The sequence below is a fragment of the Enterococcus sp. 4E1_DIV0656 genome, from assembly GCF_002140695.1.
Classification (GTDB): domain Bacteria; phylum Bacillota; class Bacilli; order Lactobacillales; family Enterococcaceae; genus Enterococcus_D; species Enterococcus_D entomosocium.
Map to the genome: position 1 here is coordinate 971,789 of NZ_NGLF01000001.1, position 339,350 is coordinate 1,311,138.

The 339,350-nt window shown below is 44.4% G+C and carries 326 protein-coding genes, 1 rRNA gene, 1 pseudogene and 1 other annotated feature; of the genes and pseudogenes, 253 read left to right on the plus strand and 75 right to left on the minus strand.

The window, feature by feature from the left end:
• A 16S ribosomal RNA gene (locus A5882_RS04590) occupies positions 1-1,533 on the minus strand.
• Between the two features lie 715 nt (positions 1,534-2,248).
• On the opposite strand from A5882_RS04590, the gene A5882_RS04595 reads away from it, so the two are divergent.
• The 4 genes from A5882_RS04595 to A5882_RS04610 all read left to right on the plus strand — a co-directional run bounded on the left by A5882_RS04595 (position 2,249) and on the right by A5882_RS04610 (position 7,512).
• Positions 2,249-2,938 (plus strand): response regulator transcription factor, encoded by a 690-nt coding sequence (locus A5882_RS04595; RefSeq protein ID WP_008376963.1) that lies wholly within the window; start codon positions 2,249-2,251, stop codon positions 2,936-2,938.
• A complete protein-coding gene (locus A5882_RS04600) occupies positions 2,928-4,136 on the plus strand; it encodes a cell wall metabolism sensor histidine kinase WalK (RefSeq protein WP_005232945.1) in 1,209 nt (402 codons plus the stop codon). The genes A5882_RS04595 and A5882_RS04600 overlap by 11 nt, the downstream gene beginning before the upstream one ends.
• A gap of 290 nt (positions 4,137-4,426) precedes the next feature.
• Positions 4,427-5,704 carry a serine--tRNA ligase gene (serS, locus tag A5882_RS04605; protein WP_005232944.1) on the plus strand — a complete coding sequence of 426 codons (1,278 nt, stop codon included), beginning with the start codon at positions 4,427-4,429 and terminating at the stop codon, positions 5,702-5,704.
• A gap of 287 nt (positions 5,705-5,991) precedes the next feature.
• A complete protein-coding gene (locus tag A5882_RS04610; protein ID WP_086298915.1) occupies positions 5,992-7,512 on the plus strand; it encodes a polysaccharide deacetylase family protein in 1,521 nt (506 codons plus the stop codon).
• A 69-nt stretch (positions 7,513-7,581) separates the two neighbouring features.
• Here A5882_RS04610 and A5882_RS04615 read toward each other — a convergent pair whose 3' ends face one another.
• On the minus strand, positions 7,582-8,208 hold the full coding sequence (locus tag A5882_RS04615) for a TetR/AcrR family transcriptional regulator (protein ID WP_005232942.1): 627 nt from the start codon (positions 8,206-8,208) through the stop codon (positions 7,582-7,584).
• Positions 8,209-8,293: 85 nt separating this feature from the next.
• Between A5882_RS04615 and A5882_RS04620 the strand changes: the two genes are divergently transcribed.
• Positions 8,294-8,995: an ABC transporter ATP-binding protein gene (locus tag A5882_RS04620; protein WP_008376960.1), complete on the plus strand. Its 702-nt coding sequence runs from the start codon at positions 8,294-8,296 to the stop codon at positions 8,993-8,995.
• A gap of 9 nt (positions 8,996-9,004) precedes the next feature.
• Positions 9,005-11,710, plus strand: coding sequence for an FtsX-like permease family protein (locus tag A5882_RS04625; protein ID WP_086372480.1), 2,706 nt, complete (start codon positions 9,005-9,007; stop codon positions 11,708-11,710).
• 158 nt (positions 11,711-11,868) lie between these two features.
• Here the strand turns inward: A5882_RS04625 and guaB are convergent, their stop codons facing one another.
• From guaB to A5882_RS04680, 12 genes are all read right to left on the minus strand, one after another.
• Positions 11,869-13,353, minus strand: coding sequence for an IMP dehydrogenase (guaB, locus tag A5882_RS04630; RefSeq protein WP_005226250.1), 1,485 nt, complete (start codon positions 13,351-13,353; stop codon positions 11,869-11,871).
• 202 nt (positions 13,354-13,555) lie between these two features.
• Positions 13,556-14,248 carry a DUF1129 domain-containing protein gene (locus tag A5882_RS04635; protein ID WP_005226251.1) on the minus strand — a complete coding sequence of 231 codons (693 nt, stop codon included), beginning with the start codon at positions 14,246-14,248 and terminating at the stop codon, positions 13,556-13,558.
• Between the two features lie 71 nt (positions 14,249-14,319).
• On the minus strand, positions 14,320-15,420 hold the full coding sequence (gene ychF, locus A5882_RS04640) for a redox-regulated ATPase YchF (protein WP_005226252.1): 1,101 nt from the start codon (positions 15,418-15,420) through the stop codon (positions 14,320-14,322).
• Between the two features lie 8 nt (positions 15,421-15,428).
• A complete protein-coding gene (locus tag A5882_RS04645) occupies positions 15,429-15,617 on the minus strand; it encodes a DUF951 domain-containing protein (RefSeq protein ID WP_005226253.1) in 189 nt (62 codons plus the stop codon).
• A 10-nt stretch (positions 15,618-15,627) separates the two neighbouring features.
• Positions 15,628-16,518, minus strand: coding sequence for a ParB/RepB/Spo0J family partition protein (locus A5882_RS04650; protein WP_005226254.1), 891 nt, complete (start codon positions 16,516-16,518; stop codon positions 15,628-15,630).
• A complete protein-coding gene (locus tag A5882_RS04655) occupies positions 16,508-17,272 on the minus strand; it encodes a ParA family protein (protein WP_005226255.1) in 765 nt (254 codons plus the stop codon). The genes A5882_RS04650 and A5882_RS04655 overlap by 11 nt, the downstream gene beginning before the upstream one ends.
• Positions 17,273-17,283: 11 nt before the next feature.
• Positions 17,284-18,000, minus strand: coding sequence for a 16S rRNA (guanine(527)-N(7))-methyltransferase RsmG (rsmG, locus tag A5882_RS04660; RefSeq protein ID WP_016611681.1), 717 nt, complete (start codon positions 17,998-18,000; stop codon positions 17,284-17,286).
• A 142-nt stretch (positions 18,001-18,142) separates the two neighbouring features.
• Positions 18,143-18,286: a hypothetical protein gene (locus A5882_RS19725; RefSeq protein ID WP_005232938.1), complete on the minus strand. Its 144-nt coding sequence runs from the start codon at positions 18,284-18,286 to the stop codon at positions 18,143-18,145.
• A gap of 11 nt (positions 18,287-18,297) precedes the next feature.
• A complete protein-coding gene (locus tag A5882_RS04665) occupies positions 18,298-19,068 on the minus strand; it encodes an Asp23/Gls24 family envelope stress response protein (RefSeq protein ID WP_005232937.1) in 771 nt (256 codons plus the stop codon).
• A gap of 24 nt (positions 19,069-19,092) precedes the next feature.
• Positions 19,093-19,284 carry a DUF2273 domain-containing protein gene (locus A5882_RS04670; RefSeq protein ID WP_005226258.1) on the minus strand — a complete coding sequence of 64 codons (192 nt, stop codon included), beginning with the start codon at positions 19,282-19,284 and terminating at the stop codon, positions 19,093-19,095.
• A gap of 7 nt (positions 19,285-19,291) precedes the next feature.
• The gene (amaP, locus tag A5882_RS04675) at positions 19,292-19,861 is read right to left on the minus strand and encodes an alkaline shock response membrane anchor protein AmaP (protein ID WP_005232936.1); all 570 of its coding nucleotides are present in this window, start codon (positions 19,859-19,861) and stop codon (positions 19,292-19,294) included.
• A gap of 38 nt (positions 19,862-19,899) precedes the next feature.
• Positions 19,900-20,793 (minus strand): SDR family oxidoreductase, encoded by an 894-nt coding sequence (locus A5882_RS04680; RefSeq protein WP_008376956.1) that lies wholly within the window; start codon positions 20,791-20,793, stop codon positions 19,900-19,902.
• Positions 20,794-21,049: 256 nt separating this feature from the next.
• Here A5882_RS04680 and A5882_RS04685 point away from each other — a divergent pair, with 256 nt between their 5' ends.
• The 3 genes from A5882_RS04685 to A5882_RS04695 all read left to right on the plus strand — a co-directional run bounded on the left by A5882_RS04685 (position 21,050) and on the right by A5882_RS04695 (position 22,855).
• The gene (locus A5882_RS04685) at positions 21,050-21,502 is read left to right on the plus strand and encodes a DUF2188 domain-containing protein (RefSeq protein ID WP_016611678.1); all 453 of its coding nucleotides are present in this window, start codon (positions 21,050-21,052) and stop codon (positions 21,500-21,502) included.
• A 350-nt stretch (positions 21,503-21,852) separates the two neighbouring features.
• Entirely contained in the window at positions 21,853-22,320 is a 468-nt protein-coding gene (locus tag A5882_RS04690) for a DUF5626 family protein (protein WP_005232933.1), read from the plus strand.
• Between the two features lie 16 nt (positions 22,321-22,336).
• Entirely contained in the window at positions 22,337-22,855 is a 519-nt protein-coding gene (locus tag A5882_RS04695) for a helix-turn-helix domain-containing protein (RefSeq protein WP_005232932.1), read from the plus strand.
• A 105-nt stretch (positions 22,856-22,960) separates the two neighbouring features.
• Here the strand turns inward: A5882_RS04695 and mnmG are convergent, their stop codons facing one another.
• Both mnmG and mnmE read right to left on the minus strand, forming a co-directional pair.
• Positions 22,961-24,853 (minus strand): tRNA uridine-5-carboxymethylaminomethyl(34) synthesis enzyme MnmG, encoded by a 1,893-nt coding sequence (mnmG, locus tag A5882_RS04700; protein ID WP_008376950.1) that lies wholly within the window; start codon positions 24,851-24,853, stop codon positions 22,961-22,963.
• Between the two features lie 33 nt (positions 24,854-24,886).
• A complete protein-coding gene (gene mnmE, locus A5882_RS04705; protein ID WP_086372481.1) occupies positions 24,887-26,284 on the minus strand; it encodes a tRNA uridine-5-carboxymethylaminomethyl(34) synthesis GTPase MnmE in 1,398 nt (465 codons plus the stop codon).
• Positions 26,285-26,522: 238 nt separating this feature from the next.
• On the opposite strand from mnmE, the gene A5882_RS04710 reads away from it, so the two are divergent.
• On the plus strand, positions 26,523-26,852 hold the full coding sequence (locus A5882_RS04710; protein WP_005226284.1) for a heavy metal-binding domain-containing protein: 330 nt from the start codon (positions 26,523-26,525) through the stop codon (positions 26,850-26,852).
• 202 nt (positions 26,853-27,054) lie between these two features.
• Here A5882_RS04710 and jag read toward each other — a convergent pair whose 3' ends face one another.
• The 4 genes from jag to rpmH all read right to left on the minus strand — a co-directional run bounded on the left by jag (position 27,055) and on the right by rpmH (position 29,291).
• Entirely contained in the window at positions 27,055-27,813 is a 759-nt protein-coding gene (gene jag / locus A5882_RS04715; protein WP_086316718.1) for an RNA-binding cell elongation regulator Jag/EloR, read from the minus strand.
• A gap of 17 nt (positions 27,814-27,830) precedes the next feature.
• Complete coding sequence (locus A5882_RS04720) at positions 27,831-28,655, minus strand: YidC/Oxa1 family membrane protein insertase (protein WP_008376942.1); 825 nt, start codon at positions 28,653-28,655, stop codon at positions 27,831-27,833.
• Between the two features lie 18 nt (positions 28,656-28,673).
• Positions 28,674-29,009, minus strand: coding sequence for a ribonuclease P protein component (rnpA, locus tag A5882_RS04725; protein WP_008376940.1), 336 nt, complete (start codon positions 29,007-29,009; stop codon positions 28,674-28,676).
• A gap of 147 nt (positions 29,010-29,156) precedes the next feature.
• Positions 29,157-29,291, minus strand: coding sequence for a 50S ribosomal protein L34 (rpmH, locus tag A5882_RS04730; RefSeq protein WP_002356012.1), 135 nt, complete (start codon positions 29,289-29,291; stop codon positions 29,157-29,159).
• A gap of 511 nt (positions 29,292-29,802) precedes the next feature.
• Between rpmH and dnaA the strand changes: the two genes are divergently transcribed.
• The 14 genes from dnaA to A5882_RS04800 all read left to right on the plus strand — a co-directional run bounded on the left by dnaA (position 29,803) and on the right by A5882_RS04800 (position 46,077).
• A complete protein-coding gene (dnaA, locus tag A5882_RS04735) occupies positions 29,803-31,140 on the plus strand; it encodes a chromosomal replication initiator protein DnaA (protein WP_005232925.1) in 1,338 nt (445 codons plus the stop codon).
• A 159-nt stretch (positions 31,141-31,299) separates the two neighbouring features.
• Positions 31,300-32,430: a DNA polymerase III subunit beta gene (gene dnaN / locus A5882_RS04740; protein ID WP_005226354.1), complete on the plus strand. Its 1,131-nt coding sequence runs from the start codon at positions 31,300-31,302 to the stop codon at positions 32,428-32,430.
• A 222-nt stretch (positions 32,431-32,652) separates the two neighbouring features.
• Positions 32,653-32,892, plus strand: a complete 240-nt coding sequence (gene yaaA, locus A5882_RS04745) for a S4 domain-containing protein YaaA (RefSeq protein WP_008376781.1) — start codon at positions 32,653-32,655, stop codon at positions 32,890-32,892.
• The gene (gene recF / locus A5882_RS04750) at positions 32,879-33,991 is read left to right on the plus strand and encodes a DNA replication/repair protein RecF (RefSeq protein ID WP_005232923.1); all 1,113 of its coding nucleotides are present in this window, start codon (positions 32,879-32,881) and stop codon (positions 33,989-33,991) included. The genes yaaA and recF overlap by 14 nt, the downstream gene beginning before the upstream one ends.
• A 5-nt stretch (positions 33,992-33,996) precedes the next feature.
• The gene (gene gyrB, locus A5882_RS04755) at positions 33,997-35,946 is read left to right on the plus strand and encodes a DNA topoisomerase (ATP-hydrolyzing) subunit B (RefSeq protein WP_005232922.1); all 1,950 of its coding nucleotides are present in this window, start codon (positions 33,997-33,999) and stop codon (positions 35,944-35,946) included.
• Positions 35,947-35,969: 23 nt separating this feature from the next.
• Complete coding sequence (gyrA, locus tag A5882_RS04760; protein ID WP_086372482.1) at positions 35,970-38,495, plus strand: DNA gyrase subunit A; 2,526 nt, start codon at positions 35,970-35,972, stop codon at positions 38,493-38,495.
• A 263-nt stretch (positions 38,496-38,758) separates the two neighbouring features.
• Entirely contained in the window at positions 38,759-39,058 is a 300-nt protein-coding gene (rpsF, locus tag A5882_RS04765) for a 30S ribosomal protein S6 (protein WP_005226363.1), read from the plus strand.
• A gap of 43 nt (positions 39,059-39,101) precedes the next feature.
• Complete coding sequence (gene ssb / locus A5882_RS04770) at positions 39,102-39,626, plus strand: single-stranded DNA-binding protein (protein ID WP_005232920.1); 525 nt, start codon at positions 39,102-39,104, stop codon at positions 39,624-39,626.
• A 23-nt stretch (positions 39,627-39,649) separates the two neighbouring features.
• Complete coding sequence (gene rpsR / locus A5882_RS04775) at positions 39,650-39,886, plus strand: 30S ribosomal protein S18 (protein WP_005226367.1); 237 nt, start codon at positions 39,650-39,652, stop codon at positions 39,884-39,886.
• Between the two features lie 239 nt (positions 39,887-40,125).
• A complete protein-coding gene (locus tag A5882_RS04780) occupies positions 40,126-41,574 on the plus strand; it encodes a DHH family phosphoesterase (RefSeq protein ID WP_005232918.1) in 1,449 nt (482 codons plus the stop codon).
• Positions 41,575-41,589: 15 nt separating this feature from the next.
• A complete protein-coding gene (gene rplI, locus A5882_RS04785; RefSeq protein ID WP_005226371.1) occupies positions 41,590-42,042 on the plus strand; it encodes a 50S ribosomal protein L9 in 453 nt (150 codons plus the stop codon).
• Positions 42,043-42,150: 108 nt separating this feature from the next.
• A complete protein-coding gene (dnaB, locus tag A5882_RS04790) occupies positions 42,151-43,521 on the plus strand; it encodes a replicative DNA helicase (RefSeq protein WP_005226374.1) in 1,371 nt (456 codons plus the stop codon).
• Between the two features lie 247 nt (positions 43,522-43,768).
• Entirely contained in the window at positions 43,769-45,061 is a 1,293-nt protein-coding gene (locus A5882_RS04795) for an adenylosuccinate synthase (protein WP_005232916.1), read from the plus strand.
• A gap of 140 nt (positions 45,062-45,201) precedes the next feature.
• Entirely contained in the window at positions 45,202-46,077 is an 876-nt protein-coding gene (locus A5882_RS04800; RefSeq protein ID WP_086372483.1) for a DegV family protein, read from the plus strand.
• A 99-nt stretch (positions 46,078-46,176) separates the two neighbouring features.
• On the opposite strand, the gene A5882_RS04805 is transcribed toward A5882_RS04800, so the two are convergent.
• The gene (locus A5882_RS04805) at positions 46,177-47,799 is read right to left on the minus strand and encodes an ABC-F family ATP-binding cassette domain-containing protein (RefSeq protein WP_005226380.1); all 1,623 of its coding nucleotides are present in this window, start codon (positions 47,797-47,799) and stop codon (positions 46,177-46,179) included.
• Between the two features lie 208 nt (positions 47,800-48,007).
• Between A5882_RS04805 and A5882_RS04810 the strand changes: the two genes are divergently transcribed.
• A complete protein-coding gene (locus A5882_RS04810) occupies positions 48,008-48,826 on the plus strand; it encodes a ZIP family metal transporter (RefSeq protein ID WP_086372484.1) in 819 nt (272 codons plus the stop codon).
• A 57-nt stretch (positions 48,827-48,883) separates the two neighbouring features.
• On the opposite strand, the gene A5882_RS04815 is transcribed toward A5882_RS04810, so the two are convergent.
• Positions 48,884-49,087, minus strand: a complete 204-nt coding sequence (locus A5882_RS04815; protein ID WP_008376766.1) for a hypothetical protein — start codon at positions 49,085-49,087, stop codon at positions 48,884-48,886.
• Positions 49,088-49,238: 151 nt separating this feature from the next.
• Here A5882_RS04815 and A5882_RS04820 point away from each other — a divergent pair, with 151 nt between their 5' ends.
• Positions 49,239-49,640 carry a DUF4809 family protein gene (locus A5882_RS04820; RefSeq protein ID WP_086316721.1) on the plus strand — a complete coding sequence of 134 codons (402 nt, stop codon included), beginning with the start codon at positions 49,239-49,241 and terminating at the stop codon, positions 49,638-49,640.
• A 106-nt stretch (positions 49,641-49,746) separates the two neighbouring features.
• On the opposite strand, the gene A5882_RS04825 is transcribed toward A5882_RS04820, so the two are convergent.
• Complete coding sequence (locus tag A5882_RS04825) at positions 49,747-50,991, minus strand: glutamate-5-semialdehyde dehydrogenase (protein WP_061053519.1); 1,245 nt, start codon at positions 50,989-50,991, stop codon at positions 49,747-49,749.
• Complete coding sequence (gene proB / locus A5882_RS04830; protein ID WP_034872095.1) at positions 50,988-51,803, minus strand: glutamate 5-kinase; 816 nt, start codon at positions 51,801-51,803, stop codon at positions 50,988-50,990. Before proB ends, A5882_RS04825 begins: the two co-directional genes overlap by 4 nt.
• 188 nt (positions 51,804-51,991) lie before the next feature.
• Between proB and A5882_RS04835 the strand changes: the two genes are divergently transcribed.
• From A5882_RS04835 to A5882_RS04890, 12 genes are all read left to right on the plus strand, one after another.
• Positions 51,992-52,501 carry a dUTP diphosphatase gene (locus tag A5882_RS04835; RefSeq protein WP_005232909.1) on the plus strand — a complete coding sequence of 170 codons (510 nt, stop codon included), beginning with the start codon at positions 51,992-51,994 and terminating at the stop codon, positions 52,499-52,501.
• Between the two features lie 44 nt (positions 52,502-52,545).
• Positions 52,546-53,916, plus strand: a complete 1,371-nt coding sequence (gene radA, locus A5882_RS04840; RefSeq protein WP_005226394.1) for a DNA repair protein RadA — start codon at positions 52,546-52,548, stop codon at positions 53,914-53,916.
• A gap of 163 nt (positions 53,917-54,079) precedes the next feature.
• Positions 54,080-55,219: a PIN/TRAM domain-containing protein gene (locus A5882_RS04845; protein ID WP_005232908.1), complete on the plus strand. Its 1,140-nt coding sequence runs from the start codon at positions 54,080-54,082 to the stop codon at positions 55,217-55,219.
• Positions 55,220-55,388: 169 nt separating this feature from the next.
• Positions 55,389-56,846 carry a glutamate--tRNA ligase gene (gene gltX, locus A5882_RS04850; protein WP_086372485.1) on the plus strand — a complete coding sequence of 486 codons (1,458 nt, stop codon included), beginning with the start codon at positions 55,389-55,391 and terminating at the stop codon, positions 56,844-56,846.
• Positions 56,843-57,041, plus strand: a binding site (T-box leader). Its footprint overlaps the gene before it by 4 nt.
• Positions 57,042-57,106: 65 nt before the next feature.
• Positions 57,107-57,643, plus strand: a complete 537-nt coding sequence (gene epsC / locus A5882_RS04855; RefSeq protein ID WP_061054472.1) for a serine O-acetyltransferase EpsC — start codon at positions 57,107-57,109, stop codon at positions 57,641-57,643.
• The gene (cysS, locus tag A5882_RS04860) at positions 57,636-59,048 is read left to right on the plus strand and encodes a cysteine--tRNA ligase (RefSeq protein WP_016619443.1); all 1,413 of its coding nucleotides are present in this window, start codon (positions 57,636-57,638) and stop codon (positions 59,046-59,048) included. Before epsC ends, cysS begins: the two co-directional genes overlap by 8 nt.
• Positions 59,045-59,467 (plus strand): Mini-ribonuclease 3, encoded by a 423-nt coding sequence (locus tag A5882_RS04865; protein WP_005232904.1) that lies wholly within the window; start codon positions 59,045-59,047, stop codon positions 59,465-59,467. The genes cysS and A5882_RS04865 overlap by 4 nt, the downstream gene beginning before the upstream one ends.
• Positions 59,433-60,272 carry a 23S rRNA (guanosine(2251)-2'-O)-methyltransferase RlmB gene (gene rlmB / locus A5882_RS04870; protein ID WP_005232903.1) on the plus strand — a complete coding sequence of 280 codons (840 nt, stop codon included), beginning with the start codon at positions 59,433-59,435 and terminating at the stop codon, positions 60,270-60,272. Before A5882_RS04865 ends, rlmB begins: the two co-directional genes overlap by 35 nt.
• Positions 60,269-60,787 carry an NYN domain-containing protein gene (locus A5882_RS04875; RefSeq protein WP_005232902.1) on the plus strand — a complete coding sequence of 173 codons (519 nt, stop codon included), beginning with the start codon at positions 60,269-60,271 and terminating at the stop codon, positions 60,785-60,787. The genes rlmB and A5882_RS04875 overlap by 4 nt, the downstream gene beginning before the upstream one ends.
• A gap of 95 nt (positions 60,788-60,882) precedes the next feature.
• Complete coding sequence (locus A5882_RS04880; protein ID WP_005232901.1) at positions 60,883-61,446, plus strand: sigma-70 family RNA polymerase sigma factor; 564 nt, start codon at positions 60,883-60,885, stop codon at positions 61,444-61,446.
• A gap of 87 nt (positions 61,447-61,533) precedes the next feature.
• A complete protein-coding gene (locus A5882_RS04885) occupies positions 61,534-61,779 on the plus strand; it encodes a Veg family protein (protein ID WP_005226417.1) in 246 nt (81 codons plus the stop codon).
• A 61-nt stretch (positions 61,780-61,840) separates the two neighbouring features.
• Positions 61,841-62,293: a GNAT family N-acetyltransferase gene (locus A5882_RS04890; protein WP_086298923.1), complete on the plus strand. Its 453-nt coding sequence runs from the start codon at positions 61,841-61,843 to the stop codon at positions 62,291-62,293.
• A 96-nt stretch (positions 62,294-62,389) separates the two neighbouring features.
• Here the strand turns inward: A5882_RS04890 and mscL are convergent, their stop codons facing one another.
• Positions 62,390-62,836 carry a large conductance mechanosensitive channel protein MscL gene (gene mscL / locus A5882_RS04895; protein WP_005232898.1) on the minus strand — a complete coding sequence of 149 codons (447 nt, stop codon included), beginning with the start codon at positions 62,834-62,836 and terminating at the stop codon, positions 62,390-62,392.
• Between the two features lie 161 nt (positions 62,837-62,997).
• Between mscL and A5882_RS04900 the strand changes: the two genes are divergently transcribed.
• The 7 genes from A5882_RS04900 to rny all read left to right on the plus strand — a co-directional run bounded on the left by A5882_RS04900 (position 62,998) and on the right by rny (position 71,967).
• On the plus strand, positions 62,998-64,266 hold the full coding sequence (locus tag A5882_RS04900) for a pitrilysin family protein (RefSeq protein WP_005232897.1): 1,269 nt from the start codon (positions 62,998-63,000) through the stop codon (positions 64,264-64,266).
• Positions 64,259-65,557: a pitrilysin family protein gene (locus tag A5882_RS04905; protein ID WP_005232896.1), complete on the plus strand. Its 1,299-nt coding sequence runs from the start codon at positions 64,259-64,261 to the stop codon at positions 65,555-65,557. The genes A5882_RS04900 and A5882_RS04905 overlap by 8 nt, the downstream gene beginning before the upstream one ends.
• Before the next feature lie 464 nt (positions 65,558-66,021).
• Positions 66,022-66,924 carry a helix-turn-helix domain-containing protein gene (locus A5882_RS04910; RefSeq protein ID WP_005232895.1) on the plus strand — a complete coding sequence of 301 codons (903 nt, stop codon included), beginning with the start codon at positions 66,022-66,024 and terminating at the stop codon, positions 66,922-66,924.
• A gap of 132 nt (positions 66,925-67,056) precedes the next feature.
• A complete protein-coding gene (pgsA, locus tag A5882_RS04915; protein ID WP_042890631.1) occupies positions 67,057-67,638 on the plus strand; it encodes a CDP-diacylglycerol--glycerol-3-phosphate 3-phosphatidyltransferase in 582 nt (193 codons plus the stop codon).
• Positions 67,639-67,765: 127 nt separating this feature from the next.
• Entirely contained in the window at positions 67,766-69,004 is a 1,239-nt protein-coding gene (locus A5882_RS04920; protein ID WP_005232893.1) for a competence/damage-inducible protein A, read from the plus strand.
• 102 nt (positions 69,005-69,106) lie between these two features.
• Complete coding sequence (gene recA, locus A5882_RS04925; protein WP_008376737.1) at positions 69,107-70,150, plus strand: recombinase RecA; 1,044 nt, start codon at positions 69,107-69,109, stop codon at positions 70,148-70,150.
• Between the two features lie 242 nt (positions 70,151-70,392).
• Entirely contained in the window at positions 70,393-71,967 is a 1,575-nt protein-coding gene (gene rny / locus A5882_RS04930; protein WP_005232891.1) for a ribonuclease Y, read from the plus strand.
• 302 nt (positions 71,968-72,269) lie between these two features.
• Here the strand turns inward: rny and treR are convergent, their stop codons facing one another.
• The 3 genes from treR to A5882_RS04945 are packed head-to-tail and all read right to left on the minus strand — an operon-like array spanning position 72,270 to position 76,333.
• Entirely contained in the window at positions 72,270-72,986 is a 717-nt protein-coding gene (gene treR, locus A5882_RS04935; RefSeq protein ID WP_005226457.1) for a trehalose operon repressor, read from the minus strand.
• Between the two features lie 54 nt (positions 72,987-73,040).
• Positions 73,041-73,691 (minus strand): beta-phosphoglucomutase, encoded by a 651-nt coding sequence (gene pgmB, locus A5882_RS04940; protein WP_005232889.1) that lies wholly within the window; start codon positions 73,689-73,691, stop codon positions 73,041-73,043.
• A 14-nt stretch (positions 73,692-73,705) separates the two neighbouring features.
• Positions 73,706-76,333: a glycoside hydrolase family 65 protein gene (locus A5882_RS04945; protein ID WP_086372486.1), complete on the minus strand. Its 2,628-nt coding sequence runs from the start codon at positions 76,331-76,333 to the stop codon at positions 73,706-73,708.
• Between the two features lie 336 nt (positions 76,334-76,669).
• Here A5882_RS04945 and treP point away from each other — a divergent pair, with 336 nt between their 5' ends.
• A complete protein-coding gene (gene treP / locus A5882_RS04950; RefSeq protein WP_086372487.1) occupies positions 76,670-78,649 on the plus strand; it encodes a PTS system trehalose-specific EIIBC component in 1,980 nt (659 codons plus the stop codon).
• Positions 78,650-78,773: 124 nt separating this feature from the next.
• Here treP and A5882_RS04955 read toward each other — a convergent pair whose 3' ends face one another.
• Positions 78,774-80,147, minus strand: coding sequence for an MFS transporter (locus A5882_RS04955; RefSeq protein WP_086372488.1), 1,374 nt, complete (start codon positions 80,145-80,147; stop codon positions 78,774-78,776).
• Between the two features lie 259 nt (positions 80,148-80,406).
• Between A5882_RS04955 and A5882_RS04960 the strand changes: the two genes are divergently transcribed.
• Positions 80,407-80,892 carry a hypothetical protein gene (locus A5882_RS04960; protein WP_005226468.1) on the plus strand — a complete coding sequence of 162 codons (486 nt, stop codon included), beginning with the start codon at positions 80,407-80,409 and terminating at the stop codon, positions 80,890-80,892.
• A 292-nt stretch (positions 80,893-81,184) separates the two neighbouring features.
• Here A5882_RS04960 and A5882_RS19730 read toward each other — a convergent pair whose 3' ends face one another.
• The 3 genes from A5882_RS19730 to A5882_RS04970 are packed head-to-tail and all read right to left on the minus strand — an operon-like array spanning position 81,185 to position 82,249.
• Positions 81,185-81,349 (minus strand): hypothetical protein, encoded by a 165-nt coding sequence (locus tag A5882_RS19730; RefSeq protein WP_005232885.1) that lies wholly within the window; start codon positions 81,347-81,349, stop codon positions 81,185-81,187.
• On the minus strand, positions 81,346-81,936 hold the full coding sequence (locus tag A5882_RS04965) for a DUF1700 domain-containing protein (protein WP_005232884.1): 591 nt from the start codon (positions 81,934-81,936) through the stop codon (positions 81,346-81,348). Before A5882_RS04965 ends, A5882_RS19730 begins: the two co-directional genes overlap by 4 nt.
• On the minus strand, positions 81,923-82,249 hold the full coding sequence (locus A5882_RS04970) for a PadR family transcriptional regulator (protein WP_005232883.1): 327 nt from the start codon (positions 82,247-82,249) through the stop codon (positions 81,923-81,925). The genes A5882_RS04965 and A5882_RS04970 overlap by 14 nt, the downstream gene beginning before the upstream one ends.
• A 224-nt stretch (positions 82,250-82,473) precedes the next feature.
• Here A5882_RS04970 and A5882_RS04975 point away from each other — a divergent pair, with 224 nt between their 5' ends.
• A complete protein-coding gene (locus A5882_RS04975; RefSeq protein WP_035006404.1) occupies positions 82,474-83,175 on the plus strand; it encodes a TetR/AcrR family transcriptional regulator in 702 nt (233 codons plus the stop codon).
• Between the two features lie 74 nt (positions 83,176-83,249).
• On the opposite strand, the gene A5882_RS04980 is transcribed toward A5882_RS04975, so the two are convergent.
• Positions 83,250-84,953: a sensor histidine kinase gene (locus tag A5882_RS04980; RefSeq protein ID WP_101698727.1), complete on the minus strand. Its 1,704-nt coding sequence runs from the start codon at positions 84,951-84,953 to the stop codon at positions 83,250-83,252.
• The gene (locus A5882_RS04985; RefSeq protein ID WP_086372489.1) at positions 84,947-86,452 is read right to left on the minus strand and encodes a response regulator; all 1,506 of its coding nucleotides are present in this window, start codon (positions 86,450-86,452) and stop codon (positions 84,947-84,949) included. Before A5882_RS04985 ends, A5882_RS04980 begins: the two co-directional genes overlap by 7 nt.
• A 205-nt stretch (positions 86,453-86,657) precedes the next feature.
• On the opposite strand from A5882_RS04985, the gene A5882_RS04995 reads away from it, so the two are divergent.
• The 15 genes from A5882_RS04995 (at position 86,658) to A5882_RS05065 (ending at position 104,431) form a co-directional block, all read left to right on the plus strand.
• On the plus strand, positions 86,658-88,328 hold the full coding sequence (locus tag A5882_RS04995; RefSeq protein WP_008376717.1) for an extracellular solute-binding protein: 1,671 nt from the start codon (positions 86,658-86,660) through the stop codon (positions 88,326-88,328).
• A gap of 148 nt (positions 88,329-88,476) precedes the next feature.
• Entirely contained in the window at positions 88,477-89,409 is a 933-nt protein-coding gene (locus tag A5882_RS05000; protein WP_008376715.1) for a sugar ABC transporter permease, read from the plus strand.
• 16 nt (positions 89,410-89,425) lie between these two features.
• Positions 89,426-90,313 carry a carbohydrate ABC transporter permease gene (locus A5882_RS05005; protein ID WP_005232877.1) on the plus strand — a complete coding sequence of 296 codons (888 nt, stop codon included), beginning with the start codon at positions 89,426-89,428 and terminating at the stop codon, positions 90,311-90,313.
• A 6-nt stretch (positions 90,314-90,319) separates the two neighbouring features.
• Positions 90,320-90,958 carry a DUF624 domain-containing protein gene (locus A5882_RS05010; protein ID WP_016611649.1) on the plus strand — a complete coding sequence of 213 codons (639 nt, stop codon included), beginning with the start codon at positions 90,320-90,322 and terminating at the stop codon, positions 90,956-90,958.
• 40 nt (positions 90,959-90,998) lie between these two features.
• On the plus strand, positions 90,999-93,020 hold the full coding sequence (pulA, locus tag A5882_RS05015) for a type I pullulanase (RefSeq protein ID WP_086372490.1): 2,022 nt from the start codon (positions 90,999-91,001) through the stop codon (positions 93,018-93,020).
• Positions 93,021-93,137: 117 nt separating this feature from the next.
• Positions 93,138-94,145 (plus strand): LacI family DNA-binding transcriptional regulator, encoded by a 1,008-nt coding sequence (locus tag A5882_RS05020; protein ID WP_016611647.1) that lies wholly within the window; start codon positions 93,138-93,140, stop codon positions 94,143-94,145.
• 155 nt (positions 94,146-94,300) lie between these two features.
• The gene (locus tag A5882_RS05025) at positions 94,301-94,588 is read left to right on the plus strand and encodes a PTS cellbiose transporter subunit IIB (RefSeq protein WP_086372491.1); all 288 of its coding nucleotides are present in this window, start codon (positions 94,301-94,303) and stop codon (positions 94,586-94,588) included.
• Between the two features lie 31 nt (positions 94,589-94,619).
• Positions 94,620-96,038: an L-fucose/L-arabinose isomerase family protein gene (locus A5882_RS05030; RefSeq protein ID WP_086298926.1), complete on the plus strand. Its 1,419-nt coding sequence runs from the start codon at positions 94,620-94,622 to the stop codon at positions 96,036-96,038.
• Positions 96,029-96,865 carry a transketolase gene (locus A5882_RS05035; RefSeq protein WP_008376701.1) on the plus strand — a complete coding sequence of 279 codons (837 nt, stop codon included), beginning with the start codon at positions 96,029-96,031 and terminating at the stop codon, positions 96,863-96,865. Before A5882_RS05030 ends, A5882_RS05035 begins: the two co-directional genes overlap by 10 nt.
• Positions 96,852-97,793, plus strand: a complete 942-nt coding sequence (locus tag A5882_RS05040) for a transketolase family protein (protein WP_086372492.1) — start codon at positions 96,852-96,854, stop codon at positions 97,791-97,793. The genes A5882_RS05035 and A5882_RS05040 overlap by 14 nt, the downstream gene beginning before the upstream one ends.
• A gap of 1 nt (position 97,794) precedes the next feature.
• Positions 97,795-99,243 carry a glycerol kinase gene (locus tag A5882_RS05045; RefSeq protein WP_086372493.1) on the plus strand — a complete coding sequence of 483 codons (1,449 nt, stop codon included), beginning with the start codon at positions 97,795-97,797 and terminating at the stop codon, positions 99,241-99,243.
• 12 nt (positions 99,244-99,255) lie between these two features.
• On the plus strand, positions 99,256-100,113 hold the full coding sequence (locus tag A5882_RS05050) for an alpha/beta hydrolase (protein WP_061053532.1): 858 nt from the start codon (positions 99,256-99,258) through the stop codon (positions 100,111-100,113).
• Between the two features lie 45 nt (positions 100,114-100,158).
• Positions 100,159-101,439 carry a DUF4038 domain-containing protein gene (locus A5882_RS05055; RefSeq protein ID WP_086372494.1) on the plus strand — a complete coding sequence of 427 codons (1,281 nt, stop codon included), beginning with the start codon at positions 100,159-100,161 and terminating at the stop codon, positions 101,437-101,439.
• Positions 101,440-101,446: 7 nt separating this feature from the next.
• Entirely contained in the window at positions 101,447-102,766 is a 1,320-nt protein-coding gene (locus tag A5882_RS05060; RefSeq protein WP_016611642.1) for a PTS sugar transporter subunit IIC, read from the plus strand.
• A gap of 222 nt (positions 102,767-102,988) precedes the next feature.
• Positions 102,989-104,431 (plus strand): glycoside hydrolase family 1 protein, encoded by a 1,443-nt coding sequence (locus A5882_RS05065; protein WP_086372495.1) that lies wholly within the window; start codon positions 102,989-102,991, stop codon positions 104,429-104,431.
• A gap of 107 nt (positions 104,432-104,538) precedes the next feature.
• Here A5882_RS05065 and A5882_RS05070 read toward each other — a convergent pair whose 3' ends face one another.
• Positions 104,539-104,895, minus strand: a complete 357-nt coding sequence (locus A5882_RS05070) for an MmcQ/YjbR family DNA-binding protein (protein WP_086372496.1) — start codon at positions 104,893-104,895, stop codon at positions 104,539-104,541.
• Between the two features lie 255 nt (positions 104,896-105,150).
• On the opposite strand from A5882_RS05070, the gene A5882_RS05075 reads away from it, so the two are divergent.
• The 5 genes and pseudogenes from A5882_RS05075 to A5882_RS05095 all read left to right on the plus strand — a co-directional run bounded on the left by A5882_RS05075 (position 105,151) and on the right by A5882_RS05095 (position 109,577).
• Positions 105,151-105,480, plus strand: coding sequence for an AbrB family transcriptional regulator (locus A5882_RS05075; RefSeq protein ID WP_008376683.1), 330 nt, complete (start codon positions 105,151-105,153; stop codon positions 105,478-105,480).
• Positions 105,470-105,761: pseudogene (locus A5882_RS05080) on the plus strand (type II toxin-antitoxin system RelE/ParE family toxin). The gene A5882_RS05075 and the pseudogene A5882_RS05080 overlap by 11 nt, the downstream one beginning before the upstream one ends.
• Positions 105,762-105,910: 149 nt before the next feature.
• Positions 105,911-106,717, plus strand: coding sequence for a MurR/RpiR family transcriptional regulator (locus tag A5882_RS05085; RefSeq protein ID WP_008376679.1), 807 nt, complete (start codon positions 105,911-105,913; stop codon positions 106,715-106,717).
• A 110-nt stretch (positions 106,718-106,827) separates the two neighbouring features.
• Entirely contained in the window at positions 106,828-108,093 is a 1,266-nt protein-coding gene (locus A5882_RS05090; RefSeq protein ID WP_008376678.1) for a PTS sugar transporter subunit IIC, read from the plus strand.
• Between the two features lie 44 nt (positions 108,094-108,137).
• Positions 108,138-109,577 carry a glycoside hydrolase family 1 protein gene (locus A5882_RS05095; RefSeq protein ID WP_016611636.1) on the plus strand — a complete coding sequence of 480 codons (1,440 nt, stop codon included), beginning with the start codon at positions 108,138-108,140 and terminating at the stop codon, positions 109,575-109,577.
• A gap of 81 nt (positions 109,578-109,658) precedes the next feature.
• Here the strand turns inward: A5882_RS05095 and A5882_RS05100 are convergent, their stop codons facing one another.
• Positions 109,659-110,411, minus strand: coding sequence for an ABC transporter permease (locus A5882_RS05100; RefSeq protein ID WP_016611635.1), 753 nt, complete (start codon positions 110,409-110,411; stop codon positions 109,659-109,661).
• The gene (locus tag A5882_RS05105; RefSeq protein ID WP_086372497.1) at positions 110,408-111,349 is read right to left on the minus strand and encodes an ATP-binding cassette domain-containing protein; all 942 of its coding nucleotides are present in this window, start codon (positions 111,347-111,349) and stop codon (positions 110,408-110,410) included. The genes A5882_RS05100 and A5882_RS05105 overlap by 4 nt, the downstream gene beginning before the upstream one ends.
• 95 nt (positions 111,350-111,444) lie before the next feature.
• On the opposite strand from A5882_RS05105, the gene A5882_RS05110 reads away from it, so the two are divergent.
• From A5882_RS05110 to cydC, 5 genes are all read left to right on the plus strand, one after another.
• Positions 111,445-112,410: an Rgg/GadR/MutR family transcriptional regulator gene (locus A5882_RS05110; RefSeq protein WP_061053539.1), complete on the plus strand. Its 966-nt coding sequence runs from the start codon at positions 111,445-111,447 to the stop codon at positions 112,408-112,410.
• Between the two features lie 182 nt (positions 112,411-112,592).
• Positions 112,593-114,023, plus strand: coding sequence for a cytochrome ubiquinol oxidase subunit I (locus A5882_RS05115; RefSeq protein WP_005232838.1), 1,431 nt, complete (start codon positions 112,593-112,595; stop codon positions 114,021-114,023).
• Entirely contained in the window at positions 114,020-115,039 is a 1,020-nt protein-coding gene (gene cydB / locus A5882_RS05120; protein ID WP_005232836.1) for a cytochrome d ubiquinol oxidase subunit II, read from the plus strand. The genes A5882_RS05115 and cydB overlap by 4 nt, the downstream gene beginning before the upstream one ends.
• On the plus strand, positions 115,036-116,757 hold the full coding sequence (gene cydD / locus A5882_RS05125) for a thiol reductant ABC exporter subunit CydD (protein WP_086372498.1): 1,722 nt from the start codon (positions 115,036-115,038) through the stop codon (positions 116,755-116,757). Before cydB ends, cydD begins: the two co-directional genes overlap by 4 nt.
• Positions 116,750-118,510 (plus strand): thiol reductant ABC exporter subunit CydC, encoded by a 1,761-nt coding sequence (cydC, locus tag A5882_RS05130; protein WP_005232834.1) that lies wholly within the window; start codon positions 116,750-116,752, stop codon positions 118,508-118,510. Before cydD ends, cydC begins: the two co-directional genes overlap by 8 nt.
• A 54-nt stretch (positions 118,511-118,564) precedes the next feature.
• On the opposite strand, the gene A5882_RS05135 is transcribed toward cydC, so the two are convergent.
• Complete coding sequence (locus tag A5882_RS05135; RefSeq protein WP_086372499.1) at positions 118,565-119,545, minus strand: polyprenyl synthetase family protein; 981 nt, start codon at positions 119,543-119,545, stop codon at positions 118,565-118,567.
• Between the two features lie 93 nt (positions 119,546-119,638).
• On the opposite strand from A5882_RS05135, the gene A5882_RS05140 reads away from it, so the two are divergent.
• The 3 genes from A5882_RS05140 (at position 119,639) to A5882_RS05150 (ending at position 122,860) form a co-directional block, all read left to right on the plus strand.
• Complete coding sequence (locus tag A5882_RS05140; protein WP_086294333.1) at positions 119,639-120,541, plus strand: prenyltransferase; 903 nt, start codon at positions 119,639-119,641, stop codon at positions 120,539-120,541.
• 31 nt (positions 120,542-120,572) lie between these two features.
• On the plus strand, positions 120,573-121,781 hold the full coding sequence (locus A5882_RS05145) for an NAD(P)/FAD-dependent oxidoreductase (RefSeq protein ID WP_005232831.1): 1,209 nt from the start codon (positions 120,573-120,575) through the stop codon (positions 121,779-121,781).
• A gap of 137 nt (positions 121,782-121,918) precedes the next feature.
• Positions 121,919-122,860 (plus strand): FAD:protein FMN transferase, encoded by a 942-nt coding sequence (locus A5882_RS05150; protein ID WP_086372500.1) that lies wholly within the window; start codon positions 121,919-121,921, stop codon positions 122,858-122,860.
• 66 nt (positions 122,861-122,926) lie between these two features.
• Here the strand turns inward: A5882_RS05150 and A5882_RS05155 are convergent, their stop codons facing one another.
• A complete protein-coding gene (locus A5882_RS05155) occupies positions 122,927-123,841 on the minus strand; it encodes a LysR family transcriptional regulator (RefSeq protein WP_086372501.1) in 915 nt (304 codons plus the stop codon).
• 263 nt (positions 123,842-124,104) lie between these two features.
• Here A5882_RS05155 and A5882_RS05160 point away from each other — a divergent pair, with 263 nt between their 5' ends.
• The 7 genes from A5882_RS05160 (at position 124,105) to A5882_RS05195 (ending at position 133,088) form a co-directional block, all read left to right on the plus strand.
• Positions 124,105-124,710, plus strand: coding sequence for an NADPH-dependent FMN reductase (locus A5882_RS05160; RefSeq protein WP_008376652.1), 606 nt, complete (start codon positions 124,105-124,107; stop codon positions 124,708-124,710).
• 18 nt (positions 124,711-124,728) lie between these two features.
• Positions 124,729-127,155, plus strand: coding sequence for a flavocytochrome c (locus A5882_RS05165; RefSeq protein ID WP_086372502.1), 2,427 nt, complete (start codon positions 124,729-124,731; stop codon positions 127,153-127,155).
• Positions 127,156-127,245: 90 nt separating this feature from the next.
• Complete coding sequence (locus tag A5882_RS05170) at positions 127,246-128,475, plus strand: OFA family MFS transporter (protein WP_086372503.1); 1,230 nt, start codon at positions 127,246-127,248, stop codon at positions 128,473-128,475.
• A 221-nt stretch (positions 128,476-128,696) separates the two neighbouring features.
• Positions 128,697-130,799 carry an SH3 domain-containing protein gene (locus A5882_RS05175; RefSeq protein ID WP_086372504.1) on the plus strand — a complete coding sequence of 701 codons (2,103 nt, stop codon included), beginning with the start codon at positions 128,697-128,699 and terminating at the stop codon, positions 130,797-130,799.
• A 241-nt stretch (positions 130,800-131,040) separates the two neighbouring features.
• Complete coding sequence (locus tag A5882_RS05180) at positions 131,041-131,544, plus strand: general stress protein (protein WP_008376644.1); 504 nt, start codon at positions 131,041-131,043, stop codon at positions 131,542-131,544.
• 266 nt (positions 131,545-131,810) lie between these two features.
• The gene (locus tag A5882_RS05190) at positions 131,811-132,377 is read left to right on the plus strand and encodes a hypothetical protein (RefSeq protein ID WP_005232821.1); all 567 of its coding nucleotides are present in this window, start codon (positions 131,811-131,813) and stop codon (positions 132,375-132,377) included.
• A 297-nt stretch (positions 132,378-132,674) separates the two neighbouring features.
• Positions 132,675-133,088, plus strand: coding sequence for a phosphate-starvation-inducible PsiE family protein (locus A5882_RS05195; RefSeq protein ID WP_005232820.1), 414 nt, complete (start codon positions 132,675-132,677; stop codon positions 133,086-133,088).
• 33 nt (positions 133,089-133,121) lie between these two features.
• Here A5882_RS05195 and A5882_RS05200 read toward each other — a convergent pair whose 3' ends face one another.
• From A5882_RS05200 to A5882_RS05210, 3 genes are read right to left on the minus strand one after another with little or no spacing between them, the layout of a single operon-like run.
• Positions 133,122-134,993, minus strand: coding sequence for a fructose-1,6-bisphosphatase (locus A5882_RS05200; protein ID WP_086372505.1), 1,872 nt, complete (start codon positions 134,991-134,993; stop codon positions 133,122-133,124).
• Entirely contained in the window at positions 134,983-135,801 is an 819-nt protein-coding gene (locus A5882_RS05205) for a pyruvate, water dikinase regulatory protein (protein ID WP_005226564.1), read from the minus strand. Before A5882_RS05205 ends, A5882_RS05200 begins: the two co-directional genes overlap by 11 nt.
• 12 nt (positions 135,802-135,813) lie before the next feature.
• Positions 135,814-136,449 (minus strand): helix-turn-helix transcriptional regulator, encoded by a 636-nt coding sequence (locus A5882_RS05210; protein ID WP_005232817.1) that lies wholly within the window; start codon positions 136,447-136,449, stop codon positions 135,814-135,816.
• 190 nt (positions 136,450-136,639) lie between these two features.
• Here A5882_RS05210 and ppdK point away from each other — a divergent pair, with 190 nt between their 5' ends.
• Positions 136,640-139,273 carry a pyruvate, phosphate dikinase gene (ppdK, locus tag A5882_RS05215; RefSeq protein WP_086372506.1) on the plus strand — a complete coding sequence of 878 codons (2,634 nt, stop codon included), beginning with the start codon at positions 136,640-136,642 and terminating at the stop codon, positions 139,271-139,273.
• An 81-nt stretch (positions 139,274-139,354) separates the two neighbouring features.
• Here ppdK and A5882_RS05220 read toward each other — a convergent pair whose 3' ends face one another.
• Positions 139,355-139,747, minus strand: a complete 393-nt coding sequence (locus A5882_RS05220; RefSeq protein WP_005232815.1) for a YbaN family protein — start codon at positions 139,745-139,747, stop codon at positions 139,355-139,357.
• Positions 139,748-139,919: 172 nt separating this feature from the next.
• On the opposite strand from A5882_RS05220, the gene A5882_RS05225 reads away from it, so the two are divergent.
• Together A5882_RS05225 and A5882_RS05230 are read left to right on the plus strand one after the other, a co-directional pair.
• Positions 139,920-140,729: an aldo/keto reductase gene (locus tag A5882_RS05225; RefSeq protein ID WP_086372507.1), complete on the plus strand. Its 810-nt coding sequence runs from the start codon at positions 139,920-139,922 to the stop codon at positions 140,727-140,729.
• 283 nt (positions 140,730-141,012) lie between these two features.
• Complete coding sequence (locus A5882_RS05230; RefSeq protein WP_061053549.1) at positions 141,013-143,058, plus strand: methyl-accepting chemotaxis protein; 2,046 nt, start codon at positions 141,013-141,015, stop codon at positions 143,056-143,058.
• Positions 143,059-143,204: 146 nt separating this feature from the next.
• Here A5882_RS05230 and A5882_RS05235 read toward each other — a convergent pair whose 3' ends face one another.
• Complete coding sequence (locus A5882_RS05235) at positions 143,205-143,969, minus strand: flagellar motor protein MotB (protein WP_008376629.1); 765 nt, start codon at positions 143,967-143,969, stop codon at positions 143,205-143,207.
• Between the two features lie 13 nt (positions 143,970-143,982).
• A complete protein-coding gene (motA, locus tag A5882_RS05240; protein WP_005232810.1) occupies positions 143,983-144,747 on the minus strand; it encodes a flagellar motor stator protein MotA in 765 nt (254 codons plus the stop codon).
• Between the two features lie 618 nt (positions 144,748-145,365).
• On the opposite strand from motA, the gene flgB reads away from it, so the two are divergent.
• The 50 genes from flgB to A5882_RS05495 all read left to right on the plus strand — a co-directional run bounded on the left by flgB (position 145,366) and on the right by A5882_RS05495 (position 191,203).
• Complete coding sequence (gene flgB, locus A5882_RS05250; RefSeq protein WP_008376628.1) at positions 145,366-145,728, plus strand: flagellar basal body rod protein FlgB; 363 nt, start codon at positions 145,366-145,368, stop codon at positions 145,726-145,728.
• Between the two features lie 21 nt (positions 145,729-145,749).
• Complete coding sequence (gene flgC, locus A5882_RS05255) at positions 145,750-146,166, plus strand: flagellar basal body rod protein FlgC (RefSeq protein ID WP_005232807.1); 417 nt, start codon at positions 145,750-145,752, stop codon at positions 146,164-146,166.
• A 7-nt stretch (positions 146,167-146,173) separates the two neighbouring features.
• Positions 146,174-146,497 (plus strand): flagellar hook-basal body complex protein FliE, encoded by a 324-nt coding sequence (fliE, locus tag A5882_RS05260; protein ID WP_016611614.1) that lies wholly within the window; start codon positions 146,174-146,176, stop codon positions 146,495-146,497.
• 27 nt (positions 146,498-146,524) lie between these two features.
• The gene (fliF, locus tag A5882_RS05265) at positions 146,525-148,147 is read left to right on the plus strand and encodes a flagellar basal-body MS-ring/collar protein FliF (protein WP_050790974.1); all 1,623 of its coding nucleotides are present in this window, start codon (positions 146,525-146,527) and stop codon (positions 148,145-148,147) included.
• A gap of 10 nt (positions 148,148-148,157) precedes the next feature.
• Entirely contained in the window at positions 148,158-149,162 is a 1,005-nt protein-coding gene (fliG, locus tag A5882_RS05270; RefSeq protein ID WP_005226586.1) for a flagellar motor switch protein FliG, read from the plus strand.
• Positions 149,146-149,904 carry a hypothetical protein gene (locus A5882_RS05275; protein WP_086372509.1) on the plus strand — a complete coding sequence of 253 codons (759 nt, stop codon included), beginning with the start codon at positions 149,146-149,148 and terminating at the stop codon, positions 149,902-149,904. Before fliG ends, A5882_RS05275 begins: the two co-directional genes overlap by 17 nt.
• Positions 149,901-151,253, plus strand: a complete 1,353-nt coding sequence (fliI, locus tag A5882_RS05280) for a flagellar protein export ATPase FliI (protein WP_005232790.1) — start codon at positions 149,901-149,903, stop codon at positions 151,251-151,253. Before A5882_RS05275 ends, fliI begins: the two co-directional genes overlap by 4 nt.
• A gap of 22 nt (positions 151,254-151,275) precedes the next feature.
• Positions 151,276-151,695: a flagellar export protein FliJ gene (gene fliJ, locus A5882_RS05285; protein WP_005232789.1), complete on the plus strand. Its 420-nt coding sequence runs from the start codon at positions 151,276-151,278 to the stop codon at positions 151,693-151,695.
• 64 nt (positions 151,696-151,759) lie between these two features.
• Positions 151,760-153,097 (plus strand): flagellar hook-length control protein FliK, encoded by a 1,338-nt coding sequence (locus tag A5882_RS05290; protein ID WP_086372510.1) that lies wholly within the window; start codon positions 151,760-151,762, stop codon positions 153,095-153,097.
• A gap of 12 nt (positions 153,098-153,109) precedes the next feature.
• Positions 153,110-153,541: a flagellar hook capping FlgD N-terminal domain-containing protein gene (locus tag A5882_RS05295; protein WP_003129052.1), complete on the plus strand. Its 432-nt coding sequence runs from the start codon at positions 153,110-153,112 to the stop codon at positions 153,539-153,541.
• The gene (locus A5882_RS05300; protein WP_005232787.1) at positions 153,538-153,900 is read left to right on the plus strand and encodes a hypothetical protein; all 363 of its coding nucleotides are present in this window, start codon (positions 153,538-153,540) and stop codon (positions 153,898-153,900) included. The genes A5882_RS05295 and A5882_RS05300 overlap by 4 nt, the downstream gene beginning before the upstream one ends.
• Positions 153,901-153,978: 78 nt before the next feature.
• A complete protein-coding gene (locus tag A5882_RS05305) occupies positions 153,979-154,875 on the plus strand; it encodes a flagellar hook-basal body complex protein (protein ID WP_005232786.1) in 897 nt (298 codons plus the stop codon).
• A gap of 35 nt (positions 154,876-154,910) precedes the next feature.
• Positions 154,911-155,108 (plus strand): flagellar FlbD family protein, encoded by a 198-nt coding sequence (locus A5882_RS05310; RefSeq protein ID WP_005226609.1) that lies wholly within the window; start codon positions 154,911-154,913, stop codon positions 155,106-155,108.
• Between the two features lie 11 nt (positions 155,109-155,119).
• On the plus strand, positions 155,120-155,623 hold the full coding sequence (gene fliL / locus A5882_RS05315; protein ID WP_008376623.1) for a flagellar basal body-associated protein FliL: 504 nt from the start codon (positions 155,120-155,122) through the stop codon (positions 155,621-155,623).
• Positions 155,624-155,637: 14 nt separating this feature from the next.
• Positions 155,638-156,003, plus strand: coding sequence for a flagellar biosynthetic protein FliO (locus tag A5882_RS05320; protein ID WP_008376622.1), 366 nt, complete (start codon positions 155,638-155,640; stop codon positions 156,001-156,003).
• On the plus strand, positions 156,000-156,764 hold the full coding sequence (gene fliP, locus A5882_RS05325; protein ID WP_005232783.1) for a flagellar type III secretion system pore protein FliP: 765 nt from the start codon (positions 156,000-156,002) through the stop codon (positions 156,762-156,764). Before A5882_RS05320 ends, fliP begins: the two co-directional genes overlap by 4 nt.
• Before the next feature lie 25 nt (positions 156,765-156,789).
• Positions 156,790-157,053, plus strand: a complete 264-nt coding sequence (fliQ, locus tag A5882_RS05330) for a flagellar biosynthesis protein FliQ (protein ID WP_005232782.1) — start codon at positions 156,790-156,792, stop codon at positions 157,051-157,053.
• Positions 157,054-157,065: 12 nt separating this feature from the next.
• Positions 157,066-157,815 carry a flagellar biosynthetic protein FliR gene (gene fliR, locus A5882_RS05335; protein ID WP_016619533.1) on the plus strand — a complete coding sequence of 250 codons (750 nt, stop codon included), beginning with the start codon at positions 157,066-157,068 and terminating at the stop codon, positions 157,813-157,815.
• Positions 157,816-157,845: 30 nt separating this feature from the next.
• Positions 157,846-158,913, plus strand: a complete 1,068-nt coding sequence (locus A5882_RS05340; protein ID WP_086372511.1) for a flagellar biosynthesis protein FlhB — start codon at positions 157,846-157,848, stop codon at positions 158,911-158,913.
• Between the two features lie 19 nt (positions 158,914-158,932).
• Positions 158,933-161,008: a flagellar biosynthesis protein FlhA gene (gene flhA, locus A5882_RS05345; protein ID WP_086372512.1), complete on the plus strand. Its 2,076-nt coding sequence runs from the start codon at positions 158,933-158,935 to the stop codon at positions 161,006-161,008.
• Between the two features lie 30 nt (positions 161,009-161,038).
• The gene (locus tag A5882_RS05350; RefSeq protein WP_005226623.1) at positions 161,039-161,746 is read left to right on the plus strand and encodes a sigma-70 family RNA polymerase sigma factor; all 708 of its coding nucleotides are present in this window, start codon (positions 161,039-161,041) and stop codon (positions 161,744-161,746) included.
• Complete coding sequence (locus A5882_RS05355; RefSeq protein WP_086293575.1) at positions 161,743-162,444, plus strand: flagellar hook-basal body protein; 702 nt, start codon at positions 161,743-161,745, stop codon at positions 162,442-162,444. The genes A5882_RS05350 and A5882_RS05355 overlap by 4 nt, the downstream gene beginning before the upstream one ends.
• A gap of 10 nt (positions 162,445-162,454) precedes the next feature.
• Positions 162,455-163,237, plus strand: coding sequence for a flagellar hook-basal body protein (locus A5882_RS05360; RefSeq protein WP_008376613.1), 783 nt, complete (start codon positions 162,455-162,457; stop codon positions 163,235-163,237).
• Positions 163,238-163,249: 12 nt separating this feature from the next.
• Positions 163,250-163,960, plus strand: a complete 711-nt coding sequence (locus A5882_RS05365; RefSeq protein WP_005232774.1) for a cell division ATP-binding protein FtsE — start codon at positions 163,250-163,252, stop codon at positions 163,958-163,960.
• A gap of 154 nt (positions 163,961-164,114) precedes the next feature.
• Positions 164,115-165,410, plus strand: coding sequence for a methyl-accepting chemotaxis protein (locus A5882_RS05370; RefSeq protein WP_005226627.1), 1,296 nt, complete (start codon positions 164,115-164,117; stop codon positions 165,408-165,410).
• Between the two features lie 18 nt (positions 165,411-165,428).
• Positions 165,429-165,932, plus strand: coding sequence for a chemotaxis protein CheW (locus A5882_RS05375; protein ID WP_005232772.1), 504 nt, complete (start codon positions 165,429-165,431; stop codon positions 165,930-165,932).
• Positions 165,904-166,413 (plus strand): chemotaxis protein CheD, encoded by a 510-nt coding sequence (locus A5882_RS05380; RefSeq protein ID WP_005226629.1) that lies wholly within the window; start codon positions 165,904-165,906, stop codon positions 166,411-166,413. The genes A5882_RS05375 and A5882_RS05380 overlap by 29 nt, the downstream gene beginning before the upstream one ends.
• Before the next feature lie 15 nt (positions 166,414-166,428).
• Positions 166,429-167,439, plus strand: coding sequence for a chemotaxis-specific protein-glutamate methyltransferase CheB (gene cheB, locus A5882_RS05385; protein WP_086372513.1), 1,011 nt, complete (start codon positions 166,429-166,431; stop codon positions 167,437-167,439).
• Positions 167,440-167,444: 5 nt separating this feature from the next.
• The gene (locus tag A5882_RS05390; RefSeq protein WP_034878173.1) at positions 167,445-168,218 is read left to right on the plus strand and encodes a protein-glutamate O-methyltransferase CheR; all 774 of its coding nucleotides are present in this window, start codon (positions 167,445-167,447) and stop codon (positions 168,216-168,218) included.
• Positions 168,219-168,239: 21 nt separating this feature from the next.
• Complete coding sequence (locus A5882_RS05395; RefSeq protein ID WP_086372514.1) at positions 168,240-170,291, plus strand: chemotaxis protein CheA; 2,052 nt, start codon at positions 168,240-168,242, stop codon at positions 170,289-170,291.
• Positions 170,288-170,875, plus strand: a complete 588-nt coding sequence (locus A5882_RS05400; RefSeq protein ID WP_005226634.1) for a chemotaxis protein CheC — start codon at positions 170,288-170,290, stop codon at positions 170,873-170,875. The genes A5882_RS05395 and A5882_RS05400 overlap by 4 nt, the downstream gene beginning before the upstream one ends.
• A gap of 14 nt (positions 170,876-170,889) precedes the next feature.
• Positions 170,890-171,252 carry a response regulator gene (locus A5882_RS05405; protein ID WP_003129084.1) on the plus strand — a complete coding sequence of 121 codons (363 nt, stop codon included), beginning with the start codon at positions 170,890-170,892 and terminating at the stop codon, positions 171,250-171,252.
• Positions 171,253-171,271: 19 nt separating this feature from the next.
• Positions 171,272-171,661 carry a chemotaxis protein CheW gene (locus A5882_RS05410; protein ID WP_005232757.1) on the plus strand — a complete coding sequence of 130 codons (390 nt, stop codon included), beginning with the start codon at positions 171,272-171,274 and terminating at the stop codon, positions 171,659-171,661.
• 17 nt (positions 171,662-171,678) lie between these two features.
• A complete protein-coding gene (gene fliM, locus A5882_RS05415; RefSeq protein WP_005232756.1) occupies positions 171,679-172,689 on the plus strand; it encodes a flagellar motor switch protein FliM in 1,011 nt (336 codons plus the stop codon).
• Positions 172,686-173,744 (plus strand): flagellar motor switch phosphatase FliY, encoded by a 1,059-nt coding sequence (gene fliY, locus A5882_RS05420; protein ID WP_008376584.1) that lies wholly within the window; start codon positions 172,686-172,688, stop codon positions 173,742-173,744. Before fliM ends, fliY begins: the two co-directional genes overlap by 4 nt.
• A 95-nt stretch (positions 173,745-173,839) precedes the next feature.
• Positions 173,840-174,115, plus strand: a complete 276-nt coding sequence (gene flgM, locus A5882_RS05425; protein WP_005232754.1) for a flagellar biosynthesis anti-sigma factor FlgM — start codon at positions 173,840-173,842, stop codon at positions 174,113-174,115.
• Positions 174,116-174,472: a hypothetical protein gene (locus A5882_RS05430; protein ID WP_008376582.1), complete on the plus strand. Its 357-nt coding sequence runs from the start codon at positions 174,116-174,118 to the stop codon at positions 174,470-174,472. It begins immediately after the preceding gene.
• Positions 174,473-174,483: 11 nt separating this feature from the next.
• On the plus strand, positions 174,484-176,007 hold the full coding sequence (gene flgK, locus A5882_RS05435; RefSeq protein ID WP_086372515.1) for a flagellar hook-associated protein FlgK: 1,524 nt from the start codon (positions 174,484-174,486) through the stop codon (positions 176,005-176,007).
• 3 nt (positions 176,008-176,010) lie between these two features.
• Positions 176,011-176,931 (plus strand): flagellar hook-associated protein FlgL, encoded by a 921-nt coding sequence (gene flgL, locus A5882_RS05440; protein WP_008376577.1) that lies wholly within the window; start codon positions 176,011-176,013, stop codon positions 176,929-176,931.
• 137 nt (positions 176,932-177,068) lie between these two features.
• The gene (locus A5882_RS05445) at positions 177,069-178,151 is read left to right on the plus strand and encodes a flagellin (RefSeq protein WP_008376575.1); all 1,083 of its coding nucleotides are present in this window, start codon (positions 177,069-177,071) and stop codon (positions 178,149-178,151) included.
• Between the two features lie 102 nt (positions 178,152-178,253).
• On the plus strand, positions 178,254-178,667 hold the full coding sequence (locus tag A5882_RS05450; protein WP_016611599.1) for a flagellar protein FlaG: 414 nt from the start codon (positions 178,254-178,256) through the stop codon (positions 178,665-178,667).
• Between the two features lie 4 nt (positions 178,668-178,671).
• On the plus strand, positions 178,672-180,093 hold the full coding sequence (gene fliD / locus A5882_RS05455) for a flagellar filament capping protein FliD (protein ID WP_016611598.1): 1,422 nt from the start codon (positions 178,672-178,674) through the stop codon (positions 180,091-180,093).
• A 74-nt stretch (positions 180,094-180,167) separates the two neighbouring features.
• On the plus strand, positions 180,168-180,497 hold the full coding sequence (locus A5882_RS05460) for a hypothetical protein (protein WP_008376569.1): 330 nt from the start codon (positions 180,168-180,170) through the stop codon (positions 180,495-180,497).
• A 13-nt stretch (positions 180,498-180,510) separates the two neighbouring features.
• The gene (gene fliS, locus A5882_RS05465) at positions 180,511-180,879 is read left to right on the plus strand and encodes a flagellar export chaperone FliS (RefSeq protein WP_008376567.1); all 369 of its coding nucleotides are present in this window, start codon (positions 180,511-180,513) and stop codon (positions 180,877-180,879) included.
• A 165-nt stretch (positions 180,880-181,044) separates the two neighbouring features.
• Entirely contained in the window at positions 181,045-182,796 is a 1,752-nt protein-coding gene (locus A5882_RS05470) for a hypothetical protein (RefSeq protein ID WP_008376564.1), read from the plus strand.
• Positions 182,797-182,962: 166 nt separating this feature from the next.
• Positions 182,963-183,403, plus strand: a complete 441-nt coding sequence (locus A5882_RS05475; RefSeq protein WP_016611594.1) for a MarR family winged helix-turn-helix transcriptional regulator — start codon at positions 182,963-182,965, stop codon at positions 183,401-183,403.
• On the plus strand, positions 183,400-185,142 hold the full coding sequence (locus A5882_RS05480) for an ABC transporter ATP-binding protein (protein ID WP_086372516.1): 1,743 nt from the start codon (positions 183,400-183,402) through the stop codon (positions 185,140-185,142). The genes A5882_RS05475 and A5882_RS05480 overlap by 4 nt, the downstream gene beginning before the upstream one ends.
• Entirely contained in the window at positions 185,108-186,874 is a 1,767-nt protein-coding gene (locus tag A5882_RS05485) for an ABC transporter ATP-binding protein (protein ID WP_016611591.1), read from the plus strand. The genes A5882_RS05480 and A5882_RS05485 overlap by 35 nt, the downstream gene beginning before the upstream one ends.
• 167 nt (positions 186,875-187,041) lie before the next feature.
• Entirely contained in the window at positions 187,042-188,478 is a 1,437-nt protein-coding gene (locus A5882_RS05490) for a glycoside hydrolase family 1 protein (protein ID WP_008376556.1), read from the plus strand.
• Between the two features lie 262 nt (positions 188,479-188,740).
• On the plus strand, positions 188,741-191,203 hold the full coding sequence (locus A5882_RS05495; RefSeq protein WP_016619548.1) for a heavy metal translocating P-type ATPase: 2,463 nt from the start codon (positions 188,741-188,743) through the stop codon (positions 191,201-191,203).
• A gap of 73 nt (positions 191,204-191,276) precedes the next feature.
• Here the strand turns inward: A5882_RS05495 and A5882_RS05500 are convergent, their stop codons facing one another.
• On the minus strand, positions 191,277-191,993 hold the full coding sequence (locus A5882_RS05500) for a GntR family transcriptional regulator (RefSeq protein WP_005232731.1): 717 nt from the start codon (positions 191,991-191,993) through the stop codon (positions 191,277-191,279).
• Positions 191,994-192,101: 108 nt separating this feature from the next.
• Positions 192,102-193,373: a PTS cellobiose transporter subunit IIC gene (gene celB, locus A5882_RS05505; RefSeq protein ID WP_005226670.1), complete on the minus strand. Its 1,272-nt coding sequence runs from the start codon at positions 193,371-193,373 to the stop codon at positions 192,102-192,104.
• 153 nt (positions 193,374-193,526) lie between these two features.
• Here celB and A5882_RS05510 point away from each other — a divergent pair, with 153 nt between their 5' ends.
• From A5882_RS05510 to A5882_RS05525, 3 genes are all read left to right on the plus strand, one after another.
• On the plus strand, positions 193,527-194,921 hold the full coding sequence (locus A5882_RS05510; RefSeq protein ID WP_061053570.1) for a glycoside hydrolase family 1 protein: 1,395 nt from the start codon (positions 193,527-193,529) through the stop codon (positions 194,919-194,921).
• Between the two features lie 246 nt (positions 194,922-195,167).
• Positions 195,168-196,448: a PTS sugar transporter subunit IIC gene (locus tag A5882_RS05520; RefSeq protein ID WP_061053571.1), complete on the plus strand. Its 1,281-nt coding sequence runs from the start codon at positions 195,168-195,170 to the stop codon at positions 196,446-196,448.
• A gap of 186 nt (positions 196,449-196,634) precedes the next feature.
• On the plus strand, positions 196,635-197,375 hold the full coding sequence (locus A5882_RS05525; protein WP_008376546.1) for a GntR family transcriptional regulator: 741 nt from the start codon (positions 196,635-196,637) through the stop codon (positions 197,373-197,375).
• 74 nt (positions 197,376-197,449) lie between these two features.
• On the opposite strand, the gene uvrC is transcribed toward A5882_RS05525, so the two are convergent.
• Both uvrC and A5882_RS05535 read right to left on the minus strand, forming a co-directional pair.
• Entirely contained in the window at positions 197,450-199,240 is a 1,791-nt protein-coding gene (gene uvrC / locus A5882_RS05530) for an excinuclease ABC subunit UvrC (protein ID WP_005232721.1), read from the minus strand.
• Between the two features lie 230 nt (positions 199,241-199,470).
• On the minus strand, positions 199,471-200,322 hold the full coding sequence (locus tag A5882_RS05535; RefSeq protein ID WP_086372517.1) for a LysR family transcriptional regulator: 852 nt from the start codon (positions 200,320-200,322) through the stop codon (positions 199,471-199,473).
• Positions 200,323-200,387: 65 nt separating this feature from the next.
• Between A5882_RS05535 and A5882_RS05540 the strand changes: the two genes are divergently transcribed.
• Positions 200,388-201,410 (plus strand): YeiH family protein, encoded by a 1,023-nt coding sequence (locus A5882_RS05540; protein ID WP_016619553.1) that lies wholly within the window; start codon positions 200,388-200,390, stop codon positions 201,408-201,410.
• 166 nt (positions 201,411-201,576) lie between these two features.
• Here the strand turns inward: A5882_RS05540 and A5882_RS05545 are convergent, their stop codons facing one another.
• A complete protein-coding gene (locus A5882_RS05545; protein ID WP_005232717.1) occupies positions 201,577-202,344 on the minus strand; it encodes a DeoR/GlpR family DNA-binding transcription regulator in 768 nt (255 codons plus the stop codon).
• Between the two features lie 332 nt (positions 202,345-202,676).
• Between A5882_RS05545 and ulaG the strand changes: the two genes are divergently transcribed.
• From ulaG to araD, 7 genes are read left to right on the plus strand one after another with little or no spacing between them, the layout of a single operon-like run.
• Positions 202,677-203,741 carry an L-ascorbate 6-phosphate lactonase gene (gene ulaG, locus A5882_RS05550; protein ID WP_086372518.1) on the plus strand — a complete coding sequence of 355 codons (1,065 nt, stop codon included), beginning with the start codon at positions 202,677-202,679 and terminating at the stop codon, positions 203,739-203,741.
• A 47-nt stretch (positions 203,742-203,788) separates the two neighbouring features.
• Positions 203,789-204,262 carry a PTS sugar transporter subunit IIA gene (locus tag A5882_RS05555; protein ID WP_005232715.1) on the plus strand — a complete coding sequence of 158 codons (474 nt, stop codon included), beginning with the start codon at positions 203,789-203,791 and terminating at the stop codon, positions 204,260-204,262.
• Positions 204,263-205,729, plus strand: coding sequence for a PTS ascorbate transporter subunit IIC (locus A5882_RS05560; RefSeq protein ID WP_016611581.1), 1,467 nt, complete (start codon positions 204,263-204,265; stop codon positions 205,727-205,729).
• 23 nt (positions 205,730-205,752) lie between these two features.
• Positions 205,753-206,046: a PTS sugar transporter subunit IIB gene (locus tag A5882_RS05565; protein WP_008376531.1), complete on the plus strand. Its 294-nt coding sequence runs from the start codon at positions 205,753-205,755 to the stop codon at positions 206,044-206,046.
• A 60-nt stretch (positions 206,047-206,106) separates the two neighbouring features.
• Entirely contained in the window at positions 206,107-206,745 is a 639-nt protein-coding gene (locus A5882_RS05570) for a 3-keto-L-gulonate-6-phosphate decarboxylase UlaD (RefSeq protein ID WP_008376529.1), read from the plus strand.
• 6 nt (positions 206,746-206,751) lie between these two features.
• Positions 206,752-207,651: an L-ribulose-5-phosphate 3-epimerase gene (locus A5882_RS05575; RefSeq protein WP_016619554.1), complete on the plus strand. Its 900-nt coding sequence runs from the start codon at positions 206,752-206,754 to the stop codon at positions 207,649-207,651.
• On the plus strand, positions 207,623-208,309 hold the full coding sequence (gene araD, locus A5882_RS05580) for an L-ribulose-5-phosphate 4-epimerase AraD (protein WP_016611578.1): 687 nt from the start codon (positions 207,623-207,625) through the stop codon (positions 208,307-208,309). Before A5882_RS05575 ends, araD begins: the two co-directional genes overlap by 29 nt.
• 43 nt (positions 208,310-208,352) lie before the next feature.
• On the opposite strand, the gene A5882_RS05585 is transcribed toward araD, so the two are convergent.
• The 6 genes from A5882_RS05585 to A5882_RS05610 form a co-directional block, all read right to left on the minus strand.
• Positions 208,353-208,856, minus strand: a complete 504-nt coding sequence (locus tag A5882_RS05585; RefSeq protein WP_005232701.1) for a GNAT family N-acetyltransferase — start codon at positions 208,854-208,856, stop codon at positions 208,353-208,355.
• Between the two features lie 205 nt (positions 208,857-209,061).
• Entirely contained in the window at positions 209,062-210,501 is a 1,440-nt protein-coding gene (locus tag A5882_RS05590; RefSeq protein WP_034872089.1) for a 6-phospho-beta-glucosidase, read from the minus strand.
• A 32-nt stretch (positions 210,502-210,533) separates the two neighbouring features.
• On the minus strand, positions 210,534-211,844 hold the full coding sequence (locus A5882_RS05595; protein ID WP_008376519.1) for a PTS sugar transporter subunit IIC: 1,311 nt from the start codon (positions 211,842-211,844) through the stop codon (positions 210,534-210,536).
• A 159-nt stretch (positions 211,845-212,003) separates the two neighbouring features.
• Positions 212,004-212,762 carry a MurR/RpiR family transcriptional regulator gene (locus A5882_RS05600; RefSeq protein ID WP_005232695.1) on the minus strand — a complete coding sequence of 253 codons (759 nt, stop codon included), beginning with the start codon at positions 212,760-212,762 and terminating at the stop codon, positions 212,004-212,006.
• A 57-nt stretch (positions 212,763-212,819) separates the two neighbouring features.
• Positions 212,820-213,746: an ROK family protein gene (locus tag A5882_RS05605; protein ID WP_005232693.1), complete on the minus strand. Its 927-nt coding sequence runs from the start codon at positions 213,744-213,746 to the stop codon at positions 212,820-212,822.
• 75 nt (positions 213,747-213,821) lie between these two features.
• Complete coding sequence (locus A5882_RS05610) at positions 213,822-214,373, minus strand: GNAT family N-acetyltransferase (protein ID WP_005232691.1); 552 nt, start codon at positions 214,371-214,373, stop codon at positions 213,822-213,824.
• A gap of 321 nt (positions 214,374-214,694) precedes the next feature.
• Between A5882_RS05610 and A5882_RS05615 the strand changes: the two genes are divergently transcribed.
• The 4 genes from A5882_RS05615 (at position 214,695) to A5882_RS05630 (ending at position 217,986) form a co-directional block, all read left to right on the plus strand.
• A complete protein-coding gene (locus A5882_RS05615) occupies positions 214,695-215,063 on the plus strand; it encodes a YxeA family protein (protein WP_016611572.1) in 369 nt (122 codons plus the stop codon).
• 296 nt (positions 215,064-215,359) lie between these two features.
• Entirely contained in the window at positions 215,360-216,706 is a 1,347-nt protein-coding gene (locus A5882_RS05620; protein ID WP_008376509.1) for an amino acid permease, read from the plus strand.
• Between the two features lie 106 nt (positions 216,707-216,812).
• The gene (locus A5882_RS05625; RefSeq protein ID WP_008376507.1) at positions 216,813-217,241 is read left to right on the plus strand and encodes a DUF1761 domain-containing protein; all 429 of its coding nucleotides are present in this window, start codon (positions 216,813-216,815) and stop codon (positions 217,239-217,241) included.
• Positions 217,242-217,485: 244 nt separating this feature from the next.
• On the plus strand, positions 217,486-217,986 hold the full coding sequence (locus A5882_RS05630) for a hypothetical protein (RefSeq protein WP_086316758.1): 501 nt from the start codon (positions 217,486-217,488) through the stop codon (positions 217,984-217,986).
• A gap of 108 nt (positions 217,987-218,094) precedes the next feature.
• Here the strand turns inward: A5882_RS05630 and A5882_RS05635 are convergent, their stop codons facing one another.
• On the minus strand, positions 218,095-219,210 hold the full coding sequence (locus A5882_RS05635) for a serine protease (protein WP_086372519.1): 1,116 nt from the start codon (positions 219,208-219,210) through the stop codon (positions 218,095-218,097).
• Positions 219,211-219,634: 424 nt separating this feature from the next.
• On the opposite strand from A5882_RS05635, the gene A5882_RS05645 reads away from it, so the two are divergent.
• From A5882_RS05645 to A5882_RS05655, 3 genes are read left to right on the plus strand one after another with little or no spacing between them, the layout of a single operon-like run.
• Entirely contained in the window at positions 219,635-220,936 is a 1,302-nt protein-coding gene (locus A5882_RS05645; protein ID WP_016611566.1) for a hypothetical protein, read from the plus strand.
• 49 nt (positions 220,937-220,985) lie between these two features.
• On the plus strand, positions 220,986-222,371 hold the full coding sequence (locus A5882_RS05650) for a hypothetical protein (protein WP_016611565.1): 1,386 nt from the start codon (positions 220,986-220,988) through the stop codon (positions 222,369-222,371).
• A gap of 4 nt (positions 222,372-222,375) precedes the next feature.
• Positions 222,376-223,128, plus strand: coding sequence for a hypothetical protein (locus A5882_RS05655; protein ID WP_176374309.1), 753 nt, complete (start codon positions 222,376-222,378; stop codon positions 223,126-223,128).
• Between the two features lie 89 nt (positions 223,129-223,217).
• On the opposite strand, the gene A5882_RS05660 is transcribed toward A5882_RS05655, so the two are convergent.
• Positions 223,218-224,147, minus strand: a complete 930-nt coding sequence (locus A5882_RS05660) for a methyl-accepting chemotaxis protein (RefSeq protein WP_016611563.1) — start codon at positions 224,145-224,147, stop codon at positions 223,218-223,220.
• Between the two features lie 218 nt (positions 224,148-224,365).
• On the opposite strand from A5882_RS05660, the gene A5882_RS05665 reads away from it, so the two are divergent.
• The 5 genes from A5882_RS05665 (at position 224,366) to A5882_RS05685 (ending at position 229,979) form a co-directional block, all read left to right on the plus strand.
• Positions 224,366-225,325 (plus strand): alpha/beta hydrolase, encoded by a 960-nt coding sequence (locus A5882_RS05665; RefSeq protein ID WP_016611560.1) that lies wholly within the window; start codon positions 224,366-224,368, stop codon positions 225,323-225,325.
• A gap of 253 nt (positions 225,326-225,578) precedes the next feature.
• Entirely contained in the window at positions 225,579-227,231 is a 1,653-nt protein-coding gene (gene alsS / locus A5882_RS05670) for an acetolactate synthase AlsS (protein ID WP_005232673.1), read from the plus strand.
• 18 nt (positions 227,232-227,249) lie between these two features.
• Entirely contained in the window at positions 227,250-227,966 is a 717-nt protein-coding gene (budA, locus tag A5882_RS05675) for an acetolactate decarboxylase (RefSeq protein WP_005232672.1), read from the plus strand.
• A 302-nt stretch (positions 227,967-228,268) separates the two neighbouring features.
• Entirely contained in the window at positions 228,269-229,699 is a 1,431-nt protein-coding gene (locus A5882_RS05680; protein WP_016611558.1) for a catalase, read from the plus strand.
• A 16-nt stretch (positions 229,700-229,715) separates the two neighbouring features.
• The gene (locus A5882_RS05685; RefSeq protein ID WP_005232670.1) at positions 229,716-229,979 is read left to right on the plus strand and encodes a hypothetical protein; all 264 of its coding nucleotides are present in this window, start codon (positions 229,716-229,718) and stop codon (positions 229,977-229,979) included.
• Between the two features lie 183 nt (positions 229,980-230,162).
• Here A5882_RS05685 and A5882_RS05690 read toward each other — a convergent pair whose 3' ends face one another.
• Positions 230,163-231,656, minus strand: a complete 1,494-nt coding sequence (locus A5882_RS05690) for a helix-turn-helix domain-containing protein (protein ID WP_086372520.1) — start codon at positions 231,654-231,656, stop codon at positions 230,163-230,165.
• Between the two features lie 591 nt (positions 231,657-232,247).
• Here A5882_RS05690 and A5882_RS05695 point away from each other — a divergent pair.
• The 3 genes from A5882_RS05695 (at position 232,248) to A5882_RS05705 (ending at position 236,436) form a co-directional block, all read left to right on the plus strand.
• Positions 232,248-233,753, plus strand: a complete 1,506-nt coding sequence (locus A5882_RS05695) for a peptidoglycan DD-metalloendopeptidase family protein (RefSeq protein ID WP_086372521.1) — start codon at positions 232,248-232,250, stop codon at positions 233,751-233,753.
• A gap of 496 nt (positions 233,754-234,249) precedes the next feature.
• Positions 234,250-234,654 (plus strand): hypothetical protein, encoded by a 405-nt coding sequence (locus tag A5882_RS05700; protein WP_086372522.1) that lies wholly within the window; start codon positions 234,250-234,252, stop codon positions 234,652-234,654.
• Positions 234,655-234,894: 240 nt separating this feature from the next.
• A complete protein-coding gene (locus A5882_RS05705; protein WP_005232664.1) occupies positions 234,895-236,436 on the plus strand; it encodes a helix-turn-helix domain-containing protein in 1,542 nt (513 codons plus the stop codon).
• A 232-nt stretch (positions 236,437-236,668) separates the two neighbouring features.
• Here the strand turns inward: A5882_RS05705 and A5882_RS05710 are convergent, their stop codons facing one another.
• Positions 236,669-237,046 carry a hypothetical protein gene (locus A5882_RS05710; protein ID WP_005232663.1) on the minus strand — a complete coding sequence of 126 codons (378 nt, stop codon included), beginning with the start codon at positions 237,044-237,046 and terminating at the stop codon, positions 236,669-236,671.
• 552 nt (positions 237,047-237,598) lie between these two features.
• Between A5882_RS05710 and A5882_RS05715 the strand changes: the two genes are divergently transcribed.
• From A5882_RS05715 to A5882_RS05820, 21 genes are all read left to right on the plus strand, one after another.
• Positions 237,599-239,086 carry an NAD(P)/FAD-dependent oxidoreductase gene (locus A5882_RS05715; protein ID WP_086316769.1) on the plus strand — a complete coding sequence of 496 codons (1,488 nt, stop codon included), beginning with the start codon at positions 237,599-237,601 and terminating at the stop codon, positions 239,084-239,086.
• Positions 239,087-239,097: 11 nt separating this feature from the next.
• Complete coding sequence (locus A5882_RS05720) at positions 239,098-240,204, plus strand: glycosyltransferase (protein WP_086372523.1); 1,107 nt, start codon at positions 239,098-239,100, stop codon at positions 240,202-240,204.
• Between the two features lie 6 nt (positions 240,205-240,210).
• Entirely contained in the window at positions 240,211-240,729 is a 519-nt protein-coding gene (locus A5882_RS05725; protein WP_086372524.1) for a glycosyl-4,4'-diaponeurosporenoate acyltransferase, read from the plus strand.
• Between the two features lie 296 nt (positions 240,730-241,025).
• Positions 241,026-242,090 carry a bifunctional transcriptional activator/DNA repair enzyme AdaA gene (locus tag A5882_RS05735; protein WP_077453044.1) on the plus strand — a complete coding sequence of 355 codons (1,065 nt, stop codon included), beginning with the start codon at positions 241,026-241,028 and terminating at the stop codon, positions 242,088-242,090.
• A 299-nt stretch (positions 242,091-242,389) separates the two neighbouring features.
• Positions 242,390-242,818 carry a MarR family winged helix-turn-helix transcriptional regulator gene (locus tag A5882_RS05740; RefSeq protein ID WP_005232643.1) on the plus strand — a complete coding sequence of 143 codons (429 nt, stop codon included), beginning with the start codon at positions 242,390-242,392 and terminating at the stop codon, positions 242,816-242,818.
• 10 nt (positions 242,819-242,828) lie between these two features.
• On the plus strand, positions 242,829-243,791 hold the full coding sequence (locus tag A5882_RS05745) for a ring-cleaving dioxygenase (RefSeq protein WP_061053593.1): 963 nt from the start codon (positions 242,829-242,831) through the stop codon (positions 243,789-243,791).
• A 13-nt stretch (positions 243,792-243,804) separates the two neighbouring features.
• Entirely contained in the window at positions 243,805-244,698 is an 894-nt protein-coding gene (locus A5882_RS05750; protein ID WP_086372525.1) for a VOC family protein, read from the plus strand.
• A 17-nt stretch (positions 244,699-244,715) separates the two neighbouring features.
• Positions 244,716-245,324: a flavin reductase family protein gene (locus tag A5882_RS05755; protein ID WP_086332884.1), complete on the plus strand. Its 609-nt coding sequence runs from the start codon at positions 244,716-244,718 to the stop codon at positions 245,322-245,324.
• A gap of 13 nt (positions 245,325-245,337) precedes the next feature.
• A complete protein-coding gene (locus A5882_RS05760; protein ID WP_016611540.1) occupies positions 245,338-245,934 on the plus strand; it encodes an alpha/beta hydrolase in 597 nt (198 codons plus the stop codon).
• A gap of 646 nt (positions 245,935-246,580) precedes the next feature.
• Positions 246,581-247,012 (plus strand): PTS sugar transporter subunit IIA, encoded by a 432-nt coding sequence (locus A5882_RS05765; RefSeq protein ID WP_086332885.1) that lies wholly within the window; start codon positions 246,581-246,583, stop codon positions 247,010-247,012.
• A gap of 2 nt (positions 247,013-247,014) precedes the next feature.
• Positions 247,015-247,290 (plus strand): preprotein translocase subunit YajC, encoded by a 276-nt coding sequence (gene yajC / locus A5882_RS05770; protein WP_008376459.1) that lies wholly within the window; start codon positions 247,015-247,017, stop codon positions 247,288-247,290.
• Between the two features lie 19 nt (positions 247,291-247,309).
• Positions 247,310-247,792 (plus strand): PTS N-acetylgalactosamine transporter subunit IIB, encoded by a 483-nt coding sequence (gene agaV, locus A5882_RS05775; protein ID WP_005232625.1) that lies wholly within the window; start codon positions 247,310-247,312, stop codon positions 247,790-247,792.
• Between the two features lie 26 nt (positions 247,793-247,818).
• Positions 247,819-248,625, plus strand: coding sequence for a PTS sugar transporter subunit IIC (locus tag A5882_RS05780; RefSeq protein ID WP_005232623.1), 807 nt, complete (start codon positions 247,819-247,821; stop codon positions 248,623-248,625).
• Positions 248,615-249,643 carry a PTS system mannose/fructose/sorbose family transporter subunit IID gene (locus A5882_RS05785; RefSeq protein WP_008376454.1) on the plus strand — a complete coding sequence of 343 codons (1,029 nt, stop codon included), beginning with the start codon at positions 248,615-248,617 and terminating at the stop codon, positions 249,641-249,643. Before A5882_RS05780 ends, A5882_RS05785 begins: the two co-directional genes overlap by 11 nt.
• A gap of 214 nt (positions 249,644-249,857) precedes the next feature.
• The gene (locus A5882_RS05790; protein ID WP_016619581.1) at positions 249,858-250,592 is read left to right on the plus strand and encodes a GntR family transcriptional regulator; all 735 of its coding nucleotides are present in this window, start codon (positions 249,858-249,860) and stop codon (positions 250,590-250,592) included.
• 178 nt (positions 250,593-250,770) lie between these two features.
• Positions 250,771-251,940, plus strand: coding sequence for an SIS domain-containing protein (locus A5882_RS05795; protein WP_086372526.1), 1,170 nt, complete (start codon positions 250,771-250,773; stop codon positions 251,938-251,940).
• Positions 251,941-252,125: 185 nt separating this feature from the next.
• Entirely contained in the window at positions 252,126-253,121 is a 996-nt protein-coding gene (gene lacD, locus A5882_RS05800; RefSeq protein WP_254908462.1) for a tagatose-bisphosphate aldolase, read from the plus strand.
• 417 nt (positions 253,122-253,538) lie between these two features.
• The gene (locus A5882_RS05805) at positions 253,539-255,305 is read left to right on the plus strand and encodes a DUF2264 domain-containing protein (RefSeq protein WP_086372528.1); all 1,767 of its coding nucleotides are present in this window, start codon (positions 253,539-253,541) and stop codon (positions 255,303-255,305) included.
• Entirely contained in the window at positions 255,280-256,107 is an 828-nt protein-coding gene (locus A5882_RS05810; protein WP_086372529.1) for a hypothetical protein, read from the plus strand. The genes A5882_RS05805 and A5882_RS05810 overlap by 26 nt, the downstream gene beginning before the upstream one ends.
• Positions 256,108-256,256: 149 nt before the next feature.
• Positions 256,257-257,420, plus strand: a complete 1,164-nt coding sequence (locus tag A5882_RS05815) for a glycoside hydrolase family 88 protein (RefSeq protein WP_086372530.1) — start codon at positions 256,257-256,259, stop codon at positions 257,418-257,420.
• 13 nt (positions 257,421-257,433) lie between these two features.
• Positions 257,434-259,209 (plus strand): beta-galactosidase family protein, encoded by a 1,776-nt coding sequence (locus A5882_RS05820; protein ID WP_086372531.1) that lies wholly within the window; start codon positions 257,434-257,436, stop codon positions 259,207-259,209.
• 24 nt (positions 259,210-259,233) lie between these two features.
• Here A5882_RS05820 and A5882_RS05825 read toward each other — a convergent pair whose 3' ends face one another.
• Complete coding sequence (locus A5882_RS05825; RefSeq protein ID WP_034872082.1) at positions 259,234-259,941, minus strand: GntR family transcriptional regulator; 708 nt, start codon at positions 259,939-259,941, stop codon at positions 259,234-259,236.
• Positions 259,942-260,131: 190 nt separating this feature from the next.
• Between A5882_RS05825 and A5882_RS05830 the strand changes: the two genes are divergently transcribed.
• From A5882_RS05830 to A5882_RS05845, 4 genes are all read left to right on the plus strand, one after another.
• On the plus strand, positions 260,132-261,094 hold the full coding sequence (locus A5882_RS05830; protein ID WP_016611516.1) for a PTS mannose/fructose/sorbose transporter subunit IIAB: 963 nt from the start codon (positions 260,132-260,134) through the stop codon (positions 261,092-261,094).
• A gap of 140 nt (positions 261,095-261,234) precedes the next feature.
• Complete coding sequence (locus tag A5882_RS05835) at positions 261,235-262,023, plus strand: PTS sugar transporter subunit IIC (protein WP_005226797.1); 789 nt, start codon at positions 261,235-261,237, stop codon at positions 262,021-262,023.
• Positions 262,007-262,816: a PTS system mannose/fructose/sorbose family transporter subunit IID gene (locus A5882_RS05840; protein WP_005226799.1), complete on the plus strand. Its 810-nt coding sequence runs from the start codon at positions 262,007-262,009 to the stop codon at positions 262,814-262,816. Before A5882_RS05835 ends, A5882_RS05840 begins: the two co-directional genes overlap by 17 nt.
• Positions 262,817-263,020: 204 nt before the next feature.
• The gene (locus A5882_RS05845) at positions 263,021-266,038 is read left to right on the plus strand and encodes a polysaccharide lyase 8 family protein (RefSeq protein WP_086316778.1); all 3,018 of its coding nucleotides are present in this window, start codon (positions 263,021-263,023) and stop codon (positions 266,036-266,038) included.
• 325 nt (positions 266,039-266,363) lie between these two features.
• Here the strand turns inward: A5882_RS05845 and A5882_RS05850 are convergent, their stop codons facing one another.
• The 4 genes from A5882_RS05850 to coaA all read right to left on the minus strand — a co-directional run bounded on the left by A5882_RS05850 (position 266,364) and on the right by coaA (position 271,117).
• Positions 266,364-267,350: a matrixin family metalloprotease gene (locus tag A5882_RS05850; RefSeq protein ID WP_086372532.1), complete on the minus strand. Its 987-nt coding sequence runs from the start codon at positions 267,348-267,350 to the stop codon at positions 266,364-266,366.
• Positions 267,337-268,212 carry a glycosyltransferase gene (locus tag A5882_RS05855; protein WP_016611513.1) on the minus strand — a complete coding sequence of 292 codons (876 nt, stop codon included), beginning with the start codon at positions 268,210-268,212 and terminating at the stop codon, positions 267,337-267,339. The genes A5882_RS05850 and A5882_RS05855 overlap by 14 nt, the downstream gene beginning before the upstream one ends.
• Positions 268,213-268,547: 335 nt before the next feature.
• Positions 268,548-270,113, minus strand: a complete 1,566-nt coding sequence (guaA, locus tag A5882_RS05865; protein ID WP_061053624.1) for a glutamine-hydrolyzing GMP synthase — start codon at positions 270,111-270,113, stop codon at positions 268,548-268,550.
• An 80-nt stretch (positions 270,114-270,193) separates the two neighbouring features.
• Complete coding sequence (gene coaA, locus A5882_RS05870; RefSeq protein ID WP_005226828.1) at positions 270,194-271,117, minus strand: type I pantothenate kinase; 924 nt, start codon at positions 271,115-271,117, stop codon at positions 270,194-270,196.
• Between the two features lie 336 nt (positions 271,118-271,453).
• Between coaA and A5882_RS05880 the strand changes: the two genes are divergently transcribed.
• The 13 genes from A5882_RS05880 (at position 271,454) to A5882_RS05940 (ending at position 285,165) form a co-directional block, all read left to right on the plus strand.
• Complete coding sequence (locus A5882_RS05880) at positions 271,454-272,059, plus strand: class I SAM-dependent methyltransferase (protein ID WP_016611508.1); 606 nt, start codon at positions 271,454-271,456, stop codon at positions 272,057-272,059.
• A 202-nt stretch (positions 272,060-272,261) separates the two neighbouring features.
• Positions 272,262-273,281 (plus strand): LacI family DNA-binding transcriptional regulator, encoded by a 1,020-nt coding sequence (locus tag A5882_RS05885; protein ID WP_005226832.1) that lies wholly within the window; start codon positions 272,262-272,264, stop codon positions 273,279-273,281.
• Between the two features lie 123 nt (positions 273,282-273,404).
• Positions 273,405-274,706, plus strand: a complete 1,302-nt coding sequence (locus A5882_RS05890) for a pyrimidine-nucleoside phosphorylase (RefSeq protein ID WP_042890150.1) — start codon at positions 273,405-273,407, stop codon at positions 274,704-274,706.
• Positions 274,707-274,719: 13 nt separating this feature from the next.
• Entirely contained in the window at positions 274,720-275,382 is a 663-nt protein-coding gene (gene deoC / locus A5882_RS05895) for a deoxyribose-phosphate aldolase (RefSeq protein WP_008376411.1), read from the plus strand.
• A gap of 51 nt (positions 275,383-275,433) precedes the next feature.
• Positions 275,434-275,832 (plus strand): cytidine deaminase, encoded by a 399-nt coding sequence (locus A5882_RS05900; RefSeq protein ID WP_005226837.1) that lies wholly within the window; start codon positions 275,434-275,436, stop codon positions 275,830-275,832.
• A gap of 63 nt (positions 275,833-275,895) precedes the next feature.
• A complete protein-coding gene (locus tag A5882_RS05905) occupies positions 275,896-277,014 on the plus strand; it encodes a BMP family protein (RefSeq protein ID WP_008376407.1) in 1,119 nt (372 codons plus the stop codon).
• A gap of 179 nt (positions 277,015-277,193) precedes the next feature.
• Positions 277,194-278,762, plus strand: coding sequence for an ABC transporter ATP-binding protein (locus A5882_RS05910; RefSeq protein ID WP_005226842.1), 1,569 nt, complete (start codon positions 277,194-277,196; stop codon positions 278,760-278,762).
• Positions 278,755-279,906, plus strand: a complete 1,152-nt coding sequence (locus A5882_RS05915) for an ABC transporter permease (RefSeq protein ID WP_005226844.1) — start codon at positions 278,755-278,757, stop codon at positions 279,904-279,906. The genes A5882_RS05910 and A5882_RS05915 overlap by 8 nt, the downstream gene beginning before the upstream one ends.
• Complete coding sequence (locus A5882_RS05920) at positions 279,906-280,859, plus strand: ABC transporter permease (protein ID WP_005232556.1); 954 nt, start codon at positions 279,906-279,908, stop codon at positions 280,857-280,859. The genes A5882_RS05915 and A5882_RS05920 overlap by 1 nt, the downstream gene beginning before the upstream one ends.
• A gap of 194 nt (positions 280,860-281,053) precedes the next feature.
• On the plus strand, positions 281,054-282,220 hold the full coding sequence (deoB, locus tag A5882_RS05925) for a phosphopentomutase (protein ID WP_008376404.1): 1,167 nt from the start codon (positions 281,054-281,056) through the stop codon (positions 282,218-282,220).
• A 10-nt stretch (positions 282,221-282,230) separates the two neighbouring features.
• Positions 282,231-283,049 (plus strand): purine-nucleoside phosphorylase, encoded by an 819-nt coding sequence (locus tag A5882_RS05930; protein WP_008376402.1) that lies wholly within the window; start codon positions 282,231-282,233, stop codon positions 283,047-283,049.
• 25 nt (positions 283,050-283,074) lie between these two features.
• Positions 283,075-283,779: a purine-nucleoside phosphorylase gene (gene deoD / locus A5882_RS05935; RefSeq protein WP_005226852.1), complete on the plus strand. Its 705-nt coding sequence runs from the start codon at positions 283,075-283,077 to the stop codon at positions 283,777-283,779.
• 198 nt (positions 283,780-283,977) lie between these two features.
• On the plus strand, positions 283,978-285,165 hold the full coding sequence (locus tag A5882_RS05940; protein WP_086372533.1) for an iron-containing alcohol dehydrogenase: 1,188 nt from the start codon (positions 283,978-283,980) through the stop codon (positions 285,163-285,165).
• A gap of 52 nt (positions 285,166-285,217) precedes the next feature.
• Here the strand turns inward: A5882_RS05940 and A5882_RS05945 are convergent, their stop codons facing one another.
• The 4 genes from A5882_RS05945 to rpiA form a co-directional block, all read right to left on the minus strand.
• Positions 285,218-285,865, minus strand: a complete 648-nt coding sequence (locus A5882_RS05945) for an SGNH/GDSL hydrolase family protein (RefSeq protein WP_086372534.1) — start codon at positions 285,863-285,865, stop codon at positions 285,218-285,220.
• Positions 285,866-285,966: 101 nt separating this feature from the next.
• Positions 285,967-286,653, minus strand: coding sequence for a 2,3-diphosphoglycerate-dependent phosphoglycerate mutase (gpmA, locus tag A5882_RS05950; protein WP_005226871.1), 687 nt, complete (start codon positions 286,651-286,653; stop codon positions 285,967-285,969).
• A 194-nt stretch (positions 286,654-286,847) separates the two neighbouring features.
• Positions 286,848-287,429 (minus strand): recombinase family protein, encoded by a 582-nt coding sequence (locus A5882_RS05955; protein WP_005226873.1) that lies wholly within the window; start codon positions 287,427-287,429, stop codon positions 286,848-286,850.
• A gap of 151 nt (positions 287,430-287,580) precedes the next feature.
• Positions 287,581-288,255: a ribose-5-phosphate isomerase RpiA gene (rpiA, locus tag A5882_RS05960; RefSeq protein WP_005226875.1), complete on the minus strand. Its 675-nt coding sequence runs from the start codon at positions 288,253-288,255 to the stop codon at positions 287,581-287,583.
• A gap of 304 nt (positions 288,256-288,559) precedes the next feature.
• Between rpiA and rpsL the strand changes: the two genes are divergently transcribed.
• The 4 genes from rpsL to tuf all read left to right on the plus strand — a co-directional run bounded on the left by rpsL (position 288,560) and on the right by tuf (position 293,015).
• Entirely contained in the window at positions 288,560-288,973 is a 414-nt protein-coding gene (gene rpsL, locus A5882_RS05965; RefSeq protein ID WP_003127956.1) for a 30S ribosomal protein S12, read from the plus strand.
• A 70-nt stretch (positions 288,974-289,043) separates the two neighbouring features.
• Positions 289,044-289,514 (plus strand): 30S ribosomal protein S7, encoded by a 471-nt coding sequence (gene rpsG, locus A5882_RS05970; protein WP_003127957.1) that lies wholly within the window; start codon positions 289,044-289,046, stop codon positions 289,512-289,514.
• Between the two features lie 80 nt (positions 289,515-289,594).
• A complete protein-coding gene (gene fusA, locus A5882_RS05975) occupies positions 289,595-291,679 on the plus strand; it encodes an elongation factor G (RefSeq protein WP_005226900.1) in 2,085 nt (694 codons plus the stop codon).
• A 148-nt stretch (positions 291,680-291,827) separates the two neighbouring features.
• Positions 291,828-293,015 carry an elongation factor Tu gene (gene tuf / locus A5882_RS05980; RefSeq protein WP_005226902.1) on the plus strand — a complete coding sequence of 396 codons (1,188 nt, stop codon included), beginning with the start codon at positions 291,828-291,830 and terminating at the stop codon, positions 293,013-293,015.
• A 133-nt stretch (positions 293,016-293,148) separates the two neighbouring features.
• On the opposite strand, the gene A5882_RS05985 is transcribed toward tuf, so the two are convergent.
• On the minus strand, positions 293,149-293,874 hold the full coding sequence (locus tag A5882_RS05985) for a nitroreductase family protein (protein WP_086298989.1): 726 nt from the start codon (positions 293,872-293,874) through the stop codon (positions 293,149-293,151).
• Entirely contained in the window at positions 293,858-295,303 is a 1,446-nt protein-coding gene (locus tag A5882_RS05990) for a PLP-dependent aminotransferase family protein (protein WP_016611501.1), read from the minus strand. The genes A5882_RS05985 and A5882_RS05990 overlap by 17 nt, the downstream gene beginning before the upstream one ends.
• A gap of 107 nt (positions 295,304-295,410) precedes the next feature.
• Here A5882_RS05990 and thiD point away from each other — a divergent pair, with 107 nt between their 5' ends.
• The 34 genes from thiD to truA all read left to right on the plus strand — a co-directional run bounded on the left by thiD (position 295,411) and on the right by truA (position 314,248).
• Complete coding sequence (thiD, locus tag A5882_RS05995; protein ID WP_086372535.1) at positions 295,411-296,241, plus strand: bifunctional hydroxymethylpyrimidine kinase/phosphomethylpyrimidine kinase; 831 nt, start codon at positions 295,411-295,413, stop codon at positions 296,239-296,241.
• A 340-nt stretch (positions 296,242-296,581) separates the two neighbouring features.
• Positions 296,582-296,890, plus strand: coding sequence for a 30S ribosomal protein S10 (rpsJ, locus tag A5882_RS06000; RefSeq protein WP_003127966.1), 309 nt, complete (start codon positions 296,582-296,584; stop codon positions 296,888-296,890).
• A gap of 22 nt (positions 296,891-296,912) precedes the next feature.
• Entirely contained in the window at positions 296,913-297,542 is a 630-nt protein-coding gene (rplC, locus tag A5882_RS06005) for a 50S ribosomal protein L3 (protein WP_003127967.1), read from the plus strand.
• 29 nt (positions 297,543-297,571) lie between these two features.
• Positions 297,572-298,195, plus strand: a complete 624-nt coding sequence (gene rplD, locus A5882_RS06010) for a 50S ribosomal protein L4 (RefSeq protein ID WP_005226910.1) — start codon at positions 297,572-297,574, stop codon at positions 298,193-298,195.
• Positions 298,195-298,488 carry a 50S ribosomal protein L23 gene (locus A5882_RS06015; RefSeq protein ID WP_005226911.1) on the plus strand — a complete coding sequence of 98 codons (294 nt, stop codon included), beginning with the start codon at positions 298,195-298,197 and terminating at the stop codon, positions 298,486-298,488. The genes rplD and A5882_RS06015 overlap by 1 nt, the downstream gene beginning before the upstream one ends.
• A gap of 39 nt (positions 298,489-298,527) precedes the next feature.
• Positions 298,528-299,361 carry a 50S ribosomal protein L2 gene (rplB, locus tag A5882_RS06020; RefSeq protein ID WP_005226912.1) on the plus strand — a complete coding sequence of 278 codons (834 nt, stop codon included), beginning with the start codon at positions 298,528-298,530 and terminating at the stop codon, positions 299,359-299,361.
• 42 nt (positions 299,362-299,403) lie between these two features.
• Positions 299,404-299,682, plus strand: coding sequence for a 30S ribosomal protein S19 (gene rpsS, locus A5882_RS06025; RefSeq protein ID WP_005226914.1), 279 nt, complete (start codon positions 299,404-299,406; stop codon positions 299,680-299,682).
• Positions 299,683-299,705: 23 nt separating this feature from the next.
• Entirely contained in the window at positions 299,706-300,053 is a 348-nt protein-coding gene (gene rplV, locus A5882_RS06030) for a 50S ribosomal protein L22 (protein ID WP_003127973.1), read from the plus strand.
• 13 nt (positions 300,054-300,066) lie between these two features.
• The gene (gene rpsC, locus A5882_RS06035) at positions 300,067-300,723 is read left to right on the plus strand and encodes a 30S ribosomal protein S3 (RefSeq protein ID WP_005226916.1); all 657 of its coding nucleotides are present in this window, start codon (positions 300,067-300,069) and stop codon (positions 300,721-300,723) included.
• Positions 300,724-300,725: 2 nt separating this feature from the next.
• Positions 300,726-301,160 (plus strand): 50S ribosomal protein L16, encoded by a 435-nt coding sequence (gene rplP / locus A5882_RS06040; protein ID WP_005226918.1) that lies wholly within the window; start codon positions 300,726-300,728, stop codon positions 301,158-301,160.
• Positions 301,150-301,338 carry a 50S ribosomal protein L29 gene (gene rpmC, locus A5882_RS06045; RefSeq protein ID WP_005232529.1) on the plus strand — a complete coding sequence of 63 codons (189 nt, stop codon included), beginning with the start codon at positions 301,150-301,152 and terminating at the stop codon, positions 301,336-301,338. The genes rplP and rpmC overlap by 11 nt, the downstream gene beginning before the upstream one ends.
• 24 nt (positions 301,339-301,362) lie before the next feature.
• Positions 301,363-301,629 (plus strand): 30S ribosomal protein S17, encoded by a 267-nt coding sequence (gene rpsQ / locus A5882_RS06050; protein WP_005232528.1) that lies wholly within the window; start codon positions 301,363-301,365, stop codon positions 301,627-301,629.
• Positions 301,630-301,689: 60 nt separating this feature from the next.
• Positions 301,690-302,058: a 50S ribosomal protein L14 gene (gene rplN, locus A5882_RS06055; protein ID WP_003128006.1), complete on the plus strand. Its 369-nt coding sequence runs from the start codon at positions 301,690-301,692 to the stop codon at positions 302,056-302,058.
• Positions 302,059-302,093: 35 nt separating this feature from the next.
• The gene (rplX, locus tag A5882_RS06060; protein WP_005232526.1) at positions 302,094-302,405 is read left to right on the plus strand and encodes a 50S ribosomal protein L24; all 312 of its coding nucleotides are present in this window, start codon (positions 302,094-302,096) and stop codon (positions 302,403-302,405) included.
• A 27-nt stretch (positions 302,406-302,432) separates the two neighbouring features.
• Positions 302,433-302,972 carry a 50S ribosomal protein L5 gene (gene rplE / locus A5882_RS06065; RefSeq protein ID WP_005227088.1) on the plus strand — a complete coding sequence of 180 codons (540 nt, stop codon included), beginning with the start codon at positions 302,433-302,435 and terminating at the stop codon, positions 302,970-302,972.
• An 18-nt stretch (positions 302,973-302,990) separates the two neighbouring features.
• Positions 302,991-303,176, plus strand: a complete 186-nt coding sequence (locus A5882_RS06070; protein ID WP_003128010.1) for a type Z 30S ribosomal protein S14 — start codon at positions 302,991-302,993, stop codon at positions 303,174-303,176.
• Between the two features lie 32 nt (positions 303,177-303,208).
• Positions 303,209-303,607: a 30S ribosomal protein S8 gene (rpsH, locus tag A5882_RS06075; RefSeq protein ID WP_005227093.1), complete on the plus strand. Its 399-nt coding sequence runs from the start codon at positions 303,209-303,211 to the stop codon at positions 303,605-303,607.
• Positions 303,608-303,638: 31 nt separating this feature from the next.
• A complete protein-coding gene (rplF, locus tag A5882_RS06080) occupies positions 303,639-304,175 on the plus strand; it encodes a 50S ribosomal protein L6 (RefSeq protein ID WP_005227095.1) in 537 nt (178 codons plus the stop codon).
• A gap of 57 nt (positions 304,176-304,232) precedes the next feature.
• A complete protein-coding gene (gene rplR / locus A5882_RS06085) occupies positions 304,233-304,589 on the plus strand; it encodes a 50S ribosomal protein L18 (RefSeq protein ID WP_005227097.1) in 357 nt (118 codons plus the stop codon).
• Between the two features lie 20 nt (positions 304,590-304,609).
• Entirely contained in the window at positions 304,610-305,110 is a 501-nt protein-coding gene (rpsE, locus tag A5882_RS06090; RefSeq protein WP_003128014.1) for a 30S ribosomal protein S5, read from the plus strand.
• 13 nt (positions 305,111-305,123) lie between these two features.
• Entirely contained in the window at positions 305,124-305,303 is a 180-nt protein-coding gene (rpmD, locus tag A5882_RS06095) for a 50S ribosomal protein L30 (RefSeq protein WP_003128015.1), read from the plus strand.
• A gap of 40 nt (positions 305,304-305,343) precedes the next feature.
• Complete coding sequence (rplO, locus tag A5882_RS06100; RefSeq protein WP_003128016.1) at positions 305,344-305,784, plus strand: 50S ribosomal protein L15; 441 nt, start codon at positions 305,344-305,346, stop codon at positions 305,782-305,784.
• Positions 305,784-307,079 (plus strand): preprotein translocase subunit SecY, encoded by a 1,296-nt coding sequence (gene secY, locus A5882_RS06105; RefSeq protein ID WP_005227099.1) that lies wholly within the window; start codon positions 305,784-305,786, stop codon positions 307,077-307,079. The genes rplO and secY overlap by 1 nt, the downstream gene beginning before the upstream one ends.
• A 60-nt stretch (positions 307,080-307,139) precedes the next feature.
• Positions 307,140-307,784, plus strand: a complete 645-nt coding sequence (locus A5882_RS06110; protein WP_086298991.1) for an adenylate kinase — start codon at positions 307,140-307,142, stop codon at positions 307,782-307,784.
• A gap of 188 nt (positions 307,785-307,972) precedes the next feature.
• A complete protein-coding gene (infA, locus tag A5882_RS06115; RefSeq protein ID WP_002288695.1) occupies positions 307,973-308,191 on the plus strand; it encodes a translation initiation factor IF-1 in 219 nt (72 codons plus the stop codon).
• Positions 308,192-308,223: 32 nt separating this feature from the next.
• Positions 308,224-308,340 carry a 50S ribosomal protein L36 gene (gene rpmJ, locus A5882_RS06120; protein ID WP_002288710.1) on the plus strand — a complete coding sequence of 39 codons (117 nt, stop codon included), beginning with the start codon at positions 308,224-308,226 and terminating at the stop codon, positions 308,338-308,340.
• 17 nt (positions 308,341-308,357) lie between these two features.
• On the plus strand, positions 308,358-308,723 hold the full coding sequence (gene rpsM / locus A5882_RS06125; RefSeq protein WP_005227102.1) for a 30S ribosomal protein S13: 366 nt from the start codon (positions 308,358-308,360) through the stop codon (positions 308,721-308,723).
• A 27-nt stretch (positions 308,724-308,750) separates the two neighbouring features.
• Positions 308,751-309,140 carry a 30S ribosomal protein S11 gene (gene rpsK / locus A5882_RS06130; protein WP_005227104.1) on the plus strand — a complete coding sequence of 130 codons (390 nt, stop codon included), beginning with the start codon at positions 308,751-308,753 and terminating at the stop codon, positions 309,138-309,140.
• 79 nt (positions 309,141-309,219) lie between these two features.
• Positions 309,220-310,158 (plus strand): DNA-directed RNA polymerase subunit alpha, encoded by a 939-nt coding sequence (locus tag A5882_RS06135; protein ID WP_008376367.1) that lies wholly within the window; start codon positions 309,220-309,222, stop codon positions 310,156-310,158.
• Between the two features lie 70 nt (positions 310,159-310,228).
• The gene (gene rplQ / locus A5882_RS06140) at positions 310,229-310,609 is read left to right on the plus strand and encodes a 50S ribosomal protein L17 (protein WP_003128038.1); all 381 of its coding nucleotides are present in this window, start codon (positions 310,229-310,231) and stop codon (positions 310,607-310,609) included.
• Between the two features lie 271 nt (positions 310,610-310,880).
• Positions 310,881-311,717 carry an energy-coupling factor ABC transporter ATP-binding protein gene (locus A5882_RS06145; RefSeq protein WP_005227109.1) on the plus strand — a complete coding sequence of 279 codons (837 nt, stop codon included), beginning with the start codon at positions 310,881-310,883 and terminating at the stop codon, positions 311,715-311,717.
• Positions 311,693-312,559, plus strand: coding sequence for an energy-coupling factor ABC transporter ATP-binding protein (locus A5882_RS06150; RefSeq protein WP_008376364.1), 867 nt, complete (start codon positions 311,693-311,695; stop codon positions 312,557-312,559). The genes A5882_RS06145 and A5882_RS06150 overlap by 25 nt, the downstream gene beginning before the upstream one ends.
• Positions 312,549-313,346 (plus strand): energy-coupling factor transporter transmembrane protein EcfT, encoded by a 798-nt coding sequence (locus A5882_RS06155; protein ID WP_005227113.1) that lies wholly within the window; start codon positions 312,549-312,551, stop codon positions 313,344-313,346. Before A5882_RS06150 ends, A5882_RS06155 begins: the two co-directional genes overlap by 11 nt.
• Positions 313,347-313,501: 155 nt before the next feature.
• On the plus strand, positions 313,502-314,248 hold the full coding sequence (gene truA / locus A5882_RS06160; RefSeq protein WP_008376361.1) for a tRNA pseudouridine(38-40) synthase TruA: 747 nt from the start codon (positions 313,502-313,504) through the stop codon (positions 314,246-314,248).
• A gap of 57 nt (positions 314,249-314,305) precedes the next feature.
• On the opposite strand, the gene A5882_RS06165 is transcribed toward truA, so the two are convergent.
• Complete coding sequence (locus tag A5882_RS06165) at positions 314,306-315,619, minus strand: MFS transporter (protein ID WP_086298992.1); 1,314 nt, start codon at positions 315,617-315,619, stop codon at positions 314,306-314,308.
• A 302-nt stretch (positions 315,620-315,921) separates the two neighbouring features.
• Between A5882_RS06165 and A5882_RS06170 the strand changes: the two genes are divergently transcribed.
• Positions 315,922-316,908 (plus strand): Rgg/GadR/MutR family transcriptional regulator, encoded by a 987-nt coding sequence (locus A5882_RS06170; protein WP_086298993.1) that lies wholly within the window; start codon positions 315,922-315,924, stop codon positions 316,906-316,908.
• Between the two features lie 208 nt (positions 316,909-317,116).
• On the opposite strand, the gene A5882_RS06175 is transcribed toward A5882_RS06170, so the two are convergent.
• On the minus strand, positions 317,117-319,765 hold the full coding sequence (locus A5882_RS06175) for a YfhO family protein (RefSeq protein WP_086372536.1): 2,649 nt from the start codon (positions 319,763-319,765) through the stop codon (positions 317,117-317,119).
• A 163-nt stretch (positions 319,766-319,928) separates the two neighbouring features.
• Positions 319,929-320,117, minus strand: coding sequence for a 50S ribosomal protein L28 (gene rpmB / locus A5882_RS06185; RefSeq protein ID WP_005232504.1), 189 nt, complete (start codon positions 320,115-320,117; stop codon positions 319,929-319,931).
• 266 nt (positions 320,118-320,383) lie between these two features.
• On the opposite strand from rpmB, the gene A5882_RS06195 reads away from it, so the two are divergent.
• The 14 genes from A5882_RS06195 (at position 320,384) to ftsY (ending at position 338,627) form a co-directional block, all read left to right on the plus strand.
• Complete coding sequence (locus tag A5882_RS06195; RefSeq protein WP_005227125.1) at positions 320,384-320,746, plus strand: Asp23/Gls24 family envelope stress response protein; 363 nt, start codon at positions 320,384-320,386, stop codon at positions 320,744-320,746.
• 46 nt (positions 320,747-320,792) lie between these two features.
• Positions 320,793-322,475, plus strand: coding sequence for a DAK2 domain-containing protein (locus A5882_RS06200; protein WP_005232500.1), 1,683 nt, complete (start codon positions 320,793-320,795; stop codon positions 322,473-322,475).
• A 77-nt stretch (positions 322,476-322,552) separates the two neighbouring features.
• Complete coding sequence (gene recG / locus A5882_RS06205) at positions 322,553-324,619, plus strand: ATP-dependent DNA helicase RecG (protein ID WP_254904959.1); 2,067 nt, start codon at positions 322,553-322,555, stop codon at positions 324,617-324,619.
• 45 nt (positions 324,620-324,664) lie between these two features.
• Positions 324,665-325,684 (plus strand): phosphate acyltransferase PlsX, encoded by a 1,020-nt coding sequence (plsX, locus tag A5882_RS06210; protein ID WP_086372537.1) that lies wholly within the window; start codon positions 324,665-324,667, stop codon positions 325,682-325,684.
• A 110-nt stretch (positions 325,685-325,794) separates the two neighbouring features.
• The gene (acpP, locus tag A5882_RS06215) at positions 325,795-326,037 is read left to right on the plus strand and encodes an acyl carrier protein (RefSeq protein ID WP_005227129.1); all 243 of its coding nucleotides are present in this window, start codon (positions 325,795-325,797) and stop codon (positions 326,035-326,037) included.
• Positions 326,038-326,359: 322 nt separating this feature from the next.
• The gene (locus A5882_RS06220; protein WP_005232494.1) at positions 326,360-327,367 is read left to right on the plus strand and encodes an ABC transporter ATP-binding protein; all 1,008 of its coding nucleotides are present in this window, start codon (positions 326,360-326,362) and stop codon (positions 327,365-327,367) included.
• Positions 327,368-328,312 carry an ABC transporter ATP-binding protein gene (locus A5882_RS06225; RefSeq protein ID WP_005232492.1) on the plus strand — a complete coding sequence of 315 codons (945 nt, stop codon included), beginning with the start codon at positions 327,368-327,370 and terminating at the stop codon, positions 328,310-328,312.
• Positions 328,312-329,268 carry an oligopeptide ABC transporter permease gene (gene opp4B / locus A5882_RS06230; protein ID WP_005227132.1) on the plus strand — a complete coding sequence of 319 codons (957 nt, stop codon included), beginning with the start codon at positions 328,312-328,314 and terminating at the stop codon, positions 329,266-329,268. Before A5882_RS06225 ends, opp4B begins: the two co-directional genes overlap by 1 nt.
• Before the next feature lie 15 nt (positions 329,269-329,283).
• On the plus strand, positions 329,284-330,201 hold the full coding sequence (locus A5882_RS06235) for an ABC transporter permease (protein ID WP_005227133.1): 918 nt from the start codon (positions 329,284-329,286) through the stop codon (positions 330,199-330,201).
• A gap of 16 nt (positions 330,202-330,217) precedes the next feature.
• Positions 330,218-332,002 (plus strand): oligopeptide ABC transporter substrate-binding protein, encoded by a 1,785-nt coding sequence (locus A5882_RS06240; RefSeq protein WP_008376345.1) that lies wholly within the window; start codon positions 330,218-330,220, stop codon positions 332,000-332,002.
• Positions 332,003-332,215: 213 nt separating this feature from the next.
• Positions 332,216-332,908 carry a ribonuclease III gene (gene rnc / locus A5882_RS06250; RefSeq protein WP_005227136.1) on the plus strand — a complete coding sequence of 231 codons (693 nt, stop codon included), beginning with the start codon at positions 332,216-332,218 and terminating at the stop codon, positions 332,906-332,908.
• 15 nt (positions 332,909-332,923) lie between these two features.
• Complete coding sequence (gene smc, locus A5882_RS06255; RefSeq protein ID WP_086298996.1) at positions 332,924-336,502, plus strand: chromosome segregation protein SMC; 3,579 nt, start codon at positions 332,924-332,926, stop codon at positions 336,500-336,502.
• Between the two features lie 12 nt (positions 336,503-336,514).
• The gene (locus tag A5882_RS06260) at positions 336,515-337,333 is read left to right on the plus strand and encodes a Cof-type HAD-IIB family hydrolase (RefSeq protein WP_016619609.1); all 819 of its coding nucleotides are present in this window, start codon (positions 336,515-336,517) and stop codon (positions 337,331-337,333) included.
• Position 337,334: 1 nt separating this feature from the next.
• Positions 337,335-338,627, plus strand: a complete 1,293-nt coding sequence (gene ftsY, locus A5882_RS06265) for a signal recognition particle-docking protein FtsY (RefSeq protein ID WP_086372538.1) — start codon at positions 337,335-337,337, stop codon at positions 338,625-338,627.
• Positions 338,628-338,909: 282 nt separating this feature from the next.
• Here ftsY and A5882_RS06270 read toward each other — a convergent pair whose 3' ends face one another.
• Entirely contained in the window at positions 338,910-339,278 is a 369-nt protein-coding gene (locus A5882_RS06270; protein ID WP_005227140.1) for a BlaI/MecI/CopY family transcriptional regulator, read from the minus strand.
• Positions 339,279-339,350: the final 72 nt, after the last annotated feature.

Consider the following 339,350-nt stretch of genomic DNA (forward strand, 5'->3'; position numbering starts at 1 on the left):
GATACGGCTACCTTGTTACGACTTCACCCCAATCATCTATCCCACCTTAGGCGGCTGGCTCCAAAAAGGTTACCTCACCGACTTCGGGTGTTACAAACTCTCGTGGTGTGACGGGCGGTGTGTACAAGGCCCGGGAACGTATTCACCGCGGCGTGCTGATCCGCGATTACTAGCGATTCCGGCTTCATGTAGGCGAGTTGCAGCCTACAATCCGAACTGAGAGAAGCTTTAAGAGATTAGCTTAGCCTCGCGACTTCGCAACTCGTTGTACTTCCCATTGTAGCACGTGTGTAGCCCAGGTCATAAGGGGCATGATGATTTGACGTCATCCCCACCTTCCTCCGGTTTGTCACCGGCAGTCTCGCTAGAGTGCCCAACTAAATGATGGCAACTAACAATAAGGGTTGCGCTCGTTGCGGGACTTAACCCAACATCTCACGACACGAGCTGACGACAACCATGCACCACCTGTCACTTTGCCCCCGAAGGGGAAGCTCTATCTCTAGAGTGGTCAAAGGATGTCAAGACCTGGTAAGGTTCTTCGCGTTGCTTCGAATTAAACCACATGCTCCACCGCTTGTGCGGGCCCCCGTCAATTCCTTTGAGTTTCAACCTTGCGGTCGTACTCCCCAGGCGGAGTGCTTAATGCGTTTGCTGCAGCACTGAAGGGCGGAAACCCTCCAACACTTAGCACTCATCGTTTACGGCGTGGACTACCAGGGTATCTAATCCTGTTCGCTCCCCACGCTTTCGAGCCTCAGCGTCAGTTACAGACCAGAGAGCCGCCTTCGCCACTGGTGTTCCTCCATATATCTACGCATTTCACCGCTACACATGGAATTCCACTCTCCTCTTCTGCACTCAAGTCTCCCAGTTTCCAATGACCCTCCCCGGTTGAGCCGGGGGCTTTCACATCAGACTTAAGAAACCGCCTGCGCTCGCTTTACGCCCAATAAATCCGGACAACGCTTGCCACCTACGTATTACCGCGGCTGCTGGCACGTAGTTAGCCGTGGCTTTCTGGTTAGATACCGTCAAGGGATGAACGTTCTACTCTCATCCTTGTTCTTCTCTAACAACAGAGTTTTACGATCCGAAAACCTTCTTCACTCACGCGGCGTTGCTCGGTCAGACTTTCGTCCATTGCCGAAGATTCCCTACTGCTGCCTCCCGTAGGAGTCTGGGCCGTGTCTCAGTCCCAGTGTGGCCGATCACCCTCTCAGGTCGGCTATGCATCGTTGCCTTGGTGAGCCGTTACCTCACCAACTAGCTAATGCACCGCGGGTCCATCCATCAGTGACGCAAAAGCGCCTTTCAACTTTCTTCCATGCGGAAAATAGTGTTATACGGTATTAGCACCTGTTTCCAAGTGTTATCCCCTTCTGATGGGCAGGTTACCCACGTGTTACTCACCCGTTCGCCACTCTTTTTCTTTCGATGGAGCAAGCTCCGGTGAAAGAAAAAGCGTTCGACTTGCATGTATTAGGCACGCCGCCAGCGTTCGTCCTGAGCCAGGATCAAACTCTCATAATGATTTGTTTGAATGACCATACGGTCATTAAGCTCATAAAAATTAACTTTGCTAGCTATTGCTTGCATGTATTTGTTTCAATAAATTGAAACGTCCTACACATTGGTTCGTTTGCTTGCTTTGTTCAGTTTTCAAAGGTCTACAGTGCTGTGTTAGCAACTTTTATATCATATCAGAGCGACAATTGATTGTCAACTCTTTTTTAAAAGTTTTTTTTCGCTCGTTGTTTTTCAACTTCGCAGCGGCTGTCTCAGCGACTTCATTAGAATAACAAATGATTTGTTATTTGTCAACAACTTTTTTTAATTAATTTTGTTGATGTATCAACATCGATTAACTATTTTATTATTGCGACTTCGTTATAATATCATCTGTCGAGCTGTGCGTCAACCACTTTTTTAAATTCTTTTTACGAATTCGTTTAGTCATTTGGCACATGTAATAATATACCAAGACTTGCGCTATTCGTCAACCATAAAATGATTGATAGACCAACGTTTCTAGTTACTCCGTTTCCAAAGATGATTCGTGATTTTTAGTCCGTGATTTCCGCCTTTTTTAAGGACTTTTTCCGTTATTATTTGCCTATCGTTCGTCTTTTTCCTTTTTGTGTTTTCTTAATTCCTATCATTCTTATAAATTTAAGTATGATTTTATCTATTTTGTGGAATATTTGCTAAAATGGAGAAAAGAATATTGTTCCTAGGAGGACCCAGTATGAAAATACTTGTAGCAGATGATGACAAAGAGATCGTAGAACTATTAAGCATTTATTTACACAATGAAGGTTATGAATCGGTCAAAGCATATGATGGAAAAGAAGCACTGACTAAGATCCGCACCACTTCTGATATCGAACTATTGATCTTAGATATCATGATGCCAGAAATGGATGGCATGCAAGTCGTGAAAGAATTGAGAAAAGAATCCCAAATCCCTATTATTATGCTGACCGCTAAAACAACCGATATGGATAAGATTCGTGGATTGGTCGCCGGTGCGGATGATTATGTCACAAAACCTTTCAACCCATTAGAAGTTATGGCCCGGGTAAAATCGCTATTGAGAAGAACCAAGATGCAGGCTGCTTCAAATCAACCAGAGATTCTAGAAGTAAGCTCCCTTATTATCAATCGCGATTCCCATGAAGTAAAAACCGTCGATGGCAACGAAATTCAATTGACTGCATTAGAATTCGGTATCCTCTACTTGCTGGCATCGCATCCGAACCGTGTCTTTAGCGCCGACGAGATTTTTGAACGAGTTTGGAAACAAGAAAGTGTCGTTTCTGCCAAAACAGTTATGGTCCATGTCAGTCACTTACGAGATAAGATCGAAGAAGCCACGGATGGTGAAAAAGTCATCCAAACAGTATGGGGGGTCGGCTACAAAATAGATGCGAAGTAAACCAACTGAAAAAAAGCGCAACACACCAATCGAAAAAAAGAAACGGATCACGCTGACCTCAAAGGAAATCAGTGAGTTATTTGCCGAAGGAATTGTAACGATTGTTCTTTTACTTCTATTAAATATCGCTATTTTGGTCATCTTGACCTCAATCGTTGAAAATTCACCAGATTTAGTTGATGCCATCTACGCATCGAAGAATGCTTTCACATCTGCCTTTAATACAGATATCTTCCGCAGTGGGCGCAACTTCATTCTACCGATGTTCTTCCTATTAGATGTGATCGTCTTATATTGGCGTTTGATTCGTCGCTACCATCAAATGCAGCTACGTCACATCATCAGCGAGCTTCATTTTATTGCGGAAGGCAATTACGATCATCGCATCCCCTTCGAGTTACGGGGCGATTTAAGTCGGATCGTTTCTAATATCAATGGCTTAGTCGACAGTACGGTGGCGGCGATTGAAGATGAACGGCGGATCGAGCAATCCAAAGATGAGCTGATTACCAATGTCAGTCATGACATTCGAACACCGTTGACTTCGATCATCGGCTATTTAGGTCTAATTGAAGATCGACAATACCATTCAGAAGAAGAATTGCTGAAATATACCCATACGGCGTATGTCAAAGCCAAGCAAATGAAATCCCTTGTCGATGATTTGTTTGAATACACAAAAGTGCGCCAGCCTAGCGTCCCAATCAATGTGATGGAATTTGACATGGCCCAGCTAGTGGAACAATTGGCGGCGGACTTTGAATTAGAAGCTAGTCGGAAAGGCATCAAGATTGAAACATATACCCGTCCGGAACACATCGAGATGGATGGCGATACCGAAAAACTGGTGCGGGTCTTCAATAACTTGCTTTCGAATGCCTTGAAATACGGCAAAGGCGCCGATAAGATCCGCATGGAAGTCGAGAAAGTCGGGACCGAAGCGATCTTAACAGTCAAAAACAATGGGCAAATGATCCCTAAGCAAGCCCTTGATTCTCTATTCGACCGTTTCTACCGAGTGGAAGAATCCCGCTCTCAAGAAACAGGAGGAACTGGCTTAGGTCTAGCGATCGCTCAAAGCATCGTCGCCTTACATGGCGGCTATATCTATGCCAAGTCAACGCCGGAATGGACGTCCTTTATTATCCATCTCCCGTTGAAACGCAACAACTTATCCAACACACAAACCTATGGTTGACGACCCAACATTTTTTGGGTATGCTAGAGAAAATAATCAAGGCACAGAACCTAGTATATTTTTTTCATCTGTATAGAGAGCTGATGGTTGGTGAAAATCAGTGTTGGAAAAAATAGAATCCAGTTCTTTAACGTGTATTTTTCGAAAGAAAAATCGTTGGCTCACGATACGAGCAGCAAGGGCAGCGCAAGCTGAACTTGGGTGGCACCGCGAATGGTCATTTCGTCCCAAGCAATACGGGATTGGAATGGCCTTTTTTCTATGGAAAAATCAAAGGAGGATGTATCACTATGTTAGATGTAAAAATGATTCGCCAAAATTTTGCTGAAGTACAAAGCAAACTCGCAACACGAGGTGTCCAAAAAGAAGTGTTGGACCGCTTTTTAACACTTGATGAGCGTCGCCGAGAACTCTTAGTCCAAACGGAAGAGCGCAAGAAATTGCGTAATGAGGTTTCTGGTGAGATCGCCGCCTTGAAACGGGCGAAAGAAGATGCGGCAGATAAAATTGCCCAAATGAAAGAAGTCGGCAGCCAAATCAAGCAATTGGATGAAGAGATCGCTCAAATTGATGAAGACATCAAAGAGATCGCCACGACGTTGCCGAACTTGCCCAATGATTCTGTTCCGGTGGGCAAAGATGAAGACGACAATGTAGAAGTCCGCCGCTGGGCAGACCCAAAAACCTTTGCCTTTGAACCAAAACCCCATTGGGAGATCGCAGAAGACTTGGGGATCCTCGACTTTGAGCGGGGTGCCAAAGTTTCTGGTAGCCGTTTTGTTTACTACAAAGGCTTAGGTGCTCGTTTGGAACGTGCCTTATACAACTTCATGTTGGATCAGCATGTTTATGAGCATGGGTATACGGAGATGATCACCCCGTATATCGTCAATAGCCAAGCAATGTTCGGTACTGGGCAATTTCCGAAGTTCAAAGAAGATGTTTTCCAATTGGCAGACACTGATTTGACTTTGATCCCGACTGCGGAAGTACCTTTGACCAACTACTATCAAGGGGAGATCTTAGAACAAGAACAGCTCCCTGCCTACTTCACTGCCTTGAGCCCATCATTTCGTTCAGAAGCCGGCAGCGCTGGCCGTGACACTCGCGGTTTGATTCGCTTGCACCAATTCAATAAAGTCGAAATGGTGAAATTCAGTGATGCAGAACATTCTTATGAAGAATTAGAGAAAATGACGGCTAATGCCGAAGATATTTTGCAAAAACTCAATTTGCCTTACCGTGTGCTTAGCTTGTGTACAGGAGATATGGGCTTTTCTGCAGCGAAGACCTATGATTTAGAAGTATGGATCCCTGCCCAAGAGATGTATCGTGAGATCAGCTCTTGCTCAAACTGTGAAGACTTCCAAGCACGTCGTGCCATGATCCGTTACCGTGATCAAGAGGGCAAGATTCACTACATGCATACACTAAACGGCTCTGGTTTGGCTGTCGGTCGGACGGTAGCCGCAGTGCTTGAAAATTATCAAAACGAAGACGGCAGTGTAACGGTACCAGAAGTTCTGGTTCCTTATATGGGCGGACTGACAAAAATTGAAAAAGCCTAAGCCTTAGTAACCTCAGTAGCAACCCCTAGAGAACAGTCACACCGCGTGAGCTGTTGCCTAGGGGTTTTCTTGTTCACGTAGCCTATAGTGGTTTCCATCCCCCTAACCACTTTGATCACTTCTTGCAAGAGAAAAAACGCAACAAGGCTGTAATTTTTAAGCGAATAATTAGAAAAATCCCTTTGTCTTTTTAATCCTCTATCAGAAACCGGGCATGATCGTTGAAAGTGCCTGTGTCTTATGGTAACGTGGGCATAATTTAGGATGGAATGAAGGGAGCATCACCAATGCCCGAACGAAAGACCTATGCCCGTCGGAGTGACTTGCACAAGAAACCAAACAATAATCAAAAACGAACAGCATCAGCTGAAGAAAGACCGAAAGGACCACCCTCGAGAAAGAAGCCGTATCGGAAAGCAATTTTTTCCTTATTTGCCTTATTATTGATCGTTTTGATCGCAACGGCTAGCTCGGTTCTTTACACCTTGCACCAACAAGAAGTTGCGGCCAAAGCAAAATATGAGGCAGCTGCAGAGAAATTACTGGCATCAATCCAAGCAGAACAAAGCCAAAATGGGTTAAAAACAACGCCTGAAGTGCTCTCAGAAGGAGCAAACAAAGAACTGATCTACCGCCCGCAAGACCTCGATACGTTTCCCATCAAAGATATCAAAGACCGGTTGACAAAAGCCGCTGAGTCATTGCGCAAAAAACAAACGGAAAAAGAAGTCGTCACCGTTGCCCGTATCCAAGCACAAACGGTAGCTGCAAAAGTCTCTACCTATTCATTAAAAGCCGACAGCTATGTGTGGAATCGAGAAACCGGACGTTTTGAAGATGCGGAAAGCCTAACGGATGCACCGATCTTCGTATCAGAGAAGACGCAAACCGAATTGTCTTTGAAAGAACTGGTTCCTGATGAAGGCAGCTTATTAGGTATTCAACAAGTCATTCAGCAGAAACTGCTGGATCAAGCCAAGGAACCCGCCAAAATCATCGACGCCGTCTTGGCCATGGAGCGGATCACCTTCGATTCGAAATTTACTTACGATCCAGAGAAGCTGACCATCGAATTGCCAAAAAATCAGACGGAAGCGACAGAAATCACCCTGTCTTACAGCGAGATCGCCCCATTCATTGATCCTGATCTCGTGGCTGCTGACCAACTCAACAATGCCTTGCCAAGTCTTGACCCCAATAAAAAATACGTGGCATTGACCTTTGATGATGGACCCAACAGTACCTCCACTATGGATCTTTTGAACATCTTACAAGAAAATGACGTCAAAGCGACCTTCTTTATGCTGGGACAAATGGTTGAGCAATATCCGCAAGCCGCCAAAAAAGTCCAAGAAGCTGGACACGAGATCGCCAGTCATTCTTACTCTCATCCGCAGCTGAATACTCTTTCAGCGGAAGATTTGCAGGCAGAAGTTACGAAAACCAATAAAGCCATTTACAATGCGACGGGTTTACTACCTAGGAATTTACGGCCCCCTTATGGCGCTATCGACAAACAAAGCGCAGAAACCATCGGCATGCCGATCATTCAATGGGACATCGATTCTCAAGACTGGAAATTGAAGGATCCGAAGAAAATCAATGCCTTGGTTCAACAAAATGTCTTTAATGGTGCCATGATCTTGATCCATGATATTCACCCGAAATCTGTGAAAGCCGTACCGGGAGTCATTAAAACACTCAAAAACGAAGGCTACGAATTCGTGACCGTCGATCAATTATTAGAAGCACGGCAAAAACCGTTGCATCAATACTTTGGGATGAACGATGAACGCCTCGTTGATTAAGAGAAAAAGGAACCCAGCAAATTGTCTCTTGCTGCGTTCCTTTTTAGTTATTGGATCATTCCCTCTTTTTTAGCCCTTCTTTTCTTCATACACATTAGTCACAAAAATTTGAATCAATAGATCAGCGACAGCTTTTGGCGGCATCGTTGAAAAATCTTTGAGCCAGCGTTCGATCAAACCGATAGACCCGCAGACAAAAAAGCTAAGGCACAGTTCCAATTCTTCCTCGGAAGCATCTTGAAAGTATTGGGCAAATCGTTTCAAGGTCTCCGGTTTGATTTCTGACAACAAAAGATTCAGCAAATGGCTGTTGTTCAACAAAATCAAATGGGTGGTACTAGGATTCTCATACAAAATCGTCAATAGTTTTTCCAGCCAAAGATCCAATGACAAATTTTCCTGCTGCAAGTTCGATGCGATCTGCTCAACGAGCTCCCCTTCGATCTCCTCCAACAAAGCGGCTGTGTCCTTATAATATTTATAAAATGTTCCCCGATTGATATCTGCTCGTTCCGCAATCTCTTTGATCGTGATTTTGCGATACTCTTTTTCCAACAATAACTCCTGAAAGGCGCGCCGGATCACTTTTTTCGAGTAGATCGTTCGACGGTTCCCGACAGTCCCTACCATATCGTTTCCCCTTTTCTCTGTACATTTAATCAATATTTGTCTATTTAATGACAAATAAGCAAGCATTGAGGATTGCTCTTACTTTTCTTTCTTAGTATACTAACACCATGTGATTAAATCAACACGTGTTTAAAAAATGGAGGCTTTATTAATGAGTTATGTTGAAGTAAAGAATGAATATAAACGCTATCAGATGGGCGAAACCACTATCACTGCCAACAATGATCTTTCCTTTGCCATTGAAGAAGGCGAATTAGTGGTGATTCTTGGACCTAGTGGTGCCGGAAAATCGACCGTTTTGAATATCTTAGGCGGGATGGACTCGCCAGATGAAGGAGAAATCATTATCGACAATGTTGATATCGCGAAGTTTAACGACAAACAATTAACAGAATACCGCCGCACAGACGTTGGGTTTGTCTTCCAGTTTTATAATTTGGTCCCAAATCTGACAGCAAAAGAAAACATTGAATTGGCTACTGAAGTCTCACCGAATGCACTCGATCCTGATGAAGTCTTGGCCCAAGTCGGGTTAGAAAACCGCAAAAACAACTTTCCTTCTCAGCTTTCTGGTGGGGAACAGCAGCGGGTATCGATCGCTCGGGCGTTAGCCAAAAACCCGAAACTGCTGCTATGCGATGAACCGACTGGTGCTTTGGACTTTGAAACAGGAAAACAAGTGTTGAAGCTTTTGCAAAACGCTAGCCGGAAAAATGGCAATACGGTGTTGATCATCACCCATAATAGCGCCATTGCCCCGATCGCCGATCGGGTGATCCATATCAACGATGCCACTGTCCGTTCCATTGAAGAGAATCCTCATCCCATCTCGATCGATGAAATCGTTTGGTAGGAGGATCTGATGAAAAATAAGACCTATCTTAAAGCAAGTTTGCGAGAGATTCGCCAATCAAAAGGCCGCTTTATCGCAATCACCTTGATCATTTTTTTAGGAACGTTTCTCTTTGTCGGTGTCAAAGCAACCGGCCCGATCCTGAACCATTCCGCGAGTGAATATGTCAACGGCCAGCAATTAGCAGATCTGCAAGTCACTTCCACGCTGGGATTGACGAAGGACGACATTGATGCCGCGGAAAAAAGCGCTGCTCACACAGAAGCCGCCTATCAATTTTATTACGCTGCCAATTCAGATGAAGTCGTGCAAGTGACCTCCTATGACCCCTCACAGGAACTCAACCAGTTACTGGTGAAGGACGGCCGACTGCCAGAAAAAGCCGATGAAATCGTGCTGGACACCGAAGCAAAAAATTATGGCTGGCAAATAGGTGATACTTTTACGATCGATGATGCCGATAATCTGTCGGACAAAGAGTATACGATCGTTGGGTTTGCCACTTCTCCCATTTATATCAGTGCTGCCGAACGGGGCTATGCAAATGTCGGCAGCGGTGTCGTGACGTACTTTGCTTATGTACCGGAAGAACAGTTCACGATGGAGGTCAAATCGATCCTCTATCTCGCCTTTGATGATGTCGCCGGGCTTGAAACATACTCCGATACGTACACCGACAAGATGGCAGCCCATCAAGAAACGATTGAGGAACTGTTTGCGGACCGTCCTAAGGAACGCTTAGCAGAAATTCAACAAGACGCTTTTGATGAATTAGCCCCTGCAGAAAAAGAAGTCCGCGATGGACAAAAACAGTTAGCTGATGGACAAGCCCAACTGGATCAGGCCAAAGCGGAACTAGAACAACAGCAAGCCGCCTTGGCACAGCTGCCGCCCGTACAACAAGCAGCCCTCGAAGGCCAATTGGCGGCTGGAGAAGCAGAATTGACACAGCAGCAAGACCAATTAGATGAACAGCAACAAGAACTAACCGATGCCCAACAAACACTGGCAGAAAAACGGGCAGAGATCGAAGACTTGGCAGAGCCGACGTATCTTTACAACCAGCGCAAAGACAATCCCGGTTTCCAAGAATATGGTGGGCTGTCTGATCGTATCGCAGCGATCGCCAATGTGTTTCCTGTCTTCTTCTTCTTTATCGCTGCGTTGATCACCTTTACGACACTGACGCGGATGGTAGAAGAAAACCGCAAAGAGATCGGTACCTTAAAAGCGATGGGCTATGGCAAAGTCGAGATCTCCCTTAAATATTTGATTTATGCCCTCCTTTCTTCGGCCATTGGCATTATTAGTGGTGCCGTATTAGGAACCGAACTGTTGCCGCGTTTGATCTATTTCCTATCCAGCGAACGGTATCTTTTAGACGGGATTCGCGTCTATTATGTCTGGTCGCCAATTATTTTGGCCGCAATCGCCTTTTTACTGGCGACGCTTGGTGCCTGTCTGTTTGTTCTGATCAAAGAATTGCGGGAAAAACCTGCCCAGCTGCTGCAAGTTCGCGCACCAAAGCCCGGGAAACGGATTTTATTAGAAGCAATTACCCCCTTATGGTCCCGTTTAAGCTTCAATCAAAAAGTCAGCTTCCGTAACATCTTCCGCTACAAATCGCGAATGATCATGGCAATCATTGGCATCGCCGGTTGTACGGGACTGATGGTGGCAGGCGTTGGGTTGAAAGATTCTCTAAGTGCCGTGACTGCAAAACAATTTGGGCCCATTACGGATTATCAAGCCGTCGTGACCTTAAATGATGCGAAGGAAGAAACCGTTGCTGCCGCTGAAACGGTTTTAACAGACGAGCCTCTTTTGACCCATTCGATGCTAGTCTACAATGAAACGATCGAGATTCGACCGGCTAACCAAGGAAAACAAAGTCTGACCTTGATGGTTCCGGCAGATCAAGATGCTTTTGCAGACTATGTCCATTTGAAAACGACGGCAGGACAGAAGCTGTCATTAACAGAGGGTGCCGTGCTGACTATGAAGTACGCAGAATTATATGATTTGCACGTTGGCGATACATTGACCTTCTATACCAGCGATCAAGAAGCCTATGAAGTACCTATTAGTGGCATCGCAGAAAATTATTTAGGCAATTCTCTTTATCTGTCGCCGACCGTTTATGAAGAAATCACCAATAGTACCTTTGAACCAAATGCGTTCTTAGTCAAAAGCAAGACGATGACGAAAAAACAAGAGGAAGCTTTATCAACAGCCTTGTTAGATACCGACAAAGTCAAAAACACGACGTTCCTTTCCACTCAGATCAAAATGCAGAATGATTCGATGGGTAACTTGAACGCCATTGTCTTGATCTTAGTTGTATTATCAGGGGCATTAGCCTTTGTCGTCTTGTATAACTTGACCAACATCAATGTTTCCGAGCGGATTCGCGAGCTTTCTACTATCAAAGTATTAGGGTTTTACAATAAGGAAGTGACTATGTACATCGTACGAGAAAATATCGTCTTTACGTTATTTGGGATTCTCGCAGGTTACGTGGTAGGTTACTTCTTGACTGACTTTATTTTGATCCAAGCTTCGATGGAGAACATGGTCTTTCCATTAGTGATCAATTGGCCGGCTTATGCTTTAGCCGGTGGCATGACGATTCTCTTTACGATCATCGTGATGTACGTCACCCATGTGAAACTGACTCATGTCAATATGATCGATGCGTTGAAATCAAACGAATAAGTTACTGCTAAAGCGATTTGCTGATCATCCAGCAGCGATTTTAGAGAAAAGGGTGCCGATCTCAGCCATTTTGGCAAGATCGGCACCCTTTTTTAGAACCAAACGCCCCCTCTGTCCACTTTTGAACAGAGGGGGCGTTGGTTTTCACGTGAAACATTTTATGATTTTACGGAGTAGTTTGGTGCTTCTTTCGTGATTTGAACATCGTGGGGATGTGATTCTTTTAGTCCGTTGCCGCTCATTTGGATGAATTGTGCTTCATCACGTAATTGCTGCAGATTGCCGGCACCGACATAACCCATCCCTGATTTCAACCCGCCGATCATTTGGAAGATGATATCAGAAACGCTGCCTTTATAAGCGACACGTCCTTCAATGCCTTCTGGAACCAATTTGTTGGCTTCATTTACGCCCCCTTGGAAGTAACGGTCGCTGGAGCCTTTTTCCATTGCCCCCAATGAACCCATTCCGCGGTACGTTTTGAAGCGACGGCCTTGATAGATTTCAAATTCACCTGGTGATTCGTCAGTTCCTGCCAACATGCTACCGAGCATTACAGCATGTCCGCCAGCTGCTAAAGCTTTGACGATATCGCCAGAGTACTTGATCCCACCATCGGCAATGATTGCTTTGCCATATTGACGTGCCACAGAGGCTGCATCATAGATCGCTGTCAATTGAGGAACTCCGACACCGGCTACCACCCGAGTAGTACAGATCGATCCTGGACCGATCCCGACTTTTACGACATCGACACCAGCATCATACAATGCTTTCGTGCCTTCTGCAGTGGCAACATTTCCAGCAATCAATGTCGCTTCTGGGAAATGCGCGCGAATTTCAGAGATTTTGCGTAAAACACCCGCACTGTGTCCATGGGCAGTATCAATGACGATCGCGTCCACGCCTGCATCCAATAATGCTTGTGCTCGTTCAAAGGTATCGCTAGTAACGCCGACTGCCGCTGCCACTAATAGGCGTCCATGCGTGTCTTTGGCTGCATTCGGGAATTCGATTACTTTTTCAATATCTTTGATGGTGATCAAACCGCTTAAGATCCCTGCTTCATCAACGATCGGTAATTTTTCGATCTTGTGTTGTTGTAAGATTTTTTCCGCATCTTTCAACGAAGTACCGACAGGTGCTGTGATCAATTGGTCTTTGGTCATCACATCATTGATCGGCATCGTATAATCCGTGACAAAACGCATGTCGCGGTTCGTGATGATACCGACTAATTTGCGGTTTTCCATCGTTTCTACGATCGGTACCCCGCTGATGCGGTACTTGCTCATCAAATGTTCTGCATCAGCAACTAAGTGACTTGGTGTTAAGAAAAACGGATCGATGATCACGCCGCTTTCAGAACGTTTTACTTTGCGCACTTCATCTGCTTGCGCGGCGATACTCATGTTTTTGTGAATCACGCCAAGTCCGCCTTGACGCGCCATTGAGATCGCCATTTTACTATCAGTTACGGTATCCATACTGGCACTTATGATTGGAATATTTAGTGTAATATTCGGGGCAAGCTGCACTTTCATATCCACGTCATTTGGCAAGACGTGACTTTCTGCCGGAATCAATAAGACATCATCAAACGTTAACCCTTTTTTTACAAATTTGGTTTCCCAGTTGGACATTTTTGTAACCACTCCTTAAAATTTTTAGGTATTTTAAAAAAAATAGCAAAGATTTTTTCATAAGTCAACCATTCGGAAAGCTTTCTTAATAATCCTCTTCAAACCTTTGGTCAAATCTCATAATTCGCCATTTTTTCTAAAAAAACACGCTGATCGTGCGGTCTTTTTTAACAAAAGAAGGCGCACGATCAACGTGTAGCCATCAGCCTCTAGGAACAGACAGACTGCTGATGATATTGTATTTGCGTTTCAAGTAGTACTTCGCTGCTAATGCCACTGCCCCGATCAAGGCTTCGATCACAGGGTCCACTTGTGGATTCAATGGTGGTTGGATCATCGCAGAAAGCGAGATCACAACGATCCATAGCATGAAGGCTGCGACTAAAATCAAAATGATCTTCCACATCTTCGGCCGTTTGCTCTTATCAGCACCCGGGCGTTCATATTGATACATGTATTTGTACATCAAGTAGAAGACCCAACCAGCAAGCATCGCCATCAAGAAGAGGGTCAATAAGCCATAAGGTTGTGCTTGTCCTCTAGTAAAGATTCCCATAACCCCTAGCATCAACCCAAAAATCCCTAAAATCAGCAAGGTGTTATCCAACCACATCAAGAAGGGGCCGGATTCTTTTTGCTCAACGGGTTTGTTGATGATGGCTTCGGTACGTTCAGACACTGTACCAAATAATTGGCGGGCCGTTTTGCCGCCTTTTTGTTCTTTGACTAAGACCGGCAGCATCTCATGCAAGGCAATCGTTTTTTCTTCTTCAGAAAGGTTGGCTGCCTCTAGCGATTTTTTTAAATCAAATATATATTGTTGGTTTCGTTTTGTTAATTGTTGTTCTAATTCACGATTTTCGGAAACATAATTTCGCAGAGTTTCTGGTTCCATGAATTGATTCTCCCTTCTGCGTTTTCTTCACAATGGACATTTTACCACAAATTCACTGGGAAGAAAGCCCTTTATACGTTAAAACGGAACAACATCACGTCGCCATCTTGCACGACATAATCTTTTCCTTCCAAACGTACCCGACCGGCTTCTTTGGCCGCTTGCATCGTGCCGTATTGGTTCAGATCTTCAAAGGAAACAGTTTCCGCACGAATAAAGCCGCGCTCAAAGTCCGTATGGATGATCCCCGCTGCTTGCGGTGCTTTGATGCCTTTACGGAACGTCCACGCACGCACTTCTTGTTCACCAGCGGTAAAGTACGTTGCTAGACCCAGCAAATCATAGGCGGCACGAATCAATTGATCCAACCCTGATTCTTCAATTCCTAATGCTTCTAAAAACTCTGCTTTGTCTTCTTCTTCCAGCTCAGCGATCTCTTCTTCAGCACGAGCACTGATGACGATCACTTCCGCATTTTCGCTTGCTGCAAATTCCTTCACTTTGTTGACATAGTCATTGGTTTCATAGTCTGCCACGTCTTCTTCTGCTACGTTGGCAACGTATAAAACTGGTTTGGTCGTTAGTAAAAACAAACTTTTGACGATGCGCTGTTCTTCATCTGTAAATTCGATCGAACGAGCTGAGATCCCTTCTTCTAGGACCGGTTTGATTTTATCAAGAACGGCCAATTCCGCAACCGCATCTTTGTCTTTGGTTTTAGCAATTTTTGCGACCCGAGTATAGCGCTTGTTGACGGATTCTAAATCTGCTAAAACCAACTCCAAGTTGATGGTGTCGATATCAGCTAATGGGTCCACGCGGCCTTCCACGTGGGTGATGTTGTCGTCGTCGAAACAACGAACGACATGACAGATCGCATCCACTTGGCGGATATGGCTCAAAAATTGGTTCCCTAATCCTTCCCCTTTGCTGGCACCGCGGACGATTCCAGCAATATCCGTAAATTCAAAGGTGGTTGGGACTGTCTTTTTCGGACGGACTAATTCTGTTAAACGCTGTAAGCGCCAATCTGGCACTTCCACCATTCCTACATTCGGATCGATCGTCGCAAACGGATAGTTTGCGGCTTCTGCTCCTGCTTTGGTTATTGCATTAAATAAAGTAGATTTGCCCACATTTGGCAATCCAACGATTCCGGCAGTTAACGCCATGCTTCACTTCACTCTTTCTCTTTTTTTTCTAGGATTTTCTTCATCTTTTTATCAAATTCTCGGCGCGTCATCATGACGATGTGGCCGCAATTCGTACACTTTATTTTGATGTCTGCCCCCATGCGGATGATTTCCCAACGATTGGCTTTGCAGGCATGCGGTTTTTTCATTTCGACAATATCCCCAAGATCATACATCTTTATCACCTCAAGCTTCATCAAATTGAATGTTCAATAAATCTAAAATACGGGTTAAATCTTTTTGTGACAGGTATTCGATCTCGATTTTGCCTTTGCCTTCTTTTTCGCGGATCTCGACATTCGTGCCGAATTTATCCATCAACCGTTCTTCGCTTTCTCGTAAATAGTACGGTTTTTCCCGAATCAGACGCGGCACTTTTTTCTTTTCGTTTTTCGTGTCGTTCATCTCAGCGACCATTTGTTCTAATTGGCGGACTGTCAGATTTTCTTTGACACAACGATTGGCTAATTTTAAGATCTGTTCTTTGTTTTTCAAGCCTAATAATGTCCGGGCTTGCCCCATAGACAAACGGTCATCTTGAACCATTTCTTTGACGAGTTTCGGCAAGGACAGTAACCGCAAATAATTGGCGATATACGGGCGGCTTTTCCCTAAACGTTCAGCGACTTGTGCTTGGGTCAATTTCAAGTTCTTCATCAGCATGTCATAGGCTTCTGCTTCTTCTAAAGGATTTAAATCTTCCCGCTGCAAGTTTTCTAAAACGGCGACTTGCATCATCGCTTCTTCATCAAAATTGCGGATGATGGCTGGGATCGTTTCCTTGCCAGCTAATTTGGACGCTCGAAACCGGCGTTCACCAGCAATGATCTCATAGCCTTTGACGGATGATTGCCGCACGATGATCGGTTGAAAGACCCCCGAATGCTGGATCGAATTGGCCAGTTCTTGTAATGAAAGCTCATCAAAGGTTTTTCGCGGTTGATAAGGGTTGGGTCTTAATTCGTTTAAAGGCAGTTCAACGACTTTTTCTGTCTTGATATCGACTTCTTCTAACCCTTGCAGGTCTTGAAACAACGCATCGATCCCACGCCCTAATCCTTTCCCTTTATTCTTCACGGGCTAACACTTCCTTTGCTAACGTCTGATAGACTTCGGCTCCTTTTGAGCGTGGATCATAATCAATGATCGACAATCCATGACTAGGTGCTTCAGACAACCGGATATTCCGCGGAATAATGGTTTCGTATACTTTTTCTTGGAAATAGCGGCGGACTTCTTCCACGACTTCCGCGCCTAAGTTCGTGCGGGCATCATACATCGTCAGTAAGACCCCTTCGATCTCTAACTCAGGGTTAAAATGTTTTTGTACTAAACGCACGGTATTCAATAGTTGGCTCAGCCCTTCCAATGCATAGTACTCACATTGGACTGGGATCAAAATCGAATCACTGGCGGTAAAGGCATTGATCGTCAAATGACCTAAAGATGGCGGGCAATCGATAAAGATATAATCGTATTGTTCTTTGATTTCATTCAAAGCCGATTTCAATCGAGATTCCCGTGCCATCATGGAGGTCAATTCAATTTCCGCACCAGCTAATTGGATCGTCGCTGGAACGATATCCAAGTTTTCTCGGCTGCTAGGTAAAATCGCTTCAACGATCGGTGTTTCATTGACTAATACATCATAGATGTCTTGTTCCACATCTGGTTTGCGAATGCCGACACCGCTTGTGGCGTTGCCTTGGGCATCAATATCTACGAGTAACACTTTTTTGCCGACAAATGCTAAGGACGCACCTAGGTTCACCGTTGTGGTGGTTTTGCCTACGCCGCCTTTTTGGTTTGCAACAGAAATAATACGGGCCATTGATTTTCCTCCTATTTAATTGGTTGTTTCGCTGGCATTCCCGGTTTGCGGGGGTATTTCTTTGGCGTTTCTTTTTTCTTTTGAATGATCAAAAGATGGCGTTCATCGCCGCTGACCGGTAAGGTAAAGCTTTTTTCTTCAATAAATTTGCCGCCTAAGAGTGAGATCGCTGGTTTGGCTTCAACCAGTTCTTCCTCGCTTTTGGCAGCTTTGAGCGCATAAAAATAGCCTGCTTTTTTCACCAATGGCACACAGAGTTCCGTTAACACATTCAAACGGGCAACCGCTCGAGCGGTCACATAATCGAATTGCCCACGAAATTGCGGGTTTTGACCAAATGTTTCTGCACGGTCATGGTACAAGTGGACATTTTCCAATTGTAGATCCGTCACAAGAGTTTGTAAAAAGGTGATGCGCTTATTTAAAGAGTCGACGATCGTCACTTCTAATTCAGGAAACACGATTTTTAGTGGAATACTTGGAAAGCCAGCACCTGAACCGACATCGCACAAATGACTTTTCGGGTCAAAGGCGGTTTCAAAAGCTAAGGAAACAGAATCGTAGAAATGCTTTAAATACACTTCTGATTTTTCCGTGATTGCGGTTAGATTCATCTTCTGATTCCATTCGACTAAACGCTCGAAATAGACAGCGAATTTTTCCATTTGTTCTTCGGTTAAAACGATCCCGTTTTTGCGTAATTCTTCATGAAATTCTTCAGGTAGCATAACGAATCCTTTCTATTTTGTGAAACAGAAAAATGTTTCACAGACTAGTTCCTACTTTAACGCAAAAAGCAGTGCGATGCAATAGCCAGAGATTGCTTTCTAGGAGAATTTACTATTTTTTAACTGGGGCTTTAAGGTTGGTTTAAGGCATAGAAATTATACTCATTTCAATCCAAAAAACTTTTTTCATTTTTCCTTGACCAGCAAGGCTGCCAACCCTGCTGGTCAGCTTTTTTCTCAAAGAAACAAGCATTGATCTCAGGATCAATGCTTGTTTTTGTTTCATATGAAACTTTTTTATTTCACGCGAGGTTCGTTGTATTCTTCGATACGATCAGACGCGCGGGAAGCCGCATGTTTGGCTTTGTTGGTTTGACGTGAAGCAAAGTCGCCGGTTTTAGAAGCAGCTGACGTTACTTTGTCTTGAACCGTTTCTTGTTCCTCTTCGTATTCAGCGATTGTTTTCACATCCACAACGTTGATGTTGACTTCGATCACTTCTAATTGGGTCATTGTCGTTACTTCTTTTTGAATGACTTCTTTGACTTGTTCAGCGATTTCTGGGATGTTGCGGTCGTATTCAACCACGATATCTAAATCAACGGCTACTTGTTTTTTCCCAACTTCAGTATTGATACCGGCAGTCACATTGTCTGTATTAACTAATTTTTCAGCAATATTAGAGAAGAAACCACCATCGACCGTCAACAGGCCATCTACATTTTCTAATGCAATTCCGATAATTTTTTGGATCACTTTGTCATCATAGGTCAATGAACCATGAACGGGTGCATCCCCGGTTGGTCCTTCAAAATCGTTGTGGCCAGGTTTTGGCGGTGCTGGATGATGTCCGGCTGGATCTGGATTTCCTGGTGCTGGATGATCCCCTGGTTTTGGTCCATTTTGTTGTCCTGCTACTGCTTTTTCAGCATTTGGTACCACTGGATCAGGTGATTCAGTCATTGGAATCGCATTTTCATTGGCTTGATGATTGGTGTTGGGAACCACTGGATCTGGATGTGCACTGACATTTTTTTCATTGTTTAATTCGTTTTTATCGTTATTCATTAAAAATTCCTCCTATAAAATACGTTATTGTTGGTTAAAAAATTCGTCGATGATACCGGTACGTTGGAGATACAATCCTAGCGCAAAACCCAAACCTGTTAGGAGTAGAATCAGCAATGTTTTGAAAAAACCGATCGTTACAAACAACACAGCCAGAACAAGGCCGATTGCTCCAAAAATCAATGGGATTTTGTATTGTTGTAGTTCGTTCATCATAGCCCTCCTATTCTACTCGCGGGTTTTCCGGAGTCTCATTTTGTTCAAAATTCGCATAATTGACTTCGACTTTGACTTTTTCACTTGAGCCAAGCACTCGTTGGACATCTTGTTGGATTTCCGCCATTAAGTTTTCGGTTTTGCCAACTAAGGCAGACGTCCGTTTCAAGCGGCCTTTGATTTTGATTAAAATTCGATTTTTGGTCGCCTTGACATGAACTTTTGGTCCTTCAACAAATTCTTTTTCATTTACTTTCGTACGTACAAGTCCTTCGATCGCTTTCTTATCGATCGTCAATGCGCCCTTATCCTCTTTCAAAACAAAGGTTGTTTTGGTTTTTGGATAAAACAGCACGACTAAGATCACGATCAAGAATACGGCGATTAAAACAACGGCTACCCAAAACATATATTGACGCATAAACAAGTTGTCAAAGAAATACGTGACGACATTGCCTCTGCTGTCCAAACCAAATGGCAGCTGCATGTAAGGATTACTCATTAAAACGATTGGTAATAAGACAGTGATAAAGATCAACGAAACGATGATTGATACGATTTTCCACCCTTTACTCATAGGACACCTCCTCCTTTTTCTCCGATTTTTTGATAAGCTTACAAGTTGATGGCTTCTCCGCCGGTAACACCATAAATCTGTGCTGTCACATAGCTAGCTTTATTGGAAGCTAAAAAGACATAGACGGGTGCCAGCTCAGCTGGTTGTCCTGCCCGCTCCAGTAATGCTTGCTGACCAAATTCAGGCAGCTTGTCTTGCGGTTGGCCATGATCTAACTGTAATGGTGTCCAGATTGGTCCTGGGGCTACCCCATTGACCCGAATCCCTTTTTCAGCAAATTGTTTCGCCAAGCTGACTGTAAAACTGGCGATCGCCGATTTGGTTGCCGCATAATCCATTAAATGGGCGCTTGGACTAAAGGCTTGGACAGAAGTCGTTGTCACGATCGCTCCCCCAGCCGGTAAGTGTGGCTCAGCTGCTTTCACTAATGCAAACATTGAGATAATGTTTACCATAAAGGTGTCTTTCACTTGTTCAATCGGTAATTCTGCAATCGATGGCCGCGTGATTTGCTGTGCTGCGTTCAATACTAATGTATCTAACCCACCTAATGCTGCTACCGCTTTGTCAACGATCTCTTGTGGTGCCGCTTCGTCTCGCAGGTCATAGGGTAGCAAAATCACTTTGCGTCCGGCTTCTTTGATGTACCCTGCAACTTCTTCGGCATCTTCTTCTTCTCCTGGGAAAAAGTGCAGGGCAATGTCTGCTCCTTCACGAGCGAAGGCAATCGCTGCTGCTCGTCCGATCCCAGAATCCCCACCGGTAATCAGTACCCGCCGGTTTTCTAACTGCTGACTTCCCTCATAAGAGTCTTCACCACAATCAGGTTTTGGTCGCATTTCTTCTTGTAAAGCAGGCGTATCTTGTTCCTGTTTGCTGTATTTACCCGTGTGATAAAGTTCCCGTGGATCAGTCAAAATAGGTTCACTCATTCTTACGTCCTCCTTTTCTCTATAATAAAATTCTAAACCATTCATTTTTTTTTGGGAAATATAACGCTTTGTTAACAAAAATAAATCCTCGTTTATTAGAAAATGAAAAAAGAAAGTGCCCTCATTTTTGACCAGAAAGCAAATGATTTCACTTTTTTATAGAAGGGGGTAAACTAATAAGTAATATCTGGTGGTGCCTGTAAAAAGGAACCCCTAGGAAAATGACTTTGGATCAAGAAAAAGGAGGAACCAAACAATGCCTTGGAATGTCCGTGATTATCCTGCGTCAATGAAGAATCTAGACCCCTTAGTTCGTAAAAAAGCGATCGATATCGCCAATGCCCTGCTAGCCGATGGCTATTCCGACGATCGGGCGATCCCGATCGCCACGAGTCAAGCAGAAAAATGGTATGACAATGCAGATGAAGAGGAGAAGAAAGCTTTTCAGAAAGAGAAAAATCCGCAAAAAGATGATGCCCATCAAACCAATAAAAATGCGAAAAAATTAATGGATGCGGATGTTGAAGTTGTGTATGAAGAGGACCAATGGCAAGTCCGTTCCAAAGGAGCAAAACGTGCCAGTGATCATTTCGACAATAAAGCAGAGGCCATCGCCCGTGCCAAAGAAATTGCCGAAAATAAAGAATCCGTGGTGAACGTTTATAAAAAAGACGGCGACCATCAAAAGGATATTGATTTAGGAGAATAAAATTGGCCGCAGAAAAGTGGAAGGAGGTCTTACGTTTGTCGTTTTAACGGCGCGAAACGTTACCTTCTCTTTCGCTTTTTTGTTTCCTTTTACAGCTAGGTTTGGTTAAAACTAAAGCAACCGCTTCTTTAACGTTTCTTTTAAAAAACAACGTTTCATTGTCAGAAACCTAAAAAACGAAGACCTTTTGAATGAACCATTACGTTTAAAATTTCTCGACATCCTAAAAAATAAACCTATGAAATGCTGCTCTAGCAACAACTGTAAACCATCCGTTGCCGTTGCAAATTAGCTTGTGCTTTCTTTAACTAGCCAAACCTTGTATACTTAAACTATCAAAAGTGCAAGGAGTGGTATTTGTGAAAAAATTATTTTTTGTGCCGTTTATTTTTATTTGTTTCTTCTTTGCTCTCCCAGCTGCCGCCCAAACAGTGGAAGAACCTGAACTCGTTTACGACTTAGCATCAGATAGTCCCTATGAGCAGCTGATCACCGTAGATGAAGAAGGCAACGAGTTGATTTTGACCATTGAAAAATTGCCGTCATTCCGGGCAAATCTGGCAGCAGGAACGTATCGCGTGTCAAAAACATCCACCGGTAATTGGACCGCTAGTTACAATGTCACGGTCAATAGCCGCAATCAATTTACAGGCACTTCGAATTTAAGTTTAGTTGCTCACAGAGGAAGTATCACTTCTAGTTCATTAACTCACACGTCCACTAAAGCCACCTGTACGTTTAAGCAAAAAGCAGGTATAATCACTACCAATGGGAGTGTCGTAACCACGATCTCAAATGGGAAGCTAGTTGTTAAATAGCAGATAGGAGCATACATTGGCTTTAGCAGAACAATTAAAAAGCTGTCGCGAGTCTTCCGGATTGTCGCAAACAGCAGTCGCAGAAAAATTACAGATTTCACGCCAGTCGATTTCAAAATGGGAAAACGGGCGCGGCTATCCAGATATTGAGAATTTGATTTTGTTGAGCGATCTCTATCAAGTCTCGATTGATGAGCTCTTGCGGGAAAACGAAGCGTTAAAAGAGCGGATCGAAACCAATAATCAAGAGATCAACGACAAAAAAGAAAAATTGTCGTTACTCCAAAGAACGATGGCAACGGAAAAAGATGAAAGTCTGCTCTTGCTACTGTTAGCTGGAATCGGCTCATTTCTCTTTCCATTAGGTTTGATTTTAGATGGCTTTGTCTTATGGCGTAACAAAAAGGCCAATAATTTTTATGTATTGATCTATATCGTCTGTGCCTTCTCAATTTTCTTGAATTTGTACGATGGCTATGTCCATCTCAGCAACATCATGAATTGGGGAACCACTACGATTGAAAAAGTTGAATAATTCAATTGCTAACACAAAAAGCCCGCTGCGAGTTACTCTCGTAGCGGGCTTTTGACACTGTATTTACCATTTATAAATTGGTTTTTCAAAGAATATTAACCGTCTTTAGTTAACCTTTGCAATCTTCCCTTGTTCGATATACACCATCAAAATACTAATATCAGCTGGGTTTACTCCGCTGATACGGCTCGCTTGGGCGATGGTTTCGGGTTGGATTTTTTGCAGTTTTTGTTTGGCTTCTGTTGCCAAGCCATTGATAGCGGCATAGTCGATGTTTTCAGGAATGCGTTTGGCTTCCATCCGTTTGAGTTTCTCCACTTTTTCGAGGGCTTTTTTAATATAACCTTCGTATTTGATTTGGATCTCGACTTGTTCGATCTCTTTTGGCTTCAATGCTTCATTGGCTTCGATAAATTGCAGCATTTCCGCATACGTCACTTCAGGCCGGCGCAAGAATTCATTTGCTAAAACGCCATCTTTCAAGGTGGCCGTCCCTTTGGCAGTCAAATATGCTTGTACTTCTGGCGTTGGTTTGATGCGGATTTTAGACAAGCGTTTGATTTCTGCTTCAACAGCTTCTTTTTTCGCTACATATGCTTCGTATTGCGCTTCTGGGACGAGCCCAATTTGATGTCCCACTTCGGTCAAACGCAGATCGGCATTATCATGACGCAGCAATAAGCGGTATTCGGCACGAGAGGTCAATAAACGGTATGGTTCATTGGTTCCTTTGGTCACCAAATCATCGATCATCACACCGATATAACCGTCGCTGCGTTTCATAATGAAAGGTTCTTTGCCTTGAATTTTCAAAGCGGCATTGATGCCAGCAATCAAGCCTTGACCGGCCGCTTCTTCATAGCCGCTGGTTCCGTTGGTTTGTCCTGCCGTAAAGAGGTTTTCGATGACTTTGGTTTCTAATGTTGGACGCAATTGATGAGGTACCACGACATCATATTCAATGGCGTAGCCCGTCCGCATCATTTCCGCTTTTTCTAAACCTGCGATGGAATGCAGCATTTGGACTTGGACGTCTTCTGGCATAGAAGTAGAAAGCCCTTGAACATACACTTCTTCGGTGTTCAATCCTTCTGGCTCCAAGAATAGTTGGTGACGAGATTTGTCTGCAAAACGCACGATTTTGTCTTCGATGGATGGACAATAACGGGCACCTACCCCTTCGACGATCCCTGTAAACATCGGCGCCCGATGTAAATTCTGGTTGATGATTTGGTGCGTCCCTTCGTTCGTATAGGTCAACCAGCAAGGTTCTTGGTTTTGATTGTAGGCTTCATCGGGTGTGCTGTAACTAAAGTGATTCGGTTGTTCATCGCCAGGCTGGATCTCCGTTACCTCATAGTTGATGGTGCTGGATTTGACCCGCGGTGGTGTACCGGTTTTAAAACGAGCGATCTCTAGACCAAGCTCTTTCAAATGATCGGCTAATCCAATCGATGGCTGGGAGTTGTTTGGACCAGAAGAATACTTCAACTCTCCAATGATGATCTCCCCTCGCAACGCTGTTCCTGCAGTGATCACTACAGCTTGGGCTTGGTAACGAGCGCCTGTAGATGTCACGACGCCACGGCACTCGCCTTCTTCAACGATCAGCTTTTCAACGATCCCTTGGCGCAGTGTTAGATTGGCTTCTTTTTCGATCGTTCGTTTCATTTCAGCCGCATAGGCATGTTTATCGGCTTGCGCCCGCAAAGCCCGCACTGCGGGACCTTTTCCTGTATTGAGCATCCGCATTTGGATGTAGGTTTTATCGATATTTTTGCCCATTTCTCCGCCTAAAGCATCGATTTCGCGCACCACGACGCCTTTTGCTGGTCCGCCGACGGAGGGATTACAAGGCATGAATGCGACCATGTCTAAGTTGATGGTCAGTAAAAGGGTTTTTGCCCCCATTCGGCTGGCTGCTAAGGCAGCTTCTGATCCGGCATGGCCGGCACCAACAACGATCACGTCATAACTTTCTGCTTGATATTCTTGCATGGTGTTCTCCTTTTTACGCCAGTGGCGCATTCTTTATTTTCCTAAACAAAACTGACTAAATAATTGGGTGATCAACTCATCTTGGACACTGTCGCCGACAACTTCTCCTAGATAGTCCCAGCAGCGTGTCATATCGATTTGAACCAAGTCGACAGGCATTCCTGCTTCGATCCCTTGGATGACCTCAGACAACGACTGAACGGCATTTTCTAATAAGGCAATGTGGCGGGTGTTAGAAAGATAGGAAGCATCCTTGTCGGTGGTTTTCCCCCCAAAGAATAGATCGGCAATGGCTTGTTCCAGTTGATCCAAGCCTTCGTTGGTCAATACAGAGACAGAAAAAATCGGTTCATCTGCTGCGTACTGCGCTAATTCAGTGGGCGCTAGTTTTGGCTCAAGGTCGGTCTTATTCAATAAGATGATCCGACGGCTGCCAGCAGTCAGCTCCAGCAATTGTTTGTCTTCCTGGGTCAATCCTTCGCTTTGGTTGAGAACCAGCAAAATCAACTCCGCTTCTGCCAGTGCTTTGCGGCTGCGTTCGACCCCGATTTTCTCAACGACATCTTCCGTTTCGCGGATACCAGCCGTATCGATCAGTTTCAACGGTACCCCGCGAACATTGACATACTCTTCAATGACATCTCGGGTGGTGCCGGCAATGTCTGTCACGATGGCTTTTTCTTCCCTTAATAAATGGTTCAATAAGCTGGATTTACCGACATTCGGCCGACCGATGATCGCAGTACTCAGGCCTTCTCGCAAAATTTTTCCTTGTTGGGCAGTTGCTAATAAGGCTTGGATCTGCCCTTTGACCATCGTGGCCTTTTCTAACAATAAGCGGGTCGTCAATTCTTCCACATCATCGTATTCAGGGTAATCGATATTCACTTCAACTTGCGCCAACGTCTCTAAGATCTCTTGGCGTAAGGTCCGAATCAAGTGGGAAAGATTGCCATCCAGCTGATTGACAGCGAGATTCATCGCCTTATCGGTCTTAGCACGAATCAGGTCCATCACCGCCTCGGCTTGAGAAAGATCAACCCGTCCATTTAAAAAGGCCCGCTTCGTGAATTCCCCCGGCTCAGCCAAACGTGCGCCTTGTCGTAAAACCAGTTGCAAGAGTTGATTGACGACAACGATCCCGCCGTGACAGTTGATCTCAACGACATCTTCTCGGGTAAAGGTCCGCGGCTTTTTCATCACTGAAAGCATCACTTCATCCATCAAACGGTTTTCTTCTGGGTCCACGATATGACCATAATGAATCGTATGACTAGGGACTTGGGCGAGGGTTTTAGTGCCTGCTTGAAAAATCCGATCCGCAATTGCGATTGCTTCTTCCCCGCTTAATCGCACAATACTGATGGCCCCTTCGCCTGGCGGGGTGGAAATTGCGGCAATCGTATCAAATTCTTGCGTAATATTCGCCATGTTGCATGCTCCTCCTATTTTTTCACATAAAAAAAGTGCCCACTCCACCCGTCAAATTGATTGAAAATCAATAAAAACGAGTAGACTTAGCACTTTGACTGCTTGTCAATTAAATTCTGGAAATAGATTAGCACATTTTTGCGCGAGTCGCAAGCTTCCTTCAAAAACTTTTAAATTTTGCATCTGTCCGCAAAAACCTTTAAAATAAAAGCAAAGAATAAGAAAAGAGGGATCTATTATGGAAACCATCAAATCATCAAACAGTGCTGCCCGCATTAAAGAAATCATTTTATCGACAGGAAACGTGAATCGGCCTTATGTCGTGCGGGATATCGTCTTTGCGGCAGACAAAATCGAAGTAGATCTATTTGATACATCTGTGAATTTGAACGATCTTTTGGCAGATGTGACCTATCGCTTAAAAGAAACCGCCCACAGCTACGGTGCGAATGCAGTGATCAACTGTCATTTCGAACACGACCGCATCGTCGAAGGCGACAAAACCTACCTTGAGATCTTTGCCTATGGTACGGTGGTTCAATTTACTCAATCAACCATTGGCGGCTAATTGCCCCTTTGAACAACGAAATACAAAAAAGAGTCCGCGGCATACGGACTCTTTTTTGATACCAAAGGCTGACCTACGTAACGTATGTTGACTTTGATAAGAATGATTTCTAGTCAAGGATACTTGGTTTTAAATTTGTTGTCAATCGCTTTTTCCCATCAAAAAAGGGAAAGGCTTGTCAGACCGCCTTTCCCTTTTTTCATTAAATTCGTTTGTCCGCAGGTTCCACTACTAAGTAGCGATACGGTTCATCCCCTTCAGAATGAGTTTGAACATACGCATCTTTACTCAATACGGAATGGATCTGTTTTCTTTCAAACGCCGGCATCGGCTCTAAAAAGACCGGGCGGCCTGTTCGTTTGACTTTTTCAGCAGTACGGCTGGCCAAACGTTCTAAGATCGCTTGACGTTTTTCACGGTAATCCCCGACATTCACAACGATCGACAATTTGTTTTTCGCGATGCGATGAATATAAACTTGCGCCAAATATTGCAGTGCATTCAAGGTTTTGCCGTGCTTCCCAATCAAAATGCCTTGTTTTTGCGTTTCTAATTGAAAGACGATCACGCCGTCTTGACGAGCGGTTTTTACTAAGGCAGGTGCATTCAATGCTTTTGAAATATTTGTCAGATAGAGTCCCAACTGAGCCAGTGCTTCCTCATCTGAAAGATCCGTCAGCAAAACAGGTTCGCTCGCGGCCGCCTCCATCACACTGCTTGCATCCTCTGTCGTCACAGGATCTGGTTCTACCAGCGGTTTTGCTGGTACTTCTTCAACGGGTGCCGGTTCTTCAACGATTCTTTTTTCAATGGAGACCCGTGCTTGTTTTTTTCCTAGCCCCAAGAAGCCTTTTTTTCCTTCATCCAGGACTTCGATTACTGCTTGATCTTTGGTGATACCAAGGACTTGCAATCCCTCTTGAATTGCTTCAGCTACTGTCAGATTTTCATAAATCGGCATTGCAGTGCAACCTCCTCTTATTTTTTCCGTTTCTTTTTAGGACTCATTGCTTTTTTCAGGGCTCGTTCACGCTCGCGTTCTTTGCGGGCGGCTTCTTCTCTTTCTTGGCGAATCTTGAATGGGTTATTTAAGATCATTGTTTGCAAGACTTGGAATGCATTAGAAACAACCCAGTACAAGGAAAGACCGCTGGCAATGTTGATCCCCATCAGTAAGATCATCATCGGCATAGCGAAATTCATGATTTTCAAACTCGCATTTGATTCCACTTGGCTCATACTTGATAAGTAGGTACTTGCAAAAGTAAAGAGCGCCGCTAAAATCGGCAAGATGAAGTATGGGTCACGATCACCCAGCTGCAGCCATAAGAATTTTCCTTCTTGCAGAGCAGGAACCCGTGAGATCGATTGCCACAAGGCCATCAAAATCGGCATTTGTACCAATAATGGTAGACAGCCGGCATAGGGATTGACATTGTTTTCCGCATACAAACGTTGTGTTTCTTCTTTTAACTTGCTTTGTGTTTCTGTATCTTTTGACGCATATTGCTGCTGCAGCGCTTTTAGCTTCGGTTGTAATTCTTGCGTTTTGCGCATGCTTTTGGTTTGAAAGTGCATCAACGGCATCAAAATGACCCGGATGATCAATGTAAAGAGGATGATCCCGATCCCGGCATTGCCGAAGGAGAGGGCTTTGATCGCCTCTGCAAAATAATAAACGATGTAACGATCCCATAGACCGGTACTTTGTGCATTTACTTCACCTGTTGCACCGCAGGCAGATAAGACAACTACTAATGAGAGAACTCCCAAAAATAGTAAGACGCGTTTCCCTTTTTTCACGTAACTAATTCCTTTCCATTAATGAATAATTTTGGCAAGCTTTAAGACATGCTCTAAATTCGAGTAGATTTCCTTTGAGGAACAAGTGGCGATACTTGGACGGGCGATCACAATAAAATCGATCGCTGGTTCGATTCGCGGCTTCATTTCCGTTAAGCTCGCACGAATCTTACGTTTGACCTCATTTCGCTTCACTGCATTACCGACTTTTTTTCCTACAGATAAACCAACTCGAAAATGTGATTGCTCTTTAGGTAAGACATACACCACGAACTTCCGATTTGCAAAAGAATTTCCTGCCTGAAAAACTTTTTGAAAATCTTGCTCTGTTTTTACTCGATAGGATTTTCTCATCTTCGGTTCCTTCACTTCTTTCAATTAAGCTTCGCGAAACGGATTGAATCCGTAACCACTCACCTGTCAATAATACCATATTTGCCAAAAGTCAGACACTATATTCCGCAAAAACGGCATAAAAAAAAACCACTGGCATTCAGTGGCTTACGCAGAAATAACCTTTCTGCCTTTACGACGACGGCTAGCTAAAACACGACGTCCATTTTTTGTACTCATACGTTTACGGAATCCGTGAACTTTTTGACGTTTACGTTTATTTGGTTGATACGTTCTTTTCATTTATTTCCACCTCCATCAGGATAATGCTTATGCGCACAGACATACTTTGATAGTATAACGAGTCAAGTACTAGTTTGTCAATAAGAAGTTTGCTCAAAATCGACCATTCTTTATCCACAATTCCCTTGATTTGTGTGGGTTTGCTGTTTACAGCTAATTTTTGTGGATAACTTTTTCCCCAGAGTTATTTTGACTTTTTCCACAAACAAACAGCCTGTAGAAAAGTTTTCCACAATCGCTTTTCCAGCTGTTGATAACTACCCTAAAACCTAGTATTATCAAGGCGTGATCTTCACATAGATCTGTGGATAAGAGAGATTTTTTTCTAGTTATGCACATTCTTTTTCTACCTGTGGATAGTGCATTTTCGAACATGTGCATTTCCTTTTTTCTTTTATCCCGTTTTGTGGAAAAGTATTTTTTTCTAACCTTTTTTATCGTAATCTGTGGAAAACTTTTTCAATCCGTGCTATTTTAGTTATATCTATTCTTAGTTATAGGAGGACAATTTATGCCATCTGCTGATTCTATTTGGCAAGATCTTCAACGTTCCTTTAAAGAAGAGCTGAATCCGGCCAGTTATAGTGCTTGGATCGAGACTGCCAATGTCTTGTCGTTTGAAAAAAATCAGCTGCTGATCGAAGTACCCAGCGATCTTCATAAATCTTATTGGGAAAAAAATCTAGCTGCCAAAATTGTTGAAATGGGATTTATGAAAACTGGTGAAGAATTGATTCCTAGTTTTGTGACTGTCGAAGAAGCAGAAGCTTTAAAAACAGCCCCTTCTACTATTCAAACAGCTGCAAAAGAAAACGAGCGGCCGCCGAAATCGATCTTAAATGAAAAATACACATTTGATACCTTTGTCATCGGGAAAGGCAATCAGATGGCCCACGCTGCTGCTTTAGTTGTTGCAGAAGATCCTGGGTCTATTTATAATCCGCTGTTCTTCTATGGTGGCGTTGGTTTAGGGAAAACCCACTTGATGCATGCGATCGGTCATCAAATGTTGCTAAAACGTCCCAATGCCAAAATCAAGTATGTTAGTAGTGAAAATTTCACCAATGATTTCATTACTTCTATTCAAAAGAACAAAATGGAAGATTTTCGAAACGAATACCGCAATGTTGATCTTTTGCTGGTGGATGATATTCAATTCTTAGTCAATAAAGAAGGAACCCAAGAAGAATTCTTTAATACCTTCGAAGAACTGTATCGCAATAATAAACAGATCGTCCTGACAAGTGATCGTTTGCCAAATGAGATCCCGACTTTGCCGGAACGTTTGGTTTCCCGTTTTGCTTGGGGCTTATCCGTTGATATCACCCCGCCGGATCTAGAGACGCGGACTGCGATTTTGCGGAAAAAAGCCGAAGCCGAACGCTTGGAGATCCCCGACGATACCTTAAGTTATATCGCTGGGCAGATCGATTCGAATATCCGAGAACTTGAAGGAGCACTCGTGCGGGTGCAAGCTTTTGCTACGATGCAAAACTCAGACATTACAACGAGCTTGGCAGCTGAAGCCATCAAAGCCTTGAAATCAAGCCATGGCTCGACCCAAGTTTCGATTTTGCAGATCCAAGAAGAAGTCGCAAAATACTATCACATTCATGTCAATGATCTAAAAGGGAAAAAACGGGTCAAAGGCATCGTTGTCCCACGGCAGATCGCGATGTATCTCTCTCGAGAATTGACCGATAGTTCTTTACCAAAAATCGGCGGCGAATTTGGTGGCAAAGACCATACCACGGTCATTCATGCCCATGAAAAAATTCAGCATTTAGTCGAAACAGATCCCACGATCAAAAATGAGATCGCTGAAATCAAACAAATTCTCTTCAGCTGATCTGTGGATAAGAAAAGAAGAACCAAAAAAGTTGTCCACAAGTTATTCACAGGCATTTTCGTTAGTCTAATCACTCTTTTCTCGAGTTATCCACATTACTAACAAGCCTATTACTACTATTACTTTTATTTAATAACTATAAATTAAAGGAGTATCGCTATGAAGCTAACTTTAAACCGAACAGAGTTCATGCAAGAATTACAAACTGTCCAACGGGCGATTTCAACCAAAACCACCATCCCGATCTTAACCGGAGTAAAATTGTCCCTTTCAGAAAAAGGATTAACCATGACTGGGAGCAATGCCGATATTTCCATTGAAACTTTTTTAAGTGTGGAAAACGAAAAAGCGCAAATGCAAATCGAAAAAACAGGAGCAATCGTTTTACAAGCACGTTTCTTCAGCGAAATCGTTCGTCGTTTGCCTGAAAGTACCTTAACGTTAGAAGTTTTAGACAATAATCAAGTAGCGATCACTTCTGGAAAAGCTAACTTTACCGTCAACGGCTTGGATGCCGATAGTTATCCACATTTACCAGTTGTCGAAAGTCAAGATTCGATCGAGATTCCAGCGCACGTGTTGAATAAGGTTGTTAGTGAAACGGTCTTTGCGGTTTCGCAACACGAAAGCCGTCCAATCTTAACTGGGGTCCACTTTGTCTTAGAAAATCAAAAATTATTAGCTGTTGCGACGGACTCACACCGTTTGAGCCAACGGGTGATTCCATTGGAAAGCGGAGAAACAGCCTTCAACATCGTGATTCCTGGCAAAAGCTTAACGGAACTTTCTCGTTCCTTAACAGATGAAGAAGAAGCGATCCAAATCAGCATTATGGATAACCAAGTGTTGTTCCAAACGAAAACCATGAAATTCTATTCTCGTTTATTGGAAGGAACTTACCCAGATACCAACCGTCTGATTCCTTCAAGCTTCAATACTGAGATCGAATTTTCTGTCCCAGAATTGTTACAAGCCATCGAACGGGCGTCATTGCTTTCTCATGAAGGCCGTAACAACATCGTTCGTTTGGCGATCTCCGAAGAAGCCGTTGTCTTATATGGAAACTCACCAGAAATCGGGAAAGTGGAAGAAGATCTTTCTTTTGAAAAAGTGACAGGCGACCCATTAGAGATCTCTTTCAATCCTGATTATATGAAAGCTGCACTACGAGCATTTGGTGACACCAGCATCGTGATCCGCTTTATCTCAGCGATCCGTCCCTTTACGTTGGAGCCAACAGAGAGCAAAGGCAGCTTTATCCAGCTGATCACACCTGTGCGCACCAACTAGTTTTTCATGTCTTTTGAAAAAAGTTGAAACAATCATCTGAAAATGAATAAATGAGTTAAAAGGGCTTAAAATCGTTTTTAAGCCCTTTTTTCTATTTTGGCTTCTTTTTTGTCTAAAAGCAGTAAGTCTTCTGAGAATGAAAAATATGCCGATGAATTTGTTTTCTTGGCAAAAAAAGAGTATAATAGAGCTAAACGCTCTTTGATAGAATTGAGGGGAATTATGAAAATGCAAATACCGTTAGAAACGGAATATATGACACTTGGACAAATGCTCAAAGAAGTCAGTGTGATCAGCAGCGGCGGCCAAGCGAAATGGTACCTTGCAGAGCACACCGTTTTTGTCGACGGCGAGCCGGAAAATCGACGAGGGCGCAAATTGTATGCGGGAATGCGTGTTGAGCTACCTGATGAAGGTACTTTTTTTATGGTGAAGAAGGAAGACGCAGATGCGGCTGAATGAGTTGCATTTAAGCAATTATCGGAACTATGATTCGCTGACACTGACTTTTGAGAAAGGTCTGGTCATTTTTTTAGGCGAAAATGCGCAAGGAAAAACCAATATTTTAGAAAGTATCTATGTATTGGCGATGACCAAAAGCCACCGCACCTCCAGCGAGCAAGAACTTATCCGTTGGGACACGGAAGGTGCGCGGATCTCTGGCAGTGTCAGTCGGGGACGCTCAACGATCCCGTTAGAACTGTTTTTGTCAAAAAAAGGACGAAAAACGAAAGTAAACCACATTGAGCAAAAAAAGCTCAGTAGTTACATAGGGCAGCTGAATGTCATTTTATTTGCTCCAGAAGACCTCTCCCTTGTAAAAGGAAGTCCCCAAGTCCGCCGCAAATTTCTCGATATGGAAATTGGGCAGATCGATCCAATTTATCTCTATGATCTCGTTCAATACCAATCCGTTTTGAAACAGCGCAATCAATACTTAAAACAGCTGAATGAAAAAAAACAGACCGATGAGATCTATTTAGATGTTTTGACGGAACAGCTGGTGGCTTTCGGCAGTAAAATCATTTTAGCCAGACAACGGTTTGTTCAGCGCTTGGCGTATTGGGCAAATCAGCTGCACCAAAAGATCAGCCAAGGAAAAGAAACCTTGCAGATCGACTATTTATCAAATGTGCCCGGTGAGGCGACCTCGCTGGAGGAGATCCAACAGCAATTTGTCAAAGCCTTGGCACAAGTCAAAGACCGTGAACGATTTCGGCAAGTCACGTTGGCAGGCCCCCATCGAGACGATCTGGATTTTTTGATCAATGAGAAAAATGTTCAGACCTTTGGTTCGCAAGGACAGCAGCGAACAACGGCCCTAAGTGTCAAATTGGCAGAAATCGATTTGATGAAAGAAGAAACAGGGGAATATCCCGTCCTTTTATTAGATGATGTCATGAGTGAGCTGGATGATTCCCGACAACTGCATTTATTGGAAACCATTGAAGGAAAAGTTCAGACCTTTCTGACAACAACGACATTAGAACATGTAAAAGACAAAATGTCTGTGGAAGCAGAGATTTTTTATGTAGAGCAAGGACATATTAAAGGAGAATAGACTGAATGACAGAAGAAGAAAAAAGCTTAGTTGAACGTGCGAAAGCCTATGATGCCAGTCAGATCCAAGTGCTGGAAGGACTAGAAGCCGTCCGCAAACGACCTGGGATGTACATTGGTTCTACCAGTTCAGAAGGTTTGCACCACTTAGTATGGGAAATCGTCGATAACTCGATCGACGAAGCACTAGCAGGCTTTGCCTCAAGTATTCAAGTGATCATTGAACCAGATAATAGCATTACGGTCGTCGATGACGGTCGGGGGATCCCCGTTGATATCCAAGCCAAGACAGGCCGTCCAGCGGTAGAAACCGTCTTTACGATCCTGCATGCCGGCGGGAAATTTGGTGGCGGCGGCTACAAGGTTTCCGGCGGACTTCATGGGGTAGGTTCCTCCGTCGTTAATGCGTTGTCCACGACTTTAGACGTAAAAGTCTATAAAGAAGGCAAAGTGTATTATCAAGAATACCATCGTGGAGCAGTCGTTGATGACTTAAAAGTGATCGATGAAACCGACCGCCACGGAACGACCGTCCACTTTGTTCCAGATCCAGAGATCTTTACGGAAACAACGGAATTCAATTTTGATAAATTAGCGACGCGGGTTCGGGAATTAGCCTTCTTGAACCGTGGTTTAAAAATCTCGATCGAAGACAAACGGGAAGAAAAACCCGTTTTGAAAGAATATCATTACGACGGCGGGATCAAGAGCTATGTGGAGCATTTGAATGCGAGTAAAACAGTGATTTTCCCAGATCCGATCTATTTAGAAGGAGAACAACAAGGAATCACGGTTGAAGTCTCCATGCAATATACCGATAGCTACCATAGCAACCTGCTAAGTTTTGCCAACAACATCCATACCTATGAAGGCGGAACCCATGAATTCGGGTTTAAGACTGCCTTGACCCGGGTGATCAATGATTACGCCCGCAAGTCAAAATTGATGAAAGAAAACGACGAAAACCTGACCGGAGAAGATGTTCGGGAAGGCTTGACGGCGGTTATCTCCATCAAGCATCCAGATCCTCAGTTTGAGGGACAAACGAAAACCAAATTAGGAAATTCCGAAGTGCGGACAGTCACCGATCGTCTCTTTTCCGAACATTTCACGAAATTCTTGATGGAAAACCCGAATGTGGGTCGTCAAGTCGTGGAAAAAGGACTTTTGGCATCAAAAGCCCGTCAAGCAGCCAAACGTGCCCGGGAAATGACTCGCCGAAAAGGTGCGTTAGAAATCAGTAACTTACCTGGGAAATTAGCCGACTGTTCCAGTAATGATCCAGAAAAATGCGAATTGTTTATCGTCGAAGGAGATTCTGCCGGCGGTTCAGCAAAACAAGGCCGCAGTCGGGAATTCCAAGCGATCTTACCGATCCGTGGAAAGATCTTGAATGTCGAAAAAGCCAGCATGGACAAAATCTTAGCAAACGAAGAGATCCGTTCGCTGTTTACAGCAATGGGTACCGGGTTTGGTGCTGATTTTGATGTAGCAAAAGCCCGTTACCACAAGCTAGTCATCATGACCGATGCCGATGTCGATGGTGCCCATATCCGGACCCTACTCTTGACGCTGTTCTATCGTTATATGCGTCCCATCGTTGAAGCCGGTTATGTCTATATCGCACAACCGCCATTGTACGGTGTCAAACAAGGGAAAAATATCCATTATATCCAACCCGGCAAGAATGCCGAACAAGATTTGAAAAATACGATTGAATCACTACCTGCGACACCAAAACCAACAGTTCAACGATACAAAGGTCTAGGGGAAATGGATGACCACCAGTTATGGGAAACCACGATGGATCCTGACAATCGGATGATGCTGCGGGTCAGCGTAGATGATGCCATTGAAGCCGATCAAATTTTTGAAATGCTGATGGGGGATCGCGTCGAACCAAGACGGGCCTTTATCGAAGAAAACGCGCACTACGTGAAAAATCTTGACATCTAGCCAATCGTAGAGGAGGAAACAGCTTGAGTGAAGAAGCAAAACAAAATATTCATGACGTCAATCTGACCAGTGAAATGCGCGAGTCCTTTATCGATTATGCAATGAGTGTAATTGTTGCTAGGGCTTTACCAGATGTGCGGGATGGCTTAAAGCCGGTTCACCGCCGAATTTTATATGGAATGAATGAATTAGGGGTCACACCAGACAAGCCCCATAAAAAATCAGCCCGGATCGTCGGCGATGTCATGGGGAAATACCATCCCCATGGTGACAGTGCGATCTATGAATCAATGGTGCGGATGGCACAGCCCTTCAGCTATCGCTACATGTTAGTCGATGGCCACGGAAACTTTGGTTCAGTCGATGGTGACGGTGCCGCTGCGATGCGGTATACCGAAGCCCGCATGAGCAAACTGGCGATGGAGATGCTGCGGGACATCAACAAAGATACTGTTGATTTCCAAAGCAATTATGATGATACAGAACGAGAACCAGCGGTATTACCAGCACGCTTCCCGAACCTTTTGGTCAACGGGACGACGGGGATCGCTGTTGGGATGGCGACCAATATCCCGCCTCATAACTTGAATGAAGTTATTGCAGCCATCGATCTATTGATGGAAAATCCAGAAGTCACGACAAGTGAATTGATGGAAGTCCTGCCGGGACCAGATTTCCCAACCGGCGGGATCGTCATGGGAAAATCCGGTATTCGCCGTGCCTATGAAACAGGGAAAGGTTCGATCACTGTTCGCGGAAAAGTCGAAGTGACTGAAATGCCCAACGGTAAAGAACGGATCTTAGTGACTGAATTGCCGTATATGGTCAATAAAGCGAAGTTGATCGAGCGGATCTCTGAGCTGCACCGTGACAAACGGATCGAAGGAATCACCGATCTGCGGGATGAATCGTCTCGTGAAGGCATGCGGATCGTGATCGACGTTCGTCGCGACGTCAGTGCGTCGGTGATCTTAAACAATCTCTACAAAATGACTGCACTGCAATCTTCTTTTGGCTTTAATATGTTAGCCATTGAAAAAGGCGTGCCGAAGATTTTGAGTTTGAAACGAATTTTAGAAAATTACATCGAGCATCAACAAGAAGTGGTAACTCGTCGGACACAGTTTGATAAAAACAAAGCAGAAGCCCGTGCCCACATCCTAGAAGGGTTACGGATCGCATTGGATCATATCGATGAGATCATTGCTTTGATCCGGGCATCAAATTCTGATGATGAAGCAAAAAATAGCATGATGGAGCGCTTCAAATTGTCCGATCGCCAAGCGCAAGCAATTTTAGATATGCGTTTGCGTCGCTTGACTGGTTTGGAACGCGACAAGATCGAAAACGAGTACCAAGGTTTGTTAGAATTTATCGCTGATTTGACAGACATTTTAGCAAATCCACAACGAGTCCTAGAGATCATCCAAACGGAGTTACAAGAATTAGGCCAACGCTTTGGCGATGATCGCCGGACTGAATTATTGGTTGGGGAAGTCTTAAGTCTTGAAGATGAAGACTTGATCGAAGAAGAAGAAATCGTCATTACTTTGACGAACAATGGATACATCAAACGAGTAGCTAAGTCTGAATTCCGTGCACAACGTCGCGGCGGACGTGGCGTTCAAGGAATGGGGATCCACGATGAAGACTTCGTGAAGACGTTGATTTCTTGTTCGACTCACGACACATTACTGTTCTTCACCAATAAAGGGAAAGTTTACAAAGCCAAAGGTTATGAAATTCCTGAGTATGGTCGGGCAGCCAAAGGTATCCCTGTGATCAATCTGCTAGGGATCGATTCTAGCGAACGGATCGAAGCGATCATTTCGGCTTCAGGTGGGCCTCAAGAAGGACGCTACTTGTTCTTCACGACGCGTCTAGGTGTGGTCAAACGGACCTCAGTGACGGCCTTTTCAAATATCCGTGCCAATGGTCTGATTGCGATCGGTCTTCGGGAAAATGATGAGTTGGTTAACGTGATCGAAACCCATGGCGAAGATGTCGTGATCATCGGCACCCACGATGGCTACTCTGTGACTTTCAAAGAAGCCCTTGTTCGGGATATGGGCCGAACAGCTGCTGGTGTGCGAGGCATTCGTCTAAGGGACGGAGACTACGTGGTAGGCGCTGCAGTGATCACAGAAGACAGTGAAGTCTTGGTCATCACTGAGAACGGCTATGGCAAGCGTACCAAAGGCTCTGAATACCCAATCAAAGGTCGTGGCGGAAAAGGGATCAAAACAGCCAACATTACGGCGAAAAACGGTCCATTAGCCGGCTTGACGACGGTCAGCGGTGAAGAAGACATCATGGTGATCACCGATAAAGGCGTCTTGATTCGTTTCAATGTAGCGACTGTTTCCCAAACTGGTCGGGCAACCTTAGGGGTTCGTTTGATGAAGATGGAAAACAATGCCAAAGTAGTGACGATGGCAACGGTTGAACCAGAAGTCGAAGAAGAACTAGCGACTGCTGAAGAAACAGCGGGACAAGACGTGCCAGTTGTGGAAGAAACAACGGAAGACACTACGGATACACAAGAATAAGCAATACGTTTTCTAGGAAGACAGCAACCTGCGAACCTGCAGCTTGCTGTCTTTTTACTCTTTTTCAAAAAATCGGCAGCAGCTGACGTATTTATCAGTGTAAGCGATTGTTTGCAGTGATGGGTAGATGCAGGGACGCAAAAAAATAGCTTGCAGTAGGGACGAAAAAAGTGTATAATAATTATTTGTGAGTAGTCTAATTAGACCACTCTCTCTGCTCCTAGAAAACTAGGGGCCAAAGTCCACAGGGAGGTGAAAAATCAATGGAAAACACGAAATATGAGATCTTATATATCATTCGTCCAAACATTGATGAAGAAGCAAAAGCCGCATTGATCGCTCGTTTTGACTCAATCTTAACTGATAACGGCGCTGAAGTTATCGAATCAAAAGATTGGCAAAAACGCCGTCTAGCGTATGAAATGGATGGATTCCGTGAGGGTATCTATCACATCGTTAAAGTTTCTTCTTCAACAACTGCAAGTGCAATCAACGAGTTTGACCGTCTTGCGAAAATCAATGATGACATTATCCGTCACATGATTGTCAAAGAAGAAGCATAATATTGTTTCACATGAAACAAAAGCGATGAGGAGATGATGAACTTTGATTAATAATGTTGTACTAGTAGGAAGACTAACCAAAGATCCTGATTTACGTTACACTTCTAATGGCACTGGTGTCGCAACCTTTACCTTGGCGGTAAATCGCAATTTTACCAACCAAAGTGGAGAGCGCGAAGCTGATTTCATCAACTGTGTTATTTGGAGAAAACCAGCGGAAACATTAGCAAACTATGCACGCAAAGGAACTTTATTAGGGGTTACTGGACGTATTCAAACCCGTTCATACGACAACCAACAAGGCCAACGTGTTTATGTAACAGAAGTCGTTGCTGACAACTTCCAATTATTAGAATCGCGAAATGCTTCCGAGCAAAGACGCACAACTGATAGCGGATCTGGCAGCAGCAATACGTATAACTCAAATAGTTCTTCTGGATTTGGTAACAATAACTCAAATCAAACTCAATCCTCTCAACCATCAGGAATGCCTAATTTTGATCGAGACAACTCCGATCCATTCGGAAACTCATCAATCGACATTTCAGACGATGATTTACCATTCTAAGAAATTGATAGGAGGGAAATAGGATGGCACAACAAAGAAGAGGCGGACGCAAACGTCGTAAAGTAGACTACATTGCTGCAAACCATATTGAACATATCGATTATAAAGATATTGAATTACTAAAACGTTTCATTTCAGAACGCGGTAAAATTTTACCACGTCGTGTAACTGGTACTGGTGCGAAAAACCAACGCAAACTTACCATTGCAATCAAACGTGCGCGTATTATGGGATTACTTCCATTCGTAGGCGAAGAATAAATCGAATGATTTTCATTGACAAGTTTCTTTTGAAGCTTGTCAATTTTTTTATCTACTGAAGAAATACTTGTTATTTTATATACAGATAAAATAACAAGTGACAGAAATTTTCCCATGATTATCTCACCAAAAAAGTTTCACGTGGAACTTTTTGCATCAATCGCCTATTTGATTGTTTTGTGGTAAAATAAGGAACAAAGCTTCAAAAAAATGGGATGATACATTGAGGGGTAAAAAAGATGGCAGCAATTGGGTTGATTTCAATTGATAATTACGATGATTTGATTGAGAAAAAAGACGACAAACAAGTTTCTTATTTGAACTCGCTGATCACGACACTGATTTCTGATTGGGCAAGTGAGAATCATGTTTTTTACAAACGAATCAATTCCGAGCGGTTTCTTTTCGTCGCGAAGTATTCAGATATTGAGCGGATGAAGGAAGAAAAATTCCAATTTTTGACTAGAGTACGGCAAGTTGCGGAAAAAAATGATCTGGCATTAACGATCAGTATGGGAATTTCCTATGGGGAAGAGTCTTTTGAAGAGATTGGTGAAGTGGCACAAAACAATCTCGACATTGCGTTAGTTCGTGGCGGCGATCAAGTCGTTTTAAAAGAAGCCAAAGAAGAAGCAAAACCGCAATTCTTTGGCGGTAATACGGATGGTACGCCGAAGAGAACGCGTGTTCGTTCTCGTGCCATGAGTACGGCGTTGAGAAAGATTTTTGCTGAAAACCAGCGGATCTTTATCATGGGACATCGTTACCCGGACATGGATGCTTTAGGTTCGGCTTTTGGGGTGGCTTACATGGCGATGATGAGCGACAAAGAATGCTACATCATTTTAAATCCGAAAGAGATCACCGCCGACATTCAGCGGGCATTGGAAGAATTGAAAAAATACCCCGAGCTGGAACGATTTGTGATCACTGGGGAAGAAGCAGTCAATTTATCAAATGAAGAAAGTGTCTTAGTGATGGTAGATTACCATAAGCCGTCGATGTCGATCTCGCAAGCGGTCTATGATGAATTTGACAAAATCGCAGTGATCGATCACCATCGTCGCGGGGATGAGTTTCCCGATAAGCCATTATTGACGTATATTGAATCTTCCGCGTCTTCAGCATCGGAACTGGTAGCAGAATTGATCCAGTATCGCGCTTCTCGCAGATCGCAAGTCCCTAAATTTATTACGACTTCTTTATTAGCGGGAATCTACGTGGATACGAAGAACTTCACGGTGCGAACCACTGGTCGGACCTTTGATATTGCTGGCTATTTGAAAAATCAAGGCGCAGATACGTCATTGGTTCAATACATGTTGAGTACGGATTTAGATTCCTATTTGATGATCAGTGAACTGGTTTCTCGCAGCCAGCATTTCCGAGAAGATATCGTGATTGCTGCAGCGGATGAAGATCGGGTGTACGATAGTGTCACCGTTGCAAAAGCGGCCGATACTCTGCTATCGATCAATGGGATCCATGCCGCGTTTGTCATTACGAAACAGCCAGGAGATTTGATCGGTATTAGTGCTAGAAGTACCGGAAAAGTCAATGTACAAACCTTGATGGAGGCATTAGGCGGCGGCGGACATTTTACCAACGCAGCCACGCAAATAAAAAACAGCAGCATTGGCGATGTAGAAAACCAGTTGCGAGCGGAATTAACGAAAAATGAACAATAACAAGGAGTGACCAAGATGAAAGTTATTTTCTTACAAGATGTCAAAGGCAAAGGCAAAAAAGGCGATATCAAGGAAGTCCCTAATGGCTACGCACAAAACTTCCTGATCAAAAACAACTTAGCCAAACCTGCCAACAATGAAAGCATGGCAGAATTAAAAGGCAAACAAAAAGCCAAAGAAAAACAAGATGCGGAAGTCTTAGCAGAAGCGAAAGAGTTAAAAGCACTTCTTGAAAAAGAAGAAACCGTCGTGAAGATCAATGCCAAAGCAGGGGAAGATGGCCGCTTGTTCGGTTCGATCCCATCAAAACAAATTGCCGATGCCTTGAACAAGCAATACAAAATTAAGATCGACAAACGCAAAATCGAATTGGATCAGCCGATTCGTGCATTAGGGTTTACGCAAGTACCTGTAAAATTGCACCCACAAGTAACAGCAACGATCAATGTTCATACCATTCAAGAATAAGCATTACTCCCAACAGTCACATGTTGGGGTTTTTTTCGGCAAACGTCCAAGCAATCTTGTACTTTGGATGGGAATCTTGTAGAATGAATGGACGAAGGAGCGAATGGCATGAATGAAGTTTGGCAAAATCAAGTTCCCCCACAAGATATTGAAGCGGAACAAGCGGTCCTAGGGGCAGTCTTTTTAGATGCCGATGCGATCATCGATGCAATGGAAGTAATCGCCCCAGAAGATTTTTATCGCCGCAGCCATCAAATAATTTTTCAAGCAATGATCCAGTTGAACGACCGTAGTGAATCGATCGACTTGATTACGTTGAAAGCAGAAATTGAAAAAAGCAACAGTCTTGAAGATGTTGGCGGTCTGACGTATCTGACTGAACTGAGTCAAGCTTCACCATCAGCAGCAAGTATTGCTTATTATGCGAAGATCGTTGACGACAAAGCCACGCTGCGCAATCTAATCCAAACAGCGAGCCGTATCGTAACCAAAGGCTTTGAACAAGATGAAGATGTACAATCGATCATTGATCAAGCAGAAAAAAGTATTTTAGAAGTATCCGAAAAGCGCAACAGCAATGGCTTCCAATCGATAGCGGAAGTCTTGAATCGGACGATCGAAACGATCGATCAGTTGGCGCAAAACAACGAAGAAATCACCGGATTACCTACGGGTTATGCGGCTTTAGACAAAATGACGGCGGGGCTGCAAAAAGAAGAGCTGATTATTCTCGCTGCCCGCCCCGCGGTAGGGAAAACCGCGTTTGCCTTGAATATCGCGCAAAATGTCGGAACGAAAACCGATCGTTCCGTAGCGATCTTTAGTCTGGAAATGGGGGCTGAATCATTGGTCAACCGGATGCTTTGTGCGGAAGGCTCGATTGAGGCTAGTCACTTGCGGACGGGGCAGCTCTCAGAAGAAGAATGGCGGAATTTGATCGTTGCCATGGGCAGTCTTTCTAACGCCAATATCTATATCGATGATACCCCCGGGATCAAGATCTCTGAGATCCGGGCGCGTTGTCGGAAACTGGCGCAAGAAAAAGGCAATCTCGGCTTGATTTTGATCGACTATTTGCAGCTGATTGAAGGAACGGGTCGCGAAAACCGCCAACAAGAAGTCTCTGAGATCTCTCGCCAATTAAAGAAACTGGCGAAGGAATTGAAAGTGCCGGTGATTGCACTGTCTCAGCTTTCTCGGGGTGTGGAACAGCGACAAGACAAACGTCCTGTTTTAAGTGATATCCGGGAATCAGGGTCGATCGAGCAGGATGCCGATATCGTTGCTTTCTTGTATCGGGATGACTACTACCGCAGTGAAGGCGACGATGACGATGAACCAGAAGAACAACAAAACAACAATGTGATCGAAGTCATTATTGAAAAAAACCGGAGTGGTGCCCGGGGGACGGTCGAACTTCTATTCATCAAAGAATACAATAAATTCTCCTCGGTCTCGCCACGAGAAGAGTTCGGGTAAGACACCAATTATTTGAAAAACAATGGCTCCTGCTGCCGTCTGCATTGCGCTGATGGTAGTAGGGCTTTTTTTATGTGTCGACTTTATTCGTTTTTACGTGTATAAATAATTATTCCAAAGAAAATAGTTCGTTTTTTACCCCTGAAAAATGAGAATTTAAAACGATTATTCGATTTTAGATTGAAAGAGCTTGCGAATCTTGTTACAATACTTAAGGAATGCACTAATTAAAGAAAGAGGTCATTATATGTCATCTGTAGTAGTAGTAGGTACACAATGGGGCGATGAAGGTAAAGGAAAGATTACGGACTTTTTGAGTGAAAACGCGGAAGTCATTGCACGTTATCAAGGTGGAGACAATGCCGGCCATACGATTAAATTTGACGGTGTGACCTATAAACTGCATTTGATTCCTTCAGGGATCTTTTATGCAGATAAAATCAGTGTCATTGGAAACGGGGTCGTTGTGAACCCGAAATCATTAGTTAAAGAATTAGCATACTTGAAAGAAAACAATATAATAACAGAAAACTTGAAGATCTCTGATCGTGCACATGTTATTTTACCTTACCATATCCATTTGGATCAGCTGCAAGAAGATGCCAAAGGTGACAACAAGATCGGTACGACAATCAAAGGGATCGGACCAGCCTATATGGATAAAGCAGCCAGAGTCGGCATTCGGATCGCTGATCTTTTAGACAAAGAAATTTTTGAAGAACGTCTGCGCATCAACTTAGAAGAAAAAAATCGTCAATTCGTGAAAATGTTTGATGCAGAGCCAATCGCCTTTGAAGATATTTTTGAAGAGTATTACGAATATGGCCAACAAATCAAAAAATATGTGACGGATACTTCGGTGATCCTTAACGATGCCTTAGATGAAGGCAAACGAGTTTTATTTGAAGGGGCACAAGGCGTGATGCTGGATATCGACCAAGGAACCTATCCTTTCGTAACGTCATCCAACCCCGTTGCTGGAGGTGTCACCATCGGTAGTGGTGTGGGCCCTTCAAAAATCAACAAAGTCGTTGGTGTCTGCAAAGCCTACACCTCTCGGGTAGGAGATGGTCCATTCCCAACGGAACTGTTTGATGAAACAGGTGAACAAATTCGTAAGATCGGTCGTGAATACGGGACAACGACAGGACGACCTCGTCGTGTGGGCTGGTTTGATACCGTCGTGATGCGCCATTCAAAACGGGTCTCAGGGATCACGAACCTATCCCTTAACTCGATCGATGTCTTGAGCGGCCTAGAAACCGTGAAAATCTGTACCGCTTATGAACTAGACGGCGAATTGATCTATCATTACCCAGCAAGCTTGAAAGAGTTGAACCGCTGCAAACCAGTCTACGAAGAACTTCCTGGTTGGTCTGAAGACATTACTGGCTGCAAAACATTGGCAGATCTGCCAGAAAATGCACGCAATTACGTTCACCGCATCTCTGAATTAGTCGGTGTCCGCATTTCGACCTTCTCGGTAGGGCCAGACCGCAGCCAAACCAACATCTTAGAAAGTGTTTGGGCGCAAATTTAACCTGACGCGAAAGCATCAGAACAAGACAAAGAACTTCTGTGTCAGAAGCGGTCAACGATAAGTTTGGCTGCTTTTGATGAGAATTTCTTCTGTCTTGTTCTTTTTTTGCTATAATAGGGGGTAACGAGAGGGGTGAAACCATGTTTCAAATCATGACAGATTCCTGCTGTGATTTACCAGCAGCAAGATTAGCGGAGCTAGATGTCGCCTATATTCCAATGCTGATTGAATTAGATGGCAAAGAATATATCGATGATATGGGCAAAGAATTTGATACGGAATGGTTTTTAGGAAAACTAAAAGAGCATGCGCAACCGACGACTTCTCAAATCAATGTCGGACGTTATATGGAATATTTTCGGCCATATGTCGAAGCGGGCATACCGGTCCTTTATTTAGGTTTTTCTTCAGGAATGAGCGGCTCATTCCAAAGTGCCGTCCAAGCCGTAGCCTTACTAAAAGAAGAATACAAAGAAGTCGCGATCACCTTGATCGATACGCGCTCTGCTAGTTTAGGCGAAGGCTTCTTAGTTGCTGAAGCAGCCCAACAAAAAGCCCAAGGGCGTTCGTTGCTGGAAGTCAGCCAATGGGTAGAAGAAAATAAACTGCGTTTAGATTCATGGGTCACCGTCGATGATTTAAAACAATTGGAACGCGGCGGCAGAATCTCTAAAACAGCCGCAGCGATCGGTGGATTGTTGAATGTGAAACCAATCATTACCGTAGATACCGCGGGAAAATTACGCAGTGTTGATCGAGTGCGGGGACGCAACAAAGCGATCCAAAAAATCGTGGATCAAACCATCGCCAATCTTCACGAATCAAAAACCAATACGGTTTATTTTGCCAATGCTGGCGATGCCGAAGCAGCGGAGAAAGTCATCAAGCGTTTGACCGAAAAAGTTCCTGACATTATTATTCATCATTATCCATTAGGTCCAACGATCTCCAGTCATACCGGCTACGGCTGCTTGGCGCTGTTTTCATTCGGCAAAGCCCGTTTAGAACAAGCGTAACCTGCCCAACATGCCCGAAGTATTAGACAAAATAAAAAGAACGCTCCAGTTGCAGCCTTGGTGGCGGGCAACTGGAGCGTTCTTTTTTTCAAAAGCAGCTTATTGATTCATTTCTGCTACGCGTTTTTGGACATCTTTGTTTTCTAAGAATTCATCGTAGGTCGTTTCGGCACGATCCACCACGCCTTTGCTAGAGACCGCAATGATACGGTTCGCAAGGGTTTGAATAAATTGGTGGTCATGAGAAGCAAACAACAATGAGCCGGTGAAGGCCATCAAACCATCGTTTAATGCGGTGATCGATTCTAAGTCCAAGTGATTGGTTGGATCATCCAACACCAATACGTTGGCTTTTGAAAGCATCATTTTCGACAACATACAGCGAACTTTTTCGCCCCCGGAAAGAACGTTGACGGGTTTTAATACTTCATCACCAGAGAATAACATGCGACCTAGGAAGCTGCGCAAGAAGGTATTGTCGTCTTCTTCTTTGCTTGCGTATTGACGCAGCCAATCAACGATCGGGGTATCCGTATCGAATTCGCTGGTCGTATCTTTTGGCAAGTAGGCATGCTGCGTGGTGACGCCCCAACGAACACTACCTGTATCAGGAGTGATTTCCCCCATGATGACTTTGAATAGCGTCGTGGTGGTGATATCGCTATTGGCAACAAAAGCGACTTTGTCGTCTTTATTCAAGGTGAAAGAGATATTGTCTAAAATCTTTTTGCCGTCGATCGTCACACTGACATTGTCGACTTGCAGCAAGTCATTCCCGATTTCACGTTCTGGTTTAAAACCAACAAACGGATAACGGCGGGACGAAGGTTGAATATCATCAAGGGTGATTTTATCCAACATTTTTTTCCGAGACGTTGCTTGTTTGGATTTTGATGCATTGGCACTAAAGCGTGCGATAAAGTCTTGCAGTTCTTTGATCTGCTCTTCTTTTTTGGCATTTGATTGTGATTGTAATTTCGCCGCTAATTGGCTTGATTCCAACCAGAAATCATAGTTGCCGACAAACAATTTGATTTTGCCGAAGTCTAGATCGGCCATATGGGTACAAACTTTATTTAAGAAGTGGCGGTCATGGGAAACAACGATGACAGTGTTGTCAAAGTTGATTAGAAATTCTTCTAACCAGTTGATAGATTGGATATCCAATCCGTTGGTAGGCTCATCTAGGAGCAAGACGTCTGGCTTACCGAAAAGGGCTTGTGCGAGTAAGACTTTTACCCGTTGACCAGCAGTTAGATCTTTCATCAAGACATGATGCAATTCATCGGGAATGTTCAGGCCTTGCAAAAGAACGGCTGCTTCTGGCTCTGCTTCCCAACCATCAAGTTCCGCAAATTCGCCTTCTAGTTCGGCGGCACGAATCCCATCTTCATCAGAAAAGTCTTCCTTCATGTAGATCGCGTCTTTTTCTTTCATCACTTCGTAGAGACGTTTATGGCCCATGATGACCGTTTCGATCACTGGAAACTCTTCGTAATCATAGTGGTTCTGTTTCAAGACAGCCATCCGTTCATCAGGACCTAAAGAAACGTTCCCGGTCGAAGGTTGGATCTCACCAGATAAAATTTTTAAAAAAGTTGATTTACCAGCACCATTTGCACCAATCAAACCATAACAATTACCAGGCGTAAACTTAATATTAACATCATCAAACAGTTTGCGGTCTGAAAAATGCAAACTTACATCACTTACTGTAATCAATTCTTTTCCTCACTTTATATAAATTGACATGGAGTCTCCTAGCATTATAGCGATGAATGTTGAAACTTTCAAGTAAAGCCGAGGATTTCATCGGGAAAGGCTTAGGGCTGGTGAAAGAAAAATTTTGGCTGCTGCTGCCTTCCTAGTAGAACCTGACGGCTTCCTATGCTAGAGTATTGGTAGAATAGTCAGACAAAGGAGCAGACGAATGGTGGATTGGTTGGTTGGATTGTCGCCATGGCAGCAAGCGCTGGCGGGGACGATCTTTACGTATGGTATGACGGCGCTTGGGGCAGCGCTAGTCTTTTTCTTCAAAGAAATCAATAAAAATGTCCTGAATACAATGCTGGGGTTTGCCTCTGGCGTGATGATCGCCGCTAGTTTCTGGTCGTTATTAGATCCTGCGATCGCACGAGCCGAAGAAAATGGCGACATTCCGTGGCTGGTGGTCAGTACCGGGTTTGGTTTGGGCGGTTTGTTTTTTTATGCAGCAGATAAGACACTCCCACATATGCATTTTGGTCCGAATCATGAAACAGAAGGATTGCCTAGTCATTTGAAGCGAACGATCTTGCTGGTTTTTTCCATCACACTACATAATATCCCGGAAGGCTTGGCGGTAGGGGTAGCGTTTGGGGCGGCGGCTAGTGCTGATGATCCGCGAGCTGCGATCTTAGCAGCACTTTCGGTGGCAATCGGGATCGGGATCCAGAATTTTCCAGAAGGCGCAGCCGTTTCGATCCCCTTGCGCCAAGAAGGGTTAAGCCGAACCAAAGCCTTTATGTATGGGCAAGCATCTGGGATCGTTGAACCGATCGCGGGTGTGATCGGGGCTTTGTTGGTAACGAGTATGTCCGCTGTCTTGCCGTATGCGTTGGCTTTTGCAGCGGGTGCTATGATTTATGTGGTGGTGGAAGAATTGATTCCAGAAGCGCAGCAAACCTTGACGAGTCGCCGCCATTTTGCGGTTTTTGGCGTCATGTTAGGCTTTATCTTAATGATGGTTCTAGATGTCGCATTAGGCTGATGGATAGAAAAAACCACCTGACTGTTGGAAAGTCAGGTGGTTTTGGTTTTCCTGCAATTAACGATAATATTTTCTTGGTTTTTGGCGAATCGAGGTTAACCAGCGAACAATCAAAACGGCCAGCAGTAAAGGAATCCCGAAACGGAAGATCAATCCGATCAACCCACCAACAATGCCTAATACGACAGATAAAACAAGAGATGCTGCGATTAAAACTGCCACGACAGTAACGATTCTTCCTAATAAACTTTCTGTATTCATAGCGACTCCTCCTAGACTTTTTTTCTTATCCTTAGCATAGCAAGAAGGAAGAAGAAACACATCCAACTTAAGGCGGAATAATTGCTCCGCCGTGGGCCATAGGTTTTGTGATAAACTAAACATGAAGTATTCATGAAAGGAGGCGAAACGAATGAACGTAGAAATCCTCACGAGCCAAGTCATCACAGAAGGAGGGTGCAATGCCTGTTTGCCTTATGAACTCAATACCTTCACGCTGCAGCTGCCAGATGGTCGTAGTTTTTCGTTAGAAAACTTGGATGTTGCATCCTTGGTGATGCCCATCGCTCAAATCAATCAGTGGCAGACTCGCTTATTATTGGAAGAAGACGAAGGGCTGATCTATCGCAAAGGAACACAAGAAGTGATTTTTGTAGAAGGCAGCCGCCAGGATACGTTTTCCAGCAAAGGACAGACGATTGCTTGTCCGAAAAAGAGTTGTGAAGCAGACGTTTTTGCCACAACCAATCGGGTGCTGACAGAATTGTTTGGCATCGACCCGCTTTCCTTCGTTTTGCGGGCTGCACAAGCATAAGAAGACGCAAAAACAACCCCTTGCACGGGTGTACCGACCTCCAAAAGTTCGCTTTTGATCGAACTTTTTGGGGGACACTACAGCAGGGGGCTGTTTTTGCATATCGTTACTTACGGATCTGTCCTTCGCCATAAATAATGTATTTGGTGGAAGTCAGTGCTTCTAACCCCATTGGCCCACGGGCATGTAGTTTTTGCGTCGAGATGCCGATCTCGGCACCAAAGCCAAACATAAAGCCATCCGTGAAACGGGTCGAGGCATTGACGTAAACCGCCGCCGCATCAACTTCTTTCAAGAAGCGTTGGGAAGCGAAATAATCATCAGTGATGATCGCTTCGGAGTGCTTCGTATTGTAGCGATTGATGTGGGCAATGGCTTCTTCTAGCGAAGCCACCACTTTGATCGCTAAGATATAGTCTAAAAACTCGGTTGCCCAGTCCTCTTCAGTGGCAAGCTGTGCATTGTTTAAAAACGCCAATGCTTTTTCATCTCCTCGCAATTCGACTTGATTGGCAAATTGCTGTTCTACCATTGGCAAAAATTCCGCTGCCACTGCTTCATGGACGAGGATCGTTTCGATGGCATTGCAGACAGAAGGGCGTTGCGTTTTTGCATTCGTAACGATCGCCAGTGCCATCGGCAGCTGGGCGGCTTGATCGATGTAGATATGATTGTTGCCGGTGCCGGTTTCGATCACTGGTACTGTGGCGGTCTCTTTGACGCGACGAATCAAGCCGGCGCCCCCACGGGGGATCAAAACATCCAAGTAATCCGTCAGACGCATTAGTTCAGCCGCTGTTTCGTGGCTCGTGTCTTCGATAAACTGGATCGCATGGCGGGAGTGTCCATTGGCAGCTAATGCCTCTTGTAAAATAGTCACGAGGACTTGATTGGAGTGGAAGGCTTCTTTTCCACCACGCAAAATCACGGCATTTCCTGATTTGAAACACAGACTAGCGGCGTCAGTGGTGACATTAGGACGAGCTTCGTAGATGATGCCGATGACCCCTAAGGGCACCCGCTGTTGACCAATCAAAAGATCGTCAGCATTGCGCCACATTTTATCCACGGCACCGATTGGATCGGGCAATTGGGCGACTTCTCGGATGCCGTTAGCCATCTCTGTGATCCGTTGTTCTGTCAGCAACAGTCGATCCAGCATCGTTTGGCTGGTTCCTTTGGCTTTTGCGGCAGCTAGGTCTTGTTGATTAGCAGCTAAAATCGTCTCAGTAGCTTTTTCTAAAGCATCGGCCATCGCTACCAGTAGGTGATTTTTTTCACTGGCACTCAGTAAGCTTAATGTCTGGGCGCTTGCTTGAGCTTGTTGACCGATCGTTTGCAAGTTGCTCATTGCTCATCCTCCGTTCGTTGATAAAAGTGGGTGCCGACAGGTTCCCCTGCGAGCAAGTCAAAAATAATTTTCGGCTGCTTGCCGTTAGCGAGCAGCATGTGACTGTTCACGTCTAAGATGCGTTGGGCGGCTTTTAGTTTACTGGTCATACCGCCGGTTCCATAAGGACTGCCTTTTCCCGTAGCTTGTTCTAAAAGTTCCGGGGTGATTTCATTGATCTCGGAATACAAAACGGCATCAGGATCATTCAGCGGATTGGCGGAATAAAAGCCATCGATATCAGAAAGCATGATCAAAAGCTCGGCTTTCGTCAACTGAGCGACGATCGCTGACAACTGGTCATTGTCGCCAAATTTGGTGAGATGGTCCAATTCATCTACTGCCACCGTGTCGTTTTCATTAATGATCGGGATGATCCCCATCGTAAGTAGTTGCTCTAAGGTGTTGCTAACGTTTTGACGGCTTTGGGGAAATTCGATGATGTCTCTGGTCAGCAGAATTTGTGCAGTCTGCTGGCTATAGCTTTGAAAACGCTGGTTGTAGATCGTCATCAGTTCCGATTGGCCAACGGCGGCCACGGCTTGCTGCTGTGGAATCTCCACGGGTCGTTCTTTCAAATTTAACTTGTTCATGCCAACACCGATCGCCCCGGAAGAAACTAAGATGATTTCTTTGCCTTGGTTTTGCAAAGCTGCTAAGACAAAGGCTAATTCATCGATGCCAGCTAGATTGATGGCACCATTGGGATAAATCAACGAGCTGGTGCCGATTTTTACAACGATTCGGTTTTTGTTTGAAAGATCTGCGCGCATATGCCACCGCCTATTTTTTGATATTTTTTCTATTGTACTCGCAAACGGGCGTTTCGTCATGCTCTTTTTTCTTTTTGAGCTATTTTAAACGAAGAAATTGTAAAGACTTTTCGATAATTGTGTTTTCCATGAAGAAAATAGTTCTTCCTATGCTAAAATAGCTATATGTTTTATTATTGGAGGAACCCATGAAATTACGAGGATTTGAAATTATTACATCATATAAAGAAAAAAGCATCACCTTGCCTCAACGTGCCACCCATCATGCGGCTGGTTATGACTTTGAAGCCGCGGAAGAAATCGTGGTGCCAAGCATTTGGAAAGCGGGCGTGATCGATGGGGTCAAAGCGCTTTTTGCGAAAGAGACCGCAAAACAGTTGAAGCCAACCTTGATTCCCACTGGGATCAAAGCCTATATGGGGGAAGACGAGTATTTGCAGCTGACAAATCGTTCCAGCAATCCTTTGAAACGTTTCTTAGTCTTGACGAATGGTGTCGGCGTCATCGACAGCGATTACTATGACAATCCAGATAATGAAGGGCATATTATGTTCCAGTTTACTAATTTCGGCCCCACAGATGTCGTCATTAAAAAAGGCGAGCGGATCGGCCAAGGAATTTTCTTGCCGTTCTTAAAAGCTGATCAAGATACAACCACTGCCAGCCGAACCGGCGGCTTTGGCTCCTCGAATCAGTAAATCCTGCCTGGGGGTCTGTTTGATAGAAGTAGTGGAGGAGATCAATGGCAAAAAAAGCAAAAAGTCAATTTGTCTGTCAAAATTGCGGGTATAGTTCCCCTAAATATTTAGGAAAATGCCCCAATTGCGGCAGCTGGAATTCAATGGTAGAAGAAGTGATCCAAGAAACCGCTGATCGTCGTGTACGTACGACATTGACGGGGCAAAAGATGCAGCCGACGAAAATTGCCGATGTCGTACCGAAAAAAGAACCGCGGGTCCAAACGAAACTCGCTGAGTTGAATCGCGTCTTAGGCGGCGGCGTGGTCCCAGGTTCCTTAATTTTGATCGGTGGGGATCCCGGGATCGGAAAATCGACGCTGCTCTTGCAAGTTTCCCAGCAATTAGCAGCGATCGGCGGAACGGTCTTGTATGTGTCAGGAGAAGAAAGTGCCGAGCAGATCAAAATGCGGGCGCAGCGCTTAGGCGCCATCGACACGGAATTTTATCTCTATGGGGAAACGGACATGTCAGAGATCAGTAAAGCGATCGAAAACATCCGCCCAGATTATGTGATCATCGATTCGATCCAAACCATGACCCAACCGGATATCACCAGTGTGGCAGGCAGTGTCAGCCAAGTGCGAGAAACGACCGCAGAATTGCTGAAAATCGCTAAAACCAATGGCATCGCCATCTTTATCGTTGGCCACGTGACGAAGGAAGGCTCGATCGCAGGACCGCGGATGCTGGAGCACATGGTGGATACCGTCTTGTATTTCGAAGGCGAAAAGCACCACAGCTTTCGGATTTTGCGGGCCGTCAAAAACCGCTTTGGGTCCACCAATGAGATCGGGATTTTTGAAATGGAAGAAGGCGGGTTGAAAGAAGTCGCCAATCCGTCACAAGTCTTTTTGGAAGAACGCTTAGAAGGCGCAACCGGATCGGCGATCGTAGTGGCAATGGAAGGCAGTCGGCCAATCTTGGTGGAGATCCAAGCATTGGTCACGCCAACGATGTTCGGCAATGCCAAACGCACGACGACGGGGCTAGACTTCAACCGGGTCTCGCTGATCATGGCGGTTTTAGAAAAACGGGCAGGTTTGCTGCTGCAAAATCAAGATGCCTACTTAAAAGCAGCCGGCGGGGTCAAATTAAATGAACCCGCGATCGATCTAGCGATCGCTGTTAGTATCGCCTCCAGCTATAAAGAAAAAGGCACCAGCCCGACGGAGTGTTTTATCGGTGAAATTGGCTTGACGGGTGAGATTCGCCGAGTCAATGCGATCGAACAACGGGTCAAAGAGGTGCAGAAACTGGGCTTTACAAAAGTTTATTTGCCTAAAAACAATCTGACTGGTTGGCAGCCGCCAAAAGGCATCGAAGTCGAAGGCGTGTCTACCTTAGCCGAAACCTTACGGAAAGTCTTCCGTTAAAGTGGAGTCACTGCAAGAGCAAGGGGCAATCTCCCTTCCTCTTGCCCTGACGCTGCTGGTTCATTCATTGAACCAACCGACAGCCGCTGACTGGTGGAAGGAGTCAGTTTGGCAGCACGGATTTTTGAACAAAAGAAACCTACTGGAGTATGGAGGAACATGTATGCAGAAACGAGTCATTACCGCACTAATGGTACTTGCCGGTGCAAGTCTAGGGATCTCACTGATGCCCATCGCATGGCAAGCCATTGGGCAAACCCAAAATGAATGGCTGAATAATAACATCACTAATAGTTTGCTTGGAGCCCTTATTTTCTTTTTATTATCTTTACTATTAGCGAAATATATTGCAGCCGGTATTCGCAAAATTGAAGAAAAACTAAGTGAATTGAGCTTAACCTATCTCTTGTTTGGCGCAATTGGTTCGATCATCGGTCTGATGATCGGTGTGATCGTGTCGATTCCTTTTTACAATTGGGATATTCCTTTTATCAACGGGATCGCCCCAATCTTAGTGATGGTCCTGTTAGGGTATCTCGGTTTTCAGATCGGGACGACACGGATCGATGAATGGAAAAAAGTCTTTGCCCCGAAAAACAAAAAGGCAGAGCCTCAAGAGCAAGATGAACAGCAGATGCTAGAAAGAAAAATCGCGGACCATTTCCACAAATACAAAATTTTGGATACCAGCGTGATCATTGATGGCCGGATCTATGATATTGCCAAAACCGGCTTTTTGGAAGGCGTCCTGCTGATCCCGAATTTCGTTTTGTATGAATTGCAATACATCGCAGATTCTGGCGATAGTTTGAAACGGGTCCGGGGCCGTCGCGGCTTGGATATTTTGAATGCTTTGCAAAAAGAAGAAGGCATCGCAGTTGAGATGTACGAAGGCGATTTTGAAGACATTTCCGAAGTCGACAGCAAGCTGATCAAGTTAGCGAAATTGCTGGATGGTGTCGTTGTGACTAATGACTACAATTTAAACAAAGTTTCTGAATTTCAAAATGTGCCGGTCTTGAATATCAATGCGTTGGCCAATGCGGTCAAACCAGTGGTGATTCCAGGAGAAAGCATGCACGTCTTAGTAGTGAAAGCTGGCACGGAGCGGCAGCAAGGGGTCGCTTATCTAGATGACGGGACGATGGTCGTGGTGGAAGATGGCCAGCATTACATGAACGAACACATCGAAGTGATCGTCACCAGCGCCTTGCAAACGGCAGCTGGGCGGATGATTTTTGCCAAACCAGCCCATTCTGGTCGCGGCATCGACAACAAAGAAGGATCAAAATCAGAGAAATAATCCTCGGCAGCTGGCGTAAAATATGCCAGCTGCCTTTACTAATTGGGTTATTGATTGTACAATTCAACTTGAGGGTTCTGTTTTTTACGCGGGTCTTTCCCACTAAACTGAACAATAAGCCCCAAGCAGCTTGGCTGGCTTGGAAATCAGATGAAGGAAGAGGAAAACAATGACAAAAGTACGTGTACGTTACGCGCCAAGTCCAACAGGACATTTACACATCGGGAATGCTCGGACGGCTTTATTCAATTATTTGTTTGCTCGTCACAATGACGGTGAATTTATTATCCGAATCGAAGACACCGATCAAAAAAGAAACATTGAAGATGGTGAAAAAAGCCAGCTTGAAAACTTGCAATGGTTAGGGATGGATTGGGACGAATCACCTGAAAATCCAGGGGAATATGGGCCGTATCGTCAATCAGAACGCGGCGATATCTACCAACCACTGGTCGATCAATTGCTCGCAAGTAATCGTGCGTATAAGTGTTATTGTACGGAAGAAGAGTTGGAAGCCGAACGCGAAGGCCAAAGAACGCGTGGCGAAATGCCTCATTATGCAGGGAAATGTGCCAACTTAACACCGGAAGAGCAAGCCGAAAAAGAAGCACAAGGCTTGAAACCAGTGATTCGTTTCCGTGTCTCTCGCAATACTGAATACAAATTCCATGACATGGTCAAAGGCGAGATCGTTTTTGAATCAGATAATGTCGGTGGCGATTTTGTCATCCAAAAACGTGATGGCATGCCGACCTACAACTTTGCAGTAGCAGTGGATGACCATCATATGAAAATCACCCATGTGTTGCGTGGAGATGACCACATCGCCAACACACCAAAACAGTTGATGATCTATGAAGCATTTGGCTGGCAAGCACCGGAATTCGGGCATATGACGTTGATCATCAATAGCGAAACTGGGAAAAAATTAAGCAAACGGGACGAATCGATTCTACAATTCATCGAGCAATACCGTGAATTGGGTTATTTGCCAGATGCTATGTTCAACTTTATTGCACTTTTAGGCTGGTCACCAGTTGGGGAGGAAGAAATTTTCTCTCAAGAAGAATTGATCAAAATCTTTGATCCTGAACGGTTGAGCAAATCACCAGCTGCCTTCGATGCCAAGAAATTGGAATGGGTCAATAACCAATACATGAAACAAATGGATTTGGATGAATTGACGGCAATGTGCGTTCCTTACTTGGTAAAAGCTGGCCGCATCGAAGAAACATTGACCGAAGAAAAAGCTGCTTGGTTGAAAAAAATCGTATCCTTGTATCAACCACAAATGAGTTTTGCGGCTCAAATCGTCGATCTTTCGGAATTGTTCTTCGAAGAACATCCTGAATTAGATGATGCAGCCAAAGAAGTCTTGGCAGGGGAAACCGTACCGACGGTTTTAACAGCATTTAAAGAAAAATTGCTGGCGATGCCAGTCGTAGAAGCTGCAGCAGTCAAAGCAGCTATCAAGGAGATCCAAAAAGAAACAGGCATCAAAGGCAAGAATTTATTCATGCCGATCCGAGTGGCAGTCTCAGGCCAAACCCATGGACCAGAACTACCGGATACCGTTGAATTATTAGGGAAAGAAAAAGCCCTTGATCATTTGAATAACGTGTTATAAACACAGCGAATAGACGAAGTACTAGCCGATTTTTTTCAGAGAGGCCACGGAAGGTGAGAGTGGTCAAAAAAGGCTAGGAAATGCACCTAGGAGTGGCTTTGGCGCAAGTCAAAGACGAAGCAGCGGACGTTACCCGCTTGAAGGCAGTGCCGAACTGCGAACAAAAGTGGGACCACGCAAAAAAGCGTCTTTTGAATAAGGAAACTTATTTGAAAGACGCTTTTTTCGTATCAAGAAGTTTGGATAAAGCAGGTGAGAAGATGACTTGGTTCAAAAAAGCAATTGCGGCAACAAAAAAACACGATCCGTCGGTGCGATCAACGTTGGAGATCATCATCACGTATCCGGGATTCCATGCCTTATTTTGGCATCGTTGGGCGCACTTTTTGTTTCAGCATCGCTGGTATTTTTTGGCAAAACTGACGGCCCAGTTTTGGCGTTTCTTGACCGGGATCGAGATTCATCCTGGTGCCCAGATCGGTCAAGGGGTCTTTATCGATCATGGGATGGGGGTCGTGATTGGGGAAACGGCGATCATTGAAGATGATGTCGTCTTGTTTCACGGAGTCACCCTGGGGGGAACCGGCAAAGAGCGGGGCAAGCGTCATCCCACGGTTAAAACCGGTGCGTTTCTCTCAGCCCATGCGCAGATCTTAGGTCCTGTCACGATCGGTGAGCGTGCAAAGATCGGCGCCAATGCAGTGGTTTTGAAGGATATCCCCGCAGAAGCAACTGCTGTCGGCATCCCGGCAAAGATCGTTCGAATCAAAGGAAAGAAGGTTACCCACGATGATTAAAATCTATAATACGCTGACACGAGAAAAAGAAGTGTTTCAGCCATTGGAAGAAAAGAAAGTAAAAATGTATGTTTGCGGACCCACCGTCTATAACTATATCCATATCGGGAATGGCCGCAGTACTGTTTCATTTGATACCGTACGTCGTTATTTCGAATACCGCGGCTATACAGTGGACTATTTGATGAATTTTACCGATGTCGATGATAAAATCATTCGTGCAGCAAAAGAATTAGGTACGACGGCCCCAGAAGTGGCAGAGCGTTTTATCAACGCCTTCAATGAAGATACTGCAGCGCTGAATGTCAAACCTGCTACGATGAATCCTCGTGTGATGGATCATATTGAAGACATCATTGCCTTTATTGCTGCTCTTGTAGAAAAAGGCTATGCCTATCCAGTCAATGGCGATGTTTATTACCGTACCCGTAAATTTGCTCACTATGGGCAATTAAGCGACCAATCCATCGACGAGCTGGAAGTCGGCGCAAGCCAGCGAACCGGTGAAGAACAAAAAATCAAGGAAGATCCGTTGGATTTTGCTTTGTGGAAAGCGGCAAAAGGCGATGAGATCGCTTGGGAATCTCCTTGGGGAGCCGGCCGTCCCGGCTGGCATATCGAATGCTCGGTGATGGCGACCAAACACCTAGGCGAGACCATCGATATTCATGGAGGCGGACAAGACTTGACCTTCCCTCATCATGAAAATGAGATCGCCCAAAGCGAGGCAAAAACCGGCAAGACCTTTGCCAACTATTGGATGCATAATGGCTATGTGACGATCGGTGAAGACGAAGAAAAAATGAGTAAGTCGCTGGGCAACTTCGTCACGGTGCATGAGATGGTCAAAAAAGTTGATCCACAGGTGCTGCGTTTCTTTTTGGCAACGACTCAGTACCGCCGACCAATCAAATACAGCGAGACTACCTTGCATGAAGCACAAACCAATCTGCAAAAATTGCGTACGACCTATGAAAATGCCAAATTTCGCTTGAATAGCAGTCACTATCAAGCCAGCGATGAGGAAGTCAATGCACCGGTTCTGGAAGAATTTGAAGAACGTTTCATCAAAGAAATGGACGATGATTTCAACGCGGCTAATGGGATCACAGTGGTCTATGAATTGGCGAAGTGGCTGAACTTAGCTAGCGAAGACCCAGAAACAGACTTGGCTTTATTAACCGCTGGATTAGCCAAGTTCAGCGAATGGCTGACGATTTTCGGGATTTATTTTGTATCAGAAGAATTGCTAGATGAAGAAATCGAACAGCTGATCAATGAACGAATCGCCGCCCGCAAAGCCAAAGATTTTGCCCGCAGCGACCAAATCCGTGATGAGTTGAAAGAACAAGGGATCATCTTAGAAGATACCCCGCAAGGAACCCGATGGAGACGAGAAATATGAGAGATTATAAACAATTGAATGGTTTGGCATTGGCCTATGTGGGGGATGCGGTCTATGAAGTCTATATTCGCGATTATTTAGTCGCCCAAGGCCAAACCCGACCAAACCAACTGCACCATATGGCGACCCACTATGTATCTGCCAAGGCCCAAGCAGCGTTGATCCAAAAGATGTTGGATGAAGAGATCTTGACCGAAGAAGAACATGATTTTTATCGCCGCGGCCGTAATAGTAAAAGTCATACGGGTGCCAAAAATGCCGATGTCACGACGTATCGCATCGCTACTGGCTTTGAATCGCTGATCGGGTATTTGCACCTCACGCAGCAAAAAGAACGCTTAGACGAGCTGGTAGACTGGTGTATAAAGAAAGTAGGAGAAGAAGATGCGAGAAAAACCGCAAAGAAAGCGTCCAAATAAAAAAACAGCTGGCCAATCAGAAGCTAGAAAAGAAAATAGACCGGATCGCCGCAAAGAAGCCGAGGGAGAAGCCATCGAAGATAATTTTGTCTTTGGCTATCATGCGGTTGCTGAAGCCTTGAAAGAAGGGCGAGGCAACAAGCTGTTTCTTTCTGAAGAGGCAAGGGGAGAAAAGATCGATCGTCTGAAAGAAATGGCACGGGAACAGGCAGTTCCTGTCAAATGGGTGCCAAAACAAAAGCTGGATACGATGAGTGACCAAGGGGTCCATCAAGGCATGATCTTGGCGATCACCCCTTACCAGTATTTGACCTTGGATGAATTGTTGGCCCAAACGAAAGAACAGCCGCTGTATCTGATTTTAGATAATCTAGAAGATCCCCATAATTTCGGCTCCATCATGCGAACCGCTGATGCCAGCGGCGTAGACGGGATCATCATTCCGAAACACCGTGCGGTGGGGATCACGCCGATCGTGGTGAAAACATCGACCGGCGCAGTGGAACATATCCCTGTGGCTCGAGTGACCAACTTGACCCAAGCAGTCCAGCAGCTGAAAAAAGCTGGTTTTTGGATCTTCGGTACTGATATGAGCGGCAGTGATTACCGTACATGGAATGCCCAAGGGGCGGTCGGTTTGATCATCGGTAACGAAGGTCGCGGCATGGGGGAAGGTTTGAAAAAAGAAGTGGATCAAATGCTGACGATCCCAATGACCGGGCACGTGCAGAGCTTGAACGCCAGTGTGGCGGCAGGCTTGTTGATGTATCAGGCCTTTACTAGCCGAAATGGGGCATCCCAATGAAAACCCCTTTGCTGATCGTGGATGGCTACAATATGATTGGCGCTTGGCCGGAGCTGGTTCTTTTGAAAAATCAGGACCGTTTAGAAGATGCGAGAGAAGCTTTGCTGAACCGGCTATCGAATTATGCAAAATATGAAGGCTTGAGAATCATCGTTGTTTTTGATGCCCAACTGGTGCCTGGTGTGACACAAAGTTACACCAAATATCAGCTGGAAGTTATTTTTACCGAAGAAGGAGAGACCGCCGACAGCTACATTGAACGAATCGCTGGTGAGTTAAACAATCGATTGACGCAAGTCACCGTCGCTACCAGCGATTTAGCCGAACAGTGGGTGATCTTCTCTCAAGGTGCCTTACGAACTTCGGCACGGGAATTGTACAAAAGCGTGGAAAAAACGGAAAAAGACATCCACGAGCATCAAACCGATTTGCGGTTTGAAAATTTCCGGCGCAATTCCCCTTGGTCACCGGAACAATTAGCTGAACTTGAAAAGAAATTGCGCGACCTTAGTTAGGGACAAAGTTGGTCTGGTAAATTAGAAGATGTCCCAGCCATTTATGATACGCTCCTTTTGTAGCAAATGAAGCAAAAACAAAAGGAGTGATATCGATGCGCAGGGAAGAAGGACAAGTATCACACCCTTCTGATAGATTTGAAGAGTTGTTCAGAAAATATCGACCGATCGTTGAGATTTTGCATAAAAAATATTATCTGCGGGATTATGACTTAGATGATTGGCTGCAAGAAGGCCGGATCGTTTTTAATAAGTGTCTAAAGACTTACGATCAGGACAAAGGAACGACGCTGGGTATCTTGTTTAAGCGATCCTTTGAAAACCGTATCTGCAGCTTGTTGCGGGCGCAGCATGCCCAAAAACGCAAAGCCCAAGTCGATGCCTGCTCGCTGGAAGAAAAGCTTTCACAAGAAGGCAATCGGTTTTTGACCGATCATAATCGCTGTGCGGAAACTGCAGAGACCTATTTGTTTGTTAATGAATCGTTGGTAGAGTATCCGAAAAGTTTATCGTCTTTAGAAAGAATGGTTATAATGAATTATTTAAAAGGATTAGAACTTGATCAGATTGCGGCTCAAGAAAAGCTGTCTTACGAAAAAATAAAAAGCGCTTTCAGCCGCGGTAGGACAAAATTGATAGCGCTTATCAAAGACGTTTAACAAAAATCTTATTGAAAGTAGAATTATTTTATGGTAAACTTGAAATTTTCTGCATTTCGTGGTATAATGATGCTCGAGGTGAATGCGATGCCAACAACTTTAGCTACAATCAAGAAAGATTTAGAAGGCCGTATCGGTAGTGAGATTATGCTAGTTGCTCAGACTGGACGTAAGCGTCAAACTGAACGTCGCGGCGTTTTGACAGAAACTTATCCTTCAGTTTTTGTTGTAGATTTGGATCCAAACGAGAATTCATTCGAGCGGGTTTCTTATAGTTATTCAGATATTTTAACCAGAACTGTTGAGATTGAATTTTTATCGGAAGCTGTTTGAAACAAAAAGAGTTGACACTTTGTTGACTCTTTTTTGGTTCAACAAGATAAGGAGTGATGGGATGGCGTTTTTTCTAAAAGAGTTAGGGGAAATGACTGGGGTGGAGTTTTATCAACTTGCCCGTTTGCGCACAGCAGTTTTTGTGGTGGAACAAGCGTGTGCGTATCAGGAGATCGATGTGATCGATGCACAGGCCAAACATTTATGGGCCCTTGATGAGGACGGGCAGGTCGTTTCATACGCCCGTATTTTCCAGCAGGAACAAACGGTGCATTTTGGTCGGGTCATTGTGGCACCGGCATACCGGGGGCAAAAAGAAGGCCATCGTCTGATCAAAGAAGTTTTGCATCGCATTGAGCAGTGTTATCCGGCTTTGCCTATTGAGATCGAAGCACAAGCCCACTTAGAAAAATTCTACGGCCAGTATGGCTTTAAAACCATTACACCGCCTTTTTATGAAGACGGGATCCTGCATGTCGGGATGAAAAAAGAAGCAAGCACAGCGACTCTCTAGAGAGGTTCGCCGTGCTTGCTTCTTTTAGCGCTATGATTGATGGATCGGATGAATCCGAATTGCTTCTTTTGTCCTTAATGACAAAGAGCCGGTTTCTTATCTGATCGTATCGTCCAATGATGTTGGACGTGGATCAACGGTGTTGGCAGTAGGCGTTTGCGCTTTTAAAAGATCACGAATCTCTTCTAAATAATCCTCTGCAGTGATTTCTGGTACTTCGTCTTCCTCAGGTTGTTGTTTCAGATTGCGTAATTTGTTCACTGCTTTGACAATCAAGAACAAGACAAATGCGGTAATCAAGAACGTAATAATGGCAGTGATGACGCGGCCAAAATCAAAGACTACATTTTTGGCGGGTTCAAAGACCAAGCCAGAAAAGGCATCGGCGTTACCGAAGAGTGATAAGATCCATGAAACCAATGGTGTCAGCAATCCTTCAACTAAACTAGTGACGATTGCGGTGAAGGCACTCCCGATCACGACCCCGATCGCCAAGTCAATGACGTTTCCTCGTAAAATAAATTCTTTAAATTCTTTAATCATCCTGTATCCTCCCTTCTAAATCTTACTGACAGTATAGCGAAAAATGCAAGATTTATAAAAAAAAACGCTCGCTGCAGCAGGTTTGATCAATGAGCCAAGGAGAAAGTTTGTCAGCTATGCTATAATTGAAGAGATAATTTTGCTTCTAGAAGGGGTGTCACATGTCTATTGAATTAAAAAAAGGTGTTCGGTTAACGGTGCTGCCGACCAAAAAGTATAAAACGATCCGTTTTTTCGTTCGGTTCACTGCACCATTGCAGGCCGAAATGACCGCCAAACGGACTTTATTGACTAGTTTATTAGAAACGACTAGTTTGGCTTATCCGACGCAGACCGCATTTAGCAGTCAACTGGCGGAGCTTTACGGTGCCAGCTTTGGAATGAATGTCAACAAACGGGGCAATCTGCATCAAATCAATGCAGCGATGTCCTTTGTCAACGGGAAGTATGTGTCAGATGAAGCAGTCTTGCCGCAAGCAGCCGCTTTTTTAGCAGAAGTTTTGTTCCATCCGAATGCCCACGAGGAGCAATTTGAGGAAAAGAACTTTACCATCGAAAAGCACAACTTGATCGCCTATATGAACAGCGTGGCAGAAGATAAGCAAGCATTGGCTTCTTTAGGGCTGCAAGAGTTGTATTTCGAAAACGATCAGAATCAGAAGTATCCGAGCTTTGGCCGTCCCCAAGACTTAGAAGCTGTGACCGCAAAAGAGCTTTACCAAACCTATCGCTCAATGATGGACAATGACCAAATCGATCTTTTTGTGATCGGCGATGTGGTTGAAGCAGAAGTCGCGGAGATTTTCCAGAACATGGCCTTTACCGATCGGCCAGACCAAGCAATACCGGTCTTTTATCAGCAAGCGGCGGAAAATATCATTCGCGAGAAAATCTTGCGGGAACCAATCATTCAAGCCAAATTGAACTTAGGCTATCATACTGGCGTGTATTATGACCAAGCCGAGCGGATCGCCTTTATGGTCTTCAACGGGTTGTTTGGCGGATTCCCTCATTCAAAACTGTTTATGAATGTCCGAGAGAAAGAAAGTTTGGCTTATTATGCTTCCAGCAGTATCGATACGTTTCGCGGGTACTTGTCGGTCCAAACAGGAATCGACGGCAAAAACCGCGACAAGGTCTTCAAATTGATCGAACAACAGCTGCAAAGCTTGCAGCGTGGCGAAGTCACAGCGGAAGAACTGGCACAAACAAAAGCGATGTTGAAAAACCAGTACTTGCTTTCGTTGGATAACCCACAAGCACTGATCGAAACAGCCTATCTGAATCAGTGGGTACCGAATACGAAAATGACGGAAGATGAATTTATGCAGAAATTGGCTCAAGTGACCGTAGCAGATGTCCAAGCATTGGCCAAAAACGTGTCCTTGCAAGCTGTATTCTTCCTGGATAAGGAGACGACCCATGAATAAAAAAGTCTATCAGCAAATCAATGAGACCCTTTATGAAGAAGTATTGCCAAACGGCTTGAAAGTTTATTTGCTGCCAAAAGCCGATTTCCATAAAACTTACGGACTTTTCAGTACGAACTATGGCTCTGTCGACAATCATTTCGGGTTTTCACCCGAAGCATTGCATCAAGTTCCAGATGGCATTGCCCATTTTCTAGAGCACAAACTGTTTGAAAAAGAAGACGGCGATGTCTTTCAAACCTTTGGTCAGCAGGGGGCTTCTGCCAATGCCTTTACCAGTTTCACGAAAACCAGCTACCTTTTTTCGGCAACCGATCAAATCAAGCTGAACCTTGAAACGTTGATCGATTTCGTTCAAGCCCCGTATTTCACAGAAGAAACCGTCGAAAAAGAAAAAGGGATCATTGGCCAAGAAATCCAAATGTATGATGACGATCCGAACTGGCAGCAGTTTTTCGGCATCATCAAAAATTTGTATCCGAAGCACCCCCTGCATATCGATATCGCTGGTACGGTGGAAAGCATTGCGCAGATCACCGCAGAAGACTTGTATCTTTGCTACAATACCTTCTATCACCCAAGCAACATGACACTTTTTGTGGTAGGCAACATCGATCCGGAAGAAACGATGGCGTGGATTCGGACCAATCAAGCGGCCAAGACCTTTCCAGAAACGCAAGCGATCATTCGCCAGTTTCCTGAAGAAACCTTTGCCGATATTCAAGCAGAATCAAGCCTTACCATGCCAGTGACACGTGCTAAAGGCGTGTTAGGGATCAAAGGGGACTTGAACAAACTGCCGGAATCAGGAAGAGAGCTCTTACGCTTCAAAAATGCGTTGAACCTTTTCTGCCAATTGGTTTTAGGCAATACTTCCGCCAATTATTTGCGTCTGTATGATCAAGGCATCATCGATGACACGTTTGGATTTGAAGTGAACTTGGATCGCGGCTTTTACTTTGCCGATTTCTCGGGGGATTCTGAAGAGCCAAAAGAAATGTTGGCAGAGATCGAAGCGATCTTAATGAATTTCCAGCACGACCCAGAGATTAATGAAGAAAACTTGACGTTATTGAAGAAGAAAATGCTAGGGAAATATTTCCAATCACTGAACTCATTGGAGTTTATTGCAAACCAGTTTACCCAAAGCTTATTCGGTGAAACGACGCTCTTTGATCTACCGGAGGTGATCCAATCGATCACTTTGGAAGATGTTCAGCAAGCGGCTCGTTCCTTTATCGATCCTAAAGCGTTTAGCCGTTTTTACATGTATCCAACGGAAAAAGCCTAAGCGAAGGCTGGTTTTGTCAAACAGCTGTCATTTAAGCGACACTGAATGATTCAAGGAGGAAGGCCCAACAGCTCAAGGGCTGCCCAACTCCTAGATCATTCAGTGTTTTCTTTTTGCGTCAAAGGGTGGTTTTTTCTTGCATTTTGATGCCAATTTGGCGAAAAGTATTAAAATTTGTTTGCGAGTTGTGGTTAGGCTATCCTCAGACTTTTTCTTTTATGGTATTCTTTAATTATTGAAGCAAAATCTTTTTTTGTTTTTTTGCAAAAAATCACGGAAAAAATGTTATATTTAGTAGACGGCGCGCCCAGATGGAAATCGGCGTGACGGAGTTTTTTTTATTGACTGATACAGGGAACCCCTGTTTTAAAATGATAGAGCAGCTTTGCTGACCTTACGACAAGCAGCGCAGCGATTTTAGGGCTTTTTTTAAAGATGAATAAAAGACTGGAGTAGATGATCGAGTGGCCAACGAAACAACGATTGGAGCAAAATTACGGCAAGCCCGTTTAGATAAGAACATTTCATTGATTGAATTACAACAAATGACAAAGATCCAAAAACGCTATTTAGAAGCAATTGAAGCGGAGCGTTTTGATCAATTGCCAGGCACTTTTTATGTCCGCGCGTTTATTCGCCAATATGCAGCAGCGGTTGGAGAAGACGGCGACAAATTGGTGGCCGTTTTTGATGGCAAAGATACGTTAGACGCCCCCTTACCAAAAAGACCGCAGCCTGAAACCGTCAGCGGCTCACGAAAAGCACAGCACGTAGAAGAAAAAAGCGGCTCATTTGTCGTCCGCTATTTGCCGATGATTCTATTAGGCCTGGTTGCCATTACGATCGTGAGTATCGTGGGCTACATGGCTTGGCAAGACCGTAATACAACACCGATGATCCAAGGGAGTTCTTCTCTCGTGGTAGAAAATTCGGCGTCTACAGCTTCCACCACGACAAGTACGGAAGAAACCAGTACTTCGAGTGAAGCGACGGAGTCCTCAAGTACGACGGAATCCAGCGAAGCGAAAATGACGATGACGGCTAGCGATTCCACGCAATCCTCGATCACGATCACGATGAAAGATGCGGAAAACCCTATTGAATTGGCATTTACTGGGCTAGATGCTTCTTGTTGGGTCGGTGTACAAGTTGACAATGCTTATGTGTACCAATACACTCTACAAGCAGGGGAAACGCAATCAATGACGCTGCCAGAAGGCGCCACGAATGCGACTTTGACCCTGGGAGCAAGCCAAAATATCTCCATCAAGGCCAATGGACAGGAAGTGGACTTTTCTGATCCGCAATTTGAATTGTTACAAAAGACGGTCCGTCTCGTGATTGAATACCAAGACGATGCGGCATAAATCTGACAAATGCGCCTTATTGAGGTATCATTAGCTAAAAAGTTATCTGTTGCACCCGACTGGTGAAAAGCAGAAGTAGTGGCATGATTTGCCGTTATTTCGTACAATAGTCGGCAGAGAGGAGTCTATTTCGTGAATTTACCCAATCAATTAACTGTATTACGAATCATTATGATCCCCATCTTTATTTTGGTCTTGGTTTTGCCGATCGATCTTGGCACGATGACCGTTGGTACGACACAATTAGAAAACACGCACCTTATTGCAGCGATCCTTTTTGCGGCAGCCAGCATTACGGACTGGCTAGATGGCAAGATCGCTCGTTCCAGAGGCCTTGTTACCAACTTCGGGAAGTTTGCTGACCCGTTAGCAGATAAAATGCTCGTCATGACGGCTTTTATCATGCTGGTCGAATTAAACAAAGCCCCAGGCTGGGTAGTTTCGATCATCGTTTGCCGTGAGTTGGCAGTGACAGGTTTACGCTTGTTGTTAGTGGAACAAAGCGGCGAAGTCATGGCTGCTGCGTGGCCGGGGAAAATCAAAACCGCGACACAAATGGTTGCGATCATTTTCTTGTTCTTGAACAACATTCCCTTTTCAATGATCGGTTTACCTGTCGATCAAATCATGTTGTATCTATGCTTGATCTTCACGATCTATTCCGGGGTCGATTATTTCATAAAAAATACGAATGTTTTTAAAGATTCTATGTAAAATTTCTAGATCTAGATAAAGAAGCGATAAAAACAAGGATACAAGTCACGAAAGTTCAGAAGTTTTCTGGACTTTTTTTGTCAATATGAAAGACTTTTACGTATCTGATAAATGAAGGAGTAAAAGAATGAAAGCAGAAATTATTGCAGTCGGGACCGAATTACTTTTAGGACAGGTGGTGAATACGAACGCGACCTTCTTGTCAGAAGAACTGGCAAGTCTAGGGATCGATGTTTTTTATCATAGTGTTGTCGGGGACAACCCCAATCGCTTAGAGGAATTGCTGACGATCGCCGACAAACGCAGCGACTTGATCGTGCTGTGCGGCGGCTTAGGGCCCACCGACGATGACTTGACGAAACAAGTCACTGCGCGCCATGTGGGACAGGAATTAGTGCGAGATGAACCAGGTTATCACCAATTGAAAGCCTTCTTTGAAAATAGTCAACGGAGGATGACGGAAAACAATTTGCGGCAGACCTTAGTCTTCAAAGACGGTGTGTCTTTGCCAAATCCCAATGGACTAGCGATCGGGATTTTTTATCAGACAGCCGCTACCAGTTATTTGCTGCTGCCAGGACCGCCAAGTGAACTGCAGGCGATGTTTCTTACCCACGCAAAACCACTTCTGTTAGAGCAGTTTCCCCAAGAAGAAGTCTTGCTTTCTCGCGTTTTGCGCTATTACGGGATCGGAGAATCGGCGTTGGTCACAGAATTGGCCGATTTGATCGAGAACCAAGTCAATCCCACCATCGCCCCTTATGCCAAACCCAATGAGGTCACATTGCGTCTGACGGTCAAAACCGCAGATGAGGCGCAAGGAATCAAACAATTGGATGCATTAGAAGAAACCGTCCAAGCACGGGTCGGTGCGTATTTCTATGGATATGGGGAACAAAATTCGCTGGCAGAAACAGTCGTCGATCTACTAATCGAGAAAAAGAAAACCGTCACCGCAGCGGAAAGTTTGACCGCTGGTTTGTTTCAAGCGACCCTAGGAGGGATTCCTGGCGTCTCTGAGGTGTTTCCCGGTGGGTTCGTGACATATTCTGCTGGAACAAAAAGCAAGCTCTTAGGCATCGATTCAGCGCTTTTAGAAAGCTATGGGACTGTTAGTCAGGAGTGTGCGGAAGCAATGGCCGTCTATGCCCGCAAACAAGCAGAGACCGATTATGCGGTGGCCTTCACCGGTGTTGCTGGTCCAGACGAATTAGAAGGCCAGCCCAAAGGCACTGTTTGGATCGCCTTAGCTTCTGACAAAGGCGTCTCAAGCCAGCTGTATCACTTCAACCGCGACCGCGCCTATATTCGGCATAGTGCTGTCATGGCAGGCTTAAATCAAATACGTAAGGAATTATTAAATTAATGCGAATGTTTGTTCGTTTTTTCTTGCAATTTCCCTTCAGAAGGACTATTATTATCTTATGAACGACACACGAAAGTGATGAATATAAGGAGGATTATCCGTTTGGCAGATGATCGTAAAGCAGCCTTAGATGCTGCACTAAAGAAGATTGAAAAGAACTATGGTAAAGGTGCCATCATGAAGCTTGGCGAAAAAGTTGATCAACAAATTTCAACGATCCCAAGTGGTTCATTGGCCTTGGATGTTGCATTAGGTGTAGGTGGTTACCCACGAGGACGGATCGTAGAAGTTTACGGCCCAGAAAGTTCTGGTAAAACGACAGTTGCTTTACATGCCATTGCGGAAGTCCAAAAAAATGGCGGAACAGCAGCATTTATCGATGCCGAACATGCGTTAGATCCTCAGTATGCGCAAAAATTAGGTGTAAATATCGATGATCTTTTGTTATCACAACCAGATACAGGGGAACAAGGATTAGAGATCGCTGACGCCTTAGTTTCAAGTGGTGCGGTTGATATCGTAGTTATTGACTCGGTAGCAGCTTTAGTCCCACGGGCGGAGATCGATGGTGAAATGGGTGATACCCACGTTGGTTTGCAAGCTCGTTTGATGTCACAAGCATTACGGAAACTTTCTGGTTCCATCAACAAAACGAAAACGATCGCGATCTTTATCAACCAAATTCGCGAAAAAGTTGGGATCATGTTTGGGAATCCAGAAACGACACCTGGTGGACGTGCGTTGAAATTCTATTCAACCATCCGTTTGGAAGTACGTCGTGCTGAGCAATTGAAATCCGGTACAGATATCATCGGGAACCGCACGAAGATCAAAGTAGTCAAAAACAAAGTAGCGCCACCATTTAAAGTAGCGGAAGTCGACATGATGTATGGTCTAGGTATTTCACAAGAAGGTGAATTATTGGATATGGCCGTGGAACAAGACATCGTTGATAAAAGCGGTGCGTGGTATGCCTATAAAGGGGATCGCATCGGTCAAGGTCGTGAAAACGCCAAAAACTATATGCGTGAACACCAAGAAATGATGCTAGAAGTTTCTGCTCGCGTCCGCGATGCTTACGGGATTGGAACAGGAGAGACCGTAACCCTCGAGGAAGCGCAAGAAGAATTACCATTAGACGAATAAGTCTTGAAAAGCCAAACAACGAGGTTGTTTGGCTTTTTTGTGGCTTTTTGCTAGATTCATCTATTGTTGAAAAAACATCCGTAAAAAGGAAGGGTTGCGAAAGTTTACTTTATTATTTAAAGTTGACACTCTTGTGTTCAAACATTAGAATAAACGTATGTGGATTTCCACATAAGAAGTAGCGAATTGATAATTTTGTTATCCTTTGTTAATCAAAATTACAAAATATTTAAAAAGATAGTATGGAGGTGGATTCATTGGAACTACTTTACATTCTCCTCGCTATCATCGGTTTAATTGTCGGTCTTGGATTAGGAGTTTATGTGACGAAATCTCGTCATGAGAAAGAAATCAACGGCGCCCAAAATTCTGCAGCTGGAATTATCGAAAGCGCTAAGAAAGAAGCAGAAACTCTTAAAAAAGAAGCATTGTTAGAAGCTAAGGAAGAAAATCAGAAGTATCGGTCAGAGATTGAAAGTGAGTTGAAAGAAAGCAAACTTGATTTAAAATCACAAGAAAATCGTTTACTCCAAAGAGAACAAGTACTTGATCGTAAGGACGATTCTTTGGAAAAACGAGAACGCTCACTTGAAGATAAAGAAGGCAGACTTAGTGAGAAACAACAATTAATTGACGAGCGAGAAAAAGAAGTAGAAAACTTAATCGATGGACAACAGAAAGAATTAGAGCGCATCGCCGCGCTGTCTAGAGATGAAGCAAAAGAGTTGATCATGAAATCAACGGAAGAGGAATTGAACCATGAATTAACGATCATGGTCAAAGAATCTGAACAGCGTGCGAAGGAAGAAGCAGATCGAAAAGCAAAAAATCTCTTGTCCCTAGCAATCCAACGTTGTGCCGCAGACCAAGTGTCTGAAACCACGGTATCGGTCGTATCATTACCAAATGATGAGATGAAAGGTCGAATCATCGGAAGAGAAGGTCGGAACATTCGGACCCTTGAAACATTGACAGGGATCGATTTGATCATCGATGACACGCCAGAAGCAGTCGTCTTATCAGGATTTGATCCGATTCGCCGTGAAATTGCTCGTATGACCCTTGAAAAACTGATTCAAGACGGCCGGATCCATCCAGCTCGAATTGAAGAAATGGTCGAAAAATCTCGGAAAGAAATGGATGAGCATATTCGTGAATATGGGGAACAAGCAGCCTTTGAAGTCGGTGCTCACACCCTTCATCCAGACTTGATCAAGATTTTAGGTCGTTTGCGTTTCCGTACCAGCTACGGACAAAACGTCTTGAACCACTCGATCGAAGTCGCAAAACTAACCGGTGTTCTTGCCGCAGAATTAGGCGAAGATATTCAGTTAGCTAAACGTGCCGGACTCTTGCATGATATCGGGAAAGCCCTTGACCATGAAATCGAAGGCTCTCACGTTGAGATCGGGGCTGAGTTAGCTGCCAAATACAAAGAAAATGGTGTGGTGATCAATGCGATCGCTTCTCACCATGGAGATGTTGAAGCAACATCGGTTATCTCTGTTTTAGTTGCAGCCGCAGATGCCTTGTCAGCAGCCCGTCCAGGTGCCCGCAGCGAATCATTGGAAAATTATATTCGCCGCTTGCAAAACCTAGAAAATATCGCCAACGGCTTCAAAGGTGTCGATTCCAGTTTTGCCGTCCAAGCCGGACGTGAAGTCCGTGTAATGGTCAAACCAGAAGAGATTTCTGATTTGGATGCTGTACGATTGGTTCGCGACATCCGCAAGAAGATCGAAGACGATTTGGATTACCCAGGTCATATCAAAGTAACCGTTATTCGCGAGACCCGCGCAACGGATTACGCCAAATAGCAAGCAAAAGCAGTATCCTCTCAGAGGGTACTGCTTTTTTTGTGTGGCTGACTGTTAATAAGGACGACTGAGTTGTTCAAAATCAACTGTGCTTTTCATCAGTCCCATAAATGATTGAGCCTTTTTTGTTCGTCGGCAGCCAAACGCCGGGAAAGCAAAAGGATGAATCGTTAGCGACAGAGGCGAAAAGAGGAAGGATCGATCCAGCATCATCTCGAGAGGGGGGGATTGAAAGATAAAACAGACCCAGACTTCTCGGTGAAGTCTAGGTCTGTTTTGTCTTTTTCACGTCTATACGTCCATCAAATCTTGCGTCGACGGGCAAAGTCCACAAAGCGGAATTTATCTAGTCGGTGGATCGATTCGGTGTATTCAAAACAGCGCGTGTCTTCTAGATACACGAGGCTGCGAACCGTAACGACATGCTGATCTTCAGGACGCAGATCCATTAGATCCCGCAATTCTTTGTTGACGGGGTCAACAGTGATTTCTTTTTGTGCATAAGCGATCTCAAGGCCAAGATCATTTTCAAAGTAATCAAAAATCGATACTTTCGCTCGGTTTTCTGGCAACTCTTCGATGATAGAAGCATCAAGGTAATCTTTATCCAAAATCACCACTTCTCCATCGATTCTCCGCTGACGGATCAGTTTCCATGCCTCAGAAGCGACAGGCCAACCAGTGGTCTCGTGCAGCTTTGGCGAAACGGCGATCTTACGGATCTCGACAACCTTTGTTTCACTAGGAATGCGTTGGGTATCTTGCAGCTCACGAAAACTCGTCAAGCCAGAAATCGGGAAATCAAAGCGATTCAAGTCTAAAACGATCGAACCTTTCCCTTGTTTCTTTTGGATATAACCAGCATCCCGCAATAAATTCAATGCCTTACGGACAGTCTCGCGGGAGACACCATAAGTTTTGATCAATTGGTTTTCGCTAGGCAGCAAAGAATGCGGAGGGTATTCGTTTGCTAGAATTTTTTGTTCTAAATCTAAAAATATCTCTTTGAACTTGTTCATCGGATTGCCCCCTCTTTGGCTATTATAGCGAGGCCAATTTGGAAATGCAATCGACTATTTCGCCAAAAGTTCGTCAATGTTTAGATCCGTCAATTTTTCAACGATCACATCTGCACCGTGTAGTTCTTCTCCTGAATAAACGCCTACCGCGTACATACCAGCAGCTTTGATGCCGTCGATCCCTGCTTGAGCATCTTCAAACCCAACTGCTTCTGCCGGTTCAATGCCTAGTGCTAGCGCTGCTTGGATAAAGATTTCTGGATCTGGTTTGCCTTTTTTCAAGGTTGCTGGGTCAACGATCGTATCAAAGTCTTGCATGACACCTAGTTTGTCCAAAATAAACGGCGCATTCTTGGATGCCGAAGCGATGGCACAAGGAATATTTTTTGCTTTGGCTTCATCAAGGAACGTCTTTACCCCCGGCAATAGATCATCAGGAGTCAAGCTTTGTAATAATTGTACATAGTGGGTATTTTTCTTCGTCGCTAAGGCTTCTTTTTCGACTTCTGTGTAGGCATCATTTTTGTTGCCTAGTGTTAAGATTCGCTCTAAAGAATCCATGCGGCTAATGCCTTTTAACTGCTCATTGAATTTCAAATCGATCTCGATCCCAATCTCCGCAGCTAATTCTTTCCATGCGATGTAGTGGTATTTAGCTGTATCCGTGATAACGCCGTCTAAATCAAAAACAAATCCTTTTTTCATGTGTAACACTCCTTTTAGTAAGTAATCGTTGCTTCTTTCTTTGCTTCTAGAGAAACTTGGTGCCCATTCACTAAGATCGTGACTGGCTGATCAGCGGTGATCGTCAATGTTTCATGTGTAACATTCAATGCAAAGCGGGTGCCGCGAACTTCTAGCTGAAAGGCTAAGCTGTCCCAAGCTTTTGGTAAGTTTGGTGTGATCTGCAGTTGCTCTTCTCGAATATCAATCCCAGCAAAAGTGGTTAACGGAATAAACAACGTAGCGGCCATGACACCGGCGTGAATGCCTTCTGCTGTAGTACCGCCTTGGATATCACGATAATCAGAAGAGAGGGCTTCTTGGTATAACGACCAAGCCAATTCCTGATCATCCACCATTGCCGCTAACTGAGCGTGAACGATCCGCGACAAAGTCGAGCCGTGGGAGGTGCGAGCCAAATAATAATGGAGATTTTTTTCAATATAGTCTGTTGGCAGTTGGTAAGAAAGATCCGCCAAAATTTGATTGACTTGCTCTTTTGAGAAATTATAGAAAATCATCAAACTATCGGCTTGTTTCGCGACTTTGTAGCTGTCAGCACTCTTGCCTTCAGCATTTAGGATGCGATCCATCCGATAAATGTTGCCATATTTCTCTTTATAATGGGCCCAATCCAGATCTTCCAACTGGAAGTACCCTTCAAACTGTGCGATGATGCCTTCGTGATCGATCTCTAAGCCTAATTTGGTACGAATATCTGCCATAGCAGCAATATCCGCTGGGGTTAAAGCCGTTTTCTCCAATACTGCTTGGAAGCTCTCTGCTGATAGTTGTTGTTGGAGGTTCTCGATCTCTTCAAACAACCATACTACCATCATATTGGTATAGGCGTTGTTTTTCAAGCCGCCTTGTTCACTATTTGGGTAGCTTTCATGAAATTCATCTGGTCCCATGACTTTATCGATAAAGTAACGTTGAGCAGTATCATCCCAGGTGGCAGCACTTTGCCAGAAATGGGCGACTTCTAACATCAATTCTAATCCATATTGTTCCATAAAGGGACGGTCTTGTGTGTTGTGCCAATATTGCCAAATGTTATAAGCGATCGCTAAGGAGACGTGGCGCTGCAAGCGACTGTGGTCTTCTTTCCATTCGCCGCTGATAGGGTTCAAATGCAGTTCTTGGGATTGCTCACTGCCATCCAAGCCTGATTGCCATGGGAACATGGCGCCTTGGTAACCGGCTTTTTGGGCGTCTTTTTTGGCAGCAGCCAAGCGGCGGTAGCGATACAGCAAAATTTCTTTGGCGGTGTCAGGAAAATGTAGAATGTAAAAGGGTAAGATAAACAGTTCATCCCAGAAAATATGACCGCGATAGGCTTCACCATGTAGGCCACGGGCAGTGATACTGGCATCTAAGGACTCCTGATAAGCATTCGGTGCTGCGGAGACCAGCAGATGATACGTATGCAGATTCAGCATTTTTTGCGACATCAAGTCACCAGTGACTTCGATGGCCGCTTTCGCCCATAATTCAGCCCAGGCTTGTTTTGAGGCGGTATACATCGTCGCAAAATCAGGTAATGCTAAGGAAGAAAACGTAAATGCCGGTTGCGGATCCTCTTGCCGATAAGCGGCAGCAGTGACTGATTTTTCGACCCGATAAGTTTGTCCCTCCGTCACCTCAAGGGTTACTTGCTGACGGACGAGCTGGTCGTTTGTTTCAGCTTGCAGCTCAGCCAATGGCAGGTCCTGTGAAAACAGTTCAGAGGATTGGACAACGGTAATCTGTGATTGGTTAGTGGTGACCACTAAATGCGCTTTGTTTTGTTCAGCTGCTGTCTCTTTCACGGTCAAATGCTGGTTGGTTAAGCTACGGTAACGAGCGACGTTATAGTTATAGACCGATCCGTCGGCTTCACTGACGAAAGTAACGGTGCCGGAAAAGTTCAGTGGGGTAAACTGATAGACCAAGCTATATTGGTGAACGTCTTGCATATTGGCGATTTTCTTCGTTTCGATTCGCAGACGCTTTTGTTTTTTTGTTTCAATTTCTGCCATTGATTGGAACAAGCCGGTCTTCAGATCTAATGTCCGTTTAAAGGAAAGAAGCTGATTGTTGGCAATGTCGATCACTTCATCATCGATCTTCACGTACATTTTTTGCAGATTCGGTGCATTGACGAAGTCTTCATTGCTGATGGTATGACCAGAAACATCAGATTCCACCGTATTGTAAAGACTTGCTAAATACAGCCCTGGATAGTTCGCTTCACAAATGGTCATCTCAGGCGTCGTGCCTCGCAGCCCTAGATAGCCGTTGCCGACGGTTAAAAGTGACTCCACCGAGTATTCATCTTTACCAGGGGTGTAGCCATAGTATTCGAGGTTCCAAGGAATTTCAGCACTTTTTTCTTCATACTGTTCTTTCGTGGTGCAAACAAAGGGACGATTCAATTTTTCTGTCAACCATTGGTCCAGTGAAAAAGTCCCTTCTTCATTCGTAAACACCAGAGATTCAGAGACGATCCCGCCACCTTCCATTTTCTGCAGCTGCGCGGTCAGTGCAGCAACTCGTTCACTGTCTGTCCCAGAAAACGGATAGGTCGTACCGGTTTGATCCGTTAACAGCCATTCTTCCTTAGACAATATAATCGTATTCACAATAGTTGTCCTCCTTTAAACTTGTCTATACATGCAAGATGATTATAACGTAATTTGTAAGCTATTTCAATTTATCTCACCTGTTTTTTTATTCTTTTTTGTTAAATAAACAGTAAATAAAGTCATTGGCAATATTATTTTATATTAATCAAATATTTTAAAAAACGTTTATTTATTAAGGTTTTAATACGGTACCTTTTCTATTCACTTGTATTGTTTGTAGAAAAAGTGAAAAAAATTGGTTTGAAACGCTTGCAATATCAAAACTATCAAGTTATGATTAGTGCGTAATTAAAACATATATATACAAGTGGATATGAAAGGGGTTTATTAATTATGGGAAAGTATCGTGATGATGCTGAGAAGCTGCTGGAATATGTTGGCGGCAAAGAAAATATCGCCGCAGTAACACATTGCGCGACACGGATGCGTTTTGTTTTGAACGATCAGACAAAAGCAAACGAAAAGGCAATTGAAGAAATTCCAAGTGTCAAAGGGATGTTTACGAATGCGGGACAATTCCAAGTCATTATCGGCAATGATGTCTCAACGTTTTACAATGATTTTACCGATGTATCAGGAATAGAAGGTGTTTCTAAAGAACAAAGCAAAGCGATTGCAAAAAACAATCAAAATATCGTGCAACGAGCGATTGCTACGTTAGCTGAGATCTTTACCCCGTTATTACCAGCGATTATTGTCGGTGGTTTGATGCTAGGGCTGAGAAATTTCTTAGAAGGTGTACCGTTAGAAGCTCTAGGTGGACAAACGATTACGCAAGCTTCTACTTTTTGGAACGGTGTCAACGGCTTTTTATGGCTGCCCTGTGAAGCGATCTTTCACTTTCTACCAGTAGGGATTACCTGGAGTATTACACGTAAGATGGGAACCACGCAAATATTAGGGATTGTTTTAGGGATTACATTGGTTTCACCGCAATTATTAAATGCTTATTCAGTAAGTTCAACTTCTGCTGCAGAAATTGCTCAAAATTATACGTGGGACTTCGGGTTCTTCACTATTGATAAAATTGGGTATCAAGCACAAGTGATCCCAGCAATGCTGGCAGGTTTCTTATTGGTTTATCTTGAAAGATTCTTCCGGAAATGGATTCCAGAAGCGGTTTCAATGATCTTCGTTCCATTGTTCTCATTGCTGCCAACTATTTTAGCAGCTCACATGGTATTAGGTCCAATCGGTTGGCAAATCGGATCAGGCATTTCTTGGGTCGTAAATGCTGGCTTGACCTCACCATTAAACTGGTTATTTGGTTTCATTTTCGGTGGCTTGTATGCGCCTTTGGTTATTACCGGATTGCATCATACAACGCTAGCGATCGACTCTCAATTAGTAGCGGATTTTGGGACAACAAACCTTTGGCCAATGATCATGCTGTCAAATATTGCGCAAGGTACGGCAGTATTGGCGATTTGGTTCCTTCACCGTGGCAATAAAAAAGAAGAACAAGTCTCTGTTCCAGCAACGATTTCTGCTTACATGGGGGTTACTGAACCAGCGATGTTCGGGATCAATTTGAAATATGTTTACCCATTTGTCGCAGCAATGGTAGGTTCTGCCTTCGGTGGAATGCTGATCACTGCAACGAATACCCGTGCATTAGGTATTGGTGTAGGGGGACTGCCTGGCTTCTTATCATTTAAAATTGAAAACTATCCAATGGTCTTCATCTCAATGGCGGTGACGATTGCGATCACTTTTGTTTGCACTATCGTCTTTAGAAAAGTTACCTTCTTAAATAAATTAGAACCGCAATTGGCTGCTGATACAGCTGCAGCAGCGGCTGTTGCACCAACGACTGCTGCACCGACAACTGCAGCCCCAGAAGCAACACAAGTTTCAGAAGAAACCCTTTATGCTCCAGCTGATGGGAAAGTAGTTGCCATCACTGAAGTTTCTGATCCTGTCTTTTCTCAAAAAATGATGGGTGACGGCTTTGCTGTTCAGCCAACGAACGGAACGGTTTATGCTCCTGTTGCAGGTACGATCTCTAGCATTTTTGAAACAAAGCATGCAATTGGGATTTTAACGCCTGGTGGCGCGGAAGTTCTTGTTCATATGGGCTTAGATACTGTGGAATTAAAAGGTGCGCCATTTGAGGTTCTTGTTTCTGAAGGTGATACGGTCACACCAGAAACGAAGCTTGCAGTGATGGATCTAGATGCCGTTATCGCAGCTGGCAAACAGACAGATGTTTTGACGGTCATCACGAATGCCGAAAAAGTGCGTCAGCTTTCATTGACGACTACAGGCACAGTGACAGCCAAAACAGCGGTTGGTTCAGCTGAATTAAACTAAAAAAATAATCCGTTTCCGAGAGCGCCCTTTGACTAAGAAGGGGAATCGGAAGCGGATTTTTTTATGGGCCGTCCTCAAGGGAGGGCGGCTTTTTTTCGTTGTTTTTCAATTGGCAAAGCCGCAGTTAGCTGACAGCTTTTTTGTCGGTGTTTTTGCGGAAGTAGTTAATCGTTAATAGGAAAGTCAGTAAGACCAGGGCCCACAAAAAGAATAAGGCGATTTGAGAGCCGATGACCGTCCCTTGAGTGTAATCGGTCGTCGCATTTTGTGCCAAATTGATAATGGTCGCCACCACAGCCGTCGCCACTGCACCAGAAAATTGCTGCAGCGTATTAAAGATCGCATTACCGTCCGCGTACAACGCAGGAGTCAGCTTGTTTAAGCCGGTGGTCATCATATTGCTGTAGGCAAAGCCGATCCCGATCATGTAAAAGACATGTCCGGCAACTAGGCTCCAAATGAAAGGCGAACGCAAAACAAGGGCTAAGGCAAGCCAACCAATGGCAATCAAAGTCAAACCAGACAGGATCGGTTTTTTCGGTCCAACTTTATCCAGCAACCGACCAGAGATCGGCGCAAGGACCGCCCCGATGGCCGCCCCGGGCAGCATAACTAATCCTGCAGTAAAGGCATCTTTTCCCAAGACGAGTTGGACAAAGTTCGGCAAGACAAAGGAAATGCCCAGTAAAAGGAACTGACAAACGAGAAAGCCAAACAGAAACAAACTGAAGCTACGGTTTTTCAAAACAGCCAAACGAATCAAAGGGTTCGGGCCTTTTGAGCGTTGATAAAACAAGCCAGCACCAATGAAACCGAAAAGCAGCGGCAGTAGACTCGCTAAGGTGCCTACTTGATTCAAGAACAATAAGAAGCCGCTGAACATCAAGACGATTCCTAATACACTCAGTAAATCCAGGGAAGTGTCTTTTGCCCCAGCCGTTTTAGGGATCGAGTAAAGGCCGAGTACTAGGGAGATCAGCAAGACTGGGATCAAGAAAAGAAAGATCGCATTCCAAGACCAATGGGCGGTCAATAAGCCCCCATATGTCGGTCCGATCGCTGGAGCGATGGAAGTGGTCAAATTCCCTAAGCCGATTGCCGCTCCCCGTTTTTCAAAGGGGGAGTAAGTCAAAATGATGTGGAACATCAAAGGCAGTGCGATCCCTGTGCTGGCACCTTGGAAAAAGCGGCCAATCAGCAAAATGGCAAACGTCGGCGATAAAAAGTCGATCACCAAGCCAACAAGGAAAAAGGCGTTGGCAGCTAGAAACAAGGTTCTCAATGAGAAGCGTTTCAAAAGGTAGGTCGATATTGGGACAATGATGGAGATGACCAGTAAGTAGATGGTCGTCACCCATTGAACATCGGATGTTGAAAGCGTAAATTGATCGATCAATGTCGGAAACGTTACATTCATGGCTGTTTCAATCAGCACGCCTGCAAATGACATCAATCCGGTTGCGAGGATCGCCCCCACGAGTTTTTTGTTGTTTTCCATATTCTCACCTCTAAAAAATTCGCAAAAAAAGAGACCGTTTCTATTCTCATAGAAACCGCCTCTCTCTCGACAAGCGAACCCGCTTGTTATCTGTACGATTTAATCTATCGCTATTCTACTGACTTCATAAGAAAGTGTCAAGAGAAGTGGATAAAAAAATAGCAAAAAACTTTTTTGAAAGTTTTCAAACTTTTACTTACACGAAAAATTTTCTTCTGCTAGAATAGTCGAGTACGAAAAAGAGAAAGGAAGTTGTTACATGCCCATCAACAAAAAAGAAAGTTTGATCTATACGACACTTATGTGTATTTTCATGGTGTATTTTATGAGTGTTTACAACCTCATGTTCCAAGTCGGTGTTTCTGCATTGGCATTCCAATTGGCGTGGAATGAATTGCCATTAGCTCTTTGTGTCGCCTTTATTTTGGATTGGTTCATTGTTTCGGGTCCAGCAAAAGGTTTGGCATTTCGATTTTTGGACCATCAATCAGCTACTTGGAAAAAAATCGGTTTGATTTCTTCATTGATGATCGCCGGCATGGTGATCTGTATGTCACTCTTTGGTGCGTTGATGCATCCAAACCCTGATCACTCGGTGTTCGTCAATTGGCTAAGCAACATTGGGAAAAATGTGATTGTCGCATTGCCATTGCAATTGTTCATTGCAGGCCCAATCGTTCGCCGGGTGTTTCGCGCCTTGTTTCCTATTGGCACTGTGCAAGAACAGCCAGTACTAGGGGAATAATCGATCAGTAGAAAAAACGTACTGCAGACAGGCTCTACCAAGGTTAGCTAAAAATAGCTGGCTTGGCGATAACTGGACTTGCGGCACGCTTTTTTGCTTTTATAAACAACAAAAAAACCCATAGGATGGTATGGGTTTTTCTGGTTACCCTATGAAATAGGATACAGGATGTACCTATATAGTAATATGGTGAGGTCAAAAAGGAAAGTTCAATTTTTTCATCAATACATGAAATTGATGAAAATCACTTGTTTTTATGACGAAAAAAGCAACTTATAATTGTTTTTGCCGATTAGTCTGTGTAGAAACCAATCAGTTGATACCAACGACGATGCTCAATATGGTAGGCATCAGGTGAGTACCCTGACATTGAAAAACCGATAAAGGTGATGACCAGTCCGAGAATAATAAACAACAGACTGAGAAAAACGAAAAAGCGCTTATTGATTTTGATCATAGGACTGCCTTCTTTCGATAGTTTTGAACAAATGATTTTGGCCAAACGACAAGGGAGTGGGTAAGACGTGAAAAAGGTCGGCTCATACTATAAGTGGCGATCAGACAAAGAAGCCCTAAACCAAATAAGAAAATTCCCACGCCTAACTGACTTAAAAAGAGATAGAAACCATCCGCCATCAGCATGGGACTTAAGACAACGCTAGCAATCCCACCGATAAACGTAGTGACACCAATCATGCCAGTGGTGAAAGGCACACACCAGATGATTATTAAAAAGCTTAGGATCAGCAAAGCGGCACTTAACAATAAGCTGCCCCACAATGGAAAGCCTAGCACTAAGATTAAGAGCAAAAAGGGATGAAAGCGGCGGGGAATCTCTACCACGACCTCTTCTGTTTCTGTGACTGTTTGGATCAGTTCTTTTGGGGAGCCAAGGCGTGCCACGGCTTCTTCTTCAGTGTATCCTTCTTCCATCAAATCTTCGATCATCTCGTCATAATAGTTGATCAGCTGATGAATCTCGCTAGGTCTGACTTTTTCAGATAATTCTGCAGCCAATGCCTTGATAAAATCAACTCTGTTCATCTAGTGTTCCTCCTTTAATAAATCGCTGGATCAATGTCAATTGGGGCCAGTCGTTGGTTAAAAAATCGTCGATCCGCTGTTTGCCAAGTTTGGTCAAGCGGTAATATTTTCGGGTCCGTCCTTGATGACTCTTGTTGTAAGTCTCAACCGCTCGGCTGGCTTCTAAGCGCTTCAAGATAGGGTAGAGGGTGGATTCTGAGATTGGTAGTAAAGGAGAAATATTTTTGACTAATTCATAGCCATAAGAGTCCCCGTGCTGCAAATAGGCTAAAACACAAATTTCCAATAATCCTTTTTTTAATTGGGCATCCAAAGGCTCTCCTCCTGTTCATATCCATACTATACATTACATAGTATCATTTCACAAGTAGTATCAAAAAAATCAGTCTTAAGACTTAGCCGAGGAAAACAGGAAGGTTTTTAGAAAAATGGTCAAAAATATAAAACAAAATTAAGAAATTCGGCAGAAAGTATATGTTAACGTTCTCTTTTTTGTTAAAGTAGAAGTATGCAGATTACTTTCAGTAAGAAAATTGGGTGTTGGTGGTGTTTCACTGGAAGAAAGCAAGTGAGAGTAGAGGAGCGTTAGCGAGAGCTGATCGCCTCAAGAAAGGAAGGGGTATTATGAGAAAAGCAACGATTACGAAAAAATATTTGATCAACTGTTTAAAAAAATATCTGGTGGAATATCTTTATCGGCCAATCACTGTCCGCGACATTGCTAAATATGCACGAACATCGACCCAACCAATCTATTTGAATTTTTCAAACATGCAAAATTATAAACAGGCAATGGTCGATGATGTCTTCCATGACATTCATGAAGCAAAAAAAGAGACGGTGATGACACTGGATCCTCTATACTGTTTTTGGCATGACTATTACGTGTTCGCCAGTCGCAATCGAGCCCTCTTTTTTGCATTATTTTTAAATGATATTGGTTGTGGTCCCTACATAAAAGAGTGTTCTTTTGCATATTTTCAAGAAGCAATCGCTGAATCAGCTGTTTTTCAATGTGAGCAAGAAAACGATCTGAGGAAATACCATGAAGAAGCCTTGATTTTTTTTAGCGGTTTGGTATTGCTGTTTATTCGTGAAGGGTGTACTGACGGCAACAAGGATTTTATAAAAGATACCATGGAGTATTGGGAACGAATGTTAAAGAAAGCAAAAGGCGTGACGCGAGACCAGGGTCGGCAAGGATTATTAGAGGTTGGTGCGTTTGCTGTAGAGGAATAGGTACTTGAAATCAAGCATTAAAATAAATATCTGAATATTTTGACACCAAAAAACCGTTAGTGATTAAACATTCTTCACTGACGGTTTTTTTGAGGAGGTAAGTCTTGCGGTATGAGTAGAACAATTGTGGTGTTTTCACCTTTTACTGATTGAATCGATAAGGAAGCTTGCGTGCCATAGTACAATGCTAGCCGCTGGCGTACATTGTTGATACCATAATGTTGATCAGAAGGTTCCTCCAGTTGTTTTAGCTGTTCAGGATCAATCCCGGGACCATTGTCTTGAATCTCAAACCGTAGCCATTGTCCTTCTTTGAGGCAGCGGATCGTCAATACCCCTCTGCGGTCATCTTCAATATGATCAAGCCCATGAAAGACGGCATTTTCGACAAACGGCTGCAAGAGCAGATGGATCATCGGATACTCATCGATATCTGAGTCAATTTCGAGGACTAAATCAAAGGAATGGTGATGCATTTTTTGCTGGATTTTAGCATAGGTGATTGTTAGATCGAGTTCTTTGGTGATGGATAGCCGGTTGGATCCTTGGTTTAGGCTGAGACGGTAGAATCGAGACAGCAGCTGAGCCATCTCACGGATCTCGTGATTGCCGTTTAGTGTGGCAGTATTGCTGATCAGTGCTAAGGAATTATAAAAGAAATGCGGATTGATCTGGGCTTGCAGAGCCCGCAATTCGTATTCTTTTTGTTTCAATTCGGCTTCATATACTTCATTGATCAGCTCAGCGATTTTATCTAGCATTTTTTGAAAATTGGTGTATAACTGTCCGACTTCATCTTTTGAAGAATATGTGTGCTGGATTTTGAATTGATCCATTGATAAAGAGGCCATTTGCTGGGTCAAAGAGTTGATCGGCTGTACCACGGTTTTAGCCAACCACCAGCTGGATAAAACCAATATCATTAATACAAAATCAAAGATAATAAGTGCCGCACCAACTAGATACAGTAAACTGCTGAAAAATGACTGTGCGGTTTTAACAAAAACGATTTGCCAATGATTATCCAGCAGTACAGGAGCCTCTTCAATAACTGCGTTTCCAACCAGCCACTGTTTTTGAGTACGTTGCTGCTTCGTCAAATAATCAATGCGGTAAAGCGTCTGCCCGGTCTCTGACTGAATGGTCAAATCATAAGGCTCCTCAGTGACTGCATCCAGATTCGTGAACAATGCTGCTCGATCGATGGTTAAAACGATGTAGTTTAAGGAATCTGCGGTATGGCCTTTTAAAAAAAGGTTGGTATAAAAAGAAAGTTCCTCCCGTTCTTTGTCAAAATACGTTCGAATCTCGGTCGAAGGTTTTTCTTTTAGAAAAGGCAGTGCTGTATCAGCCGTGATTTTTTTGACGTATTGCCCATGATCATAAAGATCGATCGTGGTGTATAGCGTGATGCCTTTAATATCTGCTTGCGGAAAACGAACACTGTGAAACAAAGGCACGATCGTATTTTGAAAGAGATTGTATTGATCAAAGTTTGAGAAGCGTTGACTAGAAAGCTCTTGCGTCAAGGCGGTATTGTTGGCTAAAAAGAGCAGGCTGTCCCGATAGGTGTGGATCTTGCTTTCTAACTGATAGCTGATACTTTTGAGATTATCGGAGTAAGCACTTTTTTCCTGCTGTTGGATAAAGGCTCGGATGATAGATACCCCGACAAAGGTCAAAACGATCAGAGGAACAATGCTTGAAAGAATTGAAATAAGGGCGATCTTTTTTTGAAAACGAAAATTTTTAAAACAATCGTGGACTTTTCTTAACAAGAGGGACCTCTCTTTCTATACGCATCCGGCGTCATTCCGACAATTTCTCGGAACGTTTTGCAAAAATAGGAATAATGATTAAAGCCAACTTGTTTGGAGATAGTTCGAATGCTGCAGTTCGAGTTCTTTAAACGCTTCTGAGCCTGTTTGATACGGTAAGACTTGATGTATTTGGTGATACCCATGCCTTCAGAAGTACTGAATAATTCGCTTAGGTAGTTAGGATTGATATTGACTTCCTTTGCTAACCGCTCCAAGCTCAACTCTTGGTGAAAATGAGCGAATATATAGGATTTTACTTGGCGCACATAGTCATTTGACTGGCTCCCGTTGATTTGAAGCAAGGCATCATGGATATAATGGAAGAGGGCATCAAAAATATCCGCAATTAGTTGCAGACTTGGCGCTTCCAGTATTTTTCCAATCTGATTAGCGCCACACTCCGCATCAAAAGTGATCGTGCACTGATCGATGATTGTTTGATAAAAGGTCGCAAAATAAAACTTGGCATTGGTTGGTTCCTCACGTCCATTTGTTTCAAAGCAGTCGAAAACTGTTTTCACAAGCGCGTGGGCTTTTTTACTTTCGTATTGATTCACATACGAAACGGTTTTTTCAAAAAGCGCTTTCTTGACGATGTAGTGATCTCCCGGAAGCAGCTGGCAGATTTTCCCTTTGTTTTGCTGATAAAAAGACCGCTGACTGGTTCTCAGTAAGTCATGATAGGTGCCATACACCCCTGAATGGTGGGGAACTGGTCCGCTGTCAAAAAGTGTTATTTTTTGCTGAAACTGTTCGGAAAAATAGGTAGTTAAGTTGTTTTTTCGCTCTTCGATTTCCCTTTTTGGCAAAGGTTCGTTAAAAAAGAGCAGTTGTGCTGGAGCTAAAAACAAACTGAACATTTCAGGAAATGCAGCAGATAGCGAAGGGACAAAATCCTGCGCATTCCAAGAATCCAGCGGCCAAGTAACGAGAAAAAAAGAGGGATGAGTCTTAAAAAAATCTTGTGCAATCGATTGCTCTTCCTTCGGCAGTGAATGCCAAGGATAGCCATAAAAAAGTTTACTCAAAATCTCTTTCAAGTAATGGGTTTGTGCGATTGTTTTTGTGTAAGCGCGTTGCTTTTGTTGATCAATAAAAAGAATGATTTTATTTATTTGTTCATAAAAATCATCAGGGTCGATTGGTTTTAAGAGGTAGTCAACCGCTTGTAACTGTATGGCTTTTTTTACATAATGAAAATCTTCAAAGCCGCTGATAAACATCACAGGAATTTCAGGAACTGCTTCTTTGATTCTCGCTACGAGGGCATGTCCATCCATAAAGGGCATCTTTACGTCGGTAATTATCAAGTCAAAGGGCTGTTCCTGAAAAAGTTGCCAGGCTTCGCGGCCATTTTTGGCTTCTTCGATCAGCCATTCTTTTTCATGCTGACTCAAGAAGTATTTGATCACTTCTCTTTGATCGTAGCTGTCATCAGCAAGCAGCAGTCGGTACATGGTTTTCGCCGTCCTTTCGTATAGAGAAAATTACGCAGTCGCTTCTTCTTTCTATAGTAAGCGATAAACAAAAAAAGCAACAGAGCGAATTTGTAAACGTTTTATTTTTCTGGAAATCGTGCTATGAATCTGAAAAAAGTGCTATATTTTCTGTGGAAGCGATTGCGTATAATAAGGATATCAAAAAAGTTTGAGGAGGAAAACAATGAAATTTAGGCGGGGGACAGCAATGTTAACAGCAGTTGCTTCAGCACTTATTATGACAGGATGCAGTTCAGAAGAAGCAAAGACCAATGAAAATGGGGATACCGTGATTACGATCGGACGCCAGACCGCACCGAACTCGAAACTGCCTGAGGGGGATTCTTACAGCAATAACGCATATACTCGATTGATTCAAGAACGCTTGGGCATCGAGCTGGAGAGTGCCTTTGAAGCCCATGGGGAAGACTATGATCGTCAAGTATCGCTAGCGATCGCTTCAGGGGAACTACCGGATACGATGATCGTCGGATCAAGAGATGAATTGGAAGAATTAGTTAACAATGATTTAGTGGAAGACTTGACCGAAGTATTTGAGGAGCATGCCGACGATTTTCTAAAAGACATCTATGATTCGTTTGATGGGATTCAGTTAGAAGCAGCCACGTTTGATGATCGCTTGATGGCGATCCCATCTACTAGCGATGACTTCGGGCCCAATCTTGTCTGGTTGCGCCAGGACTGGCTAGATGAGCTAGGTATTGAACTGGATAAAGATGGCAATCGCTCAATTACATTGGATGAGTTGAAGGAAACAGCGATTGCTTTTCAAGAAAATGATTTAGCCAATACCGGAAAAGCAGTTGGTTTGCCATTGGCCTTCTGGTTGTCTTCGCCAAATCATGGCGGCACGGCATATACCGGAACAGCCATCATGAATGCGTTTGGAGCCTACCCAAAATCGTATCTCCAAGATGAGAATGGGCAGATGTTTTATGGATCCAATACGCCAGAAATGAAAGAAGCACTAACGCTACTGAAGGACTGGCAAGATGAAGGGTTCATGGATCCGCAATTTGGTACCCGCACGTATGACGATATCCATGCCATGATGGTTAATGGAGAAACGGGCATCGCTTTTGGTCCTTGGCACATGCCTGACTGGGGCTTAGTACAAGCCAAACAAAATGATCCAAATGCTGAATTTGTTCCTTATGCCCTTGAAAATGCTAACGGCGATGGAGGGGTCAATGCCGTGGCTAACCGCGGCACTGGGCAATACATCGTGGTGCGCAAAGGTTTTTCTGAGCCGGAAAAAATCATGGAGATGATCAATCTGATTTATGGTGAAGTTGCCAACTCGGAAGATATTGAAACCGAGTTTCCGGAAATTTATGACTATGCGAAAGTGGATGTCGATGGGACGGTTCGTCCATGGAATGTTGTTTTCTTAAAAGCCTATAGTGAGATTGATGATGCAGTAGAAGCTTCCAAGGCGGCGGTTGGCGAAACATCTATCGAGGATATCTCCAACTTCTTCATCAAAGAAAACGCCGAAAAAATCAAGCAATATCTGGATAGCCCTGAAGAAACTGATCCGGTGGACTGGACCCGCTATGCCTCCCGCTATTTAGCCGTCAATAATGTGATGGGCGGTATCAGAGAGCAAGGACGCTTGAATGAAGTGAAACCACCGCGTTTTGATTCGATCAAAGCCAATGAACGAAACGGCGCACAAGTAGGGAAACTGGAGGAAGAGACCTTCATTAAGTTTATCACTGGAGAAGAACCCCTGGAAAACTTCGACAACTATGTTGAAACCTGGAATAGCCAGGGTGGGACAGCCATACTTGAAGAAATGCAAGAAGTAGTAGATCAGCGAGCAGATAATTAAGCGGCCACTCCAGCGGTTCTGACACTCGTCTTTCGAACAAAGAAAAGCAAGGTTGTATGCAGGAAAACCGACTGCAGGTGCCTTTTCTTTGTTCGAATTTTTTCATCAAGCGGCTGGTGAGGCAAAAAATTTATGGAGGAGTAAGTAAATGGAACTTTCTGTTGAAAAAGAAAGCAAAAAAGAAAAGAAAAAGTGGTTTTCTCGAGATCAGCTTTTCTTTCTAGGGATGATTTTACCAGGCATAATTTTTATTTTGATTTTTTCTTATGGTCCTATGTTTGGGTTGTTGATGGCATTTCAAGATTATGTGCCAGCGAAAGGTGTATTTGGTTCTGAATTTGTGGGATTCGAGCACTTTCGCTATTTGTTCAGTTTACCGGATATTTTCTTAGTAACTAAAAACACGATTTTCATCGCTTTCTGGAAAATTGTCTTTAATACGATCGTACCGATTCTTTTTGCGATTCTATTAAATGAAGTACGTGTAAAGTGGATGAAACGCTCCATTCAGACCATCGTATATTTGCCCCATTTTCTTTCATGGGTCATATTGGCTTCAGTAGTGGTCAATTTATTCAGTCTTGATGGAACGGTGAATCAGATTTTACAAAACTTTGGTGTAGAACCATTAAACTTTTTGGGTAGTAACCAGCTGTTTCCTCGTTTGCTGATCGGGACCGATGTTTGGAAAAGTTTTGGTTACAGTTCAATCGTGTACCTTGCTGCCATTACCTCGATTGATCCGGGATTATATGAAGCAGCAACGATGGATGGTGCTTCTTGGTCAAAAAAAGTCTGGCACGTAACCCTGCCGGGGATGATGCCTTTTATTTTGCTGATGACGATTTTGTCGCTGCCTAATATCTTGAATGCCGGCTTCGACCAAATTTATAACCTGTATTCTCCGGTTGTGTATCAAAGCGGCGATATTATCGATACCTATGTCTACCGAATCGGTCTGATCGGTAGAGACTATAGCTTAGGAACCGCCGTTGGTCTGGTCAAATCGGTGATCGGTCTATTCTTGATTTGGTCTTCCAACAAAATTGCGGAGAAGAAGACTGACAGAGTGATGTTTTAAGGAAAGGAAAAAAGAGATGAAAGAAAAATTTAGTATACGGCATGCAGTAATTTATTTGATCGTCATTGTTTTGGCTCTTTCTTGTTTAGTACCGATGTTGAATGTCGTGGCACTTTCTTTAAGCAGCAGCAGTGCGGTCGCTGCAAATGCTGTGGGGCTATGGCCAGTGGATCTGACCTTAGCGGCTTATGAGCGCATCATGAGCGATCAGCAGTTTTGGCGTTCTTTTGGTATTTCAGTCATTCGTGTGGTGATCTCTTTATTGCTGAATTTGGTGATGATCGTAACGATGGCTTACCCGCTATCTAAATCAAAAAAAGTATTTCGAACGAGAAAATTATTCATGAGTGTGATGGTTTTCGCTATGCTCTTCAGTGGCGGCATGATTCCAACGTATTTGGTCGTTCGCAATCTAGGATTATTGAATACGATTTGGTCCCTGATTTTACCTAGTGCAGTCCCTATCGGCAGTGTGATCTTGGTGATGAATTTCTTTCGGGGAATTCCCAAATCATTGGAAGAATCTGCTCGGATCGATGGGGCCAACCCACTGCAGATTTTGGGACGAATCTATATTCCAATGTCTTTGCCGTGTTTGGCAACCGTTTCTCTATTCAGTATTGTCGGTAGTTGGAATGATTTTTTTAGTGGACTGATCTATATGACCAAGACTGAAAACTATCCTTTAATGACCTATATCCAAACACTATCAGTCAACATTGCTGAAACAATGCAACAAGCCGGGAATTTGACTTCCGAGCAGCTACAAAGTCTACTAGCGGTCTCTGATCGAAACTTGAATGCAGCGAAGATCGTGGTGGCAGTGGTGCCGTTATTGATTATTTATCCGCTTCTACAAAAATATTTCGTTCAAGGAATCGTTGTCGGATCAGTAAAGGAGTAAACCCACATGATACACTTTTTTCATTCAGAAAACTTCTTCGCACGAATCGCTTGGAAATTCAGCCAGTTGCTCCTATTAAATGTACTACTCTTGTTTTTTAGTTTGCCGCTCTTCACGATCGGTGCAGCCATTACTGCGGGTTCTAAAGTGGCGACTGATCTGATAGAAGGAAAAGCACCGGCTGTTGTTCAGCAGTTTTGGTCGGTCTTTTGCCAAAGCTTTCGAAAGAGCACTCTTATCTGGCTCAGTCTACTTTTTTCTTTGTGGCTTTTGACTGCTGATTGGTTGTATTATTTCCAACTAAAAGGGACGCCTGATCTTTTTACCGTAGGCTTAGTAATTTGTACGTTCATGTGGCTTCAATTTTTCCAAGTTTCGTTTTTCTTACTCGCACGTTACGATAGCGGAATCAAAACGATCCTTTTGAACAGCATAAAAGTCGCCGCAAAGCACCCTTTTAAAATACTTAGTCTTCATATTCTGACTGCAGCCCCTATTGTCATCATGCTTCTTTCACCCTATGCGCTGGTTTTCAGCATGTACATTGCCTGCTTTTTTGGTCTTAGCTGTTTTTTGTATGCACGCTGTCAGTTATTGTTGGCAATTTTCAAGAAATATGAGAAGGTAGAAATAGCAGAAAAGTAACTGGCTTTTATAGTTAGAAACGTTGAATGGAGGAATTTTGATGGGACAAAACACGCAGTATGGAGAAAAAAAGATTGCGATCGATCGCAGGATCGGTTTTTTAGAAGAACATACGTATCACGGGAATGATCTTGGTGTGACTTTTCAAGGACAGCAAACCACGTTCAAATGCTGGTCACCAGAGGCAGAGGCCGTTTCAGTATTGCTTTATCAAAGCGGTGTTGCTGGGACTGACGATCGTCTGCTGACGCTGCCGATGGTTCAAGAAGACAACTGTTGGCAAGTCACGACGGAAGAAAACGTCAAGGAGCTGTTTTATACCTTTGAGTTTCAACGAGATGGGCAGAAAATAGAAGCGATGGATCTTTATGCCAAGGCAGTAGGGATCAACGGAAACCGCGGTGCGATCATTGATTTAAAGGAAACAGATCCTGAAGGTTGGCAGGAAAGTCACGGCGTCGGTCAGCAGTCGATCACAGATGCCTATATTTGGGAATTACATGTCGAAGATTTCAGTGGTGCCGAAAACAGCGGTATTTCACCAGAAAATAGCGGAAAATATTTAGCCTTCACTGAAAAAAAGACCCATCTGGTGGGAGATGAAAGTCAACCAACTGGCATGGCCTATTTAAAAGAGCTGGGGATCAATTATGTTCATCTGCTGCCGATCTTCGATTTTGACAATGATGAAACTTCGTCTGCCTACAACTGGGGCTATGATCCGAAAAATTACAATGTACCTGAAGGACGATACGCTTCTGATCCTAGTGATCCCAAGGCGCGGATTCGTGAATGCAAGCAAATGATCCAATCGCTGCACGAAGAAGCCATCGGCGTTGTGATGGATGTGGTCTTTAATCACACTGCGATCACGGAAGAATCATGGTTTAATTTGACGGTTCCTGATTATTACTACCGTCAAGATGATGCAGGGAATTTTGCGGACGGTTCTGCTTGCGGCAATGAAGTGGCTTCTGAACGGAAAATGATGCGTAAATTTATCATTGATTCAGTTTTATATTGGGCGCAAGAATACAAAATCGACGGCTTTCGTTTTGATTTGATGGGCTTGATCGATGTGGAAACCATGAACCAATTGCGTCAACGCCTAGATGATGCCGGCTTCAGCCATGTGATTTTATACGGCGAGCCATGGGATGCCGGCAGCAATCAAATTATTCAGCCGAATATCCCAGCAAATAAAAGTAATGTTTGGGCACTGTCAGAAGGCGTTGCGGTTTTTAGCAATGATTTAAGAGACAGTATCAAAGGCGATGTCTTTGAAGAAACAGACGGCGCGTTTATTCAAGGAATGAATGGTCAACCGCAAGTCAAGCAAACCTTTTATGCAGCAAATTTGGCAACGGCGATTCAAGGAAATACGAAAGTTGCCGCACAAGAAGGCGCCGAGCGCTGGGCAAAATCGCCCCGCCAAGTGATCGCCTATGCTTCAGTCCATGATAATTTGACCTTATGGGACAAGCTGGTGGCAACCATGCAGGCTTCAGTGAAGGAAAGAAATTATGAGTTTGATCCTGAGCTTTTAGCCCGCAATAAACTAGCAGCAGCCATTTTGTTTACTAGCCAAGGAGCAGTGCTGACTCAAGCTGGGGAAGAATTTGGCCGTACCAAAGAAGGCGATGAAAATTCCTTCCGTTCGCCACTGGCAGTCAATCAGCTGGATTGGTCACGTGCCAAAACCTTCAAAGAGTTGCGCGAGCTGTATCGGGGCTTGTGGGCATTGCGGCAGTCCTATGCACCATTGAGAGATGCCACGACCCAAACGGCTGAAAGCATGGTCTTTTATGAGACAAAGAATGAAAATCGCTTGGCGTATCAAGTACCCAATCGTGACAAACAGCATCCATGGCGTTCTTTATTCGTTATACTCAATAGCACGGAAGAAAGCTGGTCCTTTGACTTACCGACGGCAACAGAAAATGCTTCTTGGCACATCATTGCTGACCCCAAAGGAGCTGGGATCACTTCTCGCGGCGTAGCAGCGCCAAGAATAACCATCGACCCCTTGTCCTTCTGCATTTTGGCGGAACAAAGTAACTAATCAAAGTAGAAGCTAAAACAAACTAAAAATTTTAGTTTGTTTTAGCTTTTTTGGTAGTAAAAAAACAATTCTTTTGCTATACTTTTAACAGAATGAGAAGCAGAAAGCGGTGAGCAAATGAAAGTTGTGATCTCTGATATTGCCCGAAAAGCTGGCGTTTCCAGCGGAACTGTCTCTAATGCAATCAACAATCGTAAGGGGATCAGTGAACAAAAACGGCAAGCGATCTTGAAGATCGCTCGTGAGATGGGGTATTTTGATCAGCGAGAAATTAAAAAAACGGAAAGCCAAAAGATCAAATTTGTTGTAATGAACAAACAAGGAAATGTCGTAGGGGATACGCCTTTCTTTTCTGAATTGATCCGGGGGATCGAAATGGAATGCAGCGCGTTAGGCTATGAATTGGTCATTTCCCATATCACATTGGCGCCAGAGGAAGACCCGATCGAAAAGATCCGCCCAGAATTAGTAGATGGTTTGCTATTGTTAGGAACGGAATTGGAAAAACAAGATTTAGCAGTCTTCCGTCATTTGGAAGTACCCTTAGTGATTTTAGATACGATTTTTAATTCGCAGGACTTTGATTTTGTCGCCATCAATAATCGTGACAGCGCCTATGAGATCGTTGAAAAGATGATCGAAAAAGGCCACCGAGACATTGGCATCATCAACTCAACCTTTCAAATCAACAATTTCCGTGAACGCAAGCAAGGGTTTATTCAAGCGATCCAAGAGCATGATCTGATCCATTATGAAGAGACGGAAGCCTTAGTAGAACCCACCTTGGAGGGCTCATATCAAGACATGAAGGTCTATTTGGAATCCTTGCGTGCCGATCAGCGGCCGTTACCAAGCGCCTTTTTTGCGGTCAATGACAATATCGCCATCGGTGCAATGAAAGCCATTCGCGAAGTGTTCCCCGATCATCCGTTGGCCATCGTTGGGTTCGATGATATTCCTTTGGCGGAATTTTGCAACCCACCGCTGACCACCGTCAAAGTAGATAAAGTGTACCTTGGTCGCCAAGCCGTGCGACGCTTGATCGAGAAAATCACCAGTGAAGATGAAAACCATCTGAAAATGCTGGTCGCCACGACGATCGTCGAACGCGAAAGCATCAAATAAGAAAAAAATAAGAAGAAGACAAAACGTTTAGCAAGCGTTTTGTCTTTTTTTAGTTATTAAACAAAAATATTTATCTAAAACTGTTGCAAAATATTTAGCTTATGCTATATTTAAGGTGTAAAAAGTAAGGGATTACAATTTGAGGAAGTGAATAGATGACACAGATCGGTCTCTTTTGTGCAACTGGGCTCTCCAGCGCACTGCTCGTCAAAGCGCTCAAAGAACAACTAGCGGATGATCAGCATTACCAAGTGAATTCCGCGCCTTTTTCAGAAATATTTATGGTGGGAAATGACTATGATTTTTTGATTTTAGCTCCTCAAACCCGCTTCAATCAAGCGAAAGTCGTAACAGCCTTTCCTAATAAAAAAATCGTTTTACTGACGGATAAGGAATTTCTGAGCAGAAATGTAGCACGAATCGTCGAAGAAATAAAAATTTAGCTAAATATACTAAAACGCAAAGGGTGGTTTTATGGATAAAGTAACAATCGGGTTCGCCCCGACTAGAAGAAATTTATTTAGTGCAGAAGCAGCCATTGAGTACGCCAATCTGACACGACAAAAAATGGACGAACTGGCCATTGATTATGTAGATATTTTAGATATCAACGAAGATGGCTTGCTATACGATGATGAAGGGGTTGAAAAAATCGCCGAAAAATTCAAAGCAGCAAAAATCGACGGTCTTTTTCTAGCCAATGAAAACTTTGGTACGGAATATGCCTGTGCTCGTCTAGCCAAAAAACTAGATGTCCCCGTCTTACTATGGGGACCCAAAGACGAGACACCAGCCGCCGATGGTTCACGTTTGCGGGATACGCAATGCGGTCTTTTCGCTATCGGGAAAGTCTTGCGCCGTTTCAAGGTACCTTTCACCTATGTCAAAAATTCTGATATTGATTCACCGGAATTTGCCCGCGGCTTGCAAGACTTTATCAAAGTCTGCAATGTCGTCAAGACCTTCAAACAAACACGAATCTTGCAAGTTGGCCCACGCCCCTTTGATTTTTGGACCGTGATCTGCAACGAAGGCGAACTATTGGAGCGTTTCAATATCTCGCTATCACCAGTACCGATCCAAGAAGTGGTGCAAGAAATCAAGAAAGTCAAAGAACAGCAGCCAGATAAATTGCAAGCAGTCATTGATTATTTCGAAACCAATACGGAAGTCCAAATTTCGGCGAAAGATTTGGAGATGGTGGCAGCCCTTAAAGTGGCCTTGCAAAACTTATGTGAAAGCTACGGCTGCAATGCAGGGGTCATCCAGTGTTGGACGGCTTTACAAGACGAAATCGGTATTTTACCGTATGCCTCCCTGTCGCTTTTACAAGAAGAAGGTCTGCCTTTTGTCTGTGAGACGGATGTTCATGGGGCGATCTCGGAACTGTTGGTCGAAGCCGCTTCGTTGGGGGAACACCGTGCGATCTTTGCGGATGTCAACTGCCGCCATCCAGAAAACGAGAATGGCGAATTGCTGCAGCACTTAGGGGTTTTTGCTTATTCCACCGCGGAGACCAAACCCATTTTGCCGCAACGGCATTTTGTTTTTGACTATCCGGGATCAGTCGCTTTTCGGGCAATCAAAGACGAGTATACGTTGTGTCGCTTTGATGGAGACAACGGCGAGTATTCGTTGCTGATGGGCACCGGCAGAGGGATCGATGGACCATACAATCAAGGGACCTATCTCTATCTAGAATTTGCGAATTTGAATCGCTTGGAATTCAAACTCGTTGAGGGCCCTTATATTCATCATGTTGCGGCGGTCAGAAAAAATGTGGTGCCGATCTTGTACGAAGCGTGCAAATATATCGGCGTGCAGCCAGATTTTTATGATCCGATCGAAGAAGACGTCAAAGCATACTTGAGAGGGGATCAATCATGGAAATAAACGAGCTGGAAATGAAGGCTTTAACGATTCGAAAATCCGTGTTAGAGCTGATCTATCAAGCAAAAACGGGTCATACTGGTTCGGATCTTTCTTGTACCGATATTTTAGTGGCCCTGTATTATCAGATAATGAATGTGGATGCGAAAGATCCCCAAAAGCAAGATCGTGACCAGTATATCCAAAGTAAAGGACATGCTGCAGAAGTACTATGGGCCGTTTTAGCGGACAAAGGTTTTTTGCCGAAAGAAGAATTAGCCACCTTTTCGCAATTTGGTTCACGACTGATCGGTCATCCAAACAATAAAGTAGCTGGGGTTGAGATGAATACTGGTTCGCTAGGTCACGGCTTACCCGTCGCAGTAGGGATCGCCTTGGCAGGCAAACTGGATCACCGCACGTATCAAACCTATACGTTGTTGGGAGATGGCGAATTAGCAGAAGGCTCGGTATGGGAAGGAGCCATGGCGGCTGCCAACTACCAGCTGGACAATTTGACCGCCATCATTGATCGCAACGGCTTGCAGATCACTGGAGCCTCGGAAGATGTGATGGCAGTGGAGCCGCTAGATGAAAAATGGCGTGCCTTTGGTTGGGATGTGCATATCGTTGATGGCAATGATATGGCTGCCTTGGTGGCTGCATTAGAAAAACCGCATCAGCCCAATCAACCGAAGCTGATCATTGCTAAAACCATCAAAGGCAAAGGCTATTCTGCAGCCGAAAATCAAGCGCAATGGCATCATAAAGTGCCAACGGCAGAAGAGCTTGCACAAGCTATTGCCGAACTTGATCAGCAAATGGAGGTTTTGACCCATGGGAAAAAATAATATTGCCAATCGCCAAGCGATGTGCGACGTATTGATTGAAGAAGGAAAAAAGAATCCTGCGATCACGGTGTTGACCAGTGATTCTCGTGGTTCCGCTTCGTTAGCACCTTTTGCCAAGGAATTACCGACACAATTGGTGGAAGTAGGGATCGCAGAGCAAAACATCGTCAGTATTGCGGCCGGCTTAGCCCATATGGGCAAACGCCCTTTCGTTGCATCACCTGCTTGTTTTCTCAGCACGCGCAGTATCGAGCAGATCAAAGTCGATGTCGCGTATTCGAATAAAAATGTCAAACTCGTAGGCATCAGCGGCGGTGTCAGCTATGGGGCATTAGGCATGAGTCATCATTCCTTGCAAGACATCGCAGTGGCACGAGCGATCCCTAATTTGCAAGTGCTGTTGCCAGCAGATCGCTTTGAAACGATCCAAATGTTTAAAGCCTTAGCGGCATCAAATGAACCAGCCTATATCCGTCTCGGTCGCAATCCTGTTGAAGATTGTTATGATTCTGCAGATTATCCTTTTGAGATTGGCAAAGCCATTGAGCTGAGAAGCGGTCAAGATGTCGCATTGCTCGCCACTGGCGAAACCGTGCGCCAAGCGTTGGATGCTGCGGAGCTATTGGAAAGACAAGGTATCACTGCTACCGTTTTAAATGTTCATTCCTTGAAGCCCTTTGATTCAGAAACGGTCAAACGAGTGGCGAAAGAAACAGGCACCGTGATCACTGTGGAAGAACACAGCCGATACAACGGCTTAGGAGCTGCCGTGGCGGAAACGCTGGCAGAAGAAACGGGCATTCGACAAAAAATCATTGCTTTTCCGGATGAAGCCTTGATTACTGGTTCTTCGTCAGAACTGTTTGCCCATTATGGATTAGACGGTGCCTCCATAGCGAAAACAGCGGTTGCGTTTCTAGGAGCTTAAGATGGACAAGACCTATCAGCTTGTTTTAGATCAGAGTACATCCGGTACCAAGCTCTTACTGTTTCAAGAAGGGAAAATCCTGCAGCGTTACGATAAAAAACATCGCCAAATTTATCCAAAAGTCGGGTGGGTCGAACATGATCCCCTTGAGATTTGGCAAAATGTCCAAGAATTGCTGGCACAAGTGTTGCAAGAACAAGCGATCACTGCAGATCAAATCGTTTCCTTGTCATTGACCAATCAGCGAGAAACGATCGTTGCTTGGGATCGATTGACCGGCAATCCCCTGTACAATGCGATCGTGTGGCAATGCAACCGCAGCGCTACGATTTGTGAAGAATTGACGGCACAAGGCTGGGAAAAGACGATCAATCAAAAGACCGGTTTGCGTTTAGATCCGTATTTTTCCGGCACCAAAGTGAAATGGTTGGCCCAAGAATTATCAGCCATCAAAGAAAAGTCGGGGACTGGCGAATTGGCGATCGGTACGATGGACAGCTGGCTGTTGTGGAATTTAACGCAAGGGACAGTATTTGCGACAGAAGCCAGCAACGCTTGCCGAACATTGTTTTACAATATTGAAGAGGGCCGTTGGGATGCAGAACTCGTCAAACTTTTTGGCATCCATTTAGCAGACTTGCCAGCGATCAAACCTGCTGATACGGTTTTCGGTAGCTATCACGGAATCCCTATCAAAGGGATCTTAGCCGATTCACAAGCGGCATTATTTGGGGAAGGTTGTCAAAGCCTTGGGGATGTAAAAATCACGATGGGCACCGGTTGTTCGATCATGATGCAAGTGCAGCAGGAGCAGACGTTGCGGGATCGCCGCATTTTGACGACGGTCGGCTGGCAAACTAGCCAGGAAACAGCGTTTGCGCTAGAAGGCATCATCCGTTCCTGTGGTGACGCCATCAACTGGTTCAGTGAGCAAGTGGCTCCGCTGCCAGATGTAGCTGAGATCTGTCAAGAAGTGCTGACCAGTGACAGTCAAGAAGACATCTATTTTATCCCAGCATTGCAAGGAATAGGTGCCCCTTTTTGGGATAATACGATGACTGCCAGCTTTGTCGGCATGAAACGCACAACGACGACTCATGAGCTGTTGAAAGCCGTTTTAGAAAGCATCATTTTTCAAATCAAAGCAGTGATCGATGTGATGGAAGAAGTCGCTGAACGACTGATCAATCAGGTAATGATCGATGGCGGTGTTTCGAAAAACCGCGCCTTGATGAGCTTATTGGCGACTTTGATCAATAAACCCGTCATCGTCAGCGAAGTCGAAGAATTTTCAGCCATCGGCACAATGCTTGTTGCCAAACCAACCATGAATGAACCAGCTATTCAGCAAACCACGATCGTTCCGCAAGCCGAACAGGCCGTGATCCGTTTGAAATATGAAAAATGGAAACGGTTCATTGAGAAGTCAGCTGCTTTTAGTGAAGGATAAAGGAGGAACTATATGGAGATTCAACGAATTCAACTGAATCAAACGGCTTACGTGGATACCTATTTATTGCACCAATCCAAAGAGTACAATGTCGGCAAGAAACGACCGCTAGTGATCGTCTGTCCAGGCGGCGGCTACGCCTTTACCAGTGATCGAGAGGCGGAAGTCATTGCCTTGAAATTCAATAGTATCGGGCTAAATAGCGTTGTTTTATGGTACACCACCGGTGATCAGGTGAAAAACGTTCCCCACAATGCCTTGATGGAAGCCGCCCAAACCGTCAAAATCATTCGTGAGCATGCTCAAGAATGGTTGGTGGATGAGGATCAAATCATCGTTTGCGGTTTTTCAGCAGGCGGACATCTAGCATTACAGTTAGCGACGCGCTGGCACGATGCTGAGCTGGCAGAAGTGTTGGGCGTCAGCAGTGACTTACTGAAAGTGAATTTGGCGATCGCTGGCTACCCATTGGTTTATCAAGAGCATGCTTTCCCAATCGATGAGCTAGGCTTTGCCGCTCGTCTAATCGAAACACCTTTAACTGCCAACGAGCGCTTTTTTGGGAGTAAACAACCGACGGAAGAAGCCATTCAATCCATGAACATTTTGCATCATGTCGATCAGTGGACACCTCCGATGTTTCTCTGGCATACGACGGAAGACGTCTTAGTCGATGTGGCGCACTCGTTGAAGTTGGCGGTCAAATTAAGAGAAGCAGAAATTCCATTCGAACTGCATATTTTTGAAAAAGGCGAACACGGACTGGCATTAGCGGATCGAACAACGGCACGCAAGTCAAGTCACCTCAATGCCCATGTCGCCAAATGGTTTGAGCTGTGCGAAGGCTGGCTCAGTAGTTATATTGATTAATAACCGCCAGTGCACAACTTGTGCCGATGAAAGGAGAGCACTACCGTGAAAATCACCGTAAGCCAAAATAACCGCACCTTATTGCGAGACGGACAGCATTTCTTTTATTTAGCCGATACTTGCTGGAGTGCCTTTACTAGTATTCAAGAAAATGACTGGATCACCTACTTAGACAAACGCAAAGAGCAGGGCTTCAATACCCTTCAAATCAATGTGTTACCGCAATGGGATCGCAGCCGTGGTCAATTTGACTGCTTGCCGTTTCCCCTTGATGCGGGCGTCTTTGATTTTACGGTTTGGGAGGATGCCTATTTCGAACGGGCTCAGCGTCTTTGTAAAATTGCCGATGAGAAAGGCTTTACTTTAGCATTGGTTGTCTTGTGGTCAAACTATGTCGCTGGCACTTGGGCTAGCCAGTTGGACAAAGAACGCAACGTGTTGCCGGAGGATTGCCGCCAGGCCTACTATCAAAAAGTGATTAAGACGTTTGATGCCTTCCATCCGATCTACTTTATTGGTGGCGATACGGACTTCCCAACACAGCCAACCATCGATACGTATCTAGAAGCCTTAGTTTTCTTTGAAAAGCATTCGCCCAATACCTTGAAAACGATTCATATCAAGGGACGTTTTGAAGAAATCCCTGAACCTATCGTCGAACATTTGGACTTATTTTTATACCAATCAGGTCATAACAGCGCCTTTTTGAATATGCCTTATTATTTGGCAGAGCGTTTTTATAAACGAGAACCGCAACTGCCGATCATCAACTCAGAACCTTGCTATGAACAAATGGGCTATGCCCGTCACGTATACGGTCGATTTGGTCAAAAAGATGTCCGCAAAGCAGCATGGCAATCATTGTTAGCCGGCGGCTCGGCTGGGATCACGTACGGTGCCCACGGCATCTGGAGTTGGCAAACCCCGACGGCAACCTTTGCGGAAGAAATCGGGGAAGCGTTTGACCGTCCGATGATTTGGCCAGAAGCTTTGTCTTTTCCTGGGGCAGATGATTATGGCTTTATCAAGCAATTATTTGAATTATTAAATATTCAGGAGCTTGTGCCTTGCCAAGAGCGCTTGATCGATGCAGATGAACAGATTCGTATGGCAGCTATCGCAGGAAGGAAGGATGCCTTGCTTTACTTGCCAAGCAATACAACAGTTCGCCTGCAAGGAGATCTTTCTACAGCGCCCGTCACATTGATCGATTTGAACACCAATCGTTTCTTGAAACCAAAACTGACAGTTACTGATGGTATCACTGTTTTCCATCCCCACAATTGTCATGAAGATGTATTGTTCGTCATCCAAATAAAGGAGTGAAAAGAAAATGGATAAATATATGGATAAGGTATTAGTATTTGCAGATAAAATCTCCAACAATCGGTATTTAAAGGCAATTTCAAACGGGTTGATGGCGACGCTGCCGATCAACATTATTGGCTCGATCGCCTTGTTGTTAGCAGTTTTGCCGATTCAAGGGTGGACAGATTTTATCAACTCGATCAATATTGGCGGTTATTTTTCCGTCGGTTACAGTATGACCGTTGGGGTTATCTCAGTGTACGCTTCCTTTCTTGTCGGTCACCGTTTAGCGACAGAATTTAAGCAGTCGGCAGTCCCTGCCGGCATCGTTTCGTTGTTTGCCTTTTTGATGATGACGCCAATGGTCACCTTGGAGGAAACAACGACCCTCGACATGAGCAAACTCGGCGCTCAAGGCTTGTTTACCGCTATGATCTGCGGCTTAGTTTTTGCTCGTTTGTACTGCTTTATTTTAGAAAAAAATATCGCCATCAAAATGCCAGCAGGCGTGCCGCAATTTGTGACGGATACCTTCGCCGGTTTGATTCCAGCAATTATTTCTGGGTTTACCGCGATCGTCATTAGCTGGGCATTCAGTTTTACTTCTTATGGCTCATTTTCAGATTTCATCTATCAAATCTTGGCAATGCCGCTGCAAAGCTTGTCTTCTAGTGTCGGTTCGTTGTTATTTATTGTACTGATCCAAATGGTGCTATGGTTCTTCGGTATCCATGGTTCGTTGGTGGTGGGTAGCTTTGTCACCGCTTTGTACTTACCAATGGATGTGGAAAATATGGATGCTTTAGCTAGCGGTGTTGCTCGTTCCGAGCTGCCAAATATTTTGAGCAAGTCGTTTTATGATTTGTTTGCTGGTATTGGTGGGGCTGGGGGAACATTGTCATTGATTATCGTTATTTTGCTGTTGGCGAAATCAAAACAATCACGGACAGTCGCTAACCTAAGTGCCGTTCCTGGATTGTTCACCATTAATGAGCCGGTGATTTTTGGCTTACCGCTGATTTTGAATCCAATCATGGCGATTCCGTTCATATTAACACCATTGGTTCAAGTGCTTGTGGCGTACCTAGCGATCTGGAGTGGGATCGTTCCACGACTTAGTGGCGTACAAGTTCCCTTTGGCACACCGATTTTTCTAAATGGGTTTCTAGCTGGAGGCTGGCAGGTCGCAGTTCTACAAGTCGTTTGCGTTTTGGCAGGCTGCTTGCTGTACATTCCTTTTGTTAAAGTCTTAGATAAAGGAAAATTAAAAACAGAAGCAGAAGCTGCGCAAGCGGAGGGTCACCCACAAACTGAAAGTATCGATGCAACGGGGGAAACGGTTTAAAAGAAACCGATTTTATGATGACAAGCCAATGAGTTAGTGCTATAGTTAAAGAAAGAAAACCTACGTGGATTGTTACTGACTCGATCAGGCAAGACCTAAATAAGAAAGCGCTATTCTCGTTTTAGCAGCGGCTCTTATTTAGGTTTTTTGTTTTTTTATCGGAGATTTTTCAGTAACCAGCTAGGTAGGTTTATCAAAAGAAAACAAAAGGAGAACGAGCAAATGGCAAAATTTCCAGAAAATTTCTTATGGGGCGGCGCGACCGCAGCGAATCAATTAGAAGGGGCGTTCGATCGCGATGGCAAAGGATTGTCAGTGGCGGATGCAATGCCTGGCGGCAAACAGCGTTTAGCGATTTTAGGTAGTGATACGTTTGATTGGACGATCGATGAGGACAAATACACTTATCCAAATCATCGCGGGATCGACCATTATGACCGTTTCAAAGAAGACATTGCGTTGTTTGCAGAGATGGGCTTCAAGAGCTATCGTTTTTCTATCGCTTGGACACGTATCTTTCCAAAAGGCGATGAAACGACACCAAACGAAGCTGGGCTAGCATTTTACGATGCGCTGATCGATGAATGTTTGAAATACGGGATCGAGCCAGTGGTTACGATCTCCCACTATGAAATGCCTTTGCATTTAGCCAAAGAATACGGTGGCTGGAAAAATCGAGCATTGATCGATTTCTATGAGCGTTTTGCAAAAGTCGTCTTGGAACGGTTCCACAGCAAAGTCAAATACTGGATGACCTTCAATGAGATCAACTCTGCTTTCCATTTCTCTGCATTGAGTCAAGGAATGGTCAACAGCACGGGTGCCAGCGACTTTACAAACGTGATCCAAGCGTGGCACAACCAATTTGTTGCCAGCAGTAAAGCAGTCAAAATCGGCCATGAATTAAACTCAGAGTTACAGATCGGTTGTATGATCATTTATGCAACGACTTACAGCATTGATGCGAACCCAATCAACCAAGTGGCGACGATGATCCATAATCAAGCCTTCAACTACTACTGTGCCGACGTGCAGGTACGTGGAAAATACCCATCCTTTACGGATCGTTTGTACAAAGAACACGGCGTCAATAAAGAGGATCTTGAGATTACCGAAGAAGACTTAGCCTTGATTGCTGAACATACTGTTGACTATGTTGGCTTCAGCTACTACATGTCTTCTGCCGTGGATATCACCACAGAAGAAGCCGATGAAGTGCAAGGAAACTTGTTAGGCGGCGTCCGCAATCCATTCTTAGAAGCAAGTGAATGGGGCTGGCAAATCGACCCAGAAGGGCTGCGCATCGCGTTGAATGAATTGTATGATCGTTATCAAAAACCGTTGTTTATCGTGGAAAACGGCTTAGGAGCCATTGATACCTTTAACGAAGAAGGTAAGATCGAAGATGACTATCGTATCGATTACTTGCGCCGCCACATTGAAGCAATGGGGGAAGCGATTGCTGATGGCGTAGACTTGATCGGCTACACGCCATGGGGCTGTATCGACCTTGTCAGTGCTTCAACAGGCGAAATGAGCAAACGCTATGGCTTTATCTATGTTGACTTTGATGACGAAGGCAACGGCACGATGGATCGTTCCAAGAAAAAATCCTTCGATTGGTACAAACAAGTTATTGCAACAAACGGAGAAGAGTTGGCCTAAGTGTTTCGTTAGACTCACTGATGACGCAGGATTCGTTATAAAAGAAAACCGATCAACGGTGCTCCTATACTGGCGCATCGTTGATCGGTTTTTTGTGATATTTGGGTTTAACGGGTATGTTCATAGCTGTCTCGTAACAAAGATTGGAGTTGTTTTTCTGATACAGAGCCATCTAGTAATGCGGTGAGCCAATGGTTTTTATTCATGTGATAAGCGGGTAAATAGCCGTGAATTTGATTGATGATCGAAACCATTTCGGGCGCTGCTTTGACATCTAAAATCTCGATCATTCCCGTTCCTTCCAGGCCTAATTTCTGCTTTTCTACAGTCATCAGCAAGCCAAACCATTTGCCGCTTTTACGGTGCCGCAAGACTTGGTACTCGGGAAACTTTGCAAATGGATGGTCGATCTGAACATCATTGAAGGTCTGAGCGAATGCGATCAGACGGTTTTTAAGATCCATGGGTATCCCTGCCTTTTTATTCATTCAACTCCAGTATACCGTATTTTTGCCAATATTTCGCTGGAAAATGAGATTGGGCTCTTTGGTTTAATGAGCCGTATCACCTGCTGCATCGATAGTCATAAATAAGGTAAAATAGCAGGCGGTTTATTTTCTCAATTTGACACTCAGCTTTCGGCATTACTTGTCATTACATTCGATTATGATATAATGTTCTTACAGAGTAATTACAAAAACAGAGAGAGGAGTGCAACGATGATTACGAAAACAAGAAAACAAGGGAATTCCATTATGTTGACGGTGCCCAAAGACTTTGGTATTCCCAATGGTGTGGAAGTAGAAGCAAAGCTCGTAGAAAATGGAATCTTGTATGAATTTATTGAACCGGTAAAACCATTCGATGATTTCAGTGAAGATATCTTGACTGATATTATTAATGAGGGATACGAACACGAAGATATTTTATCCGAATTTAAAGCGCGTAAGAGTAAGCTGATTTCTTCATTTAAGACAATTGCAAAGGATACTGCTACCGACGGGAAAGCAATGACCAAAGAGGAGTTGGCAACTGAAATTGGCTTATGAGGTGATTCCATCTAGACAAGTAGTGAATTATTTAAAAAAGTTGAAGGAGAAACCGCTGAAACAAAAGTTTCTTCATGTCATTTATGATGAAATAGCTGTCGAACCGTATAGCGGCGATCAAAAAAACTGGCGATTTAGCTGGAATCTGGTCGAAGGGTTTTAAGTATGCAGGGACAACCTGTCGTATTGCTTATGATGTGATCGATGACCAAGTGATTCCAGTCTTGTTATGTGGCACCCATGAGAATTTTTATGAACAGTTAAAGCAGTTAATGAAATAACTGGGGACCCGAATCGAAGAGTTGCGCGTAGGCGGACTCTTTTTTTGATTTCTATTAAAAAGTACAATAAGTGAAAGGTTCTAAGAAATGGATGCCTATGCTAAGATAGAAGAAACCGGCAGCGTAAATAAGCAAGTGAGGTGGTCGCTATGAAAACGACAAGTCAAGTATACATTCGTTTAAATGAACATCTATTTAAATGCAAAAAATACGATTTGAATTTTTTGATAACAAAACTTTTAATTGAGCGAATCGATGAATTTCCTGCGATCTATATTGAAGAAATCGCCTATGCTGCACAGACGACCCCTGCCAGTATCACTAAATTTTGTAAGAAACTTGGTTATGCTAGTTTTAAAGAAATGCGTAATGACCTCACGATTTATTTTGAACAAGAATACCATTTAGCAAATACGATGTTTGAAGGGATGCTAGCGAATCTCGATACAAAGAGTAAAGTATCTGAAATGGTTGACCAATTTTTAGCCCGAGAGTACATGGTCCAAAAACAGATTTTTGACCAATTTGATCAACACCAATGCACACGGATCGCAGAAGAAATGAAACGAAAAAAACGAGTGGCGATTTTGGGTAACAGCTATTCTTTTTCGGTTGTTAATCTCCTGCGGGAACTGCTTAGTCAAATGGGCTATATCGTTTTTGAAGTAAACCGTAATGCGGAAGATCAGCTGATTGATCAAGTATTGCGGGAAACAGATATTTGTTTTGTGATCAATCTAACAGGCAGCTGGATCGATAAAAAGGCCTATTTGCTTGAAAAAACGGCCTGTCAGAAAGTTTTATTGACGTTCAGCGAGCAAGCCGCTCAAAGTAATCTCTTTGAAGAGCGTGTCTTGTTTAAAGAGGTCGTTCCATTGATGTCATCGAATTATTACTCGCAAAAAGTGCTTCATCTATGGATGATTTTTATGATTATGAATATGAGAAAAGAGTAAACGTAAAAAGCTATTTTCCATTTTTGGAAAATAGCTTTTATTGTTTCCTTATGAGAAAGCGCTTATATTCAAGTTAAGATATATCTTAAAAAATTTAGGAGGATTTACTGATGGATAAATTAATGCAATTTATTGAAACCAAAGTGATGCCGCCAATGATGAAACTTTCTAATCAACGTCACTTGAGTGCTGTTCGCGATGGATTGATCGCAACGATTCCAATCACAGTGATCGGATCGATCTTTTTATTGATACCGTACATTCCATGGCCTCAATCCTATGTATCGTTTATGGGCAATCATCCCGACTTAGTGGCAAAACTGATCATTCCCTTCAATATGAGTATGGGACTGCTTTCGATCTATGCAGCTTTTGGCATCGGCGCACGATTAGCGCAAAGCTACCAATTGGATAGTTTGGCAGGGGGCGTTTCTGCAATTTTTACCTTTTTTACTACATTGACCTTCACTTCTTTAGATGAAGGAACGTTTATCTCTACGCAATACCTTGGAGGAGAAGGCATGTTCGCCAGTATTTTGACCGCTATATTAGCAGTCGAGTGCATGCGCCTTTGTAAAAAATACAATATCGGGTTTAAACTGCCAGAGCAAGTACCTACGAATGTCAGCAGCAGTTTTGAAGTGATTATTCCCGTGTTTTTTTCAATGACGATCGTTTGGATCATTGTTCACTTGATCGGCTTTGACATCAATGCCCTGATTGCAAGTTTGATCACACCCTTATTAAGTGTTTCTTCCAACTCGTTAGCAGCACCCTTGGTCTATGTAGGATTGACTTGTATCATGTGGCTATTCGGGATTCATCCGCAAATATTAGCGACGGTGATGTTGCCGATCTGGCTAGTCAATTCTGAAGCAAATATGGCAGCAGCACAAGCCGGACAAGCGATTCCTAATCTGGGGGTACAGCCGTTTATCTTTACTTTCTTATGGATCGGCGGTGGCGGAGGAACCTTAGCACTTTGCGCAATGATGTGTTTCTCCAAATCAAAATTTTTAAAACAACTTGGTCGTCTCAGCTTTATTCCTGGGGTCTTCAACATCAATGAGCCACTGTTGTTTGGGTTGCCGATCGTTTTGAATCCAGCACTGGCGATTCCCTTTGTCGTGGCACCAATCGTCACCACTTTCGTGACCTATTTCGCGTTTGTGTCCAATCTTGTTCCCGGAATGGCGTATCCATTAGCGGCTGTGTGGACGGTTCCGAGTATTTTTTCAGCAGTGATCGCAACAGCCAGCATTCGCGGTGCTGTCTTAGTAGTGGTGAATTTCTTGATTTATTTGGGTATTTATTATCCTTTCTTCAAGGCCTACGAGCGCAAATTAGTGCTTGAAGAAGGTCAAACCGAAGCATAAGTCTATGAGATGAGCAATCAAATTTTGAGAAGAGGAGCAATGACATGAAGAAAAATAAGAAGCAATTTCCTGCCGATTTTTATTGGGGAGGTGCAGTTGCCGCAAATCAATTAGAAGGGGCCTATCTTGAAGGGGGAAAAGGCTGGAGCGTGGCAGACATCAATCGCTTTCGTAATGATATCGATATAAAAAAGAAAAGCAACAAAGAAATAACGACGGCAGACGTTGAATTTGCTTTAAATGATCAAGAAGGGCGTTACCCTAAACGGGATGGGATCGATTTTTACCATACATTTCGTGAGGATCTGGCACTCTTGGCAGAAACAGGCATGAATTCGTTTCGAACATCTATTAGCTGGGCGAGAATTTTTCCAAAGGGAGACGAACAAACGCCCAACGAAGAAGGGTTGCGCTTTTATGACGAATTGATCGATTGTATCCTTGAAAACGGTATGGAACCCTTGATCACCTTGTCTCATTATGAAATGCCGATCCATTTAGCGATGGCTTATGATGGCTGGTCAAATCGTAAACTGATTGATTTCTTTGTTCATTTTGCGCAAGTCGTATTCAAACGATACCAAGGAAAAGTCAAATATTGGATCTTAGTCAATCAAATGAACTTAATTACCCATGAATCATTTAACCACCTTGGTATTCCCGCTGACCGAGTCGACAATCTGAAGCAAGCTAAGTACCAAGGGGTTCACAATGAATTGGTAGCATGTGCGAGAGCGATCAAAGTAGGGAAAGAAATTGATCCTTCTTTTCAAATTGGTATGATGTCTTATTATGGCAATGTTTATCCAGCTACTTGTAAACCGTTGGATGTTCTGAGTGCTCTCAAAAATAATCAAATGGAATATTATTATTCAGATGTACTTGCGCGGGGAACTTATCCGAATTATGCCTATCGCTTTTTTGAAGAAAACGGCATCGAGATTCAATTTGGGGAAAACGATGAAGCGGACTTCAAGCATACGGTCGATTTTGTTTCTTTCTCCTATTACTACACGCGAATCATTCATAGTGAAAACTACGGGAAAGAAGACGCAGCTTCGCCTAACCCTTATTTAGAAGCCAATGACTGGGGCTGGGCGATTGATCCAATTGGGTTACGGATTGCTTTGAATGAGTATTATGATCGGTACCAATTGCCGATCATGATCACAGAAAATGGTATGGGTTTTTATGAGACATTGAATGAAGAAGGAACGATCGATGATACGTATCGCATTGATTTTCTGAAACAGCACATTGAACAAATGAAAGAAGCAATCTATGATGGCGTAGAACTGATCGGCTACTATCCTTGGGGACCGATCGATCTTGTTAGCTGCTCCTCATCAGAAATGAGCAAGCGGTATGGGTTCATTTACGTGGATCTAGATGATTGGGGCAATGGTTCAGGAAAACGGTACAAAAAAGCCAGCTTTGACTGGTATAAGAAAGTGACGGCTTCTAACGGAGAAGTCCTCGATTAAAAAAAAAGCGGCAACGACGAAGCAGAAGCTTGATCGTTGCCGCTTTTTTTATAAGAGAGTCAGAAAAGGTAGCCGGCGTCATTAGCGTATCCGTTTCTGATAAAGCATTCGTGCCAAGAACCAGCTCACGACTACGATACCGCCGCACCAGCTAAAGGCACTGATCAAGGTGGTATCTTTCAAGTTTAACAAAAGCCCTCGCAAAGAATGGATGATCGGCGACATTGGTTGGTATTCAGCAAAAATGGCTAACGGGCGCGGCATGGTTTCCGTAGGGACGAAACCAGAGCTTAAGTAGGGCAACAGGGTGATCAAGACAGTAAACAAGGTAGCTGTCTCGGGGCTTTTGGCGATGAGACCAACCAGAACTGAGACCCAAGTAAAAGCGAAGGTGAAGCAAAAGATCAATAGGAAGGCGAGCCCCCAGCCAGCAACTGTGGCTTGAGGGCGAAAACCGATGACCATGGCAACGATCAATACGACCAAGGTACTGATCAAGCTCCGAAGGGTCGCGGCGAAGACATGGCCGTTTAAAAAGGCTGAGTTAGAAATATTCAAGGTCATCAGCCGTTCCACCATGCCGGATTTCAAATCTTCCGTCACCGTTACCCCAACGGAGGAAGCACTTTGGGCGATACATTGGACGAGGACACCGGGAACGACAAAATCGACATAAGAAGTATCGCCGACGTTCATAGCTCCACCAAAAACATAGACGAAGAGGATCATTAAAATCGCTGGGGTCAAAATTCCACTTAGCAGAGTCTCCATACTGCGAATCGATAGCAAGAGATTGCGCTTGAATAAGGTGTTGGTTTCTATAATTGCTTTCATTGGTTTCCTCCTTGGACAAGTGTTAGAAAAATATCCTCTAAAGAAGCATTCTTTTGATTAAAACTGGTGATGGTGATCGGTAGTTGATTGAGTTCCTGCAACAGCGTGAAGGAATGCTGGAAGTCTTGACTGACGGGAAATGCCAGAGAGAGACTGGACTCATTGACTTGCAGCGGAAAATCAGACAGATGCTGACGCACGGTTTGCAAGTGTTCTTTTGTCAATACGCTGATTTCCATCGTTTGCGAAGGGTGCAGTGCTTTGACTTCTGTTGGTGTTCCTTGCAAGATGATTTTCCCTTCATGCAAAATGGCGACTTGGTCTGCTAAAAATTTAGCTTCTTCTAGGTATTGGGTCGTCAGGAAAATCGTTCGTCCTTGAGCGGCGATTTCTTTGATCATGTGCCATGTGGCTAAGCGGTTTTGCGGGTCTAACCCGGTCGTCGGTTCATCTAAAAAGAGCAGGTCAGGTTCGCCGATAAAACTCATGGCGATGTCTAAGCGCCGTCGCATGCCACCAGAATAATTTTTGACGAGTCTGTTGCTGGCATCCACCAAATCAAAACGCTCTAACAACTGTTGGACGATCAACTGTTTGTTTTTGACATGGCGCAAGGCAGCAATCATCAGCAAGTTTTCTCGTCCGGTTAGTTCTTGATCGACGGCGGAAAATTGCCCCGTCAGACTGATTTTTTCGCGAATCGCTGCTGGATCTTTAGTCAAGTCGATCCCGGCGATCAGCGCGGTTCCTTGATCAAAAGGCAGGATAGTGGACAAAATTTTGACTAAAGTGGTTTTTCCAGCGCCGTTTGATCCTAGTAAGACAAATACTTCGCCAGGAGTGACGTCAAAAGTGACCTCTTTCAAAACGGTTTTGTCTTTGAAACTTTTTTGTAAATGTTTCACGTGAAGCATTTTCTTTTTTACATGGGTATCCATAGCTTTTCCCTCGTTTCTATAAGATAATTCAACTATAAAGGCTCTTCGGGAAAAGCAACTGCTTATTTCAATATATTGAAAAAGAAGGTGAAAAAATGAACAATTATGGTGCGACAGTGAAAGAGCTTCGCAAAAGCAAAGGCTTACTATTGAAGGAATTAGTGGACGAACAATTGTCGATGTCTTTGTTATCGCAATTTGAAAATGGCAAAACGACGATTTCCTGCGAACGATTTCATCGTTTGCTAGATAAACTAGAAGTGAGTTTTGCCGAATTTCAACTGCTGCATACGGGGGAGCATCATTCGGAGGCTCAAAAGCTAATGGTCGACTATGTCCGTTCGATGGGGATCGAATCTATTGATGAAGTACCTAAACTAAAAAAGAAATATCAAAAGCTGACCGCCTACTTTCAACGACATTACTCCTTGGAGCTGGACCACTTCTTACAACTGATCCGTTTTGACTACTTGATGAAAGAGGAGCTTTTTAAAGGGGTGCCCATCCAGGAGGCGTACCCGAAACACAATTATTGTTTGGACTCTGCGAAACATTACTTGCTGAATACCGATACATGGGGTGTTTATGAGCTGCGGCTATTTGCCCGCGTAGCAGTTTCGATGGAGCCAGCTTTGCTTTGGCGCTGTTTGACGATCGCCATCAAAAAGAGTCAGCGCTTTGCAAAAATCCCCGGCAACAAAGATATTCTATACAACACGTTTGAGACGGTGTTTTCCGTCTTTGCTGTTTTTGATGAGGTGGATTATGCGGAAAAGACCTTTCATTTATGGCGAGATCATGTTTATGAAAAAGAACACATTGAGCAAGCGATCTTTATGCCGTTTTTTGAAGGCTGGACATGTCTATTAAAACAAAACAAGCCAAAAGCGGCGGACTTAATGCAACAAACGTTAGATCAATTGGAAAGATTAGGGATGAAGACCACGTTTTCCATGTATCAATCATTAAGCACGTTTGTTTTAAAGGAGGATTTCCCGGGAATTTTATTGAGTGATCCTTTGCTTTCTGAGGGAACTCGTTACGGGTGGGAAGAGCCCTAAAAAGCTATATTCCGCTGATGAAAGCGCCTTATGTTTAAGAATCGGAGAGGAAGTGATTAAAAATCAGTAAATGCAAGCAATTTGCTTCTTTTTTACTGATTAGAGGAGTATATTCGAAGTTGGAATTTTTCTTTCTTTAGAATTATTTTAATGCACTTTTTTATGAAATAGGAGGATGTAGGATGGATATTGTGACACTAGCGCGAATCCAGTTTGCGATGACGACGATTTTTCACTTTTTCTTTGTACCGTTTTCGATCGGAACTGGTGTCGTCGTTGCAATTATGGAGACACTTTATGTGATCAAAAAAGATGAAAAATATCGCCGGATGACGAAGTTTTGGGGAAATATTTTTCTATTAAGTTTTGCTGTCGGGGTCGTGACAGGGATCATTCAAGAATTTCAATTTGGGATGAACTGGTCAGACTATTCTCGTTTTGTCGGGGATATTTTTGGTGCGCCCTTGGCTTTGGAGGCTTTGTTGGCGTTCTTCTTAGAATCGACGTTCTTAGGACTGTGGATCTTTACATGGGATCGGGTCAGTCCGAAGCTGCACGCCACCTTTTTCTGGTTGGTGACGCTTGGTTCGATGCTATCGGCGTTTTGGATCTTAGCTGCCAATAGTTTTATGCAGCATCCAGTGGGGTATACCTTGAACAATGGCCGGGCAGAAATGACTGACTTCGGTGCTTTATTGGCAAATCCACAAGTGTGGTATGAGTTTTTACACGTGATCACCGCAGCCATCACGATGGGCGGAATCATTGTTGCTGGTTTATCAGCCTTTCGTCTATTGAAGAAAGACAAAGACATTGACCGCGATTTCTTCAAAAAATCAATGCGGATCGGTTTTGCGGTGGCATTGTTCGGTTCATTCACCGTCTTGCTAGCCGGGGATGAACAAATGAAATACTTGGTTGAAGAACAACCAATGAAATTTGCCGCAATGGAAGGAACTTATGAAGATACCGGGAGTCCTGCGGCTTGGACTGTCGTTGCTTGGGCGAATGAAGCGGAACATCACCAAGTCTTCGGTATTTCGATTCCATATATGTTGAGTATCTTAGCCTTCAATGAACCCTTCGGCTCAATCGATGGGATGGATACGGTCAATCAGCAATTGATTGAAACCTACGGCGACCGTAATTACTACCCGCCGGTCAACACACTCTTTTGGAGCTTCCGGATCATGGCTGGTTTTGGTGCCTTGATGCTGTTGGTTTCTGGTCTGGGGTTGTATTTTACGCGTAAGAAGAAACCGTGGCTCTTTGAAAAGCGCTGGCTGCTTTGGGTAGTGGCGATCACTTTGTTCACCCCATTTATTGCCAATACAGCTGGTTGGCTGATCACGGAGTTAGGACGTTACCCGTGGACGGTTTACGGCTTGTTTACGATCGAAGATAGTGTGTCACCAAACGTTTCCGTGACCTCTCTCTTGATCTCAAATATTGTTTACTTCCTCTTATTCTCTGGCTTAGGCGGAACAATGGTCTATCTTGTGAAACGGGAAATGGATCATGGACCTGAAAAAGAAGCCTTTGGTGAAATCAGCCAAGGAGACAACCAAGATGGGTACGAAGACCCATTTGATAAGGAGGCGTTTGAAGGATGACCGGTCTGCAATTACTATGGTTCACGTTGATTGGGCTTTTATTTTCCGGATTCTTCTTCTTAGAAGGGTTTGACTTTGGTGTGGGGATGTCTGTGCAGACATTGGCTCACAATGAAGAGGAAAAAGACCAGATCGTTAAAACGATCGGGCCTGTCTGGGATGGCAATGAAGTGTGGCTATTGACCGCCGGCGGAGCGATGTTCGCCTCATTTCCATACTGGTATGCTTCTTTGTTCAGCGGGTTTTATTTGATTTTGCTGTTGATCTTAGTTGGGTTGATCATTCGTGGTGTCTCCTTTGAGTTTCGAGCGAACTTCCCGAAAGAGCACAAAAACATTTGGAACTGGACGTTGACGATCGGCAGTACGATCGTACCGTTTTTCTTCGGTCTGATGTTTGTCAGCATGATCCAAGGAATGCCTTTGGGTGAAGATGGCAACATGACCGCAACCTTTACGGATTACGTCAATCCCTTTTCAATCGTTGGCGGGATCGCGTTGACCTTGTTGTGCTACTTGCACGGATTAAACTATATCGCTTTGAAAACGGAAGGTCCGATTCGGGCACGGGCACGCAACTATGCAAGTATTTTTTATGGCATCCTATATGCAGGCTTAATCGTCTTTGCTGTGATGCTTTACTTCCAAACGGATTTCTTTGAGAATCATTTTGCGACAACGCTTGGTTTGTTGCTTGTGATCGTTGTACTGACACTGATTGCAAATATCGGCGTCTTTAAAGGCAAAGAAATGATGGCTTTCATTGCGAGCGGCTTGACGTTGATCGCTTTGGTGGCATTGATCTTCACAGGGTTATTCCCAAGAGTCTTGATCAGTTCGATCGATTCAAGCTATGACCTGTTGATCGCTGATGCGTCTTCAAGCCGCTACACATTGAAGATCATGAGTTATCTTTCACTGACGATCTTGCCTTTCGTCTTGGCCTATACGGCTTGGAGTTACTATATCTTCCGTAAGCGGATCAGTCATACGGAGGCGTTGGAGGGGTATAAATGATTGATAAACAAATCATGAAGCTCCCAGGAATGAAACAACTTTTAGGGCTGCTTGCGGGACTTTCGTTCCTGCAGGCGCTCTTCATTATTGGGCAGGCGTATGGATTGGCACGTGCCATCACTGGCTTATGGGAAGGACGACCATTAGAGGAACAGTGGGGCTGGATTCTGCTGTTCTTTTGTTCGTTTATCGCCCGGCAAGCCGTTATCTATTTCCGTTCCAAAAGACTCGATGATTACAGTTACCAGCAAGCTGCCGATCTGCGGGATCAATTATTGGAGAAATTGTTTCGGGTCGGTCCTCAGATCGCACAACAGCAAGGGACGGGAAATGTAACAACGATGGTCTTGGAAGGGATCAACCAAGTCGAAAACTACTTGAAATTGATTCTTGCCAAAATCATGAATATGTCGATCATTCCTTGGGTCATTTTGGCACTCGTTTTTTATCTGGATTGGGAATCCGGCTTGGTCTTGCTGTTGGTGTTCCCCTTGATCATCATTTTTATGATCATCTTGGGCTATGCCGCCCAAAGCAAAGCGGAAAAACAATACCGGACGTTTCAATTATTGTCCAATCATTTCATCGATTCTTTGCGAGGGATCGACACGCTGAAATTGTTTGGGGTCAGTAAAAAATATGGCAAAAGTATCTTTGCTTCCAGCGAACGGTTTCGGAAAGCGACGATGGCTTCATTAAAAGTCGGTATTTTATCGACCTTCGCCTTAGACTTTTTCACGACCTTATCGATTGCCGTCGTGGCAGTCTTGCTAGGCTTGCGGCTGATCAATGAAGGGATCTTGCTGTTTCCGGCGTTAACTATCTTGATTTTAGCACCAGAATATTTCTTGCCAATCCGCGACTTTTCCAGTGATTATCATGCAACCTTAGACGGGAAAAATGCGATGACTGCGGTGACGGAGATCTTGCATCAGCCGGAAGCCCAAGTACCGGCAGTAACGGTGCCTCGTTGGCAGGAAGACACCCAGTTAACGATTGATCAGCTGGCTTTTTCCTACGAGGAAAAAGCAGCTTTGAGGGATATCAACTTGAACGTGACTGGCTTCAAAAAGATCGGGATCATCGGTCTGAGCGGTTCTGGCAAGTCTACCTTGATCAATACTTTGAGTGGCTTTCTCGTGCCAGACAGTGGCGAGATCACTCTTGGAGGAGCCCAAACCACGGCCTTTCGCCAAGCAAGCTGGCAAGAACAGCTGATCTATATTCCGCAAAATCCTTATATCTATCGGTTGACCTTGCAGGAAAATGTCGCGTTTTATCAGCCGACAGCTACCAAAGAAGCCGTACTGAAAGCCATTGAAGTGGCAGGCTTGACTGAGCTTTTGGCAGAGCTGCCGCAAGGGTTGGACACGATGTTAGGAGAAGGGGAACGGCATCTAAGTGGTGGACAAGCCCAACGGATCGCTTTAGCCCGTGCCTTCTTAGATCAGCAACGAAAGATTCTTTTGTTTGATGAACCAACGGCACATTTGGATATTGAAACTGAAGTTGCCTTAAAGGAACGGATGCTGCCGCTGATGGAAAACCGGTTAGTCTTTTTTGCAACCCATCGCTTGCACTGGATGGAAGAAATGGATGAAATCATCGTGATGGATCAAGGAAGAATCGTGGAACAAGGAACCTTGGCACAACTGCAGCAAAAGCAAGGTGCTTTTACAGAACTAGTCAATGGAATGAGGAGGGAACAGCTTGAATAAAATCGGCTTATTGCGCTCATTGAAAACCGATACCTGGGTCAAGCCTTTCTTGTCAAAATACAAAAACGTTTTGGCGTTGGCCTTATTCCTAGGCTTCTTGACCTTTTTCTGTGGTGGCGCACTGATGTTTAATTCTGGGTACCTGATCAGCCGCTCGGCGTCGATCCCGGAAAACATTCTATTGGTTTACATCCCCATCGTACTGACCCGAGCATTTGGGATCGGCCGTCCAGTTTTTCGCTATTTGGAACGGTTGACCAGTCATAGCTGGGTGCTACGCATGACTTCTAATTTACGATTGAAATTGTATAACGTAGTAGAAAAAGATGCGATCTTCTTTAAGCAAGCGCATCGCACGGGGGATATCTTGGGCTTATTGGCAGAAGATATCAACCATATTCAAAACCTGTATTTGCGGACGATCTTTCCTACCGTGATCGCTTGGATCTTGTATGCGTTCTTGATCATTGGACTCGGCTATTTTTCTTGGTGGTTTGCTTTGGTGATGCTGCTGTTATTAGGAACCATCGTCTTTGTCTTGCCACTTTGGTCGGTGATCATCAACGGCGCGCGGCAAGAAAAGCAAAAACATATGAAAAACAACTTGTATACGACACTGACGGATAATGTATTAGGGGTTTCTGATTGGGTCTTCTCTCAAAGAGGGAGCGAGTACGTGGCTGCTCATAAGGAACTGGAAACGCAGTTGCGGGCGGTGGATGAACAGATGCTGTCCTTTGATCGCCGGCGTGATTTTCTTTTACAAAGCATCTTTGGGGTGATCGCTGTCGCATTGCTGCTTTGGACCAGTATTCGCTTTCCAGGTAACCACGGAGGAGCAGCCAACTGGATCGCTGCCTTTGTCCTGTGTGTCTTTCCTTTAGTTGATGCATTTGCGCCATTACCGTCAGCTGCTCAAGAAACCAATCGGTACAAAGACTCCATCGATCGCTTCAATGCATTGCCAGAAGAAAATCGCCAAGAGGTCTCCATGGAGCAACCGTTAGTACCTGAAGTGACGGGCCTCGTGTCGATCACAGTCAAGGACTTGCATTTTCAGTATCCTGAAGGCAAAGAAGTGCTTCATGGGCTGGATCTAACGATTCCTGCGCATCAAAAACTAGCGATCCTTGGTCGCAGCGGTTCTGGGAAAAGTACATTTGCCTCCTTGTTGCGAGGCGATCTGCAACCGACGCAAGGGGCGATCACCTTAAACGACGTGCCTGTGACGGCATTGAGTGAGTCAATCAGTGACTTGATCGGTGTCATCAATCAAAGTCCCTATCTTTTCCATACGACCGTCTTGAATAATATTCGGCTAGGCAATGAGTCGGCTTCGGAAGAAGAAGTCTGGCGCGTACTGGAGCAAGTCGGGTTGAAAGAAATGGTGGCAGCTTTGCCTAATGGCTTGGCGACGATGGTGGATGAAGCCGGCTTGCGTTTTTCTGGTGGGGAACGGCATCGTTTGGCATTGGCGCGAATCTTGCTAAAAGACACCCCGATCATCTTATTGGATGAGCCAACCGTCGGCTTAGACCCAATCACGGAGCAAGGCGTACTTGAAACCTTTTTCCAAGTGCTGGAGAACAAAACGATCATTTGGATCACCCACCACTTGCAAGGAATTTCGATGATGGATCGTGTGCTTTTTATTGAAGATGGTCAGTTGACCATGAGCGGAACACCTGCCGAATTGGCCGCAGAAAATAAACATTTTCAGCACTTATTGGCCATTGACCAAGGACGACGATAAAAAAGAGCGTCCATCAATCAGTGATGGACGCTTTTCTTATCATTGCTCTATGGCTCAGTAATTGCGCTGCAAGAGCAGTTCAGTTAATGAACGAATTTTGGCTTTGCTAGGTGCTTCTGGCAGCAGATCGATGTCGTCTAAGGCTTTTTGCGTGTAGGTGACCGCGAAAGCGCGCGCTTTTTCGACACCGCCGTAACGGACGACAAGATCCGCAACTTCTTGGGCTTCTGCCAAGGAGAGTGCTGCTTTTTTATTCAAATAAGGAGCGAATGCTGCAGGTGCCTGTTCTTTGGCAAATAGCAGCGGCAAGGTATAGACCCCTTGCGCCAAATCTTCTAGAATCGGTTTTTTCAAGGTGCCGCTATCAGAGGTGTAGTCGAGAATATCGTCGAATACTTGAAAGGCGATCCCGATGTTGCGCCCGATCTCACCAGCTCGTTCTTGGTTTTCTGTGTCGAGGCCGCCAAAATGAGCGCCTTCGAGACAAGCGAGCCAAAACAGTTCAGCGGTTTTGCCGTTGATGCTTTGCAGATAGTCGTCAATCGATTCATGGATGTTGTAGCGAGTGTGCATTTGATCAAGTTCGCCTAAAAGGAGTCGTTTCATGGCTTGTGCGTTGGTTTTTAAAAACGGGGAGCCATTCATACTTTCGATCAAAAGCTCAAAAAATTGGGTGAACAGAAGATCACCCGTGTAGACCGCGATATCCTTGCCATATTTGGCTTGAACAGTGACTTGACTGCGCCGCAGCGGCGAATCGTCAATAATGTCGTCATGGATCAAAGTGGCCATGTGTAAAATTTCTAGAGAAGCAGCAATTTTTGTTAATTGGTCGGTTTTTTTATAATGGAGATCGCCTAAGTCAGCAAACAAAAAAAAGAGCGCTGGCCGCAGCATTTTTCCACCTGAATAAGTAAAGTCGATCAAAACATCTTGTATCTCTTTGTTACGAACAGTAACGTGTTCTTCAATGATGGAACATACGGTTTTCAATCGTTGTTCGATCGTCGGATAATCGATCCAAAAGTCAAACATAGTATAACCCTTTCTAACAGTCATTCAGCCCTTATTCTAGCGTAAAGGGGCGTGATTGACTAGTTTAATGCACTCACTAAAGGAGGTGAAGTTGTGACGCTACCTGTATTTTTAGAACTTGTCGAATTTAAAGCAAAAACCGCCAGTATTTTGCCATTTTTTATTGGTGTCTGCTACAGCTGGTACAATTATCAAACGATTCATCTTGGCTATGTCTTGTTGTATTTCATTGCCATGCTGATCTTCAATATGGCGGTGGATATTTTAGATAACTACAACGATTACCATCATGCCACAGAAGGGCATGATTACAAAGAAAAAACCAATATCATTGGTCGGGAACAATTGTCTGTCAAATTGGTTTTTTGGTTGATGGTCTCCATGATCATCCTTTCCGCTGCCATGGGGATCGCCTTGGCAATGGTGGTTGGCTGGCCGCTCTTTTGGATGGGGCTGTATTGTTACCTAGTCGGGATCTTTTATTCCTCTGGTCCACGGCCGCTTTCTAGTTTGCCTTTAGGCGAGTTCTTTTCCGGCTTTACGATGGGCTTTATGATCTCATTGATCTGTGTCTATCTTAATGCCTATCAAACCTTTGAATGGAACATTGCCACGATTGGCAGTATTTTCTTGATCTCATTGCCCAACACATTATGGATCGCCAACTTGATGCTGGCAAACAACATTTGTGATCTGGAAGAGGATGAAAAAAATGAGCGCTATACGCTGGTGCATTACCTTGGTAAAGCCCGTGCGTTGAAATTATTTATCGTGATGAACGTCTTGGCGTTTGTTGCGATCATTGCCTCAGTTGCTCTCAACATTGCGCCTTGGTCACTGGTTCTGACCTTTTTCGCGGCGCCCTTTGTCTGGCAACAGACAAAACGATTTATGCAAAAACAAATCAAAAGAGAGACCTTCATTTGTGCCGTTCGGATCCTTGCGGTCGGAGCATGCGTACAAGTGCTGTGTTTTGCGATTGGTTTGATTTTATAATTTTTACAGCAAAGAAAGGAAGTAAGGAAACATGAAGGAAGTTGTCATTTTAGGAGCAGGGTATGCTGGATTGCGAGCATTGCACGTACTGCAAGGAGCAAAAGAAGCGTTTCACATCACATTGATCGACAAAAACGATTATCATTATGAGGCAACCGATCTTCATGAAGTTGCGGCTGGTACGCAACCAAGAGACCGCATTTGCTATCCCATCAATGATGTCGTTCGTCCCCAAAAGACGAGCTTTGTTCAAAAGGAAGTTGCGTCGATCGATCGTAACCAGCAAGTGATCGTTTTTAAAGATCAATCCACGTGCACGTATGATTATTTGATCGTGGCGTTAGGCTTTGAATCAGAATCATTTGGGATCCCTGGTGTCGAGGAGCATGCGTTGGAAATGGTGGATGTCGACTCCGCAGAAAACATCTATCATCATTTGTTGAAACAAATGAAGGCATACAAAGAAACACAAAATCCTGACTACCTAAAAATCGTTGTCTGCGGTGCTGGTTTTACCGGAATCGAATTGCTAGGTTCATTGGTGGAAAACCGTAAAACCTTTGCGAAAGCAGCAGGCGTCAAGCCAGAAGACATCAAACTGTATTGTGTCGAAGCAGTGACTCGTTTATTACCGATGTTTGATGAAAAACTATCGGATTATGGGATCAAAAATCTCGTTAAATGGGGCGTGAACTTCCTGACTGGTAAACCCATCAAATCAATCAAACCGGGTGTCGTTGTCTATCAAGATGATGCCGATACAGGAGCAACAGCTGAATTATCAGCCAAAACCATCGTTTGGACCACAGGCGTCAGCGGCAGCCATGTGATGGCTGAATCAGACTTTTCTGCTCGTCGTGGTCGTGTGATGGTCAATCAAGACCTAACAGACCCTGATCATAGTAACGTCTATGTTGTCGGTGATGTTTCAGCAGTCATGGACCCAGCGACCAATCGCCCGTATCCAACAACGGCTCAAATCGCTTTGAAGATGGGGCAGCATGCGGGTAAAAATATCTTACGTCAAATGAACGGGGAAAAACCAACAGATTTCCACTTTGAATCATTAGGTTCAGTGGCGTCTATCGGCAATACCCATGCCTTTGGCTTAGTAGGGAAAATGGGCATCAAAGGCTATCCCGCTTCCGTGGTGAAAAAAGCCATTATGGACCGTTCCTTGTACCAAACCGGTGGGGTCAAAGAAGTATTGGCGAAAGGCCGCTTCGACTTTTATCATTGAGCAATAGAGACAGCAGACTGCGAGGGTGACCTCGCAGTTTTTTTTTCAAAAAAAGCAGTGGCGGCATCCCGCAGACTACTTTTTTCTCCCAGAAACTGCTATGATAGCCAAAAGAAGAGGACAAAGGAGCAAGGACAATGGCAGAAGGTCAACGAGTGTTACAGGGAATGGGAACGGTGATCACGATTTGGGTGCAGCATGAAACCCCAGAAGTGATCTTAGAGGAAGCAGCGAAAAGAGCCGCGGCCTTTGAACAGCGGTTTAGTGCCAATGACCCTACGTCGGAGTTGATGCAGATCAATCAGCAGGCAGGACAAGGAGCGATCGCCGCCACACCGGAATTGGTTGAATTGATCGCACTAGGGAAAACCCATAGCTTGCCAAAAGATAGCTACTTAAATATTGCCATCGGTCCTTTAGTGCAGGAATGGCGAATCGGGTTTCAAGATGCCCATCTACCAACGCCTGAGAAAATCGCTGAACTGCTGCCAAAGACTGATCCCGCCAAGATCGTTTTGGATGAAACGCTGCAGACCGTTGGGTTAGCTGCCGGCATGAAGCTTGATCTAGGGGCCGTTGCGAAAGGGTATTTTGCTGATTTGTTGATGGCGTATTTCAAGCAGGTCGGTGTCACAGCCGCTTTGATCGATCTTGGGGGCAATGTGGTGACTTACGGCGATGCCCCGAGCCATGCTGATGGCTATTGGCGGATCGGGATCCAAAATCCTTTCTTGCCAAGAGGGAATTTTGTCGCCGCGTTGAAGGTACACAATCAGTCAGTCGTTACATCAGGGATCTATGAACGAACCTATCAGGTAGCGGGCAAGACCTATCATCATATCTTTGATCGAGAAACGGGCTATCCGTTAGAGTCAGCCATTGCCAGTGTCACGATTCTATCCGACAAATCGGTTGATGGAGAGATTTGGACGACCCGCTTATTCGGCAAAGAGCCACCAGCCATCTTGCAGGAGCTGGCGCCGTTAGAAGGGATCACTGGATTAGTCATTACCAAACAAGGTGAATTTATCTATCCGCAAGAATTAGCACGTTTGATCGAAACGCCAACAGCAGAATGAAAACAAGCAGCGACTACCTAGGAATATAGGTGATCGCTGCTTGTTTTTTTTTGTAAAAAAGGAAAGTTAGACGTGGTGCAAAAAGGCCTCGATCAAGGCGGCTTCGCTGTTTGACAATGCCCGTTCGGCTTGATGGGCAATAAAATAGGTGAGGGACAAGAGTTCCTCTGGCATTGGATAAAGATTAAAAGGGGTCGCGGTCGCTGCTTGTAGCACGCTTTCTGGTACGATCGCAATCCCAAGGTTGTTTTCTGCCAATGCCGCTGCTGTATAAATATTGCTGCTTTCTATGAGAACCGTCGCCTCTACTTTGTATTTTTGCAGCAATTGATCGATTTGGCGGCGAATCGCCGAGCCGCTGGCGGTCAAAATCAATGGACTTTGCAGCAAGTCTTTGACGGCCAATGAATCAGGCGCTAAATACCGCTTCCCTGGTTGATACAGGGAAGAACAAGGCGGAATGATCGCTAGATACCGTTCTTGATTGGTACTGTGGACCGTTAGATTCGGTGCGATCGTCTCAGGGTTTTGTCCGATAAAAAAGTCCAGCTGCCCATTCAGCAGGCGTTTTTCATTGTGCTTCGGCAGGTCTTCCCGCAAGAAAAAGTGCACGTTGGGATAGTGTTCATAATACGCAGGCAAAAAGAGCGGCAGCAGGTAAGAACCAAGGCTTGGCAAGATGCCTAAGCGCAAAGAACGCTTCTCGGTCGCGGTATACCAAGACAGCCGGCTTTTCAATTTGGCAGATTCTGTTTCCAAGGTTTCTAGATATTGATAATAGATTTTACCAGCTTCCGTCAGTTGAAAATGTCCCGGCTGCCGATTGATGATGGGGGTCCCTAGCTCTTGCTCGGCTCGTTTCACGGTTTGCGTCAAGTAAGGCTGTGAAATGTAGAGATCTTTGGCGGCTTTGGTGTAGTTGCTATGCTTTAACAAGGTATCGAGGTATTGCAGCATCAGATGGGAATCTTTAAGTGCCATCGCGTTGTCCTCCTAGTCATTTTTCTCATTATAACAAATTTGTTATCGATGGATAATTAAATAAATATTTCACAAATAAAGAATTCAGCCGTACACTTAATGGGTACTTGGGGAAGATTTTTTTGTTTAGGAAGAAGCCTTTCATCTCAGTAGGTCGTAAAAAACAACTTGAGAAACGATTGAAAAAAGAAATCAAAGCCAATGGTCAAAAACTTTTTATTTTTTGTTAAATGTTAAATTATTCACAATTAGGAGAGATGATAATGAAATTGATTGGAATCGTAGGAACCAACTCGACGCGTTCGACCAACCGTCGCTTACTGCAATTTATTCAAAGCCATTTTAGTGACCAAGCGGAGATCGAACTTTGCGAAATCAGTGATCTGCCGGCATTTAATGAACCAGAAGATCGGACGGCACCAGCGGCAGTCCAAGCCTTGTCAGAGAAGATCGAAGCAGCAGATGGGGTAATCATCAGTACACCAGAATACGACCACTCGATCCCAGCGGTGTTAAAAAGCATGATCGAATGGCTTTCTTATACGACGCGGCCTTTGATCGATAAACCAGTGATGATCACGGGTGCTTCTCTTGGTGCATTAGGTTCATCGAGAGCCCAAGCCCACTTGCGTCAGATCTTAGATGCGCCTGAAGTAAAAGCCCGAATCATGCCGAGTGCGGAATTTTTGTTAGGGCATTCCATGCAAGCCTTCGATGAACAAGGAAACTTGATCGATAACGAAAAAGTTGCCGAACTAGAAGACTGTTTCAATGAATTTGTCTTGTTCGTCGAAATCACGAACCGTCTGGTCAGTGAATATTCAACGGCTAAAGAACGAGCAAAGAAATTTTCGTGGGAACAAGCATAAGAAAGAGAGGAACTAGTCATGAAATTTGTCGGCCTAATCGGAACGAACGCCAAAAAATCGACCAATCGCCAATTAGTAGCGTTTATGCAGCGAGAATTTGCTGCCCTAGCAGAAATTGAACTGCTGGAAATCAAAGATGTTCCAATGTTCAATGAAACACAAGATCAAACCAATAGCGAAGTGATCCAACAGTTAAATAGCAAGATTTTAGCAGCCGATGGAGTGATTATCGCAACACCAGAGCATAACCATTCGATTCCTTCCGCATTGAAAAGCGTCTTGGAATGGCTCTCCTTCAATCTCCATCCCTTTGATGGCAAACCAGTGATGATCGTCGGCGCATCCTACGATGTGCAAGGCTCCTCCCGAGCACAGCTTCATTTGCGCCAAATCCTTGACGCTCCAGGTGTCAATGCGACAGTCATGCCAGGAAATGAGTTCTTGCTGGGGCGTGCGCATCAAGCCTTTGATGAACAAGGCAATTTAAAAGATCAACGAACGATCGACTTTTTGGAAAGCTGTTTCCGCAAGTTCGTTCGGTTTACGGAAGTCGCTAATTTGTTGAACGTACCAGAAGAAGTCGTTTATGAGCCTGGTGAATACACCGTCACAGCACCAGGACATAACGGGGATCTACCAATGGTCGTCAAATTGAGCGAAGAACGGATCGAAGCCATCGATATCGATACGTCTGGTGAATCAGAAGGGATCGCTGATGTCGTTTTCGTACGGATCCCTCAAGAGATCATTGAAGGGCAAACCTTAAATGTCGATGCGATCTCTGGTGCTTCGGTTACTAGTAACGGTGTCGTCGATGGGGTAGCAAAAGCCGTGAAAATGGCTGGTGCGAACCCAGATGTCTTGCGCAAACGTCCAAAAGCCGCCAGTGCTTTGCAAACAGAAGATGAAACGTATACTACCGACGTCGTTGTCGTAGGTGGCGGCGGCGCAGGTCTGAGTGCAGCTGCCAGTGTGCTGCAAGCCAATAAAGACGTGATCTTAGTAGAAAAATTCCCAGCGATCGGCGGCAATACCGTACGTACTGGCGGACCGATGAATGCTGCGGATCCAAAATGGCAAAACGGCTTCTCCGCATTGCCTGGCGAACGCAGTGCTTTAGAAGAAGTGCTGACGATCGATGAACAAGACATCGATGCAGAATACTTGCCAGACTTCAAAGCTTTGAAGGCACAAATCACTGCGTATCTTTCAGAAACGACGCCAGAAAAAGAATACTTGTTTGATTCTGCTTTGTGGCATCGAATCCAAACTTATCTAGGCGGAAAACGCAAAGATTTGAATGGGCAACCGATCTATGGGAAGTACGAGCTAGTGAAAATCTTGACGGATCAAGCATTGGCCTCAGTGAAATGGTTAGAAGAAATCGGCGTAGAATTTGATATGAACAATGTCGATATGCCAGTAGGAGCGAAATGGCGCCGTGGGCATAAACCAGTCAAAAACGAAGGGTATGCCTTTGTATCGGCTTTGCATCAATTCGTGAAAGAACATGGCGGAACGATCTTAACCGATACGCCTGTCAAAGAATTATTGATCGAAGATGGTAAGGTTACTGGAATCATCGGGGAAGGCCGTAACGGTCAAAAAATCACAATCCATGCCAAAGCAGTGATTTTGGCTTCCGGCGGGTTCGGAGCGAACACCAAAATGTTGAAACAATACAATACCTATTGGACAGAGATCGAAGACGATATCAAAACGTCAAATTCACCAGCGATCACTGGTGACGGGATCAAACTAGGGGAAAGTGCTGGCGCGGACCTTGTTGGCATGGGCTTTTCACAAATGATGCCCGTATCTGATCCGAACACAGGGGCTTTATTCAGTGGGCTGCAAGTGCCGCCAGCTAACTTTGTGATGGTCAATCAAAAGGGTGAGCGCTTTGTTAATGAGTACGAAAGCCGCGATGTATTGACCCAAGCGGCGATCGATAATGGCGGATTGTTCTATTTGATCGCGGATGAAGAGATCAAGAAAACCGCTTATAACACGAGCCAAGAAAAAATCGATAAGCAAGTAGCTGCTGGTACGCTGTTCCGTAGTGAGACCTTGGCTGGCCTGGCAGAGCAGATCAATGTCGATCCAACCGTCTTAGAAGCGACCGTTGCGAAATACAACAGCTATGTGGATGCTGGGAAAGACCCAGAGTTTGGCAAAGATGTTTTCGACTTGAAAGTGGAAAAAGCGCCTTTCTATGCCACACCAAGAAAACCAGCGGTTCACCACACGATGGGAGGATTGAAGATCGATCCGCAAACCCATGTGTTGACGAAGGAAAATCAAATCATTGAAGGACTGTATGCAGCAGGAGAAGTTGCTGGGGGGATCCATGCCGGCAATCGCTTAGGCGGCAATTCGTTGACAGACATCTTCACTTTTGGCCGGATTGCTGGAAAGACAGCAGTCGCAGAACATCTCGAATAAAAAGCCTTGCGCGTTGTGACTCGTCACGCGCGCTAGCTTTTGAAAAAACATGTGAATAAAGTAACATGCTTAAAACAAAGGAGAGAAAAAATGGAAACAAAAATCAATCGCTGGCTGATTCTGATCGCTTCGACCGCAGTGTTACTGTGTACGGGCGCTGTTTACGCCTTTAGTGTTTTTGCAGGACCTCTTAGTCAATTAAAAGGTTGGTCCATGGAAGAAATCATGCTAGCCTTTACCATCAATGCCGCAGTTGGCCCGATTACCATGATTTTGGGTGGTTTGCTGACAGACCGAGGAGCCGCTAGATGGGTCATCGCTGGTGGAGGCGTGTTGTTCGGAGCGGGTTTCTTCCTGACGGGTTTGGTCAACTCACCCGCTATGCTGTACCTGACTTATGGAGTCTTTGCTGGTTTAGGGCAAGGCTTTGCCTATTCGGCTTGTTTAAGCAATACGATTCGGTTATACCCGGATAAACGGGGACTGGCTTCGGGCTTGATCACAGCAGGTATGGGTGGGGCAGCGATTATTGCCGCACCGATTGCGAATCGTTTGATCGAATCACAAGATGTCTTAGCGGCGTTTCGGATTTTAGGAATTGCCTATATCGTGATCGTCTTGGTGGCTAGTCTATTTATTCGTAAAGCACCAGAAAATTACCGTCCAGCAGGTTGGCAACCAGCGGATCAAGGAAAAAATGGTCCTCAAATCAATCTAAATTGGTTGGACATGCTGAAGACACCAACTTTTTACTTGATTATTGTTATGTTAGGGGTAGGGGCTTTCTCAGGTTTGATGATTGCTTCCAACGCCTCAGTGATCGGGCAAAGTATGTTTGGTTTGACGGCCGCTGCCGCTGCCTTTTATGTCAGCTTGTACTCATTGAGCAACTGTTTTGGTCGTGTCCTTTGGGGCACCGTTTCTGATAAAATTGGTCGGACGAATACGTTGATGATTATCTATGGCGTGGTGGCATTGTCCTTATTCTTATTGACGCTTGGTCAAACAACTGTGATCTTCACTGTCGGGATCATCGGTTTAGGACTGTGCTTCGGGGGCGTGATGGGGGTTTTCCCATCGATCGTTATGGAAAATTACGGACCGATCAATCAAGGGGTCAACTATGGAATCGTCTTTATTGGTTATTCTACGGCGGCATTCTTTGGCCCCAGAGTGGCAGCAGCAATCGCAGAAAGTAACCAAGGAGATTATACAAAAGCCTTCTATACGGCAATTTTCTTAGCCGTTTTTGGGCTTGTTCTCAACATAGGCTATGCGATGCTAAAAAAAGCCAAAAAGCCCGCACCTGTTATTAAATAACAATTCACCAAAAGTAGTCTTTTTGATAAAGGCTGCTTTTTTGGTGCTAAAACAACTCTTTTTTCTTTTTTTAGAACAGAGTATTGGCTGATGAAGCAAAAGAGAAAACTGTTTCATAGCAAGAATTTATCTCGTTGATTTCACTGTTTTTTCATCTTAACCCCCCATTTTTTAATAAATCGTGTTACAATAATAAAAGGCTAATACGACGGAGGGATTAAATGACAATTCGTAAAGAACGACGCCGCTTAGAAAAGCGCTTGAAGCGCACGCAATATACCCAAAAAAGTATTACGATGGCTACTACTTTAGTAGCGGGATCAACGTTTATCCCGACCTTAGGGCATGCGGCTGAAACGGCAACGACAGAAACCAGCAATGACCTTAAGGTCGTTGAACAAACAACAAACACTACACCAGAAACCGACAGCACGCCGGTTGAGGAAACGACAGAATCGACGACAGCACCTGTTGTGACCGAAGAAACTTCGGAAATAACGGAGGAGTCAGGAGCTGAAGCAGTTACTGAGGGATCAGAAACAGCGACGACAGAAAGCACAACAGTCGCTAGTGATGAAGTCTTAGAAGCAGATGAAGTACCATCAGCCCTTTCTGATTTGACTAGTCGGGCATTATTTTCACGGGCAACGATCGATCCGGCTGCCTTTATCAGTCAGATTTGCGGCTATGCAACGGAAGTGGCGGCAGCAAACGATCTGTATGCCTCTGTTATGATGGCACAAGCGATTTTGGAATCTGGTTGGGGCGCCTCGACTTTGACGACCACGGCCAACAATATGTTTGGGATCAAAGGCAGCTACAACGGCCAATACGTGACGATGGATACCTATGAAGATGATGGTTCCGGCAATTATTATTTGATCAGCGCTAAGTTTCGGAAATACCCATCATTAAAAGAGTCTTTTGAAGACAATGCATATGTGTTGCGCAACACGAGTTTTTCTAGCGGCTACTACTATTACAGCGGTGCATGGAAAAGCAATACGACCTCTTACACGCAAGCAACCGCTTGGCTACAAGGGCGGTATGCAACCGATACTTCTTATGCCAGCAAATTAAACAATTTGATCAGTACGTATAATTTAACGCAATATGATACTGGCAGCTCAAACACAGGTGGCGGCAATAGCAATGAAACGATCGTCAGTGATGAAACAGCGATCAATCAGCAGATGATAACCACGTCATCTATGAATATTCGTTCCGATGCTTCCACCAGTGCCTCTATTACTGGTTCGTTAGCAGCTAATACGACGTTTACGGCAACGGCGACCAAAACCGGCACCAGCGTCAATGGTAACACCACGTGGTATAAGATTTCTGGCAAAGGTTGGGTCAGCGGCGCGTATTTGACGAAGGTTTCGACCGACTCTTCAAACAACAATAGCGGATCAGGCAACACCGGTTCTGACAATGGCAATTCCGGTACGACGATCAACAAGCAAATGAAGACGACGGAAGCGATGAATATTCGTTCTAGCGCGTCCACTAGCGGATCAGTGGTAGGGTCACTTAGCAAAGGCACGACCTTTACTGCCACTTCCATGAAAACCGGCACATCAGTCAATGGCAACAAAAATTGGTATTATGTCTCTGGCAAAGGTTGGGTCAGCGGTGCCTACCTTACTGAAGTGACTAACAATAATGCTTCTGAAGCGGAAAAAGAAGACAATGGTTCAAGTATCAATCAACAAATGAAAACGACGGCCGCATTGAATGTCCGCTCCGATGCTTCTACCAGCAGCCGTGTCGTGACAACGCTTGGTCAAGGGGTGACCGTTACCGTGACAGCGAAAAAGAACGGCACTTCAGTGGAAGGCAATAAAACGTGGTACTACGTTTCTGGCAAAGGTTGGGTCAGTGGTGCCTACTTGACAACAACCAGCAGCTCTTCCAATAATAACGGTTCAACAACCACAAATCAGCAAATGAAAACCACCGAGATTTTAAATGTTCGTTCCGATGCTTCTACCAGCAGTAGTATTACTGGTTCTTTAAGTAAAGGAGCAACCGTCACGGTTACCGCAACAAAAACCGGGACGACCGTCAATGGCACGAACAAATGGTATTATGTTTCTGGCAAAGGCTGGGTCAGTGGTGCCTACTTGACGTCTGCTAGCAGTGGGTCTTCTAATACGAATACCAGCAGCAGTTCAACGAAGACGCACACGGTGAAATCAGGGGACAGCTTATGGTCACTGGCACAAAAATATAACACCAGCATCAGCCAACTCGCATCATGGAACAACATCAACAGCAGCTATACGATCTTTGTCGGTCAAAAACTGATCGTTTCCAAGTAACAAGCAAAAAAACCGCGTGCAAGCCATTGGCTCACGCGGTTTTTTTATGATGGATCAAGCTTTTACTAAGCTATTAGCGGTTTTTCAAGAAACCGCTTGTTTTCCGTAAGCGCAATCAAACTATTTGGTCAATCATAGAACCCTGCGTTAGAATGAAAGAAGCAATAGAAATTGCTAGTTTTAAAGGAATTGCTTCAGAACCAGAACGATCGAAGCGTACACAAAATAAGGAGGATTTCACATGCACAACAGAAACCTAACGATTATTGGCAGTTACGACACTCGAACAGAAGTATTACCGGTTATTGAGCAATTGACAAACGAAGGCTATGGCAAAGAGGATATCGTGCTGTTTGCGAATCAAACAGTCATCGATCAATTTGGGTTAGAATCCATCGACGATGTGGAAGTGGAGCAGGCAGCTAGTGAGGATGAAGATCGTTCGCTTTGGGAAAAAATCAAAGATGCTTTTTCTTTCGGCGATTCCGATCATAGGCATGATGAGCATGATCCGTTATATGGTTATCGTGATGACCTTGAACGAGACAAACTCGTTGTCGGTGTCTACGATTATCAGCCGATGGACAAAATAACCGATCGTGATGCAGATACTGGTCCGATCATCGATCAACCGTTACCAGGTGAAACAGCAATGCCAGATGAGTCCGTCCATCCAACGCCCCGCATGGGAGACAGCGATATTGAAGCACCGATCCATGACCCCAACCATCTGCGTAACTTATAAATAGAAGGGGTTAAACAATAAAGGAATCATTAAAGCCAGAGGAACAAGCGTCCGTCGTATCTGCCAACCCTTAGTGAAGGGATGGGCCCGCAGGTGATCGGCAGTTGTCCTCGGGCTTTTTTTGTGCAACGGACAATTATGTCTTTGTCATTTTTGAAAATAAAACTTAATTTGTTGACGATTGCTTTTTTTTGTATAATATAAGAATGAGATAGAGCGTTGTCGGAAGAGCCAACCACATTTTTTGGGAAAGGATGGGGAGTGCGATGAAATTCAAGTTCAATATGCAGTCGGCATTAGTCAGTTGTTTTGTTGCGGTTTTTTTGAGTGTGGCGATCAATCAAGATGCCAATGCCTTTGTGGCTGCGCCCTTTGTACGAGATTCTTCCAGTAGTTCCTCCGAGCCACCTTACCAGACAGCAAGCAGCAGTATCGAAGAAACCTCTGATTCCAGTCAGATTTTTTATGAAGCCAGTGTTAGTTCTTACACATCGCCTTCAACGACTAGTCGCTCGATCGAAGCGTCGACAAATGAAGGCACGTCTGTTTCCGTAAGTGAAGCAGAGACAGAGCCTAGCGTCAGCACTTCTGCAAGTAGCGAAAGCAGTTCGAGTACCGCGCCGAGTGGCGGATCAACCACCACCAGCGATACTTCTAGCAGTAGCGCTAGCAGCAGTTCTTCAAGCTCTTCCAGTACGAGTTCGACCAGTACTACAACAAGCAGCTCCAGCAGTGAAACGACTGAGCCGTCTTCAGAAACCTCCAATAGCGACGACGAAGCTGCGGAAGATACGAGTGAAAATGTTGATCTAACAGTCGAAGGGGCTCACTGAGCCTGACTGTAAAAATCAATCTCATCTAAAGGGACCATTTCAGCTAGGCCTTGAGCCTAGCTTTTTTATTTGCTTATGGTCAGAGCCACGAACACACCAAGTGTACGAAGGATGCGCGATTCCTCACTCTGAGACTTCAAAAAGTAGCAAAGAGGAAGGTTTTTTGGAGGATTGCTGGAACAGAAAAGAGCTGTCTTACGTTTTTATTCACTGCCTCCATAAAAAAAGCTGCACTTGCAAGCATATCATAAAGTGATTCTGAGTAGTTTCGCTATAATAAGTGCGAGGAGGGGTGTTATGGGAAAGTATTTTAAGCACTTCGAAAAATTGATTAGTGTTGTGGTTGATATTATGTTAGGACTGTTGGTTCTGTTGGTTTTGGTGGTGATGGCGGAAGCGATCTACAAAATCGTTGTCCATGTGATCCCACTGCATGAAGTTAGCGATCTTTCTTTATTGATCGAAGAGATCGCGACATTGTTTATTTTACTGGAAATTATTTTGATGTTATTGCGTTACGTAAAAGAAGGTCACCATATTCCGGTGCGTTACTTGATTTTGATCAGTATCACAGCAATTTTAAGAGAGCTGCTTTTAGCGCAAGGAAAAGGGTTAGAAACGCTCTTTTTGGCGTTAGCGATCTTGGTCTTGATCATTGTGCTGCAGGCGTTGGAAAAACTCAAAGCCTTTCATAGTTCCAAAGGACTGTAAAAAAAATCATCCGATTGGTTGACGAATGACTCGTCAAGGGATCGGATGATTTTTTAATTCTTCAAAAAGCACTCGGCTTTCTTGCTGCAGCCGCTTGCCGATATCTGTTTGGCCTACCGTTGTTCTTTCCGTTTGCCGCACGACGATTTTTTTCTGAGTGACGATGTCACGTCGCTGCTGGATGGCTTGCTGGCGATCTGTAAAGGGTTGATGGGCTGCTAAGGTCATGCCGAAGGAATTTGACAACAGCGTGTAACCAGCAATGCCTGTGACGGATTGATAGGAGCGAGAGAGTCCCCCATCGATTACCAATAAACGACCATTTGCCTTGATGGGCGTCTCACCTTTACGCACTTTGACAGGGGTGTGGCCATTGATGATGTGGCCTGTCGGCGGCAGACCGAAGGCAGCTAGGACACGGCAGCAGAAGTCTTCGTTTTCCCTTAAAGAATAATAGGCATTTTTTTGTTCTTTATGGGTGTTGCGATCTGCTATAAAGTAGCGCTCAAAGGTTTTCATGGCTTTTTTGCCGAATAGGGAAGAGCCTTCGCCACACCAAAGATACCAGATCATATCGGTGGCAAGGTCTGTTTGGTTTTCTGGTTGGGCAAAGCTTTCCTGCAAACATTGCTGAAAAAAGTCCATCAATGCTTTGCCTGCTAAGGGCTGCTGCTGGAAATTAAAGGCCAGGAAATCGCCGTTTTCCCGACAAGGCAGGCAGCCGTGATACAGCAGGTTGTCGTTGAAGCGCTGGTACAATGTGCCATGCTCGACCAAAAAGCGCATATGCGCAGCTAAGCGGGGCGAGCGTTGAAATTGGCTCAGCAAATCTTGCAGTACCTCATGTTCTTCTGCTGTCAAACGGTAAGGATCATCGGGATCTACTAGTTGAAAACAGCCGTTGATCAAAGGATAGGTCTGGTCTAGCTGGATTTGTTGCCGATCTTGAGACAAGCGATGCAACAAGCAGCGCTCTGCCATCGCAAATGCCGGTCGCCGCTGGATCACGGCTGCTTCGACTTTGAATTGGATGATGGCAAATGCCTGCTGCAAAAGCATAGCGGCTTTTTTTTGCTGGCTTGATAAAGGATCCACTGTTTTTTGCGGATAAAAGCCTTCATTTTCTGTGTAATATTTTTGGCTAAAAGCCAGTGCTTTTGATAGATCGATCCCATAACCATCTTGTAATAATGCCAGATTGCCGTAGCGAGCAGCGATGCGAATCGTATTGGCCAAACAGGGCAGCGAGCCGCAAAAGCTACCGATCCACAAGATATCATGGTTGCCTAGCTGAATATCCAGTGAGGGCAAAGTCATCAAGCGATCGACGATTTTTTCTGGCGCCGGTCCTCGATCATAGATATCGCCTAAGACATGGAGATGGTCCACTACGAAACGCTGAATCAAGTACGCCAGTTCTTGGCAAAAAAGCGGGGCTGCCTCTAATTCAATGATCTTATCAAAAATCGCCTGATAGTAAGCTTCTTTATTGAAGTCGGCATCATATTGGTACAACAGTTCTTCTAAGATGTAAGCAAAAGAAGTCGGTAATGCTTTGCGTACCTTGGAGCGTGTGTATTTACTGGAAGTAAAGCGGGCAACTTTCACTAGCTGTGCCATCTTCAAGCGCCAATCGGCAGGGGTCCAGGCCTGTTCTTGTAATAGCTCCTCTGGATAATAAATGACAAAACAGAGTTCGGTCTGTTCTTCTTTCGTCAAGACGCCAGTAAACAAAATCTCGACTTTTTCTCGGATACTGCCAGAACCATTCCGCAAAATATGGTCAAAGGCATCGTATTCGCCATGCAGATCGCTGACAAAATGCTCCGTAGCTTTCGGCAGCTGCTGGATGGCTTCCAAGTTGATGATCTCGGTCAGGTTTGCCAAGGTGTCTTTATTGAACATGGGCCTGTTCTTTGGCTTGTTCTTCAATCAGCATCGCGCTTTCTTCAATGGAGCGTTTGCTGACATCGATCACCGGAATGTTCAGCTTTTTGAACCATTCATTCGCGTAGGCTAATTCTGCTTCGATTCGTTCACAATTGGTGTAATGGGTTTCTTCTTTTAAGCCCAATGAATGCATCCGGGACCGCCGGATTTCCGTAAGGGATTCTGGATTCGTGGTCAAACCGACCATTTTCCGTGGGTCTACTTGGTGCACTTCGGCTGGTAAAGCGACTTCAGGAATCAAAGGAAGATTCGCCACTTTGTAGCCGCGATTTGCCATGTATAGGCTCAATGGGGTCTTTGAGGTTCGCGAAACCCCTAAGAGGACAAAGTCAGCATCGAGAAATCCCCGTGGGTCTTTGCCATCGTCGTATTTCACCGCAAATTCCATCGCTGCCACCCGGCTGAAATATGCTTGGTTCAAGCGATGCAAGGCACCAGGCTCTTGGACGGCTTCTACACCGAATGTTTTTTCTAGCATCGTGGTCAAAGGCGACATAAAATCGACATACTGCAAACCAGTCCGTTTGGCAAAGGCATCAACAAAAGCGACTAATTCTTTATTAACTAAGGTGGTAACGACGATCGATTTGTCTAGCAAGGCATCTTTGAGGATCTCGCCTAAGCTCTCTTCATCATTAGTAAAGGGAAAGAGCTGGATATCTGAAAGGTCGATCGTGGGAAACTGCGCGGAAACTGCGGCGATCAGCTTTTGTGCCGTTTCGCCTACGGAATCTGAAATCAAATATATTCGAACGTTCTTCATTGTTTTTGCCCCCTAAAAGTGTGTGTTGTCACTGTCATTGCCTGCTTGAATAAAGTAATTCATCAGCCGTGTCTTCGTGATTTTGCCGATGACTTTTTTTGGTTCCTGCGGATCGACCACAGGCAAGGTATCGACTTCATGTCGTCCTAACAACGTACCAGCCGTCAAGATCGTTTCTTCCGGTGTGATGGTCACGATGTTTGGCATGCGAGTCATGATCATCGCTACGGGTGTTTTTTCCGGTGCGGCATTGCTGATCGCAAAGCGCAGCAGATCTTTGCGGGAGAGTACCCCAATCAGTTCGTCTTGGTCATTTTTGACATAGAGGGAACCGACATCGTACATAAACAAAGTCGTGACTGCTTCATAAACGGAGACCGTTTGTGAGATCAGCAACGGTGGGATCATGACTTCTGCAACTTTGGTATGATAGAGTTTTTCGAAAAGCAAAGGCTCAACGGTTTGTCCTGTGTAGAAATAGCCGACTTTCGGTCGGGCGTCTAATAAACCGGTCATGGTCAAAATCGATAAGTCATTCCGCAAGGTTGCGCGGCTCAAACCCAACTGCTTCGCAATGGTCTCCCCACTGATCGGCTGATGTTCTTTGACGATCTCAATGATTTTCATTTGTCTTTGGCTTAATTCCAATGTGTCACCTTCTTTCTTTTATGTGCTATGCTATTGATTATATGATTTTCCGAATGAAAAGGCAATCCTTCTCTTTTAAAAAGGATAAATCCCTTAAAAGTTTTCTTTTTTTGGCTTGACGATTAAATGTGTCATACTATATACTGCTAATCAAACGAAATAGTATATAACATTTAAAAGGAGGAACATGATGGAAAAAGCAGTCGTATGGTTTTCAGAAGGCACGAAAGAGCAAAAAGCATTATTAGGCGGGAAAGGGGCAAATCTTGCGGAGATGACCAATTTGGGTTTGCCTGTTCCTCAGGGATTTATCGTCCCGTCCACCATTTGCCTGACCTATTTAGAAGAACAGGTTCTTCCTGAGGCGATCATCAAGCAAGTCAAAGCTGCCATCGAAGAATTGGCAGTCCGCAGGAACAAAACATTTGGCGGACTGCAGTCGCCGTTATTGGTTTCTGTCCGCAGTGGTGCCAAGTTTTCCATGCCAGGGATGATGGATACGATTTTAAATCTTGGGTTGAATGATGAAACCGTCCAAGGATTGGCTCAGCAGACGGGGGACCCCGTCTTTGCTTATGATTGTTACCGCCGTTTGATCCAGATGTATGGGGATGTGGTGAAAGGTGTAGCAAAAGAACACTTTGAAGCCTATTTGACAGATTATAAGAAACGGCAGAATTATGTGTCAGACCAAATGATGACCGGCAATGACTGGCAAATGATCTGCCGCGTGTTTCAAAGTATTTATATGGAACATACCCAAGAAGCGTTTCCCCAAGACCCGTTTCAGCAATTATTGGCAGCCATCACGGCAGTTTTTCGCTCATGGAACAACCCACGGGCTAAGACCTACCGTTCCCTCCATCGGATCCCTGACGATCTAGGGACTGCCGTAACGATTCAAGAAATGGTTTTTGGCAACAGCGGGATAAATAGTGGGACGGGTGTCGCCTTCACCCGCAATCCAGCAACCGGGGAACCGGGACTTTTCGGCGAATTTCTAGTGTGTGCTCAAGGGGAAGATGTGGTTGCTGGCATTCGTACACCACAACCGATCCAAGCGTTGGCGCAACAACATCCTGTGATTTATCAGGAACTAAAGCAACTGGCTGAGGGGTTGGAGGATCACTATCAAGACATGCAAGACATTGAATTTACCATCGATGACGGCCAGTTGTTTGTCTTGCAAACAAGAAACGGCAAACGAACCGCCGCTGCGGCAGCGCAAATTGCAACGGATATGGTCGCAGAAGGTCGGATCACCATCAGGCAAGCCTTAGACCGAATCACACCAGAAATGATCGATCAATTGTTGCACCCGTTATTTGCCCCCGAAGCCTTGCAGCAAGCCGAAGCTTTTGCGCAGGGCTTGCCGGCTAGTCCAGGGGCAGCTTCAGGACATGTCTATTTCACTGCAGAGGCGGCGGAAAAAGCCAGCCGCACAGGAGAAAAAGTCCTGCTGCTGCGGCAGGAAACCTCACCTGAAGATATTGAAGGCATGGTGGTGAGTGAAGCGATCATTACCGCTCGTGGGGGGATGACTTCTCATGCGGCGGTGGTCGCCCGTGGTCTGGGGGTCTGCTGTGTGGTAGGGTGCGAGGCATTAAGTGTCGATGCATTTTTGAAACAGGCCCGCTGCGGCGAGCTGTGGATTGAAGAAGGTGACGTACTTTCCGTAGACGGCAGCACTGGCAAACTGTATCAAGGGCAGCTGCCTATGACCAGTGTACAGGAGCGGGTTTTGCTGGATCAGCTTTTGACGTGGGCACAAGCCCAGGCAGATCTAAAGGTTTACGCAAATGCGGAAACGAAAAATGACATTGAGGCTGCGCTGGCCTTTGGTGCAGCGGGCATCGGCTTAGCACGGACGGAGCATATGTTTTTTGGGGAAGCGCGTTTGTGGAAAATGCGGGAAGTCATCTTGGCAGAAACGAAGGCGGAACGATTGGCGGCTTTGGCTGAGATCAAGGCTTATCAAAAAGCCGATTTCCAAGAAATGCTGCAGGCCGCGCAAGGAAAGAAATGCACGATTCGGTTATTAGATCCACCACTCCATGAATTCTTGCCCCATGAGCATGAACGCCTTGAGATGGCCCGCCGCAGTAAAAAATCATTGGCAGTGATCGAGCGGCGAATTGACGAACTGCAAGAGGTCAATCCTATGATGGGGCATCGCGGCAGCCGTTTAGGACTCAGCTATCCAGAAATTTATGAAATGCAAACAGCGGCGATTTGTGAAGCGGCTGTGGAGTTGCGGCAGCAAGGAGTCGAGGTAGAGGCGGCGATCTTATTGCCCCTGATCAGTTTGCCCGCAGAGCTGCAGGTGTTGAAAGCGACGTTGACACAGGTGATCGCTCAAGAAGAAGCAACCCTTCAGCAACCGTTGCACATCGAGATCGGGATGATGATCGAGACGCCTAGAGCGTGCTTGATTGCTGGGGAGTGTGCTGAAGAGGCGGCGTTCTTTAGTTTTGGTACCAATGACTTGACCCAAATGACCTTTGGCTTTTCGCGGGATGATGCCGGCAGCTTTATCCAAGCCTATTTGCAGTCGGGGATCTTACAAGAAGATCCTTACCAGCACTTAGATCAGGTAGGTGTTGGCGCGTTGATGCGTCAAGCGATCGCCGGCGTAAGAGATCGGCAGCCAGAGCACTCGATCGGTGTTTGTGGCGAAGTCGGCAGCGATCCCTATTCTATTGCGTTTTTGCGAGAGATCGGCATCGACTATGTTTCTTGTTCCCCATACCGGATCCCTGCTGCTTGGTTAGCGATCGCCCAATCAGCCCCCATCATCGAAGAGGCGTCAGTGAGCACCCGCTAAAATAGGAGAAAAAATACACCGCAGTCCACTAGCAAGGTTCACTTGCTTGGTGGATTACGGTGTGTACGTACAGCTTTGTCCTTACAGGGGCTGATCCGTTTTTTGGATCGCAGGTTTGCGTCCTTTTAAATACCAAGTGATCCCAATGACATGGGCGAGGTAGATGGCAGCGAGGACGAAACGTACCAGCAGATTAGGGATCAGCAGTGCAGGAATTGCAAAGACTACCAGCATCATGGCAAACATCCGAACCATTGCCTTGGTGCTCAGCTGTTTTTGTACGAGTGGTTTTTCAATGTATTTTTGATAATTTTCTGATTGAACTAAGCGTTGATAATAGGTATCGGAACTCCGCAGCCAGAAATAAGCCGTCAGCAAGTAAAAGACGGTTGTAGGTAAGAAAGGCAAAAATATTCCTAAAGTACCTAAACCGAATGTCAGTGATCCACAAAGAAAAAACAGTGTTTTTTTCAAAAGTAACCCTCCTTATTTGGGTGTTTCGTATCTTACCCTCAGTATAACGGAGGAGGGGCTGCTTGAACATGCGTTTTGTGCTTTTCCCCGTTTTTTAGCGGCAATAAGAGTTTTTCTTCCCCTTACTCCTGCTTTTTTGATAGACTAGAAACAACACAAAGGGGGAAGCAGCATGGAAACGATTGAATTGAATACCGGCATTCAGATTCCAGTGATCGGCAGCGGGACGAATACATTTGGGAAAGAAAACCGAGAATACCAAGGTGCGATCAATGATGATACGACAGAGCTATTGACTGCCATCAAGCTTGGGTATCGGCATTTTGATACGGCGATTTCTTACCGCAACGAAGCCGTGGTTGGCAAAGCCATCAAGGAAAGCGGGATTGACCGCAGCGAATTTTTCCTGACTTCTAAGATTCCTGGCAAACCAGAGCATACGCAAGATGCAGCTGCCGTGAAAGCGTCTGTCGAAGCGAGTTTAGCAGCCTTGCAGACGGAATCGATCAATCTTTATTTGATCCATCATCCGTGGGACAACTTGGCAGAGATCGCCGCTGTCTGGGCGGTTCTTGAGGCTTATGTCGATAAAGGAGTCTTAAAAGCAATCGGGGTGTCCAATTTCCAAGAAGAAGAACTCAGCTATTTATTGGCAAACAGTCGGATCAAACCAGCGGTCAATCAGATCGAATCGCATCCAGGCAAGTGGAATGATGCGATCATCTCGTATTCCTTAGACAATCAGGTAGTTCCAGAAGCCTGGGGTCCGCTTTCCCGGATTTCGGAAGCGGCACGGGAAACCTTGACCCAAATCGGGGAAGCGCATCAAAAAAACTGGAGCCAAGTGGTCTTGCGTTACCAAATCGAGCGTGGGGTGATCGTGATTCCGAAATCCCATTCAGAAAAACATCAAGCCGAAAATTTAGCGCTCTTTGATTTCGCTTTGACGGCGGAAGAAAAAGCCGTCATCAAAGAATTATAGGCAATAGAAGCGGTCCTATTAAAGGGACCTTACAGCCAGTGCGGAAACTTCCGTGCTGGCTATTTTTATGCAGTCGCAACGCTCCTTGATGACTGAGGAGCTTTTCTATTCGTTACAACAGCAACCGTAAGCCTTAGCAAAAAAGAAAATGCGCTTGCAGCCGTTTCTGACAATGAATCCTCTTAAATATTCAAAGAAATGACCGATTATCCTTACTAAGGGTCGTCTACGGACGAGTCTTCAGTGGATCGTGTGAAATTGGAAATGAAGGAGTGGCACAGTTGTGAAAAAAAGAAAAAAGACGATAGGAATTTATGTGATGATCACCTTGATGCTGGTTGCGGGGATCCCGATCATTGTCATGCTGACAAGTTCCTATCTAACCACCAAGAACTTATTGATTGAACGAAATGATTTGAACAAAGAAAGTGCCGTCAATTTGATCTTGGCGGAAGAAAAGAGTTTGCGCCGATCGACGGAAAGCAAATTGAAATCAATGGCTGAACTGCCAGCGATGAAAACAGAATTCAGCATGGGACGTATCCGTTCAGATCTTTCTTTAGCGATTGCTGGGAGCAACAGCTTCTTAGCAGTAACTTTTGGGACAGAAGATGATGAGTATGTGACCTTCAATCCCTTACCGGATGACTATAAACCCACAATTCGGCCGTGGTACAAAGGGGCTGTAAAAGCCGAAGGAGAAGTGTATTGGACAGCACCTTATTTAGATACGGTGTCGAATCAATTTGTGACGTCGGCTTCGATCCGGGTCAAAAATTCCCATAATCAAGTGGGGGTTTTAAGCGTCGATGTTTCCTATGAAAGCATTCAAAACATCTTGTCTTCCTTTACCGTAGGGCGGACTGGGAATGTCACCTTAGTTTCAGAATCTGGGGTCATCGTGACCTCAAAAAATACCAAGCAAATCGGTAAGAATATCAAAGAAGAAGAAGTGTTCCAAAAAATCAAAGACGCCAAAGATCCGACAGGCATGGTTGGCTTAGGCGACTCGAATAAAGTCAATGATGTGTTGTATGACAAGTCTGCTGATTCCAATGTTTGGGCGTACTCCGAAGTCAAAGCTAGTGATCTAGACAAAGAGTTAGGGGCGTTAGTCCGCACCACGATTATCGTTACGATCTTGATGCTGCTCTTTGTAGGACTGGTTTCGTATGCCGCGATCAAAGTAGTCGCAGCGATCATCGATTGCTTCAATCGCTACTTTAGAAAAGTCGGTGAAGGCAAACTAGAGAAGATGAGCAAAACCAAAAGAGCCAAAGGCGAAAAATGGACATGGGATCAATGGGCACGCCGAGTTGTTTATCCAGACAAAGCAGGCAATGAGATCCAGCAAATGGCGGACAATTACAATGTGATGATCGAAGGCACGGGTGCATTGATCCAAAAAGTACAAAAAGAAAGCAACAGTGTCGCAGGAATGTCGGATTCTTTATTAGAATTGTCAAAACAAACCAATATTGCGACAGAAGAAGTCTCTCAAACCATTACGGGTATTGCTGAAGTGACCGGTGCTCAAGCCCAAGAAACAGAATACAGCGTGTCCCAAATGCAAAACCTTTCGCAAGTCGTGAAAGAATTACGAGAAAATGTTGGCGGCATGAGCAGCAAGTCGCAAGAATCTACGAAGATCAATCAAGAAAACTTAACGATCATGGATCAAGTCGATGACAGTTGGCGACAAGAGTTGGCACAGATGGAGCGCTTGATGTCGAATATGACGGGAATGAATGATAGTATCCAAAATATCAACTCGATCATTGGGGTCATCAACGATATTTCTTACCAAACCAACTTGCTAGCCTTGAATGCATCGATCGAAGCCGCAAGTGCTGGCGAGTCTGGCAAAGGCTTTGCCGTCGTGGCTGCTGAGATCCGTAAATTGGCGGAACAAAGCAAAGCTTCTACCAAAGAAATCGAAGCGATCATTGAAGAAATTCGTGAGCAGTCTAGTCAAATGGTCAAACAAACGTCGGCGTCTGTCAAAGGCGGCGTTCGCCAAACCAACTTGATCAAAGAAGCGATCTCATCTTCAAAAGAAGTTTTCCAACGCAGCAGCTATATGATCGAAGGCATCCATCATATTGAAGCAGCCAGTGCCCGTATCGAAAATATTCAAAACAGTGTACTGGAAAACTTAGAAAACATTTCCGCATCAACGGAAGAAAATGCCGCTGGCACACAAGAAGTTTCCGCAAATGCAGAAGAAGTCTTGGCAACCATGGATGAATTTACCAACCATGTGGCAGACCTCAGAGACATTGCAGAAGAGTTGAAGCGATTGACCAATCGTTTTGAAGTGGAGAAATAAATCAAGCAAAAAAATCACTCATCAGCTATTCGCAAGAATGGCTGATGAGTGATTTTTGTTTGTTGAGGAGGAGACTACAAAAAAGCCAAGACGAATGTTGCTCATCTTGGCTTTTCATAATGATATTTATAAAACCTTATTACGGGCTATTGTGTCGTTTCGGTCCGCTGGATGATCATCTCCACGCGGCGGTTTTCCGAGCGGCCTTGTGGGGTGTTGTTATCGGCTTTCGGTTCGGTATCGGCAAAGGCTTGGATGGCAGCATTTTTTTCTAAAACGGCGCCTTTGCTGATGAAGTATTCCATAACGGTAATCGCACGAGCGGAACTAAGATCCCAGTTAGATTGGTAGCGGCCATTGCCTTTTTCCGGTACGTTATCGGTATGCCCGGCGATCACGATTTTGTTGGCTTTTAGTTTTTTCAGTGAGTCCGATAGTAGATCCAGTGACTGACGAGTGGTGTCCGTGATCTCGGCGCTACCAGAGGCAAACAAGATGCTGCTGGCTAGCGTGATATGCAAGCCATCGGATTCCAAGCGGACTTCTGTCTGGTCTTTTAAGCCAGAAGCGGCGAGTTCTTGTGACAGCTGGTCGCTGATTTTTTCTAGCTGCTGATTTTCCAGTTGGGTCCGGACCGCTGCTTCTTGCGCTTGTGCTTCGGCAGAAGTGGCGGCTTTTTTTCGCGGCGTGGTCTCGCCCATATCGATCACTGACCCGATGACGGAGGCGTTGCTGTGGTGGCTGGAAAGGATGGTGCCGAATTCGCTTCGGATTTCTTGAAACTTCTCATCATCGACTTTCGCCATGGCAAACATGACGATGAATAAGGCCAGCAGCAAGGTCAACATATCCGAGTAAGGCAAAAGCCACGCTTCGTCTACATGTTCTTCATGTTTCTTTTTTCGCTTCATGTCGCTTCACCCTTTATAATTGTTCTTGCCGTTTTTTCGGATCGATCAAGCTGTATAATTTTTTCTCAATACTTTTCGGCGATTGTCCGGCTTGGATCGCTAAGACTCCTTCAACGATGATCGACATCATTTGGACTTCTTGCTCCGATTTCAAAGTTAATCGTGAGCTAAAAGGAATGAACAGCACATAACCGAAGAAAATACCATAAAGGGTCGCCACAAAAGCCGCCGAGATCATATGACCCAGTGCTTCTACATCCTCTAAATTGCCTAGCGCCCCTATCAGCCCGATCACGGCTCCTAACACCCCTAAGGTCGGGGAACTCGTGCCGGCGGTTTTAAAAATAGCCGAGCCGATGCGATGCCGTTCTTCGATCCCATAGATCTCATTTTCCATGATTTCTTGGATCTGTTCGGCAGCGATGCCATCCACCACCATTTCCAAGCCCTTTTTTAAAAAAGGATCTTCTAAGTTTTGGATAGCACCTTCAAGAGATAGTAGGCCATCGCGCCGAGCTTGGTTAGCTAATTCAACGATGGTATTGATGGTTGTTTTTAAGTCGTATTCTTTATTTTTCAGCAGAACGCCGAAGATCTTCGGGATTTTTTTGATATCACTGCTGGGAAATGAATTGATAACGGCTGCGATCACACCGACGAAAATGATAATCGCGGCTGCCGGATTGATCAAAACGGCCACATTGGCACCTTTTACAATCATCCCAACCACCACAGATATCAATCCTAAAATAATACCGATCAGCAAGAAAAAATCCATTTGTTGCGTCCTCCTAAATTCTATTTCCAGGTTTTAAACCCTCATTTATTTTATCGGTGAATTAAAATCATTCTTAATAGCAAAAAAAAATAATCCAAAAAATAACTAAAATAAATTTTCTGTTTCTCCTTTTTTTGTTCTTTTTTTGACAAGTTTCGTCAAATTGTTGAAATGGTACAGCTTGCAATTTTTGTGAATATTTATAGATGGTACCGTTTTTTTTCGTGAAGCGCTTCTCAGGGTTTGTCATGTCATCAGGCACAAATGAAAATTTTTTAATCAATTTTTCGAATAATGCTTGTTTTTTTTATCAAAAAACTGATTTTGATCAAAAGGCATAGATATGCTTGTAAAACGCTTTATATCGATCGTTTGCTTTTTATAACTGGGGACGAAATTGCGATGAAACAGTGTTTAACAAATAACATAACACGTCTGTAACTTAAATGTCATATCCGTAAAGTTGCAAAAATCAAATTGTAAAATAAAAATAATTCTACTATAATGACATCACGTCTTCTTGTTTTTTTAATCTATAACAAAAAAATAAATAAATATATTTGTTTCTGTTCCATCGATGAAAAAAACGTTTGGTACAGAAGGTGGAAGGAGCAATTATTGTTGGATACCTATGATTTATTAAAAACAGCTATGAACGTTTCTGCACAACGCGCAGAATTGATTTCGTCTAATATCGCTAATGTCAACACGGATGGGTACAAAGCAAAACGCATCGTGTTTGAAAGCGAATTAAAGCAGGCACTCGCTTCGTCAGGGACCGACGCTGTAACAGAAGCGTCAGTTTCTCAAGTAAAACCGAAAATCACTGAAAATGCAACTACCAGTATCAAAGACAACGGCAATAACGTGGATCTTGAGGTAGAGATGTTGGATCAAGCAGCCAATGGGTTGTATTACAGTGCATTGACCGCACAAGTCAACGGACGCTTGCAAATGATGAACCTTGTCTTGAGTAATTGATAGAAAGCGCAGGAAAAACAAATGGGTATATTTAACGGACTAACGATCAACGCGAGCGGTCTAGCATTGGAACGGTTAAAACTAGATACGATCTCCAGCAATATCGCAAATGTAAATACAAATCAAACACAAACAACCGCGGCTTATCAAAAAAAGAGTATTCTTTTTTCAGAAAATTTAAAAAATAGTCGTGAAGGAACACCGGCTACATACGGTGTCAAAGTGACGGGGATCGCTGCCGATGAGACGGAAAAACTGACCTATGATCCTACCAATCCCGCTGCCAACGCTGAGGGATATGTCGGTCAATCAAATGTGGATATTGCCGATGAAATGGTGGCAATGTTGCAAGCGGTTCGAACGTACGAAGCCAATGTTTCTGCTTCAGAAATGAATAAAACAATCTTGAAAAAAGCATTAGAAATATCAAAGGGGTAACGAGAAAATGGATGGACTTTTAACGACAGGATTAACAGACTACCAAAACGTTTTGCGGACACTAGGCACGGGGGCTGCTTCAAAAGAGACTAGTGTTGTGGGCACCAAGGAAAACCAGTTTTCTTCCTACTTGACCAATGCGGTCGATCAGTTGAATCAAAAAACGGCGGTCATGGATCAAGATACTGTTAATTTGATCACCGGCGATGAAAGCGATCTAGGCAATGTGATGATTCGCATGACGGAGGCGCAATTGGCGCTACAAACAGCCGTTCAAGTACGAAACAAGTGTTTAGAAGCTTACAATGACGTGAAAAATATGCAGTTTTAGCAGTGGGTGAGGGAATAAGAATAAATGATGGATAAAGTGAAAGAATGGACAGAACAACTCAAAGATCGTTGGCAAATGCAAAGCTCTTTAAAGAAAATGATCGTTGTTCTTTCCGTTATCAGCGTTCTCGGAATCACAGCAGCTGTTTATTATTTAAATACGCGAATTGAATACGGTATCTTGTTTACGGATCTAAGCGATGCCGATGCGGGAACGATCAGCAAGGATTTGGATGAACAGCAGATCGCCTACAAATTAGCCGACAATGGGACGACTATTTTGATCGATAAGGACCAAGTCGATGAATACCGCATCAATCTTGCCGTGGACAATAAGTTACCAAATACCAGTACAGGCTTTGAATTATTTGATGATGCCAACATGATGACAACGGATGAAGACCGCAAAATCATGTATCAGCGGGCAGTAACGGGCGAACTACAGCGAGCAATCGAGTCGATCGATGCGGTCAAATCCGCCAAAGTTTTACTCGTGATGCCAGAAGAAAGTGTCTTTTCTTCGGAGGAAAGTGCGCCGACGGCCTCTATCGTGTTGTCCTTGAAAAATCAGCAAATCTCAGACGAGTCCGTGCAAGGGATCGTTACCTTGACTTCCGGCGCAGTGGAAAAGCTGAAGCCTGAAAATGTAAAAGTCGTTGATAGCGCGGGCAATACGTTGACTAGAACCGAAGATGAAGCCAGTCAATTAAGTGGCTTAAACAATAAATACATTGCCATCAAAGATTCCTATGAAAAAACGCTAGAAGAAAAAGTAGCGAAGTTGCTGACACCGATCTATGGTGCAGACAAATTCCAAGTGTCGATCAATTTAGACTTGAATTTTGATTCGATCGAGCGGAAGAAAGTCACTTATGATGACCCAGAGATCAAGAGTGAAACAGTGCAGGCTGCTGGTTCGCAAGGGACCGTCCAAGAAGCCCAAACAGGGACCGTGGATGACAATGTCTCCAATGTGACGGGCACGGATGGAGAGGGGAACAATTCCTACAGTCGCTCCGTTGAAAATGAATTGGATACCGAGACCACTACGACCATTACGGCTCCTGGCATGATCGAACGAATGACCAGCTCAATCGTGATCAATGCGAACCTTTCGCAAGCGGATCAAGCAGAATTGCAGCAGTTGATTGCTAGCGCCGTCGGCTATGACAATGATCGTGGCGATCAAATTGCGATCCAAGGGTTTGACTTTGCCCAAGCAGAGGTTGATCCAGCCGCTGATCCTCAAGGGAATGAACAGATTGCAGCTGCCAAAGGTTATGTCAAGTATGCCATCATCGGCGGTATCGTGTTGACCTTGTTCTTGGTGATCTTAATGATCGTTGGCGTGATCCGACGCCGACGCAAAGAAGACGAGTTGGAAGTGGATGTGACGGATGAAATGGTCACTTTTGCACAACCGTCCGCTGCTAGCATCGGAGCGAGTAACCCAGTTGCACAAGAAGTCGTTTTTGGCGGTGTCGGCAACCGGTCTGCTGAAACGAAACCAGCGGTGCCAGAAGCATCCACACAAGAAGCCACAGCAGAACATACAGGAGAACCAACATTGGATCAAACGGCTAGAAATTATGCCGAAAGCAATCCTGAAGTAGCGGCGGAATTGATCAAAGCTTGGATGAAAGAAAAATAAGGGGGCAGCCATGGATACAATAGACGGGGTAAAAAAAGCAGCGATTCTTCTGATTTCTCTAGGATCAGATACCTCTGCAAAGATCATGAAGCTGCTGCCAGAATCATTTATACAAAAAGTGAGCTATGAGATCGCCAACATCGACTTTGTCAGTCCCGAAGAGCGGGATCAAGTGTTGGAGGAATTTTCTCATACCGCAACGGCCCGCAAATATGTCTTAGACGGCGGGATCGATTATGCCAAAAATTTGCTGAACCAAGCATTAGGCCCTCAAAAAGCCAAAGAAGTCATTGACGTATTGACTCAGATTCAGCTGCGGGAACGGCCCTTTAATATCGCTCGCAAAGCCGATGTTCAACAGTTGACCAATCTGTTGATCGGCGAACATCCACAAACGGTAGCGTTGATTTTGTGCTACATGCAGCCGGACAAAGCGGCCAGCGTCTTGTCACAGTTTCCCGATCATTTGCAAGTGGAGATCGCTGAACGGATCGGGACGATCTCCAGTACGTCGCCTTTGGTGATCGAACGGATTGAAAAAGTGATCGAGAACAAATTCTCGAATTACATTGAGAACGATACGGAAAATGTCGGTGGTGTGCATACACTGGTAGAAATCTTGAACTCAGTCAGCCGCAGTACTGAAAAGAACATTTTGAACGACTTGGAAAAGCGGCAACCGGAACTATCCAACGAAGTGAAATCAAGCTTGTTTACTTTCGAGGATATCGTGACCCTCGATCGCTTGGATGTTCAAAAAGTCTTGCGAGATGTTCAAAACGATGTCTTAGTCTTAGCGCTTAAAGGCACGACCGACGACATCAAGAACTTTATTTTCTCCAACCTCTCATCACGGGCGGTGGAAAATCTGCAAGAAGAAATTCAATTTATGGGTCCTACCCGCTTGTCTGCTGTAGAAGAAGCCCAACAAAGTGTGGTGGCTGTGATTCGACGGCTAGATGAAACCGGTGAGATCTACATCGGAAGGGGCGACCAAGATGCAGTGGTCAAATAGCAGTTTATTGAAGCAGCAGGCGGTCAAAACGACTGAAGCTGCTCGCAGTATTTTGACGGATACGACCATCAAAGCGCCGATTGAGAAACCGAGCTTAGACCCAGAACTGCAAGCGGCTAGACGTGCACGCCAGTTGGAGCAGGAACGGCATCTGCAGCAAATGGAAGCCTTGAAACAGCAAATCTTGACCGATGCACAAGCGCAAGCGGCGCAAATTCTAGCAGAAGCGAGAACGGAAGGCTTTCAAGCAGGACAAGCAGACGGCTTTCAACAAGGCTATCAAGAAGGACTCAATGCCAGCAAAGAAGCCGCGCAAGCATTGATGACACAAGCCCAAGCCAATGTCGCTGAAGCCGTTTCTGAAATCAACACCTTTCGCTCAGAGAAAAAGCAAGAAATGATCGCTTACGGCACGGCAATCGCCGAAGCCTTGATCAATCAACGTTTTACAGACGAGCAAGCAGGCTTCCTGCCTTTTGTGGAGTCTGTGCTATGGCAATTTGAACAACCCGATCAATTTGTGACTATTCGCAGCCAAGAGCAGCACCTTGCAGGGTTGCGAGAATTGTTGGAAACCAAAAAACAGACGATCAGCGGGTTTCGCTATTTACTCATGGCAGATGACGGCTTGGCGGAACACGATTTTTGTATCGAATCTGAAAATGCCTTGGTGGTTTTTGAACTGAGGGAAGAAATCGCTCGCTTTTTGAGCCGATTTTTAGAAAGCAGTGTGAAGGAATGACGTTTGAATTACCGATCACAGCGCTGCGCAAAACAGCGCAAGCACAGCCGTTCTTTACCACTTACGGCAAAGTCAGCGAAGTCGTAGGTCTGCTGATCAAAGTCGAAGGGTTGGCGGTTTTCATAGGAGAAATCTGTGAAGTCGCACTGCAAAACAAGACACATACAGCTTTAGCCGAAGTCGTGGGCTTTGTGAAAAAAACCGTGCTCCTGATGCCCCTTGATCAGCTAGAAGGCATCGGACCGGGCTGTTTAGTGCGGCCAACTGGCAAATCGTTGACGGTAAAAATCGATGATACGCTGCTAGGGCACACCTTAGATGGACTAGGGCGACCGTTAGATATGGCGCTGGATCTGGAAACTGCGTCAGAATATCCAGTTAGTCAAGATTCTCCTGACCCCTTTCGTCGTCAAAAAATCGCTGAGATCATGCCGACAGGTGTCCGGGCGATCGATGGTCTTTTGACCGTCGGCCTTGGCCAACGGATCGGCATTTTTGCTGGCAGCGGGGTCGGTAAGAGTACCTTATTGGGGATGCTGGCTCGTTATTGCGAAGCAGATGTCATCGTGATCGGCTTGATCGGCGAGCGAGGACGAGAAGTCAAAGAATTTATTGAAAATGATCTAGGCCCAGAAGGCTACCGCAAGTCGGTCGTTGTCTGTGCTACCTCCGATATGCCACCTCTTGTACGACTAAAAGGGGCTCATGTGGCAACGGCGATCGCTGAGTATTACCGCGATCAAGGCAAGAAAGTCGTATTGATGATGGATTCGGTGACCCGTTTTGCGATGGCGCAGCGGGAGATCGGTTTATCAACAGGTGAACCACCGACGACCAAAGGCTATACCCCTTCTGTGTTTACAGCTTTACCGAAGTTGTTAGAGCGCAGTGGGATGTCTGACAAAGGCTCGATCACTGCCTTTTATACCGTCTTGGTAGAAGGTGATGACATGAATGAACCGATCGCTGATGCGGTGCGGGGGATTCTTGACGGTCATATTCTGTTGTCACGGAAAATCGCCGCTCAAAATCATTATCCTGCCATCGATATTCAAAACAGCCTCAGCCGTTTGATGAAGACCCTCGTTTCTGAGGAACAGCATGAACATGCGGGGGAACTAAAAGAAAACATGGCCGTTTATGCAGAGGCCAAGGATTTGATCGATATCGGTGCTTACAAAAGCGGCAGTAATGCGTTGACCGACCAAGCGATCGCGTTGCATCACCCCATCCTACGGTTTTTACAGCAAAAAGTGGATGAGCGGATCCCATTTGAACAAACGATTTTTGAATTGGCGCATTTGTTCAGTGAAGAAGCGCTGATCGAGCGCCAGCGTTCGACCATGTAAAACAGATCATAAAGGAGCAACCATGCAAGCATTTCACTTTTCCTTAGAAAAAGTATTGGATCACCGAAAAACCATTGAGCAAGAAGCCAAACGAGCGTACGCCCAAAAACAGCAATTGTTGATTCAGCAAGAACAGCACCTGAACACGCTGGCACAGGAAAAAGCCCAGCTTTTTGATGTCAATGAAATGACCATTGGGCGGATGCAAGTGCAGCAACGCTATTTGCTTGCTTTGAATGCCACCATCGATGAGGTTCAGAACAAAATGTTTCACGTGAAGCAAGAATTGGCAGAGTCTTTATCGGTAGTGGTAGAAGCGCAGCAGGAACGCAAGATCGTGGAAAAACTGCGAGAAAAACAATTTGCTGAATACACCTATGAACAGCAATTGGAAGAGCAAAAACAATTGGATGAGTTCGGCAATCGCGCCTTATTTTCTTAAAGAACTAATGTTTTAGTGATGAGATGACCTTGGTTTTAAAGCATCAGCTGAGAGGAGGTGAACAATGAAAGAGATCACAACAAGTGCCGCAACCGCTGTACCTGTCGGTAGCAAATCAAAAAAGATGGAGGCGTCACCAGAGGTCTTCAGTTTGATGATGCGACAGCTGACAGTTCAAGCAGGCAGCAACCTGCCAGCCCCTATCGAAACATCAGGGATGACGGAGCAAATCGCCGCCGCACCAGAAATGGGTACGGCCAGCAGTAAGGAACATCTGCCGCAGGAGTCAGAAATCACTTCAGCAGCTGAACAATCTGCAACGACGCAAGCGCCAGAAATGAGCCAGATCAGCCAGACACCTTTTGCAGGCTTGGTTCAGGAAGCGGCACAGGCATCAATGGTAACGACGGAGCAGAACCAAACAAGCGCCACAGCAGCTTTAGCACCAATAGACGTAGCCACCACAGTCATCGACCCCTCCGAGTCTACGCTTGAAGGTCTGGATTTGATGACAAATGATAGAAGTGAAGCCGCAGCACCAACGCTTGAAACGCCTTTGCCAGAAGACTTAGTAGGCGAAGAGCAGTCCACGGCAAAAGGGATCGCGACTTTCAAGGAAATCGATTCAGTAACAAAAGCCGCGATTGCGCAGACGACAGAAGCACAGCTGAAACAGTCCACCGAAGGGACCGCTCAATTGGGCCAAACGGGACCATTGGATCAAGTGTCGCCAGTGACCCACCAAGCGACGGATACGACTAGCACCTTGCAAAGCACGAAGGAAACAGTCGCCAAAAATACGGAAGCTGTTTCTGCACAAGCCATTGCTTTTTCGGCAATAACCGACAATGAAATGGCGACACCAGCACTGCAACTGCTTGATGTTTCTCCCCTTTTGAGCAAGCAAGGACTAGCGCCAACAAAAGCGAGTATGGAGCAAGCGGCTCTGCCCTTAGCAAAAGCGACTGCCCAACTCGTCCAAACGAGCAGCACGTCAAGCGAGAAAAAAATCACGTTGCAATTCGTTCCCGAGAAATTAGGCACGATCCAGCTTTCTCTAGAAACGAATGCCCAAGGCAGCCGCTTAGAACTGACCGTTCAGCAGCCGCAAGCCAAAGAATTATTGCTGTCCATCAAGCATGAGCTAGAGCAAGTTTTGCAAAAGCAAGAGCAGCCGATCCTAGCAATCAAAGAACCTACGTTAGCTTCTGTCCAGCAGGCTGGTCCGCTGTCAAATCAATCCTTTGCCGGCAGTATGATGGCAAGTGACAGTCAGTTAAACCAACAGCGTTTTTTACAGGCTCAAAAAGGACAAAGCAAAAAGCCATTTCATCAAAGCAATACGGTTGAAGAAGAGCAGCAATTAGCACCGATCGATCATGCGATCAGTATTTTAGTGTAAAGGAGGAGACCTATGGCAGATGAAATTACAGCAGCTGCGGCCGGTATTGCCAATACATCGGCATTAACGCAAACAAAAAAATCTTCAGATATCTCCATGGATGATTTTTTGAAGATCTTAGCAGCATCTATGAGCAACCCATCGATGGGAGGCAGCGATTCTTCTGGTGGTGGTAGCACCGACTATATCTCGCAACTGGTTCAATTTACGACCTTAGAGAGCTTGAATGAATTGAGCGAAACGTTGACGACCTCGGTGATTTTACAGCAACAGCAGCAAGCTTTTAGCTTGATCAATAAACAAGTCACTCTGATGGACGGCACAGAAACATTGTCAGGAACCATCGAAAAGGTCCGCTTTGCCAATGGCTACGCCACGATCGTCGTAAATGGCAAAGAATACAGTATGAGTGCGATCCAAGAGATTGGCGGCGAAGCAAAATGAGTTTGACGATTCAACAGGGGCTGCAAAAAGTTGCCGGGGAGCCTTATCAAAATCCCCGCAAAGCCGTGGACAAACAAGCCTTCTCTTCAATGCTTGAACAAAAACAAAACGACATCAAAGTCTCGCACCATGCGCAAAAGCGTTTGACCGCAAGGGAATTGACCTTACAAGACGATGATTACCAATCCCTTTCAACGGCGCTTAGCGAGCTAGCGGAAAAAGGCAGCAAAGAATCACTGCTTGTTTACAAAGATATGGGCTTGATCGCCGATGTCCATTCACGAACCATCATTACGGCGATGGGGATGAATGAGCTTCACACCGTCACCAATATTGACAGCGCCACATTTATCAAATAGCAGCTGGACTGAAAAGGGGCTGCAAGTATTTTCTGAATGACAGAGGAAAATACGCCAACCATAAGGAGGAAAATAAGCATGTTACGATCATTATATTCAGGTGTCAGTGGAATGAAAAATCTTCAAACGAAAATGGACGTGGTTTCAAATAATATCGCCAACGTCAATACGGTCGGGTTCAAATCAAGTAGAGTCCTTTTCCAAGACATGATGAGCCAAACGATGTCTAACGCAACTGCACCAGGCAACGGCTTAGGCGGGATCAATGCAACGCAGATCGGTTTAGGGGTTCAGACGGGCTCCATCGATACCATCAATACAGTCGGTGCCCCGCAATCGACTGGTCGCAGCATGGATTTTTATATCAGCGGACAAGGCTACTTTATGGTACAAGGACCAGGAGCAAATGGCGAAACCTATTACACACGAGATGGCGCATTTGTTCGCGACAGCAACGGAACCTTGACCAATAGTGATGGGATGCAAGTCTTAGGTCGTTCAGTCAATGGCGGTCAACCAGTTGTCTATGATGACAACTTTGATGAAAACACGGCATTGAGCGGACAAGGTGCGGTATCTCCCTTGTCGATCCCAAGCACACTGACCGTCAATGGGGAAACCTTGACCTATAACTCCATGGCAATCGATGCCAATGGCTTAGTGTTGGCAAAATACGGCAATCAAACCTTTGTGATGGGAAAAGTCGGTGTCGCAACCTTCAATAACCCAGAAGGCTTAGAAAAAGTCGGCGGCAACAACTATATCCAAACCAGCAACTCAGGAAATGCGATCGTTGCAGGCCCCGGCAATAATGGAGCGGGAACGCTGCAAGCAGGTGCCTTGGAAATGTCGAATGTCGATCTTTCGACAGAATTTACCGAAATGATCATTGCGAGCCGTGCCTATCAAGCAAATTCAAGAAGTATTACGACTTCTGATGAAATGCTGCAAGAATTATTGAATCTAAAACGTTAAGAACGTGACGCTTCATCGTTGAGAGGAGTTTGACCATGATTCTAGTGACCGCATTGAATGGCAAGCCATTCTATTTAAATCCAACATTGATTTATCGGATCGAAGAAATGCCGGATACATTGATCACACTGACAGACGGCAAAACCTTAGTGGTGACGGAAGCTGCGCAAGAAGTTGCGCAGCGGGTGATCGAGTATCATACGGTGATCCATTCGAACCAAGTGAAAACGTAAGGGTGGGAAAGATGGCAAAAGAAGAAAAAGTACCAAAAGCAGAAAAAGAGAAAAAAGGCTTGAACATGGTTGTTTTACTGCCGATCCTCTTGATCGTGGTAGTCGGCGGCAGTATCGGCGGAACCTTAGTGACGAATCACTTTTTGACGGGGGAAAAAACAGCAGCTGCTGAAACAGCAAAAGACAGCAGCAAAATCTCCTCAGACGAAGCGATCGTGGCATTGGATGAATTTTTAGTCAATCTGGCAAAAGAAGACAACCAAGAGCAGCAATACATGAAGGTCAATTTATCGATTTTAGTGGCGGATGAGGAAAAAAGCGCGGAAGCCACGAAAAATGTGGCTGTCATTCGTGACAGCGTCGTAAACTTATTGCGCCAACAAAAGGCCAGCGGTATTTTGAGCTCCGCCGAAAGTGTACCGAATTTAAAAAAAGCATTGAAAGAAACAATTAATCAGGAATACGGATCAGAAATCGCCAAGGATGTTTATGTGACGGATTTAGTGATCCAATAGAAAGAGGCATGTTGATGGAAACATTTTTATCGCTGGTCAAAATGATTGGGTTTTTGCTGCTTATTCTTTATTTGATCAACATTAGTTTGAAATATTTGAATCGTTACACGAACCAGCACAATCATCAGTTGCGTATTTTGCAAAAAATCGCCGTCAGCAAGTCGTCTTCGATCGGGATCGTCCAAATCATGGACAAATGTTACGTCATGAGCTTTTCTGAACAGCAAAATCAGATCATCAAAGAGTTGACGCAAGAAGAAACGGCCGCTTTTTTACAGCAAAGCCTAGAAAGCACCCAAGTGCAAGCTGGCAAAGATTTTTCTGAATGGCTAAACAAAGCCAAGGCGGAAATTGCTGGAAAACGAGGCAAGCAAAAATGAAGATCAAAGGCAGAGATATCAAGATCATGGCTGCGGTCCTTTTCAGCAGTCTGATGCTTCCGCAGACAGCGTTTGCGTTAGACACGGAAGACGTCAGTTCCACCATCAACAATTTATTGTCGAATGGGAATGGCTCAAGTGATACGATCAATACTTTCTTGTTGCTGACGCTGCTTTCCCTTTTACCAGTCTTGCTGATCATGATGACTTCTTTTACTCGTATCATCATGGTTTTGTCCTTTGTGCGCAGTTCGTTAGGTACACAGCAAAACCCGCCCAATCAAGTGTTGATCGGGTTGGCCTTATTCTTGACATTTTTTATTATGAAACCTGTGTATACCGACGTCTATCAGCAAGCGATCGAACCGTTTGATCGACAAGAGATCAGCCAAGCCGAAGCCTTTGACCGCTCAGAAAAACGGATCAAGGCCTTTATGATGGTACAGACACGGGAAAAAGACATTGCCTTGTTTGCGGAAGCTGATGGGGAGACCGAAAAGTATCATTCTTCTGACGATGTTCCTCTGACCGTTATGGTACCGGCGTTTATTATCAGTGAGTTACGAACGGCTTTCAGTATCGGCTTTTTGATTTTTATCCCCTTTTTGATCATTGATCTGGTCGTCTCCAGTATCTTGATGTCGATGGGGATGATGATGCTGTCGCCGATCATGATCTCACTGCCCTTCAAGATCTTACTATTTGTTTTAGTGGATGGCTGGTATCTGATCGTGGAGTCGCTGATCAAGAGCTTTCAATAGCCGCTAAGAAAGGAGCCAAGAGGAAATGACAGTAGAAATGGTACTTGATGTGCTAAGGGAAGCCTTTCTTCGAATTTTAGCGATATCTGGCCCTGCCTTATTGGTCGGCATGCTCGTTGGATTGGTGATCAGTATTTTTCAAGCCACTACCCAAATCCAAGAACAAACGTTGAGCTTTGTGCCGAAACTATTAGCGATTTTTTTGACCTTGATCTTGGCGGGGAATTTTATGCTGAATCTCTTGTTGAATTTTACCGAAATGATCTTCAAAATGATTGCGGCAATGTAAGGAGGAAACCTGATGGCGACGATTCAAGCGACGGTGTTGATTTTTTGTCGAATATTGGCGTTTGTCGTCCTTTGTCCGATCTTCTCACAGCAAAATTTTCCGTCACTGGCAAAAATCGTGATCGGCATGGCGTTGACGGTCCTATGTCTGCCGACGGCACCTGCAATTCCCGAGCTTTCCCTCTTTATGCTGACGGTTTTCGTCATCAAAGAAGTACTGTTTGGGATGGCGATGGGCTATTTGAGCCAGCTGGTCTTTACCGGTGTGGAAATTGCGGGCCAATTGATCGACTTTCAAGTAGGCTTTTCGATGGCGCAAGCCTATGATCCGACGTTGCAAATCGCCTCTTCCCAGTATGGCAAAACGTACTATTGGCTGACGATCGCTGTGTTTTTTGGTCTTGATCTGCATCATCGACTGATCACAGCACTGCTGTTGTCTTTTCGGATCGTGCCCTTAGGCTCTGTGGTGATCCAAGGCACGACGGTTGAAGGCATCGTCAAACTTTTCAGCCAAATGATGGTGATGGCAGTCAATCTTGCGGCACCAATGATCATTGCACTACTGTTGGTGGACCTCGTGCTAGGTGTGATCTCTCGTTCGATCCCCCAGATCAATATTTTGATGATGAGTCTCTCGATGAAAACTGCCATCAGTTTTGTGGTGTTTCTCTTGCTATTACCCAATGTCCTTTCGTACTTAGGCAAACACTTGCCAGATACGGTCCGCTACTTGCAGGAGTTTATCGAGTCCTTTCAATAAAGTAACAGGCAACCAGCAGGAGGTGAGAAGATGGCAGAAAAAGATGGCAAAACCGAGCTACCCAGTGCCAAGCGGCTGCGGGATGCCCGCAAACGCGGGGAGGTACCTAAGACCCAGGAATTAGCAGCTGCTGTTTCGCTGCTGGTCTTCTCATTTTTGATCCTGTCTTTATGGCAGTTTTTCGCCGCTTCTTTTTTGCCTTATTTTTCCCAAAGTTTGGCGCAGCTGGCTGATTATCAAACCAGTTTGGCGGATCTGCCAAAACTGGGGGTGCAGAGTATCTTGCTGCTGCTTTTGTTGTGTGCGCCCGTCTTTCTGGTTGCGCTCGGAGTCGGGCTTATCACGAATTATGCCCAAGTCGGTCTGTTGTTTTCCGGCAAGGCCATCAAACCAGATTTTAAAAAGCTGAACCCCATCAGCGGGATCAAGCAGCAATTCAGTTTGCGCTCGTTGATGAATTTAGGCAAAACATTGGCGAAATTCGGCGTGATCGTCTACTTGTGCTATCAACAATTTTTAGCCGCCGTCCCTGTTTTACTGGGTTTGAGTGAAGTGGGGTTGGAAAAAACGATCCTGTTCATGCTGCTGCGGGCAAAAGAATTGTTTTTACAGATTTCGATTTTCTTGATCATTTTAGCCGTAGTCGACTACGGCTACCAACGCTATAGCCATCGTAAGAACTTGATGATGAGCAAGCAGGAAGTCAAAGAAGAGTTCAAGCAAATGGAAGGTGATCCGCAAGTCAAAGCACAGCGCAAAGCGAAGTACCGTGCGATGACCCAAAATGCCATCGCCAACGTCAAAGAAGCGACGGTTTTGATCACCAATCCGACCCATTTCGCCATTGCGATTCGTTACGATGCCAGTAGTGAAGGGGTGCCGCGGGTCCTGGCCAAAGGGGCAGATCAGCTGGCGCAGCGGATGAAAGCAGAAGCCCTGAAAGAAAATATCCCACAGATCGAAAACCGTGAAGTGGCACGGGCCCTTTATCGTCAAGTAGAACCCGGGGATCTGATCCCTGTTGAAATGTATGAAGCCATTGCCGAAATCATCGCTTTGGTCTATCAGTTAGAAGAAAGCCAACTCGGCAAGATTTAAGGAAACAGGAGGAACAAAAATGAATGAGGCTGCCTCAAAACCGAAAAAAGGCATTGGTCTGGCGGATATCTTAATCTCGGTGATTGTCCTAGCTATTATTGGTTTGATTATTATTCCATTACCGAGTGCATTATTAGATATTTTGATCATTATCAATTTGACGATTGCGATCAACATTTTACTGATCACCCTGTTTACCAAATCAGTGTTGGAATTCACTACGTTTCCAACCTTGCTGCTGATCACAACGATGTTTCGTTTAGGTTTGAACCTATCTTCCACTCGTTTGATCTTGACCCAAGGAAATGGCGGACACGTGATCGATGCCTTTGCCAATGTCGTTGCCGGCAGCAATTATATCGTGGGGATCATTTTGTTCGTGATCATCATGGTCGTTCAGCTAGTCGTCGTGACCAATGGTGCAGGGCGTGTCTCAGAGGTGACTGCTCGATTCACATTGGATGCGATGCCCGGCAAGCAAATGGCGATCGATTCCGACCTAAATGCCGGTTTGATCACAGAAGCGGATGCCCGCAAACGACGAAAAGATCTGCAGCGAGAAGCTGATTTCTTTGGTTCGATGGATGGTGCCAGCAAGTTTGTCAAAGGAGATGCGATCGCAGGGATCTTGATCACTGTCATCAATTTAGTTGGTGGGGCGATCATTTTCTCCATGGGCGGACAAATGACCGTCATGGAAGCCTTCGCCCAATTCGGGAAACTGGCGATCGGGGATGGCTTGGTCAGCTCGATTCCCTCTTTACTGATTTCGATTGCTTCTGGGGTGATCGTGACTCGTTCCGATAACGATAGTTCCTTTGGTTTGGATATTGCGGCAGATGTGATGCGTAATCCCCAACTGTTTCGGATCGTGGGGGCGATTCTCTTCGTTTTAGCCTTAGTTCCCGGGTTTCCTTTTGTGCCTTTTGTGTTGATTGGCTTAGGCCTTTTCGCAGCCAGCTTTCTGGTGACGCAAAAAGAAGAAAAGCAGCGAGTGGAACAAAAACAATGGGAACAAAAACTGGCACTGGAACGCAAAAAAGAAGCACAGGAAGAAGACGATTCCGTGGCTTCCTTCCAAGTGGAACCAATCTCAGTGGAAATCGGTTATGGTTTGATCCCTATCGTGGATCGTTCGATCGACAACAGCTTGATGAACCGCATCGTGGCGATCCGTAAACAGAGTGCCAGAGAATTAGGGATCTTAGTCAGTCCCGTTCGTATTCGCGACAATCTCTATTTGGATGCCAATGATTACGTGATCAAGATCCGCGGCAACGAAGTCGGCCGCGGCGATATTTACCCGAACAAAGTCATGGTGATCAGCCCGAATGAAGAGCCATTTCCTTTTCAAGGAATCACAACAAAAGAACCAGCCTTTCATCTGGATGCTATGTGGATCGATGAATCCGATAAGGAGATGGCGGATCTGCAAGGGTTTACGATTATCGAGCCGTTGACCGTGATCGCAACACACTTAAAAGAAATCATCTATGCCCATGCACCAGAGCTGTTAGGTCGCCAAGAAGTCAAGAAATTATTGGAGGGCATCAAAGAGCAGTACAATGTCGTGATCGATGAATTGATCCCCGATATTTTGCGGCTCGGCGAGGTCCAAAAAGTTTTACAAAATTTATTGGATGAACAAATTCCCATCAATGACTTAGCAACGATCTTAGAAACCTTAGCCGATTACGGCGTTGTCACGAAAGACGTAGAAGTTTTGACAGAATATGTTCGCCAAGCACTGAAACGGACGATCGCTGCCAAGTATGCCAATGAGAACCACGAGCTGCAAGTGGCGGTGATCCAGCCGAAACTAGAAGAAATCATCGCTCAAAGTATCCAAAAAACCGCAACTGGCTCGTACCCGGTCTTAAAACCAGATACCGTGACCAAGCTGTTGGATTCCATCAGTGGGATCCAACATGCGGCGATCGCTCAAAATATCAATTTCGTGATTCTGGCATCGCCTAAGATCCGGTTAGCATTCAAAAAAATGATCGTTTTTAATTTTCCAGATATCGCCGTTCTTTCTCTGAATGAGATTCCCAATGAAATTGCGATCGAAACGGTGGGCAGTATTGACATTTAAGCAGAATTTTCTTAGGAAGGGGCATCGCCGATGTATGAAGTCGATCGAGAAGCGGAGATCATCAAGTATCTGCCGCTAGTGGAACGGGTGGTTCAGCGCCTGTCTATCAAAACCGCCGATTATGAATCAGGCGATCTCTACAATATTGGGGTGATTGGGCTGATGGATGCCTTGCGGAAATTCGATCCCTCAAAAAAAGTTCCTTTTGAAAGCTATGCAGCGATTCGTATCAAAGGGGCAATTATTGATGAAGTACGCAAGCACGCCAAAATCTCCCGATACAAAATGGCGGCAGTCAATCAGTTTTATCAAGCACGGCAAGAGTTGGAGCAAAGCCTCAAAAGAGAAGCGACCGACACCGAGATCTGCAAACAGCTGGGAATCAACCAAAGTCAATTAGCGGATATTTATGAGAGTCTGCACTACTTAGCCAGCGTCTCTTTGGAAGATACCTTGTTTGCTTACCAAGAAGAAGGCATGACCTTAAAAGATATGGTTCGGGATCCAGCCGAAAATGTCGAAGAGACCTTGGTCGCTGAAGAAAAACGCACCGCCTTGGTGGCGTGCATCAAAAAATTAGGGGAACGAGAACAATTGATTTTAAGTTTGTACTATACCGAGGAACTGACGTTAAAAGAAATCGCTGAAATCTTAGAAGTCTCGATTCCACGAGTTTCACAAATTCACGGCAAAACGATTGCCAAATTGCGCACATTGATTGAGGAGGAACTGGCATGATTCGAGGATTGGATGTCTTATCACGGAACATTTCATTATTACAAAAGCGACAAGAGACGACGAGCGGCAATATTGCCAATGTCAATACAACAGGGTATCAAGCAAAAACCTTGTTCCAGTCGGCGCTAGATGAAGTGGCGCTGCATAATTACCAAAGCGGGCCCAATGCGGATACTCGTCGCGATATCGGTGGGTTGTCTTTAGGGACCCAATTGGCAGGCAGTACCATCAGTCAAGACCAAGGCGCTGTCAAACAGACGGGACAAGCCAGTGATTTTGCACTGCTTTCCGAAGGCTACTTTGTCGTTCAAAACAATGCGGGGCAGCGGTTGTATACGAGAAATGGCGACTTTACCGTCAATCAGCAGAATCAATACGTAACACAAGAAGGCTATCTTGTCTTAGGTGCCAATGGACAAGCAGTCAGCGCCTTGGGACCAGCGAACTTTCAGATCCAAACATTTCCCCCAGAAGCATTGACTACAGCTGGTCAAAACTATGTGACTAGCAACGCAGCAGGAACCACGGTGAATGCACCCGTGATCCAGCAAGGTGCCTTAGAACAAGCCAATGTAGCGGTTGCCGATGAAATGGTGGCGATGATCCAGACTTCTCGGGAATTTGAAGCCAATCAGAAAGTCTTGAGTTCAACGAATCAGACATTGCAAAAAGCGGTCAACGAATTAGGAAAGATTTGAGGATGAGTCAATGAATATCAGTGGATTATTAGGAATCAGCCGTTCTGGGATGAATCATTTGCAGACAAACTTAGACACGACAGCCAACAATATTGCCAACGTCAATACCAATGGCTACCAAGCACAAACGACGCACTTTCAAGCATTGATGGAAAATGCCATCGGTGCAGAAGAAACGCTGTTTAATGGCAACGCCGCCCAATATGGTGCGTCAATGGGGGCGAAGGCAACCACGACCACCAGTTTTGCCCAAGGCAATCTGGCGGGCACTGCTCAGCCATTAGATCTCGCGATCCAAGGCAATGGCTTTTTCGGGGTTCGGGACCAAACCGGTCAATTGCTGCTAAGTCGAGCAGGCAATTTTCATTTAAGTGAGAACAAGCAATTAGTCAATAGTGAAGGGTACCCTGTGGCAATGACCACAAACGTACCGACCGCGCAGTGGCCAGATGCGCAGCAAATCGCAATAGATGCCAGCGGTCAGTTGACGACGGAAGAAAATGGTCAGACTCGCGTGTTGGGACAGCTGACCCTTTATCAGCCGACGAATACAGAAAACATCACGTCAGTGGGCAACCAACTGTACAGTGCCGGTGATCAAGCGTTGCTTACTTCGCAAACCAATCCGGCAGCCTTTGGCAGCGTGTTGCAAGGACAGTTAGAACAGTCGACGGTGGATCTAGCGACTTCCATGACAGACTTGTTAACGACCCAGCGTGCGTATGGATTGAATACGAAAGCCATGCAGACAGCTGATGAGATGTGGTCCGTGATCAATCGTTTTACAGATTAGAGGAGAAAGAACATGATTCGCTTAACCAAGGTCAGTAAAAAATTCAGCAATGGTACGTTGGCATTGGCCGATATTTCTGTTGCGATCCCTCAAGGAGAATTTATCTATGTGGTGGGTCCCAGTGGTGCCGGCAAATCGACATTATTCAAATTGCTCTTGAAAGAAGAAGAGCTTTCGGCTGGTTCTATCCAAGTCGGCAATGTCTTGTTGGAACAACTCAAAGACCGTCATCTCTATATGATTCGACGACAAGTCGGTATCGTCGGACAAGAAGACCTTTTGCTTCCTTATCTGACGGTTGCCAAAAACGTTGACTATGCGCTGCAAGTACTAGGCACTCCCCGTAAGCTGCGTCAGGAAAAAACCGCCAAAGCACTGCAACTGGTGGGTATGTTTCCTCAAAAGGATCACTATCCTGAAGAGCTTTCCGTGGGACAGCGCAAAAAAGTAGCGATCGCGCGGGCGATCGTCACAGAGCCAGCAGTCTTGATCGCCGATGAGCCCACCGCCAATCTGGATGCGAAATCAGCCGTTGAAGTCATGAAACTACTCTTGCGGATCAATCAAGTCGGTGCCACGATCCTTTTGGCGACCCACGACAGTACGATGGTCAATACGGTCCGTAATCGGGTGGTCGAGCTGCAAAACGGTCGCTTGGTTCGTGATGAATACCAAGGCGGCTATACGCGCTTTGCTGATCCAAAAGATACATATGTCTGGTGAAGATGCTTAACTTTTCTAGCAAAAGATCCGATTAAAGAACTAGAAGATTGTTTTCATAATCGGATAAAGAAGGAGTGACCCAACGATTATCAAGTGAAGAGCGAATCTTGATAAACAGCACGACTGATCATTTTGCATAGGAAAGGATACTGTTATGAAGAAGAAGGTACAAGCTATCATCAAAAAAATCCGCTTGGCGGCGTTGATTCCGCTAGGGTTTACCCTGATCGTATTATTAGGATGCTATTTCTTCGTGATCCGCACCCACGGAGACGGACAAGCAGCAAAAAGTTTCTTTATTTTTTCAGTGATCGTATTGCTGCTAGAAATCGCAGTGTTAGTAGGAATGACCTATTTGGTAAAAAAAGAGACCCACTCGGGCATGGATACGTTGTTGACAGAACTAGAAGCAGTTGGTTCTGGTGATCTGTCGCATATCGATGAGATCGGCAGCAGCGACCAAACTTCCCTTTTTGGGCAAGTTCAAAATCGTTTTCAAGGGGTTTTAAACACCTTCAAAGCGGTGATCGTTGGCATGCACGAAGAAAGCAGCCGAATGGAAAAAATGGTAGGCGGCCTAACGACAACCTCAAAAAATGCCAAAAATTCAATTGAAAATGTGCGTCAGACGATGAATGCCATCGCAGATGCCACTAGTTCACAAGCCTCCGAAGCGGAACAAACCTCCTTTGATATGGACGAGCTAGCCTTAAGTATCGAAGAGATCCACAAAGAGATCGAATTGATGAACGGCTATGTCGGTCAATCCCAAAGCAGCAATGTCCACAATTCAGAAATGATGTTCCATGTATTTGAAAGCTGGGAGATCGAACGGCAAAACCAAGCGGAATTAGTGGAAAGCATGAACGACATGAACGAAGATGTCCAAAGCATCGGTAAGATCGTTCAGCTGATCAATGACATTTCTGATCAGACCAACTTACTGGCATTGAATGCATCCATCGAAGCAGCTCGAGCTGGAGAAGCGGGCCGAGGGTTTGCCATCGTTGCGGAGGAAGTCCGCAGCTTGGCGGAACAAAGCAGTCAATCAACGAAAAGCATTCGTTCGATCATTGAAACGATCCGCAAAAAATCGGAAAAAGTGGTCTCTGCAGTGACGGATTCCTTTGAAAGCGGCGAAAAACAAACCAACAATATCAACAAAGCGATCGAGTCAGCCAATGAGATCTCTGATATTGTCGAAAAATTGGTTTCAAGTATTCAAGCCGTGGAAGCCCATATTACCGGGATCGTTGAGAAAAAAGACATGGTTCAAGTTTCCGTCAGCAACATTTCGGCTGCTGTTTCGGAAACCTCTGCCGGCACCCAAGAAGTAACGGCAAACTTAGAGGACTTCTACTTAGTCATCGAAGACTTTGAGCGGAATGTGCAAGAGATCGAAACGATCGCCACTATCCTTAAATTCCAAGTGGATAGTTTCAAATTCTAAAAAGGAGCAGTGACGCCAATGGAACAATACGTTGTATTTAAAAGTCATCAACAACTCTTTGCCTTGCGTATCGACTATGTGGTACGGGTCATTGAGGCTGCTTCTTTTACACAGCTGCCGGAAGTGGCGGATTTCGTGTTGGGGATCCAGCCTTTTGAAGAGGCAATGGTTCCGATCATTGACATCCGCAAAAAGCTGTTTGATGAATTTACGCCGGAAACTGGGCAAAATGTGGTCTTGTTGTGTCACTGGCAAGAGCAAGCGATCGGCCTTTACGTGGAAGAGATCGTCGGCATTTTACCGCTAGTTGAAAGTCCCAGCAATGCGGAATTAAATACGTCAGGACTCAAGCAAAACTATATCGAAGCCTTTTTGGAAAAAGACGATGAACTTGTGCTGGCATTGGAACTGCCATTTCTCTTCAGCTATGAACAAGCCGCTGAGATGACGGCTGAGTTAGACGCCTATCAGACAGAGGAATTGGCAGCCGCCAATGACGATGACAATGATGACCGTGAATGAGGAACTGCATGTGGGGATCTCGGAGTATAAGATCGCCCAAGCGCCAACGCGTTTGATCACGGTGGGTTTAGGTTCTTGCATCGGCACGATCATTTACGATGAAGCCAGTCATATCGGCGGCTTGAGTCATATTATGCTGCCAGATAGTCAGCCTTTTTTGCACAAGCGGGAAATCAAGCCCGAGAAGTTTGCGGATTTGGCATTGCCGGCGATGGTGGCTGAGCTGGAACAAAAGATCCGGCGGCCTCGCTTTCAAGCGAAAATCGTTGGCGGCGCCAATATGTTTCAGTTCCAGACGCTTAACGCTGCCAGCAATATTGGTCAGCGCAATATTGAAGCCGTCGAGGAAGTCTTGGCTCGGCTAAACATTCCGATCGTAGCCAAACATGTTGGCGGCAGCGCTGGTCGAACGATGATCGTGGATCTTCAGGATTTCAAGACCATGGTTCGGCAAGTCAAACAAGAAATCGTTTATTTGTAAAAGGAGTACAGGGACATGAAAAAAGTAATGATCGTCGATGATTCGGCATTCATGCGGAAAGTAGTGACAGATTTATTGAATCAGCTGCCTGATATCGAGGTGACCGTCGCTGCCCGCAATGGCAAACAAGCATTGGACTATCTGACCAAAGAAGCGATCGATTTGGTAGTAATGGATGTGGAGATGCCAGTGATGAACGGATTAGAGACCTTGCGGAGGATGAAACAGCAATCAGCCATTCCCGTCATCATGCTTAGTTCATTAACCAATCAAGAAACCACGATTGAGGCATTGGCGCTAGGCGCCCGAGATTTTGTCGAAAAACCGGTCAGTCTATCGATGATCGAAAAAGAATGGATCGCTGAATTTCATCAAAAAATTTTGGCGATGGATCATGAAGCCGGCACGGTTCAAATCCTGATGCCAACGATTGCCCAGCCCACTAAGCTGACGCAAAACAGCTTGCCGGTATCACTTGATGCGCTAGTCATTGGTGCTTCAACAGGCGGACCGCGTGCCTTGCTGGGGATAATCCGCCGTTTGCCTGCGCGTTTGCGTTGTCCCATTTTGATTGTTCAGCATATGCCTGCGGGATTTACGGCTTCCTTTGCAAAGCGCTTAGACACAGAGACAACCGTCCGAGTACAAGAAGCAGTCGATGGCATGCGGATCGAAAATCAAGTGTATCTTTGCCCAGGGGATTACCACATGACGGTCAAACAAGGGCACTTGCAACTGGACCAGCGAGAAAAACGACATGGGACGCGGCCGACCGTCGATTATCTTTTTTCCTCAGCAGCTGACTACTATGGCCCGCAACTAGCGGCAGTGGTTTTGACGGGGATGGGAAAAGACGGCACCGCTGGCTTACGACAGATTCAAGCGGCTGGGGGCTATACGATCGTTCAAGACAAAGAAACGTGTACAGTCTTTGGGATGCCGCGGTATGCCATTGAACAAGGAGTCGTGGATGAAGTCCTGTCGTTGCAGGGCATTGAAGCAAAAATTGCACAGATGGTCAGGTGAAGAAGATGGAAGAAGAATTTGCCTTATTTAATGCGTGGGTGGATCGCCGATTAGGGATTCCATTAGCCGCATACAAAGAAAATCAAATGCAGCGCCGCATCCTTACGATCATGGAAAACAGCGGGGCAAAAACGTTGAGGGAATACCAGCAGTTGATCGAAGGAGATGAAGGGGTGCGGGCGGCTTTTTTAGCCCATATCACCATTAACGTAACGGAATTTTATCGCAACAAAGAACTGTTTGACGCCTTTGAACGCGTCTTGAAAACCATTGTTCTCCCGAAAACTACGCTGCCAAAAATTTGGAGTGCCGCATGTTCGATTGGGGCAGAACCCTATACGATCGCCATGCTGCTAGAAAAAAACCAAATTGCCGCAGCCAATGTCTTGGCCACTGATATCGATACGCAAATTTTGGCAAAAGCCAAGCAAGGACTCTATCGAGACCACGAATTGCGGAATGTCTCAGCGGCAGAACGTACCCGTTTTTTTGATGCAAAAGAAAAGAACCAGTTTCAGATCAAACCAGAAATCAAACGGCGAGTTCATTTTAAGCAACACGATCTTTTGAAAGACCCGTACAATGGGCCTTTTGATGTGATCGTTTGCCGCAATGTGACGATTTATTTCAAAAGTGATGCTCGGGATGCCGTCTATCAAAAATTCAGCGATGCATTGGTCCCAGGGGGCATTTTGTTTACGGGAGCGACAGAAACGATCAATTTTGCGGAACAATTCGGTCTCAAGAAAATCGATTCGTTTATCTATCAAAAAGTATAATTTTGTAAAGGAGGGACCCATTTGGATGACAATAGTGTCTATCGTACCCTTTTCTTTGAAGAAACAGACGATCATTTAGCACAGTTGAATGATCATGTCTTGCAATTGGAAAACGATCCAAAAGATAGCGCCTTGCTGAATGATATTTTCCGTTCTGCCCATACCCTTAAAGGGATGGCGGCAACGATGGGCTATGACGTCATGACGCAGCTGACCCATAAAATGGAAAATATTTTTGAGTTATTTAAAACAGGGACCTTGCAAGTGACCCAGCAATCGATCTCATTGATTTTCAAATGTCTGGATCGCCTGTCAGAACTTGTGGAGGACTTGCGGGAAGAACGCGACCTTCAGCCAGCTCAAATTGCCGATTTATTGGCCGAACTTGACCAAACAGAACATTCTGGCGGTATATCAACCGAGACAGAAGCAAACCAAAAACCCACCGCAGTGGGCGCGTTAACCCCACAGCTTCAACAGATCGATCCTTCTGATCTGTATGTGATCGAGCAAGCGGCTGGAGATGGCTATCAAGCGGTCCAAATTGCTGTTCGCTTAGATGCCCAATCCATGTTAAAAGGTGCTCGTGCCTTCTTGATCATGGAAAAGCTTGGCCAAGCAGGGGATGTTCTCTATACAGAACCAGATGCCCAAACACTCGAAGAAGGCACCTTTGAATCAGATTTTTCACTGCTGTATTTGACGCAGCAAACACTGGCTGATGTCGAGCAAAACATCGCCAGCAATAGTGAGATCGAAGCCTTCGTGGTGGCACCGTTTGATCCTTCAGCTGCTGTGTTGGAGGAGGCAGAAGAGCTGCTTCAACCAGTGCCGACCCCAGAGTCAGAGACTTCTGCTCTTCAGCAAGCGACAACAGAAACGAAAGAAAAATCGCCGGCGCCCGCGCATCATGCGTCCGCCCAAAATCAATCGATCCGAGTCGACTTGAATCGCTTAGATTCATTCTTGGATCTCGTGTCCGAATTGGTGGTCTATCGCAATCAATTAGAAGATGTCAGTGAGCGGGAAAACATCGAAGCAGTCAAAGACCCCTTAGAGCAAGTTTCACGATTGACCTCTGAGCTGCAAGATTTGGTCTTACGGATCCGCATGCAGCAAGTCAATGTCGTCTTTAGTCGCTTTCCGCGAATGGTTCGGGACTTATCCAATGAACTGCAAAAGGAAATGGAACTTGTCATTTTTGGGGAAGAAACGGAATTGGATAAAACAGTGGTTTCTGAGTTGAGTGAACCTCTGGTCCATCTATTGCGTAATTCTGTCGATCACGGCATCGAAGCACCCGATGTTCGGGAAAAACTGGGCAAACCGCGCAAGGGCACGATTCGCTTGGCGGCCTACCAAGAAGGCAATCGCGTGATCATTACTTTAGAGGATGATGGCAAAGGCCTTGATCCGCAAGTAATCAAAGCAAGTGCTGAAAAGAAAGGCTTAGCAACGGAAGGTCTTTCCGATGAAGCGTTGCAGCAGCTGATTTTCCATCCTGGTTTTTCAACGGCGCAAGAAGTGACTAACATTTCTGGGCGCGGTGTCGGGATGGATGCCGTGCAATCGAAGATCACCCAACTAGGGGGCACGATCGAAATGAAGAGCCAGCCAAATAAAGGCACGCAGTTTGTGATCAAATTGCCATTGACTCTGTCGATCATTCAAGCGTTGATGGTTCGCGTCGGAGCAGAAACCTTTGCGATTCCACTAAATCTCGTCGAACGCGTGGTGATGGTTAAAGAAGAAGAGATCATCCAGACGGTCTCGGATGAGGTCTATCGTTTTCAAGAGGAGTTGATTCCCTTGGTTCGGACCGATCAACTCTTAGCGATCGAAGGCGATCCATCTGAGAAAAAATTCGCCATCATCGTCAACAATGACCAGCAATTTCACGGCATTTTGGCAGATGAGCTGATCGGCCAGCAAGAAATCGTCATCAAGAAAATCGATCCATTGCTGCAAAAGCTGAATCGCTATCAAGGGGCAACGATTATGGGCAACGGCTCGATCGCATTGATCCTAGACATTCATGCCATCTGTCAGGAAAAAAAGGATGACCGCCTATGAGTTATACAGCGCTGCAAATCGATGGCCTAAAAGAACTAATCAATATCGGCGGTGGTCACGCTGCGACGAGTTTATCAAAGCTCGTCCAACAACCGATCGATATGCGGGTACCGGAAGTCGAGATTCTAGCGTATGAGGACCTGTATCAGCAGATCATGGCGGAAGACAAAGAAGTTCATGTGGTGATGAGCCAGATCGAAGGGGCGTTTCGAGGGATCTTCTTGTTTGTCTTAACGGATGAATCCGCCGCAAAATTGCGTCAGTTGATGATCCAAGAAAGCGATCCGTCTGAAGAATTGAAGCAATCGGTCATCAACGAGTTGACTAACATTCTTACCAATTCTTTTTTGATCGCGATCGGCCAACTATTGGAAACTCAGCTGAGTGCGTCTTTACCAAGCGCCAGCTATGATTTCTTTGGCGCAGCGATCAGCTCCATCTATTTGGCGATGGCCCAGTATGATGAGCAGGTGATGGTGATCCGTAATGAGTTCGTCTACGCCAAAGAAACATTAGAGGCATCGTTATTTTTGATTCCAGAAATCGGTGTACTAGAAAACATATTTGATTCATTAGGAATTTGAAAGGGGCAAATACAATGTCAAAAAAAGTATTGATTGTGGATGATGCGGTATTTATGCGCATGAAATTAAAGGATATTTTAGAAAAAAACGGCTATGAAGTCGTGGGGGAAGCCCAAAATGGCCAAGAGGCTTTTGAAAAATACCAAGCAACGACACCAGACTTAGTGACTATGGATATCACGATGCCAGAAGTGGACGGCTTAGAGGCATTAAAAATGATCCGCACGTTTGATGCGCAGGCCAAAGTCGTAATGTGCAGTGCCATGGGACAACAAGGAATGGTGATGGATGCGATTCGCGCCGGTGCGGTGGACTTTATCGTGAAGCCCTTTGACACGGACCGCGTAATCACTGCCATCGACAAAGCCTTTGCCTAATGCCTAGGAGGATAGCGACATGCAGATGATTCTTTTCAAAATGGCTCAGCAGTACTATTTGATCTCGGCGGACTCGGTGGACGAGGTCATTGATGCCCCTTCCTTTACGAAGGTGCCCTTAGCACCAGAGTGGGTGGAAGGGTTGATCAATCTGCGGGGGTCTGTCGTAACGGTGATTCGTTTGGCAAAATTGATTCCCATCATGGAACCAGCCTACGAAAAAAACATATTGATCATGAAGAAGCAAGAGGAGACCAAAGGGGTCCTCGTAGAAGAAGTAATTGAAGTACTTGATATCACTGAAGACGATATCCAACTGGGCAATCAAGAGACAGAACATGCCGTTGGGGTCGTGACGATCGGTGAAAAAGTAGCCAGTGTGATTCAAATCGATCACATGATTTTTTAAAAAAATGGGGGATTAGTGTGGATCAGGTATTGACGCAGCAAGAGATTGATTTATTGTTGAATGCGATGAGCAGCGGAGAGATCGATCAAGAAATTATTGAGATAGAAGACAAACAAGCCAAAGTGAAAGCCTACGATTTTCGCCGACCAACAAAGCTGTCGAAAGAATACGTCAATACCCTGCACATGATCTTCGAGGATTTCTCGAAGATGAGCAGCAGCATGCTTTCTACCCAACTGCGGACCAATGTTTCTTTGCAGTTGGCAGCTATCGAACAAGTCAGTTATGACGAATTTATCCATTCGATACCAAAATTTACTTTGTTGGGGCTCTTTCATTCGCAGCCTTTGAGCGGGATCCAAATGATCGAGATGAACCCACAACTGTGTATGATGTTGGTGGAGTTGTTGTGCGGCGGCTTGGATGTTTATCAAAACAAGCCGATCGAAATGGATTTTAGCGAGAAAAAAAGTTTTACTGATATTGAAACAGCGATCTTGGAAGAAGTAGTAGCACAATTTGTACGGGTCTACCAAAATGTTTGGAAGGACATCGTTGCCTTGGATTCGGTTTTGGATGGAATCGATACGAATCCGCAATTGATGCAAAACATGTCGCCCAACGAACCCGTCGTGTTAGTGACCTTTACTATCAAAATTTTTGAGGTGAAACATTTTATCAATCTATGTATCCCCTATGTCTTCTTTGAAGGGATCATTGATAAATTAAGTTTCCGCAATTGGTTTGATAGCAATCAGCCCGTCAACCAAGACGATAGCCGCGAGTTGCAAAAAAGTTTGAATGGCGTCGGTTTGAATTTAGAAGTTCTGCTGGGCCATGCTCAAATGAGTCTTTCTGAGTTTCTCCACTTAGAAGAAGGCGATGTCATCAAACTAGACAAAAAAATTACTGAACCATTGGAGACTTTCATCGATGGAAAACCTTACTTCCGAGCAAAACCTGGGAAGCAAGAGGACCGTTTAGCCATTGAATTATTAGACAAGTTAGAAGAGGAGCAAGAACTATGAGTGAACGTTTATCCCAAGCAGAAATCGATGCATTGTTGAATCAAAGTGCCCCAACCCAGCCGCAAGGATTAGAAGAGCAAGTCAAAGTCGACATTATCGGCGAAGTTGGCAATATCTCCATGTCGCAAGCGGCGACGACGTTGTCTTCCATTCTTGATCGTCGGGTCAGCATCACGACTCCCCGGGTGTCTAAAATCAAATTTGGTGAGATCTTAAACGACCTCGTTGCACCAAAAGTAGCAACGACAGTTGAATTTAAAGAAGGCCTTTTAGGCAGTAATTTGATGCTGTTAGAAGTCAAAGATGCCATCGTGATCGCTGATTTGATGATGGGGGGAACCGGTGAAACCAGCAACACCCAATTCACGGAATTAGAGCTAAGTGCTGTGGCAGAAGCCATGAACCAAATGATTGGGACTGCCTCGACTTCGATGGCGACGATGATCAGCCGTAAAGTGGACATCTTACCGCCGATCGTCAAACTATGGGAGACACCAGAAAACATTGAGTATAGCGGGATCGAGGCAGAGGAAGAGATTTATTGTATCTCATTTTCTTTGCGCGTCGAAGGTCTGATCGAAAGCAAAATCATGCAGATCTTTACGGATCCGGTGGTTAACGATATCGCCAGTGCGATGCTGTCCGATGAAGCGACTGTCGTTACTCGAGAAACACCAACACCGCAGCCAACGGCACCCGTTGCTGCGCCTACCCCTGAACCGGCGGCTACATCAAAACCCGTTGAAGTCAGCAAACCGGCGTTTCAAACATTGGCCTCTAGCGGGGTGAGCGATGGGGATAATTTGGACTTGATTCTTGATGTGCCACTGGATCTAAGTGTCGTGTTAGGCCGCAGCAAAAAAACCATTAAGGACATTTTATCTTTCAATACGGGGTCCGTCATCGAGCTGGAAAAACTGACGGATGAACCGCTAGAGATTTTGTTGAACGGCAAACTGATCGCTACTGGGGAAGTCGTGGTCATCAATGAAAACTTCGGCGTACGGATCACCAACATTCTTTCGCAAAAACAACGCATCCACAATTTGCATTAATTTGAAGAAATCGCAAAAAGTTAAACATATGGGTTTAACTTTTTTGTGATTTGACCGATAGTAGAGGGTAGAAGAATGAGAACGGAGGAGAACCTATGAAAATCGAAAGAGGTTACGCAGAATACAGCGACAAGGCCATCAAACGTGAAGCGGTCAAACAAGAAAAGCCAACTGCTGCTCAGACAGAAAAAACCGTCGATGTTCAATTGTCCGAAACAGCTCAAGCCATTCAAAAGAGTGCCAATCAAACAGCCAGTCGCAGTGAACGAGTGGCAGAATTGAAACGAGCGATCAAAGAAGGCACCTACCAAGTATCTGCCGAAACGATCGCCGATAAAATGCTGCAACAAGATGAAAAGCAGGTCGACTAGATGACAGAACGGGAATTTGAGCGTCAGCTACAGCAGTTCTTGCGGTTGCTGCAAAAAGAAAAGACCTGCTTGATCAAAAATCAAGCAGAAAAATTACCAGAACTCGTCGAGAAAAAAACCGCCTTCGTACCCGTTTTTTCCACGTATGAAGGAACTCTTTCAGGGGCGATCAAAGAACTCATCCGCCAGATCCAAGTGCAGCAAGCCGAGAATCTCCTGCTGACGGAACAAGCCATTAGTTTCCAAACCGTTTTGATGGATGCAGTCAAAGAAAATATCAAGACACCGGCAAATACGTATTCGAAATACCAAGAAAAACAAGCTGTCTCAACAGCGATCATCGATCAAAAAATGTAAGGAGTACTTCTATGACAGGACTATTTGGTTCATTAGGCACCGCAACCCGGGGCATGACCGCCAATCAAGCAGCGTTGCAAACCAGCAGCCATAACATTGCAAATACCAATACAGACGGCTACTCAAGACAACGAGTCAACTTGCAAGCCGAAGCGTCTTACCATCTAGCGGGTGTCGGCAGCATCGGTATGGGTGTGAAAGTCGGCAGTGTCGAACGGATCGTCGATGATTTTGTCATTGGACAAGTACGCAATGCCAATTCTACCTATACATATTATGAACAAAAAGCAGACATATTAGGACAGCTGGAAAGTTTAATGAATGAGCCTTCTGACAACGGACTGTCCAAACAGCTGGCAACGATGTTTGATTCTTGGACCGCATTAGCCAACAATCCTGAACTGGATACGTCTAAGACCCTTGTGCTGGAAAACAGTAGTACATTTGCCGATACCATCAACCAAATGGGCAAACAAATGACGCAGCTGCAAAGCGACACGCTGGATACCATCGAAAAATCCGCGCTGGACTTCAATGAGAAGGTCAAGCAGCTGCAATCCTTGAATGAACAGATCTATGGGTTGACGACGAGTGGTGAGACACCCAATGATCTTTTAGATCGTCGAGACAGTCTGTTGAAAGATCTCTCGGGTCTAGCAGGGATCGAAACCAAGACCGATCAGTATGGCCGTGGGTTTGTATCCATGAGCGGACAGACGATCTTAAGTGCGGAGGAACGCAATACCCTTAGTGTGGTGGTGGGACAAAGCGAGACAGGCGCCTTGGTTTCCAAAGACGGCAACGCCTTGAATCCTGCCGAAACCATCACAGGGTCTTATCCAGCTGGAACCGTCTTGTTGACGAAAACCACCGACAATGGCGACACCGCCTATACAGAATTGCCGATCAAAGAAGGGGCGATCGGTGGCCTGCAAGCATCATCTAGTGAAATCGGCAGCCGCTTGACGGAATTGAACAACTTTACGACGACGATCGCGCAAGCCATGAACATGGTCTTTACCGGCGGCGCTTCTCGTACAAGCGGACTATTTGAGATCGGCCAAGATGATACCGGCACAGCGACGACGATTCGGGTCAGCCAAGCACTGTTAGATAACCCAAGTCTGGTGACCGGCGGAACGAGCAATGCAGCAGGAGATGGTTCAAGAGCTGCTGCAATGGCGAAACTCAGCAGTGCCAAATTGGATTTCCCGTTGTCAGAAAAGACGATCGCTTCTTTTGATTCTGAGACATTGACGTTTGCTAATGCAGCATCCGGCATGAGTGTCAGCAGTTATTTTAACAGCATCGTCACCAAAAACGGGATCTCAAAACAGCAAGCCGACAATACGGTCAGTGCCCAATTGTCGCTGCTGAATCAACTAGAATACAAAAATCAATCGGTGTCCAGTGTTTCATTAAATGAAGAAATGTCAGATGTGATTCGTTTCCAACAAGGATTTCAGGCCAATGCCCGCATATTATCGGTCGTTTCTGAAATGTTAGACACATTGATCAATCGAACAGGAGTGTAGAACATGCGTATTTCCAATTCAATCACCTACAATGATTTTTTACGAAATCTAGGAACCAACGCCTCCAAAGTCCAATCCACGTTGAATCAGCTATCGAGCTTGAAAGAAGTCAGCAAGTCCTCGGATAATCCACTGCTGGTTTCAAAAATCATGGATCTCAATGTGTCGTTAAATCAAAACAAAACCTACAATAATACGATCAAAGACAGTATTTCTTGGACAAAAGCCCAAGATTCTGCTTTAGAAAGCGTCAGTACCTCGATGCTGCGGATTCGCTCATTGGTTCAATCTTCTGCCAATGCGACAGCCGGCAGTGAGGAATTAGGCGCAAATCGTTCAGAGATCGAGCAAGAGATCGCAGGTATCGTTGAATCATTAAATACCAACTTTGATGGCCGCTATTTATTTAGCGGAACGAATACGACGACGGCGCCTTTTGAGATCGTCAAAGAAAATGACGCCATCGTCGGTATCAAATACAATGGCACCAGTGAAGACTTGCCCCGAGAAATCGCAAACGGGGTCTCGGTGGATCTGTTAGCCAGCGGTGATCGACTGATGAACGAGACGGGCACCGCTACGGATCCCCAAAATTTAAGCACCTACTTCAATGATTTATTGTCTGCGTTGCGCAGTGATGATAAAGATGCCTTAGGGGGCGAGCTTTTAACCGCTCATGACCAGCATGCCACCAATGTAGTGAATGTACGGGCGCAGATCGGCACCCTCTACAATCGCTTGGAGGCGGCTGCTGATCGAAATGAGACGGAAAAGCTGAACTTGACCGAAACACTGTCCAACAAACAAGACGTCGATATTGCGGAAAAGTATATGGAATATCAAAATCAAATGACTGCCTACCGCTCAACATTAGCAATGGGAACAAAGATCATGCAGATGTCCATTCTAGATTATTTAAATTAACCCAAAAAACTTTTGTTCTTTGACGGGAGCAAAAGTTTTTTATTTTTTTTAGAAAAAAGGCTTAACCCTGAACGGTTTCTTCCGATAAATAGTAGCAGAGGGAAACCTTAGCGAATAAAAATTAGGAGGAACTACACATGAGAATCAATACAAACGTTTCAGCATTGAATACTTACTCACGCCTAACGGCAGCAAATGCTTCTAAAAGCAATTCTTTGTCTAAATTATCTTCAGGCTTACGCATCAACAAAGCTGGGGACGACGCAGCTGGCTTAGCAATTTCTGAAAAAATGAAAGGCCAAATCGGCGGTTTGTCACAAGCAAAAAGCAATGCACAAGATGGTATCTCATTGATCCAAACAGCAGAAGGTGCATTAAATGAAACCCACAGCATCTTAGGCCGTATGCGTGACCTTGCGGTTCAAAGTTCAAACGGTACGTTAAGTGATGACGACCGCAGTGCGATCAACAAAGAATACACTGCATTGTCTGATGAAATCGACCGTATCAGCAATACCACTGAATTCAATACAAAAAGCTTGTTAACTGGTGAAGGCGATGATGCGAAATCATTCACTTTCCAAATCGGTGCCAACGCAAACCAAACAATGGGCGTTTCAATCAACAACATGAGCTCATCTGCCTTGAAAGTAAAAGGCTTAGATTTAACACAAGCCATTGACACAAGCGATGCCAAAGCTGTTGCTGCAGCAAAAGATAAAGCAGTAGCGACTGCCTTCAAAGCAGATGCTACAACAAAATATGCAGCGGACGGCACAGTTGATGCGGCAGCTGGTAAAACAGTTGCTGAATTACAAACAGCCATCGACACAGCTGCGGATGATACAGCAAAAGCAACAGCTCAAAAAACATACGATGATGCTTTAGCAACATTTACCGCTTCTGATGAAGGCAAAGCAGCAGCGGCAACTGTCAGCGTTGAAAACAACCCAATCACGAAAATCGATGAAGCGATCAAAGCAGTTTCTGCACAACGTGCGGATCTTGGTGCGGCGCAAAACCGTCTAGAACACACAATCAACAACTTAGGTACAACACAAGAAAACCTATCTGAAGCAAACTCACGTATCCGTGACGTTGATATGGCCCAAGAAATGATGAGCTTTACGAAGAGCAACATCCTTTCTCAAGCAGCAACTTCAATGTTGGCACAAGCAAACTCAATGCCTAACAGCGTATTGAGCTTGTTACAAGGATAATTTTTGATCAAGTGAACCACTGACACAAGGACTGCCTAGGGGAAGCGCAGTTCTTGTGTTTTACATAGCAGCACAAAAACGCTTAGAAATGAGGAAGCTCTGATGGATATTCAGCCAATGTCAGGAATACACCCGATCGAAGCCGTTGCGTCGGTCGCTAAAGCACGTCCGATCGAATCCCTAGATCCAGAGACCGCCAACCTTCAGCCGCAACACCAAGAGGGGAAAATGGCGGAGAAAAAGGAACGGACAGTGGTCACTGAACCGCCGATCCACTATTTTTCAGTAGCCGATCAGCACAAGATCGCAGCCTCCGTGGAGGAAGTGAATCAGCGACTACTTGGCAAAGATATGAAATTGGCTTATGAAGTACATGAGCGCACAGGGCGTACGATGGTGCGTTTAGTGGATATGCAGACCAACGAAGTGATCAAAGAGATCCCACCAGCCAACATGCTAGATGTGATTGGAAAAATATGGGATGACATGGGCATTGCGGTCGATCGAAAGGGATGAAACTATGGCAAGTGTAACCAGCAGTTCAGGAATCAGTACAACGCTAGGGAGTTATTCTGGCGTGACTTCAGAAGATATTGAAAAATTATTGGCGGCAGATGCGATCAATAAGACCCGTGCTGAGAATAAAATCACGTCGCTTAAAGCACAAAAAACGGCATGGAGTGATATCAGCACTCGCTTGACTAACTTTTTGTCAAAAGTCGATGCGTTACAAAAAGATGATGCTTATCAAACAAAAAAAGCGACGACCACCAATAGTAGTATCGCTTCAATTGCAGGAACAACGGAAGCCCCAGAAGGCACCTATGATCTAAAAGTCAACCAACTAGCAACAGCCACGAAGGTGACGGGGAGTCAAGTAGCTCAAAGCAGCAAAACGGCCCTAAATGTCAGTGGTCAGCTGTCATTGACCAGTTCGGAAGTCGATGAAGATGGCAAACCGATCACCGCTTCGATCGAGATCACTGCCGAAGACAGCTTAAAAGATGTGGCAGCTAAGATCAATGGCCAAAGCAAGACGACCTTCGTTGCAGCGAGCATCGTGGATAACCGTTTGATTTTAACGAATACGAAAATGGGCGACAAAAACTTCTTGATCGACGGCAATGCCGCCGAAGGATTAGGGATCGGTTCAACTGCGGCTACGACGCAAGGCCAACCGGCTATTTTTGAACTAGACGGCATGGAGATCACCCGCGACAGCAATAGTGTGACGGATGTTATCGATGGTGTCACTCTGACGTTAGCGAAAAAAAGCGAGGAGCATGTGACGCTTTCTTTAGCCAATGATACTTCGAAAGTCGTTGATGCAGTACAAGGATTAGTGGATCAATACAATAGCTTGATGAGTTTTATCGGCGATAATTTGACCGTGGGAGATCCTAGTAGTGAAAACAACAAGACGGGGACCTTGGTGGGAGACAGTGCGTTGACCCGTCTACAGACTCAATTGCGAAATTTGATCACCATTCCAGCCGTCAGCGGCTCAAAGCTGACTGCTAATAAGCTAGGCATCTCCACCGTCGATAATGATGGTACATTGGGACTGGATACGACCAAGTTAAAAGAAGCCCTAGCGGAAGATCCCGCTGCTGTGAAGTCCTTCTTTTATGCAAGTACGAAAACCAAAGAAGCCGATGGCACTGCGAGTACGAAAGAGACCGGCTATACATTAGCGCTAAAAGAATTAGCCAACAGCTATGTCGTCAATACTTCAGCCAATAAAGGGATCATTGCCACCAAATCTGCGACCTATGACAGTACCATCAAGGATTTGAACAAACAGATTACACGGTTTGATGATATTTTAGCAATGAAAAAAGAGCGTTACATCACAATGTTTACCAAATTAGACTCCGTGATGATGGAGGCTGAAAATCAGCTGAGTTACCTAAGCAATCAGTTTGCCAATACGTCAAACTAGGCAGGATAGCCGATTAAAGCAGTCATTTTTTCATTCGCATAAGAAACCCTCGTCAACAAGAAAGGAAACAACCTATGGAGCCACACGTATCATTAGATGAACGTTTGAATCAGATTTTAACTGGGTTTGCAAAATGGCGCGGCGACAGCGAAGAAGCCGGTCGTTTGATGGCAGCCAATGCAGCGGTCATAGCAGCCATGCAAGCAGAAGAACAGAGCCATAGTCCACAAACCAGTGCATTGGCGCAACAAGTGATCCAAGCGTATCAAGCGTTCCTAGACCAGGTCAAAGCCCAGCAGCAAGAGATCAAACAAGAATTGGGGCGTTTGAACCGCAAAAACAATCTTGTCAAAACGTATTTGCAGCAAGAAGACAGTGCCGCCTTCGTCGAATTTGATTTATAGTGAGGAAAAAAAGATGAATTATCAAAAAATGCAAAACAACTACCTGCAGAACCAAGTAATGAGTGCCTCCCCCAACAAACTGATTGAAATGCTGTTGCAAGCAGCCATCAAAAACATCAAATTAGCAGTGATCGCATTGGAAAAAGAAGAGTTGAGCCAAGCCCATCAGCAATTTGTCAAGGCGCAGAATATTTTATTGGAATTACGGGTCTCTTTAGACCGTGAGCAAGGCGGCGCTATTGCTGAAGATCTCGATCAGCTGTATGGCTATATGTACGATCAGCTAGTCAGTGCCAATGTCCAAAAAGAGGCAGCCCCTGCAGAAACGGTCGTCCCGCTTTTAAGCGAACTACTGGAAAGCTGGCAAACGATCACCCAATAAATTTGAGAAAAAGCAAAGAAACGACCACCTAAAACCTAGAAAAGTTTAGTAATTGGTTAAATTTTTACCATGTATCCCTTTTCACTAAGCTTTCTTTTTCCCCTCCTCGTCCCTATCTGGTACTCTTTTTATGAGCGTACCGAAAAGGTGCAAGGAGGTTTTTTTTTGAAACAAAAAATAGTACAAAAGCCGCTTTTCTGGCAAGTGGTGATTCTGATTGCAATGAGTGGTGTTTTTTTATTACCGCAGATCTTAGGCCAAGGCATGATTTTGGGCTCTGATGTGGTCTTTCACTTCAATCGTTTTTATGAGACCAGCCAGCAGATCAAAGAGGGCAATTTTCAATATTTTCTTTCTATCTACGGGTTTCAGCAATCTGCTCGTATCGTCAATGCATTATACGGTCCCTTTTTTGCCTATTTCCAAGGTCTGCTGGTCTTGCTGAGTCCTTCGTGGTTTTCCTACCAACTGCTCGCCAATGGGCTGCTCTATCTGCTAGCAGGGTTTTCGATGTTTGGCTTATTAAAGAAACTACGAGTCAATGGCTGGCTGTCAGTGGGGATGAGCATCCTGTTTATGGCGACCTATTCTGTCCAGTATTGGATTGAGCGGCAGGGCTTTTCTGCTTGGGGAGCAGCCGTGTTACCGCTGTGTCTGATTCCACTGATTGCACTAGGGGAACATAAACGGTTGCGGCCTTTTGCGGTAGGGGTTTCCGTGGCAGTCTTATTTCAAATCCATGTGTTTTCAAGCATCTTGTTAGTGCTCTTATATGTGCCCTTTTTCTTACGCGCCTTTTTTGTTGGAACTTCCGGCGAAGAAAAACGACAATTGGTGCTGCGCTTAGCAGGAGCGATCGGGATTTTCTTGCTGCTGACCGCCAATATTTGGTTAGGGATGTTGGATCTCTATACGAGTAACACGTTGATCGCGCCTTTTGTGAATCGCAACATGCAGAACAATACCATTACTGGAACCAGCAGCTATTGGTGGACGACTCCGTACCTGCTGCCAATCTTATGTGCCTTGTTCTTTTGCGGTGCGATTCGTGTATGGCCTCGTCTATCCGGCGGCTTCAAATTAATGACAGCAGCTGCAGCGGTCTTTTTCGTTTTATCATCGAACGCTATTCCTTGGCAATGGCTAGGCAGTCTGGACAATGGTGTGATCAATTTACTACAATTCCCTTTTCGGTTCTTTGTTCCTGCCACGATTTTGATCTTAGTCGGTTTGTGCCTGCTGGTTCCTTATTATCGGGGCAAGCCATTGGCAAATCCGCGTTGGTTCGTCCTCGTTTTAGTTTTGAGTGTTGGTCAAATCCTGATCCAAAACACGGTCAAAATGCAGGACTGGCACTCCGATGAAGCGGCAGTTTCACTGCGAAACCACACCTATCTCTCGGCGGAATCTGAAGCGCAATTGAAGGAAGCCTATTTTAGTAAAGACAAGTCCTTAGCATTAGCGCTGTATCAACGTTCTACCCCAGATTATCTGCCCCTCTATCAAGAGACCAAGAAGAACAAGTACAATTTGTACGGGGAAGAAATCATTGAAAAAAATGATACCGTGGCAAAAACCGTAGAAAACGGGAAACTTACTTTACGTTGGCAAGGTGATCAAGAGGCGTGGAAGGCGTTACCGATCATCAATTACCGCTATACTGAATTGACCCTCAATCAGCAGCCACTAACTGAGAAAGATGTCTCTTTGAGTGCCATTGGTGCCGTTTCTGTCCAACAGCAAGCAGGGGAGAATGTCTTAGTCGTTGACTATGACGCACCTTGGTTTTTCGACGGAGCTTTATGGCTGACGATCATTTCTTGGATCGCTTTACTCATCGGCTTTATCAGCTGGAAAACAAGACAGCTGTATCGTCGTCGTAAGGTCGTACAAGCTTTATTGAAAGAATCTGAATAAAATGAATCAGAAAAGAACTTCAGCGAGAGGGCTGAAGTTCTTTTTTTGTTGATCAGCAACAGTGTACCTATTTTTTTCCGAGAGAAACAATAATCGTTGCGTGCGCAACGATTATTCCTTATAATAGATAAGACACTTTGAAGAACCAAGAAAGGCAGGAGTGCTCATGGAAGCCATTATCCGCTCAATCAATCATATTGCCCGTCTCGCCACCCTTTATCGGGAAAAAGAACTGAAAAAATTTGGTTTAGGTGGGATGCATCATACCTATATCTTAAACATTTGCCGTCAACCGGGGATCAGTCAAGAAGCCTTAGCCAAGAAGATTTTTGTTAATAAAAGCAATGTTGCCCGTCAACTAGCGATCTTAGAAGAACGAGGATTTGTCACTAGAACCAGCAGTCCCACCGACAAACGACAATTACTGGTTTATCCAACCGAAAAAGCACTTGTTGTCCAACCAAAGATCCAACAGCTGCTTCAAAGCTGGAATGAACAAGTCGTAGCAGGTTTTTCTGCTGCCCAACAGCAGCAGTTGATCGCTGATCTGGAAATCGTCAAAGAAAATTCCCAACGGCTTTTAGCGAAAGTTGAGGCGATGGAATGAATCTTTTGACTCAATATTTAAAACCCTATATCGGCCGCATTTCCCTTGGCGTCAGCATCAAATTCTTCGGGTCATTGATGGACTTGCTATTGCCTTGGATTTTGGCGTATATCATCGATTCTGTGATTCCCACGAAGCAAGTATCAGCGATTTTTGCTTGGGGCGGGGCGATGGTGGTCTGCTCCATCATCGCAGTTGTCACCAATATCATCGCCAATCGGATGGCCTCCAGTGTTGCTCGCGATACCACTGGTAGTATACGCCATGACTTATTTGAAAAAGTTTCCTATCTGTCGATTCCGCAAGTCGAAGAAGTCGGGATCCCTTCCTTGGTGTCTCGCTTGACGACAGACACTTACAACATCCATCAAACGATAGGGATGATCCAACGGATGGGGATTCGTGCCCCGATTCTGTTATTAGGGGGAATCATGATCACTGCTACATTAGATCCCGTTTTGACACTGGTCTTAGTAGGCGTCTTGCCCTTCACTTTAGTGGCAGCAGTCACCATCTCAAAACGGGGGATCCCCTTGTTTGCCTCATTGCAAAAGCAAGTGGATGTGTTGGTGCGGACTGTCCGAGAAAATGTAACTGGGGCTCGGGTGATCAAGGCCTTGTCTAAAGCAGATTACGAGAAAAAGCGCTTTGACCACGTCAATCAAGACGTAGTAGCTGCGGAAACCACTGCTAATCGAACCATGGCTGCGACACCACCCCTGATGGACCTATTTTTGAATATCGGACTGACGCTAGTGATCGTCGTCAGTGCCTTTCGCGTCAATCAAGGGTTGACCCAACCAGGGGTCATCATTGCCTTTTTGACCTATTTTACGATCATTTTGAATGCCATGCTCAGTATCACTCGCATCTTTGTAATCGTGTCGAAGGGGCTCGCTTCTGCCGATCGGATCCAATCCGTCTTGCGCCTGCCGCAAAATATGCAAGTCATTGAGGCGCCTGTCAAAGAAGAGTCGGCGCATATCGTTTTTGAAAAAGTTTCCTTCACTTATCCTAATGGCACTCGGGTGCTGAAAGACATCGATTTTTCCTTGCAGCCGGGAGAAACCTTAGGGATCATCGGTGCGACTGGTAGTGGAAAATCAACGATCGTCAAACTACTGCTGCGGCTCTATGACCCAACGAAGGGCATGATTCGCATCGCTGGTCGCGACATTCGCTCCATCGATCCGACGGAGCTGCATCAGTTATTCGGTGTCGTCTTACAAAAAGACGTGCTTTTTGCGGAAACGATCGAAGAAAATATCGCTTTTGGCCGGCGGTTTTCCAAAGAGCAGATCGAAGAAGCGGCGGCTCGCGCCCAAGCCAAGGAGTTTATCAATCAACTACCCATGCGCTTAGCTCATCCACTGCATGCCAAAGGCAGCAATTTAAGCGGCGGTCAAAAGCAGCGGGTCTTGTTATCGCGGGCATTGGCGGGGGATCCGGAAATTTTGATTTTGGATGATTCTGCCAGTGCGCTGGATTATCGGACCGACGCTCAGTTGCGCAAGGTCCTGAAACAGCAGTTTCAACAGACGACGACGGTCTTGATCGCGCAGCGGATCAGCTCGATCCAGCATGCCGACAAAATTTTGGTACTGGAAAATGGTCAAATGAACAGTTTTGGCAGTCACCAAGAATTACTAGCAGAAAATGCGATCTACCAAGCCATTTATCAAGGTCAGACAGGAGGTGCCGACGATGCCGAAGAAAAAAACGGAAAAACCCAAGGATAGCAAGAAAACACTCCGGCGTTTGTGGGGCTATCTCTACGAGTACAAAGGACTCCTGTTGGCAGCCGCTATTTTAATGATGGTCAGCAACATCTTCGCCTTGGTGGGCCCGTTGCTTTCCGGGTACGCCATTGATGCTATTCAACCGGGTCCCGGCAAGGTCATTTTTGAACGAGTCTTCTTTTATTGTGGGCTGATGCTCCTGTTTTATCTTGCGTCTTCCCTTCTTAGTTATCTGATTTCGCTCATGATGATCCGCTTGAGTCAGCGGGTGGTGGCAGCGATGCGCAAGGCGATTTTTGATAAAATCACCGAATTGCCAGTGGGGTATTTTGACCGGGTCGCCACTGGGGATATCATCAGCCGCATCAGTTATGACGTCGATACCATCAATACGTCATTGGCCAGCGATGCCATTCAAGTCCTCAGCAGTCTTGTGACGATCATTGGTTCGTTTGTGATGATGGTTTTGATTTCGCCGCTGCTGGTGCTGATTTTTGTCGTAACGGTTCCCGCTTCGATCTTTTTGACCCGCTTTTTGATGAGCAAATTTCAACCATTGTTTCGCCGTCGTTCCCGCAAATTAGGTGAGCTGAACGGCTTTGTGGAAGAGATTATTTCTGGTCAGCAAACGATCAAGCTGTATAACCAAGAAGAAGCGATCATCAGCCGTTTTGACGAAAAAAACCAAGAAGCGGTGGATGCCTATTACAATGCCGAGTACTACGGTAGTATGACTGGTCCTTCCATCAACTTTATCAACAATCTGTCGTTGTCCTTGATCAGTATGTTTGGCGCCTTGCTGTTTTTGTTCGGTCATCTGACATTAGGGAATGTTTCTTCCTTTGTTCTTTACTCCAGAAAATTCTCAGGACCAATCAATGAGTTAGCCAACATCTTCAGTGATTTGCAATCGGCATTGGCGGCGGCAGAACGGATCTTCCGTTTGCTGGATGAAGAACCGGAAGTTTCTGATGTTCCTGGAGCCTACGAATACCACGAGGTGTCTGGTGAGGTCGCCTTTGACCATGTGACCTTCGGCTATCAAGCACAGCAGCCCATCATCAAAGACCTTTCGCTGCAAGTACCAGCTGGCAGCTTGGTCGCGATCGTCGGACCAACCGGAGCCGGGAAAACCACCATCGTGAACCTCTTGATGCGGTTTTATGACCCTGACCAAGGAGCGATTCGGTTAGACGGCAAAAATATCCGCCAAGCGACACGCCGCAGCTTACGGCAAAGCTATGCGATGGTGCTGCAAGACACGTGGCTGTTCACGGGAACGATTTTTGAAAATTTGGCCTACGGCAAGGCGAATGCGACGATGGCAGAAGTCCAAGCTGCTGCACAAGCCGCCCATATCCATGACTTTATTATGAGCCTGCCAAAAGGCTATGATACTTTGATTTCTGAAGACGGGACCGGTATTTCACAAGGGCAAAAACAACTATTGACGATTGCGCGAGCAATGCTGTTAGATGCCGATCTGCTGATTCTTGATGAAGCCACATCAAATGTCGACACGCAAACGGAGCTGCTGATCCAAGCAGCGATGACCAAATTGATGAAAGGCAAAACCTCCTTTGTGATCGCCCATCGCTTGTCCACGATTCGACATGCCGACACGATCCTCGTGGTGGAACAGGGCAATATCGTAGAGCAAGGGACCCACGAAGAGTTAGTAGCCAAAGAGGGGCGTTATGCCTCACTCTATCAGGCACAATTTGACGCATGATCCATAGCTAGTCCGCATCCGTACAAGGAGTAACCCACTGCTTGCACGGATGTTTTTTGCGTGCCATCGGCTTTCTTGGCACAGGTAAAAAATCTTCTTATGACAAATCAGGCAATTATCGGTATACTTAAGAAAGGGGTATCATCAAACAGAAAGAAGGGAAACAATTGGATCATAAACAACTAAAAGAATTCCCCAACGATTTCTTATGGGGTTCAGCATCAGCAGCCTATCAAGTAGAGGGCGCATGGCAAGAAGACGGCAAAGGCGCTTCAGTTTGGGACGATTTTGTCCGCATTCCAGGCAAAACCTTTAAAGCAACGAACGGAGATGTCGCGGTCGACCATTACCACCGCTTCAAAGAAGATGTTGCCTTGATGAAAGAACAAGGATTGAAAACCTATCGTTTTTCCATTGCATGGACACGGATTTTTCCAGAAGGACGAGGAGAAGTCAATCAAGCAGGGTTAGACTTTTATTTAGCATTGATCGATGAGCTGATTAAAGCAGGGATCGAACCAATGGTGACCTTGTACCATTGGGATCTGCCACGTACGTTGCAAGAAGAATATGGCGGCTGGGAATCTCGCAAAATCATTGAAGATTTCACCAACTATGCGGCCGTATTATTTGAAGCCTTTCGCGGCAAAGTTCACTATTGGGTCAGCTTGAATGAACAAAATATCTTTACTTCTTTAGGCTATCTTTTAGCTGCCCATCCACCAGGAGTGACCGATCCTAAACGGATGTATGAAGTCAATCATATCGCTAACTTGGCAAATGCGTCGGTGATCAACAAGTTCCATGAGATGAAAATCCCAGGGAAAATCGGACCAAGTTTCGCCTACTCACCAAACTACCCAATCAACAGCGACCCGAAAAATATTTTGGCAGCTGAAAATGCCGAAGACTTGATGGCGCATTATTGGTTAGACGTCTATCTATGGGGCGAATACCCGATTGCCGCAATGAATTACTTGAAAGAGCAAGGGATCGCACCAACGATTGAACCAGGAGATATGGACTTGCTGCGTTCAGCAAAACCAGATTTCTTAGGGATCAACTATTACCAAACAGCAACGAATGCCTACAATCCATTAGATGGTGTCGGTGCCGGTAAAATGAACACCACTGGGAAAAAAGGTAGCTCCGAAGAAACCGGGACACCAGGAATGTTCAAAAAAGCTGAAAATCCATTTGTGGAACGGACGAATTGGGATTGGGAGATCGATCCTCAAGGGCTGCGGATCGCTTTACGCCGAATCACTAGCCGTTATCGGGTGCCTGTGATCATTACGGAAAACGGACTTGGTGAATACGATAAACTAACAGACGATCACCAAATCCATGACCAATACCGCATCGATTATTTAGCAGGGCATGTCCATGCCATCAAAGAAGCGATCAGCGACGGCGCGGAAGTTCTTGGCTATTGCACCTGGTCCTTCACTGATTTGCTAAGCTGGTTGAACGGCTACCAAAAACGCTATGGCTTTGTCTATGTCGACCAAGATGAAACCCAAGAAGGGTCACTGGCACGCTACAAGAAAGACAGCTTCTACTGGTATCAAGAGCTGATCAAAACCAACGGGCAAGAGTGCTAGCCTCCTAAAGCCAATACCTGAATAAGCGAAACGACCCCTGCAACGGCAGTGATCGTTTCTTAGAAAAAAGTACGTTCCACCTGTAGCGACCGCCCAAAGGTAGACCAAAAGTCTCGCTTTTTGGGCCGCTTCAAAGGAGAACGTCCTTTTTTTGAGTATTATCGTTGACAAGTGTAAACGATAATTGTAAAGTAGAAGAAGATTACAACTGTAAACACAAAAGGTGAATGGGTTTGCATAGCAAGCAAGGAGGAAGGAAACAATGATCGAAAAGAATTATGGGGTAAAAGGGATGACCTGTGCGTCTTGTTCCCAGACAGTCGAAAAAACAGTCAGCAAGCTGGCGGGGGTCGACCAAGCAGCTGTCAATTTGGCTACTGAAAAATTACATATTCGTTATGATGAGCAGCAGCTCACCGAAGAAACACTCGCTGAGGCCATCAAAGCAGCGGGCTATCAACTGATCGGCTCTCAAAGACAAGAGACCTTTGCCATCTCGGGCATGACCTGTGCGTCTTGTGCCCAAACAGTAGAAAAAGCTGTCCAAAAATTAGCGGGTGTGGAGCAAGCCTCCGTCAATCTGGCGACAGAAAAACTGACGGTCAGCTATCAACAAGACCAAGTGTCCGCCGCGAAGATCGCAGCTGCCGTGAAAGAGGCGGGCTATGACGCACAGCTGCCGACCGCTTCTGCCGACAAGGCGGATTCAAAACAGGCAGAGATTCGTGCTTTATGGCAACGGTTTTGGCTTTCGGCGCTCTTTACGATCCCCTTGTTCTATTTGACGATGGGGGAAATGATCGGTTTGCCGATCCCTGGCTTTTTAGATCCAATGGCCTATCCAGTCAATTTCGTTACCACTCAATTGATTTTAGTCTTACCGGTGATGGTCCTCGGTCGCGCCTTTTACATTGCTGGTTTCAAAGCGCTTTGGAAAGGCCATCCTAACATGGATTCCCTCGTCGCATTGGGAACCAGTGCTGCCTTCTTTTATAGTATTTATGGGACCGTGATGGTCTACCTGGGCACGACCCACTATGCGATGCACTTGTACTATGAAACGGCCGCCGTTATTTTGGCATTAGTGACCTTAGGAAAATACCTTGAGTCGGTCTCAAAGGGCAAAACCTCCGAAGCCATCAAGAAGTTGTTGGATCTCGCACCGAAAAAAGCCCGCGTGCTTCGCGGCAGCGGGAATCAAGCCGAAGAAGTCGAAGTGGGTATTGAAGAAGTCGCAGCCGGCGATATCTTAGTCGTACGACCTGGTGAAAAGATTCCTGTGGATGGGATCGTTACCCAAGGACGCTCTGCCATCGATGAATCAATGATCACCGGAGAAAGCTTACCTATCGAAAAACAAGTCGGTGATCGGGTGATCGGCGCTAGTATCAACAAAAATGGCTCGTTTCAATACGAAGCCACCAATGTGGGAGAAGATTCAACGTTAGCGCAAATCATTCAGTTAGTAGAAAATGCCCAAGGCTCCAAAGCGCCGATTGCCCGCATGGCAGATAAAGTTTCGGGTGTGTTTGTCCCGATTGTCATGGTCTTGGCGGTTTTTGCAGGACTTGCCTGGTTTTTCTTAGGACAAGAAACCTGGATCTTCTCATTGACCATTACGATCTCTGTATTAGTGATTGCTTGTCCGTGTGCCTTAGGATTAGCGACACCGACCGCCATCATGGTGGGTGCGGGCAAAGGGGCAGAAAATGGCGTCTTGATCAAAAGCGGCGATGCGTTAGAAACAGCTAGAAACGTGACGACGATCGTCTTTGATAAAACCGGCACGATCACAGAAGGCAAACCAGTCGTAACCGATCTCCTGCCTGCCGGCAACCACACGCCGACGGAATTGCTGCAGCTGGCGGCTTCTGTTGAAAAAGGCTCAGAACATCCATTAGGCGAAGCCATTGTGATCGAAGCCCGCACGCAAGCCCTCGCCCTGCAAGAAGTTGACGGGTTTGAAGCGATTCCGGGGCATGGGATTCAAGGCACGATTGCTGGCAGTCCAGTCCTATTAGGCAACCAGAAATGGCTGGAAAAACAAAACGTTGCCATCGATGGCCTGATCGAGCAAGCCCAACAATTGGCTCACGAAGGGAAAACACCGATGTATGTTGCCAAAGACGGCGAAGCGATCGGGATCATCGCTGTGGCAGATACTATCAAAGAAAGCAGTCGAAAAGCCATTGAACGTCTGCATCAAATGGGCTTGTACGTAGCAATGATCACTGGCGACAATGCTCGGACAGCCCAAGCCATCGCCAAACAAGTCGGTATCGATGAAGTAATCAGTGACGTCTTGCCAGAAGATAAAGCCGCCAAAGTAGCCGGCCTGCAAGCCAAAGGCCAAAAGGTTGCGATGGTAGGTGACGGGATCAATGATGCGCCGGCGTTAGCCCAAGCCGATGTAGGGATCGCGATTGGCTCTGGTACCGATGTCGCCATCGAATCGGCAGACATCGTACTGATGCGCAGCGATCTGATGGACGTCCCATCAGCGATCGAGTTAAGTCGGGCAACCATCAAAAACATCAAAGAAAATCTTTTCTGGGCTTTTGCTTATAACGTCTTAGGCATTCCTGTCGCAATGGGTGTGTTGCATCTTTTCGGCGGCCCCTTGCTCAATCCAATGATCGCCGGGGCGGCCATGAGCTTCAGCTCGGTATCCGTTTTATTAAATGCCTTGCGGCTGAAACGATTCCAACCCTCAGCAAAAAAATAAACGAAGCAACGAATGCAACAACAAAAAGACCTGCCCACGGTTTCTGATGGAAGAAAACCGTGGATAGGTCTTTTTAGTGCTGGACATCTAAATAAGAGTAGGCCCGCACGTCATAACGGTTGCGACTACGGGAAAATTCGATAGGTGAGCCATTTTTCTGATAGACGATCTGTTCGATCTCTAAAACCGGATCATCGGCTTTACAGTCCAAATACCGTTGATCGTACGCGGTGCTTTTATCAGCGGCAATGGTGCGGTAAGCGCCGGCAAACTGGACCCCTAGTTCCTCTTTAACATAGCGGTAGATAGAACTTTCTAAATGGCCACGAGTTAAATTGGGCACCAAATGGACCGGCATATAGGTATATTCTAAAATAAACGGCTGGTCTTCAAGAATCCGCAAGCGGACAATACTATAGATTGGCTGTTCTTCCGTCAACATCAACTTTTCTTGGATCGTTTGGTCAGGAAATTCGACTTGAAAATCGATGACCTGACTGACTAGCTTGCGGCCAGCTTTGCCCATTTCTGTTGACAAGCCTTCATAGACCGTTAAAGCAGTGGTGTCTTTTTTTAAGAATGGGTGGTTCAATATTTTTGTTCCAGCGCCCCGCTGAGAATAAACCAGTCCTTCCATGGCTAAAATACCGATGGCTTTTTTGACGGTCATCCGGCTGACTCCGAATTCTTCGACTAAATCAGTTTGATTCGGCAGTAAGCTGTCAGGCGGATACGTTTTGTTTTTGATACGTGTGCGTAAAATATTGGCAATTTCTTGGTATTTTGGCATCTGATCACCTCGCAAGAAGTATAGCTGAAAAAAGCGGTTTCGACAATCAAACCTTGGTTTTTTTATAAAAAGAACGGCTGACTGAAAAAATTCAGCCAGCCGTTGCGCTTAATCGATCGATGGTTCTGCTTGACGATCTAAAACACGTAAGAATGGATACCAGATTAAGCCGACGATCACCACGTCAATGACTTGCAGCAAACCACCTAACCAAGAGTTGGTTGCTAAGACACCACTGAAGACCACTGGAACGGTCCAAGGAACAGAAACACCAGTTGGTGCAGGAACAAGTCCAGCCGCCATCACTAAGTAGTTGAAGGTCGTTACCACAAGAGGTGCCACGACCCAAGGAATCAGGATCGTCGCATTCAAGACGATCGGCATACCGAAGATTGCTGGTTCGTTGACGTTAAAGATCCCTGGTGCTAAAGCCAAACGACCAACATCGCGGTATTGTTTTTTCTTCAATACAAAAGCCATCAAGATAACAACTGCTAACGTCATACCAGAACCGCCTAATCCAACGGTGAAGGTTTCCATAAATGGTTTTGTGACGATATGCGGCAGTGCATCCCCATTTTGATACGCTTCTAAGTTGTCTAACATTAATGTATTCCAAATCGGGTCCATCACAGAGTTGACGATGATTTGACCATGTAGACCGAAGAACCAAAGGAATTGGACAAAGAACAAAGCCAATAGAGTTGCTGGCAAGCTGCTGCCTAGTCCAGTCAATGGTTTTTGGATCAATTCATAAACCAAGTCATGCAAGTTGGCATTGAAGACACCCGTCATGATGGCATTGATCACTAAAAATACCGTTAAGGTGATAATTGCTGGAATCAAAGCGGCAAAAGATTTAGAAACTGCTGGTGGCACCCCATCAGGCATTTTGATCTGCCAGCCGCGTTTTGTGATGCGGCAATAGATTTCAGCTGCTAAAAATGCTGCGATCATCCCGATAAACATCCCTTTTGCGCCAAGACGATCAAGAGACAGCACGCCGGAGATCGTTTCGCCAGATTCAGTAGTCATAAAGAAAGGAGTTAAGATCAAAAAGCTGGCAAAAGAAACGGCGCCGCCAAAAATCCCTTCCACATCATATGATTTTGATAAATAATAGCCGATACCGAAAGTAACGAAAACAGTCATGATACTCATTGTTGCATTTTGCCCATTGCCAAACAGCGTTCCTAATGTTCCTTTAGTGGCATCACTGAAGAAGGGCAGGTTGTTTAAAACGACCACGATCGATCCAAACATAGTGATTGGGAACGAAAGCATAAATGCGTCCCGCAAGACGGTCAGATAGCGATTTTGTCCTAAGGCATTCGCCAAGGGCAAAATCTTTTCAGATAACTTGTCCATAAAACCATTCATTATTAGTTCACTCCTTAAATTTCTTTTTGCAATCGATTACATTGATAATGTATCATGTTTTATTTTAAATGTCTATACATTTATTTTAAAAAAGATTGATTTTTGTAACTGCTTCCTTTATGATTAGGGCAGCAAAGAAAAAATGAGGAGTGAATGAAGATGGATTATCAATTTCCAGCAGGCTTTTGGTGGGGGTCAGCCGCTAGTGGCCCACAAACAGAAGGTGTATTTGAAGGCGATGGCAAAGGGGCAAGCATCTGGGATTACTGGTATCAGCAAGAACCAGAGAAATTTTTCAATGGGGTAGGTCCTGAAAAAACCTCGCAAGTCTACACACGCTATCAAGAAGATATTCAACTCATGAAAGAAACCGGCCATACGACGTTTCGGACGTCGATCCAATGGAGTCGTCTCTTCCCGCAAGGCAAAGGAGAAGTCAATCAAAAAGCCGTTGATTTTTACAATGCCTACATTGATGAGTTGATCGCCAACGGGATCGAACCTTTCATGAATTTATACCACTTCGATATGCCAATGGCGCTGCAAGAAAAAGGCGGCTGGTTGAACCGAGAGACCGTGGATGCCTATGTCGCGTTTGCGCAAACCTGCTTTACGTTATTTGGTGATCGTGTCAAGAAATGGTTCACTCATAATGAACCGATCGTCCCTGTTGAAGGCGGCTATCTTTACCAATTCCATTATCCGAATGAGATCAACATGAAACATGCAGTCCAAGTTGGGTTCCACGAAACGTTGGCGAGTGCTAAAGCCATCAAAGTCTACCATGAGATGAACCTTGGTGGGGAGATCGGCATTATTTTGAATTTGACGCCAAGCTATCCAAGAGATGAGAACGATCCAGAGGATGTCAAAGCAGCGCAAATCGCAGATGCCTTCTTTAATCGCTCTTTCTTAGACCCTGCGGTCAAAGGCACGTTCCCAGAAGAATTAGTGACCATCGTCAAGGAATTAGATATGGTACCAGCGATGGAAGCTGATGATTTACAAACGATTCGCGAAAATACGATCGACTTGTTGGGGATCAATTATTACCAACCTCGTCGTATCATGAAGAAAGAATCACCGATCGATCAAGCGAAAAGTCCAATGCCAGATGATTACTTTGATAACTATGATATGCCGAACAAGAAAATGAACCCGTATCGTGGATGGGAAATCTATGAAAAAGGGATCTATGATATTTTGACAAACACGCGAGAAAACTATGGCAATATCAAGTGCTACATTTCTGAAAATGGCATGGGTGTCGAAGGAGAAGAACGTTTCGTCAATGCTGATGGCGTGATCGAAGATGATTACCGCATCGAGTTTGTCTCTGACCACTTAAAGTATGTCCACCAAGCGATCCAAGAAGGAACCAATTGTGTTGGCTACCATATGTGGACCTGCATGGACAACTGGTCATGGACCAATGCTTACAAGAACCGTTACGGATTTATCTCCGTTGACTTAGCAAATGATGCTAAACGAACAGTGAAAAAATCAGGTCGTTGGTTTAAAGAAGTTTCAGATAACAACGGCTTTTAATAACAATGAAAAAAGCAATGCTGTAGGGATCAGCATTGCTTTTTTTGTGTAAAATCGCGGATTTTTCTGTCTTGTTCCGAAGGGCATTCTCTATTAAAAAACCACCTGTTTTTGCAAATGATAAGCTGGGTTAAACAAAAGCACAGTTTTGATAAAGAAAAGACTAGACATGGAAACGTTCTCGTGGTATTCTTTAGTAGAAATCGGTTTCATTATTTTGTTTAGGGTTTGAAAGGAGAAAAAACAATGGATAAATTTATTGGATTTATGGAGAAGCACTTTATTCCGATCGCTTCTAAAATAGGCTCTCAAAGACATCTAGTGGCCATTCGTGACGGATTTATCGTAACGATGCCGTTGATGATCTTAGGCTCTTTTGGGGTATTGATCAACAACTTACCAATTCCTGCCTATATTGATTTTATGAATGGCATTTTTGGTGAAGGGACATGGCAAGCCTTTGGGAACAACTTGTCAGCAGGTACTTTTTCAATACTTGGTCTGTTAATCGCTTTCACAGTCGCGTATAATTTAGCTAAAAGCTACAATCAAGACGCATTAGGTGCTGGGGCGATCTCAGTTGCAAGTTTCTTCGCATTAGGTGCAATGGCGACAGGCCCAGATGGTTTGTTAACAGCTGCCGGACTTGGTTCTCAAGGATTATTTTTAGCATTAATCGTATCAATCATTTCTACTGAGATCTTCCGTCGTCTAGCTGGCAACCCACGCTTAGTCATCAACATGCCTGATGGCGTACCACCAGCAGTCTCACGTTCATTTGCTGCATTATTCCCAGCAATGATCACCGTATCGATCTTTGCTTTGTTTACAGCAATTTTCCAAGCATTTGGTGTGACAAGTATCGTATTGTCCTTCTATGAATTGGTGCAACAACCATTCATGGGCTTGGCAAACTCTTACCCAGCTGCTTTGCTATTAGGTTTTATCTCTGCATTCTTATGGTTCTTTGGTTTGCATGGTGCCAACATCATCGACCCGTTCATGCAAACGATCAATGTGCCTGCGATCGAAGCAAACGCACGAGCATTAGAAGCAGGCACAGATTTGCCTTATATCGTCAACAAACCATTCTTTGATTCTTTCGTGAACATCGGCGGAACAGGTGCGACACTAGGTCTTTTGATTGCGATCTTTTTAGTTGCTCGTCATCATAAAGCGTATATGACTGTCGCAAAACTATCCGTTGCACCAGGTGTGTTCATGATCAATGAACCAGTGATGTTTGGGTTACCCGTTGTCTTGAACCCAATCTTGTTCATCCCATATGTGTTGACACCACTTGTTTTAGTCACGACTGCTTATTTTGCAACTGCAACTGGCTTAGTTCCTGCAAGTACCGTCATCGCACCATGGACGACGCCACCAATCATCGGCGGTATTTTGTCGACACAAAGTATTGCTGGCGGAATCTTGGCAGCTGTTAACTTGATCTTATCGGTCGTTATCTACTTGCCATTCGTGAAAATGGCGCAAATTCAAGAAACACGCCGTTTAAAAAATGCGTAATGTCTGATCGAGTCGATTAGAAACAAGCGCCAAACGTAATAGACCTTATCCGGCCGCGATCAGAGTGCAATACCCCTTATCACACTGCTTCATTGGAAGGTGCAGTGGTGTGATGACACTCTTTTCGTTTGGCCGGTTCTTTTCTCGTTTTTCAATCAATACAACACACGTTTTGGAGGTGGCAAAATGCCCAAATATATGGAGATCGCAGATGTTCTGCGTAAAAGAATCAAGGACGGAACTTATCCGAAAGACAGTCTTTTACCTTATCAAACAGAGTTAGTGGAAGAGTTTGGCGTCAGCCGAATGACGATTAAAAATGCGGTGAATATCCTGATTATGGAAGGCTTGCTGCTGACAAAGCGCGGCTTAGGGACCAAAGTTTTGAATCATTCCTTTTGGGGCAAAGATACCTCATCGGTGACAGAATACAAAGGCCTGAGCTATCAGATGAAACAAGAAAAACGGACGTTGACTAGCCAAGTCATCACCTTTGAAGTCTGTTTTCCTACAACAAGAATTCAAGAGATGCTTCAGATCACTGCCGAACAACCAATCTACCATGTGATCCGTTTGCGGATCTTAGAAGGCAATCCATACATACTCGAGCATTCCTATATGCCGTTGGATCTGGTCAGCGGTTTGACGAAAGAGATCTTGGAAGAATCCGTCTATGACTATCTGTTGCAAGATTTAGGCTACAAATTTGCTGGTGCTTATCGGACTTTTCAGGCTGCCAAAAGTGATGAATACGATCAAACCTATTTAGCGTGCCAAGCAGATGATCCAGTATTGGAATTAGAACAGATCATCTATTTAGAATCGGGACGTCCAGTGGACTATTCCTGCAGCCGCAATCGGTATGATGTTCGTGGCTATTCCATGTTAGACATGAAGCCTGATCTGTTACAGCACCGCAAAAAGTAACGGCTTACAAAATGGTTCTTCAACGAAAAAACGCTTCATAGCTACTGTTGGCTATGGAGCGTTTTTGTTTTGACTTAAGAAGTGGGTTGGTTTTGATCGCCTAGTTTGGCTAAGATAGTTTCCGCAACGGCTTTGGGAATACCAGCTTGCTGGATCTCTTCCACGGAAGCTGCTTGGATGTTTTTTAACGACTTGAAGGTTTTCATGAGCTGTTGCTTGCGTTTTGGTCCTAAGCCAGGAATTTCATCTAGCTTGGAAGAAAAGCTGTTTTTACTGCGCAGTTGGCGATGGAAGGTGATCGCAAAACGATGGACCTCATCTTGGATTCGTTGCAGCAAAAAGAATTCGACAGAATTGCGTTCCAGCTGGATCGGATCTAAAAATTCCCCGAAAATCAACTCGCTGGTTTTGTGTTTGTTGTTCTTCACTAAACCGGCAACGGGGATATCTAAACCTAGCTGGTTATGCAGCACTTCTTGGGCGGCACCGACTTGGGCTTTCCCACCATCGATGATGATCAGATCAGGAAAAGGCAGGTTTTCTTTTAGGACACGAGAGTATCGGCGGTAGATGACTTCTTGCATAGAGCCATAATCGTCGCCGCCTTGTGCGGTACGGATCTTATATTTCCGATAATCATCTTTAAACGGCTTCCCGTCGACAAAAACCACCATTGCAGAAACCGGGTCGGTCCCCATGATGTGGGAGTTATCGAAGGCTTCAATCCGATAAGGTGTCGGAATCCCCATGGCATCGCCTAGACGATCCACAGCACCGATCGTCCGTTCTTCAGTACGCTCGATCAACGCAAATTTTTGGGCCAAGGCAATGCGGGCATTTTTATTGGCCAAATCGACCAATTTCTTTTTGTCGCCTCGTTGGGGCTGCAGGACTTTGGTTTCCAACAGCGCTTCTAATGGGGCAGCATCGACATTTTGCGGAACAAAGACTTCTTTGGGAATGAAGTGTTCATTCTTTTGGTAAAACTGGCCGACGAAGGTCAAGAAATCTTCATCCGCTTCATTGTAGAAAGGAAACAAAGAGACTTCTCGTTCGATCAGCTTTCCTTGACGGATAAAGAATACTTGGACACACATCCAGCCTTTGTCGACACTGTAGCCAAAGACATCACGGTCCATCAGGTCGGTCAGGGTCATTTTTTGTCGCGTCATGACGGTATCAATCGCTTGGATCTGATCCCGCAGCTCAGCCGCTCGCTCAAACTCTAACGTTTCAATGGCTTCGCCCATCTTCTCTTTCAGATCTTTCAAAATATCGACGTGACCGCCGTGGAAAAAGTGTTTGACTTGATCAACGATCTTCTGATAATCCTTGGGATCTACATTGTTGACATAAGGACAGACGCATTGACCCAAATGATAATAAAGACAAGGCCGCTTTTGAGAAGGACCGCATTTTCGTAAAGGAAAGAGGCGATCCAGCACCCGTTTGGTTTCATTGGCTGCTCGTGCATCAGGATAAGGGCCGAAGTATAAAGCCCCGTCTTTTAAAACTTTACGAGTGATGATCAAACGCGGATAGCGCTCTTTGGTCACTTTAATAAAAGGATACGACTTGTCGTCCTTTAGCATGATATTGTATTTTGGTTTGTTTTTTTGAATCAAATTGATTTCCAGCAATAAGGCTTCCGTATTTGATTCGGTAACGACGTACTCAAAATCATTGATTTCTTGAACAAGTCGTTCGGTTTTCGTATCGTGACTGCCGGTAAAGTACGAACGGACACGATTTTTTAAAATTTTGGCTTTCCCAACATAGATGATTTTGTTATTTTTATCTTTCATTAAATAACAACCGGGTTGATCAGGAAGCAGCGCTAATTTGTTCTTGATTTGTTCGTTCATTTCAAGATCCTTTCTTACTGGTTTGCTCACGAACTGCAAAAGTAGTCAAAGGGCGGTCTAAGATCCACCGAAAAGGGGAACATTAGAGCCCATAGCCAGTACTCTTCATTTTAGCACAAATTTCTTAAGAAACAATCAAACGGGCCAGATCGGCAGCGAGGAAGCGTAATCGTAAGAAAAGGTTAAGAAATCCCACGAGGCGGTGGTTCCCCAAAAAAATCAGTTTGTTTTTATACGCTTGCCACCTGTGAGGGATCGTTTTGCGACCACTCCTGAATGAAGGTCCGCAATCCCTCGATGGCTGGTTCTGTGACGGCTTTGCGCTGGATGAGGTAAAATTGCCGCTCAAAATTTTTATCCAGCAGTTGATAGCCAATGCCGTGGGCGGCTCGCTTGGAAAGGATCGAACAGCCGAAGCCTTGTTTCAGTAAAGCGACGATCAATTCATTGCTGGCGATCTCAATGATCGGTCCTTGAATATTTTGTTCCTCTAGATAGCGCTTAGTGTAATAGTAGACACCAGAACTCGCTTCTCGGACGAGCCAAGGACCGACTTGGGGATCACCAGCTAAGACGAGCTGATCTTTCAAAATCGGGAAACGCAAAATACTTGGTGCAGATAAGGGTTTTTCAATGATCCCTAAATCTAGTTGATGTTGCTCAAGCGCTGTTAAGACTTCAGCGGAGTTCATCATCGATACCCGAAAACGCACCGTGGGAAAGGCGTTGTATAAAGCAATCATCAAGTCAGGCATCAAGGCCATCGCATAGGTATGAGAGATGCCTAGGGCACAGTGGCTTTGATGCTGCGTGTTGGTATGGATCTCGCTGGCGATCGTCGACCACTCATCCAATAAATTCAGTGCCTTTTCGTAAAGGTACTCTGCTTGGGGCGTGGCGATCACGTTTTTGCGACCATTGCGTAAAAAAAGCGGTGCATCCAGGTCTTGTTCCAACTGCTTGATCTGAGCAGAAACCGTGGGCTGCGAAATAAACAGCAATTCGGCAGCTTTCGAAAAATTTTTCGTTTCATAGACCATCTTGAAGGTCTCCAGTAATTTTAACATTGCAATCCCTTCCATTAGAAAATTCAATCATAACTATTATACCAATAAATCCTACTGATCGGTCAATCTGTGTATAATGGATGTTATATGAAAGGATGAAAGCAATGAAGCAACGACAAACAGCTTTGATACTTCCCGGTTTGTTCCTATCCTTTTCGGTAGCCGTCATCGCCCGAATCATGGCTTTGGCTGTGCCAAAATTAGGAGGAGCAACCCTTGCTATTTTATTAGGAATCATTTTAGGAAATACACTGTTCAAGCAAGAACGCTATCAGGTCGGAACGAAGGTTGCGGAAAGTCGGCTCTTGGAATATTCGGTGGTTTTGCTGGGCTTTACCGTCACTTTCCAGACTATCAGTGAAATGGGTCTTCGGGGCTTTCTCTTTATTTTGCTGATGATGAGCTTGGTCATTACCGCTGCTTATTTGATAGGGAAAAAAATGGGCTTTAATCAAAAGATGAGCCTGATGATGGCAGGCGGCAATGCTGTCTGTGGGTCCTCTGCGATTGCGGCGATCGCACCAGCCATTGATGCCGATGATGAAGAAAAAGGGCAGATCATCACCTTGGTCAATCTTTTAGGAACGGTGATGATGCTGACGCTGCCGTTTTTAGGCTTGGCCTTATACGGCGATGATCTATTGCAAAAAAGCGCCTTACTTGGCGGCACACTGCAATCCGTCGGGCAAGTCGTGGCGGGGGCTAGTTTGATTGATGCCGACACCGTCAAATACGCGATGCTCTTTAAAATCGCGCGCATCATCATGTTGGCAGTCGTCGTCATTGTTTTTGAACGAATGACGACAAAGACCCCCACCAAAACCAAAGGCAAAGGTAAGCTACGGCTGCCAATCCCTTGGTATGTGTTGGGCTTCTTGACCATCTGTATCTTGAACAGCTTCTTGCCGCTGCCTAGCTGGTTGAATGAGGGGGCTCATTTTATCAGTACGTGGTTTGAAACAACGGCGTTGGCAGCCATCGGTTTGCGCCTGGATTTCCGCAAGTTTTTAAAAGAAGGACCGCGCTTTTTATTCTATGGTCTTTCCGTTGGAGCCGTCCAAACCGTGGGTGCTGTTGCGTTGATTTGGTTGCTGCGGCTCTAATTCACACGAGGCACATCCCATAAAGCACGTTTGAAGCGTACGATTGTTTAACGAAAAAAGCCACGACAGTTGATCGAAAGGCACGCTTTGCTGTTTCTTTTGGAAGAGGCAGCAAAGCGTGCCTTTTCAGATCAACTGTCGGGCTTTTTTTTAGCGACAAAGATGGTTAGACGGGGACTTGGATGACTTGAACACCTTGTTGCTCAATCAAGTCGATGACTTTGGGATCAGAATAATGGTCGGTGATCAGCAGATCGATAGCCGCAATTGCGCCAATCGTAAAATTGGATTGCTTACCGATTTTTCGATAATCCGCGATAACGATCAACTTGCCAGAATTTTCGATGATTTTCGCATTGACTTTGGCTTCGTGGATCACTGAAGTGGAAATGCCGGTCTGTAAATCTAACCCACTACAACCAATGATCGTAACATCAGAACGAACATGAGAAAACGACTCCACGGCGATATCCCCTGACAAGGCCGCTTTAGGATAGCGTATTTCGCCGCCACTTAAAACGATCGTTGATTTTGGATGGTGTTCCATTTGGATCACACTTGTATTGTTCGTCAACAAACTGATTCGTTTGTCCGTTAGATGGCGCAACGTTTGAGCGGCGCTAGTACTCGTATTGACGAAAAGGGTATCGCCATCTTTTACTTGGCGAGCCGCTTCTTTGGCTAGTCGATCTTTGATGTACTCGATCGAGTCGGTGGGATGCGCTTCATCTTCATAAGCTTCACAGTATTCGATTTTTCCGTGGGTTTGTTTGATCTGACCCATCTCACTCAGTACGGTACAGTCTCTGCGGATCGTCATCTCTGATACTCCCAACTGATGACTGAGGGTCTTCACATCAGAAAAACCAGATGTTTTTATCAGATCGATCAATTGTTTTCTCCTTTGCCTCACTTCTTCATTGGAACGTTTCACGATACTTCCTCCTTACATGCGCTTTATTCTATTCTTGTCTTTCATCGTTTATCCAGATTGCGATTGCCTTTGCATAGCAAAAACCTTCTCGCCTCATTCTCGCAAGTTCAAGTGATGATCCCACACCACTTGTTGAGAAGCCACGATGTGTTTGTTGTTTCTTCTTTCGAACTCATTTTAACATATCCCCTATACATTACCATATATATTAAATAATCACATTTATTTATGGGTTAATTAACATATAATAAGCTAAATTAACATAAAACTAGATTGAAAGCGTTTTTCTATATGTTAGAATCAAAGTGTAAATAAGCAAGGGAGGAATAAGAATGGCACATGTAAATGATGTTTCGAAAGAGAGTTGGCTTTTAAATACGTTTCCAGAATGGGGGACCTATTTGAACGAAGAGATTGAAAATGAGCTTGTGAAAGAAGGCACAGTTTCCATGTGGTGGCTAGGCTGTACGGGTATTTGGCTGAAGAGTGTGGAAGGAACCAATATTTTATGCGACCTTTGGTGTGGCACTGGCAAGCGCAGTCATGGGAATGGGCAAATGAAAAAAGGCCATCAAATGATGCGAATGAGTGGTGTACAAGAAATGCAGCCTAACCTACGGACTCAGCCCTTTGTGATCGATCCATTTGCAATCAAAGGAGTGGATGCGTTAGTGGTGACCCACATCCATTCCGATCATTTAGACATCAATACCGCAGCCGCAGTCCATCAAAATTGTCCAGAAGCAAAATTCGTCGGTCCCCATGAAGTCGTTGCAACTTGGTTGAAATGGGGAATACCAGAAGAAAAAACCATCGTGGTCAAACCGGGGGATGAAGTGACTATTGGGCAGGTGAAAATCGTCGCTTTAGAAGCATTCGATCGAACCGCTCTGATTACTTGTGAAGATCCGGATACCAGCTTGAAAGGAAAAATGCCACAGGACATGGATCGTATCGCAGTCAATTACTTGTTTGAGACTTCCGGTGGGGCGATTTATCATGCAGGAGATTCTCATTATTCGAATGTATTTGCTAAACATGGGAATCAGTACAAGATCGATGTTTGCTTAGGTGCATATGGCGAAAACCCGCGGGGCATCACCGACAAAGTTACATCAGTCGATATGTTGCGGATGGCCGAATCCCTCAATGCCAAAGTGGTGATTCCCGTACATTATGATATCTGGTCCAATTTTATGGCTGATCCAAAAGAGATCACCGAGATTTGGAAGTTTAAAAAAGATCGTTTGAACTATGAGTTTAAACCGTATATTTGGCAAGTTGGCGGCAAATTCACCTACCCAACGAATAAAGATGATCTTGAATTTAATTTCTATCGTGGCTTCAAAGATGTGTTTTCGGTCGACAATGATACGCCATTCCCTTCTTTCTTATAAAAGAAGGGGGGATGCTGCAAAAGCCAAATTTGAAAGGAGCAAACGTAATGCTGCGTTATTTTTATGAAAATGAGTTGGTTGCAATCAACCATGAACAGCCCGAAGACTGGGAAGCTGCTATCTGGGCGAGTGGCGAAGGATTAAAGCAAAAGGCGTTGATTACGGATCAGTACATTGAAGATGTCATTCGGGATGTCCATCAATACGGTCCTTATATTGTGATCATTCCCAAAGTAGCCATGCCCCATTCTTCAGCAGAAAGCAAAGGCGTCTTAGGAACAGGGATCGGGCTGACGATTTTTCCAGCGCCCGTCTCGTTTCAGGAAGATAATCCGGACAAGGAGGCGCAGTTGTTCTTTATGCTCGCTGCCAAAAACGCTGAAGCACATATGAACAATATCGCTGGTTTATCAGAGATGTTGATGGAAGAGGGGCTGGTAGAAGATCTATTAGGTGTAAAAACGATGGCAGATTTTGAAATGGTGATGGAGAAATATGACCAAAAAGAAAGCAGGGATTAGATGGAAGTGGTAGGAGATTTCTTATTGAGATGCTGGGATTACTTTGCTCAGAATATTTTGATGCAGCCAGCTTTTTTGATCGGTTTTATTGTACTGATCGGTTACTTACTATTGAAACGGCCGTTTGTTGAATGTGTCGCAGGTTTCTTAAAAGCCACCGTTGGTTACTTGATTTTGACGATTGGTTCTGGTGGATTGGTCAATAATTTCCGTCCGATCCTGGTGGGGCTTAAGGAGCGTTTTGAATTAGATGCGATGGTCACTGACCCGTATTTTGGTCAAAATGCGATCACCGCCGGCATTGAAGAACGATTCGGACGCACCTTTGGTGACACGATGCTCTTATTATTGATTGCTTTTGTTTTTAATATCTTACTCGTTCGCTTTAAAAAATATACGAAGCTGCGGGCCGTCTTCACTACTGGAAATGTGCAAGTACAGCAAGCCGCAACGGCCTTTTGGTTGCTGCTATTTTGTTTTCCAGACTTGGGTCGGATCGAAGTCTTACTTGTCATGGGCTTGATCTTAGGCTGCTATTGGGCGGTTGGTTCCAATTTGACCGTGGGCATCTGTCAAGATTTGACGGAAGGTGCTGGTTTTGCGATTGCCCATCAACAGATGTTTGGTGTTTATTTCTTTGCGAGACTTGCGGAACGGTTCAAAAAGAACAAATCCAACCGGAAATTAGAAGATGTCGAACTACCGGGTTTTTTATCGGTCTTCAATGAAAATATGGTATCGACTTCGATCCTGATGCTCTTTTTCTTCGGTATCATTTTAGTGACACTTGGACAAGATTATTTAATAACAGCAGGATTTATGGCAGAAGGACAAAGTTTCTTATTTTATATTTTACAAACATCACTGATGTTTGCCGTCTACTTAGCAATTCTTCAATTAGGTGTGCGCACCTTCGTTTCCGAATTGACCGAGTCATTTCAAGGAATCTCAAATACGATTTTACCAGGTGCTGTTCCGGGGATCGATATCGCCGCAACCTTTGCCTTTGGTTCACCAAATGCTGTGACGGTGGGCTTTTTATTCGGTGCATTAGGACAATTTTTAATGATTGCTTTACTGATTTTGTTCCGGTCACCAACGATCGTGATTGCCGGGTTTATCCCACTGTTCTTTGATAATGCAGCGATTGCCGTTTTTGCCAACAACCGTGGAGGTATCAAGGCGGCTTGTCTTTTCCCATTCTTATCAGGCATCATTCAGATCGGTGGTTCGGCCTTGATCGCTACTTGGGTAGGATTGTCCCAATATGGCGGCTATCTTGGTATGTTCGACTGGGCGACCGTCTGGCCATTCTTTACAGTATTGATGAAATTCTTAGGCATCATTGGTGTGGTTCTTGTGGTGGTGATCTTATTAGTGATTCCGCAATTGCAGTACCGCAGAGATCCAGAAGGATATTTCTTGATCGTAGATGATTACGATGCGTATGTAGAAAAACAAAAATAATAAATTCTTAGGAGGAAAAAAAGATGAGAGTATTAGTATCTTGTGCAAATGGATCAGGAACAAGTTTGATGATGATGCGGAGTGTTGAAAAAGCTTTGAAGTCTGAAGGGATCACAATCACCTCTATCCACCACTGCGCGATTTCCGAAGGCAAAAGCACCGCCAAGAATTACGATGTGGTCTTTACGCCAATGAACTTTGTCAATATGTTCGATAAAGCAAAAGAAAAGGGCGTAACAGTAATCGGGGTCAGAAATGTGATGTCTCCAAAAGAAATCATTGAGCGGGTCAGAGAAGCGGGTCTTTCAAAGGAGTAGTCAGCGTAACAGGATGTGGCAAAACAAAAAGGTTGGTCAAACAAAAGAGAGGGGAATTTCATGAGCATACCAAAACTACAGATTGCTTGCGATCACTCCGATTTAGCTAGTGCACTGGCAGATATCAAAAAAGTCGGCGATGTGGTTGATATTATTGAAGCAGGGACTATTTTATTGTTGCAAGAAGGAGAACAGGTATTACGCTGTTTCCGAGCAATGTATCCGGAGAAGTTGATCGTAGCAGACACAAAATGTGCCGATGCCGGTGGGACGGTCGCCAAAAACTGCCAGCAAGCTGGCGCGGATTATATGACCGTGATTTGTGCAGCAACGATCCCAACAATGAAGGCAGCAGCAAAAGAAATTGCTGAGATCCAAGTAGAATTATATGGTGACTGGACCTACCAGCAAGCACAGCAGTGGCTAGATGCCGGCATCTCACAAGCCATCTATCATCAAAGTCGTGACGCATTGTTAGCTGGTGAAACATGGGGAGAAAAAGATTTAACGAAAGTCCGTAAATTGATCGATATGGGGTTTCGAGTGTCCGTCACGGGAGGATTGAGCGTCGAGACGTTGGCTCTGTTTGCCGGCATTGATGTGTATACCTTTATCACAGGACGAGGCATCACTGCCGCTGACGATCCGCAACAAGCAGCAGTTGATTTCAAGCAAGAGATTTTACGGATTTGGGGGTAGTTTTCTATGAGTTTGATCGGTCTATATGAAAAAGCAACACCCAAAGCCCTTTCTTGGCCGGAACGATTGCAGTTTGTCAAAGACCGAGGTTTCGACTTCATTGAAATGTCCATCGATGAATCCGATGAACGCTTGGCACGCCTAGAGTGGAACCAAGCACAGCGCAAAGAGATCGTCGAGGCAATCTATGACTCGGGGATCAAAATCTTGTCTTTATGTCTCAGTGGACATCGGCGGTTTCCCTTTGGTTCGATCGATGAAAAAAAGCGCAAGCACGCGATGCATCTGATGGAAAAAGCCATCGACTTGGCTTCAGATTTGGGTATTCGCTGCATCCAATTAGCCGGATACGATGTGTATTATGAGGAAAAAAGTCTTTGTAGCCGCGAATGGTTCATTGCCAATCTAAAAGAAGCCGTCGCCAGGGCGTCTGAAAAGGGGGTCGTTTTGTCACTAGAGATCATGGATGATCCGTTTCTGAATTCTATCTCAAAGTATTTACGGATCAAGGAGCAGATCCCTTCACCCTATCTACAAGTCTATCCAGATGTCGGGAACCTGTCGGCCTGGCCAGAAAATGATGTCGGTTATGAATTAGAAAAAGGCATTTGCGAGATTACCCAGATTCATTTGAAAGATACATTGGCGGTCTCAGATAAGTTTCGAGGAAAGTTTAAAGAAGTACCGTTTGGCACTGGGTGTGTTGATTTTGATGGCTGCTTACGCACGCTGAAGCGGTTGAATTATAACGGTTCTTTTGTCATCGAGATGTGGAGTGAGACGAGCGCTGACCCGATTGGGGAGATTGAACAAGCCAAAGCATATTTATTACCAAAACTAAAGGAGGTCGGTTACCTTGATCAATCAGCTTCAATTGATGAAAGAGCGAGTTTATCAAGCCAATAAGAGACTACCTGAGGAAGGGCTAGTAAAGCTGACTTGGGGAAATGTTAGTGAGATTGATCGAGATTTAGGGATCATCGTCATTAAACCAAGTGGTGTTGATTATAAGAAGATGACGGTTGATTCAATGGTGGTTTGCGACTTAACGGGAACACCGAAAGAGGCGAAGACGTTGAAGCCTTCCTCGGATATCAAAACCCATGCGCTATTGTATAAGCACTTCGAAGGCGTCAAGGCGATCGTCCATACGCATTCGACAAATGCGGTAAAATGGGCGCAAGCACAGCGAGACATTCCTGCATATGGAACGACGCATGCGGATACTTTTTATGGTAGTGTCCCTTGTACACGACCATTACGGGCCTCTGAGGTAACGGCAGACTATGAAAAAGAAACCGGCAAAGTCATTGTCGAGACGTTTGAAAAGCGGGGATTAGATCCGCTTGCATGCCCAGCTGTCCTCACAGCGGGACACGGTCCCTTTACTTGGGGGCAATCTGCGGAACAAGCGGTCAGCAATAGTATTGTTTTAGAAGAGGTTGCAGAAATGGCACTAGGTACCGAAGCTTTGACCTTAGAGCGAACACCGATCGCTGATTATTTGCTGGATAAACATTATTTCCGCAAGCATGGCGAACATGCTTATTATGGACAAGGATAACGTAAAAGCAGCCATTCCTAGCGATCAAGGAATGGCTGCTGTTCTATTCGTTTTCTTCAACGAGTGTTTTCACATAAAAGCGATCCATCGTGGTATGCTGTGCCGCCAATAGTGGCTGGGACAATGCGCGATAGCCGGCTTTTTGATAGACATGCAAGGCAGCTTCTAAAGAATGATGGGATTCTAAATAGAGTTGCCGATAGCCTAGTTCAAAAGCTTTGGCCTCGATCTTCGCCAGCAGGGGATAGCTGAGACGCTGCCCTTTGGCGGCATCACTAAGATAAAATTTTTGCAGCTCGGCGATTTGCCCTTCTGAATCATAAGCGGCAAGACCACCGCCGCCTAAAAGGGTACCCGATTCATCGGTGACGACAAAATAATGGCGGCTAGCAGGATCTGCTGCATAAAATTCACTTAAGTGGTCTAACTCGGGATCAAAATAGGCAGTTCCTGGAACCGCCAACTGGTGGTTGGTCAAGCTTTTGCGAATGATAGCAGCTAATGGCGCATCATCTTGAGATTGGATTGGACGAAATATCGGCTTCATGCAGTTCCTCCTTAACGTAAAAGTAAATGAATAGCTATAGTGTACCACAAGCATCGAGGTAGTGTTTAGTGATGATAAGAAAAGCCATCCTCGCAATGGCGCACCTCTTTAATAAGAAAACCGCCCCTCGTTGCCAGGCTCCTAATGTAAAAAGGAGGATGGCGAAACGAGGGGGCGGTTTTTGTGTTAGTCATGGAAGCAGTAATTAGAGCGTTTCACCATTAGAGGCGATTACTTGCTGGTACCACGCAAAGGAATCTTTTTTCAAACGATTCAAGGTTCCTTTGCCGGTATTGTCTTTGTCGACATAGATCATGCCATAGCGTTTCTCCATTTCGCCGCTGCCGAAGCTGACGATATCAATGATCCCCCAAGGCGTATAACCTAATAGCGGTACACCATCTTCAACCACCGCTTTTTCCATCTGTTCGATATGCTCTTTCAGGTAAGTGATGCGGTAGTCATCATGGACTTGCTGTTCATTGGTTAATTGATCGTAAGCACCAAAGCCATTTTCTACGATAAATAGCGGCAAGTCATAGCGTTGATAGATCGTATTTAACACATAGCGCAACCCGACTGGATCGATAGGCCAGCCCCAATCAGAAGCACTGATATAAGGATTACTCACGATTTTTGCTCCCGGGATATCCTCAGTTGGTGTGCCAGCCACTTCATCAAGGGTTGAGATCGTTCCTGACATGTAATAGCTGAACCCAATATAATCAACGGTTCCCGCTTTTAATAGCGCTTGTTCCTCGGGCGTGATCTCAATCGTGATGCCTTTTTTTGCCCAATATTTTTGCACATAGGTTGGGATCTTGCCTCGTACGTGGACGTCGCTGTAAAAATAGCGCCGTTCATTGGCTTTGACGGATGCCATCAAATCAGCTGGCGCACAAGAGTAGGGGTAGACCGGGACATAGGCCATCATACAACCAATCTGAAACTCTGGATTGATTTTTTTGCCTTCGATCACGGCTGCCGCACTGGCAATCAACTCATTGACGCCCGCTTGAAAGACGAGTGCTTCTTTTTGACTGTCATCCTCGATGATCATGGCAGAATTGGTCCAAACGTGCAGCGGCTCTTGCCCATCTGCTTGATTATTGATCTCATTGAAAGTCATCCAATACGTCACTTTGTCATGATACCGTTGAAAAACAGTCTTAGCGAATTTGACAAAGAGGGGAATCACTTCTTTGTTAGCAAACCCACCAAATTCTTCATAGAGGGCATAAGGCATTTCAAAGTGAGACAAAGTGATGACGGGTTCGATGCCATTTGCCTGCAATTCGTCGAAAAGATCATCGTAGTATTGGAGACCGGCTTCATTTGGTTCTTCTTCTGTTCCAGTTGGATAGATCCGGCTCCAAGAAATCGATGTCCGTAGACATTTCAAGCCCAGTTCTTTGAATAACTGGATATCTTCTTTGTAACGGTGATAAAAGTCAATGGCTTCATGGTTCGGGTAATATTCCCCTTCAATGACTCCTTTGGTGATTTTACGGGGAATACCGTTGCCACCGGCCGTCATGACATCGGCGGTACTCATTCCACGGCCAGCAACATTCCAAGCGCCTTCCGCTTGATGGGCAGCGATCGCGCCGCCCCATAAAAAATCTTTCGGCATTTTTGCGGACATAAATTTCATTCCTCCTCGACTCATTCGTTTGCTTATAATTCTACTTTCTGGGAACGGTTAGAGGCGATCACGAAAGGCAAATAGATCAAGACCGAAATCGCAAGACAAACGACACCGACAACCGCAGCGATCGCATTTCCTCCAGTTCCTAAAAAGAGATTAATGATTCCTGGGGTCGTCCATGGTACCCCAATCGCTGGGGTCGGCATGATCGGCCAGACAACAGTGACAAAATAACCCACCAAAATATTGACCATTGGTGTCAAAATAAACGGAATGATCATGATTGGATTCAAGACGATCGGTAGACCGAAGATCATCGGTTCATTGATTTGGAAAATTCCTGGAACTAAGGACATCTTAGCGATCTCACGTTGTTCTGGACGTTTTGAAGCGATGAAGATCGCAATGATCAAGCCCAATGTCATACCAGTTCCGCCCATATTTGCGAACATATCATTTAAAACGCCCCAGGTTTCTTTGTAAGGAACGTCCCACAAGGAGCCGCCCTGGTTGATAAAGTCTAGGTTAGCTAGATCTTGTTCGGTAAAAATCGCTGAACGAACCGCATTCAATGTGTTTGGTCCATGGATCCCAATCGCAAACAACGTGGTTTGCAAAAATGCCAAGATCAAGACACCGACGACATTGCCCCCCAGATCCCGCAATGGACTTTGGATCCCGTTGTAAATAAGTTCATTGATGCCTTCCGGTGCAATCATTAAAACTAAGAAATTGATCAAAGCAGTGACTGCCACGATGATCACGATCGGAATCATGCCAGAAAAGGAACGGGAAACAGCTGGTGGTACCATTTCAGGCATTTTGATCTGCAATCGTTTGACCTTGAAAAGCTTCGGTAAGAATTCACCGACCAAACAAGCCACGATCATAGCTACAAACAACCCTTGGGCGCCTAAATATTGTGTGGAGATCACATTGACATCATCTACTGCAAAGGAGGTCGGGTACAAGATCATAAAGGCAGCGACACTTGTCAAACCAACTAGCGTAGCATCTGCTTGGAAATGCTTGGCTAAAAGTTGGGCAACAAGAAACGCAATGAATAAACTCATGATGTTGATGGTCCCGTTCGCCACGGAAGCTAGAACTTGCTGGGCGCTTTCCAGATTAGGAAAAAGCCGATTCAGTTGAAATAATTGCACGATGAAACTTTCATTGGAAAATAAAATATTGTTGACCAAAATAACGAGAGAAGAAGCGATGGTCAGTGGGAAAATCAGCATGAATGCATCCCGGATCGCTGCTACGTGGCGTTGATTGTTCAACTTTGTTGCGATTGGTACCAACGAGCGGTCTAACAGGTCATTGAATTTTTGCATAATAATAACACCTTTCCTTAATTGATGCCATCATTATAGCGAATGAAAGCGGCTAAAAGTAAGCGGATACGGATTCCGTACATATCTCTCAAGAAATGAAAAAAATTCCGCATCCGGAACACAGTGTTACAAAAAAAGATGGTTCAGTAAACTGAACCATCAAGGGTTGGAACGATAATCTTGTAAATAGCCGATCAGTGTTTCTAAAATCGCTACTGAAGGCAATTGACTAGTCAAATCAAGAAAGATGTCTTTGCGTTCCTCTTTGATCGCATACTCGATCGAATAATCGCACAGGCGTGCCAACGTACTTTCCCGATTAGGGGTAATGCAGTATTTCTGCACGATCGCTTGATTGTCTAAACCGGTAATGACTTCGATCAGTTCTTTGGTTTCACCAGAGACACTCAGAAAAACCAAAACATTTTTTTGATCTTTTCGCAAAAAGCTTTTGATTGGGTAGGTCAGCTCATCAATGCTGATACTAAAGTAACCGAGACTGGCTAGCTTGCGGGCAACGTATTGCGCGATCGCACCGGATGCCCCCATCCCCATAAATAAGATCAAATCGGCATCCCGCATCGCTTCGGCAAGTTTTCGTATTTGGTATTCCGCATCAGGGTGGAAGATCTGCATATTCAAGCCTTTGATGCGCGCTTCTAAACCTAAGTGTTCAGGATGCGCGTCAAAATGGGCTTTTTCTAAATGATTTTTGATATAGAAGCGAAATTCTGGAAACGACTGAAAGCCGACTTTTTGAATAAAACGAAAGACCGAAGTCGAAGAGACATGAGCATCATCGGCAATGTCGCGCACACGCATATACGGGATCTTTTCTAAGTGATTGACGATAAAACGGTAGATTTCTTGTTCTACCGCAGAGAGCTTGTTCAAGTTTAATTGTTCAAAAAGCGCCATGCTGGTTCCTCGCTGTCCTAGATAATCAATTTACACCAGTATAGCATATCCGAACTTTTAACGGTGCAGCTGTTGGTGGATCTGATAGACTGCGCCGATCAAGCCGGCATCGTTTTTTAGTTTCGCTGGACGAACAGGCGCGATGGTTTGTCCGCGCAAATAATTAATCGCTTCATGCCGTGTTTCCGTGATCGTCAAGCGAGCCTGCAGGCGTTCCCAGAAATAAGGATTGGCACTGATGCCGCCGCCGATCAATACCAATTCTGGGTCAAAACAGCTAATCAAATTGATCAGTCCTACAGATAAATCCGTTAGAAATTGGTCCGTCAGCTTCAGCGCCAACGCTTCGCCTTGCTGCGCGCGGTCAAAAATCTCTTTGGCGTCTTGGGTGGGTTCAAAGCCAGGAACTGCTGCGCCAGATAAATTGTAGAGGCGAATCAAGCCGCCCACGACGGCAGTTTTTTTATTGATGGAACTTTCCTCGATATTGCCTTCTTCTGGCAGCTGATCAATCACCATCCAGCCAAATTCACCAGCCATGCCATGAGCACCTCGGTAGACTTGATTATTGATCACGATCCCACCGCCTACACCAGTGCCTAGGACAAGACACAAATAGTTGGCTACCTCTTGCGCATTCCCGATCCATTTTTCAGCAATCGCTGCTGCATTGGCATCATTTTCCACCGCCACCGGCAATCCTGTACGCGCTTCCAAGACTGCTTTAAAATTTTCACCATATAACGATTTGATGGCTCCAGCCGTTAACATAAACCCGTCTTTTTGAACGATCCCTGGGGCACTGATCCCAATGCCATCAATCGTGTGGCGGCTCTGGGCATCTTCGATGATCGTGAGTAGATCCTGATAAAACTGGGCTGGCTCATAGCTAGTGGGGATCGCTGATTTTTCAAGGATCACTCCGGTTTCATCTAAAACCCCATATTTAATACTTGTTCCGCCAATATCAAATCCTACGTACATTCTTCTTCCTCACCTTTCAAAACATTGTTGCCTTAAGTGTACCATCTGGCAGGAGGAATTTTTTTCTTTTTTCAGCTATTTTTTGACAGCCGTTTCCGCTGCATCCAAATAAAACAAAATGTCACTTTTGCCTTCCTGATTGGTTCCTTTGTACACCTCCGTATCCAGGCCTCCGATACGAAAGCCTGCTCGCAAGTAAAACAGACAGGCAGAAGGATTGTTGTCCTGCGCTTGTGTATAGATGCCGCGATAGTCTTTGGCAAGGGCCGCTTTCAGTGCCTGTTGGATCAACAGTTGACCGATTCCTTGCTTGCGGTAGTCTGTGTTGACCTTTAAGTCATAGAGGTACAGATACTTGAAAAAAGCGTCTTGAACGATCGCTAAGCCAATGCATTTTCCATCATCATAAGCACCGATAAACAGACTGTTTCGGCTCATTTCATCATAGCAATAATTTTCATCTGGGAAACGCATCGTCTGAATGTCTTCAGGTGCAAATTTACAGATCGTGTACTGCCAGTTGCCCTCATTATAAGACGGCAGCATTTTCCCCCATAAGGAGAAGGGTTCGTTTTTCAAGCGGATATCAGCTTGGTGTTCTTGATCGATCAGTTTGATTTCTAGCATGGGACACCTCGGTTTTCTATAGTTTTCAATCATGAGTATTTAAAAGTAAGTTGTTGCAGTTTAGTTTACTACAAAGAATGAAAAATCACGATACTTATTAAACAGTCTGGTCTTCCTGTGAGAAGGGACGTTTTTGTAGGAGTAACTTAGTTGTTTGTCTATACATTTAGGTGGAAAAAGCAGAAAATATTCTATTGATACCTTAGTCACAATGACCGACGGAAAAATACGTCTTAAGTTTGATTATATTTATCGCTTGTTTTTTTATACTGAAGGTAGATAGAAAAAACGGAGGACAATCACTTGAAAAAAGCAATTAGTATGATCCTGCTCGTGTTAACGATCGGGACCGTCACATTGGTTACATGGTCTTATTTTACGAAAGATGATTCCAGCGAACTGGTTCAGCTGGTGGATCGTTTCAATCCTTTCGTACCGGAGAAAAAGGTTTATGTCAAAACATCCAATGAGTATGGCGTGCCGCAAGAACATGATGCCTATGAATATACGCAAGAAGGAATCAATGAAGATGGACAAAAAATAAAAATCACGTTTTGGGCACCACAAAAATTAAAAGAAAATGCCTACCTAGAGCTTGATGCAAAGGGCAAACATGTGGAGTCGTATCAAGAGGTGACCGAGCAGGATCTCCCTGACGCTATCAAAGACGAGTTGGTTACGACCCATTGATCATCGAGCCTGCTTGAAGAAACGGACAGAAAGTCATTTCCCACAAGTTGGGAGATGGCTTTTTTTAGTACCTTCACCTAAAGAAAAGTTCGCCAAGATTTGATTTGGGTGAAAAAGATTAGAGGATGATAGAATTTTCAGAAAAAATAGATAATTTTTTCAATTCTTAGTTGCAATAGCAGAAACGTCTGGTATTCTCTATGAGGTAGTTAAAAAAAATCATTCATATAATTAAAAATAGCAACAGTGAGAGAATCACTGTGTATGAAGGATCAACGGTTTTCGAGGAGGAACGTATGACAGAAAAAAATCAATTAAAAAAACAGATGAAAACCAGACACATCACTATGTTGGCACTAGGTGGCGCAATCGGTGCCGGCCTATTCAAAGGCAGTGGGGAAGCGATCCAGTTAGCGGGGCCTGCGGTCTTGCTAGCGTTTATTTTTTGTGGGCTGATCTTATTTGTCGTCATGACAGGACTGGGACAGTTGGTTTTATCTGACCAAAAACAACATGGCCTTTCGGGCTTAGTCCAGCCGTATCTTGGCTTGCATACAGCTGATTTCATTGATTGGATCTACTGGTCAATGTGGATGATCAACATCATCGCCGAAGCAGTTGCTGCCGCAAGCTTTTTGCAGCTGTGGTTTCCCAATATTCCAGCTTGGATCTTTGTTTTGATTTTGGCACTACTCACGACCATCATCAATTTGTTTTCGGTCCGCTTGTTTGCAGAAACGGAATACTGGCTTTCGTGGGCCAAAATCAGTGTGGTGATTGTGCTGATCTTGGTGGGTCTCTATCTGGTTGCCACGCAAGTCTTTGATCTGGGCTTTTTACCGACGATGAGACAAATGACAGACTATGGTGGTTTTGCCCCTCACGGTCTCAAAGGATTTATCAATTCTTTATTGGTCGTAATCTATTCGTATGGCGGTTCTGAGTTAGTAGCCATCACGATTAGTGAAGCAGAAAATCCAAAAAAAGCGATCCCTCAAGCAATCAAAGGAGTAATGACTCGGATTGCCGCTTTTTACATCATTCCCATGTTTCTTTTACTGATCATTTATCCGTGGAATCAATTAGCAGATCCAAATGTCAGTCCCTTTGTAATGGTGTTTCAAAAAATCCATGTGCCTTTTGCTTCCGACATCGTTAATTTAGTGATCATTTTGGCCTTGTTTTCCTCCATCAATTCTGGGGTCTATGCTTCTTCAAGAACGTTGTTTTTCCGGTTAAGCAACAATGGCCAGAAAAAAAGCCGCTTCACGATGCTGAATAAAAACAGCGTGCCCCAACGAGCGATCATGTTTTGCAGCGGTACTTTATATCTTGGAGTCGTTCTTTCTTACTTTTTAGGCGACAAACTCTTCAATTATCTGGCAGGCTCCCTGTCGTATACTGTATTACTGATTTGGTTGTTGATCAGTGTGGCGGCGTTTGTTTTGGTACGCAAGCAGAAGAAAATGGGCTATACGATTTTTTTGGGTGGGGCGATCCTTGCGTTGCTTTTGCTGTTTGCCGGAATCTTGATCACTAACCCATTAGCGGTTACAGGTTTCACCGCATTGCTGTATACGATCATTTTTCTTAGTTTTTATTGGAACCATCGAAAAATAGGGGACACCAGTGGAAAAAGTTGAAGAACCCTCCCTTAAGGCATAAACTGATGGAGAAGGAACAGCCCGCTTGGCTATTTTTTCGCTTCTCAGGAACATGGCTAAAAATAAAGTAAAGGAGAATACGAAAATGGTTAATTTTTGGACATTGATTTTCGGCACCCTCAGCTGGGTTGTGGTGGAAAGTCTGCTTTACAACCCGATGCATAAGTGGGGCAAGTTTTGGGCGAAAGAATCAGGAATGGCAGAGAAGATGGACGGTCAGCAGATGACGACCGGTGACATGCTCTTTACCTTTGGCGGCACGATTGTTGGTGGGATTCTCTTATCGGCAGCGACCTATCAAGTCGTCTATTGGTTTGCCACATTCGATCATGATGGTTGGCTGATGACCTCCTTGCAAGTCGCTTGCTTATTGTGGCTAGGGGTGTATGGGGTCGCCACCTTCGTGATGGCTGTTTACTCGGGACAGTCCCGTAAATTAGTTGGGCTGCACCTTGTGAATGGGTTTCTAGGAGTGATCGTTTTAGGGCTTGTTGTCGGACTAATTGGACAATAGGCAGCGATCATATCCCAGCGAGAACGTTCAAAGATCTCAACGAATCAATCCTAAAGAAAGCCGATCTTGTCTCGACAAGGTTGGTTTTTTTTGTGCGTGAAATTAATCTCACTATAAAAAAAAGCTATAAAAGCAAATTGTTTATGCTATACTGAAAATAACTCAATTTGACAGGAAACACAAACCCACGGGTTTTCGAAAAATCATGAAAGAAGGAAACTTAGGGACAACGAGGAGGGGAAAAATGAAAACGAAAAGCAAGTTAGGTAGAAGAATGTTTGCTACCGTTTGTTTGGCGGTGCTATTTTTTTTGGCAAGCTGCAGCCGCTCAGGGGTTGACTCTGCAGCTGCAAATCAAGTATTGACCAATAGCAACAGTCATCAACAAAATGCCTTGTACGTTTTGGAAGATGGAAAGCTCACCGTCAATAAAACGCTGAGTTTTTTGGTCGATCCGAATCAGGAACCTGCGGACTTGGTAGAAGAACAAGAGGCGCAATTAGTGCAGATCAACGAAACACTGCAAGCAGAGTTTCCCAAAAGCAAAGCACTGACTGCGGCAGACATCGGCACTATGCACACCTTTGAAGTGACAAATGCCCAAGTGATCATTGATCAAGAGAAAAAGGAAGTGCGCATGACTGGCGATGATTTTGAGAAAGTATTCAAAATGGTGGACAACAATGACAAGCGTCTGATCGATGATGAACAAAACGAGTACGAGTTTTCTTACGATGAGAAATAGCAAGTGACAAAAAAGCAGCTGCCTCCGACGAGACAACCGCTTTAGACTGCAGACAAACCTTAGACAAAAATGAGGTTTGTCTTTTTTTGTTGTAAAATTTAGTGGCTATTACGGAAAACATTTTGCGCAAGGAGTAAGTCCGCGACTTTGCGCTTCTGCTAAAGTGGCAGGCGTGTAGGTACCGTTACCGCATTTTCTCGTATGATATTTCGAACCTGTTGGTGTAACGAGGACCGACGTTTGGGCTTGATTGCTAGCAGCGGCTGGCTGGCTTTGTTCTGGCACAGCGGCGGCTGCCTGCCGTTCTTCCTCCGCCTTAGCTTGTGCGACTGCTTGTTCGTTGGCAGTGATCGTTTGCGCCACTGTTTTCGTTCGAGCAGCTAATTCCTCATCGGGGGTCTTGAGACGAGCGACAGCATCTTCTGCACGAGCAAGGGCATCTTTTGTCGGCTCCGCCTCTGCCGCTTCCACCGCTTGGACAGCTTCTGCAACGAGGGCTTCTGCTTCTTTCTCAGAAATCTTGGTTTCTACAGTGGATAACCGACTTTCAAACGTTTCCTTGTTCAACACCGCTTGTGCGACCAATTCTTTTGCCTGATCGAAATCCTTGCGCTCAAGAGAAGCTTCAGCAGTATCGAGGGCTTTGCCGATGGCAAGATGTTCTTCCACCACGGTTAGCCGGGTAGCGAAATCTTCGTAGGTTTTACTCAAAGCATGAATCAGCGTCACGGCTTCGTCGTAATTCTTTTGGTTTGGCTGGGTTTCGGCAAGCGCCAGTGCTGCTTGTTCTTGTTTTTCAGCTTGCAAACTCGCTAGAAATGCGCGAGAAGGTTTGACGGTGACGACTTCTTCTTTGGTGCTTCCACCCATTGAGGCTTGGAGGGTAAATTCCTGTTCCTCTTCATCTTCAAGTTGCACGGTGTAAGAAAATGTTTCGTCCGCCAGCGAAACCTCCACCCCGTTGATCGTCAGTTGCGCTTCTGGATTGGTTTGCCCAGTGATCGCTACTTCACCTTGCTCATTCGTAACCAGTTCTGCTTCATCTACGTGAAGCTCCGGTGTTGTTGCAGGAGTCAATAATACCCCGCCGATCAATAAGAGAAAACCACCCATAAAAATAACGATTTTGTTGCGAAGCGGCTTTTTCTTGATCAAACTAAGAATAAAAAAGATTCCGCTTACAACCATTGTCAAAAAAACAACACCAAAAATAAATATCCCCATAACTTTTTCCATTTCCTTTCTTGTGAATATTTTAATTATAACATTTTTCCTAACTTATCCGCCATTAATAACCGGCTAGCAAGGGTTGCTGAACGTATGGAGGGAGTTCAACTAGCAAACCGATAGATTTTTATCAATAATAAATAGATTTACAGAAATTTTTATTATAAAATGATATAGAAAGAGTTGTTTTTCGTTTGTATTTGCTTTTTTTGCTAAACAGCTTTTGGTCCTAATACACGTATTTACTTCATTACTGGAAAAAGACGCTTTGAACAAACGGATGAAATCGAGCAAATACCTGCAAACAAGCGGCTTTCCTTCGCTGCTTCCCCCAAATAACACCATAAAAAAGACATTCCCCCTCATGTGCAACTAAGCCACTTCATTGATAAGAAAATCAGTATGTGCAAAAGGAGTAGCAATGAAAATCACACAAATCCAATGTCCCAGCTGCTTGGGTCAGTTAACCGTTGACTGGGAGACAGGAAAAGCAGTCTGCCAATATTGCTTAACTAAATCAGTCCTACAGTCGCCGCCAAAACAAACGCAAGAAGCTTCGAATGAACAGGCTCCCGTAGTTTTTCAAAAAGTCAAAGAAGGGTTTTATTCGTTTGCCTTTAATGAAGACGAGGTAGCAAATGCCTTGAAAAAATGGCTGATCCAACAGGAATCAGTTCCTGAGGACATTATCGTTCATCTTGAAGTCAGCGAGGTAAAACGATATTTTATTCCGATTTATGAATTTCAGGTGACCTATACGATGCAGTGGGAGGGGGCCTTTGGCTACGATACCCATTCCATTGCATGGGAAGGATCGCATACGACCACGTGGGAAAAGAAGCGAGGCGACCATTCAGGTGAGACGGTTATATTCTATCAATGCGGCAGTTCGGAGGTGATCGAACAAGAAATTCCTCAGAGCTTTGAGGTCAATGATGAAATGAAAAGAAAACCGCACTTTAGTACCGATCAAAAGGAATTTCAACAGCTAGTCTCAGCACATGCTATTCATGTTTTTCCCTTTGATATTGAGCAAGAGCAGGCGCTCTTTGGTTCTGAAAAACAAGCGGAATTGAGAGCTCATGCGAATGCGGTGATCCAGAAGAAAGAATCTGCCGATCATCTAAAAGAGCTGCACCTAGATCTTTCCCTGATCAGCTGTGCTACAGAAAAGCTCTACTTTCCCCTGTATATGGGCACCTTCAAGTACCAAGAGCAATCCTTTGAATTTGCGATCGACGGCAAAGATCCTGACCGAATGAAGCTGCCGATTATCCCACAGTGCCAAGAAACCTTACAAACGGTTGCGAATTTTTCAAAAGCTCGTAAGGTTTTTGGCTGGTCCTCCGTACTCTTTTTTACGTTAGGTGTGATCCTGATGATCTTGGCTCTATTCATTTCTGAATGGATCCCTCTCGGAAGAGTATTTAGGGCTGTCATAGGGGGGATTGTCATGAGTTCCCTGCCAACTGCAGTTTATTGGGTAGTATCGGGGATAGTGTTGCACTTTCTAAAAGAACAGTACCTCAAAACAGTCCAAAAATTTAGAGATGAGTGCCAAAGAGAATTATTAGGTAAGAAAACTGGGACAGCTTTTTTAGCAAACTACGAGAAGCGTGGAAAGCATCTTGCAAGAATGAGGAAATTTTATGAATGGCTCGATACGCTCGCTTATGTGGTCGTGGTCGTTACCCTTATTTGGAACATTCTTCGGTTTCTTTGATAAACCATCTTGTTGAAAAGAAAAAACGATTCATAAAAAAGGAGAAAAAATGAAAATCACCCAAATCCAATGTCCCAGCTGTCTGGGACGTCTAGAAGTTGATTGGGACTCAGGAAAAGCAGTCTGTCAGTATTGTTTAAATGAGCTGTTGATCAAACCGGAACAAAAAAACCAGGAACAAACAAAACAAGTCGTCTCGCTTAAAGAGTTGTCACGCATTCAAGGGACCGTCAAAGAAGGATTTTATCCGTTTGCCTATGATGAAAAGGCATGTGAAGCGGCGTTGAAAAATAGACTAGCATGGCAAGACACCATCTCGGAAAGTATCTTTTTTGAGCTAGAGATGGTTCATCTAAAACGTGTATTTATCCCGATGTATTATTTTCAAATTGCTTATGATGCTCAAGTGAGAGGGAGCTATGTCCACGAGGAACAGCAGAGGGGGAGTGGGCGCATTACTGCCGACATTTCTTTACATAACAGCGGGAACACAACAATTTTCAATGAACATTTCCCTACAGATATCCAAAAAGAAGCGGATTACAGTATCAATGGTAAGCTGCCGCTGCATCTTCAAAAAGGAGCCGCCTATTGCACGGATATGCAGCAGTTTTCGGCACTTAGCCAAGGCGCTCAGGTGCTGCCCTTTGATATTTCCAGAGAAGCGGCACTCTCTGATACCCATCTAATGGAAGTCTTTGAAGCAAAAGCCAAAGACCATTTGGTGGGAGCAGATGTTGCCAATGAGGTTCAACTGACTCTTTTTCCGAAACAATGTGATACGGAAAAACTGTATTTTCCTTATTACATTGGCGAATTCAAATACGGAAACCAAACCTATTCTTTCGTGGCTGATGGCACCGATGCTGAACGTCTCTTTCCAACCCAGCTTCCTGAATGTGAACAGCTGGTGCAAGTGAAGAAAAGTTTTTCGAAGACCAGTAGTGTCCTTTGGCAATTCTGCTATACCTTCTTTTCATTCGGAATAATTTCCGGGACCCTTTTAAATTTTATTTTTGGTGGATTTTTAATGCCTGCCGTTTCCTTTAGTTTGATTGGCACATCGATCGTGCTTTTTGTCATTTGGCTAGTAGTTTCATTTTTTTTGATTACACAAAAAATCAACTTCTTTACAGAACATAAAAAGTTTAAAAAGGATCTGAATCAAGCACTCAGTCAGCCACAGGCAGATCAAATAGCTATTTTGCAGACATTTGAAGCCCGAAGAAAGAAACTCGTCCGAAAAACAGTATTTTACAGCAGTCTGGAAAACATGGCGTATGAATTTGCCTTGATTCTCTTCTTAGCAATATTGGTTTGGTATTTCGATTTTTATGGCTTATCTCTTCTAGTGCTGCTGGCGTTTGTCAGCTGGAATACGATCCGTATTTTTACAACGAATAGCTCTGATCGATGCATCAAAACGAAAGGATGATCTCGTGGATATCATTCCCATTCAATGTCCCCATTGTTTAGGGGAACTAGAAGTAAACTGGGGTGTCGGCACGGCAGTCTGTCTGTATTGCCGCGGCAAAATGGTCATCAAATTGCCCTTTGACCACGCCAAAATTGCCCAGTCCAGTCCCCTGACGGACAAACAGCTTGCGCTGACCCAGCTGACGGCTCTCTTGAAGAAAATCAGTTTGTCGTCTGCTGCTCTTAGGGAAGACGCACCATCAGCCGGCGTTTTCGTTGGACAAGAGCAGCCAAAACCAACGTCAAGAAACCAGGTGTCTCCGATTCAAAGGGCGCCCATCCATCAGCGCAACCAGCGACAAAATCGTTTGACTGCCTTTTTTCAAAAACAAAATTTTTTGTTCTATTTTTCTGGAGAAAGACAAGTGCTACCAAGGCAATGGCAAAGACAAGTCCTCGCTAGTTTTCAAGTGCCTGAAACGGAGACCCCTCTTGCGTTGCTAACGTCAAAGATGACTGGCAAGAAAGCGAATGCGGGACTGCTTTTTGGCGTTGAACGAGTGTATTTGTGCACGTACGAAAAGAAAGAAAAACGAATAGTCAGTTTTTCCTGGATTGTTTGGAAAAACCTCGGTTTTGAGGTCCAGCATAAAATGTTTGGTAGCTTTTTGGTGATTCAACAGGAATATCGTGTTCCTCTTCAAGCATTGGGCTTTGCGACCCAATCATTTTTGCAAGAATTACAGCAGTTGTTGCAAGAGTGGGAGACTGGCTAGTGCTGAGTATCGATGAAATCAAATAGGGAATCAATTTATTGGTCAAAAAAACAAAGAGAGCGTCGCAAACAGCGGCGCTCTCTTTCACTTCATGTGGTTTCCAACTCAGCATCGTTGGTCTCTGTTAAATACTCGGCTTCATCGTTTAAAAGACTGGCCGTCGTTCGCAGCGTGTCGTAAGAATGCAAAACGGCAGCGAGACTTTTTTGCGAATCACTGATTTTCATGGTCGTCGAATCGGCACTATCTAACACGACTAAGGCTTGTTGGTTGATGGCTTGCATGGTTGCGGCAATGGTTTGGGTCAACTGCTTGGTCTGTTCGGCTAATTTTTGCATTTCATCGGCAACTACCCGAAAGCCAGCTGCTTGTTCGCCGATCCGTGCTGTTTCGATGGAAGCGTTGAAGGATAGCAGTTTGGTTTGTTGTGCAATGCGGTCGATGTCATGCAGCACCGCTGTCACCTGTTGGCTATCCATTTCTAAGGCATGGGTCGTTGCTTGATTTTGATCAGACAGCCGTTTGACTTGCGCCAAGTTCTCTGACAAATGATCGACTTGCTGATGCCCGTTGGCAGAAAGTCGTGTCAGGGAAGCAGCACTTTCTTGCACTTTTTTGATAGTGACCGCTAAGGCTTGTTCTCTTTGGGTAATGTCAAAAGCGATTTTGACGACGTTGACGACTTCTTGCTGCTCATCGAGGACGGGGAAGTAGATTCCTTCTAAAATCAGTTTTTCTCCTTGTTTGTTTTTTCGGATGATTTTGTCTTGAAACCGTTGCTTTGAGTACAGCAGTTGATTCCAAAAAGCTTGGTAATCCGTACTGGCAGCATAATGGTCAAAACAAAAGGTCCGATGCGGCAAGCCAATGATTTCTTCTTGGCTGTACCCTAGGATATCAGTCATGTTGGCATTGGCGAAAACAACTTCTTTTTGCGGATCAAAGACTATGACAGCGAGTTCTTGAAAAATAGCAGCGAGCAGACGGTTATTTTGTGTTTCATCTAATGTGAATTTCATACGTACTTACCTACGCCTTTCAGTTTTTTGGGAAGTTTACACAGCGAGTGTCTTACAGTTATCGGTCATGAAGGCAAGGCAGTTAAGAGTGCAAAAACCACCTTTTTTGTCGAACAAAATGCCTGGAAGCAGAAGGAAGCAAGATTCTTTGCATCAGAATGACTTGGTGGTACCCTTAAGGTCAACACGAACGATTTCAAACAAAAGGAGAGAATCGTATGACAGATAGAATTTCGTTGGAAAAAGCAGCCGTTGAATTTAGTGAGGCAAATGCACCGCACCCACGGATCTATGAATTACCGCCAGAAGAAGGGCGCGCACTATTGGAACAAGTCCAAGAGTCACCCGTCAATAAATTGGCGGTTGAGATAGAAGATCAGACCGTAGATACAGGCGAATGGGGGACCATCAATGTTCGTTTTGTTCGTCCTGAAGGAAATCATGCGATTCTCCCTGTCATTTATTATCTCCATGGCGCGGGCTGGGTCTTCGGCAGTGCCGCAACTCATGATAAATTGATCCGTGAATTGGCGGTACGAACCAACTCGATCGTCATTTTTCCTGAATACAGTCGTTCGCCAGAAGCAAAATACCCAACGGCGATCGAACAAAATTATGCGGTCTTGCAGCAATTACCGGGATTTGTCGATGTCAAAGGCTTAGACCTTACCCGTTTGACCGTGGCTGGCGATTCCGTAGGTGGGAACATGGCGACTGTTATGACCTTGTTAACGAAAGCCCGTGGTGGCATTCCGATCGCACAGCAATTATTGTTCTATCCTGTGACAGATGCCCGCTTTGATACGCCTTCGTATGAAGCATTTGGCGAAAACTATTTTCTGACCAAAGAAGGGATGCAATGGTTCTGGGATCAATACACGACGGATGAAACACAGCGGAATCAAATTACCGCTTCTCCTTTACGAGCGACCAAAGAGGAGTTAGCCGATCTGCCACCAGCGTTGATCATTACGGGGGAAGCAGATGTCTTGCGGGATGAAGGGGAAGCCTATGCGCAGCATTTACGAGCAGCTGGCGTGGAAGTTACCCAAGCACGTCTGCAAGGAATCATCCATGATTTTGTGATGGTCAATGCGATGGATCAGACCCAAGCTGCACGAGCTGCCATGACACTGGCTGTCGGTTGGCTGACGGAAAAAAATGTCCCAGCAGAATAAAAAACCGACAAAAGAAGCTTCTTTTTAGAGGTGTTCTGATACAGTAAAGGATTTATGGGGTGGAGCGATCCACTCCTTTTTTTGTCGGAAAAATGGAAAGACATACACCTGCGGTCTGAAGCAGATGCAAACGCTCTCTAAAAAACTACGTTTTTATAGTACAGATATTAATAAGTGTTTTTCGTTGATAAATAAATAGAAAGTGCTATTATATGTATTGTGATTAATACAGTTTTTGAAAAGAGGTAATACAGTGAGTGCAAAAGGATCAGAAATCATTGTTGAAAGTTTAGAAAATCATCGGGTGCCTTATATCTTTGGGATTCCCGGTGCAAAAATCGATGGCGTATTTGACGTGTTGAGTGATCGGGGACCAGAGTTGATTTTGGCACGACATGAACAAAACGCGGCATTTATGGCACAAGCAATCGGTCGCCTGACAGGAGAGCCAGGAGTCGTCATTGCGACAAGTGGACCAGGAGCCAGTAATTTAGCGACTGGGTTGGTCACGGCAACTGCCGAAGGTGATCCCGTCCTGGCACTAGCAGGCCAAGTGAAGCGTTCTGACCTTTCAAAATTGACCCACCAAAGCATGAATAATGCGGCATTGTTTGCGCCGATCACGAAATTCAGCAGTGAAGTCCAAGATCCTGAAACCCTTTCTGAAAGTATTGCCAACGCCTTTCGCATCGCAAAAACAGCGAAAAAAGGGGCGAGCTTTTTATCCATTCCTCAAGATGTGACGGACGGAACCGTTCAAGGGGCAGCGATCAAACCACTATCTTCGCCTAAATTAGGCAGTGCCGATGCAGAAGATATCCAGGCACTCGTCGATCGGATCAAAGAAGCCAAGCTGCCTGTCCTACTCTTAGGAATGCGGGCTTCAGGCGTGAAAGAAACACAAGCGATTCGTCATTTAGTTGCAAAAACTGGGTTGCCTGTCGTAGAGACCTTCCAAGGCGCTGGGATCATTTCTCGTGAATTAGAAGAGCATTTCTTTGGCCGCGTCGGCTTGTTCCGCAATCAGCCTGGTGATATGCTGTTGAAACGCAGCGACTTAGTGATCGCTGTGGGGTACGACCCGATCGAATACGAAGCTCGCAACTGGAATGCGGAAAAAGATGCCCGCGTGATCGTCATCGATGAAGTACCGATGGAGATCGATCCATTTATGCAGCCAGAAGTTGAACTGATGGGCAGTATCGCGAAAATTATTGAACAACTATCAAAAGCCATCGATCAGTATCACTTGACCGAAGACGCTCAAAACTATTTAACGACGCTGCAAACCAAACTCAATGAAAAACCAGCGGATGTCGAAGGCAGCAACAATACCTTGCATCCCCTGGAAATCATTGATGCTTTGCAACAAGAAGTGACCGATGACATGACGGTGACGGTGGATGTCGGCAGCCACTACATTTGGATGGCCCGTCATTTCCGCAGTTATGAGCCACGGCATCTGCTCTTTAGTAATGGCATGCAGACTTTAGGGGTAGCTTTGCCATGGGCGATCGCGGCAGCGCTCGTGCGACCAAATACTCAAGTGATCTCTGTATCTGGCGATGGTGGCTTCTTGTTTTCTGCCCAAGAGTTAGAAACAGCCGTCCGTTTGAAACAAAACATCATTCACTTGATTTGGAATGACGGTACCTACAATATGGTGAAATTCCAAGAAGAAATGAAATATGATCGTGCTTCTGGGGTTGATTTTGGACCAGTTGATTTCGTGAAATATGCCGAAGCGTTTGGTGCCAAAGGCTTACGGGCAACCACCAAACAAGAATTGATGGCAGCCATCGAAGAAGGCTTTGCAACGGATGGTCCAGTGATCATTGATATCCCTGTGGATTATTCAGACAATGCCGATCTTGGCAAAACGATCCTACCTGATCAATTTTATTAAGACCAAAGGAGCATCAAGATGAAAGTGAAAAACAAAAGTTATTTATATCAGCATGGCACCCTAGGTGGGTTGATGCAGGATTTAATGGATGGCACGGAGCAAATCGGCAAAATGCTTGAATATGGCAATTTTGGGATTGGTACTTTGGCTGGTTCCAATGGTGAAGTGATTATTTTAGATGGTGAAATCTACCATGTAGACGAGTCGGGCAAGGTACAAGTGCTCCAAGGAAATGAAGGAACCCCCTATGCGGCAGTCGTTGATTTTTCTGCGGCGAAGCACCTGCAGGTCAGCCAAGAAATGACCGATGAAGAAGTGAAAAACCACGTCCTGACAGAAGTCAGCCCGAATTTGTTTTCCGCTGTCAAGATTCATGGGGTATTTACCAAGATGCACGTCCGCGTTGCCCCAAAGCAAGAAAAACCGTACCCAAAATTCATTGAGATCATCCAGCATCAGCCGGAATTTCAAGCAGAAGATATCAGCGGCACGATCGTCGGGTTCTTTACCCCGTTGCTGTTCCACGGTGCTGCGGCCGCCGGTTTCCATTTGCATTTTATTAGTGATGATCGCACATTTGCTGGTCATGTCTTAGACTTTGAAGTGGCAGCTGGCGAAGTCGAATTGATGGAACTAGCCGAATTTCGTCAGCATTTTCCTATCGACAACCAAGACTACTTGCAGCGGGAGATCGATGTCGCAAAAATCGCCAAGGATATTGAAGCTGCCGAATAAGTAGCAGGCAGCAAAAAATAATTGATCGCCAGTAGAGTGGTCTCGGATCGAATTGAACGCAAAGCAGCAGTGAAGCCAACGCTTCACTGCTTTTTTGTGCTTCCTTTTATTCATGAGGCTTGCTGCAAAACCTGGATACTTCGATAGAAAAGTTGGGGAATGGTCAAAAATCTGAATTAATTCTTATTTACGAGCAAATAAATTGATATATTTTAAGAATAATGATAATTTTTGTACTAATTAGAAGTATTTTGTTGAGAGTAATTGCACTTGACTGATTTTATAGAGAAAAGAGGAAAGATATGAAAAAAAAGTTGACGACTGCGCAAGGAGCCAGTGTAGCGGATAACCAGAATTCTTTGACAGCGGGGCGCCGTGGCCCAGTGTTGATTCAAGATGTCCATTTGCTAGAAAAACTGGCACATTTTAATCGTGAGCGGATTCCCGAACGGGTCGTTCATGCGAAAGGTGCGGGGGCTCATGGGGTCTTCCGAGTAACAAACGACGTAACGATGTACACGAAAGCGGCGTTTCTTTCAGCCATCGGGAAAGAAACGGAGATGTTTATTCGCTTTTCAACGGTTGCCGGAGAACTAGGGTCTGCGGATACGTTGCGCGATCCTCGGGGGTTTGCGGTTAAATTTTACACGGAAGCGGGGAATTATGATCTCGTGGGCAATAATACCCCGATTTTCTTTATTCGTGATCCGTTGAAGTTTCCTGATTTTATCCATACCCAAAAAAGAGACCCGCGAACGCACTTGAAAAATCCAGAGGCGGTATGGGATTTTTGGTCCCATTCACCGGAATCCCTCCATCAAGTCAGCCTGTTGATGGGGGATCGGGGCTTACCGGCAACCTTTCGTCATATGCATGGGTATGGGAGCCATACATTCGCTTGGCTCAACGCAGAGGGAGAACGCTTTTGGGTGAAATATCATTTTCGGACGGATCAAGGCATTATGAACATGAGTGCGGCACTCGCAGCAGAACTTGCGGGAAGCAATCCTGATTATCATATTGAAGATCTATATAAAGCGATTGAGGCAAAGGAGTATCCTTCTTGGACACTCTATGTTCAAATCATTCCCTTTGAAGAAGGTTGGTCAGCTGCCGTCAATCTTTTTGATGTGACCAAAACAGTCTCACAAAAAGACTATCCGCTGATTGAAGTGGGACGAATGACTTTGAATCGCAATCCAGAGAACTATTTCAACGAAGTCGAGCAAGTCACTTTTTCACCGGGCAATATCGTTCCAGGGATTGATTTTTCTCCGGACAAACTATTGCAAGGTCGGCTGTTTGCTTACGGTGATGCGCATCGTTATCGAGTTGGACCCAACAGCAGCCAGTTGCCGATCAATACGCCAAAAGCGCCTGTCCATAATCACCAACAGGACGGTTTCATGAATACCAAAACGAATTCTTCAGGGATCAATTATGAACCGAACAGTTTCGATGGCATCAAAGAAAACCCGCATGCCAAGGGCATCCACTATTCGTTAGAAGGAGAGATCGGTTCCTTTGATTACGATGAAGACTATTATAGCCAAGCAGGTGATTTTTATCGTTTGCTCTCAGAAGAAGAACGAACACGTTTAATTCAAACGATTGCGGGAAGTTTGGGACAGGTTCAAAATCAACAGATCAAAGAACGGCAGGTCATGCATTTTTACCGTGCGGACCCAGAATACGGCAGACGAATCGCTGAAGCGATCGATGTGAACATTTAAGAAAGGAGGAAAAAGAATGTTACTTTTACATGTAGTTTTTGGTCTTTTATCTTTTGTCGGAGCAATGATGCTGGGGGTGGCCTTTAAAGGGCAGCTGCGAGAGCTTTCAAGGCTTCAGCAATGGGCAGTCGGTTTGAGTTATACGGGCACGCTGTTGACGGCGATTTTGGGGATCTTGTCTGCATCTTCTCATCCAATCATCGTACTCATGACCCTCGTAGGCGCACTGGCTTTTACGAAACGGACATTTTTAAGTGCAGATCAATCCAAAGAGCAATGATTGCTGATAGTAGCAGCGTAGAAGGAAAAAGCGTACTTGATTTATTGGAAAAGTCCCATATAAAGCTGCTTCCACTAAAAAAGAACAGCTTTATATGGGAGGATTAGTCAGGCGTTCGTTTAAAGGCGACAAGGAAATATCAATTCTCTTTCTTTGGAGAAGCGGCGTGAATGATTGGAATTACTACGTATTATCAAGAACGACCAACCGCAAAATTCTCGGATTGATTCGATTCAAAAGATAATTCCAATCGGCAGCGTCGGGTATTGATTTTAATAAGACACTTTCAACATCCAGTAAGTATTCAGTGGCGTATTCGGAGTAGTTAGTAATGAGAAAATTAATGTTTTTTTCTTTTAAATACTCGTGGGAGAGTTCGTTTGAATCAGGGTAGTACATTTCATGATAAACGCCAAGATATTTTCGGATAATACTTTCAGCGTACTCACAAACATACTCGTTACCTTCAAAAATAACAGCTATAGTTCTCCGCGTGCCCCAATTCTCTTCAATGATGGCTTCCATGTGGAAGGTGAGACTTGCACAAAAATCATCCAAATGGTCGAAAGAATAGAGTGTTTTCACAAGAGGATGTGAGAGCAAAAACTGGCGATTTTTTTTATATTCAGCCGCAAATTTCTCTTTGACGAAAGCATTCAAATCATCGATGTTGACGTTCATCGTTGGCGATAACAACTCACGAAGCTTGAAAATAGTGAAGAATGACTCTAACCAAAGCAAATCTTTTTGTTCATCAAAGCTGTTGCCGCGATTTTGGGCATAGAAATCAGCAGTGATTTGTTTGATCGCAGACCAGTGGTTATAGTTAAGACAAAACGCTTTGCTTGTTTCTAGATCGGTGTTGAGTTTGCGACGACAAATAATGCAAGTCAAAAGATAGATTGCTTCTTCTTGAGGAAACTTAAAGGTAAAATAACGCTGGATAATCTTTTTAAGGTCCTCATAATTTGAAAGTAAACCATTTTTTTTAACTAACTCGCTTAGTTCTGGAGAGGGGGCAGCAAGTAAACCGCGATTGCTGCGCTCCACGCTGATATAAAGGATATAAGCAAAATAAGAAAACGAAGAGCTCTGTAAGGCCTTCGTTTCCAAAAGGTCAGTGATTTCCATCACCGCATCTTGTACATGGATCGAGGGAAATAACGTGTGGACATTAATGTCAGACTCGTAGTAAAAAAGACAGAAAAATTTTCGTATATCGATCTCCGAACCTGCCAAAGAGACGGGATCCGTTTTGATTTTTAAACCGAAAGGGGATAAAAATGGCTGTATTTTCCGGAAGTAGCCGATCAGCGCTTGTTCAGAAATATTAAGCGTTAAGCTCCAATCAAAGAGGGTTTGCTGCTCATCATAAAAAATACTTTCTAAAATCTGGAAAATCGGTTCATCTTTTATCAATTCTTGCTTTTGCTTTCGATACCTATCATGATCGATTTCTTCAAAAAGATACCCGATTTTTGCTGTATGGATCGCCATAGCCCCTTTAAAATACTCTCGCAAGCTAGCAATGTCAGTAATCAACGTACGCGTACTGCTCTCGGTCACTTCAGCGAGTTCTCCCAGTGTACGGGAGGGACTTTTCTCAAATTCATTCAACAATTGCAGCCAGCGAATCAACGTACGATTTCGCATGAATTTTAATTGAAATGTTTTCATGTCAGCCTCCGAAAAATAAGTTTAAATAATTATAGCATAATCATTTACACAGATAATGAAACGTTCAACTGTTAGGCGTTCTTGCCACAGTGCCTTGAAGGCTCTGACTACCAGCAGAACATTTCCGGGAATATCAATCGTTCACGGTAAGTATAGCAAGGACCTGAGAAACCAATTGCCAAAAATCATACATAAACTTGAGAAAACGAAACGCTAATAGAAAGGCTCCAAACGCTAGATAAAAAGCTAATGAAGCAAGAAAAGACGATAAAAACACAGTTGTTCAACTGGCAGTTGCCCATTTGAACAACTGTGTTTTTTTCTGATGACGCCAGAGGATCTTAGGCAACAGAAAGTAAAAGCTGCAACCCAGACTCGATAACGAATTGGATGCAAAACGTGATCCTTTACCAGTAGACCCATTCTTCCAACAACTCGTTCTCTTTGACAAGCACGGGAGTCATTTGCTTGAGTCGAAAAAACGAAGCGTAGTATAATAAAAGAGAATTGATATTTATTTACTATTTGGATGACAACATGTTTTTTTGATAGAGATTGTTAAGTGAAAAAAGGAGAGAAAGGAAATCGCCTATGAAGCATTCGCAAAAAGGGGTAGCGCTTCTTTTGGTTTGCGGACAACTTTTAGCTGGTGTGCCAGTTTCAGCTGCGGTTGTTGCATCGGAAGGTACGATCGTTGCCCAAACATCAGAAACAGCTGCACAAGAAAGTGACAGTAGCAGCACAGCAGGGACGGTTGAAGAAACTGCTCCAGCAGGGGAAGGACAAGTGTCTGATTCGGAGCAAGGATCGGCACCTGTAGAAAGTGTACCAGAAGGATCTGAGACAGCGCCGGAGGGAACAGAGCAAACCGAAGAACCAACCCCAGATCCCCAACCGACGCCAGAACCGAAACCAGAGCCAGAACTACCGAGTAAGCCAGAGCCTTCTCAGCCAGAAGAACCAACCCCAGCACCGAAACCAGAAAAACCAACGAAGCCTGAAGCGCCCAAACCTGAGACGCAGCCAGAGAAGCCCCAACCGTCAGAACCTGTAGAAACGCAACCGACACCAGAAGCAAACAGTGATGCAAGTCAAGAAACACCGGCGGCTGTGTCTCCGATCATACCACCAAGTACCCAAGCACCAAGCGGGCCAAGTCAATCCGATCCTATAACGCAGCAAGGTAGCGAAACGAGCTTGACGGTCACACCAGTAAAAGAAGTGTGGGATTTTATCCAAGAAATCGGCGAAGATGCCCGAGATATTGGCTTGAAAAATGATTTGTACGCTTCTGTCATGATTGCACAGGCTATTTTAGAATCAGGTGGCGGTCAAAGCAGATTGAGTCAGGCGCCGTACTTTAATCTCTTTGGTATCAAAGGAACCTATCACGGACAGGGTGTTGCTTTTCGGACACAAGAAGATGATGGTTCGGGAAATCACTACACAATCACGGCAACTTTCCGCCAATATACTGGGTACAAAGAGTCATTGATGGACTATGCTCGTTTGTTGAAAGAAGGGGTCGGACAGCAGTCTGATTTTTATAAAGGTGTATGGAAATCAGAAGCGGCTTCTTATCAAGAAGCTGCCCATTATTTGACTGGTCGGTATGCCACTGATACCGCGTATGATCAAAAGCTGACCGCATTGATCGAAGCCTATGCGTTGACCCGTTATGATCAGAAAAAACCTGATGTGACCGCAAGTGAGACGTATCTTTTTCCTGTTGAAAAAGCCGTTGTCACTTCTACTTTTGGCCCACGTTGGGGAAGCTTTCATCGGGGCGTTGACTTTGCCGCAGCGTTTGGGACACCCATCATGGCAAGTCAATCTGGAACGGTCATCCGTTCAGAGGTTCATCCTTCTTGGGGGAATTATGTAGCGATTCTCCATGAGGACGGGATGACGACACTCTATGCTCACAATCAACAGAACCTTGTGAAGGTTGGTCAACATGTGGAACAAGGAGAAACGATTGCGCTCATGGGTAGTACGGGCAATAGCACAGGCGCACACCTGCACTTTGAAGTCAGTGCATCGCCTAGCTTGAGCCAAGCGAAATTGGTCGATCCAATCGCTTTTTTAACAAAATAAGGATTGCCGAAAAGAGAGTATCGTGGATACTTTCTTTTTTTGTCTTTTTCCAGCAATTTTTTGGGAGCAACGATTTTAATTTTTTTTTCATGAAAACCGAAAAAATGTTTAAAAAAATCGTGCATAGATTCTTTATAGTTTTCACATAACCGTAACAGTTGCTAACCCATAAACTGGCGTGAACAGATCGGTCAGCCAGCAGCACAAATGGTAGGTTCGAATGCTATTGATGATGAGCGGAGAAGCAAAATCGTTACAGTTGTTACCCCTACGAATAAAAACTTGCTAACGAAGTAGGGGAGCGAATAATCAGGAAGTGCATCAATTATAAGTCTACTCCTTTTTTTCTAATCAGTATTGATCGTTGAAAAGAACTAACAAGAAATGATTAACCATAAAAAAGTAGAAGAGATAAATGAGCTGCTCTTTTTTTCTGTTAAACGAAAAGAATGTTTTACACAGTGACGCATAAAATAAAAAAAGAGGGGAACATTTTATGAGAATAAATAAAACGGATTTTGAGGCAGTGATGGCCAATAGCGAATTTTTAGACTATTACTGTCAATTATTTGAACAAAACGGTGAACGATCCGTCACAGATAAGCAATTAGAAAAATTACACTATTTGATTCAAAAGCAGGTGGCACTAACGATTCAAAAGAATGCGAGCTATTCCTTTTTTACACAAACATACAAGCTGCCGCAAACACTCGTAAAGGATTACCAACTGTTAGCGGAATGTACCGAGAGGCTTTCAAAAATAGAAATGGATCAGTTGATACCCAAACAATTTATTGAACAGGACTTTAACGTGCAGATGAAAAAAGTAAGTCAAGAAACGCAATATGAACAGCTTTTAAACATCATCACAGACACATTTAGACAAATAAAGAAAACATAGGTGATTTTCAACATAGCAGTTTTTTTCAAAATGAAGCAAATGATACAAAGAATTTTCTTATTCCTTAAGCAGAATCTGATGAAAGTAAAAGCGAAATCCTTGCACTATTTTTAATAGCCGATAAAATAATTGTTATAAGACAGTAGTCTGGACACAACGCTTTTTTTCATCAGTCTATGAAAAAACCGATTTTTTATGTAGGATGAAAACCGATATAATGAGACTGCTTAGGCGCCTTTCATGCGTAAATTAGCCGCAAAAAAGAAATTCTTAGTAAGGAGCTTATGTTTGAAAAATTTTCAATTGAGTTTTGTCACAAGCAAATCGACCGTCCGATGGCTGCAGATTCTAAGTGAATTTGAAAAAAATGAAATTTGCAGTGCCAGCCATTTGGCTGAAGTAACAAGTAGTACCACAAGGACGATTGGCAAAGACATCAGTCAGATTAATGATTATTTCTGTGGGTTGATCCTGATCACTTCCACCAATCAAGGCTATTCGTTTGAACTATTTGATTATTCACAGTATGAAAAGAAAAAAGCTTCGCTTTTAGCGAATGAACCGCTCTTTATTTTATTGGAAAATATTTTTATTGGAGAGTTAAAGACGATCGATGAGTGGGCGGACTGCTTGTTTTTATCCAAGAGTACCTTATCAAAATACTTGCAGCGCATTCATGAACAACTGGCACGTTTTGATCTCCAACTAGCACTAGATCCCCTGAATATCGTTGGACAAGAAGCAGATATCCGCAATTTCTTCTGTACCTTTTTCTATGAAACGGATAGCACACCCCATACTGTCTTTCCGCCAGCTGCGGTCCAACAGGCAGTAACGGAAATCGGCAGGATGTTTGACAAAAATAGTTATCACACCGTTTCGTTTTCACAATATACGTATCTACTTTATATTTCGCTTGAGCGATTTATGCAAGGCAAAACTGTGCAAATCAACGACGAATTGTACCACGCCTTGCGACACAGTATTCAGCTGATGCACTTTCAGCGAATCAATGGCATTATTGAAAAGTACTTTCAATGTCGATTGACGAACGATGAACTTATCTTTTTGTTTGTTAGTATTATCACAAAGAAAAAACTGCAAAATGTGATCGTCGAACAAAAGTTTTGTCTTTCTTATAATCATTGGACCGAGATTCGCACGTTGACCAACGAGTTTTATCAGATGTTGAATGTATCGTCGAAAAAGCCTAAAGAAGATCAGATTCTGATCGAATCCTTTTTTACTTCTGCCAAATTGAAGGAGTGCTTATCCACTTCGGCCAATCGTAATATTTATGATGTGAATGCGTTTATTAAGAAAACTTTTTCTAAGGAGTTTGCTGCTTACCGAGAGTTTTTAGAAAGTAGTTGCGAGTACCACACTCTTTATTCTGTGGAGTATCTGACGGATTTTTGTGCAAACTTAGTGATTTTTATTGAATCTGTTCGAGAACGTCATTGGTTTCCCCGAAAAAATATCGCCTTTATCTTCGAAGGAAATAACAATATCGTTCAGTACATTGAGGGCTGGTCCAACCGCTATTTTAGCCGATCCCATCAAGTCTTTTATCCTGACTCAGGGGAAGTCAATGCTCAGTATTTAGAACAAAATACCATTGATCTGCTAGTGACGAACTATGCCGAGCATGCGACCGAATTTCGAGATATCGTTGAATGTATCGTCTTCAAAACGATCCCTTCTTCTTCTGACTGGAATCGGCTGCTTGAACGGATCAATCCTAACGTCACCCGCCAATTTGCCCTAAAAGACCTCTTCTAGTTTCCCATTCTGTTTTGACCTAAAGAGTTGCTAGAAAGGGCCTTTTACATGAAAAGAAAGCATCTTTCCTTCACTGCTTAGACAGTGAGAAGGAAAGATGCTTTCTTTTTTAATGGCTTGACTCTCCGCAGCTGTGCAGGAGTGTGGGAAGGGGAAGTGGGGAATGCATCAGGTACGGATGCAAGCCTTTGGAACCAGCGGTTTTCAATTCAATCGATCAATGTGGGCGAAATCATTGGGCTTCACTTAAGTAGATCAAACTCCAAGGCGCCTTTTGGTTTAGCTGAAGACCGGTCAATTCCCGATAGAAACAGGTTTTGTCTTTGACCGTCAGCTGAATGATCTCTTCTTCCGTATACTCGTTTAGAGAAGAAATTTTTAAAACATAAAGTTCTTTTAGTATTTGCAGCTGTGCGTCGATATCTAAGAGCAACGACATTTTTTCGAAAAAAGTACCCTCGTCTTGTTCATAGATCGCCAAGAATCGTTGGCGCAAAGAGAGATAAAAATTAAAGATTTTTGGGTGTGTATAAGAACAGGGAGAGTGGATAAATTCTACGTCAAAAAAGTTTACATATTCTTCGGCTGATTGGATCGTTTTTAAGTTCATATCAATACTCCTTATAAGTGTTAGGAAAAGGTGACAATACGTGTCATTATCAAAAAGAGTCACTGTTAAGCAATGTCTTACTGAGAAGGCCCTTTTGTTTTTTTTAATGATTGGGGGAAGGACTTTCGCTACATTCAATGTACAGGATATTCCAAATTGGCTCAAACGCGTTTTTTCGTAACCATACGAAGATTTGTTTTCGCTGGTATTAACGTCAAAAATGTTCAACTATTCTGATAATTGTTGTTATAAAAAGAATATTTTCGGAATGGACGAAATGACCGGGTTTCCTTTCTTTTCCAGCAGGTTGTTTTTTCATTCGCTGAAATCATGGTTGAGAAAAAACAGCATCAGTTGACCGGTAGGCTCATCCCCGTCATTTTTTCAAAGGTGTGATACTATAGAATTATCTAGAAAAACGATCCTTTGATTCAAGTGGCCAATGCCAAAATAGTGCGAAGACACGCAGTTGCAGTGAGACGCAACCGTCTGTTTCGGTGAAAAGAATTGGCTAAATAGGGACGTTTATTAAAGCAAACGAGGAGCAACTCAATGAATGAGAAAAAAACAGTTGTAGTGATCGGCGGCGGACTTGGTGGTCTATCAGCGGCGGTCTCATTAGCCCAAAATGGCTTTGATGTATCATTATATGAAAAAAATCACCATTTAGGTGGCAAATTGAACCGACTGGAAACAAACGGCTTCGGCTTTGACTTAGGTCCTTCGATTTTGACGATGCCGCAGATTTTTGAAAAATTATTTACTGGCAGCAATCGCGATATGGCGGATTATGTTGCGATTCGCCGATTGCCATTGGAATGGCGCTCCTTTTTTCCTGACGGCACCAAGATCGATCTCTATGGCGATCTTGCACGTATGGCAAAGGAAAACCCCCACTTGTCGGAAAAAGACATGGCAGAGTACCAAGACTTTTTGGACTATGCGCAAAAGATTTATGATATCACGGAAAAAGGCTATTTCGAGAAAGGCTTAGATACCACGAAAGAAATCTTGAAGTATCACGGCGTGATCAAAGCGCTGAAAGGCTTTGATTATTTCTCTTCCATGCATGATGCCATTCAAAAACGTATCAGCAATCCGCAGCTGCAAGACATGCTGAGCTATTTTATCAAGTATGTCGGCTCGTCTCCTTATGACGCCCCAGCCGTCTTGAACATGATGATCTACATGCAGCATGCCCAAGGTGTCTGGTACGTGCCAGGCGGGATGCATCGGTTAGCCGAAGGCATCGTTCGCTTAGCAAAAGAGATCGGTGTGACCTTCCATACGGGACATAAAGTGGAAAAATTGATCGTTGAACAAGAACAAATCCGTGCCGCTCGTTTGGATGATGGTACGTTGATCGAAGCGGACTATTTTGTTTCCAATATGGAAGTGATCCCGGCATATGAAGAGCTGTTAGAAGAAGCGCCGGCCTTTACTCAAAAACTGGAAGAAAAATTTGAACCAGCAAGTTCTGGCTTTGTCTTGCACTTAGGGGTCAAAACCTCCTATCCGCAACTGGCGCACCACAACTTTTTCTTTTCAAATGCCTCAAAAGAAAACTTTGATCAAAATTTCCATCAGCATCAGCTGCCGGAAGACCCAACGATCTATTTGGTCAATGCCAACAAAACCGATCCTTCGCAAACAGTGGCAGGGCATGAGAACATCAAAATCTTGCCTCATATCCCTTATTTGCAGGATAAACCCTTTACGGAAGCGGAATACGATGCCTTTCGTGAACGGATCTTGATCAAGCTGGAAAACATGGGGTTAACGGATCTACGCAAGCACATCGTGTATGAAGACCGCTGGACACCCGAAGACATCCAAAAGAATTATTTGTCACATCGCGGCGCCATCTACGGCACAGTCTCTAATCGCAAGAAAAATCATGGCTTTAAACACCCGAAACACAGCGAACGCTACGAAAATCTATACTTCGTTGGCGGTACGGTCAATCCCGGTGCCGGCATGCCGATGGTGACCCTTAGTGGCCAGCAAGTCAGTGAGATGATCACCAAAAGAGAACACTAAGACAAGAAAGGATGATGACTGTGTACCTGCTGCTCGCTGGTATTTGCGCTGCTTGGCTGGCAGGCTGGCTGATTTTTTTTCGCCTGCCGACGATACCCACCCGCAAGGAGACAGCCGCATCCAAAGACTTGAAGGAGAGGGCAGAATTGTCGATCATCATCCCCGCCCGCAATGAAGCAGAAAATTTGCCGCAATTGTTGGCATCCTTGCAGCAGCAAACCCTTTATCCTGTGGAGATTTTGGTGGTTGATGACGGATCGGAAGACGAGACGATCGCCTGTGCCAATTGCTTCGGTGCGACGGTCTTGAAAACCGCTGCTAATTCTGCTGGGAAAGCGGCGGCTTGCTGGTTAGGCGCCTCACAAGCGGTGGGCAAGTATCTATTATTTTTGGATGCCGATACCTTCTTTCTAGCAGAAGATGGCTTAGAGCGCCTTTTCGCTGCGTATGAGGAGCGATCGGGACAAGGCCTGCTCTCGGTGCAGCCCTATCATCAAACGAAGCGCCTGTATGAACAACTATCTGCCGTCTTTAATGTCATCTTACCTGTCGGGTTGAACCGTTTCTCTATCGTAGGCGAAAAACTCTCAGCCGGCGGCGCCTTTGGTCCGTGTATCTTGTGCAGCAAAACAGCGTACCTTCAAGCCAATGGGCATCAGGACATGCCACAAGGAATCTTAGATGATCTAGCATTAGCGAGACGCTTTAAGAAAAAACGCTTGCCGATCACCTTGTATGGTGGAAAAGACCTGTTGGCCTTTCGGATGTATCCAGCTGGTGTTCGTCAACTTGTTCAAGGCTGGACGAAGGACTTTGCCACTGCTTCGCAATTCACTCACCCTTTGATCATGGCGGGTGTCATCTTGTGGATCAGCGGCGGCATTGGGGTACTGGCGGCACCATTTCTGATGGAACCGCTTTGGCTAGGACTGCTTTTTTATGCTGCTTATTTTGGACAAACTCTGTGCTTTGCCCGCCGTGTCGGCAACTTCAACCGAGTCTTGCTGCTTTTTTTCCCATGTTACTTTCTTTTTTTCCTAGGCTTATTTGGTTGGTCATGGATCCAAACCCATTTGTTGAAATCCGTGACCTGGAAAGGACGAAAAATCAATTTATAGGAGGCGATGCACATGCCGCTGATCACCTTATCTCCACTGCTCTTGCTCTTTACAGACAGCTTGGCTTGGCTGCTGTTTCATCTAGGCATCTCGTTTGGCTTGCGCAAAGTCAGTGATGCTTTTTTTGAACGTCATACCAACTGGTTCCATTCTTTTGCCTTTGAAAAAGGCGGTAGGATCTGGGCGGAGGTATTTCGTATTCGTCAGTGGAAAGACAAATTGCCCGACGGCACTGTGATTGCCAAAAAAGGCTTTGACAAATCTCGCTTGGATCAGCAACAAAAGGACTATCTGGAAAAATTCGTCATCGAAACACGCCGAGCAGAGCTGACCCATTGGCTGCTGATTGTTCCAGCACCGTTCTTTTTCCTCTGGAATCCTACGTGGGCGGGCTGGGTGATGATCGCCTATGCGTTATTGGCCAACTGCCCATTCATCATGATCCAACGCTATAATCGCCCCCGTTTGGAGCGAGTCTTGCGGAAAAAAAGTGCCCTGCAAGTCAAGCAGAAGGCGATGGTCTAGGTTCATGTAGGCGTTGCTTTTAAGATTCGCCGAAAAATAGGCAAACGGGAAATCAAAAGGATCGGAGGATAACTGCCTTCGATCCTTTTTAAAAAATTGGTGTTAATTTTTATGGGATGCGTCAAGACCATTCTTTGTACACTAAGGTCATTCAGAGGAAAGGGTGATCGTATGTCATCAGAAGGATATGGGCAAATTTTCGACCTGCCTTTGCAGGCTGCTGCATTGGTTGGTCGTGTGTTAGGACAGGTACAAAGTATTTTTGTAAGTGTAGAAAAGAAGGAGGGATGCGCAAGATGATTGAAGATAGCCGACAACGGGACCACTATTACGACATGCTGATTGAAAAAAATTCCCAATATGAAGGGATTTTTTACGTTGGGGTAAAAACCACCGGCGTCTTTTGCCGTCCCACCTGCCCAGCGAAAAAACCGCTCAAAAAAAATTGCGAGTTTTTTCAGACGGCACAAGAAGCGTTGCTGGCGGCGTATCGTCCCTGTAAACGATGTCGCCCGCTCAGCTCACCTAGCCACTTATCCCCTGACGTGAAAAGCCTGGTGGAAGCCGTGGAGAGTAACCCAGAGAAAAAGTGGACCGACAAAGATTTTGAAGCACTAGCGATCCATCCCAATACCGCACGCCGACAATTTAAAAAATATTTTGGCATGACCTTTATCGAATATTCCCGTGCACGCCGTTTAGGGTTAGCGTTTAAGCAGATTCGTGAAGGAGAACCGCTGATCCAAGCACAATTAGAAGCCGGCTTCGATTCTGGCAACGGCTTTCGAGATGCGTTTTCCCGGATTATGGGGGAATTGCCTTCCAACAGCCGCGAAAAAACGATTCTTTCTTCTGCTTGGCTTGAGACCAAGCTGGGATCGATGCTGGCAATCAGCGACCAACAGCAGCTTTACTTGTTAGAATTCGTGGATCGCAGAGGGCTAGAAACGGAGATTGCTGTTTTGAGAAGCCGCTTGAATGCAGTGATCATTCCCCAGCAAACAGCAATCATTCAGCAACTCAAACAAGAACTGACGGAATATTTTGCAGGGAATCGAACTGTCTTCACGGTACCCATCGCATTGATCGGCTCTGATTTTCAAAAAGCCGTCTGGCAGCAGCTGTTGGCGATGAAGATTGGAGAAACATACTCCTACAAACAATTGGCACAGCGAATCGGCAATGAAAAAGCCACCCGAGCTGTTGCCAATGCCAACGGAAAAAATCAATTGGCGTTGATCGTTCCATGCCACCGCGTCATCAATAGCGATGGCAGCATCGGCGGCTATGGCGGCGGTGTCGAACGCAAAAAGTGGTTGCTGGCTTTGGAAAAGCAGGTCCAGCCGACTGTAAAGATTTGAAAAAGAGATAACTATGCGTGGGAATCAGCGCTTCATCGATCAGTACATGGAATGGATCGAATCCTCTTCAGTAAAATATATATTTAGCGGAACTCATGGAACCTTTCATGAGTTCCGTTTTTTATTAGATTTGAAGGGGACATAGAGAAAAGGTGGGACCTTCGTTAGTGTCTAACCGTTCTTAACCTCTATAAAAATAAGCATTGAATGATTTTCTTAAACAACCCAAGCATATCTTTTTACAACTTACAAAAAGTAAGTTATGATTATCTCGAATTCGAAATAAAGAGGTGAGGAAAATGGCGCATCAAGAAGAAGCGCTCAAAGCGTACATCGGTTTACTGCGTACGGCGAGTCGTTTGGAACAAGTGGCAAAAAAAGATGTTCGTTGTTATGGCTTAAATATCACGGAGTTTTCTGTACTGGAATTGCTTTACCATAAAGGCACCCATACGACGCAAGCCATCAAGGAAAAAATTTTGATCGCCAGCAGCTCGACAACCTATGTAGTCGATCAATTAGTCAAAAAAGGCTGCGTGCGCCGGGAACCTAGCCAAGAAGATCAACGGGTAACTTACGTCAGGATTACGGAAGCAGGCAGGGCATTGATGGAGAAAATTTTTCCCAGTCATGCACAAAAGATTGCGGCGAGTTTTTCCGAACTCAGCAGTGAAGAATTGCAACAATTAAAAACAATTTTACGAAAAATAACTTATGATCAGAAATGAGGAAAAGAAAATGAGAAAACAAGATCAATTATTAGGGGTACACCATGTGACGGCCATGACAAGTGATGTGGAACGGAATTACCATTTCTTTACAGATGTGTTAGGGATGCGTTTAGTGAAAAAAACCGTCAATCAAGATGACATTTATACGTACCATACCTACTTTGCGGATGATTTAGGGTCACCGGGAACGACCATGACGTTCTTTGATTTTCCCAATACCGCTCGCGGCAGCAAAGGAACCAACTCGATCACCCGCACCAGTTTCCGAGTACCCAGTGATGCTGCCCTTGATTATTATGCCGCACGCTTTGATGAATTTGAGGTAAAACACGAAGCAATCACCACCGAATTTGGGAAAAAAGTGATGCGTTTTTGGGATTTTGATACGCAAGCTTATCAATTGATCTCTGACGAACACAATACTGGCGTGAAAGCTGGTACTCCTTGGAAAAAAGGACCGGTTCCTACTGAATTTGCGATTTATGGCTTAGGTCCTGTCGAAATGTCTGTTTCTTACTTGGCAGATTTCAAAGGGCTGCTGGAATCCGTTTTTGATTTCAAAACCATTGATCAAGTAGATAATCGCTATTTGCTAGAAGTTGGTGAAGGCGGCAATGGCGCTCAAGTCGTTTTAGTGGAAGATACCACGAGCCCGCAAGCGCAACAAGGCGATGGCGAAGTGCATCATGTCGCTTTTCGCTTAGCTCACCACGACTCATTAGCAGTTTGGCAAGAAATCTTTGATAACTTGGGATTGGCCAACTCCGGCTATGTGGATCGCTACTATTTTGAATCCTTGTATGTGCGCATCGGCCATATTCTTTTTGAACTAGCAACAGATGAACCAGGGTTCATGGGGGATGAGCCATACGAAACATTGGGGGAGTCCTTATCATTGGCACCATTTTTAGAAAATCGCCGTGAATACATCGAAGGAGTCATCAAACCCTTCAATACAAAACGCGCCTAAGGAGGCACACAGTATGCAACCCATTCAACAGATCCACCATATTTCAGCCATCGTAGGCGATCCGCAAACGAACGTTGCCTTTTACCGCGACGTGTTGGGGTTGCGCCTCGTCAAACAAACCGTCAATTTTGATGATCCGTACACGTATCATCTTTATTACAGCAATCAAGCATTAGAAAATGGGACCATCATCACCTTCTTTCCATGGGCAAATGCCCATCCTGGGCGAGTAGGAAGCGGACAAGTCGGCACGATCGCGTTTCGTATTCCTAAAGGCAGCAGTGCCTATTGGCAAGAACATCTGGCGAAACATCAAGTAACTGTCCAAGAAAGTACATTGTTTGATCGGCCAACTTTAGAACTTCATGATCAGCATGACCTGTCTTTGGCGTTAGTCGAAGCCGAAGAATCGGCAGAAACACCAGCGATTTTAGGCTTTCATGGGGCCGTCTTGCTTTCGGCACAACCAGAATCGACCATTCAAACGTTGGCAGATGATCTAGGTCTGGACATTTTTAATCAAACAAATAAAAGCACGCATCTCCATACCGCAGGTACCCTCGCTCATGAGATCGTCGTGCCCCATGAAGCAATGCCAGCAGGGCGCTGGGGTGTCGGCACCGTCCATCACATCGCGTGGTCCGTGCCAACGGAAGCAGTGCAAAAAGAGTGGCAAGAATACTTGTACGATCAAAGATACGGAGTCACTGAAATCAAAGACCGCAATTATTTCAAAGCCGTCTATTTCCAAGAGCGGGGCAACATCGTCTTTGAGATCGCAACAGAGACCCCAGGCTTTTTAGTTGATGAACCATTAGAAACGTTAGGACAGCAGTTGATGCTGCCAGCCCAATTTGAAAGCCGCCGTGTAGAGATCGAGGATCGCTTGCCAGACTTATCGGTTTAGAAAAAAGGAGACGCTGTATGCACTATTTAGATCCCAAGGATTTGACCCAACGAGAAAATTATAAACTACTGATTGGCTCCATCATTCCACGGCCAGTAGCTGTGGTCAGTACGCAATCAGCCGATGGTATCGTCAACATCGCCCCATTCAGTTTTTTTAACATCGTCAGCTCAGAACCTGTGATCCTCTCGTTGGCTATCCAGCGCAAAGAGGGGGAACTGAAAGACACCGCCCGCAATCTGTTGGCGACGAAAGAAGCCGTTGTGCATATTTTGGATCAAACAAATGTCCAAGAGGCCAATAAAACCGCGGCATTATTGCCCGCAGACCAAAGCGAGTTGACGGTTTCTGGATTTACCACAACGACATCGAAAATGATTGCCGTTCCTGGCTTGAAAGAAGCCAGTGTCCGCTTAGAAACGATTCTGCATCAGCACGTACCCATCAAAAAAGACCAGCAGACCACTGCCGATCTCTTATTGTTGGAAGTCGTCGGCTACCAGATTGCAGAGGATGTCTATCAAGACGGCAAGATCGATCCCCGTGCCTTACAAGCAGTCAGCCGGCTAGCGGGAAATTCTTACGCAACGATTGGGGAGATTTTCGATATCAAACGACCAAGTTAAAGGAGGAACTTCGATGAAAGCAATCTACCAACAAGGAGCAGCCGACGCACCAGTTTTGGTGCTGCTCCACGGCACTGGTGGCGACGAACAGTCGTTGCTGGAAGTAGGCAAAGCCCTTGATCCCCAAGCATCACTATTAGGTATTCGCGGGAACGTTTTAGAAAACGGCATGCCCCGTTACTTCAAACGCTTGGCTGAAGGAGTGTATGATGAAGCCGACTTAGCACTTCGCGGCGACGAATTAGCCGATTTCATTCGGCAAGCCGCCAAAGAACACCACTTTTCGTTAGCGCAAGTGGTACTGGTGGGTTATTCCAATGGCGCCAACATTGCCATTCGCTTATTACTAAATGATAGTGACCACTTTAAAAAAGCGATCCTCTACCACGCCATGTATCCAGTCGAGAATTTACCAACGAATTCCTTGCCTGACACTCATGTGTTTCTGAGTTTTGGCAGAAACGACCCGATCGTTTCCCTAGCTGACAGTGCTTACGTCCAAGAGATCTTCACCTCACGGGGTGCAGTCCTTTCAACCGTTTGGACCCCGAGTCATCAGTTAACGTATGAAGAAGTTGAACACTCGCGCACGTGGTTGACCGAACAATAAAGGAGTACCCATTTCCTAATCAAACAGCGATCCTGCTGGTTGGTTAGGTTTTTTTGTTTCACGTGAAAACATTGAACAGAGAGTAGATCAGCTCCACCAAGATATGCTTTACATTAGTTCTGTTAGTATGGGTGGTTTTTATATTCTTAAAGCTTCTAGATTATAAGGTAGCTTGTTATCTCTAACCTGTTTAAGTTAATAACATGAATTATTCCTAAAAAAAATGGTAATACAATTTAATAAAACGCATAATGGAAAATGAGTTTGGTGATGATCAAAACCAGTTAGGGATTATACCTAGCTGGTTTTTTAGTAAGGAAGCAAATTTGTTGATAGTTCCTTTATTTAACAACGTTGATTGTTGTATCGGTGAATAGTGAGTGACTTGTGGTTCTTTAGATACCAAGACTCAAAAACCAGTGAACGTACTTGTTAAAAATAACATTAAGGTCGTTCCCTTGATGGATTTCAATACCTTTATCAATTGGGTTATTAATTGATAATCATTGTTTTGGCGCCATTTTTTGTATTTAAAGATAACAAAGACATTTTTATATAAAAACAAAAAAATTGTTGACAGACAAAATGAAAGCGTTTATATTGGATATGTGGTTACTACCAGTTGAAAGTAAGGGGAGGACATAAGATGCTTGGTTTGGTTTTAACAGGTCATGGAGGATTTGCGCAAGGGATGGAAAATGCGCTTGCGATGATTGCAGGGCCGCAAGAACAGTTTCTAGCAGTGTCGTTTTTAGAGGAAAATCCGTTAGCTGACTTTGAAAAAGAGTTGCAAGGAGCAATCGATCAATTAAAGGAAACCTGTGATGGGGTCGTGATTTGTGCAGACCTTGTAGGCGGGACCCCTTTTAATGTTGCGATGACCGCTGCCAATGAGGTCCCGCAAGTCGAGGTCATCGGCGGCATCAATCTACTGCTGCTAGTGGAAGGTTCGTTGACTAGATATACGGCAACTGATCCAGAGCGTTTTTGTCAAGAACTGGCAGAGATTGGCAAGAGCGGTATTTTTCACGGAAAGATCAAAGGTCATGAGGAAACCAATGAGGAAGAAGGGATTTAACGATGTGGGAAATGATCTTAGCAGCCTCAATCGTGGTGCTTGTTTTTCTCTTTCTCTTTTTGGCGGTCTCATCTTTCTTGAATGGGAAACATCTGAAAAAGCAAAAAGGCTATTTCGCTGAATTGCAGCAGTCCTTGAAAAAGGGGCAGAAAATCAAATTATACGGCGGCATTATTGGGGAGATTCAAGCACTTGGGAAAGAGACGGTCGATCTAAGGGTGAAATCGGGAACGGTGATCGAAGTAGAACGCAGTGCGGTTGCAGAAATCATGCAGTAAATAGAAGGAGGACATATTTATGGGAGAACCAAATATTTTGTTGACGCGAATCGACAATCGGTTGATTCATGGGCAAGTTGCCACCCAATGGAACGGTACGTTGGGGGCAAATCTAATTTTAGTGGCAAATGATAAGGTCGCCAAAGACAAAGTCAGACAAGGGTTGATGGATATGGCGGCGCCAGCTGGCGTCCAAACGAGGTATTTCTCGATTCAAAAAACCATCGAGATCATTCATAAAGCATCGCCAAAACAAAAGATTTTCATGGTGGTTGAAAATCCTCAAGATGCGTTGAAATTAGCTGAAGGTGGGGTGCCAATCAAGAAACTCAACATTGGGAATATGCATATGTCAGAAGGGAAAAGACAGGTTGCTACGACAGTTGCCGTCGATGAAGCAGATGTCGATGCCTTTAAAAAACTGAAGGAAATGGGGGTGCAATTAGTGATTCAGCGGGTTCCAACGACACCTGTTGAAGATGAAAAGAAATTATTTCAGTGATGCAGAGATAAGGAAGGAGAAAGAAAATGGATTACACGATTTTTCAAATCATTTTAGTCTTCATAGTTACATTCATTGCCGCAATCGATCAATTTAGTTTTTTAGAATCATTGTACCAGCCCATTGTTACCGGGATGGTTATCGGACTTATTCTTGGAGATCTTCAAACCGGCTTGATCGTTGGCGGAACCTATCAGTTAATGACGATCGGCAATATGCCGGTGGGCGGCGCGCAACCGCCAAATGCGGTGATTGGCGGAATTATGGCAGCAATCTTAGCGATCACGCTGCAGCTGGAACCGACAGTGGCCGTCGCTACGGCGATTCCGTTTTCTTTGCTGGGGCAATATGGGGTGACGATTATCTTCTCACTAATGTCGCCAGTGATGTCAAAAGCTGACAGCTACGCCCATGATGCCAATACGAAGGGCATTGATCGGATCAATTATTTAGCGATGGTGGGTCTTGGAACGATCTTCGGCTTGATTGTGGTCTTATTCTTTATCGGCGGTGCTGCCTTCGGGAATCAGGCGGTCGCAGCGATCCCTCAATGGTTGATGGGTGGGCTCGGCGCAGCTGGGGGCATGATGCGGTATGTCGGTTTTGCGATTTTACTAAAAGTGATGGTTTCCAAAGAAATGTGGGGCTTCTTCTTTATGGGGTTTGGTTTAGCCACGATCGTAATGGCGGCACCTTCCTTGCAAGGACCAGCCTTGATCATTCTAGCCTTTATCGGTTTTGCATTAGCCTTTTGGGATTATCAAATCCAGTCCAAATTTAAAGTAGCAACAGCCAATACCTATGATTTCGGAGGCGATGAAGATGGCATATAATATTCCCGATTCTTATAGCGAACAAGCGCCCGCAGAACAACTGGATAAAAAGACCTTGAACAATATGGTTTGGCGTTCCTTATTTCTACAAGCCTCTTTCAACTATGAGCGAATGCAAGCAGGAGGCTGGTTATTCAGTATTTTACCGGGATTGAAAAAGATCCACAAAAATGAAAAGGACTTGGCTGCTTCAATGAGCCATAACCTAGAGTTTTTCAATACTCATCCATTCCTCGTGAACTTTGTGATGGGGATCATTCTATCGATGGAACAAAACAAAGCCGATATTCCCATGATTCGGGCAGTGCGAGTCGCCGCGATGGGACCGCTAGGCGGGATCGGTGACGCGTTATTCTGGTTCACTCTGGTACCGATAACAGCTGGTATCACAGCCAATATGGCGATCAACGGCAACATCGCTGCACCGTTTATTTTCTTACTGGTATTCAATGCGGCCCAATTTGGTTTACGGTTCTTCTTGATGCATTGGTCCTATCGTTTAGGGACAGATGCGATTGGGATCTTAACGGAAAATGCCAAAGAGTTCACCCGAGCAGCGAGTATTTTAGGGATTTTTGTTGTCGGTTCCTTGACCTGCGTGTATGGGGCGACGTCTTTGGATATTCAGATCCCTAACGGTACTACCAATGAAGTGACACAAGCGACGACGATCGTGGATGATCAAGCAGCCATTGCCGCTTACGAAGACATGCTGTATACCACGGATGAGAATGGACAATTGACCGACACACTGCAAGAAAATGCGGCGGTCAACGAATTGGCTAACGGCAAATATGAATTGACGTTTAACAAAGTCAACGAAGTGCCTGTGACGATCGATATTCAAAAAATCCTCGATGGGATCTTGCCGCAAGTGATTCCGTTGACCATCACACTGATGCTGTATTTCTTCTTATCAAAACGCGGCTGGACGCCGTTGAAATGTATCGCTTTGCTGCTAGTGATCGGCTTGATCGGTTCTGGCTTTGGTCTGTATCCATCCATTTGGCCGCAATAAGCAAGCTAGCAGAAGAAACGGCGCAAACCGTAGGAGGAGTTTTGCTAAGCAAGCAAAAGCTGACTTTTTAGCTTAGCTCGTGCTGGCAATTGGTTCATTTTCCTACGTGAAGAGATGCAAGCTCAGGAAACAGAGCCCCTGTAGACGATTGTTTGACACGCCTATCGGGAAATAGTACACTCGTTATGTGGTAGTAACCAGTTTGGAGGGGCTTATGAATATCAATAAAAATCGACAACCATTATACGATCAATTGTTAAATTTACTGATTGAAAAAATCGAAAATGAAATGGAAGCAGACACGATGCTTCCCTCAGAAAGAGAACTGTCAAAGCGCTACGGGTTAAGTCGGACCACCGTTCGCTTGGCACTACAGGAGTTAGAAAAATTAGGCTATATTTATCGCCAACATGGTAAAGGAACCTTTGTCTCGGATATCCGCAAGCAGGCAACCAATTTATCGGGTTCCTATAGTTTTACCGAACAGATGAAAGCACTGGGGAAACAACCGGAAACTAGAGTATTGGCATTCAAAAAAATGGAAGCGACAAAATATTTTGCCACTCAGTTGCAAGTTTCCATTGGCGAGCCGATCTACAAGTTAAAACGATTGCGTCTTGCTGATGGCCAACCGATGATGATCGAGCGTTCTTATCTGCCCGTCAAGCGCTTCATGAATTTAACGAGTGAGATGATCGAGCAAAAACCATTGTACGATATCTTCCATGAAGATTTTCATCAAGTGATCCGCCTAGCGGACGAAGAATTTTTTGCTAGCATTGCCAGTGCGAAAGATGCGGCATTGCTAAAAATCCACGAAGGTGCGCCGGTGTTGAACCTGGTACGCAGTACGTTCAATATTGAAAATGAAGTGATCGAATACACCTTGAGTGTTGCTCGAGCAGACCAATTTAGATACAAAGTCCGCCACTTGCGTAACGACGAGTAGCGCATTTCCTAGACAGTCTGAAATGATCCGCTCGAGCAAAGAAAAGGTGTGTATTCAAAACCAGTGAGGTCGAGGAAATTTGCCCTTTGGGTGATCGCTAAGTATTCATCCAAGACAACGCTCCTCGTACCGTTACTGGGAATACATACTGGAAAACCAGCAGCTAGGAGGAAGAAAGATGTTTCAACTGTCAACAAAGGAATTAGCAGAATTAGGTGCGGAGATTACAACAAGAGAAATCAAACAACAGCCAGAACTGTGGCAAGAAACCTTGACGATCTATCAAGAAAAGCAAGAGGCGATCGCGGCTTTCTTACGTACTATCAAGCAAAAGACGGACAAGCGAATCCGCGTGGTCTTCACGGGAGCGGGGACATCGCAATATGTTGGAGATACGATCGTTCCTTACTTGAATAAGAACGGCGCAACGGTGGATTATCTTTTTGAAAGTATTGCTACGACGGATATTGTCGTTGCTCCAGAACAAGTTTTATTTGCGGATGAGCCAACACTGCTCGTTTCTTTTGCTAGAAGTGGCAATTCACCAGAAAGTTTAGCAGCGGTCAAAATCGTCGATCAATTCGTTGCCGACAGCTATCATTTGACGATCACTTGTGCAGCCGACGGATCTTTGGCGCAACAAGCTGCCGCTGATGAAGCGAGTTATCTGTTATTGATGCCTGAGAGGTCAAATGATGCTGGATTTGCGATGACGGGAAGCTTTTCTTGCATGGCCCTTTCGGCACTGCTGATTTTTGACCAGACGCCTCTGGCGGAAAAAGGGCATTATGTTGAAACCCTTAGCCGGTTGGGGCAAGAAGTGATCGACAGAGAAACAGAACTCCAAGTACTGACGGACCGTTCCTTTAAGCGAATCGTTTACCTTGGGTCAGGCACGTTGTCGGGGTTGACCAGGGAAGCACAGCTAAAAGTATTGGAACTGACTGCGGGAAAAATCGCCACCGTGTTCGATTCTTCGATGGGCTTCCGTCATGGACCGAAATCATTCGTAGATGATCAAACCCTCGTCTTTGTCTTTGTCAGCAATACGCCATACACGCGGCAGTATGATCTTGATATGTTGGAAGAATTAAAGAGTGACGGCATCGCCGTCGCAGTGACCGCCATCGGACAGCCGGCAGCTGTGAATTTTTCAGGAACAAACTTTTTCTTTCCAGATGACACTTCACTGCCAGATGGCTATCTTGCCTTAGCAGACATTGTTTTTGCGCAAACGATCGCACTGTTGGCATCGATCAAAGTCGGTAATACACCGGATACCCCTTCGCCAACGCGTACCGTCAATCGGGTGGTCAAAGGCGTGACGATTCATCCGTATAACAACTAACGATGACTGAGAAAGACCACCACGAGTACGTATCTTTTCGTGTACGAAGTCGATACGTGCGGTGGTCAATCAGTCGAACGGCTTCATCAATAGACATTTTTATACGTGCTGACAACCGTTTCGCCAACACTGAAAAAAGTGAAAGCGGTTGATTCTTTGGCATGGACAAAAAAGGAGGAATTTTAATGAAAGCAACCGTAACGAAAGCCAAAAAAGCAGCGATGGATCGCCTGTCAACGAAAGAAGGAGTGATCGCAGCTTTAGCAATCGACCAACGAGGTGCCTTGAAAAAAATGATGGCAGCACTTGGCGTGGAGGCTGATGCAGAAAAAATCAGCCAGTTTAAAAAGCTAGTCTCACAAGAATTGACCCCTTACGCGTCTTCCATTTTACTAGATCCAGAATATGGGTTGGCAGCTGCGCAAAGTCGTGATCCAGAGGCGGGGCTTTTGCTGGCGTATGAAAAAACCGGCTATGATGCGACTACGCCGGGACGTTTGCCTGATTTATTAGGGGAATGGTCAGTTGAGCGATTAAAAGCAGCAGGCGCCGATGCCATCAAATTTTTGCTTTATTATGATGTAGATGAAGATGCCCAGATCAATCAGTTGAAACACGTCTTTGTGGAACGACTCGGCAGCGAATGCCAAGCGGCTGATCTGCCCTTCTTTTTAGAAGTCCTTTCCTATGATGCTAAGCTGCCTGAAGTCGACTCAAAAGCATATGCGCAACGCAAACCAGAAAAAGTCATTGGATTGATGAAGGAATTTTCAAAACCGCAGTACAAAGTCGATGTGTTAAAAGTGGAAGTACCAGTCAACATGAATTATGTGGCAGGTTTTGCCAAGGGAGAAGCCGTGCATACCAAGGAAGAAGCCACAGCGTATTTCAAAGCGCAAAGCGATGCGACGCATCTGCCGTTTATTTTTCTCAGTGCAGGCGTATCAGCCAGCTTATTCCAAGAAACACTGGTTTTTGCCAAAGAAGCCGGTTCAACCTTCAATGGCGTCTTGTGCGGCCGGGCAACGTGGAAAGACGGTGTTGATCCCTTTGTAAAACAAGGGACAGAAGCAGCCAAAGAATGGCTAGCAAGTACCGGAAAACAGCACATCGAAGACTTGAATGAAGTGATCCAAAAGACCGCCACTTCTTGGTGGGACAAAGTCACGGTCGAGGAATAGTTTTTTCGCTGTTTGACAAGAGAAATGGCCAATGATCAGACATCTTAAGGGCTTTTGAGAAGAAGTGCAGGCTTCTGACTTAAGGCTTTAAGGTGTCTTTTTCTAGTGAAAAAAGGTTGATAGTATAACGGATGCTGACCTCATTTAGACAAAAAAAGGTTAGCAAAAAAATTATGAAAAAAAGTCATGGCACTACGGATGATTTATCATAATTTTTTCATATAGACTAAGTTAACTTTGCTAGTTAAAAGAAAATGAAGGCAAGAAAATCAATCCCAAAAGATTTGTTAACAGGTTAAGTCAAAAATCCCTCAAAAGCTTTTCTCATTTTTCAGAAGTATTGCCAGTAGAAAATCGCTTGATAAAAAAGTCGTGGCTTGCTATTCTGTTCTGTAAATTGACAGAAGGAGATGGCGTATGAAGCAAATGGCAATCAAAGAGAATCCGTTTTTGACGCGTCTGGATTATCAGCGGGCAGTGGAAGACATGATCGCTCCTTTGCGAGAAGCGATCTTGGCAGATGACTATCCAGGATTGAATCTAGGTAGCAGTGGGGCCGTGTATGACCGAACACGGGCTGAGATGGAAGCGCTTGTGCGTCCTTTGTGGGGGCTGGCGCCTTATTGGAGGATTTGCTCAGATGATCCGTTACGAGTAGCTTATGTGGAAAAAGTGATCGCGGGGACAGATCCTGAACACGCATTTTACTGGGGAAGGATCACGGATTATGATCAATACATCGTGGAAGCAGCCGCATTGTCATTGACTCTTTTATTGCAAAAGGATGCTTTTTGGACAGCGTTGCCGCAGAAGAACCAGCGAAAGCTAGTGGCTTGGCTATCCCAAGCACTTGAGTGCAAGATTCCTAAGAACAACTGGACATTCTTCAAAGTGTTGATTCGCGTTGCCCTGTTTCACTGTGGGGAACCGTTGGCAAAAGAAGCATTGTCCCAAGAGTTGGCATTGATCGATTCCATGTACATTGGCGATGGTTGGTACGTAGATGGGAAAACGACGCAGCGAGATTACTATATTCCTTTTGCGTTTCATTATTATGGCTTGATTTACGCTACATTTATGCAAGACGAAGACCCAGAATGGGCACAGCGTTTTAAAGAACGAGCCACCCGATTTGCCCAAGATTTCATCTATTATTTTGATGAAGACGGCGAAGCCTTGCCCTATGGCCGCAGCCTGACCTATCGGTTTGCGCAAGGTGCTTTTTTCTCGGCGCTGGTTTTCGCAGATGTCGAAGCGATCCCATGGGGACAGGTGCGAGGACTACTGGCGAAACACTTGCGCAATTGGATGGCGCAGGAGATTTTCACTTTCGATGGTCGCTTGTCCATCGGATACCACTATGAAAATCAAGTGATGGCAGAAGGGTACAATGCACCAGGCTCGCCTTACTGGGGGCTTAAGACCTTTTTGCTTTTAGCGGTCGCAGAAACGCATCCTTTTTGGCGGGCTGAACCTGAGCCAATCAAGAGAGAGCCGCAAAAACGGATTGAAAAAGGCAATATGTTGCTGGTGCACAATGAAAAAAGCCATCATCTGTTGGGGTATCCTGCAGGTTTGATGCTTGAACAGCAAGCCCATGCTCAAGCAAAATACAGCAAATTCGTCTATTCGAGCAAACTTGGTTTCAGTGTGCCGAAAGCTGGCGTCACGTATGCCGAAGGCGCCTTCGATAGCACATTAGCTATTGCTCGAGATGGCAGCTATTTTCGCACGAAGGGCACAGTCATGGATTATCGAGTGACGGAAAAAGGGGTCTTTTACCAATGGGCACCCTTTGAGGAGGTAGTGATTGAAACTGAGATTTATCCCTTTGGTCAGTGGCATGTGCGCGTGCACGAGTTGACGACGACGATTTCGTTGGATCTTCGTGAGGGCGGGTTTAGTGTACCGCTAATCGGACGGTTGCCTCAGGCCCAAACAGGACCGACCTGGAGTCGAGTCAGTGAAGAAGGCTTTTGTTCTCAAATCATCAACATCGAAGGCTATCAACAAGCCAGTATTGTTCAGCCAGAAGCCAATACCTCCGTCTTTTTTCCAAGAACCAGTTTTCCATACTTAGCACAACATATCCTGCCAGGGAAGCACCGTTTGATTTGTTTAGTCGGTGGTATCGTAGAAAAAGAAAGGAGCGATCCAAATGATTACGCTAGCAATAAAAAATAAGCAGGACCAGGTGATCGTCGGTCGCATCGACCATGAAAAAGAACCCGCGCCATTTCAAGTTTCTGATGATGATTTGGCCGTATTAGCCATTAAAAACTATCCCTATGAGGAAGGAGATAAGATCGTTATTGAGGTGACGGGGGAAAATCCGTATTATGTCCTTCAGCTTGATGAAACCTTAGCACCATCACTGATCTATCTTTCCCAATCCACTTGGGAGTATCAGATTCCTTGGACGGAACCCGCTCGAAAGTCCTCGGTGGAAACGACCTTTACCTCGCAGCGCCATCACCTGATGGTGCGCAAAGCCCATGCGTTTGAGATCACGAATTATCAAAATTTATCCTTCAATGCCCATGATCAAAAGTCAGCGACAGGGGCGTATCCTCATGCTTCAGCGAATGTGGAAACGCGAGATGATTCCGTCTTTTTTGCTAAGAATGCGATTGATGGAAAATATGGCAACCGATCCCACGGGTCGTATCCGTTTGCTTCTTGGGGCATCAATCAGCAAGCCGATGCTGCATTGACCATTGAGTTTGGTCGTCCCGTCTTGATTGATCGGGTTCGCTTCCTATTGCGGGCAGATTATCCCCATGATAGCTATTGGACCAAAGGGACCTTGGTCTTTGCTGATGGAGAAGAGCTGGTGGTGGAAACGACAAATACGGCGTCTTTTCAAGAAGTTCGTTTTCCAAAAAAAGAAACGACTAAGCTGACCTATAAAGAGCTGCAAAAAGCAGAGGATGATTCCCCCTTCCCAGCTCTTTCACAAATCGAAGTATTTGGTTGGAACTGTTAAAAAAAGAGGACGAGAGTATGACAGGTCTGCATTTGAGGGCAGTTGTCATGCTCTTTTTTTGGGAATCAACAAAGGGAGGTCGCTTTTTTTGTGCGTTTACGTTATAATGATTTAAGTTAATATGTTAACAAGTTAAGGAGAGGATAAACATGCGTCTGCAAGAGAACAAACAACGCTTGATCCTGTTAGGAGAAAAAGTGACCGATGTGTGGGTAGCGGATAAAATCACCGCGTGCATCCAACAGATCGAAAAAAATAGTCAGCGCTTTGGCACACAGTTTCCTTCAGCCTGTGCCACCAATGGCAAATATCGGCTGAAAGGCAACGATGATTGGACCAATGGCTTTTGGACCGGGATGTTGTGGCTCGCCTATGAGTGGACCAAGGAAAAGAACTTTCTTGATCGAGCTATGGCAAATATCGACAGTTTTCAAACGCGTTTAGACGACCATTTTGTATTAGATCATCATGATATTGGTTTTTTATATAGCTTATCTGCCGGTGCGGGCTACAAGATCACTGGCAATGAACACTGCAAGCAAGAAGTCATTCAAGCAGCAGATGTTTTGCTGGCACGGTTTCAAGAAAAGGGGGAATTTATTCAAGCTTGGGGCACTTATGGCGACCCACAAGAATACCGCTTGATTATTGATTCGTTACTAAACTTGCCGCTTTTATTTGCAGCAACCCAATTGTCGGGAGAGCCTCGCTACGCAGAGGCTGCGAGTAAGCATTATCAGACAGTCCGAAAGACCGTCATTAAGAATGACGCCACCACCTTTCATACGTATTATTTCGATCCTGAGACGGGGCAGCCAAGTCACGGTGCGACGCATCAAGGAAACAGCGACCAATCGATTTGGGCACGAGGGCAGAGCTGGGCGATTTTAGGGCTTCCTTTGAATGAAAGCTACCTGCATAGTCAGCCTTTTCCAGAAAATTATACGCAGATCGTGGAGGTGTTTTTGGCTCATTTGCCAGCAGATTTGGTGCCGTATTGGGACTTTGATTTTAACGACCAACATCCTGCTGAAAAAGACAGCTCTGCTTTAGCGATTGCGGCTTGTGGCTTGTTGGAAGCAGAGAAAATGGGGGCATATCCCGATGCCCAAAAAATCGCTAAAGGAATGCTTTACCAATTAGGCGAGCAGTATGCAGCGAGCCAAGTGCCAGAAAATGAAGGCTTATTGCTGCATGGTGTGTATGCTCATGCGGAAGGCAAAGGCATCGATGAGCCCAATCTTTGGGGTGATTATTTCTATTTAGAAGGATTGATCCGATTGGCATTGCCTGATTGGCAAAGATACTGGTAAAGGGGAAGACGACATGCGAACGTTTGAGATAAAAGAAGATTTTTTGTTAGATGGAAAACCAATCAAATTGATCAGCGGAGCGATCCACTATTTCCGCATGACACCGGTGCAATGGACAGATAGCCTCTACAATCTAAAAGCACTGGGAGCCAACACAGTTGAGACCTACATTCCTTGGAATCTCCACGAACCTCGTGAAGGAGTCTACGACTTTGAGGGGATGAAAGACATCTGTGCTTTTGTAAAGCAAGCCCAAACGCTTGGCTTGATGGTCATTTTGCGACCTTCCGTCTACATTTGTGCTGAATGGGAATTTGGTGGGTTGCCAGCTTGGCTGTTAAATGAACCGATGCGGTTGCGCTCAACCGACCCACGCTTCATGGCAAAGGTGCGCAACTATTTCCAGGTCTTGTTGCCAAAGCTTGTGCCGTTGCAGATCACCCATGGGGGACCAGTGATCATGATGCAGGTGGAAAATGAGTACGGCTCTTATGGAATGGAAAAAGCGTATTTGCGCCAGACCAAGGAGTTGATGGAAGAATACGGCATCGATGTACCCTTGTTTACCTCAGATGGGGCATGGGAAGAAGTCTTGGACGCTGGGACATTGATTGAAGACGACGTCTTTGTCACAGGCAATTTCGGCAGTCGTTCCAAGGAAAATGCGGCTGTGATGAAAGATTTCATGACAAAACATGGCAAAAATTGGCCCATCATGTGTATGGAATACTGGGATGGCTGGTTCAACCGCTGGGGGGAGCCAATCATCAAGCGAGACGGTCAAGACTTAGCCAATGAAGTCAAAGAGATGTTAGCAGTCGGCTCCTTGAATCTTTACATGTTCCATGGAGGGACGAATTTTGGCTTTTACAATGGCTGTTCCGCTCGGGGAGCGCTGGATCTACCACAAGTGTCCAGCTATGATTACGATGCTTTACTGACAGAAGCAGGAGAACCTACCGACAAATACTATCATGTACAAAAAGCCATAAAAGAAGCCTGTCCCGAAGTGTGGCAAGCCAAACCACGGACCAAGCAATTAGCGGCATTAGGAACCTTTCCCATCGAAAACAGTGTCTCATTATTGGCTATCAAAGATCAACTGATGGCACCGCAAGAAAACATGTATCCACTAACAATGGAAACTGTCAGCACAGGCTACGGCTATTTGCTCTATTCGGTTCAGTTAAAAAACTATCATCGAGAAAACAAATTAAAAGTGGTAGAAGCTAGCGATCGGTTGCATATTTTTACCGACGGCCAATTACAGGCGATCCAATACCAAGAAACGCTAGGTGAGGAGCTGTTGATCCAAGGGACACCAGATAAAGAAACCATCGAGCTAGATGTCTTAGTAGAAAACTTAGGGCGCGTGAACTACGGGTTTAAATTGAATGGGCCTACACAAGCCAAAGGCATCCGTGGGGGCATCATGCAAGATATTCATTTCCATCAAGGCTATCGTCATTACCCATTGACGCTTTCCACAGAGCAGCTACAAGCCATCGATTATCAAGCAGGAAAAAATCCGACACACCCCTCCTTTTATCAAACGACCTTCAGGCTGACAGAGGTAGGAGATACGTTTATCGATTGCCGTGGGTATGGGAAAGGCGTCGTTATCGTCAATGGCATCAATCTTGGTCGCTATTGGCAACGTGGCCCCGTGCATTCCTTATACTGTCCGAAAGAATTTTTGAAAAAAGGCAGCAACGAAGTCGTGGTATTTGAAACCGATGGCGTTGAGATCAAGGAACTCGTTTTCTGTGATCAACCTGTCGTAGAATAAAAAAATAGAAGTAGAGACCCAAATTTACGCGGGCTCTACTTCTATTTTTGTTTTGAAATATTTCCAGTGCTTGTAGCTGACGATGTATTCAGCGACACTTCCATCTGCCAAATAGGAGTGCTTGACTTGTTTGACCGCAGGCTCTCGGAAGCTCAGTTGCAATAAGTTCAACAATTCAGCGTCATCAGGAAAGACGATTTCGTTGGTTTCAACAGAAGCCAATGAGAAAATGTCGATCGCAAAGTCTTTTCGGACCCGCTCATAAACACTAGCATATTGGTTGAGGTTTTTGGCGATCGGTTCTTTCATCAGCTTCTTCGGCAAATGAGTGATGTGAACCAAGAAAGGAACGTCGCCAAAATAGCGGACTCGTTTGATTCGGTAGTAGGAAGCACTGGCAGCCAATCCTAATTCTTTCAAAATCTCTGGGTCATTTCCTTCTTCCACCGCAAGGACCTTGACCTTTTCTTGGTCCAGTGAATGCAGCTCAATGTCGGAAAACTTCACACTCTGAGATACTTTTGCTTTTGAAACAAAGGTCCCTTTGCCTTGGATGCGATACAGATAGCCAGCACTCGTCAATTCATTCAACGCTTTGACTGCCGTGATTGAACTAACAGAATACATCCGCTTGATATCTGCCTCTGAATAAAACTTATCACCGGGAATGAATTTATGGTCTTTGATTTCTTGTAAAAGATCTTGCTTGATCTGCTCATACTTTGGCAGCACAGTGGTTTCCCTCCATTCCATATGAATACATCAAGCATAACATGTTAAATCCTTTCCTGCCACTTAATTAGTGTAGAAAATTCGTTGTTTTCCAGTCTATACAGGCCTGAAAAATAAAATTCAATATGTTAAGATATTAGGTTTACGAATGGCTTGCCATGTGGTATAGTATGCTTACAAGGAACATAACATGTTAAGTGGGGCGACCTGCGGAGTAGGAGGGAAATTAGTGGAAAACATTGTATTGATCAGTCATGGCGGCATGGCAGAAGGGGTCAAAAGCAGTCTGGAGATGATCGTAGGCCAGCAAGCAAACGTTCACACCGTTTCATTACGACCAGATAGTGACAATCTACAATTTGAGAAAGAATTGAACGAGAAAATGAAAGCCCTTAACGGTTCAACATTGATTATTGCGGATTTATTAGGAGGAACCCCGTGCAACGTTGCAGTCAAGAATTATTTAGAGGATGACGAAGTGGCGATCTTCGCTGGAATGACATTGTCCGTAGTGATCGAGGCAGTCGTCAATCAACGAGCGACGATCAAAGAGCTGCTTTGCTTAGCCAAAGAAAACATCGTTGATGTCAAAGCAGGGATGAACCAAGCAGAACAAGAGATGTTAGAAGAAAAGCAAGAGGAATTAGGGGATTACAGTGCGTATGCTGGGCAAGAAAATATCGTCAATAGTCGAATCGATGAGCGCTTGATCCATGGACAAGTCGCCGGTATCTGGTCCACCAGTTTAAACACGCAACGGATCATCGTAGCCAATGATGAAGCCGCCGTAGACCCATTACAAAAATCTTCTTTACGAATGGCAGCGCCAACTTCGATGCGACTTTCCGTCCTTCCAGTGGCAACGGCAGCCAAAAATATTCGCGCCGGTCGTTATGGAAAACAACGGTTGTTTTTACTTTTCAAAAATCCCCAAGATGTTTTGCGTTATATTGAAGCAGATGGACCGATCAAAGCGATCAACGTCGGCAACATGAGCTACAAAGAAGGCGCACGGGAAGTGACCAAAAGCATTCAAGTACTGCCAGAAGAAGAGCCGATCTTTGAAGCGATCGCCGCAAAAGGCATCACCGTCACGGCACAGCTTGTACCCAATGAACCATCGATCGACTTTATGAAGAAATTACGAGGATAAACCAGGCAGGGATTGAATCGAGGAGAATATGTAGCGGAAGATTTGTCAAAAAACGAGTGTTTTTCACGATTTATCTGAGGCGACATAACGATCGATAACTAGCCAGTTAAGACTCGTTCATACAATTAGGAGGAAAATTCATGCATTTAGCAGCGTATCAAATCATTCTTATTACTGTTTATGCTTTTATTGCTATTAATGATTCACTTATTTCCAATACGTTGACCCAACCAGCGATCGCCGGAATGATTTCTGGAATGATCATGGGGGACTTAAAGACCGGTTTGATGGTCGGTGGGACCTTACAGTTGATGCGTTTGGGGATCGCCGCATTTGGTGGTGCATCCGTCCCGGATTATTTTACCGGCGCAGTACTGGGAACAGCGTTTGCCGTGATCTCAGGAAACGGCGCGGAATATGGCATCGGCTTAGCAGTTCCAGTGTCCTTGCTGATGCTGCAACTGGATGTCGTGGCTCGTTTTTGTAACGTATTTCTACTACACCGGATCGATAGAGCCATCGACAACATGCAAGTCAAACGAATCCCACGGTTAGTTTTATCGGGTTCTTTCTTATGGGGATTGTCACGGGCGATTCCGATTTTATTGATGCTTTTAGCTGGAGATGCAGTCGTTACGACGATTACCGATAACACGCCAGAATGGCTGATGACCGGACTAAAAACCGCTGGTGGCGTCTTGCCAGTCGTCGGGGTAGCGATCTTATTGCGCTACTTGCCAACAAAGCACTACATTCCTTATTTGTTATTAGGCTTCTTTTTAGCTGCGTATCTGCAAGTACCAATGCTCGGCGTTTCCATCATCGGACTTGTAGCAGCAATGTTAGTCTTTAAACGTGATAGCGAAAAAGGCACGGTTGCAACGGCAGCTGCTGGAGATTTTGAAGGAGGATATGATGGCGATGAGTGATCAAAAACTGACAAAAAAAGAGTTGAATACCATTAGCTGGCGCTATATTTTGGCAAGCCAATTAAACTGGAACTATGAGCGAATGATGAGTTCAGGCTACCTTTACGGCATCCTGCCCGTCTTGAAAAAATTCTATGGCCATGATGAAACCCAGCTGCAAGATATGCTGCGGACCCACAATCAATTTTTCAATACCAATGCGATCTTTGGGAACTTGATCATGGGGATCGATGTCGCTATCGAAGAACAAGACGGACACAAAGCCAAAGAAACGATCATCGCCTTGAAAACGGCCTTGATGGGTTCCTTGGCCGGTGTCGGTGACTCCTTGTTCCACGTGATTTGGGGAACGATCTTTGGCTCTGTTGCTGGCACATTGGCGCAAAATGGTTCCGTCGTTGGTTGTGTCATCTGGATCATCGCCAACATCGCGTTACTTTTCGGTCGGGCAGCGTTGCTTCCCCTAGGTTACAAACAAGGGGTCAAATTAGTGACGACCTTGAAAGACAAATTATCTGCCTTCACCAATGCCGCAACCGTTTTAGGGGTCACAGTGATTGGTGCTTTGATTCCCTCTGTCGTTAAAGCGACCGTTCCTTTTGTCTATAAAAAAGACGGCGTCGAATTAGTGATCCAAGACACATTGGATGCCATCTTGCCATCCCTTGTACCTATCTTGCTCGTCTTGCTGACCTACTGGATGTTAGGCCAAAAGAAACTAAATTCCACTCGAGTGATTTGGATCATCTTGATCTTGTCGATCGTTTTGAGTGCGTTTGGTATTTTGGGTTAAGAAAGAATCATGGTGTAAAAGGAAATGGGCAGCTGCTGTTATTGTTTTGTAAATCGTATAAGTAGTTAGGGTAGTCAACCTGTTTTCTTTTTTAGAATAGTTGAACTAAATGGAAAAGAGTGCGGAAATGAATTTCTTCACTCTTTTCCCATTCCACAAAATGATAGCGCTATCTTTTGCGCGGGGAAATAGGAGGAGTAAAGGATGGAAAAAGGGAAAAAATATCTGCTGATCATGGGGTGTTTCTTGTTGCTGTATTCGGTAGTTGGCGCCACTCGTCTTTCTGGAAATGCCGAGGAACAAATACCCGAATTGCCGGAAGCAGAATCGATCTATCACTCGGATTTTTCTAACCAGAAAGGGTCTTGGCAAGATTTAGTCGGGAAAGCCGAAGTAGCACAAAATGCTACTGGTTTAATGATCAGTAATACGAAGCAAGGCACCAATCTGGAATCAGTAACGCTCAACAAAGATGCTCCCAAGCGGTCTTCAGGGGATTTTGAAACTACTTTCTTATATGAAGACCAAGCGAACATTGGGGTGGTCTTTCGCGCAGATGAACAAAAGACAGATCAGTGGCAATCGTTTGCTTATAATCGTGATGGGCAGTGGCAACTTGGTCAACCAGGTGGAAAATGGCTGACAGCTATTTCTGGACCTACTTTGATTGCGGGACAAAAATATAAACTCTTGCTTCAGTATGAGGGCTCGAGTTTTCGTGCCTTTTTAAATGATCAGCTATTTTATGAGAATCAAAAGGTAAACTATCCCAATGGTACGGCAATTGATGGGGACTGGTCCGGGTATGTGGGTATCCGTTTGTTTGGCAATTTATCTAAGCTGAAGGTATTATCGATGCGCAGCGGTCCTATCGGCAGCTTGCCCGTGGAAGATCATACAGCAGAATTTATGAAGCTGCAAGAAAAATGGCAAAATCAACTGGTTTCCGATCACTATGATCCAAATAATCCGACTATGGCTGATTACGTGCAGATGGTCACCTCAGAAGCTGAGGCGTTGTATCAAACCATAAATAAAGCATCTGATCGAACGAGCCTATGGCCCCTCGAACAAGGGAATACTGCTTCAGCGGATGTAACGACTCAATTTACAAAATTACAGAAAATGGCTTTAGCCTATGGCACGAAAGGTAGTTCTTTGTATCAAGATGATGCAGTGGCGACGACGATTATTGATGGGATAGATTTCATGGTCACTCGAAAAGGGTATGATGGGAAAAAGTACCATGGAAACTGGTGGGATTGGCAAATCGGTGTCCCGCAAAAACTGATCAGTACTTTAATGATTTTAGGCGCTGAGTTACCGTCCGAGAAATTACAGCAATACACTGCCATTATCAGCAGTTATGTACCAGATCCCTTCAAGCAATTGTATACGAAGACACAAGGCAGTTTTACTGAGCTTGCTTTTATTCCAAATTTTGTGACTTCTGGTGCTAATCGTACAGATCTCGCGCTTACTGTATTAGGCTTGGGCATTTTGCAAAGGGACGCTGGGAAAATCACTCAAGCTTCAGCAAGTATCGAAGAAGTATTTCAGTTAGTCACAAAAGGCGATGGTTTTTATAAAGATGGTTCCTTTATTCAGCATAATACGATCCCTTATACTGGTTCTTATGGAAATGTACTGATCAAGGGTGTGGGACAAATTCTAGCTATCACGCAAGGATCAAGTTTTGAGATGGACGCTGATCTCGTACAAACGTTTGTTAAAAATGTTGATCAAGCATTCTTGCCGTTGATCTATCAAGGAGAAATGTTGCCGTTGGTCAATGGTCGTTCGATTTCAAGAGCTCCAGCCAAAACCAAAGCCGGCTATGGCTCATCAACAGTCTATAATTTGTTGATCGTATCCCAATTCGCACCAACCCAATACCAGCAAAAATTCCGTGAAGCTGCCAAGTATTGGCTCAAAGAAAATCCAGACTATTATTTGACGAATGCAAGAGACTTCAATGATTTACAAATGACAATGAATCTCTTGGCAGACCCATCGATTACAGGGGATGCATTACCTTTTACGGGAACAAAACTGTACGCTTCAATGGATCGCTTTGTTCAACGAACAACTGATTATATGGTGGGTTTAGGACTATATTCCAGTCGTATTTCTTCCTTTGAAGCTGGCAACAAGGAAAACAAGCGTGGGTGGCATACAGCAGACGGGATGCTCTACCTCTATAATGATGATCAAGTTCAATTCAATTCTAGTTATTGGCCGACCGTCGATCCATATCGCTTGCCAGGAACAACCGTGGATACCATACAATTAGCGGATGAAAATTCAGCTTTTACAACGGTAACGTCTCCAGAAAAGTGGGTAGGCGGTGTGGCTTATGATGGTGCAGCTGCGGTGGGAATGGCATTAAACAAAACGGGTACAAAAAATAACGGGAATGTTTTACCTATGAACGTGCGGGCAAAAAAATCGTGGTTTATCATTGATGGGCAGATTGTCGCTTTAGGTGCGGGAATCACTGGTGATACGACAGCTTCTATTGAGACGGTCGTGGATAATCGCTTACTAAACGATGCGTATACTTATCAAATCCTTTCTGATCAAGGAAGTATTGATCAAACAAATGAAACAAGTAGCAAGCAGTGGTTGTTGTTAGACTCCGATCATTCCCAGGCCAATATCGGTTACTATTTTCCAGAAGAAACGACAGTAAACGTGGTAAGTGAAACACGAACAGGCAGCTATACAGAAATCAATGAGGCCTTTCCAAGTAATGCGGTTTATACCGGAGAATATCGAAAATTCTTGATCAATCATGGCAAAAATCCCATGGAGGATCATTATGCGTATGTCATGTTGCCAGGTATCAATGAAACAGGACTGACTGCCTATGCCCAAGAAGAACCGCTGGAGATTTTAGCCAATACCTCGGAAGTTCAAGCAGTAAAACTTGATCAAACTGACTATTTAGGTATCAATTTTTGGCAGAATGATGGAGGTAGTGTCGCCGATATTACTACTAACAAACCTCTTTCATTGATTAGAACAAGTAGAGAAGGCAAAACCATCTATGCCTTTTCTGATCCAACTCAAACAACGACTACCATGACCTTAAAATTGCCAAAAGACTACCAAAAAATCGTCTTTCAAAGTGATGGAATCAGCTATGATGCTTCGACGGATCTATTTACGGTAAACTTTGCGGAGCAAGATGGTGGAAATAAAGTGATTGTAGTCGAGTAAGGTGTTTCAATGCTATCTGTCTCATCATCAGCAGCTAGGGATCAATCTCTAGCTGTTTTTTGTCAGCTAGAAAATGAAACGATGAAAGGCTAAACATAGATTTTTCTTTGACTATTAATTCCTTTAACTACTTTTCAAGGGCCGAGGTTTTGTCAAAAAAATCCTCACAGAAAATGCTGAAAACTTGCGCATTAGCATGAAACGTTTGCTAATTTTCTTCTTACTTAAAAGGCGTATGTTTGCCACTAAAGAATGTATCTAAGATTGCAAGCACACTTTTCCAAGATTGCAGTGGCAACTTTTCAAGTAAGAATTGGTAGCGAATTTATCCGAAGGCGCGGCGATTAACAATATACTCTTCTCCATCAATTTCAAAAAGATAATAGTGTTGACCATAAATAGAAACAATATCTTCAGTAACTGAAACAGTTCTATTCATAAGATTATTACTCGAAATTGTTCCTACATATGGATCTCTTGGGGACAGAGACAGTTTATACAAATTATAGTTACCTGTTATTTCAACTGTTTGATCGATGAAAGTAACGCCAGAAATTTTTCCAGCAGGAGAATCTAAAAAGATTGAGGCAATTTGATTAGAACGATGATTATTCAAATAATAGATTTTATCCCTATTATTAAGGATATTTAGTATCGCATATTTGTTGAATAATGGGACAGCAGGAAGTATCCCCTTAGAAATTGAGTCCGCCGTTTTTTGCGCTGCATCCAGCATCTCTTGATTGTTGCTAACCTGGGCATCATATAAATCAGCCATCACTGATCCATTGTCATGTTGGAGACCTAAAGTATGCCCCATTTCATGTCGGATAGTTGAAACCAGCTGTACGTAGCCGGAGGTTCCTTTTCCAGATGATGCGTCATTTAAAGCAGCTTTATTCAAAAATATTCTGTTCGTACTATTCCCCCAACCAAATCCGGAGTACCCCATATCTGCATAGGAATCGCCATCCGTTGATTGCAAAACTAAATCAACTTGGTTATCTGCTGCATTTACACTTGATTTTTCGACAATTATCGATCTCCCAATCGACTGATTCCATGATTGCGCAGCTTCATTGACAGCCTCTTGGTAGGTTTCTCCTAGTGAGTTTGAGTCGTAAATGATGGTACCGTATTCGTTAACACAAGTAGCTGTACCATACAATATTCCAGGATAGTAATAATCAACAATAGGCGTCTTCGCTATGTCGGCTGACTTTGCATCTACAGAAATTGTTCCTATAGAGTAAATTAATGCAATTAAAAATAACGAACGAATTCTTGAAAAATTTTTTTCATTGTTTTCCACTCCTTAAACTTGTTGACTTGATTTCATACAGATAATTCCAAAAATCTTTTTCCCATCTATCTTGTATGGAAAGATGCTCCCAGGGCATCGAATTTTTTTCAAATTCAACGAAATGTCGAATCTTTATATTTTTTCTAGCTTTTTCAATTTTCAAAAATTTGAGTGGATTCACATTTTTTGCCCAATCAAATAACCAATGATCATCTTTCTGGTAATTGTATTCATAAGGCAACAACTCAACACTTCTCTCACAAAGAATGTTTAAAATGGTTTGATCTAAATACAAGTATTCATTCTTATTTATCATACGTACTATGGCTTCTGGTCGTATCTGTTCATTGAACACAACTACATTAAATAAAATAACTCCAGAATTGAAGTAATTCTTCATAGTTTTTACGCCAAAATATTTAAAGCTGTCCTCTGTATCACTTATAACTGAGAAGTAGAAGTCTCTAACTGCAGCAATTGATTTTTGATCAGGGATCAAATCAAAGAAATTGGATACGTCATCGTATACAATAGTGTCATTATCTAAATAGAGAATGTAATCATAATTGCTAAAATATGAAGGTAGAAATAATCTCCACAGAGTGACTTCAGGAAAACGCGAATTACTATAATTCTTTATTTCGTTTATTATTTTAGGTGGATACCAAATAGTAATAATTACATTTTTTTCTCCATATAATCTAGAAATACTTTTCAATTTCAGTATTTCTTCGTTCCCTAGTTCATTTACAACTACTAATATATCTAAAGGTTCATTCCCTTCATAAGTATTTACTATTGACGCAATGGATACTGCAGCTAATTGAATATGTGACCCCGTAACACAATAAACGACAGCTTTCTTCTTCATAGTTCAGGTCCACCCTTTTTAGTGTTTTTTATTTTTTAATAAAAACCTTCTATAGAAACTTAGGCAATAAAAGCATTTAAGCTTATTTTATCGTATCTGATTTCCAATATGAGCGTTAGTCCCACTATTGGGATTAACGTAGTTAACGAGAATCAACAATTTCTTATCGTATTTTCCCAAAGGGTTTGTCAGATTAAGCCTAAATCAAAAATCCCGTCAGAGAAATCTGACGGGATTTTGGTGGTGAACCTAGGTAAAACAGGTCATTGTTATCCATTCCAAGTGAACTAAAAAACTGTTAAATCAATATTTTGCAACCAAGTGAGGTTGCTACTTTATTCCCACTCCACAGTAGCAGGTGGTTTGCTCGTAATATCATACACGATTCGATTGACGTGTGCGACTTCGTTGACGATGCGGACGCTGATTTTTTGTAGGACTTCCCATGGGATGCGGGCAAAGTCAGCGGTCATGCCATCGATTGAAGTGACTGCACGGATGCCGACGGTATAATCGTAGGTCCGGCCATCACCCATGACACCGACGGAGCGGATGCCTGGTAAGACGGTGAAGTATTGCCAAATGTCGCGGTCTAAGCCGGCATTTGCGATTTCTTCCCGCAAGATTGCGTCCGAGTCGCGGACGATCGTTAGTTTTTCTTCTGTCAATTCGCCAAGGACACGAATACCTAGACCTGGTCCAGGGAATGGTTGGCGCCATACGATGCTGTCTGGCATGCCAAGTTGAGTCCCTAATTCACGGACTTCGTCTTTGAACAAGGTGTTCAATGGTTCGATCAATTTGAATTGCATGTCTTCAGGTAAACCACCCACATTGTGGTGTGATTTGATGGTTTGAGCAGTTTCGGTTCCTGATTCGATGACGTCGGTATAAAGGGTTCCTTGGGCAAGGAAAGAAACGCCTTCATCGCCAGCTAGTTTGGTTGCTTCATCATCGAAGACATACACGAATTCATTCCCGATGATCTTGCGTTTTTCTTCAGGATCAGAAACCCCCGCAAGTTTTGATAGGAAACGTTCTTTGGCATCAACTTTGATAATGTTCAAGCCGAATTTGCCACCTAAGCTTTCCATTACTTGCTCGGCTTCGCCTTTACGCAAGAGGCCGTGGTCAACAAAAATACAAGTCAGTTGATCGCCAATCGCTTTTTGTAAAAGAACACCAACGACAGAAGAATCGACCCCGCCTGAAAGACCAAGCAAGACTTTTTTGTCGCCCACTTGTTCGCGGATTTTTGCGATTTCCATATCGATGAAGTTATCCATTGTCCAATCACCTGTACATTGACAAACGTCAATGGCAAAGTGACGCAGTAAGTCGTTGCCGTATTCTGAATGGCGAACTTCTGCGTGGAATTGGATACCGTACATTTTGCGTTCTGCATCTTGGATAGAAGCAATCGGGCAATCTTTGCTCGTCGCCACGACATCAAAGCCTGCAGGTGCTTGAGTGACCAAGTCCCCGTGGCTCATCCACACGGTTTGGGTTGCGGGCGTGTTTTGGAAAAGGGCCGCTGCATCAGAAGTGACTTCCAATTCTGCTTTGCCGTATTCACGGTTTTTGGCAGGTTCAACTGTTCCGCCTAATTTATAAGTAATCAACTGCATGCCGTAACAGATCCCTAAAACTGGGATGCCTAAATCAAAAATTTTCTCGTCGATGCCGAAAGAGTTCTCGTCGTAGACGCTGTTTGGTCCGCCAGATAAGATGATCCCTTTTGGATTCATCGCTTTTACTTCTTCAGCGGTAATGCGGTGGCTCAATAATTCTGAGAAAACACCGAACTCACGAATACGGCGTGTAATCAGCTGGTTATACTGACTACCGTAATCAAGTACGATAATTTTTTCGACGTTTGGCAAAGTGTCAACGTTTGTCACAATAAATTACCTCAATTCTTTTAGTTTTTATTGAAAAAAGGCTGGGCCTTTTCAACAGCATAATTATAAAAATGAAGCGGTCAATACTTGCGCAAGAACACTTCATCGATCAAATGGTGCTTTGTTTTATGAAGAATTATATCGGCTCTGCTGCGTGTAGGCAAGATATACTCGTGTAAATTCTTTAAATTCACATTTTTCCATACTTCTTTTGCCATTTTAATCGCTTCCTTGCGATCCCCGATCGCATATTGGTAATAATAATTGCTAGGGTCTTGAAAGGCAGTGTCTAGTAATGATTCAAATCGTTCCAAATACCATTTTTCAATCAGTGCCGGTTGGGCATCCACGAAAATTGAAAAATCAAAAAAGTCACTGATATAGATTTGTTGGTTGGCAGGTAGTTGCAGGGTATTGATGCCTTCCACGATCAAGATATCTGGTTGACTGATCGTTTCATACGTATCAGGAATAATATTGTAGACTTCATGGGAGTAGACGGGGATCTGGATGTCTGGTTCTCCTGATTTGACCGCATTCAAAAAGTTGATCAAGGCTTCCATGTCATAACTTTCTGGAAATCCTTTGCGATTCAAGCTGCCGCGTTCCTCCAAGACTTCGTTCGGGTACAAAAAGCCGTCAGTGGTGATCAGTTGGACGGTTCTGCGGGGAAACAAACGGGCCAATAAATTTTGGACGAGCCGTGCGGTGGTGCTTTTGCCGACGGCGACGCTTCCGGCGATGCCGATGATAAAAGGCGGCATTTTAACATAGCGGTGTAAAAAGAGTCCCTTGCTGAGGGTCAATGATTCAAACTCTTTCATATAAAGATGGATCAGATGGCATAAAGGCACGTAAACATCTTCCACATCTTGGACCGAGATCCGGTCGTTCAAACTTTTGATATTATCCAATTCTTCTTGAGTGAAAGGCATCATTCCGTTCGTATAAAACCCTTGCCATTGCTCACGAGGAATTTGATAAAAATTCATGGTTTCTTGCATAGTAGGCTCCTTTTTTGCGGCATCATCGGTTTCTCTTAGAAGCGATAGGCCACTGTTCGAAAGTATTTTACCATAGAAACCCGCTGAACTTGGAAAAAAGACATGATTTCCTTTGCAGAAACAACAAAAAACTGTTTTTTCGTTGTTTTTTTTGCTGGGCGTTTACTTCTGGCTGTTTTTCGGTATGATTAGAAAGAAGCAGCAGACAAATCTTGCACGCCTTTTTACTGGTGTTTTCACTACGTTCACTCGTTCTAATAGAAGCAACAAGGAAAAAACCAGTAGAAGCCAGTAGAAAAAACAAGCGAAAAGGGAATAGAAGAAAGGAGCATAAACATGAGTAATCATTACTATACAGAAAATCCTGATACAGCCCATGATTTTGAACAGTGGTCGTTTGAATTAAGAGGAAAGAAGTTTCATTTTGTGACAGATAGCGGGGTGTTTTCCCGAGACACGGTGGACTACGGCTCGCGGGTGCTGATCGATGCGTTTGAGTGGGCGGAGCTGCCAGAAGGAAGTCTGCTAGACGTTGGGTGTGGCTATGGTCCTGTTGGCTTATCGTTGGCTTATGCAAGTCAGCGACCTGTCGAGATGATCGATATCAATCAGCGGGCAGTGGATTTGGCAAAAGGCAATGCCCAGCGTAACGGCATTGAACAGGTAGATATCCATCAATCCAATATCTATGCCCAATTAAATCAACCTGCTTATGCGGCGATCCTCAGCAATCCACCGATTCGGGCAGGAAAAGAAGTCGTCCATGAGATTTTGACAGGGGCGTTTCCGCTACTAAAAACAGGGGGAACTTTAACGATCGTGATCCAAAAGAAACAAGGGGCGCCGAGTGCTCAAAAGAAAATGCAAGAGACCTTTGGCAATGCCGAAATCATCAAAAAAGACAAAGGCTATTACATCATTCAAAGCGTAAAAGAAGCGTAGCTGCTCTTTGATTCTCAGCAGATCAAAGGCATCGCCAAGGCAAGCGCTGGTTAGCAGCAACTGGACCAGTTGGTTTCTCAAAAAGCCTATTGCCAACAGCCTTTCGGGCAATTGCAGCGTTGGTTAATCAGCTGTCTATATCATCGGGCTATTTTTTTTGAGAAAAATTTGCTACACTTTAGGCAAGAGAGGAGAGAAGCAGATGAAATTGACGATTAAACAGATTGCTGAAATGGCTGGCGTCTCTGTCACGACCGTGTCGCAGATCCTAAACAATAAAGGCAGCCGTTTTAGTGAAGAAACCCGGAAGCGGGTCTTAGATATCGTAAATAAATATCACTATAAGCCGGATTTTTTTGCTTCGAATCTTATCAACCGCCATTCAAAAACGATCGGAATGATCGTGCCTGATGTGACGGATTTCTTTTTCTCTAAAGTCATTGAAGGGGCGGAAAGTTATTTCAATCCACTAGGTTACATGCTAGTGTTATGCAATTCGCGCCACAGCCAAGAAAAAGAGGTTCAATATTTGAATGAACTGTCTCATCGTTCGGTAGATGGTATCTTATTAGCGACGCCGCATTTACTGCCGGAGGATTATTCCTTGAAGAGCGGGTTCTTTGATGACCGACCAATTATTTTAGTCGATCGCGGGATCAATCAGCGGGACAATGGTCGTTTGATCGTGAAAGAATACGAAGGTGCCTACCAAGCCGTCAGTTATTTGATCAAAAACGGTCACCGCAACATTGCGATGCTCAAAGAAATCACCGGCTACTATCAATTAGAGGAACGGTTCAATGGCTATCGCCATGCCTTAAAGGACCATCAGATCCCTTTTAAAGGCCGATATGTAGAAAATGCTGAATTAACGGTTACCGGCGGGTACGAAGCAACGAAAGAATTATTGAAGTACAAAGAGATCACAGCGTTCTTCTGCGGCAACGACGCCATGGCGATCGGCTGTTATCAAGCGATTTATGAGGCGGGTAAAAAAGTACCAGAAGACTACTCGGTGATCGGCTTTGATGCCTTGAAATTATCGGAATACATCACACCACCGCTTACCACGGTCATGCAGCCGACCTTTGAGATCGGTTTTACCGCAGCGAAGTTTTTAGTGGACGCCATTGAGTTTCCGACACGGCGAATTCCAAATAAGATTTTTGATACAAAATTAATTATTCGTGAGAGCGTGAAGACATTGACAAGCGAGAAATAATGCGGTATATTTCTTCTTGTAAGTGTTTTCATAGTTTTGCGATATTTAGTAAACTGTTTTACTAAAGTGGTTTACCCTACGAAAAATTATTGTATAATGTTAAAGGAAGCGAGGGTCATTTCGATGCGAATGGTGGATTTAATTGAAAAGAAACGTGACGGCAAGTCATTGACGAAGGAAGAAATTGACTACATTGTAACTGCGTATACTGAAGGAAGTATTCCAGATTATCAAATGAGTGCCTTGTTGATGGCTATTTTTTATGTAGATATGACAGATGAAGAGATCACGAACTTAACGCTAGCAATGGCAAATTCTGGTGAAGTGATCGACCTATCCTCAATTGAAGGAATCAAAGTCGATAAGCATTCGACTGGTGGTGTTGGTGATACGACCACGTTGATCCTAGCGCCATTAGTGGCTAGTGTTGGCGTACCGGTTGCGAAAATGTCTGGCCGCGGCTTAGGCTATACCGGAGGGACGTTAGACAAGCTTGAAGCGATCCCTGGATTTAAAATCGAGCTTTCTGAAGCCGACTTTATCCGATTAGTCAACGAAAGTAAAGTGGCCGTGATCGGTCAATCAGGAGATTTAGCTCCTGCGGACAAAAAACTGTATGCCTTACGAGATGTGACGGCAACGGTTAGTTCGATCCCATTGATCGCCAGCTCGATCATGAGTAAAAAAATCGCGGCAGGTGCCGATGCGATCGTGTTAGATGTAACCACAGGCGATGGCGCCTTTATGAAAAACTTGGAGGATGCCAAACGCTTAGCCCAAACGATGGTCCGCATCGGAAAATTGGCAAATCGCCAAACGATGGCAGTCATTTCTGATATGTCACAACCTCTAGGGGAAGCGATCGGGAACAGTTTGGAAGTGGTGGAAGCTATTGAGACACTGCAAGGAAAAGGACCGAAAGACTTGGAAGAAATGTGCTATGCACTGGGCAGCCAAATGGTCGTTTTAGCGAAAAAAGCTGATTCATTGGAAGAAGCACGCCAACTGTTGGAAGAAGCCTTGCATTCAGGCAAAGCGTTAGAAAAATTCAGACAGATGATCATAGATCAAGGCGGAGACGCTTCAGTGATCGATGACCCGAGCAAGATTTTGACAGCAAAATATGAAGTTGAGGTCCCAGCGAAAACTAGCGGCGTGGTGACGAAATTAGTTGCCAATGAGCTAGGGATCGCGGCGATGATGTTAGGGGCAGGTCGTAAGACCAAAGACGAAGACATCGACCATGCAGTGGGCATCAAATTGCATAAGAAAGTTGGCGAATCCGTAACTGAAGGGGAATCGCTATTGACGATCTATAGCAATACCGAAGCAATCGAGGATGTCAAAGCATTGATCGACCAAAATATTGAAATTGGGGAAGATGGCGCAGAACCGCCATTGATCCATGACATTATTACAGAATAAGGAGCGAATAAAAATGGAATTGAATCGCATGATCGACCACACGATTTTGAAAGCAGACGCAACGGAGGAAGATGTTTTACGAATCATCGAAGAGGCAAAAACCTATCACTTCTATTCTGTCTGCATCAATCCAACGTGGGTTTCATTAGCAGCAGAAAAATTACAAGGCGAACCAACGGCTGTTTGTACCGTGATCGGTTTTCCTTTAGGGGCAAACACATCTGAGGTCAAAGCTTATGAAACAACAGATGCGATCAAAAACGGCGCAGATGAAGTCGATATGGTAATCAACGTAGGTGCCTTGAAATCAAAACAATACAAAAAAGTTCAAGCAGACATCGAAGCAGTCGTTGAAGCAGCCAAAGACAAAGCGCTTGTCAAAGTAATCATTGAAACAGCGTTATTAGACAACGAAGAAATCGTCAAAGCCTGTGAATTAGCCAAAGCAGCCGGTGCAGATTTCGTGAAAACCTCAACTGGCTTTTCAACTGGTGGGGCAGTCATTGAAGATGTTCGCTTGATGCGTGAAACTGTAGGACCAGAAATGGGTGTCAAAGCTTCCGGTGGTATCCACAACGAAGCAGAAGCGGCAGCTATGGTCGAAGCGGGGGCAAATCGCTTAGGAACAAGCGCAAGTGTTGCCATCGTGACTGGCTCAACAGGTGCTGGCTATTAAGCCTAGCATTAAGTAAAGTGGCAAAAATTAAAAACAAGAGCGGGGAAGACAATGACAATAGCGAAAAAAGAGTGGATCGACACCGCCGTTTCCGCCTTAGATAAAGCGTATGTGCCGTACTCTAAGTTTCCGGTCGGTGCTTGTCTCGTTGCCAAAAATGGGACGATATATCAAGGGATCAACATTGAAAATGCCTCATATGGCTTAACAAATTGCGCAGAACGAACGGCTTTTTTCAAAGCCGTTTCTGAAGGCGAAAAAGAGTTTCAACATTTGGTTGTGGCGGGTCATACGCCAGAACCGATCTCTCCTTGCGGTGCTTGCCGCCAGGTCATGGTGGAATTTTGTGCGCCAGATATGCCGGTGACCTTAGTCGGCGATGATGGTGTCATCAAAGAAACCACGGTAGAAGGCCTATTGCCTTATTACTTCACGAACAAAGATTTATAAACCATGTTCATTCAGTCGATGCGGCTGTTGAAAAAAACTATATTTTTAGGGGGCTTTACAGCAATGAAAAAAGCAAAATTATTTAGTTTAGGTATTGTTGCAGTAGCTGGGTTGACTTTACTTGGTGCTTGTGGCGGAGGAAATTCAGGTTCAACTGATTCAACTGGCGGCGGTTCTGCAGACGGTACGACTGATGCAGCGCATAGTGTCGCAATCGTTACCGATATCGGTGGGGTGGATGACCGTTCATTCAACCAATCCGCGTGGGAAGGCTTAGAAGCATGGGGTGAGGAACACGGGATCGCTCGCGGTGCTGGTGGTTATGACTACGTGCAATCAAATGAAGCATCAGAATACACAACAAACGTAAATGGTGCCGTTCAAAATGGTTTCAAAACAGTTTTCGGTGTGGGTTACTTATTGAAAGATTCAATCGCAGCAGCAGCTGATCAAAACCCTGATACACAATTCGGGATCATCGATGATGTGATCGAAGGCAAAGACAACGTTGTTTCAGCAACATTTAAAGACAACGAAGCAGCTTACCTAGCTGGTTTTGCCGCAGCGTATACAACCAAAACAAACAAAGTCGGCTTCATCGGTGGTGAAGAAGGCGTCGTTATCGACCGTTTCGAAGCTGGTTTCATGAAAGGTGTTCAAGACGCAGCTGAAAAATTAGGCAAAGAAATCACAGTTGATCCTCAATATGCAGCATCATTTGGTGATCCTGCCAAAGGGAAAGCTTTGGCAGCTTCAATGTACCAAAGCGGCATTGACGTAATCTTCCACGCATCTGGCGGTACTGGTGCAGGTGTCTTCCAAGAAGCAAAAGCAATCAACGAACAATTGAACGAAGCAGACCTAGAAGACAAAAAAGTTTGGGTCATCGGTGTAGATAGCGATCAACAAGACGAAGGTAATTTTACAACTGCTGACGGCAAAGAAGATAACTTCACATTGGCTTCAACATTGAAAGGTGTTGGCGCAGCGGTACAAGATATCTCAACTCGTGCGTTAGAAGATAACTTCCCTGGCGGCGAACACATTGTTTACGGCTTGAAAGATGGCGGTGTAGACATTACTGAAGGTTTCCTTTCAGATGATGCCAAAGCAGCGATCGAAACAGCGAAACAAGACGTGATCGACGGCAAAGTAGAAGTACCAGAAACACCTGAAAAATAAAGTTATGCTTTTCGGTTATCTTGCCCTAGCTTAGGGCAAGATGATCGTTGTTGGATTACTATGTTGATGAAAGCTACGGGTTTTCATGAGGATAGTAATCATCCTAAGCAATAGCAATTATTTTTTTGACATGACGAATGGTTTGTATAAGCGAATTAGAAAGTAAGGATGTGAGTAATTTGGCTGAGGAAAAATATGTTGTAGAAATGCGTCATATCACCAAAGAGTTTGGAACGTTCAAAGCCAATGACGATGTCAACTTGCAAGTAAGGCCGGGAGAAATCCACGCATTGCTTGGTGAAAATGGAGCGGGCAAGTCGACCTTGATGAATATGCTGTCAGGATTATTGGAACCAACATCTGGTGAAATCTGGATGAATGGTGAAAAAGTGAATATCACGAGTCCGACCGCAGCAAACAAATTGGGGATCGGTATGGTGCATCAGCATTTCATGCTGGTAGACGCCTTTACTGTAACAGAAAATATCATTTTGGGGAGCGAACCCCATCATCTCGGTGTGTTAGATCGCAAGAAAGCCCGCAAAGAAATCAAAAAAGTTTCTGAACAATATGGTTTATCGGTTGATCCAGATGCTTATGTGCGTGACATCTCTGTCGGGATGGAACAACGGGTAGAGATCTTGAAGACTCTTTACCGCGGCGCAGATGTACTGATTTTTGATGAACCAACGGCAGTTTTGACACCGCAAGAAATCGAAGAGCTGATCGAAATCATGCGCGGATTGGTGCGTGAAGGCAAATCGATTATCTTGATCACCCACAAACTGGATGAGATCAAAGCGGTGGCAGACCGTTGTACAGTTATCCGTCGGGGACAAGGGATCGGCACTGTCAATGTCAAAGACGTCAGCTCGCAACAGTTGGCCGATATGATGGTTGGTCGTTCTGTGTCCTTCAAGACACCGAAGAAAGAAGCGTCACCAAAAGAAGTCGTGCTTTCTGTTGAAAACTTAGTCGTAAAAGAAAACCGTGGCTTAGAAGCAGTCAAAAACTTAAGCTTAGAAGTACGTGCAGGTGAAGTATTGGGGATTGCTGGGATCGATGGCAATGGGCAATCAGAGCTGTTACAAGCCATCACTGGTTTACGGAAAGTCGAAAGTGGCAAGGTCTTGCTGAATGGCGATGACATCACCAACTTCAAGCCTCGGAAAGTCACCGAAGCCGGCGTTGGTCATGTGCCAGAAGACCGCCATAAATACGGGCTTGTCTTGGATATGATGTTATCAGAAAACATCGCCTTACAAACCTACTACAAAAAACCTTTGAGTAATGCAGGTGTCTTAGATTATGGAGAAATCAACGAGTTTGCTCGTGACTTGATTCAAGAATTTGACGTACGAACAGTCAATGAGATCGTACCGGCACGGGCATTGTCCGGCGGGAATCAACAAAAAGCGATTATCGCACGAGAAATCAGCCGCGATCCTGATCTATTGATCGTTGCCAATCCGACCCGTGGGTTGGATGTCGGAGCGATCGAATTTATCCACAAACGCTTGATTGAACAACGGGATAAGTTCAAAGCTGTTTTATTAGTCAGCTTTGAATTAGATGAAATTTTGAATGTATCAGACCGCATTGCTGTTATTCATGCTGGTGAGATCGTTGGGGTCGTTGATCCGAAAGAAACATCAGAGAAAGAGCTTGGCTTGTTGATGGCAGGGTACTCCTTGGAGGAAGCAAGACGAGAGCTGCAAATGGAGGAAGTAGGTGGTTCGGTTGAATAACCGCAAAGAAAAGATCCGCAATATATTAGTGCCGATCATCGCTGTCTTGTTGGGATTCGTCCTTGGCGGAATCATCATGGCGGCCTTCGGCTACAGCCCGATCACAGGGTATACACAAATGTTCCGGACCGTTTTTATCAACGGACAAACAGGTGGGTTAAATGCCCGCAACATTGGTGAGATTTTTGTTACAGCAGGACCCTTGATCTTTACTGCTCTGGGATTTGCCGTTGCAAACTCAGCAGGATTCTTCAATATCGGTCTTTCTGGTCAAGCGCTAGCAGGTTGGGTTGCCAGTATCTGGGTCGCACTGGCGATGCCGGATGCGCCTCGGTTGGTGGTCTTGCCATTAGCCGTGATCGTAGGGGCTTTATGCGGGGCGATCGCAGCTGCGATTCCTGGTTTCCTACGGGCATTCTTTGGAACAAGTGAAGTCATCGTGACGATCATGATGAACTATATCTTGCTTTATACGGGGAACCATTTAGTCAATAATGTGATGAGTGAATCCATGATCACGACAAAAGGGGTCACGAAAATGGTGGGGGAAAATGCCTCCATGCAGACGCCGTTTCTAGCAAGCATCACGAGCAACTCTCGCTTGAACTTAGGGATCTTCTTAGCCTTGATCTTCTTAGTTTTGGTTTGGTTCTTGATGAAAAAAACCACTCTTGGTTATGAGATCCGCGCGGTGGGCTTGAACCCAAGCGCTTCTGAATATGCTGGGATGAGCAGCAAACGGACGATCATTATCTCCATGATCATCTCTGGGACACTTGCCGGATTAGGTGGAGTTGTTCAAGGACTAGGAACGTTTGAAAACTTCTTCGTTCAAGGGTCATCATTAAGCATCGGGTTTGACGGTATGGCTGTATCCTTGTTAGGAAGCGGCTCATCGATCGGAATCTTGCTTTCAGCCCTCTTGTTCAGTATTTTGAAATTAGGTGGACAAGGCATGCAGTTTGCAGGTATTCCATCTGAATTAGTTGATGTTAATATCGCAATTATTATTTTCTTCGTAGCGATCAGTTTTGTGATTCGTTTCTTGTTGGCAAAAATCTTTGACGGCAAAAAAGAAGCGCTGGTCGTACAGGAGATTGAAGCCCAACCAAACGATCAAGATCAGGAAGGAGGAACCATCTAATGGATATTAGTTTAATTTCTTCGATCGTCACTCAAACATTGATTTATGCGTCTCCTCTGATTTTGACGGCGCTAGGTGGCGTGTTCTCAGAGCGAAGCGGGATCGTTAACGTGGGTCTTGAAGGAATCATGGTTATGGGTGCTTTTAGCTCGATTGTTTTCAATATTGAATTTGCGTCACAATTTGGTGCGTGGACACCGTGGTTAGGGATGCTCGTCGGCGGACTTGTCGGTGTGGTTTTCTCCTTGCTGCATGCGGTGGCAACCATCAACTTCCGTGCAGACCACATCATCAGTGGTACGGTGATGAACTTGATGGCACCAGCTTTGGCCGTGTTCTTAGTTAAAGCGATCTACAATAAAGGGCAAACCGATAACATCCAACGGACATTGGGGTATTTCAATTTCCCGATTCTTAAAGATATTCCTATCATTGGCCCGATTTTCTTTAATCAAACGTTCTTACCGGCGTACTTCGCTATTTTGATCTCAGTGATCGCGTGGTTCGTGATTTTCAAAACACGCTTTGGGTTGCGTCTTCGTTCTGTCGGTGAGCATCCTCAAGCAGCTGATACCTTAGGGATCAATGTTTACGTGATGCGTTACTCAGGCGTCTTGATCTCTGGATTCCTTGGTGGGATGGGCGGTGCCTTGTTTGCTCAATCGATCGCGGGTCGCTTTGCTGTGACAACGATCGCCGGTCAAGGGTTTATCTCGATGGCTGCGATGATCTTTGGTAAATGGAATCCACTTGGTGCGATGGGCGCAGCGATTTTCTTCGGTTTCGCGCAAAACATCAGTATCGTAGGTGGCCAGCTGCCAATCATCTCTTCCATTCCAGCAGTTTACTTACAAGCTGCGCCTTATGCCTTGACGATCATCGTGCTCGTTCTTTTCCTTGGAAAAGCTGCTGGTCCGAAAGCTAACGGGAAGAACTACATTAAATCTAAATAATTTTTTCAGTATGAAAGGGTGGGGCTATGGGACATGAATGTGTTGCTGTGTCCTGCCCTTTTTCTATCCTCTGGGTGAAAGGAAAGCGTCAGGAAATTTCCAAAGCAACCCAGCGCAATTTTTGCTTAAGTTTAGTATGATAGAGGTAGTAGATCCGCTTGTAAAAGCATAAAATAAAGAAAGTAGGGAATAGAATGTTTAAACGTGTACACTTGATCGTGATGGATTCAGTCGGAATTGGTGAAGCACCTGATGCGGCAGCTTTTGGTGATGTCGGTTCAGATACATTAGGCCATATTGCAAAAGAAGCAGGCTTAACGATCCCTCACTTGGAACAATTAGGCCTAGGGACGATTCGTCCTTTAGAAGGCGTAAAGGCGGTAGCTGACCATGATGGGTATGCAACCAAATTGGAAGAAGTTTCTGTTGGGAAAGATACGATGACGGGTCACTGGGAGATCATGGGCTTGAATATCCAAAAGCCTTTCCGCGTATTTCCAGATGGGTTTCCCGATGAATTATTGCAACAGATCGAAGCGTTCTCTGGACGCAAAATCGTCTGCAATGCGCCGTATTCTGGGACAGCAGTCATTGATGACTTTGGCGAACATCAAATGAAGACCGGGGATCTGATCGTTTACACTTCGGCTGACCCAGTGTTGCAGATCGCCGCTCATGAGGAAATCATTCCATTAGAAGAATTGTATCGTATTTGTCAGTACGTTCGGGATATCACGAAAGATGAGCCGTATATGATCGGCCGCATCATCGCGCGTCCTTATGTCGGTGAGCCTGGAAACTTTACTCGTACGAGCAATCGTCATGACTACGCACTCGATCCATTTGGCCATACAGTGTTAGATTCATTGAAAGAAGCTGGAAAAGACGTGATCGCCGTTGGGAAAATCAATGATATCTTCAACGGGCAAGGAATCACCGATTCTGTACGGACGAAGAGCAATATGGACGGTGTGGATCAATTATTGAAGGTGATGAAACAAGACTTTACGGGTCTAAGCTTTACGAACTTAGTCGACTTCGATGCGCTTTATGGTCACCGTCGCGATGTCGTAGGGTATGCCCACGCCATTGAAGATTTTGATTTGCGTATTCCAGAACTCTTAGAAGCAATGGGAGACGAGGATCTGCTGTTGATCACAGCTGACCACGGCAATGACCCAACCTTTACGGGAACGGATCACACGAGAGAATATGTGCCATTACTAGCGTACAGCAAGAAATTTCAAGGCCAAGGCCAATTGCCACAAGGCTACTATGCGGATATTTCCGCAACGATCGCTGAAAACTTTGGTGTTTCAGCTACAGAAAACGGAACAAGCTTTTTAAAACATTTAAATTAGAGGTGATGAAATGACAACGTTACATGAGAAATTACAAGAAACAACGGCATTTATCAAAGGAAGCGGCGTCGGTGAAGTGGAATTTGGGTTGATTTTAGGATCTGGCTTAGGTGAACTAGCCGATGAGATCGAAAATCCAATCGTGTTGCCTTATAACGATATCCCGCATTTTCCTGTTTCGACAGTGGTCGGTCATGCTGGACAATTGGTCTATGGAACATTAGCTGGGAAAAAAGTCTTAGCGATGCAAGGACGATTCCATTATTATGAAGGCCATTCGATGCAGACGGTCACTTACCCCGTCCGTGTGATGGCGGCATTGAAAGCTCATTCCTTAGTCGTGACCAATGCCTGTGGCGGTGTGAACGAAAGCTTCCAGCCTGGAGACTTGATGTTGATCACCGATCAAATCAACTTTATGGGGGACAACCCACTGATTGGTGAAAACGAAGAAGAAATGGGTCCACGTTTCCCAGATATGAGCCAAGCTTACCATTTGCCTTATCGGGAAGCGGCACAAAAAGTTGGCGCATCAAAAGGATTGCACTTAAAAGAAGGCGTCTATATGGGCTTCTCAGGTCCTACGTATGAAACGCCAGCAGAGATCCGCTTTGCTCGGACGATCGGTGCCGATGCTGTCGGTATGTCGACTGTCCCAGAAGTGATCGTTGCTGTTCACAGTGGCTTGAAAGTCTTAGGTGTTTCTTGCATCACAAACTTGGCTGCTGGTATGCAAGCGAGCTTGAATCACGAAGAAGTCGTGGAAACGACGGAACGGGTCAAGGCAGAATTTAAAGCGTTGATCAAAGAAACGTTAGCAGTACTATAAAAAGCAGACCAAAGGAGAAAAACGAATGAGCGTTCATATCGAAGCAAAAGCAGGCGAGATCGCAGACAAAATCTTGTTACCAGGTGATCCACTGCGGGCAAAATATATTGCTGAAACATTTTTAGAAGACCCGATCTGTTACAACAATGTTCGGGGAATGTTGGGCTATACAGGCGTTTATAAGGGCGAGCGGGTCTCTGTCCAAGGAACCGGCATGGGCATGCCTTCAGCGAGCATCTATGCCCATGAATTGATCAACTCTTACGGCGTGAAGAAATTGATTCGGGTCGGTACGTGTGGTGCCATCTCAAAAGATGTCCACGTGCGTGATCTTGTGATTGCCCAAGCGGCAGCAACAAGTTCATCGATGGTGGCAAAAAACTTCCAAAGTTTCCATTTCCCACCAATCGCTGACTTTGCACTGCTGCGTAAAGCCTATGATACAGCGATTGAATCAGGATTTACGACCCACGTCGGCAACATCTTATCTGAAGATACCTTCTACAAAGATGACATGACGGAAACGTTACAGTTGGCAGACCTTGGAGTGATGGGTGTTGAGATGGAAGCCGCAGCCTTATACTATTTAGGGGCGAAATTCCACGTTCAAACCTTAGCGATCTGTACTGTCAGCGACCACATCATCACTGGAGAAGAAACAACGCCAGAAGAAAGACAAACGACGTTTAACGACATGATCAAAGTTGGCTTAGAAACAGCGATTGCGTAAAAAAGATACCACAGGATCGGTGCATGAACGATGCGAGGGCTGCTTGCTTTTGAGAGAGCAAGCAGCCAAATCGTATTGGTTTGCATGCAACCGAGAATGTGTTATCTTTTTTTGTTGGCAAAAAGCCACGAAGAAGCGTTGCACTTTTGCCAGAAAATGGTTTAATGAAAAGAAAAGGTGTAAAAAGGAGACGAGACAATGAATAATTTTACGTTTCATGTAACGACGGACATTCGTTTTGGGAAAGACCGTCTGAACGAATTGCCAGAAGTACTGAATACATTTGGAAAAAACGTCTTGCTAGTCTATGGTGGCGGCAGTATCAAGAAAAACGGCTTGTACGATGCAGTCATGGCGCAATTGACTGCCAACGGCAATCAAGTCACTGAATTGACTGGTGTCGATCCAAATCCACGAATCGAAACCGTTCGTCAAGGAGCCGCTCTTTGTCGTTCAGAAAAGATCGACGTCATTTTAGCTGTTGGCGGCGGTTCTGTAATTGATTGCAGCAAAGTGATTGCTGGGGCGGCTTGCAGTGAGCAAGAGCCTTGGGACTTAGTACTTTCCAGAAGCTATCAAGGACCAGCGATTCCATTAGCAACGATCTTGACCCTTGCGGCTACCGGCAGTGAAATGAATCGCGGCGCAGTGATCTCTAATCTAGAAACGAAACAAAAACTTGGCGTTCACGGACCCGAATTTTTACCGAAAGTATCCTTTTTAGATCCAACAACGACCTTTAGTGTCAGTCGTTATCAAACGGCTGCCGGTTCAGCGGATATCATGAGCCATCTGATTGAAAATTATTTCAGTAAAACAGAAGGAACAGATGTCCAAGACGGTGTAGCAGAAGGATTGCTAAAAGCAGTCATTAAAAATCTGCCCATCGCATTAAAGGATCCCTCGGACTATGACGCACGGGCGAATTTGATGTGGGCGAGCACCTTAGCCTTAAATGGTTTGACTGGAAGCGGCAAGGGTGGTGCATGGTCTTGTCATGCGATGGAGCATGAGTTGAGTGCGTTTTATGACATTACCCATGGCATCGGCTTAGCGATCCTGACCCCACGCTGGATGCTTCATGTATTGAATGAAGAAACGGCGCCGAAATTTGCGCGTTTTGCCAGAGAAGTCTTTGGTGTCCAAGAAGCAGTGCCAGAATTAGCTGCCCGAATGGGGATTCAAAAACTGTATGACTTTTTTGCTTCTTGCGATATTCCGATGACTTTGCCAGAAGTGGGAATCGCCGATGACACTCATTTTGCTGAAATGGCGGCTCAAGCAGTTCAATTCAGCTCTATTGCAACAAATGCGTATGTACCGCTACAAGAAGAAGACGTGATCGCAATCTACCAAGATTCCTTGACTCCTTCAACCTATCTTTAATCATTAAACAGACCGTTCCTGCGACTTGGTTGTCGCGGAGCGGTCTGTTTATTTACCCTTCAGAAGAAAAAGCCAAACGGGCCATTAGCTGATTCGCAATCAAGGCGTGTCCTGCAGGAGTAGGGTGCACACCGTCATCGCCTGTCAGTGCCTGTGGGGAGCTAGCGACGGATGCTTCGGCAAACAAGCCATCCAGCGGCAGCAGTTGACAATGAAAGGCGGCAGCTAAGCGACGAACGATTTGGATTTTCGGATCAAGATCGATCCGCCAGGTTTGGCGATCTTCAGGATATGGCAATACAAAAGGTTCCAGCAAGAAAATACGCGTGATCCCCTGTTGGGTCACTTGTTCCAGAATTTGACGGTAGGTTGCCTCAAAGGACGTTGCCGCAGCTTCTGAACCAAAATCGGGACCACCGGCATTGTGCCACATGTCGTTGATCCCAATCATAAAGACCAAGACGTCAGGCGCTAATTGGAGGCAATCTTCTTGGAGACGGGCTAAGACATCGGCAGCTTTATTGCCGCCGATCCCGCGGTTATAAAAGGTAAAGCCCGCAGTGGGGAATTTCTCTGCCAGCTGATCGGCAACGAGACGGGCAAACCCATGTCCTAAATCGTGGGGGTCTTGGCGATCACGATCGCAATCTGTGATGCTGTCACCTAAAAATAAAACGGTATCATTTTTGACTAGTTTCATAATAAGCTCCTTTCGAGTATGCCCTCAATTATAAAAGAGGGGGGAGAAAATGCCAATAAAAAAACTGCCCTTTGGTTAAAAAGGGCAGCGATAAGCGAGGCTTATAAGTAGTATTTTTTCGCAACAGTCAAATCATCGTTCAATTCATAAACAAGTGGTTGACCAGTTGGGATCTCAAGATCCATGATATCTTCGTCAGAAATACCTTCGATATGTTTTGCTAATGCACGTAGAGAGTTTCCGTGAGCCGCAACTAAGACAGTTTTGTCGTCTTTTAATGCTGGGGCGATTTCATCTTGCCAGAAAGGCAATGCACGTTCTAAAGTAACTTTTAAGTTTTCTCCACCAGGTACGTCGCGAGGGTCAAGCATTGCATAACGACGGTCGTTTGCAGCAGAACCTTCATCTGAAGCTTCCATCAATGGAGGTAAAACATCGTAAGAACGACGCCAGATGTGTACTTGTTCGTCACCGTATTTTTCAGCAGTTTCTTTTTTATTTAAACCTTGTAATTTACCGTAATGACGTTCGTTTAAGCGCCATGATTTGATCGTTGGTACCCAAAGTTGATCAGAATATTCTAAAATGTAATTACAAGTTTTGATGGCACGAGTTAAAACAGATGTGTAAGCAACGTCAAATTCGATGCCTGCTTCTTTGATTTTACGTCCGCCTTCGATTGCTTCTTCGACACCTTCTGGCGCTAGATCAACATCAGCCCAACCGGTAAACTGGTTTAATTTGTTCCATTCGCTTAGTCCATGACGAGAAAATACTAATTTTGGCATGTAAAACTCTCCTTTAGATATTCGATATTTTTCTGAAATTTTCAATTCCGTATTTATTGTACACTCTTTCTCAAAGAATTTCCATGGTTTTGGAGGAAAAGCTGGGGGAAAACGCCATTCTTAAGGAAAAACAAAAGGGGATCATTAAAAAGAGGACCGCTTTTGTTTCATGCTGTTCTAGGGGGAGTCGACAACTATGAACGTAACTTGTTCCATTCTTCTTCGGATAATTTTATGTATTTATAGCATGTACCTACAGAAACACCGCATTTTTCAGAAATATATTGAATCGTTTCTTTTTTTTCGTAGTACAATTGACGGATTTTTTTAATCGTTTTTGGATCGATTTTTGGACGACCGCCAATTTTGCCTTTTTTGCGGGCTTTATTTAAGCCGACCAGCGTGCGCTCTTTGATGAGTGAGCGTTCCATGATCGCAAGTCCTTCCATTAAATTGAAGTAAACCTGTCCCATCGGACCGCGGGTATCGATTTGTTCTGCCAGTGAAACCAGATGAAGCTCTCGCTGTTTTAATAGATCAGTGAGATCGGTCAGCTGTCTGGTCGTTTTCCCTAAACGATGCAGTTCCGTAACGACTAAGGTGTCGCCGGGCTGCATTTGTGCCACCACTGACTCCAATGAATGATTTTCTTCACTTTCTTCCACGCTAAATGTCTCATGGAAAAATTCATGACACCCAAATTCTTCGAGCTTGTTTAATTGTTCACTTGTTGAGTTGTCGGTGATCGTTGAACGAGCATAGCCTATGATTTTCATAAACCCTCCTACCTTTTCCTTTTTATTGAATGTATCATAATTATTTCTTAAATGATAGGGTAATTTGCACAAAAAATAATAAAAATTAAGTCGATTGAAGAAAAATAACGAAAAAAAGAGAAGCATTTTTGCTTCTCCTTTTTTGTTTCCTTTATCTAACGTGCTTGGTACTCGGTCCTTCAGGCAATCCGACAATGATCGTATGAACCATATCCAAAAACAGACCGTGTTCAACCACGCCCACTGTAGCATCTAATTCCTGTGCCAACTCAGTAGGAGCGGTGATCGTTTCTAGATGAAGATCGATGATGTAATTGCTGCAATCGGTTTTTAACGGTTCGCCTTCTTCATTCAGACGCAGTTTTGGATGGTAGTTTTTCTTCTCGAACAGACGCAACAGCTGTTGGCTGCCATAAGGGATCACTTCCACTGGCAACGGGAAGGCACCAAGTGTTTCGACCATTTTCGATTCATCAACGATCCACAAAACTTTTTTGGAGTTAGACGCCACGATTTTTTCGAATAAAAGGGCTGCACCGCCGCCTTTGATGCCATGATAATCCTTGCTGATCTCATCTGCACCGTCGATCGTTAGATCCACAGCGTCCACTTCATCGATGGTGCGAATCGGGATACCTAATCCTTCTGCTTGTTTTTTCGATGCCCAAGAAGTTGGGACACCAGTGATCGATAGACCTTCTTCTTTTACACGTCGACCCAGTTCTTCAATCATGTAGTAGGCTGTTGAGCCAGTGCCCAAGCCAACGACCATGCCATCTTTTACATAACTAGCCGCTTCAATGCCGACCATTTCTTTTAGGTTCATTTTCTTCCCGCCTTTTTTAAATAAATGCTTTGTCTCTATTATATAGGAAGAAGCGCAAAATTTGCGGATTTTTTCGTAACAGATTTCTTTTGAAAAAAGCTTGGGAGGATACTTGACAGGTAAGAATAAGCATGATATTCTATCAAAGGTGCTTTATCTACAGGTCTCTCGTTGGAGACGTGCTGACTGTCTATCAAAGCATAGTTGATATGAATGCAGAGAATGCATTATTTTTTATCGCAAAAAAAGAACCACCTGGATGTGTGGGACTATAAAGCGAATCAAGGAAGGAGGACAACTAGGGATGCCTACAATTAATCAATTAGTACGTAAACCTCGTAAATCCAAGGTTGAAAAATCAAATTCACCAGCATTGAACAAAGGATATAACAGTTTCAAGAAAGCTCAAACGAATGTTAACTCACCTCAAAAGCGTGGGGTAGCTACTCGTGTGGGAACTATGACACCGAAAAAACCGAACTCAGCTCTACGTAAATATGCGCGTGTTCGTTTGTCAAACTTGATTGAAGTGACAGCTTATATTCCAGGTATCGGACACAACTTACAAGAACACAGCGTGGTCTTGTTACGTGGTGGACGTGTAAAAGACTTACCAGGGGTACGTTACCATATCGTTCGTGGTGCATTGGATACTGCCGGTGTTAACGATCGTAAACAATCTCGTTCTAAATATGGTACAAAACGTCCTAAAGCTTAATCTTTAAGACAAACAGATCAAATGAATCTTATTTAAATCAGAACTGATATCTCGGAAGGAGGAGTTACGGATGCCTCGTAAAGGTCCTGTTGCAAAACGTGATGTTTTACCAGATCCTATTTATAACTCAAAATTAGTAACTCGTTTGATCAACCGTGTAATGGTTGATGGTAAACGCGGTGTTGCTGCAAATATTATCTACAATGCTTTTGGCATTATCAAAGAATCTACAGGAAATGATCCATTGGAAGTTTTCGAACAAGCAATGAAAAACATTATGCCTGTATTGGAAGTTAAAGCTCGCCGTGTCGGTGGTTCTAACTACCAAGTACCAGTAGAAGTACGTCCTGAACGTCGTACAACTCTAGGTCTTCGTTGGGTGGTAAACTACGCTCGTTTGCGTGGCGAACACACAATGGAAGAACGTCTTGCAAAAGAAATCATGGATGCAGCAAACAACACTGGTGCTTCTGTGAAAAAACGCGAAGACACACACAAAATGGCGGAAGCCAACCGCGCATTTGCTCACTATCGTTGGTAAGATCCTCACTGCTTTTTATTGGAAGGTACTGAGACAACCTTAGCTTAAGTTAAGTAAGAATGAGAGGGGAACAACCTAGAATGGCAAGAGAATTTTCGCTAGAAAAAACTCGTAATATCGGGATCATGGCCCACGTTGACGCTGGTAAAACAACGACAACTGAACGTATCCTTTATTACACAGGTAAAATCCATAAAATTGGTGAAACACATGAAGGTGCTTCTCAAATGGACTGGATGGAACAAGAACAAGAACGTGGGATCACAATCACTTCTGCTGCGACAACTGCGCAATGGAAAGAAAACCGCGTAAATATCATCGACACACCAGGACACGTGGACTTCACAATCGAAGTGCAACGTTCATTGCGTGTACTTGATGGTGCTGTAACTGTGTTGGACTCACAATCAGGTGTAGAACCTCAAACAGAAACAGTTTGGCGTCAAGCGACAGATTACCGCGTACCACGTGTTGTATTCTGTAACAAAATGGACAAAATTGGTGCAGACTTCTTATACTCTGTATCAACTTTACATGATCGTTTACAAGCAAATGCTCACCCAATCCAATTACCAATTGGTGCGGAAGATGACTTTACTGGTATTATCGACTTAGTAAAAATGAAAGCTGAAATCTACACAAATGACTTAGGAACTGAAATCCAAGAGACTGAAATTCCTGAAGAATATGTAGAATTAGCTGAAGAATGGCGCGAAAAATTAATCGAAGCTGTTGCTGATACTGATGAAGAACTAATGATGAAATTCTTGGAAGGTGAAGAAATCACTGAAGAAGAATTGAAAGCTGGTATTCGTCAAGCAACATTGACTGTTGACTTTTTCCCTGTTCTTTGTGGATCTGCCTTTAAAAACAAAGGGGTTCAATTGATGTTGGATGCAGTCATCGACTACTTGCCTTCACCACTTGATGTTCCTGCGATTAAAGGGATCAATCCTAAAACAGACGAAGAAACTGATCGTCCGGCTGACGATGAAGCACCATTTGCTTCATTAGCGTTTAAAGTAATGACTGACCCATTCGTAGGTCGTTTGACATTCTTCCGTGTGTATTCAGGTATCTTGAACTCTGGATCATACGTATTGAATGCTTCAAAAGGCAAACGCGAACGTATCGGTCGTATCCTACAAATGCACGCCAACACACGTGCTGAAATCCAAACAGTATACTCAGGCGATATCGCCGCTGCTGTTGGTTTGAAAGACACAACAACTGGGGATACACTATGTGATGAAAAATCACCAGTAATCCTTGAATCAATCGAATTCCCAGAACCAGTTATCGAAGTCGCTGTTGAGCCTAAATCAAAAGCTGACCAAGATAAAATGGGGGTTGCTTTACAAAAACTTGCTGAAGAAGATCCATCATTCCGTGTGGAAACAAACGCTGAAACAGGCGAAACTGTTATCGCTGGTATGGGAGAACTTCACTTGGACGTCTTAGTTGACCGTATGCGTCGCGAATTTAAAGTTGAAGCAAACGTAGGTGCGCCTCAAGTTTCTTATCGTGAAACATTCCGTGCAGCAACACAAGCGGAAGGTAAATTTGTACGTCAGTCTGGTGGTAAAGGTCAATACGGTCACGTATGGGTCGAATTTACACCAAACGAAGAAGGTAAAGGCTTCGAATTCGAAAACGCGATTGTCGGTGGTGTGGTTCCTCGTGAATACATCCCAGCAGTTGAAAAAGGACTTGAAGACTCAATGGCGAACGGTGTCTTAGCCGGTTACCCATTAGTAGACATCAAAGCAAAACTTTATGATGGTTCATACCATGATGTCGATTCAAGTGAAACTGCCTTCCGTGTTGCAGCTTCTATGGCTTTACGTGCTGCAGCGAAGAAAGCAAACCCAGTAATTCTTGAACCAATGATGAAAGTAGTTATCACTGTACCAGAAGATTACTTAGGTGATGTTATGGGTCACGTAACTGCTCGTCGTGGACGCGTAGAAGGAATGGAAGCACACGGTAACTCACAAATCGTGAACGCAATCGTGCCATTAGCTGAAATGTTCGGTTACGCAACAACACTTCGTTCATCAACACAAGGTCGCGGTACGTTCATGATGACATTTGATCACTATGAAGATGTACCTAAATCTGTTCAAGAAGAAATCATCAAGAAAAACGGCGGCAAAGCTGAATAATTGATGGAAGTATAGGAAATTAAGTAAAAAGCTATATTTTTTTCTGAGTTTCGTGTACAATATTATCGATGATAAGGGATGGGGAGCTGCGGCTCCCTACCTATCAAATATAAAAAATAAACTGCATTTTTAGGAGGAACATTTTAAAATGGCAAAAGAAAAATTTGACCGTTCTAAACCCCACGTAAACATTGGTACGATCGGACACGTTGACCATGGTAAAACTACACTTACAGCTGCTATCACAACTGTATTATCTAAAAAAGGTTTGGCTCAAGCTTCAGCTTACGACCAAATCGATGGCGCTCCAGAAGAACGCGAACGCGGAATCACTATCTCAACTGCTCACGTTGAGTACGAAACTGAAGCACGTCACTATGCTCACGTTGACTGCCCAGGACACGCGGACTACGTTAAAAACATGATCACTGGTGCTGCTCAAATGGACGGCGCGATCTTAGTAGTATCTGCTGCTGATGGTCCTATGCCTCAAACACGTGAACACATCTTGTTATCACGTAACGTTGGTGTACCATACATCGTTGTTTTCTTAAACAAAATGGATATGGTTGATGACGAAGAATTACTAGAATTAGTTGAAATGGAAGTTCGTGACTTATTGTCAGAATATGACTTCCCAGGCGACGATGTTCCTGTAATCGCTGGTTCTGCTTTGAAAGCTCTTGAAGGCGATGCTTCATACGAAGAAAAAATCATGGAATTAATGGCTGCAGTTGACGAATACGTTCCAACTCCAGAACGTGACACTGACAAACCATTCATGATGCCAGTCGAAGACGTATTCTCAATCACTGGACGTGGTACTGTTGCTACAGGCCGTGTTGAACGTGGACAAGTTCGCGTTGGTGACGAAGTTGAAATCGTTGGTATTGCTGAAGAAACTGCTAAAACAACTGTAACTGGTGTTGAAATGTTCCGTAAATTGTTAGACTATGCTGAAGCAGGGGATAACATTGGTGCATTGCTACGTGGGGTTGCTCGTGAAGACATCCAACGTGGACAAGTATTAGCTAAAGCTGGTACAATCACACCTCATACAAAATTTAAAGCTGAAGTTTACGTTTTAACAAAAGAAGAAGGTGGACGTCACACTCCATTCTTCACTAACTACCGTCCTCAGTTCTACTTCCGTACAACTGACGTAACTGGTGTTGTTGAATTACCAGAAGGAACTGAAATGGTTATGCCTGGTGATAACGTAACAATCGACGTTGAATTGATCCACCCAATCGCTATCGAAGACGGAACTCGTTTCTCAATTCGTGAAGGCGGACGTACTGTTGGTTCAGGCGTTGTAACTTCAATCCAAGCTTAATTTGATTGATCGAAGAGCAAAAGCGTACGCGCTTTTGCTCTTTTTTTTTGACTCGTAGAACCAAAAAAGAGCCGCCATCTCTAGCGTTGACGAATCCACTGCGGTTCATCGAAGCTAAAGAGAGCGGTGCTTTTTATTTTATTAGTTTTTGCTTCTTCAAGAAGGCGTCAAATCCTTGGTCAGGGCGATTGCTGTAAAACCCAGCAAATTTTTCTGACCATGGTTTGGTCTCGCGAGCTTCTCCAAAATCAGTCATTGTTTGATCGTAGGCTTCGATCGCCTCATAAGAATAGTCGTGATAATGGTTGTAATGAATGACCGCTTCTTCTGGCAAGCGAGGCTTGACCTTCATTTCTACGATTGGTTTACCGATGCTCAAGCCAGCCACAGGGTAGACATATTCCGGTAAGTGCAACAATTCAGCGATTTTGGCGCTGTCTTTGCGGACACTGCCGGAAATGACGGTACCTAAGCCCAGCGATTCAGCAGCGATCGCACCAGATTGTAAAGCAATGCTGGCATCAGTGGTGGCGATCAATAATGGCTGATAGCCCTCATCGATTGGATAGGGGGTCTGTTTTTTCTCAGCAACTTTTTTGGTTCGGTTTAAATCTGCGAGAAACAGCAGAAAGAGCGAACTTGCTGCGATATGAGGATTGCCGGGATTCCATTCGACCATTTGTTGGCGGATCTGCGGGTCGTCGATCACCAGGATCGAATAGGCTTGCCCATTCATCCAGCTTGGTGCTTGACGAGCGGCAGTCAAAATCGCGGTTACTTGTTCTTGGCTCAAGCGGTAGTCAGGGTCAAATTGTCGGTAAGTGCGATGATTGTGCAAAAGCTCAATGGTTTCGTTCATAGGTTTGCTCCTTTAACTGTTGGGTGATTTTTGTGAATCGTTCTTGAAATCGTGGTAAATCATCTTTGGCTAAGCGGGTATAGTTCAAACGCAAGCCATTCGTATCGTTACTGAAAAGAAACGCAGGTGCTACTAAGCAATCGTTCGCCAAAAAGAGCGACCAATCTTTGCGAGTCAATGTGCGGTGACGCCAAGTCAACCACAGGTAAAGACCGCCTTTCGTCGGCTGCCATTGCCAGTCCTCCTGAAATGCCTGCAAGAGTTGGAGTAGGTCTTGCTGGCGCTGGGCCATTTCTGTAAGCAGTGTCCGCTGCTGCTGGTGGTAATCAGAGGAGCGTAAGGCGATGTTGGCAAGGACTTGCGGGAAAATCGTGGTATCGATCGCCATCCGTTTTTTCGCTTGGGCAAATTGGTCGGCTAACGCTTCTGGCACCAAAAGCCAGCCGATTTTGATTGATGACCCAAGTAATTTTGAAAGCGAGCCTAAATAAATGACGGTTTCGGGAGCCATGGATTTTAGCTTGGGCGGTACTTCATCAAAAGCCAACTCGCTAAAAACATCGTCTTCTATGATCGGTACTTGGTAGGTCTGGCAAAGGCGGATGATCGCTTGGCGCCGATGCTCGCTCATGGTGTGGCCAGTTGGGTTTTGGAAGGTGGGATTCAGATAGACGAATTTGATCTTCTTTTCCTTCAACACTTTTTCCAATGCCGCAGGCCGCATCCCTTCACTATCCTGCTTGATCCCAATCAGCTGGACATTCATCGTGGAAAACAAGGGGAGAGAGAACAAGAAAGAAGGGTCCTCTGTCGCAATACAATCCCCCGCATGCAATAAGACTTGCATCAGCAAGGTGATTCCTTGCGTCGAACCGGCAGTAATTACTAGTTTTTGACCGCTGATGGGCAAATTGAAGGAATCAGCAAGGTGCTGCAATAAGATTTCTTGCAAAGGCTCATAACCAGTCGGTAATACTTTGGTGCTTTCTTTGCGGATCTCTTCCCATGTAAAGGCGGGAAACGTGAAGTCGGGAATCAGATCGGTAGGTAGATCACCTGTGTACAGATCCAGCACATCCTTCTCGGTGCGCAAGTGCTGAATCTGTTGAACGTAAGGGTCTTGCTGCAAGTAAGGGCTGCTTAAAGACGAGCGCAAATAAGAAAGCGGTGTTTGTCGGTTCCCCCAACGACCTTCCAATACGCGAGAGCCGCTGCCTTGTTTTCGTTCGATCCATCCTAAGCTTTTCAATTCATCTAACGCTTTGACGACGGTGGAACGGTTGACGTCAAAAGTCTGAGCAAGGCTGCGCTCTGGTGGTAAACGATCCCCAGGCCCATAGGTTCCCGCTTGGATCTCTTCGATAAAATGGGTCACGATCTGCTGGTAAATCGGTTGTTTCTTTTGTTTGTCGATACTTGATGAAGCCATCCTGCACCACCTTTTTCAATTGGATGGTTTAAAAATAAGCCAAATGGCTCTTTTCGTCAAGGGGAAGATTGACTATACTTAGCAAAAAGCACAAGGAGATGAGGAAGATGGAAAAAGTAATATCAATTGCCGGGTCTGATTCAACCGGAGGTGCCGGTATCGAAGCAGATTTAAAAACGTTTCAGGAGTATGGTGTCTTTGGTTTTGCCACGATTGCTTCGATCGTCACGATGGATCCACAAGCGGGTTGGAGCCATGAAGTAACAGCAATGGAACCAGCGCTTGTTGAAAAGCAATTGATCTCCGCCTTTGCAGGTGATCCGATGGATGCCCTTAAAACGGGGATGTTAGGCAATGAAGACAATATTGTGCAAGCAGCGAAGATGATTCAACAACAGCAAGTCAAAAATGTGGTGATCGATCCCGTCATTGCTTGCAAAGGGACCGCAGAAATCTTACAGCCAAAAAGTGTCGATGCCATCATCACGCATTTGTTGCCTTTAGCAGATGTTGTCACCCCTAATTTAGTAGAAGCGGGGATTCTTTCAGGTTTGGGTGATTTGACGAGTGTGGAAGCCATGAAGCAAGCTGCTGAAAAAATCCATCAATTAGGTGCTAAATACGTCGTGATCAAAGGCGGTCATCGCTTGCCAGGAGCAAAAGCCATCGACCTTGTTTATGATGGAGAATCCTTCCTCCTGTTGGAAAGTGACAAAATCGCTACCGATTTTAATCACGGAGCAGGCTGCACCTTTTCAGCAGCGATCGCTGCTGGTCTTGCAAAAGGCAAACCCGTCGTGGAAAGTATTCGCTTAGCAAAAGCCTTTGTCACAGCAGCAATCAAAGAAGGCGTGGTCATCAATCCCTATGTGGGCCATGTGTGGCATGGTGCCTATACCCACGCCCAAGGACGTATGAATGAGGAAGCGCCGCAATAGCAGGTTTGCTTCTATATAAATAGGAATTGAAGAAGCGCTTAAAAGAAGCGGGCAACGCTTCTTTTTTTGTGTTTCGAAAACAAAAGAAAATTTTCTGAAAGAAATGCAAAAGAATCCCGGTTTTTCCATAAAAAAAGCTTGCAATCAATGTTTATCCGTAATATAATCATAAAGGTGCTGTTTACGTAAATACGTAAGTCACACTGGCAGCAAAGAAATTTTCTGCCGGCTACGAAACGAGAGGTTGCGACACGCCCGGACGCTTTGCCATGGACGAGCGTGACGGAAAATTTTCGTGGAGCTATGTCTACTTTTCAAAATAGGCGAAGGAGGGAAAACAATGGCAAAACAAAAAATTCGTATCCGTTTAAAAGCGTATGAACATCGTATTTTAGATCAATCAGCGGATAAAATCGTAGAAACTGCAAAGAGAACTGGAGCTGGCGTATCTGGTCCAATTCCATTACCAACTGAACGCAGCTTGTACACGATCATCCGTGCGACGCACAAATACAAAGATTCACGCGAACAATTCGAAATGCGTACACACAAACGTCTAATCGACATTGTGAATCCAACACCAAAAACTGTTGATGCTTTAATGAAGCTAGACTTGCCAAGCGGTGTTAATATCGAAATCAAACTATAATAATTAAGATGGAGGTGTAATCATGACCAAAGGAATCTTAGGGAAAAAAGTGGGAATGACTCAAATCTTCACTGAATCTGGCGAATTGATTCCAGTAACTGTAGTAGAAGCTACACCAAACGTAGTGCTACAAGTGAAAACAATCGAAAATGACGGCTACGAAGCAATTCAAGTCGGCTACCAAGATATGCGTGAAGTTTTGTCTAACAAACCTGCGAAAGGTCATGTTGCAAAAGCAAACACGGCTCCTAAGCGCTTCATTCGCGAATTCAAGAATGTAGAGCTAGAGGGCTTAGAAGTAGGATCAGAAATCAAAGTTGATATTTTTGAAGCAGGAGACATCATCGATGTAACCGGCACTTCGAAAGGTAAAGGATTCCAAGGCGTTATCAAACGTCACGGACAAAGCCGCGGACCAATGGCTCACGGTTCTCGTTACCACCGTCGTCCTGGATCAATGGGTCCAGTTGCACCTAACCGTGTATTTAAAAACAAACGTCTTGCTGGACGTATGGGCGGAAATCGCATCACGATCCAAAACTTGGAAATCGTACGCGTAGACGCAGAACGCAACGTTATCTTGATCAAAGGTAATGTACCTGGCGCGAAAAAATCATTGATTACAATCAAATCAGCTGTGAAAGCTAAATAAGTAGATAGGAAGAAAGGAGGAACTAAGGAATGCCGAATGTAGCATTATTCAAACAAGATGGAAGCCAAAATGGCGAAATTACATTGAACGAAGAAATCTTCGGAATCGAACCAAATGAATCAGTTGTCTATGATGCAATCATCATGCAACGCGCTTCATTAAGACAAGGAACACACGCTGTGAAAAACCGCAGTGCCGTTCGTGGCGGTGGCCGTAAACCATGGCGCCAAAAAGGAACTGGACGTGCCCGTCAAGGTTCAATCCGTTCACCACAATGGCGTGGAGGTGGCGTAGTCTTCGGACCAACACCACGTTCATACAGCTACAAACTTCCTAAAAAAGTTCGTCGCTTAGCAATGAAATCTGTATTGTCAGAAAAAGTTGCTTCAAATAACTTGGTAGCAGTAGAAGGATTAAGCTTTGATGCTCCAAAAACAAAAGAATTCAAACAAGTTTTAGCTAACTTGACAATTGACTCTAAAGTATTGGTAGTTTTAGAATCTGAAAACGACTTTGCCGCTTTATCTGCGCGCAACTTGCCAAAAGTTTCTGTAGTTACTGCTGATAACATTAGTGTGCTAGACATCGTTTCTAACGACAAAATGTTAGTGACACAAACTGCTCTTACTCAGATCGAGGAGGTGCTTGCATAATGAACTTACTAGACGTTATTAAACGCCCAGTGATCACTGAAAAATCAATGCTTGCCATGGATGACAAGAAATACACTTTTGAAGTGGACACAAAAGCTAACAAAACTTTAGTAAAACAAGCTGTAGAAGCTGCCTTTGACGGAGTGAAAGTGGCAAACGTGAACATCATCAACGTTCGTCCTAAATTCAAACGCATGGGTAAATATGCAGGATATACAAAAAAACGTCGCAAAGCTGTTGTGACTTTAACTGAAGATTCTAAAGAAATCCAAATTTTCGAAGCTGCTGAATAAGCAACTCACGCATAAATTTTACATGGGAGGGAAAAAGACGTGGCGATTAAAAAGTACAAACCTACCACGAACGGCCGTCGTAATATGACAAGTTCTGATTTCGCTGAAATCACAACTTCAACACCAGAAAAAACATTGTTAGCTCCTTTGAAAAACAATGCTGGTCGTAACAACAACGGACGTATCACGGTTCGTCATCAAGGTGGCGGTCACAAACGTCAATACCGTTTGATCGATTTCAAACGTAACAAAGACAACGTCGTTGCTACGGTTAAAACGATTGAATATGATCCAAACCGTTCTGCTAACATTGCGTTAGTACATTACGAGGATGGAGTAAAAGCATACATCTTAGCACCTAAAGGATTAGAAGTTGGCATGACTGTCGTTTCTGGTCCAGATGCAGATATTAAAGTAGGGAATGCATTACCACTAGAAAACATTCCAGTCGGTACTGTTATCCACAACATCGAAATGAAACCTGGTAAAGGTGGACAATTGATTCGTTCAGCTGGAACAAGTGCTCAAGTACTTGGTAAAGAAGGCAAATACGTATTGATTCGCTTGAACTCTGGTGAAGTACGGATGATCTTAGCATCATGTCGTGCAACAATCGGTTCTGTTGGTAATGAACAACACGAATTGATCAACATCGGTAAAGCCGGTCGTTCTCGTTGGATGCGCAAACGCCCAACTGTACGTGGTAGCGTAATGAACCCTAATGATCACCCACACGGTGGTGGTGAAGGTAAAGCACCAATCGGACGTAAAGCACCAGTTTCTCCTTGGGGACAACCAGCACTTGGCTACAAAACACGTAACAAAAAAGCAAAATCAGACAAACTTATCGTTCGTCGTCGTAAAACTAAGTAATATACTTGACCGTGTGTCGCACATTTTGAGAGGAGGTACACCATGGGTCGTAGTTTGAAAAAAGGACCTTTTGTCGATGACCATTTGATGAAAAAGGTCGAAGCACAAGAAGGCGCTGAAAAGAAAAAAGTGATCAAAACTTGGTCACGTCGTTCTACAATTTTCCCTAATTTTATCGGATTTACAATTGCTGTGTATGATGGACGGAAACATGTACCAGTTTACATCCAAGAAGACATGGTAGGACACAAATTAGGTGAATTTGCACCAACAAGAACTTATCGCGGACATGCTGCCGATGATAAGAAAACAAGACGCTAATTTTGAGGGGAGGATATCCAAAAATGGCAGAACAAATCACATCAGCGAAAGCAACTGCTAAAACAGTCCGCGTTTCTCCTCGTAAATCTCGTCTAGTTATTGACTTAATCAGAGGGAAAAGCGTTGCTGAAGCAATCGCGATCTTAAAGTTCACACCAAATAAAGCAGCTGGAATCATCGAGAAAGTCTTGATGTCAGCTATTGCCAATGCAGAAAATAATTTTGACTTAGATGTTGAAAACTTGATTGTTTCTGAAGCATTCGTAAACGAAGGACCAACGATGAAACGTTTCCGTCCACGTGCGAAAGGTTCAGCTTCACCGATCAACAAACGTACAAGTCATATTACTGTAGTCGTATCAGAAAAATAAGGAGGGACAATCAGTGGGTCAAAAAGTACATCCAATTGGAATGCGTGTAGGCATCATCCGTGACTGGGATGCTAAATGGTATGCTGAAAAAGAGTATGCTGAATTTCTACATGAAGATTTGAAAATCCGTAAATTTATCGCATCTAAACTTGCTGATGCCGCTGTGTCTACAGTTGAGATCGAGCGTGCAGCAAACCGCGTGAATATTTCAATCCACACAGCTAAACCAGGTATGGTTATCGGTAAAGGCGGATCTGAAGTCGAAAACCTAAGAAAAGAATTAAATAGCCTAACTGGCAAACGAGTTCACATCAACATCGTTGAAATCAAAAAACCAGATTTAGATGCTAAATTAGTAGGCGAAGGAATCGCACGTCAATTAGAAAACCGTGTTGCTTTCCGTCGTGCTCAAAAACAAGCGATCCAACGCACAATGCGTTCTGGCGCTAAAGGAATCAAAACACAAGTTTCTGGCCGTCTAAATGGTGCGGATATCGCTCGTTCAGAAGGTTACTCAGAAGGAACAGTTCCACTTCATACATTACGTGCGGACATTGATTACGCATGGGAAGAAGCAGATACAACATACGGAAAACTAGGAGTTAAAGTGTGGATTTATCGTGGAGAAGTTCTTCCAACTAAAAAGAACACTGAGAAAGGAGGGAAATAAACATGTTAGTACCTAAACGTGTAAAACACCGTCGTGAGTTCCGCGGAAAAATGCGTGGCGAAGCGAAAGGCGGAAAAGAAGTAGCATTCGGTGAATACGGCTTACAAGCTGTTGAATCACACTGGATCACAAACCGTCAAATCGAAGCTGCCCGTATCGCAATGACTCGTTATATGAAACGTGGCGGGAAAGTATGGATCAAAATTTTCCCTCACAAATCTTATACTGCCAAAGCTATCGGGGTACGTATGGGTTCTGGTAAAGGGGCTCCTGAAGGATGGGTATCACCAGTTAAACGTGGTAAAATCATGTTTGAAATTGCCGGTGTACCTGAAGAAGTTGCGCGCGAAGCGCTACGTCTTGCTTCTCACAAATTACCAGTGAAAACGAAGATCGTAAAACGTGAGGAAATGGGTGGTGAATCGAATGAAGGTTAAAGAAATCAGAGAATTAACCACTGCCGAAATGCTAGATCAAGAAAAACAATTGAAAGAAGAATTGTTCAATCTTAGATTCCAATTAGCAACAGGTCAATTAGAAAACACTGCACGTATCAAAGAAGTACGTAAATCGATTGCACGCATTAAAACAGTATTGCGTGAACAAGTTAAGTAATAGTGGAAGGAGGCCATTTAGCGTATGACTGAAGAAAGAAATCAACGCAAAGTTTACCAAGGTCGCGTGGTATCAGACAAAATGGATAAAACTATCTCTGTTGTCGTTGAAACAAAGAAAAACCACCCTATCTACGGCAAACGTCTGAACTATTCTAAGAAATACAAAGCACACGATGAAAACAACGAAGCAAAAGTTGGCGATATCGTGAAAATTATGGAAACTCGTCCATTATCAGCTACGAAACGTTTCCGTCTAGTAGAGATTGTTGAAAAGGCAGTGATTATCTAATCACACGAGATTTTCCTATATAGATTGTGAATTGCAAAATCTGAAAGGAGGATACACATCGTGATCCAAGCAGAAAGCCGATTAAGAGTGGCGGACAACTCAGGTGCCCGTGAAATTCTAACGATCAAAGTCCTTGGCGGATCTGGTCGTAAAACTGCCAATATTGGTGACGTGATTGTTGCTACGGTTAAACAAGCAACGCCAGGTGGGGTTGTCAAAAAAGGTGACGTCGTTAAAGCCGTTATCGTTCGTACTAAATCAGGAGCTCGTCGTACAGACGGTTCATACATCAAATTCGATGAAAATGCTGCGGTTATTATCCGTGACGATAAGAGCCCTCGTGGAACTCGTATCTTTGGCCCAGTTGCCCGCGAATTGCGTGAAGGCAACTTTATGAAGATCGTTTCCCTAGCACCAGAAGTATTGTAATAGTGATTCTTATCTAAAGGAGGTGCGAAACAAACATGTTTGTTAAAAAAGGCGATAAAGTTAAAGTTATCACTGGTAAAGACAAAAACAAAGAAGGCGTTGTGCTAGCAGCGTTTCCTAAAAATGACAAAGTCGTTGTTGAAGGTGTCAATGTTGTCAAAAAACACCAAAAACCTTCTCAAACTGCTCCTCAAGGCGGAATCGTTGAAATGGAAGCACCAATTCATGTTTCTAACGTGATGGTGGTTGATCCATCGAACGGTGAAGCTACGCGTGTCGGTTACAAAGAAGTTGACGGCAAAAAAGTCCGCGTTTCTAAGAAAACCGGAGAAGTTCTTGATAAATAATCTGATGAAGGAAGGAGGGGCTAACAGATGAACCGCCTTAAAGAAAAATATTCAAAAGAAGTTGTCCCATCATTAATGGACAAATTTAACTACAGCTCAATCATGGAAGCACCAAAAGTTGATAAAATCGTTATCAACATGGGTGTCGGTGACGCTGTTTCTAATGCTAAAAACTTAGACAAAGCTGTTGAAGAATTACAATTGATCTCAGGTCAAAAACCATTGATCACAAAAGCGAAAAAATCTATCGCAGGATTCCGTTTACGTGAAGGAATGCCAATCGGTGCGAAAGTAACTCTACGCGGCGAAAGAATGTATGAATTCTTAGATAAACTAGTAAGTGTGTCATTGCCACGTGTCCGTGACTTCCACGGTGTGAGCAAAAAAGCGTTCGACGGACGCGGAAACTACACTTTAGGTATCAAAGAACAATTGATTTTCCCTGAAGTAGATTATGATTTGATCGACAAAGTACGTGGTATGGATATCGTGATTGTAACAACAGCAAACACAGATGAAGAATCTCGTGAATTGTTGACACAATTAGGCATGCCATTCCAAAAATAAAAAAAGGAGGCGAACTACGTGGCTAAAAAATCAATGATTGCTAAAAACAAACGCCCTGCTAAATTCTCAACGCAAGAATATACTCGTTGTGAACGTTGCGGACGTCCACATTCAGTTTATCGTAAATTTCATCTTTGCCGTATTTGCTTCCGCGAACTTGCCTATAAAGGACAAATTCCCGGCGTGAAGAAAGCTAGCTGGTAAACTATACTCGCATAAAGGAGGTAAATTATCCCATGGTCATGACAGATCCAATTGCAGATTTTCTAACGCGCGTGCGTAACGCAAACATGGTTAAACACGAAAGCCTAGAAGTACCTGCTTCAAAAATCAAACGTGATATCGCTGAAATCTTGAAACGTGAAGGTTTCGTCCGCGATGTTGAATACATTGAAGATGACAAACAAGGCGTGATCCGCGTATTTCTTAAATACGGTAAAAACGGTGAACGTGTTATCACAAACTTAAAACGTATCTCTAAACCAGGCTTGCGTGCTTATGTCAAAGCTGACGAAGTACCAAAAGTATTGAATGGTCTAGGAATCGCGATTATCTCAACTTCTGACGGTGTAATCACTGACAAAGAAGCTAGAGCAAAAAATGTTGGCGGCGAAGTAGTCGCTTATGTATGGTAATTTAAAATATTCCACAAGGAGGTGCCTCTAAGTGAGTCGTATCGGTAATAAGATCGTCGTTCTTCCTGCTGGTGTTGAAATCAAGCAAAACGGAAACGACATTACAGTTAAAGGACCTAAAGGTGAATTAACACGTACTTTCTCTTCTGATATCACAATGAATATCGAAGGAAACGAAGTAACATTCACTCGTCCAAATGATAGTAAAGAAATGAAAACTATCCACGGAACTACCCGTGCAAACTTCAACAACATGGTTGTTGGTGTTTCTGAAGGTTTCCAAAAAGCGTTAGAATTAATCGGGGTTGGGTACCGTGCTCAATTACAAGGAAAAAAACTTGTATTGAACGTTGGTTACTCTCATCCAGTTGAAATCGAAGCGCCAGCTGGAATCGAAATCGAAGTTCCTTCAAACACTTCTGTGATCGTTAAAGGATCAGATAAAGAAGTCGTTGGCGAATTGGCTGCCAATATCCGTGGCGTTCGTCCTCCAGAACCTTACAAAGGCAAAGGAATTCGTTATGTTGGCGAATTTGTACGCCGTAAAGAAGGTAAAACTGGTAAATAGTCGTAATTCTTTACGACTAGCAGCTTAGGCTAGCAAAATTAAAAGAGGTGACAAATTGTGATTACAAAACCAGATAAAAACAAGACACGTCAGAAAAGACATCGTCGTGTACGTAACAAAATCTCTGGTACTGCTGAGTGCCCACGCTTAAACGTGTTCCGTTCGAACAAAAACATCTACGCACAAGTAATTGATGACGTAGCGGGTGTGACGCTAGCAAGTGCCTCTGCCTTAGACAAAGAAGTTTCAGGTGCAACAAAAACTGAACAAGCACAAGCTGTCGGTAAATTAGTCGCAGAACGTGCAGCAGCAAAAGGTATTAAAGTAGTAGTCTTTGACCGTGGTGGATACCTTTACCATGGCCGTGTAGCAGCTTTAGCTGAAGCAGCTCGCGAAAATGGACTGGAATTTTAAGAGAAGGAGGAACACCATTCATGGTTTATATTGATCCAAAACATTTGGAATTAGAAGACCGCGTTGTTGCGATCAACCGTGTAACTAAAGTTGTTAAAGGTGGACGTCGTCTACGTTTTGCTGCATTAGTTGTTGTCGGTGACAAAAACGGACACGTAGGTTTCGGTACTGGTAAAGCGCAAGAAGTACCAGAAGCAATCCGTAAAGCAATCGAAGACGCGAAGAAAAACTTGGTGGAAGTACCAATGGTTGGTTCTACAATCCCTCACGAAGTTATCGGTGTATTCGGCGGCGGACGCATCCTTATGAAACCTGCTGTAGAAGGTTCTGGGGTAGCTGCTGGTGGACCAGTTCGTGCCGTATTGGAATTAGCTGGGGTAGCTGATATCACATCTAAATCTTTAGGTTCTAACACACCAATCAACGTTGTTCGCGCAACAGTTGAAGGTTTAAAACAATTAAAACGCGCTGAAGAAGTGGCAGCACTTCGCGGCAAATCAGTAGAAGAATTAATCGGTTAAGGAGGACACTATAATGGCTGAATTGAAAATTACTTTAAAACGCAGTATTATCGGACGTCCCCAAAACCAACGTGATACTGTAAAAGCGTTAGGTCTTACAAAGTTGAATTCAACAGTTGTAAAACCTGCTAATGATGCAATCAAAGGCATGGTTAACACTGTTTCTCACTTAGTGGACGTTGAAGAGGTCTAAGGATCAGCAGATCTAGTTTGATTAAGGAGGTGCCAAACCTATGAAACTTCATGAATTAAAACCATCAGAAGGCTCACGCCAAGTACGTAACCGTGTCGGACGAGGAACTTCATCTGGTAACGGTAAAACAGCTGGACGTGGACAAAAAGGTCAAAAAGCTCGTTCAGGCGGCGGAGTACGTCTAGGATTCGAAGGTGGACAAACACCATTGTTCCGTCGTTTACCAAAACGTGGCTTTACAAATGTGAACCGCAAAGAATATGCAGTCATCAATCTTGATGTCTTGAACCGCTTTGAAGACGGTGCTGAAGTAACACCTGTTGCTTTACACGAAGCTGGAATCGTCAAAGACGAAAAAGCTGGAATCAAAGTATTAGCTAACGGAGAATTAACGAAGAAATTGACTGTGAAAGCAGCTAAATTCTCAAAAGCAGCTGAAGAAGCAATCGTTGCTGCTGGTGGATCAATCGAGGTGATCTAATGATCAGACTATTGAAGGATGCCTTTAAGGTTAAGGATATTAGATCCAGAATATTGTTCACCGTCTTAATCTTGTTTGTCTTTCGTCTGGGAACACATATTACTGTGCCAGGCGTAGACGCAAGTCGCCTAAATACCATCGCGGATCTACCATTTTTAAACATGTTGAATTTGGTAAGTGGTGGCGCCATGCAACAATTTTCGATTTTCTCGATGGGGGTTTCGCCTTACATCACTGCCTCAATTGTCATTCAGTTGTTGCAGATGGATATCGTCCCTAAATTTGTTGAATGGTCGAAACAAGGTGAAGTGGGTCGTAAGAAATTAAATCAGGCAACACGTTACTTGACGTTGGTATTAGGCTTTGTCCAATCCATGACATTAACGGCTGGATTTAACTATTACACTCAACTCGGGTTTGTAAACAATCCTAATATGGCAACCTATATCGTGATCGGACTGATTTTAACAGCCGGAACGATGTTAGTCACTTGGTTAGGAGAGCAGATCACCGAGCGTGGTATCGGAAACGGTGTGTCAATGATCATCTTTGCGGGGATCATTTCACGCTTACCAGCAAGCATCAAAGAATTGATTGAAGATTACTTCATTAACGTGGATCAATCGGATATCTGGCTAAATGCTATCTTTATGGCGCTGCTTGTGATCGCTGTGTTGATCGTCATTACTTTAGTAACGTATGTTCAACAGGCAGAACGCAAGATTCCGATCCAATATACAAAACGGGTAGCAGGAGCGCCTACCAGCAGTTACCTTCCTTTGAAAGTAAATGCTGCCGGGGTTATCCCAGTTATCTTTGCCAGTTCTTTTATTACAACACCAAATGCGATCATTCAAGCATTAGGTAGTTCATATAGAGGAGAAACTTGGTACGAAGTGGTGCAAACGATCTTTAGTTACAACACTGTACCGGGTGCGATCATCTACACTGTCTTGATTGTTGCGTTTACCTTCTTCTACGCATTTGTTCAAGTGAACCCTGAGAAATTAGCGGAAAACTTGCAAAAACAAGGAAGTTACATTCCGAGTGTGCGTCCTGGTAAAGGAACAGAAGAATATGTATCGCGTTTGTTGATGCGATTAAGCACGGTGGGATCGATCTTTTTAGGATTGGTTGCTTTACTTCCAATCATCGCTCAGATGGCTTGGAATTTACCGCAATCGATCGGACTAGGTGGAACGAGTCTATTGATCATTATCGGTGTGGCACTTGATACTGCCAAGCAGTTAGAAGGGCTTATGCTGAAACGGAAATATACTGGTTTCATCAATTAAAGTTATTGAAGTGTTGAGGATTTCCTCAACACTATTCAAAAACTTACAGGAGGAATTAGAATGAACTTCATTTTAATGGGATTACCTGGTGCTGGAAAAGGTACTCAGGCAGAACGTATCGTTGCTGAATACGGTCTTCCTCATATTTCAACAGGCGATATGTTTCGGGCTGCGATGGCGAACGAAACAGAACTAGGCCTTAAAGCAAAATCATACATGGATCAAGGCGCATTAGTTCCTGATGAGGTTACAAATGGGATCGTTAAAGAACGTTTAGCTGAACCTGATACCGAGAAAGGTTTCTTATTAGATGGTTTTCCTCGTACTTTGGATCAAGCAAAAGCGTTAGATGAGATGCTAGCTGACCTTAACAAAAAACTTGATGCCGTTATTGATATTCATGTTCCTGAAGAAGTTCTTGTAGAACGTTTAGCCGGCCGCTTCATGTGCCGCAATTGTGGGGCAACTTATCATAAATTGTTCAATCCTCCCAAAGAGGAAGGAACATGTGATCGTTGTGGAAGTCATGACTTCTACCAGCGTGAAGATGATAAGCCTGAGACGGTCAAAAATCGTCTAGCTGTCAATATCAAAAGCAGTGAACCAATTTTGACTTATTACAAAGACAAAGGGTTATTGCAATCGATTGATGGGGATCGCGACATCGACGCTGTATTCAAAGATGTTCAAAAGATCATTGACTAATCATAGATTGCCCGAGTCCAACTTGCAGCTTAAAACTTTCTCTTGAAATCTTTGACAGGATATGATAGAATATGTCAGTCCGACTTCTACTTTTTATTAAGTAGGAGCATAGTTTGAGAATATCAGGTGGGAACCGAGTTTCCGCCATTTTATCGTGTGAAAATCACAAGTACAAGGAGGTACTGTGCGTGGCAAAAGAAGATATGATTGAAGTCGAAGGTACAGTCGTCGAAACTTTGCCGAATGCAATGTTTAAAGTAGAATTGGAAAACGGACACCAAGTTCTAGCGACCGTTTCTGGTAAGATCCGGATGCACTACATTCGTATTTTACCTGGAGACAAAGTAACGGTGGAATTATCCCCGTATGATCTGAACCGTGGCCGCATTACTTATCGCTTTAAATAATTGTACTCCGTAAAACCACAGGAGGTATTATCATGAAAGTAAGACCATCAGTAAAACCAATGTGCGAACATTGTAAAGTAATTCGTCGTAAAGGACGCGTTATGGTGATTTGCCCAGCAAATCCAAAACATAAACAACGTCAAGGATAATCGGAGGTGTAACAAATATGGCTCGTATTGCAGGAGTAGATATTCCTCGTGATAAACGTGTGGTCGTTTCACTTACTTATATCTATGGTATTGGTAACACGACTGCAAAACAAATTTTAGCTGACGCTGGCGTGTCTGAAGAAGTTCGTGTTCGTGATTTAACGAATGAACAAACAGATGCTATCCGTGCAGAAGTTGATAAATTAAAAGTTGAAGGTGACCTTCGTCGTGAAGTGAACTTAAACATCAAACGATTGATGGAAATCGGTTCTTACCGTGGGATCCGTCATCGCCGTGGATTGCCAGTTCGTGGACAAAACACGAAAAACAATGCACGTACTCGTAAAGGCCCGTCTAAAACAGTCGCAGGCAAGAAAAAATAATTCCTAAGTGAAGGAGGTTAAAACTTCATGGCAGCAAAAAAAGTGAGTCGTAAACGCCGTGTGAAAAAGAATATTGAAGCGGGTATTGCACATATTCACTCAACATTCAATAATACAATCGTAATGATCACTGATACTCATGGTAATGCATTAGCATGGTCATCAGCTGGTTCATTAGGTTTCAAAGGAAGCAAAAAATCTACTCCTTTTGCCGCTCAAATGGCAGCAGAAACAGCTACCAAAGCAGCAATGGAACACGGATTAAGAACTGTTGAAGTAACAGTTAAAGGACCTGGTTCTGGACGTGAAGCAGCAATTCGTTCATTACAAGCAGCAGGTTTGGAAGTGAGTGCGATCCGTGACGTGACTCCAGTCCCTCATAATGGATGCCGCCCTCCAAAACGCCGTCGTGTTTAATGAGTGCTGCTCATTTTGAGTGTAACAAATACGTCATTGAACAAGACACTTTTCGTTTTGAAAGGGGTAATAGATAAGAATGATTGAATTCGAAAAACCAAGAATCGCAAAGATTGATGAAGACAAAGATTATGGCAAGTTCATCGTGGAACCTCTTGAAAGAGGCTACGGAACTACACTAGGAAATTCCCTACGTCGTATTTTATTATCTTCTTTACCTGGTGCGGCAATCACCAATATTCAAATCGATGGAGTTTTACACGAATTCTCAACTGTTAAGGGTGTTCGGGAAGACGTTGCTCAAATCATCTTGAATATTAAAGGTCTTGCATTGAAAATGTACGGGGATGAAGAAAAGACCCTTGAAATTGATATTTCAGGACCTGCTACAGTAACTGCTGGCGATATCATCGTTGATAGTGATGTAGAAATCCTTAACAAAGATATGTATATCTGTACCGTTTCTGAAGGTGCTACGTTCCATGCTCGCTTAACAGTGAAACCTGGCCGCGGCTACGTTCAAGCGGACGAAAACAAAAAAGAAGACATGCCAATCGGCGTTCTTCCAGTCGATTCAATCTATACACCAGTACGTCGTGTCAACTATCAAGTAGAAAACACACGTGTCGGTCGTCGAGATGATTTCGACAAATTAACGATGGAAATATGGACTGATGGCTCAATCGAACCATTGGAAGCAATGAGTTTGTCTGCGAAAATCATGACTGAACATTTAGACATCTTTGTTAACCTAACTGATGAAGCGAAAAACGCTGAAATCATGGTTGAAAAAGAAGAAACACAAAAAGAAAAAATGTTGGAAATGACGATCGAAGAATTAGACTTATCTGTTCGTTCATACAACTGTCTAAAACGTGCAGGAATCAATACTGTACAAGAATTGACAAACAAATCTGAACCAGAAATGATCAAAGTAAGAAACTTAGGCCGTAAATCTCTTGAAGAGGTCAAAGTGAAATTACATGATTTAGGTTTAGGACTACGTAAAGACGATTAAACCGTTTTCGATTACGTTAGTTCGGTTCGTCTGACCGATACAACATTCGAAAGTGAAGGAGGGAAACCACGTGAGTTATCGTAAACTAGGACGCACATCTAGCCAACGTAAAGCGATGTTGCGTGATTTGACAACTGATTTATTCATTAACGAACGTATCGTTACGACTGAAGCTCGTGCGAAAGAAGTTCGTTCAACTGCAGAAAAAATGATCACTTTAGGTAAACGTGGTGATTTGCATGCACGTCGTCAAGCAGCAGCATTCGTTCGTAATGAAGTTGCAAGTGTACGTGAAGAAAACGAAGAAGTAGTTATTGAATCAGCATTACAAAAATTATTCAATGATATCGCTCCTCGTTACACAGATCGCCAAGGTGGATATACTCGTATCTTGAAAACAGAACCAAGACGCGGAGATGCTGCACCAATGGTTATCCTAGAACTTGTTTAAAATCACACTTATCATCACTTTATAGATGTTTACTAAGAGTGTTATGATGTTGGAAGAAACTTTCCGAGTCTAGCTCAGCGCCTACACCTCGATGTATTTCGAGGTGTACGCACTCATCATAAAGTGCTTTTTTTTTACTTTCGATTACCTGTCAAGACAGGTGATGGCAAGTGAAAAAAAGATCTGGAGACAAATCGTGCGCGAATCATTGAAAAACGTGCGCTTTTTTGGTAGTGTTAGAAAGAATTAATCGCAAATGAAGGAGTCTATCATGAAGCCAATCATTGAATTGAATGCTATTACTGTGCGTTATAGCGAAGAAGAGCGTGCCGCGTTAAATAACGTATCCTTTTCCATCAACAAAGGGGAATGGGTGGCGTTGATCGGCCATAACGGCTCTGGAAAATCAACTTTAGCAAAAACCATCAATGGCTTGATCTTGCCGCAAGAAGGCAGTGTTTCTGTCGGCGAATTGCCTTTGAATGAAGAAAATATCTGGAATATTCGAAAAATGGTCGGTATGGTCTTTCAAAACCCTGACAATCAATTCGTTGGTTCGACGGTGGAAGATGATGTGGCTTTCGGTTTAGAAAATCAAGGAATCCCGCGAGAAGAAATGCTGGTTCGTGTCAAAGACGCTCTGGAACAAGTACGGATGAGCGAGTTTGCGACGCGGGAACCCGCGCGCCTTTCTGGTGGTCAAAAACAACGGGTAGCCATTGCCGGTGTCGTTGCACTGCGCCCGGATATCATCATTCTTGATGAAGCCACTAGTATGCTAGATCCAGAAGGCCGTGAAGAAGTGATCGCAACGATCAAAAAAATCAAAGAGAAAAACAATTTGACCGTGCTATCGATCACCCATGATATTGATGAAGCAGCTAACGCCAATCGGGTGCTGGTGATGCGTCAAGGAGAGCTCGTCCGCGAAGGGACACCAGCAGAGATTTTTTCTGCAGGTCCGGAACTGATTGAGCTAGGCTTAGATCTGCCGTTTCCTGAAAAATTAAAGGCGGCACTAAAACAGCGGGGCGTCACGGTACCACAAGCGTACTTAACTGAAGAAGGGATGGTGGATTGGCTATGGACATCCGTTTTGAACAAGTAGGATTCACCTACCAACCGCATTCTCCGTTTGAACAACGGGTTTTGTTCGATATCGATTTAGAGATCAAAGAAGGCTCTTATACCGCCTTAGTCGGTCATACGGGTAGCGGAAAATCTACGTTGCTGCAGCACTTGAATGCATTATTAAAACCAACGACTGGAACGGTCACGATCGGTGAGCGAGTCATCAAACCCGAGTCAGACAACAAAAATCTAAAACCGTTACGTAAAAAAGTCGGGATCGTTTTTCAATTTCCTGAATCCCAATTATTTGAAGAAACCGTTGCGAGAGATATCGCTTTTGGACCGAAAAACTTTGGCATCTCCGAAGAAGAAGCCAAAGGTTTAGCCCAAGAATACATTCAATTGGTAGGTTTAGATGAAAGTTTTCTGGAACGTTCACCATTTGACCTTTCAGGGGGCCAAATGCGCCGTGTAGCGATTGCTGGAGTCTTAGCTATGGAACCAGAAGTTTTGGTCTTAGATGAGCCGACAGCTGGCTTAGATCCACAAGGACGCAAAGAGATGATGGAAATGTTTGATCGCCTGCATCGGGAAAAGAACATGACGATCATTTTAGTGACCCACTTGATGGATGATGTGGCGAACTATGCTGATTATGTCTATGTGTTAGAAAAGGGACGTCTCGTCAAAGCCGGCACGCCGTCCGTTGTGTTTCAAGACACTGCTTGGCTGCAAGAAAAGCAGTTGGGGGTACCGACAGCAACCGCATTTGCGGAGCAACTACAAGCCAGAGGATTGGCATTTGAGCAGTTGCCGCTAACGGCTGATGAACTGGCAGATGTTTTAGTAGCAAAGGGGGCGACTGCCCATGATGAATAAACTGATTTTCGGTCGTTTTATTCCCGGGGACTCCTTGATCCACCGTTTAGATCCACGGGTCAAATTGATTGCTAGTTTTTATTTTATCGCGATTATCTTTTTGGCGAATAATTGGCAAAGCTATTTATTAGCGGGGGCTTTTACGCTTTTTTGTATCTCTTTTTCAAAAATTGATTTTGGCTTCTTTATTCGCGGCGTACGTCCTTTGATTTGGCTGATTTTGTTTACCGTGGCGTTACAGATTTTATTTACTACCGGCGGTGACGTCTATTGGTCTTGGTGGATCTTTAACATCACAGAATTTGGTGTCCAAAATGGGATCTTTATTTTTTGTCGTTTTGTTTTGATCATTTTCATGTCGACTCTGTTGACGTTAACGACGCCCCCATTAGAGCTTTCAGATGCGATCGAATACATTTTGCGTCCTTTAAAAGCGATCCGTTTCCCTGTCCATGAAATCTCACTGATGCTGTCGATTGCGTTGCGCTTTGTACCAACCTTGATGGATGAAACAGAAAAAATTATGAATGCTCAGCGTGCCCGCGGGGTCGATTTCGGCGAAGGGGGACTGTTGCAGAAGATGAAGGCGATCGTTCCTTTATTGATTCCTTTATTTGTCAGCAGCTTTAACCGTGCGGAAGATCTAGCTACCGCTATGGAAGCCAGAGGCTATCAAGGCGGCGAAGGGCGTACCAAGTATCGTATTTTGCACTGGCACCAACGGGACACATTGGTTGTCATCGTTTTTGCGCTCTTTACAGTAGCGTTAGTGTTCTTAAGAGGATAATCGAAGACCTATGATTGAAGTCAACCCACGAAAGGTTCTTAACGAAGCAACGAGACTGCTCGCAATCCCAGCGGCTGGTTCGAAAAGGCCTGTCGATCGATCAGACTTTTCTCATAGGCCTTTTTTTGAAAAAATAGAAAGAAACAGGTGATTCAATGGTCCGCTATAAAGCGACGATCGCTTATGATGGCACGAATTTTCAAGGATTTCAACGTCAACCCAATGGACGAACGGTTCAAGAAGAGATTGAAAAGACATTAACGAAGATGAACAATGGTCAGCCGATTCAGATTCATGGCTCTGGCCGCACCGATGCGGGTGTCCATGCGCAAGGGCAAGTGATCCACTTCGATTTCCCTCAAAAGCGTCCACTGGAAAAAATGCGCTTTGGTTTAGATACCCAAACGCCAGAAGATGTTGCGGTAAAATCGGTGGAGATCGTTGACGATACCTTCCATGCCCGCTACTTAGTCATTGAAAAAACCTACCAGTTTCGGGTAGACATTGGGAAGCCCCGCAGTCCTTTCCGCCGTCATTATGCAAGTTATTATCCGTATCCGCTAGATTTGGAAAAAATCCAACGGGCGTTGCCAGATTTTTTAGGCACCCATGACTTTACCAGTTTTTGTGCGACGGGCAGTTCAGTCGATGACAAGACGCGGACGATCCATGAGGCGTCCATGGCGGTCAATGACGCTGGAGATGAGTTGATTTTTACCTTTCGCGGCGATGGATTTTTGTACAAGATGATCCGGATCATGGTGGGCACATTGCTGAAAATCGGCAATGGACGGATCGCACCTGACAGCATTCCTGCAATCATTGCGCAAAAAGACCGAAATGCGGCAGGTCCCACGGCTCATCCAGAAGGATTGTATTTGGTTCATGTTGCTTATGAATAAGGAAAAACACAAGCTTCGCTGCTCTTACACAACAAGAGAAAGCGAAAGCTTGTGTTTTTATTTTTTCTCAGGCAAAACAGAGGTGGTTTCTTGCCAATCTTCAGTCCTTGCCGTCGCGTTTTTAGGCGCAGCAGTGGTGGGTGTTTTTTCCAAGGTACCGGCAGCGACTAAGGCGGCGATGGCTACCAAAAATGCGAAAAGCAAGTAAAGCAGCCAGCTCCAAGCAACGTGATAGCGATTGCCGATGCCTAAAAAGATCATTTGTCCGACAGGTCCCCCTAGCATTACAATGGTGGAAAAGATCCCGCTGCTGATGGCGAGATGTTCTTCATCAATCTCACGAATCAGATGTGCCGAAAAACGTGGATTGATTTTTCCAATCAGATAGCCTTCAGCAAAGAGCAGCGCAATCATGAGCCAACGGTTATGCAGGAAGAGAAAATTCAAGGTCAACAGACATAAAACGAAAGAGGTATACGCAATCAAGCGAACCAGACCGGTATTCTTGAACCAGTCGGCAGCAAACAAGGCGCCAGCGACCATACCGATCGAAGTAGCGATGCCTGCCATCGCAACGGTGTTGCCATAAGTGGCAAACCAAAGCGCAAGGTCATCCAACAGCTGGAGATTTAGTAGACCGCTCGTACTAGCAGCTAAGGTATTGATCAGTAAGGCAAAGAGGATCATCTTTTTAAGAAAAGCCGTACCAGTCAATAATTTAAAAGTATCCGAGAAATTCTGAAAGAGTGGTGTTGCTGCTTGATTGATTTTCCCTGGCACCGCATAGAAGAGCGAGCGGTTCCAGAAGATCACGATCGCGGCTAAGAAAAACGTCACGGCATTGATCAAACCAAAAGCCGCAAAATTATTATTCAGTAAAATGATACCCCAAGCACCGATGCCTTGAAAGACGATTTGAACGGTGGTTTGACACGCCATTTGAAAGCCCATGGCACTGTCTAAGGAATCAGCAGGCACAAGACGGCGAACATAGGGCAGCTGTAACCCAGAACAATAAGCGCCCAAACAATCAGATACAATGTTGATGCCTAGCAAAAGGAAGAAAGACCATAAACTAGGCGGCAGTTGGATCAAAAAAGCGAGTGCCACGAAAAGGACTCCTTGTAATAGTCGACTGCTGATCATCCATTGCACTTTGTTTTTGGTACGATCGGCTAGATAGCCGGTCAGGATCCGTAAGAGATCAGGGATCAGCAGTGCCATGGAGGCTAAGGAAACAGCAAGGGCATTAAAGGGTAAAGTACTGGCATAAACTACAAAGACGATATTAAATAAACTCATGCCGATACCGCTGAGTAAGGCGGCGTTGACTAAGGCACGATAGCCGTTGTTTTGTTGATATTCTTTCATCGAAATCATCCTTTCACGTTCTACGTTGTAAAATCAGTATAGGATGCTTTATACTAAGAGAAGAAAATAATCCACTATAGTGGAATTTAAATGTACCAGGAGCATACCAGAGGTTACTGTCACGAGTGATTAGCAGTTAAAAGAGTGGCATGTAAATAAGGTGCCGCAGATTTTGCTCCTCAACATTTTATAGGTTTGAATCTAAACTTGAATCTAGAACAGGAAAATTTAATTGCGGAGCTTCATTCGTGAAGTGGGATTGGTTTGGTGTTTGTAGACCGATCGTTGTGAGGAGGATGGTTATGGAAGAAGGAAAACTGTACCGACAATTGCGCAAAGAGCGCGGCTATACGATCGCTCACGTGGCGGATGAACAAAACAGTCGCTCGTTTATCAGTAAATTTGAGCAAGGTGCTTCAAGTATCAGTATTCATCGATTGGAACGCTTATTAGAAAATATCCATGTCACAGTGGAGGAGTTTTATTATTTGCGTGCGCAACAAAAGGGCGTAAAAGGTCACGACAACCTGATGAGCTTTCCCAGCTATATGACGAGCGAATTTATGGATTTACTGGATCGAATTTTAGGGATCAACAAAGAAGCTTATTTGAGTAACGCCCACGCCCAGAGAAGCAAAGAAGGGCTGGAGGAAATGCGTAGCGAACTGATCGCCGCTTCCAAACAGCATTCTTTTGTTTTTCTGTACCTTGAGATCACAAAGGAGATACATGAAATCAATCTCTCAGGTCCTAAACCCGATCACTCTTCTGGCGACTATATGGAAAAGCTTCGCACCAAAACCCGCCCCGTCATTTCCTACCTTACGAAAGTAGACAACTGGGGCGTTTATGAGATTTTGCTGTTTCGTTATTTTCAATTCTTGTTTCCTGTCGAAACCTCCTATCACTTACTGCAGATCGCTATCTCTCGCACAAAAAAAGAACAAGGTTTGTCCTTGATGCGAGAAATTCAAATGGATTTGATTTTTAGTTGTTTTACGACGTTTGTCAATTTTCGCCGCCTGGAGTGGGCAAAAGAGGTGTTGACCATTGCAGAGGAATTATTGGCAGATCGCGGAGACATGCTAAACAGTACGCATCTTCTTTGCTATCAAGGATGGTACTGGTATATTTATGGCGATCAAGAAAAAGGACTGTTGAAAATCGATCAAGGGCTTTCGATCTTTCGCGTCTTAAAACAAACCAAAATGGTTAAATTATGGGAGCGATCGTTGCACTCCATCAAGAAAAATGCGGAAGAACCCAACAGTTATCTTATGTTTCGCTAAACGCTCTAAGGGCTAACGGGCTAGGCATTGCTCCCCGAATCGAAGGGGATCTAGCGGGTAATGGATGCTAAGACCACTAGAGCGAACAACTGCGGAACCTGAGCACAAAAAAGAACCAAACTCACCGATCATTGAGCGACACCCATAAGTCAGCTTTTGCTCTAACTTAAGGAGATCGCCTCAAAAAGACGAGTTGGTTCTTTTTCGATTAGGTTTCTGGTGGTTGATCCATGAGTTGGCGTTGGTTGTCCAAGACTTGCTTTTTGGCTACTTGTTTCTGGTAAAACCAAGCAAACAAGATAAACAATGCGATGCAGCCAAAGAACAAGCAAACACCGATAACAAAGCCTTGCGGCAAGAAGGAGAGTTCCAAGTGATGGGTGCCACTTGGGATCGTCACACTGATAAAGCCATCTTGAAAGGCCGTGATTGGGACTTCTTTGCCGTCAAGCGTAGCAGTCCAGCCCTTGTCATAAGGGATGGTTGTTACAAGCTGCTGCTCTTTTTCAGTCGTGATGTCGGCTTTGGCACTGCGTTTGCCGACCGTCATAGCGACCCCTCGTTCTTGGATCGCATCAATTGCTTGTTGGTAGGCGTTGGTATCCAAGGTCACGACTTGCGGGTTTTGGAAGGAGATTTCAGGCGTTCCGTAGAAGCTGACGGTGAATTGAACCGTCGTATCGGTCTCATAATGTCCTAAGTCGTAGTATTGACCGTTGATACTGATTTGCGTTTCTCGCTGCTGACCGTTGACTGTCACGGTGGCAGATGAGCTTTCCAATTCTCCGAAGTTGGCAGGGAAGAGACTCAAGTACGCTTGCGAGTTCGCCGGAACCTCCACTTGCCAAGTCACTTCTTTTGCGACATTGCTTTCTTGCTCAGTAAATTTCATATACATGCCGTCATTGGTGATATCTGTATTTTTACTATGGATCACCGTGATCGGCTGAAAGGCAAAATACTCTAAATTTAAATCGGCCAAGCCATTGAAAAGATTTTTCTGGCTCGTCAAGTTGTCGTTTTGCGGCTGTTCAATCGATTCGATGGTCGGTTCAGCCAAGAAACCTAGAGGTAACGCATTTTGATTTTCATAGAGCTTGTATTCACCAGATTCTCCGACTCGTTGAAAGCCGTATTTGGTGAGATTTGGCTTGGAGATATTGTATTTGATTCCTGTAAAAGCATCCATCAGCAAGGTATTATTCGGATAGCGGATATTTAAATTGGTGCCGCGAGACCGAAAGCCCAGCTTATCCAGGTAGCTTGAGGAATTGCGGTTACGAATTGAAGAAAACATGCTGACCCCGCTGTAGCCATAATTGATACTGTCGTTGGAAGAAACAGGATCAAGGTTTTCTAATCGGAAAAAGGTATCATTGTCTTCGTTGGCTTGAGTGACTAGTTTTTTGATGTCCGGATAAGGTTCTGTATACAAACTACGAGAAGCATAGTTCCAATCATTCAAAATTCCGCGAACCATGCCGCTCGTATTGACGGCCATTTCTCCGCAGACGAAGATCAGCATCAAGATCGTCACTCGTTTTTGTGTTAAAAGACCTAATTGCCCGAACCCAATACATAACAAGTAAAGAACAAAGAATACGATCGTTAGCGCAAAGGAAGTAGCGGAAACATATTCATAGGTTCCGGCTCCTTTCAATGCGTAGGAGAGGGCAAATACCACGATCGTAGAAAGACCAATAATGAGAAACAATCCGCGATCTTTTTGCTGAAGTTGCTCCCATCCGTATCCCGCCAGCATGATCACTAAGAAAGAGAACAAATAGGCATAGCGGAAAAGGAACATATTTGGGGCATGCATCCCGTGCCAAAAAAGATTCATCGGCACGATATAAAAACTGGCGATCAAAACAGCAAACATGCCAGCGTATAAGAATTTATCTTTCAAGCGGATTTTCTTCGAAACAAAATATAAAATACACAACAGCAACGGCAATAAGCCGATATAGATGAAGGGAATGGAGCCGTATTTTGTCGTATCGTAAACACCGATCATGTTTTTCATCACGAGATCAAAGACATCGGTGGCTTCGGTTTTAAAGGAAGAAATCGTCGTCAATTCTTCCCCGTTCGACCGCAAATCTAATAAGGCAGGTAAGATGATCACCATTGAGGCGCCGCCAGCTAACAAAGAGGTGATGCCGTAAGGAATGATCGCCCCGCGAGCTTGCTTCCAGTTGCGACCCAATTGAACCAAGAAATACATCACGGAAAAGAGACCGATCATAAAGCCCATGTAAAAACTGGATAAAAATAACAGCAGATAACTGATAAATAACACGACTGTTTTTTTCTTTTTCACTAACCGGTCAATACCTAAAATCACTAGCGGTAGATAGATCATGGCATCAAGCCACATGATCAGTTCCGAATGGGCGGTGATGAAGGACATCAAGGCATAACAGACTGCTAAGGTCACATGCTGCCAACGTTGGATCTTAAAGGTTTGGCTGGCATAGAACCAAAACGCCAAGCCCGCACTGCCGATTTTGATCAAGGTTAAAAAGTACAGCGCATCTGGCATTAGCTGATTTGGGAAAAATAAGACGAGGGGAGTGAAGATTCCCCCTAAATAATAGGAGATCAATGCCAGATAATTTAAGCCTAAAGAGGCGTCCCATGTATAAAAGATACTTTGCTTGCCTAAGAGCATATTGCGAAAGCTGGCATGAAAGTTTGAGAATTGCGAAAAGGCATCACTGGCTAAGACACTGCGGCTGCTGCCGGGGTAGATACCGATGGTCAAATAGATCACTGCCATGATAAGAAACGGCAAGAAGAAACTAGCAAGCATATAAGGCCAATGTTGTTTGGCAAATGTTTTTATTTTCGTCACAAGAAGTCACCTGTTCTTTATCAATTTTTTCTTAGTTTACCACAGGTGAATCGATTAAAAAAACAAAGACCTATTTTCTTTAATGAAAACCTAAGTGAAAGCGCACCAAAGAAAAAAAGGGTACAAAAAAAGCCGTTCAAAACGAACGGCCGAAAAGGTCTAATTATACGCGCTCAACTTTTCCAGATTTCAAAGCACGAGTTGACACCCAAACTTTTTTAGGTTTTCCGTCAATCATAACGCGAACTTTTTGCAAGTTAGGTTTCACAGTACGTTTTGTCGCATTCATTGCGTGAGAACGATTGTTTCCACTTGCAGTTTTACGTCCAGTAAAGTAACAAACTTTAGCCATGTGGTTATTTCCTCCTTTGCCTTGATGTTGGAGCGCTATTTCAGCTCATACCATCTGAATTTATCACAGAAAGGTGAGAAAAGCAAGAGTAATTTTCAAGAAACATTGACTTTTCCCAGTAAACATTGTAAATTAAACAAGGTCGAAATGCAAGACGTTTGGTCAGAAAGCCCCTTTTCATATGTCTCATCCTTTTATTTGCGGTACAGCTATGATAAAATATGTAAGAAGAAAGATGGGTCATGCCCATTGAAGGAGGCTATAAAATGGCTGTAAAAATTCAAACCTCATCAGGTATTATTGAAATCAGCAATGAAGTCATTGCAACAGTGGTCGGAGGCGCAGCAACAGATGTGTTCGGCATTGTTGGTATGGCTAGCAAGAAACAAATCAAAGATAACATCAATGAAATTTTACGAAAAGAAAATTATTCTCGCGGTGTCGTTGTCCGCCAAGAAGAAAACGGCATTGCAGTGGATGTATACACGATTGTTAGCTATGGAACAAAAATTTCCGAAGTTTCCCGCAACGTGCAGGAAAAAGTGAAATACAACTTAGAAACGATGCTAGGTGTATCTGCGAACTCGGTAAATGTATTTGTTCAAGGCGTACGTGTACTGCCAGATTAGGCAAGGGATCCGTTCATGGCGGATGATTTTAAGGAGGACTATCTAAGTGAAGGTAACGAATATCAGCGCAAGTCAGTTTCAAGAAATGGTGCAGGCAGGCGCGGCTCGTCTACAAGTTAATGCAGAGTTTGTCAACTCATTGAATGTGTTTCCTGTTCCAGATGGAGACACCGGGACAAACATGAATCTATCCATGACCAGTGGAGCAAAAGCTGTCGCAGATGCGACTTCAGAAAACGTCGGCGATCTTGCCGCTACACTTTCAAAAGGACTATTGATGGGCGCACGTGGGAATTCCGGCGTCATTTTGTCTCAATTATTCCGCGGTTTTTCTAAAGCTATCCCGACCGCAGAAACACTCACTGCACCAGAATTGGCTCAAGCCTTTACTCATGGAGTAGAAACCGCCTATAAAGCAGTCATGAAACCTGTGGAAGGAACCATCTTGACTGTGGCACGCATCTCAGCTGAATATGGCGAGAAAAAAGCACAAACTACCGATGATTGTATCGAAGTGATGAAAGCCGTGGTTCACGGCGCAAAACGTTCATTGGCGAAAACCCCTGATCTATTGCCCGTCTTAAAAGAAGTCGGCGTGGTAGATAGCGGCGGTCAAGGATTGTTGTTTATCTATGAAGGCTTCTTAAATGCATTGACTGGGGAATACCCAGCCGATGAAATCTTCGAACCTTCCCCAGCGGCTATGGACGAAATGGTAAATGCCGAACATCATCGCAGCGTTCAAGGGCACTTAGCGACAGAAGACATCACCTTTGGTTACTGTACAGAAATCATGGTGAAGATCGGTGAAGGTCCGACTGTAGATAGTGAATTTGATTATGAAACATTCCGTAATTACTTAAACGAGTTAGGGGATTCCTTATTAGTGGTCAATGACGATGAGATCATCAAAGTCCATGTCCATACGGAACATCCCGGCGAAGTTATGAATTATGGTCAAAAATTCGGTTCGTTGGTGAAAATCAAAGTCGATAACATGCGTCTTCAGCATGAAACGATCTTGGAACACGATCAGCAAGAAGCAAAAACTGCACCAGTAAAACGTCCGCGGACACCATTTGCGATCATCGCGATCGCGGCTGGCGAAGGCTTGAAAGAATTGTTTACTAGCCTAGGCGCTTCTTATGTCATCAGTGGTGGCCAAACGATGAACCCAAGTACAGAAGACATTTTGGTGGCAATCAATGAAGTCAATGCTGATCAAGTGATCGTATTACCGAACAACAAAAATATCTTTATGGCTGCGCAGCAAGCAGCGGAAGTTTCCGAGATTCCAGTAGCAGTTGTTGAAACACGGACGATCTCTCAAGGGATGACGGCGATGCTAGCCTTCCACGAGCAATCCACACTAGCTGAAAACCAGCAAGCGATGACTGATGTCTTAGCAAGTGTTGTCAGTGGCTCAGTGACCCATGCGATTCGTAATACATCAATTGATGGCATCGAAATCACAGAAGGCGACTTCTTAGGAATGGTGGACGGCAAAATCGTTGTTTCTGTTCCTGATCGTTTCTCTGCTTCTATGACTACCTTAGAAAAAATGATCACAGAAGATACTGAGATCGTCACCATCATTATCGGTGAAGAAGGCAAAGCCAAAGAAGCAGCGAAAATCGAAGAAGCGATCGTTGAACTGCATCCTGAGATCGAAGTAGAGATCCATCAAGGAGATCAGCCGGTTTATCCATATCTTTTCTCAGCAGAATAAACAAATTAGGCGGCGGGGGCAAAAATCGTAGATGATTTTTGGCTCCGTCTTTTTCTATGAATGCAGGAACCCCTGCAATGAATCAAAATCACTTTTGGAAAAGGAGGGTACCTATGCTGAATCAGCCACTTACGGTATTAAAGGGTGTCGGAGAAAAACGCGCCCAAGACTTGGCGAGTTTAGGAATCGAAACCATCGAAGACCTGCTAAAGTATTACCCGTTTCGTTATGAAGACATTCAAGAACGGCAATTAGCGGAGATTCAAGACCAAGAAAAAGTAACGATCAAGGGGATCGTCGTTTCCCCACCGGTCGTCAATCGCTTTGGTTACAAGAAAAGTCGGTTGCAATTTCGCATGATGCAAGACCACGATGTCTTTAATGTCTCCTTTTTCAATCAGCCTTATTTGAAGGATAAAGTAGAGGTCTCAGAAGAGATCGCCGTCTATGGCAAATGGGACGCCAAACGCAAAGGACTGACGGGAATGAAAATTCTCGGCAGCAAGAGCGCAGAAGACTTTGCCCCAATTTATCATGTCAATAAAGCCGTGCGTCAAAGTGTGTTGATCGAACTGATCAAACAGGCATTCCTTGATTTTGGTGATCAGATCACGGAGATCTTGCCTTTGTCATTGATCGAAAAATATCGGTTGTTGGATCGAAAATCCGCGATGTTTGCAATGCATTTTCCCAAAGATCCCCAAGAGAGCCATCAAGCGAAGCGTCGGGTGATTTTTGAAGAGTTTTTTTTGTTCCAAATGCAGATCCAAGGACTGAAGAAAAGCGAAAAAGCCGAGAAAAACGGCTTGGCGATCGATTATGATGTGCAACGCTTGAAAGAATTTACTCGTAAACTGCCCTTTGAATTGACGAATGCGCAAAAGCGCGTGACCAATGAAATCTGCCATGACCTGAAAAGTCCGCAGCACATGCAGCGGCTCTTGCAAGGAGATGTAGGGAGCGGGAAAACAGTCGTTGCGGCGATCGCCCTCTATGCTACGATGACGGCTGGCTTTCAGGGCGCACTGATGGTGCCGACTGAGATTTTGGCCCAACAGCACCTAGAGAGCTTGAATCAACTCTTTGACCCCTTAGAAGTGACCACCGCTCTTTTAACAGGCTCGACCAAACCAAAAGAACGGCGGGTCATCTTAGAACAATTAGCAGCTGGGGAGATCGACATCATCGTTGGGACCCATGCGCTGATCCAAGAAGGGGTAGACTTTGCACATCTTGGCTTAGTCATCACCGATGAACAACACCGTTTCGGGGTTAATCAGCGAAAAGTCTTAAGGGAAAAAGGCTATCTGCCTGATGTACTCTTTATGACCGCCACGCCGATCCCTCGTACGCTAGCGATCACGGCTTATGGCGAAATGGATGTTTCGGTGATCGATGAGATGCCGGCAGGACGGATTCCTGTAGAGACTCGCTGGGTCCGGCCACCGCAGTTTGAATCGATCTTAGAGTGGGCGCAAAAAGAATTGGCCCAAGGGCATCAGATGTATGTCATCTGTCCTTTGATCGAAGAATCCGAAATGCTGGATGTCAAGAATGCCACGGAGATTTATGAGCAGCTGCAAAGTTATTTTTCCCCAACCTATCAAGTAGGGATGTTGCACGGGAAAATGAAGAATCAAGAAAAAGACACTATTATGGAAGCATTCAAAGAAAATCAACTGCAGATCTTGGTTTCCACGACGGTCATCGAAGTAGGGGTCAATGTTCCCAATGCGACAGTGATGCTGATCATCGATGCTGATCGTTTCGGATTAGCCCAGCTCCACCAATTACGTGGACGGGTAGGACGCGGCGCCGATGCTTCTTACTGTATTTTGATCGCGAACCCGAAAAATGAGACGGGGGTCGAACGAATGAAAATCATGACAGAAACCACCAACGGCTTTGTAGTCAGCGAAAAAGACCTGCAGTTGCGGGGGCCAGGAGAAGTCTTCGGCAATCGACAATCGGGCTTGCCAGAGTTTGCGGCTGCCGATTTGGTCGCGGATGCCCATATTCTAGAAGTGGCACAAGTCGAAGCTACCCAGCTTTGGCAAAAAAACAGCTGGCAGCTGTTGCCAGAATTTTCGGCATTGGCGAACTATTTGGCAGCAAAAAAAGCAGACAAACAATTTTTTGATTAAAGAATATGCTATACTGATTGGGAAAATGAAGGGAGTGGCAGCGAGATGCGGATTGCTGTTGATGCAATGGGCGGAGACAACGCCCCAAAAGCGATCGTAGAAGGAGTCATGCTGGCGAAAAAAGACTTTCCAGAGATTGAATTCCTCCTTTACGGAAAAGAAAATGAAATCAAAAAATACATGACGGATGATAAAAATGTCACTATCATCCACACAGATGAAAAAATCAATAGTGATGACGAACCCGTCAAAGCAATCAGACGGAAAAAAACCGCTTCAATGGTCTTAGCGGCACAAGCAGTGAAAAATGGCGAAGCAGATGCGATTTTTTCAGCTGGAAATACCGGTGCCTTGTTAGCGGCTGGTTTGTTTATCGTCGGTCGGATCAAAGGAATCGATCGTCCAGGATTAATGTCCACAATGCCAGTGATCGGCAAAGATGCTGGCTTTGATATGCTGGATCTAGGTGCCAATGCCGACAATAAACCAGAACATTTGGCAAACTATGCCGTCTTAGGATCCTTTTACGCCCAAAAAGTTCGTGGGATCAATCGACCACGGGTCGGCTTATTAAATAACGGAACGGAAGAAACCAAAGGTAGTGAATTAACGAAAAAAGCCTTTGAACTGCTGTCAGCGGATCCTACGATCCACTTTATCGGCAATGTCGAAGCCCGGGAATTACTGGATGGTACAGCTGACGTCGTCGTGACAGATGGCTTTACTGGGAACGCTGTTTTGAAATCGATCGAAGGAACCGCCTTGAACTTGATGGCGTTGTTGAAACAATCGATTCTTGATTCAGGTACCAAAGGGAAATTAGGCGCATTGTTACTGAAAGATGCATTGCGGAAAGTGAAAAATGAAATGGATTATGCGAAACATGGCGGGGCCGTATTGTTTGGTTTGAAAGCACCAGTCATCAAAACCCATGGTGCGACAGGACCAGAAGCGGTAGCGTACACCATCAAGCAGATCCATACGATGCTAGCAACAGATGTCGTGGCACAATTGGTCGCCCACTTTGAAGAAATGCCGGCTGCAAAAGACGAAACGCAATCATAATGCAATCATTGTAATGAAATTGCAAAAAAATCTAGACAAAAAGCATAGAAAGCAGTACAATGTTTGTTAGCCATTCTATGTTTTGTGCAAACGCGTGGAGGTGAAGCCAGTTGACACGAGATGAAGTATTCAAGAAAGTTGCGGTCGTGATCGCCAATCATTTTGAAATTGACGCAGAGAACGTAACGGATACGATGAGCATTAAAGACGACTTGAACGCTGATTCGATCAGTGTGATGGAATTCGTCCTTGAACTAGAAGATGAATTTGGTACCGAGATTTCTGATGAAGATGCCGAGCAGATCGAAACAGTCGGTGGAGCGGTTGATTATATTTCAAGCCATCTTGCTTAAGACAGACATAAGAGCTAAGTCCTAGATGACTTAGCTCTTTCTTTCTCATAATTGATCCGCTGTGATTTGGGCAGTTTTTCTTTAGAATCGAAATCAAAAAAACGATCGTTAAACCTGACATGACGGCGTTGGAAGCATAATGTAAATTTTCTGAAAATTCAGTGTATTAAGTTTTCTGGGACTTGCATTATTGTTAGCATTTCTATATAATTATTAAGAATATATTATACAATGTTAAGAAAGCTTTTGGAAATGAAATGCATGTTCCTTCTTTTTTACATTAAAACGCAAGACATCTTAGAAAGTAGAGAGGGGTATTCGATTGTCCAGAGATAATCAATTACTAGATGTTCAAAACCTTCACACAGGTTTTCGTATCAAAGACGATTACTATGACGCAGTAGATGGTATTTCTTTTACACTGGATCGTAATGAGATCTTAGCAATCGTAGGAGAATCTGGTTGCGGAAAAAGTACGTTGGCTACAACGATCATGGGGCTACATGACCCAAACAACACGAAAATCACTGGGGAAATCTTATATAAAGATTTAAACTTGTCAAACTTAAATGAAACGTTATACAACAAAATTCGCGGAAATGATATTGGGATGATTTTCCAAGATCCGTTGTCTGCACTGAATCCGTTGATGCGGATCGAAGACCAAATCAAAGAAGGTTTGTCTTATCATACAGATATGAATGCCGAACAGCGCCAAGCACGAGCATTAGAATTATTAGAACAAGTTGGGATTCCAAATCCGCCACGTGTAGGACGTCAATACCCTCATGAATTGTCTGGTGGGATGCGTCAGCGGGTCATCATCGCGATCGCGATTGCTTGTAAACCGCCAATCATCATTGCGGATGAGCCAACGACAGCGTTGGACGTGACGATCCAAGCACAGATCCTTGATCTACTAAAAGATTTGCAAGAAGAAACGCAAACGGGGATCATTTTGATCACCCACGATTTAGGTGTCGTAGCAGAGATGGCCGACCGAGTAGCCGTAATGTATGGGGGACAGTTTGTGGAAGTCGCATCAGCCGAAGAGTTGTTTGCCAATCCGAAACATCCATACACCCGCTCATTGCTTAACTCGATCCCTCAAGAAAATTCTCAAGACAGTGAACTGCATGTGATCGAAGGGGTGGTTCCTTCCTTGAAAAATATGCCTCGGACTGGTTGTCGGTTTGCTGCACGGATTCCTTGGATCCCTGAAAGCGACCACGAAGCAAACCCAGTCTTGCATGAAGTAGCACCTGATCATTTGGTCCGTTGCACATGCTACAAGCATTTTCATTTTAGAGACGAAGAAGGAGAAGTGTAGATGACAGAATTAATTACAATCAAAGATCTGAAAGTCCACTATCCTATTCGCAGCGGATTCTTCAACCGCGTCACGGATCACGTGTACGCCGTTGATGGTGTGGACTTCGTCATTGAAAAAGGAAAAACCTACGGATTGGTTGGTGAGTCTGGTTCTGGTAAATCCACAACTGGGAAAGCTATCGTTGGGTTAGAAAAAATCACTAGCGGCGAAATTATTTATGATGGGCAAGACGTGACTAAACGTTCTGTCCGCAAGAAAATGAACTACAACAAAGATGTCCAAATGATTTTCCAAGATTCAATGTCTAGCTTGAATCCTAAAAAACGTGTGGTGGACATTATCGCAGAACCATTGCGCAACTTTGAACGCTTAAGCGATCAAGAAGAGAAAACACGTGTGAAAAGTTTGTTGGATATCGTTGGGATGCCAGAAGATGCCCTATACAAATATCCGCATGAATTCTCTGGCGGACAACGTCAACGGTTAGGGGTTGCCCGTGCGGTAGCTTCCAATCCAAAACTGATCGTCGCCGATGAGCCGGTTTCAGCTCTTGACTTATCCGTGCAAGCACAGGTACTGAACTTTATGAAACGGATCCAGCAAGAATTCGGCTTAAGTTTCTTATTTATCTCTCATGACTTAGGGGTCGTAAAACATATGTGCGACAATATCGCCATCATGTACAAAGGCCGCTTCGTTGAGATCGGGACACGGGAAGATATCTACCAAGACCCGCGTCACATCTATACAAAACGTTTATTATCAGCGATTCCTCAAATCGACGTAAAAAATCGCGATGCTCACAAAGAAAACCGCCGCAAGGTCGAGTTGGAATATGTGACCCATCAAAAAGATTACTACGACGAATCTGGCAGAGTGTATGACTTGCGTAAAATCACCGAGTCGCACCAAGTCGCATTGAAAAACGGGGGTGCTGAATAATGTGGAAAACAATTCTACGTCGTTTGTTGTTGATGATCCCACAAGTCATTATTTTGAGTATCTTGATTTTCTTGATCGCACAAGCAATGCCTGGGGATCCATTTACTGGTTTGATCAATCCAAACCAAGATCCAGCTGTTATTGAGCGGATGCGTGAAGCCGCTGGTTTGAATGACCCATGGTATACCCAGTATTTCCGTTGGATCGGAAATGCCTTAAAAGGGGACTTTGGACAAAGCTTCATCTTTAAATTGCCTGTTTCAACATTATTAGCAGGACGTATCAGCAATACATTGTGGTTATCCTTATTGACGGTCATTTTGACTTACGTGATTGCCATTCCTTTAGGGATGTGGGCAGGACGTTACCAAAATTCATTGCTTGATAAAGTCGTCGTTGTTTACAACTTCTTCAGTTTCGCCGTACCGTTGTTTATCTTTGCGTTGATCGCATTGTTCATCTTCGGTTACCGATTGGCTTGGTTCCCAACGGGTGGTTCCGTTGCACCGGGGGTCAGCGGCATGGCTGAGTTTTGGAGTCGCTTGTATCACCTACTATTACCGGCAATCACTTCTGCATTATTAGGAACAGCAGTGACGATCCAATACTTGCGAAGTGAAGTCATTGATTCGAAATCATTGGATTTCGTTCGTACCGCTCGTTCAAAAGGGGTACCAACGAACAAAGTCTTCTCACGTCACGTTTTCCGGAATGCATCGTTGCCGATCGCATCACAAATGGGCTACGAGATCACGTCATTGATCGCAGGTTCTGTGGTCATTGAGAAAATCTTCGCCTACCCAGGTGTCGGAAAACTGTTTATCGATAGTATCGTCCAACGGGACTATGCCGTGATCACTTCACTGACATTGATCTTAGGACTAGCGACCTTGATCGGTACGCTGCTGTCAGATATCATCATGAGTATTGTCGATCCAAGAATCAGAATCCAGTAATAGGAGGGGATAAATGTGTCTGAAAAGAAAGAAAAAGTACTAAAACAAGAGAGCATCCCGCCTATGGGATTGAAAATGATTTTTCGCGAATTCTTAAAAGATAAAATGGCGATTTTTTCATTAGTTTTGTTAGTCGCAGTTTTATTATTCGTGTTTATCGGCTCGGCAGTTATCGATCAATCACAAGTGATGCGTGTCAGCATCCTTGATAAATATGCTGTACCTGGCGCGATTTCGCCAAACGGCGGCACCTACCTTTTAGGGGCGGATGAAGGTGGCCGTGATGTTTGGGGACAATTGATCATCGGTGCGCGTAACTCAATCTTGATTGGTTTTTCAATCACGATCATTACGTCGATCGTTGGGGTCGGATTAGGGATCATCTCAGGTTACTACGGCGGCATCATTGATAACATTTTGATGCGTATCGTTGACTTCGTTATGATTTTGCCGATCATGTTGATCATTATCGTTATCGTATCGATCGTACCTCGTTATAACGTTTGGACCTTTATATGGGTCATGAGTGCCTTTTACTGGGTCGGAAAAGCAAGGCTCTTCCGAAGTAAGACCCTTTCAGAAGGCCGTCGCGACTATGTTAGTGCATCGAAAACCCTCGGAACCAATGACTTTGTCATCATGTTCCGCGAAATCATGCCGAACCTTAGCTCATTGATCATCACCAACTTAACAATGAACTTTGCAGCGAATATCGGTATTGAAACGACACTAACATTCTTAGGTTTTGGTCTGCCGACCAATGTTCCAAGTTTGGGAACACTGATCGGATATGCCAGCAGCGGTGATGTGCTGGTCAACAGACAGTGGATCTGGTTACCCGCATCAATTCTAATTTTAGTCTTGATGTTGAGTATCAATTACGTTGGTCAAGCATTTAAGCGTTCAGCGGATGCGCGTCAACGACTAGGATAAACAAGGAGGATACAGGATGAAGAAAAATATTTTTGGTATGGTCACTCTTTTGTCAGTGTTAGCATTGGCAGCTTGTGGCAGCAACGGCGGCGGAACCGATTCTTCTGGTGGCGGCAATGCAGCAAACGATACGGAAGATGTAAGCAACTTCCCAATCGAAGTTAGCAATGATGCAGAGGCAATCGAAGGTGGTACTTTGGATGTTGCAGTAGTGATGGATACGCAATTCCAAGGGTTGTTCCAAACAGAATTTTATCAAGATAACTATGATGCACAATTTATGTTGCCAAGTAATGAAAGTTTATTCGTCAATGACGCTGATTTCAAAATTGTTGACGGCGGGGCTGCAAATCTTGAGCTAGATGAAGACAACAACACAGCAACAATTACTTTACGCGACAACCTGAAATGGTCTGATGGCGAAGATGTTACGGCAGATGATATCATCTTCACATACGAAGTAATTGGTAACAAAGATTATACTGGTATTCGTTATGATAGTAACTTTACTAACATTGTTGGTATGGAAGATTACCATGATGGCAAAGCTGATACTATTTCTGGTATCACCAAAGAAAGTGACAAAGTCGTTAAAATCGAATACAAAGAAGTTCACCCTGGTATGATGCAAGCAGGTGGTGGTATTTGGGCTTCTGCATTACCAAAACACGCCTTTGAAGGAATCGAAGTCAAAGATATGGAATCAAGCGATCAAGTTCGTAAAAATCCAATCGTCTTCGGACCATATGTAATGTCAAATATCGTAGCTGGTGAATCCGTAGAGTACGTTCCAAACGAATACTATTATGGAGATAAGCCAAAACTAGATAAATTATCATTTAAAGCAGTTCCAACTTCATCTATTGTTGAAGCGATGAACGCAAAACAATATGATATGGCTTTATCAATGCCGACAGATACGTATCCTACTTATAAAGATACTGATGGTTATCAAATCTTAGGCCGAACAGATACTGCTTACACCTATTTAGGTTTCAAATTAGGTAAATGGAATGCTGATGAAGGAAAAGTAGAATATAATCCTGATTCAAAAATGGCTGACAAATCATTGCGTCAAGCAATGGGGTATGCATTAGATAATGATGCTGTCGGAAGCCGTTTCTACAATGGCTTGCGTACAAATGCAACGACATTGATCCCACCAGTATTTGGCTCATTACACAATACAGATGTTGAAGGTTATACTTTAAACATCGACAAAGCAAATCAATTACTTGATGATGCTGGCTACAAAGATGTCGATGGCGACGGTATGCGTGAAGACAAAAATGGTGAGAAATTGACCATCAACTTTGCTTCAATGTCCGGTGGCGAAACAGCACAACCGTTAGCAGATTACTACATCCAACAATGGAATGAAATCGGACTTGATGTACAATACACAACAGGTCGCTTGATCGACTTCCAAGCATTCTATGACAAATTGGAAAATGATGATCCTGAGATTGATGTTTACCAAGGTGCATGGAATACTGGCTATGACCCATCACCAATGGGCTTGTATGGACCTAACTCTGCGTTCAACTACACTCGTTTTGAATCAGAAGAAAATACGAAATTGCTAGAAGCAATCGATTCAAAAGATTCGTTTGACGAAGCAAAACGTAAAGAAGCGTTTGATGCATGGCAAGAATATGCTGCTGATGAAGCATTTGTTATCCCAACACTTTACCGTAGTGCGGTGTTACCTGTATCAAATCGTGTCAAAGACTTCACATGGGCCTATGATGTGAATTACAATCCTTGGGCAACAATTTCAGTTACAGCTGAATCTCGTTAATCAATGATCGATGAAAAGACGTCCTTTCTGGGACGTCTTTTTTCTTGTTTTTTTGCAGGTATCTGAGGAAAACAGGCTTTTTTTATACAGGAGAAGAATAAGTAGATAAAATTTTATTACGGTCTTTCCAAGAATTTGGAGGAAACATTTCATAATTCGGCAAAAACCAGTATAATAGGGAAGTGTCGATAAACTAATGAAGGAATGTGACAAATGAATACACAATTAACGAAAGAACTAAAAGAAAAGTTTGATATTGTGTTCCATGATGTAGATCTGCTTGAACAAGCGTTTACGCATTCATCTTATGTGAATGAGCACCGCAACTTGCACTTGTCAGATAACGAACGTTTAGAGTTTTTGGGCGATGCTGTCTTAGAGTTGATCGTTTCACGGTATTTGTATCGTGAATTGCCAGATCTGCCCGAAGGTAAGCTGACGAAGCTACGGGCGGCAATCGTTCGCGAAGACAGTTTATCCATGTTTGCCAAAGATTGCCGATTCGATGAATACATTCGTCTAGGCAAAGGGGAAGAAAACTCTGGCGGTCGTAAACGACCTTCTTTGCTTTGTGATCTATTTGAAGCCTTTTTAGGTGCGTTATACTTGGACCAAGGACTGGAAAGTGTCAGCGGCTTTTTGACGAAAGTTGTTTTTCCAAAAGTAAAAGCAGGTGCTTTTTCCCATGAGATGGATCACAAGACCCGCTTGCAAGAAGTCTTGCAGCGTGGCGGCGATGTTTCCATCAACTATCGTTTGATCAAAGAAGCAGGCCCCGCCCATGAACGGATTTTTTGGACGGAAGTCTATTGCGATGATACCTTGATCGGAAAAGGACAAGGAAAATCGAAGAAATTATCAGAACAGGACGCCGCGGCGAATGCCTTGGCAGATCTTGAACAGTAAGAGAGGACTGGCGGAGTGTATTTAAAACGAATAGAGATTGCCGGCTTTAAATCCTTTGCCGACCGCACAGTCATTGATTTCGAACATCGTGTGACTGCAGTCGTCGGACCAAATGGCAGCGGCAAGAGCAATATTACCGAAGCGATTCGTTGGGTTTTAGGAGAACAATCTGCCAAAAATCTACGTGGTGGCAAAATGCCTGATGTTATTTTTGCAGGTTCTGACACCCGCAGAGCGCTAAATATAGCGGAAGTGACGATCGTTTTAGACAATAGCGATCATTACTTACCGATGGATTACAGTGAGATCAGCGTGACTCGCCGCTTGAGAAGAACCGGCGAAAGCGACTTTTTCTTAAATAAACAAGCTTGCCGCTTAAAGGACATCCAAGAGTTATTCATGGATTCTGGGTTGGGGAAAGAATCATTTTCGATCATTTCCCAAGGCAAGGTAGAAGCAATTTTCAGCAGCAAACCAGAAGACCGTCGTGGGATTTTTGAAGAAGCGGCGGGGGTATTGAAGTACAAACAGCGGAAAAAGAAAGCCGAGCAAAAGTTGTTTGAAACGGAAGACAATTTAAGCCGTCTACAAGATATCATTTATGAACTAGAAGATCAGTTGGTGCCTTTGGCAGCCCAAAGTGACGCAGCCAATCGCTTTTTAGCGTTAAAAGAAAAATTGACGACGGTTGATGTGGCCTATGCGGTCTTAGAGATCACGAAAGCAAAAGAAGCGTGGGAGACAGCCAAAGCTCAACTGAGTACCTTTAACCAAGAACTGGCGCAGATTTCCGAAAAGATCAATCAAGGGGAACTGTCGCTACATTCTTTGCGACAACAACGTACCGCCTTTGATGAAACGTTGGAGCGTTTGAATCAGCAGCTTTTAGAGGTTACCGAAGGACTGAAGCAAGCTGAAGGACAAAAAGAAGTCTTGGATGAACGATCAAAACATACGCAAAAAAGCTCCGCGGAATACCAAGAAACCTTAGAGGAAGTCACGGAACGGGTCACACTTTTAAATGAAGAAAAAGCAGAACTGATTGGCTTGCTTTCACAAAAGAATCGTAGTGTGCAGGAAGTTGAAGCAGCGATGCTGGCGTGTCAGCAAGAGCAGGAAAAGTACCAACGTTCAGCAAAAGAAATCATTGAAGAATTGCGTAGCCAATATGTCGAAGCCATGCAAGAGCAGGCAACGATCGGAAACGAATTGAAATACTTGGAGCGTCAATACCAGCAAGAAGCCGCGAAAAATCAAACGGCGTTAAGCAAGCAGACGCAAATGAATACGTCGTTGAAAGAAAAGACGACGGAAGCGCAAATCGTGGAAGAGCAGCTAACGCAGGCTAAGGTGATTTTAGAAGAACAACGCAAGCAATACATCCATCTTCAAGAAAAAGCTCAGACCAACAAAAAACGCTTTGATGAAGAACAAAAGAAAATGTATCAGTTAATGAGTCAAGTGCAGCAGGTACGAGCGAAACAGCGCAGTCTGCAAGACATTCAAGAAAATTATAGCGGCTTCTATCAAGGCGTTCGCTTGATTTTGAAAAACAAACAGCAAATCAGCGGCATCGTTGGCGCAGTAGCGGAGTTGATCGATGTGCCACAAGACTATACCGTGGCGATCGAGACCGCACTAGGCGCCGCTGCACAGCATGTCGTCGTTGAAAATGAACGAGATGCACGGTCAGCCATCACGTATTTGAAAGAAAATCGCGGCGGTCGTGCCACTTTCTTACCGTTGACGACCATCAAAGCCCGTCATTTGCCAGATTATGCCCGCAATCAAGCCAAGCAAGTGTCTGGCTTTATCGGTGTTGCCAGCGAATTGGTACAGTCGTCTGAACACGTTCAAACCATTACGGATAACTTGTTAGGTAGTATCTTGATTGCCGAAGACTTGCAAAGTGCCAATGCGTTAGCACGGGCATTGAACTATAGCTATCGGGTCGTTTCCTTAGAAGGGGATGTCATGAATGCTGGCGGTTCCATGACGGGTGGCGCAACGAAGAAAAATGCCGGTAGTTTGTTTAGCCAAAGCAATGAGCTGCAACAATTGACGGCACAAGCGGCGCAACTGGATGAGCGGCTTTTAAAAACGGAAAAGCAAGTCCAGCATTTTGAAGCAGCGACCAAAGAAGCACAAGCAGCACTAGAAGAATTGCGGACGCAAGGGGAACAGGCTCGCATGACGGAGCATGAGCTGCAAAGCCGCTTACAAAATCTTGAGAATGACCTGAGCCGCTTGAAGCAAGAGCAGCAAGTGTTTGATTTTGAACATCGCGAAGTGCAAGCCTTCTTTGAAGAATATGATGAGAAGAAGACGAGTTTGGAAGAACAGCAAAAGAATATTGCGGCGCAATTGGCGAAAATCGATCAAGATATTCATCAAATGAATGCCGAAGAAGACTTGATCGAGGAAAAACGCCAAACCTTAGCACAAGAAAGTGCGCGCTTGCAGGCAGCTTTCGCCGTTCAAAAAGAACAAGTGGCGCATTTGCAGCAAAAAATTGCCGCTACGAATCAAGCATTGGAAGAAAACGAAGCGCGTCAGCACTCCTTAGAACGGCAGTTAGCTGCCTTGACAAGTAACGTCAGCGATCATGAGTTCTCAGAAGAAAACATTCTTCAGCGAATTGAAGCATTCACAAAAACCAAGCAGCAGGTAACAGCGGAATTGACGGTGATTCGTGAACAACGGCAAGTGGTTCAACAAGAAATCGGCGCATTAGACGAAGCCCTGAGTGCTGAAAACTTAACGCAAAAAGAAAAGCTGTCAGAAAAAACTGAAGTTGAGATCGAAAAAAATCGCGCAGAATTGGTGATGGACAATCGCTTGTTGTATTTACAAGAAGAATACAATCTTACCTTTGAAAAGGCAGCGCAAGATTTTTCTGAAATCGAGGATGCAGATCAAGCCAAAGTCGACATTCAGGAACTAAAACAAGCGATCGAACAAATTGGTCCAGTCAATTTAAATGCGATCGAACAATATGAGCAAGTCAATCAACGGCATTTGTTCTTGACGAGTCAGCGAGACGATCTGCTGTCGGCTAAAGCACAGCTGTTTGATACGATGTCTGAAATGGATGAAGAAGTCAAAACCCGTTTCGGCGAAGTCTTCGATGCGATTCGTCTGCAATTCAAACAAGTATTTCCTAATATGTTTGGCGGCGGTCATGCGGAATTAGTCTTAACAGATCCGAAAGATTTATTGAACACTGGGATTGAGATCGAAGCCCAACCACCGGGCAAGAAATTGCAAAACCTCAGCTTGCTATCAGGGGGCGAACGGGCACTGACTGCGATTGCGTTATTGTTTTCCATTATTCAAGTTCGTCCAGTACCGTTTTGTGTGCTTGACGAAGTGGAAGCAGCATTGGATGAAGCCAATGTCTCTCGTTTCGGTCATTACTTGAGTGCTTTCCAAAATGATACACAGTTTATCGTCGTAACTCACCGTAAAGGAACGATGGAGGCAGCAGATGTGTTGTATGGTGTGACCATGCAAGAATCTGGAGTGTCGAAGACCGTGTCCGTGCGCTTAGAAGAAGTGCGTGAAGGCGGTAGTTTTGCAGCAGATCAAGCATAGAGGAGGAATGGTATGATTAAACTGATTGCGATCGATTTAGACGGAACGTTATTGAATGACAAAAAAGAAGTGACTCCTCGCAACAAAGAGGTACTTGCTCGTGCCAAAGCACAAGGCGTAAAAATCGTCATTTGTACGGGACGTCCATTACGGGCGATCCGTCCCTATTTAGAAGAATTATCGCTGAAAGAACCCGGCGACTATAGCATCACCTTTAACGGCGGTTTGGTTCAAAAAAATGAGACTGGCGAGATCATTGAAAAAGCAGCGATGCAGCTGGCAGATATCCATGAATTGGTTTCAGTGGCGGAAGACTTAAATTTGCCTCTAGACGTGGTATCAGAAGAGATCGTCTTGAGTTTGCCGACTTCAGCAGCGCATCCATCGATTTATGGCTCCTTGAATCCTTTATTGGATTGTCGTCCTTTTGCCGTAGCTGATCTGGATGAATCGATGCTCTATAATAAAGCGGTGATCGCCTACCATCAGGAAGTTTTGGATCCTAAGATCCCTGAGATTTCCTCAGAGATCCGCGAGAAATATGAAATCATCAAAAGCCGGAATAACCTGTTGGAATTTATGCCTAAAGGAATCACCAAAGCCTATGGTATCAGCCTATTGGCGCAAGATTTAGGGATCAAGCAAGAAGAAGTGATGGCGATCGGTGATGAAGAAAATGACTTGCCGATGATTCGCTATGCAGGGATTGGCGTAGCGATGGCCAATGCCGTGCCAATCATTAAAGAAGCGGCTGACGTTGTCACCCTTTCAAACCAAGAAGACGGTGTGGCAGCAGTGATTGAAGAATATGTCTTAAAAGGAGGTGCGTAAGATGGGATTTTTTGACAAAATCAAAAAAGCGCTGATTGGAGAAACCAAAGAAGCAGAGCAAGAAATCGACAAACCGATAGTCGATGCTGACTCACCAGAGGCACAGCGTTCAGAAGAAAGCCAGCCAGCACAAACTCCTGCTGAACAAGGCGCTTCAGAACCAGTGGCACCTGCAGAAGCCGCCGACTCCAGTGATTTGGAGGCAGAGCAAGAAACTGCGGAAGTGTCCCCGCAGCAAGAAGCAACGACAGCGAATAAAGGAGAAGAAGCACCAAGTATTCCAGAAGAAGTGGCTAAGGATACACCATCAGAGGAAGTACCAGCTTCTGAACCAATCCTTCAAGCAGCGCCAGAGACGGAAAGTGTGCAGGACAAATACACCAAAGGATTGACGAAATCACGGAAAACCTTTGGGCAACGGATGAACGAATTGTTTGCCAACTTCCGTACGGTGGACGAAGACTTCTTCGAAGAAGTGGAAGAAACGCTGATCGGCGCAGACGTCGGCTTTGATGCGGCGATGAAGATCGCGGATTCATTGAGACAAGAAGTCAAATTGCGTAATGTGAAGAAAACGGCAGATGTCCAAAATGTCATCATCGAAAAATTGGTTGACCTATATGGGGAAGCGGGTGTCGGTGAAGTCAACGAGTTGAACATGCAACCGGGGTTGACCGTCATTTTATTTGTTGGCGTGAACGGTGTTGGAAAAACCACCAGCATCGGGAAATTAGCCCATCAATTCAAAGCCGAAGGCAAGAAAGTCTTATTGGCTGCAGCGGATACTTTCCGTGCCGGTGCCATCGATCAATTAGTGGTCTGGGGTGAACGGGCTGGGGTTGAAGTCGTTCGTGGCAATGCAGGAGGCGATCCAGCAGCGGTTGTGTTTGATGCGATGGAGCGCGCAAAACGAGAAAATGCTGACGTTTTATTAGTAGATACCGCTGGTCGTTTGCAAAACAAAGTCAATTTGATGAACGAATTAGAAAAAATCAAACGGATCATTCAGCGAGTGGACCCAACGGCCCCTCATGAAGTCTTGCTCGTGTTGGATGCAACAACGGGGCAAAATGCCATGAATCAAGCAAAACAGTTTAAAGAGACGACGGATGTTTCTGGCCTCGTCTTAACCAAACTTGATGGCACAGCTAAAGGAGGGATCGTCTTGGCGATCCGTAACGAGCTGCGGCTGCCAGTCAAATTAGTGGGACTTGGAGAAGGCATCAACGATTTAGAACCATTTGATCCAAATGAATTTGTCGTCGGCTTATTCAAAGGCTTGATCAAAGAATAAAAAAAGAAGAGCCCTGTGTCAGGTCAAATACCTGCACATGGCTCTCCTTTATTGTTGCTTTTGTGAGATCAAAGGGAAGAGAAAACGGGTCGTCGTCTCTTTCCATGAGCTTGACTTGTGACGGAAAGCTGAGAACACTTGGCGTGGCAAATGTGGGTACAGCGATGCACGACTTTGCCAAAAATCAGGAAAAGCAGTTTGAACGATTCGTTTTCTTCTGCGCTGTCTAAAAACTTTGGGAAGTATCAGGCAGAATACAACGAGTTGAACGAGGGGGAAAGATTATTTCTTAAGTTCCCCTTGGCGCTCAGTGATCATTTTTTCCAAGTTGTTCAACGTATCGATATCTTTATTGGTTTCGATAAAGTTCGTAATCAAATTCAATAAAGATTGATCAGACAATTCTGCTGCTAAGAAGTCTTCTTGGGTCACATTCGGAGAATACAACCGAGTCAAAACAGTACCGCTGTAGCCGATATCTGCTACTTTCAATAAGTCGTGGTTTTTTAGTTTACGTACGACTGCTTGAATGGTATTCTTGCTTAGATCTTGCTGTTGGACAGCAATGTCATTTGCAGAAAGAGGTTTGTCTGAATTCCAGAAGATATTCATGATTTGACGTTCGCGTTTGGTAAGATTAAGTGGCTTCATTCACTATTCTTCCTTTCAAAAAAGAGTAATATGGACATAATAATTTACTGTTCTATAAGCAGTATACTTTAT

Coding starts and splice junctions, on each gene's coding strand:
- A5882_RS05115 (WP_005232838.1), top strand. CDS start 112,593: ATGGATATTGTGACACTAGCGCGAATCCAGTTTGCGATGACGACGATT.
- rplI (WP_005226371.1), top strand. CDS start 41,590: ATGAAAGTTATTTTCTTACAAGATGTCAAAGGCAAAGGCAAAAAAGGC.
- A5882_RS04645 (WP_005226253.1), bottom strand. CDS start 15,617: ATGTATGATCTTGGGGATATTGTCGAAATGAAAAAACCGCATGCCTGC.
- A5882_RS04965 (WP_005232884.1), bottom strand. CDS start 81,936: ATGAACAGAGTTGATTTTATCAAGGCATTGGCTGCAGAATTATCTGAA.
- fliP (WP_005232783.1), top strand. CDS start 156,000: ATGAAGATCAAAGGCAGAGATATCAAGATCATGGCTGCGGTCCTTTTC.
- A5882_RS04985 (WP_086372489.1), bottom strand. CDS start 86,452: ATGTACCGACTGCTGCTTGCTGATGACAGCTACGATCAAAGAGAAGTG.
- A5882_RS05890 (WP_042890150.1), top strand. CDS start 273,405: ATGCGAATGGTGGATTTAATTGAAAAGAAACGTGACGGCAAGTCATTG.
- A5882_RS05010 (WP_016611649.1), top strand. CDS start 90,320: ATGATACACTTTTTTCATTCAGAAAACTTCTTCGCACGAATCGCTTGG.
- rpsS (WP_005226914.1), top strand. CDS start 299,404: ATGGGTCGTAGTTTGAAAAAAGGACCTTTTGTCGATGACCATTTGATG.
- A5882_RS05765 (WP_086332885.1), top strand. CDS start 246,581: ATGCTTGGTTTGGTTTTAACAGGTCATGGAGGATTTGCGCAAGGGATG.
- flgK (WP_086372515.1), top strand. CDS start 174,484: ATGACAGGACTATTTGGTTCATTAGGCACCGCAACCCGGGGCATGACC.
- A5882_RS04810 (WP_086372484.1), top strand. CDS start 48,008: ATGGTGGATTGGTTGGTTGGATTGTCGCCATGGCAGCAAGCGCTGGCG.
- A5882_RS05375 (WP_005232772.1), top strand. CDS start 165,429: ATGGAACAATACGTTGTATTTAAAAGTCATCAACAACTCTTTGCCTTG.
- A5882_RS05795 (WP_086372526.1), top strand. CDS start 250,771: ATGTTTCAACTGTCAACAAAGGAATTAGCAGAATTAGGTGCGGAGATT.
- fliG (WP_005226586.1), top strand. CDS start 148,158: ATGGATACAATAGACGGGGTAAAAAAAGCAGCGATTCTTCTGATTTCT.
- rpsH (WP_005227093.1), top strand. CDS start 303,209: ATGGTCATGACAGATCCAATTGCAGATTTTCTAACGCGCGTGCGTAAC.
- A5882_RS05680 (WP_016611558.1), top strand. CDS start 228,269: ATGAAAAAAAAGTTGACGACTGCGCAAGGAGCCAGTGTAGCGGATAAC.
- A5882_RS05830 (WP_016611516.1), top strand. CDS start 260,132: ATGTTAAGTGGGGCGACCTGCGGAGTAGGAGGGAAATTAGTGGAAAAC.
- rpsQ (WP_005232528.1), top strand. CDS start 301,363: ATGACTGAAGAAAGAAATCAACGCAAAGTTTACCAAGGTCGCGTGGTA.
- A5882_RS04835 (WP_005232909.1), top strand. CDS start 51,992: ATGAAATTACGAGGATTTGAAATTATTACATCATATAAAGAAAAAAGC.
- A5882_RS04780 (WP_005232918.1), top strand. CDS start 40,126: ATGGCAGCAATTGGGTTGATTTCAATTGATAATTACGATGATTTGATT.
- A5882_RS06150 (WP_008376364.1), top strand. CDS start 311,693: ATGGACATCCGTTTTGAACAAGTAGGATTCACCTACCAACCGCATTCT.
- A5882_RS05585 (WP_005232701.1), bottom strand. CDS start 208,856: ATGAAGCCGATATTTCGTCCAATCCAATCTCAAGATGATGCGCCATTA.
- A5882_RS05745 (WP_061053593.1), top strand. CDS start 242,829: ATGAGAAAACAAGATCAATTATTAGGGGTACACCATGTGACGGCCATG.
- rplD (WP_005226910.1), top strand. CDS start 297,572: ATGCCGAATGTAGCATTATTCAAACAAGATGGAAGCCAAAATGGCGAA.
- flhA (WP_086372512.1), top strand. CDS start 158,933: ATGAATGAGGCTGCCTCAAAACCGAAAAAAGGCATTGGTCTGGCGGAT.
- gpmA (WP_005226871.1), bottom strand. CDS start 286,653: ATGCCAAAATTAGTATTTTCTCGTCATGGACTAAGCGAATGGAACAAA.
- A5882_RS05650 (WP_016611565.1), top strand. CDS start 220,986: ATGAAAATCACCCAAATCCAATGTCCCAGCTGTCTGGGACGTCTAGAA.
- A5882_RS05085 (WP_008376679.1), top strand. CDS start 105,911: ATGAAAACGACAAGTCAAGTATACATTCGTTTAAATGAACATCTATTT.
- A5882_RS05840 (WP_005226799.1), top strand. CDS start 262,007: ATGATGGCGATGAGTGATCAAAAACTGACAAAAAAAGAGTTGAATACC.
- A5882_RS05605 (WP_005232693.1), bottom strand. CDS start 213,746: ATGTACGTAGGATTTGATATTGGCGGAACAAGTATTAAATATGGGGTT.
- A5882_RS04710 (WP_005226284.1), top strand. CDS start 26,523: ATGGAAACCATCAAATCATCAAACAGTGCTGCCCGCATTAAAGAAATC.
- A5882_RS05780 (WP_005232623.1), top strand. CDS start 247,819: ATGGATTACACGATTTTTCAAATCATTTTAGTCTTCATAGTTACATTC.
- A5882_RS05160 (WP_008376652.1), top strand. CDS start 124,105: ATGAAATTGATTGGAATCGTAGGAACCAACTCGACGCGTTCGACCAAC.
- rpsF (WP_005226363.1), top strand. CDS start 38,759: ATGGAAAACACGAAATATGAGATCTTATATATCATTCGTCCAAACATT.
- A5882_RS05845 (WP_086316778.1), top strand. CDS start 263,021: ATGGAAAAAGGGAAAAAATATCTGCTGATCATGGGGTGTTTCTTGTTG.
- A5882_RS05195 (WP_005232820.1), top strand. CDS start 132,675: ATGGGAAAGTATTTTAAGCACTTCGAAAAATTGATTAGTGTTGTGGTT.
- A5882_RS06145 (WP_005227109.1), top strand. CDS start 310,881: ATGAAGCCAATCATTGAATTGAATGCTATTACTGTGCGTTATAGCGAA.
- A5882_RS05035 (WP_008376701.1), top strand. CDS start 96,029: ATGGAAATAAACGAGCTGGAAATGAAGGCTTTAACGATTCGAAAATCC.
- yajC (WP_008376459.1), top strand. CDS start 247,015: ATGTGGGAAATGATCTTAGCAGCCTCAATCGTGGTGCTTGTTTTTCTC.
- A5882_RS05305 (WP_005232786.1), top strand. CDS start 153,979: ATGTTACGATCATTATATTCAGGTGTCAGTGGAATGAAAAATCTTCAA.
- fliE (WP_016611614.1), top strand. CDS start 146,174: ATGGATGGACTTTTAACGACAGGATTAACAGACTACCAAAACGTTTTG.
- araD (WP_016611578.1), top strand. CDS start 207,623: ATGAAAGAGCGAGTTTATCAAGCCAATAAGAGACTACCTGAGGAAGGG.
- pulA (WP_086372490.1), top strand. CDS start 90,999: ATGGGACAAAACACGCAGTATGGAGAAAAAAAGATTGCGATCGATCGC.
- A5882_RS05570 (WP_008376529.1), top strand. CDS start 206,107: ATGAGCATACCAAAACTACAGATTGCTTGCGATCACTCCGATTTAGCT.
- A5882_RS05295 (WP_003129052.1), top strand. CDS start 153,110: ATGGCAGATGAAATTACAGCAGCTGCGGCCGGTATTGCCAATACATCG.
- A5882_RS04795 (WP_005232916.1), top strand. CDS start 43,769: ATGTCATCTGTAGTAGTAGTAGGTACACAATGGGGCGATGAAGGTAAA.
- A5882_RS05560 (WP_016611581.1), top strand. CDS start 204,263: ATGGAAGTGGTAGGAGATTTCTTATTGAGATGCTGGGATTACTTTGCT.
- rpmC (WP_005232529.1), top strand. CDS start 301,150: ATGAAGGTTAAAGAAATCAGAGAATTAACCACTGCCGAAATGCTAGAT.
- A5882_RS05725 (WP_086372524.1), top strand. CDS start 240,211: ATGCACATGCCGCTGATCACCTTATCTCCACTGCTCTTGCTCTTTACA.
- A5882_RS05820 (WP_086372531.1), top strand. CDS start 257,434: ATGCGAACGTTTGAGATAAAAGAAGATTTTTTGTTAGATGGAAAACCA.
- A5882_RS06225 (WP_005232492.1), top strand. CDS start 327,368: ATGACAGAATTAATTACAATCAAAGATCTGAAAGTCCACTATCCTATT.
- A5882_RS04615 (WP_005232942.1), bottom strand. CDS start 8,208: ATGCTTGCTTATTTGTCATTAAATAGACAAATATTGATTAAATGTACA.
- A5882_RS05750 (WP_086372525.1), top strand. CDS start 243,805: ATGCAACCCATTCAACAGATCCACCATATTTCAGCCATCGTAGGCGAT.
- A5882_RS05175 (WP_086372504.1), top strand. CDS start 128,697: ATGACAATTCGTAAAGAACGACGCCGCTTAGAAAAGCGCTTGAAGCGC.
- A5882_RS05900 (WP_005226837.1), top strand. CDS start 275,434: ATGACAATAGCGAAAAAAGAGTGGATCGACACCGCCGTTTCCGCCTTA.
- rpsM (WP_005227102.1), top strand. CDS start 308,358: ATGGCTCGTATTGCAGGAGTAGATATTCCTCGTGATAAACGTGTGGTC.
- A5882_RS06170 (WP_086298993.1), top strand. CDS start 315,922: ATGGAAGAAGGAAAACTGTACCGACAATTGCGCAAAGAGCGCGGCTAT.
- A5882_RS05905 (WP_008376407.1), top strand. CDS start 275,896: ATGAAAAAAGCAAAATTATTTAGTTTAGGTATTGTTGCAGTAGCTGGG.
- A5882_RS05685 (WP_005232670.1), top strand. CDS start 229,716: ATGTTACTTTTACATGTAGTTTTTGGTCTTTTATCTTTTGTCGGAGCA.
- A5882_RS05060 (WP_016611642.1), top strand. CDS start 101,447: ATGGATAAATATATGGATAAGGTATTAGTATTTGCAGATAAAATCTCC.
- budA (WP_005232672.1), top strand. CDS start 227,250: ATGAAAGTGAAAAACAAAAGTTATTTATATCAGCATGGCACCCTAGGT.
- A5882_RS04905 (WP_005232896.1), top strand. CDS start 64,259: ATGAATAAAAAAGTCTATCAGCAAATCAATGAGACCCTTTATGAAGAA.
- A5882_RS05105 (WP_086372497.1), bottom strand. CDS start 111,349: ATGGATACCCATGTAAAAAAGAAAATGCTTCACGTGAAACATTTACAA.
- A5882_RS05760 (WP_016611540.1), top strand. CDS start 245,338: ATGAAAGCAATCTACCAACAAGGAGCAGCCGACGCACCAGTTTTGGTG.
- A5882_RS05380 (WP_005226629.1), top strand. CDS start 165,904: ATGACGATGACAATGATGACCGTGAATGAGGAACTGCATGTGGGGATC.
- fliF (WP_050790974.1), top strand. CDS start 146,525: ATGGATAAAGTGAAAGAATGGACAGAACAACTCAAAGATCGTTGGCAA.
- A5882_RS04655 (WP_005226255.1), bottom strand. CDS start 17,272: ATGGCCCGTATTATTTCTGTTGCAAACCAAAAAGGCGGCGTAGGCAAA.
- A5882_RS19730 (WP_005232885.1), bottom strand. CDS start 81,349: ATGATCAAAATCAATAAGCGCTTTTTCGTTTTTCTCAGTCTGTTGTTT.
- A5882_RS04600 (WP_005232945.1), top strand. CDS start 2,928: ATGCGAAGTAAACCAACTGAAAAAAAGCGCAACACACCAATCGAAAAA.
- A5882_RS05660 (WP_016611563.1), bottom strand. CDS start 224,147: ATGAAATTCACATTAGATGAAACACAAAATAACCGTCTGCTCGCTGCT.
- dnaN (WP_005226354.1), top strand. CDS start 31,300: ATGAAGCTAACTTTAAACCGAACAGAGTTCATGCAAGAATTACAAACT.
- fliL (WP_008376623.1), top strand. CDS start 155,120: ATGGCAAAAGAAGAAAAAGTACCAAAAGCAGAAAAAGAGAAAAAAGGC.
- rplC (WP_003127967.1), top strand. CDS start 296,913: ATGACCAAAGGAATCTTAGGGAAAAAAGTGGGAATGACTCAAATCTTC.
- mnmG (WP_008376950.1), bottom strand. CDS start 24,853: ATGCAAGAATATCAAGCAGAAAGTTATGACGTGATCGTTGTTGGTGCC.
- A5882_RS05190 (WP_005232821.1), top strand. CDS start 131,811: ATGAAATTCAAGTTCAATATGCAGTCGGCATTAGTCAGTTGTTTTGTT.
- opp4B (WP_005227132.1), top strand. CDS start 328,312: ATGTGGAAAACAATTCTACGTCGTTTGTTGTTGATGATCCCACAAGTC.
- thiD (WP_086372535.1), top strand. CDS start 295,411: ATGGAAAAAGTAATATCAATTGCCGGGTCTGATTCAACCGGAGGTGCC.
- A5882_RS05050 (WP_061053532.1), top strand. CDS start 99,256: ATGGAGATTCAACGAATTCAACTGAATCAAACGGCTTACGTGGATACC.
- A5882_RS05940 (WP_086372533.1), top strand. CDS start 283,978: ATGAATAATTTTACGTTTCATGTAACGACGGACATTCGTTTTGGGAAA.
- deoC (WP_008376411.1), top strand. CDS start 274,720: ATGGAATTGAATCGCATGATCGACCACACGATTTTGAAAGCAGACGCA.
- A5882_RS05920 (WP_005232556.1), top strand. CDS start 279,906: ATGGATATTAGTTTAATTTCTTCGATCGTCACTCAAACATTGATTTAT.
- A5882_RS06270 (WP_005227140.1), bottom strand. CDS start 339,278: ATGAAGCCACTTAATCTTACCAAACGCGAACGTCAAATCATGAATATC.
- A5882_RS05045 (WP_086372493.1), top strand. CDS start 97,795: ATGGACAAGACCTATCAGCTTGTTTTAGATCAGAGTACATCCGGTACC.
- A5882_RS06165 (WP_086298992.1), bottom strand. CDS start 315,619: ATGAAAGAATATCAACAAAACAACGGCTATCGTGCCTTAGTCAACGCC.
- A5882_RS06015 (WP_005226911.1), top strand. CDS start 298,195: ATGAACTTACTAGACGTTATTAAACGCCCAGTGATCACTGAAAAATCA.
- A5882_RS06110 (WP_086298991.1), top strand. CDS start 307,140: ATGAACTTCATTTTAATGGGATTACCTGGTGCTGGAAAAGGTACTCAG.
- dnaA (WP_005232925.1), top strand. CDS start 29,803: ATGCCATCTGCTGATTCTATTTGGCAAGATCTTCAACGTTCCTTTAAA.
- A5882_RS04960 (WP_005226468.1), top strand. CDS start 80,407: ATGCCCATCAACAAAAAAGAAAGTTTGATCTATACGACACTTATGTGT.
- rplE (WP_005227088.1), top strand. CDS start 302,433: ATGAACCGCCTTAAAGAAAAATATTCAAAAGAAGTTGTCCCATCATTA.
- gltX (WP_086372485.1), top strand. CDS start 55,389: ATGACAAAAGTACGTGTACGTTACGCGCCAAGTCCAACAGGACATTTA.
- A5882_RS05450 (WP_016611599.1), top strand. CDS start 178,254: ATGGATATTCAGCCAATGTCAGGAATACACCCGATCGAAGCCGTTGCG.
- A5882_RS04670 (WP_005226258.1), bottom strand. CDS start 19,284: ATGATGAACGAACTACAACAATACAAAATCCCATTGATTTTTGGAGCA.
- A5882_RS04955 (WP_086372488.1), bottom strand. CDS start 80,147: ATGGAAAACAACAAAAAACTCGTGGGGGCGATCCTCGCAACCGGATTG.
- recG (WP_254904959.1), top strand. CDS start 322,553: ATGAATCAAAATCACTTTTGGAAAAGGAGGGTACCTATGCTGAATCAG.
- A5882_RS05555 (WP_005232715.1), top strand. CDS start 203,789: ATGCTGCGTTATTTTTATGAAAATGAGTTGGTTGCAATCAACCATGAA.
- A5882_RS05020 (WP_016611647.1), top strand. CDS start 93,138: ATGAAAGTTGTGATCTCTGATATTGCCCGAAAAGCTGGCGTTTCCAGC.
- A5882_RS05755 (WP_086332884.1), top strand. CDS start 244,716: ATGCACTATTTAGATCCCAAGGATTTGACCCAACGAGAAAATTATAAA.
- lacD (WP_254908462.1), top strand. CDS start 252,126: ATGAAAGCAACCGTAACGAAAGCCAAAAAAGCAGCGATGGATCGCCTG.
- A5882_RS05740 (WP_005232643.1), top strand. CDS start 242,390: ATGGCGCATCAAGAAGAAGCGCTCAAAGCGTACATCGGTTTACTGCGT.
- fliS (WP_008376567.1), top strand. CDS start 180,511: ATGAATTATCAAAAAATGCAAAACAACTACCTGCAGAACCAAGTAATG.
- A5882_RS05535 (WP_086372517.1), bottom strand. CDS start 200,322: ATGGAAGGGATTGCAATGTTAAAATTACTGGAGACCTTCAAGATGGTC.
- rpsR (WP_005226367.1), top strand. CDS start 39,650: ATGGCACAACAAAGAAGAGGCGGACGCAAACGTCGTAAAGTAGACTAC.
- proB (WP_034872095.1), bottom strand. CDS start 51,803: ATGCGCGCAGATCTTTCAAACAAAAACCGAATCGTTGTAAAAATCGGC.
- rpmH (WP_002356012.1), bottom strand. CDS start 29,291: ATGAAAAGAACGTATCAACCAAATAAACGTAAACGTCAAAAAGTTCAC.
- A5882_RS05320 (WP_008376622.1), top strand. CDS start 155,638: ATGGAAACATTTTTATCGCTGGTCAAAATGATTGGGTTTTTGCTGCTT.
- fusA (WP_005226900.1), top strand. CDS start 289,595: ATGGCAAGAGAATTTTCGCTAGAAAAAACTCGTAATATCGGGATCATG.
- ppdK (WP_086372506.1), top strand. CDS start 136,640: ATGGAAAAAGCAGTCGTATGGTTTTCAGAAGGCACGAAAGAGCAAAAA.
- A5882_RS05475 (WP_016611594.1), top strand. CDS start 182,963: ATGGAAGCCATTATCCGCTCAATCAATCATATTGCCCGTCTCGCCACC.
- A5882_RS05495 (WP_016619548.1), top strand. CDS start 188,741: ATGATCGAAAAGAATTATGGGGTAAAAGGGATGACCTGTGCGTCTTGT.
- A5882_RS04865 (WP_005232904.1), top strand. CDS start 59,045: ATGAGAGATTATAAACAATTGAATGGTTTGGCATTGGCCTATGTGGGG.
- A5882_RS05070 (WP_086372496.1), bottom strand. CDS start 104,895: ATGGATCTTAAAAACCGTCTGATCGCATTCGCTCAGACCTTCAATGAT.
- A5882_RS05290 (WP_086372510.1), top strand. CDS start 151,760: ATGAAAGAGATCACAACAAGTGCCGCAACCGCTGTACCTGTCGGTAGC.
- A5882_RS04845 (WP_005232908.1), top strand. CDS start 54,080: ATGCAGAAACGAGTCATTACCGCACTAATGGTACTTGCCGGTGCAAGT.
- A5882_RS05445 (WP_008376575.1), top strand. CDS start 177,069: ATGAGAATCAATACAAACGTTTCAGCATTGAATACTTACTCACGCCTA.
- A5882_RS04800 (WP_086372483.1), top strand. CDS start 45,202: ATGTTTCAAATCATGACAGATTCCTGCTGTGATTTACCAGCAGCAAGA.
- A5882_RS04665 (WP_005232937.1), bottom strand. CDS start 19,068: ATGAATAACGATAAAAACGAATTAAACAATGAAAAAAATGTCAGTGCA.
- A5882_RS05610 (WP_005232691.1), bottom strand. CDS start 214,373: ATGCTAGAAATCAAACTGATCGATCAAGAACACCAAGCTGATATCCGC.
- A5882_RS05525 (WP_008376546.1), top strand. CDS start 196,635: ATGCCCAAATATATGGAGATCGCAGATGTTCTGCGTAAAAGAATCAAG.
- A5882_RS05805 (WP_086372528.1), top strand. CDS start 253,539: ATGAAGCAAATGGCAATCAAAGAGAATCCGTTTTTGACGCGTCTGGAT.
- A5882_RS05700 (WP_086372522.1), top strand. CDS start 234,250: ATGAGAATAAATAAAACGGATTTTGAGGCAGTGATGGCCAATAGCGAA.
- A5882_RS05350 (WP_005226623.1), top strand. CDS start 161,039: ATGTATGAAGTCGATCGAGAAGCGGAGATCATCAAGTATCTGCCGCTA.
- A5882_RS04995 (WP_008376717.1), top strand. CDS start 86,658: ATGAAATTTAGGCGGGGGACAGCAATGTTAACAGCAGTTGCTTCAGCA.
- A5882_RS05595 (WP_008376519.1), bottom strand. CDS start 211,844: ATGCAAAAATTCAATGACCTGTTAGACCGCTCGTTGGTACCAATCGCA.
- A5882_RS04880 (WP_005232901.1), top strand. CDS start 60,883: ATGCGCAGGGAAGAAGGACAAGTATCACACCCTTCTGATAGATTTGAA.
- rpiA (WP_005226875.1), bottom strand. CDS start 288,255: ATGAACCTAAAAGAAATGGTCGGCATTGAAGCGGCTAGTTATGTAAAA.
- flgL (WP_008376577.1), top strand. CDS start 176,011: ATGCGTATTTCCAATTCAATCACCTACAATGATTTTTTACGAAATCTA.
- fliI (WP_005232790.1), top strand. CDS start 149,901: ATGACGTTTGAATTACCGATCACAGCGCTGCGCAAAACAGCGCAAGCA.
- A5882_RS05625 (WP_008376507.1), top strand. CDS start 216,813: ATGGTTAATTTTTGGACATTGATTTTCGGCACCCTCAGCTGGGTTGTG.
- fliJ (WP_005232789.1), top strand. CDS start 151,276: ATGCAAGCATTTCACTTTTCCTTAGAAAAAGTATTGGATCACCGAAAA.
- A5882_RS04595 (WP_008376963.1), top strand. CDS start 2,249: ATGAAAATACTTGTAGCAGATGATGACAAAGAGATCGTAGAACTATTA.
- mscL (WP_005232898.1), bottom strand. CDS start 62,836: ATGATTAAAGAATTTAAAGAATTTATTTTACGAGGAAACGTCATTGAC.
- A5882_RS05715 (WP_086316769.1), top strand. CDS start 237,599: ATGAATGAGAAAAAAACAGTTGTAGTGATCGGCGGCGGACTTGGTGGT.
- A5882_RS05735 (WP_077453044.1), top strand. CDS start 241,026: ATGATTGAAGATAGCCGACAACGGGACCACTATTACGACATGCTGATT.
- A5882_RS04815 (WP_008376766.1), bottom strand. CDS start 49,087: ATGAATACAGAAAGTTTATTAGGAAGAATCGTTACTGTCGTGGCAGTT.
- A5882_RS05855 (WP_016611513.1), bottom strand. CDS start 268,212: ATGAAGAAGAAAGCTGTCGTTTATTGTGTTACGGGGTCACATATTCAA.
- A5882_RS05930 (WP_008376402.1), top strand. CDS start 282,231: ATGACAACGTTACATGAGAAATTACAAGAAACAACGGCATTTATCAAA.
- A5882_RS06195 (WP_005227125.1), top strand. CDS start 320,384: ATGGCTGTAAAAATTCAAACCTCATCAGGTATTATTGAAATCAGCAAT.
- A5882_RS05410 (WP_005232757.1), top strand. CDS start 171,272: ATGCAGATGATTCTTTTCAAAATGGCTCAGCAGTACTATTTGATCTCG.
- fliQ (WP_005232782.1), top strand. CDS start 156,790: ATGACAGTAGAAATGGTACTTGATGTGCTAAGGGAAGCCTTTCTTCGA.
- A5882_RS05885 (WP_005226832.1), top strand. CDS start 272,262: ATGAAATTGACGATTAAACAGATTGCTGAAATGGCTGGCGTCTCTGTC.
- A5882_RS05310 (WP_005226609.1), top strand. CDS start 154,911: ATGATTCTAGTGACCGCATTGAATGGCAAGCCATTCTATTTAAATCCA.
- A5882_RS05705 (WP_005232664.1), top strand. CDS start 234,895: ATGCGTAAATTAGCCGCAAAAAAGAAATTCTTAGTAAGGAGCTTATGT.
- A5882_RS05720 (WP_086372523.1), top strand. CDS start 239,098: ATGATGACTGTGTACCTGCTGCTCGCTGGTATTTGCGCTGCTTGGCTG.
- rny (WP_005232891.1), top strand. CDS start 70,393: ATGGAGGTGGATTCATTGGAACTACTTTACATTCTCCTCGCTATCATC.
- rlmB (WP_005232903.1), top strand. CDS start 59,433: ATGCGAGAAAAACCGCAAAGAAAGCGTCCAAATAAAAAAACAGCTGGC.
- A5882_RS05150 (WP_086372500.1), top strand. CDS start 121,919: ATGGCAGAAGGTCAACGAGTGTTACAGGGAATGGGAACGGTGATCACG.
- A5882_RS05180 (WP_008376644.1), top strand. CDS start 131,041: ATGCACAACAGAAACCTAACGATTATTGGCAGTTACGACACTCGAACA.
- A5882_RS04680 (WP_008376956.1), bottom strand. CDS start 20,793: ATGAGTGAACCTATTTTGACTGATCCACGGGAACTTTATCACACGGGT.
- jag (WP_086316718.1), bottom strand. CDS start 27,813: ATGCCGATTTATGAAAATCTGACAGTAGCTGAAGCAATTCAAGAGGGA.
- A5882_RS05400 (WP_005226634.1), top strand. CDS start 170,288: ATGAGTTATACAGCGCTGCAAATCGATGGCCTAAAAGAACTAATCAAT.
- A5882_RS05630 (WP_086316758.1), top strand. CDS start 217,486: ATGAAAACGAAAAGCAAGTTAGGTAGAAGAATGTTTGCTACCGTTTGT.
- A5882_RS05955 (WP_005226873.1), bottom strand. CDS start 287,429: ATGAAAATCATAGGCTATGCTCGTTCAACGATCACCGACAACTCAACA.
- rsmG (WP_016611681.1), bottom strand. CDS start 18,000: ATGCTACCTGAAGAATTTCATGAAGAATTACGCAAAAACGGGATCGTT.
- A5882_RS05095 (WP_016611636.1), top strand. CDS start 108,138: ATGAAGAAAAATAAGAAGCAATTTCCTGCCGATTTTTATTGGGGAGGT.
- A5882_RS05665 (WP_016611560.1), top strand. CDS start 224,366: ATGACAGATAGAATTTCGTTGGAAAAAGCAGCCGTTGAATTTAGTGAG.
- A5882_RS05200 (WP_086372505.1), bottom strand. CDS start 134,993: ATGTTCAATAAAGACACCTTGGCAAACCTGACCGAGATCATCAACTTG.
- pgmB (WP_005232889.1), bottom strand. CDS start 73,691: ATGAAAAAAGGATTTGTTTTTGATTTAGACGGCGTTATCACGGATACA.
- rpmD (WP_003128015.1), top strand. CDS start 305,124: ATGGCTGAATTGAAAATTACTTTAAAACGCAGTATTATCGGACGTCCC.
- A5882_RS05090 (WP_008376678.1), top strand. CDS start 106,828: ATGGATAAATTAATGCAATTTATTGAAACCAAAGTGATGCCGCCAATG.
- A5882_RS05485 (WP_016611591.1), top strand. CDS start 185,108: ATGCCGAAGAAAAAAACGGAAAAACCCAAGGATAGCAAGAAAACACTC.
- serS (WP_005232944.1), top strand. CDS start 4,427: ATGTTAGATGTAAAAATGATTCGCCAAAATTTTGCTGAAGTACAAAGC.
- agaV (WP_005232625.1), top strand. CDS start 247,310: ATGGGAGAACCAAATATTTTGTTGACGCGAATCGACAATCGGTTGATT.
- A5882_RS05565 (WP_008376531.1), top strand. CDS start 205,753: ATGAGAGTATTAGTATCTTGTGCAAATGGATCAGGAACAAGTTTGATG.
- A5882_RS05390 (WP_034878173.1), top strand. CDS start 167,445: ATGGAAGAAGAATTTGCCTTATTTAATGCGTGGGTGGATCGCCGATTA.
- A5882_RS05540 (WP_016619553.1), top strand. CDS start 200,388: ATGTTATATGAAAGGATGAAAGCAATGAAGCAACGACAAACAGCTTTG.
- A5882_RS05430 (WP_008376582.1), top strand. CDS start 174,116: ATGACAGAACGGGAATTTGAGCGTCAGCTACAGCAGTTCTTGCGGTTG.
- A5882_RS05205 (WP_005226564.1), bottom strand. CDS start 135,801: ATGAAGAACGTTCGAATATATTTGATTTCAGATTCCGTAGGCGAAACG.
- A5882_RS05135 (WP_086372499.1), bottom strand. CDS start 119,545: ATGTTTGACTTTTGGATCGATTATCCGACGATCGAACAACGATTGAAA.
- cydD (WP_086372498.1), top strand. CDS start 115,036: ATGATTGATAAACAAATCATGAAGCTCCCAGGAATGAAACAACTTTTA.
- deoB (WP_008376404.1), top strand. CDS start 281,054: ATGTTTAAACGTGTACACTTGATCGTGATGGATTCAGTCGGAATTGGT.
- A5882_RS05040 (WP_086372492.1), top strand. CDS start 96,852: ATGGGAAAAAATAATATTGCCAATCGCCAAGCGATGTGCGACGTATTG.
- celB (WP_005226670.1), bottom strand. CDS start 193,373: ATGAATGGTTTTATGGACAAGTTATCTGAAAAGATTTTGCCCTTGGCG.
- A5882_RS04610 (WP_086298915.1), top strand. CDS start 5,992: ATGCCCGAACGAAAGACCTATGCCCGTCGGAGTGACTTGCACAAGAAA.
- deoD (WP_005226852.1), top strand. CDS start 283,075: ATGAGCGTTCATATCGAAGCAAAAGCAGGCGAGATCGCAGACAAAATC.
- A5882_RS05990 (WP_016611501.1), bottom strand. CDS start 295,303: ATGGCTTCATCAAGTATCGACAAACAAAAGAAACAACCGATTTACCAG.
- recF (WP_005232923.1), top strand. CDS start 32,879: ATGCGGCTGAATGAGTTGCATTTAAGCAATTATCGGAACTATGATTCG.
- A5882_RS05360 (WP_008376613.1), top strand. CDS start 162,455: ATGAATATCAGTGGATTATTAGGAATCAGCCGTTCTGGGATGAATCAT.
- rnpA (WP_008376940.1), bottom strand. CDS start 29,009: ATGAGAAAATCCTATCGAGTAAAAACAGAGCAAGATTTTCAAAAAGTT.
- A5882_RS05165 (WP_086372502.1), top strand. CDS start 124,729: ATGAAATTTGTCGGCCTAATCGGAACGAACGCCAAAAAATCGACCAAT.
- A5882_RS05985 (WP_086298989.1), bottom strand. CDS start 293,874: ATGAACGAAACCATTGAGCTTTTGCACAATCATCGCACTTACCGACAA.
- rplO (WP_003128016.1), top strand. CDS start 305,344: ATGAAACTTCATGAATTAAAACCATCAGAAGGCTCACGCCAAGTACGT.
- A5882_RS05880 (WP_016611508.1), top strand. CDS start 271,454: ATGAGTAATCATTACTATACAGAAAATCCTGATACAGCCCATGATTTT.
- A5882_RS04625 (WP_086372480.1), top strand. CDS start 9,005: ATGAAAAATAAGACCTATCTTAAAGCAAGTTTGCGAGAGATTCGCCAA.
- A5882_RS05620 (WP_008376509.1), top strand. CDS start 215,360: ATGACAGAAAAAAATCAATTAAAAAAACAGATGAAAACCAGACACATC.
- fliR (WP_016619533.1), top strand. CDS start 157,066: ATGGCGACGATTCAAGCGACGGTGTTGATTTTTTGTCGAATATTGGCG.
- A5882_RS05170 (WP_086372503.1), top strand. CDS start 127,246: ATGGAAACAAAAATCAATCGCTGGCTGATTCTGATCGCTTCGACCGCA.
- tuf (WP_005226902.1), top strand. CDS start 291,828: ATGGCAAAAGAAAAATTTGACCGTTCTAAACCCCACGTAAACATTGGT.
- flgC (WP_005232807.1), top strand. CDS start 145,750: ATGGGTATATTTAACGGACTAACGATCAACGCGAGCGGTCTAGCATTG.
- ulaG (WP_086372518.1), top strand. CDS start 202,677: ATGGCACATGTAAATGATGTTTCGAAAGAGAGTTGGCTTTTAAATACG.
- A5882_RS05520 (WP_061053571.1), top strand. CDS start 195,168: ATGGATAAATTTATTGGATTTATGGAGAAGCACTTTATTCCGATCGCT.
- rpsJ (WP_003127966.1), top strand. CDS start 296,582: ATGGCAAAACAAAAAATTCGTATCCGTTTAAAAGCGTATGAACATCGT.
- flgM (WP_005232754.1), top strand. CDS start 173,840: ATGAAAATCGAAAGAGGTTACGCAGAATACAGCGACAAGGCCATCAAA.
- A5882_RS05225 (WP_086372507.1), top strand. CDS start 139,920: ATGGAAACGATTGAATTGAATACCGGCATTCAGATTCCAGTGATCGGC.
- cysS (WP_016619443.1), top strand. CDS start 57,636: ATGATTAAAATCTATAATACGCTGACACGAGAAAAAGAAGTGTTTCAG.
- A5882_RS05615 (WP_016611572.1), top strand. CDS start 214,695: ATGATCCTGCTCGTGTTAACGATCGGGACCGTCACATTGGTTACATGG.
- A5882_RS04900 (WP_005232897.1), top strand. CDS start 62,998: ATGTCTATTGAATTAAAAAAAGGTGTTCGGTTAACGGTGCTGCCGACC.
- A5882_RS05405 (WP_003129084.1), top strand. CDS start 170,890: ATGTCAAAAAAAGTATTGATTGTGGATGATGCGGTATTTATGCGCATG.
- A5882_RS05635 (WP_086372519.1), bottom strand. CDS start 219,210: ATGGGGATATTTATTTTTGGTGTTGTTTTTTTGACAATGGTTGTAAGC.
- A5882_RS05645 (WP_016611566.1), top strand. CDS start 219,635: ATGAAAATCACACAAATCCAATGTCCCAGCTGCTTGGGTCAGTTAACC.
- A5882_RS05075 (WP_008376683.1), top strand. CDS start 105,151: ATGATTACGAAAACAAGAAAACAAGGGAATTCCATTATGTTGACGGTG.
- A5882_RS05810 (WP_086372529.1), top strand. CDS start 255,280: ATGATTACGCTAGCAATAAAAAATAAGCAGGACCAGGTGATCGTCGGT.
- ychF (WP_005226252.1), bottom strand. CDS start 15,420: ATGGCGTTAACTGCCGGAATCGTTGGATTGCCAAATGTGGGCAAATCT.
- A5882_RS05815 (WP_086372530.1), top strand. CDS start 256,257: ATGCGTCTGCAAGAGAACAAACAACGCTTGATCCTGTTAGGAGAAAAA.
- A5882_RS05945 (WP_086372534.1), bottom strand. CDS start 285,865: ATGAAACTAGTCAAAAATGATACCGTTTTATTTTTAGGTGACAGCATC.
- A5882_RS04875 (WP_005232902.1), top strand. CDS start 60,269: ATGAAAACCCCTTTGCTGATCGTGGATGGCTACAATATGATTGGCGCT.
- A5882_RS06260 (WP_016619609.1), top strand. CDS start 336,515: ATGATTAAACTGATTGCGATCGATTTAGACGGAACGTTATTGAATGAC.
- uvrC (WP_005232721.1), bottom strand. CDS start 199,240: ATGAACGAACAAATCAAGAACAAATTAGCGCTGCTTCCTGATCAACCC.
- A5882_RS04890 (WP_086298923.1), top strand. CDS start 61,841: ATGGCGTTTTTTCTAAAAGAGTTAGGGGAAATGACTGGGGTGGAGTTT.
- A5882_RS05355 (WP_086293575.1), top strand. CDS start 161,743: ATGATTCGAGGATTGGATGTCTTATCACGGAACATTTCATTATTACAA.
- treP (WP_086372487.1), top strand. CDS start 76,670: ATGGGAAAGTATCGTGATGATGCTGAGAAGCTGCTGGAATATGTTGGC.
- A5882_RS06155 (WP_005227113.1), top strand. CDS start 312,549: ATGATGAATAAACTGATTTTCGGTCGTTTTATTCCCGGGGACTCCTTG.
- A5882_RS05510 (WP_061053570.1), top strand. CDS start 193,527: ATGAAGATGGATTATCAATTTCCAGCAGGCTTTTGGTGGGGGTCAGCC.
- A5882_RS06135 (WP_008376367.1), top strand. CDS start 309,220: ATGATTGAATTCGAAAAACCAAGAATCGCAAAGATTGATGAAGACAAA.
- A5882_RS05025 (WP_086372491.1), top strand. CDS start 94,301: ATGACACAGATCGGTCTCTTTTGTGCAACTGGGCTCTCCAGCGCACTG.
- A5882_RS05790 (WP_016619581.1), top strand. CDS start 249,858: ATGAATATCAATAAAAATCGACAACCATTATACGATCAATTGTTAAAT.
- A5882_RS05480 (WP_086372516.1), top strand. CDS start 183,400: ATGAATCTTTTGACTCAATATTTAAAACCCTATATCGGCCGCATTTCC.
- A5882_RS06240 (WP_008376345.1), top strand. CDS start 330,218: ATGAAGAAAAATATTTTTGGTATGGTCACTCTTTTGTCAGTGTTAGCA.
- A5882_RS05275 (WP_086372509.1), top strand. CDS start 149,146: ATGCAGTGGTCAAATAGCAGTTTATTGAAGCAGCAGGCGGTCAAAACG.
- rpmB (WP_005232504.1), bottom strand. CDS start 320,117: ATGGCTAAAGTTTGTTACTTTACTGGACGTAAAACTGCAAGTGGAAAC.
- truA (WP_008376361.1), top strand. CDS start 313,502: ATGGTCCGCTATAAAGCGACGATCGCTTATGATGGCACGAATTTTCAA.
- A5882_RS05695 (WP_086372521.1), top strand. CDS start 232,248: ATGAAGCATTCGCAAAAAGGGGTAGCGCTTCTTTTGGTTTGCGGACAA.
- treR (WP_005226457.1), bottom strand. CDS start 72,986: ATGAACAAGTTCAAAGAGATATTTTTAGATTTAGAACAAAAAATTCTA.
- A5882_RS05110 (WP_061053539.1), top strand. CDS start 111,445: ATGAACAATTATGGTGCGACAGTGAAAGAGCTTCGCAAAAGCAAAGGC.
- A5882_RS05370 (WP_005226627.1), top strand. CDS start 164,115: ATGAAGAAGAAGGTACAAGCTATCATCAAAAAAATCCGCTTGGCGGCG.
- rpsE (WP_003128014.1), top strand. CDS start 304,610: ATGGTTTATATTGATCCAAAACATTTGGAATTAGAAGACCGCGTTGTT.
- fliD (WP_016611598.1), top strand. CDS start 178,672: ATGGCAAGTGTAACCAGCAGTTCAGGAATCAGTACAACGCTAGGGAGT.
- A5882_RS05155 (WP_086372501.1), bottom strand. CDS start 123,841: ATGGCACTTAAAGATTCCCATCTGATGCTGCAATACCTCGATACCTTG.
- A5882_RS05690 (WP_086372520.1), bottom strand. CDS start 231,656: ATGAAAACATTTCAATTAAAATTCATGCGAAATCGTACGTTGATTCGC.
- coaA (WP_005226828.1), bottom strand. CDS start 271,117: ATGCAAGAAACCATGAATTTTTATCAAATTCCTCGTGAGCAATGGCAA.
- A5882_RS04825 (WP_061053519.1), bottom strand. CDS start 50,991: ATGAGCAACTTGCAAACGATCGGTCAACAAGCTCAAGCAAGCGCCCAG.
- cheB (WP_086372513.1), top strand. CDS start 166,429: ATGAAAAAAGTAATGATCGTCGATGATTCGGCATTCATGCGGAAAGTA.
- A5882_RS05785 (WP_008376454.1), top strand. CDS start 248,615: ATGGCATATAATATTCCCGATTCTTATAGCGAACAAGCGCCCGCAGAA.
- A5882_RS05365 (WP_005232774.1), top strand. CDS start 163,250: ATGATTCGCTTAACCAAGGTCAGTAAAAAATTCAGCAATGGTACGTTG.
- A5882_RS05600 (WP_005232695.1), bottom strand. CDS start 212,762: ATGGCGCTTTTTGAACAATTAAACTTGAACAAGCTCTCTGCGGTAGAA.
- epsC (WP_061054472.1), top strand. CDS start 57,107: ATGACTTGGTTCAAAAAAGCAATTGCGGCAACAAAAAAACACGATCCG.
- rplV (WP_003127973.1), top strand. CDS start 299,706: ATGGCAGAACAAATCACATCAGCGAAAGCAACTGCTAAAACAGTCCGC.
- A5882_RS05300 (WP_005232787.1), top strand. CDS start 153,538: ATGAGTTTGACGATTCAACAGGGGCTGCAAAAAGTTGCCGGGGAGCCT.
- A5882_RS04635 (WP_005226251.1), bottom strand. CDS start 14,248: ATGGAACCAGAAACTCTGCGAAATTATGTTTCCGAAAATCGTGAATTA.
- A5882_RS04820 (WP_086316721.1), top strand. CDS start 49,239: ATGAACGTAGAAATCCTCACGAGCCAAGTCATCACAGAAGGAGGGTGC.
- rpsK (WP_005227104.1), top strand. CDS start 308,751: ATGGCAGCAAAAAAAGTGAGTCGTAAACGCCGTGTGAAAAAGAATATT.
- rpmJ (WP_002288710.1), top strand. CDS start 308,224: ATGAAAGTAAGACCATCAGTAAAACCAATGTGCGAACATTGTAAAGTA.
- cydB (WP_005232836.1), top strand. CDS start 114,020: ATGACCGGTCTGCAATTACTATGGTTCACGTTGATTGGGCTTTTATTT.
- A5882_RS19725 (WP_005232938.1), bottom strand. CDS start 18,286: ATGAAACAAAAACAAGCATTGATCCTGAGATCAATGCTTGTTTCTTTG.
- rpsG (WP_003127957.1), top strand. CDS start 289,044: ATGCCTCGTAAAGGTCCTGTTGCAAAACGTGATGTTTTACCAGATCCT.
- A5882_RS05235 (WP_008376629.1), bottom strand. CDS start 143,969: ATGAAGCGAAAAAAGAAACATGAAGAACATGTAGACGAAGCGTGGCTT.
- mnmE (WP_086372481.1), bottom strand. CDS start 26,284: ATGGCGAATATTACGCAAGAATTTGATACGATTGCCGCAATTTCCACC.
- fliY (WP_008376584.1), top strand. CDS start 172,686: ATGAGTGAACGTTTATCCCAAGCAGAAATCGATGCATTGTTGAATCAA.
- amaP (WP_005232936.1), bottom strand. CDS start 19,861: ATGAGTAAAGGGTGGAAAATCGTATCAATCATCGTTTCGTTGATCTTT.
- rnc (WP_005227136.1), top strand. CDS start 332,216: ATGAATACACAATTAACGAAAGAACTAAAAGAAAAGTTTGATATTGTG.
- plsX (WP_086372537.1), top strand. CDS start 324,665: ATGCGGATTGCTGTTGATGCAATGGGCGGAGACAACGCCCCAAAAGCG.
- rpsL (WP_003127956.1), top strand. CDS start 288,560: ATGCCTACAATTAATCAATTAGTACGTAAACCTCGTAAATCCAAGGTT.
- A5882_RS04620 (WP_008376960.1), top strand. CDS start 8,294: ATGAGTTATGTTGAAGTAAAGAATGAATATAAACGCTATCAGATGGGC.
- secY (WP_005227099.1), top strand. CDS start 305,784: ATGATCAGACTATTGAAGGATGCCTTTAAGGTTAAGGATATTAGATCC.
- dnaB (WP_005226374.1), top strand. CDS start 42,151: ATGAATGAAGTTTGGCAAAATCAAGTTCCCCCACAAGATATTGAAGCG.
- A5882_RS05500 (WP_005232731.1), bottom strand. CDS start 191,993: ATGCCAAAATACCAAGAAATTGCCAATATTTTACGCACACGTATCAAA.
- ftsY (WP_086372538.1), top strand. CDS start 337,335: ATGGGATTTTTTGACAAAATCAAAAAAGCGCTGATTGGAGAAACCAAA.
- A5882_RS05000 (WP_008376715.1), top strand. CDS start 88,477: ATGGAACTTTCTGTTGAAAAAGAAAGCAAAAAAGAAAAGAAAAAGTGG.
- A5882_RS04920 (WP_005232893.1), top strand. CDS start 67,766: ATGAAAGCAGAAATTATTGCAGTCGGGACCGAATTACTTTTAGGACAG.
- A5882_RS05340 (WP_086372511.1), top strand. CDS start 157,846: ATGGCAGAAAAAGATGGCAAAACCGAGCTACCCAGTGCCAAGCGGCTG.
- motA (WP_005232810.1), bottom strand. CDS start 144,747: ATGGATTTTTTCTTGCTGATCGGTATTATTTTAGGATTGATATCTGTG.
- gyrB (WP_005232922.1), top strand. CDS start 33,997: ATGACAGAAGAAGAAAAAAGCTTAGTTGAACGTGCGAAAGCCTATGAT.
- A5882_RS05460 (WP_008376569.1), top strand. CDS start 180,168: ATGGAGCCACACGTATCATTAGATGAACGTTTGAATCAGATTTTAACT.
- radA (WP_005226394.1), top strand. CDS start 52,546: ATGGCAAAAAAAGCAAAAAGTCAATTTGTCTGTCAAAATTGCGGGTAT.
- A5882_RS05575 (WP_016619554.1), top strand. CDS start 206,752: ATGAGTTTGATCGGTCTATATGAAAAAGCAACACCCAAAGCCCTTTCT.
- A5882_RS05145 (WP_005232831.1), top strand. CDS start 120,573: ATGAAGGAAGTTGTCATTTTAGGAGCAGGGTATGCTGGATTGCGAGCA.
- yaaA (WP_008376781.1), top strand. CDS start 32,653: ATGAAAATGCAAATACCGTTAGAAACGGAATATATGACACTTGGACAA.
- A5882_RS05590 (WP_034872089.1), bottom strand. CDS start 210,501: ATGTCCGCAAAAATGCCGAAAGATTTTTTATGGGGCGGCGCGATCGCT.
- A5882_RS04685 (WP_016611678.1), top strand. CDS start 21,050: ATGCCTTGGAATGTCCGTGATTATCCTGCGTCAATGAAGAATCTAGAC.
- rplX (WP_005232526.1), top strand. CDS start 302,094: ATGTTTGTTAAAAAAGGCGATAAAGTTAAAGTTATCACTGGTAAAGAC.
- A5882_RS05065 (WP_086372495.1), top strand. CDS start 102,989: ATGGCAAAATTTCCAGAAAATTTCTTATGGGGCGGCGCGACCGCAGCG.
- rplP (WP_005226918.1), top strand. CDS start 300,726: ATGTTAGTACCTAAACGTGTAAAACACCGTCGTGAGTTCCGCGGAAAA.
- A5882_RS04885 (WP_005226417.1), top strand. CDS start 61,534: ATGCCAACAACTTTAGCTACAATCAAGAAAGATTTAGAAGGCCGTATC.
- guaB (WP_005226250.1), bottom strand. CDS start 13,353: ATGTCCAACTGGGAAACCAAATTTGTAAAAAAAGGGTTAACGTTTGAT.
- A5882_RS05710 (WP_005232663.1), bottom strand. CDS start 237,046: ATGAACTTAAAAACGATCCAATCAGCCGAAGAATATGTAAACTTTTTT.
- A5882_RS05005 (WP_005232877.1), top strand. CDS start 89,426: ATGAAAGAAAAATTTAGTATACGGCATGCAGTAATTTATTTGATCGTC.
- A5882_RS05835 (WP_005226797.1), top strand. CDS start 261,235: ATGCATTTAGCAGCGTATCAAATCATTCTTATTACTGTTTATGCTTTT.
- A5882_RS05100 (WP_016611635.1), bottom strand. CDS start 110,411: ATGAAAGCAATTATAGAAACCAACACCTTATTCAAGCGCAATCTCTTG.
- A5882_RS05030 (WP_086298926.1), top strand. CDS start 94,620: ATGGATAAAGTAACAATCGGGTTCGCCCCGACTAGAAGAAATTTATTT.